Source organism: Bordetella sp. MIP270_01_BMS (genome assembly GCF_054958705.1).
Genome location: NZ_CM143297.1, coordinates 3,283,722 through 3,741,239, shown reverse-complemented (window position 1 = coordinate 3,741,239; position 457,518 = coordinate 3,283,722). Strand labels below are relative to the sequence as shown.

Annotated in this window: 424 protein-coding genes, 2 tRNA genes, 2 pseudogenes and 2 riboswitches (1 of these 430 cut by a window edge); of the genes and pseudogenes, 231 read left to right on the top strand and 197 right to left on the bottom strand. The window is 63.9% G+C overall.

The window, feature by feature from the left end:
• Window positions 1–1,810, top strand: the 3' portion of a protein-coding gene (locus tag ACV17W_RS17560) for a methyl-accepting chemotaxis protein (protein WP_462593632.1). 176 nt of this gene lie to the left of the window's left edge; the window shows 1,810 of its 1,986 coding nt (coding positions 177–1,986); the start codon falls outside the window, past its left edge; it ends in the stop codon at window positions 1,808–1,810.
• Here the strand turns inward: ACV17W_RS17560 and ACV17W_RS17555 are convergent.
• Window positions 1,773–2,672 carry a LysR family transcriptional regulator gene (locus ACV17W_RS17555; protein ID WP_462593631.1) on the bottom strand — a complete coding sequence of 300 codons (900 nt, stop codon included), beginning with the start codon at window positions 2,670–2,672 and terminating at the stop codon, window positions 1,773–1,775. The genes ACV17W_RS17560 and ACV17W_RS17555 overlap by 38 nt on opposite strands.
• Window positions 2,673–2,787: 115 nt before the next feature.
• Window positions 2,788–3,696, bottom strand: a complete 909-nt coding sequence (locus ACV17W_RS17550; RefSeq protein WP_462593630.1) for a LysR family transcriptional regulator — start codon at window positions 3,694–3,696, stop codon at window positions 2,788–2,790.
• 141 nt (window positions 3,697–3,837) lie between these two features.
• Here ACV17W_RS17550 and hmgA point away from each other — a divergent pair, with 141 nt between their 5' ends.
• Both hmgA and fahA read left to right on the top strand, forming a co-directional pair.
• On the top strand, window positions 3,838–5,136 hold the full coding sequence (gene hmgA / locus ACV17W_RS17545; protein ID WP_462593629.1) for a homogentisate 1,2-dioxygenase: 1,299 nt from the start codon (window positions 3,838–3,840) through the stop codon (window positions 5,134–5,136).
• Between the two features lie 8 nt (window positions 5,137–5,144).
• A complete protein-coding gene (gene fahA, locus ACV17W_RS17540) occupies window positions 5,145–6,458 on the top strand; it encodes a fumarylacetoacetase (RefSeq protein ID WP_462593628.1) in 1,314 nt (437 codons plus the stop codon).
• 64 nt (window positions 6,459–6,522) lie between these two features.
• On the opposite strand, the gene ACV17W_RS17535 is transcribed toward fahA, so the two are convergent.
• The gene (locus ACV17W_RS17535; RefSeq protein WP_462593627.1) at window positions 6,523–7,938 is read right to left on the bottom strand and encodes an FAD-binding oxidoreductase; all 1,416 of its coding nucleotides are present in this window, start codon (window positions 7,936–7,938) and stop codon (window positions 6,523–6,525) included.
• Window positions 7,939–8,107: 169 nt separating this feature from the next.
• Here ACV17W_RS17535 and ACV17W_RS17530 point away from each other — a divergent pair, with 169 nt between their 5' ends.
• Window positions 8,108–9,505: a phosphomannomutase/phosphoglucomutase gene (locus tag ACV17W_RS17530; protein WP_462593626.1), complete on the top strand. Its 1,398-nt coding sequence runs from the start codon at window positions 8,108–8,110 to the stop codon at window positions 9,503–9,505.
• A 19-nt stretch (window positions 9,506–9,524) separates the two neighbouring features.
• Window positions 9,525–11,090, top strand: coding sequence for a glucose-6-phosphate isomerase (gene pgi / locus ACV17W_RS17525; protein ID WP_462593625.1), 1,566 nt, complete (start codon window positions 9,525–9,527; stop codon window positions 11,088–11,090).
• 52 nt (window positions 11,091–11,142) lie between these two features.
• On the opposite strand, the gene ACV17W_RS17520 is transcribed toward pgi, so the two are convergent.
• The 10 genes from ACV17W_RS17520 to coq7 form a co-directional block, all read right to left on the bottom strand.
• Window positions 11,143–12,285: a glycosyltransferase family 4 protein gene (locus ACV17W_RS17520; protein WP_462593624.1), complete on the bottom strand. Its 1,143-nt coding sequence runs from the start codon at window positions 12,283–12,285 to the stop codon at window positions 11,143–11,145.
• A complete protein-coding gene (locus ACV17W_RS17515; protein ID WP_462593623.1) occupies window positions 12,282–13,442 on the bottom strand; it encodes a glycosyltransferase family 4 protein in 1,161 nt (386 codons plus the stop codon). Before ACV17W_RS17515 ends, ACV17W_RS17520 begins: the two co-directional genes overlap by 4 nt.
• Complete coding sequence (locus ACV17W_RS17510) at window positions 13,439–14,554, bottom strand: glycosyltransferase family 4 protein (protein WP_462593622.1); 1,116 nt, start codon at window positions 14,552–14,554, stop codon at window positions 13,439–13,441. Before ACV17W_RS17510 ends, ACV17W_RS17515 begins: the two co-directional genes overlap by 4 nt.
• Window positions 14,551–16,479: an asparagine synthase (glutamine-hydrolyzing) gene (asnB, locus tag ACV17W_RS17505; protein WP_462593621.1), complete on the bottom strand. Its 1,929-nt coding sequence runs from the start codon at window positions 16,477–16,479 to the stop codon at window positions 14,551–14,553. Before asnB ends, ACV17W_RS17510 begins: the two co-directional genes overlap by 4 nt.
• 44 nt (window positions 16,480–16,523) lie before the next feature.
• Window positions 16,524–17,660, bottom strand: coding sequence for a glycosyltransferase family 4 protein (locus ACV17W_RS17500; protein WP_462593620.1), 1,137 nt, complete (start codon window positions 17,658–17,660; stop codon window positions 16,524–16,526).
• On the bottom strand, window positions 17,660–19,021 hold the full coding sequence (murJ, locus tag ACV17W_RS17495; protein WP_462593619.1) for a murein biosynthesis integral membrane protein MurJ: 1,362 nt from the start codon (window positions 19,019–19,021) through the stop codon (window positions 17,660–17,662). Before murJ ends, ACV17W_RS17500 begins: the two co-directional genes overlap by 1 nt.
• A gap of 6 nt (window positions 19,022–19,027) precedes the next feature.
• Window positions 19,028–20,053, bottom strand: coding sequence for an SDR family oxidoreductase (locus ACV17W_RS17490; protein ID WP_462593618.1), 1,026 nt, complete (start codon window positions 20,051–20,053; stop codon window positions 19,028–19,030).
• Window positions 20,054–20,062: 9 nt separating this feature from the next.
• The gene (gene tviB / locus ACV17W_RS17485) at window positions 20,063–21,337 is read right to left on the bottom strand and encodes a Vi polysaccharide biosynthesis UDP-N-acetylglucosamine C-6 dehydrogenase TviB (protein ID WP_462593617.1); all 1,275 of its coding nucleotides are present in this window, start codon (window positions 21,335–21,337) and stop codon (window positions 20,063–20,065) included.
• A 101-nt stretch (window positions 21,338–21,438) separates the two neighbouring features.
• On the bottom strand, window positions 21,439–22,533 hold the full coding sequence (locus ACV17W_RS17480) for an MraY family glycosyltransferase (RefSeq protein WP_462593616.1): 1,095 nt from the start codon (window positions 22,531–22,533) through the stop codon (window positions 21,439–21,441).
• A 756-nt stretch (window positions 22,534–23,289) separates the two neighbouring features.
• Window positions 23,290–23,967 carry a 2-polyprenyl-3-methyl-6-methoxy-1,4-benzoquinone monooxygenase gene (gene coq7, locus ACV17W_RS17475; RefSeq protein WP_462593615.1) on the bottom strand — a complete coding sequence of 226 codons (678 nt, stop codon included), beginning with the start codon at window positions 23,965–23,967 and terminating at the stop codon, window positions 23,290–23,292.
• 167 nt (window positions 23,968–24,134) lie between these two features.
• Here coq7 and ACV17W_RS17470 point away from each other — a divergent pair, with 167 nt between their 5' ends.
• From ACV17W_RS17470 to ACV17W_RS17460, 3 genes are read left to right on the top strand one after another with little or no spacing between them, the layout of a single operon-like run.
• Window positions 24,135–24,575 (top strand): OsmC family protein, encoded by a 441-nt coding sequence (locus ACV17W_RS17470; RefSeq protein ID WP_462593614.1) that lies wholly within the window; start codon window positions 24,135–24,137, stop codon window positions 24,573–24,575.
• A 31-nt stretch (window positions 24,576–24,606) separates the two neighbouring features.
• Window positions 24,607–25,578 carry a thymidylate synthase gene (locus ACV17W_RS17465; RefSeq protein ID WP_462593613.1) on the top strand — a complete coding sequence of 324 codons (972 nt, stop codon included), beginning with the start codon at window positions 24,607–24,609 and terminating at the stop codon, window positions 25,576–25,578.
• A gap of 32 nt (window positions 25,579–25,610) precedes the next feature.
• A complete protein-coding gene (locus ACV17W_RS17460) occupies window positions 25,611–26,105 on the top strand; it encodes a dihydrofolate reductase (RefSeq protein WP_462593612.1) in 495 nt (164 codons plus the stop codon).
• 7 nt (window positions 26,106–26,112) lie between these two features.
• Here the strand turns inward: ACV17W_RS17460 and ACV17W_RS17455 are convergent, their stop codons facing one another.
• On the bottom strand, window positions 26,113–27,525 hold the full coding sequence (locus ACV17W_RS17455; protein ID WP_462593611.1) for an aminotransferase-like domain-containing protein: 1,413 nt from the start codon (window positions 27,523–27,525) through the stop codon (window positions 26,113–26,115).
• 187 nt (window positions 27,526–27,712) lie between these two features.
• Between ACV17W_RS17455 and aptA the strand changes: the two genes are divergently transcribed.
• The 11 genes from aptA (at window position 27,713) to ACV17W_RS17400 (ending at window position 43,874) form a co-directional block, all read left to right on the top strand.
• Window positions 27,713–29,038, top strand: a complete 1,326-nt coding sequence (aptA, locus tag ACV17W_RS17450) for an omega-aminotransferase AptA (protein ID WP_462593610.1) — start codon at window positions 27,713–27,715, stop codon at window positions 29,036–29,038.
• 4 nt (window positions 29,039–29,042) lie between these two features.
• On the top strand, window positions 29,043–30,530 hold the full coding sequence (locus tag ACV17W_RS17445) for a CoA-acylating methylmalonate-semialdehyde dehydrogenase (RefSeq protein WP_462593609.1): 1,488 nt from the start codon (window positions 29,043–29,045) through the stop codon (window positions 30,528–30,530).
• A gap of 449 nt (window positions 30,531–30,979) precedes the next feature.
• The gene (locus tag ACV17W_RS17440; protein WP_462593608.1) at window positions 30,980–32,491 is read left to right on the top strand and encodes a M81 family metallopeptidase; all 1,512 of its coding nucleotides are present in this window, start codon (window positions 30,980–30,982) and stop codon (window positions 32,489–32,491) included.
• A gap of 80 nt (window positions 32,492–32,571) precedes the next feature.
• Window positions 32,572–34,137 (top strand): ABC transporter substrate-binding protein, encoded by a 1,566-nt coding sequence (locus ACV17W_RS17435; RefSeq protein WP_462593607.1) that lies wholly within the window; start codon window positions 32,572–32,574, stop codon window positions 34,135–34,137.
• A gap of 11 nt (window positions 34,138–34,148) precedes the next feature.
• Complete coding sequence (locus ACV17W_RS17430; protein WP_462593606.1) at window positions 34,149–35,090, top strand: ABC transporter permease; 942 nt, start codon at window positions 34,149–34,151, stop codon at window positions 35,088–35,090.
• A 2-nt stretch (window positions 35,091–35,092) separates the two neighbouring features.
• Entirely contained in the window at window positions 35,093–35,992 is a 900-nt protein-coding gene (locus ACV17W_RS17425; protein ID WP_462593604.1) for an ABC transporter permease, read from the top strand.
• Between the two features lie 4 nt (window positions 35,993–35,996).
• Window positions 35,997–37,655: an ABC transporter ATP-binding protein gene (locus tag ACV17W_RS17420; protein WP_462593602.1), complete on the top strand. Its 1,659-nt coding sequence runs from the start codon at window positions 35,997–35,999 to the stop codon at window positions 37,653–37,655.
• A gap of 830 nt (window positions 37,656–38,485) precedes the next feature.
• Window positions 38,486–39,961, top strand: coding sequence for a M81 family metallopeptidase (locus tag ACV17W_RS17415; protein WP_462593601.1), 1,476 nt, complete (start codon window positions 38,486–38,488; stop codon window positions 39,959–39,961).
• A 140-nt stretch (window positions 39,962–40,101) separates the two neighbouring features.
• Complete coding sequence (locus ACV17W_RS17410) at window positions 40,102–42,021, top strand: DUF945 family protein (RefSeq protein WP_462593600.1); 1,920 nt, start codon at window positions 40,102–40,104, stop codon at window positions 42,019–42,021.
• A 61-nt stretch (window positions 42,022–42,082) separates the two neighbouring features.
• A complete protein-coding gene (locus ACV17W_RS17405; protein ID WP_462593599.1) occupies window positions 42,083–43,162 on the top strand; it encodes an NAD(P)-dependent oxidoreductase in 1,080 nt (359 codons plus the stop codon).
• Between the two features lie 76 nt (window positions 43,163–43,238).
• Window positions 43,239–43,874, top strand: coding sequence for a Crp/Fnr family transcriptional regulator (locus tag ACV17W_RS17400; protein WP_462593598.1), 636 nt, complete (start codon window positions 43,239–43,241; stop codon window positions 43,872–43,874).
• 227 nt (window positions 43,875–44,101) lie between these two features.
• Here the strand turns inward: ACV17W_RS17400 and ACV17W_RS17395 are convergent, their stop codons facing one another.
• The 6 genes from ACV17W_RS17395 to ACV17W_RS17370 form a co-directional block, all read right to left on the bottom strand.
• Window positions 44,102–45,730, bottom strand: a complete 1,629-nt coding sequence (locus ACV17W_RS17395; RefSeq protein WP_462593597.1) for a nitric oxide reductase activation protein NorD — start codon at window positions 45,728–45,730, stop codon at window positions 44,102–44,104.
• A 250-nt stretch (window positions 45,731–45,980) separates the two neighbouring features.
• Window positions 45,981–47,402: a cbb3-type cytochrome c oxidase subunit I gene (locus ACV17W_RS17390; protein WP_462593595.1), complete on the bottom strand. Its 1,422-nt coding sequence runs from the start codon at window positions 47,400–47,402 to the stop codon at window positions 45,981–45,983.
• A gap of 3 nt (window positions 47,403–47,405) precedes the next feature.
• The gene (locus ACV17W_RS17385) at window positions 47,406–47,846 is read right to left on the bottom strand and encodes a c-type cytochrome (RefSeq protein WP_462593594.1); all 441 of its coding nucleotides are present in this window, start codon (window positions 47,844–47,846) and stop codon (window positions 47,406–47,408) included.
• A gap of 108 nt (window positions 47,847–47,954) precedes the next feature.
• A complete protein-coding gene (locus ACV17W_RS17380; RefSeq protein ID WP_462593593.1) occupies window positions 47,955–48,215 on the bottom strand; it encodes a cytochrome C oxidase subunit IV family protein in 261 nt (86 codons plus the stop codon).
• 2 nt (window positions 48,216–48,217) lie between these two features.
• Window positions 48,218–48,808 carry a cytochrome c oxidase subunit 3 gene (locus tag ACV17W_RS17375; protein ID WP_462593592.1) on the bottom strand — a complete coding sequence of 197 codons (591 nt, stop codon included), beginning with the start codon at window positions 48,806–48,808 and terminating at the stop codon, window positions 48,218–48,220.
• Window positions 48,792–49,604 (bottom strand): AAA family ATPase, encoded by an 813-nt coding sequence (locus tag ACV17W_RS17370; RefSeq protein WP_462593591.1) that lies wholly within the window; start codon window positions 49,602–49,604, stop codon window positions 48,792–48,794. Before ACV17W_RS17370 ends, ACV17W_RS17375 begins: the two co-directional genes overlap by 17 nt.
• A 334-nt stretch (window positions 49,605–49,938) precedes the next feature.
• On the opposite strand from ACV17W_RS17370, the gene ACV17W_RS17365 reads away from it, so the two are divergent.
• The 21 genes from ACV17W_RS17365 to ccmI all read left to right on the top strand — a co-directional run bounded on the left by ACV17W_RS17365 (window position 49,939) and on the right by ccmI (window position 66,884).
• Window positions 49,939–51,597: a cytochrome D1 domain-containing protein gene (locus ACV17W_RS17365; protein WP_462593590.1), complete on the top strand. Its 1,659-nt coding sequence runs from the start codon at window positions 49,939–49,941 to the stop codon at window positions 51,595–51,597.
• Between the two features lie 57 nt (window positions 51,598–51,654).
• Complete coding sequence (locus tag ACV17W_RS17360; RefSeq protein WP_462593589.1) at window positions 51,655–52,248, top strand: NapC/NirT family cytochrome c; 594 nt, start codon at window positions 51,655–51,657, stop codon at window positions 52,246–52,248.
• Between the two features lie 40 nt (window positions 52,249–52,288).
• On the top strand, window positions 52,289–53,158 hold the full coding sequence (locus tag ACV17W_RS17355; RefSeq protein ID WP_462596578.1) for an ethylbenzene dehydrogenase-related protein: 870 nt from the start codon (window positions 52,289–52,291) through the stop codon (window positions 53,156–53,158).
• A gap of 26 nt (window positions 53,159–53,184) precedes the next feature.
• Complete coding sequence (locus ACV17W_RS17350) at window positions 53,185–53,508, top strand: c-type cytochrome (RefSeq protein WP_462593588.1); 324 nt, start codon at window positions 53,185–53,187, stop codon at window positions 53,506–53,508.
• Window positions 53,505–54,692: a cytochrome D1 domain-containing protein gene (locus tag ACV17W_RS17345; protein ID WP_462593587.1), complete on the top strand. Its 1,188-nt coding sequence runs from the start codon at window positions 53,505–53,507 to the stop codon at window positions 54,690–54,692. The genes ACV17W_RS17350 and ACV17W_RS17345 overlap by 4 nt, the downstream gene beginning before the upstream one ends.
• On the top strand, window positions 54,676–55,152 hold the full coding sequence (locus ACV17W_RS17340; RefSeq protein WP_462593586.1) for an Lrp/AsnC family transcriptional regulator: 477 nt from the start codon (window positions 54,676–54,678) through the stop codon (window positions 55,150–55,152). The genes ACV17W_RS17345 and ACV17W_RS17340 overlap by 17 nt, the downstream gene beginning before the upstream one ends.
• Window positions 55,149–55,655 (top strand): siroheme decarboxylase subunit beta, encoded by a 507-nt coding sequence (ahbB, locus tag ACV17W_RS17335; protein ID WP_462593585.1) that lies wholly within the window; start codon window positions 55,149–55,151, stop codon window positions 55,653–55,655. The genes ACV17W_RS17340 and ahbB (ACV17W_RS17335) overlap by 4 nt, the downstream gene beginning before the upstream one ends.
• Window positions 55,648–56,091, top strand: coding sequence for an Lrp/AsnC family transcriptional regulator (locus ACV17W_RS17330; RefSeq protein ID WP_462593584.1), 444 nt, complete (start codon window positions 55,648–55,650; stop codon window positions 56,089–56,091). The genes ahbB (ACV17W_RS17335) and ACV17W_RS17330 overlap by 8 nt, the downstream gene beginning before the upstream one ends.
• On the top strand, window positions 56,066–56,566 hold the full coding sequence (gene ahbB, locus ACV17W_RS17325; protein WP_462593583.1) for a siroheme decarboxylase subunit beta: 501 nt from the start codon (window positions 56,066–56,068) through the stop codon (window positions 56,564–56,566). Before ACV17W_RS17330 ends, ahbB (ACV17W_RS17325) begins: the two co-directional genes overlap by 26 nt.
• Window positions 56,567–56,685: 119 nt before the next feature.
• The gene (gene nirJ, locus ACV17W_RS17320; protein WP_462593582.1) at window positions 56,686–57,873 is read left to right on the top strand and encodes a heme d1 biosynthesis radical SAM protein NirJ; all 1,188 of its coding nucleotides are present in this window, start codon (window positions 56,686–56,688) and stop codon (window positions 57,871–57,873) included.
• A gap of 20 nt (window positions 57,874–57,893) precedes the next feature.
• Window positions 57,894–58,760: a uroporphyrinogen-III C-methyltransferase gene (gene cobA, locus ACV17W_RS17315; protein ID WP_462593580.1), complete on the top strand. Its 867-nt coding sequence runs from the start codon at window positions 57,894–57,896 to the stop codon at window positions 58,758–58,760.
• Window positions 58,751–60,235, top strand: coding sequence for a cytochrome D1 domain-containing protein (locus tag ACV17W_RS17310; RefSeq protein ID WP_462593579.1), 1,485 nt, complete (start codon window positions 58,751–58,753; stop codon window positions 60,233–60,235). Before cobA ends, ACV17W_RS17310 begins: the two co-directional genes overlap by 10 nt.
• Window positions 60,235–60,915, top strand: a complete 681-nt coding sequence (gene ccmA, locus ACV17W_RS17305; protein WP_462593578.1) for a cytochrome c biogenesis heme-transporting ATPase CcmA — start codon at window positions 60,235–60,237, stop codon at window positions 60,913–60,915. The genes ACV17W_RS17310 and ccmA overlap by 1 nt, the downstream gene beginning before the upstream one ends.
• Window positions 60,912–61,583, top strand: a complete 672-nt coding sequence (ccmB, locus tag ACV17W_RS17300) for a heme exporter protein CcmB (protein ID WP_462593577.1) — start codon at window positions 60,912–60,914, stop codon at window positions 61,581–61,583. The genes ccmA and ccmB overlap by 4 nt, the downstream gene beginning before the upstream one ends.
• A 46-nt stretch (window positions 61,584–61,629) precedes the next feature.
• On the top strand, window positions 61,630–62,385 hold the full coding sequence (locus tag ACV17W_RS17295) for a heme ABC transporter permease (protein ID WP_462593576.1): 756 nt from the start codon (window positions 61,630–61,632) through the stop codon (window positions 62,383–62,385).
• A complete protein-coding gene (gene ccmD, locus ACV17W_RS17290; protein WP_462593575.1) occupies window positions 62,382–62,561 on the top strand; it encodes a heme exporter protein CcmD in 180 nt (59 codons plus the stop codon). The genes ACV17W_RS17295 and ccmD overlap by 4 nt, the downstream gene beginning before the upstream one ends.
• Entirely contained in the window at window positions 62,558–63,022 is a 465-nt protein-coding gene (gene ccmE, locus ACV17W_RS17285; protein ID WP_462593574.1) for a cytochrome c maturation protein CcmE, read from the top strand. Before ccmD ends, ccmE begins: the two co-directional genes overlap by 4 nt.
• On the top strand, window positions 63,019–65,004 hold the full coding sequence (locus ACV17W_RS17280) for a heme lyase CcmF/NrfE family subunit (protein WP_462593573.1): 1,986 nt from the start codon (window positions 63,019–63,021) through the stop codon (window positions 65,002–65,004). The genes ccmE and ACV17W_RS17280 overlap by 4 nt, the downstream gene beginning before the upstream one ends.
• On the top strand, window positions 65,001–65,540 hold the full coding sequence (locus tag ACV17W_RS17275) for a DsbE family thiol:disulfide interchange protein (RefSeq protein ID WP_462593572.1): 540 nt from the start codon (window positions 65,001–65,003) through the stop codon (window positions 65,538–65,540). Before ACV17W_RS17280 ends, ACV17W_RS17275 begins: the two co-directional genes overlap by 4 nt.
• Window positions 65,537–66,022 (top strand): cytochrome c-type biogenesis protein, encoded by a 486-nt coding sequence (locus tag ACV17W_RS17270; RefSeq protein ID WP_462593571.1) that lies wholly within the window; start codon window positions 65,537–65,539, stop codon window positions 66,020–66,022. Before ACV17W_RS17275 ends, ACV17W_RS17270 begins: the two co-directional genes overlap by 4 nt.
• On the top strand, window positions 66,015–66,884 hold the full coding sequence (gene ccmI, locus ACV17W_RS17265) for a c-type cytochrome biogenesis protein CcmI (RefSeq protein ID WP_462593570.1): 870 nt from the start codon (window positions 66,015–66,017) through the stop codon (window positions 66,882–66,884). The genes ACV17W_RS17270 and ccmI overlap by 8 nt, the downstream gene beginning before the upstream one ends.
• A 39-nt stretch (window positions 66,885–66,923) precedes the next feature.
• On the opposite strand, the gene gcvP is transcribed toward ccmI, so the two are convergent.
• The 3 genes from gcvP to gcvT form a co-directional block, all read right to left on the bottom strand.
• On the bottom strand, window positions 66,924–69,797 hold the full coding sequence (gcvP, locus tag ACV17W_RS17260; protein ID WP_462593569.1) for an aminomethyl-transferring glycine dehydrogenase: 2,874 nt from the start codon (window positions 69,795–69,797) through the stop codon (window positions 66,924–66,926).
• A 61-nt stretch (window positions 69,798–69,858) separates the two neighbouring features.
• Window positions 69,859–70,236 (bottom strand): glycine cleavage system protein GcvH, encoded by a 378-nt coding sequence (gcvH, locus tag ACV17W_RS17255; protein ID WP_462593568.1) that lies wholly within the window; start codon window positions 70,234–70,236, stop codon window positions 69,859–69,861.
• Between the two features lie 62 nt (window positions 70,237–70,298).
• Entirely contained in the window at window positions 70,299–71,399 is a 1,101-nt protein-coding gene (gene gcvT, locus ACV17W_RS17250) for a glycine cleavage system aminomethyltransferase GcvT (protein ID WP_462593567.1), read from the bottom strand.
• An 80-nt stretch (window positions 71,400–71,479) separates the two neighbouring features.
• Window positions 71,480–71,596, bottom strand: a riboswitch (glycine riboswitch).
• A 30-nt stretch (window positions 71,597–71,626) separates the two neighbouring features.
• Window positions 71,627–71,724: riboswitch (glycine riboswitch) on the bottom strand.
• A 197-nt stretch (window positions 71,725–71,921) separates the two neighbouring features.
• On the opposite strand from gcvT, the gene ACV17W_RS17245 reads away from it, so the two are divergent.
• From ACV17W_RS17245 to ACV17W_RS17215, 7 genes are read left to right on the top strand one after another with little or no spacing between them, the layout of a single operon-like run.
• The gene (locus ACV17W_RS17245; protein ID WP_462593566.1) at window positions 71,922–72,206 is read left to right on the top strand and encodes a 4Fe-4S dicluster domain-containing protein; all 285 of its coding nucleotides are present in this window, start codon (window positions 71,922–71,924) and stop codon (window positions 72,204–72,206) included.
• Window positions 72,203–72,505: a chaperone NapD gene (locus ACV17W_RS17240; protein WP_462593565.1), complete on the top strand. Its 303-nt coding sequence runs from the start codon at window positions 72,203–72,205 to the stop codon at window positions 72,503–72,505. The genes ACV17W_RS17245 and ACV17W_RS17240 overlap by 4 nt, the downstream gene beginning before the upstream one ends.
• Window positions 72,496–75,039 carry a nitrate reductase catalytic subunit NapA gene (napA, locus tag ACV17W_RS17235; RefSeq protein WP_462593564.1) on the top strand — a complete coding sequence of 848 codons (2,544 nt, stop codon included), beginning with the start codon at window positions 72,496–72,498 and terminating at the stop codon, window positions 75,037–75,039. Before ACV17W_RS17240 ends, napA begins: the two co-directional genes overlap by 10 nt.
• 1 nt (window position 75,040) lies before the next feature.
• Window positions 75,041–75,910, top strand: coding sequence for a ferredoxin-type protein NapG (gene napG, locus ACV17W_RS17230; protein ID WP_462593563.1), 870 nt, complete (start codon window positions 75,041–75,043; stop codon window positions 75,908–75,910).
• Window positions 75,907–76,839: a quinol dehydrogenase ferredoxin subunit NapH gene (gene napH, locus ACV17W_RS17225; protein WP_462593561.1), complete on the top strand. Its 933-nt coding sequence runs from the start codon at window positions 75,907–75,909 to the stop codon at window positions 76,837–76,839. Before napG ends, napH begins: the two co-directional genes overlap by 4 nt.
• Window positions 76,836–77,291, top strand: a complete 456-nt coding sequence (locus ACV17W_RS17220; RefSeq protein ID WP_462593560.1) for a nitrate reductase cytochrome c-type subunit — start codon at window positions 76,836–76,838, stop codon at window positions 77,289–77,291. Before napH ends, ACV17W_RS17220 begins: the two co-directional genes overlap by 4 nt.
• A gap of 31 nt (window positions 77,292–77,322) precedes the next feature.
• A complete protein-coding gene (locus ACV17W_RS17215; protein WP_462596577.1) occupies window positions 77,323–77,937 on the top strand; it encodes a NapC/NirT family cytochrome c in 615 nt (204 codons plus the stop codon).
• Here the strand turns inward: ACV17W_RS17215 and ACV17W_RS17210 are convergent.
• The 5 genes from ACV17W_RS17210 to ACV17W_RS17190 form a co-directional block, all read right to left on the bottom strand.
• Complete coding sequence (locus ACV17W_RS17210; RefSeq protein WP_462593559.1) at window positions 77,934–78,827, bottom strand: ZIP family metal transporter; 894 nt, start codon at window positions 78,825–78,827, stop codon at window positions 77,934–77,936. The two genes, ACV17W_RS17215 and ACV17W_RS17210, sit on opposite strands and share 4 nt — an antisense overlap.
• Before the next feature lie 55 nt (window positions 78,828–78,882).
• A complete protein-coding gene (locus ACV17W_RS17205) occupies window positions 78,883–79,497 on the bottom strand; it encodes a superoxide dismutase (protein WP_462593558.1) in 615 nt (204 codons plus the stop codon).
• Window positions 79,498–80,021: 524 nt separating this feature from the next.
• A complete protein-coding gene (locus ACV17W_RS17200) occupies window positions 80,022–81,224 on the bottom strand; it encodes a BaiN/RdsA family NAD(P)/FAD-dependent oxidoreductase (protein WP_462593557.1) in 1,203 nt (400 codons plus the stop codon).
• 29 nt (window positions 81,225–81,253) lie between these two features.
• A complete protein-coding gene (locus tag ACV17W_RS17195; RefSeq protein ID WP_462593556.1) occupies window positions 81,254–83,515 on the bottom strand; it encodes an Orn/Lys/Arg family decarboxylase in 2,262 nt (753 codons plus the stop codon).
• A gap of 234 nt (window positions 83,516–83,749) precedes the next feature.
• A complete protein-coding gene (locus ACV17W_RS17190; protein ID WP_462593555.1) occupies window positions 83,750–84,199 on the bottom strand; it encodes a hypothetical protein in 450 nt (149 codons plus the stop codon).
• A gap of 260 nt (window positions 84,200–84,459) precedes the next feature.
• On the opposite strand from ACV17W_RS17190, the gene ACV17W_RS17185 reads away from it, so the two are divergent.
• The gene (locus ACV17W_RS17185) at window positions 84,460–84,858 is read left to right on the top strand and encodes a VOC family protein (protein ID WP_462593554.1); all 399 of its coding nucleotides are present in this window, start codon (window positions 84,460–84,462) and stop codon (window positions 84,856–84,858) included.
• 273 nt (window positions 84,859–85,131) lie between these two features.
• On the opposite strand, the gene dcd is transcribed toward ACV17W_RS17185, so the two are convergent.
• The 4 genes from dcd to apbC form a co-directional block, all read right to left on the bottom strand.
• Complete coding sequence (dcd, locus tag ACV17W_RS17180; protein WP_462593553.1) at window positions 85,132–85,698, bottom strand: dCTP deaminase; 567 nt, start codon at window positions 85,696–85,698, stop codon at window positions 85,132–85,134.
• A gap of 83 nt (window positions 85,699–85,781) precedes the next feature.
• Window positions 85,782–89,378, bottom strand: coding sequence for a translocation/assembly module TamB domain-containing protein (locus ACV17W_RS17175; RefSeq protein WP_462593552.1), 3,597 nt, complete (start codon window positions 89,376–89,378; stop codon window positions 85,782–85,784).
• Window positions 89,375–91,297 carry an autotransporter assembly complex protein TamA gene (locus ACV17W_RS17170; protein WP_462593551.1) on the bottom strand — a complete coding sequence of 641 codons (1,923 nt, stop codon included), beginning with the start codon at window positions 91,295–91,297 and terminating at the stop codon, window positions 89,375–89,377. The genes ACV17W_RS17175 and ACV17W_RS17170 overlap by 4 nt, the downstream gene beginning before the upstream one ends.
• Window positions 91,298–91,300: 3 nt before the next feature.
• Entirely contained in the window at window positions 91,301–92,389 is a 1,089-nt protein-coding gene (gene apbC, locus ACV17W_RS17165; RefSeq protein WP_462593550.1) for an iron-sulfur cluster carrier protein ApbC, read from the bottom strand.
• 98 nt (window positions 92,390–92,487) lie between these two features.
• Between apbC and ACV17W_RS17160 the strand changes: the two genes are divergently transcribed.
• Together ACV17W_RS17160 and metG are read left to right on the top strand one after the other, a co-directional pair.
• Window positions 92,488–92,763, top strand: coding sequence for a hypothetical protein (locus ACV17W_RS17160; protein ID WP_462593549.1), 276 nt, complete (start codon window positions 92,488–92,490; stop codon window positions 92,761–92,763).
• Window positions 92,764–92,904: 141 nt separating this feature from the next.
• Window positions 92,905–94,992 (top strand): methionine--tRNA ligase, encoded by a 2,088-nt coding sequence (metG, locus tag ACV17W_RS17155; protein ID WP_462593548.1) that lies wholly within the window; start codon window positions 92,905–92,907, stop codon window positions 94,990–94,992.
• 49 nt (window positions 94,993–95,041) lie between these two features.
• Here the strand turns inward: metG and ACV17W_RS17150 are convergent, their stop codons facing one another.
• From ACV17W_RS17150 to ACV17W_RS17140, 3 genes are read right to left on the bottom strand one after another with little or no spacing between them, the layout of a single operon-like run.
• Window positions 95,042–96,634 carry a phospholipase D family protein gene (locus ACV17W_RS17150; protein ID WP_462593547.1) on the bottom strand — a complete coding sequence of 531 codons (1,593 nt, stop codon included), beginning with the start codon at window positions 96,632–96,634 and terminating at the stop codon, window positions 95,042–95,044.
• 7 nt (window positions 96,635–96,641) lie between these two features.
• Entirely contained in the window at window positions 96,642–97,400 is a 759-nt protein-coding gene (locus ACV17W_RS17145; RefSeq protein WP_462593546.1) for a sulfurtransferase, read from the bottom strand.
• 58 nt (window positions 97,401–97,458) lie between these two features.
• Window positions 97,459–97,986, bottom strand: coding sequence for an META domain-containing protein (locus tag ACV17W_RS17140; RefSeq protein WP_462593545.1), 528 nt, complete (start codon window positions 97,984–97,986; stop codon window positions 97,459–97,461).
• 342 nt (window positions 97,987–98,328) lie between these two features.
• Between ACV17W_RS17140 and ACV17W_RS17135 the strand changes: the two genes are divergently transcribed.
• Entirely contained in the window at window positions 98,329–99,156 is an 828-nt protein-coding gene (locus tag ACV17W_RS17135; protein ID WP_462593544.1) for a response regulator transcription factor, read from the top strand.
• 12 nt (window positions 99,157–99,168) lie between these two features.
• On the opposite strand, the gene ACV17W_RS17130 is transcribed toward ACV17W_RS17135, so the two are convergent.
• From ACV17W_RS17130 to tssJ, 6 genes are read right to left on the bottom strand one after another with little or no spacing between them, the layout of a single operon-like run.
• Window positions 99,169–100,746 (bottom strand): hypothetical protein, encoded by a 1,578-nt coding sequence (locus ACV17W_RS17130; protein WP_462593543.1) that lies wholly within the window; start codon window positions 100,744–100,746, stop codon window positions 99,169–99,171.
• A gap of 51 nt (window positions 100,747–100,797) precedes the next feature.
• Window positions 100,798–101,502 (bottom strand): type VI secretion system-associated protein TagF, encoded by a 705-nt coding sequence (gene tagF, locus ACV17W_RS17125; protein ID WP_462593542.1) that lies wholly within the window; start codon window positions 101,500–101,502, stop codon window positions 100,798–100,800.
• A gap of 19 nt (window positions 101,503–101,521) precedes the next feature.
• Window positions 101,522–105,133, bottom strand: a complete 3,612-nt coding sequence (gene tssM / locus ACV17W_RS17120; RefSeq protein ID WP_462593541.1) for a type VI secretion system membrane subunit TssM — start codon at window positions 105,131–105,133, stop codon at window positions 101,522–101,524.
• Window positions 105,130–106,413 (bottom strand): DotU family type VI secretion system protein, encoded by a 1,284-nt coding sequence (locus ACV17W_RS17115; protein WP_462593540.1) that lies wholly within the window; start codon window positions 106,411–106,413, stop codon window positions 105,130–105,132. The genes tssM and ACV17W_RS17115 overlap by 4 nt, the downstream gene beginning before the upstream one ends.
• 18 nt (window positions 106,414–106,431) lie before the next feature.
• The gene (gene tssK / locus ACV17W_RS17110) at window positions 106,432–107,766 is read right to left on the bottom strand and encodes a type VI secretion system baseplate subunit TssK (RefSeq protein WP_462593539.1); all 1,335 of its coding nucleotides are present in this window, start codon (window positions 107,764–107,766) and stop codon (window positions 106,432–106,434) included.
• A gap of 58 nt (window positions 107,767–107,824) precedes the next feature.
• Window positions 107,825–108,367, bottom strand: a complete 543-nt coding sequence (gene tssJ, locus ACV17W_RS17105) for a type VI secretion system lipoprotein TssJ (protein WP_462593538.1) — start codon at window positions 108,365–108,367, stop codon at window positions 107,825–107,827.
• Between the two features lie 229 nt (window positions 108,368–108,596).
• Here tssJ and ACV17W_RS17100 point away from each other — a divergent pair, with 229 nt between their 5' ends.
• Entirely contained in the window at window positions 108,597–109,751 is a 1,155-nt protein-coding gene (locus tag ACV17W_RS17100; protein ID WP_462593537.1) for an FHA domain-containing protein, read from the top strand.
• Window positions 109,752–109,770: 19 nt separating this feature from the next.
• Here the strand turns inward: ACV17W_RS17100 and tssH are convergent, their stop codons facing one another.
• From tssH to ACV17W_RS17035, 13 genes and pseudogenes are all read right to left on the bottom strand, one after another.
• On the bottom strand, window positions 109,771–112,452 hold the full coding sequence (tssH, locus tag ACV17W_RS17095; protein WP_462593536.1) for a type VI secretion system ATPase TssH: 2,682 nt from the start codon (window positions 112,450–112,452) through the stop codon (window positions 109,771–109,773).
• Between the two features lie 25 nt (window positions 112,453–112,477).
• Window positions 112,478–112,978: a DUF2195 family protein gene (locus tag ACV17W_RS17090; RefSeq protein ID WP_462593535.1), complete on the bottom strand. Its 501-nt coding sequence runs from the start codon at window positions 112,976–112,978 to the stop codon at window positions 112,478–112,480.
• Window positions 112,975–114,036 (bottom strand): type VI secretion system baseplate subunit TssG, encoded by a 1,062-nt coding sequence (gene tssG / locus ACV17W_RS17085; protein ID WP_462596576.1) that lies wholly within the window; start codon window positions 114,034–114,036, stop codon window positions 112,975–112,977. The genes ACV17W_RS17090 and tssG overlap by 4 nt, the downstream gene beginning before the upstream one ends.
• An 86-nt stretch (window positions 114,037–114,122) precedes the next feature.
• Window positions 114,123–114,782, bottom strand: coding sequence for a DUF3540 domain-containing protein (locus tag ACV17W_RS17080; protein ID WP_462593534.1), 660 nt, complete (start codon window positions 114,780–114,782; stop codon window positions 114,123–114,125).
• A 25-nt stretch (window positions 114,783–114,807) separates the two neighbouring features.
• Window positions 114,808–116,710: pseudogene (gene tssF / locus ACV17W_RS17075) on the bottom strand (type VI secretion system baseplate subunit TssF).
• Window positions 116,710–117,270, bottom strand: a complete 561-nt coding sequence (tssE, locus tag ACV17W_RS17070; protein ID WP_462593533.1) for a type VI secretion system baseplate subunit TssE — start codon at window positions 117,268–117,270, stop codon at window positions 116,710–116,712. Before tssE ends, tssF begins: the two are co-directional and overlap by 1 nt.
• Entirely contained in the window at window positions 117,270–118,082 is an 813-nt protein-coding gene (locus tag ACV17W_RS17065; protein WP_462593532.1) for a type VI secretion system accessory protein TagJ, read from the bottom strand. The genes tssE and ACV17W_RS17065 overlap by 1 nt, the downstream gene beginning before the upstream one ends.
• Window positions 118,083–118,164: 82 nt before the next feature.
• Entirely contained in the window at window positions 118,165–118,650 is a 486-nt protein-coding gene (locus ACV17W_RS17060; protein ID WP_462593531.1) for an Hcp family type VI secretion system effector, read from the bottom strand.
• Between the two features lie 52 nt (window positions 118,651–118,702).
• Complete coding sequence (tssC, locus tag ACV17W_RS17055; RefSeq protein WP_462593530.1) at window positions 118,703–120,205, bottom strand: type VI secretion system contractile sheath large subunit; 1,503 nt, start codon at window positions 120,203–120,205, stop codon at window positions 118,703–118,705.
• A gap of 18 nt (window positions 120,206–120,223) precedes the next feature.
• On the bottom strand, window positions 120,224–120,799 hold the full coding sequence (gene tssB, locus ACV17W_RS17050) for a type VI secretion system contractile sheath small subunit (protein WP_462593528.1): 576 nt from the start codon (window positions 120,797–120,799) through the stop codon (window positions 120,224–120,226).
• Between the two features lie 41 nt (window positions 120,800–120,840).
• A complete protein-coding gene (gene tssA, locus ACV17W_RS17045; protein ID WP_462593526.1) occupies window positions 120,841–121,884 on the bottom strand; it encodes a type VI secretion system protein TssA in 1,044 nt (347 codons plus the stop codon).
• A 325-nt stretch (window positions 121,885–122,209) separates the two neighbouring features.
• Window positions 122,210–122,674: a DUF2269 family protein gene (locus ACV17W_RS17040; protein ID WP_462593525.1), complete on the bottom strand. Its 465-nt coding sequence runs from the start codon at window positions 122,672–122,674 to the stop codon at window positions 122,210–122,212.
• Entirely contained in the window at window positions 122,659–123,945 is a 1,287-nt protein-coding gene (locus ACV17W_RS17035; RefSeq protein WP_462593524.1) for an NAD(P)H-binding protein, read from the bottom strand. Before ACV17W_RS17035 ends, ACV17W_RS17040 begins: the two co-directional genes overlap by 16 nt.
• A 95-nt stretch (window positions 123,946–124,040) precedes the next feature.
• Between ACV17W_RS17035 and ACV17W_RS17030 the strand changes: the two genes are divergently transcribed.
• The gene (locus ACV17W_RS17030; protein WP_462593523.1) at window positions 124,041–124,505 is read left to right on the top strand and encodes a hypothetical protein; all 465 of its coding nucleotides are present in this window, start codon (window positions 124,041–124,043) and stop codon (window positions 124,503–124,505) included.
• Between the two features lie 30 nt (window positions 124,506–124,535).
• Here the strand turns inward: ACV17W_RS17030 and ACV17W_RS17025 are convergent, their stop codons facing one another.
• A complete protein-coding gene (locus ACV17W_RS17025) occupies window positions 124,536–125,096 on the bottom strand; it encodes a BON domain-containing protein (protein WP_462593522.1) in 561 nt (186 codons plus the stop codon).
• Between the two features lie 118 nt (window positions 125,097–125,214).
• Here ACV17W_RS17025 and ACV17W_RS17020 point away from each other — a divergent pair, with 118 nt between their 5' ends.
• The 3 genes from ACV17W_RS17020 (at window position 125,215) to ACV17W_RS17010 (ending at window position 126,549) form a co-directional block, all read left to right on the top strand.
• Window positions 125,215–125,400, top strand: coding sequence for a DUF3008 family protein (locus ACV17W_RS17020; protein ID WP_462593521.1), 186 nt, complete (start codon window positions 125,215–125,217; stop codon window positions 125,398–125,400).
• A gap of 78 nt (window positions 125,401–125,478) precedes the next feature.
• Window positions 125,479–125,880: a RidA family protein gene (locus ACV17W_RS17015; protein WP_462593520.1), complete on the top strand. Its 402-nt coding sequence runs from the start codon at window positions 125,479–125,481 to the stop codon at window positions 125,878–125,880.
• 3 nt (window positions 125,881–125,883) lie between these two features.
• Window positions 125,884–126,549, top strand: a complete 666-nt coding sequence (locus ACV17W_RS17010; RefSeq protein WP_462593518.1) for a DNA-3-methyladenine glycosylase family protein — start codon at window positions 125,884–125,886, stop codon at window positions 126,547–126,549.
• Here ACV17W_RS17010 and ACV17W_RS17005 read toward each other — a convergent pair.
• The 7 genes from ACV17W_RS17005 to ACV17W_RS16975 form a co-directional block, all read right to left on the bottom strand.
• Window positions 126,493–127,779, bottom strand: a complete 1,287-nt coding sequence (locus ACV17W_RS17005; RefSeq protein WP_462593517.1) for a beta-ketoacyl-[acyl-carrier-protein] synthase family protein — start codon at window positions 127,777–127,779, stop codon at window positions 126,493–126,495. The genes ACV17W_RS17010 and ACV17W_RS17005 overlap by 57 nt on opposite strands.
• Window positions 127,776–128,102, bottom strand: coding sequence for an acyl carrier protein (locus ACV17W_RS17000; RefSeq protein ID WP_462593516.1), 327 nt, complete (start codon window positions 128,100–128,102; stop codon window positions 127,776–127,778). Before ACV17W_RS17000 ends, ACV17W_RS17005 begins: the two co-directional genes overlap by 4 nt.
• A gap of 15 nt (window positions 128,103–128,117) precedes the next feature.
• Window positions 128,118–129,257 carry a fimbrial protein gene (locus ACV17W_RS16995; RefSeq protein WP_462593515.1) on the bottom strand — a complete coding sequence of 380 codons (1,140 nt, stop codon included), beginning with the start codon at window positions 129,255–129,257 and terminating at the stop codon, window positions 128,118–128,120.
• Complete coding sequence (locus tag ACV17W_RS16990) at window positions 129,248–131,752, bottom strand: fimbria/pilus outer membrane usher protein (RefSeq protein ID WP_462593514.1); 2,505 nt, start codon at window positions 131,750–131,752, stop codon at window positions 129,248–129,250. The genes ACV17W_RS16995 and ACV17W_RS16990 overlap by 10 nt, the downstream gene beginning before the upstream one ends.
• Window positions 131,752–132,471 (bottom strand): fimbrial biogenesis chaperone, encoded by a 720-nt coding sequence (locus ACV17W_RS16985; protein ID WP_462593513.1) that lies wholly within the window; start codon window positions 132,469–132,471, stop codon window positions 131,752–131,754. The genes ACV17W_RS16990 and ACV17W_RS16985 overlap by 1 nt, the downstream gene beginning before the upstream one ends.
• A 277-nt stretch (window positions 132,472–132,748) precedes the next feature.
• Window positions 132,749–133,279, bottom strand: coding sequence for a fimbrial protein (locus tag ACV17W_RS16980; protein WP_462593512.1), 531 nt, complete (start codon window positions 133,277–133,279; stop codon window positions 132,749–132,751).
• Window positions 133,280–133,304: 25 nt separating this feature from the next.
• Window positions 133,305–133,727 carry a hypothetical protein gene (locus ACV17W_RS16975; protein WP_462593511.1) on the bottom strand — a complete coding sequence of 141 codons (423 nt, stop codon included), beginning with the start codon at window positions 133,725–133,727 and terminating at the stop codon, window positions 133,305–133,307.
• Between the two features lie 277 nt (window positions 133,728–134,004).
• Here ACV17W_RS16975 and ACV17W_RS16970 point away from each other — a divergent pair, with 277 nt between their 5' ends.
• Both ACV17W_RS16970 and ACV17W_RS16965 read left to right on the top strand, forming a co-directional pair.
• Window positions 134,005–134,403 (top strand): Rap1a/Tai family immunity protein, encoded by a 399-nt coding sequence (locus ACV17W_RS16970; RefSeq protein WP_462593510.1) that lies wholly within the window; start codon window positions 134,005–134,007, stop codon window positions 134,401–134,403.
• 197 nt (window positions 134,404–134,600) lie between these two features.
• The gene (locus tag ACV17W_RS16965) at window positions 134,601–135,122 is read left to right on the top strand and encodes a MarR family winged helix-turn-helix transcriptional regulator (RefSeq protein ID WP_462593509.1); all 522 of its coding nucleotides are present in this window, start codon (window positions 134,601–134,603) and stop codon (window positions 135,120–135,122) included.
• 80 nt (window positions 135,123–135,202) lie between these two features.
• Here ACV17W_RS16965 and ACV17W_RS16960 read toward each other — a convergent pair whose 3' ends face one another.
• The 5 genes from ACV17W_RS16960 to ACV17W_RS16940 form a co-directional block, all read right to left on the bottom strand.
• Window positions 135,203–136,180 carry a Bug family tripartite tricarboxylate transporter substrate binding protein gene (locus tag ACV17W_RS16960; protein ID WP_462593508.1) on the bottom strand — a complete coding sequence of 326 codons (978 nt, stop codon included), beginning with the start codon at window positions 136,178–136,180 and terminating at the stop codon, window positions 135,203–135,205.
• Between the two features lie 49 nt (window positions 136,181–136,229).
• Window positions 136,230–137,924 (bottom strand): amidohydrolase, encoded by a 1,695-nt coding sequence (locus ACV17W_RS16955; RefSeq protein WP_462593507.1) that lies wholly within the window; start codon window positions 137,922–137,924, stop codon window positions 136,230–136,232.
• Complete coding sequence (locus tag ACV17W_RS16950) at window positions 137,921–139,468, bottom strand: gamma-glutamyltransferase family protein (RefSeq protein ID WP_462593506.1); 1,548 nt, start codon at window positions 139,466–139,468, stop codon at window positions 137,921–137,923. The genes ACV17W_RS16955 and ACV17W_RS16950 overlap by 4 nt, the downstream gene beginning before the upstream one ends.
• 16 nt (window positions 139,469–139,484) lie before the next feature.
• Entirely contained in the window at window positions 139,485–140,504 is a 1,020-nt protein-coding gene (locus tag ACV17W_RS16945; protein ID WP_462593505.1) for a D-cysteine desulfhydrase family protein, read from the bottom strand.
• 169 nt (window positions 140,505–140,673) lie between these two features.
• Window positions 140,674–142,119 (bottom strand): MFS transporter, encoded by a 1,446-nt coding sequence (locus ACV17W_RS16940; RefSeq protein WP_462593504.1) that lies wholly within the window; start codon window positions 142,117–142,119, stop codon window positions 140,674–140,676.
• Between the two features lie 215 nt (window positions 142,120–142,334).
• Between ACV17W_RS16940 and ACV17W_RS16935 the strand changes: the two genes are divergently transcribed.
• The 5 genes from ACV17W_RS16935 (at window position 142,335) to ACV17W_RS16915 (ending at window position 146,513) form a co-directional block, all read left to right on the top strand.
• On the top strand, window positions 142,335–143,129 hold the full coding sequence (locus ACV17W_RS16935) for a helix-turn-helix transcriptional regulator (protein ID WP_462593503.1): 795 nt from the start codon (window positions 142,335–142,337) through the stop codon (window positions 143,127–143,129).
• Between the two features lie 142 nt (window positions 143,130–143,271).
• Complete coding sequence (locus tag ACV17W_RS16930) at window positions 143,272–143,718, top strand: N-acetyltransferase family protein (RefSeq protein ID WP_462593502.1); 447 nt, start codon at window positions 143,272–143,274, stop codon at window positions 143,716–143,718.
• The gene (locus ACV17W_RS16925) at window positions 143,715–144,380 is read left to right on the top strand and encodes an FMN-dependent NADH-azoreductase (protein WP_462593501.1); all 666 of its coding nucleotides are present in this window, start codon (window positions 143,715–143,717) and stop codon (window positions 144,378–144,380) included. Before ACV17W_RS16930 ends, ACV17W_RS16925 begins: the two co-directional genes overlap by 4 nt.
• 31 nt (window positions 144,381–144,411) lie before the next feature.
• Entirely contained in the window at window positions 144,412–145,833 is a 1,422-nt protein-coding gene (gene pdxR / locus ACV17W_RS16920; RefSeq protein WP_462593500.1) for a MocR-like pyridoxine biosynthesis transcription factor PdxR, read from the top strand.
• Between the two features lie 227 nt (window positions 145,834–146,060).
• Window positions 146,061–146,513 (top strand): carboxymuconolactone decarboxylase family protein, encoded by a 453-nt coding sequence (locus tag ACV17W_RS16915; protein WP_462593499.1) that lies wholly within the window; start codon window positions 146,061–146,063, stop codon window positions 146,511–146,513.
• A gap of 36 nt (window positions 146,514–146,549) precedes the next feature.
• On the opposite strand, the gene ACV17W_RS16910 is transcribed toward ACV17W_RS16915, so the two are convergent.
• Both ACV17W_RS16910 and ACV17W_RS16905 read right to left on the bottom strand, forming a co-directional pair.
• Window positions 146,550–147,413, bottom strand: coding sequence for an MBL fold metallo-hydrolase (locus ACV17W_RS16910; RefSeq protein WP_462593498.1), 864 nt, complete (start codon window positions 147,411–147,413; stop codon window positions 146,550–146,552).
• A 79-nt stretch (window positions 147,414–147,492) separates the two neighbouring features.
• Window positions 147,493–148,248: an SDR family NAD(P)-dependent oxidoreductase gene (locus ACV17W_RS16905; protein ID WP_462593497.1), complete on the bottom strand. Its 756-nt coding sequence runs from the start codon at window positions 148,246–148,248 to the stop codon at window positions 147,493–147,495.
• 180 nt (window positions 148,249–148,428) lie between these two features.
• Between ACV17W_RS16905 and ACV17W_RS16900 the strand changes: the two genes are divergently transcribed.
• Window positions 148,429–149,325: an AraC family transcriptional regulator gene (locus ACV17W_RS16900; protein WP_462593496.1), complete on the top strand. Its 897-nt coding sequence runs from the start codon at window positions 148,429–148,431 to the stop codon at window positions 149,323–149,325.
• A gap of 25 nt (window positions 149,326–149,350) precedes the next feature.
• Here the strand turns inward: ACV17W_RS16900 and ACV17W_RS16895 are convergent, their stop codons facing one another.
• From ACV17W_RS16895 to leuC, 3 genes are read right to left on the bottom strand one after another with little or no spacing between them, the layout of a single operon-like run.
• Window positions 149,351–150,382, bottom strand: coding sequence for a LacI family DNA-binding transcriptional regulator (locus ACV17W_RS16895; RefSeq protein ID WP_462593495.1), 1,032 nt, complete (start codon window positions 150,380–150,382; stop codon window positions 149,351–149,353).
• Complete coding sequence (leuD, locus tag ACV17W_RS16890) at window positions 150,370–150,978, bottom strand: 3-isopropylmalate dehydratase small subunit (RefSeq protein WP_462593494.1); 609 nt, start codon at window positions 150,976–150,978, stop codon at window positions 150,370–150,372. Before leuD ends, ACV17W_RS16895 begins: the two co-directional genes overlap by 13 nt.
• Complete coding sequence (gene leuC / locus ACV17W_RS16885) at window positions 150,978–152,426, bottom strand: 3-isopropylmalate dehydratase large subunit (protein WP_462593493.1); 1,449 nt, start codon at window positions 152,424–152,426, stop codon at window positions 150,978–150,980. The genes leuD and leuC overlap by 1 nt, the downstream gene beginning before the upstream one ends.
• Before the next feature lie 124 nt (window positions 152,427–152,550).
• Here leuC and ACV17W_RS16880 point away from each other — a divergent pair, with 124 nt between their 5' ends.
• Genes ACV17W_RS16880 through ACV17W_RS16870 form a run of 3 tightly spaced genes read left to right on the top strand, consistent with a single transcriptional unit; the run spans window position 152,551 to window position 155,664 of the window.
• A complete protein-coding gene (locus ACV17W_RS16880; RefSeq protein WP_462593492.1) occupies window positions 152,551–153,519 on the top strand; it encodes a Bug family tripartite tricarboxylate transporter substrate binding protein in 969 nt (322 codons plus the stop codon).
• Between the two features lie 16 nt (window positions 153,520–153,535).
• The gene (locus tag ACV17W_RS16875; RefSeq protein ID WP_462593491.1) at window positions 153,536–154,720 is read left to right on the top strand and encodes a mandelate racemase/muconate lactonizing enzyme family protein; all 1,185 of its coding nucleotides are present in this window, start codon (window positions 153,536–153,538) and stop codon (window positions 154,718–154,720) included.
• 11 nt (window positions 154,721–154,731) lie between these two features.
• Complete coding sequence (locus ACV17W_RS16870) at window positions 154,732–155,664, top strand: ketopantoate reductase family protein (protein ID WP_462593490.1); 933 nt, start codon at window positions 154,732–154,734, stop codon at window positions 155,662–155,664.
• A 12-nt stretch (window positions 155,665–155,676) separates the two neighbouring features.
• On the opposite strand, the gene ACV17W_RS16865 is transcribed toward ACV17W_RS16870, so the two are convergent.
• Window positions 155,677–156,606 (bottom strand): LysR family transcriptional regulator, encoded by a 930-nt coding sequence (locus ACV17W_RS16865; RefSeq protein WP_462593489.1) that lies wholly within the window; start codon window positions 156,604–156,606, stop codon window positions 155,677–155,679.
• Between the two features lie 142 nt (window positions 156,607–156,748).
• On the opposite strand from ACV17W_RS16865, the gene ACV17W_RS16860 reads away from it, so the two are divergent.
• The gene (locus ACV17W_RS16860; RefSeq protein WP_462593488.1) at window positions 156,749–157,144 is read left to right on the top strand and encodes a RidA family protein; all 396 of its coding nucleotides are present in this window, start codon (window positions 156,749–156,751) and stop codon (window positions 157,142–157,144) included.
• Window positions 157,145–157,161: 17 nt separating this feature from the next.
• Here ACV17W_RS16860 and ACV17W_RS16855 read toward each other — a convergent pair whose 3' ends face one another.
• Window positions 157,162–158,073, bottom strand: coding sequence for a LysR family transcriptional regulator (locus ACV17W_RS16855; RefSeq protein WP_462593487.1), 912 nt, complete (start codon window positions 158,071–158,073; stop codon window positions 157,162–157,164).
• Window positions 158,074–158,183: 110 nt separating this feature from the next.
• Between ACV17W_RS16855 and argC the strand changes: the two genes are divergently transcribed.
• Window positions 158,184–159,110, top strand: coding sequence for an N-acetyl-gamma-glutamyl-phosphate reductase (gene argC, locus ACV17W_RS16850; RefSeq protein ID WP_462593486.1), 927 nt, complete (start codon window positions 158,184–158,186; stop codon window positions 159,108–159,110).
• A gap of 41 nt (window positions 159,111–159,151) precedes the next feature.
• Here the strand turns inward: argC and ACV17W_RS16845 are convergent, their stop codons facing one another.
• Genes ACV17W_RS16845 through ACV17W_RS16825 form a run of 5 tightly spaced genes read right to left on the bottom strand, consistent with a single transcriptional unit; the run spans window position 159,152 to window position 163,858 of the window.
• On the bottom strand, window positions 159,152–160,237 hold the full coding sequence (locus ACV17W_RS16845) for an SDR family oxidoreductase (RefSeq protein WP_462593485.1): 1,086 nt from the start codon (window positions 160,235–160,237) through the stop codon (window positions 159,152–159,154).
• A gap of 7 nt (window positions 160,238–160,244) precedes the next feature.
• Window positions 160,245–161,216: a Bug family tripartite tricarboxylate transporter substrate binding protein gene (locus tag ACV17W_RS16840; protein WP_462593484.1), complete on the bottom strand. Its 972-nt coding sequence runs from the start codon at window positions 161,214–161,216 to the stop codon at window positions 160,245–160,247.
• A gap of 27 nt (window positions 161,217–161,243) precedes the next feature.
• Complete coding sequence (locus tag ACV17W_RS16835) at window positions 161,244–162,161, bottom strand: SMP-30/gluconolactonase/LRE family protein (RefSeq protein ID WP_462593483.1); 918 nt, start codon at window positions 162,159–162,161, stop codon at window positions 161,244–161,246.
• A gap of 9 nt (window positions 162,162–162,170) precedes the next feature.
• Window positions 162,171–162,497, bottom strand: coding sequence for an AtuA-related protein (locus ACV17W_RS16830; protein WP_462593482.1), 327 nt, complete (start codon window positions 162,495–162,497; stop codon window positions 162,171–162,173).
• Window positions 162,498–162,499: 2 nt separating this feature from the next.
• Window positions 162,500–163,858: an acyclic terpene utilization AtuA family protein gene (locus ACV17W_RS16825; protein ID WP_462593481.1), complete on the bottom strand. Its 1,359-nt coding sequence runs from the start codon at window positions 163,856–163,858 to the stop codon at window positions 162,500–162,502.
• A 157-nt stretch (window positions 163,859–164,015) separates the two neighbouring features.
• Here ACV17W_RS16825 and ACV17W_RS16820 point away from each other — a divergent pair, with 157 nt between their 5' ends.
• Window positions 164,016–164,939, top strand: coding sequence for a LysR family transcriptional regulator (locus tag ACV17W_RS16820; protein WP_462593480.1), 924 nt, complete (start codon window positions 164,016–164,018; stop codon window positions 164,937–164,939).
• Between the two features lie 489 nt (window positions 164,940–165,428).
• The gene (locus ACV17W_RS16815; RefSeq protein WP_462593479.1) at window positions 165,429–165,962 is read left to right on the top strand and encodes a DUF2306 domain-containing protein; all 534 of its coding nucleotides are present in this window, start codon (window positions 165,429–165,431) and stop codon (window positions 165,960–165,962) included.
• 119 nt (window positions 165,963–166,081) lie between these two features.
• Here ACV17W_RS16815 and ACV17W_RS16810 read toward each other — a convergent pair whose 3' ends face one another.
• From ACV17W_RS16810 to ACV17W_RS16795, 4 genes are all read right to left on the bottom strand, one after another.
• The gene (locus ACV17W_RS16810; protein ID WP_462593478.1) at window positions 166,082–167,386 is read right to left on the bottom strand and encodes a saccharopine dehydrogenase family protein; all 1,305 of its coding nucleotides are present in this window, start codon (window positions 167,384–167,386) and stop codon (window positions 166,082–166,084) included.
• Between the two features lie 51 nt (window positions 167,387–167,437).
• A complete protein-coding gene (locus ACV17W_RS16805) occupies window positions 167,438–168,538 on the bottom strand; it encodes a carboxynorspermidine decarboxylase (RefSeq protein WP_462593476.1) in 1,101 nt (366 codons plus the stop codon).
• A gap of 177 nt (window positions 168,539–168,715) precedes the next feature.
• On the bottom strand, window positions 168,716–168,967 hold the full coding sequence (locus ACV17W_RS16800; protein WP_462593475.1) for a hypothetical protein: 252 nt from the start codon (window positions 168,965–168,967) through the stop codon (window positions 168,716–168,718).
• A 173-nt stretch (window positions 168,968–169,140) separates the two neighbouring features.
• On the bottom strand, window positions 169,141–169,419 hold the full coding sequence (locus tag ACV17W_RS16795; RefSeq protein ID WP_462593474.1) for a hypothetical protein: 279 nt from the start codon (window positions 169,417–169,419) through the stop codon (window positions 169,141–169,143).
• Between the two features lie 200 nt (window positions 169,420–169,619).
• Here ACV17W_RS16795 and ACV17W_RS16790 point away from each other — a divergent pair, with 200 nt between their 5' ends.
• The 4 genes from ACV17W_RS16790 (at window position 169,620) to ACV17W_RS16775 (ending at window position 172,375) form a co-directional block, all read left to right on the top strand.
• Window positions 169,620–169,952 (top strand): ArsR/SmtB family transcription factor, encoded by a 333-nt coding sequence (locus ACV17W_RS16790; RefSeq protein WP_462593473.1) that lies wholly within the window; start codon window positions 169,620–169,622, stop codon window positions 169,950–169,952.
• A 104-nt stretch (window positions 169,953–170,056) separates the two neighbouring features.
• The gene (gene arsC / locus ACV17W_RS16785) at window positions 170,057–170,479 is read left to right on the top strand and encodes an arsenate reductase (glutaredoxin) (protein WP_462593472.1); all 423 of its coding nucleotides are present in this window, start codon (window positions 170,057–170,059) and stop codon (window positions 170,477–170,479) included.
• Window positions 170,472–171,197, top strand: a complete 726-nt coding sequence (gene arsH, locus ACV17W_RS16780) for an arsenical resistance protein ArsH (RefSeq protein ID WP_462593471.1) — start codon at window positions 170,472–170,474, stop codon at window positions 171,195–171,197. The genes arsC and arsH overlap by 8 nt, the downstream gene beginning before the upstream one ends.
• A gap of 365 nt (window positions 171,198–171,562) precedes the next feature.
• Window positions 171,563–172,375, top strand: coding sequence for a 5'-methylthioadenosine/adenosylhomocysteine nucleosidase (locus ACV17W_RS16775; protein WP_462593470.1), 813 nt, complete (start codon window positions 171,563–171,565; stop codon window positions 172,373–172,375).
• Between the two features lie 174 nt (window positions 172,376–172,549).
• Here ACV17W_RS16775 and ACV17W_RS16770 read toward each other — a convergent pair whose 3' ends face one another.
• From ACV17W_RS16770 to ACV17W_RS16760, 3 genes are all read right to left on the bottom strand, one after another.
• The gene (locus ACV17W_RS16770; protein ID WP_462593469.1) at window positions 172,550–172,978 is read right to left on the bottom strand and encodes a cupin domain-containing protein; all 429 of its coding nucleotides are present in this window, start codon (window positions 172,976–172,978) and stop codon (window positions 172,550–172,552) included.
• Between the two features lie 131 nt (window positions 172,979–173,109).
• Entirely contained in the window at window positions 173,110–173,985 is an 876-nt protein-coding gene (gene pdxK, locus ACV17W_RS16765; RefSeq protein WP_462593468.1) for a pyridoxine/pyridoxal/pyridoxamine kinase, read from the bottom strand.
• Window positions 173,986–174,202: 217 nt separating this feature from the next.
• The gene (locus tag ACV17W_RS16760; protein WP_462593467.1) at window positions 174,203–175,021 is read right to left on the bottom strand and encodes a YggS family pyridoxal phosphate-dependent enzyme; all 819 of its coding nucleotides are present in this window, start codon (window positions 175,019–175,021) and stop codon (window positions 174,203–174,205) included.
• A 110-nt stretch (window positions 175,022–175,131) separates the two neighbouring features.
• Here ACV17W_RS16760 and pdxR (ACV17W_RS16755) point away from each other — a divergent pair, with 110 nt between their 5' ends.
• Window positions 175,132–176,607: a MocR-like pyridoxine biosynthesis transcription factor PdxR gene (gene pdxR / locus ACV17W_RS16755; protein WP_462593466.1), complete on the top strand. Its 1,476-nt coding sequence runs from the start codon at window positions 175,132–175,134 to the stop codon at window positions 176,605–176,607.
• A 3-nt stretch (window positions 176,608–176,610) separates the two neighbouring features.
• Here the strand turns inward: pdxR (ACV17W_RS16755) and ACV17W_RS16750 are convergent, their stop codons facing one another.
• The gene (locus ACV17W_RS16750; RefSeq protein WP_462593465.1) at window positions 176,611–177,582 is read right to left on the bottom strand and encodes a LysR family transcriptional regulator; all 972 of its coding nucleotides are present in this window, start codon (window positions 177,580–177,582) and stop codon (window positions 176,611–176,613) included.
• A 109-nt stretch (window positions 177,583–177,691) separates the two neighbouring features.
• Here ACV17W_RS16750 and ACV17W_RS16745 point away from each other — a divergent pair, with 109 nt between their 5' ends.
• A complete protein-coding gene (locus ACV17W_RS16745) occupies window positions 177,692–179,017 on the top strand; it encodes an MFS transporter (RefSeq protein ID WP_462593464.1) in 1,326 nt (441 codons plus the stop codon).
• 29 nt (window positions 179,018–179,046) lie between these two features.
• Entirely contained in the window at window positions 179,047–180,360 is a 1,314-nt protein-coding gene (locus tag ACV17W_RS16740) for an ArgE/DapE family deacylase (RefSeq protein WP_462593463.1), read from the top strand.
• Between the two features lie 49 nt (window positions 180,361–180,409).
• Here the strand turns inward: ACV17W_RS16740 and ACV17W_RS16735 are convergent.
• The 5 genes from ACV17W_RS16735 to ACV17W_RS16715 form a co-directional block, all read right to left on the bottom strand.
• Window positions 180,410–180,483, bottom strand: a tRNA-Gly gene (locus ACV17W_RS16735).
• Window positions 180,484–180,610: 127 nt separating this feature from the next.
• Window positions 180,611–181,600, bottom strand: a complete 990-nt coding sequence (locus ACV17W_RS16730) for a Bug family tripartite tricarboxylate transporter substrate binding protein (protein ID WP_462593462.1) — start codon at window positions 181,598–181,600, stop codon at window positions 180,611–180,613.
• A 58-nt stretch (window positions 181,601–181,658) separates the two neighbouring features.
• The gene (locus ACV17W_RS16725; protein ID WP_462593461.1) at window positions 181,659–182,609 is read right to left on the bottom strand and encodes a hydroxymethylglutaryl-CoA lyase; all 951 of its coding nucleotides are present in this window, start codon (window positions 182,607–182,609) and stop codon (window positions 181,659–181,661) included.
• Window positions 182,606–183,799, bottom strand: coding sequence for a CaiB/BaiF CoA transferase family protein (locus tag ACV17W_RS16720; RefSeq protein WP_462593460.1), 1,194 nt, complete (start codon window positions 183,797–183,799; stop codon window positions 182,606–182,608). Before ACV17W_RS16720 ends, ACV17W_RS16725 begins: the two co-directional genes overlap by 4 nt.
• 112 nt (window positions 183,800–183,911) lie before the next feature.
• Window positions 183,912–184,811, bottom strand: coding sequence for a LysR family transcriptional regulator (locus ACV17W_RS16715; protein WP_462593459.1), 900 nt, complete (start codon window positions 184,809–184,811; stop codon window positions 183,912–183,914).
• Between the two features lie 258 nt (window positions 184,812–185,069).
• Between ACV17W_RS16715 and trmB the strand changes: the two genes are divergently transcribed.
• The 5 genes from trmB (at window position 185,070) to lysM (ending at window position 188,443) form a co-directional block, all read left to right on the top strand.
• Window positions 185,070–185,843, top strand: a complete 774-nt coding sequence (gene trmB, locus ACV17W_RS16710; RefSeq protein WP_462593457.1) for a tRNA (guanosine(46)-N7)-methyltransferase TrmB — start codon at window positions 185,070–185,072, stop codon at window positions 185,841–185,843.
• A 2-nt stretch (window positions 185,844–185,845) separates the two neighbouring features.
• Entirely contained in the window at window positions 185,846–186,787 is a 942-nt protein-coding gene (pip, locus tag ACV17W_RS16705) for a prolyl aminopeptidase (protein ID WP_462593456.1), read from the top strand.
• A 10-nt stretch (window positions 186,788–186,797) separates the two neighbouring features.
• Complete coding sequence (thiS, locus tag ACV17W_RS16700) at window positions 186,798–186,998, top strand: sulfur carrier protein ThiS (RefSeq protein WP_462593455.1); 201 nt, start codon at window positions 186,798–186,800, stop codon at window positions 186,996–186,998.
• 152 nt (window positions 186,999–187,150) lie between these two features.
• On the top strand, window positions 187,151–187,855 hold the full coding sequence (locus ACV17W_RS16695; protein ID WP_462593454.1) for a class I SAM-dependent methyltransferase: 705 nt from the start codon (window positions 187,151–187,153) through the stop codon (window positions 187,853–187,855).
• 141 nt (window positions 187,856–187,996) lie between these two features.
• Window positions 187,997–188,443, top strand: a complete 447-nt coding sequence (gene lysM / locus ACV17W_RS16690) for a peptidoglycan-binding protein LysM (protein ID WP_462593453.1) — start codon at window positions 187,997–187,999, stop codon at window positions 188,441–188,443.
• A gap of 198 nt (window positions 188,444–188,641) precedes the next feature.
• On the opposite strand, the gene ffh is transcribed toward lysM, so the two are convergent.
• Entirely contained in the window at window positions 188,642–190,051 is a 1,410-nt protein-coding gene (gene ffh / locus ACV17W_RS16685; protein WP_462593452.1) for a signal recognition particle protein, read from the bottom strand.
• A 108-nt stretch (window positions 190,052–190,159) separates the two neighbouring features.
• Here ffh and ACV17W_RS16680 point away from each other — a divergent pair, with 108 nt between their 5' ends.
• The 4 genes from ACV17W_RS16680 to ACV17W_RS16665 all read left to right on the top strand — a co-directional run bounded on the left by ACV17W_RS16680 (window position 190,160) and on the right by ACV17W_RS16665 (window position 192,591).
• A complete protein-coding gene (locus ACV17W_RS16680; protein ID WP_462593451.1) occupies window positions 190,160–191,002 on the top strand; it encodes a cytochrome C assembly family protein in 843 nt (280 codons plus the stop codon).
• Between the two features lies 1 nt (window position 191,003).
• Window positions 191,004–191,258 (top strand): PP0621 family protein, encoded by a 255-nt coding sequence (locus tag ACV17W_RS16675; RefSeq protein WP_462593450.1) that lies wholly within the window; start codon window positions 191,004–191,006, stop codon window positions 191,256–191,258.
• Between the two features lie 120 nt (window positions 191,259–191,378).
• Window positions 191,379–191,957, top strand: coding sequence for a 1,6-anhydro-N-acetylmuramyl-L-alanine amidase AmpD (gene ampD / locus ACV17W_RS16670; RefSeq protein WP_462593449.1), 579 nt, complete (start codon window positions 191,379–191,381; stop codon window positions 191,955–191,957).
• Window positions 191,958–191,970: 13 nt separating this feature from the next.
• Entirely contained in the window at window positions 191,971–192,591 is a 621-nt protein-coding gene (locus ACV17W_RS16665; protein WP_462593448.1) for a glutathione S-transferase family protein, read from the top strand.
• 18 nt (window positions 192,592–192,609) lie between these two features.
• On the opposite strand, the gene ACV17W_RS16660 is transcribed toward ACV17W_RS16665, so the two are convergent.
• Window positions 192,610–193,101, bottom strand: a complete 492-nt coding sequence (locus ACV17W_RS16660) for a MarR family winged helix-turn-helix transcriptional regulator (protein WP_462593447.1) — start codon at window positions 193,099–193,101, stop codon at window positions 192,610–192,612.
• Between the two features lie 141 nt (window positions 193,102–193,242).
• Here ACV17W_RS16660 and ACV17W_RS16655 point away from each other — a divergent pair, with 141 nt between their 5' ends.
• The 3 genes from ACV17W_RS16655 to ACV17W_RS16645 all read left to right on the top strand — a co-directional run bounded on the left by ACV17W_RS16655 (window position 193,243) and on the right by ACV17W_RS16645 (window position 196,014).
• The gene (locus tag ACV17W_RS16655; RefSeq protein WP_462593446.1) at window positions 193,243–194,508 is read left to right on the top strand and encodes a flavin-dependent oxidoreductase; all 1,266 of its coding nucleotides are present in this window, start codon (window positions 193,243–193,245) and stop codon (window positions 194,506–194,508) included.
• Window positions 194,505–194,978: a DUF3237 domain-containing protein gene (locus ACV17W_RS16650; protein WP_462593445.1), complete on the top strand. Its 474-nt coding sequence runs from the start codon at window positions 194,505–194,507 to the stop codon at window positions 194,976–194,978. Before ACV17W_RS16655 ends, ACV17W_RS16650 begins: the two co-directional genes overlap by 4 nt.
• A 70-nt stretch (window positions 194,979–195,048) precedes the next feature.
• The gene (locus ACV17W_RS16645; RefSeq protein WP_462593444.1) at window positions 195,049–196,014 is read left to right on the top strand and encodes a Bug family tripartite tricarboxylate transporter substrate binding protein; all 966 of its coding nucleotides are present in this window, start codon (window positions 195,049–195,051) and stop codon (window positions 196,012–196,014) included.
• Between the two features lie 147 nt (window positions 196,015–196,161).
• On the opposite strand, the gene ACV17W_RS16640 is transcribed toward ACV17W_RS16645, so the two are convergent.
• From ACV17W_RS16640 to htpG, 12 genes are all read right to left on the bottom strand, one after another.
• Window positions 196,162–197,646: a sulfatase-like hydrolase/transferase gene (locus ACV17W_RS16640; protein ID WP_462593442.1), complete on the bottom strand. Its 1,485-nt coding sequence runs from the start codon at window positions 197,644–197,646 to the stop codon at window positions 196,162–196,164.
• Window positions 197,647–197,656: 10 nt separating this feature from the next.
• Window positions 197,657–198,451 (bottom strand): ABC transporter permease, encoded by a 795-nt coding sequence (locus tag ACV17W_RS16635; RefSeq protein ID WP_462593441.1) that lies wholly within the window; start codon window positions 198,449–198,451, stop codon window positions 197,657–197,659.
• A gap of 1 nt (window position 198,452) precedes the next feature.
• The gene (locus ACV17W_RS16630; protein WP_462593440.1) at window positions 198,453–199,337 is read right to left on the bottom strand and encodes an ABC transporter permease; all 885 of its coding nucleotides are present in this window, start codon (window positions 199,335–199,337) and stop codon (window positions 198,453–198,455) included.
• Window positions 199,334–200,440: an ABC transporter ATP-binding protein gene (locus tag ACV17W_RS16625; RefSeq protein ID WP_462593439.1), complete on the bottom strand. Its 1,107-nt coding sequence runs from the start codon at window positions 200,438–200,440 to the stop codon at window positions 199,334–199,336. The genes ACV17W_RS16630 and ACV17W_RS16625 overlap by 4 nt, the downstream gene beginning before the upstream one ends.
• Window positions 200,441–200,472: 32 nt before the next feature.
• The gene (locus tag ACV17W_RS16620) at window positions 200,473–200,739 is read right to left on the bottom strand and encodes a hypothetical protein (RefSeq protein WP_462593438.1); all 267 of its coding nucleotides are present in this window, start codon (window positions 200,737–200,739) and stop codon (window positions 200,473–200,475) included.
• Window positions 200,739–201,542: an extracellular solute-binding protein gene (locus tag ACV17W_RS16615; protein WP_462593437.1), complete on the bottom strand. Its 804-nt coding sequence runs from the start codon at window positions 201,540–201,542 to the stop codon at window positions 200,739–200,741. Before ACV17W_RS16615 ends, ACV17W_RS16620 begins: the two co-directional genes overlap by 1 nt.
• Before the next feature lie 46 nt (window positions 201,543–201,588).
• The gene (gene speB / locus ACV17W_RS16610) at window positions 201,589–202,542 is read right to left on the bottom strand and encodes an agmatinase (protein WP_462593436.1); all 954 of its coding nucleotides are present in this window, start codon (window positions 202,540–202,542) and stop codon (window positions 201,589–201,591) included.
• Window positions 202,543–202,560: 18 nt separating this feature from the next.
• Window positions 202,561–203,790: an allantoate amidohydrolase gene (locus tag ACV17W_RS16605; protein WP_462593435.1), complete on the bottom strand. Its 1,230-nt coding sequence runs from the start codon at window positions 203,788–203,790 to the stop codon at window positions 202,561–202,563.
• A complete protein-coding gene (locus ACV17W_RS16600) occupies window positions 203,787–205,088 on the bottom strand; it encodes an aminotransferase class III-fold pyridoxal phosphate-dependent enzyme (protein WP_462593434.1) in 1,302 nt (433 codons plus the stop codon). Before ACV17W_RS16600 ends, ACV17W_RS16605 begins: the two co-directional genes overlap by 4 nt.
• On the bottom strand, window positions 205,085–205,486 hold the full coding sequence (locus ACV17W_RS16595) for a nuclear transport factor 2 family protein (protein ID WP_462593433.1): 402 nt from the start codon (window positions 205,484–205,486) through the stop codon (window positions 205,085–205,087). The genes ACV17W_RS16600 and ACV17W_RS16595 overlap by 4 nt, the downstream gene beginning before the upstream one ends.
• A 109-nt stretch (window positions 205,487–205,595) precedes the next feature.
• Window positions 205,596–206,336, bottom strand: coding sequence for an IclR family transcriptional regulator (locus ACV17W_RS16590; RefSeq protein WP_462593432.1), 741 nt, complete (start codon window positions 206,334–206,336; stop codon window positions 205,596–205,598).
• Between the two features lie 115 nt (window positions 206,337–206,451).
• Complete coding sequence (htpG, locus tag ACV17W_RS16585; RefSeq protein WP_462593431.1) at window positions 206,452–208,353, bottom strand: molecular chaperone HtpG; 1,902 nt, start codon at window positions 208,351–208,353, stop codon at window positions 206,452–206,454.
• Window positions 208,354–208,619: 266 nt separating this feature from the next.
• Between htpG and azu the strand changes: the two genes are divergently transcribed.
• The 11 genes from azu to ACV17W_RS16530 all read left to right on the top strand — a co-directional run bounded on the left by azu (window position 208,620) and on the right by ACV17W_RS16530 (window position 221,884).
• Entirely contained in the window at window positions 208,620–209,069 is a 450-nt protein-coding gene (gene azu / locus ACV17W_RS16580) for an azurin (protein WP_462593430.1), read from the top strand.
• Window positions 209,070–209,473: 404 nt separating this feature from the next.
• Window positions 209,474–211,735 (top strand): 4Fe-4S binding protein, encoded by a 2,262-nt coding sequence (locus ACV17W_RS16575; protein WP_462593429.1) that lies wholly within the window; start codon window positions 209,474–209,476, stop codon window positions 211,733–211,735.
• A gap of 37 nt (window positions 211,736–211,772) precedes the next feature.
• On the top strand, window positions 211,773–213,680 hold the full coding sequence (gene nosZ, locus ACV17W_RS16570) for a TAT-dependent nitrous-oxide reductase (protein ID WP_462593428.1): 1,908 nt from the start codon (window positions 211,773–211,775) through the stop codon (window positions 213,678–213,680).
• Between the two features lie 5 nt (window positions 213,681–213,685).
• Window positions 213,686–214,978 (top strand): nitrous oxide reductase family maturation protein NosD, encoded by a 1,293-nt coding sequence (locus ACV17W_RS16565; RefSeq protein ID WP_462593427.1) that lies wholly within the window; start codon window positions 213,686–213,688, stop codon window positions 214,976–214,978.
• The gene (locus ACV17W_RS16560; protein WP_462593426.1) at window positions 214,975–215,880 is read left to right on the top strand and encodes an ABC transporter ATP-binding protein; all 906 of its coding nucleotides are present in this window, start codon (window positions 214,975–214,977) and stop codon (window positions 215,878–215,880) included. The genes ACV17W_RS16565 and ACV17W_RS16560 overlap by 4 nt, the downstream gene beginning before the upstream one ends.
• The gene (locus ACV17W_RS16555) at window positions 215,877–216,707 is read left to right on the top strand and encodes an ABC transporter permease (protein ID WP_462593425.1); all 831 of its coding nucleotides are present in this window, start codon (window positions 215,877–215,879) and stop codon (window positions 216,705–216,707) included. Before ACV17W_RS16560 ends, ACV17W_RS16555 begins: the two co-directional genes overlap by 4 nt.
• Window positions 216,704–217,240, top strand: a complete 537-nt coding sequence (locus tag ACV17W_RS16550) for a nitrous oxide reductase accessory protein NosL (protein ID WP_462593424.1) — start codon at window positions 216,704–216,706, stop codon at window positions 217,238–217,240. Before ACV17W_RS16555 ends, ACV17W_RS16550 begins: the two co-directional genes overlap by 4 nt.
• 331 nt (window positions 217,241–217,571) lie before the next feature.
• Entirely contained in the window at window positions 217,572–218,666 is a 1,095-nt protein-coding gene (locus tag ACV17W_RS16545) for an FAD:protein FMN transferase (RefSeq protein ID WP_462593423.1), read from the top strand.
• 47 nt (window positions 218,667–218,713) lie between these two features.
• Window positions 218,714–218,798: transfer RNA gene (locus ACV17W_RS16540), tRNA-Leu, on the top strand.
• Between the two features lie 142 nt (window positions 218,799–218,940).
• Window positions 218,941–220,008, top strand: coding sequence for a site-specific integrase (locus ACV17W_RS16535; protein WP_462593421.1), 1,068 nt, complete (start codon window positions 218,941–218,943; stop codon window positions 220,006–220,008).
• A gap of 673 nt (window positions 220,009–220,681) precedes the next feature.
• Window positions 220,682–221,884 (top strand): reverse transcriptase domain-containing protein, encoded by a 1,203-nt coding sequence (locus tag ACV17W_RS16530; protein ID WP_462593420.1) that lies wholly within the window; start codon window positions 220,682–220,684, stop codon window positions 221,882–221,884.
• A 77-nt stretch (window positions 221,885–221,961) separates the two neighbouring features.
• Here ACV17W_RS16530 and ACV17W_RS16525 read toward each other — a convergent pair whose 3' ends face one another.
• Both ACV17W_RS16525 and ACV17W_RS16520 read right to left on the bottom strand, forming a co-directional pair.
• On the bottom strand, window positions 221,962–222,663 hold the full coding sequence (locus ACV17W_RS16525) for a GIY-YIG nuclease family protein (RefSeq protein ID WP_462593419.1): 702 nt from the start codon (window positions 222,661–222,663) through the stop codon (window positions 221,962–221,964).
• Window positions 222,664–223,099: 436 nt separating this feature from the next.
• Window positions 223,100–223,954 carry a hypothetical protein gene (locus tag ACV17W_RS16520; RefSeq protein WP_462593418.1) on the bottom strand — a complete coding sequence of 285 codons (855 nt, stop codon included), beginning with the start codon at window positions 223,952–223,954 and terminating at the stop codon, window positions 223,100–223,102.
• Window positions 223,955–224,035: 81 nt separating this feature from the next.
• On the opposite strand from ACV17W_RS16520, the gene ACV17W_RS16515 reads away from it, so the two are divergent.
• The 11 genes from ACV17W_RS16515 (at window position 224,036) to ACV17W_RS16465 (ending at window position 231,497) form a co-directional block, all read left to right on the top strand.
• Window positions 224,036–224,254, top strand: coding sequence for a DNA-binding protein (locus ACV17W_RS16515; RefSeq protein ID WP_462593417.1), 219 nt, complete (start codon window positions 224,036–224,038; stop codon window positions 224,252–224,254).
• Window positions 224,235–225,110 carry a helix-turn-helix domain-containing protein gene (locus ACV17W_RS16510; protein ID WP_462593416.1) on the top strand — a complete coding sequence of 292 codons (876 nt, stop codon included), beginning with the start codon at window positions 224,235–224,237 and terminating at the stop codon, window positions 225,108–225,110. Before ACV17W_RS16515 ends, ACV17W_RS16510 begins: the two co-directional genes overlap by 20 nt.
• Window positions 225,111–225,114: 4 nt before the next feature.
• Window positions 225,115–225,471, top strand: a complete 357-nt coding sequence (locus ACV17W_RS16505; RefSeq protein ID WP_462593415.1) for a TraK family protein — start codon at window positions 225,115–225,117, stop codon at window positions 225,469–225,471.
• Between the two features lie 316 nt (window positions 225,472–225,787).
• Window positions 225,788–226,159, top strand: coding sequence for a conjugal transfer transcriptional regulator TraJ (gene traJ / locus ACV17W_RS16500; protein WP_462593414.1), 372 nt, complete (start codon window positions 225,788–225,790; stop codon window positions 226,157–226,159).
• A gap of 34 nt (window positions 226,160–226,193) precedes the next feature.
• Window positions 226,194–227,978, top strand: coding sequence for a TraI/MobA(P) family conjugative relaxase (gene traI / locus ACV17W_RS16495; protein ID WP_462593413.1), 1,785 nt, complete (start codon window positions 226,194–226,196; stop codon window positions 227,976–227,978).
• Between the two features lie 69 nt (window positions 227,979–228,047).
• A complete protein-coding gene (locus ACV17W_RS16490; RefSeq protein ID WP_462593412.1) occupies window positions 228,048–228,221 on the top strand; it encodes a FitA-like ribbon-helix-helix domain-containing protein in 174 nt (57 codons plus the stop codon).
• A 203-nt stretch (window positions 228,222–228,424) separates the two neighbouring features.
• Window positions 228,425–229,204, top strand: a complete 780-nt coding sequence (trbJ, locus tag ACV17W_RS16485) for a P-type conjugative transfer protein TrbJ (protein ID WP_462593411.1) — start codon at window positions 228,425–228,427, stop codon at window positions 229,202–229,204.
• A gap of 2 nt (window positions 229,205–229,206) precedes the next feature.
• A complete protein-coding gene (locus ACV17W_RS16480; protein ID WP_462593410.1) occupies window positions 229,207–229,353 on the top strand; it encodes a hypothetical protein in 147 nt (48 codons plus the stop codon).
• 2 nt (window positions 229,354–229,355) lie between these two features.
• On the top strand, window positions 229,356–230,954 hold the full coding sequence (trbL, locus tag ACV17W_RS16475; protein ID WP_462593409.1) for a P-type conjugative transfer protein TrbL: 1,599 nt from the start codon (window positions 229,356–229,358) through the stop codon (window positions 230,952–230,954).
• A 12-nt stretch (window positions 230,955–230,966) separates the two neighbouring features.
• Window positions 230,967–231,209 (top strand): hypothetical protein, encoded by a 243-nt coding sequence (locus ACV17W_RS16470; RefSeq protein WP_462593408.1) that lies wholly within the window; start codon window positions 230,967–230,969, stop codon window positions 231,207–231,209.
• A 66-nt stretch (window positions 231,210–231,275) separates the two neighbouring features.
• Complete coding sequence (locus tag ACV17W_RS16465) at window positions 231,276–231,497, top strand: type I toxin-antitoxin system ptaRNA1 family toxin (RefSeq protein WP_462593407.1); 222 nt, start codon at window positions 231,276–231,278, stop codon at window positions 231,495–231,497.
• A gap of 61 nt (window positions 231,498–231,558) precedes the next feature.
• Here the strand turns inward: ACV17W_RS16465 and ACV17W_RS16460 are convergent, their stop codons facing one another.
• Window positions 231,559–231,813: a hypothetical protein gene (locus tag ACV17W_RS16460; RefSeq protein ID WP_462593406.1), complete on the bottom strand. Its 255-nt coding sequence runs from the start codon at window positions 231,811–231,813 to the stop codon at window positions 231,559–231,561.
• Window positions 231,810–231,974 (bottom strand): hypothetical protein, encoded by a 165-nt coding sequence (locus ACV17W_RS16455; protein ID WP_462593405.1) that lies wholly within the window; start codon window positions 231,972–231,974, stop codon window positions 231,810–231,812. The genes ACV17W_RS16460 and ACV17W_RS16455 overlap by 4 nt, the downstream gene beginning before the upstream one ends.
• 414 nt (window positions 231,975–232,388) lie before the next feature.
• On the opposite strand from ACV17W_RS16455, the gene mads1 reads away from it, so the two are divergent.
• From mads1 to ACV17W_RS16430, 5 genes are read left to right on the top strand one after another with little or no spacing between them, the layout of a single operon-like run.
• Entirely contained in the window at window positions 232,389–232,589 is a 201-nt protein-coding gene (mads1, locus tag ACV17W_RS16450; protein ID WP_462593403.1) for a methylation-associated defense system helix-turn-helix domain-containing protein MAD1, read from the top strand.
• Between the two features lie 58 nt (window positions 232,590–232,647).
• Window positions 232,648–235,434, top strand: a complete 2,787-nt coding sequence (locus tag ACV17W_RS16445) for a class I SAM-dependent DNA methyltransferase (protein WP_462593401.1) — start codon at window positions 232,648–232,650, stop codon at window positions 235,432–235,434.
• Window positions 235,431–236,777 (top strand): hypothetical protein, encoded by a 1,347-nt coding sequence (locus ACV17W_RS16440; RefSeq protein WP_462593400.1) that lies wholly within the window; start codon window positions 235,431–235,433, stop codon window positions 236,775–236,777. The genes ACV17W_RS16445 and ACV17W_RS16440 overlap by 4 nt, the downstream gene beginning before the upstream one ends.
• A complete protein-coding gene (locus tag ACV17W_RS16435; protein ID WP_462593399.1) occupies window positions 236,774–238,822 on the top strand; it encodes a DEAD/DEAH box helicase in 2,049 nt (682 codons plus the stop codon). Before ACV17W_RS16440 ends, ACV17W_RS16435 begins: the two co-directional genes overlap by 4 nt.
• Entirely contained in the window at window positions 238,815–239,993 is a 1,179-nt protein-coding gene (locus ACV17W_RS16430; RefSeq protein ID WP_462593398.1) for a GIY-YIG nuclease family protein, read from the top strand. The genes ACV17W_RS16435 and ACV17W_RS16430 overlap by 8 nt, the downstream gene beginning before the upstream one ends.
• A gap of 760 nt (window positions 239,994–240,753) precedes the next feature.
• Here ACV17W_RS16430 and ACV17W_RS16425 read toward each other — a convergent pair.
• A protein-coding gene (locus tag ACV17W_RS16425; protein WP_462592677.1) for an IS3 family transposase occupies window positions 240,754–241,871 on the bottom strand; the annotation gives its coding sequence in 2 pieces (ribosomal slippage) (window positions 240,754–241,610 and window positions 241,610–241,871; 1,119 coding nt in all).
• A 472-nt stretch (window positions 241,872–242,343) separates the two neighbouring features.
• Between ACV17W_RS16425 and ACV17W_RS16420 the strand changes: the two genes are divergently transcribed.
• The 3 genes from ACV17W_RS16420 to ACV17W_RS16410 are packed head-to-tail and all read left to right on the top strand — an operon-like array spanning window position 242,344 to window position 245,825.
• Window positions 242,344–243,156: a citryl-CoA lyase gene (locus tag ACV17W_RS16420; RefSeq protein ID WP_462593397.1), complete on the top strand. Its 813-nt coding sequence runs from the start codon at window positions 242,344–242,346 to the stop codon at window positions 243,154–243,156.
• A complete protein-coding gene (locus ACV17W_RS16415; RefSeq protein WP_462593396.1) occupies window positions 243,153–244,787 on the top strand; it encodes a class I adenylate-forming enzyme family protein in 1,635 nt (544 codons plus the stop codon). The genes ACV17W_RS16420 and ACV17W_RS16415 overlap by 4 nt, the downstream gene beginning before the upstream one ends.
• 54 nt (window positions 244,788–244,841) lie before the next feature.
• Window positions 244,842–245,825 (top strand): Bug family tripartite tricarboxylate transporter substrate binding protein, encoded by a 984-nt coding sequence (locus ACV17W_RS16410; RefSeq protein ID WP_462593395.1) that lies wholly within the window; start codon window positions 244,842–244,844, stop codon window positions 245,823–245,825.
• Between the two features lie 55 nt (window positions 245,826–245,880).
• On the opposite strand, the gene ACV17W_RS16405 is transcribed toward ACV17W_RS16410, so the two are convergent.
• The gene (locus ACV17W_RS16405) at window positions 245,881–246,681 is read right to left on the bottom strand and encodes an IclR family transcriptional regulator domain-containing protein (RefSeq protein ID WP_462593394.1); all 801 of its coding nucleotides are present in this window, start codon (window positions 246,679–246,681) and stop codon (window positions 245,881–245,883) included.
• Between the two features lie 158 nt (window positions 246,682–246,839).
• Between ACV17W_RS16405 and ACV17W_RS16400 the strand changes: the two genes are divergently transcribed.
• From ACV17W_RS16400 to ACV17W_RS16390, 3 genes are all read left to right on the top strand, one after another.
• On the top strand, window positions 246,840–248,480 hold the full coding sequence (locus tag ACV17W_RS16400) for a BCCT family transporter (RefSeq protein ID WP_462593393.1): 1,641 nt from the start codon (window positions 246,840–246,842) through the stop codon (window positions 248,478–248,480).
• A gap of 79 nt (window positions 248,481–248,559) precedes the next feature.
• Complete coding sequence (locus ACV17W_RS16395) at window positions 248,560–250,437, top strand: DUF294 nucleotidyltransferase-like domain-containing protein (RefSeq protein WP_462593392.1); 1,878 nt, start codon at window positions 248,560–248,562, stop codon at window positions 250,435–250,437.
• A gap of 13 nt (window positions 250,438–250,450) precedes the next feature.
• A complete protein-coding gene (locus tag ACV17W_RS16390; protein WP_462593391.1) occupies window positions 250,451–251,200 on the top strand; it encodes a 3'-5' exonuclease in 750 nt (249 codons plus the stop codon).
• A gap of 13 nt (window positions 251,201–251,213) precedes the next feature.
• Here ACV17W_RS16390 and ACV17W_RS16385 read toward each other — a convergent pair whose 3' ends face one another.
• The 5 genes from ACV17W_RS16385 to ACV17W_RS16365 are packed head-to-tail and all read right to left on the bottom strand — an operon-like array spanning window position 251,214 to window position 255,848.
• Entirely contained in the window at window positions 251,214–252,248 is a 1,035-nt protein-coding gene (locus ACV17W_RS16385; RefSeq protein WP_462593389.1) for a Bug family tripartite tricarboxylate transporter substrate binding protein, read from the bottom strand.
• A 41-nt stretch (window positions 252,249–252,289) separates the two neighbouring features.
• A complete protein-coding gene (locus tag ACV17W_RS16380; protein ID WP_462593388.1) occupies window positions 252,290–252,931 on the bottom strand; it encodes an RraA family protein in 642 nt (213 codons plus the stop codon).
• A complete protein-coding gene (locus ACV17W_RS16375) occupies window positions 252,928–253,464 on the bottom strand; it encodes a LeuD/DmdB family oxidoreductase small subunit (RefSeq protein ID WP_462593387.1) in 537 nt (178 codons plus the stop codon). The genes ACV17W_RS16380 and ACV17W_RS16375 overlap by 4 nt, the downstream gene beginning before the upstream one ends.
• Before the next feature lie 3 nt (window positions 253,465–253,467).
• Window positions 253,468–254,742, bottom strand: a complete 1,275-nt coding sequence (locus ACV17W_RS16370) for a 3-isopropylmalate dehydratase large subunit (RefSeq protein ID WP_462593386.1) — start codon at window positions 254,740–254,742, stop codon at window positions 253,468–253,470.
• A gap of 38 nt (window positions 254,743–254,780) precedes the next feature.
• Window positions 254,781–255,848, bottom strand: a complete 1,068-nt coding sequence (locus tag ACV17W_RS16365; RefSeq protein WP_462593385.1) for a mandelate racemase/muconate lactonizing enzyme family protein — start codon at window positions 255,846–255,848, stop codon at window positions 254,781–254,783.
• A gap of 214 nt (window positions 255,849–256,062) precedes the next feature.
• Here ACV17W_RS16365 and ACV17W_RS16360 point away from each other — a divergent pair, with 214 nt between their 5' ends.
• A complete protein-coding gene (locus tag ACV17W_RS16360) occupies window positions 256,063–257,073 on the top strand; it encodes a LacI family DNA-binding transcriptional regulator (protein ID WP_462593384.1) in 1,011 nt (336 codons plus the stop codon).
• Between the two features lie 112 nt (window positions 257,074–257,185).
• On the opposite strand, the gene ACV17W_RS16355 is transcribed toward ACV17W_RS16360, so the two are convergent.
• The 4 genes from ACV17W_RS16355 to ACV17W_RS16340 are packed head-to-tail and all read right to left on the bottom strand — an operon-like array spanning window position 257,186 to window position 263,003.
• Window positions 257,186–259,252, bottom strand: coding sequence for an FAD-dependent oxidoreductase (locus ACV17W_RS16355; protein ID WP_462593383.1), 2,067 nt, complete (start codon window positions 259,250–259,252; stop codon window positions 257,186–257,188).
• A gap of 19 nt (window positions 259,253–259,271) precedes the next feature.
• A complete protein-coding gene (locus ACV17W_RS16350) occupies window positions 259,272–261,506 on the bottom strand; it encodes a xanthine dehydrogenase family protein molybdopterin-binding subunit (protein WP_462593382.1) in 2,235 nt (744 codons plus the stop codon).
• The gene (locus tag ACV17W_RS16345; RefSeq protein WP_462596575.1) at window positions 261,503–261,958 is read right to left on the bottom strand and encodes a (2Fe-2S)-binding protein; all 456 of its coding nucleotides are present in this window, start codon (window positions 261,956–261,958) and stop codon (window positions 261,503–261,505) included. The genes ACV17W_RS16350 and ACV17W_RS16345 overlap by 4 nt, the downstream gene beginning before the upstream one ends.
• 58 nt (window positions 261,959–262,016) lie before the next feature.
• Window positions 262,017–263,003: a Bug family tripartite tricarboxylate transporter substrate binding protein gene (locus tag ACV17W_RS16340; protein WP_462593381.1), complete on the bottom strand. Its 987-nt coding sequence runs from the start codon at window positions 263,001–263,003 to the stop codon at window positions 262,017–262,019.
• Window positions 263,004–263,119: 116 nt separating this feature from the next.
• Here ACV17W_RS16340 and ACV17W_RS16335 point away from each other — a divergent pair, with 116 nt between their 5' ends.
• The 12 genes from ACV17W_RS16335 to ACV17W_RS16280 all read left to right on the top strand — a co-directional run bounded on the left by ACV17W_RS16335 (window position 263,120) and on the right by ACV17W_RS16280 (window position 274,386).
• Complete coding sequence (locus ACV17W_RS16335) at window positions 263,120–264,688, top strand: class I adenylate-forming enzyme family protein (protein WP_462593380.1); 1,569 nt, start codon at window positions 263,120–263,122, stop codon at window positions 264,686–264,688.
• Between the two features lie 3 nt (window positions 264,689–264,691).
• Window positions 264,692–265,603: an SMP-30/gluconolactonase/LRE family protein gene (locus ACV17W_RS16330; RefSeq protein WP_462593379.1), complete on the top strand. Its 912-nt coding sequence runs from the start codon at window positions 264,692–264,694 to the stop codon at window positions 265,601–265,603.
• Between the two features lie 55 nt (window positions 265,604–265,658).
• Window positions 265,659–266,078: a Zn-ribbon domain-containing OB-fold protein gene (locus tag ACV17W_RS16325; protein WP_462593378.1), complete on the top strand. Its 420-nt coding sequence runs from the start codon at window positions 265,659–265,661 to the stop codon at window positions 266,076–266,078.
• Window positions 266,075–267,232 (top strand): thiolase family protein, encoded by a 1,158-nt coding sequence (locus tag ACV17W_RS16320; protein WP_462593377.1) that lies wholly within the window; start codon window positions 266,075–266,077, stop codon window positions 267,230–267,232. Before ACV17W_RS16325 ends, ACV17W_RS16320 begins: the two co-directional genes overlap by 4 nt.
• Window positions 267,229–267,759, top strand: coding sequence for a MaoC family dehydratase (locus tag ACV17W_RS16315; protein ID WP_462593376.1), 531 nt, complete (start codon window positions 267,229–267,231; stop codon window positions 267,757–267,759). Before ACV17W_RS16320 ends, ACV17W_RS16315 begins: the two co-directional genes overlap by 4 nt.
• Window positions 267,760–267,805: 46 nt before the next feature.
• Window positions 267,806–268,579, top strand: coding sequence for an IclR family transcriptional regulator (locus ACV17W_RS16310; protein ID WP_462593375.1), 774 nt, complete (start codon window positions 267,806–267,808; stop codon window positions 268,577–268,579).
• Window positions 268,580–268,862: 283 nt separating this feature from the next.
• On the top strand, window positions 268,863–269,849 hold the full coding sequence (locus ACV17W_RS16305; protein WP_462593374.1) for a Bug family tripartite tricarboxylate transporter substrate binding protein: 987 nt from the start codon (window positions 268,863–268,865) through the stop codon (window positions 269,847–269,849).
• A gap of 11 nt (window positions 269,850–269,860) precedes the next feature.
• On the top strand, window positions 269,861–271,441 hold the full coding sequence (locus ACV17W_RS16300; protein WP_462593373.1) for a class I adenylate-forming enzyme family protein: 1,581 nt from the start codon (window positions 269,861–269,863) through the stop codon (window positions 271,439–271,441).
• Window positions 271,442–271,449: 8 nt separating this feature from the next.
• Window positions 271,450–272,190, top strand: coding sequence for an IclR family transcriptional regulator (locus tag ACV17W_RS16295; protein ID WP_462593372.1), 741 nt, complete (start codon window positions 271,450–271,452; stop codon window positions 272,188–272,190).
• A 21-nt stretch (window positions 272,191–272,211) separates the two neighbouring features.
• Window positions 272,212–272,979 carry an enoyl-CoA hydratase/isomerase family protein gene (locus tag ACV17W_RS16290; protein ID WP_462593371.1) on the top strand — a complete coding sequence of 256 codons (768 nt, stop codon included), beginning with the start codon at window positions 272,212–272,214 and terminating at the stop codon, window positions 272,977–272,979.
• 25 nt (window positions 272,980–273,004) lie between these two features.
• Window positions 273,005–273,343 carry a carboxymuconolactone decarboxylase family protein gene (locus tag ACV17W_RS16285; protein ID WP_462593370.1) on the top strand — a complete coding sequence of 113 codons (339 nt, stop codon included), beginning with the start codon at window positions 273,005–273,007 and terminating at the stop codon, window positions 273,341–273,343.
• 62 nt (window positions 273,344–273,405) lie between these two features.
• Window positions 273,406–274,386, top strand: a complete 981-nt coding sequence (locus ACV17W_RS16280; RefSeq protein ID WP_462593369.1) for a Bug family tripartite tricarboxylate transporter substrate binding protein — start codon at window positions 273,406–273,408, stop codon at window positions 274,384–274,386.
• A 38-nt stretch (window positions 274,387–274,424) separates the two neighbouring features.
• Here ACV17W_RS16280 and ampC read toward each other — a convergent pair whose 3' ends face one another.
• The 3 genes from ampC to ACV17W_RS16265 form a co-directional block, all read right to left on the bottom strand.
• Window positions 274,425–275,594: a class C beta-lactamase gene (gene ampC / locus ACV17W_RS16275; RefSeq protein ID WP_462593368.1), complete on the bottom strand. Its 1,170-nt coding sequence runs from the start codon at window positions 275,592–275,594 to the stop codon at window positions 274,425–274,427.
• 136 nt (window positions 275,595–275,730) lie between these two features.
• Window positions 275,731–276,516, bottom strand: a complete 786-nt coding sequence (locus tag ACV17W_RS16270) for a YdcF family protein (RefSeq protein ID WP_462593367.1) — start codon at window positions 276,514–276,516, stop codon at window positions 275,731–275,733.
• Between the two features lie 90 nt (window positions 276,517–276,606).
• Window positions 276,607–277,665, bottom strand: a complete 1,059-nt coding sequence (locus ACV17W_RS16265) for a helix-turn-helix domain-containing protein (protein WP_462593366.1) — start codon at window positions 277,663–277,665, stop codon at window positions 276,607–276,609.
• Window positions 277,666–277,866: 201 nt separating this feature from the next.
• Here ACV17W_RS16265 and ACV17W_RS16260 point away from each other — a divergent pair, with 201 nt between their 5' ends.
• The 8 genes from ACV17W_RS16260 to ACV17W_RS16225 all read left to right on the top strand — a co-directional run bounded on the left by ACV17W_RS16260 (window position 277,867) and on the right by ACV17W_RS16225 (window position 284,970).
• Window positions 277,867–279,450, top strand: a complete 1,584-nt coding sequence (locus ACV17W_RS16260) for a GMC family oxidoreductase (RefSeq protein WP_462593365.1) — start codon at window positions 277,867–277,869, stop codon at window positions 279,448–279,450.
• A 191-nt stretch (window positions 279,451–279,641) separates the two neighbouring features.
• Window positions 279,642–279,986 (top strand): DoxX family protein, encoded by a 345-nt coding sequence (locus tag ACV17W_RS16255; RefSeq protein ID WP_462593364.1) that lies wholly within the window; start codon window positions 279,642–279,644, stop codon window positions 279,984–279,986.
• Between the two features lie 114 nt (window positions 279,987–280,100).
• Window positions 280,101–281,210, top strand: a complete 1,110-nt coding sequence (locus tag ACV17W_RS16250) for an FAD-dependent oxidoreductase (protein ID WP_462593363.1) — start codon at window positions 280,101–280,103, stop codon at window positions 281,208–281,210.
• Between the two features lie 41 nt (window positions 281,211–281,251).
• A complete protein-coding gene (locus ACV17W_RS16245) occupies window positions 281,252–281,623 on the top strand; it encodes a DUF4148 domain-containing protein (RefSeq protein WP_462593362.1) in 372 nt (123 codons plus the stop codon).
• 514 nt (window positions 281,624–282,137) lie between these two features.
• A complete protein-coding gene (locus tag ACV17W_RS16240; protein ID WP_462593361.1) occupies window positions 282,138–283,055 on the top strand; it encodes an MBL fold metallo-hydrolase in 918 nt (305 codons plus the stop codon).
• A gap of 163 nt (window positions 283,056–283,218) precedes the next feature.
• On the top strand, window positions 283,219–283,698 hold the full coding sequence (locus ACV17W_RS16235; RefSeq protein WP_462593360.1) for a carboxymuconolactone decarboxylase family protein: 480 nt from the start codon (window positions 283,219–283,221) through the stop codon (window positions 283,696–283,698).
• Between the two features lie 10 nt (window positions 283,699–283,708).
• Complete coding sequence (locus ACV17W_RS16230; RefSeq protein ID WP_462593359.1) at window positions 283,709–284,461, top strand: SDR family oxidoreductase; 753 nt, start codon at window positions 283,709–283,711, stop codon at window positions 284,459–284,461.
• Window positions 284,462–284,484: 23 nt separating this feature from the next.
• The gene (locus ACV17W_RS16225; protein ID WP_462593358.1) at window positions 284,485–284,970 is read left to right on the top strand and encodes an Ohr family peroxiredoxin; all 486 of its coding nucleotides are present in this window, start codon (window positions 284,485–284,487) and stop codon (window positions 284,968–284,970) included.
• A gap of 1 nt (window position 284,971) precedes the next feature.
• Here the strand turns inward: ACV17W_RS16225 and ACV17W_RS16220 are convergent, their stop codons facing one another.
• The 4 genes from ACV17W_RS16220 to ACV17W_RS16205 all read right to left on the bottom strand — a co-directional run bounded on the left by ACV17W_RS16220 (window position 284,972) and on the right by ACV17W_RS16205 (window position 288,385).
• Complete coding sequence (locus ACV17W_RS16220) at window positions 284,972–285,976, bottom strand: LysR family transcriptional regulator (RefSeq protein ID WP_462593357.1); 1,005 nt, start codon at window positions 285,974–285,976, stop codon at window positions 284,972–284,974.
• A gap of 153 nt (window positions 285,977–286,129) precedes the next feature.
• Window positions 286,130–286,573: a cupin domain-containing protein gene (locus tag ACV17W_RS16215; protein WP_462593356.1), complete on the bottom strand. Its 444-nt coding sequence runs from the start codon at window positions 286,571–286,573 to the stop codon at window positions 286,130–286,132.
• Between the two features lie 123 nt (window positions 286,574–286,696).
• Window positions 286,697–287,575, bottom strand: a complete 879-nt coding sequence (locus ACV17W_RS16210; protein ID WP_462593355.1) for an RNA polymerase sigma-70 factor — start codon at window positions 287,573–287,575, stop codon at window positions 286,697–286,699.
• Between the two features lie 144 nt (window positions 287,576–287,719).
• Window positions 287,720–288,385, bottom strand: coding sequence for a DedA family protein (locus ACV17W_RS16205; protein ID WP_462593354.1), 666 nt, complete (start codon window positions 288,383–288,385; stop codon window positions 287,720–287,722).
• 469 nt (window positions 288,386–288,854) lie between these two features.
• Here ACV17W_RS16205 and ACV17W_RS16200 point away from each other — a divergent pair, with 469 nt between their 5' ends.
• From ACV17W_RS16200 to ACV17W_RS16190, 3 genes are all read left to right on the top strand, one after another.
• Window positions 288,855–289,688: an alpha/beta fold hydrolase gene (locus ACV17W_RS16200; protein WP_462596574.1), complete on the top strand. Its 834-nt coding sequence runs from the start codon at window positions 288,855–288,857 to the stop codon at window positions 289,686–289,688.
• A 101-nt stretch (window positions 289,689–289,789) separates the two neighbouring features.
• Window positions 289,790–290,539 (top strand): SDR family NAD(P)-dependent oxidoreductase, encoded by a 750-nt coding sequence (locus ACV17W_RS16195; RefSeq protein ID WP_462593353.1) that lies wholly within the window; start codon window positions 289,790–289,792, stop codon window positions 290,537–290,539.
• Window positions 290,540–290,706: 167 nt separating this feature from the next.
• Window positions 290,707–291,078 (top strand): DUF4148 domain-containing protein, encoded by a 372-nt coding sequence (locus tag ACV17W_RS16190; protein ID WP_462593352.1) that lies wholly within the window; start codon window positions 290,707–290,709, stop codon window positions 291,076–291,078.
• An 18-nt stretch (window positions 291,079–291,096) separates the two neighbouring features.
• Here the strand turns inward: ACV17W_RS16190 and ACV17W_RS16185 are convergent, their stop codons facing one another.
• Together ACV17W_RS16185 and ACV17W_RS16180 are read right to left on the bottom strand one after the other, a co-directional pair.
• Window positions 291,097–292,065 carry an AraC family transcriptional regulator gene (locus ACV17W_RS16185; RefSeq protein WP_462593351.1) on the bottom strand — a complete coding sequence of 323 codons (969 nt, stop codon included), beginning with the start codon at window positions 292,063–292,065 and terminating at the stop codon, window positions 291,097–291,099.
• A 634-nt stretch (window positions 292,066–292,699) separates the two neighbouring features.
• Entirely contained in the window at window positions 292,700–293,590 is an 891-nt protein-coding gene (locus tag ACV17W_RS16180; protein ID WP_462593350.1) for a LysR family transcriptional regulator, read from the bottom strand.
• 250 nt (window positions 293,591–293,840) lie between these two features.
• On the opposite strand from ACV17W_RS16180, the gene ACV17W_RS16175 reads away from it, so the two are divergent.
• Window positions 293,841–294,794: an alpha/beta fold hydrolase gene (locus ACV17W_RS16175; RefSeq protein WP_462593349.1), complete on the top strand. Its 954-nt coding sequence runs from the start codon at window positions 293,841–293,843 to the stop codon at window positions 294,792–294,794.
• An 86-nt stretch (window positions 294,795–294,880) separates the two neighbouring features.
• Entirely contained in the window at window positions 294,881–295,276 is a 396-nt protein-coding gene (locus ACV17W_RS16170) for a DUF4148 domain-containing protein (RefSeq protein ID WP_462593348.1), read from the top strand.
• A gap of 19 nt (window positions 295,277–295,295) precedes the next feature.
• On the opposite strand, the gene ACV17W_RS16165 is transcribed toward ACV17W_RS16170, so the two are convergent.
• The 3 genes from ACV17W_RS16165 to ACV17W_RS16155 form a co-directional block, all read right to left on the bottom strand.
• Complete coding sequence (locus ACV17W_RS16165; protein WP_462593347.1) at window positions 295,296–296,966, bottom strand: ABC-F family ATP-binding cassette domain-containing protein; 1,671 nt, start codon at window positions 296,964–296,966, stop codon at window positions 295,296–295,298.
• A gap of 101 nt (window positions 296,967–297,067) precedes the next feature.
• Window positions 297,068–300,097, bottom strand: coding sequence for an FAD-binding and (Fe-S)-binding domain-containing protein (locus tag ACV17W_RS16160; RefSeq protein WP_462593346.1), 3,030 nt, complete (start codon window positions 300,095–300,097; stop codon window positions 297,068–297,070).
• A 22-nt stretch (window positions 300,098–300,119) separates the two neighbouring features.
• Complete coding sequence (locus tag ACV17W_RS16155) at window positions 300,120–300,872, bottom strand: GntR family transcriptional regulator (RefSeq protein WP_462593345.1); 753 nt, start codon at window positions 300,870–300,872, stop codon at window positions 300,120–300,122.
• Between the two features lie 194 nt (window positions 300,873–301,066).
• Between ACV17W_RS16155 and ACV17W_RS16150 the strand changes: the two genes are divergently transcribed.
• From ACV17W_RS16150 to ACV17W_RS16130, 5 genes are all read left to right on the top strand, one after another.
• On the top strand, window positions 301,067–302,266 hold the full coding sequence (locus ACV17W_RS16150) for a pyridoxal-phosphate-dependent aminotransferase family protein (RefSeq protein WP_462593344.1): 1,200 nt from the start codon (window positions 301,067–301,069) through the stop codon (window positions 302,264–302,266).
• Window positions 302,267–302,420: 154 nt separating this feature from the next.
• Window positions 302,421–303,440, top strand: a complete 1,020-nt coding sequence (locus tag ACV17W_RS16145) for a Bug family tripartite tricarboxylate transporter substrate binding protein (RefSeq protein ID WP_462593343.1) — start codon at window positions 302,421–302,423, stop codon at window positions 303,438–303,440.
• 15 nt (window positions 303,441–303,455) lie between these two features.
• Window positions 303,456–303,971 carry a tripartite tricarboxylate transporter TctB family protein gene (locus tag ACV17W_RS16140; protein ID WP_462593342.1) on the top strand — a complete coding sequence of 172 codons (516 nt, stop codon included), beginning with the start codon at window positions 303,456–303,458 and terminating at the stop codon, window positions 303,969–303,971.
• Between the two features lie 21 nt (window positions 303,972–303,992).
• On the top strand, window positions 303,993–305,531 hold the full coding sequence (locus ACV17W_RS16135) for a tripartite tricarboxylate transporter permease (protein ID WP_462593341.1): 1,539 nt from the start codon (window positions 303,993–303,995) through the stop codon (window positions 305,529–305,531).
• Between the two features lie 208 nt (window positions 305,532–305,739).
• Window positions 305,740–306,624, top strand: coding sequence for an alpha/beta fold hydrolase (locus tag ACV17W_RS16130; protein ID WP_462593340.1), 885 nt, complete (start codon window positions 305,740–305,742; stop codon window positions 306,622–306,624).
• A gap of 95 nt (window positions 306,625–306,719) precedes the next feature.
• Here the strand turns inward: ACV17W_RS16130 and ACV17W_RS16125 are convergent, their stop codons facing one another.
• The 4 genes from ACV17W_RS16125 to ACV17W_RS16110 form a co-directional block, all read right to left on the bottom strand.
• On the bottom strand, window positions 306,720–307,325 hold the full coding sequence (locus ACV17W_RS16125; RefSeq protein ID WP_462596573.1) for a TetR family transcriptional regulator: 606 nt from the start codon (window positions 307,323–307,325) through the stop codon (window positions 306,720–306,722).
• Window positions 307,326–307,447: 122 nt separating this feature from the next.
• Entirely contained in the window at window positions 307,448–308,599 is a 1,152-nt protein-coding gene (locus tag ACV17W_RS16120) for a CaiB/BaiF CoA transferase family protein (protein WP_462593339.1), read from the bottom strand.
• A gap of 22 nt (window positions 308,600–308,621) precedes the next feature.
• Window positions 308,622–309,692: a hypothetical protein gene (locus ACV17W_RS16115; protein WP_462593338.1), complete on the bottom strand. Its 1,071-nt coding sequence runs from the start codon at window positions 309,690–309,692 to the stop codon at window positions 308,622–308,624.
• 19 nt (window positions 309,693–309,711) lie between these two features.
• Complete coding sequence (locus tag ACV17W_RS16110) at window positions 309,712–310,878, bottom strand: acyl-CoA dehydrogenase family protein (RefSeq protein ID WP_462593337.1); 1,167 nt, start codon at window positions 310,876–310,878, stop codon at window positions 309,712–309,714.
• Window positions 310,879–311,065: 187 nt separating this feature from the next.
• Here ACV17W_RS16110 and ACV17W_RS16105 point away from each other — a divergent pair, with 187 nt between their 5' ends.
• From ACV17W_RS16105 to ACV17W_RS16090, 4 genes are read left to right on the top strand one after another with little or no spacing between them, the layout of a single operon-like run.
• Window positions 311,066–312,250, top strand: a complete 1,185-nt coding sequence (locus ACV17W_RS16105) for a CaiB/BaiF CoA transferase family protein (RefSeq protein WP_462593336.1) — start codon at window positions 311,066–311,068, stop codon at window positions 312,248–312,250.
• A gap of 5 nt (window positions 312,251–312,255) precedes the next feature.
• Window positions 312,256–313,260, top strand: a complete 1,005-nt coding sequence (locus tag ACV17W_RS16100) for an NADPH:quinone oxidoreductase family protein (RefSeq protein WP_462593335.1) — start codon at window positions 312,256–312,258, stop codon at window positions 313,258–313,260.
• 38 nt (window positions 313,261–313,298) lie between these two features.
• Window positions 313,299–314,267 (top strand): Bug family tripartite tricarboxylate transporter substrate binding protein, encoded by a 969-nt coding sequence (locus ACV17W_RS16095; protein WP_462593334.1) that lies wholly within the window; start codon window positions 313,299–313,301, stop codon window positions 314,265–314,267.
• Window position 314,268: 1 nt separating this feature from the next.
• Window positions 314,269–315,042, top strand: coding sequence for an enoyl-CoA hydratase/isomerase family protein (locus ACV17W_RS16090; RefSeq protein WP_462593333.1), 774 nt, complete (start codon window positions 314,269–314,271; stop codon window positions 315,040–315,042).
• A gap of 124 nt (window positions 315,043–315,166) precedes the next feature.
• Here ACV17W_RS16090 and ACV17W_RS16085 read toward each other — a convergent pair whose 3' ends face one another.
• The 25 genes from ACV17W_RS16085 to ACV17W_RS15965 all read right to left on the bottom strand — a co-directional run bounded on the left by ACV17W_RS16085 (window position 315,167) and on the right by ACV17W_RS15965 (window position 339,307).
• The gene (locus tag ACV17W_RS16085) at window positions 315,167–315,829 is read right to left on the bottom strand and encodes a GntR family transcriptional regulator (RefSeq protein WP_462593332.1); all 663 of its coding nucleotides are present in this window, start codon (window positions 315,827–315,829) and stop codon (window positions 315,167–315,169) included.
• Between the two features lie 92 nt (window positions 315,830–315,921).
• Window positions 315,922–317,322 (bottom strand): NAD(P)/FAD-dependent oxidoreductase, encoded by a 1,401-nt coding sequence (locus ACV17W_RS16080; protein ID WP_462593331.1) that lies wholly within the window; start codon window positions 317,320–317,322, stop codon window positions 315,922–315,924.
• A gap of 71 nt (window positions 317,323–317,393) precedes the next feature.
• A complete protein-coding gene (locus ACV17W_RS16075; protein ID WP_462593330.1) occupies window positions 317,394–318,740 on the bottom strand; it encodes an amidase in 1,347 nt (448 codons plus the stop codon).
• A 31-nt stretch (window positions 318,741–318,771) separates the two neighbouring features.
• The gene (locus ACV17W_RS16070) at window positions 318,772–319,497 is read right to left on the bottom strand and encodes an ABC transporter ATP-binding protein (protein WP_462593329.1); all 726 of its coding nucleotides are present in this window, start codon (window positions 319,495–319,497) and stop codon (window positions 318,772–318,774) included.
• A complete protein-coding gene (locus ACV17W_RS16065) occupies window positions 319,494–320,255 on the bottom strand; it encodes an ABC transporter ATP-binding protein (protein ID WP_462593328.1) in 762 nt (253 codons plus the stop codon). Before ACV17W_RS16065 ends, ACV17W_RS16070 begins: the two co-directional genes overlap by 4 nt.
• Window positions 320,256–320,257: 2 nt before the next feature.
• A complete protein-coding gene (locus ACV17W_RS16060) occupies window positions 320,258–321,109 on the bottom strand; it encodes a branched-chain amino acid ABC transporter permease (protein WP_462596572.1) in 852 nt (283 codons plus the stop codon).
• A gap of 48 nt (window positions 321,110–321,157) precedes the next feature.
• Window positions 321,158–322,033 carry a branched-chain amino acid ABC transporter permease gene (locus ACV17W_RS16055; RefSeq protein WP_462593327.1) on the bottom strand — a complete coding sequence of 292 codons (876 nt, stop codon included), beginning with the start codon at window positions 322,031–322,033 and terminating at the stop codon, window positions 321,158–321,160.
• Window positions 322,034–322,067: 34 nt separating this feature from the next.
• Window positions 322,068–323,306, bottom strand: coding sequence for an ABC transporter substrate-binding protein (locus ACV17W_RS16050; RefSeq protein WP_462593326.1), 1,239 nt, complete (start codon window positions 323,304–323,306; stop codon window positions 322,068–322,070).
• Window positions 323,307–323,390: 84 nt separating this feature from the next.
• Window positions 323,391–324,593 carry a CaiB/BaiF CoA transferase family protein gene (locus ACV17W_RS16045; RefSeq protein ID WP_462593325.1) on the bottom strand — a complete coding sequence of 401 codons (1,203 nt, stop codon included), beginning with the start codon at window positions 324,591–324,593 and terminating at the stop codon, window positions 323,391–323,393.
• 35 nt (window positions 324,594–324,628) lie between these two features.
• On the bottom strand, window positions 324,629–325,396 hold the full coding sequence (locus ACV17W_RS16040) for an enoyl-CoA hydratase/isomerase family protein (RefSeq protein WP_462593324.1): 768 nt from the start codon (window positions 325,394–325,396) through the stop codon (window positions 324,629–324,631).
• Between the two features lie 566 nt (window positions 325,397–325,962).
• Entirely contained in the window at window positions 325,963–326,361 is a 399-nt protein-coding gene (locus ACV17W_RS16035; RefSeq protein WP_462593323.1) for a nuclear transport factor 2 family protein, read from the bottom strand.
• Between the two features lie 32 nt (window positions 326,362–326,393).
• A complete protein-coding gene (locus ACV17W_RS16030; protein ID WP_462593322.1) occupies window positions 326,394–327,623 on the bottom strand; it encodes an NAD(P)/FAD-dependent oxidoreductase in 1,230 nt (409 codons plus the stop codon).
• Window positions 327,624–327,662: 39 nt separating this feature from the next.
• Window positions 327,663–328,406, bottom strand: coding sequence for an SDR family oxidoreductase (locus ACV17W_RS16025; RefSeq protein WP_462593321.1), 744 nt, complete (start codon window positions 328,404–328,406; stop codon window positions 327,663–327,665).
• A gap of 2 nt (window positions 328,407–328,408) precedes the next feature.
• Window positions 328,409–329,104: an ABC transporter ATP-binding protein gene (locus ACV17W_RS16020; RefSeq protein WP_462593320.1), complete on the bottom strand. Its 696-nt coding sequence runs from the start codon at window positions 329,102–329,104 to the stop codon at window positions 328,409–328,411.
• Window positions 329,105–329,848 (bottom strand): ABC transporter ATP-binding protein, encoded by a 744-nt coding sequence (locus tag ACV17W_RS16015; RefSeq protein WP_462593319.1) that lies wholly within the window; start codon window positions 329,846–329,848, stop codon window positions 329,105–329,107.
• Window positions 329,845–330,843: a branched-chain amino acid ABC transporter permease gene (locus tag ACV17W_RS16010; RefSeq protein WP_462593318.1), complete on the bottom strand. Its 999-nt coding sequence runs from the start codon at window positions 330,841–330,843 to the stop codon at window positions 329,845–329,847. The genes ACV17W_RS16015 and ACV17W_RS16010 overlap by 4 nt, the downstream gene beginning before the upstream one ends.
• A gap of 8 nt (window positions 330,844–330,851) precedes the next feature.
• Window positions 330,852–331,715, bottom strand: a complete 864-nt coding sequence (locus ACV17W_RS16005) for a branched-chain amino acid ABC transporter permease (RefSeq protein ID WP_462593317.1) — start codon at window positions 331,713–331,715, stop codon at window positions 330,852–330,854.
• A gap of 64 nt (window positions 331,716–331,779) precedes the next feature.
• A complete protein-coding gene (locus ACV17W_RS16000) occupies window positions 331,780–333,000 on the bottom strand; it encodes an ABC transporter substrate-binding protein (RefSeq protein WP_462593316.1) in 1,221 nt (406 codons plus the stop codon).
• 17 nt (window positions 333,001–333,017) lie between these two features.
• Window positions 333,018–334,076 carry an NADP-dependent oxidoreductase gene (locus ACV17W_RS15995; RefSeq protein WP_462593315.1) on the bottom strand — a complete coding sequence of 353 codons (1,059 nt, stop codon included), beginning with the start codon at window positions 334,074–334,076 and terminating at the stop codon, window positions 333,018–333,020.
• A complete protein-coding gene (locus ACV17W_RS15990) occupies window positions 334,076–335,314 on the bottom strand; it encodes a Rieske 2Fe-2S domain-containing protein (protein WP_462593314.1) in 1,239 nt (412 codons plus the stop codon). The genes ACV17W_RS15995 and ACV17W_RS15990 overlap by 1 nt, the downstream gene beginning before the upstream one ends.
• A 16-nt stretch (window positions 335,315–335,330) precedes the next feature.
• Window positions 335,331–335,849 carry an aromatic-ring-hydroxylating dioxygenase subunit beta gene (locus ACV17W_RS15985; protein ID WP_462593313.1) on the bottom strand — a complete coding sequence of 173 codons (519 nt, stop codon included), beginning with the start codon at window positions 335,847–335,849 and terminating at the stop codon, window positions 335,331–335,333.
• 7 nt (window positions 335,850–335,856) lie between these two features.
• Complete coding sequence (locus ACV17W_RS15980) at window positions 335,857–336,957, bottom strand: cupin domain-containing protein (protein WP_462593312.1); 1,101 nt, start codon at window positions 336,955–336,957, stop codon at window positions 335,857–335,859.
• 20 nt (window positions 336,958–336,977) lie between these two features.
• Window positions 336,978–337,985 (bottom strand): ornithine cyclodeaminase family protein, encoded by a 1,008-nt coding sequence (locus tag ACV17W_RS15975; RefSeq protein ID WP_462593311.1) that lies wholly within the window; start codon window positions 337,983–337,985, stop codon window positions 336,978–336,980.
• A 13-nt stretch (window positions 337,986–337,998) separates the two neighbouring features.
• Entirely contained in the window at window positions 337,999–338,862 is an 864-nt protein-coding gene (locus tag ACV17W_RS15970; protein ID WP_462593310.1) for a fumarylacetoacetate hydrolase family protein, read from the bottom strand.
• 130 nt (window positions 338,863–338,992) lie between these two features.
• Entirely contained in the window at window positions 338,993–339,307 is a 315-nt protein-coding gene (locus tag ACV17W_RS15965) for a non-heme iron oxygenase ferredoxin subunit (RefSeq protein WP_462593309.1), read from the bottom strand.
• Between the two features lie 182 nt (window positions 339,308–339,489).
• On the opposite strand from ACV17W_RS15965, the gene ACV17W_RS15960 reads away from it, so the two are divergent.
• Entirely contained in the window at window positions 339,490–340,380 is an 891-nt protein-coding gene (locus ACV17W_RS15960) for a DMT family transporter (protein ID WP_462593308.1), read from the top strand.
• Here the strand turns inward: ACV17W_RS15960 and ACV17W_RS15955 are convergent.
• The 7 genes and pseudogenes from ACV17W_RS15955 to ACV17W_RS15925 all read right to left on the bottom strand — a co-directional run bounded on the left by ACV17W_RS15955 (window position 340,360) and on the right by ACV17W_RS15925 (window position 347,201).
• Complete coding sequence (locus ACV17W_RS15955) at window positions 340,360–341,352, bottom strand: LysR family transcriptional regulator (protein ID WP_462593307.1); 993 nt, start codon at window positions 341,350–341,352, stop codon at window positions 340,360–340,362. The genes ACV17W_RS15960 and ACV17W_RS15955 overlap by 21 nt on opposite strands.
• A 110-nt stretch (window positions 341,353–341,462) precedes the next feature.
• Window positions 341,463–342,737 carry an amidase gene (locus tag ACV17W_RS15950; RefSeq protein ID WP_462593306.1) on the bottom strand — a complete coding sequence of 425 codons (1,275 nt, stop codon included), beginning with the start codon at window positions 342,735–342,737 and terminating at the stop codon, window positions 341,463–341,465.
• 8 nt (window positions 342,738–342,745) lie between these two features.
• Window positions 342,746–343,664 (bottom strand): annotated as a pseudogene (locus ACV17W_RS15945) (allantoinase PuuE).
• Window positions 343,661–344,152: an ureidoglycolate lyase gene (locus ACV17W_RS15940; RefSeq protein WP_462593305.1), complete on the bottom strand. Its 492-nt coding sequence runs from the start codon at window positions 344,150–344,152 to the stop codon at window positions 343,661–343,663. Before ACV17W_RS15940 ends, ACV17W_RS15945 begins: the two are co-directional and overlap by 4 nt.
• 24 nt (window positions 344,153–344,176) lie before the next feature.
• Window positions 344,177–345,469: a TRAP transporter large permease gene (locus tag ACV17W_RS15935; protein ID WP_462593304.1), complete on the bottom strand. Its 1,293-nt coding sequence runs from the start codon at window positions 345,467–345,469 to the stop codon at window positions 344,177–344,179.
• Window positions 345,469–346,083, bottom strand: coding sequence for a TRAP transporter small permease subunit (locus tag ACV17W_RS15930; RefSeq protein ID WP_462593303.1), 615 nt, complete (start codon window positions 346,081–346,083; stop codon window positions 345,469–345,471). The genes ACV17W_RS15935 and ACV17W_RS15930 overlap by 1 nt, the downstream gene beginning before the upstream one ends.
• A 68-nt stretch (window positions 346,084–346,151) precedes the next feature.
• Complete coding sequence (locus ACV17W_RS15925) at window positions 346,152–347,201, bottom strand: TRAP transporter substrate-binding protein (RefSeq protein ID WP_462593302.1); 1,050 nt, start codon at window positions 347,199–347,201, stop codon at window positions 346,152–346,154.
• A 137-nt stretch (window positions 347,202–347,338) separates the two neighbouring features.
• Between ACV17W_RS15925 and ACV17W_RS15920 the strand changes: the two genes are divergently transcribed.
• On the top strand, window positions 347,339–348,247 hold the full coding sequence (locus tag ACV17W_RS15920) for a LysR family transcriptional regulator (RefSeq protein WP_462593301.1): 909 nt from the start codon (window positions 347,339–347,341) through the stop codon (window positions 348,245–348,247).
• A gap of 178 nt (window positions 348,248–348,425) precedes the next feature.
• Here the strand turns inward: ACV17W_RS15920 and ACV17W_RS15915 are convergent, their stop codons facing one another.
• Window positions 348,426–349,010 (bottom strand): TetR/AcrR family transcriptional regulator, encoded by a 585-nt coding sequence (locus ACV17W_RS15915; protein WP_462593300.1) that lies wholly within the window; start codon window positions 349,008–349,010, stop codon window positions 348,426–348,428.
• Between the two features lie 203 nt (window positions 349,011–349,213).
• On the opposite strand from ACV17W_RS15915, the gene ACV17W_RS15910 reads away from it, so the two are divergent.
• The 7 genes from ACV17W_RS15910 to ACV17W_RS15880 all read left to right on the top strand — a co-directional run bounded on the left by ACV17W_RS15910 (window position 349,214) and on the right by ACV17W_RS15880 (window position 356,918).
• The gene (locus ACV17W_RS15910; RefSeq protein WP_462596571.1) at window positions 349,214–350,452 is read left to right on the top strand and encodes a YbfB/YjiJ family MFS transporter; all 1,239 of its coding nucleotides are present in this window, start codon (window positions 349,214–349,216) and stop codon (window positions 350,450–350,452) included.
• A 156-nt stretch (window positions 350,453–350,608) separates the two neighbouring features.
• A complete protein-coding gene (locus ACV17W_RS15905) occupies window positions 350,609–351,361 on the top strand; it encodes an SDR family oxidoreductase (RefSeq protein WP_462593299.1) in 753 nt (250 codons plus the stop codon).
• A 106-nt stretch (window positions 351,362–351,467) separates the two neighbouring features.
• Window positions 351,468–352,382: a LysR family transcriptional regulator gene (locus ACV17W_RS15900; RefSeq protein WP_462593298.1), complete on the top strand. Its 915-nt coding sequence runs from the start codon at window positions 351,468–351,470 to the stop codon at window positions 352,380–352,382.
• 634 nt (window positions 352,383–353,016) lie between these two features.
• Window positions 353,017–354,708 carry a sodium:solute symporter family protein gene (locus tag ACV17W_RS15895; RefSeq protein WP_462593297.1) on the top strand — a complete coding sequence of 564 codons (1,692 nt, stop codon included), beginning with the start codon at window positions 353,017–353,019 and terminating at the stop codon, window positions 354,706–354,708.
• Between the two features lie 14 nt (window positions 354,709–354,722).
• Window positions 354,723–354,842 (top strand): putative transporter small subunit, encoded by a 120-nt coding sequence (locus ACV17W_RS15890; protein WP_462593296.1) that lies wholly within the window; start codon window positions 354,723–354,725, stop codon window positions 354,840–354,842.
• Window positions 354,843–354,915: 73 nt separating this feature from the next.
• Window positions 354,916–355,887 (top strand): Bug family tripartite tricarboxylate transporter substrate binding protein, encoded by a 972-nt coding sequence (locus tag ACV17W_RS15885; RefSeq protein ID WP_462593295.1) that lies wholly within the window; start codon window positions 354,916–354,918, stop codon window positions 355,885–355,887.
• Window positions 355,888–356,009: 122 nt separating this feature from the next.
• Window positions 356,010–356,918 (top strand): LysR family transcriptional regulator, encoded by a 909-nt coding sequence (locus ACV17W_RS15880; RefSeq protein ID WP_462593294.1) that lies wholly within the window; start codon window positions 356,010–356,012, stop codon window positions 356,916–356,918.
• Window positions 356,919–356,950: 32 nt separating this feature from the next.
• Here ACV17W_RS15880 and ACV17W_RS15875 read toward each other — a convergent pair whose 3' ends face one another.
• The 3 genes from ACV17W_RS15875 to ACV17W_RS15865 form a co-directional block, all read right to left on the bottom strand.
• Window positions 356,951–357,907, bottom strand: coding sequence for a Bug family tripartite tricarboxylate transporter substrate binding protein (locus tag ACV17W_RS15875; RefSeq protein WP_462593293.1), 957 nt, complete (start codon window positions 357,905–357,907; stop codon window positions 356,951–356,953).
• Window positions 357,908–357,968: 61 nt separating this feature from the next.
• Entirely contained in the window at window positions 357,969–358,928 is a 960-nt protein-coding gene (locus tag ACV17W_RS15870) for a Bug family tripartite tricarboxylate transporter substrate binding protein (protein ID WP_462593292.1), read from the bottom strand.
• Window positions 358,929–359,030: 102 nt separating this feature from the next.
• Window positions 359,031–359,900 (bottom strand): TauD/TfdA dioxygenase family protein, encoded by an 870-nt coding sequence (locus ACV17W_RS15865; RefSeq protein WP_462593291.1) that lies wholly within the window; start codon window positions 359,898–359,900, stop codon window positions 359,031–359,033.
• Between the two features lie 113 nt (window positions 359,901–360,013).
• Between ACV17W_RS15865 and ACV17W_RS15860 the strand changes: the two genes are divergently transcribed.
• Complete coding sequence (locus ACV17W_RS15860; RefSeq protein ID WP_462593290.1) at window positions 360,014–360,952, top strand: LysR family transcriptional regulator; 939 nt, start codon at window positions 360,014–360,016, stop codon at window positions 360,950–360,952.
• A gap of 23 nt (window positions 360,953–360,975) precedes the next feature.
• Here the strand turns inward: ACV17W_RS15860 and ACV17W_RS15855 are convergent, their stop codons facing one another.
• The 7 genes from ACV17W_RS15855 to ACV17W_RS15825 form a co-directional block, all read right to left on the bottom strand.
• Window positions 360,976–361,698, bottom strand: a complete 723-nt coding sequence (locus tag ACV17W_RS15855; protein ID WP_462593289.1) for an amino acid ABC transporter ATP-binding protein — start codon at window positions 361,696–361,698, stop codon at window positions 360,976–360,978.
• A gap of 14 nt (window positions 361,699–361,712) precedes the next feature.
• Window positions 361,713–362,405 carry an amino acid ABC transporter permease gene (locus ACV17W_RS15850; protein WP_462593288.1) on the bottom strand — a complete coding sequence of 231 codons (693 nt, stop codon included), beginning with the start codon at window positions 362,403–362,405 and terminating at the stop codon, window positions 361,713–361,715.
• 5 nt (window positions 362,406–362,410) lie between these two features.
• Entirely contained in the window at window positions 362,411–363,115 is a 705-nt protein-coding gene (locus ACV17W_RS15845; protein ID WP_462593287.1) for an amino acid ABC transporter permease, read from the bottom strand.
• Between the two features lie 24 nt (window positions 363,116–363,139).
• Complete coding sequence (locus ACV17W_RS15840) at window positions 363,140–363,970, bottom strand: ABC transporter substrate-binding protein (protein WP_462593286.1); 831 nt, start codon at window positions 363,968–363,970, stop codon at window positions 363,140–363,142.
• Window positions 363,971–363,989: 19 nt separating this feature from the next.
• A complete protein-coding gene (locus ACV17W_RS15835; protein ID WP_462593285.1) occupies window positions 363,990–365,219 on the bottom strand; it encodes an aminotransferase class I/II-fold pyridoxal phosphate-dependent enzyme in 1,230 nt (409 codons plus the stop codon).
• A 7-nt stretch (window positions 365,220–365,226) separates the two neighbouring features.
• Window positions 365,227–365,898 (bottom strand): RraA family protein, encoded by a 672-nt coding sequence (locus ACV17W_RS15830; protein ID WP_462593284.1) that lies wholly within the window; start codon window positions 365,896–365,898, stop codon window positions 365,227–365,229.
• 258 nt (window positions 365,899–366,156) lie between these two features.
• The gene (locus ACV17W_RS15825; protein WP_462593283.1) at window positions 366,157–367,029 is read right to left on the bottom strand and encodes a LysR substrate-binding domain-containing protein; all 873 of its coding nucleotides are present in this window, start codon (window positions 367,027–367,029) and stop codon (window positions 366,157–366,159) included.
• An 87-nt stretch (window positions 367,030–367,116) separates the two neighbouring features.
• Here ACV17W_RS15825 and ACV17W_RS15820 point away from each other — a divergent pair, with 87 nt between their 5' ends.
• From ACV17W_RS15820 to ACV17W_RS15800, 5 genes are all read left to right on the top strand, one after another.
• On the top strand, window positions 367,117–367,968 hold the full coding sequence (locus tag ACV17W_RS15820) for an HpcH/HpaI aldolase/citrate lyase family protein (RefSeq protein WP_462593282.1): 852 nt from the start codon (window positions 367,117–367,119) through the stop codon (window positions 367,966–367,968).
• 1 nt (window position 367,969) lies between these two features.
• Window positions 367,970–369,190: a CaiB/BaiF CoA transferase family protein gene (locus ACV17W_RS15815; RefSeq protein ID WP_462593281.1), complete on the top strand. Its 1,221-nt coding sequence runs from the start codon at window positions 367,970–367,972 to the stop codon at window positions 369,188–369,190.
• Window positions 369,191–369,267: 77 nt separating this feature from the next.
• Entirely contained in the window at window positions 369,268–370,251 is a 984-nt protein-coding gene (locus ACV17W_RS15810) for a Bug family tripartite tricarboxylate transporter substrate binding protein (RefSeq protein WP_462593280.1), read from the top strand.
• 28 nt (window positions 370,252–370,279) lie between these two features.
• The gene (locus ACV17W_RS15805) at window positions 370,280–371,329 is read left to right on the top strand and encodes a cyclase family protein (protein WP_462593279.1); all 1,050 of its coding nucleotides are present in this window, start codon (window positions 370,280–370,282) and stop codon (window positions 371,327–371,329) included.
• A 204-nt stretch (window positions 371,330–371,533) separates the two neighbouring features.
• Window positions 371,534–371,815, top strand: a complete 282-nt coding sequence (locus tag ACV17W_RS15800; protein ID WP_462593278.1) for a peptidylprolyl isomerase — start codon at window positions 371,534–371,536, stop codon at window positions 371,813–371,815.
• Between the two features lie 24 nt (window positions 371,816–371,839).
• On the opposite strand, the gene ACV17W_RS15795 is transcribed toward ACV17W_RS15800, so the two are convergent.
• Window positions 371,840–372,508: a DsbA family protein gene (locus ACV17W_RS15795; protein WP_462593277.1), complete on the bottom strand. Its 669-nt coding sequence runs from the start codon at window positions 372,506–372,508 to the stop codon at window positions 371,840–371,842.
• Window positions 372,509–372,660: 152 nt separating this feature from the next.
• Here ACV17W_RS15795 and ACV17W_RS15790 point away from each other — a divergent pair, with 152 nt between their 5' ends.
• The 11 genes from ACV17W_RS15790 (at window position 372,661) to ACV17W_RS15740 (ending at window position 387,499) form a co-directional block, all read left to right on the top strand.
• Window positions 372,661–373,608, top strand: a complete 948-nt coding sequence (locus tag ACV17W_RS15790; RefSeq protein ID WP_462593276.1) for a LysR family transcriptional regulator — start codon at window positions 372,661–372,663, stop codon at window positions 373,606–373,608.
• Between the two features lie 176 nt (window positions 373,609–373,784).
• The gene (locus tag ACV17W_RS15785; RefSeq protein ID WP_462593275.1) at window positions 373,785–374,636 is read left to right on the top strand and encodes a hypothetical protein; all 852 of its coding nucleotides are present in this window, start codon (window positions 373,785–373,787) and stop codon (window positions 374,634–374,636) included.
• A gap of 83 nt (window positions 374,637–374,719) precedes the next feature.
• Window positions 374,720–376,312, top strand: coding sequence for a sulfatase family protein (locus ACV17W_RS15780; RefSeq protein WP_462593274.1), 1,593 nt, complete (start codon window positions 374,720–374,722; stop codon window positions 376,310–376,312).
• A gap of 30 nt (window positions 376,313–376,342) precedes the next feature.
• Window positions 376,343–377,803, top strand: a complete 1,461-nt coding sequence (locus tag ACV17W_RS15775; protein ID WP_462593273.1) for an NAD-dependent succinate-semialdehyde dehydrogenase — start codon at window positions 376,343–376,345, stop codon at window positions 377,801–377,803.
• A gap of 60 nt (window positions 377,804–377,863) precedes the next feature.
• Window positions 377,864–378,817: a Bug family tripartite tricarboxylate transporter substrate binding protein gene (locus ACV17W_RS15770; RefSeq protein ID WP_462593272.1), complete on the top strand. Its 954-nt coding sequence runs from the start codon at window positions 377,864–377,866 to the stop codon at window positions 378,815–378,817.
• Between the two features lie 100 nt (window positions 378,818–378,917).
• The gene (gene kynU / locus ACV17W_RS15765) at window positions 378,918–380,168 is read left to right on the top strand and encodes a kynureninase (RefSeq protein ID WP_462593271.1); all 1,251 of its coding nucleotides are present in this window, start codon (window positions 378,918–378,920) and stop codon (window positions 380,166–380,168) included.
• A gap of 230 nt (window positions 380,169–380,398) precedes the next feature.
• Entirely contained in the window at window positions 380,399–380,947 is a 549-nt protein-coding gene (locus tag ACV17W_RS15760; protein WP_462593270.1) for a fimbrial protein, read from the top strand.
• 131 nt (window positions 380,948–381,078) lie between these two features.
• Window positions 381,079–381,831, top strand: coding sequence for a fimbria/pilus periplasmic chaperone (locus ACV17W_RS15755; RefSeq protein ID WP_462593269.1), 753 nt, complete (start codon window positions 381,079–381,081; stop codon window positions 381,829–381,831).
• A 21-nt stretch (window positions 381,832–381,852) separates the two neighbouring features.
• The gene (locus tag ACV17W_RS15750) at window positions 381,853–384,429 is read left to right on the top strand and encodes a fimbria/pilus outer membrane usher protein (protein ID WP_462593268.1); all 2,577 of its coding nucleotides are present in this window, start codon (window positions 381,853–381,855) and stop codon (window positions 384,427–384,429) included.
• Entirely contained in the window at window positions 384,426–385,580 is a 1,155-nt protein-coding gene (locus ACV17W_RS15745) for a fimbrial protein (protein WP_462593267.1), read from the top strand. The genes ACV17W_RS15750 and ACV17W_RS15745 overlap by 4 nt, the downstream gene beginning before the upstream one ends.
• A 71-nt stretch (window positions 385,581–385,651) precedes the next feature.
• Window positions 385,652–387,499, top strand: a complete 1,848-nt coding sequence (locus ACV17W_RS15740) for an ATP-binding protein (RefSeq protein WP_462593266.1) — start codon at window positions 385,652–385,654, stop codon at window positions 387,497–387,499.
• On the opposite strand, the gene ACV17W_RS15735 is transcribed toward ACV17W_RS15740, so the two are convergent.
• Together ACV17W_RS15735 and ACV17W_RS15730 are read right to left on the bottom strand one after the other, a co-directional pair.
• Window positions 387,427–387,930: an Hpt domain-containing protein gene (locus tag ACV17W_RS15735; protein ID WP_462593265.1), complete on the bottom strand. Its 504-nt coding sequence runs from the start codon at window positions 387,928–387,930 to the stop codon at window positions 387,427–387,429. The two genes, ACV17W_RS15740 and ACV17W_RS15735, sit on opposite strands and share 73 nt — an antisense overlap.
• Window positions 387,931–387,936: 6 nt before the next feature.
• On the bottom strand, window positions 387,937–388,563 hold the full coding sequence (locus ACV17W_RS15730; protein ID WP_462593264.1) for a response regulator: 627 nt from the start codon (window positions 388,561–388,563) through the stop codon (window positions 387,937–387,939).
• Between the two features lie 160 nt (window positions 388,564–388,723).
• On the opposite strand from ACV17W_RS15730, the gene ACV17W_RS15725 reads away from it, so the two are divergent.
• The 3 genes from ACV17W_RS15725 (at window position 388,724) to ACV17W_RS15715 (ending at window position 391,843) form a co-directional block, all read left to right on the top strand.
• A complete protein-coding gene (locus ACV17W_RS15725) occupies window positions 388,724–389,611 on the top strand; it encodes an EamA family transporter (RefSeq protein WP_462593263.1) in 888 nt (295 codons plus the stop codon).
• 107 nt (window positions 389,612–389,718) lie between these two features.
• A complete protein-coding gene (locus tag ACV17W_RS15720; RefSeq protein ID WP_462593262.1) occupies window positions 389,719–390,810 on the top strand; it encodes a tartrate dehydrogenase in 1,092 nt (363 codons plus the stop codon).
• 46 nt (window positions 390,811–390,856) lie between these two features.
• On the top strand, window positions 390,857–391,843 hold the full coding sequence (locus ACV17W_RS15715; protein ID WP_462593261.1) for a Bug family tripartite tricarboxylate transporter substrate binding protein: 987 nt from the start codon (window positions 390,857–390,859) through the stop codon (window positions 391,841–391,843).
• Window positions 391,844–391,891: 48 nt separating this feature from the next.
• Here the strand turns inward: ACV17W_RS15715 and ACV17W_RS15710 are convergent, their stop codons facing one another.
• Window positions 391,892–392,806: a LysR family transcriptional regulator gene (locus tag ACV17W_RS15710; protein WP_462593260.1), complete on the bottom strand. Its 915-nt coding sequence runs from the start codon at window positions 392,804–392,806 to the stop codon at window positions 391,892–391,894.
• A 156-nt stretch (window positions 392,807–392,962) separates the two neighbouring features.
• Between ACV17W_RS15710 and ACV17W_RS15705 the strand changes: the two genes are divergently transcribed.
• Genes ACV17W_RS15705 through ACV17W_RS15690 form a run of 4 tightly spaced genes read left to right on the top strand, consistent with a single transcriptional unit; the run spans window position 392,963 to window position 396,106 of the window.
• Complete coding sequence (locus ACV17W_RS15705) at window positions 392,963–393,991, top strand: hemin-degrading factor (RefSeq protein ID WP_462596570.1); 1,029 nt, start codon at window positions 392,963–392,965, stop codon at window positions 393,989–393,991.
• A 42-nt stretch (window positions 393,992–394,033) separates the two neighbouring features.
• On the top strand, window positions 394,034–394,324 hold the full coding sequence (locus ACV17W_RS15700; RefSeq protein WP_462593259.1) for an ABC transporter substrate-binding protein: 291 nt from the start codon (window positions 394,034–394,036) through the stop codon (window positions 394,322–394,324).
• Window positions 394,311–395,318 carry a FecCD family ABC transporter permease gene (locus tag ACV17W_RS15695; RefSeq protein WP_462593258.1) on the top strand — a complete coding sequence of 336 codons (1,008 nt, stop codon included), beginning with the start codon at window positions 394,311–394,313 and terminating at the stop codon, window positions 395,316–395,318. The genes ACV17W_RS15700 and ACV17W_RS15695 overlap by 14 nt, the downstream gene beginning before the upstream one ends.
• The gene (locus tag ACV17W_RS15690; protein ID WP_462593257.1) at window positions 395,318–396,106 is read left to right on the top strand and encodes a heme ABC transporter ATP-binding protein; all 789 of its coding nucleotides are present in this window, start codon (window positions 395,318–395,320) and stop codon (window positions 396,104–396,106) included. The genes ACV17W_RS15695 and ACV17W_RS15690 overlap by 1 nt, the downstream gene beginning before the upstream one ends.
• 88 nt (window positions 396,107–396,194) lie before the next feature.
• On the opposite strand, the gene ACV17W_RS15685 is transcribed toward ACV17W_RS15690, so the two are convergent.
• Both ACV17W_RS15685 and dbpA read right to left on the bottom strand, forming a co-directional pair.
• Window positions 396,195–397,628 carry an amino acid permease gene (locus tag ACV17W_RS15685; protein ID WP_462596569.1) on the bottom strand — a complete coding sequence of 478 codons (1,434 nt, stop codon included), beginning with the start codon at window positions 397,626–397,628 and terminating at the stop codon, window positions 396,195–396,197.
• A gap of 309 nt (window positions 397,629–397,937) precedes the next feature.
• A complete protein-coding gene (gene dbpA, locus ACV17W_RS15680; protein ID WP_462593256.1) occupies window positions 397,938–399,326 on the bottom strand; it encodes an ATP-dependent RNA helicase DbpA in 1,389 nt (462 codons plus the stop codon).
• A gap of 167 nt (window positions 399,327–399,493) precedes the next feature.
• Between dbpA and ACV17W_RS15675 the strand changes: the two genes are divergently transcribed.
• From ACV17W_RS15675 to ACV17W_RS15655, 5 genes are all read left to right on the top strand, one after another.
• Window positions 399,494–399,943 (top strand): PA2169 family four-helix-bundle protein, encoded by a 450-nt coding sequence (locus ACV17W_RS15675; protein ID WP_462593255.1) that lies wholly within the window; start codon window positions 399,494–399,496, stop codon window positions 399,941–399,943.
• A 169-nt stretch (window positions 399,944–400,112) separates the two neighbouring features.
• Window positions 400,113–401,312: a CaiB/BaiF CoA transferase family protein gene (locus ACV17W_RS15670; RefSeq protein ID WP_462593254.1), complete on the top strand. Its 1,200-nt coding sequence runs from the start codon at window positions 400,113–400,115 to the stop codon at window positions 401,310–401,312.
• A 3-nt stretch (window positions 401,313–401,315) separates the two neighbouring features.
• Window positions 401,316–402,290, top strand: a complete 975-nt coding sequence (locus ACV17W_RS15665; RefSeq protein ID WP_462593253.1) for a Bug family tripartite tricarboxylate transporter substrate binding protein — start codon at window positions 401,316–401,318, stop codon at window positions 402,288–402,290.
• A 16-nt stretch (window positions 402,291–402,306) separates the two neighbouring features.
• Entirely contained in the window at window positions 402,307–403,095 is a 789-nt protein-coding gene (locus tag ACV17W_RS15660) for an enoyl-CoA hydratase (RefSeq protein ID WP_462593252.1), read from the top strand.
• Window positions 403,096–403,159: 64 nt separating this feature from the next.
• Window positions 403,160–404,071, top strand: coding sequence for a LysR family transcriptional regulator (locus ACV17W_RS15655; protein ID WP_462593251.1), 912 nt, complete (start codon window positions 403,160–403,162; stop codon window positions 404,069–404,071).
• Between the two features lie 43 nt (window positions 404,072–404,114).
• Here ACV17W_RS15655 and ACV17W_RS15650 read toward each other — a convergent pair whose 3' ends face one another.
• The 5 genes from ACV17W_RS15650 to ACV17W_RS15630 form a co-directional block, all read right to left on the bottom strand.
• Window positions 404,115–406,373 (bottom strand): ATP-dependent DNA helicase, encoded by a 2,259-nt coding sequence (locus ACV17W_RS15650; RefSeq protein WP_462593250.1) that lies wholly within the window; start codon window positions 406,371–406,373, stop codon window positions 404,115–404,117.
• Window positions 406,370–408,010 (bottom strand): VRR-NUC domain-containing protein, encoded by a 1,641-nt coding sequence (locus ACV17W_RS15645; protein WP_462593249.1) that lies wholly within the window; start codon window positions 408,008–408,010, stop codon window positions 406,370–406,372. The genes ACV17W_RS15650 and ACV17W_RS15645 overlap by 4 nt, the downstream gene beginning before the upstream one ends.
• An 87-nt stretch (window positions 408,011–408,097) precedes the next feature.
• Window positions 408,098–408,865 (bottom strand): phytanoyl-CoA dioxygenase family protein, encoded by a 768-nt coding sequence (locus ACV17W_RS15640; protein ID WP_462593248.1) that lies wholly within the window; start codon window positions 408,863–408,865, stop codon window positions 408,098–408,100.
• A 54-nt stretch (window positions 408,866–408,919) separates the two neighbouring features.
• On the bottom strand, window positions 408,920–410,023 hold the full coding sequence (locus ACV17W_RS15635; protein ID WP_462593247.1) for an AI-2E family transporter: 1,104 nt from the start codon (window positions 410,021–410,023) through the stop codon (window positions 408,920–408,922).
• 96 nt (window positions 410,024–410,119) lie between these two features.
• Window positions 410,120–411,133, bottom strand: coding sequence for a LysR family transcriptional regulator (locus tag ACV17W_RS15630; RefSeq protein ID WP_462593246.1), 1,014 nt, complete (start codon window positions 411,131–411,133; stop codon window positions 410,120–410,122).
• Between the two features lie 248 nt (window positions 411,134–411,381).
• On the opposite strand from ACV17W_RS15630, the gene ACV17W_RS15625 reads away from it, so the two are divergent.
• From ACV17W_RS15625 to ACV17W_RS15590, 8 genes are all read left to right on the top strand, one after another.
• Window positions 411,382–412,569, top strand: a complete 1,188-nt coding sequence (locus tag ACV17W_RS15625) for an efflux RND transporter periplasmic adaptor subunit (RefSeq protein ID WP_462593245.1) — start codon at window positions 411,382–411,384, stop codon at window positions 412,567–412,569.
• Window positions 412,570–412,584: 15 nt separating this feature from the next.
• On the top strand, window positions 412,585–415,770 hold the full coding sequence (locus ACV17W_RS15620; protein ID WP_462593244.1) for an efflux RND transporter permease subunit: 3,186 nt from the start codon (window positions 412,585–412,587) through the stop codon (window positions 415,768–415,770).
• Between the two features lie 14 nt (window positions 415,771–415,784).
• Window positions 415,785–417,266, top strand: coding sequence for an efflux transporter outer membrane subunit (locus ACV17W_RS15615; RefSeq protein WP_462593243.1), 1,482 nt, complete (start codon window positions 415,785–415,787; stop codon window positions 417,264–417,266).
• A 137-nt stretch (window positions 417,267–417,403) separates the two neighbouring features.
• Window positions 417,404–417,970 carry an RNA 2',3'-cyclic phosphodiesterase gene (thpR, locus tag ACV17W_RS15610; RefSeq protein WP_462593242.1) on the top strand — a complete coding sequence of 189 codons (567 nt, stop codon included), beginning with the start codon at window positions 417,404–417,406 and terminating at the stop codon, window positions 417,968–417,970.
• A gap of 51 nt (window positions 417,971–418,021) precedes the next feature.
• A complete protein-coding gene (locus tag ACV17W_RS15605) occupies window positions 418,022–418,582 on the top strand; it encodes a 5'-3'-deoxyribonucleotidase (RefSeq protein ID WP_462593241.1) in 561 nt (186 codons plus the stop codon).
• A 136-nt stretch (window positions 418,583–418,718) separates the two neighbouring features.
• Window positions 418,719–420,056, top strand: coding sequence for an NAD(P)H-dependent oxidoreductase (locus ACV17W_RS15600; protein ID WP_462593240.1), 1,338 nt, complete (start codon window positions 418,719–418,721; stop codon window positions 420,054–420,056).
• 190 nt (window positions 420,057–420,246) lie between these two features.
• The gene (locus tag ACV17W_RS15595; protein ID WP_462593239.1) at window positions 420,247–421,137 is read left to right on the top strand and encodes a TauD/TfdA dioxygenase family protein; all 891 of its coding nucleotides are present in this window, start codon (window positions 420,247–420,249) and stop codon (window positions 421,135–421,137) included.
• A gap of 28 nt (window positions 421,138–421,165) precedes the next feature.
• A complete protein-coding gene (locus ACV17W_RS15590; protein WP_462593238.1) occupies window positions 421,166–421,879 on the top strand; it encodes an RraA family protein in 714 nt (237 codons plus the stop codon).
• 68 nt (window positions 421,880–421,947) lie between these two features.
• On the opposite strand, the gene ACV17W_RS15585 is transcribed toward ACV17W_RS15590, so the two are convergent.
• Window positions 421,948–422,829 carry a LysR family transcriptional regulator gene (locus tag ACV17W_RS15585; protein WP_462593237.1) on the bottom strand — a complete coding sequence of 294 codons (882 nt, stop codon included), beginning with the start codon at window positions 422,827–422,829 and terminating at the stop codon, window positions 421,948–421,950.
• 109 nt (window positions 422,830–422,938) lie between these two features.
• Between ACV17W_RS15585 and ACV17W_RS15580 the strand changes: the two genes are divergently transcribed.
• From ACV17W_RS15580 to ACV17W_RS15570, 3 genes are read left to right on the top strand one after another with little or no spacing between them, the layout of a single operon-like run.
• Complete coding sequence (locus ACV17W_RS15580) at window positions 422,939–424,123, top strand: MFS transporter (protein ID WP_462593236.1); 1,185 nt, start codon at window positions 422,939–422,941, stop codon at window positions 424,121–424,123.
• Window positions 424,124–424,163: 40 nt separating this feature from the next.
• Window positions 424,164–424,970 carry an SDR family oxidoreductase gene (locus ACV17W_RS15575; RefSeq protein ID WP_462593235.1) on the top strand — a complete coding sequence of 269 codons (807 nt, stop codon included), beginning with the start codon at window positions 424,164–424,166 and terminating at the stop codon, window positions 424,968–424,970.
• Between the two features lie 58 nt (window positions 424,971–425,028).
• A complete protein-coding gene (locus ACV17W_RS15570; protein ID WP_462593234.1) occupies window positions 425,029–425,979 on the top strand; it encodes a LysR family transcriptional regulator in 951 nt (316 codons plus the stop codon).
• A gap of 60 nt (window positions 425,980–426,039) precedes the next feature.
• On the opposite strand, the gene ilvD is transcribed toward ACV17W_RS15570, so the two are convergent.
• A complete protein-coding gene (ilvD, locus tag ACV17W_RS15565; RefSeq protein WP_462593233.1) occupies window positions 426,040–427,899 on the bottom strand; it encodes a dihydroxy-acid dehydratase in 1,860 nt (619 codons plus the stop codon).
• An 85-nt stretch (window positions 427,900–427,984) separates the two neighbouring features.
• The gene (locus ACV17W_RS15560; protein ID WP_462593232.1) at window positions 427,985–428,878 is read right to left on the bottom strand and encodes a LysR family transcriptional regulator; all 894 of its coding nucleotides are present in this window, start codon (window positions 428,876–428,878) and stop codon (window positions 427,985–427,987) included.
• A 109-nt stretch (window positions 428,879–428,987) separates the two neighbouring features.
• Here ACV17W_RS15560 and ACV17W_RS15555 point away from each other — a divergent pair, with 109 nt between their 5' ends.
• The gene (locus ACV17W_RS15555; RefSeq protein WP_462596568.1) at window positions 428,988–429,533 is read left to right on the top strand and encodes an N-acetyltransferase family protein; all 546 of its coding nucleotides are present in this window, start codon (window positions 428,988–428,990) and stop codon (window positions 429,531–429,533) included.
• A 76-nt stretch (window positions 429,534–429,609) separates the two neighbouring features.
• A complete protein-coding gene (locus ACV17W_RS15550; protein WP_462596567.1) occupies window positions 429,610–430,791 on the top strand; it encodes an MFS transporter in 1,182 nt (393 codons plus the stop codon).
• A gap of 30 nt (window positions 430,792–430,821) precedes the next feature.
• Here ACV17W_RS15550 and queC read toward each other — a convergent pair whose 3' ends face one another.
• Entirely contained in the window at window positions 430,822–431,535 is a 714-nt protein-coding gene (gene queC / locus ACV17W_RS15545; RefSeq protein ID WP_462593231.1) for a 7-cyano-7-deazaguanine synthase QueC, read from the bottom strand.
• 164 nt (window positions 431,536–431,699) lie between these two features.
• Between queC and ppc the strand changes: the two genes are divergently transcribed.
• From ppc to ACV17W_RS15505, 8 genes are all read left to right on the top strand, one after another.
• Window positions 431,700–434,555, top strand: a complete 2,856-nt coding sequence (gene ppc / locus ACV17W_RS15540) for a phosphoenolpyruvate carboxylase (RefSeq protein ID WP_462593230.1) — start codon at window positions 431,700–431,702, stop codon at window positions 434,553–434,555.
• A gap of 236 nt (window positions 434,556–434,791) precedes the next feature.
• Complete coding sequence (locus ACV17W_RS15535) at window positions 434,792–435,769, top strand: Bug family tripartite tricarboxylate transporter substrate binding protein (RefSeq protein WP_462593229.1); 978 nt, start codon at window positions 434,792–434,794, stop codon at window positions 435,767–435,769.
• Between the two features lie 50 nt (window positions 435,770–435,819).
• Entirely contained in the window at window positions 435,820–438,270 is a 2,451-nt protein-coding gene (locus ACV17W_RS15530) for a CaiB/BaiF CoA transferase family protein (protein WP_462593228.1), read from the top strand.
• Window positions 438,271–438,298: 28 nt separating this feature from the next.
• Window positions 438,299–439,075, top strand: a complete 777-nt coding sequence (locus tag ACV17W_RS15525; protein WP_462593227.1) for an enoyl-CoA hydratase/isomerase family protein — start codon at window positions 438,299–438,301, stop codon at window positions 439,073–439,075.
• A gap of 251 nt (window positions 439,076–439,326) precedes the next feature.
• The gene (locus ACV17W_RS15520) at window positions 439,327–440,313 is read left to right on the top strand and encodes an acyl-CoA dehydrogenase family protein (RefSeq protein ID WP_462593226.1); all 987 of its coding nucleotides are present in this window, start codon (window positions 439,327–439,329) and stop codon (window positions 440,311–440,313) included.
• A gap of 20 nt (window positions 440,314–440,333) precedes the next feature.
• On the top strand, window positions 440,334–441,533 hold the full coding sequence (locus ACV17W_RS15515; protein WP_462593225.1) for an iron-containing alcohol dehydrogenase family protein: 1,200 nt from the start codon (window positions 440,334–440,336) through the stop codon (window positions 441,531–441,533).
• A gap of 57 nt (window positions 441,534–441,590) precedes the next feature.
• Complete coding sequence (locus tag ACV17W_RS15510) at window positions 441,591–442,979, top strand: MmgE/PrpD family protein (RefSeq protein WP_462593224.1); 1,389 nt, start codon at window positions 441,591–441,593, stop codon at window positions 442,977–442,979.
• A gap of 93 nt (window positions 442,980–443,072) precedes the next feature.
• On the top strand, window positions 443,073–444,218 hold the full coding sequence (locus ACV17W_RS15505) for a PrpF domain-containing protein (protein WP_462593223.1): 1,146 nt from the start codon (window positions 443,073–443,075) through the stop codon (window positions 444,216–444,218).
• A 29-nt stretch (window positions 444,219–444,247) separates the two neighbouring features.
• Here ACV17W_RS15505 and ACV17W_RS15500 read toward each other — a convergent pair whose 3' ends face one another.
• Window positions 444,248–445,045 (bottom strand): IclR family transcriptional regulator, encoded by a 798-nt coding sequence (locus ACV17W_RS15500; RefSeq protein ID WP_462593222.1) that lies wholly within the window; start codon window positions 445,043–445,045, stop codon window positions 444,248–444,250.
• Between the two features lie 92 nt (window positions 445,046–445,137).
• Between ACV17W_RS15500 and ACV17W_RS15495 the strand changes: the two genes are divergently transcribed.
• From ACV17W_RS15495 to ACV17W_RS15480, 4 genes are all read left to right on the top strand, one after another.
• Complete coding sequence (locus tag ACV17W_RS15495; protein WP_462593221.1) at window positions 445,138–446,337, top strand: thiolase family protein; 1,200 nt, start codon at window positions 445,138–445,140, stop codon at window positions 446,335–446,337.
• Between the two features lie 16 nt (window positions 446,338–446,353).
• Window positions 446,354–446,746, top strand: coding sequence for a Zn-ribbon domain-containing OB-fold protein (locus ACV17W_RS15490; protein WP_462593220.1), 393 nt, complete (start codon window positions 446,354–446,356; stop codon window positions 446,744–446,746).
• Window positions 446,747–446,994: 248 nt separating this feature from the next.
• On the top strand, window positions 446,995–447,927 hold the full coding sequence (locus ACV17W_RS15485) for a 3-hydroxyacyl-CoA dehydrogenase family protein (protein ID WP_462593219.1): 933 nt from the start codon (window positions 446,995–446,997) through the stop codon (window positions 447,925–447,927).
• 103 nt (window positions 447,928–448,030) lie between these two features.
• Complete coding sequence (locus ACV17W_RS15480) at window positions 448,031–448,756, top strand: SDR family oxidoreductase (protein WP_462593218.1); 726 nt, start codon at window positions 448,031–448,033, stop codon at window positions 448,754–448,756.
• A 39-nt stretch (window positions 448,757–448,795) separates the two neighbouring features.
• Here ACV17W_RS15480 and ACV17W_RS15475 read toward each other — a convergent pair whose 3' ends face one another.
• A complete protein-coding gene (locus ACV17W_RS15475; protein WP_462593217.1) occupies window positions 448,796–449,584 on the bottom strand; it encodes an IclR family transcriptional regulator in 789 nt (262 codons plus the stop codon).
• A 147-nt stretch (window positions 449,585–449,731) separates the two neighbouring features.
• Here ACV17W_RS15475 and ACV17W_RS15470 point away from each other — a divergent pair, with 147 nt between their 5' ends.
• The 10 genes from ACV17W_RS15470 to ACV17W_RS15425 all read left to right on the top strand — a co-directional run bounded on the left by ACV17W_RS15470 (window position 449,732) and on the right by ACV17W_RS15425 (window position 457,363).
• Entirely contained in the window at window positions 449,732–450,421 is a 690-nt protein-coding gene (locus ACV17W_RS15470; protein ID WP_462593216.1) for a 3-oxoacid CoA-transferase subunit A, read from the top strand.
• Entirely contained in the window at window positions 450,418–451,062 is a 645-nt protein-coding gene (locus ACV17W_RS15465) for a 3-oxoacid CoA-transferase subunit B (protein ID WP_462593215.1), read from the top strand. Before ACV17W_RS15470 ends, ACV17W_RS15465 begins: the two co-directional genes overlap by 4 nt.
• 18 nt (window positions 451,063–451,080) lie before the next feature.
• Window positions 451,081–451,356, top strand: coding sequence for a muconolactone Delta-isomerase (gene catC, locus ACV17W_RS15460; RefSeq protein WP_462593214.1), 276 nt, complete (start codon window positions 451,081–451,083; stop codon window positions 451,354–451,356).
• A gap of 15 nt (window positions 451,357–451,371) precedes the next feature.
• The gene (locus tag ACV17W_RS15455) at window positions 451,372–451,668 is read left to right on the top strand and encodes a YciI family protein (RefSeq protein WP_462593213.1); all 297 of its coding nucleotides are present in this window, start codon (window positions 451,372–451,374) and stop codon (window positions 451,666–451,668) included.
• 29 nt (window positions 451,669–451,697) lie between these two features.
• Entirely contained in the window at window positions 451,698–452,477 is a 780-nt protein-coding gene (gene pcaD / locus ACV17W_RS15450) for a 3-oxoadipate enol-lactonase (protein ID WP_462593212.1), read from the top strand.
• Window positions 452,478–452,481: 4 nt separating this feature from the next.
• Window positions 452,482–453,522 carry a cyclase family protein gene (locus ACV17W_RS15445; protein WP_462593211.1) on the top strand — a complete coding sequence of 347 codons (1,041 nt, stop codon included), beginning with the start codon at window positions 452,482–452,484 and terminating at the stop codon, window positions 453,520–453,522.
• A gap of 122 nt (window positions 453,523–453,644) precedes the next feature.
• The gene (locus tag ACV17W_RS15440; RefSeq protein ID WP_462593210.1) at window positions 453,645–453,977 is read left to right on the top strand and encodes an FxLYD domain-containing protein; all 333 of its coding nucleotides are present in this window, start codon (window positions 453,645–453,647) and stop codon (window positions 453,975–453,977) included.
• Between the two features lie 108 nt (window positions 453,978–454,085).
• Window positions 454,086–454,730, top strand: a complete 645-nt coding sequence (locus ACV17W_RS15435) for a carbonic anhydrase (protein ID WP_462593209.1) — start codon at window positions 454,086–454,088, stop codon at window positions 454,728–454,730.
• Window positions 454,731–455,076: 346 nt separating this feature from the next.
• Window positions 455,077–456,825 (top strand): nitrite/sulfite reductase, encoded by a 1,749-nt coding sequence (locus tag ACV17W_RS15430; RefSeq protein WP_462593208.1) that lies wholly within the window; start codon window positions 455,077–455,079, stop codon window positions 456,823–456,825.
• Window positions 456,818–457,363 carry a DUF934 domain-containing protein gene (locus ACV17W_RS15425; RefSeq protein WP_462593207.1) on the top strand — a complete coding sequence of 182 codons (546 nt, stop codon included), beginning with the start codon at window positions 456,818–456,820 and terminating at the stop codon, window positions 457,361–457,363. The genes ACV17W_RS15430 and ACV17W_RS15425 overlap by 8 nt, the downstream gene beginning before the upstream one ends.
• Window positions 457,364–457,518: the final 155 nt, after the last annotated feature.

The window sequence follows — 457,518 nt, the reverse complement described above, 5'->3', positions numbered from 1 at the left end:
CACCCGCATAGTGCAGGCGCATCGCGGACTTTCGAGCATGTCTTTGAGCGGCGGCCAACAGGCCGAAACCGACAGGCGCAGCCTGGCGCCCGCCGTCGACGCCGGCTTTGATCAGCTGGTGCAGCTTATGCACCAGGCAGGCGCGCCGGCTCCACAGGTGGCCGAGGCCGAAAAACTCAGGCGGGACTGGACCGGGCTTCGCGCCGATGTGGGTGCAACCGCCATCGCGTCAGCGGCGAGCTTCGCGCGGCACACCGCGCTGATCGCTGACTTGCTTCAGTTGAAGGACGGACTGCTGGACAGTTTCCAGCTCACGGTGAATGACGGACTCGCGGAGACGGCCCTGATCGCCGTGGCCTACGGCGAACTGCCCGCCGTAGCCGAAGAACTGGGACAAGTCCGTGCACGCGCCGCGCCGGCATTGATGCGCGACAGCATTGCCAACGTCGACCGCCTGCTGCTGGATACGAGCCTGGCACGCGCCAGAGACGCCCGCACCGCGATCGGCCACGAGCTGGCACGAGCGCGTACCGACCGGCCGGAGTTGAGCGCGGAGCTCGACGCCATGGCGGCGCGCATCGACACTGCACTCGATACCTCGACGGCACTCACGCAGTCATTACTGGACCGCATTGCCACACTGGACGACGACGAGCGACGCGGGTTCTTCGCGCAGGCGAGCGCCCACCTCGAATCGCTTTACCAGTCCATCGAACAGGTCACCGCATTGACCACAGGGCTGCAACAACAGGTTTCGGCCATCCAGCGCGAGCAGGCCTGGCTGTGGGGCGTATTGCTGATGCTCTGCGGGGCCGCGGGTGCGCTGGGTCTGCTGATATCGCGTTCGATCACGCGGCCGCTGTCCCAGGCCGTGGCGCTGGCGGGCCGCGTCGCGGCCGCGGACCTGAGCACGCGCGCCGAACCGCGGGGCCGCGACGAGGTGGCGCAGCTGCTCGGCTCATTGAACAACATGAGCGTGGGCCTGAGCGCCACGGTGCGCGAAGTCCAGGCCAGCGCCGCGTCCATCGAGGTCGCGGCTCGTGAAATTTCCGCCGGCAATCACGACCTGTCGCGCCGCACCGAGGAACAGGCGGCCAGCCTGGAGCAGACCGCCGCATCAATGGAACAATTCACGGTGACTGCTCGCCACAATGCAGCCCAGGCGCAGATGGCTCGGAAGCGGGCCGGCGATGCCGCGGACCTGGCGGACCATGGCGGCCGGGTTACGCGCGACGCGACGGCCGCCATCAATGCGGTGCAGGAAAGCGCCGGAAAAATAGGCGAAATCATCGCCCTCATCGAGGGCATCGCCTTCCAGACCAACATTCTGGCCCTGAACGCCTCGGTGGAAGCGGCGCGGGCCGGCGAACAGGGCCGTGGCTTTGCGGTCGTCGCCAACGAAGTCCGCAATCTGGCCCAGAAGTCGGCCACCGCCGCGCGAGAGATCAAGGCGCTGATTCAACATTCGGTCGAACAGATCGACGACGGGGCCGCCAAGGTTGCGCGCGCGGGCTCGTCGATTCAGGATCTGGTGGCCGAAATCCGCGAAGTGGCGGGCATCGTGGCGGCCATCGGCACGGCCGTGGAAGAGCAGACGCAGGGCGTGGAGCAAGTGACCCAGGCCATCGCACAGATGGACGACATCACGCAGCAGAACGCCGCGCTGGTGGAGCAGGCGTCAGCCGCGTCCGAACATCTGCTGGATCAGGCGGCGGCCATGAACCGCACCATGGCGGCCTTCGTGCTGCGCCAGGAGCCCACGCCGGTGGCGATCAGGCTGACTCATCCAGGCATTCAAGCAAGGCCTTGACGCGTGCACTTCGGCCCTTGCGGGCAGGCACCAGCAGCGTCACCGGCGCAGCATCGAGCTGCCAGGCGGGCAGCACCCGCAGCAACGCACCCCGCGCCACCGCGGGTTCCGCATCCCACTGCGAACGGACGACCATGCCCAGGCCCTGCTCGGCCCAGGCCCGGGCCACATTGCCGTCGTTGGACACATAGGCGGGCGTCACGCGCACGGTCTCGAATGCTTTCTGGCCCGGCGCGCGCCGCCCGGGCCGCTTGAAACGCCACAACGTAACGTCTTCGTTATTCTCGCGTATGCAGATGCAACGGTGCTGCATCAGGTCGCGCGGTTCGCGCGGCGTGCCGTGCTGCTTCAGGTACCCAGGGCTGGCGCACAGCCAGCGTTCATTGGGCGCCAGACGGCGCGCCACCCATGTCGAGTCGCGCACCACGCCTATGTGCACCACGGCATCGGCGTCGTGGTGCTCGGGCCACGGCGTTTCGCAAAGGTCGAGTTGGACCCGCAAGCCAGGATGCCGCAACGCCAGCCGCGCCAGCACCGGCGCGATGTGATGGCGGCCATAGCCGAATGGCGCGGCAATGCGCAAGGTACCGGTAAGCAGGCTGTCGTCGCGCTGCAGCGATTCGGGCAGCGCCTGCAATTGCGCCAGCAGCGCCGCGGCGTCGCGGGCAAATCGTTCGCCTTCCGGAGTCAGGCTGAGCCGCCGCGAACTGCGCACGGCGAGCGCGAGCCCCAGGACGGCTTCGAGCTTGCGCAGGCGCATCGACAGGGCCGGCGGCGTCACATTCAAGGCGCGCGCCGCCGCGCTGAGTGAGGGCGCCTGGGCCAGAGCCGCGGCCAACTGCAGGTCTTCGATCTTCAGCATTCAGCACAGCTTAACGAGAGATGAAAAATCATTCAATCACAACGGGATGCATGACGCCTGCCGTCATTCCATCGGCGCAGGCCACCGCGGCTTCAGTGCTGCCGGGCTTCGGTTCTCAGGCCGATTCCGCGAAGGTTTCCAGCACCAGCGCCCGCAGCCATTGATTGCCACTGTCGCGATGGAAGCGCCGATGCCAGTACAGATTGGTCTGCAATGCCGGCACGCGCACCGGCGGGGTCAACGTGCCCAGCCCGAAATAAGGTGCGACGCCGGCAGCCAGTTTCTGCGGCACCGTCGCCAGCAGGTCGGTCGTGCTGACGATATAGGGCACGGCCGAAAAGTGCGGCACGCTGAAGTGCGCCGCGAGCACCACGCCGGCCTTTTCGAGCGCCTGGTTCACCTGGCCGTATGGCGCGGCGCGCGATACCACCAGATGCTTCTGGGCGCGAAAGGCCTTCAGGCCCATCCCCTCACAGGCCCCGGGATGCCCACGACGGTAGAGCGTGGCATACCCCTGCCGGAACAACATGCGCTGCATGATGCCGCTGCCGAGCCCTTCGAAAGCGCCGATGGCCAGGTCGACACGGCCGGCATCCATTTCTCGGCGCAAATCGGCGTCTTGCAGGCGCAGCGAGTCAATGCGCACGGCGGGAGCATGACTGGCGCATTGCTCAATCAGTCGCGGCATGAAATGAATTTCGCCCACGTCCGACATGGCGATGCAAAAACGCCGCTGGCTGTCGGCGGGGTGGAAATCATGCGTGGCGCCGATCGTATGCGACAGCAAAGCCAGCGCCTCGCCCACCGGCCCGCCCAGACGTTCGGCATGCGGGGTGGGCTGCATACCGTGCGGGGTGCGCACGAACAGATCGTCTCCCAGCGCAGCCCGCAGCCGGCGCAGGGCATTGCTGACGGCCGGCTGCGACAGATCGAGCCGACGGGCCACCGCAGAGATATTGCGTTCTTCCAGCAGGTGCTGGAACACCACCAGCAGGTTCAGGTCCAGATGTCGTAGTTCGGCCATGTCAAAAGCCCAGGGGAGCGCACGATATTCACAGAATTTATAGTCGATATTTCTCTATTCCCATAGCCATGGTACGGCTTTTTGCTGACAATACCCTCCACGACCACTGCTGCAGACGCGCCCACACTAAAGAGAGAGACCATGCCGCTGCAATACCAATGTGGCTTTGGCAACCATTGGGTTACCGAAGCCTTGCCGGGGGCCTTGCCCGTCGGCCGCAATTCGCCCCAACGCTGCCCTTACGGCTTATATGCCGAACAGATCTCCGGAACGGCCTTCACCGCGCCGCGCAGCGAGAACAGCCGGTCATGGCTGTATCGCATCCGGCCGGCCGCCCTGCACCAGCCTTTCGAGGCCTGCGACGCAGCCCCTGGCTGGCTCAGCGAGTTCGGGCAGGGCCCCGTGACGCCCAACCAGATGCGCTGGAGCCCTCTGCCCATTCCCGAAGCCCCCACCGACTTCATCGCGGGCGTACACAGCTGGGGCGGCAATGGAAGCCCGGCCGAACAGGCTGGCGTGGGCATTCATCTGTATGCGGCCAACCGCTCGATGCAGGGCCGTTACTTCTATGACGCCGATGGCGAGCTGCTGATCGTGCCTCAGCATGGCCGTCTGCGCCTGGCCACTGAACTGGGCGTCATCGAAGTCGAGCCCCAGGAGATCGCGGTCATTCCACGCGGCGTTCGCATGCGCGTCGAGCTGCTCGACGGCGAGGCGCGCGGCTACCTGCTGGAAAACTTCGGCGCCGCGCTGCGGCTGCCCGAACTCGGACCGATAGGTTCGAACTGCCTGGCCAACCCGCGCGACTTCCAGACACCCGTGGCCTGTTACGAAGACATCGATGGCGACTTCGAACTCATCGCCAAGTTCACGGGAGGATTCTGGCGGGCGGCCATCCGTCATTCGCCCCTGGATGTGGTGGCCTGGCATGGCACGCACGCGCCGTACAAATACGACTTGCGCCGCTTCAATGCGATCGGGTCCATCAGCTTCGACCACCCCGATCCATCCATCTTCACAGTGCTCACGGCCCCGTCCGACACCCCCGGCACCGCCAATATGGATTTCGCGATTTTCCCGCCACGGGTGCTGGCCATGGAAGACACCTTCCGACCGCCCTGGTTCCACCGCAATGTGGCCAGCGAATTCATGGGGTTGATCCACGGCGTATACGACGCCAAGGCAGAAGGCTTCGCCCCGGGCGGTGCCAGCCTGCACAATTGCATGAGCGGTCATGGACCCGACGCCGATACCCATGCGAAGGCCAGTGCGGCCGACACCAGCCAGCCGCACTATATACGCGATACGATGGCCTTCATGTTCGAAACCCGCCGCGTCATCCGCCCCACTGCGCAGGCCCTGGCCAGCGCACAACTGCAGAACGACTATTACCAATGCTGGCAGGGGCTGAAGAAGCACTTCAACCCGGCCCAACCTTGAGCATGCCCATGACGAGCCTCAACGAAACCCATGACGCCGCGCTGACCAGCTGGGTTGCAAGCGCGAATGACCCGGACATCGGCTTTCCCGTACAGAACCTGCCCTACGCCGTGTTCCGTCGGCGCGATGCGCAGGAAACCTGGCGGCCCGGCGTGGCGATCGGCGACCAGATCCTCGACCTGGCGGCGCTGGCGCGGCTGCAACTGCTCGACGGCCTGGCCGGCGAAGCCCTGGCCGCGTGCTCGACCGATAGCCTGAACGCGCTGATGGCGTTGGGCCAGGCGCACTGGAGTGCCTTGCGCCTGGCGCTATCGCGCGCCCTGCGCCTCGGTGCGGCGCAGCGCCCCCAGCTTGAGCCCCTGCTGATGCCGCAGGCCGATGCCGAGTACACCACGCCCGCACGCATAGGCGACTACACCGATTTTTATATTTCGCTGCACCATGCCACGGCCGTCGGCAAGCAGTTCCGCCCCGACAACCCCCTGCTGCCCAACTACAAATGGGTTCCTATCGGCTACCACGGCCGCGCTTCGAGCGTAGGCGTCGAGCAGCGCTTTCCGCGTCCGGTGGGCCAGACACGCCCGGCCGCCGAAGGCGAACCGCCCCAGTTCGGCCCATGCAAGCGCCTCGATTACGAACTCGAACTGGGCGTATTCGTGGGCCAGGGCAATCCACAGGGCGACCGCATCCCGCTGGACCAGGCCGACCGGCACGTGTTCGGCCTCTGTATCCTTAACGACTGGTCGGCGCGCGACATCCAGGCCTGGGAATACCAGCCACTGGGGCCGTTCCTGGCCAAGAACTTCGCGTCCACGATCTCGCCCTGGGTCGTCACCATGGAAGCGCTGGAGCCATTCCGCATCGCCTGGACCCGCTCGGCGGATGAACCGCAACCGCTGCCTTATCTGTCGTCCGACAGCAATCGCGCGCGCGGCGCCTACGATGTGCAGATGGAAGTGCTGCTCACCACCGAAGCCTCGCGCGCTGCGGGACACGCGCCGGCCAGGCTGTCCGCCAGCAACTTCCGCGACGCCTACTGGAACATTGCCCAGCTGATCGCGCACCATACCGTCAACGGCTGCAATCTGCAGCCGGGCGACCTCCTAGGCACAGGCACACTTTCGGGTCCGGAGCCCGACCAGGCCGGATCGCTGCTCGAACTGAGCCAGGGCGGCAAGGCCCCTGTCACGCTGCCCTGGGGCGAACAGCGCGTGTTCCTGGAAGATGGCGACCAGATCATCATCCGGGCGCACTGCGACAAGCCCGGGTATCCGCGCATAGGCTTTGGCGCTTCGTCAGGCACGGTGCTGCCGGCGCGTTGACCGCACCGGGCCCGCCCCCGCGCGGGCCACCGCGGCGCCTGAGACCGCGATCGCCCGCCGGCATCTACACCTGCAGCACCTTCCCGGGGTTCATCAGCCCGCGCGGATCCAGCGCCTGCTTGACGCGCTTCATCAGCGCCAATTCGAGCGGGTTTTTGTAGTGAGGCAGCTCGTCGCGCTTGAGCTGTCCGATGCCGTGTTCGGCGCTTATCGAACCCGAATGTTCCTGCACACTGCGGTGCACGATGTCGTAGACATCCTGTTGCAGCGCCAGCAGGTCTGCCTCGGTCTGCCCCGGCGCCCGCGCGACGTTGTAGTGCAGGTTTCCATCGCCCATATGGCCGAAAACCACGTTGCGCACATTCGGAAATCGCTGTTGCAGCAATGCATTGGTTTTGCGCACGAAGGTGGCGATAGACGAAATGGGTATCGAGACATCGTGCTTGATGCCCTTGCCCTGCTCGGCCTCGGCCAGCGGAATGCTCTCGCGCAGGTGCCACATTGCGCGGCTTTGCGCCACGTTGGCAGCAATGGCCGCGTCGGTGACCAGGCCGGCCTCTATGGCCTCGCCCAGCACAGTCTCGAAGCGCTCGCGCGCATGCTGCTCGCTTTCGCTGTCCGACAACTCAAGCAAGGCGAACCACGGGGAATCGGCCGAGGGCCCGTCGAAGGGCAGGCGCTGCTGGGGAAACAGCCGAACCACGGCCTGCAGGCAATCGCCCGCCATGAGTTCGAAGCCCGTCAGGGATGCGCCAAAGCCGGTGCGCGCACGCGACAGCAGCTCGACGGCGGCGTCGATCGAATCGAGCGCGAGCAGCGCCGTACAAGACGCCACCGGTAGCGGATAGAGCTTCAGCGTGGCAGCCGTAATGATGCCGAGCGTGCCTTCGCTGCCGATATACAGATCGCGCAAATCGTAACCAGTATTATCTTTGCGCAGGCCCCGCAGGCCTTCCCAGACCTCGCCTTCGGCGGTGACCACTTCCAGCCCGAGCGCGAGTTCGCGCGCATTTCCGTAGCGCAGCACTTGGGTCCCGCCCGCATTGGTGGCCAGGTTCCCGCCGATGGTGCAGCTGCCTTCCGCGGCCAGGCTCAGCGGGAACAGGCGGCCGGCGTCGCGCGCGGCCTGCTGCACGGCCTGCAGGACGCAGCCGGCCTCGACGGTGATGGTGTCATTGTCGGTGTCGATTGCGCGCACCCGATTCAGGCGTGCCGTGGAAAGCAGTACGGCGCGGCCCGAATCGTCGGGCGTCGCCCCCCCGCACAGTCCGGTATTGCCCCCTTGAGGCACCACGGGCGCGCCATGCTGCACGCACAGGCGCACCGCCTGCGCCACCTCGTCGGTAGACCCCGGGCGGATGACGGCCAGGGCGGCGCCCCGGTAGCGGCGCCGCCAATCCTGCAGATAGGGCTCGGCATCGGCGCCGGTCAGCACGTGGGCCGCGCCCACCAGATTCTGCAATTCACTCAATAAAGTCATGGCCGCCAGCCGTGTAAAGGTGCCCGGGCACGCCGGTTGCAAAGGGAAGAAATAGTGTATCTATTGTAGGGCGGGCAATGCTTCGCGCGGCCGGCGAATCGGGGATAATCCACCCATGCGCGGCCGCCCGATCGGCGAAACCCGCCACGCCATCCCCGAAGGAGCTCACTTGAACCAACCCGCCCGCTATCCCGATGCAGTTTTCAAGGCCTACGACATCCGCGGCACCGTGCCCGACCCCCTTGATGGCGGCTTTGCGCGGGCCCTGGGCCGCGCCCTGGCTGCGCAGGCCCGGCAAGCAGGCGTCAGCGCCCTTGTGGTAGGCCGTGACGGGCGCCTGAGCAGCCCCGAACTGGCGCAGGCGCTGCAAGAAGGCATACTCGACGGCGGCATCGATACCATCGACATCGGGCAGGTGCCCACGCCCCTGGTCTATTACGCCGCCTACACACAGGGCACCGGCTCGGGCGTGGCCATTACCGGCAGCCACAATCCGCCGCAATACAACGGCTTCAAGATGATGATGGGTGGCAAGGCCTTGTATGGCGACGGCGTGCAGGCGCTGCGAGACGCCATGAACAACGCGGGCGAAGCTGCCGCGCCCGCGGCGCCGCGCGGCAGCCGCCGCGAAATTCGCCTGATCGAAGAATACGTCCAGCGCATCGTGGGCGACGTCAAGCTGGCCCGCCCCCTGAAAATTGCCATCGATTGCGGCAACGGCGTGGCCGGCGCGGTGGCGCCGCAGCTGTTCCGCGCCTTGGGCTGCGAGGTCGACGAACTGTATTGCGAGGTCGACGGCACGTTTCCGAATCACCATCCCGATCCGGCCGACCCCCACAACCTGCAGGACCTCATCGACCACCTGGCTCGCACCGATTGCGAGCTAGGCCTGGCTTTCGACGGCGACGGCGACCGTCTCGGCGTCGTCACCAAATCTGGCCAGATCATCTGGCCCGACCGCCAGCTGATCCTGCTGGCGCGCGACGTCCTGCAACGATGCCCCGGCGCCACCATCATCTACGACGTGAAATGCAGCCGCCACGTGGGGCTGGCCGTGCAGGCCGCCGGCGGGCAGCCTCTCATGTGGCAGACCGGACACTCGCTGGTCAAGGCAAAGCTGGCCGAGACGGGCGCTCCGCTGGCGGGCGAAATGAGCGGCCATATCTTCTTCAAAGAGCGCTGGTACGGTTTCGATGACGGCCTCTATACGGGCGCACGGCTGCTCGAAGTGGTCTCGCGCCACGCCAATGCATCCGAACCGCTGGAATCGCTGCCGCAGGCCATCTCCACGCCCGAACTCAAGCTCGAAATGTCCGAGGGCGAGCCCTTCAAACTGGTGCAGGCCCTGCGCGAGCAGGGGCAGTTCGACGGCGCGATCGACGTCATCACCATCGATGGGGTGCGCGCCGAATATCCCGACGGCTTCGGCCTGGCGCGTCCGTCCAACACCACGCCCGTCGTGGTGCTGCGCTTCGAGGCCGACACGCCCGAGGCGCTGGCGCGTATCCAGGCCGACTTCCGCGAACAACTGCTGCGACTGGCCCCAGGCGTTACCCTGCCCTTCTGACCCCTACGCCCTTCCCACCATGCCTACCACCTTGCCGACCAGCCCCGCGTGGCTGGCCTTTGCCCAGGCGGCGCAGACCGCCTCGCGCAACGGCGACCGCCTGCGCGTCATCGAAGCCGCCGGCCTGCGCATCGACCTGACCGCCCAGGCGCAGTCCGATGCGCTGGACGAGGCCGCCCAGGGCCTGCTGGCCCAACAGAACTTCGACGCCGCACGCGCGCAGCTGTATGACGGCGGCGAAGCCAACTGGACCGAACGCCGGCCCGCCTGGCATACCGCGCTGCGCGCCGCGAATCCGCCCACCGCTGTGGCGCAGGCCATACTCACCGAACGCGAACGGGTGCGCAGCTTCGTGCGCGAACTCGATCAGTCGGGCGCCTATACCGACGTCCTGCACCTGGGCATCGGCGGCAGCGACTGGGGGCCGCGCATGATCACGCGCGCGTTGCGGCACTGCGGCCTGCATCGCAACATCCAGTTCGCGTCCAACGTCGATTCACACGCGGTGGCCGATGCCATCGGCCAGCTCGACCCGCGGCGCACCCTGGTCATCGTGGCGTCCAAGTCTTTCACCACCACCGAGCCGCTGGCCAACGCAGAGGTCGCCATGAACTGGCTGCGCGATGCCGGAGTCGCCGACCCCATCAAACATGTGGTGGCGGTCACCGCCAACGTCGACGCCGCGCTCGATTTCGGCATATCCCCCGACCGCGTGTTCCGGTTCTGGGACTGGGTGGGCGGCCGCTATTCGCTGTGGTCTGCCATAGGCTTGCCCATTGCGCTGGCGCTGGGCTGCGATACGCTCGACCAGCTGCTGGCTGGCGCCGCCGCCATGGACGACCACTTCCTGCAGGCGCCGCCACGCGAGAATGCGCCCCTGCAAATGGCGCTGGCGGGTCTGGCCAATCGCAGCGTGCTGGGCTATGCCACGCAAGCCATCACCCCATACGATTCCCGCCTGCTGCACCTGGTGCCCTGGGCACAGCAGCTCGAAATGGAATCGCTGGGCAAAGTGGCCACCCGCGACGGAACGCCGGTGGGCGTGCCGACCGGGCCGGTGGTGTGGGGCATGCCGGGCACCGACTGCCAGCACACGTTCTTCCAGTGGCTGCATCAAGACACCACGGGCGCGCCGGTCGATTTCATCGTCTGCGCCCAGCCCGACCACGCCTATGCCCGGTACCACAACATGCTGATCGCCAATTGCCTGGCGCAACGTTCCGCACTCCTGCGCGGCAAGTCGTACGAAGAAGCTTTGCAGGAAACCCGTGCCCACGAGCCCGACTCGCGCCGCGCCGACCTGCTGGCGCGCCACCGCGTCCACCCGGGGGGCCGTCCCTCCAACCTGATCGTGTTGCCGCGCCTCGATGCGTATTCCCTGGGCGCATTGCTGGCGCTCTATGAGCACAAGGTGTTCGCCCAAGGTGCGCTGTGGGGCATCAATCCGTTCGACCAATGGGGCGTGGAATTCGGCAAATTGCTGGCCAAGCGCATCATCAACGAACTGGATGCCCCGACGTCCGACGGCGGAGGCGACCAGGATCCCTCGACTCGCTATTGGATCGACGCGCTGGCGCGCCGCTGAGGGGCAGCGGTGGCAGGCGCTGGGGCCTGGCGTGTCGCAAACGCCGCCCCGCTCAGCCTCGCTGCCTGGCCAGCAGCAGGCGATAGACATCCAGGTGGCGCTGGCAAACGTCTTCAATATCGAATTCGCGTTCCGCCAGGCGGCGCCCGGCCTGGCCGAGCCGCTGGCGCAGCGCCGCATCCGCAGCCAGCCGGCCGATCGCATCGGCCAGGGCCTGGGCATCCCGCGGCGGCACCAGCAGGCCGGTCTCGCCCGGTTCGATCGCGTCTCGGCAACCCGGCACATCGGTGGTGACGACCGCCCGCCCGCAAGCCGCGGCCTCGATCAGAGAGCGCGGCAGGCCTTCCCGGTAAGAGGGCAGCACCGCAATATGCGATTCCGCGTAAAGCTCGGCGATGTCGCTGCGCTCGCCCAGCGCTTCAATGCAACCTTCCTGCTGCCACGCGTCGACATCGGCTTGCGTGACGGACGCGGGATTGCCAGGATCGACCCCGCCGGCCAGCACCATGCGCACGGCCGCCCCCTGCTGCTGCAACAGGCGTGCTGCGGCCACGAACTCTAGAACCCCCTTGTCGCGCAGCAAGCGGGCCACCATCAATGCCGTCACCGGCCCCGCAGACTCAGGCAAGGCGGGATAGGCCGCCAAGTCCACACCTGAGCCCCGGATCATGACCACCTGCTCTTGGCGCACGGCCCCCAGACCGCGCAGCGTGTCGCGGTCGTTGGTGTTCTGGAACACCACGCGGCTGTTGCGGTGCCCCAGCGCCAGGCGGTACAGGGCGCTCACGACCTGCCTCACCATCGTGGCCTTGCGCCCTTGCGCCACGAAAACGAAGCCCAGGCCGGAGATCGCCGACACCATGGCGGGCACGCCCGCCATCCGCGCCGCGATGCCACCATACAGCACCGGCTTGATCGTGACCAGATGCACCAGCCCCGGCTTCAGTCGGCGGAACAGGCGCACCAGCGACCATAGCGTGCGAAATTCCTGCAGCGGGTTCTTGCCGCTGCGCGTCATGGGAATGGCATGATGGGTCAGCCCCAGCGCAGTGATGCGCGGCACGGCTTCTCCCGCCATGGTGGCCACGTGCACGTCATAGCCGGCGCGCTGCGCCGCCAAGGCCAGGGGCAGGCGATGCGACAGGAAGAAAGCCGGGTTGTTCACCACGAACAGCAGGCGGTTCGAGCGGTTCATGCGCGGCCTCCGGCGATGCGGCGCCAAACGGACTCGTAGGCGGCAACCATTCTTGCCAAGTCGAATTCGGCCAGCACGCGGGCCCGCCCTTCGGCGCCGGCCGCGTCGCGGCCGCGCGCGGAGATGTCGTCCAGGGCCCGGGCTATGCCCTGGGCCAACGCCTCGGGCTGCTCGGGCGGCACGACCGGCGCCGTCCCCCCCACGATGTGTGCCGCGTCGCCCACATCGGTGACCACGCAGGGCGTACCGCAGGCCATGGCCTCGGCGACCACATTGGGAAAGCCTTCTGCGCAGCTGGACAACACGTGCAGATCGAGTGCGTTCATGACGGCCGGAATCTCATCGCTGGGGCCCGCCAGCAACACCCGGCCGCGCAATCCCAGCCGCTCGATAAGCGCCCCCAGTTCGGCGTTGCCCGGCGTCATGCCTCGTCCCACCAGCACACACCGCAAGCCCTGGTCGCGCCCATCGCGCACCAAGGCCGCGACGGCCCCCAGCAGATTGGCGTGATCCTTCAGCGGATCCCACCTCGCCACACAGCCCACTAGCAGCGTACCCTGGGCAACCCGCCACAACTGGCGCATGCGCTGCCCCGCCGTCGCATCGGGCTGATAGCGCGACAAGTCATACCCATTGGCAATGACCACCAGGCGATCGGCGCGGTACCCGTACTGCTCGTGGCGCAAGGCCGAGTCGCGCGCGGCGCACACCACTGCGCGCGGCAGCCAGCCCGAAAGCCGCGCGCACAGCTTCAGCACCAGGCGCGCCGAACGGCTGCTGCGATCGAGATGCGCGCCCGAATTGCGGATGCCCCAGGCCAGCGCGCGCACGCCCGCCAGTCTCGCCGCCAGTCCGCCGATGAGGTCGGCGTGGTACATCCAGGTCTGCACGGCATCAGGGCGATCGCGCGCCAGCAGTCGGCGCAGCGCCAGGAAACCGGCCAGCGTGAGCCGCCCGCGCGGCATATCCAGAGTATGCAGCGTGACCCCGGCATGTCGCAGGCGCGTGCCGTATACCCCTTCGTCGGTCAGCGACACAACGGTATGGCGCACGCGTTGATCGGGATAGGTCGCCAGGCGAAACAGCACCGATTCGGCGCCGCCCTGCCCCAGGCCGGTAATGACATGGGTCACGCGCAGAATGGCCGGCCGCGTCATGCCCGGCCTCGCACCGCCGCGAAGAGGGCATCCCACTCGGCCAGCACGGCCGGCAAGGCGTAGCGCGTGCGCACCGATGCGGCAGCGCGCGCGCCCAGTTCCTGGCGCAATGCCTGGTCATGCATCACCTGCCGCAAGGCCGTGCCCAATTCAACGCGGTCGCCGGCAGGCACCAGCAAAGCGTCCTGCCCGTCGCGGGTCATCTCGCGCGGGCCGCTCGGGCAGTCGAACGCCACGCAGGGCAACCCCAGCGCCATGGCCTCGAGCAGCACATTGGGAAATCCCTCGACTGCGGAGCTCAGTACGAACGCGTGCCCCTTGGCCAGCTCGGCCCAGGGCTCGGTGGTGCGGCCGGGCAATTGCACGCGCCCGTCCAGGCCGGCCGCGGCGACGCGGGCCTGCAGGTCGTCGCGACCAGGCCCGTCGCCCCAGATCCAGAGGTCCCATTCGGGAAATTCATCGGCAAGCTGCCCATATACGTCGACCAGCAGGTCGAACTGCTTGGCGGGCGCCATCCGTCCCATTGCCACCAGACGCTTGCGGGCGGCGGGCGCCCGGGCATCCACCAACGGCGCGTCGAGCAGTTCGGGGGGCAGCGGATTGGGAATGACCTTCAGCTGCTTGATGCCGGGCACCTGGTATGCAAAGGGCTCGACCGTATCTTCGGCCTGCACGGTGACCATGTCGGCGCTCGGGTAGAACAGCCGGCGCAGCGCCCGCCAGACCCGTCCGGTGCTGCGCTCGACGACGGGGTTGGTGCGCTCGCACACGATCAGCGGCACGTCGAGCCCTCGCGTTGCCATGATGGCCGCCACGTTGACGTTGGTCAGGAACGACACGACGACGTCGGGGTCGTTTTCTCGGATGATCGCACGCAGCGTACGCAGGCGATGCAGCGCTGCCAGAGGCCCGCTGGCACGCGTACCGGCGCGGTCGGCCAGCCAGACCAGGTCCACTGCATCAGAGAGGGGATAAAAGCAGGTGCCCTTTGACGAGTAAGTGGGTACCAGTGTCACGGTATCACCGCGATCGGTCCAGGCATTGACCAGGGTGGCGGCCACGCGTTCTGCGCCGCCTGCGTGCATGGAACTGACCAGCAGCAATATTTTCATCTATGGGGATCCTGTTCGCCGGCCATGCCGGCGTGGTAGCGATCCAGCCAGGCCTGCATCATCAGCACGCCCCACAGGCGGCTGTCCCAGTTGCGGTGGCCGGATACATGTTCGCGCCATTTGCGCAGAATGGGTTCAGGCTCGAACCAGCCCTCCTGGCGCAACCGCGCCGGGTCAAGTAAGGCTTCGGCCCAGTCGCGCAGGGGGCCGCGCAGCCAGCTGGCCAGCGGTACCGCGAAGCCCCGCTTGGGGCGGTCGACCAGGGCTTGCGGGACATGACGGTACAGCACCTGGCGCAGCAGCCATTTGCCGGTATTGCCGCGCACCTTGTATTCGAACGGCAACTGCCACGCGAATTCGTACACCCGATGATCGAGCAGCGGCACGCGCGTCTCGAGGCTGACCGCCATGGCCGCCCGGTCGACTTTGACCAGGATGTCATCGGGCAGATAAGTGACCGAATCCAGCTTCATCATCACGTCGAAGGCCGTGCCAACCATTGGCTGGTCGAACGGCGAGGGAAGCTCGACGCCGCCCTTGACCACCTGGCCCGGATCGTTCCAGTAAGACACGAACAGGCGGTAGAACTCGCCGCGCGTATCGGCGCGCAGCAGTTCGCCGAGCTTGCCGACCTTGCCCCGCCAGGCGCCGCGCCCAGGCAGCGCGGCAGATGCGCTCAACAGCGCCCCGCCGATGTGCCGCGCAGGCCCCGGCATGCGCTCGCACTTGCGCCACCAGTCGCGCACGCGAAAGTAGCGCGAGTAACCGCCGAACAATTCGTCGCCGCCGTCGCCCGACAGCGCCACCGTAACGTGCTGGCGTGCCATGCGCGTCACCAGCGAGGTGGGAATCTGCGACGAATCGGCGAACGGCTCGTCGTACATGTCGGCCAGCGTGGGCACCACGGCCAGCGCGTCGTCGGGCGTGACGTAGAGCTCGGTGTGGTCGGTTCCCAGATGCCTGGCCACGGCCTTGGCATGCTCGGCCTCGTTGTATTTCTTCTCGTGAAAACCAATGGCAAAGGTGCGTACGGGCTGCCTGCTCTGCGCCTGCATCAGCGCCACGATGGTCGACGAATCGATGCCACCGGAAAGAAACGCACCCAGGCTCACGTCGGACAGCATCTGCCCGCCCACTGCCTGGGACAACAACGCCTCGAGCGCATCGGTCGCCTGCGCGTCACTGTCGAATCGGCGGGGGGATTGCAGGCCGCGGTCGGCCTCCTGCAGCGCCGACCAATATACTTGGGGATCGGCCACCCGGCGGCCCTGCAGCTCGGCTTCGGAAACCTGCAGCCAGGTTCCCGGCGGCAGCTTGAAGATGCCCTGGTAGATGGATTGCGGCGCCGGAATGTAGTTATGGCGCATGAGCGAGGCAAGAGCCGCCCGGTTCAATTCACGCCCGAACCCGGGAATGGGCATCAGCCCTTTCAATTCGGACGCGAACACCAGATTCGCGCCTGTGTAGCCGTAATAGAGCGGCTTCTCGCCCATGCGGTCGCGCGCCAGCGTGAGCGTGCGTCGCTCGCGGTCCCACAGCGCGATGGCATACATGCCCACCACGGCCTGCAGCGTGGCCTCGACACCCAGCGCGGCAAAGCCCGCCAGGACTGTCTCGGTGTCCGAATGTCCGCGCCAGTCGGGTGCCTGGCCTGCCTGCTCGAGGCGGGCGCGTAGTTCCAGGTGGTTGTAGATTTCGCCGTTGAGCACCAGCACATAGCGGCCGCAGGCCGACACCATGGGCTGGTGCCCGGCTTCAGTGAGGTCCAGGATGGCCAGGCGCACGTGGCCCAGCGCCACGCCGGCGCCCGGGTCGTCCCAGAATCCATGGCTGTCGGGGCCGCGATGGCGTATGCGCCGGCAGCTGTCGGCCAGCACCTGCGCCTTGTCTTGCAAGGGCCCCCAGATTCCGACTATTCCACACATGTTGGTGTCTCGCGCTTGTAAGAGTTGTTCCGGGCCAAAGCGGGTCAGCGCCCCGGATTGCGCACGTCGTCAAACAGATCTTGCCACAGGCCCAGCACATGCCCGGCCGAGAACCGCTGCCGCGCTTCGATGGCACGCTGCGCCAGCGCCTGCCGCGCGGCATCATCGCCCATGAGGCTCGACAGCGCTGCCGCCATGGCCGCGACATCGCCGTTGGGGCGTACCAGAATGCCGTCGACCCCGTCGCGCACCACTTCCCGCGGGCCCGTATCGCAATCGAAACAGACGGCCGCCAGGCCGCTGGCCAGCGACTCCAGCAAGGTATTAGACAGCCCTTCGAAACGTGAACTCAATACGTACAGATCGGCACTGCCATACCAGTCGCCCACATTGCCGACCCGCCCGGGCATGGCCACGCGCGCCTGCAGTCCGGCGCCATCGATCTGCGCCTGCAACCGTTGCCGCTCGCTGCCTTCCCCCAGGATGGTCAGGTCCCACTCGGGGTGCCGGCCCGCAATCCGGGCATAGGCCTGTATCAGCAGGTCGAAACCCTTGTCGGGATGCAGGCGCCCCACGGCGAGCAGGCGTCTGCGGCCCTGCGTGGACGGGGGGGGCAGTACCGGGTCGGTGCGCTGCAGCGGCCACTGTACCGGGTTCGGAATGACGGCCAGTCTTGAACCCGGCACGTGTCGCGACAGCCAGTCGGCTGTACCGCGCGTCAGGGCAACCACGCGCGCCGCGCGCGGGTACGTCAGCCGCCGCAGGCGCTGCCACAAGCCCGACAAGGCCTGGGAGGGGGGATGGGTATGCTCTGTGGCAATCACCTGGCAGGGCAGTCCGCGCGCAGCCAGGACGGCCAGCACCGAGGCGGTGGTCATCATGGCCAGCACGATGTCGGGCTGGAACCGGTGCAGCAGTTGGCGCAACACCCGCACCCGCCGCAAGTTGGCCATCAGGCCTCGCAGCCCGCCGCCCTCGCCCGCCGTATGCAGCACGACGCGCTCGACCGAGGGGTGCAAAGCGTAGGCATCGTCAGCTGCGTCGGCCTGGGTGGCCACCATGACTTGCCAGCCAGCCTGCGCCCAGTGGGCGCTGAGGTCGGCGGCCACTCGTTCGGCGCCGCCGCCATGCAGCGAATGGATGAAAATCAGCACGCGCGGAGCAACGCGGGGCGTGTGCATCAGGAGCTCTCTTTGGCAGCGGGCGGCTCGTGCGGCCGCCACGCCACCACCATATAGCAGGTGAATGACAGGGCGTACATCAGGCTGGTGGCCAGCATAATGCCGGCCGTGCCCATGCGCGGTGCCAGCAGGGCATTCATCAGGATCTTCAGCAGGAAGTTGGCCACGGCGATCAGCGCCATGACGCGGTAACGGTTCTGGCTGGCCAGCAACTGCACCAGGATCAGCACGCCGAAATAAAACGGAAGCTGCAACAGCCCCCAGCGCAGCACCTGCGCCACGGCCTGGGTGTTTTCAGCGGTGAACGCGCCGCGCTCGAACAACAGCGCCACGCCCCAAGGCGCCAGCACCCAGGCCACGGCCACGACGGCGGCGCCTGCCGCGACCATTAGCACCGACCATTTCAGCGCCATGGTGCGTGCGCGCGCCGAGTCACCTCGGCTTTGCACATCGGCCAGCACCGGCAGCGCGGCGCGTCCCACCGATACCGCACCAATACCCAGCAGCAGCGAAAGCAGCCGGCTGGCATAGCCCAGCGTGGCGTTGGCGTTGTCGCCCAGATTGGCAGCCGTGTACTGGTCGAGCGGCCCCACGAAACTCATGGCCACCTGCCCCACCAGCATGACACCCGCCGCGCTGACCAACTCAGGCCAATGCGGCGACCGCATCGTCAGCAGGGGGGCCCCCCAAAATCCGCCATCGGCGCGCGAAGCCAGCCAGGCCAGCCAGACCGCCTGGATGGCATACCCCACCAGCGTGCCCCACAGCAGCGGTCCGACGTTGTCCGCCGACACTGCGGCAAGCATCACCCAGGCCAGCGTGGCCACGGCCGGCAGGCTGTCGAGCAGTGTATTGACGTGCCGTTCGTGGGCGCGCAACCGGGCGCCGCTCACGCCGGCGATCAACAACAACGCGGTGACCGGCACGAAGGCGTAGAGCAGCTGCGTGCTCATGGCCTGCACTTCCGGCGACAAGCCGGCACCCAGCCAGCGCAACACCCAGGGCCAGGCCAGGGCCGTCAGAGCGGCGAGCACCAGCCCGCCAACGAGGATGATGCCCTGCAGCTCGCGCACGAACTGGTTGCGCTCGTGGGGCGCGCTGCGCCGCAGACGCACCAGCACGGGAATCAGTACGACCCCCAGCACCCCCACGATCGTGGCGGGCAGCCAGTTGGCCAGGGTCATGGTGAACTGGTAGGCGTCTACGGCGTCGCTGATACCGTAGCGGTACGCTACCGCCATTTCCTTCAGGGCACCGGCGGCCTTGCCCAGCACCAGAAAGATAGCCACCCGGAACGCGCCGCGAAAAATGCGGAGGTGGTCCGGATGGATGGCGTTGAAGCGGCGGATGAGCGCTTTCAAAAATCGCTAACGCAGAAACTGCATATACCAGGGCATGGCCGTTTCGAGTCCGCGCACGATGTCGTAGGCCGGCTGGTACCCCAGCAACTTGCCGGCCTTGCCGATATCGGCCTGCGAATGGCGCACGTCGCCCGCGCGGAAGTCGGCATACACGGGCTGCTTGTCGTACTGCACTCCCTGTCCGCCCAGGGTCTGGGCCAGGTAGCGGAACAATTGGTTCAGCGTGGTGCGACCGCTGTAGGCCACGTTGTACACCTGGTTCAGGCCTTCTTGAGGTGCCAGCGCAGCGAGCAGGTTGGCCTGGACGGCGTTGTCCACAAAGCAGAAGTCGCGGCTGGTTTCCCCGTCGCCATTGATCACCACGTCATCGCCGCGAATCATGGAGGCCGTCCACTTGGGGATGACCGCCGCATACGCACCTTCGGGATCCTGGCGCTTGCCGAACACGTTGAAATAGCGCAGCCCCACGCTCGACATGCCGTACGAACGCGCGAACACGTCAGCGTACAGTTCGTTGACGTACTTGGTCACGGCATATGGCGACAGCGGCTTGCCGATGGTGTCTTCGACCTTGGGCAGGCCGGGATGGTCGCCGTAGGTCGAGCTGGATGCCGCATACACAAAGCTTCGCGTCCCGGCGTCGCGCGCGGCCACCAGCATGTTGAGAAACCCGCCGATGTTCACCTCGTTGGTGGTGATCGGGTCGTTCAGCGAACGCGGCACCGAACCCAGCGCCGCCTGGTGCAGCACGTGCTCGACGCCGTCGGTGGCCTGGCGGCACGCCGCCAGGTCGCGGATATCGCCTTCCAGGAACGTGAAGCGCGCCCACTGCGCGGGCTCGACCGAATTGCGGACCTCGTCGAGGTTGTGCCGATGCCCGGTCGCGAAATTATCCAGCCCCACGACGGTCTGGTCGAGCTTGAGCAGCGCTTCCAGCAGATTGGATCCGATGAAGCCCGCGCAACCGGTCACCAGCCACTTGCGTGGCGCCTGGCGCAGTTCCCGCTGAATGCTTGCGTAGCGTTCACTCATGCGGGCTCCTTACAGTCGCAGATCGGATTCGTTGGCGGGCAGCACGTACTTCAGGTCATACAGCACGTGCTTGGCCTTGCCCAGCTTGCGTATGGCGGCCGCGCCCATTTCGACGAACTGCTGGTGCGACACGGCCAGGATGATCGCGTCGTACTTGTTCTCTTCCGGCTTGGCCACCGGGGTGATGCCATATTCGTGCACGGCTTCCTGCGGGTCGACCCAGGGGTCGTACACGTCTACGGCCACGTCGTATTCGCCCAGCTCGTTCACGATATCGACCACCCGGGTATTGCGCAGGTCGGGGCAGTTTTCCTTGAAGGTCAGCCCCATGACCAGCACGCGAGCCCCTTCCACATGAATGCGCCGCTTGGTCATGCCCTTGACCAGCTGCGACACCACGTAGCTGCCCATCGAATCGTTCAGGCGTCGGCCGGCCAGGATGATCTCGGGGTGGTAGCCGATCGCCTGCGCCTTGTGCGTCAGGTAATACGGATCCACGCCTATGCAGTGCCCGCCCACCAGGCCCGGCCGAAACGGCAGGAAATTCCATTTGGTGCCGGCCGCCTGCAGCACGGCCTCGGTATCGATGCCCATCTTGTTGAAGATCAGCGCCAGTTCGTTGATCAGCGCGATGTTGACGTCGCGCTGCGTGTTTTCGATCACCTTGGCCGCCTCGGCCACGCGTATGCTCGACGCCTTGTGGGTACCCGCCGTGATGATCTCGTTGTACAGCGTATCGACCAGGTCGGCCACTTCCGGGGTAGACCCCGAGGTCACCTTCTTGATGGTGTTCACGCGGTGCGCCTTGTCGCCCGGATTGATGCGCTCGGGGCTGTATCCCGCGTAGAAGTCCTCGTTGAACTTCAGGCCAGACACCCTCTCGAGCACCGGCACGCAGTCTTCCTCGGTTGCGCCCGGGTACACCGTGGACTCGTAGATGACGATGTCACCGCGCTTGAGCACCGCGCCGATGGTCTCGCTGGCCTTCACAAGCGGCGTCAGGTCGGGCTGCTTGTATTCGTCGATGGGCGTCGGCACCGTCACGATGTACACATTCGCCTTCGCCAGATCGGCGCGATCAGCGGTGTAGCTCAGGTGCCTGGCCTGCGCCAGCTCGGCATCGTCGACTTCCAGCGTATGGTCATGGCCCGCCTTGAGGGCGTCGATGCGCTTGGTGTTGATGTCGAATCCAATCACCGGACGCTTCTTGCCGAATTCTACGGCCAGCGGCAGGCCGACATAGCCCAGGCCCACCACGGCAAGTTTCACTTCATCGATACGCAAGATAGCTCTCCCTTTGCCACGATCGTGTCGCGGCATTTCAGATAGGAACGGGGAATTGTAACGACGGCCCCCAGGCCCGCAGCGCGCTCATCCACCCTGGCTCAGTGTGTACGAGGCAACAGCAACCAGCCAGGGCGGCGCCACGACACCAGCCGCACATACAGCCAGATATAGGCCGCCGCAAAAACCCCGAGGCTCAGGCACAGGATCCAGGCGTTGTCCCACCAGATCGTGGCCGGCACCAGGCCGATGAGCGCCAGCACCCACATGTAGGGCGAGGCCAGCGCGTTGCACAGCGCCGGCACCGCATGGCGGCGCCGGCGGCTGAAGGTCACGCGGACCAGCCGGCGGAACACCAGCTGGTGCAGGTGCAGGGCGTCGGGCTGGTCGACAGGCACGCCGCGCTTGAAGCGCCGCCGCCAGATGGAGAAGCCGGTTTCGAATACCGGGTAGAACAGCACGGCCAGTGCATAGAAAGGGGAAACCGAAGGGTTGCGCACCACCAGCAGGACAGCAAGCTCGGCCAGCATGAAACCCAGGAAGTAAGCGCCGCCATCGCCCAGAAATACCCTGCCGAACGGGAAGTTCCAGACCAGGAACCCAACAGTGGCGGACGCCAGCGCGGCGGCAATCATGGATATGGGAAGATCGCCAACCTGAAGCGCGACCAGCGCGATGGACACCGCCATCAGGGTGGCCACCATGCCCGCCAGCCCGTTCATCCCGTCGACGATGTTCAAGGCGTGCGTACAGCCGCCAACTGCGAACATGGTGAACAGCAGCGAGATCGGCCAATATGACAGGACCCAGTCCACCGGCGCGATACCCACGCGGCTGACGCCGCCAAGCAGCCACCAGGCAATCGCGGCGGACAGGAATGCGGCCAGCAAGCGCTTGCTGGCGCCAATGTCTTTGGTGATGTCTTCAAGCAGCCCGGCCACGAAAACGGGCATGACGGCCACGAACAGCGCGGGCCAAAGCCAGGTCAGCGTCATGTTGCTGGGCCCCAGCACCAGGAGCCCGGCGAGCGAACCCGCCAGGACGGCCAGCCCCCCAACGCGCGGCGTGGCCCGCGTATGCGAGGCCTGGGGTTTGCTGAGGTCGCTGTCGCCGGTGAAGGCGCCATGCCAACGCTCGGACGCCACGATGAGGCCCCCCACCGTGAACGCCGCCACGCAGATGTACAGCCAGGTCACGGAAATACCTTAATCGGGTCGAAATTCATGTAGCCCATCATTATCGAGAGCGGGTGTAACCGCCCTATATGAGAGACTTAAACAAGTGCAAGGCGGCCGCACAGAACGTAACGCGTGCCGTCGCGGCGGGCGCTGTCGAAATTCATTGTAATTGTTTCGCGGCCATTGCATGACGACGAATTAAGGGTAATCACTAGCTGACGGCCCGGCCGCCCTGCGCGCACAAAAATCAGGGACGCATGCCCGAGAGCAAAAAAAAGCCCGAGATCTTGCGATCTCGGGCTAAATCCACCAAAGGAGGAGGGTGGAGGAGACAACCGGGGCATGTTGGGGAACCTGTACCAGGCTCAACCGCTACGCATCGGGGTTTGGTACCGCGCCGCTGCGTTTTCAACATCCATGACTGAATGGTAGCGCAAGGTTTTGTGCGATGCAAGATTTTTTTGGCGCGCTGCTGCGGTTGTTGCGGCCGCGCTGCAATCAGCCCGCAAAAGCGCGCGGACAATGGCTGTCGTGCTGCAATGGCAATTTGCAAAAAGGGTAAACCCTTGCGGGGTTACCCTATAAGATTCAACCACTTAGACAACCTTTGCGCCGTCCGCTCGCCCCCGCCCGCACAAAGTATGCTGCGTCGCACCAGCGGGCTCACGACCTCGCGAGGCGGGAGCCTGGCCGATGGCAAGCGTACCTGACCGCGCCAGCGCACCGCGGGCGGCGCCGCGCGGCATACCGGTTCGCCACGGCGCTGGACAGCACTCAGATCCAGTAGGCAGTGGATGTCATCAGCCGCGACATCGCACGCATGGCGCCCCGTACCGGCGCCGGCAGCGGCACGCCGCCCGCCTGCTCTGCGCTGTTGCGATGCTGCGCCTCGTCTTGCTTCATCTGATTCACGATCTGGCGCGAGCGCTGGTCGGGCTCGGGCAGGCTGCGTAAGTGCCCATCGAGGTGGACCTCGACCTGCCGTTCGGTTTCCGCCATGAAGCCCAGGTTGCGGGCCGTGCCGGCGCAACTGGCGAGCGCCCCCAGGGTGAACGAACCGGCATACCAGAGCGGATTGAGCAGACTGGGCCTGCTGCCCAGCTCTTCGAGCCTGCGCGCGCACCAGGCCAGATGGTCGACCTCTTCGGACGCCGCCCGGCGCAACAGATCGGTGGCCGACGCGTCCCGGCAGGCGGCGGCCTGCCCCCGATACAGCGCCTGGGCGCACACTTCACCCACGTGATTGACTCGCATCAGTCCGGCAGCGTGGCGCTTCTGCTGCTCAGTAAGGGGCGGAACGGGTTCCGGTTCGGTGGCGGGGTACGGCCGGGCCGAGTCCGCGGCTCCCGACAGAACTCGAAGCGCACGGTCGATTTCGCCAATAAGCGGGTCCAGCGGCCCGCGTCGGCGCGAAAACGGCGTGGATCCGGAAGGCGGAACGGTAGCGGTCATGGTTGGGCTCCTGGGCGGACGTGGCCGCCCCTGTTTACAGCAGTTTCTTGATGAGGAATTGTACGCAACCGTGATGCCCCCGCCCCGCCGGGCCGAGGCGCACGACCTGCTGCGCAGCCCACGCGGTATCATCATCACTTGTTTGCCTACAAGCTCAAGGAATACGCATGGAATGCACCATCAACTGGGGCGGACCCGACGGCATGCTGTTCGTGGCCAGCACCGGCAGCGGCCACGTGGCCACCATGGACGGAGCCCCAGACGGCGGCGGCCACAACCTGGCCCCCCGTCCGATGGAAATGTTGCTGGTCGGCACCGGCGGATGCACAGCGTACGACGTGGTGCTGATCCTCAAGCGCGGCCGCCACGCCGTGACCGGCTGCACCGTCAAATTGTCGGCCGACCGCGCCGAGTCCGATCCCAAGGTATTTACCCGCATTCATTTCGCCTTCACGGTCACAGGCAGCAAGCTGCCGCGTGCCGCCGTCGAGCGCGCCGTGCAGCTGTCGCACGAAAAATACTGTTCAGCCTCGGCGATGCTCGAGAAAACCGCTGAACTCAGTTTCTCTGTCGAAATCGTCGACACCCAGAACACGCCCGCCGCTTGAAGCGCGCGGCTGCCAGGCCGCGCGCATTGCCATGAAACAATACCTCTCGCTAGTCCAATCCATCATCGACCACGGTTCGTGGCAAGAAAATCGCACCGGCATCCGCACGCTTTCGCTGCCAGGCGCCGCCCTGCGCTTCGATCTGCAGCAGGGGTTCCCTGCAGTCACCACGAAAAAGCTGGCCTTCAAATCGGCCGTGGGCGAATTGGTCGGTTTTCTGCGCGGCGCGCGCAGCGCCGCCGACTTCCGAGCGCTCGGCTGCAAGGTCTGGGACCAGAACGCCAACGAGAACGCCGCATGGCTCGCCAACCCCTATCGTGAAGGCCCGGACGACCTGGGCCCGGTGTACGGCGTGCAGTGGCGCAACTGGCCAGCCTACAAACTGCTGCCTCAAGCCAACGCGGCACAGGTCCGCGATGCGCTGGCGCGCGGCTACGCGCAGGTTGCCGAACTCGAAGAGAACGGCGTGCCGCACGTACTGATGTACAAGGCGGTAGACCAGCTGCGCCAATGCCTGGACGCCATTCACCACACGCCGCAAGACCGGCGCATTCTGTTCCATGGGTGGAACTGGGCGCAGATCGAAGAAATGGCGCTGCCGCCCTGCCATTTGCTCTACCAGTTCCTGCCCAATGCCGGCACCCGCGAAATTTCGTTGTGCCTGTACATCCGGTCCAACGACGTCGGGCTGGGCACGCCGTTCAACCTTACCGAAGGCGCGGCACTGCTGCATCTGGTGGGCAGGCTGACGGGCTACAAGCCTCGCTGGTTCTCGTATTTCATAGGCGATGCACACATCTATGAAAACCACCTGCCTATGCTGCGCGAGCAGCTGACGCGCGAACCCCTGGCCGCGCCCCGCCTGGTGCTGTCCGACCGTATCCCCGACTATGCAGCCACGGGCCGATACCAGCCCGAATGGCTGGAGCAGGTCGAGCCCACCGATTTCGCGCTCGAAGGCTACCAGCACCATCCTGCGCTGACCGCGCCCATGGCGGTCTGAGCGCCACTGTCCACCTCTGCCCGCACAGTTCCATGACCGCCTCTCCGCGCCTTACCCTGGTGGTGGCCTATTCCGAAAACCGCGTCATCGGACGCGACAACGCGCTGCCCTGGAAGCTACCCGGCGACCTGGCACACTTCAAGCGCACCACGATGGGCAGCCCCATCATCATGGGGCGCAAAACCTGGGAATCGCTCGGGCGCCCCCTGCCCGGCCGCACCAATGTGGTCGTCAGCCGCAATGCCCAGTACGCGGCCCCGGGCGCGCAGGTGGTGGCCACGCTGGCCGCCGCCATCGATGCCTGCGGCCAGGCCCCCGACGTCTATGTCATCGGCGGCGCCCAGATCTATGCACAGGCGCTGTCCCTGGCCTCGCGCATCGTTGCCACCGAGGTGCATGCGCAAGTCGAAGGCGACGCGTTCTTTCCCTACCTGCCTGCGTTCGCCTGGCACGAAGCCTCGCGCCAGCCGCAATCCGAAGAAAACGGCTACACCTACGATTTCGTCGTATACGAGCGCCGCGCCTGACGCGCGACTAGCCGGGCCGAGCGACGCCGCGCAGGAACTTCCAAAGTTCTGGGCCCTGTGAATACGCGACATTGAAGCGTATCCAGGGCACATCCGCCTCATCCGTATCGAAATACGACCCCGGCGCCAGCCATATGCCGTCCTTCAGCGCCAGCTCGGCCAGGCCATTGGCGCCGGACGCCGTGCCCGGCAGGCTCGCCCACAAGAACAACCCCGCCTGCGGCCGCGTCCACACCCGCATGCCCAGATCGTCCATGTGCCCTGCCACCACTGCATGCGCCTGCGCCAGACGCTCACGTGTGCGGGCGATATGGGCGCGGTAGCGGCCTTCGCGGATGACCTGATGCACCACGCGCTCCATGATCTCGGGCGACGTCAGGCCCACCGCCATTTTCGTGCGTGCAATATCGCGCATCAGGTCGCGGTGCGCCACCACATATCCGACACGCACCGAGGGGCTGATCACCTTCGAATAGCCTCCCAGGTACACCACACGCTGGGCCCCATCCAGGGCCGCGAGCATGGGCGCCACGCCCGACGTCAGCTCACGAGAAATGTCGTCTTCGACGATCCAGAAGTCGTGCTGCTGCGCCGCCTGCAGCACGCGGAACGCATTGGCCATGCTCATCACCGAGCCGGACGGGTTCTGCAACACGGTATTGATGAACAGTGCGCGCGGGCGGTGCTGCGCCGCCAGGCGCTGCAATGCCTCGGCATCAAGCCCGTCGGGCGTGCGAGGGACGCTGACCACGCGCAGGCCGGCCAGGCGCAGCAACGGCAGCAGGTTTGCATAGCAAGGCTGTTCGACGGCCACGGTGTCGCCGGGTCGCAGCAAGGTGCGTATGACGAGGTCGAGACCATGAGTCACGCCCTGGGTCAGCACCACTTGGTCGGCCGCGACCTGCAGGCCGTGGCTCGCCAGCGACGCCGCCACGGTTTCACGCAGCGGCGCATGGCCATAGGGGTGTCCGTAACCGGCAATGCGCAGGGCGGGCACACGCCCCAGGTGCCGCAACGCCTGGTGCAGCCCTTCTTCATTCAGCCATTCGCCGGGCAACCATCCACAGCCCGACTTGATGGGCATGGAGTGGTCCGCATAGATATCCGAAAGCAGCCAGCCTGCGCTCAGGCGCGGGGGCTCCCACGGCGCCGCCGCGGTATCCGCCGGGCTGGCCTTGGCGGCGATGCGATATCCCGCCCCGGGCCGCGAGGTGAGCCACCCCTGCCCCACCAGCCGGCTGTAGGCCCCTGCCACAGTAAAGGTACTGATCTGGTAGGTGCGGGCGAATTCGCGCACCGACGGCACTGCCATGCCCGGCCTGAGCCATTGCCCTTCAATGGCTCTCACATAGGCATCGACGATCTGGTCGACCAGTGACGGGGCCTGCGTTCGGGATCGGTTGGGTTGGAAATCGAGCATCGCAGAACATAAGCGTGGGCTATCAATACAGTTCTTCCGAATATACCAGTACAGTCAGCCTAATTTACGTTGATCGTATATTTCCAGGCGGGGGCCAAAGGGAGAGAATGCGCTTAATCCTGCCATCGTTGCCGCCCGCTGTTGTACAGGTCACGGGCACGCGCAGGTCCTTTCTGGAGTCCCACCCATGAACGCCCGCACCGGCCTGCCCGACCTTTCACATTTGTGGATGCCGTTTACCGCCAACCGAAATTTCAAGTCCCAGCCTCGCATGCTGGCCGACGCCAAAGGCATGTATTACACGTCGAGCGACGGCCGCCAGATCCTCGACGGCACCTCGGGACTCTGGTGTGTCAATGCGGGCCACTGCCGCGACGAAATCGTGCAGGCCATTGCCAGCCAGGCCGGCACGCTCGATTACGCACCCGGGTTCCAGTTGGGACACCCGCAGGGTTTCGAAGCCGCCTCGGCCGTGGCCGGACTCATGCCCGAAGGGCTGGACCGGATTTTCTTCACCAACTCCGGCTCGGAATCGGTCGACACCGCGCTGAAGATCGCCCTGGCCTACCACCGCGCGCGCGGTGATGCGCAACGCACGCGGTTGATCGGCCGCGAGCGCGGTTATCACGGCGTGGGCTTTGGCGGCATCTCGGTAGGCGGCATCTCGCCCAACCGCAAGACGTTTTCGGGCGCCCTGCTGCCCGCCGTCGATCACCTGCCCCACACGCACAGCCTAGAGCACAACGCGTTCTCGAAGGGCCAGCCCGCCTGGGGCGCGCACTTGGCCGATGAACTGGAACGCATCGTCGCCCTGCACGACCCCTCGACCATCGCGGCCGTCATCGTCGAGCCCATGGCCGGCTCGACCGGCGTGCTGGTGCCACCCAAAGGCTACCTGGAGCGCCTGCGCGAGATCACCGCCAAATACGGCATCCTGCTGATTTTCGATGAGGTCATCACCGGCTACGGCCGCCTGGGCGCGGCCACGGCCAGCGAATACTTCGGCGTCACGCCCGATCTCATCACCATGGCCAAGGGCATCAGCAACGCCGCCGTGCCCGCTGGCGCGGTGGCCGTCAAGCGCGATGTGCACGACGCCATCGTCAATGGCGCGCCGGGCGGCATCGAGTTCTTCCACGGGTACACCTACTCGGCGCACCCGCTGGCCACCGCGGCCATCCTGGCCACGCTGGACATCTACCGCCGCGAAGAACTTTTCGCACGTGCCCTGCAGCTGAGCCCGAAGTTCGAGGCCGCCGCCCACGCGCTGCAGAACGCGCCGAACGTCATCGACGTCCGCAACATCGGGCTGGTTGCCGGGATCGAGCTGGCGCCTCGTAAAGATGCGCCGGGCGCGCGTGCGGCAGAAGCTTTCCAGAAGTGTTTCGACAACGGCCTGATGGTGCGCTACACGGGCGACACGCTGGCGGTCTCGCCGCCGCTCATTATTGAAGAATCGCAGATCGAGGAAATGTTCCAGTCGATCGGCAAGGTACTGAAGGAAATCGCCTGATCTCATGAAGAAGCTCTCTCACTTTATTGGCGGCCAACCCTACGAAGGCCGCAGCGGCCGCTACGCCGAAGGCTACAACCCGGCCACCGGCCAGGTCACGAGCTCGATCGCGCTGGCGTCGGCCGAAGACGTCGATGCGGCGGTCGCCGCCGCGCGCGCCGCCTTCCCCGCCTGGTCCGAAACCCCGGCTCTGAAGCGCTCACGCATCCTGTTCAACTTCAAGGCGCTGCTCGACCAGCACCAGGACGAACTCGCGGCGCTCATCACCGCTGAGCACGGCAAAGTGTTCTCCGACGCCAAGGGCGAGGTCGTGCGCGGCATCGAGGTCGTCGAATTCGCCTGCGCTGCCCCGCAACTGCTCAAGGGCCAATATACCGACCAGATCGGCGGCGGCATCGACAACTGGAGCCTGCGCCAACCATTGGGCGTGGTGGCCGGCATCACGCCGTTCAACTTCCCCATGATGGTGCCGTGCTGGATGTTCCCCGTAGCCCTGGCCTGCGGCAACACGTTCGTGCTCAAGCCCTCCGAACGCGATCCCTCCGTATCTCTGCGCCTGGCCGAGCTACTGAAAGAAGCCGGGCTGCCGGACGGCGTATTCAACGTGGTGCAAGGCGACAAGCAGGCGGTCGACGCGCTTATTGCCCACCCGGATGTCGAAGCCCTGTCCTTCGTGGGATCCACGCCTATCGCCGAATATATCTACTCCGAAGGCACGCGGCGCGGCAAGCGCGTCCAGGCGCTGGGCGGGGCAAAGAACCACATGGTGGTCATGCCCGACGCCGATCTCGACCAGGTCACCGATGCCCTGATCGGCGCGGCATACGGTTCCGCCGGTGAACGTTGCATGGCGATCTCGGTCGCCGTTGCGGTGGGCGACGTGGCCGACACGCTGATCGAGCGGCTCGCGCCGCGCGTGCTCTCGCTCGTCATCAAGAACGGCATGGAATCCGACGCCGAGATGGGCCCGCTGGTCACCGCACAGCATCGTGCCAAAGTGGTGGGCTACATCGAAGATGGCGCTGCGGCGGGTGCAACGCTGGTGGTCGACGGGCGCGAGCGGCACATCGCCGACACCGGGTTCTTCCTGGGCGGCACGCTGTTCGATCACGTGACGCCGCAAATGAACATCTACCGCGAAGAGATCTTCGGGCCGGTGCTCTGCGTCGTGCGGGTGCCCGATTTCGCTGCCGCGGTCGAGCTGATCAACGCACACGAATTCGGCAATGGTGTCGCCTGCTTCACGTCCGATGGCGGCATTGCACGCGCTTTCGCGCGGCAGATCAAGGTCGGCATGGTCGGCATCAACGTGCCCATCCCCGTGCCCATGGCCTGGCATTCGTTCGGTGGCTGGAAACGCTCGCTGTTCGGCGACCATCACGCCTACGGTGAAGAAGGCGTGCGCTTCTACACCCGCTACAAGAGCGTGATGCAGCGCTGGCCCGACAGCATTGCCAAGGGCGCTGAGTTCACCATGCCCGTGGCCAAATAATCCGGCCTCCCACCATCGCGGATGAGCACGGCCGCGCGCTCATCCGCGCCCGCACAGGGGCGAACATCTGACGCCGCCAACGCGCGGCACGTCCTGCCCCGCGCCCGGCTTGCGTCCATCTTATGCCTGCGCCCCTTCGCGCCCTTGAGGCCTGAGCGCAGGGCACCGGCCGGCTGGCATCGGCCGGCATTCCGGCCTACATCTGCACACACTCACGTAATAATTTACGACGCCCGGCCCCAGCGGGTAGAGCCGTGCGGTTCGCGAGGCGGCGGCCGCGTCACTGGCTGCCGGTATTGGCCGCCGCCCGCTCTCATCGCGTCTTGGGGCGGACAACGCACCGCGGGGCGAGTGCGGGCATCGCCTTATTGCCCAACCTGGAAATCTTCAGCAGAATCGCCCTATCCATACACATCCACGCGTACGCAAGCCTCAGAAAGGATTCATCGATGCGCATCGGGATAGGCGGGTTCCAGCACGAAACCAACACTTTCGCGCCCTCGCGTGCCACTTGGGAAGAATTCGCCGACAAAGGCGGCGGGTGGCCCAAACTGGTATCAGGGCCCGCCATCTTCGATGCGGTTGCCGGCGCCAACATTCCCATAGCGGGTTTCATCGATGCCATGCGCGAGCACACGCTGGTGCCCACCACCTGGACGGCCGCCAGCCCTTCCGGACCGGTCACGCGCGATGCTTACGAGCGCATCAGTGCAATGATTCTCGACGGCCTCAGCCAGGCCCTGCCGCTGGACGCGGTCTATCTCGACCTGCATGGCGCCATGGTGGCCGAACATCTCGACGACGGCGAAGGCGAACTGCTGCGCCGGGTGCGCGTGCTGGTCGGCCCGGCCACCCCCATCGTCGCCAGCCTCGACCTGCATGCCAATGTCACTCGCGCCATGGTGGCGCACGCCGACAGCCTGGTCTGCTATCGCACGTACCCGCACATCGATATGGCCGAGACCGGACGTCGCGCCGCGCAATTGCTCGACCGCCGCCTGCACGGGATGCCCCGGCCCTACGTGGCTTTGCGCAGCATTCCATATCTGATCTCGCTTTGCTGGCAGTCCACCGACATTGAACCCGCGCGCAGCCTGTACAAGCGGCTCGAAGACCTGGAAGCGCGCGAAACCACGATCAGCCTCTCATTTGCCACGGGCTTCCCGGCCGCGGACTTTCCGGAATGCGCCCCCACGGTCTGGGCATACAGCGATACCCAGGCCGATGCGGACGCCGCCGCCGACGCGATGGCCCGCGCGGTTCTCAACGCCGAGGCAGACTTCGGCGGCAAAATCCTCACTCCCGACGAGGCCGTACAAAGTGCGCTGGACCTGGCGCGCAACGCCGTCAAACCGGTCGTCATTGCAGACGTGCAAGACAACCCGGGCGCGGGGGGCAGCTCCGACACCACAGGCCTGCTGCGCGCGCTGCTGCGCCATCGAACTCCCGATGCGGCCATCGGCCTGATCGTGGACGAACAGGCGGCGCTGGCCGCCCACCGCGCCGGCGCCGGCAACACGGTCAGGATCGCACTGGGCGGGCACTCGGGTATTCCCGATGACCTGCCCCTCGAAGCCGAATACCTGGTCGAAAAGATTTCCGACGGACGGTTCGATACCCATGGCGCGTTCTATCGCGGTTTCCACATGGACCTCGGCCCCAGCGCCTGCCTGCGCATCGACGGGGTGCGCATCGTGGTCGCGTCGACCAAGGTTCAGATGGCTGACCAGGAAATGTTCCGCTTCGTGGGTATCGAACCCACCCGCCAGGCCATCCTGGTCGTGAAAAGCTCGGCACATTTCCGCGCTGACTTTACCGATATTGCCCATACGATCCTGGTCTGCGCGGCGCCGGGCTCCATGTTGATGGATGCCGCCCAGCAGCCATGGACACGCCTGCGGCACGGCATCAGAATGGCACCTTGCGGCCCGGAATTTTCCAGTCGCACCGCCACTGCGTGACTCGTTCCGCCGCCACGGCGGCGGGCCTGCGATCCCGGCGGAATCCACCGCCGTCCCAACAACCGAAAAGGGGAATCTCCATGTTGAAGCTAGTCCGTGCGGCCGCCCTGGCCGGCGCCACGCTCCTGGCGGCGGGTGGCGTCCACGCAGAAACCGTGATCAGCGCAGTCATGCATTCGCCGCTGCGTCTCACCGACCCGCATGCCACCACCGCCTATATCACGACGTGGCACGGCTACATGATCTACGACACCCTGCTTGCCACCGACGCCAATAACAAGGTGCAGCCGCAGATGCTCGAAAAGTGGGATGTCTCCGAAGACGGCAAGACGTACACCATGACCCTGCGCGAAGGCCTGAAGTGGCACGACGGGCAACCGGTCAAGGCAGAAGACTGCGTCGCGTCCATCAAGCGCTGGGCGGCCGGCGACGGCATGGGCCGCACACTGCTGAAATTCGTGTCCAGCATCGACGTGGTCGACGACAACACGTTCCGCATCGTCATGACCGAACCCACCGACCTGGCACTGCGGGCGCTGTCCAAGCCCACGGGCACGGCCGCCTTCATGATGCCCAAGCGCGTCGCTGAAGTCCCCGTCGGCACCCCCATCACCGACATGACCGGCTCGGGCCCCTTCAAGGTCACGGAATTCAAGCCCGGCGTCACCACCGTCTATGTCAAGAACCCCGACTACGTCCCGCGCAAAGAACCGGCCAGCGCGCTGGCCGGCGGCAAGGTCGTCAACATCGACAAAGTCGTGTGGAACGTCATGCCCGACGCGCTCACCACCGCAAACGCGCTGATGAGCGGCGAGATCGACTACGTCGAGCAGTTCCCGTACGACCTGCTGCCCATGCTCGACGGCAATTCCGACTTCAAGGTCGAGTCGCTCAGTCCGGTGGGCTACTTCACGATGTACCGCTTCAACTTCAAGTATCCCCCCTTCGACAACAAGAAGATCCGCCAGGCCGCCATGTATGCGGTCGGCCAGGAAGACGTCATGAAGGCCCTGGTCGGAAATCCCGACTACTACCAGACCTGCGCCTCGCTGTGGGGTTGCGGCACACCGTTTGAAACCGACATCGGCAAAGATGTGGTCGTGCCTCCCAACATCGAGAAAGCGCAAGCGCTGCTGAAAGAAGCCGGCTACGACAACACGCCCATACTGGTGATGCATGCCACCGACGTCGGCACCCTCAGCCCGCAACCAGTCGTCATGGCACAGGCGCTGCGCAAGGCTGGCTTCAACGTGAACCTCGCCGCCATGGACTGGCAGACGGTCGCCACTCGCCGCGCCTCGAAAGCGGCGCCGGACGCAGGCGGCTGGAACATCCACAACACCAATTGGTACGCCACTGACATCATGGATCCCGTCCGCTCGGCGCCCGCGTCGGCCAACGGCGACGGCGCCTGGTTCGGCTGGCCGGAGTTCCCCGAGATCGAGGCCCTGCGCACCAAGTTCGCCCTGACCTCCGACGAAGCCGAGCAAAAGAAGATCGCCGACGAAGTACAGCGCATCGGCATTGAAGAAGGCCTGTATGTGCCGCTGGGCCAGATGTCGGTTCCCACGGCGTACTCGGTCAAGCTCAGCGACCTCGTGCACGCCCCCATCATGGCGTTCTGGAACGTCAAGAAAGCGCCCTAGGAACACCGCCCATGCTGGCTTTCATCCTGCGCCGCCTGCTGGCCACCATACCCGTTCTCATCCTGGTGGCCGTCGTGGTGTTCGCCATTCTGCGCCTCAGCCCGGGCGATCCGGCGGTCATCATGGCGGGCGACGCCGCCACCCCCGAGCGCATTGCCCAGATCCGACAGGTGATGGGCCTCGATCAACCCCTGTTCAAGCAATTCTTCCTGTGGGCAGGCAGGTTGGTGCAGGGCGACATCGGCACCTCGCTGATGTCCGGAGTGCCGGTGCGGCAACTGATCAGCCAGCGGCTCGAGCCATCGCTCAGCCTGGCGGTACTGACCCTGTTGTTCACCCTGGTAGTGGCCATCCCGCTGGGAATCCTGGCGGCCTGGCGCCAGGGTCGCTTGCTCGACCGCATCGTCATGGGCTTCTCCGTGCTGGGTTTCTCGGTGCCGGTATTCGTCACGGGCTACCTGCTCATCTGGGCCTTCGCCATCGAGCTCGACTGGTTCAAAGTGCAGGGCTACACACCCTTGTCCGCGGGATTCTGGCCCTTCCTGCACCGCCTCATCCTGCCGTCGCTGGCCTTGTCCACCATTTACGTGGCCCTGATTGCCCGCATCACGCGCACCAGCGTCATCGAAGTCATGGGCGAAGATTTCATCCGCACCGCGCGCGCCAAGGGCCTGGGCGAAACCGGCGTGCTGCTCGGGCATGCATTGCGCAACGCGGCGGTGCCCATCGCAACCGTCGTGGGCGTCGGCATCGCGCTGTTGATCAGCGGCGTGGTGGTCACCGAATCCGTGTTCAACATCCCGGGACTGGGACGCCTGGTGGTCGAAGCCGTACTGGCGCGCGACTACCCCGTCATTCAGGGGCTCACCCTGTTTTTCGCCTTCGTATACGTCTTCATCAATCTGCTCGTCGATTGCGCCTACACGCTGTTCGACCCGCGCATCAGGTACTGACCATGGCCCTGCAATCCGACGCCATCGCACAAGCCGCCGACGCGCCCGTCGCCGATCCGCGCACGACAGCCTGGCGCCGCGTTCGCCATGGCCTGAAAAGCTGGCCCGTGCTGCTCGCCCTGATCGTGCTGCTGCTCATCGTCGCCGCGGCGCTGCTGGCTCCATGGGTGGGCACGGTCAATCCCACCGCCATCGATCCGGGCAATCGCCTCAAACCCCCATTCAGCGGATATCTGCTCGGCACCGACGCATTCGGACGCGACATCTGGTCGCGTGTGGTCTATGGCGCCCGCATATCGCTGATCGCCGGCCTGGGCGCGGCGCTCATCAGCGTGCTGGCGGGCCTGGTCATCGGCCTGATCGCCGGCTGGTTCCGCTCGCTCGACGGAATCATCATGCGGGTCATGGACGCCATCATGGCGATTCCCGGCATCCTGCTTGCTATCGCGCTGGTGTCGGTCACCGGCGCCAGCCTGACCACCGTACTGGTGGCCATCACCATCCCGGAAATTCCGCGAGTCGTGCGGCTGGTGCGCGGACAGATCCTCAGCGTGCGAGGCGAGCCCTACGTCGAGGCCGCGCTGGCCCTGGGCACGCCGCTGCCTCTGCTGCTGTGGCGCCACATGGTACCCAGCACGGTCGCGCCCCTCACCGTGCAGGGCACCTACGTTTTCGCCTCGGCCATGCTTACCGAGGCCATCCTCAGCTTCCTCGGCGCAGGCATCCCGCCCGAAATCCCTTCCTGGGGCAACATCATGTCCGAAGGCCGCATGTATTTCCGAATGCTGCCCGGGTTGATCCTCTTTCCCGGGCTCTTCCTGTCGCTGACGGTACTCAGCGTCAATATCCTGGGCGATGCGCTGCGCGACGCGCTCGATCCCAAGATGGTACGAAGGATCTGACGCCATGTCCTATGTTCCCCATCCTCCGCCTGGCGACACCACCGACGCCGTACTGGCCATCCGCAACCTGTCGGTCGAAGTCGCTGGCGCCGGCAACCGAGTCGTGCGCAATCTCAGTCTCGACGTCCACGCGGGAGAAACCGTCTGCGTAGTCGGCGAATCCGGCTCCGGCAAATCCGTCACCTCGCTGGCGGTAATGGGCCTGCTGCCGCCTGGCGTGCTGAAGCCCAGCGGCACTGTACGCGTCGAGGGCGAAGACGTCCTCACGGCAACGCCGCGCCGTTTGCGCGAACTGCGCGCCACGCGCATGGCCATGGTTTTCCAGGAACCCATGACCGCACTCAACCCCGTGCACACGGTCGGCCGTCAGGTCGACGAAGTCCTGCGTCTGCATCGCCGCATGTCAGGCGCGCAGCGGCGCACCAAGGTGCTCGACATGTTCCGCTCCGTCCACTTGCCCGACGTCGAGCGCATTTACGACTCCTACCCCCACCAACTGTCGGGCGGACAGCGCCAGCGCATCGTCATCGCCATGGCGCTCATCCTCGAACCGCGGCTGCTCATCGCCGACGAACCCACCACCGCCCTCGACGTAACCACGCAAAAGCAGATACTCGCGCTCATCAAGGAGCTGCAGGTCAAGCACCAGACCGCCGTCCTGTTCATCACCCACGACTTCGGCGTGGTCGCCGAAATCGCCGACCGCATCGTGGTCATGAATCGCGGCGACCTCATCGAAAGCGGCACGCGCGACGACATCCTCGCACGCCCGCAGCAAAGCTACACCCGCCGTCTCGTCTCTTCCGTGCCCAGCCTCGTCCCCGTACAGCGCGACGCCCCCGCCGGCGACCCCGTCCTCAAGGTACGCGGCCTGGGCCGTACCTACACCGAAAAGCGCTCCTTCTGGAGCCGAGGCGCGCGCTCGGTGCAGGCCGCCAACGACGTCAACCTGGTATTGCGCAAGGGCGAAATCCTCGGAATCGTGGGCGAATCCGGCTCCGGCAAATCCACCGTGGCGCGATGCATCCTGCGCCTGATCGAACCCACCACGGGCTCCATGCTGATCGGCAACGACGATATTTCCACGCTGTCAGGCGCTGCACTCAGGCCAGTACGCCGCCGCATCCAGATCGTCTTCCAGGATCCCTACCGGTCGCTCAACCCGCGCCGCAAAGTGGGCGAGTCCATCATCGAAGGCCTGCTCAATTTCGGCACCTCGCGCACGCACGCGCTCGAACGCGCGGTCGAAACACTGCGCGTCGTCGGCATGGGCGCCGAAGTCATGGAGCGCTATCCCCACCAGTTCTCAGGCGGACAGCGGCAACGCCTCTGCATCGCGCGGGCGCTCGTGATGGAACCGGAAGTTCTTGTCGCCGACGAAGCCGTCTCCGCCCTCGACGTCTCGGTGCAAGCCCAAGTGCTGGAGCTGCTCGAACAGATCCGCCAGCGTACCGGCGTAGGCGTCCTGTTCATCACACATGACCTGCGCGTCGCCGCACAGATCTGCGACACCATCATGGTGATGCAACGCGGCGTGGTAGTCGAAACCGGAGCCGCCGAAGTCGTCCTCACCCAACCCTCGCACGACTACACCCGTGCCCTCATCGACGCCGCCCCCGGCCGCGGATGGGACTTCCGCAACTTCAGGCCCCTCGCCGCATGACCCAGGGCCCTCGTAGGCGCCTCCCACATCCGGGACGGCGCGAGCAAACCGCCAACACGGCAGCCGCGCCAGCCGCACAGACCACCGCTGCAGATCATCCTCGCCCCACCCCGCGGCAGCGCCCTGCCCAGCCCGCCGCTGCAGTGCTCACCGCAGTGCTTACCGCAGTGCTCACCTCTGCAAGGTCCAACACAGGCAGCCACACACCGCCTCATCACGCGTCATCCCATCGCATCCACGCATCCCCAGCCTACGAACCGAGTCGCGAGGCGTTCGGGGTGGCGGGGCCGGCGTGTTGGGCGGCGGGGCAGCCTGCGCAGCAGGCCGAGGGCGCCTGCATGTGCCCGAGCCCGACGCACGTACGCCGGACACGCCACCCCGAACGACCCGCGACGCCCCAAGCACGCCGACCCAAGCACGACAGCCCAAGCGCGACGACCTCGCACTACCACTTCGGATCAACCTCTCCCCGCCCCGAGCGACCCGAGACAACCCAGCCGTCACAGCCCAAAGCACCCACGCGTCCCCAGCCTACGAACCGAGTCGCGAGGCGTTCGGGGTGGCGGGGCCGGCGTGTTGGGCGGCGGGGCAGCCTGCGCAGCAGGCCGAGGGCGCCTGCATGTGCCCGAGCCCGACGCACGTACGCCGGACACGCCACCCCGAACGACCCGCGACGGCCCAAGCACGCCGCCCCAAGCACGCCGATCCAAGCACGACAGCCCGAGCGCGACGACTTCAGATCAACCTCTCCCCGCTCCGAGCGACCCGAGCGCGCCTCGAGCGCATCACACCATCCCCGTACCCTTCATAACCCTTCCTGGAGCACGAGCATGCGCTGGCTGCTGGCAATGATCAAGCACGAAACCAACACGTTCTCCCCGGTGGCGACGCCGCTTGAACGCTTCTTCCGCGGCAGCCCTGAGATCCTCGCGGGCGAGCGCGCCATTCGCGCCTATGAAAACACCGATAGCGGCCTCGGCGGTTACATCGAGGTCGCCCGCCGCGAAGGGGCCGACATCGTCGTGCCAGTGGCAGCCGAATCGTGGCCCAGCGCTCCCACCGATGCGAACACCTACGAGCTTCTCTGCGCGCTGGTGCTCGATGAAGTCAGACGCGGCGGCTACGACGCCATTTTGCTCGACCTGCACGGGGCAATGGTGGCACAGGGCATCGAAGACGCCGAAGGCACTCTGCTCAGTCGCCTGCGCGAAATCGACCCGCACACCCCTGTCGCAGTCACGTTGGACATGCACGCCAACATTTACGACGACATCGTCCGCCACGCCACCGTGGTCACCGGCTTCCATACCTACCCGCACGTCGACATTCGCGACAGCGGCGTGCGCGCGGCCGACGTCATCGTGCGCACCCTGAAAGGCGAAATTCGGCCCGTCATGACCTGGGCCAACAAACCCATGCTGCCCCACATCATGTGCCAGGGCACCCATGCCGATCCCAACAAATCGCTCCAGGACCGTTGCCGCCAGCTCGAATCACAAGGCGTGCTTGCCGCATCGGTCTTCGTGGGGTTCCCGCATGCCGACATTCGCGAAGCCGGACTGAGCGCCGTCATCTGCACCGACGACGACCTGGCCTCTGCCGAACGCTATCGCGACGAACTGCTCGACGCCGCCTGGCAAGGCCGCGAGCAGTGGGTGTTCCATTGCGAACCCCTGGAGCCCGCCATCGCGCGCGCCAAGACGATCGAACAGGGTCCCGTCATCCTGCTGGACCATTTTGACAATACCGGCTCGGGCGGCACCATGGACACCACCGCCGTGTTGGCGGAAATTTTGCGCCAGGAACTCGACAACGTCGCCTTCTATGCCCTGTGCGACCCCGAGGCCGCACAACAGGCGGCAGCCGCCGGGGTCGGCTCGGAAATCACCTTGAGCCTGGGCGGCAAAGTGCCCATGCCCGCCCTCAAGCAACAAAGCAAGCCGCTGAGCGTGACGGGCCGGGTAAAGCTGGCGTTCGACGGCGTCTACCTGAACCGTGGCCCCATGTATCGCGGCGTACGCAACGACACCGGACTCACGGTCGTGTTCGACACGGGGCGCGTTCAGATCGTCATCGTGTCCCGCCACCAGGAACCCTTTGATATCAACTGCCTGTTGTCCGCCGGCATCGACCCACTGCAAAAGCGCTACGTTGCCCTGAAGAGCCGCGTGCACTGGCGGGCGGGATTTTCCGAGATGGCTACCGAAATCATCGCCTGCACCGGCGAAGGCGTCACTACGTCAGACTATGCACAACTGGAATTCCGGCACGTGCGCCGTCCCATCTACCCCCTGGATTCCATGTAAGCACCGCAGCGGAAACGTCTGGTAACGCCACTGGAACCCTGCCTGCCGGCCGCATCGGTATACTCGCCGCGGGCGATCGCCCTAGCCTGGCCCGCCGCGGGGCTTGCCAGGCCGCATTCAAACGAAAGTTGGACGGTACGATGAAAAAGGCAGTGGGGATCACGGCGGGGGTTGTGGTGGTGGCGGTGGTAGGTTGGCTGGGCGCCACCTGGTACACCGGCAAACGCATCGAGGCCGAATCGCCCGCACGGCTGGCGGAAGTCAACCAGAAGCTTGCCGACGCCATGGCCGGCATGAGCTTCGGACTCGAAATCCGCCAGACCGCATACCAAAGGCATTTCTTCTCCAGCCACGCCCGATACGCCGTCGCGCTCACCAAGACAGCCGACGCGCCAGAAGACCTTCCCGAAGGCGCAGCAGAGTTCGTCTCGCACATCCAGCACGGCCCATTTGCTCGGGGCGCCCTGGCCCGAGGGCAATGGCTGCCCAAACTGGCCTTCGTGCATGCCGAACTCGCCGCCAGCGACGACGTAAAGCCGCTGTTCGACCTGACCAAAGGCGAATCGCCCTTCAAGAGCGACACAATCGTTTCCTACAACGGCGACACGACCGGAACGGCAGAAATATCGCCCATCGAGATCAGCAAAGATGGCATGACGTTCTCGTTCAGCGGCGCGCAGGCGCAAGGCGCCTACACCCAATCTTCCCGCAGTTCCACTGGCCACATCAACATCGACCGGGTCGCGCTCGACGCGAGCCAGGGTGAACGGCCGGCCAAGATAAACGCGAACGGCATCTCTCTCAGCCTGGACAGCCGGCAAGGCCAGTTTGGCTTCGGCATCGGCAACACCGACGCTCAGATCCAGCAATTGCGCATCGAAGACCTGGACACGGATACCACCGTCGTCCTCCAGTCGCTCGGCTATTCCGCCAGCCTCGCCGAAACCGGCAAGAATCTGAACCTGGAGATGCGCTACCAGGTGGGCCAAGTCGACGTCAACGATCGACATTTCGGCCAGGCGCAGGCCGTCATCAAGCTGAATCGTCTGGACGGCCAGGCCATGGCCGAAATTTCCAGGCTCTATAACGAAGTCTTTACCGACATCGGGCCCGATGGCACGCCATCCGAGGCCCTGACGCCAGAGCGGCAACAGGCCCTGCTGCTGGCAGGCCGCCAGATGCTGGCTGGCAATCCCACCCTGCAGCTTGACCCGGTCACCTGGAAAACCGCCAAAGGCGAAAGCACGCTCACGCTCAATCTCGACCTCACCCAGCCTGCCGCACTCGGCGCAGACACGCCCACTGCCGACGATCCCCGGACCCTGATCCAGCAGGCCATCAAGTCGCTCAATGTCAAACTGGTCGTATCCAAGCCCATGGCCCAGGACATCATCGCCCAGGTGTTGCAGACACAAGGTCTCGACGCCACGCAGGCCGCTGGCGAAGCCGATGAGCAGATCCGCGCGGCCGCAGGCATGGCCGAAATGCTGGGTCTGGGCCAGAACGACGGCGACAATCTGGTCAGCACCTTCCTGTATGCCGATGGTGCCGCCACCCTGAACGGCAACCCGGTTCCCGTGGAAGATCTGCTGGGGAACCTGGTCGGCGGACTTGACGACGACTATCAAGAATCAGGCAGCAATCTGTTGAGCTCGCTCGACCCGGACCTGACGGGCCAGATCCTGGACGAGGCTGGCTACAACTACCAAACCACCACGGCCCCGGGCGGAAACCCCGTCATCGAGATTGAACCGGGCGATTCCGGCGCCACCAGCCTGCGTATCAAGTTCCATGACTGCGACATCGACAGCAGCTGTGCCGACCTGTTGCTCCGTGCCAGCTTTGCGTCGGCACAGCCCATATCGCTGCGCCGCCTGAATGACTGGAACACCAATAACCGCTGGACGCGCGCCTATCTCGACACCGACAATCAGGCCGTGCTTGAAATGGACGTCAATGCCTATGGCGGCATCGGCGACCACGGCGCTGATTACCTGGTAAAGATGTTCCTGGCCTCGGTACCCCAGTTTGCCGAGACATTGGCCCACCCGTCACCCTGATACAGTTTTCTGATTCGCTTGATCATTCGCAAAACGCCCGCGCAGTCCGCGGGCGTTTTGCATGGGGCGGCCCGTAAACTGGCACGCGATGCGCGCCCTGTACGGCCACACCGGCCGGCAGTCCGATGCGCGTACTCTGGCCCGCATGCAATTCCTTCCGCTTTTTCATTTCTTGCAAGGCCGCACCGTCCTCATCGTCGGAGGCGGCGAAGTGGCGCTGCGCAAGGCGCGCCTGGTGCATGCCGCCGGTGCACGCCTGCGCATCGTGGCCCCGTGCCTGCATCCCGAACTGCCCACGCTCGCGGCGGAACTGCATCCACGCAAATACACCGAAGCCGACCTCCACGACGTGGCCCTGGTCATCGCCGCCACCGATCAGCCCTCATTGAATGCCAGCATCTCGGCGCACGCGCAGGCGCGCGGCATACCGGTCAACGTGGTCGATTCACCCACGCTGTGCAGCGCCATCTTTCCTGCGGTGGTCGACCGCTCCCCGCTCGTCGTGGCCATCAGCAGCGGCGGACACGCGCCGGTGCTGGCGCGCCTTGTGCGGGCCAAGATCGAAACCTGGTTGCCGTCCCACTACGGCCAGTTGGCCGAACTGGCACGCCAGTTCCGCGTTCGGGTGCAATGCTGGCTGCCCGACGTACGGCAACGCCGAGTGTTCTGGGAACGCGTATTCCAGGGCCCGATAGCCGAAGCCATATTCGCCGGCGGCGCCACCCGGGCCCGGCGCCTGCTCGAAGACCAGCTGCGTGCCGCCCCAGCCCCCAGCCATGGCGAGATCTACCTTATCGGCACTGGTCCGGGCGACCCCGACCTGCTCACCTTCCGCGCCCTGCGTCTCATGCAGCAGGCCGAGGTCGTACTGTGCACGCCCGCCGTCTCGCCCGCCATGGTCGAACTGTGCCGCCGCGACGCCGATCGCATTCCGCTGCGCCACTGCCAGGGCGAGCCCTACTCGTGCGACAGCGAACAATTGGCCGGTCTTGCCCGTGCAGGCAGGCGGGTCGCTCTGCTGGTGCCGGGCGACGCAGCACTCTTGCAGGGACATGCCCTGCTGCAAGCGCTGGGCGAGCAAGACATTCTCTACCATGTGGTGCCGGGGGTCAGCTTCCCGGCGCTGCCGGTTTCCACTTGAGGCGGGCTCCGGCCCGATGCCCATCCACACCATGCAGCTTCATCGCGTCCACCATCAGATCCTCCGCAGTCATCACTTGTTCGAGCCCCTGAGCGAAGCCCAGCTCGATACCCTGCTACAAACGGCACGGCTGCTCAATATCGACAAGGGCGAAAAACTGTTCCACCAGGGCGAGCCGGCCCACGCGTTCTATTTCGTGATCTCTGGTACCGTCAAGATCTACCGCGTCACGCCCGACGGCCAGGAAAAGGTCTTCGACGTCATCGGCGGCCGGCAAACCTTCGCCGAAGCCATGATGCTGATGGACACGCCCGATTACGTCGCCTCGGCCCAGGCCATCGCCCCCTCGCAGCTCTACCGGTTTTCCAACAACACCTACATGGAACTGTTGCGCAACAACAGCCCACTGACTTTCGCATTGCTGGGCAAGCTCTGCATACGGCTGCATCAGCGCATCAACGAAATCGAAACACTGTCCCTGAAAAACGCCACCCACCGCGTAGTGCGTTATCTGTTGACACAGTTGGCGCGCCGGCCCGGTATCGACAACTTCGATCTTCCCATGGCCAAACGCCTCGTCGCGGGGCACCTCTCCATCCAGCCCGAGACCTTCTCTCGCATCATCCGCCGCCTGATCGATGAAAACATCATCACGCAGCAAGGCAACCACATCTGCGTGCTAAACAGCCAGCGTCTGGAAACCTTCGAATAGTTGCTCCGTCTCCAGTCGCCCGCCATGTCAGAATGCCTCTACTGTCGGCACAACTCGCCCCACTCCACGCAGCATTGCACACACTGCGGCATGCCGCTGCCGGCACTCGCCGCCCTGGTGCAACGGCGTCGCCTGCGCCGATTCCGGTGGTTCTGCGTCGCACTGGCCGTGTTCTGCATCGTCATGATCTATTGGCTGCCAAGAAATCCCCTCTGACTACGGGCGCGTCAGGGCTGCGTAAGCTGGCGGTACAACTGCGGCAGGCGATACGGCAATAGCTCCGGTTGGCGTATCAATGTATAGCCATGCGCTCCGAACATATAAGGCAGGTAAGCCCCTGCCTCGCGATCGATGGTTATACAAAAAGGAATCAGCCCTTTGCGGCGTGCTTCGATCACTGCCTGACGGGTGTCCTCCACCCCATAACGGCCTTCATAGCGGTCGAGATCGTTGGGTTTGCCGTCTGTGACCAACAAGAGCAGTTTTCGCCTGCTCGACGTCGACGCCAGCAGACGCGTCGCATGGCGCAAGGCGGCGCCCATGCGCGTGTAATACCCGGGACGTAACGCCAGCACCCGGCCGCGGGTGTCGTCGCCATAACGCTGGCCGAAAGCTTTCAATTCCAGCATACGAACCTGGTGACGCCGCAACGAGGAAAATCCGTACATTGCGAAACGGTCGCCAACCGCCGCCAAGGCCTCGCCGAATAACAACAGGCTGTCGCCAATCACATCGATGACGCGGTGCTGGTCATCCAGGTGGGCGTCCGTCGACATCGAAATGTCGGCCAGAAGCAGACAAGACAAATCGCGCCGTGTCTGGCGTCGATCATGAAACCACCCCCGCTCGGCACAATTGCCGTGCTGCAGGTCAACCTGGAAGTCTATCCACGCCTGTATGTCGAGTTCGCTGCCCACAGCTTGCTGGCGCAGCCATTGCCGCTCGCTGCGCAAATGCTCGAACTGGCGGCGCAGCCGCCGTGCCAGCGGCGCCAGACGCAGGGGCAAGGCAGCCGGCGTCGACGCGCGTGGCGACATTACCTGCACCTGAACGAAATCTTCCAGCAGATGCTGGCGCCGATAATCCCATTCAGGCAAGGCGAGCGGCCCGCCAAGTGGCTGATCATCAGCATCGGCCGGCGGTAGATCGAGATCCAGCTTCAACCCCCCGCTGCGTCGGGTGGGCCGGCGCGAGACCGCCAGTTCGTCCAGGTCTTCAGCCACTCGCGCAGCGTCCAGGTCGTCGCTGTCATCGCCGCGCCGATCCAGGTCCACGTGCTCGGACCAGCTGAACAGGTTTTCAAGCCGTATGAGCAGCAGGCCGTCCTTGCCGGAATGGTCGTCCACACGGGTGGCGCGCTTTCGTGCCGCACTATGCGTGTGCGTCAATGCGCGCGTCTCTCCGTCGTCCGTAGCCGATTGCGTCGGCTGGGTCTCGCCGACGCGTTGCGGGGGGTACAGCCACATGGGCACGGGCCAAGGTGCGCGCTCGCTACGAGGAAAATCCGTCACGCTGCCCGGCTGATCCAGCGCCCGCCGCACGGCCCGTTCCAGGGCGGCCTCAGCCCCGCGCATACCGGCCGGGTCAGGCCGGATAGCGAGGTGGGCCGTCACCAGGGCGCGATAACGTGGCCGCAGGGCCGGAAATCGACTCAGCAGTGCCACCGTCCAGCTTTGGTTATCACGGCCCCAGTGCTGCATACGAGGCGCCTGAGCCGCCATCAGCACCAGCCAGCGGTACAGCTGGCCATTCAGTGCCTGGTCTGGAAATACCGCAAGTTGTCGCGGCAAGCGCAGCGTGTCGGAATCACGCCAGGCCAACACTTCCGCCGACCCGCTTCCGGCCAATCTCTGCATCGCATTGCGACGCGTAAGCAACCGGCGGCGGTCCGCAACTTCAAGCCCTATGCCCCCCTCGCCGCCCATCGCGCGAAATAGAACCGAAAGTCCCCGTTGAACGTCGGCCAGATGCACCCCGGCTTCAGGATAGTCGCGGGCGGCCCGACGTGTAATGAACCGGTGCCAAATGCCTCCCACCCACTCTTCAAGCTCGATACCCAAGCGCAGGTCCTTTCAGTGTGGGAAGGAAGCATTCACGGGCGCCGCATTACGCGCCCGAGACGGCCGGCCGCGGCCCTGCCTGGCCTTGCTGACGGAAACTCGACAGATAGCAGGCCAGTCCCCACATGAACATCACGCCCGCGCCCAGGCGCAGCCAGAAGAATACGGCTAGTTGTTCCATGGTGTTCATGAACGACATGGCGCCTGCATCAGCTGGAAGTCGTTGCAGCCATACCTGCACCAGTCCCGCGGCCGTGAGCAGCAGCGTAATGGCCAGCATAGATATGGTCATGAGCCAGAAACCCCATAGTTCCTTGCGCTGCGCGGATTCTGGCGGTGCCTCGCCAAGGCCTCTCAAGCGCGGCATGGCATAGGAAATCATGGTGAGCACGATCATGACGTATGCACCGTAGAATGCGAGGTGGCCGTGTGCCGCGGTCAGTTGCGTGCCATGCGTGTAGTAATTCACCGGCGCCAAAGTATGAATGAAGCCCCATACACCGGCCCCAAGAAAAGCCGTGACGGTCGTGCCTATGGCCCAGTACGACGCAGCGCGGTTCGGGTGCTGGCGGCGGCGCCTTTTCATCATGTTCCAGGCAAAAAGCACCATCGCGAAGAAGGGTAGCGGCTCGAGTGCGGAAAATATCGAACCCAACCACAGCCACACACCGGGAGCCCCGATCCAGAAGTAATGATGGCCGGTACCGATAATGCCCGTGATCAGCGCCATGCCGATAATGACGTAGAGCCACTTCTCGACGACTTCGCGGTCGACACCGGTAATCTTGATCAGTACGAAGGCCAGCATGGAACCCATGATCAGCTCCCATACGCCTTCCACCCACAGATGTACCACCCACCACCAATAGAACTTGTCACGCGCAAGGTTCTCGGGGTTGTAGAACGAGAACAGGAACAAGACCGCCAGGCCGATCAGGCCGGTCATCATCACCATGCTGATGGCGGTCTTTCGGCCCTTGAGCATCGTCATGCCGATGTTATACAGAAAACCCAGCGCCACCACCACGATACCCGCCTTGGTGATGGTGGGTTGTTCCAGGAACTCCCGGCCCATGGTGGGTAGCATGTCGTTGCCTGTCATGGCAGCCAGCCCGGCATACGGCACCAGCAGATAGCCCAGTATGGTCAGGACGCCGGCCGCGGCGAACACCCAGAACAATACCAATGCCAGCTTGGGGCTATGCAGTTCGTGGTCAGATTCTTCGGGAATCAGATAATACGCAGCGCCCATGAAGCCAAACAGCAACCATACGATCAGCAGGTTGGTATGCACCATGCGGGCCACGTTGAAGGGGATGAGAGGAAACAGGAAGTCTCCCACCACATACTGCAGGCCCATGACCAGGCCAAACAGTATCTGGCCTGCGAACAGGATCAGTGCAAAGACAAAGTACGGTTTCGCCACGGCTTGCGAGGCGAACTTGAGATGCGGATTGATGGCGTTCATGGTTCAACCCTCGCGGTTGGGAGGCCAGTTGTAATTGTTGATCCTGGACGTCCATTTCAGGAACTCGGCCAGGTCGTCCACTTGCCGTTCGCTGAGATTGAACTGCGGCATGGCGCGGCGTCCTGGCACACCCAAAGGTTGGGCACTCATCCAGGCGCGCAGGAACGAATGGAAATCCTGGTCGCCGCCGCGCCGCTCGTAGACGTTGGCCAGCTCGGGGGCGAAGTACGCGCCCTCGCCCAGGATCGTGTGGCAACCGACGCAGTTGTTCTGTTCCCAGACCAATTTTCCGCGTACCACGGCCTCGGTCATCTGATCCTGGTTGGTGCGCTGTGGAAATTGTTCTTCGGTATGGAAGGTCAAGGCCAGGAATATCAGGATGAAGAAAACGCTACCCCCAAAATAGATATTCCTGGCCATACCCTTGGTAAAGGTTTCTGGCATGATGGCCCCTGTTGGCTTTAGGTGGGCATCATTCTAGAAAGGGGCTGTGACCAGTTCGCATGACCGCAATCAAGAATAAAAAGTTGTCACCCAGTGCGATCAGGATGATCAGGCAGGCCGCAGAAACCCGGCGCACAACAACGCCAGCACCATGATGACCGGCCAACCCATCAGCAGCCACCGCCATGCGGGTGGCCCATGACGTAGCTCCATGAATCCATCGATGATCAGCCAGGCCTTGGCCAGGGCGAGACCGATCATCACTAACTGCGCGCCCTGCCGCACCAACAGGTCTGCCGCGTGTACCGATGCGACCGTCAGCAGTATCAAGCCCAGCCATTGGCACGCCAGGCGTAGTGTGTCGCTCATCATCAATCCAACAGATAAACCACCGGGAACAGAATTACCCAGACCAAATCGATCATGTGCCAATACAGAACGCCCGACTCCAGTCCGGTCAAGTCGGTGGAGCTATGCCCCAGGGCGCGACAGCGCCACGCCAGCCAAGCCAGTATCAGCATACCCAACAGCACGTGCAAAAAATGAAACCCCGTCAGCAGCCAGTACAGCGTGAAGAACGTATCGTGCTCGAGGCTCCATCCGCCCACGGCCAGGTGCATGTACTCGCGCAGCTTCAGCCCCAAATACCCGGCCGCCGTGATCAACGCCAGTCCGAACAGCGTCGACGCGCCAGGGCGACGCTCTCGGGCGCGCGACAAGGCACACGCGGCCAGCCAGCCAGAGGTCAGCAGGCTGGCGGTCAGCGCCATGCCCGTTGAGCCGTCCAGCACCCGCCGCCCAGCCTGGAACAGCGAAGGGTGCATTGCCTGCGCCACAACGAACGACAGAATCAGTATCCCGAATACGGCGAGTTCCGCCAGAATGAACAGCCACATCGCTACGTCGCCCGGCAACCGGCCGGCGGGTTCCGGAGCCCGCTCCGCCTCAGCCGAAGTGCACATCCACGACCTCCATCAATGCAGCGACAGTCTGCGGGTCGTCCGACAGGGGTTCAGCCAGGCATGCCCGGCAAGCGTCGCGCGGCGCCATGCCTCCGCGAATCATGCGCGCCGCAAAGATCAACAGCCGTGTAGACGCCACCTCTTCCAGATCATGTTGTTCGAGCCGCCGCAACGCCTGTCCGAGATCGACCAGGCGGCCGGCTATCTGATCGTCTACGTGCGCTTCCGCCGCCACGATACTTCGCTCTTCCGCAATGGTTGGGTAGTCGAACCGTAGCGCGACAAACCGCTGCCGTGTGCTGGGCTTCATGCCTTTCAGAAGATTTTGGTACCCCGGGTTGTATGACACTACCAGCATGAAACCGGCCGGTGCCTGCAAGACCTCTCCCGTGCGTTCGATATAGAGCTCGCGCCGGTCGTCCGCAAGAGGATGAAGGACAACGGCGGTGTCCTGCCGCGCCTCGACGATCTCGTCCAGGTAGCAGATTCCCCCCTCGCGCACCGCGCGTGTCAATGGCCCGTCCTGCCACCAAGTGCCGCTCGCACCGATCAAGTGGCGCCCGACCAGGTCCGTGGCGCTGAGATCATCATGGCAAGCCACCGTGAACAAGGGCAGACCCAGGCGGTACGCCATGTACTGGACGAAGCGCGTCTTGCCGCAGCCGGTCGGCCCCTTGATCAATACGGGCATGCCATCGTGCCACGCTTGCTCGAAGAGCTGAGTCTCGTCTCCTGTCGCCCGGTAATACGGTTCACCGGTTGCACTCGCGGCATTGCCCATCCTAGGTGTGGTCATTTCGAATTTCCGATCGGTTGAATCAGCGGCGACCTTACTCGCCGGGCAAGTACGTTCTCAACCCGTCTTTAGAACAGGCTTGATTGCAGTCAACGGCTTCGCAACTCAATTGACGGCAGTCAAGCGTAGTGACCGGAGCGTTCAGTACGATCCGGCCCGAGAGTCCAAGCGCTTCAACGATCAACCACCCAGCCGCGGCCCATGCGGCCGCAACCGGCGACTCCAAGGAGAAGTTCCAATGACCCGCCCAGCATCAGCCTTCACACCCCACACTCGGCGAGCCCCCAGCGTTCCGTGCATGCCGTGGGCAGGTTTCGCGGCAAAAAGAACATTGATGGCCGGCTTGATCGCCGGTGCCTCTTTCCTGGGCGCCGGGGCTGCCCATGCCAACGCACCCGCCATGAGCGACGACGAGAAAGAAGTCGCGAAGCAAATCTACTTTGAACGCTGTGCAGGCTGCCACGGCGTGCTGCGCAAGGGAGCAACGGGCAAGAATCTCGAGCCCCACTGGGCTAAAACCGACGCGTCCGGCAACCGAACGGACGGCGGCACGCTGCAACTGGGTACCAAACGGCTCGAAAACATCATTGCGTTCGGGACCGAAGGCGGAATGGTTAACTACGACGACATTCTCACCGAACAAGAAATCAACCTCATGGCGCGCTATATCCAGCAAACGCCCGATGTCCCGCCCGAGTTCTCACTCCAGGACATGAAAGAAAGCTGGAAGCTGCTGGTGCCTGTGTCCGAGCGCCCCAAGAAGCAGCTGAACAAGATCAACCTGAAGAACGTGTTCGCGATAACACTGCGGGACGCCGGCAAGCTGGCTCTTGTAGATGGCGACAATCACAAGATCTGGAAAATCCTCGACACCGGCTACGCAGTGCACATTTCGCGGCTGTCGGCATCCGGCCGCTACGTCTATACGGTGGGGCGAGACGGCCTGACCACCATCATCGACATGTGGTTCGAAGAGCCCACCACCGTGGCCACGGTGCGTCTGGGTTCCGATGCGCGCTCGGTCGACGTATCCAAGTTCAAGGGCTACGAAGACAAATACCTGATCGGTGGTACCTACTGGCCGCCCCAGTACTCCATCATGGACGGTGAAACACTCGAGCCCATCAAAATCGTTTCCACGCGCGGGCAGACCGTGGACGGCGACTATCACCCCGAGCCACGCGTCGCCTCTATCGTGGCATCACTGCAGAAGCCAGAGTGGGTGGTAAACGTCAAGGAAACCGGACAAATACTGCTTGTCGATTACACCGACCTGAAAAACCTCAAGACCACCACCATCGAATCGGCGAAGTTCCTGCATGATGGCGGCTGGGATGCATCGGGCAGATACTTCATGGTGGCCGCCAACGCGTCGAACAAGGTCGCCGTTGCAGACACCAAGACTGGCAAACTGGCAGCATTGGTCGATACCGCCAAGATTCCGCATCCGGGGCGCGGCGCCAATTTCGTGCATAAGCAATATGGGCCGGTCTGGGCCACCGGGCATCTGGGCGATGACGTCGTCTCTTTGATCTCCACCGCTTCCGACAAGCCCGAACACGCCAAATTCAAGCAGAACAACTGGAAAGTCGTGCAAGAGCTGAAGATGCCAGGCGCCGGCAACCTGTTCGTGAAAACGCATCCGAAGTCGAAGCACTTCTGGGCCGATGCCCCGATGAACCCCGAGCGAGACGTGGCCGAGTCTGTCTACGTGTTCAACCTCGACGATCTATCCCAGGCGCCCGCCCGACTCAACGTCGCCAAAGACTCGGGTCTGCCCGAGAGCAAGGCGATACGTCGCGCAGTTCAACCCGAGTACAACCAAGCCGGCGACGAAGTCTGGGTATCTCTGTGGGGCGGCAAGGCTGACCAGTCAGCCATCGTCATTTACGACGACAAGACGCTGAAACTCAAACGCGTCATCACCGACCCGGCTGTGGTCACGCCTACCGGCAAGTTCAACGTCTACAACACCATGCACGACGTCTACTGATCCACCAGGCCTACCCTTGCCGGCGGTTTCCCTCAACGGGAAGCCGCCGCTTCCATCATGAAAAATTCCAACGGCAAGAAAGGCTTGTTCGCCCACCTGCGTCGTCCCTCTGCAAAATACTCGGTGGGTGCGCTGCTGCTCTCGGGCGTGATCCTGGGCGTCATCTTCTGGGGTGGCTTCAACACTGCGCTTGAAGCGACCAATACCGAGGCGTTCTGCATTTCATGCCACGAAATGCGGGATAACGTCTATCCCGAATACAAGGAAACCATCCACTACAGCAACAGCACGGGTGTACGGGCCACCTGCCCAGACTGTCATGTCCCCAAAGACTGGGCCTACAAGATGATCCGCAAGGTCCAGGCCTCGAAAGAGTTATGGGGCAAGCTCGTTGGAACCATTGACACACGCGAGAAGTTCGAGGCAAAGCGGCTTCAACTCGCACGCAATGAATGGCGACGCATGAAGAATTCAGATTCCCGCGAATGCCGAAATTGCCACAGCCTGGAAAGCATGAACTCCGACATGCAGAAACAGCGTGCGCGCAAGCAGCACGACATGGCCAGCGAAGACAACATGACCTGTATCGACTGCCATAAAGGCATTGCGCATCACAAACCGCAAGGCATGACTGATGCCGACGAGGAATAGCGTTGCAGGAAACCGCATAGTGAAAAGGAATCAACCCGTGATGAAGAACATCGTGCACAACGCCATAGGAGCGACCCTCGCCCTGACCACCGTATTCGCGCACGCGGCTCCGCCATCCGACTGGGGCGCGGTGCCCTCCACCGACATCGCTCTTTTTTACCCCGGCACATCCGCGATCGAGTGGATCACCAAGGGCACCGAACACGGTGGCGCGCGCGCGTTGAAGAAAGGCGAAACCTGCATGGACTGCCATTCAGAGGAAGTCGCCAACATGGGCAAGCTGATCGCGAGCGGGCAGAAACTCGAGCCAGCACCCCTCTCGGGCAAGGCACCCGCGCTGGCCATGAAGGTGCAGGCTTCGCATGACGGCGAAGCGCTATACCTGCGCTTTACCTGGAAGCAGCCTACGAGTAGCGGAGCCCCAAAAATGGACTCCGAGAATCCGGTGAAGCTCGCCTATATGCTGGCCGGCGACGCCGTCGAGCTGGCCCAGGCTGGCGGATGCTGGGGTGCCTGCCATGCCGATGCGAGAACCATGCCCGGTGCATCCGACACCAAGACAAAGTACGTCAAGGGCGGATCACTGTCCGAAGGCATTTTCTACGACCTGAATCAGTGGCGCAGCGGTGACAACAAGGCCTACGACGGCCATATTGCCGACCAGCGGGTCATGCAGGGCGGCCAGGCGCTCGTTTCCGCAGTAGGCAAACTCGACGGCGATACCTGGACGGTCGACTTCACTCGCAAGCTCGCAGGTGGCCTCGGTGATGTGCAGCTCGAAGCCGGGAAAACCTACAACTTTGGCGTAGCTATCCACGACGAGCACACCACAGGACGCTTCCATCATGTGTCATTGGGCCACCACCTGGGCCTGGATGCACCCGGCGACATCACGGCGTCCCGTCATTGATTTCGCGCGATTCAGAGTGAGATTCCATGGCGCGCTTTTCATTTCTTGCTGCGGCATTCGGGTGCATCTTAGCCGGATGCGCGCTGGCCGGCCTTGCCGCCGCCGAACCCAGTCCGTTGCGACAGCAGCAGCTGGAGCATCTGCTGCGGCAGGACTGCGGATCCTGCCACGGCTTGCGCATGACGGGCGGCCTGGGACCACCACTGACGCGCCAGGCGCTCGCTGGCAAGCCGCGCGACCTCATCATCTCGACAATCACTCACGGACGGCCCGGCACGCCCATGCCAAACTGGGACGCCTTACTTTCCGCGCAAGACATCGTCTGGCTGGCCGAAAGACTTTCTCAATGACATCCATTTCCATGTTGCGTGCCCTGTTGCTCATGCTCGGATTGCTGACCGCCGGTTGCGTGCACACGCCGCCGCGAGGCAGTGGCGATCTCGGCGTTGTCGTCGAACGTTCGGCCGGCAGCCTCATCATTGTCGAAAGCACCAGCATGAGCATCCAGGGCCGCGTGTCGGACTTGGGCGACCTGTCGCACGCTTCGGTGGTTTTCTCGCGCGACCAGCGTTACGCATACGTCTTTGGCCGCGATGGCGGCCTGACCAAGGTTGACCTGCTGTCCAGGCGCATTGCCCGCCGCGTCGTGCAAGGCGGCAACAGCATCGGGGGCGCCATCAGCCAGGACGGAAAGCTCATTGCCGTAGGAAACTACGAGCCCGGCGGAATCAAAGTGTTCGACGCCGAGACGCTCGAAATGGTTGCCGACATCCCGGCCACGCCCGTGCCCGGCACGACCCGACGATCGCGTGTGGTGGGCGTGGTCGACGCCCCAGGCAACAAGTTCGTATACAGCCTGTTCGATACCGGCGAGATCTGGGTCGCTGATTTCAGCCAGCGCGACAAGCCCACGCTTGCCGTTCACGCCGATATCGGAAACCAGCCCTACGACGCACTGTTGACCCCAGACGGCCGTTACTACATTGCCGGGCTGTTTGGCGAGAACGGCATGGCCGAGCTGGACCTATGGCATCCCGAGCGGGGCGTGCGGAGTGTGCTCGGCCACTATGGCCGGGGCGAACAGAAGCTTCCCGTTTACAAGATGCCGCACCTTGAAGGCTGGACCGTGGCAGGGCGCCAGACCTTCGTTCCGGCGGTGGGACGGCATCAGGTACTGGTCATGAGCACCGGCGACTGGCTGCAGGAGGGAGCCATTGACGTGGCAGGGCAGCCAGTCTTTGTCATGGCCCGCCCCGACGGACGCCAGGTCTGGGTGAACTTCGCTTATCCCGACAATCATAAGGTGCAGGTCATCGACACCGAAACCCGCCGTGTCATCGCTACGCTAGAGCCAGGACCAGCGGTGCTGCACATGGAGTTCACCTCCCGTGGCGACCAGCTGTGGATTTCCGTACGTGATGGTGACGAAGTACAGGTGTGGGATCCCTACCGTCTTGAAAAAATCATGCGATTGCCTGCAGCCGGGCCTAGCGGCATTTTCTTCAGCAGCCGAGCGCATGCAACAGGTCTGTAGCACGCAGCTGGACGGTCTGGCATTCGCCGCCGCGAACGCCTACCAACACGATATGCCTCTATGTTCAAGGCCTTACCTTGCCATGGCGCGCCAACTGGGCTGTACCGAACACGAACTGATCGAATGCCTGAGCGAACTGAAGCGGGGGGGAATACTCAGCCGGGTCGGCCCGGTGTTCGACCATCGACAGGCCGGCGCGAGTACGCTGGCGGCGCTGGCGGTGCCGGCCCACGCCCTCGACGCCGTGGCGGCAGTTATCAGCCTCTATCGCGAAGTCAACCACAACTATCGTCGCTCGCACCATTACAACCTGTGGTTCGTCATCACCGCGCCCAGTCGGCAACGCATCGACGAGATCCTGCATGAAATCGAAATGACGACAGGCTTGCAACCGCTTGACCTACCCATGCTGCATGCCTTCCGGCTCGATCTCGGCTTTCCTCTGGGTGCCACGCCGTGACGCCACCCCCAGTCACGGCGCCGCAGGCCGCACACCTGAGGCGCTTGCTCGAAGCAGGCCTGCCGCTGGTGGCGCGGCCCTATAGAACGCTCGCCGAGCAGATCGGTGCCAGCGAAGATGCGGTCATCGAGCAAGTTCGAGAATGGAATGCCATCGGCCTGTTCCGACGGGTAGGCCTGGTATTGCACCATCGCGCACTGGGTTACGCGGCTAACGCAATGCTGGTAATAGATGTTCCCGACCATCTCGTTGAACAGGCGGGTTCGCAGCTTAGCCAGGCACCTGGCGTCAACCTTTGCTATCTAAGACCTCGCCGGCCGCCCAATTGGCCGTATAACCTGTTTTGCATGGTGCACGGCCGCCAGCGTGAGGCGGTTCGGAATCGTATTGAGCAGATCCTGCGCGACTCCGATCTGCATCGGCTGCCCCACTGCCTGCTGTTCAGCACGCGGGCTTTTAAACAGTGCGGGGGACGCTACACCGAGGGCACACCTCATGGATGAACTCGATAAACGCCTGCTCAACAGGCTGCAACGCGGCCTGCCTCTGGTCGGAAGGCCCTGGGACGCCATAGCCGCCGAACTGAACATTCCGTCGAGCGTTGCGCGCGAGCGCGTGAGGCATTGGCTGGACGACGGCACACTGACCCGATTCGGCCCCATGTTCGACATTGAGCCACTGGGAGGCGCCTTCACCCTGGCTGCCCTGCGCGTACCAGAGTGGCGTATCGACGAGATCGCCGAGTGGCTGGCCAGCATGCCTGAAGTCGCTCATAACTATTTGCGAGAACATGCCTGGAACATGTGGTTTGTGCTGGCATGCGCCTCGCACCATGAAATCGGTCGAACGATAGCGCGCATAGAACAGCGCACCGGACTCCATGTACTTAACCTGCCCAAAGAGGCAACCTACCATGTCGGCCTGCATTTCGCCGTCTGACGCTGAGCTTGCAGAGCGTCTCATCCACCTCACCGGCGCTGGGCTGCCATTGGTCGACGACCCGTGGTCCTGGATAGGTGCCAAGCTCGATCTGAGTCCCAATGCAGCGCTGGCGCTGATGCATCGGTTGCAGGACGCCGGTGTCATACGGCGCGTCGCCGCGGTCCCCAACCACTATCGCCTTGGCTACCGCTATAACGGCATGACGGTCTGGGACGTCGACGACGAAAGAATCGATCGCCTGGGCAGGCAAGTCGGCGCTTTGCCGTTCGTCAGCCATTGCTATAGGCGACCCCGCCGCCAGGCGTGGCGCTACAACCTGTACGCGATGGTTCATGGGCGCAGCGACGATGAGATCCGGCAGTACCGCGACTCCATACGAAATCTGCTCGGCCGCGCCGCGCTGGCGGACGACATGCTCGTCAGCAGCCGCATATTGAAGAAGAGCGGCTTGCGTTTGGCGCCGCCGCGTTAGGCCGACTCGAAAGGCAGCGGATCTTATTGTTTCCGGTCAAGGCGTACCGGGCATGCCTCGGCGATGCTGCGCACATGCCAGCGGCGGGCCCAGACCGGGTGCCGCGCCTTGAGAATCCCATGCTGAGAATCAGTCATTACCTGCGCGCTCTCGCCGTTTCCGGTGCCCCTCCAACTCCTACCGCCGTTACGCCTTGTTCGCGCCCGCCCGTGGTGATCTGGAATCTGCTGCGCCGTTGCAACCTGACCTGCAAGCACTGTTATGCCACCTCGGCCGACAGTCCTTTCCGCGACGAGCTCGACACATGCGAGGCGTTGCACGTCATCGACGATCTGCATGCGGCCGGCGTTCGCGTGCTCATTCTATCGGGGGGCGAACCCTTGTTGCGCGATGATATTTTCCAGTTGGCAAGGCATGCCCGCGATCTGGGCTTCTTCGTCGTGCTGTCCAGCAACGGCACGCTGATCGATGAGCACAATATCGATCGAATATCGACGGCGCAGTTTGATTATCTTGGCATCAGCATCGACGGCCTGCCTGCGGTGCACGATGCATGGCGCCAGAAGGAGGGCAGTTTCGATGCAGCAATGAACGCCATCCGCCTCTGCCGCGAACGCGGCATCCGGGTTGGTCTGCGCACCACGCTGACCCAATACAACGCCCAGCAATTGCCCGCCATACTCGACTTGATGCGGGCGCATGACGTCCAGAAGTTCTATCTTTCGCATCTGAACTATAGCGGCCGTGGCAAACGCAGCAGCAAATTCGATGCGCAGCATCAGACAGTTCGCGATTCCGTGCATCTGCTGTTCGAACGCGCGTGGGACGACATTTCGGCCGGCCGCGACACCGACTTCGTCACCGGCAACAACGACGCCGACGCCATACTGCTTCTGCAATGGGTGCGCAGCCGCATGCCGCAACATGCCGACCGGCTGGAAGCCATGCTGCGTGCATGGGGCGGTAACGCGGCTGGCAGCGGAATCGCCAACATCGACAACACAGGGGATGTTCACCCTGACACGTACTGGTGGCAGCACCGGGTGGGTAACGTTCGGCGCCAACCGTTTCGCGAAATCTGGGTTGACCATCCTCACCCTTTGCTGCTGCAACTCAGGATCCACCCACGCCAGGTAACCGGGCGCTGCGCGCGCTGCCGATGGCTACCGATCTGCAATGGAAATACCCGCACACGTGCCTGGGCCGCCGGCGACGTCTGGGGCTCCGATCCTGGATGCCATCTCACCGACGCCGAGATCGGCGTCGCCGAATCCGGCCCACCCCCCTCCGCATTGCATTCCGGCTGACTCGCGACGCCGACATCACCATGACTCTTCCAGAAAGCGCCCTGCCTCACTCGATTACCCTGCCCGCCTCATTACACCGCTCGTTCCGTCCCGGCGAAGTCGCCTTGGTAGGAGCAGGTCCAGGCGACCCCGGGCTGCTTACCGTGGCGGCATATAGCCTGCTGTGGCAGGCCGATGCACTGGTCTATGATCGCCTGGTCAGCCAAGCTGTACTCGATCTCGTTCCGACAAGCTGCCGCCACTATTACGTGGGCAAATCCAGCGGTCGCCACAGCTTGCCGCAAGGCGAGATCAACGAACTGCTCGTGCGCCTGGCGCGCCATGGAATGCGCGTGGTGCGCCTGAAAGGCGGCGATCCGTTCATATTCGGTCGAGGGGGGGAAGAGCTCGACTTTCTCATCGCGCATGGCGTCGACTGCCAACTCGTGCCAGGCATTACTGCCGCATCCGGCTGCACCAGCTACGCCGGCTTACCGCTGACCTATCGCGGCCTGGCACATTCCTGCCAGTTCATTACCGGTCATAGCCACCACGACGGAAAGCTGGATTTGCCATGGCACACCATGATAGATGCGGGCTGTACGCTCGTTTTCTACATGGGCCTGGCCAGCCTGGAGGAGATCTCTCGAGAACTGGTCGCCGCCGGCCGGCCCATTGATACGCCGGCCATGCTTGTGTTCAACGGCACGCGCCCTGATCAGCGCACCGTGTCGGGGTCCCTGGGAACGCTGGGCGAGATGGGTCGCCATCAACGCCAAGGCGCACCCATGCTCACCATTGTCGGTCACGTCGTGGCCCTGCTCAACGACCGAGATGTAGAGTATCCCGCCCGGCTGCGCGCCAATCTGCAACCCACCCCCGCGACTACGGAACACCTATGCGGATAGGCGCCATTGCGATAGGGCTTACGATCTTTCTGACAGGTGGCCCGGCGCTGGCCCGCGATGCCGCGCAGCTTTATGAGCAGCACTGTCAAAGTTGCCACGGGGCCGATAGGCTTGGCGGCACCGGCCCGGCGCTGCTTCCTGAAAGCCTGGCGCGGCTGAAGCGCGCCGAAACCGTGCTGACCATTCAGAATGGCCGGCCCGCGAGCCAGATGGTTGGTTATAGCCAGGTGCTCGAGCCCGGCCAGATCAACGCACTGGTGGACCATCTGTATCAACGCCCGGCCAAGGCCCCCGTATGGAACGAAGACGACATCCGCGCCAGTCACCGGCAACTGGTTGACACCCGCACACTGGCTGCCTCTGCACAACACGGCGCCGATCCCCATAACCTTTTTGTAGTCGTGGAAGCGGGCAACCATCACGTCGTCATACTCGACGGCGACAGCTTCGAGACGCTGGCGCGCTTCCCGTCTCACTTTGCCCTGCATGGCGGCCCGAAGTTCTCTCCCGATGGCCGCTATGTCTATTTCGCGTCGCGCGATGGCTGGGTGAGCCTGTATGACCTGCACAATCTCACTATGGTTGCCGAAGTTCGCGCCGGCCTGAACACCCGCAACCTGGCGGTCAGCAGCGATGGTAAGTGGGTGCTGGTAGGCAATTATCTGCCCGGAGGCCTGGTGCTGCTCGACGCACGCGATCTGTCCCTGGCCCGTCGCATCGAAACGCCCATGGCAGATGGCATGCAATCGCGCGTGAGCGCCGTGTACACCGCACCGCCGCGGCGCAGCTTTGTGGTGGCCCTGAAAGATGTCCAGGAAATCTGGGAAATTCCTTACGACGGGCAGTCTGATGTCACGCCGCGCCGAATTCCAACGCAAGACATCCTCGACGATTTTTCATTCACCCCTGATTACCGATACTTGCTTGCGACGTCGCGCAAGGCTCAGGGTGGGCAGGTGGTAGATCTCGATACTGGCACCACCACCAAGGACATTGCCCTGCCCGGCATGCCCCACCTGGGATCAGGCATCTATTGGCAGAGAGGTTCGGACTGGGTGTTCGCCACGCCGAACATCAGCCAGGGCCTGATCTCTGTGCTGGACATGCAGACCTGGCAGCTGATCAAGCAAATCCCCACTGAAGGCCCGGGGTTTTTCATGCGCAGCCACCGCAATTCGCGCTACGCCTGGACCGATGTGTTCTTCGGCCCCAACAACGACGCCGTGCACCTCATCGATAAGCAATCCCTCGAAATCGCGCACACCCTGCGCCCGATGCCGGGAAAGAACGCCGCCCATGTTGAGTTCACGCGCGACGGGCGGCATCTATTGTTGAGCGTATGGGACGCCGACGGCGCACTGATTGCCTACGACAGCAATACCCTGCAGGAAATCAAGCGCATTCCCATGAACAAGCCCTCTGGAAAGTACAACGTCGGCAACAAGATCGAGTACGCAGAGGGCACTTCCCATTGATGCCAGGCATGCCCGGCCTGCACGGTACCTCGCGTACCGCATCCCGTGCTTCCGATCCGGTGCTCGCGGTACAAGGCATGAGCTGTCGACGTGGCGACCGATTGCTGTTCCGGCGTCTCAGTCTGCAACTGCATTTCGGAGACATGCTGCATGTCAGCGGCCCCAACGGCAGCGGCAAGACCAGTCTGCTACGACTCTTGGCCGGCCTGCTGAACCCGACATCAGGGCGTATTCGTTGGTCCATCACACCTGAGCCCGAGGAATACCCCCCGCGCTCTCTGCTATGGATCGGCCACGCCGCGGGCATCAATGGCCTGCTCACTCCCTATGAAAACCTGGCTTGGCTGGGCGCGCTGCATGGGCAGCCCAGCCGCACCGCACCCATGCATGCCCTTGATCGGGTCGGCCTGCTCGGCTTCGAACACCTGCCTTGCCATGCCTTGTCCGCCGGACAGCAGCGGCGCGTGGCGCTCGCGCGTCTGTACCTGCCGCACGCCGCGTCCGTCTGGATCCTGGATGAACCTTTCACCTCGTTGGACCGGCGCGGCGTAGCGCAACTGGAAGACCGCTTGGTCCGGCACTGCGCCGATGGCGGGGTCGTGGCCCTGACCAGTCATCACCAACTCGAACACCGTCCGTGCACGTACCGCCAACTTGATCTCGGACAGTACGCGCCATGAGCAGCGTCTTTATCCTCCTATTCATTCGTGAGCTGAAACTGCTATGCCGCCGACCCGCGGAACTCGCCATCCCACTCGCTTTCTTCACCCTGGTCAATACCCTGTTTCCTTTGGCCGTAGGGCCCCAGAACCAGCTGCTGCAACGCATGGCGCCCGGCGTGCTTTGGGTGGCCGCCCTGCTGGCCGTGCTGCTCTCGCTCGACGGCCTGTTCCGCAGCGACCTCGACGATGGCACGCTCGAACAATGGCAGCTATCCACCCATCCTCTTTCTCTGCTGGTATCCGCAAAATTGCTGGCTCACTGGCTTTGCAACGCCCTCCCTTTGATAGCGCTTGCACCGGCCTTGGCATTGGCACTGGGAATGCCGGCTGCCTTTGTTGGCACGTTAGTGTTGTCGCTCGCGCTGGGCACGCCCGTGCTCAGTTTGCTAGGCGCCGTCGGGGCCGCACTCACGGCGGGCCTGCGGCGCGGCGGGCTTTTGCTGGCGTTGCTGATTCTGCCGCTGTATATCCCGGTGCTGATCCTGGGCAGTGGCGCGGTTCTGGCGGCAACACAGGGGCTTTCGCCGGCGGGGCACCTGCTCTGGCTGGCCAGCCTCATGGCCCTCACCGTGACGCTCGCACCCTTTGTCGTAGCGGCCGGCCTCTCTATCAGCATCCGCGAGTGACAACATTCGTGCCGCGACGCAACCTTTGCGCCTAGCAAGCCATCTCATGAATATTCGCCGGCTGCATCGATGGGCATCGCCCAAATGGTTCTACGTCATGAGCGGCCGCCTGCTGCCCTGGCTGGCCGGTGCAAGCATCGTGCTGCTCGCCTTGGGGTTGGGCTGGGGCCTGCTCTTCGCACCGCCCGACTACCAGCAAGGACACAGTTTTCGCATTGTCTACGTACACGTCCCGGCAGCAATGCTAGGTCAATCCATTTACGTCCTGCTGGCGGCGGCAGGATCCGTCAGCCTGGTCTGGAAGCTGAAGCTCGCCGACATCGCGTTGCAACAGGCCGCGCCCCTGGGTGCATGGATGACGCTTATCGCGCTGGTCACCGGTTCGTTATGGGGTAAACCCACATGGGGTACCTATTGGATATGGGACGCCCGCCTTACGTCGATGCTGATTCTGCTGTTCCTCTACCTGGGCGTCATTGCCCTCGGCCAATCCATCCGCAACTCTCAAAGTGGCGCACGGGCCTGCGCACTGCTCGCGGTGGTGGGTGTCGTGAATATACCCATCATCAAGTACTCGGTCATCTGGTGGAACACCTTGCACCAGCCTGCCACCTTCACCCTTGCCGAAAAACCCGCCATGCCGCCTCAGATGTGGGTGCCGCTCTTGCTGGCCGTACTTGGATTCTATTGCTTCTTCGCAACGGTGCTGGTGGCGCGCATGCGCATCGAGACACTGAAGCGCGAATCGGATGCCCGCTGGGCAAGCATCGAAATCACCCGCCTCACTCTTTGCCGCTCATGAACGTGTTTGCCGATTTCCACGAACTCCTGAACATGAATGGCCATGGGCCCTACGTCTGGCTCTCGTATGGCATAGCGTTGGCGCTGCTGGGCTGGAACGCAGCAGTGCCTGTGCTGACGCGCCGTCGATACCTCAAGGCGCAAACACGCCGACGACTATGTGAGGCCAACCGATGAATACATGTCGGAAACGGCGCGGGTTGCTGCTCGCCGTGCTGGTCTGTGGCGCTGCCGCTGCGATAGGCCTCGCGCTGGTCGCCCTGCAGCGGAACATCAACCTGTTCTACACCCCCAGCCAGATTGCCGCCCACGAGGCTCCCCCATCGACGCGTATTCGGGTCGGCGGCCTGGTGCAGGAAGGTTCAGTGTTGCGATCGCCGGATACGCTGGCAGTTCAGTTCGGCATTACCGACGGCGCACATCAGGTTGACGTGCATTATCAGGGCATCTTGCCCGACTTGTTCCGCGAAGGCCAGGGCATCGTCGCCCTGGGGCAGCTCGATTCCGACGGAAGGCTAAAGGCCGATGAGGTCTTGGCCAAGCACGATGAGAACTACATGCCCCCTGAAGCGGCGCATGCCCTTGAAGCCGCCGGAGCCGCCGCGCAATTTGGGGCCTCTCGGGAGCCACGACCATGATCCCCGAACTGGGTCTGCTTTCGCTGGGCCTGGCGCTCTGCCTCGCCACGGTGCAGGCCTGCCTGCCGCTGATCGGCGCCTGGCGTCGCAATGCGCGCTGGATGAGCTCGGCCGCGCCGATGGCGTGGGGCCAGATGCTATTCCTTACGGCCGCCTTCGCAGCGCTCGCACACGCATTTCTTACCAATGACTTCTCGGTCGCCTATGTAGCGCGCAATGCGAACAGCGCGCTGCCCTGGTACTACAAGTTCAGTGCCATCTGGGGTGCGCACGAAGGCTCACTGCTGCTGTGGGCCTGGTTGCTGTCCGGCTGGACCTGCGCGGTATGCGCGGGGTCGCGGAATCTGCCTCGTACGCTGCGCGCGCGCGTACTGGCCGTGATGGGCATGGTCAGCACAGGATTCTTGTTGTTTCTCATCGCCACCTCCAATCCTTTCGTCCGCCTGCTGCCCGATGCGCCTCTCGAAGGCAATGATCTCAATCCCCTGCTGCAGGATTTCGGACTTATCGTCCACCCTCCCATGTTGTATATGGGATACGTTGGCTTCTCGGTAGCTTTTGCCTTTGCCGTGGGCGCCCTGCTCGACGGCCGTATCGATGCGGCATGGGCCCGGTGGACACGGCCCTGGACACTCGTCGCCTGGTCGTTTCTGGGCTTGGGCATTGCACTGGGATCCTGGTGGGCCTATTACGAGTTGGGCTGGGGCGGCTGGTGGTTCTGGGATCCCGTCGAGAACGCCTCGTTTATGCCGTGGCTGGTGGGCACGGCACTGATTCATTCGCTGGCAGCGACTGAAAAGCGCGGAGTCTTCAAGAACTGGACGCTACTACTGGCCATCGCGGCGTTTGCCCTGAGCTTGCTGGGTACATTCCTGGTGCGCTCAGGCGTGCTGACCTCGGTACATGCCTTCGCTACGGATCCGACACGCGGCGTCTTCATTCTTTGCTTCCTGCTGATGGTGGTGGGCGGCTCGTTAACCTTGTTCGCCGTGCGCGCCCCCGGGCTAGCCACCCATGTCAGCTTCGGCCCGTTTTCCCGCGAGACGCTGCTGCTGGTCAACAACCTGCTTTTGTCGGTGGCCGCGGCCATGATCCTGCTGGGTACCTTGTACCCCTTGTTGCTCGATGCGCTCGTCGGCGCCAAACTTTCCGTGGGCCCGCCCTATTTCAATACCTTGTTCCTGCCGTTGATGGCTGCCCTGATGGCCGCCACGGCGCTGGGCGTGGCAGCGCGCTGGAAGCAGACGCAGGCACGCTGGCTGGTGCGGATGCTGCGCCCGGTGCTGGCGGCCAGCATCGTGCTGGCGATCGGCGCGGCACTCACTGCGGTCAATGCCCCGTGGGCTGTGGGTACCGTATGTCTGTTGGCAGCGTGGATCGTCCTGGGTGGCATGCGGGATATCGTGGACAAGACACGTCACCTGAACCCCTGGCAGGCCCGGTCACTACGCTTGCCGGCGCTGGGGGCAAGTTACTGGGCCATGCAGCTGGCGCACCTGGGCCTCGCCGTCTGCGCCGTGGGCGCAGTCTTGAATGGCGTGGGCAGCATCGAGCGCGACCTTCGCATGGCACCGGGCGACGCCGTCGAGCTCGCCGGCTATCGCTTCGTATTCGAAGGAACTGTGCCGCATCAAGGTCCCAACTACACAGCGGAACGCGGCCGCATGAAGGTACTGCAAGGCGATGCACTGATAGGCATTCTGTATCCGGAAAAACGGTCGTACAGCATGCAACAAGCGCCCATGACGGAAGCCGGCATCAAGGCGGGGCTGACAAAAGACCTGTTTGTCGCGCTGGGCGAGCCGCTGGGTGAAGGCGCCTGGGCGGTTCGCGTGCATGTGAAGCCGTTTGTCCGATGGATCTGGATCGGTGCCTTGCTCATGGCCCTGGGTGGCATGGTGGCAGCCGCAGACCGCCGCTATCGTCGCCGCGCCAAGCACCCCGCGCGCACCCCTGCATCTCCAGCGAGGCGCCCAACATGAAGTATTTGCTGCGCGTGGCTCCACTGGCCCTGTTCCTGGGAATGGCCGTATTGCTGTTTCGCGGCCTGTTCCTGGATCCCGCACGCTTGCCGTCGGCACTGGTGGGCAAACCCTTTCCGGATTTTTCATTGTCGGCGCTGGACGACAACACACGCATCCTGACCCGCCAGGACCTGCTGGGGCGGCCTGCCCTGGTCAACGTCTGGGCGACGTGGTGCCCCTCATGCCGCCAGGAGCACGCCATGTTGAACCGTTTGGCCGAGAAAGGGGTTGTCATTCACGGCGTGAACTACAAGGACGAACGTGCGGCGGCGCAACGCTGGCTGCGCACCCTGCAAGATCCGTACCACCTGAATATCGAAGACGCTGCCGGCGCGCTGGGACTGAATCTGGGCGTGTATGGCGCCCCCGAAACCTTCGTGCTGGACGCGCGCGGCATCGTACGCGCCCGCCATGCCGGTGTGGTCGACGACGAAGTCTGGCGTAACGAGCTGGAACCGCTGTATCGACGGCTTATCGAAGAGGCCTCGCAATGAAACCGGGTGTTCTGGCGACTGGTTTGCTTTGTCTGGGCCTGATGGGCGCGGCACACCCGGCTATCGAAACATACGGGTTCAGATCTGAAGCAGAGCGGGCCCGCTACCGGGACCTGGTGGAAACCTTGCGCTGCCCCAAGTGCCAGAACCAGAACATTGCCGACTCGAATGCGCCCATCGCAAACGATCTCCGTTCCGAAGTGCGTCGCCTTCTGGACATGGGCCAGAGCGACCAGCAGATCATCGACTTCATGGTCGAACGCTACGGCGACTTCGTGCTTTACGACCCGCCTTTCGACATACGCACGCTGTTACTCTGGCTGGGGCCAGGGGCGTTGCTGCTTGCCGGCGCCTTGACGCTGCATGCCAGGGTGGCGCGGGCACGCACTAGTCATCACCTCGATACCTTATCCGACGGCGATCGCCGGCGCCTGGCGGAACTATTGCGCGACGCGGACGCCTCGACGACTATCCATGATTGATTTTTGGCTACCCGCCGCGCTGCTGATGACCGTGGCCGCCGGCTTCGTGCTGATGCCTTTGCTACGCAGGCCCGACGCCTGCGCAGGCGTCGATCGCGGCAGCGAGAACATCGCGTTGTACCAAGAGCGCCTTCACGCGCTGCAGGCGCAGCATCGCGCCGGACTACTGAGCAAGCAGCAGCTTGCCGCCGCAATCACCGAGACAGCCCGCCTGCTGCTCGACGATACCCGCGATGATCCCGTGCCGATGCCGGCATCGAAAGCCGGCGTGGGGTGGGTGCTGGTCGCAGCGCTGCTGGTGCCATTGGGCGGCGCCGCCACATATCTGCATTGGGGGTCACTTGATGACGTGCTGCAAGCGCGCCAGTGGGCCAGTCATGCGCAGAACATCGGGGAGCTTACCGAGCGCCTGGAGACGTCGATGGCAGCGCGGCAAGACTCGCCTGAAGCCTGGTTCATGCTTGGCCGCACCTACATGGCCCAAGGCCGCCACGCCGAAGCGGCACAGGCATTCGAACGCGCCGCAGTGCTGGCTGGACGCCCCGCCGACCTGCTCGGGCAATGGGCACAGGCACGCTACTTCGCCGATGGGCAACAGTGGTCGGCCGAACTGCAGGCGCTGGCCGACGAAGCCCTGGCGCTGGACCCGGCCGAAACCACCAGTCTGACCCTGGCGGGCATGGCTGCCTTCGAGCGGGCCCACTACACGGACGCGGTGGCCTACTGGGAACGCCTGGCTGCGGCCCTCTCCGCGGATGACCCCGGCCGGGCCACCATTATCGAGGCTATCGCACGGGCACGGGCGTTGGCGGCGTTGCCATCCAATGACGCGCACGAAACGCCAGGACCAAGCCCACGCTGAGCGTCATTCGAAGGGGCGCCGCGAATCGGCGCCCCGGTGTCAAGCGTACGCTTCAACAGGCAGGCAGGCGCAGACCAGGTTGCGATCACCATACGCGTTGTCTACGCGTGCCACCGGTGGCCAGTACTTGGTATCGCGCAACGATGCCACAGGATAAGCCGCTTGCTGCCGCGGATAGTCGTGCAGCCAATCCTCTGCCAGCAGCATCTGCGCGGTGTGCGGGGCGTTCTTCAGGACGTTGTCGTCGCGGTCACGTTCCCCACGCTCGATCTGGGCGATTTCTTCACGTATGGAGATCATCGCTTCGATGAAACGATCGAGTTCCGCCAGGCCCTCGGATTCGGTGGGTTCTACCATCAGGGTGCCGGCTACGGGAAAACTCATGGTGGGGGCGTGGAAGCCGTAGTCCATCAGGCGTTTCGCGATGTCTTCGGCGCTGATCCCGCTGCTTTCTTTCAAGGGCCGGACATCGAGAATGCATTCGTGCGCCACACGGCCATTACGACCCGCATACAGCACGGGGTAATGATCGCGCAATCGCGCCGCCACGTAGTTGGCGTTGAGAATGGCCACCTCGGTGGCACGGCGCAGGCCGTCGGCACCCATCAATGCGATATACGCATACGAAATCGGCAAAATGCCGGCTGAGCCGAATGGCGCTGCGGACACGGGGCCGACCAGGCTGTCTGCATCGAGCTTGCCCTGCGCATTCATGACGCCAGGCAGGAACGGCACCAGATGCGAGCGAACGGCAACAGGGCCCACGCCCGGGCCGCCGCCGCCATGGGGAATGCAGAAAGTCTTGTGCAGGTTGAGGTGGGACACGTCTGAGCCGAACAGGCCGGGACGCGCGACGCCCACCATCGCGTTCATGTTGGCGCCGTCCAGGTAGACCTGTCCACCGGCTTCGTGCACGAGGTCGCAGATCTCGGTGATGGATTCTTCGAACACCCCATGCGTCGAGGGGTAGGTGATCATCAATGCAGCCAGCCTGTCGCCCACCTGAGCCAGCTTGGCACGCAGATCAGCGAGATCGACGTTGCCTTGAGAATCGGACGCCACGACCACGACATCCATACCGGCCAGCTGGGCCGATGCCGGATTGGTGCCGTGGGCCGAGGCGGGAATCAGGCACACATTGCGCTGGAGCTGGCCATTGGCCCGGTGGTATCCACGGATGGCCAGCAGGCCGGCGTATTCGCCTTGCGCGCCCGAGTTGGGCTGCAGACTGATTCCGTCATAGCCGGTGATTTCGCACAGCGCTGCCGAGAGGCGCTCGACCAGTTCGCGATAACCGGCCGTCTGGTCGGGCGGGGCGAACGGATGGATCTGGGCGAATTCAGGCCAGGTGATGGGAATCATCTCGGCCGTGGCGTTGAGCTTCATGGTGCAAGAGCCCAGCGGGATCATGCTGCGGTCAAGCGCGAGGTCTTTGTCGGACAGCTTGCGCAGATAGCGAAGCATGTCGGTTTCGGAGCGTACGCTGGAAAAGACAGGATGAACCAGGATGCCGCCCCGGCGCCGCAAGGCGGCAGGAATACCGGCAGGCTCGCCGTCTTCCGAACCCTGATCGTCGACAATCAGGTCGTCTTTCTGCAAAGCGGCGGCGAATACGTTAATCAGCGTTTGCAGGTCGGTGGCGGTGACTGTTTCATCGAGGGACACGGCCAGGCGTGCTCCGTCGACCCGGCGCAGGTTGATGCGCTCGCAATCGGCCGCCTGCACAATGGCTGGCGTGGCCGCCCCGGTTTCAAGCAGCAGCGTGTCGAAGTAGGTGTCGTTCACCACTTTGATGCCCAGCTGGCCCAAAGCCGAGCGGAGCACGGCCGTATAGTGATGTACGCGCGCAGCAATGCGCCGTATGCCTTCGGGACCATGCCAGACGGCATACAGCCCCGCCATCACCGCCAGCAGCACCTGGGCGGTGCAGATGTTCGACGTGGCCTTCTCGCGGCGGATGTGCTGTTCGCGCGTTTGCAACGCCAGTCGCAGGGCGGGATTGCCCTGAGCGTCTTTCGAGACGCCGACCAGGCGACCCGGCATGTTGCGCTTGTAAGCGTCCTTGCAAGCCATGAACCCGGCATGCGGACCGCCGAACCCGAACGGCACGCCGAAGCGCTGCGACGTTCCCACGGCAATGTCTGCACCCCACGAACCGGGTGGCTCCAACAGCGCCAGAGCCAGCAGATCGGTGGCGCATGCCACCACGGCGCCCTGGGCATGTGCGGCCTGGGCCAGCGCCCGGTAGTCGGCGACGCCACCCAGACTGTGCGGGTATTGCAACAGCACACCGAAGCAGTCGGGCAGACCCTGCGATTCATCGCCCACCACGATCTCGATGGCCAGCCCTTCGGCGCGCGTGCGCACGACCTCGATGGTCTGCGGGTGGCAATGCGTCGATACGAAGAAGACCGCACTGGCCGATTTCGAACCGCGTCGCGCCAGGGTCATGGCTTCGGCGGCGGCGGTGCCTTCATCGAGAAGTGACGCGTTGGAGATGTCCAGGCCGGTGAGATCTGCGACCATGGTCTGATAGTTGAGCAAGGCCTCGAGCCGCCCTTGCGAAATCTCGGGCTGGTATGGCGTATAGGCGGTATACCAGGCCGGGTTCTCGAGCACGTTGCGCAGCACCACGTTGGGCGTGTGCGTGCCGTAGTACCCCTGACCGATGTAATTGCGGTAGATGCGATTGCGCCCTGCCACCGCCTTCAGGTCGGCCAGCACATCGGGTTCGCTGCGCGACTGTGGCAGCGCCAGCGGGCCTTCGCTGCGGATGGCCGGCGGCACTACTTCTTTCAGCAGGCTTTCCAGGCTGTCGCAACCGACGGCAGCCAGCATCGTCTGCTGCTCGGCATCGGTAGGACCAATGTGACGGGGGATGAAATCGGTGTGGGGATCTAGGGCGCGCGACATGGGAAATCTCGGGTGCGTAAAAATAACCGCGCGGACCTGCGGCCGCGCGGCCTGTGCCAGGTCAGCCGTTGGCGACGGCTTCGTAGCCGGCTGCGTCGAGCAGGTTCTCGACCTCGGCGGCGTCGTCAGGCTTGATCTTGAAGATCCAGGTGGAGAAGGCGGATTCGTTGATCAGATTCGGCGTGGCTTCGAGCTCTTCGTTGAAGGCCACGATTTCGCCCGACACCGGCGCATAGATGTCGGATGCGGCCTTGACCGACTCGACCACGCCGGCCGTTGCGCCGGCCTTCAGTTTTGCGCCGACGGTGACGTCGCCGACGAAGACCAGGTCGCCCAATTGTTCCTGGGCGTTATCGGTGATGCCGACGAGATAGACGTCGCCCTCGGCTTTGACCCATTCGTGGGATTCGGTGTATTTACGGTCGGTGGGCAGGCTCATGGAAGCTCCTTGGATGGGAAATGCGCGCATGCGCCGGCACCCAGCCGGCGCATGATGGCAGTTTACGGGTGTTCGACCGCCTTGCCATGGCGCACGAACGGCAATTTGCATACCAGGGCGGGAACCCGCTTGCCGCGTATCTCGACTTCGACGGACTGCCCGGCCTGCACCCCCAGGGGAACCCGGGCAAAGGCGATAGAGACGCCGAGTGTCGGCGACATCGTGCCGCTGGTGATCTCGCCGGTGCCCTGGGATGTGTGCACCGCCATGTGGGCGCGCATGACGCCTCGGTCCTGGAGCTTCAGGCCGACGAACCCGCAGGGCGTCGCGAACTGCTCGAGAGCCTCGCGCCCGACGAACCGACGGGCTGGATCCTTGAGCGAGACGGTCCAGTTCAGGCCGGCCTGGTCGGGTTGGGTAAGCTCGTCCATGTCCTGGCCGTAGAGATTCATGCCGGCCTCGAGGCGCAGCGTGTCGCGCGCTCCCAGGCCGCAGGGCCGAACCCCATGTGCGGCCAGGTCGTTCCAGAGCGCCACCACCTGCGTGGCCGGCAGCACGAGTTCAAAGCCGTCCTCGCCCGTATAACCGGTACGTGCCACCAGGGTGTGATCTTCGACCTGCGCCGCCACAAAGGGAGACAGGGTTTCGGTGGCCGCCCGCCAGGCTGGCCGGGCCGCCCAGACCTTCTCGCGGGCATTGGGCCCCTGCACGGCCACCATGGCCAGATCGCGGCGGGGCGAGATGCTTACATCGAAACTGCCCGCACGAGCCACGCGCTGCATCCAGGCGATGTCTTTTTCGGCCGTGCCGGCGTTGACCACGACGCGCCACTGGTCAACGGCAAAGAAATAGACGATGAGGTCGTCGATGATGCCGCCGCAAGGGTTCAGCATGCAGCTGTACAGCGCCTTGCCCGGCACAGTAAGCCGCGCCACATCGTTGGCGACCAGCCGCTGCAGATACACGATGGCATCAGACCCGGTTATGTCGACATTAAGCATGTGCGACACGTCGAACATGCCGGCATCCTGGCGCACGGCATGGTGTTCCTCAAGCTGTGACCCATAGGCCAGCGGCATGTCCCAGCCGCCGAAATCGACCATGCGAGCGCCGGCGGCGACGTGGGTTTCGGCTAGCGGAGTACGTTTGAGGGTGGCGGACATGGACAGGCTCCGGTGCGGCGGCATCGCCAGGGTTACGGAATATGCCGGCCTGGAACGGAAGCCCCAGGATCCAGCTGGATTTCCGCCCCTCTGTCCTTTTGCCTGAGAGTTGCCCCGTGCTTGCGCGCGGGTTTGCACCTTCGGCGCCTGGACCACGCACGGAATTCGGCGCGCCAGGTCTCTCCAGAGTGCTGTTTCAGCCCTGCGGCGACGTAGCCAGCCGGGGCCGATGCATTGCGGTATGGGTTACCTGAGCGATTCCGGGCGAATTGCGCCTTCGGCGGCGGCAGTGGGGAACACGGCCGCTCTCTCCCGCGACTTGCATGACAGCGGCCTGAAGCATACATCGAAAGCCCGGCCCGGAAAAGCGAAGCCGGCGGCGCCCAGCGTCTTCCTGTTCAGGGAGCCCGTATCCAGGCTAATTGACGCCCCGCAAGAACGCCCCAGCCGTCTTGACTGCAGTCAAGGGCGGGCCAGGACCCAGTACCCATAATCCCCTACAGGTTTTAAGGGATTATGGACATGGGGTTCACGAGGCGCCAGCTGCTGACCGGCAAGCCCACCAGGGTGGTATCGCACCGCTTCCTGCGCCCGGGCACCTGGCAGGCCCGGGTGGCCGAAACCTGCCTGGCCCTCCACGGTGTGCAATGCCAGGTTTGCCGCGACAGCTGCCCGGAAGACGCCATTTCCTTTCGCCGCCAACCCGGCGGCCCCGCCCACCCCACGATACAGGCAGCACGCTGCACCGGATGCGGACACTGCCTGCCCGCCTGCCCCGTCAAGGCCCTGCGCCCGGACCCCGCATGAGAATCGCCAGCCTGGTATTGCGCATTGCAGCGCCCCACCTGCCCGCAGCGCGTACCGCGCTGGCGGCGATAGCCGGCGTGCAACTGCACGCCCACGACGTCACGACGGGCACGCTTGTCGTCACGGTTGAAGACGGCCCGGGGTACAGCACGGCCGATTCCATCCTCGCCGTGCACAAGGTTCCATACGTTCTGTCCACCACCCTGGCGTACGAGTACGGCGATGACGACGCGTCGCCAGAGTGCCCGTCCCCCGTTTCCCCCGACTCCCGGCACAGAGAGCTTCCATCATGTCATTGAACCGACGCGAATTCATCAAGACCCACGCCGTGGCTGCCGCCGCCGCCACCGCCGGCATGAGCCTGCCGGGGCCCGCACTGACGCAGACGAACGCCTCGCCGCTGCAAGTGCGCTGGGACAAGGCACCGTGCCGTTTCTGCGGCACCGGGTGCTCGGTGCTGGTGGGCGTGCAGAACGAAAAGGTCGTCGCCACCCAGGGTGACCCGGACGCCCCGGTGAACCGAGGCCTGAATTGCATCAAGGGCTATTTTCTGTCGAAGATCATGTACGGCGCCGACCGGCTGACCCGCCCGCTCTTGCGCAAGACCAACGGCGAATACGACAAGAATGGCGAATTCGAGCCCATAAGCTGGGACGAAGCCTTCGACGTCATGGCCCAGAAATGGAAGCAGGCGCTCGCCACCGGAGGGCCCGATGCCATTGCCATGTTCGGATCGGGCCAGTGGACCATCTGGGAAGGCTATGCCGCCGCCAAGCTGTTCAAGGCTGGTTTCCGAAGCAACAACCTCGACCCAAACGCCCGCCATTGCATGGCGAGCGCAGTGGTGGGCTTCATGCGCACCTTCGGCATCGATGAACCCATGGGCTGCTACGACGACATCGAGCAAGCCGATGCGTTCGTGCTGTGGGGGTCAAACATGGCCGAAATGCACCCCATACTCTGGAGCCGCATCACCGACCGCCGCCTGACGCATCCGGGCAGCGAAGTGCATGTGCTCTCGACATTCGAACACCGCAGCTTCGAACTCGCCGACAACGGCATGATCTTCGTACCCCAGACCGACCTGGCCATCCTCAACTACCTTTGCAATTACCTGATAGAGAACGACAAGGTCGACCACGAATTTGTTGCAAAACACGTAAATTTCAAGACCGGCGCCACCGACATCGGGTATGGGCTACGCCCCAACGATCCGCGCGAACAATCGGCCAGCGCCAACGGCTATCCGGGCGCCGACGGAGCCCCGAAGGGAGACCCGGGCGCCGCTGCCGCCAGCACCTACGAAGCATTCGCCGCCTTCGTATCCACCTATACGCTGGACTACACCGCCAAGTTGTCTGGCGTGCCGCCCGAACGCCTGCAGCGCATGGCCGAGCTCTACGCCGACCCCGCCAAGAAGATCGTGTCGTTCTGGACCATGGGCTTTAACCAGCACTCGCGTGGCACGTGGGTCAACAACATGATCTACAACGTACACCTGCTCACGGGGAAGATCTCACGCCCCGGTTGCGGTCCTTTCTCGCTGACGGGCCAGCCATCGGCCTGCGGCACGGCGCGCGAGGTCGGCACCTTCGCCCACAGACTGCCGGCCGACATGGTGGTGGGAAACCCCGCCCATAGAAAAATCGCCGAACAGCTTTGGCAGCTGCCTGAGGGCACGATTCCGTCGAAGGTCGGCCTTCATGCCGTGGCGCAAAGCCGTGCGCTGAAAGACGGCAAGCTCAAATGCTATTGGACGTCGACCACCAACAACATGCAGGCCGGCCCCAACATCAACGAAGAAATCTATCCGGGCTGGCGAAATCCTGAAGCGTTCGTCGTGGTGTCCGACCCCTACCCCACGGTGTCGGCTCTGTCGGCCGACCTGATTCTGCCGACGGCCATGTGGGTGGAAAAAGAAGGCGCGTATGGCAACGCGGAACGCCGCACCCAGTTCTGGCGCCAGCAGGTGCCCGCGCCCGGCGAATCACGCTCGGACCTGTGGCAATACCTGGAGTTTTCCAAGCGATTCCTCGTAGATGAAGTCTGGCCGGGCGAGCTGCTGGACAAGCATCCCGGCTACCGCGGCAAGACCCTGTACGACGTGCTGTACGCCAATGGCGTGGTCGACCGGTACCCATTGACCGACGTGGCTGCGGTGAACCAGCACGCCATCGATGGCTACATGAACGACGAATCGCAGCACTTCGGTTTTTATGTGCAGAAAGGCCTGTTCGAAGAGTATGCGCAGTTTGGCCGCGGGCACGCCCACGACCTGGCGGATTTCGATCTGTATCATCGCGCGCGCGGCCTGCGCTGGCCCGTGGTGGAGGGCAAGGAAACATTGTGGCGTTTCCGCGAAGGGTACGACCCCTACGTGAAGGCCGGCGAAGGCGTGCGCTTCTACGGCCATAAAGATGGTCGCGCCATTATCTTCGCCCTACCCTACCAACCGCCCGCCGAGGTGCCCGACCAGGAATATGACCTGTGGCTATGTACCGGACGGGTGCTCGAGCACTGGCATACCGGCTCGATGACCCGCCGCGTGCCCGAACTGCATCGCGCCGTGCCGCAGGCCGTGCTGTTCATGCATCCCGACGACGCGAAGCAGCGGGGCCTGCAACGGGGGATGCAGTGCAGGGTCGCCTCGCGTCGCGGCGAGGTCCACGCCAGCATCGAAACACGCGGACGCAACAAGCCACCCCGCGGCCTGGTCTACATGCCGTTCTTCGACGAAGGGCGTCTGGTCAACAAGCTCACGCTCGATGCCACCTGCCCCCTATCGAAAGAAACCGATTTCAAGAAGTGCGCGGTTAAAGTTCTGAAGGCGTAACGTGACATCGTCCACCACGGCGCGCTGCGCGCTTTCTGTACGCGATGGCCGCTCGAGCGGCATCCCGGCATCCGAGCCGACTCCGCCGCGCGAGCCGGCCGAAAGGCCAGACGGCTCTTCGCCGGGCGGGCGGCGGCAATTCCTGCAGCAGTCCGCGGCGGCGCTGGGTGGCGCCTGTGTCATGGCGCTGGGCCTGGGCCTGTATTCGCGACAGGCCGCCACGATGCAGGCCACCGCCTTGCGCCCCCCCGGAGCCCTGGCCGAAGCCGACTTCCTGGCGGCTTGCGTACGCTGCGGTCTGTGTGTGCGGGCCTGCCCTTACGACACATTGAAGCTGGCCGACCTGGGCCAGCATGTGCCGCTGGGTACGCCGTACTTCGACGCTCGCAGCGTGCCCTGCGAAATGTGCGACGACATCCCCTGCTTGCCCGCTTGCCCTACCGGGGCGCTGGACCACGCCCTGACCCACATCGAAGACGCGCGCATGGGTCTGGCCGTCCTGGTCGACCAGGAAACCTGCCTGAATTTCCAGGGTCTTCGGTGCGATGTGTGCTACAGGGTGTGCCCCCTCATCGACCAGGCCATCACGCTCGAACGGCAACACAATCCGCGCTCTGACCGCCATGCCATGCTATTGCCCACCGTGCATTCCGACCACTGCACCGGGTGTGGCAAATGCGAACAGAGCTGCGTATTGCCGGGGGCGGCCGCCATCAAGGTTCTGCCCCATTCACTGGCACAGGGGTCGTCGGCCGGCCATTATCGGAAGGGCTGGGAAGAGGCCGAGAAAGCGGGCGGCTCGGTCATAGGCGAGCAAATCCATTTGCCGGTTCACGGCCTGGACGGCATACCTGCCGGCGATACGCCATGACACCACTACCCGCTAAACCCAAGCGCCCGAACGTGGCAGGGCGCAACCCCACCGCGGCAGCCGTTGCAGGCAAAGGCTGGTGGCGCGCCCATCGATGGTTACTGCTGCGGCGCGGCGTGCAGCTCGGCCTGCTCGCCGTGTTCCTGCTGGGCCCCCTTACGGCATGGCTGGCGCGGCATGGCTGGCTCGCCGACGCCTGGTGGCCGGTCAAGGGCAACCTTTCTTCCAGCCTGACACTCGACTGGCTGCCTCTGACCGATCCATACCAATTGCTGCAGAGCCTGGCGGCAGGCCATGTGCCGCTGGCCGCCGCCTTGATCGGCGCGCTTGTGGTGGCGGGGTTTTATTTCTTGTTCGGCGGCCGCCTGTATTGCTCGTGGGTGTGCCCGGTGAACCCTGTAACCGACTCGGCGGCGTGGCTGCGCCGCAAACTCAGGATACGCCCGACCGGCCGCACGCCACCCAAGGCGCTGAGGGTGTGGCTGCTGGCTGGCACCTTGCTCACCTCGGCCGTGACTGGCGCGATCGCCTGGGAATGGGTGAACCCGGTGTCGCAGCTGCACCGTGCGCTTGTCTTCGGCAACGCCGCCGTATGGCCGCTGCTGCTGGGCATTTTCATATACGACCTGCTGGTTGCGCCGCGCGGCTGGTGCGGCCATGTTTGTCCGGTGGGCGCCTTTTACGGCCTGCTGAACCGGCGTGCGCTGCTGCGCGTGAATGCGGCGGGGCGCGCCAGATGCGACGACTGCATGGACTGCTACAGCATCTGCCCCGAGCCTCAGGTGATCCGGCCGGCCTTGAAGGGCGCAGGCCAGCGTCATCCCGTCATTCTTGACGCCGACTGCACGGCCTGCGGACGCTGCGTCGACGTCTGTCCCCAGCACGTATTCCAACTGAGCCACCGGTATCGCCACAGGAGTCAAACATGAAACGCGCCTTGTACCAGACCGCATTCGGCCTGCTCGCGGCCCTGATGATCGCCATGCCATCGGTGGCGGCCGAGCCGCCGGCAGCCGTGAAAAGCCTGCGCGAAGCGCCTGTCTCCGCCAGCGACAATCCGGTGGAACACTATCGGCAGGAACTCGACAACGGCGCCCCCCTGCCGCGCGATTTCGTACAGCAGCCGCCGCTGGTTCCCCATGCGAGCAGCAGCTACCAGATCAGCCTCAAGTTCAATAAATGCCTGGACTGCCACGGCTGGGCCCGCGCCCAGGCAACCCGGTCACCCAAGATATCCATCACGCATTTTCGCGACGCGCAAGGCCGCGAGCTGTCTTCGGTAAGTCCATCGCGCTACTTCTGCATGCAGTGTCACGTGACCCAGAGCGATGCCAGGCCGCTGGTCGACAACACGTTCCAGCGCGTGCCCGGACTGAACTGAGCGAGCGTGCGTCATGAACCCGATCAAGCACATGAAAAAACTGTCGCGCCGGGCCTGGGCGCTTGCGGCCAGCGGCTTCGGACTGGCTTTTGCCCTGGGTATTATTTTCTGGGGCGGCTTCAACACCGTGATGGAGTGGACCAATACCGAAGCGTTCTGCATTTCGTGTCACGAAATGAACGAAAACGTCTACCAGGAATACCGCCACACGGCCCACTATTCCAACCGCACCGGCGTGCGCGCCGTATGCCCGGACTGCCATGTGCCAAAGGAATGGGGAGCCAAGATGGTACGCAAGCTGTACGCCTCGAACGAATTGCTGCACCACTTCCTGGGCACCATCGACACGCCGGAGAAATTCGAGGCCAAGCGGGCGAAACTGGCACAGAACGAATGGCGTCGGATGAAGGCCAATAATTCCCGCGAATGCCGCAACTGCCACGATTACAGCTACTTTGACTACGCGGGCCAGAGCCAAAGATCGGCGCGAATGCACCAGCAGGGTCTGACGGAAGGCCAGACGTGCATCGATTGCCATAAAGGTATCGCGCACAGCCTGCCCGCCGTGGATCAGGCGGTGGGGCCGCCGCGCCCCGCCGCGGTGCCGGGCCATGTACTGCACCCCGATGCGGGGGGGCCGCGCTAGGCCAGCGCGGTGTCGAGCAGCATCATCAGCACGAAGCCCAGCATCAATCCGCAAGTGGCATAGACCTCATGCCCCTTGCGGTGCGACTCGGGGATGATTTCGTGGCTGATCACGAACAGCATGGCACCGGCGGCGAACCCCAGCCCCCAGGGCAACATGGACGCCGACCACCCTACCACCATGGCTCCAAGCACGGCGCCGACCGGCTCGATCAGGCCCGAGAGCATGCCCAGGGCTACCGCGAAGCTGCGCCGATACCCTGCGGCCAGTAGAGCCACGGCAACGACCAAGCCTTCGGGAACGTCCTGGATGGCAATGCCGGTAGCCAGCGCGCTGCCGCGCACCGGATCATTGCCAACGTAGCTGACCCCGATCGCCAAGCCTTCGGGCAGGTTGTGCAAGGCGATGGCGAACACAAACAGCCAGGTACGACGCAACCGGCGGGCCTCTATGCCTTCTTTACCCTTGATGAAATGCTCATGGGGAAGCAGGCGCTCCATCAATAGCAGTACCGCCGCGCCGATGAGCAACGCACCGCCCACGATGATGCCGGCCTGCCAGGGGCCATGCCCCAGGTCGCCCGCCGCCGCGATGCCCGGCGCCACCAGCGAGAATGCGCAGGCAGCCAGCATGACGCCCGCCCCGAATCCGAACATGGTGTCCTGCACTTTCTCGGACAGCGTCTGAGAAAACATAACCGGTACCGTGCCCAATGCGGTGGCGCCTGCGGCCAGGAGGCCGCCGGCCAGGGCGTCCGCCACGTGCGGGGCGCGCGGAATCAGGTAGGACCACAGTGCATGGGCGCCCAGGCAGGCAATCAGGACACTCAGCGTCCAGACGCTGATGCTCGTGGCCTGCGGACGTATGCGGTGACGGCTGAAGGTGTTCATGGCGGGCCTATGCCGTAGGGCGGTTCAGGCTGGTGGGCTGGGCGGATTCAGCCGCCTAGGCTCTTGCGGCGTCGTAGCGCCGGGCAACTTCTTCCCAATGAATCACATTGAAGAACGCGCCGATGTAGTCGGGCCGCCGATTCTGGTACTTCAGATAATACGCGTGTTCCCAGACATCGAGCCCCAATATGGGGGTATTGCCCTGCATCAGCGGACTGTCCTGGTTGGCCGTGCTTTCGACATGCAACTTGCCTTGTGGCGTCACGCTCAACCAGGCCCATCCGCTGCCGAACCGGCTTAGAGCCGCCTTGGTGAATGCGTCCCGAAAGCCTTCCATGCCGTTCAGTTCCGCATCGAGCGCGGCGGACAGCGGGCCTCGCGGCGTCCCGCCCCCCTGTGGCGACATGACCGTCCAGAACAGGCTGTGGTTGGCGTGACCACCCCCGTTGTTGCGCACGGGCCCGCGCACGGACTCCGGCAGTGAATCAAGGCGCCGCATCAGATCGTCGACGGGCTGGTCGGTGGTAAGCCCTGCCCCTTCCAGGGCCCCGTTGAGATTGTTGATATACGTCTGGTGATGCTTGGTGTAGTGGATCTCCATCGTCTGGGCGTCGATGTGAGGTTCGAGCGCATCGTAAGCGTAAGGCAGGACAGGCAAGGTGTAAGGCATGAAGTTCTCCAGACTGGTCGGCGCGGGTTTTCGGGTCCCCGAAAACGGCTATCCCCGCATGCCCATGCGCCGTCAGGATGGACCAGCGGCAAGGGCGCAATGCGTGACGGCGACCCGGTCACACAGCAACTGGTATGCCCGGGAGGTCCGGTGGAGGGCAGCGAGCCCTCCAGGCATTCGGCGGCGCCCGCTCGAACCGCCGGCGCCACTCTTCACCAGGCCGGTCGCGCTACCGCGGTGTCCCGGCACGCCGGCCGGGAGGGCCTTGCTCGCTGACAGCCACCGTCCGAAACCGCCGGGGCGCGCGGCCTGCAGGGCACGGCGCGCGCCCTACGGAACGCAGGCCGTTACACATTTATGTAAATGATATTCATTTTTATTTGAATATTCAAACTGGCGTTCCGGGTCGGGCCGGCGTTCGCCCAGAGCCGGATATGGCGAACTGAGCCGAGGCAGGTGTGCCTGCCGCAATCCGGAAGTCCGCGAACCCGCATGTGGCGAACCCGCAGGCTTCGGTTAATAGCCTACAGGGCCCGGCCGCAGGCCACGCCCGATGCCCACGCCCACTGGAAGTTGTAGCCGCCCAGCCAGCCCGTGACGTCGACCGCTTCGCCGATGAAGTAAAGACCTGGCACCGCGCGCGCCTGCATCGATTTCTGATCGAGCCCGCGGGTATCCACGCCACCACGCATGACCTCGGCCTTTTTGTAGCCCGCCGTGCCACTGGGAAGCAGCCGCCATTGGTGTATGCCCTGCCCCAATGCGCGCAGCGCCTTGTCGGGTGTGTCGGCCAGGCGCAGCCCAGCCATTGAGGCCTGACCTGCCGGGGCGGCCGCTCGCAGCCATTGGTCGGCCAGGCGTCGCGGCCAGAGTTCGGACAATACCGTATGCAGTTGCTGGCGATTGCCGGGCTTGGCCGCAATGAGTTCGTCGGCGAGGTTACGCCCTGCGGCCAGGTCGATGATGATGGGCTCGCCCGGCTGCCAGTAACTGGATATCTGCAGGATGGCCGGGCCCGAAAGCCCCCGATGGGTAAATAGCAGGTCTTCCAGGAACTCGCCCCGCGTTCGCCCGGCGCCCGTGCTGAGCGACACTTCGAGCGCCACTCCTGAAAGCTCGGCAAAAGGCCGCCAGTGCGTGGCGTCGAAGGTGAGCGGCACCAGGGCGGGCCGCGGTTCGACCACCTTCAAGCCGAACTGGCGTGCCAGCTTCAGGCCGAAGTCGGTGGCCCCCAGTTGCGGGATGGCCATGCCTCCCGTGGCGACGACCAGCTTGGCGGCGCGGATCAGGCCCTGGCTGGTGCGCAGTTCGTAGCCCGCGTCGCCGCGCCCAACCTCGTCCACGCGGCAAGGCATGCGCCATTGCACGCCGCCAGCCTGGCACTCTGCGCGCAGCATGCTGATGATGGACTCGCTGCTGTCGTCGCAGAACAGCTGGCCGCGGTGCTTCTCATGCCACGCAATTCGATGGCTGCGCACCAGCCCCAGGAAATCCTGCGGGGTGTAGCCGGCAAGGGCCGAACGGCAGAAATGCGTGTTTTCGGACAGGAAGTTGCCTGGCCCCGTGCCGATATTAGTGAAATTGCAGCGGCCGCCGCCCGAAATGCGGATTTTCTCGGCCAGGCGCTCGGCGTGGTCGATGAGCACGACTCGCAGGCCGCGCTGACCGGCGACGCTGGCGCACATCATGCCAGCGGCGCCCGCGCCGATGACCGCTACATCGAACATCGACACTCGTCAGGTCCTTGGTGCACGCCTCAGTCTTCGATGAGACAGTCTACGTAGTAGCGCTTGGACCCATCCGGCGCGGTTTCTTCGGCCAGGCCATGAATGTAGGTCTCGAAACCGGGATATCGCTCATTGAATTCGCGGGCGAACTGCAGGTACTGAACGATGGTGCGGTTGAAGCGTTCACCCGGAATCAGCAGGGGGATGCCCGGCGGGTATGGCGTCAGCAACACCCCGGTGACCCGGCCTTCGAGCTGGTCGATGTCGACGCGTTCGACTTCGCGGTGCGCCATGCGCGCGAAGGCATCCGAGGGCTTGAGCGCGGGCACCATGTCACTGAGGTACATCTCGGTGGTGAGGCGGGCAACGTCGCGGCTGCGATAGGACTCGTGGATCTGCTGGCAGAGGTCGCGCAGGCCCATGCGCTCGTAGCGGCGGTTGCCGCGACAGAAATCGGGCAGGATGCGCCATAGCGGCTGGTTGCGGTCGTAGTCGTCCTTGAACTGCTGCAACGCGGTGAGCAGCGTGTTCCAGCGGCCCTTGGTGATACCGATGGTAAACAGGATGAAGAAGGAGTACAGCCCGGTTTTCTCGACCACGACGCCGTGCTCGGCCAGGTACTTCGAGACCAGTGCGGCCGGGATGCCGGTTTCGCCGAAGCTGCCCGACATGTCCAGCCCCGGGGTGATGATGGTGGCCTTGATCGGGTCGAGCATGTTGAAGCCGTCGGCCAGCTCGCCGAAGCCGTGCCAGTGGTCGTTGGCTTCGAGCACCCAGTCACCACGATTGCCGATGCCTTCGGAGACGAGCCGGTTGGGGCCCCATACCTTGAACCACCAGTCGTTCTTGCCGAACTCGGACTCTACCTTGCGCATGGCACGCCGGAAATCCAGCGCTTCCCGGATGCTTTCTTCGACCAGCGCGGTGCCGCCCGGGGGCTCCATCATCGCGGCGGCCACGTCGCACGAGGCGATGATGGCGTACTGCGGCGAAGTGGACGTGTGCATGAGATAGGCCTCGTTGAACACGTTGCGGTCGAGCTTGCGGGTTTCGGACTCCTGCACGATGATCTGCGAGGCCTGAGAGATACCCGCCAGCAGCTTGTGCGTCGAGTGCGTCGCGAACACCATGGGTTCCTGCGGTCGCGGACGGCCCTGCCCGATGGCATGCATGTCTTGGTAGAACTCGTGAAACGACGCGTGCGGCAGCCAGGCTTCGTCGAAGTGCAAGGTGTCGACGTAGTCGCCCAACTGCTTCTTGATCATTTCGACGTTGTAGATCACGCCGTCGTAGGTGCTCTGCGTCAGCGTCAGGATGCGCGGTTTCTTGTTGGCCGCCTGCCGTGCAAAGGGATTCGCTTCGATCTTCTTCTTGATGCTGTCAGGGTGGAATTCTTCGAGCGGAATGGGCCCGATGATGCCCAGGTGGTTGCGCGTGGGCCGCAGGAACACCGGAATGGCACCCGTCATGGTGATCGCGTGCAGGATCGACTTATGGCAGTTGCGGTCAACCACCACCACGTCACCCGCGGCCACGTTCGCATGCCAGACGACCTTGTTCGAGGTGGAGGTACCGTTGGTCACGAAGAAGCAGTGGTCGGCGTGAAAGATGCGCGCGGCGTTGAGCTCGGATTCAGCCACCGGGCCGGTGTGATCAAGCAATTGGCCGAGCTCGTCTACAGCATTGCAGACGTCCGCGCGCAGCATGTTCTCACCGAAGAACTGGTGGAACATCTGGCCGACCGGACTTTTCAGGAAGGCCACGCCGCCTGAATGGCCGGGGCAATGCCAGGAATACGAACCGTCCTGGGCGTACTTCACCAGTTCGCGAAAGAACGGGGGCGGCAGGCCGTCTACGTAGCTGCGCGCCTCGCGGATGATGTGGCGCGCCACGAATTCAGGCGTGTCTTCGAACATATGAATGAAACCATGCAGCTCGCGCAGGATGTCATTCGGAATGTGCTCGGACGTACGGGTTTCGCCGTAAAGGTAGATAGGAATGTCCGCATTTCGGAAGCGCAGCTCGCCTATGAACGAACGCAGATTCTTGATGGCGCTGGCCACGTCTTCGGGAGACGCCACGTCGAATTCTTCATCGTCGATCGACAGGATGAACGCACTCGCGCGGCTCTGCTGCTGGGCGAAGGAGCTGAGGTCGCCATAGCTGGTGACGCCGATGACTTCGACGCCCTCGGCCTCGATGGCGGTGGCCAACGCACGAATGCCCAGACCCGAGGCGTTCTCGGAACGATAGTCTTCGTCGATGATGAAAATGGGGAAGCGGAATTTCATGCGGGGCGCTCCAGGGCGAGGCAAAACGGAGGCGAGTGTACTGCGAGTCTGCGACCGCAGGGGACCAGCTGACCGCGCAGAACCGCAGCCAGTCGAAGTGCGAATTGTAGGCGGCTTTGCCCGGCGCCGCTCTGCGGGCGTGTCGCGCTGGCGGCCACCGCCACCCGCACCGACCACCCGCCTCGGCCATCGTGCGGGCCGGCGGGGCGCTGACGGGGCAGCGCACGCGAGCCGCTAGCGTAGGGTGACGGTCTGACGTGCGTCGACGGCGCGCACATAGTGCTGGAAGAACTCCGGCAAGCGTTCCGAGGCGCCCTGGCGCACGCGGCGGTCGACTTTGGAGATGGCGCAAAGACACACGTCGAACTCGGGCTCGCCCGTGACGAGCACGACGGGGTCATCGTCGTCGCACACTTCATACAAGCCGCCGTAATGGCGTCGGGCGACCTCGTACAGGTAGGCCGCGGCGCCCACGGTTTGCATAGGGTCCAGGGCCAGCCGCCCGTTATGAACGTCTTCCAGGACCGCATCCAGCACCGCGATGCTTTCCAGCGAATAGTCGAGGACCTGCGGGTCCGACGTGGCCGCCCGGAATGCCTCGGCAGCGCCGGTGACGCGCTCGATGAACTCGTCTTGCACTTCATCGGCCACTTCTTGCTGCGTGTGTTTAGGTAAACCAAACATCGTTAGCTCCCTGCGCCGGCGAACCGCGCATTAGGTAGTTTCATTATATTTGTGACGGCGGCCGCCGCCGCCCTGTGCGCCCCGGTGTGGAAGCCTGGTTACGAAGCCGTACGAGGTGTCACGATCGCCCGGATCGTCGGCACGAAGGCCCTGTTACGAGAGAAAAAACGCCTTGTGCACCCTTTGGGCGGGCGCGATACTGACACTTCGCGAAACGTCATCCTGTTGCACGACTGCAACGCACGACCGCCGGCCAGTCCATGCAAGTACTGATCAATATCGACGTCGACGACCTCGACCGCGCAATACAGTTCTATCGCGATGCCTTCGGCCTGGAAGTCACACGACGCTTTGAAGGCGATGGGGCTGAACTGATGGGCGCCGGGGCCCCGATCTATCTGCTGCGCAAGGCGCAGGGGACGCGCCCCGCCGGAGAGGTGGCAGGCGGGCGCGACTACGCGCGCCACTGGACCCCCATTCACCTGGATTTCGTGGTCGATGACGTGGACACAGCCACCGCCGCTGCCGTCGCCGCGGGCGCCGTGCTCGAAAGCGGCCCGCAAACCCACGCATGGGGGCGCATTGCGCACCTGAGCGATCCGTTCGGGCACGGCGTTTGCATTCTTCAGTTCCTGGGGCGGGGATACGACGCGGTGTAGACGCTGGAAAACAATCCGCCCTGAACCTTCGGGTTCGGCCTGTGATCTCTACCCTGCGTGAACTTGTGCAGTACTCGCTCGCCAGCGCTCCGGGCACGCGTCCGGGGCATGCACCGGGTCGGCAGATTCACCCCGCGACGCCACGCCGCCTGCGTGCGCTGGTTCATGAGACGCCTTGGCCGCATCTGACGATGCAGACCGGATGCGGGCGCCCCGGCCTGCCGGCGCTAGTCCGGGCTGCGCGCGGCAACGTGATGCCGCCGGCGCATGAATTCAGGTGCGCGGCAGTGTGACGCCGCGCTGGCCCTGGTATTTGCCGCCACGGTCGCGGTAAGAGGTTTCGCAGACTTCGTCGCTTTCCAGGAACAGCATCTGCGCGCAGCCTTCGCCCGCGTAGATCTTGGCCGGCAGCGGCGTGGTGTTGGAGAACTCGAGCGTGACGTGCCCTTCCCATTCGGGCTCGAGCGGCGTGACGTTGACGATGATGCCGCAGCGGGCGTAGGTGCTCTTTCCGAGACAGATCGTCAGCACACTGCGCGGAATGCGGAAATATTCCACCGTGCGCGCCAATGCGAAAGAGTTGGGCGGAATGATGCAGACGTCGCCCTTGAAGTCGACGAAGGATTTTTCGTCGAATTGCTTGGGGTCCACGATGGTGGAATTGATGTTGGTGAAGATCTTGAATTCGTCTGCGCAGCGCACGTCGTAACCGTAGCTGCTGGTGCCGTAGCTGACGATACGCCCGCCATCGGCGGTGGTTCGGACCTGGCCGGGCTCGAATGGCTCGATCATGCCGTTTTCGGCCGCGCGGCGGATCCAGCGGTCGCTTTTGATGCTCATGGAAGTTTGCCCAGGTTGATTGGCGACTATTTTATCGCCTTGCGCCCGAACGCCGCCCCTGACCGCGATCAGGGAAGGCCGGCTCAGTCATTGAAGAAGGTGCGGTAGACCAGCGCAATGCCATTGACAGTACCACCTTTCACGTCCAGCGAAAGCCCGCGTGCCAGGCGGTAACTGAACCGGCCCACTGTTTCGGACCCGGACATCGCTTGTTCGACGCTGAGCGTGATGCCGTTCGCAAAGCGCTTGCTGGCCACCACGAATTGCGTGGCTAGGTTGCTGTTACTGTCCAGGTTGATCTGGCTGGCCACCGTGCGGTCGGGCAGCAGGCTGCCCGTGCTGCCGATGGTGCCCGAGCGGATGCTGAGTTCATCCAGACCCAGTTGCCGATAGAACGGCTGGCCGCCGCCCAGCAACGCAGTGCCCACCGATAGCAGCAAGGCGGCGTCGCTGCCGCCCTCGTCGGGCCCGCGCCCCAGGATCAGCCAGGACAGTTTTTCGACATCGCTCACGTCGGGGTACGACACCAGGTCGATGCGCGGTCGCTGAGCCGTCCCGCTGACCCGGACCCCGGCTTCGACCTGTTCGCCAGTGCGCAGCGCTTCGATGTCGAGCAGCGGGTTGTCGAGCCTGCCCTGGAACGTGAGCGTACCGCGCCGCAGGCGCAGCTTCTGCCCATAGGCCTCGATACCCCCGCCGCGCGTGTGCAGGGCTCCCAGGCCGGTCAGGCGGCCATCGGCAAGCTGGATCTCGATGGAGCCGAGCAGGCCGGCGTCCAGACCCATTCCGGTAATGTAGAACCGCGGCCCCATGTCGAACTTCAGGTTCATGCTCATCTGCAACGGCGATTCGCGAGCCTGGACGTCATCGCCCGCGCGCACCACCCGGACATCGTCGTCCAGGCTGGGCACGCCCTGCAGGATCTCGAGGCTGAACCAGCCTGCGTCGGCCTTGAGGTCGCCGGTGATGGCCACCCGCGGCAATTGCGCGTCGATATTGACCGTGCCGGAGACCATCGCGTAGCGGTCGGACCGTTGCAGGGCAGGAAAGCGGTGCAGCTTGACCCGCACCACGCCCTGAGACTGCAGCAAGTCCCAGTGGCCGGTGGCCTCGACAAAACCGTTCTTCGCGTCGGGGTTCGTGGTGATCCATTCGCGAGTCCGCCACTCGTCGGGCATGACGCGCAGCGTGGCCGGGAACCGCAACGACTCCAGCACCAGACGAGTACCGTCGAGGCGCGCGCTGAGCGAGCCATCGAGCAGTCGCACCCCATCGTCGATGCGCACCACCCGCAGCGACTGACCGCGCAGCGTGCCCGAGCTGGACCATTTGCCGCTGGGCGTACCCTGCGCCGTCAGGTTGGCCTGCAACTTGCCCCGCACTTCCATCGTGTCGCCCACGAACAGGTCGATCCAGGCCAGATCGGAGAAGTCGGCATTCAGGCTGGCCCGCATGGGGCGGCGCTCGTCGAGCGCGAATGCGCCGCCCGGCTTGGCCAGCAGCACGGCGGACGCCGCGGCTGACATCGTGCCCATCTGGCGAGTTCGGACGTCGAGCGTCGCATCGAGCTGGCTGGCGCCGCCCCCGGCCGGCTTGGCCGCGACGTCGAGCACGAGCTGGGTCAACCCCAGCGGGATGGGAGGGTCACCGGGAATACGCAGGTCGCCATCCCGGCGGGCCACACGCGCCCGACCTGCCAAGGCGCCGTCGAACTGCAGGTCCCAGGAAGCATCGAGCGCGATGCGGCGTTGGCTGTCGGGCACGCGCGAATTGACCTGGTTATTGCCCCCGGCGCGTGCGGCGGCCTGCGGATCGACGGCGCGCATGATCTGACGCACCATTGAAGCGGTCAGGACGAGGTTGTCGGCGCGGCCGGCGGTTTGCCAGCGGCCGGCACCGCCTCGCGAGCCCTGATGCGCAACGACTACGCGCTGCTTGTCCGGCAGCGCCATCGTGAGTTGCGTCGCACCCACCTGCCACTGCCAGCGCGGAGCCACTGCCTCGGGCAGGAACGACACCTCGGTGGGCTGCAACGCCAGCGAAAAATTCATGGAACCTGCCGTGAGCCGTTCGAGACGGCCCCGCCATCCATGCAGGCCGCCATCTGCCTCGGCGCGCGGACCCGGGCCCCATCCGCCCGCAAAGGCCAGCTCGGCGCTTATCGGCGCTCGGCCCAGCGTGTCGCCGCGAGACTCGGCCGGCGTATAGCGGGCCTGGAGCTGGCCCCGGTGCTGATCCAGGCGACCATCGACCTTGCCCTGCAGTGTGGCCCCCCCTGGCAGACCCGGCCAGAACGCGTCGAGCCGCGGCGTGTCGGCGTCCAGGGCGAGGGTCGCATTTCTTTGGCTGAGCTGGCCCTGCGCCCGGACGCGGTTGGGGCCCAGGCTCAGGTCGAGTTTCAGGTCGTGCAGCTGAAAGCCGGCCAGCGGATCGGCATCGTCAGGAACGGGCTGCTGGGACGTCGGTGCAAGCGCCCGCACCTGCCCCGCCAGCGTACCCGCCAGCGCGTGGTTGTTCCAGCGACTACCCTTTGCGATAGAGGCCTGCACCTGCGCTTGCTGCAGATCGAAGGGGCTGGCCACCTGAGCGTCGACCTGCATCTGGGCGCTCAGCAGCGCCGGCGGCAACAGGTCATCGCCTACCAGCGACGCCAGATTGAGACGCTCGGCGGCAAGGGTGGCCACCAGGTTGTACACACCGGGCTGCGCCGCCTGCGGCTCGCGCCGGAACCTGGCGTCGAGCCCCGACTTGTCTGCCAGGCGCAGATCGACCGTGGCGGTCTGCACCGGGAATTCCTGCGTCGGCGTCAGGCCGGCATGCGCCAGCAGCGTCAGTGCGCCATCGGTCGTTGCGCCGTCCAGCCGGACATCGAGCTGGTCGAGCGACCCGTCGGCATCGATGCGCAGCGACGCCGCGCAGGGCAGGGCGTCGTCAGGCGCTTCTTCTGGATCTTTGCGCTGGGATTTCGGCGGCGCACCCTGAGCCGCGGCGGCGGGCAGCCTGCGGCTGGCGCACAATGGTGAATCGGTTCCGATGCCCTGCGCCGCGATATCGAGGTGCGCGCGCAGGGGCCACGGTTCGGCGAGCTGCAGCAGGTCGGCCTGGCCGCTCAGGTCGGCCCGCGCCGTGGGATGGGCCAGGCGCAGGCTGTCCAGGCGCAATTGGGCTCCCTGCTGGTCGAGCCGCAGCGCGGCCAACAAATTGCCGACGTCCACCGGCAGCGGCACGCCATCGTTGTGCAATTCGAGCGACCCGAGCGCGAGACGGTCGAGCCTGAGGTCTACCGGCAACGCCGGCATGGCCAGGGGCTCGTCGGAGTCAGCCGCCTCGGCGCCGGGCGTCAGGTCAAGCCGGACACTCGCGGCCGACAGCTCGCGCACGTGCAGCACGCGCTGGCCCAGCGCCCGCCAACGCACGTCGAGGCGCAGTTCGGCGACGTCGATGTCGGCCGATGGCACGGAAAGCTGCAGCCGGCCCACCGACAGGCCGCCCAGCACGCTGCCCCGCACCTGTTCTGCCCGGCCGTCGAGCTGCTGGGCAACCACTTCAAGCAACATGCGCGTGCCTGCCTGGGTGCCGGCCAGCCAGGCGGCAAACGCGCACAACAGCACCAACAGCGTGATGGGCACGGGCAGCCACCAGACCAGCAGATGGCGCAACACGGCACGAAGTCGGTTCAAAACGCGATCCCCAGGGAAAAGTGCAGGCGCAGATCGCGCTCGCGCTGCCCATAAGCCAGGTCCAGGAATATGGGGCCTGCCGGCGTGCGCACGCGCGCCCCGACCCCGTAGCCCATATGGACCTCCATTTCTCCGAACGATTCGGCGGCGTCACCGGCGTCGACGAATACGCCCATGCCCCAGCGTTCGTCGAAATAATGGTCGTACTCGATACTGGCCACCGCGAGCGTGGCGGCGCCGACGACCGCGTCATCGCGATCGACCCCGATGCTCTGGTAGCGGTAGCCGCGAATGGATCGCGCGCCGCCGGTACGAAAACCGAAGTCGTCGGGCACGCGGGTGTTGGAATCGGACCAGACGCGCCCCACTTCGCCGCGTACGGTGAACACGTCGCGCTCGCCGACGGGCCACCATTTCTGGCCGCGCACGCGGGCGCGGAAGAAGGGATCGCCGCTGTTGAGCACCACGCCGATGCCTCCGCCCAGCGCGATCAGGTTGCCTTCGCGCGGATCGTACTTGTTGTCGACGTCGCGACGCAGCCATTCGGAGGTCAGCGTGCCGCTCGGCAGATCGTATTGGTCGCCGCCGTCGATCTTGACGCGGTCATGCGCCAGCAGCACCCCCCAACGGTTCTCGTATTCGACCCGGCTGTCGCCGGCCCCCTTGCGCACGCGCAGCCGCGTGGCGCCGACGGCGACGCGTCGCACGTCCAGCCCCTGGATATCGGAATGGTCGGCCAGCAGCCCAAAGGAATCGCGCTGGCCTTTTTCGTCGGGGGGAAGGTGGAAATCGAGAAACGCGCGCTGGCGCAGCCGGTCCACGCCTATGCCGCTTTCCAGGGTGACCGGCAAGCCCCACACGATGTTCTGCCGATAAGTCGCCTCGGCGCGCACCCCGGCGTCGCTGTCGACGCCCAGCGAGGTGGCCACGCGGCGCGCCGGCGCCTCGACCACGCGTACGTCGACCGGCAAGGTGATCTCGCCGTCGGAGTCGGGCACCGGCCCCGGGCCGACTGGAGGTCCGCCCGCGACCACCGGGTCACCCTGCGGCGTGGCGGCCGCCACGCCCGAGGAGCCCGGAGCCCGGGCCCGTTCGGACTGGGCCGCGGCGGGCTCTTCATTGGGCGGCGGCGGCCCAGACGAAGGGTCCGCTGGCTTGGTGTCCAGCGTGACGAAGGCGCCACGGAAGAACGCGGTGGTCTGCAGGTCTTGCTGCCAGCCGTCGAGCTTGTCCTGACTGTAGGGCTCGCCGGGGCTGTAGCGCACGTAGCGTTCCACCAGGGACTCGGGCACCCGCCGCAGGCCCTGGGTATTGAGCGCGCCCATGCGCACCAGCGGGCCGCTGTCGATGGTGACCGACAGGTGCACCTGCCCCTTGTCCGCGTACACGACGGCGTCCGACGCAGTCATGTGGGCCAGCATGAAATCGCGCGACGCCACGGCATCGAGCAGGGTGGACTTGGCGCGGTTCCAGTCAGCGTTGATGAACGGCCTGCCCACCGGCAAGGACCATTCCTTGCGCCATTGCGCGAGCCGCTCGGCGTATTCGGGCCGCGTGACGCGACCGGTGAAATTGAGATCTACCGACGCAATATGGGCCCGTTCGCCGGGCTGAATGGAGATGTCCCAGGTCTCTCCACCCACGTCGGTGCCAGCCTCGAGCGTCACATCGGCCGCGAAGTATCCCTGGGTTGCCAACGCCGCGAGGGTGGCGTCGCGCGCCCGGCGGCGCAGGCGGTCGATTTCACCGCCATCCTGGTCTGCAGCCAGCCGCGTAATGGCGTCTACGGCCGATGTGATGGACTGCAAAGCCGCCGGCGTCACGCCGCCCGGGTCGATGACGACTTCGGGCACCTGGGCATGAACGCCGGAAACCGCCCCGACCAGGACGGACATCAGCAGGGCGGTCTTTAACCGCATGGCTCAGATCGGCGCCTGCGCGACGACCGGCGGCAGGCGCCCGGCCATGTCGCGCGGCAGCGCAGCCACCGCAGCGGCGAGCTTGCGGGCGATATCGCGGTAGCGCCGCGCGGCCTCGCCCTGGGGGTCGGCGACAACGCTGGGGCGCCCCGCATCGGTGTGAGCACGGATGTCCATGGCCAGCGGCAAACTGCCCAGCCAACGCGCCTGGTACTGTTCGGCCATGCGGCGACCGCCGCCCTCGCCGAATATGGCCTCGGCATGGCCGCACTGGCTGCATACGTGGATCGCCATGTTTTCCACGATGCCCAGAATGGGTACATCGACCTTCTGGAACATGCGCAAGCCCTTGCGGGCGTCCTGCAGCGCCAGGTCTTGCGGCGTGGTGACAATGACCGCGCCCACCACGGGCACCTTCTGGGCCAGGGTCAGGGCCAGGTCGCCGGTGCCGGGTGGCATATCGATGATCAGGTAATCCAGGTCGACCCAGTTGGTCTGTTGCAGCATCTGCTCGAAGGCGCGCGTCACCATGGGGCCGCGCCAGATGGCGGGCGCGTCTGGATCGATGAGGAACCCGATGGAATTGGCCTGCAGCCCATGGCCTTCGAGAGGCTCCATGGTTTTGTTGTCGTGGCTGACCGGCTTGCCGGACAGGCCCAGCATGGTCGGCACGCTGGGCCCATAGATATCGGCGTCGAGAATGCCGACGCGCGCGCCCTCGGCCGCCAGCGCCAGCGCCAGGTTAACGGAAGTGGTGCTTTTGCCCACCCCGCCCTTGCCCGACGCAACGGCAATGATGTTGCGCACCGTCGGCAGCGGCTTCAGGCCACGCTGGACGGCGTGGGTGGCTACCGCCGCCCGGACGGTGACGGCCACGGCGTTCAGACTGGCGCCGTCGAGGGCCTGGCGCGCGGCCTGCCGGACCTCATTGGCTGCAGGACCGTCCGGATAACCCAGCTGCACCCGGACCGAACCGCCCGCGCCGTCCAATACGATGTCACTGTCTTTTACAAAATCGGCCAGTGCCTGCCCGGAAAAGGGGTCTGTCACGGCTCGCAATGCCTGACGCACTTGCGCTGTCGTTATACTCATTACTCTGCTTCCATAGGCAGGACGGCTTTGCGCCGACCGCTACCCCGAAGGATAGCGGATACGCGGGAACCTTTTGTCCTGTTTTGCGTCCGACCATCATGACCGACACTATCTCCCGATTTCTCCGTGCCGTCGCATTTGCCGTTCTCGCTCTTTTCGGCATGGCCATGGCCCTGGTGTTCATGATCTCCACCGCCATTGCGGTGGGCATCCTGTACATTGTGGCCAAGGTGCGCGGCAAGCCATTCGGCGTGCGCGCTTACTGGAGCCAACGCCAAACGGCGCGCCCTGGCGCCTTCCGGCCTGAAGCCGCCGCCCCTTTCCCGGGCGCGCGTAACGACGTCATCGACGTCGAGGTCCGGGAAGTCCGCTAAGCGCTACGGCAGCATTCTCCGCCCCCGCCCCCGCCCCGGCCCGCCCGGTGCGGGGGCGTATGCTTTGGTGCCTGACGGTGCCGTCCCCCCGCGAGGCCGCTAAAATACCCGGCCACCCCATTGCGAACCACCACACACGCTATGTCCCGCACCCTGTTCGTCACCACCGCGCTGCCCTACGCCAACGGATCCTTCCATATCGGCCACATCATGGAATACATCCAGGCCGACATCTGGGTACGCTCGATGCGCATGGCGGGCCACACGGTGCATTTCGTGGGCGCCGATGACGCGCACGGCGCGCCCATCATGCTCAAGGCGGAAAAAGAAGGCATATCGCCGCAGGCGCTGGTGGCCCGCTATGCCGAAGAACGTCCGCGTTACCTGAACGGCTTCCATATCCGCTTCGACCACTGGCATTCCACGGATTCGGCCGAAAACGTCGCGTTGTCCCAGGATATCTACCGCGCCCTGAAAGGCGCCGGCCTGATCGACACCCGTTCCATCGAACAGTTCTTCGACCCCGTCAAGGGCATGTTCCTGGCCGATCGCTATATCAAGGGAGAATGCCCGAAATGCCACGCCAAGGACCAATACGGCGACTCCTGCGAAGTGTGCGGCGCGGTCTACGCCCCCACCGACCTGATCAGTCCGTATTCGACACTGACGGGCGCCACGCCGGTGCTGAAGTCATCGGAACACTTTTTCTTCAAGCTCTCCGACCCGCGTTGCGTTGAATTCCTGCAACACTGGACCACGGGCACGAACGCGGCCGGCAACAAGCACCTGCAGCCCGAAGTGCTGGCCAAGACCCGTGAATGGCTGGGCGATGACGAAGGCGAGGCCAAGCTGGGCGACTGGGACATCTCGCGTGACGCGCCCTATTTCGGCATCGAGATTCCCGATGCGCCGGGCAAGTATTTTTACGTATGGCTGGACGCCCCGGTAGGCTACCTGGCCTCGTTGAAATCGTACTGCGACCAACAGGGCCTGGACTTCGACGCCCTGCTCGACCCGCAGGGCACCACCGAGCAGGTCCACTTCATCGGCAAGGACATCATCTATTTCCATGCACTGTTCTGGCCCGCCATGCTGAAGTTCGCGGGCCGCAAGACGCCCGACGCGCTGAACGTGCACGGTTTCATCACGGTCAGCGGCGAGAAAATGTCCAAGAGCCGCGGCACCGGCATTTCGCCGCTGCGCTATCTCGACATCGGCATGGATGCCGAATGGCTGCGTTATTACATTGCGGCCAAGCTGAACGCGCGCGTCGAAGACATCGACTTCAATCCCGACGATTTCGTCGCGCGGGTCAACAGCGACCTGGTCGGCAAGTACGTCAACATCGCCAGCCGCGCCGCCACTTTCATTACCCGTCATTTCGATGGGGAACTGGCCTATGAAGGCGACACCGCCGCGCTGTCGGCCGAGTTCGCCGCGCAGGCCGATTCGATCCGGGCGGCCTTTGAAGCTCGAGAGTACAACCGCGCCATACGCGAGATCATGGCCTATGCCGATGGCATCAACCAGGCCTTCGACACCGCCCAGCCCTGGGTGCTGGCCAAGGGCATCGGCTCGGACGACGCGGCACAGAAGGCGCGGCTGCAGGACATCTGCTCGCGCTCGCTGGCCGGGTTCAAGGCCCTGTCGGTCATGCTGGCGCCGGTGCTGCCAGCGCTCACCGACCGGGTGGCGCGCGAACTGTTCGGCGGCGACAAGCCATTCACCTGGGCCGACGCCGCCGTGTTGCCGCAACGCGTGGCACCCTTCAAGCACCTGATGCAGCGCGTCGACCCCGTGCTGCTCGACCAGTTGTTCGAGCCTGCCGCGCCGGAAGCCGGCGCCGCAGACGCGCAGGCGCTCGTGCCCGGCGGCGAAGCGGTGGCCGACACCATCACCATCGATGACTTCGCCAAAATCGACTTGCGCATCGCCCGGATCGTCGACTGCCAGCACGTGGAAGGCTCCACCAAGCTGCTGCAGCTGACGCTGGATGTCGGCGAGGGGCGGCATCGCAACGTGTTTTCCGGTATCAAATCGGCGTATCAGCCCGAACAGCTGGTGGGCAAGCTCACCGTCATGGTCGCCAATCTGGCGCCGCGAAAAATGAAGTTCGGCGTGTCCGAAGGCATGGTGCTGGCCGCGAGCCACGCTGACGACGCGGTGGACGCCGGAATCTACGTGCTGGAACCCTGGCCGGGTGCGCAGCCCGGGATGCGCGTCCGCTGACGCTGGCGGCCAGGGCCGGGCGCCGCCCGCCCCGGCACTGGCCGCGACCTTACAGCAGCGGTTCGATAGGCAACAGGGACAGCAGCCAGATCAGCCCGCGTTCCCACCACGACGTTCCAGGCTCGGTGTCGTAGCGTCGCTGCACGCCGTCCTGGTAGCCCACCCAGTACAGGGCACCGTCGGGCGTGAGGCCAACCCGGTACGCCCGGCTCGCGATATCGCGCTCGAAAAGATCGGCCATCCGGTTTGCCAGGGCGGGGCTGTCCACCACGAAGCCCAGCTCCGTATTCAGGTTGATGGAGCGCGGATCGAAATTGAACGACCCCACGAATACGCGCTGGCGATCGACCGAAAACGTCTTGGCATGCAGGCTCGAACCCGAACTGCCGAACGACCCTGCCCCCTGCGGCCGGGAGTCGCGCTCGCCGCGCATTTCGTACAGGGTCACGCCGCCCTGCAGCAATGCCTTGCGTTGCCTGGCATATCCCGAATGCACCACCGCCACATCAGTCGCTTCGTAGGCATTGGTCAGCACTTGCACCCGGACGCCGCGCTGCACCATCTGCGCCAGCGCTTCGGTGCCGGCGGCGGTGGGCACGAAATACGGTGACACCAGCTCGAGCTCGATGGACGGTTCGCCGATGGCCTGCTTGAGCTCGTCGACCAGCGTCACCGAGGCTGCCTCGGGATCCAGCACCTTGGCGGGGTCGTCACTGACCACGCGCGTGGGCGCCCATTCGAATTCCAACTTCCCTTCCAGCATCTGGCCGATGAAGGGAAGATCTCGCAGGGCCTGCATATACATCGACGCCGCGGGGTTCTGCTCGACCTCGTCGGCCGCCTCATGCAGCGCCTGCAGGGGCGTGGCGTCGGCCGTCCCCAGCAGCGCTTCGGCGGGATAAGCGGCCTCGCTGGCCCAATACCGGTCGAAGTCTTCCGACACCTCGCCCACCACCTGCCCCACGGCCAGCAGGTCCAGGTCGGCGAACAGGACGTCGTCGGCAGCGCCGAAATATTCGTCGCCGATGTTGCGCCCCCCGATGATGGTGGCTTGATTGTCGGCGGTGAACGACTTGTTGTGCATGCGCCGGTTCAGGCGGGAAAAGTCGGTCAGGAATCCCAGCAGCTTGGGCTGGCGCACGGTGAATGGATTGAACAGCCGCACTTCGATATTGGGATGGGCATCCAGTGCCGCCAGCACATCGTCGAGCCCCGCAATGCCGTTGTCGTCCAGCAGCAGCCGCACCCGCACGCCGCGCTCCGCGGCATCATGCAGAGCCTCGAGCAGGAGCGTGCCGGTCATGTCGCCGCGCCAGATGTAGTACTGCACATCGAGCGTTTTTTCCGCCGCCTGCACCAGCAAGGCGCGCGCGGCGAACGCGGCAAGAGGCTCGGTCAGGGGGTAGATGCCGGAGAGGCCCGGATGCTGTTCGGCCAGGGGCCCGATGGCCTTGCCCAGCACCGTGGCGCGCGCCGCCTCGGGAGGCAACGCCCGGGATGGGGCGCGTTCGGGCAGGGGTGGCGCCGAGCAGCCCGCCAGCATGGCCACGCCCACCAGCAGCGCCGCGGTGGCGCGCAGCAGCCGGCGCAGCTGGCGCCCGACCCCCAGGACCTGCGCGCCGCCCGGCGCCGCCGCCTGCATGATGGGGCTAGGCGGCGCCGGACGCGGCGGGCTCGGCCATGGGCGCCAATGCCGGGTCCAGTGCGACACGTTCATCGAATACGAAGCAGTGGCCCTTGAAGCCCGTGCCGCCGGTCTCTTCGAAATACTTCAAGATGCCCCCTTCGAGCTGGTAGACATGGTCGATGCCGGCTTCCGCCATGTACAGGGCCGCCTTTTCGCATCGAATACCGCCGGTGCAGAAACTGACCACGGTCTTGCCTCGCAGCGTATCCCGATGCGCCTGCACGGCAGCGGGAAACTGAGTAAAGCGTTCGATCCGCCAATCGATCGCGCCCTCGAAGGTACCGGCGTCGACTTCGAAGGCGTTGCGGGTGTCGAGCATGACGAGGGGCCTGCCCTCGTCGTCGGTGCCTTGTTCCAGCCACCGCGCCAGCGTCGCCGATGCCACGGCCGGCGCCCGCCCCGCCTGCGGCCGGATAGCCGGATGGTCCATGCGGATGATTTCGCGCTTGATCTTCACGCGCAGCCGGCGAAACGGCACGGCTTCGGATAAGCTGAATTTAACGTCCAGGTCAGCGAAGCGCGGGTCGGACTGCAGCCACTGCAGCAGGGCCGAAATGGCAGGCTGCGCGCCAGCCAGGAACAAGTTGAGGCCTTCGGGCGCGAGCAGCACCGTGCCTTTCAGGCCCCCTGCCTCGGCGCGCGAGTATATGTCGTCTCGCAAGGCGGGCAGATTGTCCAGGGCAATAAACTTGTAGGCAGCAATATTCGTAACAGCAGGCATGGTAGGCAGCGATTGATATCGCCTTTTTCCAAACTAGTATTTACAATCCGTAACGCGCTTATTTTGGCGTGGGCGGATCCTGGCGCCGGGTGAATTCCAGAACCTCGCCGTCTCGCACATTGAAGCTCAGGCGCCGCGGGGCGCCGCCACTGTCCAGGGTGAACGACCGGATTCCGGCCAGTGCGCCCAGGTAGTCGGCCTCGAGCCTGGCGAGCTCGGGCGAGGGGCAGGCCATGCGCGTGGCGGCCGGCGCGGAAATGGTCAGTTTGCCGTTCTGCAGCTTGTAGCTGCCTGCGTAGCGGTTGCATCCCGCGTAGCCTTGCACCCGGTATTGATCGTCGTGCGCCAGGAAAATCAGCTCGATCGGACGCGCATCGGCGCCTTGCGGCACGGCACGCGCGGTGCCGTCGGGCGCGGTCCATCGGGTCAGTTCCCAACGCGTCTGCGCCAGAGAATCGGCGCTGGTCGCCGCGTTGGCGGCCGCCGCGCCCTTGGCGACCGCGTGCCCGGTGCTGGATGCGCAGCCGGCCAGCACGCCCCCGAGGGCGGCGAGGATCACTAAGCGGAAAAGCGGGGCAATCGGCATACAGAGGCTCCGTGTATCAATAACCCGTACTGTACCGCGCGCACATCAGCAAGCGCCGGCGGGCGGCAACATAGGCAACGTGTGGCATGCAGAAATTAGTGCTCGATGTTCACATACTGGATCGTTTAGGGTTAAATGACGCACGTGTTGTTCCGGCCTCCTTCTGGCCGCCACCCCGCCTGCCTTCCCGATTCCGCCAAAATCGTCGCGTAGCGGCTGCGGGACGTGCCGTTGGCGGCTCATGGCGCCTTACTTTCCTCGTTGCCCACGCGCAACATCGCCGTGTCCCGCCCGGGCCGGACACGGCAAGCCAGTCCTTGCTCCTTCATTCGGAAGGGAACCATGAATAACTTGCTGGATGTGTTGTTTCTCGCTGAAGACGACCACACCCGCCCGCAGCCGCTCGCGGACCTGACGCAGCTTGGCTTCAAAGTGCATCGCTATTCCGACCTGGCCGAGCTCTACGACCATGTGTCGCAGCACAATGTGTCGCTGATCGTGCTGACCGGCCGGCTGCCGAAAATCCACGTCGCCACCGCGCAGTTGCGCGCCATGCGGCATACGCTGGGCATCATCGTGCTGGCGTCCTTTCCCGACAGCGAAGCGCGCGTGCGTACCCTGCTGTGCGGCGCGGACGCCTGCCTGGATGTTGCCACCAGCGGCCTGGAACTCGCGGCGGTATTCCAGTCGCTGCTGCGCCGCGTGCCCGACACGCCACTTGCGACTGGCGGCGAACCGGCCTCTCCCCCGCGGGCGGTCAGCGCCGAACACGGCGGCTTGTCCGAAACCGAATCCGGCACCGCCTCTGGCTGGCGCCTGGCCAGCAAGGGCTGGACCCTGATCGCGCCGGCAGGGCAACAGTTGGCGCTGACCACCGCCGAACGGGGCTTTCTGCTGCGGCTGGCCAGGGCTCCCGACAAGAAGGTCAGCCGCGACACGCTCATTTCGGACGGCCTGCATTCGGGCGATCCAGCCGAGGGCGAACGGCGCGGCCGCTTCGTCGATGTCATGATCAGCCGCATGCGACGCAAGGCGGCCGCCCAGCACATGCGCCTGCCGATCAAGGCGGTGCACGGCTGGGGATACATGTTCACGGCCGAAGTCGCGGAAGACACGAGCGTCGCCGAAGAGGGCGGCTTCGGAAGCCCGCGCGTCAGCCTGGCAGGCTGATCCGCGGCGGCCCTATTCGAAGACATGCGAGATGGCTGCCGAACCGCCCGGGCGTACCTCGACCGTTGTGTGAAAGTCCGGTGCGGCCGGATTGCGTATCGTGACTCGGTGCCTGCCGGGCGCCAGCATCAGCTGTGTCAGCGGTGGGCTGATTCCCCGCGAACGACCATCGACCAGGACTTCGCCCCAGGGCCGCACCTGTACCCGCACCGCGACCGCGGCGGGCGCAGGCTCGACGGCGGCCGGCTCGGCGCCGGCCTCGCCGTCGTCGGTATCTGCCTGGGGCGCAGCTGAATCGTCGGCCTGCTGCTCGCCAGGCTCGCCCTCGCCGCCAGCGCCCGGGGCGCCTGCCCCGCCTGCCTCCTGGCCGCCCACCTCCGTCCCCACGGCTTCCCCGGGCTGCGCGGTATCGACAGCCGTCGCCGGATCATCGCTCGGCGGCGCCGCACCGGGCTGTTGCGGATCGCCGGTCTGCGGCGCGGCATCGGGCGGCGCCGATTCACCGGCTTGCCCCGGATCGGCGGCCTCCGCAGCCCCACCCTGCGTCGATTCCCCCTGCCCGGCGGGCACCTGGGGTGCGGCCACATCTGGCGCCTCTTGCCCGGACCCGGCGGCAGGCGCAGGGGACATGCCGCCCGGCGTAGCGTCGGGCGCCAGGGCCTCTCCCGGTGCCACCGCACCAGGCTCGGTGGGCGACGCGGCCGGGCCCGCGCCCGCAGTGACGCCGGGCGCGCGCAAGGCGCCCAGGTCGGACAGTGCCGGCGGCGTAGGCACGGGCGTTTCGCTCGATACGGCGGGAGCAGGCGTGGGGGCCGCCTGTTCCAACGGACGAGAGCCAGGCGCGCCCGGCCGAAGCCACAGATAAACGGCGAGCGCCACGGCGCCCAACACCCCCAGCATGACCAGCAGCGGCACGCGCGGGCCGGGCGCCGACCGGGCCGGCGCCGCGACGGGCGGCAGATCGGGTTCGGGGGCCGTCGGCACGGGCTCCGGTTCGTCCGGCATCTGCGCGGGCAGAACGAATCCGAACGCTTCGGCGCAGGCTTGCATGTCGGCCGGACGCGCGGTGTGCATCATGGACAGCGCGCGGTCCACCGCCTGCAGGAAGTCGGCGTCATAGGCGCCCAGCTCGCGACCCGCCAGGGGCACATAGGTATCCTTGACGCAGCGGGCCAGGGCATCCGGCGGCGCGGCTCCGACCACCAGCGTATGGGCCACGGCGGCGAGGCCGTAGATATCTGTCCAGGGGCCGCACGGGCGTTCGGGGTCGTCGGTGTATTGCTCGAACGCCGCATAGCCCTTGATGCGCGCTGCGTTCTCGGCATCCGCCGCGGGCACCAGGGGATCCGTCAGCAGGTGCGCCTGCCCCGAACTGTCCAGCCCTATCGTGCTCATGGCCACTGCGCCATGTACCTGGCCCTGCCGATGCAGCTCGGCCAATGGCCCGGCCACGTCGGCCAGCACCCGCCGGATGCGCGCCTGCGGCACGCCGCCGCTGGCGGCGGCCGCGATCGCGCTCAACGGCCTGTGGCTGGGTCCGAGACCGGCGTGCGCCTCGCGGCGCGGCGGTATAGCGGAAGATGCACTCATACTGAAAACTCCGGGGCACGTGTGGGGTGGCCAGCCAGCCGCGCCGACGCGCTAGCGCCAGGCCGGCAGCGACGCGAACAATCGGGTGAACAGCGCGGCGTTCAGCGCGCCGCCGTGCACGTACGTCTGCAAAGCGGCGCCATCGACCTGGTTGGTCCACCAATAACTGGTATGCGAACTCGGGTTGAAACAGAACGGCAGGTCCGGCCAGGCGGCCAGGTTGCGCGAGGCCACCGGTTCCGCGCCGTTTTCCAGGCCGGCATTGAGAATGTCCATGATGTCGCTGCCGCTGGATCGCTGAACGGGCACCACAGCACCGGGTACGCGGATTTCCTGGAGCTCGCGGTCGAACTGCTCGGCCGCGCAGCCGTGCCTGACCGCCGACAGGATAGAGGCGCCGATCTGGCGGTAGTAGTCATTGGCGCCTTCCAGCATGCCGCTGTGATAGGCGTCGGGCGATATGGCCGCGACGACGCACAAGGGGTAGCCCCGGCCGACCCGGTCGCGGCTGGGCGCGATGCAGCCCAGTTGGGCCCCGTTGCCGCTGGGGCCCGCGGGTATGGCGAAGTTCCATATGGGCGCATGCGCGAAACTGCGCGCCGCGCCGTCATCCGGCGCCTGCTTCAAGGCGGCCAGTCCGTACTGCAGCCAGCGGTCCCACCACGCAATGAGCTCGCGCGGCAGACGCCGGTGTACAAAATCGCCCGCGGCCGGAATCTTGCCGTACCACCCCAGTTTCTCGGTTGCATGATCCATGTCGAATCCCGTCTGGCGCCTAGCGACCGGGGCAGGAAAACCCCTGCATCTCGGCAAGATGGAAAGGACTTTTCACACTGCTGGCCGTGATTTCCAGCACGACCTTGCGCCCATTGATGTCGAACGTGGCGATGGTGATTTCAGGCGACGCGCCGCGGCGCAGCTGCGCCTTGTCGAGCAGCCTGTTCAAGGCCCATGGCCCAGATGCCGACATGCCGGCGGGGCCGGTCTGTGGCGTGAGTTCGATGCGCGCCTGATTGGTGCCGCGCGGCCCCGGCCATTGCACGTTGGTCGCTACCTGGGGCCCGTGGGCGTAGCGCACGGTCTGTCCGTCCACATCCATGAGGAACTGCGTAATCTGCGCGTCCATTTCGATGGGCCGGATGGCCACCCGGTACGACGGCAGCGGATTGCCCGTGGTGAAGTAGACATCGCGGATGACGCCGGCACGCTGGAAAGAGTCCAGGTAGGCGGCCTTGTCGCCCTGCTGTCCATCGATGCCGGGCTTGAAGCGCCAGCGCGAACCCGACACATCGATCTGCGTGGCCAGGTGCTTCTGGAAGAAGTCATCCATCATGCCATTCGGCCCGAACAGGCGCGCCATATCGTTGGGAGCGACGTCGCGCGATGAACTGCTTGAAAATGGGTACCGTCCGGCAATCGACTGGCGGCAGAACAGGCCGATGGTGGCTGTGACGGTGTCGCCCAGCCGCTCGCGCGTGGCCTCGGAAATTTCGCCGGACGCCTTTACCGACAGGCTGTCGAGCAATTCGCGCAACGGCTCGGGCAGGCGGCCCGCTTCCGCGCGCAACTTGGTCACCACATCCGAGCCAGGCGCAGGGCTGGCGCTGCGCAGTGCCGCATCGGCCGCCGTCAGGTAGGTATACAGCTCGTTGATGAGGCCCGTGGTGGCGGCAATAGCGGGCGGCGATCCCTGCCCTTCACTCTGTGCCAGGCGCCGGTAGGGTTCGAAATGCAGGTCGACGATGCGCTCCAGTTTCTCGTCGGAGGCGTCCGCCCGCACCGCGGCGCTGGGGCCGGTTGGGCCGAACATCTGCTCAAGGGCATCGCGCGTGCTGCTGACGCGGTTGCGCGCCTGATCCATCAGCGATTGCCCGTCGCCCGTGTCGCGCAGCAGCGACGTTTCCCGAGCCACCCCCTGCACCAGCTTCACCAACGGCGACTCGGGCGCAGACAGCGTGCGCGCCATCTGGATATTCTCGAGCAGCGAAGTCGTGGGCGCCAGCTGCAGATCGTTCAGATACCCATCCCACTGCTGCACGTAGTCGTTCATGTACAGCCGCTTGATGTCGACGATCAGTTGCTGATGCGCGCTCTGGTTCAGCATGCCCGGCGCTTCGATGTGAAGCACCCAGGCGTCGTCCTGACGCAGCAGATCTGCCACGCGCGTGACGCGCTGGTTGAACACCTTCCAGTAGCCGTCATAGCTGTACAGCGACGGTATGCCCTGTGTGAGCGGCTTGCCGCTCTTGCGCACGAATACCGCGCTGGCCTGCGGCCCGCCGAGCGTGATGGCGGTCTGCTCGCGGCCCGGCGCGTCGTTGGCCAGCATGCGACGCAGGCGGCTGTAAGCGCGCTGGGCCAGCGTATAGCGCGCCAGGTTGTCGCGCGACTTCTGAACCAGCTCGTCATCACGGGGGAACGGCGACGAGAGCACCCGCCCTTGCACCAGATTGCGCAGGTGCAGCGACATCAGTTCGTACTGGCGCCGCGTATAACCCTCGGGCAGCGTCTTCTGCATGTCAGACAGCAGCCAGGCATGCATGAACTCGGCGTCGTAGTGGTCCGCTTCGTAGAGCATCAGGTAGGCGCGCAGCGCCTCGTAGGAGAACTCCAGGTCGTTCGGAGCCGCGGTGCGCAGGGCCGTCTCGACCCGCCGCGCGATCTGGGGCAGCAAGACCTGCTCCAGCGTGTCGCGGTACACGCCTTGCGCGGCTGCCTGCATCTTCTGGCCCTGGTACAGGCCGAACTGGTAGTTGAGCGGAGGGGCGTCCAATTCGAAATTGGCGTGCCGCGGCAAATACCACAGGCTGTCCAGGAATGGCATCAGCCCCAGTACGTCGCCCGCGCGAGTGATCTTGATCTCGCGGCCGAGTTTTTCCACGGTCGGCACGCGGCGCGAGACTTCGGCGACATAGTCTTTGTTGTTGCGATAGCTCATCGCCCAGCCCACCAGCAGCGCCACCAGCAGCGCGGCGATCAGCCCATAGCCGGCCCAGTGCAGGCGCCGGTAGCGGCGTTCCCACCGCAGGTTGCGCCCGGCCAGGCCGGCCTCGCGAAAGATCACATCCTGCAGCACCCCCTTCAGGAAGTAGCTGCGCCCTTCGCCCTCGCCCGGCGCGGTGACCGCGGGCGCCGGCCCGCCGTCGATGCGCAGATAACGCTTCAGGTGCCCGGTGACCTGGTCGAAGGTCTCGCCGCCCTGCGTGCCGCTGGTGAAATACACGCCGCGGGGCACCAGCCGCGCCTCGTACTTCGACGTGGCGAACACATCGCTCAGAAAGTGGCCGAGCACGGCCTGCAACCCCGCGAATTGCTGCGGCAGCATGTAGGCACGCGCGCGCCGCGCGCCGTCGGTCTCGGCCGCCAGCACTTCGGGCAAGGCGTCGTCCAGCCGCCGCTGCAGCAACCGGTATTCGGCATGGAAGGCCTCGTACAGATCGAAGTCGGCCTCCTGTGTGCGGGTATACGGCAGCGTGAAACCCCACACCTGCGACAGGTCTTCACGGCTGAACGAGGTGAAGTACTCTTCGAAGCCGGAAAGCAGGTCAGCCTTGGTCACCAGCACGTACACCGGGAACTGGATACCCAGTTGCTCGCGCAGTTCCTGCAGCCGGCGGCGCAGCACCGCGGCATGCTGCGCCCGTTCGGCGTCGGAGGCGGCCAGCAGGTCCTCCACGCTGACAGTCAGCATCGCCCCGTTGATCGGCTGGCGTCCGCGGTACTTCGACAACAGGCGCAGGAACCCCTTCCACTCTTCTTCGTCGCCCGTCGCGTCGCTTTCGTGGGTGGTGTAGCGGCCCGCGGTATCCAGCAGCACGGCGTCGTCGGTGAACCACCAGTCGCAATTGCGCGTTCCGCCCACGCCGCGCAAGGCCACTTTGCCGTAGCGGTCTGCCAGAGGAAAGTTCAGGCCCGAGTTCACCAGTGCGGTGGTCTTGCCGGCGCCCGGCGCACCGATGATGACGTACCACGGCAACTGGTACAGGTACTGCTTCGAGAACCGGTCGAGCGACAGGCGGCGCTTGCCGCTTTCAAAGCGGGTCTTGCGCAGCAGTTCAACGGCTTCATTGAAGCGCTCTTCGAGCTGGCGGATTTCCGCGTTGCCTGGCTCGGGCGCCACCTTCTTCTTGGTGGCGGGCTTGCGCAGCTGCCCCAGCAACTGCGCATTCAGGCGGCCTTCGCGCCATTTGCGCCAGACAATGCGCAACAGCCACAGGCCGAACATGACGGCGATGACAATGATGCGCGTAGTTTCGCTCTCGAGCGGCCGCGTGGCGCCGATGGCCAGCAAGGGGCCTGCGATCCATACCAGCAAGGCCAGCGCCACGAGCCCGAAGAAATTCCAAAGCCCCCGGCTGAACAAGAATCCGAATACGTTATGCATCATTGCCGCGCACCCTCGACCGTATCTTCCCGCGGCACCGGCGGCACCATCAGCGTGATTTCCACCCGGCGGTTACGCGATCGTCCGGCCGCGGTATCGTTAGGGGCCACCGGATCGGCGTCGCCACGCCCTTCGGCGCGCACCCGCTGCGGGTTGTCCAGCCGCGTTTCCAACAGGTCTTTCACGGCATCTGCCCTGGCCTGCGACAAGTGCCAGTTCGAGGGGTAGCGCGCCCCGCGCATCGGGATGTTGTCGGTGTAGCCGCGCACCAGGATGTTGCCCTCTGTCTCGCGCAACGCGTCCGCCACCCGGGACAGCACGGGCAGGTACTGTTCCCGCACGGAAGCGGAGCCCGATTCAAACAATCCGTCGCCACGCAGCACGACCACGCTGCGATCCACCTCGTCGCGCACAGTGACGAGGTCGTCGCGGATCTCCGGCGCCAGGAACACCGCCAGGCGGGGCGCGGGAGCCGGCCGCCGCGCAGGCGCGATCTGCACCGTGGGCGGCTTCAACGCGCTGATCGCGGTGTACACCTCGTCGGACTGCCGGCCCAGGCTGAACGCCAGCGCCCAGTAGATGGCCAGGGCCAGCACGGCGGCCAAGGCGCCGAACACCCAGAGGGGCACCGGCAGGCGGCGCAACTGAGTCTGCGCCGGCACGTCCTGCCAATGGGGCGACAGGGCGCGCGGATAATCTCCCCGCGCGCTGCGCAGAATGCGCAGCAGGCGCTGGCGCAGCGTCTCGAGCTGCGAGCGCCCATTGTCGGCCACGCGATATCGGCCTTCGAAGCCCAGCACCAGGCAGTAATACAGCAATTCGAGCAGGTCCAGGTGCTGGCTGGGGTTCTGCGACAGCTTGGCCAGCAACTGGAAAAACTTCTCGCCGCCCCAGGTCTCGTTGTGGAACGTGACCAGCAGGCTGTGTGCCGACCACACCCCGTTGCCGCCCCAGGGGGTCAGGGCTGCGGCCTCGTCGAGCGCGGTGCACAGGCAATAGCGCGCGCCCAGGATGGTTTCGTTCGTGATGCCTGCCTGCTGCGCGCGCAGTTCGAACTGGCGGATCTCGTCAAGCAGGTGTTCTCGCAGCATGGCCGGCGACGGATGCGAGGTGGTGGCGCGGATCTGCGGAATCAGGTCCAGCAGCGGATTGGCCGCCGCCACAAGTGGATTCGAGCCACTGATCACATACTCGTGAGGGCGCATGCGGCTCGACGCCGAGGCGGCCCCTTCGGGAATGCCTCCGCCCAGCGGGCCGGGCATGGCAGTGTCGGAAGCGTGCATGTTTTCTCCGGCCCGGGGCTAGTCGCGCAAGGCCCAGAATTCCATGGACAATCCAGGGAATTCACCCGCCAGGTGCAAGGCAAGGGCGCCCGTGCGTTCGAGCTGTTTCCAGAAATCGCCCCCCTTGTCCAACTCGAAATACACGTGGCCCGCGCTGTACGGAATCTGGCGCGGCGCCACCGGCAGCGCGCGCACCGTGACGCCGGGCAGCTGCAGGTGCACGAGATCGCGTATGCGTTCGACCGGGCCGATCTTGACCTGTGCGGGAAAGCGCGAGCGCACCGTATCGGACGGCATGTCCGCATGCACGGCCAGCACGAAGCCCGCAGTGCGCAGCAGCTCCAGGTCGGGAATCTGGGCCACGCGCACCCCCTGGCCCCGGTCCTGCAAGGGGATCTGCAGTGCGTGCTGCTCGAGCACGGCCGACAGCGAACGGCGCAGCTCGTTCATCAGCGTCTCGAACGTGGCCTGAAGATCGTCGTGCTCATATTGCGGCAACACTTCAGGACGGCGCGACGCGGCGGTGTACGTGGCCAGGTCGCAGGCCAGCATGAGCCAGTCATGAAACAGGCGTTCGGGATGCAGCCACTCGGCCTGGCGCGCGTGCCACAACGCGCCGACATACCGGTTGACGGTCTCCAGCAGCATGAAGTCGGAAACCTCGGAGACGCCGCCGCGGCCAGGTTGCGACAGCCTCATGGCCAGCGCTTCGCTGCGGGCGTTCAGCAGCCCGAACAATTCCTGCACGTAGCCCAGCAGCATGGGCTGCGCGCCGGCGGCCAGCCAGGGCGGTATGTAGCGTTCGTCCAGCACCACCCGGTTGTCGGCACGGCGCTCCACGATCTTGACCACGCCCAGGCCCAGCCATTCGTCGCCCAGGTCCGTTTCCAGCATCAGACGCAGGCGCAACTTGCCCAGTTGCAGCAGAGCCGGCTCCAGACCCATTGAACCCGAGTCGGACACCTCGGCCTCCTGCACCAGGAAACGCGCCAGCGAATCGGGCTCGTCTTCGTACTGCACATCGGTGGCGCCGGGCCGCGAGCGCGGCAGGGCCAGCATGACGCGCACGTCCTGCGCATGGTCGGGCACGTCCAGCGCCGCCGGCGCGTCGTCAGGGTGAGCGAAGTCGAACGGCGTGCCATCTGGCAGCACCCCGCGCGCCTGCGTCAGCACCAGCTTGCCCACGGCCAGCGCGTCACGATCCAGCGCCAGGTGGCTGAACCCCCAGAAGAAACCCTGCAGCGGGGCAGCGCGGCGCTGTACCAGCCCTTCAAGGTAACGCTCGAACTGCTGGAAATGCTGGGGGCGCAGGAACATCCCCTCTGACCAGACGACTTTGTTCTTCTCTGCCATGACTATGCTTGCTATGTAGTTGCAGGTCGGCGCCATCGGCCCGCCGGCCGCGCGTAACCTAGAAGGGCCACCAGGAACGCTCCCGGTCGGTGACGGACAGTCCGTTGTCCTTCACCGATACCTTGATCGTTTCTTCGTTGGGCGAGAACTGCCATACCTTGTAGATGTTGGTGTTCTGGGCTTCAGGCAGCGGCACCACCAGACGCCAGTGGCTCTTTTCCAGGTCGCGGTAGCCGGCCACGATGCCCACCATGCGCGCCTCGGGATTGCCCGTGTACTGCAGGGTCTTGGTCTCGCCGGGCCGCAGGATCGCCTGGTCGGTGTTGAGCAGTTCCTTGCCCAGCGCGGCCTGGGGGTCGGACTGCAGCGAGAAGAAGTCGCGCGATTCGAAGGCGCTCGCCGAGCTGAGTTCGAAAACGGTGATCTGGATGGGAGACGGACGGCCGTGCACGTCCGGATTCACCTTGGCGTCGGCAGCCAGCTCGATCGCGTACGGCACGGGAACGCGGCGTGCGGTAGACGAGCACCCCAGCAGGACCAGGGCGGCCAGGCTGACAATAAGCCCTCTTACGATAAAAGCTTTTGTATCGCGGAACACCATAATTCGCGGAACGCCCCCTGGGATTATGGAGAAAGCGTGTATCACAAGGCAAAAACAAGAAACTGTCGTGCAAATACAGAAATAGTTACTACTGTTACGGTGCCGCGGAGCATGTTCGCGCTTGGATATAGTTTCCTAACTCCCCGTCATCTTTTATCGGGTAGGCGCTGGATATCATCGGGGCGTACCAGCGCGCCCCGACGCGCGTGCCGCCACGGAGACTTCCTGCATGAGACTGACTGTCCTGCCCCATCCCGATATCCCTGCCGCGCCGCCGCTGTCGGCTGTCTTTCAGGCGCCGGGCGGCACCTTGGGGCGGTCGGCGGACACCGACCTGCCACTGCCCGATGCGGCACGGCGCATCTGTCGCGTGCAGGCCGCGCTGCGCATCAGCGACGGTGCCTGCTACCTGGTCAACCTCAGCAGCATAGGCACCGTCACCCTGAACGGCCGCCCCATCACCCGCGACCAGGAAGTGCCGCTGGCCACGGGCGACGAGCTTTCCATCGGGCCGTACCGCCTCAAAGCCGAAGACCCCGCCGCGACGGTCGACCAACCTGCCGCGACGGCGCCGGCCGCGGTAGCTGCGAGCGCCCCGCTCGAACCCGACCCCTTGCTCGAAAGCCCCTTGATCGACGAGGGTGCGATCGCAGCCCCCGCACCGCTCGACTCGCATCAGGCCATGCCTCCTGTTGATTCCACCGCAATGCTGGCCACCCGGGCAGCCGAGCCGCCGCCCGACTCCGTCGCGGTGCCCGACACGGCCCCACCCGACCTCGCCACCGCGCACACGCCCGAGCCCATCACCGCGTCCAGCCCCACTGCGGCCCCCACGGCGCCTGTCGGGGCGGCAGCCCCCACAGGCGGTTTCGCCAAGACGCCGCCCGACCCGCCAGCGCCCCTGCTCGACGACGCCGCGGCAGCGCCGCAATCAGACCCGGCCGATGTCTTCAGCGATCTGTTCGGGCCTGGCACCCTGCCTGTGGGCAGCGTGCCCGACGTCTCCGCGCATCCGTTCGACCTGGAATCCGCGCAGGGCCGCAATCCGGAAGATCCCCTGCGCCAGTTGCCGCGCGGCGACGCCAACGTGCAGGGCCCGCTGCGCGACCCGCTGGATGCCCTGGGCGACTTGCACGGCGAGGACGCCCACAATGTGTTTTCCGACCCCACTCCTTCCACCCTGCCTTCACACGACCCCTTGGCCCCGCACCGGGCCGACCCGGTCACCGACACGCTCCATCCACGCCAGCAGGCCGATGACGCGCGCGCGGCGCGGGATCATCTGCGCGAGTACGGCGGGTACCTGCGGCCAGCCCGCGTGCGGCCGCAGGACCCGCCCGACAATCCCGCCGACAGTACCGCCGACAAGCCGCGCCGCCACTGAGGCCGCGGCGGCCAGGGGCTCACTCATACCGATACACGAAGTCGCCGTCCAAAGCGTCCAGCCCCACGTTGCGCACGGCACGCCCGTCCATCGATGCGGTCAGCAACTCGCGACTGATGTGCGGCAGCACGGTGTTGGTCAGAATCGCATCCACCATGCGGCCGCCCGATTCCACCTCGGTGCAGCGATTCACCACCAGCGCCGTGGCGGCCGGGCTGACGTCCAGCGTGATGCCGTGATGCTCATGCAGGCGCCGCCGTACGCGTTCCAACTGCAAGTCGACGATGCGCGCCAGCATGTCATCGGATAACGGGAAATAAGGCACGGCCACCAGCCGGCCCAGCAAGGCCGCCGGGAAGGTCTTCAGCAGGGGTTCGCGCAACGCCGCAGCCAGCCCATCGGCGTCGGGCATCAGCGCGGGGTCGCGGCACAGGGTGGCGATCAGGTCGGTGCCCACGTTCGAAGTCAGAATGATGACGGTGTTGCGAAAATCGATATAGCGGCCTTCGCCATCTTCCATCCAGCCCTTGTCGAACACCTGGAAAAAGATCTCGTGCACGTCGGCATGGGCTTTTTCAACTTCATCGAGCAGCACCACGCTATACGGCCGGCGCCGCACCGCCTCTGTCAGCACGCCGCCTTCACCGTAGCCCACATACCCCGGCGGCGCGCCCTTCAGGGTCGACACGGTATGCGACTCCTGAAACTCGCTCATGTTGATCGATATGAGATTCTGCTCACCACCGTACAGCGCCTCGGCCAGCGCCAGCGCCGTCTCTGTCTTGCCCACGCCGCTGGGGCCGCACAGCAGGAATACGCCCACCGGTTTGTCGGGGTCGGTCAGCCTGGCGCGCGATGTCTGGATGCGCCGTGCAATCGCTTCCAGTCCGTGGCGCTGGCCGATGACCCGCTGTTCCAGCGTGTCGGCCAGGCGCAGCACCGACTCGGCCTGGTCGCGCACCATGCGCCCCACGGGAATCCCGGTCCAGTCGGCCACCACCGACGCGACAGCCGCCGCATCCACGGCCGGATAAATCAGCGCGGCCTCGCCCTGGCGCGCGGCCAGTTCCTGCTGAGCCTGGGCCAGCTCGGCGCGCAACTGCCCGGCGTCCGGGACGGGCGCGGCAGGGTTTCCTGCCCCGGACGCTCCCGCCGCGGCGGCTTCTACGTACTGGGGCGCGGCGCCCGTGTCTCGGTCGAGTTGCTGGCGCAACTCGAACACTCGAGCCGCGAGCGTACGCTCGGCCTCCCAGCGTTCGCACAAGGCAATTTCCTCGGCGCGCGCCTGCGCCAGCATCCCGGCCACCTTGCCCACGCGTTCTTCGGCGCCCGCGCCCAGACGCGCCTCGCGCTCGGCAATACGATGTTCGATCTCGAGCGCCTCGATGCGCCGCCGCGCGTCTTCCAGCGCCGCGGGGACGGCATGCTGACTCACGGCGACCCGGGCGCAAGCCGTGTCGAGCAGCGCCACGGCCTTGTCGGGAAGCTGGCGCGCGGGAATATAGCGATGCGACAGCGAAACAGCGGCCTCGACGGCCTCGTCCAGCAGCAGCACCTGATGATGGGTCTGCAGTGTGTGGGCCAGGCCGCGCAGCATGCCCAGCGCACGCGGCTCCGCCGGCTCGTGGATCTGCACGACCTGGAAGCGCCGGGTCAGCGCGGGATCTTTCTCGATGTACTTTTTATATTCCGACCAGGTCGTGGCGCCTATGGTGCGAAGCTGCCCGCGGGCCAGCGCGGGCTTGAGCAGATTGGCGGCGTCACCCGTGCCTGCCGCGCCTCCGGCGCCCACCAGCGTGTGAATCTCGTCAATGAACAGCACGATGGGGCTGGGGCTGGACTGCACCTCGTCGATGACGCCGCGCAGCCGTTGTTCGAACTCGCCCTTCACGCCGGCCCCCGCCTGCAGCAGCCCGATGTCCAGCAAGTACAGCGCGACCTCGCGCAGCGGGGGCGGCACGTCGCCGCTGGCCAGGCGCAGCGCCAGGCCCTCCACCACCGCGGTCTTGCCCACGCCCGCCTCGCCGGCCAGCAAGGGGTTGTTCTGGCGCCGACGCATCAGAATATCGACGATCTGGCGAATTTCTTCATCGCGGCCCGATACCGGGTCGATCTCGCCGGCGCGCGCGCGGGCAGTCAGGTCGACCGCATACTTGGCCAGCGCCGAACCGCCGGGCGACGCGGCATCGGCCGACGCCGCATCCACCGGGCGGTCTGTGGCGGCTTCAGGCGAGCCCTGCACGATATCGTCCAGTTGCTCCAGCAACACATCGGGCACGATGCGCGCGAACTGGTCGGACATGCCCAGCAGCACGTTGCGCAGCGCATAGGTCTTGACCAGGCCGGCGATCAAATGGCCGCCGCGTATGCGGCCGGCGCCGTAGCGCAGCGAGCCCAGCACCCAGGCGCGCTCGACGGCATGGTCTATGTGCTCGGACAGGTCGGACACCGAACCCGCGCCACGCGGCAGCTGGTCCAGCGCCTGGGTCAGGTCGGCCTGCAGCAGGCCTGCGTCGAGGTCGAAGCGGCGCGCGATACGGTGCAGATCGCTGTCCTGCGTATGCACGATCTGGTGGATCCAGTGCACCAGCTCGACATACGGGTTGCCCCGCAGCTTGCAGAACGAGGTCGCGCCTTCCAGCGCCGTATAGAGCAGGGGATTGAGTTTGCCGAAGAGATCAAGGCGGCCGATATCGGACATATTGTTGTAGGCTCAGCGTAAAGGTTCAATCGGGCCGGGCACAGCCCAGCGACACTACGACGGCGCGCTCACCCACCAGCTGTTCGTCGCTGGACAGGGTCAGGGTGCGCACACCCGACTCGCCGATGCGCAGCAAGCCGCTCTGCAGGAAGCCCAGCCGGCCGCCGTCGAACTCTGCCTGTGCGTCATAAGCGGCTATCGCCGACTTGCAGCCGCAGTGGCCGATCGGCTGCTGCACGACCAGCTCGACCTGAAGCAGCATCTGGCCGCCGGCGGTCGAGCGCGCTCCGGGCCGCAGGTCTACGCATTCGGCCAGCGCGTTGTCGACCCGCACCGCGGGCGAGGCCTGGCTGGCCGTCGCACTCAGCAGGGCCAGCAGCGCGGCGGCGAAGCGCAGACGCCTATTCAGCAAGCGCGCCCCCGTGGGTCTGGGGCGTCGCGGCGCCTTCAAGCGCGCCGCGGGCACCGAAGCCGCCGTGGCCCGCCCGGGCAGCGCCTGGCCGTAGCCTGAACTGTCGGGAATCACGCGGGCATCTCCTGAGTGCTGGTTTTCATGGCAGCGCGCCGCGCGGCACGGTCGCGGGCTTCGTAGTCGAGCAGCAGGTCTGCCGCATCGCCCTGCTCGGTTCGCCGCCGGCCCAGCCATGACGACAGGCCGAGCGGCTGGGATGCGCCGAGCGTGACGCCACGGACTTCCGGGCGCTTGAGCACCGGCCGCACATCCCATGCAAACTCCACACCGATGTAATCGCGCACCCAGTGCAGCAGCTGGCGCGCACGCCGGCCCGCCGGCAGAAAACTCGCGTAGTCGTCCGCGCCGAGCGGCCCGAGTTCAATGCGGAATCTGTGCTGGGCATCGCGCACGGCCGACCCCAGAATGGTGCCCTGCCCCAGCCCCTGCGAGCCAGCCAGCGTCAGCCGTTGCGAGGTTTCCAGCCGGATCCATTGCGGCACGAATTCGGCGATGCGCACCGGTATCGAAAAGAAGGTCTGCAGTATGTGCTTCAAGCCTTCCGGGTTGCGTGTCTGGCGGGTCAGGTGTCCGGCCATGTAGAACTTCGCGTGATCCATGACCGTGTCGCGGCGCAGCAACGACGGCACGCCCATGTGCAGCAAGCTGGCCACATAGCGCGTGAATCGTTCTTCCTTGCGGTCCAGGCTGACCGTGCTTTGGGCATCCGCCCACGCACGATAGAACAGCAGAATCAGGCGGTGATGAAAAATGTCGGCGAACGCAGACAGGGTGTGGTCGCCATGGTGCTGCATGCGTTCGCGCGCATATTCGGTCAGGTGCAGCGGCAAGGGGCCGTTCGGACCGAACAGGCCGAAGCTGTAGATCGAGAGCTCGGGCGGCCGGCCGCCCTGCGCGGGTCGTACCGATGCCAGCGTCGAAGGCGCGAAGGCCATCGAAGGTTCCTGGCGCAGCCGCACAGGTTCGTTGCGGGGGACGGTGTCGCGGCCCAACGGCGCGCGGCCGCCCGCGCGGGCATCGATCCAGCGCAGCGTATTGAACAGGTCGTACGCGTACGGCGTGCGCTCGAGCGCGCGCCAGAACTCGGGCGGCAGGCCCCGCACACCCGCCATCGGCGCCGGCGGCGTGGACGGCGTGGAGGTCGTCCGCGGACTGGCGGGTGCGGCCGCGGCCGGCTCGGTCGCAAGGCTGGCCACGTCTACCCCATGTGGATCTGCTTGGCGTCGACCTTCACCAGGTTCTCGCCGGTCACCATGGTGTACGACGCATGCAGCCGGGCGCTCTTGTCGGCCCGGTAGTCCAGCGAGCCGGCGCGCACGTGTTCGACTTCCTCGGCGGCGCGGAAGGTGACCCGCGACAAGAACGACAGGCGATCCATGATCGCTTCATAGGTCTTGCCGATCAGGCGCGTGCTCGCGACTGTTGCATTCACGTCCGTGCCCAGGTATTTCATGCGGTCCGCCACCAGATGCGCCTCCCTGGCCTGCAAGGTCAGGGTGGCGGTATCGATACTGACCGACTGCTGCCCCGCCAGGCTGACACCTTGCTGGCTTTCCAGCGACACGCTGCCGCCCCGTGACCGCAAGACCATGTCGCCCGCGGTTTCCAGCCGCGCCAGACCCGGATCGGCCTGCTCGATCACGGCGATCAGGTAGACGCGGGTGGCGTCCGGGCCGCTGATCAGCACCTGGTCGCCCGTTTGCGGCACCAGCAGGCAGCTGGCCGCCAGCCGGGCGTGCCAGACGCGGCCATCGCAATCCACGGCGAAGCTGCCGTCGGGTTCGCGGCGCGTCACGGCGCCGATCAGGTGAACAGGGTCATAGACGGGAAACTGGCGGTTGGCGGCAGCGCTTTTCATGGCAGGGTTCCTTGCGGTTTCGGGCCTAGACCGCGGGCCGTGCGCCCATGCGGGGCTTCCAGCGGGCGATCTCGCCACGCTGCAATGTGGACAGGGTCAGTTCAGACATCATGTTGATCGATACGTGCCGCGCGAAGAACTGCTCGAGCACCGCGCCAAACAGATAAGGGCTGATGCCCGAAAACGCGGTTTCGTCAACCTGCAGGCCGATGCGCACGCCACGGCCATACACAATGGGGCCGGGCACCGGCAGGCGATGATGCATGGCCTCGGCCATCACATGGCGCACGCCCGCGATATGCTTGCGCACCGCGGGATCCGCCAGGTTGCCGTACACGTGCAGCATCTCGCGCAGTGTCTGCGCCCCCTGCTCGGCGTCCAGGTCGACCAGGCTCAGGTAATTCAGGCCCAGGTGGCTGATCAGGTGCCAGGTGGCCGCGTTTTCGGCCAGGGCAATATGCGGCCGGGTCGGGCCGTGCAGGACCTTGATCGAGGCGACGGGGGCCGACACGCGCAGCGTCAGGTCGGTATCGGTGCCCAGCGGCAACAGCATGGCGAGGTCGCGGTTGGTGCACAGGGTTTCCAGCGTCAGGTGACGCAACTGACCTGAAAATGGAGCCTCGAGCCGGTCCACCAGCGAAATGAAGGCTTCGCTGCCGGTATATCCCGTGCGCGTGCCGTTGCGCTGCGCCTGGTCGGACAGCAGCCTGGGTTCCCGCCGCACCGAGTAATACGCGCCGTAGTCGTCCGGATCGCTGCCCAACGTGCCATAGAACGGCCTGAATTCCTGCTCCGGACGTTCGGCCGACGCGTGTCCCAGCACGCGAGTCACGCCGAAAACTTCGTAGTCCAGCGGTCGCGTGCGGTCGACCACCACGTGGTATTCGTTGGTGCGCGGCGTCACCGCGATGCGGTCGGCCCGCTTCGGAAACAGGTTGATGACGGGCGCGCAGTGCAGGGCCAGGTGCTCGGCCGCGATCGCGCCTTCCAGTTCCGGCGCGGCGCACGAGAACAGCAGGGTCAGGTCGAAAGACCGCGTCTCGCGCCGCGCGCCGCCCGGCAGAGCGGGCGTGCGCAAGCCTCGCTTCAGATCATTCAGACTGAAGAACAGGAAGCGGCGGGGAAATGCAAAATACTCCTGCAGCAGCCGATAGCCCTGGAACACCCGCGCGTCGGCCGGCAGCAAAGCCTGCTCGTCGTCAAAACCTTCGTGACGCACACTGGAAGGGGGCAGCTTGTTGATCCATGTGACCGGCCGGTTGCTGTCATGACCCAGCACGGCCACCGTGTGGCCCATGATGATTTCCAGCAGCCGCTGCATCTGCAGGTCCTGTCCGGCCAGATGGAACACCAGCTGGTCCAGGTCCATGTCTTCCAGGCGCACGCCGCCGCCGACCTCGAGCTTCAGGCGCAGGGCGCTCAGCACCCGGCCGTTGCGTCCACCGAGCCCCAGACGCCAGCGGCAGGTCGGGCGGGGTACCGGTGAACTCGGCCTCGGCCACCCGCAGCGGCCACAACCGCACGGCATGGCCGGTCATGAACTCGCAGGGCGTCTGCTCTCCGCGCGGCACCTTGCCCCGCAGCAGCGTGCCGCGCGGCAGATCGAAGCCGCGTGCCAGCGTGCCCTCGTTCATGCTGGGGGTGAACCGCACGACCGCCATGGCGGGCGTGGGCGCCAGGTAGTTCGGGTACACCACTTCCAGCAGGCGTTGCGAGAACCTGGGAAACTCGGCGTCCATCTTCAGGTGGATGCGCGCCGTCAGGAAGCTGAAGCCCTCGAGCAGCCGCTCGACATACGGGTCGGCCACCTCGGTGCCGTGCATGCCAAGCCGACCGGCCACCTTGGGGTACATCTGCGCGAACTCGGCGCCCAGCTCGCGCATGTACACCAGTTCGCGGTTGTAGTAATCGAGCAGGCGCGCGTCCATCAGGTGGCTCCGCCCAGGTCGCGCAGGTCCATGTGACCGCTTTCCAGGTCAATGTCGGTGCGGAACAGGAACTCCATGGGGTGCGGCACGCACCACAGCATGCCCTTGATCTCAAGGCTCAAGATGTTGTGATGTTCGAGCGTGCCGGTGTCCGTCACGCAGCGCACCTCGACCGACGAGTCCAGTATGCGCGGCTCGAAGGCGGCAATGGCGTTGCGGATGGAATCCTCGACGTCGACCCAGTCGATCTCGGACATGCGCTTGCCCGCCATGGCGCGCACCCCGAAATTCAGCGTCGAATCGGGCACCCGAGGATAGGGCGACAGGTCATCGGTAGTCTGCAGGTTCACCGTATTGAGCAGCCATCGCAGATCGCGCAACACGGCCAGCCGCAGCTCCGCATGCGTCAGCATGGCCGATTCGCGGGCTTCCTGGCGGCGCGAGGGCTCGTTGTCCATCAGGCGATCCAGCAGCGACGGCTGCAGGCGATCGCGCGCCACGCGCTCGCTGCGCGGCAGTTGCTCCCAGGGACGCAGGCCGGCCGGCTCGGGGTGCGCCATCAGTGCATCTCCAGCGCCCGCACATCGAGCAGCGCATGCTCGCCCTGATCGGTCAACCACATTTTCTGCCCCACGCCGCGATACGTATCGCCGTGCAGCAGTTGCCAATCGGTCAGGCGCCCCAGCCGGGCGGGCTCGGGCAGGTCGGACCACGCCTGTCCCGGCGCAGCCGGGTAGCGGGCGGGAACCAGGCCATGCTGGATGCGCCCGTCGACGAGCGTGAGTTCGGCCTGGGCCCAGACGATGTCGCTCAGGCCTTCCGGGGCCAGCAGGCGCACGGTGCGCAGCGCACTGAATGGCATCCAGCCGTATCGGCCGCCGCCGATGAATTCAAAGACGGGGCCCAGGCGGCTGTCGCCGTCGGCTATCCATTCGAATGCCGCCGGCTCGCCGGCGGCGCTTTCCAGCCGGCCGGCGCTGGCCTGGGCGGCGTCGTAGGCGTGGGCGCGCAGTTCGGCCGCCCGCTCGGGTTCCGTGGCGTCATGGCGCAACGCCTGCAGCAAATCGCCGAACCATTCAGGCGGCGCACCGAAGAATGCAGGGTCGCCCTGACCGCCAAGCACGCTCTCGCGTTCGCGTTCGCCTGCAATGGCCTGCTCGTACAGCAGGGCCATGGGCTGCGCCTGCGCATTCAGTTGGGCACACAGCTTCAGCTGCTCGGACGCGCGGTTCCAGTCGCCCTGCACCGCCATCAACTGGAACAGCTGCGCACGCAGATCCGCGTCGGCAGGCTGCCGGCGTATCTGCCCCTGGATGGCTTCCAGGTGCTGGGACAAGCTGCTTTCGCGCAGCGCAACGGTGGGTTTGGTCATGAAAGCACCGCGGAAAGAAACAGAAAGCCGGCATACGGCCGGGCGGCCGCACGCCGTCGGAAAGAGTGACCGGGCTCTGACCTCAGCCGACTTCCTTGTTCTGCTTGATATCCCAGGCGACCAGGCTTTCCGCGCCCTTGCCGCCCTGCTCGGTCTGTTCCCAGTACTGCTGCTTCACCTTCGCGGCCTGGAATGCATAATTCACCACCACGGACTCCGAGTTCAGTTCGCCGGACAGCTGCACCGACGATACGAGCACGTCTTCCAGGGTGATTTTGGTGTATTCCACCTGCTTGCCGCCGGCCTTGCACACCGACAGCTCGATCCTGCTCAGATGCTTGCCGCTTGCGCAATGCTTCATCACGGCCGGAGCGGCCTTGTCGATGCGCGCAACGACGTGCAGGTCGTTGAAGCTGGCCTTGCCAGCGCCCAGGCCGCCACCGCTGGCCATGTTGCCGGGTTGGGTGGCCCCCCACGAGAACGAAATGATGTCCGTCCAATTCTTGTGGTTGGAATCTTTCGACTCGCCATTGGCCCCGTCGATCTTCATGAACATGTCAACAGCCACTTCTTTCTCCTAAGTTGCAGTCACGGCACGACGTGCCCTGAAAAAATGCCCATCAACCGTCGTTCTTCTTCAAGGACGGGAGTTTGGACACGAGGCGCAGCGACACTGTCAGCCCTTCGAGCTGATAATGCGGCCGCAAGAAAAACTTGGCAGAGTAGTAGCCAGGGTTGTCTTCGATTTCCTGCACCTGTACCTCCGCCGCGGCCAACGGCTTGCGGGCCTTGGTTTCTTGCGATGAGTTGACGGGGTCGCCGTCTACGTAGTTCATGATCCAGTCGTTCAGCCAGCGCTCCATGTCGTCGCGCTCGCGGAATGAACCGATTTTGTCGCGCACGATGCACTTCAGGTAATGCGCGAACCGGCAGCAGGCAAACAGGTACGGCAGGCGGGCCGACAGCTTGGCGTTGGCCGAGGCGTCGGCGTCGTAGTATTCGTGCGGCTTCTGCAGCGACTGGGCCCCGATGAACGCGGCGAAGTCCGAGTTCTTGCGATGCACCAGGGGCATGAAGCCGTTCTTGGCCAGTTCTGCCTCGCGCCGGTCGCTGATGGCGATCTCGGTGGGGCACTTCATGTCTACGCCGCCGTCATCCGTGGGGAAGGTATGGCAGGGCAGGTTTTCCACGGCGCCGCCCGATTCCACGCCGCGAATCGACGTGCACCATCCGTACAGCTTGAACGAACGATTCACGTTCGCGGCCATGGCGTAGGCCGAGTTGGCCCAGGCATAGCGGTCGTGGTTGGCGCCGTCGGTGTCCTCTTCGAAGTCGAACTCGTCCACCGGGTTGGTGCGCGCGCCATACGGCAGGCGAGCCAGGAATCGCGGCATGGCCAGGCCGATATAACGCGAGTCTTCCGACTCGCGCAGGCTGCGCCAGGCAGCATATTCGGTATTGGTGAAGATCTTGGTCAGGTCGCGCGGGTTGGCGAGCTCCTGCCAGGAATCCATCTGCATCACATTGGGCGAGGCGCCGGCAATGAAGGGACAATGCGCCGCCGCGGAAATGCGGGCCATTTCGGTCAGCAGCTCGACGTCCGGCGGGCTGTGGTCGAAATGGTAGTCACCCACCAGGCAGCCTATCGGCTCGCCGCCGAACTGGCCATACTCTTCTTCGTACACGCGCTTGAAAATCGGGCTCTGATCCCAGCCCACACCCTTGTGGCGCTTGAGCGTGCGGCCCAGCTCTTTCTTCGAGATGCACATCACCCGGATCTTGAGCAGCTCGTCGGTTTCGGTATTGCTCACCAGATAGTGCAGACCGCGCCAGGCGCCTTCCAGTTGCTGGAACTCGGGGTGATGCAATACCAGGTTGATCTGGTCGGAAAGCTTCCGGTCGATCTCGGCAATGATGGCCTGGATCGTGCGATAGGCATCGGACGACACCGCCACGCCACTGTTTTCCAGCGCCTGGAGCGCCAGCGTGCGCACCGCATGTTCGACCGCCTCGCGCGCCTGTTCGGTCTTGGGCTTGAATTCTTTCTTCAACAGTGCAGACAGGCCGTCTGCCTCGAGTGATTCGGCGGTGCGTGCATCCGCGTGTTTGGCCACAGCAGTCATCGCGATCTCCGTTATGGTTTATTTCGCGGCCGGATCGGCTTCGGGTTCATCTGCCTGGGGCGCCGCGGCATCGGGCTTGGCCGCGCCGGCATCCGGGTTGGGCGCGGCGGCCAGGGCGTTCATCAGCGCCGGGTTCTTCAGGACTTTGCCTATCAGCTCTTCGGCGCCCGTCTTGCCGTCCATATAGGTCAGCAGGTTCGCCAGCTGCGTGCGGGCATCGAGCAGTTCGTTCAGCGCGCCCACTTTGCGCGCCACGGTGGCCGGCGAGAAATCGTCGATGCTTTCGAAGGTGATATCGACATTCAGGTTGCCCTCGCCTGTCAGGGTGTTGGGAACCTGGAAAGCCGCGCGCGGCTGTATCGACTTCATGCGTTCATCGAAATTGTCGATGTCGATGTCGAGGAACTTGCGCTCGCTCACGTCGGGTTGCGGCTCGACCGACTTGCCGGCAAGGTCTGCCATCACGCCCATGACAAACGGCAGCTGGATCTTGCGCTCGGCGCCGTAGATTTCCACGTCGTACTCGATCTGCACGCGCGGCGCGCGGTTGCGTGCGATGAACTTTTGCCCGCTGCCTTTCAATGTCGTTGCCATGTGTGCTCTCCTGTCCTGATATCAGTGCAAACCGCAGCGCCTCAGGCGCCCGGCTCACCATTCGTATCCCGGGGCAGCCAGGCCTCGAACTGCTCGAGACCCTGGGGCGCCAGATTTTTCATAATGTCGTGGAAACTCATTGCAATCAGCTGCTGCGCGCGGCGGATCAGATACGGTGCCGGATGACTGGGTTCGTGCACTTCAAAGTACGCACACACCTTGGCAAGCATGGCAGACGCCTCTTCGCGCGATTGGATCTGCGCGTCCTGCCAACGCACGGCGACGGCAGGCGCAGCGTCCGGTCGGGGAATGGAAGTCGAGTCAGTCACTTTGTCCCCCACTGCGCCTTCCGGCTCCGGCGCGGTGCCGCCGTCATCGAGTACCTGCACCACCATGTCCAGGGTCCGCAGGATGACCGCGTAATCCGGCACCCATTCCTGCCCAAGCCGCTGCGCCACCTGCTGTTGTATGCGGCGCAGCGCCTGCGTCGCTACCACGACAGCGTTGAGGTCGGCGTCCTGGCGCAGTGACGCCTGGCGCAGGTGCTCCACCAGCCTCGCACGTCCGCCAGGATAAAAATCGGGATCGGATCGGCTGCCGTCCAGCACGGACTCGGCATCCCGCAGGGACAGTTGCCCGTGCACGCCATTGACCAGGCGGCTTGAACGCGCGCTGCGTGCGCAACCGCTCAGGTCGCCCAAGGAGGCCAGGGCATTGATGCGCGGCATCGGATCGTCATCGCCCACGCTGTCGAGTCGGGGATGCACCGCTTCCCAATATCGGTCGAGCGTATCGGCAACCAGCGTCAGGCCATCGGCATAGCCCGGCAGTCCACGGATTTCCGTCCAGGCCTGAGTCAGGTATCCCATGATGCGCACATCGCGGGTGCGTTCCAGCAAACCCCGCGCGAGCTTTTCGACCACGCGCCAGTCGGGCGGCTGCGCCGGAATAATGGTCGAGCCGAACTGCTGTTCGCTGCGTTCCACCGCCGCCTGCTGCAACTGCAGGAACTCGGCGTCGTATTCCAGGTCTTCACCACATGGCAGACGGGAATCCAGAGCGGTCAGAATGTCGGCAAATTCCATAGTGTCTGTCGTATCCGGGATAACCCGGAGCCTAAAACAGGCTATCTCCGCCTAAGTGGCTCGGAAATCCGAATTCTAGGCAGAGCCACTAATGATTCCGGTGACCCCTAACAGCTACTGTTTTTTCTTACGTTTGATTAACAACTAAGAAAGAATTCCTACAACCCTTACGCTGCTGCATTTAGAAATTGAAACAATCGGCGTGGTCGGGTTCAAGGCCCCGAGCGGGCGCAACCCGCAGCGGGCCGACGGCGAATAAGCGGCGCAACGCTTATATATAAGCGCGTCTACCCTGTTGTTACGCTATAAGCTTGCGCGCGGCGCGCTACGCCGGCTTGACCGTCATCAGATAGAAGATCGCCAGGAAGGCAATGAAGGCGATCACGCCCAGCCCGAACCACATGCGGAAGTACCGCCAATAGGCCGGCGGCAGCGGAGCATGTTCGGCGGCCGCCTGGCGCGCGATGTCGCGCAGCCGGATCTGCAGCCATACCACCGGCAGCCAGCACGCAATGGCCAGTACATACAGATGAACCGACAGGCGCAGCCAGCCGATGTCCCAACCCATTCCCGTCACCCGCATCATCCAGTAGCCGGTCAAGGGCTGCGCCACGGCGGTCGTGGCGGTAAAAAGCCAATCGGCGGTCACCACATAGCCGGCTACCGTGGCCACCGTACGGGAATCGCGGCTCAGTGTGGCGGCCAGGAAATAAAAGGCGCTGCCTATGCCAGTACCGAACAAGATGGTGGATGACAGCACATGCAGCCATTTCGCTATCGCGTATTCCATGGTCGCTCCAGTTCATGCAACAGCCAAAGCAGCGCCAACAGTGGCACGTTTTTCAAGATCGGCCCGTAGGGATGCAGCCAGAATTCAGGCAGCCGCCACGTGATGATGCCTGTGTAAGCCAGGATCAGACCCGCCTGCGCGGCCCACAGCCAGCGGGCGCGGCGGGGCATCAGCGCCAGCACGCCCAGCGCGATGTCCAGGCAAGCCGCGCCATAAAGCGCGAGCGGCTGCATCGCTTCGGGTACGCCAGTGCGTTCCAGCAAGGCATAGCTCGCAGCCACCGGATAGATGCCCAGCGACAACAGGCCCGTCACGATCCACATGGCCGCCAGGCTCAGCCGGACGATTGGAAGCAGCCAGCTCAGCTGGGCCTGGAGGCGTTGGGCACGCGCCGGTTCGCCTTGCGCGAACAGCGATACGTCCCGCGGCATGCGGCCCAGCAAGCGAGCCAAGGGCCCGGCGTCGGCGCTATTGCCCCGCTGCAGCATGCGCCATGCTTCGGTGTCCAGCAGCGCCCCGGGCCACCGGTCACCCACGCGCGCCATCGCCGCCGCCCATGACGCCGGTATCGGCAAATAGCGCCCACGCGGCAGGCCCAGCGTAGAACGCAGGCCCTCCATGAATTCGCGCCAGGACAATGCGCGCGGGCCCACCAAGGCCAGGCGCCGGGCGGGCAGGCTCGGGGCCTCGACCAGCGCCACGATGGCGGCGGTCACGTCGTCCACATGGATAGGCTGCACCCGTGCCGCACCCAGCGCTGGCACGGGCACCAGAGGCAGGCTCGCCAGCATGCCGAACAGCGTCGCACTCGTGCCGCCGGCGCCGTAGATCAAAGAAGGCTGCACCACCACGGCGTCCAGCGGCAGCGCCAGCAGATGCTCGTCGGCAGCCCGCTTGCTCAGGTGGTAGGCACTCTGCGCATCGGCATCTGCCCCCAGGGCAGACACCTGGACCACCCGGCGCACCCCTGCCCGCACACAGGCATCGAAGAGAGCCCGTGGGCCCGCATCGTGCAACTGATCGAAGCGCTGACCACCCGACTCGCGGAATATACCCACGGCATTGACGACCACGTCTATGCCTTGCAACACAGGCAGCCAGTCGTGCGCGTCCAGCGCGCGTCCGACATCCACCTGCCGAAACTCCAGGCCCGGCGGCGGCGCCTGTGGATGCGTGCGCGATCCGGCGATCACCCTGTACCCGCGGTCCCGCAGCGCCCGTGTCAGGTGCCTGCCCAGGAACCCGCTGGCGCCCAGCACCAGGATGTTCATGCCGTCCACCCGCGATGCAATCGTGCACCAACGGTTACACCGGCGGCAGTCAACGCCATGCATGCTGAAGACTGGATGCACCTCAAGGAGTCAGCATGAGCCGCACTGCGAAGGTGCTTCGACGAGCGGTGATATCGGGCAGCGCAGCCGGCGTGTCGTCCACCCTTGCCCTGGCGGGCTGCGGCACGCGCGACTGCAGCAGCGCCTACGCGCCCGTCAACGCGGTGAGCCATTGGCTCTGGCGCGACAAGGCTGTGGCCCAGCAGCGGCCTACGCTGCGCTACACCATCACCGGTTATCTGATTCATCATTCCATGTCTATCTTCTGGGCGCTGGCCTACGAGGCACTGCTTGCTTCACCACGGAATCGGCGTTCGCGCGTACGCCCCGTCGCGGCGGCAGCGGGCGTCGCGGCCGCCGCCTGCGTGGTCGATCTCAAGGCCACCCCGGAGCGGCTGACTCCCGGCTTCGAACGCCGCCTGTCCAGTCCATCCCTCGCGCTAGTCTACGCGTCCTTCGGCTTGGGCTTGTTGCTGACGCACCTGGCGCGCCGGCGCTGATCACATGCTGCCGCCGGCGAGGTTCGTCGCTCAGTCTTCGGCAGCCCCTGCGGGTCGGGCGGCCCCACCCACGCGTATCTGGTTGTCCACCTGCATCACGCCGCGCGTCTCGCTGGCGGCATCTTCCACCGCGTGCTTGATCCAACGCGTAGGCACGGTGCCGCTCAACTGCACCCTGCCGCCCTCGACAGACACAGATACGTCCGCCACGTCCAGACCGCTGCGGCTCAGGCGTTCGCACAGGTCGTCGTGTATGTACTCGTCCGAGCGCACGTAGCCTTTGGGATAGACCGGCCGTCGCGGCTGCGTCTGGTAAGGAAAGGTCAGGCCCGATCTTCCCGGGAAATCGCCTTGCCCGACCCCTCGGCCTTGCCATTGGGGATCGTCTTTCCAGCTGTCGCCGCGCGAGTACACCTCGCGCGTGGCCTGGCGGGCGTGTTCGCCCGCCACGGGGTCATCGAAGTGTCGGCCGTAGGGGTCCTGCTCGCGGCTGTAAGTATGGCCGCCGCCGGGATATCCGGAGTTCGAGCTGCGATCGTGATTGCGTCGTTGCGGTTCGGCTTCGGGCAGGTCGTTCAGGCGATAGCGCATGGCTGGCCTCCATTGCAAATGTCAGGGCAGCAACTCGTCGCAAGCCCTATGCCCGGCGCGGCTCGGGCATGGACCTTGCGGACGGCCAGACTTCACTGTCTTTTGAACGGAGGTCACCATGCCTGCGAAATCCCAAGCCCAGCAAAAAGCCGCCGGGGCCGCGCTGGCCGCCAAGCGCGGCGAACAGAAAAAAAGCGAACTGAAAGGCGCCTCGAAATCCATGTACGAATCCATGGACAAGAAAGAACTGGAAAAAATGGCCTCGACCCCGCGGCACGGCAAGCCGCAGCACAAAGACGGTTGAGGCCTCGCCAGGGGCGCCATGCGGCGGGCTGTGCTAGGGTACCGGTTCTTCAAAACCAGTATCTAGAGGTTGTCCTTTATGTCTCGCCTTACCCGCCTTCCCGCCGCCGCACCCCTGCCCTTGTCCCGCGCAGTGCTGGCCGGGGGCTTCTGCTTCGCATCCGGCCAGATTCCGCTCGATGCCGAAGGCAACGTTGTGCGCGGCGACATTACCGCGCAGACCGAGGCGGTGTTCGACCGCATCACCGAAACATTGGCCAAGGTCGGGTGCAAGCTCAACGACGTGGTGCGTGCCACCGTGTGGTTGTCCGACCTTGCCCTGTTCGACCAATTCAACAAAGTCTATGCCGCCCGGTTCGGCGACGCCCTGCCCGCCCGTTCGACCGTTCAGGCCCGCCTGGCCCGTGACGTGGACGTTGAAATCGAAGTGCAGGCGCTGCTGCCCGAGCGTCGCGTTCCCGGCCCGGTTTCCGAAGCCTGACACATGCCAGCCCGCGTAGACGCCAGTCCGGCGCGCCTGCTCACGCAGGAAGCATTGGACCTGCACCTGCGCCGGCTGGTCAGGCTGGACCCCCGGCTAGGCCCCGTGCTCGGGGCCTGCGGCGCCATCCCGTTGCGCTGTTGGCCGCCAGGTTTCGCCGGCCTGGCGCGCATCGTTTGCGGCCAGCAGGTATCGGTGGCCTCGGCAGATGCGATCTGGAAACGCCTGGCCGCCCTGCCCGGGGCCACTACCGCCGAGGGCTTCCTTGCCCTGGGCCCTGACGGCCTGCAAGGAGTGGGGCTGTCCCAAGGCAAGCAGCGCACCCTGACCCAGCTGGCGCAGGCCATCTGCGCCGGACATCTCGACCTGCAGGCCATCGCGGCCATGCCCGGCGATGCCGCCATCGCGGCATTGACCCAGCTGAAGGGCGTCGGGCCCTGGACGGCAGAAATCTATCTGATGTTCTGCGCCGGCCATGCAGACATTTTTCCCGCGGGCGATATCGCTCTACAGAAGGCCGTGGGAGACGCTCTCTCGCCCGGCACCTACCCGGATCGCTCGAGCTTGATCGCCATGGCCGAAGCGTGGTCACCCTATCGCGCGGCGGCGGCGCTACTGTTCTGGCGCTATTACCGTGTCCGCCGGCTGCGCGAAGGCCTCGGCCTGTAGGGTCGCCTCAGCGTTGCCCGCTTTCCGGAAAGCCAGCACGGCGTTGTTACCGCCCATGCCGAACGAATTGCTCAGCGCAAGCCGCAAACCCGGCATCGATCGCGCGCCCTCGCCGACATAATCCAGATCGCATTGCGGGTCGCCGCGTGCAAAGAAGAGCGTCGGCGGCACCCGGCCCTGCTGCACCGCCATGGCCGTGACCACCGCCTCGATGGCCCCCGCGGCGCCGATGGCATGCCCGACGGCGCCCTTGATGCTGCTGATGGCCAGCCGGTGGGCATGCGCGCCGAACAGCTGCTTGATCGCCTGGGTCTCGATGCGGTCGCCGGCCAGTGTGCCCGTCGCATGGGCATTGATGTACTGCACATCGGTCGGCACGGCACGCGCGTCGCCCAGGCAACGCGCCATTGCCAGGGCTTGTCCACGGGCATCCGGCCTGATCGGATGGGTGCCATCATTGCTGACGCCATAGCCGCACAACTCGGCAATGACCGTCGCATTGCGTGCGCGGGCATGCTCGGCCGATTCCAGCACCAGCATCGCCGCGCCTTCGGCCAGGGCAAAGCCCGTGCGCTTGTCGCTGAACGGACGGCAGTAACCGGCCTGGTCGGCCGTGGGCTCTGCGCACAGCACATGCAGCTGCCCCCATGCCGCCATGAGCATCGGCGAAAACATCGATTCGGCGCCGCCGGCAATCGCCACGTCCAGGTAGCCGTCGCGTATGCGCCGATAGGCCTCGCCGATTGCCACGGCGCCGGCCGAGCAGGCCGTGGCGTACGTCTGTGCCTCGGCCGTGGACTGCAGCCGCTGCGCAATGTGTGCCGCGAGCGCCTGCGGCATCACCGCGGGGATCACCAGCACGGGACGCTTGGGCAGCAGGCCGTGATAGGTCTCGACAGCTTCGCACAGCGTCCCGACACCGCCGATGCCCGTTCCCACGAATACCCCGCACTCGGCCTGGCGGACGGGATCCAGATCCGCAGCGTCGATGGCCTGCACGGCCGCCTGGTGGGCAAGCAGGGTCACGCGGTCCAGCATGCGCGCCTGGCTGGGATGCAGACCCGCTGTCACGTCCTGGGTCACGTAGCCCACGCTGCGCCTGATGCTGGCGTCAGGGGCGCGACGTATGCCGCATGCCCCGGCGAGCAAGGCCTCGAAGGAATCCCGAGCGGTCCCCCCCACCGGAGACAACATGCCCACGGCGGTGACGACCACCGCACGGGCGCTCATGGTGCGCTCCCCGGATCGGCCGATGCGCGCCGCGCGTGCACCTGACGCATGTAGACCACCAGCGCGCCGACATTGGCCGGGAATACGTGGGTAAATTCCTGGGCGCCTACGTCGTGCTGCGTGGGCAGCATTTCATCAGGGGTCAGACCGAACTCGGCTTCAATCTCGAGCAGAATTTCCAGAATGGCCAGCGAATCGAATTGCGCGATCACGGCCGCGAAGTCCTGGTCCTGCAGAAGGGGCTCGGTTTCGCAGCGGCAGGTCCGGGCGATGATCGCGGCCAGTGTGCGGCGCAGCTGGGTTGTATGAGGCAAAGCGTCCATAGGGATACGCATTAGTCAAAGATAAGTGAACTTCAGCACGGCGCTGGCCCGCACCTTGCCGGCGATGACGGGGCTGCCCACCTCCAGGTAACTGGCGCCGATACGGAACTGCCAGCGCCGAGACGGCAACGACTCGAGGGGCGCGCCGGTGTTGTATTCCGTCACGCCGAAGGCGGGGTGGCGATACGTGGCCGTGGCGGGTTCGTACAGCCATAGCTGCACGCCTACGCCGGTGGCCGCCTCGGCGCCGGTTTCCTGGTTGCCCAACGTGGCCGGAAAGCCGCCTACCGGATGATGCGGCGTGATGGTCATGGCGGGCGACAACTCGCTGGGCGAGCTGCACGCGACGTCAAGCAGCGTGGTGGTGATGGCGCGGCCCGCGTCTTGTCCCAGCAGATGCGCCGGCACACTGGGCAGCGTCACCGCCAGGGCACGCGGGTTCTGGATATCGCAGGTGGGGGGCGTAATGTCGACTGGCATGGACAAATACACCCTGTAGGGCTGCGTGATGACGGCCCCACCCACGTTGCTCACCAGCGACTGCCCGAAGACCTTGCCGATTTCCACCCTCCCCGGCGATATGGGTTCCCCGGTGGCCACGAACTCGATGCGCGCCTTCAGGTCGCTGCCCAGCTGCGGCGACCCGTTGAACGGAAACACCATTGCGCCGGACCTGTGCGTGTTCTCGAACACTACGGGCGCCATTTCGTTCTGGGATGCATCGATGTAGTAGTAGTAAACGCGGTAGCCGATGCCGTTCACGCTTGTCCCGTACAGGTTCCGATGCCCGGGCAGCAGCGAGGTGCCGCCGGTGAATTCTTCGATCCCACCCGATCGGCAGGCGTACAGCGGCGCCGCCCTGCCCTGCGCCGCCCCTTCACCCAGCGCAGGCAGCAGCCGTTCGGCCACGAACAGCACCTCGCCTGCCACGGGATACGCAGGTAGCGGGAAGGAGCTGCGCCCCGGAGCCACCCCAATCTGGAACAGCGTGCCGTCATAGGGCATGTAATAGTTGTTGTTCGCCGTGGTGCCACCACGGTTTACCGAGCATGCCTGCGCGGCGCCGGCGCCGCACGCCAGGGCCAGGGCCAGGGTGATGGCACGCCGACGACAGCGGCCACGCAGGGCGGGCTGGCCGCCAAATATCAATCGCATGACAGTTCCTTCGCCTTTGCGGCGTTGTCCGGAAGGCCGGAAACGTCGATTTCGAAAGTGCATTGCTGGTCGGCCTGCTGGCCCCAGCGGGCCGTGAAGCGCGTTATGCCGTTCAGCCCGGTCAGCCAGGCACGCCCGACGGGGCCCACGATGCCGCGTTGCAGCCCGTCTTCGCCCAACACAGCGGCACCGAACGGCAGCACGCTGCCGGTGATGCCGCTTTTGAGCACCGCCAATGCGGTCCGTCCCAGTTCTGTCTCGAACTTGGCTATGACCACGGCCCCGCGGGTGGGCACGACGGTCTGCACGTTCTGCTTCAGGTGGGCTCCGTCCAGCCCGTCTCCAGCGTCGAGCGATATGCGGTTTTCGCGGTAGGGGCTGGCATAAGGAATCAACGCGCGGCCCGCCGAATTGGTCCGCACGCCGGGCATGGCGTCGATCGACACCCCGGCGGCGCCGGGCGCCTCGACGATGACCGCCGTTTCGCCCAGCGACTGCCCGAGCAGCACACCCTTGCTGTCGGCAAGCACCGACCCGCTGAGGTCCACGTACGTATTCGACGAGCTGCCCGAGGTGGCATGGCTGACTGTCGCCAACCCCACCGATGATGCGTAACCGAGGGACCCATAGCCCGTATGGCCATTGGACGTACCCGCGCCTCGCGTGGCGCCGGCCTGCAAGGCGTAGGTCAGCGAGTAGTCGTCCAGCATCGCGCCGCTCAGGTTGGCAGTGTGGCTGGCTCCTTGCCGATTGGTGCGGTTCATGGCGTAGCTGGCCGTATGGCTGCCCGCCAACGGTATGCTCAGGGCCAGCATCAGCGTGGATTCGCGCCGGCTCCAGGGTTGGCGGCTCTGGGCATAGTTCAGCGAATAGCCCACCCTTCCCAGCGAACTGGAATAACCCAACTGGGCATAGCGGGCATTGCCGCTGGCGTTGCGATAGGCAATGCCGTAGTAATTCAAAGAAAGCGACCCGCGCGCCCCCAGCCCTTGTATCAGCGCGAGCTGATACTCGTGCTGACGATTGAAACCGGCGTGGCCACGGAAGTCCGTGCGGTCGCGCATCGCTTCGTTCAAGCTGCGGTAGCCGTTGGAGTTGTAGCGATAGCTGGCCAGGGTGAAGTCCGTACCGCTGCCGGGGAACGACTTGGCATACTGAAGGCTTGCTGCGGAGCCCGTCAGGGTGTTCCCCTGGGCATCGCGCGAACGCGAGCTGGTCAGGTCGGCCGATACCGCCCCCAGATGATGCAAGTTCGCCGCCATGCCGGCCGCCCCCGCGCGATACCCGCCCTGCGCCGAGGTCCAGCCCCCGTAGGCCGTCAGGCCCAGCGGCAGCCCGTAGGCCAGTGTGCCCTGGGCCATCAGCGAGCGCCGCGCAGCGTAGCTGTGGCGATGCTCGCCGGCCAGGAAGTTGTAGTTCCACACCCCTTCGCGCATCATGATGGGCAAAGCCGAAAACGGCTGGAAGGCACGCGTGCTGCGCCCGTTCAACTCGTCGACGATCACTTCCAGATCGCCACCGCCCGGGGTGGAATACAGGTCGTCGATGACGAACGGACCGGCCGGCACGAAGGTGGTGTAAAGCACGCGGCCGCTCTGGCGTATGGTGACCTTGGCATTGCTGGGCGCCAGGCCGCGCACGACCGGCGCATAGCCCCGCTGGCTGTCGGGCAGCATGCCGTCATCCGACCGAAGCTGCATGCCCCGAAAACGGGTTGCCCCGAAGATTCGGCCGTCGGTGGCGCTGTCGCCCACGCGCAGCCGGCCGCGCATCGGCACCACATCGCGCTCTGCATACAGGTCGCTCCAGTCCCACTTGGTGGTGCGGCCAGCCTTGAAATAGCTGCCGTTGCCACGCAGACGCCAGGCACCTACATTCAGGCCATTGCGCAGGCTCAGATATAGCGTTTCCTGGCCTTGGTGCGTTGCCCCCTCGCTCGAACGCATCTTGTTGTACGACAGGCGATACGATGACCACAGCGCAGTGGTGCCCGAATCCCAGCGCTCTTCGGGCACGGCGCCGCGCGCCTTGCGGTCCAGGGCCGCCTGCGGAATAGACAGCCTGACGGTGTTGGCATCCTGGTTGTAGCCCGCGTGCGCCAGCGGTATGGCCTGCAGCACGCCGCTGCAGGCGTCCTCATCCCGATGCTGCAGGGCCGGAAATGCCGCAACCTTCACGCCGAGTTCGCGCAGCGCGCGCACCGAAAAGCAGGGCTGGGCGTCTTCCTTGCCCGGCTCGGCGGCAAAATCGATCAGCCTCGTGCCCAGCTCGTGCTCATTGAGCTCAAGCGCGACGGACCGCCTGCCCGGCAGCACGCGGCTTGAATGTGCGAATACCGACAAATCGACCTGGGCCGCCTGACCCGGAACGCGGTGCAGGAAACTGCTGTCGAATACTGCCGCGTCGTCGCCGGGCCCCGAAGCCAAGGCGGCGCTGCCGCCCAGCAACGCCGCGCTCAGCACTCCCGGTAGATACGCCTGGCGCGCCATGGCCATCAACGCGGCTGCGCTTCCCCGCCGATGGTCACCGCCGGCCAGACCTCGACAACGCCGTAGTCGTTCACTACGTGAGGCGTCGCTCGCAAGCCGGCGCCGCCGGGGCATGCGGCCAACGCGATGCGAGTCGTGTCCAGAGGCGCGGCGACCAGCGCGCGCCCGAATGCAGCCGACTCGCCCGCAATGTCGATGCGGGAAAAATTGATGGTGTAAGCCGACTTGTTCTCGATCGCCAGCGAGCATGCCACCCCGTCGCGCGACACCCGCCACTGCGCCAATCCGGGGCCCCGCTCGGATTCCAGTATGGCGGCAGGACGGTAGAAAAGCTTGATGCGGGTATGCATGGCAAGCGACAGGCTGTTCTCGCCCGCGTCTTTCTTCTGCGGTATCTCGAGTACGTTGATCCAGTAATACGACTCGCGATCTTCGGGTAGGCCCGCGCCCACACGGGTAATGCTCAGGCGCCGCTCGACGCTGGCGTCGAACCGGCTCAACGGCGGAGTAATGAAGAACGGCGTTTCCATTTCTTCGGCGACGCCGTCTATCCAGGCCTGCACCACATAAGGATCGGTAGTCAGGTTCTTCGCGAACAAGGACACGTGCTGCTGCGATTGATTCATGATGACGCGCGTGGTCGACAGCTGGATGCCCGCGTGCGCGACGCCGGCGGCCAGCAGCGCAAGCAGCCCCGCAACCTGCCGTAGGAACAGTTTTTTCATGTGTTTGGCTTTCGTTGGCTTCAAGCCCCGCGCCGCGGCACGGCCGTTGGCGCGAGCTCACGCTGGCTTCGTCCGCGCCCCCCGCCGGCGCGGCGGGCCGCCTGGCTTGTGCCGCAACAGGCGATGCGGCGCCAGGGCGGTGGTCAATCGGTGCACGGCGCCGTTCAGGCGCCGCGCGCTGGCAGAGATGGCGGCAGACCGGGGGCTGCGATCCCTGGCCACATGGCGGCCGCTGTGGCGTCCGCCTGCCGCCCAGGCCGGTTTCAAACGGACACGCTCAGGAGTAGGTGACCTCGAAAATTGCGCGGGCATTCGCGCTGCCTGCGGTAACGGAGGGCGCGATCGCTTCGTAGAAGGCTTTGAACCGCAGCACGTTGGTGCCGTCGATCAGCACGTAGGTCGTGGCCGGGCCGCCCATGATGACATCGGTGCCGCTTGCGGTGGCCAGGCCCACGGCAACGCCCTGAGCGCCGGCCGTGCTTTCCAGGCTGAGCAGGCGGTTGTCGATGATGCTGCCAGCCCCGGGACGGAACGACAGCGACGCCGTATCGGCGACACTGATGTTGCAGCCGATAAGGGCGATGGTGAACTCGGTTTCAGGCCCCTTGTCGCCAACGGCGTTGAACATGGTGACCGGCACGCTGCCCATGGCAACGGTCATCTCGGCGCCCTGCTGGCCCCCGCCGATGGCGCAGGCGGAAGTCGTGATTTCGCCGATGAAGGAGATGTTGCCGGTGTCCGCGGACACAACGCCTGCGGCGGTGGCCAGCGCCCCGGATACCAGGGCCGAAAGAAGAACTTTTTTCATGGTGTGCAATAACGCCTAGGTTGACCTATATAACGGGTGGACCCGCTCGCTGAACGTCGGAAGGATGACGGAGCCGGTGGCCGTCGCGATGCAAGCGCACGCAGTGCAGGCCCAGGCCCAGCAGCCGATTCGCGGGCCAGAAGATGCAGCGATGCACCAGCCAGCCGCGCCAATGGATGCGCGAACGCAGGCCTGTGCGGAACTCGATATCGGCGGACATCCATTTCACTGCCGCAGCCAATCCGCGGGCCAGCCAGGCATGCCTGCGCATGGCGCGCACACATGGCATCGCCCACAGGCGATAACCCTGGTAGGTGGCCGTTGAAAAGCGCGATGCGCAAAAGCGTGCGTCGGTCAGCCATACATTGACGGGGATCAGGTTCTGGCGGCGCAGCTCGTTGCATACGACCTTTCTGTCGTAATCCACCCATATTCCAAGCTTGCTCATTCAGACGACTCAGTGAGTAGGTCCTTGATGGAACGGCGCAAGGGCCGTTGCCTGCTCCAGTGAAGCGGGCAACGGCATGGTACGAGCCGTCGTCGCAAACGAGCTTGACGGCTCGCAAGCCCATGGCAATATGTGAAAATTCCGTCGTATCGGTGCAGCGACGAACCGATGCAATCTGATAGAGTTTCAGGATTTTTTCTCGATCATCTCGAGAAAATTTCAATTGCTGCACTCCCCGCCGATTGCCGCGCCCCCTTGAGCAGAATCGAAAGTGCCCATGATCCCCAAACGTTTTCGAACCCGCCTGTGCCTCTGCGTGGCTGCCCTCGCGTGCGTGCTGCCACCCGCCCCCGGGTTGGCAAGCCAGGCGTCGCCCTACCGCCCGATCACCGCGCAGGAACTCTATGCGGGCATCATGGATGGCGCCCTGGCCGCCTGGGTCGAAGATCCCGCGCAACGCACCATGCTTTCCACCCTGATGGCCACGTCATACATCCTGGGCATTGCCGACAGTGCCAATGGCAAGCAATGGTGCCCCGCGTCTGATCTCGACATGGAGAGCATGCCTGCGCCGGTGCTCGATTACCTGGCCAGGCTTCCCGCTACGCGCCAGTCCGAAGGCGCCGCCGGCATCGTGCTCGAGGCGCTGGCGCAAGCTCATCCCTGCCGTTCATGACGCGGCCGGCAGCGCCCGGCTGATGCCGACCCGTTCGGCCGCGTCGGTCTTCCACGAGGGCGCGTGCAGGCTCCGGACGTGGGGGCCACGCAGCCTGGGGTCGCTCGCCCCCCCAGGTGCATCAAGAGACAAAAGTGATGTAAGGTCCCGTGGCTATGGTTTGAGCCAGTGCGTCGCACATGCCTTCAATGAAAAAAATGACTATCAGAGATCAGGCGTCCTTGGACATGAAGGGCGATCCATCCAAGCTGTTGGCCTACCGGGTACTGGCCTTCAGCCAGCGCCTTTACCGCGGGATCGAAATTCTGCTGCAAGACGAGCTGGGGCTGTCGGTGCGCCAATGGCGCATACTGCTGTTCCTGGCCAGCCATGGCGCGCGGTCGCCGCAGGAAATTGCTGCATTCTGGCGCTATGACAAAAGCCAGGTCAGCCGGGCGGTATCCGAGCTGGTCGCGAAAAAACTGGTCACCGCCGAACGCGACAATAAGGACGCCCGGTGGGTCAAGGTCAGTCTCACAGAAAATGGGCGCATGATCTATGAACGAGGGCTGCCCCTGAGCCTGGCCCGACAACAGAAACTCACCAGCTGCCTGACTCGCGAGCAGCTCACGGAGTTCGAGCACACCCTCGAAATCCTGACTCAACAAGCCGATTCGATGCTCGACCCGGCCGAAACAGCCAAAAAAAAGCCCGGGCGCGCTGGGCACGCCGGGCGTTGAGTACTGAGGCTCGGTTGCGGCGCTGCCGATGCAAGCCGTGGGCAGGCAATCGGCGACATCGCCGCCAACGCAAGCCGCGATCAGTTCTCGAGCGTGATGTTCAAGTCCTTGATCAGCTCGCCGGTCTTCACCAAATCGTTCTGGATATATGCCTGGGCTTCTACATGCCCGCCCGGGATCACCGTCGCGCCCAATCCACGGACACGGGCCACAAACTCGGGGTCTTCCTTCATCTGCTTGACCGCGTTTCCATAGGCCTCGACCACCGATGCCGGCACGCCCTTCGGCGCGAGCGCACCGAACCAGCCCACGATATTGAAATCAGGGAATCCGCTTTCATCGAGCGTGGGAATATCGGGGAACATTTCCGAACGCTCTTTGCTGGTAATGGCCAGGGGCTTCACGGTGCCAGCCTTGATCTGGCTAGCGATGGCCACGATGTTGTCGAAGGCCACGGGCACGCGTCCGGTCGCCACGTCGGCGATCTGTCCTGCGCTGCCCTTGTACGGTACGAACACCATGTCCACACCGGCCTGCTTCCTGAACAGGGCGGCCGAAACGTGCTGCGCCGATCCGATGCTGGTGACCGCCACCGTGGCCTTGTCGGGATTCTGCTTCATGTACTCGACCAGCTCTTTCGGCGTGGACACCGGCAGCGACGGCGTGACCACCAGCACATAGGGTGTGGTGGCGACCAGTCCAATGCCGGTGAAATCTTTCTCGGTGTCGAATGGCAGATTCTTCAGCAGGTACGGATTCGCCGTAAACCCGCTGGCGGTGAACAACAAGGTCTTGCCATCAGGCTTGGCCTTCGCGACCACCGCCGCGGCCAGCGACGTCGCCGCCCCCGGGCGGCTTTCGACAATGACGTTCTTGTTCAGGCGTTTATCCCACTCGGTTCCCAGCAGACGGGCCAGGGCATCGGTCGTGCCCCCGGTGCCCTGACCATGGATCAAATGCACCGGCTCGGCTTGCTGCGCGGCGGCCACGAACGGTTGCAGGCCGATCAGCGCCCCGACCAAGAGATGCGCCCACTTTTTGTGAAACTTCACCATCATTTCCCCTTAATTATTGCCAGAACGGCACGTACAAACTGGTTGAAACAGCTCATAAATCCGACGATTGGTAGACCACCCGGCCGCCGACCATCGTCAACACGGCCTCGATTTCTTTGATCCGATCCTCCGCGCAAGTGAGCGGGTCGTCCGACAGCACGGCCAGGTCGGCCAGCTTGCCGGGCTCGAGCGTGCCCTTCTTCGACTCTTCCCACGTCAACAAGGGCCCGTTTGCGGTAATGCATCGCAGCGCTTCCTCACGCGTCAGCCTCTGTTCGGCGCACACCGCGGTACCGGTCGCGCGCGATGCACGGCCGATTGCATGCCACAGCGGGTGGAACAGCGACACCGGGATGTTGTCGGTCGCCAGCACAACCGGTATGCCGGCATCGATCAACGACCGCAGCGGCACGATTTCGTGCTCCCGCTGGGCGCCGAGCCGGTCCTGCAGCAAATGCCCTTCTTTGTAGAGGTACCGGTTGGTATGCGTCGTGACGATGAGCCCCATTTCCCGGATCATGTCGATCTCTTTTGGGGTAAGCGTCGATATATGGCTCAGCACCCAGCGCAGTCCGTTCAAGGGAATTTCTTTGTGGACCGCATAGAACAGCTCAAGCATGTTGGGCCAGATTGCCACGACCTGAATCTGATGCCGCGCGCAAGCCTTCAGCAGTTCAAGTGCATGGTCGCGCGTGCGGGCGGTGTCATAGTTGAATCCTGCCCAGCCAGTACTGGGGTAGGCGCGTGCCCGGATGTCATTGGCTGCATCGGGGCCCATGTCGACGAACATTCCCGCCATGCGCAGGTGATCGTCGCCCAGGCCCGGCCCGCTGAGCCAACCGCACCACGCTTCGACGAACGCATCAAGATCGGGGACGGGCGCGCTTTTCCAGTTGGGGCTGAGCACCAATGCCACACGCATGCTGAGTTCGCCTCGCGCATGCAGATTCTTATAAGAGCGCACGACTTCGGTGGCCACGCCGTGTCCTTCGAACACACTGGTCGTGCCGTACCGGTGGTATGCGTGCTGCGACCTCGGCACCGAGTCTGTGCGAGAGGCCACCTGAAACCGACTCGGATCCCTGAAGTACTCGAGCTCGACAATCGGCATCAGCGTTTCCTCGATGAAAACACCGGTGGGCTGCCCCTGCTCGTCTTTTTCGATCTTTACGTGCGGCGACGGCGGCTGAGTATCCGGGCCGATGCCCGCCAACTCCAGCGCTTTGGTGTTGGCAATGGAAACCAGGGGGGTCGTATGGCGCCAATACCCCCAGATAGGCCGAATGTAGACCGGATGGTCAGGCGCCACCGCATCGAGGTCATGCCGGTCCGGAAACCGCTTTTCCTTCAGCGCCTGCGGCATCCCCGCGTAGGCGGGCGGATCGCCGATCGGCATCGTGACGATCCATTCGCCGGGAGGAGTGCGCGCGGCCAACTCGCCGATGGCGCGCTGGATATCCGCGATGCTTTCCACTTTGCCAAGCGAGGGGAATATATCTTTGAGCCCCTCGCGGTCCATGTGCGCGTGGCCGTCGTGCAGCCCGGGCACCACCGTCCGGCCATGCAGGTCCACCTTGCGGCACGCCGACGGGCAATGCGCCAGGATTTCTTCGTCCGAGCCCACCGCCACAATCGTGTCGCCGCGAATGGCAATGGCCTGGGCGATCTGCGACGCCCCATCCATCGTGATGATTTTGCCGCCATGCAGGACGAGGTCCGGCGCAGGCATCTCAGCCATCGATCTCATGGCAGGCTCCGCACTGTCGCGTCGCGCCGATCGTCCGCCGCGCCGATGAGTGTGCCGTCGTCTTCGAGCGCGATGCCCTTCACCGAGCCGAAGAAAGGGGAGCCGGGAACGGCGGCTTTCATGGGTTCTCCCAGTGCTAGCACGCCCGTCACCACGTCCGGCGGCATCGTATGCTCGTAGAGCGAGTCGCCGGCCAGGTCCATGGTCCAGCGCGGCGCCTGGATCGCCTGGGCCAACGAGGCGCCTTCTTCAAACATGGCTTGCAGCACTTGTGCCAGCGTCAGCGTCTGGCCAGGGCCGCCTGGCGTGGTGACGGCATAGCGCAGGCGCCCGTCCTTGAAGACCATGGCGGGGCAGAGCGTATGCGCCGGGTGCTTGCGGGGGCCCACCTGATTCGGATGACCGCCTTCCAGCGTGAAGCCGAACAGGCGATTGTTCAACAGGACACCTGTCTCGGCATCGCTGACGCCACTACCGAAGACGAGAAATACGCTTTGTATGATTGTTATCGCATTGCCCTGGCCATCGGCGACGCTGATGACCGCTGTACCACCGCGGTTGCCCGGCTTGCCGCCCGTAGCCGACTCCAGCCGCCGACGCCCTTCGGGACCGAGCAGCAGTTGGGCGGATTCGGCTTCATACCGGGGGTCGGGGTCTGCGACCGCCCGCTCGCCGACCTTGAAGGCCGCCTGGGCGGCCCGTATCAACTTCGCAAACCGGGCCGGCGCATCGAGCCCCTGTCCGCCCTTATCTTCCGAAGCTTCGAGCGCCATCAGTTGCAGCAGCAAGTAGAGGCCGTACGAATTGGGGGGCATCGTGCGAACCACATGGCCGGCGTACTCGGTTTCGATGACCTCGACCCATTCCGGCTGGTAAGTCTGCAGATCCGACTCGCGCAGCAGGCCCCCCGCCGCTTCGCAGGCCCGCGCGATGCTGGCCGCGATCGGGCCCCTATAGAAGGCGGATGCGCCTTCGCGGGCGATCGTCTCGAGGGTTTGCGCCGCCTGCGGCTGCCGCAGCACCTGGCCGGCGCGCAGCGGCACGCCATCGGGAAGGAACAGCGCCTTGCTCGGCGCCGACAGGATGTCCGCGTAGAGCTCCGAAGATTTCGCCAGCACCGGCGACACTTCGAAACCGTCTCGGGCCACGCCGATCGCCGGACGCAGCACATCGGCCCAGGGCTTGCCGCCGAAGCGCTGGTGCACTGCCTGCCAGCCCGCCACCATGCCCGGCACATTGCAGCTCAGCGGACCGCGTTCTTGCAGCCCGTTCGGGAAGCGGTCGGGGTTTGCAAGCGCCGGCGACACGCCCGACGCATTCAGACCGTGCGTCTTGCCGGATGCAGCATCGTGGACCAGGACAAACGCATCTCCGCCCAGACCGCACGCGTGCGGAAGAACGACCGACAGGACCGCCGCGCCCGCCAGGGCGGCATCGGCAATAGAGCCACCCTGTTCCAGCACGGCCAGGGCGGTTTGAGTCGCCTGATCGTGCCCCGACACCACTACCGCACGCTTGCCGGCGGCTTGTTTCAAGTTATTCATGGCAAGGTGGCTCTCTTTATTCCGACGCGCCGCCGGCGGCGGCGTCCAGCAGCTCGTCTGAATAGGCGAACAGGCCGGGCAGACCTCCCGTGTGCAGGAAAACAACCGTGTCGCCCCGGCGGAACTCTCCGGACCGCGCGCGCGTCACCAATCCCGCAAAGGCCTTGCCGGTATAGACCGGGTCGAGCAACAGGCCTTCGGTCGAGGCAGCGAGTGACAAGGCCTCTTTCGTGGTCTCGTGCATCAAACCATACCCGCGCCCAATGAAGCGGTCGTCCACCCGAGGCGCCGGCACCTCGAGCGCTGCCCCCAGCAACTTGCCGGCATCGCTGACGATATTCGAGACGATTGCGGCCAACGGCTCGGCCGGGTACAGGACACTGACTCCCAGCACCGGGAATGTGGCGCCGTGAAGCTGCGTGCCGATCAGCAAGCCCGCCTGGGTGCCGCCGCTGCCGCTGGCGTGTACCAGATGGTCGACATGAATGCCCTGCTCGGCGGCCTGGTCGACAATCTCTTCAATACAGCCGACGTAGCCCATCGCCCCATGCGCGTCCGACCCCCCGAACGGAATCACCCATGGCTTGCGCCCTTTGGACACCAGATCGGCTTTCAGTCGTTCGCAATAGGCCAGCGGATCATCCTCGCCGGGCAGCAGGTGCAGATCCGCGCCGAACAGAGTGTCCAGCACCAGGTTGCCGCCCGCCTCGTAATGCACGCCGGCACGCGGCACTTTTCGGTTCAGGATCAAATGGCATTTCATCCCGAAACGCGCCGCCACTGCTGCCGTCAGGCGAGCATGATTGGACTGGAGAGCACCGAAAGTAATCAGCGTGTCGCAACCCTGCTCAAGCGCTGGCGGCAGCAGGAATTCCAGCTTGCGCAGCTTGTTGCCCCCGCCGCCCAGTGCGCCCAGGTCGTCCCGCTTGATGTACAAGTTGATGCCCAAGGCCTCGCCCAGGCGCTCCAGCCGCATCAATGGGGTGCGTTCGAGCAGGGGGACGCGCGCAAGCGCCCGGTATTTTTGTTTGTGCATCGTATCTGTCTGCCAGGTTTCAGAAGCCACCGAAAACCGGTGTGTGCTCCATGCTAAGTGAATTGAGTTGCTAAAGCAACTATTGGCAGGTCGGCCCGTCCGAGCCTGTTCGGCGCGTGCGTATCTGCGCGCGAGTATGCCCGCCGGCACATCCGTGCCGCCTCGATGTTCAATCGTCCCCGGATCGAGGCCCCGCCTGTCGCAACGACACTGCGGCCAGAGCGGCCAGCCCCGCCACGGTGATGGCGCTGAATGCCGCTGCGCCATTCAGCCCGTCGACGAACGCCGCGCGCGCGCGATCGATCAGGCCCTCGGGCAACTGCGCGGCCACCGACGATGCGGCCCACAGACTGTCGGCCACCACCTGTTGCACCTCGGGGTCCAGCGCCAGGGGCAGATGTCCCAGCATGGTGTGGCGATACACCGCGACGGCAATGCTGCCCAACACCGCGATGCCCAGCGAAATTCCGAGGTCCTGAGCCATTTCGGTCATGGCGGAGGCTGCTCCCGCCTTGTCGGCGGGAGCCGCGCTCACCACCAGGTCGGTACCCAGCGCGGCTATCGTGCCATTGCCCAGATAGGCCAAGGCCAACGCACCCACGGCGATGGCGACGCCAGCAGTGCCCGGCTCCACCTGGGACAGCATCAGATACCCGAGCGCAGACAAGGCCAGCGCACCGGCAGCCACCCATCCGGGCCGTACGACGCGTGCCAGCAGCGGCGCGCCGACGCCGCCGACGATCATCGCCAGTGCCGCCACGCCCATCCACAGCCCCGCGGCGGCCGGCGTAAAGCCCGCCACCAGCTGGAGGTACTGCGCCACCAACAGCATCGTGCCTCCGATTGCCATCAAGGCGAGCAGCAGCACGACCAGCGCGATACTGAATGTGCGATCAGCCAGCAGCCGCAGGTCCAGGAGCGGATCGGTCAGGCCGCGTTGCCGCCGGATGAAAAGCCAGGCAAACACCAGGCCGGCCAGCGCGGCGAGCAGCGCGGCCGGCGCGGCGCCGGACTTGGCGAACTGTTTGACGCCGTAGACGATTGGCAACATCGCGGCCAACGACAGCGCCACGCTGGGCAGGTCCAGCGGTTCGCTGCGGCTTCTGCGGTATTCCGGCAATAGCACCGGCGCCAGAACGACCAGCAGCAGGGCCACCGGCACCGCGATCAGAAAGGCAGCGCCCCACCAGTACCGTTCGAGCAACAGCCCGCCCACCAGCGGCCCCAGCGCCGAACCGACCCCCCACATCGTGGCCCAGACCCCTATGGCGAGCGCCCGCTGCCGCGGGTCGGCGAACAGATTGCTGATCAGGGCCAGCGTAGACGGCATCAAGGTCGCGCCCGCCACGCCCAAGGCGGCCCGAGCCGCGATCAGCATGGCGGCGCTGGAGGCATAGGCCGCCGCCACGGACGCGATGGCGAACGCCGCGGCGCCCGTCAACAGCAGCCTGCGCCTGCCAATGCGATCCCCCAGCGTGCCCATGGTGATCAAGAACCCCGCAATCATGAAACCGTAGGCGTCCATGATCCATAGCGCTTGCGTGCTGGAGGGCTGCAGGTCCAGCGCCAGGGCGGGCAAGGCGAAATGCAGCAAGGTGAGGTCCATCCCCAGCATGATGGTTGGCAGGGACAGCAGGGCGAGACCCGCCCAGGCGCGAAGGCCGGCCTTCTGGGGGCCGGGACGCACAGCGGCGGGCGCGGGGGATGGGACGGCGGGCGCGGAATGTGGCATGGGCGTAGTTCGCTGGCGCGATTGCGGGAACCGCATCTTCCATGCAACATGCTCCTATGACAATTTAAGTTTTTATCCTATTACCGATGGCAATACCGATGCGCGAACGCAGCCTGGCACGCACTCGCAATGAGCTGTCCGAGTTCCTGATCCGCCATCGCCAGAAGCTCACGCCGGCCGATGTGGGTTTGCCCGCCACCGAACGCCGGCGCACGCCCGGATTGCGGCGTGAAGAAGTCGCGGCGCTGGCCGGCGTCGGCCTGACCTGGTACACATGGTTCGAGCAGGGGCGGCACATCCAGGTGTCGGAGAAGTTTCTCTTGAGGGTGTCGCATGCACTCAGGCTGGACGATGCCGAATGCAGCCATTTGTTCCTGCTGGCACACAGACGGCCACCCCCGCCCGAGGCGCGGCAGAAGTCCTCCGTCACGGCCCGCGTCCAGCTGATGCTCGACGACCTGCCGCGTCCGGCCTACGTGCAGAACCTGCGCTGGGACGTGGTGGCATGGAACGGCGCCGCGCACAGTCTCTTCGGATTCGCCGACATGCCGCCGGCCGACCGCAACCTGTTGCGCATGGCATTTTCAGACCCTGCCATGCGTCGCCGGCTGCCCGCCTGGCACGAAGACACAGCGAGGCTGCTCGCGCAGTTCCGCTACGACCTGGCCGTGGCCCCGGAAGACCCGGTCATGCGGGCGCTGGTCGACGACCTGAGATTGCTTTCGCCCGCCTTCCGGCACGGTTGGGACGCGCCGGGCCACCATGTGGCCCAACGTGGCATTGCCACCGTGCTGGACGGCCGCGGGCAGGCGCTCCGGTTCGAGCACGAAACGCTGGTCGTCGATGAACACATGCACCTGAAAATGGTGGTGTACTTCGCCGCGCCGGTCTGAGGCCCGCCATCATGGCCCAGTCAGAATTGCGATTTATGGCCCTTCCTGTTGCGTCATGGCGCCATTAGCATGGGCGGGTCACGATACGGATCCGAACCCTGCCCCGAGCTGGGCGGAACCGCCACCCACCGGAGCAATCGCAGTGTCCGATGTCTCGATCCGTCATGCCCACACCCTGGAAGACCGGCGCGCCTGCCTGCCTGTCATGCAGGAACTCCGCCCGCATTTGCGCACGCACGCCGATTTCGAGGCACGCCTGCAGCGCATGAGCGCCCAGCAGTACCGCATGCTGGCCGCCTGGCAGGATGGCGCCGTGGTGGCCGTGGCGGGCTATCGCCTGCAGGAAAACCTGATCTACGGCCCTTTCCTGTATGTGGATGACCTGGTAACCCGCGCCGACTGTCGCAGCCACCAGCATGGCGCCCGGCTGCTGGACGAGCTCGGCCGCATCGCGGCGCAACAGGGGTGCGCGCAATTGGTGCTGGACACCGGTCTGGCGAATGCGCTGGCCCAGCGCTTTTATTTTCGCCAGGGCCTGATGACGGGCGCCTTGCGCTTCTCGAAACCCATCGACACGGAAGCATCATGAAGCACATCCTGCGCATTTCCTGCAGCCCGCGTGCACAAGAGTCGGAAAGCTATCGCCTCAGCCAGGAGATACTCGCGCATCTCATGGCCCGCCATCCTGGCGTCCGCGTGACAGACCGGCAGCTCTCCGGCGGCGACGCCCCGCACGTCGACCATGACTACGCCCGCGTACTGGGGGGCTATGCGCCGCCAGCTGGCCTGGACCAGCGCGGCGCGTTGGCCGAGTCGGAACAGAAGATCCGCGAGCTCGAGCAGACCGATGGCCTGGTGATCGCGACGCCCATGCACAACTACACCGTGCCTTCCACACTCAAGTCATGGATCGACCACGTAGTGCGCGTACACCGAAGCTTCCAGCCCACGCGGCGCGGCAAAGTCGGCACACTGAAAGACCGACCCACCTACATCGCAGTATCAGCCGGTGGCACGTACTCAGGCCCATCGCCGCGGCAGCCCGATTTCCTGACGCCCTACCTGAGGGCCGTCCTCAACACCATCGGCATTCACGACATCACATTTTTCTCGGTTGAAGGAACGGCGGGCGAACCGGCGGCGCTGCAAGCCGCGCGGGCAGCATGCCGCGCCGATGTCACCCGGCATTTCAGCGCGGTGGCCGCTGACCGCCCGGGCTCCACCCGCATAGCGGTTCCCGCCGACTTATAATTTTTCGCACACGTTTGCGCAGGTGGATGCCATGGCGGCAGCAAAAGCCGGCCGCTTTTTGCCTCTCGAGCCCAAAGCAGCCGAGCCTTACTATCGGCAGATTTATCACCGGTTCCGTCACGCCATCCATGCCGGGCTGCTGGCGCCGGGCGAACGCATACCGTCGGCCCGCGCGCTGGCCGACGAACTGGGGCTGGCGCGCGGCACGGTCGAGGCGGCCTATGCGCTGCTGATGGCCGAAGGCTACACCCAGGCGCGCGGCCAGGCCGGGACGGTGGTGGCGCAGGGGCTCCGGCCCCAGGGTCCCGCCCGATTGCCACGCGCCGCACTGCCTGCACGGCCGCCCCCAGCCGACACCCGCCCCGACGCCCTGCGGCCTTTCCAGATGGGGGTGCCGGCGCTCGACGCGTTCCCCCGAAAGATCTGGGCCAGGCTGGCGGCCCGCACCGCACGCAGCATGCAAGCTGCCGACATGGGGCATCCGGCCATTGCAGGGCTCTGCGCCTTGCGCGCCGAAATCGCGACCTATCTGAACGTGGCGCGCGGAATAACCTGCATGCCTGAACAGGTCTTCGTCACGTCAGGGTATCGGCAAAGCCTGGAACTGGCCTGCCATGCGCTGTTGACCAGCGGCGACGCCGCCTGGGTCGAGGACCCGGGCTACCCGCCCACCCGTGCGCTGCTGGCGCTCATGCATATCCGCGCCGTGCCGGTGCCGGTCGACGACCAGGGCATCGTGGTTTCCGCCGGGGTCGAGGCGGCCCCGCGCGCGCGTGCGGCCGTGGTGACGCCGGCGCACCAGAGTCCCCTATCGGTATCCCTGGCCCTGCCGCGCCGCATGGCGCTGCTGGACTGGGCCAGGCAAGCGGGCGCGTGGATCATCGAAGACGATTACGACGGCGAATATCGCTACGTCAGCCGCCCTCTTCCTGCCCTGAAAAGCCTGGACCGCGATGGCCGAGTCGTATACGCAGGCACATTCAGCAAAGTGCTGTTCCCCGGAATTCGTCTCGCATACCTGGTGGTGCCCGAAGCCCTTGTCGAACGCTTCGACCAGATGAGCCAGGTAATTACAGCCGGCAGCCCGCACCTCACCCAGGCCACCGTCACCGCGTTCATCGCCGAAGGCCACTTCGCCCGGCACATACAACGCATGCGAGCGCTGTACGCCGAACGGCGCCAGCGCGTCACCGCCGGCCTTTCGAATGTACTTGGCCGCCACGTGAGCATCGACTCGCAGCCCGGAGGCATGCATCTGATCGTCAGGCTCAACAGCCGCCTGTCGGACAGGCGGCTCGCCGAACGCATGCGCGCACAGGGCATGTACGCCGAAGCGCTGACGCAATGGACGTCGCTTGCCCACCGCCATCGGGCCTTGCTGCTGGGCTTTACCAATATCGACAGCCAGCAAAGTGCCGAAGCCCTGGGCGAGCGCATTCTCGAGCTGCTTTGACGCAACGCGGCGGTACGCCCGCGAGCGCGTGACGCGCCGCGCGACCTCTGGCGTGCGCCCGCCCCTCGCCGATGCGTAATCGGGACGGGCACGGCAACGGCGGTCCGCCCCGAAGGCTTCGGCGGCCGCCCGCACATGGCCCAGTCCAAAACTCCGGACTTGGACCTTATCAACTGGACCAGCTTGCGCGATGATGGCCGCCATCGCCCCTCTACAGGAAGTCTGCCATGACCCAACGCCTGGACTACGCCCGCGTGTCACCCGACGGCTATCAGGCCTTTCGCAGCGTATACGCCTATCTGCAGAAATGCGGCCTGCCCCGGGAACTGGTCAACCTGGTTTACCTGCGCGTCTCACAGATCAACGGCTGCGCATACTGCATCGACATGCACTCACGCGACCTGCTCAAGCAGGGGCTGCCGGTCGACAAGCTGGTGCTGGTACCGGCGTGGCGTGAAGCCGGCAAGGTATTCACCCAGCGCGAACAGGCGGCGCTGGCGTGGGCGGAAACGGTGACCAATGTGGCCATGACCGCCGTGCCCGATAAAGACTATGCCGCGGCCGCGCACGAATTCAACGAAAAAGAATTGGCGGATCTCACCTATGCCATAGGCTTGATGAACGCCTTGAACCGCCTGGGCGTGGGCTTCCGGGTGCCGCCGGCAGCCGCCCAGGGCTGAGCCGGACGGACGGGGCGCGCTTTCTCGGGTGCCGGGTCACGATCGCAACGGTATCTTCAGATAACGCAGGCCGTTCGACTCGGGGTCGGGCAGTCGACCCGCACGCAGATTCACCTGCAGCGATGGAAGCAGCAAGGCGGGAGCTGCCAGGGTCGCATCACGCTTCTCGCGCATGCTGACGAATTCGACTTCGGTCACGCCCTCATGCACATGCACGTTGCGCAGGCGCTGCTGTTGCACGGTGCTTTCCCAGGCATAGAAGTCGCGGCCGGGGGCCTTGTAATCATGGCAGGTGAATATCCGGGTGCTCGGCGGCAGGTCCAGCAAGCGGCGTATCGACCGGTACAGTACCCGCGCGTCGCCGCCGGGAAAGTCCGCGCGCGCCGTTCCGTAGTCGGGCATGAACAGCGTGTCGCCCACGAACACTGCATCGCCAATGAGGTAAGAAACGCATGCGGGCGTGTGGCCGGGTGTGTGCAATACGCGCACCGCGAGCGCGCCTATGGAGAATTCCTCACCGTCTTGGTAACGCTCGTCAAACTCTGCGCCCGAACATGACAGATCGGGCAGATTGAACACAGGCTGGAAGAGTTTTTGCACCTCGCTGACGCGAGCGCCGATGCCGACGCGCGCGCCGGTCAGGGCGCGCACGTGCGGCGCCGCGCTCAGGTGATCGGCGTGCACGTGCGTTTCCAGCACTTTGACGATGGTGGCGCCCGCCTCGCGGGCTGCTGCCACCAGGGCGTCGGCCGATCGCGTGGAAAACTCGCCCGATCGATGGTCGTAGTCGAGTACCGGGTCGATGATTGCCGCCAGCCCGCTGTGCGGATCGGTGACCAGATAGCTGACCGTGTTGGTGGCTTCGTCGAAAAAAGCCTGGATCGATGCCGGTTGCGCCATGTCGGACCTCTGCATTCCAACGAGCGTTCTACCTTAACAGGCATTACATCGGCCGTGTACATTCCCCCCGCCGGCGGGATCAGATACCCTGCCCGCCCGACACTTCGATGCGTTGTGCATTGACCCAGCGATTGTCCTCGGATAGCAGGCTTGCGATCATGGGGCCGACGTCGTCCGGAACGCCTACACGGCCCAGCGCCGTCATGGCGGCGAAATGCTGGTTGAATTCCGGTGTATCGCGCACGGCCCCGCCCAGGAAATCTGTTTCGATGGCGCCCGGCGCCACGACATTGACCGCGATGCCGCGGCTTCCCAGTTCTTTGGCCATGTACACCGTCAGGATCTCAACCGCGCCTTTCACGGCGGCGTATGCCGACCACCCCGGGGCGCTGACACGCGTCAGTCCCGACGACAGATTCACGATGCGGCCGCCGTCGGCAATCAGCGGCAGCAGCTTCTGCGTCAGGAAATAGACGCCCTTGAAATGCACATCCACCAGCTTGTCAAAAGCCGCAACGCTCATCTCCGACAGCGGGGCCATATCGCCGTGCCCGGCATTGTTGACCAGATGATCGAAGCGGTCTCGCCCCCAGGTTTGCTGCAAGGCCTCTCTTACCTGCCCGGCAAACGTGTCGAATCCGGCCACCTCGCCCACGTCCAGTCGCAGCGCAATCGCAGTCTGGCCCAGCCGCTCGACCTCGGCCACCAGCTGCAAGGCATCTGCCTCCCGGTTCTGGTAGGTAAAAATCACATCGCCGCCTTTGCGCGCGATACTCAGCACCGCGTTGCGGCCCAGGCCACGGCTGCCGCCGGTAACCAAAGAAATTTTGCTCATGATGAGGCTCCAGGAAGAAGAAAAATGAAGAAAGATCCAACGGGACACATTCTGCGGTTCCTGCCCCTCTAGCCTGTGGCCTGATCCTCGCGAACTTTGGCCTGTTTCTACAAAATATCCGCGCGCCGGGCCGAACCCGCTACGATAAGCGTTGCACAAACGTACCTGGATGGGGAACGCATGAACAACACGCTGCTGCAGGCCGTGCAACGCTATGCCGACGCCCACTCCGGCGCCGCCGCGATGATCCCCACGCCCATTCCCGAACTTGCCGTGGTGCGGGCGGCCAGTCCCAGCGGGCTCGACCACGCGATCTCGAAACCCATGGCGTGCCTGGTCGTACAGGGCCGCAAACAGGTGACGATGGGCGCCCAGACCCACTCGTTCGGCGCGGGCGACTCGCTGCTGATCACCGGCCACGTCCCCACCGTGAGCCAGATCGTCGAAGCCAGCGCCGATCGGCCGTACCTGTCGGTTGTGCTCGAGCTCGACCTGCAGCTGACGGCGCAGCTGGCCATGGAAATGCAGGGCCCGCGCGACCCGCAGGGTCCGGCCGTCAAGGTCGAACCCACGGATATCGAGGTAATTGACGCCGCCCTGCGCCTGATCAGGCTGCTCGAGCGGCCCGCCGCCGTGCCGGTATTGGGAGCGCAGCTGGTCAGAGAGATGCATTACTGGTTGTTGGCAGGCACGCACGGGCGTGCCATACGGCAGCTGGGATGGCCGCAAAGCCACACCCAGCGTGTCGCGCGGGCGGTTGCGCTGATGCGCGCCGAGTACGCCCAGCCTCTCCCCATCGAAAAACTGTCCGACGCCGCAGGCATGAGCCCTTCGGCGTTCTATCAGCATTTCCGGGCGGCCACTTCCTTGTCGCCGCTGCAGTTCCAGAAGCAACTGCGCCTGATCGAGGCCCGGCGCCTCTTGACGGCCGAAGGCCGATCAGCCAGCGACGCCGCCTATTCGGTAGGCTACGAGAGCGTGCAGCAGTTCACACGCGAATATCGCCGGATGTTCGGCCGGCCTCCGGGCAAAGATGCTCAGGCCGTCCGGCGCGACCTGGAAGCCGTGGCGGCCTGACCCGCGCGACGGGCGCGCAAGGCGTTCAGGCCTGCCATGGACGCGTGGAGCCCCGTACCGTGAGCGAGGCCGGGAACCGCGACGCCGACGCCGCTGCCCCTTCAAACTGCGCGCGGCCGTCGATCTGGGCCAGCAATGAACTGATCACATAGGTTCCCATCGCCTGCACGGGAAGCGAGACCGTCGTCAGGCCTTCTCCGACCAGATCGAACCATTCCGGATCGCCGTAGCCCACCAGAGACACATCGGCCGGGGCGGTCAGGCCCAGACTGCGCAGGGCTTTAAGCGCGCCGATGGTCAGGCTGGAACTGCCCACCACCAGCCCGCTGGGCCGATCGGGCCGGCTCATCATCGCGTGTACGGCATGGTGCGCGAATTCAGGGCGTGGCAGGCCGACCGAGATGAAGTCCTGCTTGAGGCCCTTGGACTGCAGCGCAGAGGTGAAGCCGCTCAGGCGGTCGACTCCACAGCTGAAATCCGTCGTGGTGCCCACGTAGCCGATGCGGCGATGGCCGTAGTTGATCAGGTGCATGGTGGCAGCCCGGATCGCCGACGCGTCGTCGATCACCACCGCCTCTTTCTGGATGCCTGGATGTTGCCGGACCAGTTGCGCTGCGCGCATGCCGCCCAGCAGTGCAAGTGTTTCCGGCTTGGGCGCCGCAGTGGGCGTGATGATGATGCCCGCCGCTCGCGAAACCATGAAGGCGCGCAGGTCCTGAAGCTCGCGCTCAGGGTTGTCTTCGGTGACGCTCAACGCAAGCTGCAGGCCTCTTTCGGTGGCGGCGTCACCGACGATCTTGGCGATGGACGCATAGAAACTGTTCTGGATATCGGGAATGATGACGCCCACCACCGGGCTCTGCATGTTCTTCATGTTGCGCGCCGGGCCATTGGGTACGTAGCCCATGGCCTGCGCCAGTTCGCGCACCCGGGCGCGGGTGTCGGCACTGATCTTGGGATGGTCGGCCAGAGCGCGCGAAACGGTGCTGTAGGCCATTCCCAGGCGATTGGCGATGTCTTTGATCGTGACGCTGGCGCCGGCGTTCAGCTTAGCCACGGGTTTGTTCTTCGCTGCCATAACTCGAAACTGTCGATCTCTTCGCGCTGAGCCAATGTGGCGGCGATGTCATCCATTCCGTCCAGAAGAGACTGGCGGCGCCCCGCATCCATCGTGAAATCATAAACCACGCCGTCAGGGCCCTTCACCTGGCTGCGCTCCAGGTCGACTAGCGCGGCAGCACCGTTGCCCTGCAATGCGTGCGCCATCAGGCTCCGCACTTCGTGCTCCTTCAGGATCACGGGCAGCAAGCCATTTTTCAGGCAGTTCTCGTAGAAAATCGGGCCGTAGCTGCAGGCGACGATGGCCCGTATGCCATAGTCCAGATGCGCCCATACGGCGTGTTCGCGAGACGAGCCGCAGCCATAATTGGCGCCCGCGACAATCACTGAAGCGCCGGCATATTCGGGCCGGTTCAGCACGAACCCGGCGGCGGGCTGCCCGTCCTCCTGATAGCGCCACGCGCCAAAAAGGCCCTGGCCCAGGCCCTTGCGCTCAACCGTGACGAGCCAACGCTGCGGCACGATGGCGTCCGTATCCACATTGTCGCGATCGATGGGCAGCATGATTCCATGGTGATTACGAAACGCCTGCATCAGCCGAGCTCCCGGTGATCAATGATGGCGCCGGCGATGGCCGCGGCCGCCGCGCTGGCGGGGCTGGCCAGATGGGTGCGGGCGCCTGGGCCCTGCCGGCCTTCGAAGTTTCGGTTCGAGGTCGATACACAGCGCTCGCCTGCGGCCACCCGGTCGGCGTTCATGCCCACGCACATCGAACACCCCGACTCGCGCCATTCGAAGCCGGCCTCTATGAAGATGCGGTCCAGGCCGAGACTTTCCGCCTGCCGCTTGACCTGCTGCGACCCGGGCACCACCAAGGCCCGCACATCCGGGTGGACACGGCGGCCCCTGATGACCTGCGCGGCGCGCTGCAGATCGGAAAGCCTGCCGTTGGTACAAGAGCCGATGAACACCCGCTGCACGGGCAGCCCGTGTAAAGGCCTGCCCGGCTGCAGTCCCATGTACTCGTACGCGCGCTGAGCCGCCTGCCGCGCGGGCGCGTCCGCCGCGTCCTGGGGCGCCGGAAGGGGCTCATGCGGACCCACGACCTGGCTGGGGTTGGTACCCCAGGTGAACTGCGGCGCATCCACATCGAGCCGCAGGGATTGCTCCACGTCGTACCGCGCATTGTCGTCAGAGCGCACGCTCAGCAACTGCTGCCGCGCATGGGGGTCACCGGCCAGCGCAGGCAGCCGCTGGTCCAGGTATTCCAGCGTTACGGCGTCCGGCGCAATGAAGGCCGTGCGGGCGCCGCACTCGATACCCAGATTGCATAGCGTCATCCGCGCTTCCATCGGCAGGCTGCTGACCAGTTCGCCCGCCAGTTCCAGAAAGCCGACAGCTGCGCCCTGCACGCCCAGCCGGCGCAGCACGTGAAGGGCGAGGTCTTTGGCGCCGAGATCCGGATGCAGCCGGCCGTGCAACGTCAGCCGCATCGATCGCGGTCGGTGCATGACCAGCGTCTGGGTGGCCAGCACATGCTCGACCTCGGAGGTGCCGATGCCCCAGGCCCAGGCGCCAAGCGCCCCCAGCGTGCAGGTATGGCTGTCGCCGCATACCACCGTCATGCCAGGCACGACCAGGCCCAGCTCGGGTGCCGCCACGTGCACAATGCCCTGGTCTGCGTCGCCGATACCATAGTGACGGATGCCGAACCGTTCGGCGTTATTGCGCAAGGCCACAATCATGGCCTTGCCGCCGGGTACGGTTTCGTCGGACCTGCCGGGCTCCGTCGACACAATATGGTCGGCCATGGCATAGGTGCGCTCGGGGCTGCGCACGACCCTGCCGCTATCCACGAGCCCCGCAAACGCCTGCGGGCTCGACAGATCGTGAACCAGATGGCGGTCGATGAAGATGATCGAGCGCCCGTCGGGCGTCTGGCCCACGCGGTGCGCGTCCCATAACTTATCGAACGCCGTCCGGGGTCCGCGCGCCTGGGCCCCGTCAGACTGCGGCTGCGCTCCGAGTCGCTCTTGATGCATACGTTTGCCTCGAATATGAATGTGTTTGTCGGGGCATTTGCTCCTCAAGCTCTTGCCAACCGCCAAGACACATCGTACATTAATGCAAACGTGTGCACTACAAAAACATGACCAGGAGACACCTATGAAGCTGCTTTCCCGACTGAGCTGGGCCCTGAGCGCCGCCGTGGCGGCCACCGCCTGCGCGGTTGCCGCACCCACTTACCCCGACCGGCCAATCCGCCTGATCGTGCCTTTTTCAGCGGGGGGCACCAGCGACGTCCTGGCACGCGCGGTGGGCCAGAAGCTGGCAGAGAAACTCGGACAGCCTGTGGTGGTCGAAAATCGCCCCGGCGCCAACGGCAACATCGGCAGTGATGCCGTGGCAAAGGCGGCGCCCGACGGTTACACGCTGCTGCTGGCCGCCGACGGCACGATGGCCATCAACCCCACGCTGTATCCCGACCTGCCGTTCTCGCCCGAGCGTGATTTCGCGCCGATCAGCCGGGTAGCGGTCGTGCCCCTGGTGATCGTGGCCACGCCGACACTGAAGGCCAACACCATTCCGGAGCTGATCGAGCTGGGCAAAAAGCAGGAGCTGGACTTCGGGTCGGCCGGCGCGGGCAGCATGGGCCATCTGTCCGGCGAACTGCTGGCGTACAAGACCGGGATGAAGCTGGTCCATATCCCGTACAAGGGCGGCAGCCAGGCGGTCGGTGATGTCGTGTCCGGCCAGATCCCGCTGCTCATCACCGCCATGCCGGTCGTGGACGGGCTGATCAAAGACGGCAAGCTGAAGGCCATCGCCATGACCTCGGCGCAACGTTTTGCCGGCACACCCGACACGCCCACTGTGCAGGAAGGAGGCGTCGCGGACTACGACTCGCCGAGTTGGTATGCCCTCATGGCGCCGGCGGGCACCCCCGCGCCCGTGCTCGACAAGCTGCAGGCCGCGCTGGCCGAGATTCTGAACGACCCCGCGATGAAAAAGCGCATGCAGGACCTCGGTGCCATTGCGGTGTCGGACGAGCGCGCGGACTTCGCCAAACGCCTCAGCGCAGACATTGCACGCTGGGCCGAGACCATCAAGGCCACCAACATCAAGATCCAATAGCGCAGGAGCAGCAGTCATGCGTATCACCGCAGTCCGGGAGCTTTCCGTTCCGTTAGAAGGCAATATCGCCAATTCGCTGGTCAACTTCGCGGAGCACACCATCTCGCTGGTGGCTGTCAGCACCGATGTCGTGCGGAACGGGAAACCCGTGGTGGGATATGCGTTCGACTCCATCGGCCGCTACGCACAGTCGGGCCTGCTCAGAGAGCGTTTCATTCCCCGCCTGATGGGCGCCAAGCCGGAAGATCTGCTGGACGCCAGCGGCACACGGTTCGATCCGGCACGCGTGTCGCGCATACTCATGCGCAACGAGAAACCGGGCGGGCACGGCGACCGGGCCGCGGCCGTGGGCGCGCTGGAGCTGGCATTCTGGGACCTGAACGCCAAGCTGGAAGACGAGCCCGCCTGCCATACGCTGGCGCGGGCAGCCGGCCGCACCATCGCCAGCTCGACTCAAGAAGTGCGGGTGCCGGTGTACGCGGCCGGGGGTTATTACTACGCCGACGATGGCATCGAGCGCCTGCAGACAGAGTTCCGCGCCTACCAGGACGCCGGGTTCACCAAGTTCAAGATGAAAATCGGCGGCGCGGCCCTGGCCGACGACATCCGTCGCATTGAAGCGGCGATCGGCGTGGTCGGCGCGGGAAGCGCACTGTCGGTAGACGCCAACGGCCGCTTCGACCTGCACACCGCACTGGCCTACGCCGAGGCCATTGCGCCGTACGACCTGCGCTGGTACGAAGAAATCGGCGATCCCCTGGACTATGATCTGAACCGGCAGGTCGCCCAGGCATATCCGGGTCGTATCGCCACCGGTGAGAACCTGTTTTCGGTGCAGGACGTGAACAACCTGTTGCGTTACGCCGGCATGCGGCCATCGCTGGACGTGTTCCAGATGGATCCGGGCCTCGCGTACGGCATCACCGAGTTCCTGCTCATGGTGAGGGCGCTGGAGGCGCACGGATTTGATCGCAGCCACATGCACCCGCATGGCGGGCATCTCATCAACCTGCACGTGGCCGCCGGGCTGGGCCTCGGGGGATGCGAAGCCTATCCTGGCGTCTTCCAGCCGTTCGGCGGATACGCATCCAGCTGCCGCCTGGGCGACGGTTACGTCAGCCCGACGGACGCGCCGGGCTTCGGCCTGGAGCAGAAAACCGAGCTGGTTCCCTATCTGAAACAACTGAACGCGGGCAATTGACGAGGCACGGCATGAAAATCGCGATAGTGGGTTGCGGGGCAATGGGGTCGGTCTACGCCGGCCTGCTGGGCAGCCGCGACAATGATGTGCTGGTCATCGACCGCTGGCCCGAACACATCCGGGCCATCCAGCAGAATGGGTTGCACATCACTGGCGCCAGCGGCGACAGGCGCGTGCGCGTGCGCGCCTTCGCCGAAGTGCCCGACGAAACGGTCGATCTCGTCATCATCGCCTCGAAAGCGGCCCAGGCGGCCCAGGCGGCCACGCAGGCGCGCGTCCTGCTGCACAGCGGCACCACCGTGCTGACTATCCAGAATGGCCTGGGCAGCGCCGACGATGTGGCCCAGGCGGTCGGCCCCGAACGCCTGGCGGTGGGCATCGCCGCGGCGTTCGGCGCATCGCTGCCCGAACCCGGCCACGTCCATCACAACGGCATGGCAGCCGTGCGCATGGGCGCCTACACCAACCTGGACCCCGGCGCCCTGGAGCGCGTGGTTGCCGCCTGGCAGGACGCCGGTTTCAATGCCGAATCGGTGCGGGACGTCGCCGCCATGCAGTGGGAGAAACTGATCTGCAACGTCGCCTACAGCGCCCCCTGCACCCTCAGCGGCCTGACCGTCGGCCAGGTCATGACCGATCCCAGCATGGCGGGGGTCAGCCAGGCCGCGGCCACCGAAGCCTGGACCATCGCAAAAGCCCGCGGCGTTGCCCTGTCGGTGCAAGATCCCGTCGCGCACATACAGGCGTTCGGCTCACGCATCCCCGACGCCAAACCGTCCGTCATGCTCGACCACGAGCGTGGCAAGGTCAGCGAAATCGATTACATCAATGGCGCCATCCCGAAAGAGGCGGCCAAATGCGGGCAGGCCGCGCCCGTCAACGCAACACTGACCGCCCTGGTCAAGCAGCGTGAGTCGGCCTTCGCGGCAGCGTCGCGGCACTGATCCCTCCTCCATCTAGCGTGCGGCGGGCCCGCGCCGCACCGGCGCGGTACGCTCCATCAATTCGACCACCCAGTCGATGAACGCGCGCAGCTTCGCGCTGACGTGGCGGTTGGGGGCATACGCCAGATACATAGGCATGGGGTCCAGCTGCCAGTCGTCGAACAGGCGAACCAGTTCGCCGCGCTGGACATGCGCCTCGGCCATGTAATCGGGCAACCACAGGATGCCCATGCCGGCCAGCCCTGCGGCGAGATACGCATTGCCGTCATCGACGGCCAGCGCATATCGGCCCTGCACGCTGACGCGCTCGCCTTCCCTGTGCATGGCATACGGCAGCGCCTTGCGCGTGCGCAGCCACAGAAAGCCCACGATGCGGTGGTGGGTGCCCTGCAAATCGCGCGGATGCCCGGGATTACCGGCCAGTTTCAGATAAGCGGGCGCGGCATAAACGCCCAGAGGCAGGTCGCCCACATGCCGGGCCACCAGCGACAGGTTCGTGACGGTCCCGCCGCGCAGCACGCAATCCACATTCTCGTCGACCAGATCCACGACCCGATCGCTGACCCCCATGTGCAGCTGGATATCCGGATACCGGGCATGGAACTCCGGCAATGCCGGAATGAGGATCATGCGTGCCAAGGGGCTGGGCACATCAATTCGCAGCCTGCCGCGCGGCGTGGCGGCGGCCCCGGACAGGCTGGTTTCGGCGTCGTCCATATCCGCCAGCAGGCGTACGACCCGCTCGTAGTACGCCGCGCCATCCGCCGTGACATTCACTTTGCGCGTGGTGCGGTTCAGCAGTCGAACTCGCAGGCGCGCTTCCAGCTGCTGCACCAGCTGAGTCACCGTGGTCTTGCTCATGTGCAGGGTCTGCGCCGCCTTGGTAAAGCTGCCGGTTTCCACCACCCGGGCAAACGCCTGCATCGCGTCGATACGGTCCATCGCTGGGCTCCGGTTTCAGGATTGTTTGCATTTTACAAACAGTGCGGATCGAGCTTGCCCGTTTATCAGGAGGCCGTGCGCCGATAGAGTACCAATCATCGATCAACCTGAAGGGCCTGCGGGTCCGCCAAGAGGTGCTTTCATGCCCAAACGTGATGTTGTTTTCCCCCCAGACCGCCACGCGCTCTACGAACGCCACCGCTATTCGCCGGCCGTGCGGTCCAACGGCTTTCTCTTTGTGTCGGGCCAGGTGGGCAGCCGGGCCGACGGGTCTCCCGAGCCGGATCTGCAGGAACAGGTGCGCCTCGCCTTCAAGAATCTGAACGCGATTCTTCACGAAGCGGGCACGTCCTTCGACGAAGTGGTCGACGTCACCGTATTCATGGTCGACCCCGATTCGAAATTCGAAGCCATCTGGCAAACCGTCCAGGATTATTGGGGCGAGGCTCCGTACCCGAACGTGACGGCCGTGGGCGTGACGTGGCTGTCGGGTTTCGATTTCGAGATCAAGGTCATCGCCAAAGTGCCTCAGGACTGAGCGGCTTCTGCCCGGCGTCAGACTGCGGGCCGCCGCCCGCTGCGGCCTTGCGCCTTCATTTCCCACAAGGCATCGAGCACATGCTGGGTGGCGCGCTCGGCCGGCTGCGCACGATACGCCAGACCCAGCTCGCGCCAGACGGCAGGCCGCAACGGGCGCGTGGCGATGCGCGCATCCCAGTCGGGCGCGCCAGCTTCGTGCGGCAACAGCGCCGCGCCATAGCCTGCCGCAACCAGGCTTTTGATGGCATCGTTGAAGTTCAATTCGATGCGGGGCACCCCTCGCACGCCGCCCTGGGCAAACCATTCAGCAGTCAGCCGGGACAGCCGCGTGCTGGCGTCGTTCAGGATCAACGGCCGGCCGGCCAGCCATCCGGGGGTGATCTGCGCCGGCGCCGGCCAATCGGCCGGCAGGAATGCCAGTACGGGATCGCGGCGCCATGGACGGATGGTCAGTCCGGCCACGGCGGCCTGCGGCAGTGCCACCAGCCCGATGTCGAGCTTGCCCTGGGATAGCCGCATCAGCGTTTCCTGCGAGGTCAGTACGGCGACCTGCACGTCGATATCCGGATGCCGTGCACGCAGGCGCTCCAGCGCCCGGGGAAGCAAGTGTGCAATGGCGCCCGTGGACGCCCCAAGTCGCACCCGGCCGGCCAGGCCCTGCACCTGCCGTCCCACGTCGTCCAGCGTCGATTCCACCTCGGCCAGCAGCCGCCGGGCCCGCTCGATCAGCGTATCGCCCACCGCGGTAGGCCGCACATTGCCCCGCTGGCGCGTCAGCAGCGAAGCGCCAACCCGGCGTTCCAGTTCCGCGATGTGCAGGCTGACCGTGGGCGGCGCCAGATGCAGTTGTTTCGCGGCCGCTGCGAACGATCCCAGGTCGGCGATGGCCAGCAAGGTGCGTAGCCGGTCCAGGCTGATTTCGCGCATGGCGCCCTCTGTTCAGTTTTCATGAATTACACAATCAGTGAATTCAACTTTTCTTATTTTAGAACGGCGCACATCATAGAGGCGATATCTTTCCCATACTGAACCTCATCATGACAGCTCCTGTTGTTTTCATCGACGGCGACCAGGGCACCACCGGCCTGCAGATCCATGAGCGGCTCCGCGGGCGTGCCGATCTGCAGTTGCTTACGCTGCCGGCCTCCGAGCGCAAAGACGCCCGGCGGCGCGGGCAGGCCATCAACGCCAGCGATATCGCCATTCTTTGCCTGCCCGACGACGCTGCTCGCGAGGCGGTAGGCTTGATCCAGAATCCACGGGTGCGCGTCATTGACGCCAGTTCCGCGCATCGCACGCAGAATGGCTGGGTGTACGGATTTGCCGAGATGGCGCCAGACCAGGCTCAACGGATCGCCACCGCAAAGCGGGTGACGAATCCCGGCTGCTATCCCACCGGCGCCATTGCCCTGTTGCGCCCCCTGGTGGCGGCGGGAATGCTGCCCGCCGGCTACCCCTTGGCCATCCATGCCATTTCCGGTTATTCAGGCGGCGGGCGCGCCGCTATCGAAGCACACGAGTCGGCCGCCACGCCTGCCGTCGCGCCCTCGCAGGTCTACGGCCTGGCGCTGGAACACAAGCACACGCCGGAAATACAGGCCCATGCCGGGCTGGCGCATCGCCCCCTGTTCGTGCCGGCCTACGGCGCCTACCGGCAGGGCATCGTGCTCACCATCGCCATCGATCTGCGCCTGCTGCCGGGCAACGCCAGTGGCCCTTCCTTGCACGCCTGCCTGGAGCACCACTACGCCGGCCAGGCCCATGTGAAGGTGATTCCGCTGGCCCAGGCGCAGGCCATGACCCAGCTCGACCCTCAGGCACTGAACGGCACCAACGACCTGCACCTGGGCGTGTTCGCCAATGAGGGGCATGGCCAGGTGCTGCTGGCCGCGGTGTTCGACAATCTGGGCAAGGGCGCCTCAGGCGCGGCCGTGCAGAACCTGGACCTGATGCTGGCGCACTGACCCGGCTGCGGCCCCACGCGCCTCGCCCCCGGGCCGTTGCATTACACCGCGGGTATGATCCTGCGGTCCTGCAGCACCTTCAGCCAGTGCTTCACGCACTGCTCCGTGTCGTACACCTGGTTGAAACCCGCCTGCTTGATCTTCACCGTGCTGACAAAGGCCGGGGCCGGTGCGGCCTTCAACCCGTACCCGAACCGGGCGTCCGCCGAATAGTGCGACTGGCCCAGCAACTGGTCCATGCTCAGCGGCCGCAGCCCGTACTTCTGCACAATCCCCTGCCACTGGCCGGCGCAGCTGGGCAGGAACTCTGCCAGGCTCAGGGGCTGGTCCGGACCGGGCTCGACGTGCAGGAATTCGCCCAGCGCCGGCCACAGGTCGTGCCAGCTGAATACTTCGCCATTGGTCAGGTTGTAGTGTTCCCCCCAGCTGCGCGGATGCTCGGCGGTCCAGACGGCTGCATCGCCGATGAGCCTGGCGTCCACGGCCTCGCGTGGATACGGCACGTGGCCCGGATAGCTGAACGGCCGCCCCGCTTCCCGACATAGCGTGGCATAAATGCCGATCACCGGAATGGTGTTCATTGCGACGCCGATGTTCGGACCCAGCACAATGGTCGGGCGGAATATCGTCCATCCGAATCCGAGCGCCTGCGCCTGCTCGCGAAGATAGTCTTCCTGGAACCAGTATGAATTCGGGTGGTCGTCGCGAGGTTCGCGCTCGCGCGCGGGGATGCGGATCGGATGCAGGTGCACCCCGTAAGCCTTGGTGCCTTGCAGCAAGGTAACGTGCTGCAGGCCGCCTGCATCCGCCAGCGGCTCGATCACGTTCTTGATCATCGCCAGGTTGGTGGACATCTGTTCCGGATCCCGCCAGCCCGAAATCAGCGTGGGCTTCTCGTACACCGCTGCATAGACCACATGAGTCACCTGCGGCATCGAAGCAAAGGCGGCGCGGCACGCCTCGGTGTCCTGCAGATCGACCGCCAGGTGCGTGAACGGCCTCTTGCTGAACACTTCCGGCCGCCGCCGCGACACGGCGATCACCTGCCATCCCGCATTCAGGAATGCGTCGACGGCGGCGGTACCGACCAGGCCGCTGGCCCCAGTGATAAGTACGGTGCGCGACATGTTGGCGTCAGTCCATCACGAGATTGATCTGCTTGAACAGTTCCTTGAAGCGTGCATGTTCGTCCGACATGCGCTTGCCGAAGTCTGCCCGCGTATCCGACGCCGCCACGATTCCCAGGTTGGTGAACCTTTCCTGCACCTCGGGGGTGGCGACGGCCTTGTTGATCTCGTCATGCAGTCGTTCCAGGATGTCGTCGGGCGTCCCCGCCGGCGCGACAATTCCGTACCAGGCCACACTCTCGGCGCCCGGCAGCCCAGCCTCGGCCACGGTGGGCACGTCGGGCAGCAGCGCAGACCGCTTCGTGTCCGCCACGGCGATTGCGCGCAACTGCCCGGACTTCACAAATGAAAGAATGGGCGGCACACCGCTGATCACCATCGAGGTGCGCCCGCCCAGCGTGTCGGTTATCGCTTCGCTGTTGCCCTTGTAGGGCACATGCAGGATCGTCGCGCCCGACAGGTGCTGGAACATCTCGCCCGCGATGTGGCCGCTGGTGCCCATGCCTGCCGACGCATAACTCACCTTGTCCGGGTTGGCCTTGCTGTAGGCGATGAGTTCCTGCAGGTTCTTCACCGGCAGCGACGGATTCACCAGAATGACGTTCGGGCCGGTGGCCACCAGGGCGACCGGCGCCAGGTCCTTCATCGAGTCGTAAGGCATCTTCGCCCGCGCATTCGGGTTCACCGTAATGGGGCCGGCCGAGGCAAAACCGATGGTGTAGCCGTCTTTGTCGGCCTTGGCGACGAAGTCGGTGCCCAGGTCGCCGCCGGCGCCCGGCTTGTTCTCCACGATGACGGGTTGCCCCAGCTGCTCGGACAGCGGCTTCGCGATCAGGCGGGCAATGATGTCGATCGAACTGCCCGGGCCGTAGGTGGCGATCAACCGTACGGGCTTGGCAGGCCATGCGGGGGCCGATTGCGCCGCGGTGGTCGCCGCCAGCCCGAAAGCCAGTCCGGCAATGATGCGCTTCAGCTTCATGAGGTGTCTCCTGTAAGGATGTAGGTCTTAATCGATATGGGAATACATCTGCCTGCCCGGGTGCGGAAGCCGGGCTCGCAGAATGACGCCCTGCTCGGCTTCCGTGATGTACAGGCTGCGGCGGTCGGGCCCGCCGAAGGCCACATTGGTCGTGCGCAGGCCGGCGCAGGAACGGATCCGATACAGCGGTTCACCCAGCGGACTGAATAGCCACACCGTGCCGGCCTGGGCGTGCACGACGGCCAGGTTCCCCGCTTCGTCCAGCGCCAGTCCGTCAGGCCCGGCCGTGCTGCCGGAAAGCTGAATGAAGCGGCTGGCCTTTTTCATGGTGCCGTCGGGTTCCAGCCGCAAGGCGTAGATCGCGTTGTCGTGGGTAATGGCCACGTACAGCACATTCTCGGATTTGTTGAGCACCAGTCCGTTCGGTCCGGCCAGGCCGTCCATCAGCAGGTCAACGGTCTTGCCATCGGCGCGCAACCGAAATACGCGTCCCGACGGGTTGTTCAGGGCGCTTTCGCCCTGGTCAGTGAAATAAAGATCGCCGTTGGAAGCGAAGAACAAGTCATTGAGGCCCCGCAGCGCCTCGCGCTGCACATGGCCCAGGTACGGCCGTATGGTGCGCGCCTGCGGGTCCAGCAACATCAGGCCATGCAGGTGGTCAGCGACGAAAATGCGTCCGTCCTGGTGGATCTTCAGGCCATTGGGTTCGCCCTCGTAACTGATCACCACCTCGAAACGGCCGTCCGGGTCGACTCGCAGGACGCGCCCGTGAGCCAGGTCGACGCACCACAGATTCCCGTCCCTGTCGAAGGCCGGGCCTTCCAGGAACGAATGCATCTGTGCGTGGCGTGCCGCAAGCCAGGTAGAGGGCTGCTCGGTCAGGTACAAGGATTCAGGCAGGCGGGCGAATACTTCCGTCTGCAGCAATTCTGCCGGGGGATACATAGATGCCTCTCAAGCCTGCGCGCTGTCGCCGGGCAGCTCTATGCCCAGCATCAGTGCGCTCAGCGACTTGCCATGGGGGTCCAGGCGCAACGATCGCGTCACGCCGCCCGCCAGCACATTGGGAATGACGAAATTCAGCGCCATCAGGCTTTCCACCTCGTAGCGCCTTACGGAAACGGCGCCAAGGTGCGCATACGCCCGCGCTACCAGGTCGGCAGTGAGCAAACGCCGCAGGACCTGCCATCCGGCCTCGTCATAGGCAATGACGGCGATGCTGGAAGTGTTGCCCTTGTCGCCCGCGCGAGCGTGCGCCAGATCGTAAACCAGGGTGCCCATGGCTATGCTCCTACCGTCGCGACTTCCGGCCGCACCCAATCGCGGGGTATCAGCACCGCGTCCACGGCGATGATTTCTTTGGCGCCCAGGTTCACCGGGCCTCCGGCGCCGTACGGCCCCTGCATGTTCAACTGCCGCACGTGGTCGCCGAGCAGATGCGCGCTCTTTTTGTCGGGGCAGCGCGCGGCGACGCGCAAGCGCACTTCATAGGGCTGGCTGGCAAGCGCGGCTGCGTGGCTGCCGTGCAGGCTGCTGAGCCCGATCAGGTCCACCTGGAACTCGCTCGCCACGCCCCCATCCCGCAGGAAGCGCTCTTTCACAATGTCGGCGGCGAGTTGCGCGCGGGCGATGGCGTTCACGCCGGCGTAGGCGACCTCGCCCGTGCCGATCCAGCCATCGAAATACCCCACCACGACTTTGTAGCTGTCGGTGCGAGGACGGGCCCGCATGCCGCGCACCGCCACGCGATCGGGCGTTTGCGCCTCAAACTTCAGCCCTTGCAGGGACAGCACGCAGTCCGGGGTGATATAGGCATCGGGGTCGTGGATCTCGTACAAGGCCTGTTCCGTACAGGTCATGCGGTCCAGTCGCCCTCCGGAACCTTCCGGTTTGCCGATGAACAGCTCGCCGTCGCTGTAGAGATCGGCGTAGGGATAAGGCAGCTCGGCCAGCCGCGGCACGTCTTTCTTGCCGGGGTCGGCAAAGTAGCCACCGGTGACCTGCGCCGAGCATTCCAGCAGATGACCCATCATGGTGCCAGCCGCCAGGCGCGGCAAGTCGTCGTACGACCATCCATGGTGATGCAGCGCCACTCCCACGAACAGCGATGGGTCGGCCACCCGTCCCGTCATCACCACCTGCGCTCCGGTGGCCAGTGCCTCGCGCACGATGTCGGCGCCCAGGTAGGCATTGGCCGAAGCCAGCCGAGGCAGTAAGTCTTCCAACGGCCGGCCGCTGTCCAGCAATTGCAATTCCGGATGCACGCGCACGCGCTCGATGACGTCGTCACCCACTACAGCGGCGCACCGCAAATCGTTCCAGCCCAACGCCTTGCCGATATCCCGGGCGGCCTCGGCCGCGCCCACCGGGTTGGCCGCGCCCATATTGGACACGAGCCGCACGCCATTCTGCTGGCACAACGGCAGGAAGGCGCGCATGCGTTCTTCCAGCATGGGGTTGTATCCGCGCGCGCCATCATGCTGGCGCGACAACGTCTCGCGGGCGATCGTGCGCTCGGCCAGGCACTCGCAAACCAGATAGTCCAGCTCGCAGTCCTGCAGCAGTTGCAGGGCCGGGCCGATTCTGTCGTCGGCCATGCCGGCTCCGACGCCTATGCGCAACCGGTTGCGCGACTCATTCATGCAGGGTCCCCCTCGATGCCCAGCCGCCATGGCCGGGCCGCCGCACGCCGGCGGGGCCGACGGCTTGATCCACCCCGGCAGTATGCGCACCCGCCCCTAATGTGCAAAATGATATATTTACATTTCCGTAATACTTTTTTTGCATTACCGGATCTCCATGCGGCTGGCGCTCAGCATTCCCGAACTCGAAGCCGTGCTGCTGGTGGCCGAAACGCGCAACTTCCGCATGGCGGCCGAACGCGCCCACATTTCGCAGCCCGCGCTGAGCCGCCGCGTGCAAGCGGCAGAACACAAGCTGAACGCACGGCTGTTCGACCGCAACAAGCACAGCGTTTCGCTTACCGATGCGGGCGCCGAACTGGTACCCATTGCGCAACGCATGCTGTCCGAGTTTCGCGATTCGCTCAGCGATCTTTCGGAGTTCATTGCGGGGCGCCGCGGCAGCGTCAACATCTGGGCCTTGCCCTCGGTAGCCGCGGCTCTGCTGCCCCCCGCCGCGCAGGCATTACAGATCTCGCACCCCCAGGTGCGGCTGATCATTCAGGCCGCCTCGGCCCGGCAGGTGACGCAAGCCGTGGCCGAAGGCAAGGCCGACCTGGGTATTTCGATTGAAATTTCCGGCCAGCCCGCCGAAGTCGCCTTCACGCCACTGCTGAAAGAGCCGTTCGTACTGATCTGCCCTGCAGACGACCCCTTGTCACGCAAGAAAAAAGCCGACTGGAGCGTATTCGCCAGCCGGCCCTTCATCGCCAGCGGCCCCGCCAGCAGCATACGTCTGGTCACCGACCGGATACTCGCCGCCGCGGGGCGGCTGCCCGATGCGCAGTACGTGGCCGACAATATCTCGGTTGTGGGAGCCATGGTGGCCGCGGGCGTGGGAGTGGCGGCCGTTCCGGAACTGGCGTTACGGCTGATGGACACCACGCGCCTGCGCAGCGTGGCCCTGCACTCGCCGAACGCCACACGCGAAATCGGCATTCTGGTCAGACGCGGGCGCTCGCTGTCGGCAGCAGTCCAGCGATTCATCGAAACGCTGCGGCAGGTCAGCGCAGGAGTCCCGGGCAAAACGCCCCGGCCGTGAGTCTACAAGGCCTCCAAAACGCGGCGGCCTTGAAAGCGCGCCGGCCTCGATGACCGGCGGATGCCCATTGCCGCATCAAGGCGCCGGCCGCCCCGCCTTCCAAGCCAGGCCCCACGCCAGCGCGGTCGGCACCCCGAACAACACCAGATGAATCGGCACTTCTTCCGCAAGGCTATACCCATGCGCAAGGCCGGTGTATAAATTCCAGGCACACAGGGCGAGCCATAGCGCAGTAAAGCAGGCTGCGGCCAACCTGCGCCGGCCGGCAGGCGCGCACCGGTAAAAGACATAGGCGACCACCACACCCACCGCAAGCAGAATTATCGTTCGCATATCGGCATCCCGTTGTTGATACATCCGGCCGAGCCTGGCCGGCGCGTGCGAGGCCGCACCGCCCCAGCCGCAAGCCGAAGCGCAACCGGCTTGCGGCGCCCCCGCCGCCTCTACTTGTACACGGTGTCGGTGCGCCTTCAACAGAGGGGAAACACCATGAGCCTGCAACCCCTGACCTCGGCGTCCTTCGTCATCCAGCTGCATACCTGGACCGCCATACTGGCTGTGATCGTGGGCGTGAGCGTGCTGCTGCGCAGAAAGGGCAATGTGGCGCACCGCTGGACAGGGAGAGCCTGGGTGGTGCTGATGCTGGCCGTCGTGCTTTCGTCTTTCTGGATCCACGAACTGCGCACGTGGGGTCCCTGGAGTCCCATCCACATTCTTTCGCTCGTGACCTTGTACCTGCTGGCCCGCGCGTGCATCGCCATCAGGCAACGCGACACGGCGCGTCATGCCGACCTGATGAAAACCGCCTATTTCCAGGCCTTGCTGCTGGCCGCCTTCTTTACATTCATGCCGGGGCGCATCATGCATGACGTCGTGTTCGGGCCGTCCCCCACCACATCCGGCGACACGGGCATGCCGCTGTGGATCTGGATAGTCGGCGCTGTGATCGTGGTGGCCGGCGGGCGCCCGGCGATGGCGCGGCTCAGGCGCCTGGGCAGAGCGCGCAAATCACCCGGAATCTGAAGTGCGGGGCTCGCAGCCCCGCGCCTGTGCCATGCTGTCGTCGCCAGGCGGCGCGACAGCGCCGCGGCGGCCTCGCGGAAGCGGTGGCCAGGGGCCGCTCGCGCGGCCCGGCCTCCCACTCAGGCCAGCACCGCCCGGGCACTGAGGTCGGCACCCACCGGCAGCCCGGCTTCGCTGTCACCCGCATCGTCGAACACGGAACGGTCGCCATGCTCGTCGGTCACGCGAGTGCGCAGCCCCATGCGCTCCATCAGGCCCAGCAGCGGCCAGGGCGGCAGTTCCTCGACGTTGGCCATGCGGCGCACGTCCCATGCACCATTGGCGATCAGCAGCGCCGCCGCCGCGGCAGGCACCCCGGCGGTATAGGAAATAGCCTGGCTTCCCACCTCACGATAGCAGCTGGCGTGGTCGCAGATGTTGTAGATGAAGACTTCGCGCTGCTTGCCGTCTTTCAGGCCCCTGACCCGGTCGCCGATGCAGGTATAGCCGTGATAGTTGGGCGCCAGCGAGGAAGGGTCGGGCAGCACGGCCTTCACCACCTGCAGCGGCACGACTTCGCCCCCGCCCGGCAGGCGCACCGGCTTCTCGGACAACAGCCCCAGCTTGTTCAGCACCGTAAACACGTTGATGTAGTGGTCCGAGAACCCCATCCAGAAACGGATGTCCGGCACATCCAGCAAACTCGACAACGAGTGCAGCTCATCGTGGCCGGTCAGGTAGGTGGTTTGCGAGCCCACCACCGGCAGGTCCCATTCCTTCTTCACTTCAAACATGCGGTTCGGCGTCCACTGCCGATTCTGCCAGGACCATACCGTGCCCGTGAACTCGCGGAAATTGATCTCCGGATCGAAGTTGGTGGCGAAATAGCGGTCGTGCTTGCCCGCATTGGTGTCGATGATGTCGATGGAATCCATCGTGTCGAAGAACTCGTCCTTGGCCAGGCGGGCATAGGCGTTCACCACGCCAGGGTCGAATCCGATGCCCAGCACCGCGGTCACGCCCGCCTTGGCACAGTCGTCGCGGCGGCGCCACTCGTGGTTGGCATACCACGGCGGCGTCTCGCAGATCTGGTCCGGGTCTTCGTGAATGGCGGTATCGATATAGGCGGCACCTGTCGCGATGCAGGCGGAAAGCACCGACATATTGATGAACGCCGAGCCGGCGTTGATCACGATCTGACTGCCGGTGGAACGAATCAGTTCCACGGTTGCCTGAACATCGAAGGCGTTCAGGCCGTGTGCCTGCAGCGTGCCCGGACGCTGCAGATTGCCCTTGGCGTGGATCGAATCGATGATCGCCTGACACTTGGCCGGAGTGCGCGACGCAATGTGTATTTCACCCAGCGCCACGTTGTTCTGGGCGCACTTGTGTGCCGCCACGTGGGCTACACCGCCGGCTCCAATGATGAGTACGTTTCTTTTCATCTTTCGCGCTCCATTCACGACAGAAGATTTGACGGAAGCTGCCAGCTGGGCTCAGGCGCCCAGGCTGTCGACGTAATCGTGATATCCGAACTCTCGGACGACGCGCACGCTGCCATCCAGTTCCTTGATTGCAATGGATGGCATGTGCACGCCGTTGAACCAGTTCTTCTTCACCATGGTGTAGCCGGCGGCATCGCGCAACGACACTCTAGAACCCGGCACCAAGGGCTCCGGGAAATCAAACTCTCCGAATACATCGCCGGCCAGGCAGGTGTTGCCGCACAACAGATATCGGTGCGGGCCGGTATTGGGTTCCACCCGGGCGCTCAAGCGGTAGATCAACAGGTCCAGCATGTGTGCTTCCGTCGCGCTGTCGACCACCGCGATCTGCTTGCCGTTGAACTGCGTGTCCAGCACCGTGACCTCGAGGGTGGCGCTGTCTTGCACCACGGCTTCGCCCGGCTCGAGATATACCTGCACGCCGTAGCGTTTCGAGAACGCGCACAGGCGTTTCGCCAGGTCCTGCAAGGGGTAGCCAGGCGCCGTGAAGTGGATTCCGCCACCCAGGCTGATCCACTGCACCCGCTCGAACAAGTGGCCGAAGCGTTCCGCGGCATGGGTCAGCAGTTCGTCGAAGCGGCCGAAATCGCGGTTTTCACAGTTGTTGTGAATCATGAAGCCGTCAAGGCCGGCGACCACCGATGCGATCCGATCGGGATCCGGCTCACCAAGCCGGCTGTACGGGCGCGCGGGATCGGCCAGGTCGTAGGCGGCGGCGCTCATGGAGGGATTCAGCCGCAGGCCGCAGGGAATCCCTTTCGCCTGGGCCTGGTACCGCTGCAGTTGCGAGACCGAGTTGAAAATGATCTTGTCGGCGTAGTTCACCGCTTGCGGAATGTCCGCATCAGACCAGGCCACGCTGTACGCATGCGTTTCGCCGCCAAATTTCTCGCGTCCCAGCCTCAGCTCATACAACGACGACGAGGTGGTTCCGTCCAGGTACTCTCGCATGAAGTCGAATACCGGCCACGTGGCAAAGCACTTCAGCGCCAGCAGGATCTTGGCGCCGGAAAGCTCGCGCAATTGCGCCGCTGCCTGCAGGTTGCGCTGCAAGGCGGCTTTATCGATAAGGTAGTAAGGCGTACGGATCATCAATAGCTATGCGTGCAAAAGTAATCGGCTCGCGCTCGCGCAAGCAATCAACAGAACGTGTGGCAGGCACCATGGGGCGCCGCGGGGTGCTGCGTGGAAATAGGCTGCCGCCTGTGCGTTGCGCGGCCCGAGGCCGCAAGGCCCGGAGCGCGCGGAAAGGGCTCCGGCCGCACCAGGCTAGATCGGCATTCGCTCGCGATAGTTCTGGCTGTTCGGCAGGGCCTGCTGGCCCCGGCGTTGCCACGCTGGCATGCGGACGGCTGCGCGCGACTGCGCCGCGCCGTGCGCAGGACTGACGGTAAGATTCAAGCGCGCAGCGCGGGTGTGCACCACGGAATGTCGCGTATAGCGACGGAAATATTCTTCCGTTTGGGAGGTGTTCAGGGCAACTGAGACGATCCCCAATTGGAAGAGGGCGTCGGCAGACATGGCGTCCTCCCCAACCAGTAGACAAAAGGCCTCGCGGGCGCGGGAAGCACGAAGCCTATCGCAAAGCGCCATTTCTTGCAATCGCGCGCCCGCGCGATCTGCGCGGAACGGCTGCGAATATGCGGCAATAGTACGCAATTTTCCAGCTGCCGGCCGTCGCGACGCGTGCCCGTTCATCCAGACTCGTCGCCGCCGGGCTCGAGACGCAGCTTGTGCAGAATGCGATGAACCACCGGCGCGAAGATCACGCTGAAGGCGGCCAGGAAAAACAGGCTGGCATACAGCCCGAAGGCGGCGGCGAAGACGCGTCCCGCAAAGCTGTCCGGCAGTTCCATCAGGCCGAAGCCGCTCAATATATGCATGGCGTGCAACAGTGCGTCGGCGAAACCGTGGGCCTCGAAGACCATGAAACCGGCGGCTCCGGCCAGCGCCGACAGGGCAAACAGTGCCACGACGCAGGCGGCGTGCGCCAGCAGTCGCCTCGCAAAGCGCCCTGCCGTCAACAGCCGATCTGATCCATGCTCGTACATAATGCGGCGAAGGATAGCCCAATCGCCGCGTAAATCAAGGCCACGCACGGAGCCGCAGAAACAGGCACCGCAACCGCAACCCGCATTCGCCAATTATTCAATAATTGTTGTACTATTGAATAATGAACGAATCGCAGGCAATCTCCGCTCTTGCCGGGCTGGCCCACCCACAACGCCTGCGCGCGTTTCGCGCCCTCGTGGTGGCCGGCCTGCCCGGCCTGACACCCAGCCTGCTCGCCGATCAGTTGGGCATTGCCCGCAATGCGCTCTCATTTCATCTGAAAGAGCTTGCACATGCGAACCTGGTCACGGTTGAGCAGAACGGCCGCAACCTGATTTATCGGGCCGATTTCACCCGCATGAATGGCTTGCTCGGCTACCTGACGGAACACTGTTGCCAGGGTGCGCCGTGCGATCTTGCGGGCGCGCGGCCAGCCGGGCCGGGTGGTCCATAAGCCCTGCCGTGAGCGCGTTGCATCGCCGGCCATCCGCGGCCCGTCGCATGCGCACGCGACCGCTGGCCGACTGAACCTTTGTCCATGTCCCTTCCGAAATCCCCATGACCACCATCACCATCTATCACAACCCCGCATGCGGCACGTCCCGCAATGTGCTGGGGCTGATCCGAAACAGCGGCGCAGAGCCGACCATCATCGAATACCTGCAGACCCCGCCCGACGCCGTCACGCTCAAATCCCTGATTCGGGACATGGGTATGCCGGCACGCGAGCTGATCAGGCAGAAAGAGCCGCAATACGGCGAGCTGGGCCTTTCTTCGCCCGACTGGACCGACGATCAACTGATCGACATTATGGTCCGGCATCCGGCGCTGATAAACCGTCCCATCGTGGTCACGCCATTGGGCACCCGCCTGTGCCGCCCGTCCGAGCTTGTGCTGGACATCCTGCCGCAACCGCAGCGTGGTGCATACGCGAAGGAAGACGGCACCCCGGTGATCGATGCGGAGGGCCGTCGTGTCTGACGTCTGCGCCGACCTTCCGAACATCGAGCCATCGCTGTTCCGGCGGCTCGACACCGCCCCGCTCCAACCGCCGCCGCAGCGGCCATTACACGCGCCGCGCTTCCTGCTGCTGTATGGGTCGCTGCGCGAGCGCTCGTACAGCCGCCTGGCCGCAGAAGAAGCGGCGCGCGTGCTGCGGGCGCTGGGCGGCGAAACCCGCCTGTTCAACCCATCCGGTCTTCCATTGGTGGATGACGCCACCGAAGACCATCCCAAAGTCCGCGAGCTGCGTGACCTGGTCCAATGGGCTGAAGGCATGGTGTGGAGTTCACCAGAGCGTCATGGTGCAATGACCGGACTCATGAAGACCCAGATCGACTGGATCCCGCTGTCGGTCGGTGCCGTGCGTCCGACACAGGGCAAGACGCTCGCTGTGATGCAAGTCTCCGGCGGGTCGCAATCCTTCAACGCGGTGAACCAGATGCGCATCCTCGGCCGCTGGATGCGCATGCTCACCATCCCCAATCAGTCTTCAGTGGCCAAGGCCTATCAGGAATTCGACGATGCGGGCCGCATGAAGCCCTCCGCCTACTACGACCGGCTCGTCGACGTCATGGAAGAACTCATGAAGTTCACCCTGCTTACACGCGATCTCGGGCCATACCTGCTGGACCGCTACAGCGAGCGCAAAGAAAGCTCGGCCCAACTGTCGGCCAGAGTGAGCCAGCAGGCCATCTGAGCGTGTACGCAGCAGGGCACGCCCGACCTGATGGGCGGCAGCCCGCCGCTGAGCCGGGCATGCGCACCGGGGTTCCAGGCGGCCGCCGGCCATTGCATGCCTGCCAGACCGGCATGGGCCTGCGCGCCCCGTCCCATGGCCTTCATCCTGCAGCGCTGCGGCAAGCCGAGCGCAAGCCGCCAGCCCATGGTGAAATATGACCCCACGCGGGCCGCCGGTTCTGATGTGTTTTCCGGTCGGCACCGCGTATCGTTCTGCGCACAGCGGCGCCGGCCGGCCCGCCGCGCCGGGCCCACTCCAAGAAATGAATGGCATCCATGGACATTAGCGTGACTCGAACGGCTTCCCGCGCCAGGCTGGCAATCATGGCAGCCATGCCCCAAGAGCTCGAGGGACTGGTGCAGGCCATGGGCGATACATTGACTGTCCAGCGTGTAGCGATGCGCGATTTCTATCTGGGCGTCATCGCGGGCCAGCCTTGCGTGGTCGTGTTGAGCCGCATCGGCAAGGTCGCGGCCGCGGCCACCACGGCCATCCTCATAGAAAAATTCGGCGCCGCCGCGATTGTCTTTGCCGGATTGGCCGGCGGGATCCACCGCTCGGTGCAGATCGGGGACGTCGTTGTCGCCAGCAGCCTCATGCAGCACGACCTGGATGCGCGCCCGCTGTTTGCCCGTTACGAGGTACCGATGCTGGGCCTTGCCCGGTTCGAGCCCGACGAGGCGCTCAGTCTGGCGGTGTTCGAACACACGCAGACCTATCTGCAAGGCTTGTCCGCCTTGGATGGGCAGCAAGCTGCTGAGGCCGTGCCACCCACGTCGCCTGTGCCCGCCGCAGAGCGTGACGAAAGTGTGGCACCGCGCCGGGCTCCCCGGGCGCACCGGGGACCGATTGCAACAGGCGATATTTTCGTGCACGAAGCCGAAGTGGGATCCGCGCTGCAGCACCGCCTGCCCGACGTGCTTTGCGTGGAAATGGAAGGCGCCGCGATGGCGCAGGTCTGCTACGAGTTCGGCGTTCCGTACGCAGTGATGCGGGTGATTTCCGATCACGCCGACCCCGGAGCGAAAGCCCAATTCACAGACTTTCTTGAACGCAAAGCGGGGCTTTACACCTGCGGCGTACTGTTGCGCTTGCTGGCCAGCCGCGCCACCGCGGCAGCCCTGCCCATCGGTTAGCGCCAGGCGTCACCATGTTGCATTGGCCGTTCTGACCGCCCAGCAGCCACGCCGCCCCTGTCCGGTGGCATCCCGCGCCATGGCACTTGCCCCGCGGGTCAATGCGACGTGCTGCATGAGCCTGACGTAGGTGGGCCAGGCTGGCCGGCGCACCCGGCTCGCCCGACCCGCCGCTCAGGCAGCGCCCGGGCGCCATCCAAGAGGCGCCATCTCGAAACTGCCGAACTCGAAGCCGGGCGCCACCGTGCAACCTACCAGGGCGTAACGCCCCAGCGGCCGGGCCGCCTGCCAGAAATCCGCCGGAACTACCGCTTGCGGACGTTCTCCGTTCGCGATATCGGTGCCCAGCGTGACTTCCCGGATATCCACGCCGTTCGACACGCTGAGCAGCAAGGGGTCGCCAGCGTAGAAATGCCATACCTCGGCGGCGTCGCGCACGCGGTGCCAGTGAGATTGATCACCGGCGGCCAACAGGTAGTAGATCGCCGTCGATCGGGCGCGCGCCGCGCCCTGGGCATCGCGAAACGTCTCGACGAACCAGCCCCCTTCCGGATGACGCTGCATGCCCAGGGTTTCGATGATTTCACTGACGTCTGAGTCCATGTGCGCCCGGCCCGAAGACCATGCCTGAAGAAAGGGTTGCGAGGCCCGCCGCACGGGCAGGCCGTGGGCCAGGAACCATCATCGCCGCGGCGGCTCGGTGACGAAAAATCGTATCACGGCCAGGGCCGTCATCATGCGCGCGCCTGCCGCCGCGCGGAGTCTTCCGGCCGGTGCAGGCACGCGCCCTGCCAATCGCGCGGCGCCAGCATCAATTCGGCGGATGCGGCCTGCTGCGTCAGGTGCAATGCTTCGACGACATGCCGGCACGCCGATCTCACCGCTTGCGGCAGCGTCGAGCCCTGGAGCCAGTGCCCGGCAAGGGTCGCGCAGAACAAATCGCCCGTACCCTTGGGCGCGACATCGACGCGGGCATGCCGGATCAGCTCGGCGTGCTCGCGCGTGACCAGCATCACCTGCATCTCGTCCGCGGCGCAGGCTGCGGGCGCCGCACTGGTGACCGCGACCCACCGGGTGCGCCCCACCAGCAATGTGCGTGCAGCGGCGATCACGCTGTCGGCGTCGTCCACCGGCCGGCCCGTCAGCAGCTCGAGCTCGAAGCCGTTGGGGGTAATGCCGTCGGCCAACGGCAGCAGGTCGCGGCGATAGGCATCGACCAGCCCGGCATCCACATAAAGCCCGCAGTCCCGATCGCCCAGCACGGGGTCCATCACGATGCGCAGCGCCGCGTCGTGCCTGGACAACTGGCGTGCCCATTGTGCCAACGCGTCGGCCTGAAGCGGCGAGCCCAGGTATCCCGTCAAAATGGCACGCAGCCCGGCCGTGGCGCCGCGCGCGACCAGATCGCGCAAGTAGCCTTCGAACCAGTCGACAGGCAAGGCCCCGCCATGAATCGTCGGGTAGTGCGGGGTGTTGCTGAACACCACCGTCGGCACAGCGGCCACGGTGAACCCCATGGACTCCAGGGCGGGCACCGCCACGTTGTTGCCGACGCGGCCGTAAACCACCTGCGATTGCACAGACACTACATCAATAGGCAACGGATTCATGGCCGCCTCCGGCGTAACCCCGATGGCGGCCCGCCAGCCGGCTCATCCGAGGAAGCCCAGACGACCCGGCTGCGGCCGGCCAGTGCGTCCTGCGGGGTGGCAGTCAACTGCGGGTCGTGCCCAGGCGAGCCCGACATATTCAATCGCGAACGACGCGTGTCACGGCGCGCCCGCATCAGGCTTTGCAACACCAGCTGGCGGATGGCAATGGCAGTTCTCATGATGCAGTCCCGGTCGGCGCGTGGACCTCGGTGGGCCAGTAGTGGCTGTCGGGCAGCGGCCTCGCGCCGAAAATGGCCTGCCCGACCCGCACCACCGTGGCGCCCTCTTCTACGGCAATCTCGAAATCGCCCGACATGCCCATCGACAATTCGTCCAGTTCGACACCCGCCGGCGCCGTTTGCCGACACTGATCACGCAGCTCACGCAGCAGCACGAAACACTGGCGCACCCGATGGGCTTCGGCCGAGAAAAGCGCCAGCGTCATCAGGCCGCGCACGCGCAACGCAGAAAACGCGGGCATCCGAGCCAGGAACTGCTGCGCGTCTTCTGGCGCCAGGCCGTACTTGCTGGCCTCGCCGGACGTATTGATCTGCACATACACATCCAGTCCGCGGCCTTCGGCCTGCAGGCGCCGGTCCAGCGCCTCGGCCACGCGCAGGCTGTCCAGTGCCTGAAATTCACTGGCGAAGCGCGCCACCAGTCTGGCCTTGTTGGTCTGCAGGTGGCCTATGACGGACCAGCGCAGTTCGGGCAAGTCTTGCAGGGCTTCCCATTTGGCATGCGCCTCCTGAACCTTGTTCTCGCCCATGACGCGGCATCCGGCTGCATAGGCCAGACGCAGGGTGGACGCGGGTTTGGTCTTGCTGACCGGCAGCAGCCGCACGCCAGCGGGATCGCGCCCCGCCCGCGCGCACGCGGCGTCGATGCGCGCCCGAACGGCGGCGATGTTGTGCCGGAAGTCGTCCACCGTGGCCGCCTGCGGATACCGGCCATGCTGCTCGTGCCGCGTCTGGGTGATTGCTGCTTCCAACATGAGTGTGCGTTCCTGATCCGGGCATGGGGTTTGACGTCCCCCGACAACTGATTTATATACCCGTATTGGCCGGAATTACCCTACCACTTTCTCAAAAGTCACCAGACCAATTGTTCAGACACGCCCAACTTGAGACGGTAAAGGCCTGGATAAGCGACCCCGCCTACCGGGCGTTGGCGCTGCACGTGCGCATCCAGCGCGCCTTGCGGCAATTGATCCTGGACGGCACTCTCGATGTGGGCCGCGCGCTGCCGCCCACGCGTGGACTGGCCCAGTCGCTGGGCGTATCCCGTGACACCGTCGAAGCCGCCTACGGTCAACTGCATGCCGAAGGGTTCATACACCGGCGGGTGGGCAGCGGCAGTTTTGTATCCGAGCAGGTCCAGCAACTGCCCGGCCGTGGCCTGGTGCGCCGCCAGGCCGTGCGCGAGCCGGCCCTGCGCCTGAGCCAGCGCGGGCAGGCGACGCTGGCGGCAGGCGGGGTGCGCGAGTTCATGACGCCCCGCGCCTTCGCTCCGGGAGTCCCCGAAACCCGCAACTTTCCGCTTCAAACCTGGGAACGGCTGCAGCGACAGGCACTCAAGGAATACGGTACCCAGGCGCTGCTGCACAGTCCGCCGCAGGGTATGGAGCCCTTGCGGCGGGCCATTGCCGACTACGTCAACCTGGAACGCGGTGCGCGGGCCACGCCCGACCGGGTGCTGATTCTGACCAGTTCTCAACAGGCTTTGACACTGTGCGCCAACGTACTGCTCGATGCGGGCGAGCGCATCTATATCGAAGACCCGGCTTACGCGGGCGCACGCAAGGCATTCGAGGCCGCGGGCCTGAGCTGCGTGCCCGTACCGGTCGACATCGACGGCATGCAGGTGGAGTTTCTGCGAGGCGGCCAGTCGGCCCGGGCCGTGTTCCTGACACCTTCGCACCAGTTCCCCACCGGCGCCACACTGACCCTGGATCGGCGCCTGGCCGTCATCGAATGGGCGCAGCGCGAGCAGGCCTGGATCATCGAAGACGACTATGACAGCGAATTCCGCTATGCCGGCAAGCCCGTGGCCTGTGTGCAGGGCCTCGATCTGAACGAGCGGACCATCTACATCGGCACATTCGCCAAGTCGCTTTTTCCCGGCCTGCGCATCGGCTACATGGTGCTGCCGCCGCAGCTTGTGCAACCCATGACAGTCGCCCGCACGCTGCTGGACGGGCACAGCGCCCCCATCCCCCAGCTCACCTTGGCGCGCTTTATCGACGGCGGGCATTTCGGTGCCCATATCCGCACCATGCGCACGCTGTATGCCGAGCGCCGGGACGTACTGGCCAGGCTAGTAGGCCAGTACTTGCCGGAGTTCCTCGACCCTCGCGTGCCGGCCGGCGGCATGCAGCTGCCCTGCCTGTTCACCAAGAATCTGCCGGAGAGCGCAGCGGTCGCCGCCGCGCGCAGGGCCGGCATCGACCTGCTGGGCCTGACGGCCCTGTATACGTCAAAGAACCACCGCGCGGGATTCCTGATGGGCTTTGCCGCGCATACGCCTGGAGAAATGGAAGCCGCGGTGAAGAAGCTGTCGCAGGTATTGCACACGCTCTGAACCTTAATCCCCCGCAGACGCCAGCCGCTCGGTCATAGGGAAAGCATCGACGAAATTCCGGAAACACTCCAGGAACGCTGCCTCGGCCGGTGAACGCTGAGCGTCACGGTGCCATAGCAGATGTAGCTCAACGCCGCATACGCCCTCCCCGGGCGGAAGGCGCCACAGACGGCCCGCCTCAATGTCGGCACGGACACTATGCTCAGGCAGGCATCCGATTCCGAATCCCGCTATCAACAGGCGTTTGACCTCGTCGTGCTGGGAGGACGCCGCGACGATACGGCCGGAGAAGCCGCGCTGATCGCGGAAAATGGTCAGGGGCGAAAGACTATCGCCCAAAGCGTCGCTGGCAAAAGACACGAAGTTCTCGCCCAGCAACTCGTCCATGCGAACATCATGACGGCCAAACAACGCGTGGTTGCGACCGCAGAACAGCGCGTAGCGTTGTTGCAGAAACACTTTGTTTTCCAGGCGTTTGGGAATCTGTCTGCAGAGCGCAATGCCGGCAGTGGCGGCTCGCTGCTGCATGAGCATGACGATCTCGCTGCTCGGCAACACGTCTAGCTGCACGTCGATGCGTGGGTATCCGCGATGGAAATGCGCCCAGAATTCGTCATAGACCGCTGAATGAATCCGGCTGGCCACCAGCAGATGCACGCGCCCCATCGCTTCGGCCTTTGTCTGCGAGACGTCGGTCAGAAGCTGCGACACATTCCCATGGATGGCCTCCGCCGCGCGGCGCACCTCCTCCCCGGCGGCGGTGATGGTGAAAGCCAGGTTGTGCCTTTCGATCAGGCGCCGCTCCAGTTGATCTTCCAGGCGCTTGAGCGCTTGGCTCACGGCCGATTGAGTCAGGTGCAGCTTGGCAGCGGCGGCGCTGATGCTGCGCTCTTGCACGATGACGAGAAAGGTCCGCAGCAAGTTCCAGTCGAGGCGAGAGCGGCTGCGGGCATCATGAGGCGAGGGCGGATTCATAGGACATTATTTTAAATTAAGTCTTTGATTAGCAAACATAAATTGACCTTATACCCCGGCGGGAGCGATAAAACGGCTTCGAACAACAAGTCCACTCAAGGAGCAATCCATGGCCGCTCCCGCCAGCGCTGCTGTGGCCCGCCAGCCCGTCCGCGCCGCAACCGCCGCATTCGTCGGAACCACTATCGAGTGGTATGACTTCTACATCTACGCCACCGCGGCGGCGCTCGTCTTCGGCAAAGTCTTTTTCCCGAACACAGATCCTTTCATCAGCACGATGGCGTCGTTCGGCACCTTCGCCGCCGGTTTCCTGGCGCGGCCGTTGGGCGGCGTCATCTTCGGCCACCTGGGCGACCGGGTGGGACGCAAGAAGGCCCTGATGGCGACGTTGGTCATCATGGGCGTGGCCACGGTCGGCATCGGCCTGCTGCCCAGCTATGCCACCGCCGGCCTGTGGGCCCCCGCCCTGCTCCTGCTTCTGCGCCTGGCCCAGGGCCTGGCCGTGGGCGGCGAATGGGGCGGCGCGGTGCTGATGGCGGGCGAACACGCTTCGCAGCGGCGCCGCACGTTCGCCGCGTCCTTCGCCCAACTGGGGAGTCCGGCGGGCCTGATCCTGTCGCTCATGGCCTTCCGCCTGCTGGCCGAGCTGGACGAGCAGGACTTCGTCAATTGGGGCTGGCGTATCCCCTTCCTCGTCAGCGCCGTGCTGCTGTTAGTGGGGTATTTCATCCGGGTCGGCGTCAACGAGTCGCCCGATTTCGCGCAGGTGCTGCAACGCCAGGAACGCGCTGAAGTGCCGGCCAAGGAAGTACTGCGCACCGCGTGGCGCACCGTACTCCTGTGCATGGGTGTATGCACGGTCGCCATCGGCGGGATCTACTTCACCAACACGTTCATGCTGTCGTACACCACCCAGACCCTGGGGCTGAGCCGCGCGCTGATTCTGGATTGCCTCTTCGTGGTGGCGATCATCCAGTTCCTGGTCCAGCCGCTGGCTGCCTGGCTGGCTGATTCGTTGGGCGCCGCCCGCGTATTGATTACCGCCGCATTCTGCTCGGTGCTGGCACCCTATCCGATGTTCACGCTGGTCACGCGGGGCGACGCCGTCAGTATCGTGGCTGGAATATCCATCGTGCTGGTCTTCATGGCGGCCATCTATTCGGCGATGGCCGGCTACATCAGCTCGGCGTTTGCCACGCACGTCCGCTACTCCGGCATCTCGCTCTCTTACCAGCTGTGCGGCGCCGTCGCCGGCGGCCTTACCCCCTTGATCGGCACCTGGCTGACCTATCACTACCCGGGCCAATGGCTGCCGCTGGCGATCTTCTATTCCACCCTGTCTGCAATCACGCTGGTCTCGATCTGCGCCCTGGCCATCCACAAGCGCCGCCGTGGACAGATCACACAGCACGCCGCCAGCGCCATGGCGAGCTGAACTGGCGCTCTTTGATTAAGGAACCTACGATGACTCAAACCGCGATCCCGTCTGCACTCACCGAGGAGCAGACCCGCCGCATCCTCAAGGCGGTAGACGACCAGTTCGACGCACAACTGGCATTCACGCAGGATCTGGTCCGCTTCCCCTCGCTTCGGGAACAGGAACACACCGCGCAAGACTTCCTGTTCGAAGCAATGCGCAACCGGGGCTTCGGAATGGACCGATGGAAGATCGATGTCAAGGACATCGAATCGCATCCCGGCTTTGGCCCGGTCACCGTTTCATATGAAAACGCCTTCAACGTCGTCGGCACGTACCGGCCGGAGCAGCAGACCGGCCGCTCTCTCATCCTGAACGGCCATATCGATGTCGTACCCACTGGGCCAACAGACATGTGGAGCCGTTCGCCGTGGGATCCTGCCATCATCGATGGGTGGATGTACGGCCGCGGAGCGGCGGACATGAAAGCCGGGCTGGCTGCCAACCTGTTTGCCTACGATGCGGTCCGTGCGGCGGGCTACGCGCCGGCAGCGCCGATCCACTTCCAATCTGTCGTAGAGGAAGAGTGCACCGGCAACGGCGCGTTGGCAGCCCTGCTGCGAGGCTACCAGGCCGATGCGGTGATCATTCCCGAGCCCGAAGAGAACATGCTGGTGCGCGCCAACGTGGGCGTGCTGTGGTTCAAGGTGCGCGTGCAGGGCCATCCGACACACACTCGCGAAATGGCCAACGGCTTCAATGCCATCGACGCCGCCTACGCAACCATAGAGGCGCTGCGCCGCATCGAGGTCAAGTGGAACGGGCAGCACCATTGCCACCGCCATTTCGAGCACCTGGACCACCCGATCAACTTTAATATCGGCAAGATCGAAGGCGGAGACTGGCCCTCAACCGTGCCGCCGTGGTGCGAGTTCGACGTGCGAGCCGCCATCTACCCCGGCACGACCGCTGATGAGGCCCGCGCGGAAATCGATGCCTGCCTGCGCGAGGCGGTGTCCGACCCCAGGCTGGGCGGCACGCCGCCGGCAGTGACGTACACCGGCTTCTACGCCGAGGGCTACGTGCTGGAAGAAGGCAGCGATGCCGAGAACACGCTGCGTGCATGCCATAAGCAGGCCTTCCAGAGTGAGCTCGAGAGCTTCACCACGCCAGGCTATCTGGACGCGCGCGTCTTCGTGATCTACGGCAACATGCCCACGCTCGTCTATGGCCCGAAGTCGCTCGACATACACGGCTTTGATGAGCGGGTACACGTGGAATCGGTTCGCCTCATCACTAAGACCATTGCGCTCTTCATTGCGCAATGGTGCGGAATCCATGAAGAACGGTCATCGACGTGAAACTGAGCCCACGGGCGCGGAAAGTGGAAGAGGGGCGTGCAGAGAGAAATGGAGCGGGTGATGGGAATCGAACCCACGCTTGAGGCTTGGGAAGCCGCCGTTCTACCATTGAACTACACCCGCTCGGGTGTCGTGCCACGCCATGGGCGCGGCAGAGAGGGAGGATTATAGCCAGGTTTCGCGGCACGGTTTTGCGGAACGCTCAAGAAGCGTTCCGCAACCCGGGAGCATGCCGTAAGCCCAGGCGGGCTCAGTTCCCCTTGATACCGGCGGCCTTCACTACCTTGCCCCAGCGGTCGTATTCTTGCTGGGTGTATTCGCCCAGCTTGGCCGGCCCCATGAACTCGGCCTCGGCGCCCTGCTCGGCAGCCTTGGCCCGGAACGCATCGGTCTTCATGATGCCTTCAATGGTGCCGGACAGCTTGTCGACCACGGCCTGAGGCGTGCCGGCAGGCGCGTACATGGCGAACCATGAAGACACCAGCAGGTCGGGGAAGCCCGCCTCGGCCGCCGTGGGCACATCGGGCAGGGAATCCAGGCGGTTGGGCCCGGTCACGGCCAGGGCGCGCAACTTGCCCGCCTTGATGTGGGGAATCAGGGGCGGCGGCGTGGTCACCGTCATGTCCACCGCGCCGCCCAGCAGGTCGGTCAGGGCCGGGCCGGTGCCCTTGTAAGGAATGTGCGTGATCTGGATGTCTGCCATCTGCTTCAGCAGTTCTGTGGCCACGTGCTGCAAGGCCCCGTTGCCCGACGAGGCGTAGTTCAGCTTGTCAGGGTTCGCCTTGGCGTACTCCACCAGTTCCTTCAGCGTGTTCACGGGCAGGCTGGGACGCACCACGATGACTTGCGGTGCCGACAGGATGTTCGCGATGGGCGCGAAATCCTTGATCGGGTCCCATCCCTGGGGCGGCTGCACGTGGGGTGAAATGGCGTTGTAGCCGGAGTACTGCAGCAAAAGCGTGTAGCCGTCGGGCTTGGCTTTCGCCACGGCTTGCGAGGCGATGGCGCCCGAGGCACCCGGCTTGTTTTCGACCACCACGCTCTGCCCCAGCGCCTCGCCCAGCGGCTGGGCGATCAGGCGCGCCGACAAATCGGTCGTTCCGCCGGGCGCCGCCGGCACCAGCAGCGTGATCGGTCGCTCGGGATAATCAGCCAGGGCAATGGCCGGACTGGCCGCCACCGCCAGAAGGGCGGCGGCAAGGCCTGCGCGCAAGGGCGAGGTCAAAAAGGGAATACGCATGGATGTCTCCTGGGGACTTGTTATGGATACCGATCTGCAACGCCTGTGATTACCCGGGTCAGGCCACCCCGAACCGCTCGGCCAGCCACGCGGGCGGCTCATGGGTTGCCAGCCGATGGCCTGCGGCCAGCAGCGGAGGATTGAATTCGCGCTGCACCAGACGCGGCAGCCCGCGCACGACGTTGAGCAGGGGTTGCAGGGCCACGCCAGTCTGCACACCCATGCACTCGAACATGTGCACCAGCTCTTCGGTGTTGACATTGCCGCTTGCGCCCGGTGCAAACGGGCAGCCACCTAGCCCGCCCGCCGCGGCGTCGAAACGCGTCACGCCGGTTTGCCAGGCGGCCACCGCATTGGCCAGCGCCATCCCGCGCGTGTTGTGCAGGTGCACGGTGATCGGCAGCCCCGGCAACGCTTCGGCGGCCTGCACGCACAGCTCCGCCACCTGGGTCGGATAGGCCATGCCGGTGGTGTCGCACAGGGTGATGCCCGTTGCGCCCTCTTCGGCCAGCCGCGTCGCCAACCGCAGCACCTCATCGGCCGGCACATCGCCATCGAAGGGGCAGCCAAAGGCGGTGGACAGCGACACGTTGCATGGCAGCCTTGCGGCCTGGGCCGCGCGCAGTATATTGACCAGCTCGGCCAGCGACTGCTCGCGCGTCATGCGCAGGTTGGCTCGGTTGTGGGTCTCGCTCGACGACATCACGAGATTCAGTTCGTCGGTGCCCACTTCCAACGCCCGTTCCAGGCCGCGGATGTTCGGCACCAGCGCGGTATAGATAACCTCTGGCCGGCGCTGGATGCGCCGCATGACTTCCTGGGCATCGGCCAGCGCCGGAATGGCCTTGGGCGATGTGAAGCTGGTGACTTCGATACGCGCGAATCCACAGGCCGACAGGGCGTCAACGAAGGCCACCTTGTCATCGGTGGCGACAAAGGCTTTTTCGATCTGCAGGCCGTCGCGCGGGCCGACCTCGTTGATCTCGATACGGGCGGGGCCGTTTTTCATGCAATGACTCCACGGGCGCGCAGTTGCGCGCGTTGTTCTTCCGGCATGCCTGCGGCGGCCAGCACGGTATCGGTATGCTCGCCCAGCGTGGGCGCGCGGTCGTGTATTGCGCCCGGGTTGGAGGACAGCAGGGGGAACACCGCAGGCATTTCCACGCGCACGCCACTGGCTCCCTCGATCTCGACGATGGCATTGCGAGCCCGATAGTGCGGGTCGCGCGCAATGTCGGCCACGTTGTAGATGCGCCCGCTCGGCACACCGGCTTCGCGCATGGCATCCAGCACTTCGTCAATGGTGCGCACAGCGGTCCAGGCACCGATCGCCCCGTCGATTTCTTCCACCCGCGCGGCTCGGCCGTCGTTGTGCGCCAACGCGGGATCGCGGCCCAGATCGTCACGGCCGATGCAGGCCATCAACCTTTGGTAGATCGTATCGCCATTGCCCGCGATGAGTACGTAGCCGTCCTGGCAACGGTAGGCATTGGACGGGGCGATGCCAGGCAGCGACGCGCCCGAAGGCTCACGCACCACGCCAAAAGCCGTGTATTCAGGCAGCAGGCTTTCGGTCAGGTTGAACAGGCTCTCGTACAGGGCGGCGTCAATGACCTGCCCTTCGCCGCCCCGGGCATCGCGCTGATACAGGGCCAGCAACACGCCCAGCGCGCCATGCAGCCCGGCAATGGTGTCGCCCAGCGACAGGCCGCCGCGCACGGGCGCCCGGCCCGGCTCGCCGTTCAGGTATCGCAAGCCGGCCATGGCCTCGCCGATGGCTGCGAAGCCGGGTTCGCGCGCCTTGGGGCCCGTCTGGCCATATCCCGAAATGCGCAGCATGATCAGGCGTGGATTGAGCTCGTGCAGCGCTTCCCATGACAGGCCCCACTTTTCAAGGGTGCCCGGACGGAAGTTCTCGATCAGGACGTCAGCCTGGCTGGCGAGCAGGCGGATGATGTCCTGCCCTTCCTGCTGACGCAGGTCGACGCACACAGACTGCTTGTTGCGCGACTGGGCCTCCCACCAGACCGAAGTGCCTTCGTGCAAGAGCCGCCATTTGCGCAGCGGGTCGCCCTGCCCGGGAGGTTCGATCTTCACCACCTGCGCGCCGAAATCGGCCAGTGTCTTGGCCGCGAAAGGTCCCGCGATCAATTGGCCCAATTCAAGTACGCGTATGCCGGCGAGTATCTGCCCTGCCATTGCTGCTCCAGCCGTCTTGTGAAAATCAGGCGGATAGTGTGCGGGAAACCGGGCCGCCCCCGGAATGCTTATTGCGGGAAACGGGGGTTCGCCAAACGCGAAAGCCCCACGATCAGCGCTGATCGCCCCGCAAATGGGCCAGCAATAGTCTTGCAGCCACGGTCATTGTGTCGATGTCGCGCATGCCCAGCAACAACCAGCGCCGCGCCCACTCGTCGGCAAGCGGTATCAATCGGATCGACATCGAGCGCGCATGCGGCTCGGCGGCCAGTCGCGGCAGGACCCCCACGCCGCCCGTGGCAACCACCATGCGGCACATGGCGTCGAAGCTGCGCACCTGGATGCGCAAGCGCATGGCCTTGCCCAGATGAACGCATTCTTCATTCAGGCGACTCGCCAGCGAGGTAGCCGGCGGAAGGCTGACGTAGGCGTAGTCCAGCGTGTCCGCAAAAGAAACTCGCGACAGGCTGGCAAGGGGATGACGCTGCGGCGCAATCAGCACCAGGTCGTCAGAGCGATAGGGAACCGTCAGCAGGCCCTCGGCTGGCGTACGGTCGGCGAACACGCCGATATCCGCGCGGTTCTCCAGCACGGCGGTAACGATTTCGGTGCTGTTCAGTTCTTCGAGGTCGACACGCACTGCCGGGTGCGCATCCATGAAGGCAGCCAGGTCCTCGGGCAGAAATTGCGTCAGGGCCGAAGTATTGGCGGCTATGCGCACCTGCCCCCTCACCCCCTGCGCGAAATCCGACAGCGTGCCGGCCATCTGTTCCAGTTCTTGCAACACCCGAAGCGCGTGGGCCAGGCAGGCCTGGCCGGCGTCGGTCAGTTCCACCCCGGCCGTATTCCGGTAAAGCAAGGGCGTGCCCAGCGCCGATTCCAGGTCCGAAATGCGCTTGCTGGCGGCGCCCACGGCCAGATGCGACTGGCGGGCGCCAGCCGATATACTGCCGGCGCGCGCAACGGCGACAAACAGTGCAAGTGTGGTCAGGTCGAATCGCGCGAAGTTCATGCGCCAGATGCTACCCCACAAGCGGGCACCGGCATGACGCCCTCGCCGGACGGAATTGCCCACCGGCACGCCCCGCCTAGGGGCAAGCCTGCCGCATCGACCATGTAAGAGCGAGTTGAACCGCGCCGGTACCGCCTCGCGCCTGCGCCGCAGCTCGATCGGGGCACCATGGCGGGGGCCGCGCCACATCCGCCATACTGTCCACCCCGGCCCCGTCTCCAGCGCCACCGCGTCCGCCGGCCCACTACAATCCAGCTTATGAACACGAATACCCCCGAATCCCCGGACGCCGCCATGCCGGCGCCCCTGTCGGACGCCACCCAGGCGGCATTGCAACCTGCTGCGCAGGCGCCACACAGCCCCGGCGCGACCCATATCCGCAGTTTCGTCCACCGCCGTGGCCATATCACCCAAGGCCAGCGCGAGGCGCTGGAACAGCTACTGGGGAAATGGTCGATTCCCTATGCCGATCGCCGGCTGGACCTTGCCGCCGCCTTCGGTCGTGATGCGCCCACTGTGCTGGAGATCGGCTTCGGCATGGGCGAGACCACCCAGAAGATCGCCCAGGCGCGCCCTGATGACAACTTCCTGGGCGTAGAGGTGTTCAACGCGGGCGTGGGCTCGTTATTGCGGCGCATCGAAGAATCCGGCCTGACCAACCTGCGTATCGTGCAGCACGACGCGGTCGAGGTCGTGCGCGACATGATCGCCCCGGATACCCTGGCCGGCGTGCATATCTATTTTCCCGATCCGTGGCCAAAAAAGCGCCATCACAAGCGTCGGTTGATCCAGCCGCCGTTCGTGTCGCTGCTGGCCAGCCGCATCAAGCCGGGCGGCTACCTGCACTGCGCCACCGACTGGCAGGAATACGCCGTGCAGATGCTCGAAGTCCTGGGCGCCGAGCCGCAGCTGCGCAATACCGCCACCGATTACGCACCGCGCCCCGACTACCGGCCGCAGACCAAGTTCGAAACGCGCGGCCTGCGCCTGGGCCACGGCGTATGGGACCTCATCTTCCAAAGGACGGCATAGCCATGCTGTACCCCGCCATCGAGCCGTACCGCCACGGCATGCTGGACACTGGCGACGGCCACCAGGTCTATTGGGAACTTTGCGGCAACCCGCAAGGCAAACCCGCCGTCTTCCTTCATGGCGGGCCAGGCAGCGGATGCTCGCCGGTTCATCGTCAGTTGTTCGACCCGCAGCGCTACAACGTACTGCTGTTCGACCAGCGCGGTTGCGGCCGTTCGACGCCGCACGCCAGCCTCGAGAACAACACCACCTGGCACCTGGTCGCCGACATCGAGCGGCTGCGCGCCGAAGTCATGCAGGCGCCGCGCTGGCTGGTGTTTGGCGGATCATGGGGGTCCACCCTGGCGCTGGCCTATGCCCAGACGCATCCCGCCCATGTCAGCGAACTGATATTGCGCGGCATCTTCGCCCTGCGCCGCGCCGAACTGCAATGGTTCTACCAGGAAGGCGCGTCCTGGCTGTTCCCCGATCAATGGGAAGCCTACGTCGCCCCCATTCCCGTCGATGAACGCGGCGACCTGATCGCCGCCTACCACAAGCGCCTGACCAGCCCCGACCCTGCCGAGCAGCTGCGTGCCGCCAAGGCCTGGAGCAAATGGGAAGACAGCACCATCACCTTGCTGCCCAGCCCGCGCCACCAGCAGAGCCACGCCGCGGATCGCGCCGCGCTGGCCTTCGCGCGCATCGAGAATCACTATTTCGTCAATGGCGGCTTCATGGAAGAAGGCCAATTGATCCGCGACGCGCACAAGCTGCACGGTATCCCGGGCACCATCGTGCAAGGCCGCTACGACATCTGCACGCCGGCGCGTACCGCCTGGGACCTGCACCGCGCCTGGCCGCAAGCCAGCTTTCACCTGGTTCCGGACGCGGGCCATGCCTTCGACGAACCGGGCACGCTGGCAAGGTTGATCGAGGCCACCGACGCCTACGCCGCACAGTAAGGAAACCATCATGCACATTACGCTCAACGGACAAGCGCGCGAATTTCCCCTGGACTCCACCGTATCCGAACTGCTCCAGACCCTGGGGTACGCGGGCAAGCGCGTGGCGGTCGAACGCAATGGCGAGATCGTGCCCAAAAGCCAGCACAGCGCGACCACCCTGCGCGATGGCGACCATGTCGAAATCGTCGTCGCGGTGGGCGGCGGCTGAGCCCCACAACACAATGTGATATTTATCAACGGTGCGCTACCCACAGCCCTTTGCGCCTCGCACACGCGCTTGCCCGTAGTACCCTGACGCCTGTGTTTGAAGCCGGCGCGCGGCCCGCAGCCTCGCCCCGGCCCACAACCAGGAGTCGCTGCATGCCCCCCAAAGCCCTGTCCGGAACCTTCCCCGGCCGGCCTTTCGGATCGCTACTGTTTCGTATGGCTGGCGCCGCAAGTCGCGCCACGGGCCACGCCGCCGGGCACCTCGCCCGGCATTCGTGGGTCGCCGAACGCATTGTCTTCCTGCGTGCGTGGCGCGCCAATCCCAAAGCCATCGGCGCCATCTGGCCCTCCAGCCCTCGCCTGGCTGCCGCGATCACCCTGGGCATCGACGCATCGTCGGGGCCATGCCTGGAACTCGGTGCCGGCACGGGCGCCTTTACGCGAGCGCTGGTGGCGCGCGGCCTGCACCCCCACCAGCTCACGCTCGTCGAAATGGACGAGCAGCTGGCCAACCGATTGCGCCATGATTTCCCCTCGGCCTATGTGCACCAGGGCGATGCAGCAAAGCTCCAGGGCGAGCCCCTGTTCATCGACGGCCTTGCCGGCGTAGCGGTCTGCGGCCTGCCGCTGCTGAACATGCCCGTCAGGCAACAAATCAGCATCCTGCGCGGCACCTTCGCGCAGTTGCGTCCTGGGGCGGCCGTCCACCTTTTCACGTATGGGCCCCGTTGCCCCGTCCCGCGGCGCATCCTCGACCGGTTGGGCCTGCGAGCCTGCCGCACCGAGACCGTGTTCGCAAACGTCCCGCCCGCCCACGTGTGGAAACTGACTCGTCGCCCGACGCGATGGACGCATTAGCGCGGCGGACCGTTACATCTTGTCCATATTCAGCCCGGCACGCGACCCGTTATAGGACCATAATCCGTCTGCGAGGCAATAAGTTCCGTTATCTTCTGCCTACGCGCACTTAACGTTTATTAACAATCGCAAGGACACATCATGGGTCTGCTCAGCTTTATCAAAGATGTAGGCGAAAAGCTCTTCGGAGCCAGCGAGGCGCAGGCAGCGTCGGTCGACGAAATGCGCAAAGAACTGGCCAAGCATGGCCTGGACGCCGAAGGGCTGGATATCAAGGTCGATGGTGACAAAGTCACCGTGTCGGGTCAGGCTGCATCCACCGAAGAAGCCGAAAAAATCTCTTTGGCTCTGGGTAACACGGTTGGAGTCGCGCAAGTCGACAACCAGCTGACGGCCAAGCAAACCGCGCCCGAAGCGCAGATGTACACCGTTCAAAAGGGCGACAACCTGTGGAAGATCGCCGAGGCGCACTACGGCAAGGGCCAGGGCGCCAAGCACACCGTCATTTTCGAAGCCAACAAGCCGATGCTGACGCACCCCGACAAGATCTATCCGGGGCAAGTGCTGCGCATTCCGCCGCTGAACTGAACCGCACGAACCGGCAGACCCCCGCAGCGTCTGCCGGTTTGTATCGGGGCGGGCCCTCCCCGTTCGCTCCGATCATCTTGGCCAGGCTTCACGCCTGGCCTTTTTTTTGGCGTCGCTCTCGGGCGGCGGCGATGATGCGGGGCCTTAAGCTTTTACGCGCCTACGCCCTGCCGGGCCGCAGGTCCGGCGCCGTGGCGCCTACCTCAGGCCACCGAAGCGGCCCAGGCCTTTCATGCCGCCCATGGCGCGCATCATTTTCGACATGCCGCCTTTCTTCATCTGCTTCATCATGCCCTGCATCTGCTCGAATTGAGCCAGCAGACGGTTCACCTCTTGTACCGGCACGCCCGAGCCGGCCGCGATGCGGCGTTTGCGCGAGGCCTTGATCAGTTCGGGCTTGGCGCGTTCGGCGGCGGTCATCGAGTTCAGGATGCCTTCGGTGCGACGCAGCTGCTTTTCGGCCTGGCCGCCCTGCAGTTGCCCCGCGGCTTGCTGAAACTGCGCAGGCAGTTTTTCCAGCAGGGAACCCATGTCGCCCAGCTTCTTGACCTGGCCCAGTTGCTCGCGGAAATCGTTCAGGTCGAACTTGTTGCCCGACTTCAGCTTTGTCGCAAGTTTCTGGGCTTCGGCAATATCGATGTTCTTTTGCGCCTGCTCGACCAAAGAAACGATATCGCCCATGCCCAGCACACGCTGGGCCATCCGGTCGGGATGGAAAGGTTCGAAGCCGTCGAGCTTTTCGGACACGCCCACGAATTTCAGCGGCTTGCCCGTGACGTGACGTACAGACAGCGCGGCACCCCCGCGCGCATCGCCGTCGAGCTTGGTCAGCACCACGCCGGTCAGGGGCAAGGCTTCGCCAAAGGCGCGCGCCGTGTTCACGGCGTCCTGCCCCTGCATGGCATCCACCACGAACAGGGTTTCGACCGGTTTCACCAGATCGTGCAAGGCGCGGATCTCGCGCATCATGGCTTCGTCCACACCCAGTCGGCCGGCCGTATCCAGGATCAGCACATCGTAATGGTGACGCCGGGCATGATCGACCGCATGACGCGCAATGTCTTCGGGCTTCTGGCTGGGGTCGGACGGCAGGAAGTCGATGCCGGCCTGCTGGGCCACGGTCTTCAACTGTTCGATGGCGGCGGGCCGGTAGACGTCGGCACTGACGGTCAGCACCTTCTTCTTGCCGGTGTTGCGCCCGTTCTGTATGTGCTGGCCTTGCGCCAACCAGCGGCCCAGCTTGCCGGTCGTGGTGGTTTTGCCCGCGCCCTGCAAGCCAGCCATCAGGATGACGGCCGGGGGCTGCACCGCGAGCGAAAGCTCACTGGCGCCCGCGCCCAGGTCGCCACCCATCAGGGCAGTCAGTTCCTTGTTGACTACCCCTACCAGGGCCTGGCCGGGGCTCAGGCTGCCCACCACTTCTTCGCCCAGGGCCTTTTCCTTGACCCGGGCCACGAAGTCGCGAACCACCGGCAAGGCCACATCGGCCTCGAGCAGCGCCATGCGGACTTCGCGCAGCATTTCCTGAGTGTTCGCCTCGGTCAGGCGGGCTTCGCCGCGCAGCGTCTTGACGACGCGAGACAAACGTTGTGTGAGGTTATCGAGCATGAGAGGCGTTTCCGCTTACACTAGTTGATTGAACAGTGGCCCGGGCGGTCGGCTTTTGCACCTGCCGGCGACGAATGCCGCAAGGGCCCCATCCAGACAACGGTTTTTATGTCATCAGGCATTGTATTTCACGCCGTGGCTGCGCTGGCGTACGCCGTACTCGGCGCAGGGCTTTGGCGCCGCCTGCAGGGCGCGGGCAGCGTCGAAAAAACGGGCCGCATCGCGCGGGCGTGCCTGCTGGGTGCGCTGGTGCTGCATGGCGCGGGCCTGCAACAAGCCATGCTGGGCGATTCCCACCTGTACATCGGCTGGGCCCTGGCCCTGTCGGCCACGGTCTGGCTGGGGCTGGTGGTGTTCTGGCTGGAAAGCCTGCTGGTCCGCATCGACGGCCTGCAACTGTTATTGCTGCCCGCCGCCGCCGTGGTGTGCGCCATGGCCGCGCTGTTTCCGCAAGGCCAATTGGTGCCGCACGCCAACGATGGCTGGCTGCGCCTGCACCTGCTGATTGCACTGGCCGCCTACGCCCTGATTACCGTCGCCGCGCTGCACGCGCTGCTCATGGCCCTGCTCGATCGCCATCTGCATCGCCCCCTCGAAGCCCCCGCCGAACGCAGCATCGTAGGCCGCATACTCGACGCCCAGCCGCCGCTGCTGGTGCAGGAACAACTGCTGTTCCGGGTCATCTGGATCGGCTTCGCAGTCCTGACGGCGGCGGTGGCGTCGGGCTCCATCGCTTCCATGCAGCTCACCGGCAAGGTGCTGCCCTTCGACCACAAGACCGTCTTCACGCTGCTGTCGTGGCTGACCTTCGGCGTATTGCTGCTGGGCCGCCACATTCGCGGGTGGCGCGGCCGCGTGGCCTTGCGCTGGACCCTCACCGGCTTCGCGTTCCTGATCCTGGCCTACACAGGCAGCCGTTTCGTACTCGAAGTCATTCTGCATCGGAGCTGAAGTGGGTAAGTTGTTACTTTGGGTCATCGTCATCCTGGTGGTCATGATGCTGCTGCGCATCGCCTCCGCCCGCGCCGCGGCCAAGCGCCGCGATGCCGCACCGGGCGGGGCGCCCGCGCGCCGCCCCGGGGCACAGTCCGTCGAATCCATGGTGCGCTGCGCCCATTGCGGCATACACCTGCCGCGTTCCGAAGCCCTGCAGATCAACGGCAAGGTGTGGTGCAGCAACGACCACGCGCGGCTGGGCGAACGCTAGCCCCGCCCGCCGGCGCGCGCTTCCCGCATGAGCCCCCGCGCCCGCGCCCACGCCGGGGCCCGGTGGGCAAGGCAGGCATAATGGAAGGCTACGCTTACCCATTCGATGAGCCGCGCACCCATGTACTTACAGCTTGATCGACACGGGTGGCTGGCGCCCGCGCCGGGCGTGCGCCTCCTCCCTTCTCCCAATTGCGACCCTCGTCCTGCCGGCACCCCGGTTTCGCTGCTGGTCATCCACAACATCAGCCTGCCGCCGGGACGCTTCGGCGGCCCGCATGTTGCCAACCTGTTCCTCAACCGCCTGGACCACGGCGCCCACCCCTGGCTGGAACGGCTGCGGGGCCTGCGCGTGTCGGCGCATTTCTTCATCGACCGCGAAGGCGCAATCGTGCAGTTCGTATCCACCGACGCGCGCGCCTGGCATGCCGGAATCTCCAGGCTGGACAGCCGCGAGCGCTGCAATGATTTCTCCCTGGGCGTCGAACTGGAAGGCACCGACACAATTCCCTATACCGACGCCCAGTACACTGCTCTGGCCAAGCTGACACGGCTACTGTGGGCGCGTTACCCTTTGAGGGCGGTGCGCGGCCACGAGCATATCGCGCCGGGGCGCAAAACCGACCCCGGTCCCGCTTTCAACTGGCCGCGCTTTGGCCGCATGGCAGCCTGCGCCCGCCGCATGCTGCCCCCGCGTTAATCAAGGAATCGACATGCTGAAGATCTGGGGACGTCCAAGCTCGGTCAACGTACAGAAAGTGCTCTGGGCCGTGCGTGAACTCGCGCTGCCGCACACCACCGAATCCGTCGGTGGCCAATACGGCGGCCTCGACACGCCCGAATACGGCAAGATGAATCCCAACCGCAAGGTTCCCGTCATCGACGACGCCGGCCTGGTGCTGTGGGAATCGAACGCCATCGTGCGCTACCTGGCGGCTCGCTATGGCGAAGGCGGCCTTTGGCCGCACGACGTAGCCACGCGTGCGCAGTCCGACCGCTGGATGGACTGGACTGCCACCGAATGGCAACCCGCCATGGTGCCGGCCTTCCTGGGCCTGATCCGCACTCCGGAATCCGAACGCAACGCTTCAGCGATCGAAGCCTCTACCCGGCACGCCAACAAGCTGGGCCTGATTCTCGACGCCGCCCTCCAAGACCGCGAATTCATCGCGGGCAGCCAGTTCACCATGGGTGACATCGTGCTGGGCAGTGTGGCGCATCGCTGGCTGGCCATGCCCATCAGCCGCCCCGACACCCCGGCGCTATCGGCCTGGTATCGCCGCCTGATGATGCGCCCGGCCCCGCAAGGCGTTCTGACGCTGCCGCTGGCCTGAGCCGTCCTGCGGCCGCGCCTAGCCCAGCCGGCCCAGCAGCGCGATCAACTGCAGGCGTTCCTCGACGGCGAGTTTGCTGCTGATGCGCGCATCGTGCGCCTGGACGGCCTGCGTGATCTCGGCATGCGCCTGCCGGCCCGGCGCGGTCAGCACCAGCGAAAAGGCGCGCCGGTCAGCGGCCGCTTCCTGGCGGGTCACATAGCCCATGGCTTGCAGCTGGTCCACCAGCTGCACGGCTCCTGAACGCGCGATGCCCAGAATCCGCGCCAGCTCCGTCAGTTTCAGACGCGGGTTCTCGGCAATCAGCGTCAGCGCGGAAAACCGCTGCGGCGTGATGTCCCAGGGCGCCAGCGCACCCAGGAAGTCTTCGTAGATGAGGATCTGCGCGCGCCGTATGGCATAACCCACCAGTTCATCGAGCACCCCATACTCGACGCCGGGCACATGGGGGTCGAAGTGTTCACCGCGGGCCAATGGCCGGCGCGGCCTGAACGTGAGGGCGGGAGGCATAGGCGGCTGGGCGGAAAGAAAAGGGACTACACACTACCCCAAGACGGTGCGCGCGCGCTACCCGCCCCGGGAAAGCCCCAGTGTTCGAAGGGCGGTTCTTTTTGTTATGGTACATAACAATAAAAAGAACCTGGAGAGACCATGGAGATCATCATCGCCGGTGCGGGCATCGGCGGGCTGACCCTCGCGCTGATGCTGCATCAGCGCGGCATCAAGTGCCGTGTATTCGAAAGCGCCCAAGTATTGCGCCCGCTGGGTGTGGGCATCAACCTGCTTCCGCACGCCGTCAACGAACTGGAACAACTGGGCTTGCTCGAACAGCTCGCCGAGCGGGCCATCCCCACCTCGGCCCTGCACTACTACAACAAGCTGGGGCAGCCGATCTGGCGCGAACCGCGCGGCCTGCATGCCGGTTATCCCCTGCCGCAATTCTCCATTCATCGCGGAGAATTCCAGATGCTGCTGGCCGACGCCGTGCGCGCGCGTATGGGCCAGGACGCCATCATTGCCGGCATGGCGCTCGAAAGCGCGCAGCAAGACGGCCAGCGCGCCGGCGCCCATTTCCGCAGTCGCGCCGACGGCGCTCTGCATACGGTATGGGGCGACGCCGTGGTGGGCGCCGACGGCATTCATTCCGCCTTGCGCCGGCAGTTCTTCCCATCAGGCGACGAGCCGCGCTTTTCCGGACGCATGCTATGGCGCGCCGTCACCGAAGCCGATCCCTACCTGGACGGCTGCACCATGTTCATGGCCGGCCACCAAGACCAGAAATTCGTCTGCTACCCCATCTCGGAACCCGTGCGCCGCACCGGCAGGTCGCTCATCAACTGGATCGCCGAATTGGCCATCCCCGATGCCACACTGCCGGCCACCGACTGGAATCGCAGCGTCGACAAATCCGTCTTCGCCGATCGTTTCGCCGATTGGCGCTGGGACTGGATCGATATTCCGTCCATCATCGACGGCGCGCAGGCCATCTACGAGTTTCCTCTGGTCGACCGCGACCCGCTGCCGCGCTGGACCCGCGGCCGCCTGACCTTGTTGGGCGATGCGGCACATCCCATGTACCCCATCGGGTCGAATGGCTCGGCGCAGGCCATACTTGATGCGCGCTGCCTGTCCGACTGGCTGGCACAGGCCCATCGCGGCCAGGTGCGCGCCCTGGAAACCGTCTTGCTCGAATATGAGGCCGACCGCCTGCCCCGCACGGCCGGCATCGTGCTGCGCAACCGCCTCAACGGCCCCGAGCAAGTCATGCAGATGGCCGAAGAGCGTGCCCCGCAAGGTTTCGACGACATCTCCGAAGTCATTTCACACGAAGAACTGCAGGCCGTCTCCCTGCGCTACAAGCAGTTGGCGGGCTTCGATCCCGCCGCCTTGCGCCGCCACTCCGGAGTCACCCCATGACCGACATCGTGCATCCCGCCCCCCCGAACCTCGAACACATCGCGACCCTGCATGTACAGGTCGGCACGCCCCAGGAAGTCGGCGACGCGCCGCAAGGACGCCGCCGCATCATTCCGATTCTGGGCGGCCAGGCGTACGGCCGGCTCAACGGCGTCATCCTGCCGGGCGGAGCCGACTTCCAGTCGATCCGCTCCGCCACCTACACCGATATCCACGCGCGCTACATCATCGAAACCCCCGAAGGGCACCGGGTGTATGTCGAAAACACCGGCATACGCACCGGCAGCGCCGACGACATCGGCCGACTCGCGCGTGGCGAGCCCGTCGACCCCGCGCGGCTGTATTTCCGCACCTATCCCCGCTTCGAAACCGCGGCGCCCGAACTTGCCTGGCTGAACGAACATCTGTTCGTCGGCACCGGCGCACGGTTTCCTGATCGCGTCGAGCTCGCCTTCTACCGTATCGGCTGAGCACCACGCCCTGTTTCGCGACTCGCAACCGCCGGCCATGCACCGACGGTGCTCTACCTGGAGACTCACCATGCAATCGACCCTGCGCCGCCTCATAGCGACCGCCTTGCTGTGCCTGCCCACGGCCGGCTTCGCGCAATATCCGGATGCCCCCATCCGGCTGAACGTCGGCTTCCCCCCGGGCACTGGCCCCGACATCGTCGCCCGCACCTTGTCGCAGCAATTGGGCACACGCCTGAAACAGAGCGTGGTCGTAGAGAACCGCGCCGGCGCCGGCGGCCAGATCGCGGCCCAGGCCGTGGCACGCAGCCCCGCCGACGGCTACACCCTGCTGCTGGGCGAAGTCGGCTCCATCAGCATTTCCCCCGCCACCTACAGCAACCTGAACTACAACCCCACCAAAGACTTCGCGCCCATTTCCGAAGTGGTGCGCGTCGACTTTGTGCTGGTGGTCCCGGCCGACTCGCCCTACAAAGACCTGGCCGCGTTCGTGGCTGCCGGCAAGTCCGCCGGCGATCGCGTCAACTTCGGTACGTTTGGCGCCGGCACGCCAGGCCATTTCGGTGCCGAACTATTCGCGCGCGAAGCTGGCATGAACATCGAGCCCGTGCACTACCGCTCCACCGGCGACGCAGTCTCTGCCCTGATCTCGGGCGGGGTGCAGGCCGCGTTCGTCACCACCGCGCTTGCCGCCCCCCAGGTCAAGGGCGGCAAAATGCGCGCCCTGGCGGTCACCGGCAGCGAACCCTCCGCCACCCTGCCCGACGTACCCACCTTCAAGCAGGCGGGCTACGACAAAGTCGACTTCGGCGCGTGGTTCGCCCTGTTCGCCCCGGCCGGCACGCCCGACGCCATCCTGGATCGCCTGCAGACCGAAAGTGCTGCCGCCTTGCAGGCGCCTGAAGCCGCGCGCACTCTGGGCGATGCGGGCTTCAAGATCGTCGGATCCAGCCGGCAGGACCTTCAGCACTTGCTCGACACCGAGGCCCAGCGCTGGACCGCCATCGTCAAGGCCACCGGCTTCAAGGCAGACTGAGCGGCGGTAGTGAAGGGTTTCGTACGGCGGCGGCAGGCCAGGTCCGCCTGATCGACGGCATCCGCGGGCGGCGCCGCCGTCCGCACAAGAGCCAGCCGTTCAGGTTATCGGGTAGTCGGGCACTCGCCAGAAGGGGCCACGTACCCTCTATTCCACACCCAACCGCCGATCCACAGCGTGCTCCCCGGGGTGCCCGCCATGCTTCACCGCCTCGACGCCGCCGTGCCGCTCGATAGTGGCTTCCTGGTCCGCGAAAGCGCGTTCGTTGACCTCGTCCGGGTCCAGGATCTCGCGCAGTCGCGTCTCGCACTCGGCAAGTACCTGCCGATGCGCCTCGGACCCCGCCAGATCGTGCGCTTCCAGAGGGTCGGTTTCCCTGTCAAACAGTTGAGAGGGGTACCCTGGATAATGCAGGTACTTCCAGCGTTCTGTGCACAACATGAAGCAGCCGGTGATCGAAGCCCCCGCGTGATACTCGGCCAGCACTGAGCGTGGACGCGTCGGTGTCGCGAGCAGCGACAACCCCGGTCCGTGATAGCTCGCCTCGCTCGCGCCCGCCAGCTCCAGCAACGTGGGATGAATGTCGACGTGAGAAACCAGCCTGTCCTGCACAACACCCGATGCGATGCCAGGACCGGCGATCATCAGCGGAATTCCGACCGATTCCTCATAGAGCGCCGAAGTGCTCCAGATACCTTTGTTGCCCAGCATCTCTCCGTGGTCGCTGGTAAAGAGCACCAGCGTATCGTTCATCGCCCCTGCCTGCTCCAGCGAAGCCATCAGCATGCCAATGTGGTAATCCAGGAAGCTCACCAGGCCGTAATAGCCGGCACGCGCGCGCATTACCTTTTCGGGCGTGAAGTAGTCGTCGTAATTCCAGATGCGGGCAAGGGCATTCACCACAGGGTGGACAGGCCGCTCACCTTGCGCGTAGTGCGCCGGGCGGGGCAAGCCGTCGGCCGGATACAGGTCGAAGAACTCCTTCGGCGCCACCAGTGGAAAGTGTGGAGCAACGAAGGAGACGTACAGGGCCCAGGGCTCGGCGCGCCCCGCATGACTATTCAGCCAGCGACAGGCCGCCGCTGCGATCTGCCTGTCGTACTCGGTGTGATTGGTCTCGCCTGCGCCGGCCACTTCTGCCATCGCCGCCGGCCCGCGCACGACAACCGGCGCGTCCTCGGTATGGGCAATCGCGGCGACGCGTTCGCTGGGATAGGTGGCGCTTTCTTTGCGCAGCATGCCGAACAGATCGCCGACGCCGCCTCGCACATGCATCGGCAGCATTTCCTCGTCGAACCCGTTGTCGTCGGCAGTGCTTCGATAGTGGTTCTTGCCGATCGATACTGTGTGATAACCATCGGCGCGAAGTTTGTGCGCCCAGCCGGGAGGCGTACCGTGGTAGGGATGACCGTTGTCCCAGCAACCGATCTCGTGGACGAAGTGGCCCGTGGCCATGGCGCCGCGGGCGGGAACGCACAACGGCGAATTCGTATAGGCGCGGGAGAACCGCATCCCGCGCTGCGCAAGCCGGTTGAGATTGGGCGAATGCACGAAGTCTGCGCCATAGCAGCTGAGCGCGCCCCGCGTTAGCTCGTCCGCGCAGATGAACAGGATGTTTGGCTTGCGGGTCATCGGGATTTCCTCAGGCAATGGCGTCCCGCTTGCGCGTCAGGGCAAGCCCCAGAAGCACGAGCGCGACATTGAAGATCACGAGCAGAGCTGAGATCGCGGCGAGCATGGGGGTGAGTTCAAAGAACACCCCGTCCAGCATCTTCTTGGGCAGCGTCGTCATGCTGGGGCTGCTCAGGAACATGGCGATCACCACCTCGTCGAACGAAATTACGAAAGCGAACACGGCGCCTGCAGCTACACCGCGCCAAGCCAGCGGCAAAGTCACCAGAAACAGCGTCTTCACGGGATGAGCTCCAAGGCTCATCGAGGCCTCCTCCAGGCCACGCGGCAACCCTTTGAGCGCCGCGCTCACATTGAGGATTACGAATGGCAATCCCAGCACGGCATGAGCGATCATCAGGCCCGACTTGGTGCCCGCCAGGCCAAAGTGGGTATAGATGCCATAGATCGCGACGGCCGCGACGATGGTCGGCAGCAGCAGGGGACTGATGAGAGCCAGGGAAATGACCGCCCTACCGGGAACCCCGTCGCGCGCCAGCCCGATGGCTGCCGCCGTGCCGAATGCCGTGGCGATGATGCTCGCGCCCGTCGCTACCTGCACGCTTACCCATGCCGCATCGAGCCAGTCGCGGCTGCTCAGGAAGGCTTCGTACCACTTGAAGCTGAAGCCGGTAGGAGGAAAACGCAGAAAGGCGCTCGGGTCTACCGAGAGCGGAAATATCATCAGGATGGGAAGTGCCAGGAACGCGAGCGCGAGTGCTGCCAGCACCCCCATGACCCAGCCCAGTCGGCCCGCCTGTCCCATGTCAGCGTCTCCAATTGGCCTGGCGCAGGCTTCCGGCCCAATGCCGCAGCGCCAGCAGCGCGACCACCACGGCAAGCAGCGTCATCGACGCGGCTGCCGCCGCGGCCCAGTTCAGAAACTCGTTGATCTCCTTGGCGATGTAGGTTGCTGACAGCAAGACCTTGCCGCCTCCGAGCAGTGCGGGCGTGACATAAAACCCGAGTGCGGTGGCAAAGGTCACCGCGGCGCCCGCGCCGATGCCTGGCATGCTAAGCGGCAGTGTGACGGTAAAGAACGTCACGGCCGGCGCAGCCCCCAGGCTGAAGGCCGCGGGTACCAGCGCCTTGTCCTGAGCCTGCAGCGAGACATAAATCGGGAACACCGTGAAGGGCAGCAACGCGTTCGTCATGCCCACGATCACGCCGAGTTCATTGAACATCAGCTGCAACGGAGCGTCGATGATGCCCATGTCCATGAGCAAGCGATTGACCACCCCGTTTCTCTGCAGGATGTAGATAAGCGCGTAGTTGCGTACCAGCAGGCTGGTCCAGAATGGCAACAGCACCAGCATGGCGACCAGCGCCTGGATACGCGGGCTGCTGCGTGACATCAGAAAGGCCACCGGATAGCCGAGCACGAGGCAGAGTACCGTCACGATCGCGCTCACCTTGAGCGTCGCCGCGAGTGTGCCTGCGTATCCGGATACCGTGAAAAGTTCTTTGTAAGCGTCGAGACCGGCTTCGGGAAACCCCACGCTGACGCCGCCCAGCCGCACCAACGGCAGGATGAAGAACACCCCCACCAGTAGGGCGGCCGGCACGATAAGGCACAGGCCGAACAGCGCGCCCGGCGCAAGCCTCCCGCTGGCGCGCGCCGAACGCAACGGCAATGCGATCGCCCCGTTCATACGGGACTTCCTGCCCGCACCAGGGTGCAGTCCGCAATTTGCCACGCAATCCATGCGGTGTCCCCGGGTTCGATCCGAGCCGCACTTCCGCCTGCGCCACGACGCACGGTGAAGGTGCCCGCCGGGCACGAAACGGTAAAGAGGACGACGTCGCCAAGATAGGTACGCGTCACAACGCGTGTCTCGAGGACGTTAGAGTATTGATCACCTGGCCGTTCTGTTGCAATCGTGATTTTTTCCGGCCGTACCAAAAGCAGCGCCTGGGCGCCGGGCGCGCCCGGCCCCTGCGCGCGTATCATCGCCCCCCCCGCAAGCCGCACCACGAAGTGCCCGGACTCCGCCGAAAGCACATCACATCTCGGCAAATTGGAATCGCCCACGAATCCCGCCACGAACTCGCTGGCCGGGCGCTCGTACAGGGTCTCAGGCGTGTCGATCTGCTCAATCAGCCCGCCGTTGACCACCGCTATCCTGTCGGACATGGCCATCGCCTCAGACTGGTCGTGCGTGACGAAAATGGTCGTCATGTTCAGCTGACGCTGCACACTGCGGATCTCCCGCTGCATTTGCTCGCGCAGTTGCTTGTCCAGCGCGCCGAGCGGCTCGTCGAGCAATAGAACATCGGGCTGGAAAACGACCGCGCGTGCCAGCGCGACCCGCTGTTCCTGGCCACCGCTGAGTTGGTGCGGATAGCGCTTGCCCAAGTCGCCCAGCCGCACCATGTCTAGCGCCGCCGCCACGCGCTGACGGCGCTCGCGCTCCGGCACGCCGCGCCGCTTAAGCGGAAACTCGACATTCTGTGCCGCAGTCATGTGGGGAAAGAGCGCGTACTTCTGGAAAACGACGCCGATGTTTCGCCGGTAAGAGGGTTGCTGCTGGATGTCCGCGCCATTGAGCGAGATGCGGCCTGCAGTGGGAAATTCCAGGCCGCCAATCAAGCGCAGGATAGTGGTCTTGCCCGAGCCGCTAGGACCGAGCAAGGATACGAATTCCCCTGGCTGCACTGCGAACGAGACACCGCGAACCGCGGCGAAGTCCCCAAAGTGCTTCTCTACCCTGTCGAGCACCAGGGCCGGCTGCGAAGCCGACACGGTTCTGGCCATGAGCGGCCGCGCCCCGCAGGGCGCGTGGCCGCTCATCGGGAAGTCAGCTGCGCCCAGCGGGGGCCCAGCGCAGCAAGGTTGGCGGCCCAGAAGCCGGAGTCGAGCTGCACCTGCTGCTGCAGATTGCGAGGCTCGGTCGGCAGCGCCCTGGCCAGGGACTCGTCGGTAATCATGCCGAGCGCGCGGGAATTCGACGGTCCCGTGAACGTGATCGCCGCCAGCTCCGCCTGCCGGTCCGGCCGGCTGCAGAAGCGCAGGAACGCCTCCGCATTGGCTTGGTTTGGCGCGTTCTTCGCCATCAGAGCACGAGTTGATTCATGACCGCCTGGTTGTACTGGAACCGCACGGGCATGCCTTGGGTACCAAGGTAGTACGCCCGATTGGAGGTGAGCTCCCCCATGTCGATCTCGCCGTTGACCAGCAGGCTCTCCATTTGCGCGTTGCTCTGGTACCAAACCGCAATCTGGGCCTTGATCTTCGCAAGCTTCGCGAAGGCGCGGTCGATTTTTGCCGTATCCATGGGATTGACCTGGTCCGTGGGCAACCCATCAGCCATGAGGGCGTACTCGGGATGCCGCACGGGCACACCGCCGAAGAAGGCCCGCCGTCCCTTGTAGCCTTCCGTATCCCAGAAGTCCGCCCAGGTCTTCGGCGCGCCTTTGGCGAAAGTATCGGCGTTGTAGGCGATGCCCCAGGACGTGGCTGCGTAGCCATACCCATACTCGCCGATGGCGCCGGGCAAATGCGCCCCGGCGTCAGCCACGCCGGAGAGATCCAATGCCCCAAGCAGCCCCTGGTTCGCGCCCATGATCGGCCAGAATGGCGGGCCGTCCAGCAGATCGATCTCGACCTTGCCCGCTTCCACCTGCGACTTGACGCGCGCCAGGCCCTGGCCGCCGTAGGTCACCTCGACCACGCGTATCCCTGTTTCCTTGGCGAACGGCGCAAAGAGCGCCTTGCGCATCGCGTCCTGGAAGGTGCCGCCCCAACCACTGACCACAAGCTGCCGGGATGCGGGCTGCGCCCGAAGTAACATAGGCACGCCCAGCAGCAGCGCACCGGATGCATATTTGAGGATCGTCCTTCTGGAGACTTGCGTCATGGCAGTGTTCCGAAAGAATTAACGGTTAAGGCGTCACTGATTTGAATCACGCACGCGCGCCGGACTTCTCGGCCATCACGCACAGCAGTTCGAACATGAGGTTCGCGGCAGTCACCGCAGTGATACCTGTCGGATCGTAGCAAGGCGCGACCTCTGAAATGTCTGCGCCCACCAGATCGGCCCCCCGCAGCGACCGGATGATCATCTGTACATCACGCGGCGTGAGCCCGCCTATCTCGGGCACCGGCGTACCAGGGCAGAACGACGGATCGAGCCCGTCAATATCGATGGACATGTAGGTTCGGCCGGTGCCCAGCTTCTCGCGGATGATGGCCATCACCTTGTCGCGCCCCATCGCCTCGAACTCATCATAGGTGATGATTGTGTAGCCGGCCTCGTAGCCATAGGCGATGTCCTCGGACGAAAATCTCGAGCCGCGCATGCCCACCTGCACTACGCGGCTGGGATCGATCAGCTGCTCTTCCAGCACGCGCCGCATGAAGGTGGCATGGTTCACGCGCGTTCCGCACAGCTCGTCCAGCGTGTCGCCATGCGCATCGATGTGCAATATGCCCACCGGCTCCTGTCGCGCGATGCCCCGCAGAATCGGAGTAGGGATCGTGTGGTCGCCGCCGATGGCGATGGGCCGGATACCCAATTCAGTCATCTGCCGAAAGTGCTGCTCGATCGCCGCGAGGCTGCCGTCCTTATCCAGGGGGTTGACTGGCGCGTCCCCTATGTCGGCCACATTGCACAGCGCGTAGGGCTGCGTACCGAAGGTCGGATGGACCATCCGAATAATGCGGCTTGCCTGCCGTACCGCACCAGGCGCTTCCCTCGGACCGCCGCGATAATTCAGTCCGATGTCGAAGGGCACCCCCACCAAGCCGATGTCGATTTCCTCATTTATATCGATGCGCCTCGTACGAAGGAAGGTCGCGACGTCGGAGAAACGCGGAATCTTGGAGGCGTCAATAGGTGTGTATGCGGGATTGGCCATGGCTCTCATCGGTTAGGGTCAAAGATTGTCAAGAGCAAGGATGGCGTGCAGCAAGACATTGGCGCCCGCCGCGGCCTGCTCCTGAGTGATGCTCTCGGCCGGGTTGTGGCTGACGCCACCCAGGCAGGGCACAAAGATCATTCCGGTCGGACACACGCGCGCAACGTAGACCGCGTCATGCCCCGCGCCGCTGACGATGTCCATCGCCGAGTAGCCGCAGGAGACTGCCGCCTGGCGCACCGCCGCCACACACTCGGGAGCGAAGGGCAGCTCGGGAGAAGTCCCGAACTCCGTGCGCGTGATGGTGTAGCCGCGCTTACGCTCGGCGTGTGCTGCCGCCTCAAACCCGTCGATCAGGCTGCGCAATTCGCGTTGCATCGGATGCCGCAGATCCAGGGTGAAGCTGACCTGACGCGGAATCACACTGTGCGATCCGGGATCCGCCTGGATCGCGCCAACCGTGAAGCGTGCGTCCCGTGTGGCACGCGCTAGCGTTTCGCAAGCCGCGGCAATGCGCACAAAGGCGGACATAGGATCCAGCCTGTCCTGCATGGGCGTGGTGCCGGCATGGCTGGGCCTCCCCTGGATCGTGACATTGCTGAAGCTCATGGCCTGCGCATGCGTGACCACGCCGATCTGCTTGCCTTCCCGCTCAAGCACGGGCCCCTGCTCGATATGCAGTTCGAGGAAGGTACGGAAACGCCGCTGGCCGACGCGCTCGCTGCCGCGATAGCCGATGGCCTGCAATGCAGACTGAAATCCAATGCCGTCGGCATCCCGCCACTGCTCAACGTCGGACTTGGGAAAAATGCCCGCATACACGCCGCTGGCCGCCATCGACGGCTTGAAACGCCCACCCTCTTCCGCAGTCCAATTGACCACAGTCAGCGGATGGCGAAGCGCGATGCCTGCATCGCGCAACACGCGGGCGATTTCCAGACCGGCCAGCACGCCCAGCACGCCATCGAACCGTCCGCCGGTGCACTGCGTGTCGAGATGGCTACCCGTTGCAATGGCCAGCCGCCCCGCCTCAGTTCCCGGCAGCGTCGCGTACATGGTTCCCAGCTCGTCCACCGCCACCTCCATGTCCGCTTGCGTGCACCAGCCGGCAAACAGGTCGCGCCCGATCTTGTCCGCCTCGGTGAGCGCCTCCCGGTTCAGCCCGCCCTCGGGCGTGGCGCCGATGCGGCCATGCTCCATGATGGACTGCCACAGGCGATCGCTGTCGACACGCAAGACCGGCTTCATGCGCGCATCCCCGTGTGGCCATCGGCAGCCTCCAGTCCGTGGTCAAGCGCGTCCAGGACGGCATGCAGGTCGGACTCCTCCATCACGAATGCCGGCGCGAGGAACAGCGATGCGCTCTCGCCACTGGTGCCGATGAGTGCGCCGGCCTCCAGTGCACGATTGGATACCTTCGATGCCAGCGGTTCGGCGCTCGAGTTACCTTCCCAGGTGCGCCAGTCCTCGCCATGCAACTCAACCGTCCAGTGCAGACCGTTGCCGTCCACGCGTGCGACCGACGGATGCCTGGCGGCGATCTCGAGCAATCGGTGTTCCATTAGGGCTTCCAGATGCTTGACTCGCCCCACGAGTTTGTCGCGTCTGAGTATCCGCAGGTAGGCACGCACGCAGGCCATCGCCACCGGATGAGCGCGCAAGGTGGAGTAGGTCTGCCAGCTCTTGCCGCGCATTTCGTCCACGATGTCCTGGGAAAGCACCACCGCGCCGATGGGCGCGAGGCCGCCTGCCAGCCCCTTGCCCATAGTCACGACGTCGGGACGCGAGGCTGCGCCCTGGAAAGCGAACATTCGGCCGACGCGTCCCGCACCGGTCACGACTTCGTCAGCGATCCACAGCGAACCCGCGTCGCGCGCGGCTTTGGCCACGGCGTCCTGGTACTGCGGATCGTAGTAGATGCCGCCCTGGGTGTAGTCGATGATGGTTGCCGCCACGCCGTCCAGTGTGTTCCGCAAGCCCGCGAGCCGCTCGTGCAATGGCCTGTCGTCTGCAACCGGGCCGTACTTGGCTCCCATAGGCTCGGGAATCTGCCGAATATCAAACGGATTGGGCACGGGCCGCGATGGCGCGTCCTTGACCGACAGGCCACCATGCCACTGCGGCTGCACGGTGAGATGCTGCGACACTCCCGACATGCCGTGATAGGCGCGCACGCGCGTCGCAAACGCCTGGCGCCCGGTGAGCACTTGTGACAGCGACAGCGCCATGTCGTTGGCCTCGCTACCGGACAGGAAGAACCGCACGCCGGCGGCCCACGGTTCACCGGGAAAGGCGATATCGATCAGGTCCTGGGCGGCCTGCTCGCGCTCGGCCCAGAACCACCCCTCATTGATCACCGGGCTGGCGGCCGCCTTGCACACCGCCTCCACAAGCTCGGGGTGCCCATGGCCAAGCGGCCCGCCCGTATTGGAAGCGTCGATGACCTGCCGGCCATCGTCCAGCAGGAAGCGCACGCCGGCGCCGCCCACCACTTTCCAGCGCGGGCCACTGCCAGCGTTCAGGCCGGTACGAATCAACGGACTCATTGACTTCCCCTGCTGGCTTGCGCCGCGAAGGTTTGCTTGCGGTAGGTGTCCTTCACCGCGATCAGCCCCTCGCGAAGCACGAACAGGTCACAGCCGCGCATGTGCACACGTTCGCCTTCCACGGAGGTGCCACGAAACGTCCACTGACTGAAGGCGCGGTCTCCATCGATGGCGTGGATGGGATCCGCCCACCTAGCGTCCGGGTACAGCCGCCAGATCGCGGCGAAGGCCTGGCGCAACTGCGCATGCCCTTTCCACACCGTCCCTTCGGGGCCCGGGCCAGCGGCGCCGTAAAACACCGCGTCCTCGGTCATGCATGCCAACAAGCGATCGGCATCATGGGCATTCCATGCGGCCGCGAACTCATCGAGAAGTTGTCTGGTAGGAAGATTCTGCATAGCCCGCCGCCGATTCCTGACACGTTTTCGGAATAATAATCCAGAAAACAGAATCTGCAAGCGTGGCAAGGGTATATCCCAATGCCCTGTGTCCGGGGCGGGACCGCGTTCAGTTGGCTAGCAGTTGGGACAGTCGCGCCGCTTCATCCAGCAGCCGATGGACGCTTTCTTGCGCGGACGCCTCCGACACGCGGCTGGCGGGTCCAACAAAACCGAGCGCCCCGGCAAGATGCCCTCGGTGAAACACCGGCGCAGCCGCGGAGTAGACATCGCGATCGAGTTCACCGACGTTGATCGCATAGCCCTTTGCGCGCACGTCCGCAAAAACCGCCAGCAGCTTGCGTTTGTCGGTAAGGGTCTCAGGCTGGTACTGCTCGAACTGTGCTTCCGCGACCACTTGACGCAGGTCCTGGTGGCCGAAGGCGGCAATTACCTTTCCTGTTGCGGTGGCGTGGATCGGATAGCTATACCCAGGATGCACGAACGCCCGGGCGCCGACCTCGGGTACCTTGTAGCGCAGCAGTTGCGGGCCGCCCAGCGTCGCCAGCACAAAGAAACTGGTTTCTTCCACAGACAGGGCGATGGATTCGAGCGCCGGATCCAGCAACTGTTCGATACGATCCGTGCCCCCCAGCAGAAGCGACAACCGGTGCGCCCTGCTGCCCGGTACATAAGTCTTGGACTGCGCATCGAAGGTGAGCATGCCCGTTTCGACAAGGTTCGAAGCCAGCCGGTAGGTACTGGATTGCGGAAGTCCGCTGCGCTGGACCATCTCGATAAGAGACATCGGCCGCCGCGCGCTGGCGACGATATCGAGCAAGTGGAAGGCTCGGTCGAGCGGATTGCTCATGGGAGTCGGGCTTGGATCATGACAACGCTCAAAGTGTAGCCCGACAGCCGGCCGATCCCAAAAAAAGAGCGGGCACCCCATGGGGTGCCCGCCCTTGAACGGCACAGGGCTCCGCTCAGGCCTTCAGCAACAAGGCGTTCAGGCGCTTGACGAACGCGGCCGGATCGGCAATTTGCGCGCCTTCCGCCAGCAGCGCCTGATCCAGCAGCAACCGGGCCCATTGATCGAACTCGGCTTCATCCGCGTCACGCACCCGGGCGATCAGCGCGTGCTCCGGATTGATCTCGAGCACGGGCTTCACATCGGGCGCTTCCTGCCCGGCGGCTTTCAACATGCGCAGCAGATGCGGGCTGAGCTCGTTCTGCCCCACCACCACGCAAGCAGGCGAATCCACCAGCCGCAAAGTCACGCGCACCTCTTTCACCTGGTCTTCCAGGGCCTTCTGCAGGCGCTCGACCAGCGGCTTCAATGACTCGGCCACTTCCGATTGCTTCTTCTTCTCTTCCTCGTCCGCCAGCTCGGCCAGATCCAGGCCGCCCTTGGCCACCGACACCAGCGATTTGCCGTCGAACTCACGCAGGTACGAAAGCATCCACTCGTCCACCCGGTCCGACAGCAGCAGGACTTCAATTCCCTTCTTGCGGAAAATCTCCAGGTGCGGGCTGTTGCTGGCTGCGCCAAAACTGTCGGCCGTCACGTAGTAGATCTTGTCCTGCCCTTCTTTCATGCGCGACACATAGTCGGCCAGCGCAACGGTCTGGGCAGCGTCGCCCGATTGCGTCGAAGCGAAGCGCAGCAGCTTTGCAATACGCTCCAGGTTGCCGGCGTCTTCGCCGGTGCCCTCTTTCAGCACCTGTCCGAACTCAGTCCAGAATGTGGCGTAGTCTTCGGGCTTGTTCTCGGCCAGGTCTTCCAGCAGCGACAGCACGCGCTTGGCCGAGCCTTCACGTATGGCCCGCACATCGCGGCTTTCCTGAAGAATCTCGCGTGACACGTTCAGCGGCAGGTCGGCCGAGTCGATCACGCCGCGCACAAAGCGCAAATACGAAGGCAGCAGCTGTTCGGCGTCGTCCATGATGAACACGCGCTTCACATACAGCTTCACGCCGCGCCGCGCATCGCGATCCCACAGGTCGAAAGGCGCGTGCTTCGGCACGTAGAGCAGTTGCGTATATTCGCTGCGCCCTTCCACCCGGTTGTGCGTCCAGGCCAACGGGTCATCGTAGTCGTGCGAAACCGTCTTGTAGAACTCGCGATATTGCTCGTCGGTGACGTCGCTCTTGCTGCGCGTCCACAGGGCATTGGCCTGGTTGACCGTTTCGAGTTCTTCGCGCTTGACCTGCTCGCCCTTGTCGGCATCCCACTCTTCCTTGGCCATGCGTATCGGCAGCGAAATGTGGTCTGAGTAACGGCGCAGAATCTCGCGCAGCTTCCAGCCGCTGAGCAGTTCGTCCTGGTCTTCGCGCAAATGCAGGGTAACGTCGGTGCCGCGAGTCGCCTTCTCGGCCGCCGCAATGCTGAATTCACCCTGGCCGTCGGATTCCCACTGTATGGCTTGGGTCGCGCCAGCCCGGCGGCTCAGCACCGTCACCTTGTCCGCCACAATGAACGACGAATAAAAACCCACCCCGAACTGGCCGATCAGCTGGGCATCCTTCTGCTTGTCGCCCGTCAACTGCGAAAAGAACTCCCGCGTACCCGAGCGCGCAATCGTGCCCAGGTTCGCAATGGCCTCGTCGCGCGACAAGCCGATTCCGTTATCGGAAATCGTGATGGTCCGGGCGCTCTTGTCATACTCGACGCGGATGGCAAGTTCGCTATCGCCTTCCAGCAGCTCGGGCTGGTCAATGGCCTCGAAGCGCAGCTTGTCGCACGCGTCCGAGGCATTCGACACCAGTTCGCGCAGGAAGATCTCTTTGTTGCTGTACAGCGAGTGGATCATCAGGTGCAGCAGCTGCTTCACCTCTGCCTGGAAGCCCAGAGTTTCCGGCGTAGCGGGCGTAGTGGCTTGATTCATAGTGGCGTAAAAGTAAAAAACAAATTCGGGACGGAACCCCGGCGAGCGGGCACAGATCCCGGAAGTTATAAATGGCCTGCCTGTTATAGGGGCGGCCATTCTCAATTTCAAGGGCCCCTGCGCATAGCGGGCGTATCATCGTAAGGATCACGCGTCATTGTCTTTCGTCAAGGCCACGGCTAGGCCCCCCCGATAAACTCCCATCCCGTGCCACACGCCGCCCGCATCAGCCGGTGCGCCCGTCGCTCTATTACCGGAGAATCCCTATGTTTGCCAAAGCCACCCTCGCCGTCCTGCTGTCGGCGGCCAGCCTGCCCGTTCTCGCCGCGCAGTGCGAAGTCACCGTCGAAAGCAACGACGCCATGCAGTTCCTCACCAAAGAAATCGTCATCGATCCCAGCTGCAAAGAATTCACCGTACAGCTGAAGCACATTGGCAAAATGGCCAAGGCCGCCATGGGCCACAACTGGGTGCTCACCAAGCAGGCCGACATGCAGCCCGTCGCCACCGACGGCATGGCCGCCGGCCTGGCCAACGACTACGTCAAGTCGGGTGATGCCCGCGTCATCGCGCACACCAAGCTCATCGGTGGCGGCGAATCCGACACCGTCAAATTCGACACCGCCAAGCTGGCCGCCGGCGAAACCTACGCATTCTTCTGCTCCTTCCCGGGCCATTGGGCCATCATGAAAGGCACCTTGAAGGTCGGCGGCTAAGCCTCGGCCCCTTGCCATGGCAGGCGCCCCGCGAGGGCGCCTTTTTCTTGCCCGCGCTCGGCGCCGCGTGCCGGCCGTCCGCTTTTGCGCGCCACGTCCAGCCGGGCGATACACCGCCCCCATTCGTCCGCATCGCGCGCCGGCGTACGCCGGAAAAACCCGCACCGAACCCGGCGTACACCCACGATTCGCCGGCGCGGGTCCGTTGCCACGCGTCGCGAGGCTTCCCGGCCACCGCCCCATCACCCCACAACCCACAACCCACAACCCCACGCCCAGCATATTGCCCCGCTGGGTCTCATCCCACCCTGAATCCAGACTTTTCATCGCTCTTGACTTCAGACAAGGACCGTCCGCCGTCGGCTATTTAGCATGCGACACCAACACGCTTTCAGAGTCGTCGCATGCCAAGGCGCACCGCTTCAGCAGGTATTTTCTTCCCGTTCCGGGCGCTATGCATTCTCATCCTGGCGTGCACCGCCTGGCTGGCCCCACCGGCGCATGCGCAACGACTTGCCCATTTTCTGTCGCAGTTCACGCCCGCGGAACTCTATCCCGGCGCCGACCGACTGGGCGCGCCCGAAGGCCAGCCCCTGGTGGCCCGAGCCTATGCCGGCAACCAGCCGCTAGGCTACGTCTATCTCACCACCGATGTCGTCAACACCCGCGGCTACTCCAGCAAGCCCATCGACGTCGTAGTAGGCCTGGCTGATGACGGCCGTATCGTCGCCGCCCGCCTGGTCGAACATCATGAGCCCATCGTCCTCATCGGCATCCCCCAGGCCAAGGTCGAAGCCTTCATCCATGGCTACGTCGGCCTGAACTTCATCGAATCCCCGCCGCGCCATGGCGCGTCCCCGCCGGTCGACATCATCAGTGGCGCCACGGTCACGCTCATGGTCATCGGCGACAGCATCACCCGGTCGGCCATTGCCGTGGCGCGCGCCCACGGCGTGGCCGGCGCCGGCCAGGCGGCGGGCACCCCTGCCAGCCAAATCGCCGCGGCGCCTGCCCGCACCATCGACACCACCTTGGGCGAGGTCCGATCCTGGCAAGCGCTGCTCGACACCGGCGCCGTCCAGCGCCTGCAGCTCTCGGTTGAAAACGTCAACCAGGCCTTCGCCCAAGCCGGTCGCACCGACGCCGCCTCACGCCCCGAGACCGCCGACCCGGCCGACACCTTCATCGATCTGTACGCAGCCCTGGTAAGCGTTCCCGGCATCGGTCGCAGCCTGCTCGGCGATGCCACCTGGCAGCACCTTTCCCAGCGCTTGCGTCCAGGGCAACACGCCCTGCTCGTAGCCGGCAACGGTGCATACTCGTTCAAGGGTTCCGGCTACGTGCGTGGCGGCATTTTCGACCGCATAGAAATCATCCAGCAAGAAGCGAGCTTCCGCTTCCGCGATCGCAATCACCAACGCCTGGCCGATGTGGTTGCTCCCGGCGCTCCTGCGTTTGCCGAAGTGGCCCTGTTCGTCGTGCCCGACGACGCCGCATTCGACCCGGTCTCCCCATGGCGCCTGCAGCTCATGGTGCAGCGAGTTCTCAATGTGCAAGACAAGGCCTTCGTCACCTTCGACTTGCCTTACGAATTGCCCCAGGCTTACACGCAGCCCGTGCCATCCGTCGCGGCATCCACGGCGCCGTCGGCGGCGGCTCCTTCCGCCCCCGCCGACGGCGCGGCCCTCCAGGAAGCAGCGCCCGCGCTCTGGAAACAAATCTGGCTGGCCAAGCAGGGGCAGGTCGTCATACTGTGCATCAGCCTGGCCGTACTGGCGGGCATCTTCTTCTTCCAAGACCAACTGGCGCGCCGCCCCGAACTCTACGACCGCACCCGCCTGGCGTTCCTGGCCTTCACGCTGTTCTTCATCGGTTGGTACTCACAGGCGCAGTTGTCTGTCGTCAACGTGCTTACCTTCACCACGGCACTGCGCACCGAATTCCGTTGGGACGCCTTCCTGATGGATCCGCTCGTGTTCCTGTTGTGGTGCGCCACCGCCATTTCCATGGTGTTCTGGAACCGAGGCACCTTCTGCGGATGGCTGTGCCCGTTCGGGGCCCTGCAAGAACTTACCAACCGCGCGGCCAAGCGCCTGGGCATTCGGCAGATCTCGGTCGCGCACGGCGTCAACCAACGTCTTGCCGCCATCAAGTACGTCATCTTCCTGCTGCTGTTCGGATTCTCGCTCTACGACCTGGCATTCGCCGAACGCCTGGCAGAAGTCGAACCCTTCAAGACCGCCATCATCCTGCGCTTCGTCCGCGACTGGCCGTTCGTCGTGTTCGCCGTGCTTCTGGTCGTGGCTGGCTTGTTCATCGAACGCTTCTATTGCCGCTACCTGTGCCCCATGGGTGCGGCCCTGGCCATCCCTGCCCGCCTGCGCATCTTCAATTGGCTGCGCCGCTACCACGAATGCGGCAACCCCTGCCAACGCTGCAACGTCGAATGCCCCGTGCAAGCCATCGAACCCACCGGCGCCATCAACCCCAACGAGTGCATCCAGTGCCTGCACTGCCAGATGCTCTACCACCACGACACAAAGTGTCCGCATCTCATCCAGAAAAAAGGCAAGCGCGAACGTCGGCGCGCACCGCCCGACGAAGCCGTGTTGCAACGCATGCCCAGCCCTCAGGCCACTTCCGCCTCTGGCGCAGCCAACCCTTGACCCACTGGCCCCAAGCCACCCCAACTAGGAGTTATCCATGTCCGATCAGAAACCAGACCGAACCGGACTCAGCCGCCGCGGTTTTCTGGGCACCGCCGCACTCTCCGGTGCCGCAGGGCTCGTGGGCAGCGCGCACCTCAGCGGCGCACACGCCAAAGACACCAAGTCTGGCGGCCAAACCGGCCACATCGCCCCGGGCGAACTCGACGAATACTATGCCTTCAACTCCGGCGGCCAATCGGGCGAAGTCCGTATCCTGGGCCTGCCGTCCATGCGCGAACTCATGCGCATTCCGGTGTTCAACCATTGCAGCGCCACCGGCTGGGGCGTCACCAATGAAAGCCGCAAAGTCCTTACCGAGGGTCTCACGCCTGAAACGCGCGAATACCTCAAAGACAAGGGCGGCGTCTATCTGAACGGCGACGCGCACCACCCGCACATGTCGTTCACCGACCGCACCTACGACGGCCGCTACATCTACATCAACGACAAGGCCAACAATCGTGTCGCGCGCATCCGGTGCGACGTCATGAAAACCGACAAGATCCTCGAAATTCCCAATGCGTCGGGCATTCATGGCTTGCGCCCCCAGCGCTATCCGCGCACCGGCTATGTCTTCGCCAACGGCGAACACATCGTGCCCATCCCCAACAACGGCACCATCACCGACAATCCCAAGGAAAACTTCTTTGCCATCTATACCGCCATCGATGGCGAAACGATGAAGGTGGCCTGGCAGGTTCTGGTAGACGGCAACCTCGACAACGGCGACGCCGACTACCAGGGCAAGTACGCCTTCGCCACCTGCTACAACTCCGAGAAGGGCATCACAGTCGAAGAAGCGTCAGCCAACGAGCAAGACTGGGTCGTGGTCTTCAATATCAAGCGCATCGAAGAAGCCATCAAGTCCGGCGACTTCAAAACCATGGGGGGCGTGCCCGTCGTCGACGGCCGGCACGGCTCCCGGTACACCCGCTACATTCCCGTGCCGAATTCGCCCCACGGGTGCAATGCCGCCCCCGATGGCATCCACGTCGTGCTCAACGGCAAGCTGTCGCCCACGGTCACCGTGGTCGACGTACGCAAGCTCGACGACCTGTTCGACGACAAGATCAAACCGCGCGACTGCGTCGTGGCCGAACCCCAGCTGGGCCTGGGGCCCCTGCACACGGCCTTCGACGGGCGCGGCAACGCCTACACCACCTTGTTCATCGACAGCCAGATGGTCAAGTGGAACCTCGAAAAGGCCCGCCGCGCCTACCAGGGTGAAAAGGTCGACCCCATCATCCAGAAGCTCGACGTCCATTACCAGCCCGGCCACAACCACAGCACCATGGGCGAAACTCGGGAAGCCGACGGAAAATGGCTGGTGTCGCTGAACAAGTTCTCCAAAGACCGCTTCCTCAACGTCGGTCCGCTCAAGCCCGAAAATGATCAGCTCATCGACATCTCGGGCGATGAGATGAAGCTGGTGCACGACGGCCCCAGCTTCGCCGAACCTCACGACATGCTGCTGGTGCACCGGTCCAAGGTACACCCGATCAGCGCCTGGAAACGCGACGACCCCATGTGGGAAGACGCCCGTCAATTGGCCAAGAAAGACGGCGTCGTGCTCGAAGAAGCTGCCAAGGTAGTGCGTGACGGCAACAAGGTGCGCGTCTACATGATCGCCGTGGCGCCCATGTTCAGCGTGAAGCAGTTCGAGGTCAACCAGGGCGACGAGGTCACCGTCGTCGTCACCAACATGGAAGTCATCGAAGATCTCACCCACGGTTTCACGCTCGAAGGCCACGGCATCGCCATGGAAATCGGGCCTCAGGCCACCGCCTCGGTCACGTTCACCGCCGACCGTCCGGGCATCTTCTGGTACTACTGCCAGTGGTTCTGTCATGCGCTGCACATGGAAATGTCGGGGCACATGATCGTGCGGCCCAAGAAGGCCTAGATCGCATGTCAGTTGTGCCTTGCGCCGCAGCACGCGGCGCACTCCTGGCCGCCGCGCTGTCCGGGCTTGTCCTGGCCGGCACGGCGCTGGGGGCCACCATCCCCGTACCCGGCGGCGCCAACCTGCAACAAGCGGTCGACGCCGCCGCACCCGGCGACGTGCTCCAGCTCGCCCCAGGCAGCTACCCGGGCAGGCTAGTCATCGACAAACCGCTTACGCTCGAAGGCCCGCCCGACCGATCCGCCATCATCCTGGGCGACCGCCAGGGGCGCACGGTGTGGGTCCGCGCTCCGCAAGTCACGCTGCGCCATCTGGGCATAAGGCAATCCGGCCTCGACCTGCCCGCTATGGACGCCGGCATCTTCCTCGACCGCACCGCCCATCACGCCGTCGTCGAACACAACGACATCATCGACAACCTGATGGGTGTCTACATATGGGGTCCCGACGCCGCACTGGTACGCGCCAACCGCATCATCGGCAATACCGAACTCCGGGTGGCCGAACGCGGCAACGGCGTGTCGCTCTGGAACAGCCCGGGCACCCAGGTGCTCGACAACGAAATCTCGGCCGGCCGCGACGGCATTTTCTCCAACACCAGCAAGAACAATCTATTTCGCGGCAACCGCTTTCGCCAGCTTCGCTATGGCGTGCACTACATGTACACCAACGATAGCGAAGTCAGCGAAAACATCTCTGAAGACAACGACATCGGCTACGCCATCATGTATTCGCACCGCCTGGTGGTGCGCGACAACGTAGCCCTGCGCAGCAACGACCAAGGCCTGATGTTCAACTACGCCAACGACGCCGTCATCACCGGCAACACCGTGCGCGGCGGCGCCAAGTGCGCGTTTCTCTACAACGCCAACAACAACCGCTTCGAAACCAACCACTTCCACGACTGCGATATCGGCATCCACTTCACCGCCGGTTCCGACGGCAACACCATATCGGGCAACGCATTCGTCAATAACCAGAATCAGGTCAAGTACGTGGGCACCCGCGTCATCGAATGGTCGCGCAACGGCCGCGGCAACTACTGGAGCGACAACACCGCCTTCGATCTCGACGCCGACGGCATCGCAGACACCGCTTACCGTCCCAACGGCATCATCGACCAGGTACTCTGGCGGGCCCCGGCGGCGCGCATCCTCCTGAACAGCCCCGCCGTATCCATCGTGCGCTGGGCTCAATCCCAGTTCCCGGCCCTGCTGCCCGGCGGCGTGATCGACAGCGCTCCGCTGATGCGTCCACCCGTTTTCCCCGAGCCATCGCTGGCTGTCGCCGCGCCATGAGCACCATTCAAGTCGAACTGGCCGCGGTCGCCAAGCATTACGGCACACAGCGCGCGCTGGAAAACCTGAACCTGCAGCTCCACGCAGGTGAATGCGTGGCCTTGGCCGGCCACAATGGCGCGGGCAAGAGCACGCTGATCAAGCTCATCCTGGGCCTGATACGTCCCAGCCTGGGCCGCGTCACACTGCGCGGCCACGAGGCCAGCAGCCGCCAGGCAGCGCAAATGCGCCACCACATCGGTTACCTTCCCGAAACGGTCGCGCTGCATCCCGCCATGACCGGCGCCGAAACCCTGGACTTCTATGCGCGGCTGAAACGGCAGCCACTTGAGCGCAATCCCGCCTTGCTTGAACGCGTCGGCATCGCCGATGCGGCACGCCGGCGCGTAGCCGGGTATTCCAAAGGCATGCGTCAGCGCCTTGCACTGGCCCAGGCCCTGCTGGGCCGTCCGCGCATCCTGCTGCTCGACGAACCCACCACCGGCCTCGATCCCGCTTCCCGCCTGATGTTCTACGACATCGTGCGCGAACTGCGCGACTCAGGCGCCGCCGTGCTCGTCAGTACGCATGCACTGGCCGAAATCGCGCATCACGTCGACCGTGTCGTCGTCATGAAACAAGGCCAAAAAATCGCCGACGGCACCCTGGCGCAACTACGCCAGACCACTGGCGCCTCCATGCGCATCACGATTACCCTGGCCGCGCCAGAGCCTCTTTCGGCTATGCCCCCGCCCTGGCGGCAAATCGGCCCCGCGCGCTTCGAACGCGCATGCACCGAGGCCGACAAAGTCCCCGCACTGCGAGCCCTCGCCGGCATCAAGCTGCCCATCAGCGACATCGACATCTACGTGCCCAGCCTCGACGAAATCTACGCCCACCTGCTCGAACGGAGAGACGCATGAACGCCGTCTTCGCCATCATCGGCAAAGAAATCCGCGACGGCCTGCGCAACCGCTGGGTGCTGGCCACGGCCCTGTTACTCGCCGCACTGGCGCTGTCGCTGGGGCTGCTGGGCAGTTCTCCCACCGGTGACGTCAAGGTCGACCCGCTCACCGTCACCGTCGTCAGCCTGTCCAGCCTGTCGATCTTCCTGGTGCCGCTCATAGCCATGCTGCTCGCCTACGATGCCATCGTCGGCGAAATCGACCGCGGCACGCTGGCCCTGCTGCTCAGCTATCCCGTGTCGCGGTGGCAGGTCATCGTCGGCAAATTTATCGGCCACCTGGCCATCCTGGCGCTGGCGACCACGGCCGGCTATGGCTTCGCCGGCCTGGCCCTGCAATGGCTGCACGGCGCCGCCGACGCCAGCGCCTGGCGGCCCTTCGCCCTGCTCATCGCCGCCAGCATCCTGCTGGGCGCCAGCTTTCTCGCCATGGGCTACCTCATCAGCACGCTGGTACGCGAACGTGCCACCGCCGCGGGCATAGCCATCGCCGTGTGGCTGTTCTTCGTCGTCATCTACGACATGGCCCTGCTGGGCCTGTTGGCCGTCGACCAGGGCCGCACCCTCACGCCCGCGGCGCTCGACATCCTGCTGCTGCTCAATCCGTCCGACGTTTATCGGCTCATGAACCTCACCGGCTTCGAAAACATCTCCCTGTACGCCGGCATGGCCGGCGTCGGCAGCCAGGCCAGCCTCGCGCTACCCACCCTGGCCGCCGCGCAGCTGCTCTGGATCGCCATCCCATTCCTGCTGGCGGCCCTGTCCTTCCATCGCAAATCGCTATGAGCCTGCCCGCCCACTTGCTGCGCTACATCGGCCGCCGGGCCCGCATGCTCGCGCTGGCCTGGCTCGCCGCAACCGCCCTGGCCTCTTGCACCGAAACCCAACATGTGGCCGCCCCGCCCAAGCCGCACACCGACGTCGCCGACGCCGTCGGCCACTACTGCGGCATGGCACTCACCGAACATACCGGTCCCAAGGGTCAGATTCTGCTTGAAGGCCACGACACACCCGTGTGGTTTTCCGCCATCAAGCAGGTCTTCGCCTACACCGTATTGCCCGAAGAACCCAAGACCCTGCGCGCCATCTACGTCAACGACATGGCTGGCGCCGAACGTGGCCAGGCGCCCGATCCCGCCGCCTGGATCGACGCCCGCAGCGCGTACTACGTCATCGAAAGCCGCTACATCGGCGGCATGGGCGCCGAAGACGCCATGCCCTTCAGCCAGCGAGATCAGGCCAAGGCCTTCGCCCAGATCCACGGCGGCCGCGTCGTCGTCTTCGAAGAAGTCCCCGAAAGCTACATCTTTTCCCAATAAGTGCCCGCGCCGCCACCCCAACCGACCCCGGTCGCACGCGGCCATAGTCCGGAATCCCATACGTCCAGCTACCACACGATCAAGCTTCAAACTTCAATCACCCCGTACCAGCGCGCCCGTACTCGCGCCAGCATCCGCCCGCTCCAGAACCCGCGCCGAACTCGGCGCCCGAACCCAAACGCCGAACTCGTCCCCGAACCTCGCACGCCAAATAACGAAGCTCAAACCGCGACCCTCGCAGCCCGATCACAGTACCGCAAGGCGCGAACCGCAAACCAAGAACCGCGAACTGGAACCCGCACCCTGCATCCTGCAACCACCGGACCCCACCATGCCCACGCCCGCCAGCCCCCGTCGTCGCTTCCTCGGCATCACCGCTGCAGCCTCTGCCCTGGCCTTGACCCCAGGCCTACTTCGCACGGCCTGCGCAGGCATTGCCGGCCCTGCCGGCAGCGGCGCCCAACCCCTTCTGTGGCAAGGCGTGGCCCTGGGGGCCGACGCAGAACTTCGCCTGTATCACCCCGATCCCACCGCTGCCCAACACCTTTTAGAACAGTCGCTGGCCGAGCTTCGTCGCCTTGAAAGCCTCTTCAGCCTGTATCGCGAAGACAGCGCCCTGGCCACCCTAAATCGCGAAGGTCATCTGGAAAATCCGCCGTCCGACCTGGTACGCCTGCTCAACGAAAGTGTGCACTTCAGCCGGCTCACCCAAGGTGCGTTCGACCCCAGCGTCCAGCCCCTATGGACCCTATACGCCGATCACTTCACCCGCCCGGACGCCGATCCAGTCGGCCCCCCGGCACGAGCCCGGCAAAAAGCGCTGGCGCTGGTTGGCTACCAACACATCCACGTCAGCGCCAGCCTTATCCAGCTACAACAGCCTGGCATGGCCCTCACCCTGAACGGGATCGCCCAGGGCTACATCACCGACCGCATCACCGAGCTACTACGGGCCGGCGGCCTGGACCGCGCCCTCGTCGACCTGGGCGAAATCCGCGGCCTCAACCAACGCCCAGCCCATGCCACCCAACCGTGGCGGGTAGGCTTGGCCCGCCCCCACGAACCGCAAGCTGGCATCATCGAGCCCGAGACCCCCACCGCCATCCACACCGCTGTCTCGCTACGCAACGACGCCCTAGCCACCTCTGGCGGCTACGGCACCCCTTTGGACCGCGCCGGCCGGCACACCCATTTGTTCGACCCCCGCACCGGCCACGCCCAACCACGCTACCGCAGCGTCTCCGTCATGGCCGCAAATGCCACCATGGCCGACGCCCTGTCCACCGCATTCTCAAACATGCCCCTGCCAGACACTGAAGCACTGGTGCAGTCCCTGGGCCTCAAGGCCTGGTTCGTCACGGCCGACGGCCGCATTCAGAAGCAGGAAGGCCCTCCTTCCTGCGCAAACTTGAAAGTCAGCATATAATTGCCAGCTTTCCGCCAGCCAACCTGCCCAGGTTGCGCGCCTCCCGTGCCCGGGTGGTGAAATTGGTAGACGCAGGGGACTCAAAATCCCCCGCCGCAAGGCGTGCCGGTTCGATTCCGGCCCCGGGCACCACCCAAAAATCCCTAGTATTTACAAGCCTCTAGCGCGATTTTTCGTCTTGCCCTGACACCAGGGGATTTTCCAAGTTTGTGAGCCAGGTACAGTTTCGGTACAGTGGCGAAGCACCGAGTGTATTTTCGGAGCTTTTACACGCATGGCTACTATCGTTAAGACACCCTCTGGTACCTGGAAAGCTGTCATTCGAAAGACGGGCTGGCCGACTTCGTCTAAAACATTCAGAACCAAACGCGATGCTGAGGACTGGTCGCGCCGGACGGAGGACGAGATGGTACGCGGGGTCTACATCCAGCGAGCTCCCGGTGAGCGCATGACACTTGAGTCGGCACTGACACGCTACCTACGGGAAGTCACGCCTTCCAAGCGGGAATCGACACGCGCCTCTGAGCATAAAAAAGCTCAGCCTCTGCTGAAGCACCTTGGGAAATACTCACTAGCCGCCCTGAGCGCCGATATCGTGGCGCAGTACCGCGACATGCGCCTGGCGGGCGATCCTGACGAGAACGGCAAACAGGTTCCGCGCAGCAATAACACTGTCCGCCTGGAACTCGCGTTGCTAAGCCACCTGTTCACAATCGCCATCAAGGAATGGGGGCTCGGCCTGCCTTTCAATCCCGTCTCCCAGATTCGACGCCCTGCTCCCGGCGCTGGCCGCAATCGTCGTCTAACGCCTGTAGAGAACAAGCGGCTATTGGCGGCTGTGGATGCCTACTCCAACCCGATGTTTAGCTGGATCGTACGAATCGCCCTGGAAACGGGGATGCGGCTATCGGAGATCGGCGGTCTACGTCTTGGCCAGGTAGACCTACAAAAGCGCGTTGTACGGCTGGATGTCACGAAAAACTCTTCGCCACGAACTGTGCCGTTAACGAAGGCCGCTACGGCAGCATTTCAGGCTGCTATGGATAACCCGACTCGCCCATCTGAGACCGACCTGGTGTTTTTTGGTGAACCTGGCCGTGACGGCGTGCGACGAACATACCTATTCGACAAGGCTTGGACTGACGCCAAGAAAGAGGCTGGGTTAACGGACTTCCGGTTCCATGATCTGAGGCATGAGGCGGTCAGCCGGCTGGTGGAAGCTGGATTGTCAGATCAAGAGGTGGCGGCGATAAGCGGACATAAGTCGATGCAAATGTTAAAGCGGTATACGCATCTGAGGGCTGAGGATTTGGTCGGGAGGTTGGATAAGCTTGCAACATAACCCGTAGATCAGGGGCACTACATCTAGACCACGGAAACAAATGCACCTACAATAAGTTGTGGTTTGTAGCGTTTAACTGCATTCTCGCGGTTGCGCTGCACGTGACCAAGCGGCCAAATGGCGCAAACGCGAAAACTCGCGGGCGCGTCACCGGCAGTATTAACGGCAATGTGACCTCCCACGAGGCACGTGGCGGTGAAGCTGTTGGCTTGGAAGCTCCGGTCGCCTCGCCTTCTTCCCCAGGTTGTATTGGGAAGGCGAGTAACAAACGTGCAGGGCGACCCCGAAGCGAGGACGCGAACGCGCGAACTTCAACGGAAGCCGGAATATCCCGCTCGCTGCGTCGCTTACTTTGTTTTCGCGGGCTAATAGGTCAAATACTAGTAATTTTGGCGCTATTAGAACCTTGTCATAGCAAAATCGAGACCGTAATGAGACTTATTCCGACTTTCCGTGCTGCGGAGCTATGTGCGATTAACGCGAGCCTCTCTTTTGAGGTTGCGCTGCACGTGACCAAGCGGCAAAATGGCGCAAACGCGAAAACTCGCGGGCGCGTCACCGGCAGTATTAACGGCAATGTGACCTCCCACGAGGCACGTGGCGGTGAAGCTGTTGGCTAGGCCCCTTCCCCGTCGAGCCCTGGGGAGCTTCAAGCTCGACGAGATACCTGGATATGGCACTGTCAGCTTACGATCAGATTTTTTCCAACGAAATCCTGTTTAAAACTTGGAAGAAACTGTACGCGGATGCCAAACCCTCTTCACGCGACACCGTCGGCAGTGATGGGGAATCCATCAACACATTCGAAGCAGAAGAATCGCGCCGTTTGCGCATGCTCCGCAACGATCTTAGGTCACGGCAATTCTCTTTCGAACCGTTACGAGCCGTCCTCGTACCAAAAAGCAACGGACGTGACCGTTTAATCTGCGTACCTACAGTCAAAGATCGAATCGTGCAACGAGCACTTGCCGATCACATATCGGACAAGTATCGCGCCAAATTGGCCAACGCAATCAGCTACGGTTTTATTAGAAAAAGAAATGTGCATGATGCTGTACGGGCAGCGATTGCTATGCGAGAAAGCAATCCCTGGGCTTTCAAAACTGACATTACATCTTTCTTTGACCAAATCCAGCGTGAAGACGTTTCACGTGCTATCAAGCGAGAAATTCGAGACTCTTCGCTGCATCAGATTTTAATGTCGGCCACGAATTGCGAGATTCAGCCAACTACCCCGGGATATGCGAGACGAATCAGAGCATTGGGCATCAAGCCGGGCCTAGGAGTTAGACAGGGGATGCCTCTTTCCCCTCTTTTTGCAAATTTAGTGCTGCTCAATTTTGATCGCAAATTAATAAAGTCTGGCTACAAAGCGATTAGATATGCCGACGATCTAATATTCTTCTGCTCCAGCAGAGCTGAATGCGAAGCTATCTCGGAGCATTGCAAAGCCCTTCTTCGGGATTTAAAGTTAACGGTCCCATCTCTTTCCGAAGGATCCAAATCAGTAATCTACGCCCCTAATGATGCGGCTGAATTCCTAGGCCTCAGCTTAACTCTAATCAATAACAAATACACACTTACGCTTCATGCAACTCAACGCGAGAGAATTCGGCAAGAAATTCTTTCTCTTTCGTCAATTGAAGAATTGCTAACGCGCAAACTCACACTTGCTACAGTACTTCCAGTTGTTCGTGCAAAGGTAAACGGCTTTCTTGATGCCTATAGTATTTGTGCCGATTATGATGATTTGACACGAGAACTACACGACCTTGAACGAAAGGTGTTGCGTCGAATCTACGAAGACCAGCTATATATTGACCTATCCAGACTTAATAAAAAAACACACACCTTTCTAGGGTTGGGGCACAGCTAAGGTTTGTTTGGGTAGCCATGGGTTCATAAGAATAGACTGTTGGACTTACCTTATCGCAGTATAGGTAACCTCAGGAACTAGACCTTAACGAAGTTGATTATTGATTGAATTTCATTGACAGTCGTTATGAACCATTCGTCACCCGGCGCATCTTCTTTCCATCGCCCACGAGCCTTTAACACCGCATGCACAGCATCCTCCATCTGAGCGACCCTATTTACCTGCCATCGCCCAAGAATTACAGGCCGCTCAAAAAAACCAGATCCCCGACACTGCCCGAACACTCGTGTTTCCACGTCAGCAGCAGTAGTTAACCCTACCTTGATCGGAAAGGCCTCATTCTCCCTCTTGATGATAGGAAATGAAAATGCGTAGATCCATCCGTCAAATTCCAGGTCCTGCTGCTCCTCAACGGCCTCGTCTTCATCTTCGGCCTGATCCATCGTCATCTCGCTATCCGACTTAAGCCTATATGTACCCGAACGGCCAAGCCATACAAATGGTGACTCAGGACCACGTTTAGCTCGAAGGGACACAAAAAAGCGAATCGCAGATCCTACTGGATTCATTTTTCCCTCAGTATCTCGAGCAGGATAAGCCAAAGCCAGCTGATCTTCCGTTAGGTAGCGGCTAACCACCCGATTAATGATTGGATTTAACTTAAAGGGCTCTCCGGACGCAGCCTCGGGCTCAGCCGCAATCTCGGACAACAAATGATATCGAGCCAAGCGATAACAAAACGAGGCATTGGGTTCAAACGTAATGGGCAACGGTTTCATAAGTAAAAACTAGCTCGCTAGTCATCCAATTCTGGGCACGGCCAGCAATAGCAGAGTTATACCACTACGGTTAATGGTGCCCGAGGCCGGAATCGAACCGGCACGCCTTGCGGCGGGGGATTTTCTTACCACTTCGGCTTTCGCCGCCGTCGCTTTGCAAGCAACGTTCGTGGTCTGGAGCACGCCTTCACCTTAGTCTTTCGACCGTAGGTGCCCGCCGTCTGCTCTCTACACCTTCCTGGCGTCCAACCACCAAGCTTGGCTCGGTATTAGCTCGGATACGTAATCCAGGGCCTTCGCCGAGTTTGACGGGCTTCACCTCAAAGGTTTCCCCTTGAGGGCTCAATTTTTTCTGAGTCCCCTGCGTCTACCAATTTCACCACTCGGGCATCTCGTCTCGCACTTTAGCATCGTATGTATAAGCATGAGACAAGGATTAATGTGCAGACTCTCCTAGCAACGAATCAGTAATCAGCATGCGCTCGAACTCACCAACCGGTTTGCCGAGTACACGGCACTGCAGGGATGCTTTTCGCAGATCGGCCAACTGGCACAGGTTGAAATACAGTTCGTTGTCACCCATCCATGCAGCCCAATACGTGGGTTTCGCTTGTTCAGCTGCGGTGCCATGAAACTGCGTCGCAACCCACTCGCACATGAGTTCCTGCAAGCCAAACTGCTCAAGCAAGCCCCGAGCGCCAGGGAGCGCCATGGTGCCCTCTAACAGCACGCGTAAAGCCAAAGGGTTGCCAGTTCCCAAGATCCCCCATGACCGGACCACACGAATCGCAGCAACGAGCGCTTTCAGGTCAGAAGTCACGCTTTCTACACGGACGACACGTTGGCGGAATCCAACGATACGCGCAAGGATAGGATCATCAAAGAGGAGCTCATCAACTACGGACGATGCCCAATCACCACCGGGCATCACCCTATCAGCCAACTTGAAGTCCGTCGGTACCAAGCTTCCCCACATCGCATCCCAAAGCGGAACATTCATCGGTCCAACTTCGTAGATTTCGCGAGCCCATGTAAACGCAGGGTCGTCGGCCTCCAACAGTTCATCGCGTGGCGAGATTTCTCCCAATCGATACCGATAGATGGTTGCAAGGTCAATATCGGCAAAAGGCAATCGCTCAGCTGTCTCTGCCGGTGACCTATCCCCTGCTAGCTGGTGATACCAAGCAATCGTTCTCATGCGCTCGCTTTCGTGTCGCGCTGGACGACCTCGTTTACCGGCTGTCCTTTGATTTTTTTGCATGAAATTCGACATTTTCGTGCGTGTACTCATGGTTGTTCCTTCCGTGTAATGGCGATTAATGAAGCCCGACGAATTTTGACGTTGACGGGCGTATTAACTTGGAGCCATTCAATGACAACCGAAGAACAACTGATTAAACGGTATGGACCTTTACTGTCTTTGATCGACTTATCTGAATTGCTAAAACGTAGCCCCGATGGTCTACGGATTGCATTAAGAAGTCAAACCGAATTTGCCACGAAATGGAACGTTGCAAGACGCAAAGTTGGCCGTCGCGTTTATTTTCGAGCCAGCGATGTTGCGATGTTGATTGACACCGCTGCTGAATGATTTCGATATACCGAAAGTGAGTATCAGAATCATGAGTCTAGTTTGGGAACACTATCCCGCCGGCGGCGGTGAATTACTGACGGCATTGGCTTACGCCGATCACGCACATGATGACGGAACTGGCGTACGACCAAGCGTTGCATATATCGCTCGCAAGACACGACAAAGTGAACGAACGGTTCAGCGGTATCTGACGCAAATGCGTGAATCAGGCTGGCTATTAACCGTGCGTCACGGCGATGGTGGACGTGGCCGAGCGACCGAATATCGCATCAATCCTCTGTGGATAATTAACCCCGTCAAACTGACACCCTTTGCAGAAAATCAAGCAGAAAGGATGACAAATGGCGCACAAAAGGGTGACACGGGAGGTATGAAAAGGGTGACACCTATGTCACCCCAACCATCATTAACCGTATTAGAACCTACTACTACGTCAGGAACTGATCTCAAACAAACGTCAGTTTCTGTGGATAAGTTGATTTGGCCAGCTTCGTTTCAGAAATCAGCACAACCCTCAGTCGAACAAATACTGCAAGACTGTCCCGCAGCAACACGACAGCTTGTTCTGGATGAGATTGCCGGCCTGGTTGAACGCGGCAAGGTTCGGTATCCGATCGCGTTGCTGCGCAAGTTGTGCAGCAACGCCAAGCAAGGTTGTTTTATTCCCGATGCGGCATTGGACGTTCAACGCAAACGCGAAGCAACGGCGTTTGCAGATCAACAAAAGCGAGTACAGGCAGCACGCGATTTCGCACCCCGAACAAACGTACCCACCACTCAGCCACCACGAGAGCAGCTAGCAGCCTTAAAACAGCTCCTGAATAGCCGGAACGGTCTGGCGAGACAAAGGTAACGACATGAGCCGACCAGATCCTGAAGCCTCGCTTACCGACCGCATCGCAACCACATACAAAAAGTCGACACATGCCCCGCATCTCAATCGCGCCACGATCCTAAGTCTGCGTACCGAAATCCGCCAAGCACTTGATGATGGCTGGTCAGTGCTGACCATCTACAAAACCTTGCGTGATGAAGGACGAGTGCGCTTCAGCTATCAAGCCTTTCGGCGACATGTGAACTGCCTATTGCTCGGCAAGGCCACGAAGCGGAAAAGGCCGCCCCGCGCCACCACAGCCACACAAGAAGTACGGCCACCGGACCATGCGACTGGCTTCACATTCAATCCCCAACTCAGAGAGGACGACTTGTTTTGAAGGTCTCGACTGCGTCACAACTGCTGCGCGATTACGGCACTATTTCTCCACCTCTTGGTGTTCAACCAGCGAACCATGTGGTCAACCACGATTCATTCTGCGTGCACACGCAGAATCCACGCGGTTTGCACGGTGAAATGCACAAGCGTACGTGTCAAAAACTACTGTTTATACAGGGCAGGATGTGTGAAGTAGGCCCACCCGCAAGCGGGTTGTCCTACTTCACTTGCCCTTATTCGCACCTGGCGGTACTCAACGGGAATCCTGCTCTGCGAGGCTGTTTTCAGCCATAGGCTGGAGGATTAATGGAATGGGAATGGGCGACGAAAAGAGAGTCACGCGCAAGAACAACCCGCCCATCAAGGTGTATTGCCTGCCCGAAGAGCGGGCCGAGATCGAGGCGAGCGCCAGGAGGGCAGGAATCAGCGTTGCGCGTTACCTGCGTGACGTGGGCCAGGGCTACAAGGTCAAGGGAGTCATGGATTACGAGTACGTGCGCGAGCTGGTGCGAGTCAATGGCGACTTGGGCCGGCTGGGCGGCTTGCTCAAGCTATGGCTGACCGACGACCCACGCACGGCCCGCTTCGGCGATGCCACGATCCTTGCTCTGCTGGGCCGGATCGAGGCCACCCAGGACGAAATGAGCCGGCTGATGAAGTCGGTGGTGCAACCGAGGGCCGAGCCTTGAGAATTTTAGCGGCTAAAAAATCGGAGGCAGACTGATGATCGCCAAGCATGTACCCATGCGCTCGCTGGGCAAGTCCGACTTCGCCGGCCTGGTGAACTACGTCACCGATGCGCAGAGCAAGGATCACCGGCTGGGCCAGGTGCAGATCACGAACTGCGATGCAGTGTCGGTGCGGGACACCATCACCGAGGTTCTAGCGACACAGCACAGAAACACGCGGGCCAAGGGCGATAAGACCTATCACCTGATTGTCAGCCTCCGCGCTGGCGAACAGCCCGGCACTGACACCTTGCGGGCGATTGAGAAACGCATCTGCGCGGGGCTTGGCTACGCTGAACACCAGCGTGTCAGTGCCGTTCACAACGACACCGACAACCTGCACATTCATATTGCCATCAACAAGATTCACCCGACCCGGCACACGATGCACGAACCGTATTACCCGCACTTGGCGCTTGCTGACCTTTGCACGACGCTGGAACGGGAATACGGCCTGGAGTCCGACAATCACCAGTTCCACCAGCGCGGGACGGCATCGAGGGCCGCCGACATGGAGCGTCATGCCGGCGTGGAAAGTCTGGCGGGTTGGATCAAACGCGAATGCCTGGAGGAGATCAAGGCGGCACCGTCCTGGACGGAACTGCACCAGATCATGCGTGACAACGGTCTGGAAATAACGCCAAGTGGGAATGGGCTGGTGATCCGGGCCGATGACGGCACGATGGTCAAGCCCAGCACCCTTGGACGGGGACTGTCCAAACCCGCCTTGGAAAAGCGTTTGGGAACGTTTGAGGCGTCCCCCAAGCAGCAAGAGCAACACCAAGCCCAGCGCAGCTATCAAAAAAATCCGGCGCGGCTGCGTGTCAACACAACCGAGCTTTATGCCAGGTACAAAAACGAGCTGAAGAATCTGAGCCTGACCAGGGCCGAGGCGCTGGCCCAGGCGAAGCGGCGCAAGGATCGGGCCATGACGGATGCCAAGCAGAAGGCCGCGACGAAGCGGGCGGCAATCAAGTTGGCCGGTGGCGGGCGGGTAGCCCAAAAGCTGCTGTACTCACAAACCAGCGCGACCTTGCGGGCCGAGCTGGATGGGATTCACAAGGATTACGCCAAGGAACGAGAACGGCTTTACCAGGTTGACCAGCGCCGCCAGTGGGCCGACTGGCTCAAGCAGGAAGCTACCCAAGGCAACAGCGAGGCGTTGGCCGCGCTGCGAGCCAGGGAGGCGGCCCAGGGCTTGAAAGGCAACACCTTGACCGCCCAGGGCAAGGCGAAGCCTGGCCGTGCGCCGGTGATCGACAACATCACCAAGAAGGGCACCATCATTTACCGCGCCGGGCAAAGCGCCGTGCGCGATGATGGCGACAAGCTGCAAGTTTCGACAGGAGCCGACCGGGACGGTGTACTGGAAGCGTTGAAGCTGGCCGCCGAGCGGTACGGTGACCGTATTACCGTCAACGGCACAACCGAGTTCAAGGCCCAGGCGATTCGGGCGGCCGTTGATGGGAAGCTACCCATCACGTTTGCCGACCCGGCCCTGGAGAAGCGCCGCCAGGCGTTACTGCAAGACAACTTCAGCGTGCCGAAAAAACCGGGCGTTCCTGGTGTTGGGAACGTGCCGCCGCCCGTCGTGCGGGCGGGCCGCTTGCGTGCCTTGTCTCAAGTTGAAACCGTGCAGATCGAGGGAGCAGTGGTGACGCCACCGAAACCAGCCCCCGCGCCGATAATCAGCGACCAGGAGTGCCTAAAGGCCAAGCTGCAAGCGGAGTTGAACGCCAAAAAGGAGAAGGCGAAACAGCGCAAAGGACCTGGCCGGTGATGTTTGTGCATTCTGGTGTTTTTAATATCATTGGTAGCAGGCACACCAAAAGGTAAGAGCATCGAAAAATTGAGCATTCGCAATTTACCCGACGAGGTGCACCAGGCGCTGAAAGTTCGAGCGGCGCTTAATAACCGGAGCACCGAGGCGGAAATACGCGAGATATTGACCGCAGTAGTCCAGCCGCTGGATCTGGAAAAAATGGGCCGAGCGGTTGGCCTGGAGAAACCAGCAAAGAAATAACAAAGCAGCAATCGTGCAGTTGCACGCACACACCGACCTCAACAAAAACGTAAGCCCGGCGTGACGGTGTCGCAAGGGCGGGTACCTTGGCAGATTTGGCGAACTGCCACGTGATGGCCCAACCCCGCAGTAGCGCAGCAGTAGCAGCGTTGTGGGGCAGATTAGCCGCATATAGCTAACTCATCACAACGAGGTACTTGACCATGAAACGTGTCCGCCTTTTAGCAGCTAAAACCGCGTTTGCCAGCGCACTCGCAACCGGCATCCTCACCACCTCAGCGCAGGCCGGCATACCTACCATCGACGGCACGAACCTGGTGCAGAACGTGATGTCTGCGATGGAAGCGGTTGCGCACACTGCCAAGCAAATCGAGCAATACCAGACTCAATTGCAGCAGTACGAAAATCAACTGCAAAACACGATGGCCCCGGCTGCGTATATCTGGGATCAGGCGCAGACTACTATCAACAGGTTGATTGCCGCTCAGAACACCCTGGCCTACTACGAAAACCAACTAGGCAGCCTGGATAATTACCTGGAGAAATTCCAGGACGTGGCCTATTACCGTTCGTCCCCCTGCTTCAACGGCACCGCCGGTTGCACGTCCGCCGAACAGGCCGCCATGGCGGAGAATCGACGCTTGGCGTCAGAGTCGCAAAAGAGGGCCAACGATGCGCTGTTCAAGACCGTCAGCGATCAACAGAAGGCTTTGAAAGACGATGCCCACAACTTGGAACGGTTGCAGGGTGCGGCCCAGGGCGCACAAGGTCAACTCCAGGCCATCGGCTACGCCAATCAGCTTGCCAGCAACCAGGCTAACCAGCTCTTGCAAATCCGCACCATGTTAGCTGCACAGCAGAACGCTGTAGCCGCCAGAATGCAGGCGGATGCTGATCGGGAATCTCAATATCAAGCATCCCATGAGCATCTTTATAAAAGTTTGCAGAAGCCGGTTAACCGTTCCAATAGCAAGGAGTACTGACCATGAAAATCATGCTTAAAGCATTGGTAATGCTCTTGTTTGTGTCGGCTCTAATGGGCTGCAAGGAAGAACGGCAACCTGAACCCCAGGAATCTATCTATAAAGGTCTGGAAAAGCCTGTAAATCGCTCCAACAGCAAGGAGTACTGATCATGAAAACGGTACTTATGCGCGCGGGGTTAGTGTCGCCGTTGCTGATTATTTCTCAGACTGCCGCTGCCGCCGTAGATAGGGGCGGTGTTCTGAACGAAGTTTCGGACAGATTTTTGGCCGCAAGTAGCGGTTGGGCTGGCACTATCGCCCAGCATGCCACTTGGCTGTTCTGGACGCTCGTTGTGATTTCGATGGTCTGGACGTTCGGCATGATGGCCTTGCGCAAGGCCGACATTGGCGAGTTCTTCGCGGAGTTTGTCCGCTTCACGATCTTCACCGGCTTTTTCTGGTGGCTGCTTATCAACGGCCCCAACTTCGCGATGGACATTATCAATTCGTTGAGGATGATTGCTGGCGAAGCATCCGGGTTATCGCAAGGGTTGAACCCATCTACGCCTATCGACATTGCTTTCGATATTCTGGCGAAGGCGGCCAAGAGTTACAGCGTAACCAGCCCTATCGACAACCTGTCGATTTTCCTGACCACGCTGGCCATCCTGGCCTGCATGGCAGTAGTTGCCGCCAACGTCCTATTGGCACTTGTCACGGCCTGGGTGCTGGCATACGCCGGTGTCTTTGTTTTAGGTTTCGGCGGTGCGCGTTGGACTTCGGATATTGCAATTAACTACTTCAGAAATGTGGCTGGAATCGCGCTCAAACTCATGACCATGACGCTCCTCGTAGGTATCGCGACTTCCATCATTGACGGTTATCACGCGGCCCTGGCGGAGAAAGCGCCGATAGATGAATTGTTGGTGGTTTTTGTCGTATCCCTTGTCCTGGTGATCCTCATCAACACAATTCCGAATGTGATTGCTGGCTTGATTCCGGGCGGTGGTGGGGCGGCGTCGGCGGGTAGTTCATTTGGTGCGGGTGCAATCATGGGCGCGGGTGTGGCAGCAGCAGGTATGGCTACCGGCGGCGCGGCACTCGCGGCCAAGGCCGCAATGGGTGCAGCCACTGGAGCAATGGGCGGTGCATCCGCCATCCAGGCTGCATTTCAGAAGGCGTCGGCCAGCATGAACGGAGGCGGTGATATGCCGAGCATGGCATCTGTCGGTGGCTGTGGTAGCGATGGTGGTGGCTCTGGCGATGGAGCCGGCACGGCTGGCAATACGCCGTTTGCTCAAGCGGCCGGCTTTGGTGGCAGCGATAGTGATGGCAGTGGTTTTGGTCGTGCGGCCAAGCTGGCAGCGGGTACGGTTGGCGAGTTGGCAAAGGGTGTGGGTTCTTCGGTTTCGTCGGGTTTCCAGCAACGTGTGAGCGAGACAGCAGGCGGCAAGCTTGCGGCATCAATCCGCGAAAGCATGGAACCAGTCGTTGACAGCAGCGGCGCGACATTCGGGTCTAACAGCTTTGGTGGAGAAGGCGCCAGCGGCGGGGCTGGCTGGATGCACCAAACCGGAGGACTCGGCAACCTATCTGAAGCCGATCAGGCCAAGGCAACGGAATCCCATGCTGAATGGCAGGCTAAAAGTGAAGGCAATACGTTCGGAGTCGAGGACTATGTTTCGTATGCCCAGGAGCGACAACAGGAGCGCAATGCCGAAGTCGAAGGCTTTGTGAGCAGGGGCAGCAACGAAAACAATCCAACATAAGGAGCCATCACGATGACAGCAGAAAACTACATGGTGGCCTTGGCCACCATGTATGAAGCCCCCAGCATCGAGCAGAGCCGCTTTGAACCGATAGGCGACCAATCGACCGAGATTGACAAGGAAAACGAGACAGCGGCCTTTGTGACTCGTCCAGCCCCCAAGCTAGAGATCGAAATCAAGCCGTCGAGAAATACGGACACCACCAGCGGCGGTACTGGCAGGTCACCGTTCGCTGAGGCAGCAGGGCTGTTTTAATACGCGCCGGGCCGGTTATGCAACACAGGCCCGGCACTTCCACTTGATGCAAAAGAGGTGCATGAAATGACAATTCAGAATACTACTCAAACAGTGCAGCAGGCAGCAACGCTGTTGGCTGGAATGGACTGGCTCGACCAGGACACAGCAAAGGAAATTGCGACTATGGCGGAGGCGGTCGCCAACATGTTCATGGTGCTGTTCTACCAAGCCGAGTCAGGAAAAGCCACGCGGGACGACTTCCGTGAAGCGCTGGACGCGGTGCGGCAGTCACTCGGAACCGAGTAGTACGCGTACCAAGAACAACAAGGGCGGCCACCGGCCGTCATTTTCGCTTTCCATCGTCCCCCTACCCTATGCCATGCATGGCTCTGGCGTGCGCCGCGACTTCGCGAGCGTGTTCAATATAGGCCATGTCGTCGGTGGCTTCAGCGTGCGCCAGATACGCGGCTACGGCTTCGGTCGTTTGTAAATCCTCGGCCAACAATTCACGTCCCACAGCCGGCGCATCTACCCATTCGCGTTCTTCCGGCGGCAGCGGATACACGCCGGCGGCTTCGGCTCCAGTCAGCAGTTCGGCCAACGTGTAGCGCGGGCGGTTCATTGGCGGGCCTCATCGAGCCAGGCCAGCGTTTCGGCATCGCGGGCAACCACGCGGGTCAGCAGCTCATGTACAAGGGTTACCATGCTGATGCCGCGAGCGGCCAGGATGGTCATCGCTTCGGCCTTGACGTCCGCCGGCACGGCGGCGCTCACTGTTTTCATGGTCATCTATCTCCCCATCTTCAACTCGATACTAGCCTATTGTTCATCAAACGGTGGTTTGCTCGACACCCTTTCTATGCGCCTTTGAGGCGTCGTTCAAGCCATCGTTGGGTGTCAAGGTGCTTGTTGGCTTTTCAATATTCGAATTCTGTCAACGAATCAATGCGTACGGCACGTCAGAGTACTGAGCGGACGAGCATCATCGATGATTTCACCAGTTCAGTTCTAGTCGGGGACGAGGGGTGGTTCAACAAGGGCAATCGCTGCGAGCTTGCCAGCCGGCCATTACGCGCGGCTTGGTCAGGTCTACGACTCCGCGCACACAAGATCCGGAGTTCAGCTGGATGGAGCAGATGGTAAACTTGACCAAACTTTGGAACCCTTCGCCATCTAACGCCAAGCGAGTCGCCTGACATGAACCAACCCGATAGCGAAATTCTCACGCTGGATGAAGTAGCGGCCTACCTCAAAGCAGGAAAGAAGACCGTGTACCGACTGGCCCAACAGGGAGAGATACCGGGATTCAAGCTGGGCGGGACCTGGCGGTTTCGTCGCAGCGAATTAGATCGCTGGATTGCCGCGCAGATAGCCGAGAAAACGCAGGACAAAATATGAGTACCCCGCAGAACAGCAGCAGCCAAGCGGCCCAGCTCAGACGTAGAGCTGAACGCCCATGAACGCTGTAGAAATCGAACAAGCCATCACCGATCTCGCGGAGCAACCGTTCGACGGTGCAGAGTTTCCCTATGCTTTTCTTGAGGCGTTCGGCAACAAGGCGACGACCATCAAACGCCTTCGCGCCGGGGCGTCGAACAAATCTGATCTCGGCGGTGTTCTCCAGACCAGCAACATCCACATTCTTACCTGCGATGCTGGGCGAGTGACGCAGATGCTTTCCGCTCTCAAAGCCAGCCCGGCGACAGCCAAAGCCAAAGCAAAGTTTATCCTCGCCACAGACGGCACGAACTTCGAAGCCGAAGACCTGACCAGCGGCGAGACCGTCGCTTGCGCCTTCAAGGACTTTCCGGACCACTTTGGCTTCTTCCTACCGCTGGCGGGCATCAGCACCGTTCGCCAGATCAGCGAAAACGCCTTCGACATCCGAGCCACCAGTCGACTCAACCGCCTGTACGTCGAACTGCTGAAAGACAACCCCGATTGGGGCACGGCTGAGCGTCGCCACGACATGAACAAGCTGATGGCGCGGCTTATCTTCTGTTTCTTTGCCGAGGACACCGACATCTTCGTCGGCAAGGGACGCTTCACCGAAACCGTCGCGCAGATGAGCGCCAGGGACTCTTCGAACACACACGAAGTTCTCGCCACGCTGTTCCGCGTCATGAATACCAAGCGCGAGGACCGGGCTGCCGCGAAAATTCCCCGCTGGGCCGAAGACTTCCCCTACGTAAACGGGCAGTTGTTCTCCGGTGGCGACGAGGTGCCGAGGTTCAGCAAGATTGCCCGGTCCTATCTGCTGCACGTCGGAGGTCTCGACTGGACCAAGATCAACCCGGACATCTTCGGCTCGATGATCCAGGCCGTCGCCGAGGATGAGGAGCGCGGCGAACTGGGAATGCACTACACCAGCGTCCCCAACATCCTCAAGGTGCTCAATCCGTTGTTTCTCGACGACCTGCGTTCCAAGCTGGAAGTTGCGGGAGATAACCCACGCACCTTGCTCAACCTACGCAAGCGCATCGCCAAGATCAGGGTCTTCGATCCGGCCTGCGGTTCGGGCAATTTCCTGGTCATCGCCTACAAAGAAATGCGCGCCGTCGAGGCCGAGATCAACCGACGACGGGGCGAACCAGACCGCGCATCAGAAATTCCACTCACGAACTTTCGAGGGATCGAGCTGCGCGACTTCCCTGCGGAGATTGCTCGCCTCGCACTGGTCATCGGCGAGTACCAGTGCGACGTGCTGTACCGAGGTCAAAAGCTGGCCTTGGCCGAGTTCCTGCCCCTGCGTAACGAGAACTGGATCACCTGTGGCAACGCGCTACGGCTGGACTGGTTGAACATCTGCCCACCGACCGGAACCGGTGTTAAGGTGCGAGCCGATGATTTATTCGGCTCTCCGCTCGACCAAGCTGAGATCGACTTCGACAACGAAGGCGGTGAGACGTACATCTGCGGCAATCCGCCGTATCTTGGGAGTCAGTGGCGAAATGATGCACAACAAGATGATATGGACGCGGTGTTTTCGCGCGAGACAAAGACCTACAAAGATCTCGACTATGTAGCTGCGTGGTATTTGCAGGCTGCGCGCTATTGCGCGACCGAAAACGCTGACTTCGCTCTGGTTGCGACAAAAACAATTTGCCAAGGGATTCAAGTGGCGTTGCTGTGGCCCCTAATCCTAAGTCGCGGTTTGGCAATTTTCTTCGCCCACCGACCATTCACTTGGGGCAACTTGGCCAAAGACAAAGCTGGAGTTACATGTGTAATCGTTGGCGCGTCCAAGAGAACCATTCGACCAAAGAGAATATTTGAAGGGGAGACAACCAAGGAGGCGGACAACATTGGGCCATATCTCATAGATATGCCCAATGTCATCGTTCAGAAGCAAACTTTGCGATCAGATGGCCTCCCAATCATGGACTATGGAAATAAGCCGTCTGATGGCGGCAACCTAATCTTCGAGGACCGGCAAGGCGTTGATACCCTGTTGCAACGATATCCTGAGGCAGCGCACCTCATTCGCCGCTATGTAGGCTCACAGGAGTTCGTCAGATCGACCGCACGGTATTGTCTTTGGATTAAAGACGAAGACCTCACCCTGGCAATGAGCATACCGACCGTTGCGGAAAGACTCGCGCAAGTTCGGGCACTTCGGATGGCGAGCAAGGGAAAACAGTCGAACGACAACGCGAAGACGCCCCATCGTTTCGTATACGCCCCTCATCGTGACGGAAGTGCGCTCATTGTTCCTAGGGTCACATCAGAGAATCGCCCATACCTACCTTGTGGATTCGTTGACGGCGAAACAGTGGTGGCTGATACAGCAGCCGTGGCGTATGACGCTCCAACGTGGATGTTGGCAATCGTTGCAAGTCGTCTGCATCAACAGTGGATTGCGACCGTATGCGTCAGGCTGAGAACCGACTACCGTTACTCCAATACCCTCGGCTGGAACACCTTCCCGGTTCCAATCCTTACCGAGAAAATGAAGGCCGACCTCACGCGCTCCGCTGAGGACATTCTGCTGGCACGGGAGCACCATTTCCCCGAGACCATCGCAAACCTGTACGACCCTGAGAACATGCCGTCCGACCTGCGCGCTGCGCACGAGCGTAACGATGAGATACTGGAGCGCATCTACATCGGTCGGCGCTTCAAGAACGACACCGAGCGGCTGGAAAAGCTGTTCGACCTCTACACCAAGATAACGGCGGCAGCGGACAAAGTACCGACGAAGAAAGACATGGCGAAAAGAGCAGCCGCGAGGAGGAGGGCATGAATCAGTTTGAGCCTTTGCAGCCAGCATACGATTTCTCCCCCGTGCCTGAGCCTGTCCGTCTGCTCCAGGGGCCAGCTGAACTGGAGTGGCGGGATAAGAGCTATTCCGGAAGCGCTGACGTGTTACTGCAATTTCTTCCCAGTCCACGTGTGACCCTTCATGCGTCGCTTCAAGGCGCGACGGAGGCAGAAGCATTTCGTTTTTGTTTCGATGAATCGAGGGATCGATCGCTTTCCTTCAATGGCCAGAAGATCGAGGGGTTTTGTGTGAAGTGCAAAGCACATGACGCCATATTGGAGCTGAATTGGATGCCGCGGTTCGAGCCAGTGGTGTCGGGCGACATGCACTCCAAGACGTCGGTTGCGGCAACCTTCCACCTCTTCAACTTTCCTGATTTCCGGGGTGGCCAGCATCAGAAAGCTGCACCTGCAGGATGTGCTTTGTTAGTTCTGGAATCTGAAGAATGGAGAATTTCTCTTCAAGAACTACCGGATGGTGCTACGCGTGAAGCTTGGAATCGAATCAAAGCCGAAGGTGGTTGTTTCCTGACGCATGTGGTGAAGCTAGAGCGCAAGGACAGCGAGCAGTTTTCGGGGGACGATGCCAGCGAGCAATGCCATCTCCTTAACAACTTCCTCTCGTTCATCAAAGGTGGGAAGTGCGCGCCTGTATGTGGGGTGGGAGTCGATGCTGCAGGCGCGACGACGTGGAAGACCTTTGCTTCCCCGCATGCTATTAAGCCGCCTTATTCATGGTTCAACCCGTTCAAAGCGAGTCAGGCTGAACTTCTCTTCCCGCTGTTCGTAAAGCGTTGGCAGCAGTCGGAGGAGTGGAGGGACTGTCTGCGATCTTCAATCTACTGGTATGCACAGGCCAACACGAATGGCGGTTCGCCGGGCATCGATGCGGCTATCATCCTGGCACAGTCTGCCTTGGAGCGATTGGCATACCACTACCTTGTTGTGGATCGCAAGATGATCTCTGGCAAAGGTTTCGATGATTTGCGTGCTTCCGATCGGCTGCGAATGCTTTTCGCCGTGTGTGGTATTCCGAGCGAGATCACGGATACCACACCGGACATACGTCAAGCGAATGACGCTTTCAGAAAAGAGTCCAAGTGGATGGATGCGCCGCACGCCATCACAGACATCCGAAATTCTCTGGTTCATCCCGTTAGCAAAAAGAAAGTACACGGTTGCTACGTAGATGCATGGAAGTTGAGCCTGTGGTACCTGGAGCTGTCTATGCTGGCCTTGTGCAGCTACGACGACACCTACACCAGTCGGTTGGCGGCGAAATACGTGACCGAATCAGAGACAGTGCCATGGGGAAAGAAAGCATGAGCGACAAGACCAGATCCGTACCGTCCGTTTCCGTCACCTACGCTCGCAACGGCGTATCAACCAAGGCCAATGCACTTGGTATGCGGCCCATGCAAGAGCGGGCCTACGAGAAGCGGGGAGAGCAATACCTGCTTATCAAGTCGCCGCCAGCATCGGGTAAGAGCCGTGCACTGATGTTCGTGGCACTCGACAAACTCGAGAATCAGGGCATCAAGCAGACCATCATCGTCGTGCCTGAAAAGTCCATCGGGGCCAGTTTCAACGACGAGCCGCTTTCGACGTATGGATTCTGGGCTGACTGGCACGTCGAGCCAAAGTGGAACCTGTGTAATGCGCCGGGCAACGACAACGGCGGTAAGGTCAGGTCGCTGGGTGCGTTCCTCGGAAGTGGCGACAAGGTGCTGGTCTGCACCCACGCGACCTTCCGCTTCGCGGTCGATGCTTACGGCATAGAAGCATTTGACAACCGTCTGATTGCCGTCGATGAGTTCCATCATGTGTCGGCTAACCCAGACAACAGGCTTGGTCAGCAACTGGGGCAGTTCATCGGGCGGGACAAGGCGCATATCATTGCCATGACCGGTTCCTACTTCCGGGGTGACGCGGAGGCCGTCCTCGCTCCTCAGGATGAGTCGAAATTCGATACCGTCACCTACACCTATTACGAACAGCTCAATGGCTACGAGTACCTTAAGCAACTCGATATCGGTTACTTCTTCTACAGCGGCCCCTACGTCGATGACATCCTCAATGTCCTCGATTCCGCCGAGAAGACCATCATCCACATTCCCAACGTCAATTCGCGCGAGAGCACGAAGGACAAAATCAAGGAGGTCGAACACATTCTCGGCGAGCTTGGCGATTGGCAGGGTGCAGACCCTGCGACTGGTTTCCAGCTAGTCAAACGCCTTGATGGCCGAGTGCTGCGTATCGCTGACCTGGTAGACCCAACCAGCCAAGGCAAGATACAGGAAAGCCTTCGCGCGGCAGAAATGAAGGTGGATCGCGACTATGTGGACATCATCATCGCGCTCGGCATGGCGAAGGAAGGTTTCGACTGGATCTGGTGCGAACACGCGCTGACCGTGGGCTACCGTGCCAGCCTGACCGAAGTTGTGCAAATCATCGGCCGCGCCACCCGGGATGCACCCGGCAAGACCCGCGCCAGGTTCACCAACCTGATCGCTGCCGTAGATGCTACCGATGAGGCTGTCACTGAGGCCGTCAACGATACCTTGAAGGCCATTGCGGCAAGCCTGCTGATGGAGCAGGTATTGGCGCCGCGCTTCGAGTTCAAGCCCAAGAATCCCGACAGCGGTCCGACGCCGGGCTTTGACTATGGCGATGGAGGGTATGACCCGGATCGGTGCAATTTCGGTGTCAATGAGCACACAGGGGTGTACCAGATCGAGATCAAGGGCTTGGCCAATCCCAAGAGCAAAGAGGCAGCGCGAATCTGCCAGGAAGACTTGAACGAAGTGATTGCGGCCTTCGTGCAGGATAAGCCCACCATAGAGCGAGGCCTGTTCGACGAAGAGTTAATTCCCGAAGAGCTGACCCAGGTTCGCATGGGCAAGATCATCAAGGACAAGTATCCCGAACTTGACGCTGAAGACCAGGAGGCAGTACGCCAGCATGCCATCGCTGCCCTCAACCTTACCCAACAGGCCAAGCGGCTTGCCACCGAAGGCGAGAGCGACGGGGTGCTCAACACTGCCTTGATCGACGGCGTGCGTCGCTTTGCGATGGACGTGCGCGAGTTGGACATCGACCTGATCGATCGCATCAATCCCTTCGGCGAAGCTTATGCCATCCTTGCCAAGACCATGAGCGAGGACAGTTTGAAGCAGGTCGCGGCAGTCATTTCGGCCAAACGCACCTCGATCACGCCTGATGAAGCGAAAGTGATCGCCAAGCGCGCGGCTGAGTTCAAACGTGAACGTGGGCGGCTCCCATCGGCGACTTCGCAAGATGCCTGGGAAAAGCACCTTGCCGAAGGCGCGGCCGCATTCATGCGTTTCAGGGCGGAGGGGCGCTATGAGTAACTCCGACCTTGACGATCTGGCGGCAGAACTGGCGGACTTCGCGCCGCCTAAAAAGGAAAAAGGACGCTCCGCCAGCGAGGAACGTGTCATCGCTGGCTTTGAAGAAATCCAGCGCTTCACTGAGCAGCATGGGCGTGTACCTCAGCATGGTGAAGACCGCGATATATTCGAGCGTCTGTATGCCGTGCGCCTCGACCGTCTACGAGCGCTCCCGGAATGTCGCGCCTTGCTTGAACCGCTTGATCATCAGGGCTTGCTTGCTGGGCCATTGGTAACTTCCGGTTCGACGGATGAAACTATCGACATCGACGATCTGGCCGCCGAACTGGCGGATGTTGTTAGCGTGGACGACATCACGGTCTTGCGCCATGTCCGTACCAGTGCCGAAAAGCGCGCAGCCGAGGAGATTGCGGATCGCAAGCCGTGCGAGAATTTTGATGCGTTCAAACCGCTTTTCGATCAGGTGCGCAGTGATCTGAGTTCAGGTTTAAGAGTGACCCGACCTTTCGGTCAGTACGCAACGATTGAAGTGGGCCATTGGTTCATCCTGGACGGTCAAACGGCGTATGTAGCAGAGGAGGGTGAGGAGTTCGATTCGCCACAGGGGAAGAAGGATGCTCGGCTGCGTGTCATTTTCTCGAATGGTACGGAAAGCAACCTGCTGCGGCTGTCCCTGGCCCGTGCTTTGTACAAAGACGAAACAGCGCGTCGAATTACTGATCCAGACATGGGGCCCTTGTTCAGCGATTCCTTGGAAGAGGGGGATCTGGAAAGTGGCACCATTTATGTGTTGCGCTCGCTATCCGACAACCCCTATGTGGCCGAGCATCGTGATGTCATCCACAAGATTGGTGTCACCGGCGGCAAGGTAGAGACGCGCATCGTCAACGCTGAACACGACTCTACCTACCTGTTAGCGAAGGTCGAAGTGGTAGCGACCTACAAGCTCGCAGGTATCAACCGCATCCGAATGGAGAGCCTATTTCACAGGCTGTTCGCTTCAGCACGGCTGAACATCACCATCAATGACCGCTTCGGCTATCCCGTGCAGCCCGCGGAGTGGTTCCTCGTTCCGTTGTTTGTCATTGATGAGGCTGTTGCACGTATCCAGGATGGAAGCATTACCGGGTATATCTACGATCCCAAGGCTGCCAAGCTGATGAAAACATAGATAGCGCAAATGTATGAATACCCCTGGCGCTCCTACTAGCACGCCCGACCGACGGCAGACTGGCGACTTGGCCTGGCGTGCTGTCGAGAGGGGAGCCCGAGCTCCGACAGGCCTGTTATTTTGGCGCTTGGAAGCATATGGGTGCCTGACCTGTCGCGCTAGGGATTAAGAGAGATAGAGCAAGAGTCCGGTCACCAGTGAGTGGCCTGCATACGTCAGCAAGGGAGGCATATGCCAGCGTCGCAGTCTGAGATGTTCAGTCTAGGAAATTTATACGTCGCATATCGGAAGGCAAAGGCAGAAGCGTTTTATGAGAACACGCACTTTCATGCCCTAGCCTTTACAAAGTATGAGCAGACTCTAGATACCAATCTCCGTCGGCTCCGGTCACGCCTGTTGGAACACTCTGCTACGTGGCCGACCGATCTGGATTTCATCGGCGATCATGCTTACTTGCCGAAATCCGTCGATTGCAGCGCATGGGACGCGAACAACGATGGCCACTTCCGTGCGCTTGATCCCAGGCAGGACTGGCAGCACCGCTTCGATGAGTCGGGAGAGAGAGCTCTCGCCGCGCTTCGGCTTGTCATTAGGCCGACGGTCGATTTCCAGATCGTGTCAGCTCTGTGGATCATTTTCGTAGGACATCTGTTTGACGCGGTATTGGATCGAACAACCTCTTTTGGCAATCGGCTTAGGAGATCAAGCAGCGGGCTTCCCGACGAGAGAGTCAGTGCTCCTGGGGTCGTAGGGTCCCCCGTCAAGTAGACGACGGCTGATAGAGATTCGGAGCAAGGGTTAGCCGAGGCATAAACTGCACCGGCGGGACGTCGCCCAGTGATTCATGTGGGCGGTATTCGTTGTAATCGATTAGCCATTGTTCGGTGATGGCCTGCACCTGCTGCAGATTAGCGAACAGATGAGCGTCGAGCACCTCAGTGCGATACGTCTTGTTGAAGCGCTCGATGAACGCATTCTGATTCGGTTTTCCGGGCTGGATATAACGCACGGCGATGCCTCTGGCAGCAGCCCATTCGGTGAACGCCAGCGAGACCATCTCCGGCCCGTTGTCCAGCCGTATGGCCTCAGGAGCCCCATAGCAATTGATCAGGCGGTTGAGCACACGGATCAGGCGTGCCGACGGGATGGATGTGCCTACCTCGATGGCCAGGCACTCCCGGTTGGCCTCGTCGATCACGTTCAACGTCCGGAAGCGTCGGCCACAGTACAAGGCATCATGCATGAAATCTAATGCCCAGCAGCGATTTGGCTCCAGGAAATGGTCCAGCGGCTGACGGGGCCGGTCAGTCAGCCGTTTCTTGCAGCGTCGAGGCAAATTCAATCCCATCTCGCAGTACACCCGGTGAACCCGCTTTTTGTTCCAGCAATGGCCATCGAGCCGCAGCCGTGTGAAGCACTTCCAGAATCCCCAACGCCCATGCCGGGTCACGATGGCATTGAGCGCATCAATGACCTCGGCATCGCGCTGCTCTGCCGGAGTTGGCCTCTTGTAGTACGCCGCCCGCGACAGGCCAGCAATCTGACAGGCACGTGTGATCGAGAGCTTCGATTCCACCAACTGCTCGACGACCCCGCGCCTGGCTGACGGCGTCAGGATTTTCGGTTCAGCACATCCTTGATCGCTGAGTTCTCCAGGGCCAGATCCGCGTACATGCGTTTGAGCTTGGCGTTCTCCGCTTCAAGCTCACGCAGGCGCTGCAACTCGGACACCTGCACGCCCGAGTATTTGCTCTTCCACTGGTAGTACGTGGCGCTGCTGATGCCGTGCTTGCGGCACAACTCGACGACCGGGATGCCGGCTTCGCCTTCTTTGAGCACCGCAACGATCTGGCTTTCGGTAAATCTGCTTTTCTTCAAGGGAGTCTCCGATGGAAAGGAGGCTCCGAAATTCTACTGGCTGACGTCTACTCTGAGGGGGATCCTACGAGTCAAGACATCAAAATCAAGCTCTCGGGGCTGCTTGATGCCCCATCTCGACATCCGCTAGGCACACCGAGTCCCTTGCCGCAAACGACTCTCGATTGTTTGCCTACTCCGAAGCGCATTAGTCAAGCTTCACGCGGTACGCCGACCTCGATCGAGCAAGCTCCCGCGCCTTAATCAAGCAGCACTGACTTTGGTCGCCCCACCTGGTCCGTTTCAGATCCTCTTCGAAATCCCAAAGCCCCCAGCGCCACCTGAGCATCCACACCCGCATTCGCACCCGCAGCAACCTACCTAATCCCCCCAAGCACTGCCCATCCCCCATTTACTCCACCCCCAACTCCGACTAAACTAATTTGCGATATACGAATTTATTTTCGTATTGCGCAAACAACTAGGGGACATAATGGCGAGTACAGGCGCAACGGTCGGGACGACCGCGATTTCCAGGGTCGAGGCGGACCGCGTGACGGTGCGGGGTAAGGATCTGGCTGGCGAGCTGATCGGCAAGATGTCCTATACCGCGTATTTCTTGTTCCTCTTGACGGGCAAGGAACCGTCGGACGCGCTGGTCAAGCTGGCGGACGCCGCGATGGTGGCCATTGCCGAGCACGGCTTTGTCCCTTCCATCCAGGCTGCCCGCATGACCTATGCGGCCGCGCCTGACGCAATGCAGGGCGCGGTCGCGGCAGGGCTGCTGGGTTGCGGTCCGGTGATTCTGGGCGCATCTTCCGAGGCCGGAGAGTTCCTCGCCGAGATCCTGGCTCATGCGCAACGGGAGAACATCTCCACCAAAGAGGCTGCCGCTGCGCTCCTGCGCGCACGCAAGGCTGCGCGCCAGCCTGTGCCTGGCTTTGGCCACCCGATACACCGTGAGGAAGACCCGCGTTCGACCCGTTTGCTGGCCTATGCGCGCGAGCTGGGCGCTGCGGGCCCTCATGCCCAGGCGCTCGAAGCCATCGTCGAGACGCTGCAGGAATCCTACGGGCGGTTCCTGCCGATGAATGTTTCAGCGGCGATCCCGGCGGTTTTGCTGGATGCGGGATTCCCGCTGCACGCGTTGTTGGGCATACCCATGGTGGCGAGAACGGGCTCGCTGATCGCGCATCTCTACGAAGAAAAACAGACCCGATTGGGCTTCAAGCTCGCAGCGCGGGCCGAAGAGGGAGTCCGCTACGAAACCACCGGCGATACCAGCGCTGCGGCGGGACGGTCATGACAACCGGTGAGCTTTCCCCGCAAGCGGTCGTCGCGCTCTATCCGGCGCATGATTACTCGCTGTCGTCACTGCTGCAAAGCCGGATCGCAGCGGTGCCGGACAAGTCTTTTCTTGAGTTCGAAGATCAACGCTGGACCTACGCCGAGTTCGGGCAGCAGGTCGATCGGACCGCCGCGTGGCTACGCCGGCGCGGTATCGGGCCGGGCGATCGTCTGGGTGTGTTCTCTCAGAACCATCCCACGACGGTGGTGCTGCTGTTTGCGTTGGCCAAACTTGGCGCCATCATGGTGCCGCTGAATCCGGACTTCGGTGTGGCCGAGGCGCGTTATGCGTTGGACAACGCCCAAGTCGCCGGTGTGGTGTGTTCGCCTCGCAATTGGCCACGCGCGTGCGAGGCCTGCCGCGATATGTCGTCGCCACCCTGGATGGTACTCAATCAGGCGGCCGCCGAGATCGGCGATGCACTGGTCATGGGCGACGAGCTCGAGGCAGGCGAAACGCTAGCAGCAACAGGGACTGCGGACGACACGTGCCTGTTCATTTATACGTCGGGCACGACCGGATCGCCCAAGGCCGCAATGCACGGTCAGCTGGGCTATGTCCTGACGGCGGAAGCCTTTGTCGTGCGCATGCACCTGCAGCCGGATGAACGCGTGCTGTGTGTTCTGCCTCTGTTTCACATCAACGCGCTGTTTTATTCGGTGGGCGGCACGCTTGCCGCAGGCGCGACGCTGGTCCTGGCGAGCCGATTCTCTGCGTCGTCGTTCTGGAACACGGTGCATGACACCGGGTCGACCACCTGCAACCTCATCGGTGCCGCGGCTTCGATTCTGGTCAAGCGCGACCGCAGCGAGTTCAGGCCGGGTCATCGCATGCGGAAGATGTTCATCGCACCGCTGGACGCGCAACTGGTGCAGGCGTTCAATAATGAGTTCGGCGTCAAGGACCTCATCGAGTGCTACGGCATGACGGAAATTCCTGGGGTTATCTCGAATCCGTTTCCGGGGCCGCGCAAGCTGGGCAGCATGGGGCGCATTTCTCCCCACCTGGCCGCGCATCTGCCGCAACCTGAACTGCGGGTGGTCAATGAGAATTTCGAGCCCCTGGGCAGCGGCGAACGCGGCATTCTGCTGGTACGCACGCCTACGGTCATGAAAGGCTATTACCGTGATGCCGAACGCACGAACCAAGCATTTCATGACGGCTGGTTCATTACGGGCGACCTGGTATGGCGCGATGATGATGACTTCTACTGGTTCGTTGCCCGCCAGCGCGATGTGATCCGATGCCGAGGTGAAAATATCGCCGGCGCCGAACTCGATCGCGTGATCAGCGCCCACCCCGAGGTCATGGAAGCCGCGGTCATCGGGGTGCCGAGCGAGCTTGGTGAAGAAGACATCTTCGCCATTGTGGTTCGCCGCGCCGGAACGACGCTGACGCCGGAAGGCATCGGCGAATGGGTGGCGCGGCATCTCGCCCCTATCAAGATTCCCAAATACGTGGCTTTTGTGGATGCGTTACCCAAAACACCCACCGAGCGCGTGGAAAAGTTCAAGCTCAAAGCCGATTCAGCGTTGTTCAGTCGCGCCACAAAGATTCAAATCTCGTCCCCTGACCATACGTCGCGGTAGGCCGCAGAGGCAAGCCGCGCAAATCACCTTGCACTGCCCATCACGGAGGAAGACATGTTCAAGATCAATAAACTACGCAGCACCTTGGGCGGCATTGCCCTGGCGTCATGCATGCTCGCGACAACCACGGCCTATGCCCAGGACTATCCCTCGCAGCCAATTCGGATGATCGTTCCTTATGCTCCCGGCGGCGCTACCGACATCATTGGGCGCATGGTGGGCAAAGCCCTGTCCGACAAGCTCGGCCAGCCCGTGGTGGTAGAGAACCGCTCGGGCGGCAATACGAGTATCGGTGCCGCCTCGGTGGCGCGTGCCGCGCCCGACGGCTACACCGTGCTGTTCACCAACGATGCGACGTTCGTGCTGAACCCGGCCATTTTCAAGACCATGCCCTACAAGCTTGAGGACCTCACGCCGGTAGGCACCGTGTGTTATCTGAATCTGGGCATGGCCGTCAATACGAGCACGCCGGTCAACAACATGAAAGAGCTCGAGGCCTACACCAAAGACAACCCTGAGAAGTTCGCTTATGGGTCGTTCGGCGTGGGCAGCCACCCGCATTTCATGGGCGAGATCTATAACAAGATCACCGGATCGAACGTCACCCACGTGCCATACAAGGGATCTTCGCCTGCGGTGGTCGATGTCGTCGGAAACCAGACCCTGTTCACCTTTCCGGCGCTGGCCACCATCCAGGGCCACGTGAAGGACAATCGCATCAAGGTGCTTGCCCTGTCCGGCGACGAGCGTTCGCCGCTGATGCCTGATGTACCCACATTCACCGAGGCGGGCTATCCCGACTTGAACATCGGCAGCTGGTATGGGTTCCTCGCGCCAGCAGGTACGCCGAAGGCCATCGTGGACAAGCTCAACACGGCGCTGGGAGAAATTCTCGACGACCCCGAGGTCACCAAGAACCTGATCGCGCAGGGAACGATTCCCTTGAAGCTGACGCCCGCGCAAATGCAGGAAAGAATGCAGGAAGAGATCCAGCGCATGAAGGCCGTCGCCCAGTCGGCGAACATCATTCTTGAGTAAGGCGCTAACCGGGTAATCGCGCCACCACTGCTGTACGGCGCGGCGGCCCGGCTGCCTACTTGACCGAGGCCACTGTCAGGGCGGGGTAGCGGATCAGTTGTTTGCTGATCTGCCGCGCCGCCCTTTGCAATGGTTCGAGCCGCGTTTCAACCAATTTGTCGCGGGTGACTTTGGTCGAGTCGGTTGAACAGTTGATGGCCGCGACCACGCGGCCGTGCTGGTCGCGCACGGGCACGGCGATGGCAATGGTGCCAAGCCCGATGGCGTCCTGTGCAATCGCGTAATCGTTTTCGCGTGCGGCCAGACAGAGGGCAAGGACCTCTTCCCGGCTGACGGGCGTCTTGTCGGTGAAGGCCGGGAACGGCGCGCCACGCAGATAGGCCTCAAGCTCGTTGTCGGGCAGGCTGCCCAGCAATACGTATCCCGTCGAGGCGCCGTGCGCCGGCATGCGGGCCCCTACGTGTTGGCGCAGACGCGCCGGCCGGTTGCTGGGAATGTGCACCACGTACACGACGTCATTGCCATCGAGCACGGTCAGCGAAGACGCATCGTGAAAAACGTCGACGACCTCTTGCAGGTAGATCTGCGCGACTTTGTTGAGATTCATGGACTCAACAAACGCGGCCCCCAATTGCAGCACGCGCGCGGTAAGCACAAACCGGCGTCCATTCTGCTTGACGTAGCCAAGCGCGACAAAGGTCAACAACGACCGACGCACCGTCGCGGCGGTCAGCCCCGTCTTGGCCGCCACCTCGCTGAGCGTCATTTCCGGCGTGCTGCCTGTGAAGGCCAGCAGCACGCGGATGCCGCGGGCAAGCGCAGTGACAAAATCGGGATGGGATTCATCGAGAGGCATGGCCGGATTATACGAAGAGCCCGAGCGGCCCGCCTATCAGGCTTGCGCCTGCCCCAGCCCACTGTCCAACGCTCGCCCTCCGGACCTCATGCAGCTATAGTGACAGGACCCGGATGCTGTTTGAAGGGTCATATCCAGGCGAAACCAAGGGAGGACAGATGGCACAAGACCCCTTAGAGAAGAAAGATCCGATGATCCCGGATGGGCAAGTAAACCCCATCGACACGGATTATCAGGTGGGGCAAGACAACATCATCGTCAATGTGGGGCCGTTTGGCCTCGACATCCACAACCCCGTATTCGGCGTGGCGGCGGGGCTGGTGATTGTATTTGTGGCGTTGACGCTCGGGTTTCATGATCAGGCCGAGCTCTTGTTCAATGGGATGAAAGACTGGCTGACTTCCCACCTGGACGGCTTCTTCCTGGTGGCCGGCAATGTCTTCGTACTGGCATGCCTGGTTATCGCCTTCTCGCCGTTGGGCAGGGTACGCCTGGGCGGCACGGAAGCCAAGCCCGACTACACCTATGTGGGCTGGTTTTCCATGCTGTTCGCCGCCGGCATGGGCATCGGGCTGATGTTCTTCGGGGTCTCCGAACCGCTGACGCACTTCGGCACCGCGTACGGCGGCATCGAGATGGCGGATGGCGTGCGTACCGACTGGGCGCCGCTGGGTGCCGCCGCGGGCGACGCCCAGGCCGCAGCGCGCCTGGGCATGGCTGCCACGATCTACCACTGGGCCCTGCATCCCTGGGCCATCTACGCCGTGCTCGCGCTGGGCTTGGCCTTGTTCTCGTTCAACAAGGGCTTGCCGCTGACGATACGCTCGGTGTTCTACCCGCTGCTGGGCGAACGCGTCTGGGGCTGGCCCGGACACTTGATCGACATCCTGGCCGTGCTTGCAACGCTGTTCGGCCTTGCTACCTCGCTGGGTTTTGGCGCCTCGCAGGCCAGTTCGGGCCTGCACTTTCTGTTCGGCACCCCGGAAGGCGTCGGCGTCCAGATCGCGCTTGTCGTCGCCATCACTGCGATCGCGCTGTTCTCGGTGGTCGCTGGCCTGGATGCCGGCGTCAAGCGCCTGTCCGAGATCAACATGGCTCTGGCGCTGTTGCTGATGCTGTTCGTGATTGTCGTCGGGCCGACGCTGGCCATCTTCACGGGCTTTTTCTCGAATCTGGGCGCCTATCTGCAATACTTGCCGGCGCTGTCCAATCCCGTGGGGCGCGAAGACACCAATTTCCTGCAAGGCTGGACGGCGTTTTACTGGGCGTGGTGGATTTCCTGGTCGCCTTTTGTCGGCATGTTCATCGCGCGGGTTTCCCGCGGCCGAACGGTACGGGAATTCATTATCTCCGTGCTGATTGTCCCCACGTTGGCCTGCACGCTGTGGATGACGGTGTTTGGTGAAACCGCAATCTCGCAGGTTGTTCAGCAGGGCTATGAGGCCGCCCGCGATGCCGATCTGCCGCTGCAGCTGTTCATGGTGCTCGACGCCCTGCCCTTGAAGACCATCACCTCTTTCCTGGCCATCGTGCTGGTGGTCGTGTTCTTCGTCACTTCCTCCGATTCCGGATCCCTCGTCATTGACGTGATATCGGCTGGTGGCAAAGTCGACGCACCCGTTCCCCAGCGAGTGTTCTGGGCAGTGTTCGAAGGCCTGGTGGCCATTGCGCTGATCCTTGGCGGCGGGCTGGTCGCCTTGCAGGCGATGGCGGTCTCGACCGGCTTGCCTTTCACCTTGGTATTGCTGGTGGCAACCCTGGCCATCGTGAAAGGTCTGATGTCCGAACCCAGGCGCTGACCGTCGCGCGACCCCGGCCTGGCAGGCCGGGGCCCTGAAACGCCCGGCGCTGCCGGGCAAGCACAGTAGTACGCCCACCATGCGGATCGAGCAGCTTGAAATCATCGATTTTCTGCGCGCGCACCCGCCGTTCGACGCGCTGCCACAAGAGACGGTCGAACGGCTCGCCACGGCGATCGACGTGTCCTATTTCAAGGCCGGCGAGCAGATCGTGGAATTCGGTGAGCCGTCCCAGTACTGGTACGTGGTACGCAGTGGCGCGGTAGAGATCTTCCGGCGCGACGGCACGCTGTACAACCGCCTGACAGCAGGCGGATACTTCGGCGAGTTCGGGCTGCTGCGGCATGGCCGCGTGCGCTTCCCGGCGCGCGCCCTGGAAGACTCGTTGCTGTATCTCATCCCGGATGCCGTGTTTCTCGACCTGTTCGAGAACGACGAAGGGTTTGCGGATTATGTCGAGCTGGAGGACCGCACCCGGCTTCGCCAGGTGATGTCCCGGCGCGAAGATGCCCATGACTTGCTCTCGGCCACAGTGGATACCTTGGTCACGCGCGAAGCGGTGACCCTGGATCGCAACGCGACTGCACGCGATGCGGCCCGGCGCATGACGCAGGAAGGCGTATCGTCGTTGCTGATTGTGGAGGACAACCCGGATGTGCCAGGAATTCCGTCGCTGTCGGGGATTCTGACCGACCGCGACCTGCGCACCCGACTGCTGGCGCCTGGCCTGGATCTGCATACGCCATTGGCCGACATCATGACGCCGGACGTGGTGACGGTGGCCTACAACCAGCTTGTTTTTGAAGCGATGCTGGCGATGTTGCGCCATAACGTGCATCACCTTCCTGTGATGAAGAACCAGCGCCCGCTCGGCATCATCGCGCTGTCGGACATCATTCGCTACGAGTCACGCAACAGCCTGTTCGTGGTCGGCAGTATCTTCCGCGCTCAGAATACTGACGAACTGGCGGCCCTGGTGCCTGACCTGCGCGCCTGTTTCACGCGCATGGTGTCGGAAGACGCCAGCGCCCACATGGTGGGCAGCGCAATGTCCGCGATAGGGCGCGCCGTCAAGCAGCGGCTACTGGAACTCGCCGAGGCCGAACTCGGCCCTCCGCCCGTGCCATACTGCTTTCTGGCCCTGGGATCGATGGCCCGGCAGGAACAGCTGATCGTCACCGACCAGGATAACGCGCTGGTCCTCGATAACAGCTTCGATGCCACCCGTCATGATGCCTGGTTCAAGGCACTGGCCACTTTTGTCTCCGACGGGCTCGCGCGTTGCGGCTATGCATACTGTACCGGTGGCGTCATGGCGACCAACGAGCAATGGCGCCAACCCCTGTCCGCTTGGGAAAGGTTGTTCACCGACTGGATTGAACGCCCTACCCCCGAATCCCTTCTTCACGCGGGCATTTTCTTCGACCTGGACGCCGTATGGGGCCGTACGGACTGGGCCGTGCACCTGCGCCAGCTGATAGCCCGGAAGGCCCGGGGCAATTCGCGCTTCCTGGCGTGCATGGCGCGCAATGCGCTGCTGCGCACGCCGCCATTGGGGTTCTTCAAAGATTTTGTGGTCGAGCGCGATGGCCGCCACACTCGCGCCATCAACATCAAGCGGCGGGGCACCGCGCCGCTGGCCGACCTGATTCGCGTGCACGCCCTGGCCATCGGATCTCAGGCTCTCAATTCATTCGACCGCCTGCGCGAGGTGATCGATGCATCGGTTCTGCCGCTGGGCCGCGGACAGGACTTGTACGATGCCCTCGAGTTCATCTCCACCGTCAGGGCGCGCAACCAGGCCGAAGAACTTGCCGAGGGCAACGAGCCGGACAACAGCATAGAGCCCGAAAAGCTGTCGGACTTCGAGCGCAAGTCACTGCGCGATGCCTTCCTGATACTGAGCAACGCGCAGAAGTACCTCAAATATCGGTACCAGCCCGGACGATCAAATTGAGCGTGGCGACGCAATGCTGCATCTAAGGCACCTGAAGAGCGACCCGGCTGGCCGTCCAAAGACGCCTGAACTGGATTGGCCCCGAAGATTCAAAGCGCTGGCCGAAGCGGCGCAGGACGCTCGGCTGAAGGCGTTTTACGAACTCGGCACCCCGTCCGGCGACACGCCTGTGCGCGATGTGCCCATGGCCGCACTGGACGTAGAGACGACCGGCCTCGATGTTTTGCGGGACGAGATCGTCAGTATCGGCGTCGTGCCGATGAGCCTGCAGCGGATCCAGGCCAGCAACTCGCACTATTGGGTGGTGCGGCCGACCACTGAACTGAAGTCGGAGTCGGTCGCCATACACGCTATTACTCATTCGCAGATCACCACGGCTCCGGACCTGGGGGCGATTCTTGATGACGTGCTGCGCGTCCTGGCGGGCCGCGTCGTGGTGGTGCATTGCCGCGACATTGAACGCCTTTTCCTGAACGCCGCGCTCACGTCGCGGCTCGGCGAAGGCATAGAGTTTCCGGCGATCGACACCATGGAGCTCGAAGCGCGGCTGTACCGCAAGCCACCCAGTCTGATGCATAGATTGCTGGGCAGAAAGCCGGACCAGGTGTCGATCCGGCTCGCGGCCAGTCGGGCGCGTTATCGGCTGCCACGCTATCGCGCCCATCACGCCCTGACCGATGCCCTGGCCACGGCCGAATTGCTGCAGGCGCAGGTCGCGCACCGGTTTTCGCCCGACACGCCGCTGCGCGAACTATGGAAATGAAGGACGAATGCAATCAATTGCCTTGAATGCCTAGCTCGTCCACCAGCTTTTTCATACGCTCATTTTCTGACTTCACGAAGCTGGCGAATTCGTCGGGGGTTGACCCACGTGGCTCGCCCCCGACCGTTCGCATCCGTGCGCTGACGTCCGGCATGGCTACGATCTGCGCGATTGCCTGCTGCCATTTGTCGCGCACCGCTGGCGGCAAACCTGCCGGACCGAACAGCCCATACCAGGTCGACATCTCGACCCCCGGGTATCCCGACTCTGCCAATGTGGGCAGCTCCGGCAATGTGGATGCACGCCTCGGACCGGCTACGGCAAGCGCTTTCACGGTTTTCGCCTGCAAGTACGGCAAGGTGGCTGAGATCGGGTCGATCCCGGTGGTCACATGCTTGCCTATCATGTCGGCTATCGCTGGCGCGCTGCCCTTATAGGGCACATGGGTCATCTCTGTTCCAGTGCTCTGCTTGAACATCTCCCCGGCCAGATGCTGGATCGAACCGATTCCCGACGAGTAATAATTCATCTTGCCCGCCTGTGACTTCGCCAGATCCACCAGTTGCTGCACAGAGTCGATGCCCGACTCGCCGCTCACGACGAGCACGCTCGGGACCTCCATCACCAATGAGATCGGTGTGAAGTCGCGCAATGGGTCATATGGGAACTTCAACACGTGCGGCCCCGTGGTGTGACTGTTCGGCGTTGCCATGACAACGACGTGCCCGTCCGGCTCGGAACGCGCAACATACTCTGCCGCGATAGAGCCGCTTGCGCCAGTGCGGTTCTCGACCACTACAGGCTTGCCCCATAAGGCCTGCAGCTTCTCGGCGACAATTCGAGAGAACGTATCTACGCCGCCTCCAGCCTGTGAGCCGACGATGATGCGCACGGGTTTCGTGGGAAAGGTATCGTTGGCCCATGCACCGGACGTCGGCAGCGAACTTGCGGCGATCAGCAACGCACCGAGCAGCAGGTGGCGACGTTTGTGGACCGAGACACTGGGCGGATTCTCCGGCCGAAAATCGTATTTTTTGAATGGCTTCACAGCTTGTCTCCTTGGATTCTGTTTTGGTTTTGAATTGGTCGTCAGGCCCGACCCAGGCGTTGCATCACCTCTCGTAACGGCATGCCCTCTTTCAACAGCGCCATCGCAGATTGATCTCGCTGCTCTATTTCCACTGCCTCTTCCAGAATGGCAAGCTCCTGCCCTTGCGGGATGACGACAACGCCACTGGCGTCGCCCAGCACGAGATCGCCGCTATTGACCGTTATGCCGCCACACTCCACGGGCACGCCTATGCCGGTCAGGGAAAGAATTCCGGCCTGCCCGGCGGGCACGGCGCCGGTACAGAAACACGCACAACGCAGCGCCTCGATTTCGTCGGGATCGCGTACGGGTCCGTCCGCGACGACCCCTACGCCGCGCTGAGCCGCAGCCGCGGCCATGAGCCCCCCCCATAACGCCGCCTGATCGCCATCGGCCTGGTTGAATACCAGGACGTTTCCGGTGTCCGCGTTCTCAATCAGGTCGATCAGCTCAATATTCGGCAGTTTGGGGGCCGAGACAGACGCAAGTGGCTCGCGCCGCGCAGTCAGGGCCCTCCCGGCGACTTTGGAGGCGCCGATTGGCCGTATGCGCTGCGCCATATACTGGCGCAGTCCGCGTCGCATCAGCGCATCACTGACCGAGCAGGTCGTGACCTTCGCCAGCAGTTCGGCCGGGATCATGATGTCTCCCGCTGAGACGCCAGCCTCGATTTCAGCACCTCCAGAATGCCGCCCTGTTCGACGATGTTGCGAACCAGCGGGCTGAAGCGCTCCATCTCGCGCTCCGTGCCGCGGGACAGGTTGCGCAGAACAGCATTCTCTACATCCACGTCCAGCTGCTCCCCCTCGTCGACAAACTCCAGGATGCCCGGCACTTGGAATGTGTAGAACCCGATGGCGACGGAATTCCGAAAGAACAGGCGAGCGACCGATTCGGCTATCACCGCCCGGAACCCCAGGCTCACGAGTACGCGATTGGCCGGCTCCCGATGCGAACCGAGCCCAAAGTTCTTGCCCGCAACGAGAATGTCGCCCTTGCCCACCTGCAGATGGAAGTCAGGACGGATGGCGCGGAACGCATTCTGCTTGACGTCCAGGTCCTCTGTCGCGTCGCCCAAGCCGAAAGATATCGTCCCGGCCGGCGCGATGATGTCCGTGTCGATATTGTCCCCAAACTTCCATACCTTTCCCTGGAACCGCTGAGTGGTGTTCATTGTTTAGCCCTCCATCGGATTGGTGATGTGGCCGGCAATGGCGGACGCCGCCACCGTCGCTGGGCCGGCGAGATAAATATCGGCATCACCGCTGCCCATCCGCCCCCGGTGATTCCTTGTCGTCGAGGTGATACACACATCGCCGGCCGTAAGAGCGCCCTGCATGCCCAGACACAGATGACAGCCCGGAGAGATCACCGTGACGCCTGCGTCGAGCAGGGTATCCACGAACCCCCGACTCATCGCTTCACGGTAGACGCCCCACGAGTTCGGTTGCACGATGAACCGGGTCTTCGGGTGAACCTTTTTGCCCTTCACCACCTGCGCGACCGCCGCGATGTCGTCGACGTTTCCATTTGCGCAGGACCCCACCATTGCCTGATCAATGCGGAGGCCGGCCACGGACGACACCGGCACGACATTCTCGAACGTGTGAGGTTTGGCGACCTGCGGTTCAAGCTGGCTCAGGTCGATATCCACGACCTGGCAGTACTGGGCATCGGCGTCGGCGGACACCGGGCGTGACCAGTCCAACTGATGGCGCATCCGCTTGCGCCTGGACAGGAAAGCCTCGGTTTTTTCGTCGTATTCAAAAAGCCCGAATTTGCCACCTAACTCCACGGCATGCGCGGCAAGCGTGATGCGGGCGTCCATATCGAGGGCCTGCGCCCCTACTCCGCGGTACTCAATTGATTTGTATAGAGCGAACGAGGTGCCATACTGGCCTGCAAGCCATAACGCGATATCCTTGGCCGCCACGCCCGGCCGCAATTGGCCATGAAGATTCACCGCGATGGTTTCGGGAACTTTGAACCATAGTTCGCCATAAACCAGCCCATACGCCAGCTCGTGCTCGCCCATGCCGGACCCGCAGCAGTTCAGTGCGCCCCAGGTGCAGGAGTGTGAGTCCGAACCCAGCCCCAGCTCCCCCGGCAACACATAATCCTCAACGGCCACACGGTGCACAACCGAAGGCAGGGCGTCGTCGAAATACTTCACTTGATAGGTTTGGGCGACTTCCCTTATCTTCCGCTGGCGCAGGGCCTGCGTTTCGTTGATGACGGGTTGGAAGTGGTCGAGAACGACATGAAATCTTTCGCGGTCCCAGATGTCCGGCAGCCCATCGGGAAGCCCCGCCGCGACCGCCACCGCGTGAATGCGGTAGAACTCCTCGTGCGCGATCACGCGGTCCAACTTGCAGTCAACGTATTGACCCGGCCTTACGCTGGCTAGTCCCGCCGCCCGCGCCATCACCTTTTCGGCGATAGTCATACCCATGTTTGTCTCCTGGTTCCTGGAATGCACACTGCACCGTGCTACTGGGTATCGACCCGGTAACGTTTGAGTTTGGCTTCGCTTAGCTGTACGCCCGTGCCCGGGCCCGTCGGCACCTTCACCACCCCGTTCTCGACGCGCACCGGCTCATCAACGATGTCGTCGGCAAGCATGTCCACCAGCCCCGTCTGGAAGTCGCCGGGCAGCAGGTCCCGAGCCCAGGACGCGGTCAATTGCGAAACCGCTGCAACGTTCAGGCTGGTGGAAGGATGGTTGCCTGGAAATATATCGATGCCCAGCGCCTCGGCCAGCGTCCACAGCTTTCGGATCGTGTGTATGCCGCCGTTCTTCGCCGACTTGGTCTGGATTACGCGCGCGCCCTGTCGTGCGGCAACGCTGGCCAGTGAATGCACATCACTGATGGATTCGTCGGCCGACAGCGGAACTCGCACGGACGCCGCCAATCGGGCCATACCGGCAATATCCCAGGCGGGCAACGGCTGCTCGACAAATTCAACGTCGAGCGGTTCGATCTGACTGAGCAGTCTCAGCGCTTCGCCATATCGCATGTTCCCGTTCGCGTCGGCGCGGAGATGCACCTTATTGCCGAAGTGGGCACGCAGCGCCTGCAGATTGGCAAGATCCTTGCCGGCGTCCAGGCCGATCTTGATGCGAAGATGCCGGTAGCCCGCGTCATAGGCGTGCTGGGCGGCGTCTATCATCGCCGCCGTGTCACCGGTTATTCCCAGTGCGATACCCACCGGAATCTCGCGCCGTTGACCTCCGCCCAGCAACTCCGCCACTGACAGACCCAACGTACGGGCTTTGGCGTCATAAAGCGCGTCGCCGATGGCTGACTGCAGGTACAGCCCGCCGGCAAGCCTGTCATCGAGCCGCTGCATGGCGGCATTGATTTCATGCACGCTCAGCCCGATCAATGCGGGCTTGGCGATCTCGCATAGCTTGCTGTGCAAGCCGGCCAATGTTTCGCCGCTGCCCTGGCGCCGCCAGGCCTGCGTCTCACCGATGCCTATCGCGCCGTCCTCGGTCGTGATTCTCACGACGTACACCTCGACTTCATCGCGCGTGGCCTGATGGGCCGTAGCCATGGTAAAGGCCTTGGCAAACGGAATCCGCAGCGGAATCCCTTCGATGGTCTTGATAGTTGATCCTGGCAACTCCGCCCCCTGAAAATGTTATACGCATAACATGACACCGAATGTTAACGCATAACATTTTTTTGTCAACCATCGCGTCTATGCTCGCCTCGCCTCGGCTAACATCCGTTTGTGTCACCATCATCTTCGACTCAGCAACATGCCGATGAACCCAAACCCCCGCGCAGCCGTAACCATGGACGACGTCGCCCAGCACGCGGGTGTATCACTCATGACAGTGTCCCGGGCATTGCACAACCCGTCGTCCGTCGCCCAGCGCACTCGCGATCGCATTCAGGCCTCGATACACGAGCTGAACTATGTCGGCAGCGCATTTGCCGAACAGTTGGCCACTGGACGCACTCGGCTGGTCGCCGTAGTGCTCCCGGATCTGCGCAACCCCGCGTTCGCCCGAGAACTGCAGGGGTTGGCGGAAGGGCTGGGGCCGGAGTTCCAGCTCGTGGTCGCCGGCAGCCCGGGCACAGGTGACAGCGACGAAGTAACCTACCGGTCCCTCTTGACCTATCGTCCGGCGGCGCTGGTCGTGCACGGGGTCAGCCGCAATTCGCGCACCCGTGCCTATCTTGCGCGATGTGGCGTGCCGATCGTCGAGTTGGGCGCGCTGGATTCCCGACCTATCAACATTGCAATCGGCTACTCCAACAAAGAGGCCGGCAAGGCCGCCACGCAGCATCTGCTGGCCACGGGCCGCACCAGACTGGGATTCGTTTCTTCACCGAAATCGCAGAACGCCAGGGCCTACAACCGCTGGCTGGGCTTCCGGGAGGCCTTGCAAGAGGCTGGGGTGGATATTCGTCCCGATCTCGAAATCGAGACCAGCCTGGGCTATGAACTCGGCGCCAGAACTCTGAACCAGCTGCTGGAGCTGGAGCCAGAGCTACAGGGAGTATTTTTTACGGGCGATGGATGGGCAATCGGCGCCCTGCTGCATTGCCAACGCGTCGGTATCTCGGTGCCCGGGCAACTTGCCATCATGGGATTCGATGACCAGGAGCTTGCCGAACTCATGGTACCGGCGCTTTCCACGATTCACGTGCCACGGTATGAAATGGGCAAAGAGGCCGGCACATTGCTGAGAAGGCAACTCGCCGGCGAGAAGCGCTTGCCGAAGCGGGTTGACCTGGGCTTCAACCTGGTGATTCGTTCCAGCACCTGAACGCGCTGAAGCGCAGGCCGAGGCCCCCGGCCGCCACGAAGCCGCCCCCAGGCGGCCTCAAGCCCTGCCGGTCGAGAGCCTTCTGCCGGCGGTTTGCCCGTGGACTCGCGGCTCAGTTCCAGCCATCGCACGCTGTCCCGGCGTCTATGGCCGCCTGCCAGAGCAATGCACACATGGCTGCCCTGGTCAGTGTCGCCCGCGCCGGCGTGTCCGCCGGCGACGGTTTTTCGGGCCCATGCGGGCGCAGGCACTGCACCACGCCCCGGGCAAAGCGGCGCGCCTCGCGCGCCGCTACCGGGCGCGCACTATCGAACGACAGTAGTTTGTTTTTCGGGAATATCCTCAGAAACTCCTTCATCGGGTCTTCATCGGCGATCTGCGCAAGCCCGAACAGGTCTACGCCGAAACGACTGGCGAGGTCGTATAACGTTTCCACGTATCGGAAACACGGATCACGGCGCGACAGATTATCGAAGTGCTGGCTCGTGACGCTTACCGGTATCTTCAGGCACGTGACGATGGCCGTGACGAACTCGCTCCAGTTGACGACATCGTCGCCCCGAAAATAAAGGTGCTCGTCTTGCGGTACATACCCGTGTACCGCTGCCCATTGGATTGCCGCAAAGTTCGGGTCGTCTGCTTCGACATCGGAGTAGTAGACCAGCTTGACGCCTCTGCGTACCAGTTCATGCTGGATATCGGGTACAGACAAGTCGCGTGGCCGCACGTGCTGCTCAAGTGCCACGCCCGCGGCCACGCCGGCCGCGATTCCCATCTGGATGCGAGCCGCTTCGCAGCGCACGGCCCCCGCGGCGATGTGGGTAGCGCTGATGCCGCCGCACACCAGCAGGTTGTCTACCTGGTCGGGCACCAGGCACCCATACGGAACCTGGTAAGGCGCCCTGGTGAAGCGCCCGGTGATGTAGCCGTCGGGGTAGTCGTAGCCGGGCGGCATCTCGTCCGCGCAGCCTTGCGACTCGTAGGTCCAGTCGCCGATCGCGACGGCATCGTGTTTGATCGGCGGCCGCATCCCATCGCCTGCCAGCCACGGGTTGACGTCTGATTCGTTCAGCGTGGCCTGCCCGCAAATGCGCCGCGCCTCGCGCACGTATATCTGGTGGGGAATATTCCCGTTTTCGCAGAACTCGTCGGTGGCCAGGCCGAGCTGCGGCAGCCCGCCTTCGTTCTGGATGAAATACAAAAAGCCCAGCGCGTGGTCGACGAAGCGCTGACGCAGCTCGCGGCGGTCGCGAGGATGCGCCAGCACATACTCGCGATTGGGCCCGACGAGATTGTTGCCCTTCACCATCCGGTTGAGCAGGAACTTGCCATTGACCAGCACGTACAAAGTGTCGAAATATACGGGTCGGCCGTCCGCGTCGATGCGTAACGGGCCCCATGCGTAGTTGCCGGGATCGTAGCCGGGCGGCGGGGCCTGGAGGCGATGCGGCGCTTGCGCCGAGACGTCATCGTAATAGCGGCAATGCAGGCGCAACGCGTAGGCCATGATCGCATCATCGGCCTCCCCAGTGCTTCCGGGCAATATGGAATGCGGCAGGTACCCGAGAGCCGGCGACCCGCTATGGTTGGAAAAGAAAATCTTGCCGGCGTGCGGCTCTGCTGCGGATCGCGCCTCACGTCCCAGGCGGTAGGGCGCGCCGGCCCAGGCCGCCACGTCAGCTTCATAGCTTGCATCGATAACGAGCCGCGCCTTGACGACATGACCGGGCCCATTATCCCGGACGTTGCCCATCAGGTCGCAGGCGTCATGCCACACCACCTGGGATATGCGGTTTCCTTCCATGCTGACCGCGGTGGGAACGGCGCCCGTGATAACAGTGAGCCCGGGTGTCTCGCCGGCGAGTTCCGCCCACACCCTCGCCCCCACATGGCTTTCCCAGACCAGATCGGCACGCTTCTGGTGCAACGGGTCATTCAGACCGCTGCGGGAATAGTACGCGCGTATGCGGTCGGCAATTTCCAGCGCAATGCCGGACAAGGCCTGCGGGGTGGCGCAGTCGAATCCGAACGTGCCATTGGCGTTCATGCCGCCGAGCGTCGGGGTGGGTTCAAGCAAGACAACCCGCTTACCGGATCGCGCCGCCGAGATGGCTGCCGAGCAGCCCCCCGGATTGCCTCCTATGACCAGTACATCGGCTTCAAGATGTTGAACTGCCATATGACCTCGCAGAGTTTCGTCAAGCCACGCTGAACCCATGCCCGCTCAAGGGCAGGCTGCGGATCCGGCGGCCGCACGCCTCATATATCGCATTACAGACAGCCGGAGCAAGCGTAGGTACCATCGCCTCGCCCACCCCGCCCAGCGGCTTGTCGCTTTCGATGATGTGCACTTCAATTTCGGGGGCCATGCCCATGCGCAGCAGCGGATAATCATGAAAATTTGTCTGCTGGCATCGGCCCTGTTCGATCGTGATGGCTTCGAACAGCGTGGCGCTCAGTGACTGCAGGATCCCCCCTTCCATCTGCGCTTCTATGGTGTCGGGGTTTATGGTCTGCCCGCAGTCGATCACTGCCCAGATTTTATGTATGCGCAGCTCATTGCCGGCTACCGAGACATGCGCGACCTGAGCCACGATGCTGTCGACCGCCTCGAAGAATGCTATGCCCATGCCCTGACCTGCTGGCAGGTCGCCACGGCGCGCCCATTGTGCCACGTGCATCACGCGAGTCAGAACCTCATGACCGCGCGGGCTGTTGCCAAGCAGCTTGAGCCTGAACGATCCCGGGTCTTCGCCAGCGGCGTCTGCAAGCTCGTCGACAAAAGATTCCACGAAGAAACCATTATGCGAAGCCCCAACCGACCGCCAGTAGCCTATGGGCACGTGCGTAGGTTGGTACACATAATCGATTAGCAGGTTGGACGTATCGTAATGGCTTCCCGACGCGGCGTTCTTGGTGGTCAACGCCATCACGGCCGCGTAGTCGAGGCCATCCTTGAAAAACGATGGCCAGAACTTCTCGTGCACCGAAGGGCCTGCGATCCGCATGGCCAGTGAATTGATGTTGTTGGCTTGATCCAGCGTGCCGACCATGCGGGCGGACATGGCCGGCCGATGAAACCCGTGCGACATATCTTCTTCCCGGGACCACAGCAGCTTGACCGGTCGCTTGGCGGCTTGGGACGCGAGGATGGCGGGTTCGATGAAATCGGAATGGATCCTGCGCCCGAATGCGCCGCCCAGCAATGTGGCATGAATATTGACTGCCTGTTCCGGCAGGCCCGTCAATCGACATGCGGCTTCCAGCGCCGTGGTGTGGCATTGTGTCGGCACCCACAGTTCGCAGGTTTTGTCGGTGACTAGCGCGGTACAGTTCATGGGCTCCATCGGAGCATGATGCAGGAACTGGACTCGATAGTCGGCCGTCAGGCCATGCGTGGCGCTTGCTTCGGCCCCGGCCACATCGCCGACCTTCCTGAAGAGGGCGCTCTCGGCTTGCCCCAGCTTGGCCTCGGCATCCTCGGCGAGACTCGCGCTGGTTACCGATTCGTACCCGGTCGCTGCGAACTTGATGTCGAGCTGCTCTACGCCCTTCTTGGCCTGCCACCAGTTTTCGGCCACTACCACGACACCGTTCGGCACTTTCAGCACCGTGATGATGCCGGGTTGGTTCCTCAGCGCGGCATCATCTACCGAAATCACCTCGGCCCCATACACGGGCGCTTGCCGTATGGCCGCGTAGGCCAGCCCGGGCACCCGCACATCAATTCCGTATACCGCACTGCCGTCAACCTTGGGCGGCAGGTCCAGGCGCTTGAGGCGGCGTCCCACCAGCTTGAGCTGGTCGTGGCTTTTTGTCGGCGGATCCTCGGGAACGGGCATGGCGGCGGCAAGCGCGGACAGTTCGCCGTAGCTTGCCTTCCTGCCGGTAGCGTCGTGCCGCACATGACCGTCTTCGGTCGAACAGGTTTGCGCGTCAACGCCCCACTGCCGAGCGGCCGCTCCGACCAGCATCAGGCGCGCGGCGGCCCCCGATTTGCGCATGGGGACATGCCACAGCCGCATACTCCAGCTTCCCGAAGTCAGTTGATACTTGGTGACATCCGGGCGCTGGTAGGCCGTACCGGCAGGCGCCACTTGTATATCGATGCTGTCGAACGGAAGATCCAGCTCATCGGCAATGACCGCCGCCAATGACGATTGCGCCCCCTGGCCCATTTCAACGACAGGCGAATGGAACAGGACCCGCCCGTCTGTGCCAATTTCAAGATATGCCCCGAAGTTGCCGCCGGGCTGATCCGGCCAGGGCCCCCAGGGGACGTTCGGCTTGATGGAAGGCGCTTCAGCGCTGGCCAGGGCCTTGGGATTCAACGAGATGCCCAGCACCAATCCACCGCCCAGGGCGACGCCTGCCTTCAGCAACTGCCGGCGCGACAGCGAGCATGGCTGTTCGATGAGATGCTTCGTCATCATGCCTCACCCATATTGTCTGCTGCGCGGTGCACCGCGCGAATCACGCGCTGATAAGTGCCGCAACGGCACAGATTGTCCACATGGCTTTTGATGTCGGCGTCGGTCGGCTTGGGAATACGCTCGAGCAGGGCCGCGGCAGCCATGATCATCCCGGACTGGCAATAACCGCATTGGGGAACCTGTTCCTCCAGCCAGGCCTGTTGTACGGGATGCGACCGATCGGGCGATAGCCCCTCTATCGTCCGGATCTGTGCACCATCCAATCCGCCTACAGGCAACACGCAGGATCGGATGGGCTGGCCGTTCAGGTGCACTGTGCATGCCCCGCACAGGCCCATGCCACAGCCATACTTTGTGCCGGTCATGCCCAACTCGTCGCGCAGCACCCATAACAACGGCGTGTCCGGCGCTGCATCGATCTTGCGGGCCTCTTCGTTTACGGTAATCGTGATCACGGCGGCGACTCCTTATCAGCAGAATCTGGGTCAATCTTTCGGGTGACAGAGGTAGCTACTGCGGAGTGATCCGCGCGGCCTCGAGGATGGGTTTCCAGCGTTCCCCGTCCTGGGTCAACAGCGCCGCCGATTCGTCCAGGTCGGTGCTCATGGTTTCGTAGCCCAACCTGAGAAACCTCTGCTCGATATCGGGAGTCGCGGTAATTGCGCGGACGGTACTGTTCAGCTTCTCGAGATGCGGACGCGGCGTGGCCGAGGGGGCGAGCAATACGTAGCGCGCGGCCACATTGACGCCCGCCAGACCCGACTCCGCCATCGAGGGAATCTCGGGCGCAACTGGACTGCGCTTGTCGCCAACCACCGCCAGCGCCTTCAACGCGCCTGTCTTGATATGCGGCAACACGTTGGACATGGTGAACATGCCAATCGAAACATGGCCGGCCATCAAGTCGACCAGCGCCTGGCCGTTGCCTTTGTAAGTGATCGCGTTCAGGTCGATACCGGCGCGCTGCATCATGAGCAGTCCGGCCAGGTCATGGGGCGTGCCCACCCCTGGCGTTGCATAGGGGACCGTACCGGGTGCCGCCTTGGCCGCCGCAATCAGTTCACTGACGTTATTGGCAGGGAAGTCGGGGTGAGCCGCAAGCACAATCGGCGCCGACGCGAAATAGGCTACCGGGACGAAATCCTTGAAAACGTCGAACTTCAGGTCCGCGAAGATGTACGGAAAGATCGCGACGGTGTCGCCGTTGACAACCAGGGTGTGACCGTCTGGGGTGGCGGAGGCAACGGCGCTCATGCCAATACGCGTCCCCGCGCCTCCGCGATTTTCCACCACAACGGGTTTGCCCAGCTCGATGCCCAATTGATCAGTGATCTGGCGGGTGATGGTGTCGGTTCCGCCGCCGGGAACCAGTGGCACCACAATCCTGATTTCGCGAGTAGGAAAGGTGTCTGCCGATTCTGCTGCACGAGCGGGCGCAAGGAACAGAAAGCCGATCAGGCTGGCCAGGGCCAACGCCCGGAAGAAATACGGATTCATCAAGTCGTCTCCTAGGTTTTAATTGATTTGTTCCTCATTATGAACTAACTTTTCATACACGAACAGAAAAAAATGAGCCGACGCCGACCCTGGCGCCGGATCCTTGGAGGCCTTTCATGCTTGCTCGCCCACCGAGCCCCACCCTGCCGGGGCTTATCCACGCATATGCCGATACCGCCGGCGCCAACGAGGCACTGGTCTGCGGGAACAGACGATTCACCTACGCGCAGCTGCGCCAAGCCGCGGCTCGCGCCGCGGCAGGTCTGGCTGAGCTGGGAGTAAAACCGGGCGACCGAGTCGCGATACTGATGGGAAACCGGGCGGAGTGGGTCATCGCTTCGATAGCGGCCGGCTCATTGGGCGCAACCGTCGTTGCCATGAATACGTGGTGGACTTCCCGCGAGATCGAGTACGCGCTCGACCATTCCGAAGCGGCTTTCCTGGTTTGCGAATCACAATACATGCGCCATGACTACGCCCGGGAACTGAGCGCGCTGCAGGCCCAGGGCAGGCTGCCCGGGCTACGCACCGTCATAGGCGTCGGGCAGACCCTGCCCGAGGGTTGGCATGCATGGACCAACACCTGCACGGGGCCCGGAGATGCCGAACTGCCACGGCACTGCCGGCCCGACCAGACTGCATTCATACTTTATACGTCCGGTTCCACCAGCCTGCCCAAAGGCGTAACGCTGAGACAGGGCGATCTCGTAGAGAACACCTGGCAGATTGGCCGGCGGCAGCGCTTCGGTGCCCATGACCGCCTGTGGCTGGCGGTCTCCCTGTTCTGGGGGTTTGGATGCTCGAATGCGATGCCCGCCATGTTCTCGCACGGAGGTTGCGTAGTACTGCAGTACAGCTTTGAAGCGGCTGCGGCGCTCGAGTTGATCGAGAAAGAGCACTGCTCGGTGCTGTACGGAACACCCAACATGATCCATGCGCTGGCCGAACATCCGGACCGAAAGCGCCGGGACATATCCAGCTTGCGAACCGGGGCCACGCTGGGCACAGCAGAGCAGATGAAGCGCGCAGCAGAGCTGGCGCCGGAGATCTGCAACGTCTACGGATTGACGGAAGTCTATGGGAATTGCAACGCCACCTCTGCGGATGACCCGTTGTCATTGCGGCTGATGTCTTGTGGCAGACCGCTGCCGGGCCTGACCCAGCGCATCGTCGATCCCGGCAGCGGCCGAGTCCTGCCTCCGGGCGAAATCGGTGAAATCAGGATCAAGGGCCGCGTGACGCCGGGATACCTGAAAGATGAGCTGCAAACCGGGGCCGCGTTCGACGCCGATGGGTTCTTTTGCACCGGCGATCTCGGCAAGGTGGACGACCAGGGCAACCTGCAGTTCCACGGACGGATCAAAGAACTGGTCAAGACAGGCGGGATAAACGTATCGCCCGCGGAGATCGAGGCGGTGCTGATGGCTCACCCCGGCGTCGCATACGCCGTTGTCACCGGCATCCCCGACGCCACGCGCGACGAGGTGCTTGCCGCCGTGGTCATACCCCGATCAGGTGCGGCGCTCTCGCAAGAAGAATTGCGTCTGCACTGCAAATCCCAGCTGGCCACCTACAAGGTGCCGGCCGTATTCCATTTCTGCGCCGAAGACGCCCTGCCGCTGACCACTACCGGCAAGGTACAGAAGAATCGAATCGCCGAAGTGTTCTTTGCTGAAAAGGCGTAGCCGATGAAATATGCAACGGAAACACCGGCATTGCGGCAGATCGAAGCGGACGCGGTGCTTGGAGAAGGGCCGCTCTGGTGTGCTGCGAGTCAGGCACTGTGGTGGATCGACGGCTTCCGGCCGCAACTGTTTCGTTGGCAGTGGAACACGGACAAGCCCGAATCCTGGCCGCTGGCCAGACCTCCCGCAGCCCTGGCACTGATGCCCCAGCAACAGATGCTGATCGCGTTCCGGGCGCAGTTCGGCTACATCGAGCAACCGAGTGGCCCCGTGGTGCAGCTGCCTCTATCCGATCTGTCGTTGGGCGATGAACGATTCAACGATGCGAAGGTGGATTCTCGGGGACGACTATGGATCGGCACCATCGATCGTGAACTGACCCGCCCCATCGGACGATTGCGCCGGATCGACAGCCGGGGAGTTTCGATCATGGCCGAAGGCTTCGCGCTGTCTAACGGCATGGGCTGGAGCCCCGACGACGGGACGATGTACTTCTCTGAATCGTTCGACCGGCGCGTACATCGCTATCGCTACGAGGCGGCGGCCGGCCGGATCGCACCCGCCGGAAATCTCGCGGTGTGGGAGCCGGGGCGGCAGAAACCCGATGGCCTGACGATTGACGCCGAAGGTGGCATATGGTGCGCCATATTCGGCGGAGGAAGGCTGGAACGGTACCTTCCGGACGGCCGACTTGATCGGCAAGTACTGCTGCCCGTGACCAATCCCACGAGCTGCATGTTTGGCGGGCCGGATCTGCGCACTTTGTTCGTCACCACGGCCAAGTATGGGCTGAGCGAGGGCGAACTGCAACGCGAGCCGATGGCGGGCAGCGTGCTGGCAATCGACATGAACGTCTCTGGTCGCCCCGAAAACGTGCTGGCGGCCGACTGCGTCCTGGCCACCAGTATCGCGTGACGCGCCTCGGCCGGATCGTTCATTTCTCAACTTCAACGCCTACAGAGACGTACTTATGTCCAACCTCCAAACCATTCCCCCCCTGCGGGAAGGCATGCTTCAGCTGGATCCGCCTCGATTGATCGGGGCGCTTTGTACCCGGTGCGGCGTTCGCACTTTTCCAGGGCGTGCGTTCTGCACCGCCTGCGGCCATGAGGATCCATCCCCGACGGTGCTGGCGGATGAAGGGGTCGTGTTCTCGTACACCGTCATCCACACAGCGCCGGGGCAAAGGCCGGTGCCTTATGTACTGGCCTTTGTCGACCTGGATGACGGAGTGCGGGTGCTTGCCCAGGTCGACTCGCCGCCCGACAAAGTACGCATCGGGCAGCGGGTTTCCCTGGTGTTGAGGAACATCGTGCCGCACCCCGGAGAACCCAGGCTGGGCTATGCCTTCGTCGGCCCGGAGGCGAACACAACCAAGGAGATCCTATGACTCGGGCTCGTACTCATCTGGCCGGCGTCGGCATGGTGCGGTTTGGAAAATTTCCTGCCTCCACCACGTTTGAAATGCTTGCATGCGGCGCAGGCCTCGCGGCGATGAAAGACGCGGGCGCTGCCCGCGACCAGATCGACGCAGTATATGTTGGCCATGTATTCGGCGGACCTGTTGCCGGGCAGCGCGTCGCGGTCGAACTCGGACTTGGCGGCCTGCCCGTCAGCAATCATGAAAACTATTGCGCTAGCGGCGCGACCGCCCTGCGCGAAGCATGGGTCGCCGTCCTGGCCGGGCTATACGACGTCGTCCTGGTAATAGGCGCCGAGAAGATGACGGACCGCATCCAGGGAGGCATCACGCCCGACCCATCCGATCTGGACGCGATGCAAGGCTATGTCATGACCGCGGGACACGCGCTCAGCGCGCGTCGATATATGGAAGACCACGGCGCCACGCGCGAGCAGATCGCCGCCGTCGCGGTGAAGAACCATGCGCACTCCATTCATAACCCGTACGCCCAATATCAACACGCCGTGACCCTGGAGCAGGTCCTGAACGCGCGAGTGATCGCCGACCCGCTGGGCGTGCTCGACTGCAGCCCGATCAGCGACGGGGCGGCGGCAGCAGTCGTATGCAGCGACGCAGGGTTGCGTCGGCTTGGGCTGTCGGACAGAAAGCGGCCCAAGGTAATGGGCGTGGCGCTCACCAGCGGCACACCCCGCACTGGCCTGTATGACCTCAACGAAGAAGACATTTCCCGCCGTGCGGGCGAGCAGGCGTGGGCGCTCTCGGGCGTCGATCCAAAGGATATCGACCTGGTCGAGATGCACGATTGCTTCACCATCGCGGAAATCGTGCGCATGGAGGGGCTGGGCCTGATCCCGCGGGGCGAAGCAGCGCGTTGGACCCAGGACGGGCACACCAGCCTGGGAGGGCGGCTTCCTGTCAACGTCAGTGGCGGCCTGCTCTCGAGGGGGCATCCCGTGGGCGCCACCGGAATGGCGCAGGTATGCGAACTATATTGGCAATTGACCGGCCAGGCCGGCGCGCGCCAGGTGCCCCAAGCGCAAGTCGGGCTGTCATACTGCAAGGGTGGCACGGTGGCGGGCACCGATGGGGGCTCCGTAACCGCCGTGGTGGTGGCAATATGAACCGTGAGCCCAATGCCATACCCTGGCGCGAGCGCTATTTTGAAGACTTTGCCGTGGGCGATCAGTGCCAGCATACGAGCGCGCGCACTGTACATAGCCACGACAACGCCTGGTTCACGCTGCTCACACAAAACCCCGCGCCACTGCATCTGGACAACACGTATGCGCGTCAGTCCGGCTATGACCGCGTACCATTGAATTCGACGCTTACACTCGCGCTGGTGACAGGGCAATCCGTCGCCGACCTGACCCCCAACGTCATGACCAACCTGGGCTGGCAGCAAGTGCGTCTTCCGGCGCCGGCGTTCGAGGGGGACACGATTTTCAGTGAGTCCACCATCGCGAGCCTGCGCGCGTCTGCGACCCGCCACAATGTTGGCGTCGTCGAAATCAGTACGCGGGGCTACACTCAAGCGGGGGTTGTGGTCATCGAATTCACCCGTGCCGTGCTGATGTACCGCCGGGGATTCGGACCCGCCCGGGAGCGGCCGCAGCCGAAGCAAGGCTGCGGCGGCATCGCCTCATAGCGGGTCTGGGTTTAGAATCAGTCTTTGCGTCAAGCAAGTACAAACGATGTCCAAGTCAGCATTGCGCGTTCTGGAAATCCTCGAGTTCATCGGTACGCGTCCCAACGGATGCAATCACACGACCATCGCCCGGGGACTATCCATTCCAAAAAGCAGCCTGACCGCACTGTTACACGACTTGCAATCCAAAGGCTACGTGCAGCGCCACCCGGACACCGGCTTCTTTACGATCGGCCTGCAGGTCTTGTGGCTTGCGAATTCGTACCTGCGCAATCTGAATCTCGTGAAGCTGGGCCAACCCATCGTGGCGGAACTGTTCATGCAGGTGTCGCAGTTTTCCACGCTGGCCATACCGAGCGGTAACGAATACATCGTCATCTGCACGGAAAGCACGCCCTCCGCTTTCGGCCACACACTATACCCGGGCAGCCGTGGCCCGCTGCGCTCGTCCGCACTCGGCAAGGCCATTCTTGCCTGGTCGACAAGCGCCTATGTCGAGGACGTCCGCCGCCCTTCCGCTGACGACGATGGGGCGGTCGAGGTCGATTCCGGCGAGCTGGCGGCCGAACTTGAGCGCACCAGGAAGACGGGCATCGCGCGTTCGTATGGTGAAGCAATCGCGGGCGTGGATGGTTTTGCCGCTCCCGTTTTCAATGCGGCCAACCTGCCTACCGCCGCCCTCGGCGTCGGCGTCCCCACCGCGCAGCTGAACCGCGACCTCACAGCCCGTATCGAAAGCGCGCTCATCGCTTCCGCTCGAAAGCTGTCGATGCAGCTGGGCTGGGCCGGACAACTGCCTGCGGTCGACGGGGCGAACTGAGCATCCCTTCGTCGCAGTCCCCAGCCGCCACGGCGGCGTAGCGCGCCGCCACAAGGCCGCGCTGCTCCCTCACCCCACGAACCACCCATGGCGATGCGCCCCCCTCGCGGCAGGTGCGTCGCGAGCCTGGCGCGCCTGCCTGCCGAGGTGAACAGCGGCATTTTCCGATTCAGCACTCGCCGTTGACCAAACTCGCCTCATCTCATAATATGAGACCACATCCTGTTTTTTGGGATGGCCGAATAAAAATTCAAACGCTCATCGCGAGTACGGAGACAGCAATATGAACAAGTGGGTACGCAGCGTGGGGATCGTGTCGGCGGGTGTGGCGATTTCCAGCCTCGCCAGCGTGGCGATGGCAGCTGAAGACGCCAGCGCCTATCCGCGCCAGCCAATCACCCTGGTCATTCCTTATTCTGCCGGCGGCGGATCGGATCAGTTCATGCGCATTGCCACCGAGCGCGCTGCAGAAGAACTGGGGCAGCCCTTCATCGTTGTGAACAAGCCCGGGGCCAGCACGGTCATCGGCATGAACATGGTGATCGGCGCCAAACCGGACGGCTACACCTTGATCGTCTCGACCAACACCAGCTACACGCTCATTCCGTACGCGATTTCACCGGCGCCCTATTCACCCGAAAAGTCGCTGGATTACGTGGCGACGCTGGGGGGAACCGAAATGGTGCTGACCGCCCGGCTCGGCGTTCCCACCCAGCTGTCAGAAATCGTCGAGCAGGCGCGCAAATCGCCCGGCAATTTCACTTACGCCACCTACGGCGTCGGCTCGTCGACACATCTGGCAGGTGAAGTCCTGATGGACGACACGAAAGTCGAGTTCCGCCACATCCCCTACAAAGGCGTGGAAGCCGTCACGGCGCTGGCAGGCGGCCAGGTCGACCTGATGGTCGACGGCACCAACGCCGCAGGCGCAATGATCAACGCAGGCAAGACCAAGTCGGTGGTCGTGCTGCAGCATCACCGCTCCGAGTACCTTCCTGATACGCCCACGCTGACTGAAGCGGGCTACCCCGATGCCACCGCCAGCGTGATTTCCTACATCATGGCCGCCCCCAAAGGCACGCCCAAACCCATTATTGCCAAGCTGGAGCAGGCGTTTTCGGTGGCGATGCAAGACCCGGTGGTCAAGGAAAAGATCAAGGGCATGCGCAGCATCATCGACTTCCGCAATGCCGAAGAAACCCGCGCTTTCGTGACCGAGCAGGCGGCCGCATTCAAAGACATTGTCGAAAAGAAGAACATCAAGTTCTAAGGTGCGGCACGATGCTCGAACAAGATTTCATACCGCGGCTTCCCGGGCACACATGGGGCGAAATCCTGGCCCAGCATGCCGAACGGTTTCCCGACCGTGGGGCGCTGGCCTACGAAGACGTCGCACTGACGTATCGCGACTTCGCAGCGTCCGTGCAAGAGTGTGCGCACAGGCTTGCGGCCCTCGGGGTAAAAGCTGGGGACTGCATTGCCATGCTCTCGCCCCCGCGTCCGGAGGCAATGATCACTTTCTTCGCCGCCGCCCGGCTGGGCGCGGTCTGGGTGGGATTGAACCCCCGCTATCGCATCCGCGAGATGGCGTATGTAGTGGGCCACGCCCGTCCCGGCTTGATCGTGTCGATCAAGGGCTTTGAAGAGCGAGACTACGTCGCCGACCTCAATGAGGCCATGGCTGAATCCGCCGATTCGGCACGGCCGATGACGGTTTTCTATGATGGCGATGGCGCTACGCCTGACGCCTTATTGACAGCACTCGCCAACGGCAAGGCGCCGTCTGAACCGCGCGAGGCGCTCCCCGGCGTGGATCCGGCCGCGCCTTGCATGCTGGTGTACACGTCGGGCACCACGGGCAACCCGAAAGGTGTGCTTCTCAGCCAGGAGGCGATGATCTACCGTTCGACGGTACAGGCAAACACCTTTGCGGTGAAGAGCCATCCTGTGGTGCTGAATTTCGCACCGATCAATCATATCGGGGGCATGCATTTCAGGGGGCTGTCGCAGATCCTGGCGGGGGGCACGGTGGTGTATCAAGACCGGTACCGCACCGAAGACGTGATGCCGCTGATCGAGCGTCATGGCATGAACATGCTGATGCTCGGATCGACGATGATGCAGATGTTGCTGCGCGAACCGACGTTCGACATCAGCATTCTGCGCAAGATGGAATGGTTCATTTTTTCCGGAGCCGCCATCCCCATGCCGATTCTGCAGAATATCAGTCGGTACTGTCCCAAGATCGGCTCGACATATGGCCTGACGGAATCCTGCGGCTCGGTAAGCTATATCGTGGATACCGACACGCTGGAATCGGCCGCTTACACCATTGGCCTGGCGATTCCCGAAGGCCAGCTGCGCGTGGCGGACGAGGCCGGTACCCCGCTGGGCGCGGGCATCGAGGGTGAGCTGCAGGTGCGCAGGCGCTATTGCATGTCCGGCTACCTTCGCGATGAGAAGAACACTCAAGCCACCTTTACGCCAGACGGGTGGCTCAAGACGGGCGACACGGCGGTCTTGCAGGAAGACGGGCGGTTCAGGCTGGTGGGCCGCATCAAAGAGATGTTCAAATCCGGAGGCTACAACGTGTACCCCCGGGAAATCGAAATCGTACTCGAGCAGCACCCCGAGGTGCTGATGGCGGCCGTCATATCTGTAGACGACGACTTCTATCAGCAGGTCGGACATGCATACATCATCCTGCGTCCGGGCAGTACCCTGAGCAATGCGGATCTGAAGACCTGGTGCAAAGACCGCCTGGCCAATTACAAGGCACCAAAACGCATTGAAATCCGCAGTTCGCTGCCCATGTTGTCGATCGGGAAAGTGGATAAGCTAGCGTTACGCACCATGGCTTGAGTCCCACTATGTCGAATCCACTTCAGCGGTATCACCTCATTCTTGACGCAATCGCTTCGAGCGAAAAGGGGCTTTCCCTGCCGCAGCTTGCCCAGGCCACGAAGCTGCCCAAGAGCTCTGCCCATCGCCTGGCCACGTCGCTGAGGGAAATGGACTATATCCAGGTCGACGAGGCGGCCGGCACCTTTGCGCTGGGCCCCGCCATCCTGCGGCTGATGCGCAGCTCGGTGCTGCAGGACTTGCGTCTGGCGAGCTTCGAGCCGGCCCTCAGCTTCATTGTCGGAAAGCTCGACGAAACCGCATTTCTGGCGCGCCTGCAACACGATGGCGTGGACCTGGTCCGTGCCATCACGCCTACCCGCCGCGACCGCTCGTATATATATCCGGGAGTCGGTGCGCGTCCGCTCGACCGGTGCTCTTCCAGCAAGGCCATTCTCGCCTATGCCGACCCCGCGCTCGCCCAACGGATGCTCCAGCCCCTTGTCGAGGAACACCAGCACGACGATATGCAGGCGCTGCTGGACGAGCTGGGCCAGGTCGGACGGCAGGGCTACGCCGTATGCGACGGCGAAATCGATGAAGGCGTGTTCAGCGTAGCTTGCCCGGTGATGTTCGGCACGCAGAGCACCCCATACAGCATCGGCGTGGTCGGACCTTCCGCGCGGTTGAAGTCGCACGGCATACCTGAACTCGTCAATGTGCTGCGCGCCGCAGCGCAGCAGGCGGTTGCCGACATTCTGAACGTCTAGACCCGCTCACAGGAAAAATTCATGACGCAGGCCATCACCGTCACCCATGACGGACCTATCGCCACAGTGACCATCGATCGAGGCGAAAAGCGCAACGCGCTGACGCAGGAGATGGTTCTTGAACTGACGCGTATTGCACTGGAGTTCCAGGAAGACACGGAAACGCAGTGCGTCATCCTGACCGGCAATGACAAGGAATTTTCGGCCGGCATCGATCTGGGCGACCCCACCCGATGGAACCTTGAAGATAAAAGTCTCGCCGAACGGCGCCACATCGCGGCGCGTGGCACGAAAATGTGTCGCGCGTGGGAAGAGATGCCGCAGATCACGATCGCGGCCATCGAAGGCCTGAATGTCGGCGGCGGTATCGCGCTGACGCTGGCTTGCGATTGGAGGGTAATGGCCGAGTCGGCATTCCTCTACGTGCCCGAGGTGCAGATTGGCATACCCCTGGGTTGGCAGACGATTCCCAGGCTGGTGAACATGGTGGGAGCGTCCCGCGCGAAGCAGATTGTGTTGCTCGGCGACCGCATGTCCGCCAGCACCGCGCACGAATGGGGAATCGTCGACTTCCTGGTTCCCGACGGCGTGGCACGGGCTCAAGCCGAAACGCTCGCCAAGCGAGTCGCCAGCATGCCCGCCGTTGCCGTCCGCATGTCCAAACAGAACATCAATGCGGTGGCCAATGCCTTGAACCACCTTGGCAGCCATATGGATGCCGACCAGGCCATGCTTTGCGCGCAGACGGCCGAAGCGAAAGCCGGCCGCGGCACTTTTTCGAAGCCCTGACCCCACCCTTCTAGGAGAAGAATCAATGTTGGATTGGAACGAATACCGCACGGAGCTCATGGACAGTATCGGCAAACTCGCCGCAGCCAGCCCCGATACCGTCAAGGGCTACCAAGTACTTTCCTCGGCCGGGCAGAAGACCAATGTTCTCGACGCCAAAACCCGCGAGCTCATCGCCTTGGCCGTGGCGGTCACCACGCGCTGCGACGGCTGCATTTCGGTGCACTCCAAACGGGCACGCGATGAAGGCGCGACCACCGAAGAAATCGCGGAAGCCCTGGGCGTCGCCGTGGCGTTGAACGCGGGCGCTGCCCTGGTTTATTCCTCGCGCGCACTGGACGCCGCGAACGCCGCCGCCAAGTAACAAACAGCACGCGGCCCACAGTGATGGGCCGCCTTGGTTAATAAAAACAAGGGGAGACAAACATGCCGCGTTTATTCGCCGCACTGCTGGGCTTGCTCTGCCTGGGCGCACAACCCGCCCTGGCCAGCCCGGACGCCTGGCCTCAACGGCCCATCACGTTCGTAGTTCCGTTTCCCGCTGGCGGATCCATGGACACGTTTTCACGACCGATCGCGCAGAAACTCAGCGAAGTGCTCGCTGTGCCGGTCGTGGTTTCGAACCGCTCCGGGGCCGGCGGTTCGGTTGGCATCTCGTCTATCGCCCGTGCCACGCCCGACGGCTACACCATCGGCATGTCCAGCGTCGGCAACATGGTGATCAATCCGCACATCTACGACAATCTGCCTTATGACCCGCTGACAGACTTCACCCCTATCGGGCTCGCCGGCCGATTCGTCAACGTACTGGTCGTCAACAGCAAGGTGCCGGCCCAGACCGTACAGGAACTCATCGCGCTCGCCAACGCCAAGCCCGGCAGCATTACCTACGCGTCTGCAGGAAACGGGTCGTCGAATCATTTGTCCGGCGAACTGCTGCGCCTGAAAACCGGTGCGCCGCTGACCCACGTGCCGTATCGCGGCAGCGGACCCGCACTGTCGGACGTCATGGCCGGCAACGTCACCTTCATGTTCGATACGTTGAATACTTCCATGCCGCACATAGAAAGCGGCAACTTGCGCGCCCTTGCCGTGACCAGCCCCGAGCGCAGCCCGTTCCTGCCCGACATCCCCACCATGAATGAAGCCGGCGTCGACGGTTACGCGCAGGCGGGCGAGGATCTTTGGTGGGCCGTCATCGCGCCCAAAGGACTGCCAGAGAGTGTCAGCGCCAAGCTCAGCGCGGCGTTGCAGCAGGCGGTGAATGACCCCGAGCTGAAAGCGAAGATCCAGGCTCAGCGGCTGGAAACACTGTCGAGCACATCGGCGCAGGTACAGGAGATCCTCAAGCGCGACTACGACCGGTGGGGCAAGATCATCAAACAAGCCGACATCAAGCTGCAGTAATCAAAGACGGCGGCAATCTGTTCGGCCGCCGCCCGCTGCTACCGCCTCGCCGCAGCGCGCATCATTCGGTAAGCGCTTTCCACCCGCGCCGGATTCGGATAGTTCTTGTTGGCCAGCATCACGATACCCAACCGTTCACTGGGCACAAAAGCGGCATAGGCGCCAAAGCCGTTCGTGGAACCGGTTTTGTTGAGGTAGGCGTCGCCGCTGCTCAGTACGGGTGGGACCAGCCGGACCGCCGCCTTGGGTTCGAGCGCCATCTGCGCCGAATTGCCTTCCAGCAGCTTTTCAAGCGTCACCGGCGGATCGTACAGCTCCCAACCCAGCCCCTGCCTCATGGGCCCGACCTGGCAGTAAGCGGTGGTCGCCGTCTCGACCGCGCGGCGAAGGACGGGATCCAGTTCGGTCCGTGAAAGATGCGCCTCAAGGAAGCGCAACAGGTCTGGCGCCGTGGTCTTGATGCCGTAGGCTTCTGCATCCAGCACGCCGGGAGTGACCCGTACCGCTTTGCCCGCCTTCGTATAGCCGTAGGCATAGTTTTGCATCTGGGACTCGGGCACGTCAAGATAGGTGTGGTTCAAGCCCAGCGGGGCAAGCAGATCCTGCCGCATGGCTTCCTTGAATGGTTTGCCCAGGCTGCGCGACGCCAGCAGGCCGAACAGACCGATGCTGGGATTGGAATACAGCCTGCGCGAGCCGGCGGGATACTCGGGTGCCCAGCTGCGATAGAAGTTGATCATGCGCTGGTGGTCAGTGACTTCAGCGGGAAACTGCAATGGCAGTCCGCCGGCGGTATACGTGGCAAGGTCGAGCAGGCTGCTGCTGCCCGCCGCACTGCCGGCAAGCTCCGGCGCATACTTCTCCGCCGTGTCGGACAGCGCAAGCCTCGGCCGTGCCAGTGCGTACGCCCCCAGCACGCCTGTAAACGTTTTGCTGATCGATCCCACTTCGAAGAGTGTCTGCTCGGTAACGGCGCGCCCGTGCTCCACGGACGCCACGCCGCGGGCATAGAAAAAAGATTGCCCCCGATGCGTCACGGCCACCGCCATGCCGGGAATGGCATGCTCGCGCATCAGGCGCTGCATTTCCGTGACGACGGTCGTGTCCAGCCCGGTATGCGAATGCGCACGCGCGGTCCGCATCACGTTGGGCAGGAACAGGGATCCGGCCGCCAAGCCGCCCAGCTTCAGTGCGGTTCGTCGTCTCATTGCGTCAATTTCCTGTGATGTTTCCGAAGTCGCGCGGCGTCGCCGGATACCGCAAAAGAACGCCTGGAACGGAATACGCTACCGGCGCAGTGCGTTGCTGCCGGGTGCATCGGCATGGTGCGGCGCCGGGAGGCCATCAACGGACGTGCCCCTGCGCGACGGCCTGGTTCGTGCCTGCCTTGGGCGCGTTCCATCCCATCCAGTTGTAAAGGTAGTAGCGGGCGATACCAACGTACTCATGCAGCGCGAAATCGGCTACGGCGAAATTGTAGGCGAGGGGAATGGCGGAGTATTCGGCTCGCAGGTAGTCGCTGCGCACCGGCAGCGGTTCGACGCCAAAGTGCTCCAGATAAAGCATGCTGCGCCGCAGGTGCAGGCCGGATGACACAAGCACGACCCGGTCGGGTGCGTGCTTTTTCAGCAGCTCGCTTGAAAATTGGGCGTTGTGCCAGGTGTGCAGACTGTCGGGTTCAAGCAGGATGTCCGGCCCGTTTACGCCCAGCGATTGCAGGACGTCTGCATATACCTGGGCCTCGGATATGCCCAGCCTGGCCGGATCGCCGCCGCTGAGCAGCAGCTTGCAGTCTTGTGCGACCGCACGGCAGTGCGCGTAAAGCTTCGCCGACTCTGCCAACCTCGAATACGCGTACAGGCCGGGTTCGACGGTGTACTCGACGCGCATGATGCCGGCGCCTGGCACCAGGATGACGTTGCGCGTTCCCCACGCCAGGTTGTCCTGCCGGCTTTCGTACCCCGACTGCAAGGTGCCGGCCAGCATCGCGGCCATGGGCCCGCACCCGACCGCCAGCACGCAGACCCCTGCCAATGCCCAACAGGCCGCCGCTGTCCGCCGCCACTTCAACCACCGGATGCCCAGCGCGATCAGGCATAGAACTACCACCAGCAACAGGGTCACGTGCATCTCCGTCGGTCGAAAAGACGGCAATACTACTCGTACGAAGTTGCGCAGCGCTAGTGCTCACGCGCTTCCAGATGTTGCCAGCTGCGCCGACTAAGTCCTGGCGGTGACTTCGCGCAGCCGGACCTCGTCAGACGCGATGGCGGCCAGTTCCAACAGGGTTCGCTTCTGGCTCGCGTCGAGCCTGCGCGGGTGATAGTCCACGATACAGATCGAGCCCAGTGCGAAACCGTCCGGGTCGTATACGGGAGCGCCCGCGTAGAACCGGAGATGAGGGGCGGCGGCCACTGCGGGATTCTGCGCGAACCGGGGGTCTGCCGAAAGATCGCGGACTTCGAATACACCCCGTTGCAGAATGGTGTGATTGCAGAATGCCCACGACCGCGGAGTCTCGGTGAGTTCCAGCCCCTGGCACGATTTGAACCATTGCAGGTCAGGGGTCAGCACGCTCATCAGGGCGATGGGGCTTCTCAGGCCCCATGCCGCCAGCCAGGTCACGCGGTCGAACTGCTCTTCTGCCGGCGTATGGACCAACCCTGATCGTTGAACCGCTTGCAGGCGGCTCGCTTCGTTAGGGGCGATTGGAAAGTCGCCCTTTATGACGCGATCGATCAGATCGGAAGGATCCTGGGTAAGCAGTCTGACGGTCTCTGCCAGGGTCTTGGGTCCCGCGCGGTGAACCCGGCCGGGCAGCGACTCGATGTCGCCGCGCGACCGGGTTGTCACAGCCACCAGCCGCGTGTTCTTCAGGCGGCTATCGGTGGCCAGCGTACGCAAGAGTTCAAGCCCTTCTTCAGGCCATGCATCCAGGTCGACCACTGCGAGCGCCGGCGAGCGGGCGCCCGCTGCGACGGCGGCCAGCCACGTGTTGGGAAAGAAGTGCGGGACGACATGCCCGATCGAATCGAGCAGCTTGCGCAGTTCCGCCTGGCGCGCCGCCGCGGTGACGACATAAACGGTGGCTGACGCCGCCTCGCCCGACCCTCGGGACTGCTCCATGAAGGCTTCGACGTCGGACCGATGTACGCGTCGGTGCCCGCCGGGCGTCTTCCAGGAAGGCAGGCCGCCGCTTTCAATCAACAGCTGAGCGGTCCGGACAGATATGCCCAAGAGCTTTGCGGTTTCGGTGGTGGTGAGGACCTTGTCTTCCATCGGCCTGGGTACGCGCGCTAGCGGAATGGTGCGTGCCGACACGCTGACCGCACAGTTTAACGCAGCCGCCAAAGCGGGGACGGATCAGCGATGCAATGATTTGAAAACATTAAAATTTGATAGTTTTGATATTTTCGATATATGCTGCGCGGCGCCTGACCCTCGGGTCCGGCTCCTTCAACCTCAGCAACGGAACCGCTTGTGAAACAGCAATACCCTGATGCCGACCCCGTGCCCATGGATAGCCGCGCCAACCATTTCGATTTCATCGTGTGCGGAGCCGGAACGTCCGGCTGCGTCGTCGCCGGCCGGCTGGCCGAGAACCGCGACGTGCGCGTCCTGCTGATCGAGGCGGGCGGCGACGACGATCATCCGCATGTCATGGAGCCCGGCAACTGGCCGCACAACCTGGGCAGCGACCGTGACTGGAACTTCGCCAGCGCGGCGAACCCGCACCTGAATCAGCGGCAGATGCCGCTGAACATGGGGCGCGGGCTGGGCGGCGGGTCCAGCATCAACGTCATGGTGTGGGCACGCGGCCACAAGAACGACTGGGAAGACTTCGCCGCCGAAAGCGGCGACCCGTCGTGGAACTACGCGTCCGTACTGAAGATCTATCAGCGCGTGGAAGACTACTGGGGCGTGCCCGATTCGCTGCGCCGTGGCACCGGGGGCCCCGTCCACGTCGCCCCCGCTCGCGATGCCCAGCCTATCGCCAGCGCCATGCTCGAAGCCGCCCGGCAGATGGGCGTGCCCGTGTACGACAATCCCAACGGCGAAATGATGGAAGGCCGTGGCGGTGCCGCAATCAACGACCTGATCGTGAAAGAAGGCCGGCGCCATTCCATCTATCGCGCCTATGTGCATCCCCGGCGCCGCCAGGCCAACCTCACTGTGCTTACGGATACCTGCGTCAGCCGGCTGGTATTCGAGGGCAAGCGCGCGGTGGGCGTCGAGGCGCTCGTCAACGGGCAGGCACGTCGCTTCTACGCCGATTGCGAAGTCATTCTGTCGCTTGGCGCGGTGAATACACCCAAGCTGCTGATGCAGTCGGGGGTGGGGCCGGAAGGAGAACTGCGCCGCCACGGCATTCCGCTCGTACAGCATTTGCCCGGTGTGGGCGCCAACCACCAGGACCACGTCTCGTGCGCGGTGATCTTCGAGTACGAAAAGCCGCAGGCCATCGGCCACGGAGGATCGGAAGCCACGCTCTACTGGAGCAGCGACAGTACGCTGCGTCTGCCCGACATGTTCCATTGCCAGGTGGAGTTCCCGGTGCCCAGCGCTGAAACAGCCGGGCCCGGCGTGCCCGCGCAAGGCTGGACCATGTTCGCGGGCCTGGCGCATCCCCAGAGCCGCGGACGCATCACCCTGTCGGGCCCGAACCCCGGCGACGCTCCCGTCATCCGGGCGAATACGTTCTCACATCCCGCGGATGTGCAATGCGCGATCGATAACATCCGGTTCGTGCAGGAACTCGGCGCGCAGCCGGCCTTCCGCGGCCTTGCCAAGGGCGAGCGGCTTCCCGGCAGACTCAACGCGAAAGAGCTGGACCACTACATCCGCAATGCCGCGGTGACGTATTGGCACCAGTCCTGCACCGCAAAGATGGGGCGCGACGCCATGTCGGTGGTGGACGGACAACTGCGCGTCTATGGCGTGCAGGGACTGCGCATTGCCGACGCGTCCATCATGCCGCACGTCACCAGCGGCAACACCATGGCGCCCTGCGTCGTCATCGGCGAGCGAGCCGCCGACGAGATCCGATCGGCGCATCGTGCCTGAGCACTGACCCTCGGGACGGAACGACTATCCCTGGACGCGGACCCGCCGCCGCGCACGCTATCCGGCGCAGCAGGCGGCCCCGACCCTGTATCCCACACCCTTGAGCAAAAAAAGTGAACATCGATACGACGAATGAAATAAGCAGACCCTCTCGATCCGCCTGCCGGGCGGGCAGAATCCTGGGCACCATAGTGACACTGCTGCTGAGCGCGGATGCCGCCGTGTGTCTTTTCGCACCGCATCTGCTGGCGCCGAACCTGAAAGCCACGGGCTTTCCGATTGAACTCGCGCCCGCCATTGGCGCAGTGCTGGCGGTCAGCGTCCTTCTCTATCTGTGGCCCCGCACCAGCATGGTGGGCGCCATCCTCATAACAGGATTTCTCGGCGGCGCCATTTGCACGCACGTACGCATCGGCGAATTCGGCTCGCCTTCACAGATCGTCAGCGTCCTGCTGGGCGTGGGCGTGTGGGGCTCCCTGTATCTCCGCCATGGCGCATTACGCGCCCTGCTTCCGCTGGCCGCGCGCTCGCAATAAGACTTCCCGTACGCGCCACCGCATGCCGGGCGCCGCTTGCGTCTGCCCGTGATGCCGCACGGCCACGACATGCGGTCAGAAGCGCGCGGCGGTAGAACAAGGACACGAACTCACATGAAAATCTTGATAGTAGGCGGCGGTGTGGCCGGCCTGTCGCTGGCCATTGCGCTCAAGCGGCGGGGCCTTGATGCACACATCGTCGAACGGCAAATCAACGATACGCACGCCGGCACAGGCCTGTTCCTGCCCGGCAACGCCACGCGTGCCCTCGGCCAGCTCGGCCTGCTGGAACGCATACAAGCCCAAGCCATGCCCGTCGAGAACCAGACGATCATGGACCGCCATGGGCGCTTGCTTTGCAATACGCGCACGGCAGATGTGTGGGGCATGTGCGGGCCCTGCCTCGCGCTCCCCCACGCTTCGGTACACGGCCTGATGCGCGATGCCGTGCCACGATCCGCCATACGCTACGGCGTCTCGATCACCGACATTCGTCAAGCCGGCCGAAAATGCGACGTCCTGTTCACTGACGGAGCGTCCGAATCCTATGACCTGGTCGTGGGTGCGGACGGTATCAATTCATGTGTGCGCAAGATGGTCTCGCCTTCGACCATACCCGAATACAGCAACCAGGTGTCCTGGCGCTTCGTCACCCGCAACTCTACCGGCATCGACTGCTGGACCGCCATGCTGGGGGACGGCTGCACCTTGCTGGCCATACCGTTAACCCCGGGGCAGGTCTACGTGTATACCGATATCACCCTGCCCAAGGGCGCGGACCACGAATCGATGCGCCATGTACACCCGCGTCAGCTGAAAGGGTTCACCGCGCCGGTATTTCCATTGGTCGATCAGGTGTCCGACCGCACCCAGATCCATTTCGGCCGTATCGGGCGGGTCGTCATGAAGCAGTGGGTGTTCGGACGCATCGTGCTGATGGGTGACGCGGCCCATGCCTCGTCGCCCAGCATGGCGGAAAACGCCGGCATGGCGATGGAAGACGCCCTCGTCCTTGCCGAGACGCTCGCCACGCAAGGCGACGTCGATGCCGCACTCGGCGCGTACCAGCAACGGCGCCAGCCGCGCGTGGGGTGGGTGCAGAAGCAATGCGCCGCGCGCGACAAGATGCGATCTCTACCCTCATGGGCTCGTTCCAGCGTGTTTCGGATGCTCGGCAACAAGCTCTACAGGAAAAGCTACGGACCGCTGCTCGAGCAGCCTTAGGGCGCTCAAAATCACCAAGCCCTACTTATATGGAAGAAGCCATGAAATACAGAATTGCCAAAGCCGCACTGGCCATCTTTGCGTGGTCCCCGCTTGCCTATGCGCACGCCGCGGAAGAAACCGATGTCCCCCCGAGCGCTTCTACTGAGACTCGCGCCGCGGTACGGGAAGCTCTGGTTCTCGCCCAAGCCAGGGGAGAGCTGAATCCGGAAGAGCAGACCCATGTACCTGCTGTTGCATCGACCCTGCGGCGCATCGACATCGTGTCCGACCTCGATGCCTGGAACCGATCGGGGCTGGCGCAGGAATGGCATACCAACAATACGCCCGATACCGGTAGCGCGAGCTACCTCCGCAAACGAAAAGACTATGAACAGGCCCGCAACCTCACAGGCGTTCGCGTCAGCCTTTAGGCGTGTGACGGGTCTGTCTGTGTGAAGGCAAACCGGGGCCCGGCTCGAATCCGATCAGCCGGGCCCTTGGCGATGGCGGAAGAACGCCTGAGCCGACGACGCCACGCCGCCAGGCGTTATTGCGTCGCGCCTGTGTCGCCACCCCATCTCCGCGCCGCGCACGTCAGTGCGGCGTGACGTCATTCAGATGCTGTGCATCCCATGGCCGCCGGGCCAGTCAGACCCCAGGCCCTGCTCTATTGGTGCCCCCGCATCAACAGCATGCTTCCCGCCGTATGCCTACCGCGCGCCAGCGCGCGAACCTAGGATACAGCCATCCTTTCTTTCCATGAGGCTTGCGTCGTCAGCCCCACACCCCGGGCTTGCGGAGCGAGTCCATCGCCGGCTCACGACGCCAGGCGGAAAGGATGACCTGCGGACACCCGCAGGCTGATCCGGCGCCCTATCAGCCCAGCTCTACGTCACGCGGCCCGCGCCCTGCCCGTGCGCCGCGCAACCCATCGGAGATATCCTCATGCTCGCTGTTGAAAACACACAGGCTCCCGCTGCCCACGTCCCCCACGACCCGGTACCGTCCCGTTACGCAGTGCAGATCGGCAAGATCGAAGCGCTCGTGATCAGCGATGGCGTCCTTCCGTTGCCCACCGCCACCATGGCCACCAACGCAGATCCGGCGGACCTCGCCAAATGGCTGGACTACATGTGCATGCCGCCCGACGCCTTCGATTGGCCGTTGAATGTGATGGTCGCCCGAAGCGGCGATCAGACGATTCTGATCGACGCCGGGTTGGGGCGGCAATTTTCCGGTTTTCCACGCGCCGGCCAGCTGCCGCAACGCCTGGACGCCGCGGGCATCGCACTGGAATCGATCACGGACGTGATCATCACGCACATGCACATGGACCATGTAGGCGGCCTGCTGGTCGACGAAGTGAAACAGCGCCTGGGCGCGAATGTCCGCATTCACGTCTGCGCCACGGAAGTGGACTTCTGGGTATCCCCCGATTTCTCGCAGACAGTGATGCCCAAGCCGGTACCCAATGTGCTGCGCACCACCGCCACCAGCTTCTACAACGAGTATCGCGACCGGATCCAGGTCTTTCATGACAAGCGCGAGGTTGCCCCCGGCGTGTTTGTGCGCATGACAGGCGGACACACACCGGGCCATAGCGTGGTGGACCTGACGTCCGACGGCGAGCGACTCACTTTTGCCGGAGATGCCATGTTTCCGGTCGGTTTCGATCATCCCGACTGGCACAACGGATTCGAACACGATCCCGAGGCATCGGCCCGCGTACGCATCGGATTGTTTCGCGAACTGGCGGAGAGCCGGGGGTTGCTGGTCGCCGCCCATCTGCCTTTCCCCTCTGTTGGACATGTCATGGTGGACGGCGACGCCTTTCGCTGGGTACCGATTATCTGGGACTACTGATCGCCGCCACCTCAGCTCGGCCGCCCCGTATTGGTGCACACAGGGCAACACCGTGGTCCCTGCCGCGTACCTTCCGGCCGACTCGCGGCACACCTACGATTTGATCAACATCGCGGCATGCCCTTCCCAACTGACCTGAACGCTGACTAACCAAGGAAACATCATGACCCAACGACTGAATGCCTACGCACAATCGCCCGAACTGTTCAAGAAATTCGTGGAGTTCGGCATGCTGCTGAAATCCAGCGCCATTGAACAATCAATTCTGGACCTGATCGAGGTCCGCGCATCCCAGATCAACGGTTGCGGCTTCTGCCTGGACATGCACGTGAAGCAATCCAAGATTCATGGCGAGCGTGAACTGCGCCTGCACCATGTAGCCATCTGGCGCGAATCCACCGAATTTTCACCGCGCGAGCGGGCATGCCTGGCCTGGACGGAAGCGCTGACGACACTGGACCCGCATGGGGTGTCCGACGACATCTATGAGCGCGTGCGCTCACAACTGTCGGAGAAGGAAATCGCGGACCTGAGCTTCGCCGTCATGGCGATCAATGGATGGAATCGCCTAAATGTGGGCTTCCGTACGGTGCCAGGCTCTGCCGACAAGGCTTATGGCCTGGACAAAGCCACGTTCAACTAAGGAGAACATCATGAAAATCCTCGTCATTGGCGGCACGGGGCTCATCGGCTCCAAGCTGGTGAAGCGGCTGACCGAGCGTGGCCATGATGCTGTGGCAGCCTCGCCGGCCACCGGTGTCAATACGATCACCGGCGAGGGCCTGGACTCGGCCCTGGCAGGCGTGCAAACGGTTGTGGATGTCGCCAACTCGCCTTCGTTCGAAGACCGCGCCGTGCTCGATTTCTTCGAGACGTCGGGGCGCAACCTGCTGGCGGCCGAAGCTCGCGCCGGGGTCCGGCACCATGTAGCGTTGTCGGTCGTAGGCACGCACCGCCTTGCAGAAAGCGGTTACTTCCGCGGGAAGATCGCCCAGGAACAGTTGATCAAGGCGGGCGGCATACCCTATTCCATCGTGCAAAGCACACAGTTCTTCGAGTTCCTGGGGGGCATCGTGCAGTCCGGAACCATTGGCGACGAGGTGGTGCTGTCACCCGCCTACATACAGCCCATTGCGTCGGATGACGTGGCGCTCGCCATGGCCGAAGCCACCCTGGCCGAACCGGTCAACGACACGGTTGAAATTGCCGGGCCGCATCGGATGCGCCTGGCGGAGCTGGTACGGCGCTACATGGATAAAATTGGCGACGCACGCCGGGTGAAGGCCGACCCTGAAGCGCGGTACTTTGGTGCCCGGCTCGACGATGCCACCTTGGTGCCCGGACCCGGGCCCCATCTGGGATCGATCGACTTCGAAACCTGGTTCGACCGGTCACGCCAGCATTAGCCATCGCACATTCGAGGACCTTCATGAGCAAATTGCAGCCCCCTTCTCAGTCGATCCTCGAAAAGTACCGGGGGGACGAGTTTTTTCCCCTCTACACCACCAGCGTGACGGTGCGCGGCGGCGAAGCCGCGCACGGGCGTGCGTCGGGCATCGCCATCTCCGACGATGGCGAACTGGCAGTCGATCTGCGGTTGCCTGTGGAGCTGGGCGGCCGCGGGGGGGGCACCAATCCTGAACAGCTGTTTGCCGCCGGTTATGCCGCCTGTTTTCACGGTGCACTGGCCATGCTGGCGGAGCGCGCCGGGGTTGTCCTGACCGACGCGGCAGTAACGGCGACCATCTCTTTCGGGCGAGACCCGGTCGATGGATTGTTCGCCCTGACTGCCGATATCAATATTCACCTGCCCGGGCTCGACAAGGCAGTGGCCGAAGAACTGGTACGCAACACGGAGCGCCTTTGTCCTTACTCGCAAGGCGGCATCCAGAGCGTGGTCGCGCTTACGCAGTAGCTCACGTCGGCAGACGCAGCACACTGTCTATGGTCTGCAGGTCCAGGGCGCGGATTCTCTCCGTCATGTAGTCGATGAACACTCGAATGCGCATAGGCAAGTGCTGGCGGCTGAGAAAGCATAGGTAATGACCGCGGTCTTCAGGAGCATATTGCGGAAGGCAAGCCAGCAGCGTGCCGTCACGTAAATGCTCGCACACCTGGTAGCCCGCCATCTGGGCGAGTCCCTGTCCCTCGAGCACAGCCTGCAGCACCAGATCGGCGTCATTGAAAGTAAGCCTGGCCGGTGGAGCAAACTTGTGCAGCCGGCCGCCAATCTTGAATTCCCAATCGAACGTCCGGCCCGACGCCAGCCGGAAATTGACGCACTGGTGATCGGCAAGCTCTTCCACACTGGCCGGCAGCCCATGGGCGGCCGCATATGCCGGGGACGCACACAGCATCATCTGCATGGGAATGATCTTCTTCGCGATGACCTGGCTGTCTTCCATGCGGCCGTTTCGAAACGATACGTCGATCCGATCTGCACTGAAGTCGGTCGGGGCATCATCGAGCACCAGTTCGACGGAGACATCAGGGTAGGCTTGGCAGAATCCCCGCAGCAGCGGCGCAACCACCTTGCGTCCGAAACCCACGGTTGAACAGACATGCAGCTCACCGGCGGGCGGTCCCTCGCGAAGCTCGCGCATGCTGTCCAAGGCCTGCACGATGCGCTCGACGCCAGGTTGGCATTGTTCGTAGAACCGCTTGCCCTCGGCCGTCAGGGACGTGCTGCGCGTGGTTCGCACGAATAAGCGCGTGCCCAGCTGATCTTCCAGTTTCTGTACGCTGCGGCTGACTGCCGAGCGGCCGATGCCGAGCCGGTCGCCCGCCTTGGCGAAATTGCCTTCGGCCGCCACGGCGATGAAAGCCGTTACGCCCGCGTAGCTGATGGCGAAGGTTTCGGCCAGCGTGTTGCGCCCCTGAACGGGCAAGGCCGCTGGAAAGACGGGAGAAGGTGTCGTCATGATGGGTGCCGCCATGAGTGGTTTGATTCTACCCACTAAGACGTACCGGCAAGCCATTTTGTGACGCCACAGGCAAAAAAAAGGCCTACTTACAGGAAAAGGCCTTTTCAATCAAAAACTTGAACGAACCAACGCTATTACGCCTGCCGTGGTTCACTTCAGGGGGATGAGTGCAGGAGCCCCCTGCCGCTTGACAAGCACCGCGAGGAATCGGGCCGGTTCGGTCTGGCTTGCATTGCGCCCCACGGTATGGATATCGTTCGGCCCCTCGTAGTACGTCTGGCCCGGGCCAAGGGCGACTTCCTTGCCGCCTTCGACCTGCATGACGATGTTGCCTTCGAGCACGTAGACAAATGCCGAAGCATCATGGCGATGAACAGGGTCCGCACCGCCGGGCGGATAGTCAACGAGGATCATCATTCCTTCTTTGCCCGGCAAGCCAGGCAGGGGCTGGGTCATCAGGGCGGTGACGACGGGATCGGCGGCGTGGCCTGCGGACGCCCCGTGATGCGGCGAATCCGCGTGTGCAAACGCGCTGGCGAGCAGCAGCGCGCCGACGGCGGCGCCACGCAAGCCGTAGGTCTGGGGGTGGAACATGGAGATCTCCTTGAAGGGTGGGATGGCCACCACATCGTAGGAGTTCGAGTCAGGCTCCGGTAGGCCCACGCCATGGACCACCATGTTGAGTGCTGCGCACCAAACGCGCTCAAGGGCGTCCGGTCATCCGCGTCCCAGCGCCTTCGCGATGCCCGCCAGTTTGTCCGGGTTGCGTTGCACCAGCACCCGGGTCAGGCGTTCACCGTCGGTGTCGTATGACTGCACCGATTCAAGTTCACCGTCGATAAAGCGCAGCAGCGTCCATTGCCCGTTCACCTGATGTACTTCGGTATGCAAGGCATCGCGGAAGCGCCGCTTACCCGCGTAGAACAGCTGTGCCAGTCGTTTTCCGCCAACCAGGCTGGCGAAGCTGGTAGCCTTGCCGCCACCGTCTCCGATAAGCTGCGCATCGTCGCTCAATAACGCATGCAGTCCGTGGAAATCGCTGCATTGCATCGCGTCGGAAAAAGCGGTCAACAAGCGGCGCAACGTGGCGCGGGGTACTGACTGCCGCGGCTCGCCGTCGCGCAGCTGCTGCCGCGCCCGGCTCACCAGCTGGCGCGTCGCTGTCTCGGTTTTCTCGAGCGTCTGCGCGATATCGCCGTAGTCTGCGCCCAGCACATCGCGCATCAGGAAAGCAGCTCGTGCGTCCGGTGACAGGCGCTCGAGCAGGAACAGAAAAGCGATCGACACATCGTCGGCCTGTTCATGAATCTGTTCAGGCGTGGAAGGCACCGCCATCAACATGGGCTCGGGGAGCCAGACACCCACGTAGTTTGCGCGCTCTGCCTTGGCTGCCCGCAAGCGATCGAGCGCCAGCCGGGTGGTCACCCGCACCAGCCAGGCCTCGGGGTTTTCGAGCCCCGAGCGGTCAGCGCCATGCCAGCGCAGCCAGGCGTCCTGCACCACATCCTCGGCTTCGGCCACCGCGCCCAGCATGCGGTAGGCAATACCGTACAGGCGGGGCCGGTAGCGTTCGAACACGTGCACGAAGTCGGTCATGGTTGGGGCCACGCCAGGAATATACGGACAGAGGGCAGCCATATTGCCGCGGCGCCCGGTCGCCACTACCCAACACCTCGCCGTCCAATGGGCCCGCCGATCAGTAGTGGTGGACAGATTCTACTGCCTGGGAGCGAGTATGGCCTATCGATCCGTGGCGGTGCCGGAGCCGGCCCGGCTGGATTCCGAAGCCGCCTTGTCCAGGAGTACCCGCCGGCCGTAGCGATATGCGATAAGCGAGATCAGGACGCACCCCGCCATCAGGGTCGTATGGCTTCCGACGGAAGCCACCGCGTTCAATAGCATCTGGATTTTTCTGGCAAAGCAGGCACCGATAGCAAGGCCGCTAGCTGCCCATAGCAGCAGCCCCAGGACGTCCATGGCGAGAAAATCCCGCATGCGCACCCCCATTGCACCGCACATCGGTACGGCAACGAGCGACAGCCCCGGAACGAAACGGGACACAATGAGCAGGCGCACGCCATATGCTCCGAAGAAACCCTCCGTCTTGTTCATGCAGGCATCGCGCGCGGGGGTCAGGCTGCATACCGTGTTCAGAGCCTGCACTCCATACCGCTTGCCACCGCGAAACCAGACCAGGTCGGCCAGCACACCTGCGCCGACCGCCACCGCCAGCGCGATTCCCATTGATGCGGCCAACGGTGCCAGTCCGTCGGAACTCAACGCATAACTGGCTCCAACGCCTATCAATGTCGGCATGACCGGCACCGGCATGCCGAGCGATGAACCCAGCACATTCAGGAACACCAGCAAAGCGCCATAGTGGGCGACCAATTCATAAGACGGCATGAGTCGTGTCCTGTTCCGAGTTGGGCTCGCGGCGCAAGCGCACGCTGCGGCGATGGAATGAGAAGCTGGCCTGCGCCGCCCTGGCGGGCCATGACCCGCTTCGTTATGGCGGCGCTGGTACAGATCCTAGGCGAACCACGGCCGCGGCAGTAGGGGCAAACGAGGACGCACGCTGTTGCCTGCCGGGCAACAACTGAACTCGAGCGGGCCACGACATGGATGAACCCGCGCACACGCATTGGTGCCAGCACCGCAACAGCATGCTTCACGCAGCGTGGCTACCGCGCTGCACGAACCGACCCTACGATGGCAGCACGATTCGCCACCCAAGGACCCGCAAATGATCTTTCCGCACCAACCCCTGCGCCGCAGCGTGATCACCAGCATCGCGGCATTGGCGGCCACCGGCATCGCCACCGGCGCCGCGCAGTCCGCACCGCGTAAATCCTCGATCCAGGAGACACGACCCATGAAGCGCAACACCATCACTACCGCCGACGGCACGCAGATCTATTTCAAAGACTGGGGCGACGGCCCCGTGGTCACCTTTTCGCACGGTTGGCCGTTGAACTCCGATGCCTGGGATGGGCAGATGCAGTTTCTTGTGGACAAGGGATTCCGGGTCATCGCGCACGATCGGCGTGGCCATGGGCGATCATCGCAACCTTCCGTGGGCAACAACATGGACAGCTATGCCGACGACCTTGCCCAGCTTATCGAAGCGCTCGACCTTGACCAGATCACCATGGTCGGTCATTCAACAGGCGGGGGCGAGGTAGCCCGATACATCGGCCGGCATGGCAACAAGCGCGTTGCCCGCGCCGTACTGATCGGTGCGGTGCCGCCCGTGATGGTGAGATCGGCTGCCAATCCTGAAGGGCTGCCTCTCTCGGTTTTCGACGATATACGCGCCGGCGTGGCGCGCGACCGGTCCCACTTCTATAAAGAGCTTGCCGTGCCCTTCTATGGCGCCAACCGTGCCGATGCAAAGGTGTCTCAAGGCCTGCTGGATCAATTCTGGCTCTGGAGCATGCAAAGCGGACAAATAAACGCTTACGAGTGCATCAAGGCTTTCTCCGAAACCGACTTTTCGGAAGACCTCAAGAAGATCAGCGTACCGACGCTGTTCATGCACGGTGAAGATGACCAGATCGTGCCGGTGCACAACTCAGCGAAAAAGGCTGCGCGGCTGGTGCGGAACGCGCGAGAGCGCTATTACCCCGGCGCGCCGCATGGCCTGACCGCGACACATCAGGACCGCATAAACGCCGACCTGCTCGCATTCATCAAAGAAACCGCCTGATCCGGCAAACACCGCCTGCAGCAACACGACAGGGCCGGGACGCGCGCTGCCCCCGCCAGCAGCCGGCCAGCAGCCGGCCCGGCCGCGCAAGGAGAGTATCCATGAGTTCGTTGAAAGGAAAGACTGCCGTCATTACCGGCGGAAACAGTGGCATCGGCTACGCCATCGCTCAGGGCTTCATCGCCGAAGGCGCGCGCGTGGCCATCCTGGGAAGGCGCCAGCAAGCCGTGGACGAGGCCGTGCACGGCTTGGGCCGTGCAGCCTTCGGCATCGTCGGCGACGTCGCCGACCTGGACACCCATGATCGGTTGGCAGCCGAAACCGCAAGGCGTTTCGACGCGGTAGACGTGTATGTGGCGAACGCCGGGATCAACCATATCGAGCCGACCGAGGCCGTCAGCGAACAAAGCTACGAAGCGCAATTCGCCACCAACACCCGCGCCGTGTTCTTTGGCGTAAAGAAGATGCTTCCCCTGATGCGCGACGGCGGATCCATCATTTTGACGGGTTCCATCGCGAGCTCAAAGGTGCTCGAGAACCACGCCGTTTATGCGGGAACCAAAGCAGCGATCTGCGCCTTCGCACGAGCCTGGGCCTTGGAGCTGAAGACACGCCGCATACGCGTCAACGTGCTGAGCCCCGGTCCGACCGACACCCCGATTCTCGCCAAGCTCGGCGTTTCGGCGCAGGACCGGCCCGCTTTCGAACAACAGCTGGCCCAGGCCATTCCACTGGGCCGCCTGGCGAGCGCTCACGAACTCGCTCGCTGCGCGGCGTTCCTGGGTTCCGATGCCAGCGCCTTCATTACCGGCACCGAGCTGCGCGTCGACGGCGGGCTAGCACTGACCTGACGTCACCACACGCCCAGGCGGGCGGAATAAACCCTTTACCTAACCTTTACCTGACCCGGGAGGAATCACCATGTGAAGAACACCAGGAATCGAAACGTCTTTGATAAATCCAGCGGCGGCCCGAAAACCATGCACGCTCGCCGACTGCCAACCTTAAGGAAAACGTCATGAATACCCGTATTGCCCTCGCTGCCATCGCCCTTTCTGTGTTCGGCATGACTTCCATTGGCCACGCCGCCGAAGAAACCGACGTCCCCCCCAGCATTTCCACTGAAACTCGCGCAGCAGTCGTGGCCGATCTGGCATCTGCCAAGGCCAGCGGCGAGCTGCATGACGAAGAGCAGACCTACGTTCCGGAAAGTCACTCCACCATCGGGAGAGACCAGGTTGCAGCCGACCTTGCGGCCTGGACGCAGGCCGGCCTGGCCCAGGAATGGCAGAGCAACATCACGCCCGACATGGACAGCGCCGCTTACCGCAACAAGCAGCTGCAGTACCTGCACGCCACAGCAACGCAGCGGCTCGTACATGCAAACTGATGACTGGTCCGGCTCATACTATGTGGCGGTCGTTCGCGCCCTCGGCCTCATGTGAGTACACGCGCCTTCAAGACCAACGCCCGTACAGTCATGGGGGCCGGGCACCCGCATCACAACGGCACCCGCCTTACGGTCGTTGCCGTCCGGTTCTCCGGGCCGGGAGCACGCCCGCAGCCGCCGGCTGTCGGCCTTCCACTGGCGAGGAGACTTTCCTGTTTGCGACTTGAATGCACGGGACAAGGCTGACTCGCTTCCGTAACCGACCTCGATAGCAATCGATTTCAACGGGCGACCTCTGCGCATGGCTTTCTGAGCCAACTGTATGCGCCAGCTCTGCAAATACTGGCCGGGCGTGGCGCCCACAGTCTCCCGGAAAACCGTGGCGAACACACTGCGAGACATACCCACCACATTTGCCAGCATGTCCAGCGTCCAGGGCTTCCCGGGTTCGTCATGCATGGCCACCAATGCGTTGCGCAGCCGCGGGTGCGACAACCCCGCAAACAGCCCCCGCCGGAACTGACCGCTCTCCACCAGCTGGCGCAGCACCTGGATCATCACGACTTCAAGCAGCCTTTCGACCAGCGCGGCACGCCAGCAGCGCTGGTCGGTCGTCTCTTCGAACAGAAGCGCGAGCACCGGGCCCGCGCCATCGATTTCGTCCATCGCAAGGCACACGATATCCGGAAGCGCGGACACGGCCATATTATTCGCGCCGCCGTCGAACGACAGTTTCGCGCCAACCATGTCAACGCCGGTGCCGCGATCCGGAATCAGCCGATGCGTGCGGGGTCGAGGGATAAGCAGCAGGCTGGGGCGATCGATGCGCACAGACTGTGTGCCGGCACGCACTTCGAGCCCACCGCTGCGCACCATGTAAAGGCGCCCGTAAGGGCAGCCGCTCTCTGGAACGTCAAAGCCCTGCGTCACGCCCACGTCGAATAGCCTGGCGCCCAACAGAAAATAATAATCAAGATAGCGTTCCATTAACCGAGCCCCTCACGCCCGGGGCGTGTCCACGCAACGCGCCCCGGCCCGTGCATGATCCAGCAGCCGTGGTCCGCAAAGCCGATAAGGACATCTGTCGCGGCGGCACTGCGACGGGCAATGACAGGTCTCCGCCTGCCGGCGACGGTAGCCGAGGCATGCGTGGTTTCGCGCATGCCGTTGCGCCCAGCGCTCCAGGGCTGGAGCGGCGCAGGCTCGCCACGCGAGGTGCCTGCGCCAGCGGTGCCGCGCTTCGGGCGCGCACGCGACGCCTGTGACGTCGATATCGTCATAGTGATCCCTTTCAATGTTTGTTCCGCGATGCGAGCGGTCTGTTCGCGTCCGAGGCCGCGGCCTCGGGTCTGGCAGGCACGGCGATTCAGACGTATGCCGCAGGGTATGCGTCATGATGCGTGGGCGGATGTGCCCGGCCGTCGTCCACCGCGTGGCGCTCGTGCGCCTGGGTGTTGGCGGGGACGTCTCGCGAGCAAGGGCTGTGTCCGGCTTGCGCCGCGCCATGCATCTTGAATCGGCGCCCTGCCGGACCACGGCGATCATGCCGTTTCCTGCGAGCTGTCAGCCCAGATTATGTCGGCATACGCCGACGGAAGCTATAGATACCAGCTCATACCTGCTATTCCACGGGCTGCTCGCGCAATCGCGTCGCTATCATGGCACATTGCAGCAGGTCATCCCGCAACGGCGCCGACACCCGGCCAGCCTGCGTGATGACGACGACGCGTCGCCGCATGGCAGGGCTGGCAATGGGAAGGCGCCGCACGCCATACTCGGCGAGCATCTTCCCGGGCATGCGCCACGGCAGGACGCAGGCGCCGATACCCGAAGCAGCCAGCCGCAGCATGGAATCCACCGTTTCCGCCATTGCGGTGATCTTGGGCTGCAGGCCGGCGCTATGCAGCATTCGCCGCAGCGCGTAGTCGGGCGGAAACCCGATGAACTTCATGGGCAGGGTGGACAAGTCTTGCGGACCTTCCAGGTCGGAATCGCAGGGCACAATCAGGGCCATCTCATCGTCGAACAACAACGATGACGTCAGGCTCCCCGAATCCACGGCCGAGTCATACACAAAACCCAGATCGGCCTTGCCGCTCTCTACCAGTGCAACGACGTCGGGAGAACTGCGCCCCATCAGCGACAGATTCACATTGGGCCGTGTGCTGACAAAGCTGGCGACGACGTCGGCGGTGAAGTAGTAGCTGAGCGTGTGGACGGTAGCCAGTCTTACCGTGCCGTGGGTCCCCTGCTGACTGCACAGACATTCGAACGCCTGGTCGATTTCAAGATAGGCCCGCCGGGTATTTTCATAAAGCTGCCTGCCCACTTCAGTGGTTTCGACACCGCGCCCGGTCCGAATGAACAGGGGCTGGCCAATAGTGGCTTCAAGCGCCGCGAGCTGCTTGCTGAGGCTGGATTGAGTCTGGTCGAGCACGTCGGCCGCTTTGGACAACGATCCAAGGCGGGCGATACACACAAACGTGCGTAACTGCCTGTCAGGCGTTTCCATGAATCCCCCGCTTTCGAGCCGTTGAGCGCCGCGCCGCCTCGTTCGACTTATGTATCGGCCCGGCAGGCAATATTAACAGGAGCGCCACGGCGGCCTGGGTTTCGCGACTCTGGCACGCCCTGCGCCCGAAGTCGGTACGCCGCATCAAGTTTCCAGAACGCTCGGTCACCACCCAAGCTGGACAGCCGCGCAGAATTCGTCTTACCGGGACAGCCTCGCCCGGCAAGTCACTCGACAGGAACTGCCAACCATGAACGCTACCACCCGAAAACTCGCCGCCGGCGTACTGGCAACGACACTGCATGCCGGGGTCACCGCAGCCGCCCCTCAGCCCACGGCGCCCGCGCAAGCGGTTGCGCAGGCCACCGTCGAGGGGAATTACATTGTCACGGCCGATGGCGTGCGCCTTTACTACAAAGACTGGGGGCCCAAGGACGGTGAAGTCGTCACGTTCAGCCATGGCTGGCCACTCAGCTCCGACAGCTGGGAATCGCAGATGCTTTTCCTGGCGGACAAAGGCTATCGCGTCGTCGCCCACGATCGTCGTGGGCATGGCCGCTCCAGCCAGCCCTGGGATGGCAATGACATGGACCATTATGCCGACGACCTCGCGGCGGTGATCAACGCGCTGGACCTGCGGGACGTGACGACCGTGGGCTTTTCGACGGGTGGCGGCGAAGTAGCCCGCTATATCGGACGCCACGGTACCGAACGGGTCAAGAAAGCTGCGCTGATCAGCGCCATACCGCCGATGCTGCTGAAGACCCCGAGCAACCCCGATGGCTTGCCGATCGAGGTATACGATGGCCTGCGCAAGGCGTCATTGGAAAATCGCGCCGAGCTGTACCGCGAGATCGCCGCCGGATCGTTCTACGGCTTCAACCGGCCGGGCGCCAAAGTGTCGCAGGGCTTGATCGACTCGTGGTTCGCACAGAGCATGCAGGCCGGCCACAAAAATACTTTCGATTCCATCGCCGCTTTCTCGGCGAGCGATTTTCGCGGCGACCTGAAGCGGTTCGACATACCCACGCTGATCGTGCATGGGGACGATGACCAGCTAGTACCGCTCGACATATCGGGCAAGGCCGCCGCCGCGATGGTCAAGGGCTCGAAGCTGATTGTCTACCCGGGCGCGCCCCACGGGCTCACCGACACGCACAAAGACCGATTCAATCAGGACCTGCTGGAATTCCTGCAGAACTGATCCCAGGGCGTCGCGTTGAGCGCCTGTGGGCGTCAACGGCAGCGCCTTCACTGATGCATTGTCATCTACCGATCCGGAGTATTGCCATGAAAGTCGCCCTGTCCAGCATGATCGTCCTGTCCGCCTGTCTTGGGGGAGCGCCCGCCGGCGCTGCCACCATGGGTGCCAACTCACCGCCCACGCGAGCCCAGGTGCTCGCGGAACTTCAGGCCGCGAGGCTCGCCGGGCAACTCAGTTTCGGTGAAGCGCCGTCGCCGCTACCCTCGGTCATGACCTCGGGTGTCACCCGCTCGGATGTACGGGCGGACCTCTATTCGGCCAGGACCGCGGGGCTGGTGGGCGACGGCGAACTGGACTACCCCCGCCTCGCATTCGTTCCCGGCACCAAAAGCCGTGCCGACACCCGAAGCGAACTGGCGCAAGCCAGAACGGCAGGCCTGGTGAGCTTTGGCGACCTGGACTACCCTCCCCTGACGCTTTGACCCGCTTGACGCCTGCCGTCTAGCCCATGCCGCGCCCTGCCGGGTCCCGCCGACGCCGGGCTTCCTCCAGCAGATAGACCTGGTAGTCGTCAAGATCGCCGTCGAAGTCCTGCACACCGCCCCGCGACACCAGCCAGAACTCATCGCACACTGATCGCAGCAACGCACGGTCGTGGCTGACCAGCATGACCGAACCTTCGAACTCGTTCAGCGCAACGCTCAGCGCCTCTCGCGTAGCCAGGTCCAGATGATTGGTCGGCTCGTCGAGGAGCAACAGGTTGGGGCGCTGCCAGACAATCATGCAAAGCACCAGCCGCGCCTTTTCGCCGCCACTCATGCTGCCGACAGCCTGGTTGACCATATCGCCGCTGAAGTTGAAGGTGCCGAGGAAATTGCGCAACCCTTGTTCACGGCAATCGGCGCCGCTGGGACGCACGCTGGCGGGCGTATCGCGAACCAGCCGTATCATGTGCTCGAGCGGATTATCGGCTGGGCGCAGCACGTCGAGCTCTTGCTGCGAGAAGTAGCCGATATTCAGGCCCTTGCCAGTGATGATCTCGCCGGCGATCGGTTGCAGCGCACCGGCTATGGTCTTTACCAAGGTCGACTTGCCCTGCCCGTTCGCGCCCAGTATGCCGACGCGCTGCCCGGCCAGCACGGAACGGTTTACCTTCTGCACAATGATGGCGGGCGGAGCGTCATGCGGCGCCCCGTCGGGCGGCGGATAGCCGAAGCTGGCTCCCGCCATGGTCAGCATGGGGTTGGGGAGACTGAACGGCTCTTTGAACTCGAACTGAAATTCAGCATCCGCCAGCACCGGGGCGATCTTCTCCATGCGCTCGAGCGCCTTGACCCGGCTTTGCGCCTGCTTGGCCTTGCTGGCTTTTGCCTTGAAGCGATCGATGAATTTCTGCAGATGCGCGACTTTCTCCTGTTGCCTGGCATGGGCGGCCTGCTGCAGCAACATCTGCTCGGCGCGCATATCTTCAAACTTGCTGTAGTTGCCGCCATACCGCACCAGCTTGCCATGATCGATATGCAGGGTGACGCCCGTGATGGCATCCAGGAACTCGCGGTCATGGCTGATCACAACCATCGTGCCGGCGTAGTTCTTCAGCCAGGCTTCCAGCCACACCAGCGCGTCCAGGTCCAGGTGATTGGTGGGCTCGTCGAGCAACAGCAGGTCCGACGGGCACATGAGGGCTCGAGCCAACTGCAGGCGCATGCGCCATCCGCCCGAGAAGCTGTTGACCGGCCGCTCGAGCTCGGCCACGCTGAACCCCAGCCCAAGAATCAGCGCCTGCGCCCGGGCGGGCGCGTCGTGCGCCCCCGCGTCGTGCAGTGCCATATAGGCTTCTGCCATGCGCATGCCATCTCCACTGGCCTCGGACGCGGCCACTTCGTCCTGGGCGCCGAGCAGTCGGGTATCGCCCGCGACCACGAAGTCGGTCGCGCTCTGGTCGGTCTCCGGCATGTCTTGTGCTACCTGAGACATGCGCCAATGCGCTGGAATGGATAATTCGCCCGCGTCTTCCTGGAGGGTTCCATTCAATACAGCGAACAATGAAGACTTCCCGGCCCCGTTGCGGCCTACCAGGCCGACTTTTTCCCCGGGATTGAGCGTGACCGAAGCTTTTTCGAGCAATACTTTGCTGCCGCGACGCACGGTCACGTTCTTTAGGATGATCATGGAGGGGGAAGGTGAAACGGCGGTTCAAGGCGTGGCCAAATCGGCCCTGCGGGGGGGCGTTCTGCGCCAGGTGAGCCCAGGATTGTAGCGGATAGCGCTCGTCAATCCGGCGCGAGCGCCCTGCGCAGCACGCAGGCCACATGTTCGGCCTGCAATCGACCTTCGGCCTGGGTGCCATCCGCGATCTGGTGGCGGCAACTGGTGCCGTCTGCCACCAGGACCGTATCGGCCCCGGCGTTTCGCACGGCCGGCAGTAAAGCAAGCTCTGCCATTTGCATCGAGATGTCGTAGTGCGATGCCTCATAGCCAAAGTTGCCGGCCATGCCGCAGCAACTGGCTTCGATCAGTTCCACCTTCAGGCCCGGTATCAGGGCCAGCACCTGCTGCACGGGCCCGACCGCGCCGTGGGCCTTCTGATGGCAATGCCCATGCAGCAAGGCGCGCGTTTGCGGCAGGGGTTTCAGTTTCAGGTCGAGCTTGCCGGCCTTCAGCTCGCGGGCCAGGAACTCCTCGAACAGGAATGCGTGCCGGGACACCGCGACGGCGGGTTCCCCGAGCCCCATGACCAGGAACTCGTCACGCAGCGACAGCAGGCACGAAGGTTCCAGCCCCACGATGGGTATGCCGCGTTCGACGAAGGGCTGCAAGGCGGCAATGACGCGGCGCGCTTCGTCCTTGGCCTGGTCGACCATGCCGGCGGAAAGATAAGTGCGCCCGCAACACAGCGGGCGCGCGGGCTCGGCATCCCCCTGGGCCGGCATGGCAACATGGACCCGGTACCCCGCCGCCTCCAGCACCTGCAGCGCAGCGCGGGCGTTCTCTGCTTCGAAGTAGTTGTTGAATGTGTCGGCGAACAGCACGACGTCGGCTGCGTTCTTGTCCGTCGCCCTCGCACGCCGAGTGAACACGTCGCCGCGCCATCTGGGCAAGGTGCGCCGCGCGGAAAAGCCCAGCAGCCTTTCGGATAAATACGCCGCCCCCGGGATCGTGTCGCGCAGATTGAACAGGAACGGCAGGCGGCTTGCCCAAGGCGCCCAGCGCGGCAGCGATGCGATCAGCCGGTCTTTCACCGCAAGCCCGCGCTTCTGGCGCCATTGGTTGAGGAATTCGATTTTCATCCTTGCCATATCCACGCCAGTGGGACAGTCGCGCTTGCAGCCTTTGCAGCTGACGCACAAGTCCATCGTGGCGCGCATTTCGTCTGACGCCAGCGCGTCGGGCCCCAATTGCCCGGACAGCGCCAGGCGCAGCGTATTGGCGCGCCCCCGCGTCAGGTGTTGCTCGTCGCGCGTGACGCGATAGCTGGGGCACATGGTGCCGGCATCGAACTTGCGGCAATGACCGTTGTTGTTGCACATCTCTACGGCCTTTGCCCACCCCTGCGCCGGGTCGCCGCCCGTGCCCGGCGCGCTTACCGTTTCCGTGGCAGGATCGCTATGCACGTCCCAGGCAGACCAATCCAGGGCGGGCGTCAGCTTGATGACCTGGTAGTCGGGCTTGAATCGGAACAACGACCGGTCGTCCATCTTGCTGCTGCGCACGATCTTGCCCGGATTCATCAGGCGATCGGGATCGAAAACGTCCTTGATTTCCTCGAAGGCGCGAGTCAGGCGGGCGCCGAACTGCCACGCCACCCATTCGCTGCGCACCAGGCCGTCGCCATGCTCACCGGAAAAGGCCCCTTTATAACGCCGCACCAACGCGCCGGCCTCTTCGGCGATGGCACGCATCTTCCGGGCGCCATCCCGGCGCATATCCAGTATCGGCCTGACATGCAGCGTGCCCACCGAGGCATGCGCGTACCAGGTGCCCCGGGTGCCGTGCCGGGCGAAGACTTCGGTGAGCTGGCTGGTGTATTCGGCCAGGTGTTCCAGCGGCACCGCGCAGTCTTCAATGAAAGACACTGGCTTGCCGTCGCCTCGCATGCTCATCATGATGTTGAGCCCGGCCTTGCGCACGTCCCAGAGCGCCTTCTGCGCGCCCGCTTCCGGCATTTCAACCACCGATCCGGGCAGGCCCAGATCGCCCATCAGCTGGACCAGCCTGCCCAGGCTGGCCACCTGATCGGCGTGCGATTCGCCAGCGAACTCAACCAGCAATATGGCTTCGGGCTCACCAATGATCGCGGCGTCGATCACTGGGCGGAAAGCGGGGTTGCTTCGCGCAAGATCTATCATGGTGCGGTCGACCAGTTCGACTGCACAGGGGCCGAGCGCCACGATATGGCGCGTCATGTCCATGGCTTGGTAGAAGGTGGGGAAGTTGACCACCCCGAGCGCCTTCGCGGCCGGCAGCGGCGCCAGCTTCAGCGTGATGCTGCGCGTATAGGCCAGGGTGCCCTCGCTTCCTACCAGCATGTGCGCCAGATTCACCTGCCCATCGGCGGTGTATGGGCGCGGGCTTTGCGGATGGAAAATATCGAGGTTGTAGCCACCCACCCGCCGCAGCACGGACGGCACCATACGCTCGAGTTCGTCTTTTTCGCGGGCGGCGATGTCATGCAGCCGGCGGACCAGATTGCGTACCCGTTCCGGCGCGCTTTCCATGCGGCCAGCTTCGGCAAAGGTGGCGGACGTGCCGTCCAGCAGCAAGGCATCGATGCTGAGCACGTTGTGCACCATGTTGCCGTAGGCGATGGAACGCGAGCCACAGGAGTTATTGCCCGCCATGCCGCCCAGGGTGCACTGTGCCGAAGTGCTGACATCGACCGGAAACCAGACCCCGTGCGGCTTGAGCCAGGCATTCAGGTGATCCAGCACCATGCCCGGCTCTACGGTTACAGTCATGGCGTCGCGGTCGAAATGCACTACGCGATTCAGGTACTTGCTGTTGTCGATGACCAGCGCGGCCCCCACCGTCTGGCCGCATTGCGACGTGCCGGCCCCGCGCGCCAGTACCGGCACCCCGAGCTCGCGGCACAGACCCAGCGCCGCGGCCACGTCATCGGCAGACCTGGGAACGAGCACGCCCACCGGATCGACCTGGTAGATGGATGCGTCGGTGGCGTAGCGCCCCCGCGCGCCACGCTCGAAGAGCACCTCTCCCTGGGTGGCGCCGCGCAGCCGGTCGGCCAGTTCACGGTGCAACGGATTCAGTTCGGCGTGCAAGGGCAAAGGCAGGGGCGCGTTCATAAGCCTTCGAAGGTGGGACGTATCAGGTTTCGATGTGGAGGTCTGCCGCTGTGGAAGCGCTGCCCGCATGGCCGGCCGCCTTCAGGTTTTCAAGGACGGCTTCGCCTTTGCGCTGCAGGTGCTGGCTGAGCAATCCGGCCAACCTGGGGCCGTCACGCGATGCCAGCGCATCCGCCATCTCCATGTGCTCGCGCATGGCCTTGTCCCATTTTTCGGGGTTGAGGTTGGAACGGAATCTGAGGTTCTGCAGGCGCAAGTTGATACTGGTGTAGACCTGCGACAACAGCTGGTTGTGGCCAGCCGCGTTGATCCGGTCGTGGATGACGCGGTTGAGGTGGTAATACGCCGACAGATTGCGGCGCGCGTGGCACGCCTGCATTTCGAATGTCAGCGCCTGGATCTCGGATATCTCCTGGTCGGTGATGCGCTTGCACGCCAGCTCGCCTGAAAGCGCTTCGAGTGCGCCCATGACTTCAAAGCTTTCGCGGATGTCGGTTTCGGACAATGCCACGACATGCGCGCCGCGGTTGGGTTGCATGCGGATCAGCCCGTCAGCCGACAGCAGACGGAACGCTTCGCGCAAGGGCGTGCGCGACACCTGGAGGCGGTCGCACAGGGCACGCTCGTTGAGCCGCGCACCCGCCGCGAGCTCGCCTTCGATGATCATGTCGCGCAAGCGATCGGCGATGGCCGCCGGCAGCGTGCGGCGATCGACCGCGCCGGCGGGGGCGAGCGGCTCGGGGGCCGATGGGACGGGGTGGGGTTGCAGGCTCACAGGATTCGTTCTGTTTGGTATACAAAAAGATGCATCTGGCCGCTGCCAAACGATCAACCGACGCACATTCTACTGTGTGTGCGCCCCCGAAAAATGCTGTGCCGCCGCATAGATTCCGCTTGCAGGATGCTCGCTTTGCTGCGTATTCTTCCCGACAATTGGTATTTTGTATACCAAATTATCAGGAGCTCGAAATGCTTCCGCTGTATTCGCACCCGTCTGGTCGCCACTTCCTGCAGATCCCCGGGCCCACGAATGTGCCCGACCGCGTCCTGCGCGCCATCGACCACCCCACCATTGACCATCGCGGCCCCGAATTCGGCGAGCTGGGCAAGGCCGTGCTCGCCGGCATGAAGAAAATTTTCCATACGCAGGGCGACGTGATCATCTACCCGTCGTCGGGCACCGGCGCCTGGGAAGCAGCGCTGGTCAATACGCTTTCGCCCGGCGACAAGGTGCTGATGGCCGAAACCGGCCACTTCGCCGCCCTTTGGAAACGCCTGGCAGAGCGGCTCGGCCTTGAGGTTGAGTTCCAGGACGGCGATTGGCGCCACGGCGCCGATGCCGAGCAGATCGGCAGGCGCCTGGCCGCGGACCAGGGTCGGCAGATCAAGGCCGTATGTGTGGTGCACAACGAGACGGCCACCGGCGTGGTCAGCGACGTGGCGGCCGTACGCAAGGCGATTGACGAAGCGGGGCATCCCGCGCTGCTGATGGTAGATACGATCTCGTCGCTGGGCTCGGTGGAATACCGGCACGACGACTGGGGAGTGGACGTCAGCGTGTCGGGCTCGCAAAAGGGCCTGATGCTGCCGCCTGGGCTGTCGTTCAACGCCGTCAGCGCCAAGGCCCTGAAGGCGTCGGAAACGGCCGCCCTGCCCCGGTCGTATTGGGACTGGAAAGAAATGCTGGCGATCAACCCTACCGGGTACTTCCCTTACACGCCGGCCACCAATCTGCTCTACGGCTTGCACGAAGCGCTGGAAATGCTGTTCGACGAAGGGCTGGAAAACGTATTTGGCCGGCACCGGCGCCATGGCGAAGCCACCCGCCGGGCCGTACGCGCCTGGGGCCTGGAAATCCTGTGCGCCAGACCCGAAGAATACAGCCCGGCACTGACAGCGGTCATGATGCCCGAGGGCCACAGCGCCGACGCATTCCGCAAGGCGGTGCTCACAAACTTCAACATGTCGCTCGGCCAAGGGCTGAGCAAGCTTTCGGACAAGGTTTTCCGCATCGGCCATCTGGGCGACTTCAATGACCTGACGCTGTGCGCCACGCTCTCCGGGGTAGAGATGGGACTGAAGAAAGCTGGCGTGCCGCATCAGCCCGGTGGCGTGCAGGCGGCCCTGGACTATCTGGCCGACAGCAGCCAGCCGCAGCCTGCCCGATAGCATCGGCGGCCTGGCGACTCGCCGCCCCCGCGGCCGCATCTGAGTACATAAAGTCCGCCAATAGGGAAACCACAACAGGACTAGCAGGACAGGAAGGCTCGAACTAGGCGTACCGATACCGGGCGTCCCCGTGGCACCACCGGAGGAGACACAAATGAAGCACCTGACTCACAGACTGTCGAAAAAAACCTATCTGCTGGCATCGCTGGCCGCCCTGGGCGGCCTGGCGGCAGTCCCTGCCCAAGCCTGGGAACCTACCCGGCCGGTCGAAATCATCGTCCCGGCGGGCGCCGGCGGCGCCTCGGACCAGATGGCGCGCACACTGCAGAGCATCATCCTGAAGCACAAGCTGATGAAGCAGTCGACGCTGGTGCTGAACAAGGGTGGCGCCAGCGGGGCCGAAGGCATCATGGACACCAAGGCCTCACCCGGCAACCCCCACAAGCTGATGGTGGCTTTCTCGGCCATTTACACGCTGCCCATTGCCGTCAACCTGCCGTTCAACTGGCGTGACCTGAATCCGGTGGCGATGATCGCCCAGGACGAATTCCTGCTTTGGACGAATTCAGAAGAGCCGTACAAAACCGCCGCCGACTATCTGAATGCCGTCAAGGCAGCGTCGCCCGGACAGTTCAAGATGGGGGGCACGGGCGCCAAGCGCGAGGACCAGATCATTACCGTGGCGCTTGAAAAAGTGGCCGGGGTGAAGTTCACCTATGTACCCTACAAAAGCGGCGGCGAAGCCGTGACGCAGCTGGTGGGCAAACACACGAACTCGAACGTGAACAACCCCAGCGAGAACATCGCGCAGTGGCGCGCCGGCCAGGTCAATGCCTTGTGTGTGTTTTCCGACGAGCGCATGGAGTTCAAGGACAAGATCACCAAAGTACAGTCCTGGGCTGACATTCCCACCTGCAAAGAGGAAGGCTACGACGTGCAATACCAGATGTTGCGCGCCTTCTTCCTGCCGCCGGGCACCACGGCGGAACAGGCCGCCTATTACGCCGACCTGATCAAGAAAATCAGCGAGACGCCGGAATGGAAGGAATATCTGGCCAAGCAGGCGCTCAAGGGCGATTACCGGACCGGCGAGGACTTCGTGAAGTTCCTGGAGCAGGATGAGGCCAACCACAAGAAGCTGATGGAAGAAGCCGGCCTGGCCGCGAAGAAATAAGCCCGGGGAATCAGGATGGATCATCAGCAAATGCAGGAAAGCCCGCCGGCAGGCGGGCTGTCGCACAGCGCCGTCGATGCGATCATGGCGGTGGCGTTCTTCGTGATGGGCGTGGTGATGATGGTGGACAACCACCGCATCGGCACCTCGTGGGCCGTCGACGGCCCGGAATCGGGGTACTTCCCCTACCACGTAGGGCTCATCATCTGTATCGCCAGCGTCGCCGTCTTCCTGAAGGCCCTGTTCGGCAAGAACCGGAATCGCCAGGTGTTCGTCACCTGGGACAGGTTCCGCCTGGTACTGCTGGTATTGCTGCCCACGGCCGTGTATGTGCTGCTGATCCAATTGCTGGGCATCTACGTCGCCTCGACCCTGTTCATCGCCGCATTCATGCGGGTATTGGGCAAGATCTCGTGGTTGAAGACTGTGCTGGTCAGCCTCGGCGTAAACGTGCTGCTGTTCTGGATGTTCGAGATCCAGTTTCTGGTGCCTTTGCCCAAAGGGCCGCTTGAAGCCCTCTTTGGCTACTGATCCAGGGACAGGAGATTCGAAGTGGATGAACTGAACGCTTTATTCCATGGATTCGGCACAGTACTGAGCTGGTACAACCTGCTGATGATGTTCATAGGGCTGGTGCTGGGCGTCGTCATCGGCGTGCTGCCGGGCCTGGGAGGCCCCAACGGAGTGGCGATCCTGCTGCCACTGACCTTTACCATGCCTCCCACGTCGGCGATCATCATGCTGTCGTGCATTTATTGGGGCTCGCTGTTCGCCGGCGCCATCACGTCGATTCTGTTCAACATTCCCGGCGAAACTTCGTCGGTGGCGACCACCTTCGACGGCTATCCCCTGGCCCAGCAAGGCCGGGCCGGCAATGCGCTCACGGCATCGTTCACTGGATCGTTCTTTGGCGCGCTGTCGGGGGTTCTGCTCATCACCTTCCTGGCTCCACTGGTATCCAAGTTCGCTCTACGCTTTGGACCACCAGAGTTCTTTGCGGTCTTCCTGCTGACCTTCTGCAGCTTTGTAGGCACCGACAAGAAGACGCCTTTCAAGACCATTATTTCCATGATGGTGGGTTTCGGCTTGGCCGCCGTCGGCATGGACACCATCAGCGGCGGCCTGCGCATGACTTTCGGATGGTCGGAGTTGTTGCGGGGAGTGGACTTCCTGGTGGTGGTCATCGGTCTGTTCGGCATCGGCGAGATTCTGGTCAGCATGGAAGAAGGCCTGAAGTTCGAAGGCAAGAACGGCCGGATCAACCTGAAGGTCGTGCTGCAGACCTGGAAGGAAATGCCCAGGTACTGGATGACGCTCGTTCGCAGCACAATAGTGGGCTGCTGGATGGGTGTCACGCCCGGCGGCGCCACCGCCGCTTCGTTCATGGGCTACGGGCTGGCGCAACGTTTCTCGCGCAACGGTCACAAGTTCGGTACGGGGCAGATCGAAGGCGTGATTGCTCCGGAAACGGCGGCGCACGCCTCGGGCACGTCGGCCCTGCTGCCCATGCTGGCCCTGGGCATCCCGGGCTCAGCTACGGCTGCGGTTCTGCTGGGCGGACTGATGATCTGGGGATTGCAGCCCGGCCCCCTGCTGTTCGTGGAACAAAAGGAATTCGTATGGGGGCTGATCGCAAGCATGTATCTGGGCAACTTCGTTGGCCTGCTGATCGTATTGAGCACAGTGCCCCTGTTCGCGGCCATCCTGCGCATACCGTTCGCCATCGTGGCCCCCATCATCATCGTCGTCTGCGCAATAGGGGCCTACTCGGTCAATAACGCCATGCTCGACGTCTGGTTCATGCTGTTCTTCGGCGTCGTCGGATATGTGCTGAAAAAACTTTCATATCCCCTGGCTCCAATGATCCTGGCCCTGGTGCTGGGCGACCGCATGGAAGACGCGTTCCGGCAGTCCATGCTGGGCCCCGGCACCGGCCTGCACGTGTTCTGGTCCAACGGCCTGGTGGGCACCATTACGACCCTGGCGCTGGTGATGCTGTTCTGGCCATTGGTCAGTCTTCTCTGGCGGCTGATTCGCCGCTCGGGCGGCGGCGGCGGCAATGAATCGGCCATCGGCAAGGCCAACGGATAACTGACGCAGACGATGGGACCGGCGCACGGGCCAGGCAAACCGTAGTGAACTGTATCGGTGGGTAGCCAGGCATGTACGGCGCTGGCGACTACCGCGCGATCCGCACAAAATAGCACTATCTCGCCGACCCGCTCGCGCCCGGCTGCGCGGTGCCCGCATGGCGCCGCGTTTGCCGCGAGCACGGGCTCAATCGCAGGAGTGCTGCTATATGGCCAATCACGTCAGGCATTGTCGCCGCACCGTCGACGGCATCGACGTTTTCTACCGCGAAGCCGGCCCGCCGGACGCACCGGTGGTGCTGCTGCCACACGGCTATCCGTGCTCTTCGTACGAATTCCGCAATTTCATGCCCCGCCTGGCCGACCGCTGGCGCCTCATCGCGCCCGATTTTCCAGGGGCTGGATATAGCGCGACGCCGGATGACTTCGACTACAGCTCCGATGGCTACGCCGAGTTCCTGGACGGCTTTGTAAAGGCATTGGGCCTGCACCGGTTCGTGCTGTACCTGCACGACTTCGGGTCACCCGTGGGCGCCAGGCTGGCCATCAAGAACCCGGAACGCATCGTGGCCCAGATCATCCAGAACGGCGACATCCCGTACGAAGATGCGCTCGGCCCCAAGTACGCCGACATCGAGGCCAGCTGGCACCTGCCCGAAAGCGATATGCGCCGCGCCATTGGCGAGAGCATCACCGAAGCCGTGTTTCAGGAAGAGTTTCTGAACAACCTCAGGCCGGAGCTTGCCAGCGCGATCCCTCCCGACTTGTGGAAACTGCATTGGTCGCTCATGACGCCCCGACGCAAACAGGTCGCGATCGACCTGATCGCGGGGCTGAAGCAGAACCGCGCGTGGTTCCCCCAGCACCGGGACTATCTGGCCCGCCATCGGCCACCCACACTGATAGTGTGGGGACCGCAGGATCATTACATGCCTGAAGCCTCGGCGCGCGCTTACCTGCGCGATCTGCCTGATGCCGAATTCCACCTGCTGGATGGGGGCCACTGGTTACTTGAAACCAATCTGGAAGAAGTCGTGCTGTTGGCACGAGACTTTCTGGATCGCGTGCACCCGGCTGGCCCGGGCGCGAGGTGAAGGCGGTACGCCGGTCGGCCGCCGAAGGCGCGGCCGGCAGCCGGCCCGGTGCTAGTAAGGGTGGCAGTTTCCGCCCAGGGCCATGACAGGCGCCATCAGCCGGCCGCTATACCTGATATTGCCTGCGTGGCAAGCTGCGTCGCCACGCGTTCCTTGAAGTCCGGCCCTTCGGTTTCGCGCGGCCGGTACCACACGGTGATCCAGTTGAGCCCGCCGAGGATACTCTTGACGGCGAACGAGGGGTCGAACTTCGCAAATGTTCCCTGGTCGATGCCGCGGCTCACGACATCGAGAAACAGCGCCTCGTAGGCGTCGCGCATGGCGATCACTTCTGCGAGCGCCTCGCGCTCCAGGGGCGTGGTGCTGACGGACTGGTGCAGCTCAATGCCTTGCACCGTGACCCGCTGGTAGTACAGGGAGTCCATCATCAGCATCGCATGCAAGTAGGCCATGCGATGGAGCTTCTCGCGAAGACCAAGCGTTTCATTGCAGGCAACCGGAACCTGGGTCTTCAGGTTCATGACCATTGCACGCTTGTGAACGGCGAAAAACAAGTCGGTCTTGCTGCGATAGTGGTAGTAGACGCTGCCCTTGGTGGCACCGATCTGGCTGGCGATTACATCGATGGACGCCGCAGTGAACCCGTAGGTGGTGAACGCCTTGGCCGCCGCGTCCAGCAGCTTGAGTTGGATGGCAGGCATGCTTTCATAATCAATGCCCACCCAGTTTTCAAGTTCGGAAGTCAGGATCACGGTGTATGCAAATCTGGCTGGCGGCGTACGGCAGTATAGCGGCAAAGCATGCTCGTACGCCGCGGCGCCGTTCAAGTATCGAACAGGTTTTCATTGGCGGCGATGACCGCGTTTCCCAGTGTCGGAGCGGGCACGCGAATGCTGCCGGGCGTCGCGCTGAGCTTGATGGGAATGCCGGGGCCGGTATAGTCGGCAGATTGAACCACCATGCCTCGAAACTTGGCATGCTCGGCGTTGGCGACCGCGCGGATGTCGAGGATTGGCGCCGCCGGCACTCCCGCACCGAGAAGCGTCGGCCCCAATTTTTCACCGTCAACCCTGGAGAACGCCTCGCGCAGCTCTGCCTCCAGCACCTCGCGGTTCTCGACCCGCGCGCGGTTGGAGGCGAACCTCGGATCTTGCGGCAGGCCAGCCACACCCAGGTGTTGGCACAGTCTGGCGAACAATCTGTCGTTGGCTACGGCCACGAACAACGGCACGGTGGCGGTGCGGTAGACGTTATACGGCACGATGTTCGCATGCTGGTTGCCCGAGGGGCCTGGCACTTTGCCCGAATGCAGATAATTGGCCAGAAATGGATGCGCCACCGAAACGGCGCTGTCGTACAAGCTGACATCGGCCATCTGACCGCGTCCGGTGCGATGCCGCGCCTGTAGCGCCAACAGGATCGCCATTGCAGCATTCATGCCCGTTGTGAGATCAACCACCGGAACGCCGATGCGTACCGGCTCGCCCGCCTGGTCGCCGTTGATCGACAAAAGGCCGGCCATCGCCTGCACGGCAGCGTCGTAGCCGGGCAAGCCCCCGTAGGGACCTTCGTCGCCAAAGCCAGTGATACGACAGTGGATCAGCCGGGGGAATCGTTCAACGAACCACTGCGCCTGCGGAATTCCCCAGGCCTTGAGTGTGCTCAGTTTGAAGTTCTCGATCAGTACGTCGGCCGTGTCCAGCAAGGCAAACAGCTTCTCGCGCTCGCCGGCCTGGCCCAGATCGAGAACCACGCTGCGCTTGTTGCGATTCACTGCATTGAAGTAGGCCGAGCTTTCGTTGACGAACGGCGGACCGAACCCACGGCACTCGTCTCCTTCCGGACTTTCGATCTTGATGACATCGGCCCCATGGTCACCCAGGATCTGTCCCGCGAAAGGACCGGCCAACACCCTGGCGGCGTCCACCACCTTCAGGCCCGCAAGCGCCCCGTCGGGATATTGCTGCTCGGTCATGCCTCTGCTCCTCGCCATGTGTCTAGTTGCCGATGGTCCATGTCAGTTCGTATTCCTTGCCGACAGCACGGACGTCGAAGGTCATTGACAGGCGCCGATTGTGCGCTTGCAGGGCACCCTCTATCAGCCCGTTCCAGGCACTGGCGAGCGCCGGATGAAACTCGTCGATGCCATCCATGAATGCCCAGCCGCTCTGGCGTACCTCGTGGCGGCCATCAAGGTGTTGCTCGATCTCGCAGGTGTCGCCATGGGCGGCGCCCAGGTCAGCGACGAAGCGCGCGAATCCCTCCGCGTCTGGCTTGTAATTTCCCCCCAGCGCCCGAGCGACTTCGTGGTAGAACTGCATGCCGATCATCAGGGCTGCCATACCCAGGCGATGGGCGGCTTCGTCCGGGCCCCACAACTGCAGCGCAGTGGGATACGCCGAGCGCACATATTCCATGGCGTAATTGCGGTGCGCCTTAGCCAGCCTGGTTGCCGGCCATTGATCCGTGGGCAGCCGCGGCGCCTTGTCGGGGTCGAAATCCGGCGCGTCTTCGCCTCGGGCAAAGCGCAGGCGCTCATGGGGCAAGAGGTCCCGATCGTACTCGTAGTAATAGCCTTCCAGGCCGGACTGCCCGTCGACAGTCTGCTTGGTGCAGACGAACCCCAGGCGCGGATTGTTCAACATCGTGCCGTTCTGTGCATGCCAGCCGCGCAGCATCGCCTGAGAGACTTCCGGCGCGATTCCGCACAGCGCCGTCCCCGACCAGATCCAGCGCGGCGCGGCGTAGCGGATCCAGGCCTTGCGGTCGGACTCCGGCATATATTCGACATGCACGCCGCCAATGTGATTGGATAGATAGTGGTATTGCGCGGCGGCGACCGCATGCGGCAGCTTGTCGAGGCCGAGTTTTTGTAAACCGAGCAGAAAACGTTCGCGGCGTTGCCGGCAGAAGATTTCGTACACCAGTTCTGCCGTGGCGGCCGTACCGTGCCGCGAGGACACGTACAGAACAATGCCCGTGAAGTACGCGTGATACCACTCGGCTACCGCGCGCCAGGCGGAGGTCGGGTCTTCTGAGCTGGGATCTTGGTTCACTCTATGCTCCATTATCTTGCCGGCAAGTGCATCAGGATGCACCGGCCTCTGCTTCACGCTTGATGGCGCGCGCGATCACGACACGCTGGATTTCCGAAGTTCCTTCGTAGATCTCTGTAATGCGCTGGTCGCGATAGCAACGCTCTACCACGCTGGGTTTGACATACCCCCGGCCCCCCAGGATCTGCACCGCATCGTCGCACACAGTGTGCGAGGCTTCGCTGGCAAACAATTTCGCCATGGCACCCAGGACACTGATGTCCTGCCCGCTGTCGTACGCGCGAGCCGCTTCGTACAGCATCATACGGGCCGCCGACAGCTGCGTGGCCGCGTTGGCCAGCATGAATCCCACGCCTTGATGGTCTATCACGGCGCGGCCGAAGGCGTGGCGCGACGCCGCGAACTGGCTCGCCGCGCGATAGCTGCACATTGCTATGCCCAGCGCTTGAGCGGCAACAACCACCCGGCCAACGTTGAGGGTTGAAAGGGCGAGCTTCAGGCCCTGCCCTTCTTTCCCTACGATGCTGGTGGCGGGTACCCGGACATCGACCTTGAAATTCGTCGTCGTGGTGCCGCGTATACCCATCTTGTCTTCGTAAAAATCCACCACGGCGCCCTCTGTGTCGCGCGGGACCCAGAAGGCGGTGATGTTGTTCCGGGCCCCGCATTCGCCAGTGCGCGCGAACACGATGAAATGCCTGGAATGTCCGCCATTGCCCAGCCAGCACTTTTCGCCTCGGATCCGCCAGCCGTCGCCCTCGCGCACGGCCGTGGTCTGAATCGACGCGGCGTCCGAGCCGGCACCGCGTTCGCTCAGTGCGAAGTTCACCGCCACGCCTTCGCGCGCCAGGCCGCCGAGCAACGCTTCTTTCTGCGCCTCGGTGCCGCCCAGCAGTACGGGGAAGGCCCCCAGCGAAAGCGCGGCCATGATGGCTGCGGTGGAGCCGCATCCCTCGGCAATCGATTCCACCACGGCCACCAGCGCCGTCAGGGGCGCCCCCCCGCCGCCGTACTGACGGGGAATGAACATGCCGCCGACACCCGAATCACGAAGGGGTTCGAGATGCTCGACCGGATAGCGCTGCTCGCGGTCGATGGCGTCGGCCGCCGGCGCAAAGTATTTGTCCGTGAGACGGCGCGCCGTCTCACGCCACCGCAAGGCTTCTTCATCTAGTGCGGGCTGCCAAAGAACTGTCACGGTTCGGTTCTCCATCCATGTGTACCGCGATACATACTACTCGGTATCATTCACCGCTTCCAGTACCTTTATAAAAAAATTCCCTTTGAGCATAGCTACTTGTCAAACCACGTATTTAAGATGATACTAAGTAGTATGTTTAACGATGAGGCCAGCCGCCAGACGGCGGCCGCTAACGGACGACTCCATGGGCGGACCACTGAACGGAATACGGGTACTGGACATGACGGCTGCGCTGTCAGGGCCTGTCGCCACGCAAATCCTGGGTGACATGGGCGCCGATGTCGTCAAGATCGAACCTCCCGAGGGAGACAGCATCCGGGACCTCGGCCCCGCCCGGCACCGCGGCATGGGTGCGATGTTCCTTCATACCAACCGCAGCAAGCGCAGCGTCGTGCTGGACCTGAAATTGGAAGGCGGCCAAGCCGCCTTCATGCGGCTGGCCGAGCAGGCCGACGTGGTCGTCTGCAATACGCGGCCGAAGGCGATGCAACGACTCGGCCTGGCCTATGAGCAAGTCGCAGCCCGCAACCCGGATGTCGTCTATGTGAACATCGTGGGTTACGGGCAAGGCGGTACGCATGCGGACAAGCCGGCCTATGACGACCTCATCCAGGCTGCCACGGGGATCGCATCGTTGCGCGCTCCGGATGAGCCCGCGCGATACGCTCCAGTGGCACTGGCCGACCGTGTCACCGGAATATGCGCCGCCAACGCTGTCCTGGGCGCGCTGTATCACCGCGCCGTCACAGGCCAGGGCCAGCACATCGAAGTTCCCATGTTCGAATCCATCGCTTCACTGGTACTGGCAGACCACATGGCGGGGCTGACGTTCGAGCCTCCTATCGGCCCACCGGTATTCCAGCGCTATGCCTCCATCCGCCGGCCTTTCCGCACGCAGGATGGTTTCCTGTGCATGATGGTGCTTACCGACAGGCAATGGAGTGCGTTTTTCTCCGCCGTCGGTCGACCCGAAGTGATACAGGATGCGCGCTTCACCAAAATGGCGGACCGCACCGAGCATCTCGAAGCCTTGTACGCCATCGTGTCCGAGATCCTTTCCGAACGCCCCACCGATGCCTGGATCACCTGCCTTGAAGCGGCAGACATCCCCGTCGCCCGAATAGAAACGATGGAATCGCTGCTGGTTCACCCCCATCTGCAACAAACCGGTTTCTTCGCCGACGTGGAACATCCTACCGAGGGCAGGATACGCAGCATGACCCGCACCAGCACCTGGTCGGCGACGCAGCCGGGCGCAACTCGTCCCACGCCGCGTCTGGGAGAACACAGCCGGGAAGTTCTGATGGAAGCCGGATTCTCCGAGGACCAGGTACAAGCCCTATTCGCAAGCGGAGCGGCACGAGGATGAACACCATGCAAGCAGTAGTCTGCCGGAAGTACGGCGGCCCGGACGTCGCGGCCTTGGAAGAAATCGCGCCTCCTGCCCTGCAGGAGGGTGCGGTGCGTATCCAGGTACATGCGTGCAGCGCCAGCTTCGCAAGCCTTCTGGTCATGGAAGGCAAGCACCAGAACCGGGCGCCGCTGCCGCTCATCCCCGGCACAGAGGTAGCCGGGATCGTCGTGGAAACGGGTCCGGGTGCCTCGCGCTTCCAGGTTGGCGAGCGTGTCATCGCCGGCGTCCAGTCGGGAGGTTATGCGCAGCAAGTCGTCGCCCCTGAAGCCACTGTCTTTCATCTTCCGGACGGAATCGACTTCGAGGCCGGCGCGCAGTTCCCCACGATCTACGGCACCGCTTACGGCGCGTTGCACTGGCGAGCCCAGGTGGCAGAGGGAGAAGTCGTTCTGGTGCACGGCGCTGCCGGTGGCAGCGGCCTGGCTGCGGTCGAAGTGGCCAAGGCATTGGGCGCCACAGTGATCGCGACGGCCGGGTCTGCGGCCAAACAAGAGGTCGTACTCCAGCACGGCGCCGACCATGCCATCGACTATCGGTCCCGCGACTGGCGTGAAGCCGTACTGGAACTGACCGGCGGTCGCGGAGCCGACGTCATCTACGACCCCGTCGGCGGCCCGACCTTCGACACCTCGCTGCGATGCATCGCCCCGGACGGGCGCATTATCCCGATGGGTTTCGCCAGCGGCGTCATTCCTACGGTTCCGGCCAATATCGCACTGGTGAAGAACATCAGCGTCATCGGTGTGTACTGGGGCTATTACTTCGGGTGGGCCAGGCATCCCGCCGCCCCCGGCACAGACGCGAAGCTGAGGAAAGCCTACGCGCAGCTGTTCGACTGGACCGCGCAAGGCAAGATCCGGCCGCGCATCCACGCGGCACTTCCCCTTTCCGAATTCAAGACCGCATTGCACATGATCGCAAGCCGAGAGGCGATCGGCAGAGTCATTATGCGGCCGCAGCCATAGCGGCCCTGTTTCATCAAGGCACTCAAAAGGAGACAAACGTGTTCAAACGCATCACCCTGGCCGGCATGGCCGCCCTGCTGGCCTTCAGCGCAGCCACAGCGCAAGCCCAAGACAAGTACCCCGCTCGCCCCATCACGCTCATCTCGCCCTACCAGGCCGGAGGGACTACCGAAACGTTTGCCCGCCTCATCATCGACGATGTCGCTGGCATTCTGGGGCAGCCGATCGTCGTGGAGCCGAAGCCCGGGGCGGCCGGCACCATCGGGGCGCGCCTCGTCGCGCAAAGCAAGCCGGACGGATACACACTGCTGGCGAATACTTCGCAGCACGTGATGTATGAAGGCATGTTCGCGAACCTGCCGTTCGAGCCCCTGAAAGATTTCCGCCCGGTCGGCGTGTTGGGATCGGCACCCATTATTGTGGTCACCGGCGAAAATTCGCCCTACAAGACCTTCCAGCAGGTGCTGGAAGCAGCCAAGACCCGGAACATCACGTTTGCCTCCGGCGCCCAAGGCTCGCTGCCACACCTGACGGGCGAGCGGGTAGCCTTCCAGGGCAAGCTCGACATGACCCACGTTCCGTTCAGCGGCACCGCGCCGGCGCTGACCAACGTCATGGGCGGTCACGTGGACCTGCTCTATTCCACCGCCGCCAGCGTGATGCCTCACATCCGTGGTGGCAAATTGCGGGCGCTGGCGGTATCTACCAACAAGCGCATGCCCGAACTGCCCGACGTCCCCACGATCGAGGAACTCGGCATTCCGGATTTCGACGTAACCGCATGGTATGGCGTATGGGTGCCCAAGGACACGCCCACCGAAATCGTGGACGCCATCAACAAGGCCATGCGAGAAGCGTCCGCGCGGCCTGACGCGCTCAAGCGCATGGAAGCGCTGAGCGTGACTCCCAGCAACTTGACCGCCGAGCAGTTCGCCGATTTCGCGCAAAGCGAACGCAAGACCTGGCTGGAAGTGATGAAGCGCGCCAACATGAAACCGGCCAGCTGAGATGACCGCAGCCGATGAAGTTCTGGTGCACATCCAGGATCGGGCGGCGTGGGTCACCATCAACCGCCCCCAACGGATGAACGCGCTGGCGACGTCGACGTTCGCACGGCTGGTTGACGTCTCTTTAACGCTAGACCGCGATCCGTCCGTCCGGGTGGTGGTCTACACCGGCGCGGGGGACCGGGCTTTCTCCGCCGGCGTGGACCTGAAAGAACTGGACACCGCGGGCAGCATGCTGCATCCGATGGACGGCCCTGCGCGCAATCTCAACGAGGTCATCCTCGAGATGGCCAAGCCCACCATCGCGGCCATCAATGGCGTAGCCGCCGGCGGCGGCTGCGAACTGGCCCTGGCCTGCGATATACGTGTGGCGGCCGACAGTGCACGGCTGGGACTGCCGGAGGCGAGGGTCGGGATGGGAGCCAACTTCGGCAGCGTCGTGCTTCCGCAGCTGATTCCTCGTGGCCTGGCGCTGGAGGCGCTGTACACGGGCGACCTGATGGACGCCCTGCTCGCGCGCGAGCTCGGCTTGGTCAATCGCGTCTATCCGGCCTCCGAACTCGCGGAGCAGGTTGCGCGCCTGGCCAACCAGATCGCCAGCAATGCGCCGCTTTCGGTGCAACGCATGAAGGCGGTCGCGTCCAAGAGCATCGGCCTGCCGATTTCCGCTGCTCTGCGATTATCGGTGGGGCCCAACCCTTACGACAGCGAGGACCGCAAGGAAGGGGCTCGGGCCTTCGTCGAGAAGCGCAAGCCCGATTTTCAAGGGCGGTGATCCGACCTGCCTCCTGGACCCGGCGTAGCGGTTGGGATTCAGCGGTGCAGGCCAGCCGCTGAATCCGTTCGCTGCACCGGCGCTCCGTCACGGCGACGCTACGCCGCGGAGCACGCTCCACCAGCTACAACACGTAGCGTTCGTATTTCTTGATCGCTTCGCGGTTATTGCGGTTGAGTACGCCCATGAGCCGCTCGGCTTCGGCGGCGTCCGATCGCGCCACGGCGGCCAGCACGGCGCGGTAATCAAAAACCATGGTTTCCGCGCGCCCAGGCAGCAACGCGACGCGCTGGCGCACCACGCGTATGCGCTCGTGGATGCGATCGGCATGATCCGACAAGATCGGATTGCTGGCGGCGGCTTGCAGGCGGTTCCTGAACTTCTCGATCAAGGCGATCAGCTTGTCGACGTCACCGGTTTCAAGCGCCTTCTGGAATGGCTCGCCAAACTGCTCGACCAGGTCCGCCCAATCGTCGGGCTTGGTCTGGCTGGCGGCCAGCCGCACCATCATGCCGTCGAGGGCCTCACGCACATCGTAATAGTGATAAATGGCCTGCATGTCGACATGCGCGACCACGGCCCCCTTGTTGGGGATACGCCGCACGATGCCCCGGTCTTCGAGCACCGCCAGGATTTCGCGCGCCATGGCGCGTGGGATTCCATAGTTTTCGACGAGTTCTTCTTCCGTCAGGCGCGCCCCGGGAAGAATGGTCTGCAGGGAAATTTGCTCGCGCAGGTTGGCCAGTACGGCCTGAATGGAACTGCCCTGACGTTTGGCTTGGGTCATAAGGTCGAGAATCGCCGCTGCTGAAATAAGAGAAGAAACAATAAAGTATAGCTAATTAACCATGCAATTTTGCATGCAAAAAAACATACAATCTATCGCCGTGACTCAGGGTTGCGGCTCACCGGCACCAGCCCGCCAGGCGCCAGGCCCGCCAACGCTATATCCAGTCTGGAGGCAGGCTGGCCGCGATCCTCCGCAGCTTCTTTACGCACCAGCGCGGATTTAACGACGCGCGACCCCACGTATCTGAAGGGCTCGATCGGGAATCTTCCGCGCAGTCCTTGCGCCATCGGTGAATTTCGCCAGGCGTCATTGCGTTCCAGCACCATGGACGCCAGGAACTTTCCGCCCAGGTAGGTCGGGCCGACGCCATTGCCCGAATAGCCATAGCCATAGACGATGTCGGGATGCTCTCCCAGATGGCCGAAGCACGGCAGGCCGTCCATGCTGCGATCGATAGGTCCGGACCAGCTGCGCACAATACCGCTGGCGCGCAATTCGGGATAGAACCGATACAGCAGGTCAGCGACCTCACGGGCGTATCGCGAGGGCCCTTCGTACAGGCCGCCGATCTGGCCACCGAAGGCAAAGTCGCCGCCCCCCCGACCGAACACCATCTCTCCTGCCTGCGTGTTTCGATAGTAGTTCGTAAACAGGCGCGAATCCGATATGGCCACGCCGTTGACCAGCCCGATGCGGGCAAGCGTCTCGGGGCACGGCGCAGTGGCGACCAGGTCACTGCCAACGACGACGATGCCCTTGTTGAGCTCGCGAAAGCGCGAGCTCCAGGCGTTCATGGCCAGCACGAGCTTGCGAGGCCGCAGCTCACCCTGTGGCGTGCCGACGCGCAGCGACGGACGCGTCTGCAAGGATTGCAGCGGCGTGTGCTCGAACACGCGTATGCCCTTTGCCAGCGCCACCCGCCGGAGCCCACGCACATACAGGCCGGGGTGTACTGTCGCGGCTGCCGGTGCAAATACGCCGGCCAGCTGCTGGCGCGAGCCAGACATGCGCCGGACCTCGTCGGGGCTCAGTTCCGTGAAGGGTGCCTGGCCGTGGCGCGCCAGCGCGTCGATGCACGACTTCCAGGATCCGACCTGCGCCTTGTTGCTGGCCGTCCAGAGCCATCCATCCTGCCGCAGTTGGGCATCGATCTGGTGCTGCCCCAGGAAAGCCGCCACATCCGTGGCAATCCGCTCGGACTCCCGCAACAGACGCAATGCCTCTTCCGGGCCGCATACTTTCAACAGTGTCTCGAACTTGGCCGCCCAGCTGAGCACGAAACCACCGTTGCGTCCACTTGCGCCCGAACCGCACTCGCGGGCCTCGATGATGGCAATCGTGAGCCCCGGTGATTGCTCTTTCAGATGCAATGCCGTCCATAGACCGGTGTATCCGCCCCCGACGATACAGACATCAACCTGCAACGACTCCTGCAACGCAGGGCAAGGCGGTTCGCTGCCTCTAGCCTGCTCCAGCCACAGACTGCTCATATGGAAATCCCATTGGTAGGCCCTGGCAACCTGCCCGCACGGGGGCGGGTTGCCAGCCGCATCAGGGCAACTCAGACTTCGTTCACGCGAGTGCCGAGAATGTTCTCGACGCAGCGCGCCCAATACAGGAAGCGGGCATCTTCTTTCTGGAACCCCACCAGTTGAAGCCCCACCGGCAGACCACGGGGGCCACGGGCTATGGGCAAGGTCAATGCGGGGTTGTGCAACAAGGTCCAGATGCGGATGAAGATGTTGCTGCCCGTGTCGCTGATGTCGGGAGCCTCGCCCAGCGTGGCGGGTGTAGCCAGCACATCGATATCGCGAGCGACGTCGATGAAGGCACGCCGGCAGGCGTCGGCCAGGTCGAGCGTGCGGCCGTAGTCTTCAGCAGTGTCGCGTTCACCCTTGTCGAGGTACTCGAGCAGGGCCGGATCACACTTGTCTTCATGATCGCGGCGGATTTCCTTGAACGAGCGGGCCAGGTCGTACGCCATGATGATGTCGTGGTCGTCGGCGATCTGGGTGAACATCTTGGGCATGTCCAGCACCTTGATGCGCACGCCCGCCTGCTGCAGCCGTTGCACCGCATCATCGAACGCCTCTCGCACGCAGGGCTCCGCTTCGTCCCAGCCCAGCGGTCGCCACACGCCCACGGTGAAATCGCGACGGACCGGGAGGTCGATGTCGTAGCGTGGGTCGCCCAAGGCTTCTCCGAAGAAGATCGACAGGTCGGCCACCGACCGGGCGATGGCGCCCAGCGTGTCGAGCGGGCGCGAGTAGCGGCGCAGACCCGCATAAGGCAGCGTGTCCATGGTTGGCTTGAACCCTACCGCCCCGCAGAAGGTCGAGGGACGCACGATAGAGCCACCGGTCTGGGTACCGAGCGAAATCGGAGTCTGGAAGTCCGCCACCGCGGCCGCGGATCCGGCGGACGAGGCACCGGGTGTACGCGACGGGTCGTGCGGATTGCGGGCTGGGCCAGGCAGCATGATCGAATGGCGTGAAACCGTGTTCTTGCCCAACAGCACGAAGCCCATCTGGCGCACCAGCTGTGCAATGGCCGCATCTGAGGTGGGGCGCCGATTCGGGAAGATTTCAGGGTCGCCCAGTTCAGTGGGCATGTCGGAAGTATCGATAATGTCTTTCAAGCCCAGCGGAGCCCCGTCCAGGCGTTGCTTGCGACCATTGCGGTCAACCTCGCGCGCGCGCTCGAGTGCCTTGTCGGCATTGACATAGACCCATGCCTGAACCACTGGATTGCGCTGCTCGATACGCTCGAGACATGCCTGGGTCCATTGCTCGCTGGTCAATTTTCCGGCGTCCATTTCCCGCAGGCCTTCAGCCAGGGTCAATGCGCTGATGCGGGACGGGGCGGGCCGACGTTCGGCTGCGCGGGACTCACTACGTTCTGCTGACATCGAAACAACTCCTTGAATTAAAAAGCCTCGCTTACGAGTGCCTGGAAGGAACGCCTGACCGACCGATGTACAGGTCTGCCATTTCTTGGTTCTGAAGGAGCGCCTGCGCCGTATCGGCCAGCACAATGCGCCCGGAATCTAGGATGTATCCGCGATCGCTGAACTCCAGCGCCTGGCGCGCTCGCTGCTCAACCATCAGCACCGCCACACCCAGGCCCGGCAGACGCTTGACTTCGTTGAAGACCTGGTCTGTGAGACCGGGAGACAGCGCCGCCGAGGGCTCGTCCAGCAGGATGAGACTGGGCCTGGACATCAATGCACGGGCGAACGCGAGCTGCTGGCGCTCGCCGCCCGACAGGTTCTCGGCCTGCGTGCGTCGCCGTTCGGCCAATGCGGGAAACAACGTCAACATCTTGTCGATCATCGCCTTGCGATCGTCGACGGCTTCGACCACCTGTAGATTCTCCAGGACGGTCAGCGTGCCGAATACATTGCTGACCTGCGGCACATACCCGATTCCTTGGTAAATGCGCCGGTTGACGGGCAGCTCACGAAGATTCTGTCCGTTCAGCTCGATGCGGCCGGTCACCATGGGCAACAGGCCCATAATGGCCTTGATCAGCGTGGACTTGCCCGCCCCGTTGGTACCCGCGATCGTGACGATCTCTTTTTCGGCGACATCCATGTGGATACCGCTCACGATAGGCGTGTCGCCATAACCCGCGGACACATCTTCCAGCACAAGTATTTTCTTCATACGGCACCACCCATGTAGGCTATGCGGACCCGTTCATCGGCCAGCACGTGATCGGGCGGGCCTTCGCACAGCACGCTGCCACGGTCCATGATGTACATGCGGGGCACGAGCTCTGACAGCGCCTGCAGGTTGTGCTCGATGATGAGCACGGTAATGCCGCGCTCGTTCAGCTCGACGATGCGGCGCGAGAGCTCTTCGACCAGCACCGGGTTCACCCCGGCGAAGGGCTCGTCCAGCATGATGAATTCGGGGTCCATCATCAGCAGGCGCCCCAGCTCCAACAGCTTCTTCTGGCCGCCGGAGAGCTTGCCGGCCAGCTCGTGCGCGACTTTCGTGAGATTGAGAAAACCCAGCAGTTCCTCGGCGCGTTCGCGAATCTCTGTTTCCTGGCGCCTGACGCTGGCCGGCGAAAGGAACAGCGCGCCCAGGCGCTCTCCACGTTGCCCCGGTGCCGCCGCCATCAGATTCTCAAGCACGCTCAATTGACCGAACTCGCGCGGCACCTGGAAAGTGCGCGCCAGTCCCATGCTCACGCGCCTCTGGACGCTCAGATTCGAGATATCGTGGCCGTTGAATTTCACTGTGCCGGCCTGCGCGGGCACATAACCGGTGATCACCGAGAACAGCGTGCTCTTGCCAGCGCCATTGGTGCCGATCAGTCCGAGACGCTCACCCTTGTTCACCACGATGGACACATCATCGAGCGCAAGAACGCCGCCAAACCCCGCGCGTATGTTCTGAACAGACAGTTGCGACATGGTTAGCTTTCCTTCTTCGGAGAGTCGCCGAATATTCCGTACGGGCGATACAGGATGCACAGCACCAGGCCAAGTCCGATGATGAAGAACCGCAGGCTGGCCATCTGCACTTCCGATATGTCGAAGAACAGGAATTCACGCACGAAACGCGAGCCTTCCAGGAACACCATCAGGATCACGGTGCCCGCCACCACGCCTTTCAGGCTGCCGGCGCCACCGATGATGATGGCTATCCATACATAGAAGGTGATGAGCGGCACAAACTGCTCGGGCGCGATGAAAGTCAGGTAGTGCGCCGTAAATGCACCCGCCAGGCCGGCCAGCGCGGCGCCTATCATCAGCGAACGGGTCTTGAACCAGGCGGGATTCTTCCCCAGGGCCATCACGGCCACTTCGTTGTCGCGTATGGCCTTGATGGTGCGGCCGAAGGGGCTGGTTATGATTTTCCGTATCGCCATGAAGGCCAGGACGTTGGTGATGAGCAGCGTAATCAGGATCAGCACGTCGACCGTGATGCCCGTCGCATAGTCGCCGAACAGCCGCGGTATTCCCGGTATGCCATGCACCCCGCGCGTCAGCCATTCTTCTTTCTGCAGAATCATGCGCACCGATTCCGAGAACCCCAGCGTCACAATCGCCAGATAGTCCCCCCGCAAGCGCAGGGCGATGACGCCCAGCGGATAGGCGCAGACGCAACTGACCAGCGCACCCGCAAGAATGCACAACGGGAGCGGCAAGCCCTGCAGCGACAGCAGCGCCGATGTGTATGCGCCGATCGCGTAGAAGCCGACGTGGCCGAAGTTGATGAGGCCGGTAAAGCCATACTGCAGGGCCAGTCCTCCGGCCAGGAGCATATAGATCAGTACCGTGATGAATATGGCAATCAGATAGGCTTCCACCGCTCACCTCACTGTGCGTACGCGGCCCATGATGCCTTGGGGCCGGAAAAGAAGAACGACGAGCAGCACCAGGAAGGCGATGACGATCTTGTACGCCGATCCGATATAGAGCGTGGCGACTTCCTGGGCGATGCCAAAGATCAGCATGCCGAGAACGGCCCCCACCGGGCTTCCCACTCCGCCCAGGATCACGGCGGCAAACATGGGCAGCAGCAGTTCCCAGCCGAGCTCCGGAAGTACGGTGGCCTTGACGCCCAGGAGCACACCGCCCAGGCCCGAGAACACGCCGACGATGCTCCAGAGGATCAGCATGACTTTGCGCACATCGATGCCCCCCACCGCCGCAAGTTGCGGGTCATCGGATACCGCCCGCATGCGGCGGCCGGTTGGGGTCAGGTAAAGCATGCCGAACATGAAGGCCAGCGCCAGCAGGGCGGCAAGGACGATATACACGTCCAGCGGGAGAATCCTGATACCCCCGAAGTTCCACGCCCGCTGCAGCGGCGCCTGTATCGTGTACTGGCCATGGCCCGCGAAGAACGAAATTGCCGCCCGCACTGCGAAGGCGATGCCGATGGACGCAATGAGCCGCGCCACCAGTGAACGCTCTTCCAGTTTCCTGAATACCCAGAAGTAGAAGAACAGGGAAAGGAAACCGGTCGTGGCGGTGGCCAGCACTACGCTGAGGCCCAGCGATGCCCCGACGAAGGTCTGGGCCGCCACGGTGGCATAGGCCCCGAACGTCATGTAGTCGCCAGCGGCGGCATTGGGAAACCGGGCAATGCCGAACACCAGCGTGATCGCCAGGGCAGGCAATGCCAGCAGCAACCCCACGATCACGCCATTGATGACGGCGTTAACCAACAATACTGAGTCCATACAGCATTCATCCTTGAAAGTCGTCGATAGGCGACTACAGCAGCGCCACGCCGCTCACGACGTCCTTCAGGGCAAACTCCTTGCCGTCGAACTCATAGATGCCGAAGTTCGGAACCGTATCCCCGTTCTCGTCGAAATCCAGCGACGATGATGCGCCGTCGAAGTCGATCTTCTCGCCCTTCTTCAACAGGTCGCGGCCCTGTACGAACGAACTGACCTTTTGCCCGGGCGGGTTGGAAATCTCGCGCACCGCCTTGGACAGATCCGTGGGTTTGGCGTCCGGGCCGGCGGCCTCGATGGCGAGTGCCAGCGTGATGATCATGTCGTAGGCCGCGGCCGCGAACATCTCGGGAGGACTCTTGGTGGCCGCGGTGAACTTCTGGACGAAGACCTTGTAAGCCTCGTTGTCACTGGCCGGCACGTTGGCCGTGGACACGATATGGCGCATGACATCCGGCCCCAGGGCCTTGATCAAGGCCGGCGTCGCGGAATATCCGGGCATGATGAATTCGCAGTCGTAACCGGTCTGGTACCACTCTTTGAGCAGTATGGTGGCGTCCGGCGTGTACGAGCTGAGCACGATCACATCCGGTTTCGCCGCGACCGCCTTTTCCACTTCGGTCCGGTAAGTGGCCTGGTTCGGTTCGTAAATGGCCGAGCTGACGACTTGATGGCCCTTTTTCTCCCATGCCGCCTTGAAATGGTTGGCTTGCGCGGCCATGGTCGCGTTGTTGTAGCCCAGCACCGCGGCTCGCTTATAACCTCGGCGGTCGCCAATGGCGGCGAAGGCGGCGCCGATGATGGCGTTCGAGGCGTAGAACTGGAAGACCAGATCCTTCTTGTCTTCGGAACGGATCTCCGGTGCGCCGCAGGTATTGAACGACAGAATCCCTGCCGCATTGGTAATCGGCAGTGTGGCCAACTGCACCGCCGACGACCAGATACCGATCATGGCGTCCACGCGCTGGATGTCCACCAGCTTGCGGGCCGCCAGGACGGCCGCGTCGGGACGGGTCTGGTCGTCTTCGGCGTAGAGCCGGAGCTCACGGCCGGCTGCGCCGCCGGCTGCGTTGACCTCGGCGATGCCGATCTTGATGGCCTCGAGCATGCCTGGCCCGTACGTGCCCCCGGCCCCCGTGATCGAGTTCAATGAGCCCACCTTGAAAGGTGCAGTCCCCGATTGGGCCCAGGCCGGTCGCAAGGCGCCCAGTGCGGCCAGTGCCATCATGGCCTGCGAGAATTGCCGCCGCGTCGCGTTGATTGGTGTCTTCATGTCTCCTCCTTGAGGTTTGCTTTTTGGAGTAATTCAGCCCTTGAAGGGCAAAGATCAACAACTAGGTGATGCCAGACGGCGATTTCAGGCAGCAGCCCCCTTCGCCTTGAGCGCTTCGATACGGCTGTCGGTAAAGCCCACACTGCGCAGCACTTCGTCGGTGTCTTCGCCGAACAGCGGCGCCGCCTTGCGCAGCGCCCCCGGCGTGCGCGAGAATTTTGTAGGTATCCCAATGACGTCCATCTTTCCTATGACGGGATGGTCAATACTGGCCACCATGCCTCGTTCGCGGTAATGAGGGTCTTCCACGGCCTGCTTGAAGTTGTTGATGGGCCCGCAGGGGACGCCTGCTTCATTGCACCGCCGGATCCATTCCTGGGTACCGGCAGTGGCAAACGACTCTTCCAGCAACGGTTCGAGTTCCTCGATGTTGTGCAGGCGATCCATATTGGTGAGGAATCGGGGGTCTTCGGTCAGTTCCGGGCGACCGAGCACGTCGTTGCACAACTTTTCCCAGGTGCGCTGGTTGGCGCAGCCCAGCACCATGTACCCGTCGCCCGTCTTGATGGCCTGGTAAGGCGCGTCCACGCGATGGCGGCTGCCGGTGGCTTGAGGTATGGTGCCTACGCTGAAGTAGGCGGCGGCCTCCCACACGAACCAGGGCAGCCCGCATTCGGCCAGCCCGATATCTATGTGCTGTCCCTGACCGGTTTTGAGTTGATTGATGTACGCGGCCAGGATGGCGTAGGCGGCAGTGATGCCCGCCCCGACGTCATAAACCGCAATGCCGGACTTCAGCGGGCGTCCGCCGGGTTCGCCGGTCATGCTCATGATGCCGCTCAGCCCCTGGGCGACCAGGTCGAACCCCCCATTGCGGGCGTAGGGACCAGTCTGGCCAAAGCCGGAGATCGAGCAGTACACCAGCCGCGGATTGATCTGGCTGAGCGTTTCGTAGTCCACACCCAGGCGTTTCGTTACGCCGACCCGGTAATTCTCCACCACTACGTCCGCCCATTTGGCCAACTCGTAGACCGCCTCGCGGGCGTCCGGGTCTTTCAAGTCGAGCACGATACCGCGCTTGTTGCGGTTTATCTGGGCGAAACAGGTGGATTCGCCCTTCACGTAAGGGCCCATCTGCCGCGAGTCGTCGCCACCGGAGGGCTTCTCGACCTTGATCACATCCGCGCCCAGGTCGGCCAGCACCATGGTGCAGTATGGGCCTGCCATGATCTGCGAAAGATCCAGCACTTTAAGGCCGGTCAGGGGAGTTGCTGCTTGGTTGGTCATTGCACGCTTCCACAATAGAGCTACAGAATGCAGAGTCAGCGGCCGACGAATCGTGGCCGCTGCTTTTCGAGAAATGCCTTGGATCCCGTCCGGTAGTCCTGCGTGTCGAAGCACGCATAGGCCTCGTCGCGCTCGGCCTGAGTCAGCGGCCGTCCGGACTGCAGCTGGCGGATGAACTTTTTATGCCAGCGGTTCGACAGCGGCGCCAGGTCTGCGATACGCCGGGCCGTTTGCTGGGTCTCCGACCAGGCGTCTTCCACCACCCGGGAAACCAGACCTTTCGCCAGGGCTTCCTGGGCATCGAACACTCGCCCTTCAAGCAGGATCTCCAGGGCAACCCCGTGACCCACTACCGAAACCAGGTCGGCCAGTTCGTGGTGATCGAGAGTCAGTCCTATGCGATTCACGGGTATGCCGAAGCGTGCGCCCGCCTCGGCAATGCGGATATCGCACAACGTGGCGAGCTCAAGCCCTCCGCCGACGCAGACGCCCTCGATACAGGCGATGGTGGGGTGCCGCAGGTTCTTGAATTTTTCGAACATGGCAATCGTGAACTCGGCGTATCGCCTGGCCTGTTCGACGCCGCTGCGGTTCTCGTCGAAGCCGCCTATGTCGCTGCCCGCGCAGAACGCGCCGCCCGCCCCGCGGACGACGACACATCGCACGGTGTCGTCGGCCTGTAGCGCATCGCATGCCGCGCCGAACGCCTCGTACATCTCCCAGGTAAAGGCGTTGCGCTTCTCGGGACGGTCCATCAAAAGCGTGACCACACCCTCATCGGGCTCGCTGACGCGTATTGCCATGTGTCTCCCCCTGCCCAGTCTGCGCCATCGCGTTCGGGACGGATAGTTTTATCGGGAATATTGTGTGCAATCTTCTGTGCAACATCATCTGCGATTGAATATACACGAATCGTCAGAGGAAGCAATACGCTTAATTGTTACGAGGGCCTGCCGGCCAGGACGGCCGAGCGCGATCGGGAACCGGTTCGGAGGGGCGCGCCGCCCCCGGCAGCCCATTTAAAGACCGCGGCGCACTACAACGTCGGGCTCGTACCCAAGCCCGACGCCCGCGAGGAATGGCCACCGCCTCCGCGAGCGAAGTCGGGCGGAGCAGCCGAGCGGATGCAGAGAGGAAGTGGACCCCCAGGGGGCCCGGCGTGCCTGGCGCGCCGGCCGACAGGTTGCCGGGGACGGTGATAAGCACTTCGCAGCAATGGAGGCGCTGCGCACGCGTTGCCGTGCGTGTCGGTACACGCCGGTGCGCGTGCTGCACCGTCGATGCCTGCGAGCATCGACGTACCAAGGGAATCAAAGCCCTCCTCGGCTAGACCGCAACCGTTGGGGGTGGAGGGCCGGCCGCCGGGTTGCTATTCGGCTGGCAGCAGGCGGCGACTGTCTTTACGCCAGATGCGCCATTCGCCATCTTCGAGGACCAGGTCATCGGTCGAATCGCGGATGCCCAGCAGTTGGGGCGCGGGCATGTCCGGGCGCGTTTCGTAGGCGGTCATGTAGAAGCGCACTCGGGCGCGATGCTGGTCGGCGCTTTCCACTCGCAGGTTGGTCACAATGTGGGCCGTTGCCCGCAGGGGGTCGCGCTGCTCGAGTGCCTTGAGCACGGCGTCGCGTCCCACCACCTCGACGCCTTGCCGGACCCAGGTGCCCTCACGCGCCATCAGGGCGGCAGCGCGTTGATGATCGCGTGTGTCGAGCGCGCTGAAGAACTGGCAGACCACTGAGGCCAGAGTGTTCGTGTCGGGAGTACTCATGTTTGCTTCCTTTGGAGTGAAAGTGGAACCGATCAATCGGCGGCCGGCTGCCTCGCCACCTTTTCCAGCGGCATCTTGAGATCGGCCAGGCCTTCCGGATCGAGCCGCGTACCTTCGACGATATGGCGACGCAGAAAACGCAGATCGCGGGGTGCGTTGATGCTCAAGCCAAACAGCACCCGGCCTTCGTTGCCCAATGCGATGTGCGTCTGGCGGTGTTCATCGTGCGCGCGCACGACCCAATTGCTGGCCCCCGCGGCGTCGCCCGCCAGCTGAACCAGCACGTCGTACTGCTGGGACCAGAAGAAGGGCAGAGGGTCATAGGGCAACGGCCGGCCCAGGATGGCATGCGCCACCGCAATGCCCTGGTCCTGCGCGTTCTGCCACGATTCCAATTGGCGCAGCGAGCCGTCGGGCCGGCGCAGCACGGCGACGTCGCCAGCGGCGTAGATGGCGGGATCGGAACTTCGGCAGTGGCTGTCGACGATGACGCCCCGATTGCATTCCAGGCCGGCGGCCACCGCTAGGTCGTCATTAGGCTTGAGCCCCGCGCCCACCACGACCACGTCGGCGGGCTGTTCACTGCCGTCATCGAAGGTCGCCACGCAACCCGCCTTTCCATCCGGAAGCAGCGCGGAAACACGCACGCCCAGGCGTACGTCGACGCCACGGTCCCGGTGCAGCGCCAGCAGGTAAGCCGACAAGGCCGCCGGACCGCTGCGCGAGCACAGGCGCTCTGCCATTTCAGCCAGGGTCACGGCGCAGCCCGCGCCGCGGGCGGCTGCGGCCACTTCCAGTCCTATCCATCCCCCCCCCACCACCAGGACCCGCGCACCGGGTTGCAGGCGAGCGCGAAGGCGGCGCGCATCGGCCAGCGTTCGCAGAGTGTGCACGCAGTCCAGGTCGAAGCCCGGCACGGGCGGCATATAGGCACTTCCACCCGTGGCGAGCACGAGAGCGTCATAGCCTGGACGCGCGCCGGACGCCAGCACAACGGTGCGCGTCGCGCGCTCGATCTGGACGGCCGCATCCCCTGGCCTCCAGTCAATGTGCAGTTCCGGGAATTCCGCGGGGGTTATCAGACAGGGCATGGCCGGTGCATCGGCCTGCAACTGTTCTTTCGACAATGGTGGCCGTTCGTACGGCGGTTCGAGTTCGTCGCCGCAGAGGGTGATGCGCCCATCGTAGCCTTCGCCGCGCAGCGTCCGCGCCACCCAGGCTCCAGCCTGGCCGGCTCCGATGATCAACACGGAATGCGTCATGCTTATCCTTGATACTGCGGCGTACTGGGACGCCGCGCCCTAGAAACCCCCGCGTACGTCAAGCAGAGCCCCCGTGACATAGGACGCCTCGGGCGAGGCCAGCCACAACACGGCATTGGCGATCTCCTCCGTACTTGCCATGCGCCGCAGAGGGATGGCCGCCGTCATCTGTGCGAGCTGCTCCGGAGAGCGTCCGGCCTGGATCTCGGTGCCAACCAGGCCGGGCCGCACGGCATTGACCCGGATTCCTTCGGCCGCCACTTCCTTGGACAAGCCGATGGTCATCGTATCGATGGCCCCCTTGCTGGCGGCGTAATGCACCCAGTTGTTGGGCGACCCCAGCACCGAGGCTCCGGACGATACGTTCACGATGACACCGCCCGCACCGCCCTGAGCGGTGGACATGCGGCGTACCGCCTCGCGCGCCACCACGAAGGCGCCTACGACGTTGACACGCATCACATCGGCGACTGTGCCGGCGGACACATCGCACACGCGCGACAGCCCACCAGTGATACCGGCGTTGTTGACGAGCACACCGATGGTGCCCCATTCGTCCAGCTGCGAAAACGCATCCATCACGGAAGACTCTTCGCCTACATCACAGCGGATCGCCCGGGCTTCGCCACCATCGCGCGCGATGCGGCTGACTACGCGTTGCGCCTCGTCATCGTTTGACCTGTACAGGATCACCACGGGGTGGTTGCGCGCCGCCTGCACCGCTATGGCAGCGCCTATGCCGCGGCTGCCGCCGGTCACTACGAACAGGGGTTTGGTGTACATGGCTAGACGCTCAGGTGGGTGCTGAGAACCTCTTCATTGCCGCGCAATGCATCGCTGGTTCCCGTAAAGCAGATCTCGCCCTTGGAGAGCACGTAGTGGATATCCCCCAGATCGAGCGCCGCGCTCAGGTTCTGCTCGACCAGCAGCACGGCCAGCCCCTCGGCCTTGAGCTGATGAAGAATGCTGACGATCTCGTCCACGATCATGGGCGCCAGCCCCTCCGAAGGCTCGTCGAGGATCATGACAGACGGATTCAACATGAGGGCCCGGGCAATAGAGACCATTTGCTGCTCCCCCCCCGAAAGCTGAAAGCCGCGATTGCTGCGACGCTCTTTCAGGCGTGGAAACAGCTCATAGATGCGCTCGCATGTCCATTTGCCATCTCGGCCAGGGCGTGCGGCGACCGTCAGGTTCTCTTCCACGGTAAGACTGGGAAAGACGCCGCGCTCTTGCGGCACGAAACCCAGCCCCAGCCGCGAAATGCGATGAGACGGCATGCCCACCAGACTGGTGCCGTTATAACTGACGGCCCCCTGGCGGGGCTTCAGGTAGCCCATGATGCTGAGCACTGTCGTGGTTTTTCCCGCGCCGTTGCGTCCCAGAATGGACGTGACCTGGCCGGGTTGCACCTGCAGCGATATGCCGCGCAGCGCATGACTCTGGCCGTAATAGGTATGAATGTTGTCGACGACCAGCATTTAGTGTTTGCCTCCCAGGTAGACCTCGCGTACGCGCTGGTTAGCCTGAATATCCTGCGGCGTGCCGGTGGCGAGGATTTCGCCGTAATACAGCACGGTGATCGTATGCGCGAGCGACAGCACCACCTTCATGTCGTGCTCGATGATCAGCAGCCCGAGGTGCTCGGGCAGGCTCTGCACCAATGCAATCATGCGGTTGGTCTCGGCTGGCGACATGCCCGATGTCGGCTCGTCCAGCAACAGCAAATCCGGCTCCGCTGCGAGGGCGATGGCAATCTCGAGCTGGCGCTGCTCGCCATACGACAGGCTGGAAACCGGACGCCGGGCGCAGTCTTCCAGGTGCACCTGGGCCAGCAGTTCGGCCGTGCGCTTCCACTGGTCGCCGCGCGTCGCGACGCTGCGCAGGGCGTCGTACCAACCGCCCTGCTTGGCCTGCACCGCCAGGCGCACATTCTCTTCAACGGTCAGGGTACGGAACAGCGTGTTCTTCTGGAATGTACGGCCTACGCCCAATTGGCAGATGGTCTCTGGGGCCGCCCCCGTGATGTCGCGGCCCTTGAACAGAATGCGCCCGGAGCTGGGTTGCAGCGTGCCCGTCAGCTGATGCACCAGGCTGGTCTTGCCCGCGCCGTTGGGCCCGATGATCACGTGCCGTTCGCCTACTTTTACCGACAGGTCGACATTGCGCGTCACTTCCAGGCTGCCGAATGCCTTGCAAAGTTTTTCGGTCTGCAGCAGCATCATTTGGAGTCTCCCAGGGCCTTGTCGATGGCGGGCTGCGCTACCGCCGGCGCAGCCTTGCGCTCGCGCGACTCTCGATCGCGCAACCTGGCCATCAGAAAGCCCCATACCCCTTCGCGCATGAACATGACGCAGAAGATGAATATGATGCCGATCCAGAATGCCCAATAATCGTTATAAGAACTCAGGAAGTTCTTCATCAGCAGGAACAGCGCGGCGCCCACCGCCGGCCCGAACAGCGTTCCGCTGCCACCCAGGATGACCATCAGCATGGCGTCGCCCGACAGGTGCCAGTGCAGGATGTCGGTGGATACGTAGCCGTTGAACAGGGCATAAAGGGCGCCCCCCACACCAGCCAGCGCGCCCGCCATGGTGAATGCGATCAGCTTGAAACGCTGCACCGGGTAGCCGATTGAGCGCATGCGCTGCTCGTTGTCGCGTATGCCGATAAAGATGGATCCCAAGGGCGACTTGACCAGGCACGCCAGGAACCCGAGCACGAGCAGGAACCCGATCACCACCACAACGTACCGGGCCATTGGATCGGACCCGAGGTTGTAGCCGAACAGGTCAGGTGGCATGAAGCCGATCAGCCCGTCGGTGCCCCCTGTGACCGAGCGCCATTTCAAGGCCGCCGCAAACAGGAGCTGCGAAAACGCCATGGTCAGCATCAGGAACGGAATGCCGCTCACGCGGATGCAGGCCAGCCCGATGAGAGCCGCCAGCCCCGTCGAAACCAGGATACCGGCCAGCGCACCGATCCATCCCGATATGCCCAGATGGACGCCCAGTCCGATCACAACATAGGTAGATACGCCGAAGAACGCCGCATGGCCGAACGACAGCAAGCCGGAGTAGCCGACCAGCAGGTTCAGGCTCATCGCGAAAATCGCGAAGATCAGGATCTCGGACGTGAGACCAAGCAGGTAATCGCCGCCCAGCGGAGCAGCGGCCAGCAGCACGCACAGCAGCAGCCCGCCCACAATAGAGTTCGTCATTTTCATGTTCAGGCCTTTGCCACGCCAAACAGACCCTGGGGCCGTGTCAGCAACACCACCACCATGAGCAGATAGATCATGAACAGCGCGTAGTCGGGGAAGTAGGCCTTTCCGAACGTATCGATCAGGCCGACCAGCAGCCCGGCAGCCAGGGCGCCCCGAAGGCTGCCCATGCCGCCGACCACGGTGACAATGAATGCGGGAATCAGGATTTCGATATCCATGCCCAGGTAGGTGCCGAGGATGGGGCCTGCCACGATGCCGCCGATAGCCGCCAGCGCCGCCCCCAGGGCGAATATGCCGCCGAACAGCATCGGCACGTTGATGCCGATCCCGGCAGCCGTGGCCGCGTCGTCGACACCGGCGCGCACCATGGCGCCCAATCGGCTGCGTTCAAGAAACCACCAGAGCAGTCCGGCCACCACTGCACCGAACAGCACGAGAAAAACGCGATACTTGGGCAGCATCGTTTCCCCGACCACGAGTGCGCCCGCGAGCGCCTCCGGCGGCGCGATATTGCGGATGTCCGGACCCCAGAAGAATTTGCAGATGTCGCCGAAGACGAAGATGAAGCCGAAGGTCAGCAACACCTGGTCCAGGTGCGGCCGGCTGTACATCGGCCGGATGAACACGCGCTCCATCAGCACCGCCGCCGCCACGGCAGGCACCCAGCCCACGGCCAGCGCGAACCAGAAGTTGCCCGACCACTGGGCAAGCGAGAACGCCACGAACGAGCCGATCATGAAGAATGAGCCGTGCGCGAGGTTGACTACGTTCATCAACCCGAACGTCAGCGACAGGCCCGCCGACATCATGAACAGCAGCATGCCGAACACCAGGCTGTTCAATAGTTGTGTAATAAGGAAATCCATAGCGCCTTCGATTACAAGCAGGATGGAACCGGCCCCAACGGGGCCGGCCAGCATCGTCGACCGGTCAGGCGGGGCGCTCGTCCGGATCGGTAACGTTGTTGACGGTATGGATCACCTTGTTGGTGATGCGACCATCAATTTCCGCCACTTCGCGTATATAGATGTTGTGGACCGGCCCCTGGCTCTTCGGATTGAAGCTGAACGGACCGCGCGGAGCCTCGAGCTTCACTTCGAGCATGGCCTTGCGCAACTTCTCCTTGTCGGAAGTATCGCCATCGATGGCTTCCAGCGCGGCATGAATCACGCGCGCCGCCACATAGCCGTATTCGGAATAGACGCTCGGATACTCATTATGGGCGGCGCGGTAGCCCGCCACGAACTTCTGGTTGGCCTCGTTGTCCAGCGTGTCGGCGTAGTGCAGGACGTTGCGCACGCCAAGCGCCGACGCGCCTTGCGCCGGTAGTGTGTCGCTGTCCAGCATGAATCCCGAGCCGGTCATGGGCACCGCTTTCTTCAAGCCGTACTCGTCGTATTGTTTGACGAAACGTACGGCGTCGGTACCGGCATAGAAACTGAAAGTGGCAGGTGGGTCGATATTGCGGATGTCGGCCAGATACGGGCTGAAATCGTTGTTGCCCAAGGGCGGGTAGATCTCTTTGATGACCTTCCCGCCACGACCGGCGAAACCGGCCTTGAACTCTTTGAGCGACCCTCGGCCGCCGGCGAAGTCGGATGCGCTGATCACGATTTCTTTGGTGACGTTGTCGTAGACCCATTCGCCCATGGTCGAATGCACCGGGTAGGTGTCGACCGAACAACGGAAAAAGTACGGCAGGCCGGTGAACGCGAGGTCAACCAGCCCAGCGCCGGAGCACAGCATGAAGGCCCCGCTCTGGCGCAGGTACTGAACCGCAGCCATGGCGACGTTGCTGGCCTGGATCCCCGTGATGATGTCGCAGTTGTCGCTCTGCACCAGCTTGCGCAGCTTCTGCAGCCCGACTTGCGGATTGATCTCGTCATCTTCACGGATGACTTCGATCTTGCGTCCGGCAATCGTGTTTCCGATTTTATTGAAATACAGATTCATGCCTCGCACGTTGGCGTTGCCCAGCGCCGCGAACACTTTCGAGTACGAGTTCAAGGCGCCGATCTTCAACGGCTGGCGTGACTGGGCGAGCACTGCGGGCGCCACGCCGCCGAACAGGCCGGCAGCGCCGACAGCGCTGACGCCCTTGATGAAGCTGCGCCGTGTCAGGCCCGATTGATTGTCTGATTGGTTTTTCATGTCTCCGTCCTGGCTCTTTAGTGATTGGGTAGTTTGAGATTGACGATTTGCTTGCCCAGGTTCTGGCCTGACAGCAGGCCGATACAGGCTTCGGGCGCCGCCGCGATGCCCTGGGCAATGGTTTCCTGGTAGCGCAGGCCGCCTGCGTCCAGCAAAGCGCCCAGTTCATCCACCGCCTGTTGCCACATATCGATGTGGTCCCACACAATGAATCCTTGCGCGCGCAATCGCGATATCAGCAGGTGGCCATGGTCCGTCAAATGGTTGGGCGCCTGTCCATACCGTGCAATCATCCCGCAGAGGGCGATGCGGCCAAAGCGGTTCATGCGCGGCAGAATTGCATCGAGCACCCAGCCATTGACATTGTCGAAACAGGCGTCGAAACCCTCGGGCGCCTGGCGCGCCAAGGCCTCGCCGAGCGTCTTGCTGTCGGGCAACTGCTTGTAGTCGACGCAGGCGTCGGCACCCAGGTCCTCGGTAACGTAGCGGCACTTGTGCGGCCCGCCCGCTATGCCCACCACGCGGCACCCGCGCGCTTTGGCCAGCTGTACGGCGACGCCGCCCACCGCGCCCGCCGCTGCGCTCACCACCACGGTGGTACCGGCCTGCGGTTGGCAGATCTGCGTCAGCCCGTACCAGGCGGTGACTCCCGTCATGCCCAGCACACCAAGGTAGGCGGAGAGCGGCGCACGTTCGGTGTCGACGCGGCGCAGCCGGTCGCCGCTGGACACGGCCTGCTCCTGCCATCCCAGCGGGCCCACGACGTAATCGCCAACGGCGTAATCCGCATGGCGGGATTCCACCACCTGTCCTGCGGTCTCGCCCGGCATGACGTCGCCCACGGCGTTGCTGGGCGCGTACGATACGGTGTCGTACATTCGGCCCACCATATAGGGGTCGATGGACAGGTAATGGTTGAGCACGCGCACCTGGCCCTCGGCGAGCTCGTGCCCGCACAGTTGCTCAACCCGGAAGTTTTCAGGCCGAGGGAGTCCCTGGGGCCGCGACGCCAGCACAACGCGTGCATACGTCGCCGGCCAGGTGGGCGCGCCCGATGCGTGACTGGACCCTGTCATCACAGCCCCATGGCAGCGCGATAGTGCTTGTAGAACGCCCGAATCAGCACTTCGGTCACCATGTGATCCTGTTTCTCGACGTCCTTGCCGCCCATCTCGACGACCGCGGCGCGGTGCTCGTAATGATGAGCTCCCAGTTGCGATTCGCTGAGTACCTCGCCATCTTCCATTGCCACGAACCCTGCGGGGCCATACAGGTTAGCGTGGCGTATGCGCAGGCGTGTCATCTCATCGTCGTCGTCTTCGTAGCCAAAGAAAGTCCAGGCCAGTTCGAAGGAATCGGTGCCCTTGGGTATGACATGGCGCATGCCAAAGGTGTTGGCCTGCTGGTGGATCACCACGCTGGGGAAATGGGTTACGGCAACCACTTTGCCATCTTCGAACTCGGGACGCGGCGTCACGGTGTCGCGATCGTGCAGTTCAAGTTCGTCTTTGAATCGCGCGATTTCGGCGGCGGCCTCGGTGCGTTTCTTGCCCACGTTGCGGGACATCATGATGCTGTGGCCCGATTCGACCGGGATGCTTTCGGATTGCGTATCGGCCCGCCAGAGGCCGAACGTGATCAGGAACGAGTGCAGCAGCGTCGCGTGGTAGGGATCTTTGAGGTTTTCGAAATACAGCTTCCAGTTGCTGGGTATGCGTTGGCGGTTGTAGCCCAGCAGCTTCAGCTTCTTGCCGGGAAACTGCCGGCGCAGGCAGGCCATGACTTCCTCGCCGCAGTATTGCTCGAACGGAATCGGATTCTCGTCGAAGCTGGCCCAGATCGAGCCGCCCTCGGTGTGAACGCGCAGCTGGCGCAGGCCATGATCGGCATTGTCGAAATCCGGCGGCATGCCGCCCTTGCGGAGCACGCCGCGCTTGAGCGGCACCCCCTGCAATTTGCCATCCAGCGCGAAGTTCCATTGATGGTAAGGGCAGGTGAAGGATTCTTCTTTGCCCTTGTTCTTCCAGCACACCCGCGCGCCGCGGTGCGCGCAGCGGTTTTCCCAGACGTGGATCTGCTCGTTCTCGCCACGCACCACCACCACCTGGCGTTCGCCGATCCAGCTGCGCTTGTACGAACCTTTCTCGGGGATCTCGCATTCCAGGGCGACGAAGTTCCAGCCCGGGCCATAGAAAAAAGTTTCCAGCTCGCGCTGGTAGAGGTCCGGGTCGGTGTAGACCCAGAACGGGACACGGGTCCAGCCGGCCTCGGGCCAGCGGCGGTCGACCAGCGCCGCGGTACTTACCTGTTGCATCTCGCTCTCCTGGGACTTATACGGGTACGATCAGCGACCGATTGACGTGATGGTTGTCGAACACCGCCAGGCGCTGCCTGAACTTGAACCCCTGCACGTCGTTGACCAGTACATCCAGGTATTCGCCCACCAGGAATATGGTGGGGTCGGTGTCGGACATGGCCTCGGTGATGAGGAAATTGGCGCGCACGTGAATGTCGCCCTGCTCTACCGCCGTTACCCTGACTCCGCTGATGAAGTGCCTCCACACGCGCGGCACATACACCTGTGTTTCCCGCAGCGCGACCACGCGGTCGCGCACCATGCCTATGCCGTCACAATAGATGGCGGCCTGGGGCAGGCCTTCGTCATAGTTCTCGCGCGACACCACCTGGTAGACGCAGTCTTCGACGAAGTGTCCGGGAAAGCTTTCCACGTCGTCCTGGTCCAGCTGCGCGGCGACCAGGTCATAGAAACGGCGGATCTGGTTTTCCAGCACATAAAGCTCGGTGCCGGACGGGACACTTCCCGCTAATGGCGCTATACGATCTTGCATGGATGTCTCAGCCCGCGACGGCTGCCAGGTTGGTCTGCACGCCCGATTCCGAGCCCAGCTTCAAGATCGGCGACTTCAGGGTTTCTTGCCACAGCAGCGATTCCATCGCCAGATGCAGCGGATGGTCCTGGATGGTGAGCGCCATGAACCCGTCCTCGCGCGAGGCGTGATTATGCACCGACCAGCCGGGCGCCGAGAAGTGCAGGTCGCCTTCTTGCCACTGGATGCGTTCGCCATTCACCGCGCTCTTGCCGTGGCCCCACATGATGTAGTTGATCGCGGCCGAAGTATGGCGATGCGGCTGATCCACCTTGCCCGGCGGCAGCTTGGCGATCGTGGCGAAAAAGCTGTGCGACGTGCCGATGCGCCGCTCGGTGGCCGGGTTGTACAGCACATACAGATGCCGGCCGGTGTAGCGCAGGTCCATGCCGTACACCACGTCCAGGTGCGGCGCCACTTCTTTCCAGGGCCAGTGCAGCATGCGGGAATCGACTTTCTCGATATCCACCAGCCATTCGTAGCCCAGCATCTGGGCACCATCGGCGCCGATCAGGATGGGCTTGGCCGCATGGCGCCCGCTCTGCGCGTCGGCCGCGGCGTCGGCGCCGCCATCCTGAGGGCGCGGCGTCGCTGCGGCGCCGTCGTCGACGTAATGCACCTCGAGCCGTTCAAGCAACGGTGCGTTACTGTACGACAGGCGCACGAACAGGTCCTTGCCGTCGTTCCGGTACACCACGGGCTGCATGGCCGGCGTATTCCAGACGTCGTACTTCTCCACCTGGAACGTCTTGCCGCCGCTTTCCACCGTGCCAGTGCCGCGTATGCACATGTCGACGTGGCTGGAGTTGCGCAAGGTGCCCACGGATTGCTCGCCCGGCTTCAACACCACGATATGCACGTCAATGCCGGGGGCGAAGGCCGGGATCGGGCCCTTGTTCTGCGGGTGGTTGACCGCAGATGCGCGGCGGCCGTCAGCCGGGCGGGCGATATCGGCCAGCCGCTCGATCTCCTGGTCGATGCGCGCCTTGGGCAGCACCACCGTCGACCACAGGTCTTGCTGGCGGGGCTTCGCGCCGCTGACGTCGACAAGTGTGATTTCGGTCTCCATCTTGCTCTCCTCGTTTTGCTTCAATTTGCCGCAGCAGTCTCGCTGCCGGACCACCGCAGCTTCGCGCCGGTGGTCAAGGGGATTTCTTTGCCCAGGCCGGCTTCCACGGCGCGCCGATACGCCAGCGCTGCCACCGTCAGGTCGGATATGCCCATGCCCATCGACTTGAACAGCGTTATGTCGGCGTTGTCGGGGCGGCGCTCGCCATTGGCAATGACTTCGCCCAGCGGACGGACGCGGCTCCAGTCGCCGTCGCCGAACTGGTCGATGAACTCGCGCGATGCCTTGCGCGTATTCGTGACGTCATCCACAGCGATCATGTCGGCGCGTGGGAAGACGTCCTGGTGGAATTCCGCGTTGCCCGGCAGGATCGCGCCGACGGCGTTCAGGTGTGCCCCGCGCGCCAGCATGTCTGCGTGCAGGAAGGGCGACCTGGCGCGGGTCACGGTGGTGACCAGGGGAGCGTCCTTCAGGGCCTCTTCCAGCGTGGCGGCTTCGACGACTTCGGCCGCGAACTGCTGGCGGGCCTGCTCGCAGAAGGCGCGGCGCTTTTCTTCGGTAGGACTCCAGACGCGCAGCCGCTTCAGCGGCCTCACGAGGTTGACGGCCGCCACTTGGGCCAGGGCCTGGCGCCCGGAACCGATCAGCGTCATTTCGTCGACCCCGGCCGGCGCCAGCCACTTGGTGCCCAGGCCAGTCATGGCGGAGGTGCGCAGCTGGCCCAGCACATTGGCTTCCATGAAGGCCAGCAGCCGCCCCTCGTGCGAGTCGAACAGCACGAACATGGCCTTGGCGCCGCGCGGAGTGTTGATCCAGTTCTTGTAGCCGCAGACGTGCGCGTCGGTGAGCGCCGAGCCCAATGAATGCATCGACGACGAGGCATCGATGGTGCCGAGCGCCTTGGGGATATTGAACCCCTTGCCTTCGCCCAGCGACCGCATGCCGACCTCGAGTTCGCCGATGATGTCGTTCAGGCTTACCTGCGAAGCAACGTCGTGCTCACTTAGCCAGATGGCAGATTGATGCATGAAAAACCCTCTATCAGGTGGCTTGCGCCACGGGATTGCGCAGGACGCCGACACCGGTGATGTCGACTTCGAATACATCGCCCGGCCGCAGGAAACGCGGCGGCTTGCGGGTAAACCCGACACCGGCCGGCGTCCCGGTGGCGATCACATCGCCCGGAAGCAGCTCGGTGAAGGTCGACAGATACGAAACGATCTGGGCCACGGAAAAAATCATGTTCTTGCCCAGGTCGTCCTGCACCGTTTCGCCGTTCAGGCGACCGACGATGCGCATTTGCTCGACCGGCCCGGCTTCATCGGCGGTGACCAGATACGGACCCAGCGCTCCGGACCGCACGAAGTTCTTGCCGGGCGTGGCCTGGTTCGAATGGCGCTGCCAGTCGCGGACCGAGTTCTCGGCCATGCAGGTGTAGCCGGCCACGTAATCCATGGCCTGTTCTTCGCTGACCTGGTGCGCGGCCCGCCCGATGACGACGGCCAGCTCTGCTTCGTAATCCAGTTGCTCCGACACTTGCGGACGCAGCACGGACTGCTCGTGCCCTGCGAATGAGGAGCCGAATCGCACGAAAATGGAGGGACGGCCCGGAACCGCCATACCAGCCTCCTGCGCGTGCAGGAAATAGTTCAACCCTACGCACAGCACCTTATCCGGATCGGGAATGGGCGGCACCAAACGCACCCGGTCGATGGCCACGCCCTCGGCGGCCTGCATGGCGTCGCCCGCGCGCCCGGTCAGGGCTCGCAGCCCCTCCCCCGCCAGCGCCGTACGCAACGTGGGCGCCTGCGATGTGGTCAGGCGCCAGATGCGGCCCTCGGCCACGACACCATAATCAACGGCTGCGCCGGCTTCGGACGAAGCCTGATAACTGACGAATTTCAATGTTGTCTCCAGGATGCGGGCGAGTTCTGGTCGACCCGCTATTTGTGCACCGCGACTCGAGTATGTCGCACGCCTGACACCCCAACAACGGGGCGGCAGGAACAGCAATTGTTCCGTTCGGTTTAACGGATCAGCTCACGCCCACCGAGATGCGGCCGTCCACCAGCCTGACCGGATAGGTGCGCAGATCGGCGGTCAGCGGCGCGCACAAGGCACGCCCGTCGCGGATGTCGAACCTGCCCTGATGCAGCGGGCACTCGATCTCGTGTCCTTCGAGGTAACCGTCGCACAGGCGGGCATTTCCATGCGTGCAGAGGTTGTCGGTGGCGTAGATGTCGTCGCCAACCCGGTACAGCGCAATCTCTTTGCCCGCAACCACGGCCGACGCCGGATACTCCTCACTGATGTCCTCGATGGAACCCGCGTCCAGCCATTGCTCGCTCATGAGGCCTGGTCTCCTTGAATTGAATTTTTGTGGCGCTATGTTGGCCCGCCGCCGAAAGCCGTACAAGGCTCGGGACGTAACAACAGCTGTTCCATACGGAATAAGCCGGTTGTGTGCGGTGATGGGATAATCCGGGTCAACAACATCGCCTGCCCCACGAATGCGCAGGCACAAGGAGACAAATGGCAAGCCCGAGTCTGCATCCGGTTACCCAGGCCGCGGCATGGATGGGTGGCGCTCTGCTGGCGCTCGCCGGCATGGCGGTGGCGTCGCGCGAACTGGCTGCTCACCTGAGCGTCTTCCAGATTCTGTGCTTTCGCAGCGCCATAGGCACGGTCGTGGTCAGCGTCATTCTCTGCCAGTCCGGCTGGAGCCAGGTGCGCACCACCCGGCTGCGCTCGCACGTCATCCGCAACGTGAGCCACTTCGGCGCGCAGTATGGATGGGTGTACGGCATGTTCTACATTCCCATGGCCGCCGTGATCGCGATCGAGTTCACGGCGCCGGTATGGACGATTCTGCTGGCGGCCATCATCGTGAAAGAGCGCATCACCCCGCCACGCATGGTTTCGGTCGCGCTGGGGCTGGCCGGCGTGTGGCTGATCGTGCAGCCTGGCAGTTCGACCATGCATCCGGCCTCGCTGGCGGTGCTGGCAAGCTCGCTGGCATTCGCATTGACCTATGTGATGACCAAGAAGCTGGCGCCGACCGAATCGCCGCTGTGCATCCTGTTCTATATGAGCGTTGTGCAACTGATCCTGGCCATCATCCCATCAGCGCTCGACTGGCGCCCCATCCCGCTGCATGCCCTGCACTGGATCGCTGTGGTGGGGCTGGCTTCACTGGTGACGCACTATTGCCTGACCCGCGCCATGAAGCTCGCCGACGCCACGATCGTCGTGCCCCTGGACTTCCTGCGGCTGCCGTTCATCGCCATGGTGGGAGCCTGGCTGTATGGCGAAAGTGTGCAGGCCACGCTGTTCATCGGCGCCGGGCTGATCCTGCTGGGCAACCTGTACAGCGTGGTGGCGGAAAGACGGCGGTCGAGCAGGCTACAGCGGAGCGGGTCTTAGTTCGGTGCCCAGGGGGCCGCTGGCATGGTGGTTGGACAGGCACAGGCAGGATTTCAGGAAATCGAGCCCTGCCTGGATCTTGACGGAACCCGCAGCCCGGTTGAGCAAGACGGCGTACACGGCGCGATTGCGCGGCACGTAGTCGTGCAGCACTTCGACCAGCCGCCCCGCCCGCAGGTCTGCATCGAGCAGCCAGCGCGGCGCCATCATGATGCCCACGCCTTCCAGGCAGGCGTATCGCACGGCCTCGCCATTATCGGCCAGCAGGTTGCCCTTGACGCTGACGTGCGTAATCTCGCCGTTCTGCAGCACCGGCCAACGTGAGGTCATGGTGAGTCCCTTGGTGATCAGGCAGTTGTGGCTCATCAGGTCGGAAGGGACCTGCGGCGTTCCATGCAGCTTCAGATACTCGGGGGACGCACAAAAGGCGCGTACATAGGGCGCCAGCTTCACCGCCACCAGCCCTGCGTCAATCGTGTCGGCAATGCGCACGGCAATATCCATGCGGGCTTCGTAGAGATCGACCTTCTCCATGGAGAAATTCACCTCCACCGAAAGCTGCGGATAGGTTTTCAGCAAGCGCGGCAACTGCGGCGCAATGAACGCCCGACCCAGCATGGCAGGCACCGTCAGGCGCAGGCAACCGCTGGGAGCATCCTGCATGCTGGCGAGCTCTTCGGCGGCCTGGTCGAGTTCGACCAGCGCGCGTACGCAATGCGCGTAGAGCCTTTCGCCGGCTTCGGTCACCACCAGCCGGCGAGTGTCGCGGTTGAGCAGGCGTTGGCCGACCTCGCTTTCCAGAGTGGCGATGCGCTTGCTTACCATGGCCGGCGTCACATCGATGCGCCGCGCCACTTCGGAAAAGCTACCGATCTCGACCGTGCGGACGAATATCCGCAATGTGGTCAGATCCTTGAAAATGGCCGAGTGCATTATCTGCGCCCCGGAAAACCGTGCCGAACCATTAGTCATGCAGCCCTCCACGCGTACGACGTCAGTCAGCTCCGTGGGCAACTGGCGCACGGCAGCTGATCTGCCACGCATAATAGTACGATCAACGCTGCAGACACGGCCGGGATCTTTTACTGGTGCGATTCCATCCAGCCGGCCCAGTGCAGCAATTCGGCATCGCCGCCCTGCCGGCCGACCACCTGCAACCCCATGGGCAGGCCTTGGGCATTTTTGCCATTGGGCAGGTTCAACGCGGGCACGCCCAACAACGACCAGTTCCGGTTGAACAACGAGCTGCCGGACTCCGCAATGCCGGACGGCGCAACGCCCGGAGCGCTGGGGGTTACCAGCACGTCGAAGTCATGCATCAACGTATCGAAACGCGATCGGGCCGACGATGCCCGCTTCAAAGCTGAGCGATACTCGGCGGCAGGCCAGTGGGCGCCGCTGCGCAAGGCGGCGCGCAGGGCGGCGCTCAGATGGGGCTCATGGTTCTCGCGCTCATAGAGCATCGACCGCGCCGCCTCGTAATTCATGACGGCCCGCTGGTCCTGGTAAAGCGTGCTGGGCAGGTCGAGATCGGGCACGGCGCCGACCATGGCGCCATGCCCCGCCAGGCGCCGCAGACGTTCCAACAAGGCGTCCTGGCATTCGACATCGACCTCGGCCCAATGTGGAGTGCGCACGAAGCCGATGCGGGGGACCGCGCGAGGGGGCCTCCAGGGCGCAAGCGCCATCAGCACATGGGCCAGCAGGCGTACGTCTCCCACTGATCGGGCCATCATGCCGATAGTGTCCAGTGACTCGGCCACCATCTTGGTTCCCGCCCTGTTTATCGCGCCAAATGAAGGTTTGTAGCCGACAACGCCACAGAACGCCGCCGGGCGTATTGTTGAACCGCCGGTTTGCGTGGCCAGGGCGGCCGGCACCATGCAATCCGCAACCGCAGCCGCCGAGCCGCTGGACGACCCGCCGGGAGTATGCGCCAGATTATGCGGGTTGCGAGTGGGCGGCGGTGCAGAGTGGGCGAACTCGCAGGTCGCGGTCTTGCCCAGAATAATGCCTCCGGCGCGCTCTATCGCAGCCACGCAGTAGGCGCTCCAGGCCGGCCGGTGTCCGGCATAAATCGGCGATCCATAAGCGGTGGGCATGGTGGCAGTGTCAATGACATCTTTCACTCCCACCGGAAGCCCGGCCAACGGAAGCCTCGCATCCGGCCGTCGACCGTCAAAGCTGAGCGATCGCGCCAGGGCGGCATCGGCGTCGACCCAGGCCCATGCCGCCACCAGGGGCTCACGGTCACGGATACGGCGCAGGCACGCCTCGACCAGCTGGCTGCTGGAAATCTTTCCCGCCATCAGGGCCGCCTGCGCGTCGAGCAGCCCCAGGGTGTGCAAAGGAGCCATCGCTTCCCCTACCCCGCGTTCGGCGCGTGCTGCCTATGCCAATGGCGTGCAATGTCTACGCGGCGGCATATCCAGACTTTCTCGCGCGAGGCGACATAGTCGAGGAATCGCGCGAGGCCCATGGCCCGCCCCGGGTGGCCGACCAGTCGCATGTGCAGTCCGATCGACATCATTTTCGGATGCGTGGCCCCTTCGGCGTACAGCATATCGAATGAATCGCGCAGAAAGCTGTAGAAGTCGTCGGCGGTGGCGATGCCGCTGCGCACGAACTTGGCGTCGTTGTGGGCTTGCGTGTAGGGGATGACCAGGTGGTGCCCGTCGCCCGTCTCGACCCAATAGGGCAGGTCGTCGTTGTAGCTGTCGGAGTCATACAGGAATCCGCCATGCTCGAGCAGCAACTTGCGGGTATTGACGGTGGGCGCGTACCGGCAGTACCAACCCAGGGGGGCGGCGCCGGTCGTGCGCTTGAGGGATTCGACCGCCTGGCGGATCTGTTGGCTCTTGCTCTTCGGACAGGACCTGCAGAGGCGTCCAGCGCAGTCCGTGACTGCAGAAGTCGTAGCCCGCATCGGTCAAGGCCTGCGCCACTTGCGGGTTGCGTTCGAGCGCACGGGCGCAGGCGAACACGGTGGCGGTGAGGCGGCGCGCCTTCAGCAGTCTCAACACCCGCCAGACCCCCGCGCGACTGCCGTACTCGAACATGGACTCCGCAGCGAGGTCGCGGGTGGCAAAACTCTTGCCCGACACCTCGGTCAGGCCGATTTCGCTTACGCCGTCCCCATCTTCGAAGGACGCTTCCGACCCCTCTTCATAGTTGATCACGATATTCAGCGCCAGCCGAGCATTGCCTGGCCAGCGCGGGTCGGGAGGATTCGCGCCGTATCCCACGAAATCGCGGCGCGTCAGCAAGGCGGGATCAAACGTCATGGTGTCTCCAGGCCGTCCAGTACGATGACGGCGTCTTTTTCAAGCTGGGTATATTCGGTGTCGTCCTCGCGGCCGGTCCGGCCCAGGATGACCGCAACCTCTGAATCGCAGTCGATGGCGGTGAAAGCGTAATGCCATACGGCGGTGCGGTAGGAAATGCCCTGGCGGCCATTTGTCACGAATGCCCGCAACGTAGGCAAGGCGAGCCGCCCCTGCTCATCGGACAGCGCGACCACGATGACGTGCCTGGATGGAACGAGGGGTATGAAAGTCTGGGCCGAATGCGGGTGGCGTTCGAGCGTGCGTACCCGGATGGCCTCGAGCGGTTGCCTACCGAGCAGGTTGACCGTAAATCCAAGAGTCATGTCCGGACGGATGGAAGCGAACGGATTGACCAGGGAATGCCGCGTGGCCTGCCCCCGATGCTCGACGACTTCGCCATACGGCGCGAATGATTCTGCGCACAGCTTGCTGGCGGTAAGGTTCATTACTGAATCTGCCTGGAACCGAAATTAAAAGAGCTTGCCGGGTAGCCACAATGCGATCTGGGGGAAGTAGATCAGCAACGCGACAAATACCATCATGGCGAGCGCGAACGGCAGCACGCCGATATAGACATCGCTGATGCCACCGCGCGACAGGCGGATGTTCTGCGCCACGAAAAGGTTCAGGCCCACCGGCGGGGTGATAAGCGCCAGCTCCATCATCATTGTCATGAAAATGCCGAACCACAAAGGGTCGAAACCCAGCGACACGACCAGGGGCACCACCACGCCCACCGTCGTGACCATCATGGCGATGGCCTCGAGAAAGCACCCCAGTATCAGGTAGAACCCGACCAATGCCCAGATCGTGGCGATGGGCGACCAGCCCAGGTCGCGGATGTACTCGGAAAGGGCTTGCGGTATGCCTGCCAGGCTGAGCGAAAAATTCAGGATGTAGGCTGCGGTCACCACCAGCACCACCATCGCCGTCGTGCGCAGCGCCGAGAGAAACGCGGCGTGCAGCATGGCGACCGACAAGGTTCTGTTCAGCGCCGCGATGATCATGGCGCCGACCACACCCAGGGCTGCGGCTTCAGTGGGGGTGGCGATACCCAGATAAATGCCGCCCATCACCAGGCCGAAGATGAATACCACCGGCAGAATGCCGATGAGCAGTTTCAGCTTCAAAAGCAGCGGGATGATCAGCTTTTCGTTGCTGGAGGTGACCTTGCCGGCCACGCCAAGCACCACGATCACCAGCATCATCAGCAGCAGCACCGCCAGACCGGGAATGATGCCCGCGGCGAACAATTTACCCACCGACACTTCAGCCAGGGCGCCATATACCACCATGTTGATACTGGGCGGTATCAGGATGCCCAGCGTGCCACCCGCCGCGATCGACCCCAGCACCAGGCGTTCACGGTATCCGAGGCGCTGCAGCGTGGGCAACGCCACGGTGCCGACGGTGGCAGAAGTCGCAACACTGGATCCTGATGTGGCCGAGAACAGCGCGCAGGTCACAATGTTGGTGTGCAACAGGCCGCCGGGGAGCCACTGCAGCCAGGCGGCCAATGCCTTGTACATGCGATCGGCCACACCGCTGCGCGTCAGGATCTCACCGAGCAGAATGAACAGTGGAATGGCAACCAGGAGGAACTCGTTCATCGTGCTCCACATGGTGTTGCCGACCATGCTGGGCAGCACCTGCATGCTGAGCGAATCGCTGACCATGGCAGTCATGAAGATGGCGCTGGCGACATGAATTCCTGCGAACAGGAAGAACACCAGCCCGCCAAAATAAAGCACTCCGAACAGCATTATGGGGCTCCTTCCAGAGTGCCTTTCATGCGCTGCTGCGCCGCGCGCAGTTCTTCTTCGATCTCGTCATTGACACTGGGCACGCCATAGTTCCTGCAGATGCCGGCCCAGTCGCGGCGGGCCAATTGAAGCAACGCATGCAGGCATTGCACCAGCAAGATGAAACTGAACCAGCACAAGGCAGCGGCCCACATGGCCTGGGGGATCGCCAGGCGCGTGCGCAGGGCGCTGGTCGCAAGCGCCTGCATCGAATGCGAGGTCAGGGCGACATCGGTGGCCTTGATTGCCAAAGTGACTGCCATGGCGGTCAGCAAGACCAGTGCGAGCACATCGCTGAATGCTCGAAATCGGGTCGGCAACAGATCCACCAGCACCGAGATGCGGATATGGGCTCTTTCGTAGGCAGCCTGGGAAAAGCCGATGGATGCGCAAATGGCCAGGCAATAACCACCATACTCGTCCACTCCCTGCAGCGAATAATTGAATAGCTTGCGGGCAACGACGTTGATGGCGATGACGATGGACAACACCACCAGGGCCCATCCCGCGGCCAGGCAGGCACGGTTTGTAATGGCGCGCAGCGCCCCGCACAGCCGATCGACAATTCGGATCATGGATTCGTCCTGAACAACAGCTTTGCCAGGCCCCAGGGCCTGGCAAAGGAGACGCCGGCGTACCGGGCTTATTGAGTGACGCCGATGGCAGCGCCGATGGTCTTGTACCAGTTGTCGCCGCAGGCCTTGTCGAACTTCGAGCAGTCTTCGATCCACATGGGTACGATGGACTTGCCCAGAGTCGTCTTCACCTTCTGCGTATCAGCGTCGGATGGTTCCAGCAACGTCATCTTGCCCGGTTTGCCCGCGCAAGGCTCCTTGCCCGTGTTGCAGTTCATGCCGTCCTGGTGGCCTTTGCGGCTGATTTCCCACAGCGCCGTTTCGAGCTGCTGCATCTCTTTGGCAAGCGTGGCCTGCTGGTCGGCAGACAGTTTGTCCCAGAAGGCGTTACGCGCGACGTGCAGCACGACCCCCGCCCCGCCCAGAGGAATCGGGCTGAGTGTCTGGGCCACTTCGAACCAATCGTTGCTGTTTCCGTACTGGCTGCCCGTGATGGCGCAATCCACCACCCCCTGCATCAGCCCTTGGTAGACCTCGGGTCCGGCCAGTGTGACGCCCGCCGCGCCCAGCTCTTCGACCAGCTTGGCGGTGTAGGTGCCGCTGACGCGCACTTTCTTGCCCTTCAGGTCTTCCAGGCTTTTGATATCGCCTTTGCAGTACAGAATCTGGAACGGGAACGACCACGCCGTCAGCAACTTGGCCTTGAATCGATCGTTCAGTTCTTTTTCCAGGATTGGGCGATAGGCCGCCAGGTTCTTCTGCAACTGGTCGAAATCGAACGCCGCGCCCGGCAAGTCGGCGCCCATCAGGATGGGCGCGTCGCCGCCTACAAAACTGATCTGGAACGAAACTACGTCGAACGCGCCGCTTTGCAGAGTACGCAGCGATTCGAAACCCTTCAGCCCCAGTTCGTCGATGGTACGGAAGTTCGTGGAAAACGCGCCGTCCGTCCGCTTGGACAGGTCGTTCCAGAACGGACGCTCCACCTGCTGGGATTGCGGTTGGTTGCCATACCAGCCCAACACGCGCATTTTTACTTCTTCGGCCCCCGCCAGTGACGGCACGGCCACAGCCAGGGCAAGTGTGGCGGCCGTTCTTTTCAGTGCTGCTGCGATCATGATCAACATCCCCTTGGTAATGAAACCGTGCGAGCGGCGTGCTTCGCGACGCCATCCCGGCTTTTCGTGGATTATGAATACTCCGATAAAATAATCAATTATTAATTTTTCACCACCTACTATAGGTAGTACTTATAGTGAACCTGCGTCTGCTCGAGATATTCCGCGCCCTGATGCAAAGTCATACCACGGTGGGAGCGGCCCGATCGCTGCAGATTTCTCAGCCCGCGGTCAGCAGCGCCATTCGTCAACTGGAAACCCAACTGGGCTTCAAATTGTTCGACCGGGTGGGCAACCGCCTTACCGCAACCGAAGAAGCCAGGATCCTGTTTCGGGAATCCGAGTCGATCTTCCTGTTGTCCAAGGCGCTGAACCAGACCGTCGAGGAACTGAAAGACCAGCGCCTCGGACAATTGCGCATCGTGGCCACGCCGCAACTGGGGCACTCCGTACTGCCCGCAGCCATCCATGCGCTGCTCGGGCAGCGCCCTAAGGTGAAGGTGTTCTTCGATGTACGGCGCTCGTACAACGTGATCGAGATCATCGAGTCGGGCGCGGCGGACATCGGCTTCGCCATCGCGCTGGAGCCCGAGCTGACTCAGAGCCTGTACCTGCTGCCCGTGGCGCGCGTCGAGATGATGTGCCTGATGCCCGCGCAGCACCCGTTGGCCGGGTATAAGGTGGTGTCGCCCGCCGACCTTGCGCCCTATCCTCTGATCGGTCTGGAAATGGGTTCGCGACTGAGCCCGCTGGTGCTGAACGCGTTCAAGCAGGCGGGTGCGCCCTATCGCACAGCAATCGAAGTGCGGTATTCGGAGACTGCCGGCCTGCTGGTCCAGGCCGGCGCCGGCGTCGCCATTGTGGACTGGTTCTCTGCAACGGCGCAGATACGTCGTAGCGACAACCTGGTCCTGGTGCCCTTCCGGCCCACGATTGAAGTCGACGCATTTGCAGTGTCCGCGAAGAACCGTACGCCCTCGCGGCTGGCTCTGTTGCTGGTGGAAGAAACCCGTGAGTCGATCCGGCAGTTCCAGCAAGGCCGCTAGCCGCGCGCAATGCAGCGGGGGTGCGCCCCTCTTGTGATGGCCATGGTCCTGCCCGCCGCAAGCCCGCCCCTCGCCGCGCAGGATACGCCACCGGTCATGACCGCGGTCGCGCCGGCCGAGTAAGGGCCCGGCTGGGCCCTTCACCAGACACCCCGGCCTGAGCCGCGGCGCGCGCGGTTCAGGGTCTGGCGCCCAATAGCAGGTCGATCAATTGCGTCGCAGTGCTGCGCATGCGGCGCTCGTCCTGGTAGACGCGTTCGATCACGACCAGGCCGCGCGTGAGCGTGAGCATCATGCGGGCAGCCTGCCTGGGTTCGACGGCCAGACGTACGCGCGCATCCGGACGATTGCAGCGTTCGTACAGGGCAGCTTCTATGTCGTCGAGCAAACCACGCAGGGCCGCACGCATGGCGTCGTCGAGCTGCTCGGTGCCCACCGCTGTCTTGGTACTGAGGCAGCCTCGCGTAGGCATGCCGGTGGTCATCGACGTAATGGCAAATTCGGCAAAGGCCCGCAGACCGGCTTTGATATCCGGTTTGTCCAGAGCCAGGCGCATCTGCTCGACATACCTTTCCCGATAGACATCGAACGCTCGGAGAAAGACCGTTTCTTTGTCGCGATACGCGTGGTAGAGCGACCCGCGCTGCACGCCGGTTGCCGCCGCCAGCTCCTGCATGGTGGTGCTGGCATATCCCTGCTGCCAGAAAAGCGCCAGCGCCTTTTCAAGCGCATCGGTTTCGTCGAATTGGCGTACGCCAGCCATGCTGGACCCTCCTGTTTCGTGGCGCGGCTCGTTCGTACTGAGCCGCGGGCGTGACGTGGGGCGATTGAAACACGTCGTTGACACCAATGTCAAACTTGCGTAATGTGCGTGTTTGACACTCATGTCAAACATTGCGCCGTGGCCATCGAATGCTTGCACGCCGCCACACCCTCAACCCTGCAGCCCCAGTCTCCCGGAGCAGAATCGTGACCCCCCCATCCTCATCCGCCCTGCCAGTAGCGAAAATCGATCGGCTATTGTTGTGGCGATACATCTTTGCCGGGCTATGCGCCAGCCTGGAAAGTATCGGACTGGCGCGCTTTGCTTTCACGCCATTGATTCCCGAGCTGATCCAGGCGCATTGGTTCACGCCGTCCGCCGTCGTGTACCTGGGTGCGGCCAATCTGGCGGGCTATGTCGGCGGGGCGCTTCTCGGCAGGCCCCTGGCCACTCGCCTCGCCAATGAACATGTGCTGCGCCTGATGATGGTGCTGATTTGCGCGTCGTTCTTTGCCTGTGCGTTTCCGCTTTCGTTCGGCTGGTATTTCAGCTGGCGGTTCGTGTCCGGCGTCGCCGGAGGCGCGGTAATGGTGCTGGTCGCCGCCACCATTCTTCCGCATGTGCCCGCGGCCAAGAAGGGCGCTGCGGGCGGCGCGATATTTCTGGGCCTGGGGCTGGGCATCGCGGGATCGGGCACCATCATTCCGCTGTTGCTCCAGCTGGGACTGGCACAGACATGGATAGGACTGAGCATGGTGGCGCTGCTGCTCACGGCGGCCAGCTGGTTCGCCTGGCCCGCAAGCAGCCTGGCACCCGCCGCTGCCCGGGCCAGCAACGGTCCGACGCGCGCCGTGCGCTTCAATCGCGAGGTCCGCCTGCTTTATGTGCAATACGCACTGATGGCGGGTCCGGCCGTGCCGACCATGGTTTTCCTGGTCGACTTCCTGGCGCGCGGGCTGGGCCAGGGCACCCACCTGGGGTCGATCTACTGGGCCATTTATGGGCTGGGCGCGATTGCCGGCCCACCGCTGTATGGCTACCTGGGCGATCGCCTCGGCCCTCGGCGCGCCATACGCCTGACGGTGGTGCTGATGGCGCTGTTCCTGGCAGCCTTTGCCATCGTGGACCACTTGATTGTGCTGGCCGCGCTTACCTTGGCCATCGGCACCTTTGCTCCGGGAATGGTGCCTTTGGTGCTGGCGCGAGTACACGAAGCGGTACCGCACAACACCACCCGGCAGAACGTGGCCTGGACGCGAGCGAGCGTGGTTTCGGCGGGCGGACTGGCGCTTTGCGCCTATGCGTTCTCGGCCCTGGTTGACCTGACCGCCGGAAACTATCGTGCCCTGTTCTGCACCGCAGTCGTCATGCTGGTCACCGCGCTGGCCCTGGACGCTGGCATGACCGCAAAGGCCGGACAATCGGCCCGCATTGTTGGCTGATTTTGAATTTACCGGCCAATTTATACATATTTATTCCAAACGAACGAACTGTCACCATGCTGCCATGGCGCGTGACAAGGCGAAGGGCGACTCAACGCCAGCCGCTCACCCGCGTACCCGGGGCGCTACGCCCTGGGAATCTACAAGGAGTGCAACATGGACATCAGAACCAGCGGCCGTTCGGCGGGCGCCGTAATTGTGACAGGCGCATCCCGTGGGATAGGGCGGGCCGTCGCCCTGAGACTGGCCGAGGACGGCCTGCGCGTCGTCGTCAATTATGCGGGGAACCAGGGCAAGGCAATGGAAGTCGTGCGCGAGATCCAGGCCGTTGGGGGCCAAGCCATGGCGGTTCAGGCCGACGTGTCCGAGCCGGACGATGTGCAACGGCTATTTTCCGAGGCGCGTGAGGCTTACGGAAATATCGACGCGGTGGTGCACTGCGCCGGCGTCATGGCGATGGCCACGGTCTCGCCCGACCATATTGACGTATTCGACCGCATGATCCAGACGAACCTGCGGGGTGCATTCCTGGTACTTGGCCAGGCCGCCCAACAGCTGAAAGCCGGCGGCCGTATCGTCGCCCTGTCTTCGAGCGTGATCGCCAAGTCGTTTGCGCAATACGGCCCGTATATTGCGTCGAAGGCTGGCGTCGAGGGCCTGGTGCGGGTACTGGCCAACGAACTGCGCGGGCGGGGCATTACCGTGAATGCCGTGGCGCCGGGGCCGGTTGCCACCGAGCTGTTCATCGAGGGCAAGACCGACGCGCAGATGGCCCAGCTGGCGAGCATGGTTCCGTTGGAACGTCTAGGGCAGCCGCAAGACATCGCGCGCGCCGTGTCGTTCCTGGTGGGGCCCGACGGGGCATGGATCAACGCCCAGGTCGTGCGCGCCAACGGCGGGTTCGCCTGAAACTGAACGGCTGGCCGGCTGCCTGCGCCGCAGCTTGAATTGTTGACCGTTCCCACCGTCATGAGTTGCAATCGCCCTACCCCGACTTACTCGCCACCGGACGCTTATGGATCGCTTCGCAGCGTTACTGCTGTTCAACCGGATTGTTGAACTGGGCAGCTTTACCGAAGCAGCCGAGGTGCTGAACATTCCTCGCGCCACGGCCACGCACACCATCAAGCAGCTTGAAAGCCGGCTGGGCGCGCGCCTGCTCGACCGCACGACGCGCCAGGTGAAACCCACGCTGGATGGCCAGGCGTTCTACGAACGCAGCAAGCGCGTGCTGGCCGAGCTTGAAGACGCCGAGACCTCGCTCAGCACCCATGTGTCCAATCCCCATGGCACCTTGCGGCTCGACGTGCACGGCGCGCATGCCACGGCGATCATCTTGCCGCGCATGACCGAGTTTCGCGAACGCTATCCCAATATCGATATCTTGCTCAGCAGCGGCGACCGGCTGGTGGACCTGGTGAAGGAAGGGGTGGACTGCGTGGTGCGGGCCGGCCGCCCACGTGATTCATCGCTGGTCGTGCGCAAGCTTGCCGATATGCCCGAGATCATCTGCGCCAGCCCTGAATACCTGGCCCGTTATGGAACTCCGCAGCATCCTAGCGAACTGGAGTTGCATAACGGCATCGGGTTCTACGCAAGAGGCAATGACAGCCGCTATCCTTTCACGCTGATGATCGACGGTAAGTTGACAGAATTCGAGGCCCGCGGGTGGATCACCGTCAGCGACGCCGAGTGCTACACGAGCGCGGCGCTGGCAGGCTGCGGACTCATCCAGGTGCCGCGCTTCCGACTGGAACCGCACCTGAAGGCAGGGCGTCTGGTGCAGGTGTTGCAAGAGTGGCGCTGCCCCGACATGCCAGTCAGCGCGCTCTACCCTTCGCATCGACAACTGTCGCCCCGGGTCAGGGTCTTTATCGACTGGCTGTGCGAACTCTACACCGAACGATTCGGCCGTGCCGCAGGCGAATGAGTTCGCGCCGGCAGAGCCTGCAGCCCTGCGCGTTCGCTAGCTTGGTGCCCGAAAAACTGGGCCGCACCGTACAAGCCGACACTGAATATTGGTCTCGCGTGATTAAGTCGGCCGGCATCACGGCCGACTAGAAAATCGCTGGGAGCCCTTAAAAATAGGGGTTTTTCGACGTGACGCGCTGTGTGCGGATCTGTACGCAGGTGGACAGGGCGGCGAGAGCCCTTTATACTTCAGGCACTTTACGGGTGTGCCCAGGCTTGCAAAAGCCACTCGGGCCACCTTTCACAAGGCTGCGTACAGCGGCCCGGCACTTTGCTGAAACACAATAAACCGGCCACCTTTGGCCGCGCGACAACATAGTCGGCCCACCAGGCTGGCTCATCGCTTACCGACATCGGGGCACCTACTCAGGACTCCACCCGCGGGGTAGCGAAGCACCTTCGTGTGCACATTCTTGCTGCACGCTCAACCGGCAACCCCGGCTGCGCGCGGCGTAGCGTTTGCGCGTCCATTTCGCACGCGCCGTGTTTCAGCACGCCAGTGGGATCTTGCCACCCATCGCATGGGGCGGAATGGCAAGGGCGTGCAGTACCCGCCTGACGGCGAGTCGCTACAAAGGAGCAAGGACGACCCAATGCAGGATACGGAGTTCTTTCAGTTATCGGCCTCGACGGCCATCTTGTTACTGGTGGGCTTTTATGCCCTGACGTTCCTGATGTCGCTGATGATAGGCAAGCGCCAGGAAAGCGTTGACGGCTACATGACCTCGAACAGCGCCGTCGGTTTCGGCTTGGCGGCCGCCAGCATGATCGCCACCTGGATCTGGGCCGCATCGTTTTACGCGAGCGCCACCTCCGGCTTCAAGTACGGACTTTCCGGGCCCATCCACTACGGCTTCTGGGGTGCGCTGATGATTCTGTTCATCTACCCCTTCGGCAAGCGCTTCCGCGCGCTGGCCCCGAAAGCGCACACGCTGGCCGAGATCATTCATGCCCGCCACGGTTCATCCAGCCAGATGATCATGGCCATCTCGAACATTGTCGGAAGCTGTATCAGCCTGATGGTGAACTTCACTGCGGCGGGCGCCCTGGTGTCCGTGCTCAGCCCGCTTACCTTCATCCAGGGCGTGCTGATCGCGGGCCTGGGCGTGCTGTCTTACTCGTTCTGGTCAGGCTTCAGGGCGTCGGTGATGACTGACTTCGCGCAGCTGGTGGCGATGATCGTGTCTGCGGTGGTGATCATCCCGATGATCTTCTTCAACGCCGGGGGCCCCGACGTGATCGCCGACAATATGTGGCGGCTTTCCCCTGAACAGGCCAACTTCTATTCGACGACAGCCATTCTTGAGCAAGGCGCTCCGTACTTTGTCGCCGTGCTGGCCTATGCCATCGGCAACCAGACCATCGCTCAGCGCCTGTTCGCGGTACGCGAAGACCTGATCAAGCCCACGTTCCTGACAGCCACGATCGGCTACGGCGCAGTGGTGATCGGCCTGGGCATGCTGGGTCTGCTGGCCTTGTTTGTGGGTCTGCAACCCGCCGACGGCAACATGAACAACATCATTCCGCAGATGGCCTCGGCCTATCTGCCGCCGGTGGGCATTGCGCTGTTTTTCATCCTGGTGGTGGGCTCGCTGTCTTCGACGGCGGACTCCGACCTGGCCGCACTGTCTTCGATAGTCATGACCGACATCTACGCCAAGAACCTGGCACGCAACCGCCCGGACCCCCGCCGCATGCTGTGGTGGGGCCGCGCCACCATGGTGATCGCGACCATGACAGGCGTGATCTTCGCCAGCTTGCGTTTGGACATCCTGGTGATGCTGGTATTCGTGGGGGCGCTGTGGGGAGCCATCGTGTTTCCAGTGATCACGAGCTTCTACTGGGATCGCGTCGATAACCGCGCTTTTGTCTGGTCGGTGCTTTGGGCCGTCGTGCTGTTCACCATCGTGCGCTTCGAGCTGGTGCCCATCGAGGGCGCGATCGCCGTGTTCTATGAAATCTGCGCCGGCGTGGGCGGAGGCGTCGTACTGGGGCTGATGGCATTCGGGTTCTTCGGCCGCCGTGTAGCCCTGGTTGTGGGCACCGTCGCGGCAGCCGTGATGCTTCCGTACTTCATTGGCGCGCTGCGCGATTACATCGTGCTGACCGCATCGCTGACCGCCTACGGCGTCAGCGCCGTTGTGTGCACTGTGCTCAGCCTGCGCAGCCGCGAGCGATTTGACTTCAGCGTCCTGGCCGAGCGAGTCACGTCGTTCCAGGATGAACAGAAGGCGGCATCGCCACGTGTATCGTCGCGCCCCACCACGCAACCTGCGCGCGCCTGACCCAGGAGATTGAAATGCTTACTTTCTACATACTCGTCTGGCCGGTGATCTCGGCCGTTATCCTCGCCATTCTGGTCGTCGCGCTGTGGCGCGATATGCGGCACGCCAGGCGCACCGGCGAATCCATGGTGTAAATCCCGTAGGGAAGGCAGGGCGGCGCGTGCGCATGGCTACAATCCGCCCTGTTACTTCAACCACAGGTGCTTTATGTCGCAACGACTCAAGGGCCTGGCCGCCATTGCGGCCGGGTTTTTCATCACCGCCGCGGCCTCGGCCCAAGCCGCTTACCCCCAGCGCCCGATCAACCTGATCGTGCCTTTCCCGCCGGGACAGGCGACCGATATCTTTGCGCGCATGCTGGCCGAGCGCCTGGCCAAAGAAGTTGGGCAGCCCGTGGTCGTCGAGAACAAGGCCGGCGCAGGCAGCAACATCGGCATGCAGCAGGTCGCGCGCGCGAACCCCGACGGCTATACGCTGGTGGTGGGCGGCAGCGCCGCCGCCGTGAACCAGACCCTATATGCCAACCCCGGCTACTCGCTGAGCAGCGACTTCGTACCCGTGGGGGGCATCTTCACCGTGCCGCTGGTGTTCCTGGCCACACCCGCCAGCGGCATCAGCTCCCTGGCCCAGCTGGTCGAGCAGGCGCGCGCCAAGCCCAACGAACTGGCCTACGCCAGCGCGGGCATAGGCGGCACGCAGCACCTGTCGGCGGAAATGTTCAAGGCGGACGCCGGCGTCGAGCTGCGCCACATCCCTTATAAGGGCAGCGGCCCCGCGCAGGCGGATTTCCTGGGCAACCACGTGCCACTGATGGTGGACTCGGTGACGGCCGCGCTTCCTCACGTGAAGTCGAAGGCCGCCGTGCCGCTGGCCGTGACCACGCGCGAACGCGTGCCCCAGCTGCCCGACGTGCCCACGGTGGCCGAGTCGGACCTGCCGGGATTCGAAGCAGTCGGCTGGGCCATGGTCTACGCGCCCGCCAAGACTCCCGGCGAGGTGGTGACCTACCTGAACGGAAAGATCAACGCCATTCTGCAATCGCCCGACATGGCTCGCGCATTGGCCGAACGAGGCGGCCAGCCGCTGGTTTACCAGCCTGAAGAAGGCAAGCGATTTGTCGAGGCGGAAATCGACAAATGGGGCAAGGCCGTGAAGCGGTCGGGCGCGTCGGTCGATTGACGCGTTAACTGCAGGACGCCTGATTGGCGCACCCTGCCAGCGGCGATGAGCAGCGGCCCCAGGGCCGCTGTTTTTTTCACCAAGGCTACAATTCCGCCCTGATAACGCACCCGTGGTTTGCCATGCTGACCTTCAAGCAGATCGAGGCCCTTTACTGGGTGGTGCAACTCGGCGGTTTCGCCAATGCAGCCGAACGCCTGAACACCACCCAGTCGGCCATTACCAAGCGCATCCAGGAACTCGAGACCAGTTTCAACATCCAGATCTTCGACCGCAGCGGCCAGAAGGCCACCTTGACGCGCACCGGCGAAGACCTGCTCGAAATGGCCGCCGACCTGCTGGGCCGCCGGGACCAGATGCTGCTGAAGATGAAGGGATTCAAGCCTTTCACGGGTTCACTGCGGCTGGGCATTACCGAAATCACCGCCATGACCTGGCTGCCGCAGTTGATGCAGGCGCTGCGTGCCTCGTTTCCCGAACTGGTGGTGCAGCTGAAGATCGGAATGGCGTGGCAGCTGCAGCAAAGCCTGCTGAACGGCCAATTGGATATGGCGATCCTGCATTGGGAGATTCGCAATCCGCACCTGGAGGCCGAGCCGATCGCGCAGGTGGATTTCGGTTGGGCAGGCAGCCCGTCCGTGATTTCGCCGGCGAAGGTCTATACGCCGCAAGATATTTCGCGCATGAACATCATCCGCCAGGATCCCGATTCGGCGCTCAACGCGATCTACGACGAATGGCTCGCGCCCTATACCGCCCAGTCGAACCTGTTCACGATCAACAGCCTGCAGGCGATGGTTGGCCTGACCGTGGCCGGCTTTGGCGTGGCGTGCATACCCGTGGGATATTTTTCAGACCTGTTCAAGGCGCGCAAGCTGGTACAGGCCCGAACCACCAAGCCACTGCCGACATCGATGTATTGCGCCATGTACGCGAAGCAGACCAACTCGATGTTCTACCAGGAAATCGCACGCATCGCGCGCGACGTATGCGATTTCACGCGCCCGTACGGCGGCGGGCTCAATGCCTGATGTCGGCGAGGAACTTGCGGGAGAGCAGTGGCTTACTGCGGCAGCAACCCAGCCTTGCGGATGACGCGCGTCCACCGGTCATGATCGTCGTGCAGAAACTGCGCGAAAGCCTCCGACGTATCGTCGATGGGCTGTAGGCCCATGCCTTCGATCCTGGCTCTCAGACCGGGGTTGGCAAGGGCCTGCGACACCGCTCGGGCCAGGCGGGTGACAACCGGACTCGGCGTGTCTTTCGGCGCGAGAATGCCCAGCCATATCGCAGTATTGTCGAACCCGGGATAGCCTGCCTCTTGCAGGGTCGGCACATCCGGGAACTGCGTTAATCTCTCTGCGCTTGCAGCGCCCAGCACACGGATTTTCCTGTCCTCGATCTGCTGGGAAATGCCTATCGTTGGGTAAAACATAAAAGAGATCCTGCCCGCCATAACCTCGAGCAAGGCTGGGGCGTTCCCTTTGAAGGGTGCATGCAGCATGCTCGCTCCGGAGTCCTGCTCCAGCATAGCGCCGGCCAGGTGCCCCGAACCGCCTACGCCAGCCGAACCATAGCTGACTGCTCCAGGACTCGCGCGCGCTGCTTCGACCAGCTCGGCGACGGTGCCGTAGGGTGAGGTATAGCTAGTAGCCAATACTAATGGCAGCACGCCGACTCGCGTCACCGGCGCAAAATCGTTCACAGGATCATAAGCGGCCCGATCCGCGTTCAGAATCGGATTCACGACGTGCGATAAGGATGCCATCAGCAGCGTGTACCCGTTCGGCGTGGCTCGCATGAGTTCGTTAGTGGCAATCAGCGCATTTGCCCCTGCCTTGTTCTCTACCACGACGGGTTGCCCTAAAGAGTTGCCCATTTCCACAGCGAGCGCTCGCGCAACCACATCGGCAGTGCCCCCGGCGGAATAGCCCACCACCAGCCGTATGGGCTGAGTGGGATACGTGACCCCGCCCTGCGCCACGGCCGAACCAGCATAGCCGACTGCAGCGGCAAGCAAGCATGTCAGTATTCTCACAATTGACTCCCAATCGACAATTAACGCAGACAAACTACCGAGATCAGGGGGCCGTAAGGTTGAGCGCAGCGATCCATTCACGCCATCGCTGACCATCGCTTTTGATCAACTCGGCGAAATCTTCTGGGCTGCCATCGCCAGCGACTTCAAAACCGATGGCGCCCAGCTTCTCTCGAACAGCGGGCTCATTCAATACTGAACGCAGCGCTTCGTTGAGTTTCATCACAATGGCCGGCGGAGTCCCGACAGGCGCCAGTATTCCATTCCACGAGGTGATGGAAAATCCGGGAACGGATTGACTAAGCGGCGGCACGTCAGGCAGCAGACGCGACGGTTCTCCAGCGACAGCTATGGCGCGAACCTTGTTATTTCTGATATGCCCGAGGCCGGTTCCAAAATCGATGAAGTAGAACTGGGTTTCATTCGAGATGAGTCCGAGCGCGGCGTTCGGACTGGATTTATAGGAGACACCGATGGCGCCGAAGTTTGCGTCTCTGATAAAGATCTCGCTTGCCACCTGGGCGGTCGGTGACGCATAAGCGAAGAACAGCTCTTTCTTCGCCGATTTCGCGTGATCAATCAACTGCTGCGCCGACATCACGGGCAGTTCGTTATTAACCACCAGCGCAAATGGCACCTCCCCCACTAACAGGATCGGCGCGAAATCTCTAGAAGCGTTGTACGAAACGTCCTTGTGAAGCGCCGGGTTGACTGCCAGAATTCCGCTGGTGGCCATCAGTAGCGTATAGCCGTCGGGCGTCGCCCTCGCGGCGTAATCCGTACCTATGCGTCCGGTAGCGCCCGGCTTGGACTCTACGATGACAGCTTGCCCCAAACGCTTGGCCAGCCCGTCGGCTACGATGCGTCCGACACTGTCGGTCGCACTACCTGCAGCGAACGGCACGACTAGACTGATCGGCTTGTTGGGATAAGCCGCGTTGGCCGTACCGGCGCAAAATACAGTGGCGGCCGCGCACAGCGACCGAAGCATGCCCATCTTCATGTCTCTCTCCCCCTGGGTTGGTCAAGCAATCGGGTAGCGCCGCCCCGCAGGGACGGGGGCACGCTTTATTGTCCTGGGCCTCACGGGCCCACAAGAAGTACGTCAAAAAACTGCTGTGCCTGCCACCGTTGTGCGATGCATACGCCTGCGCTGCGGCAAAGCGTAATCTGCGATTGCCAAATGCTGCGTCGCGCTGTTGTCCCACATGAGGACATCCCCTACGCGCCACTGATGTCTATACATGAACCTCTCTTGGGTGCAATGTGCATACAGCTGGCTCAAAAGCTTGTCGCTCTCCTCTGGCGCAAGACCAACGATCTCGGTGGTAAACCCTTCATTGACATATATCGATTTGCGACCCGTGTAGGGATGGGTACGCACCACTGGGTGCACCACTGGCGGCACTTCATTTTTCTGCGCCTCGGTCAATTCCTGGCGCTCCTGATTATTTGCCTTCATCTTGTGATAGCGCGCCTGATAATGGTGCCGCGCCCTGAGATCGCTCAGATATTTCTGCATCGGTTGGTCCAGTGCATCGAATGCCGCCACCGTGCTGACAAAGCAAGTGTCTCCGTAGGTTCTACCGTCCTTCGGAGCGGGAATCTCCAGGGCATAGAGAACCGAACAGCGACTAGGACACTCCTTGTACGACAAATCCGTATGCCAATACTGGCCGGCGTCGCTGATGCCTATACCTCTGCCATTCTCTTCAATATTCGATATCACGAGAATCTCTGGATGGCTCTCTAGGAGATACTGGCGAAGCACATGAATCTCCAGGCCGCCGAAATGGCGGCTGAAGTCGATATGTTGGCGCTCCGTCAAGTCCTGATCGCGGAATAGCAGTACGCTATGACGATTGAATGCATTCTCAATGTCGGCGGCCGTTTCTGCGCTAATCGGCCGGGATAAATCGAGATTCAGGACCTCGGCTCCGATTGACGAAGATAGAGGTTTCAGTTCAAGGCTCATCGCGCTCATCCTTTTATCGCTAAAGATATTCATGCTCAAGCACAATTAGTTTACGGACGGCCCCTATAACGGTAAATTCAGAACTTGTTAATCCGTGATCAGCTTTTCTGATAATGCAGCGCACATCCCTCCCGCGCCTTTCCAAATTGCGTGTCCGCCATCTGACTCTATTGGAAATAGTCGCAAGCACCGGATCGCTGCGGCAGGCGGCAAATACATTGTCGGTTACGCAACCTGCCGTCACCGCAATGCTTCAAGAACTGGAATCGCTGCTGGGCGCAAAGTTGGTAGACCGTGACCAGCAAGGCGCCAGGTTGACGCCGGCGGGTAGCGCCGTCCGTGAGAGGTTACGGCTTGTACTGAATGCCCTGCGCGGCGTGGAAGCGACGCTGCTGGCGATGCCCCCTCGCCCTCATTTGAGGGTGGGAGCTCTTTCGTTCGCCATGCTTGGGCTCGTCCCTAAAGCCATGGCAACGTTACGAAAAATGCGCCCCGACATAACGTTCGAATTCGTGGAGGGCACAGTCGAAGAAATGGTAGCTGGCGTTGCCACCGGCGATTTTGACTGCGCGTTGGGACGGCTTGGTCCGGAGATCCATGCGTTGCAGGCGAGCGAAGTTGCGTTCAAGCCTATCTTCAACGTGCCGATGAAGATCGCATGCGCGAGAAATCATCCCATTATGAAACGAAAGAAGGTCACGCTCGAAGCGTTGCAGGCCGAAGGATGGATCCTGCTGCCCAAAGGCACGGGTTCTCGTGGCGCTTTCGAGCAGGCATTCTCCCAAAAGGGTTTGATTCCACCTTATCCCGTGGTCGAATCTCTATCCTTTGCTTCGAACTTCCATATCGCCGCAACCACGCAGTTGCTGACCATATCAACTGCTACGGCCGTCGAAACATACTGTCGATACGGAATCGTCGACGAAGTCCCGATACAGTGGCCAGCCAGCCTGCCGCCACTCATGTTCTTCGCTCGCAACGACGCATTGGAGCTCGAATCAGTAAAAACGCTCTACCAATGCGTCGAAATGCACGCCAGGGCAATCCAATAATGCGGCAACAGGCAGGGGCGGGCTCAATGCCTGATGTCGGCGAGGAACTTGCGGGCCCGGTCGGTCTGCGCCTGCGCGAAAAACTCTGCCGGCGGCGCCTGTTCCACGATGCGGCCGGCGTCCATGAACCACACGGTGTCGGCCACGTCGCGCGCGAAGTTCATCTCGTGCGTGACGCAGACCATGGTCATTCCTTCGGCGGCCAGTGATTTCATCACCAGCAGCACTTCGTTGACCATTTCCGGATCCAGGGCGCTGGTGGGCTCGTCGAACAGCATGATGCGCGGCTTCATGGCCAGCGCCCGGGCAATGGCGACGCGCTGTTGCTGGCCGCCCGACAACTCGCCGGGATAGGCGTCGGCCTTGTGCGCCAGGCCCACGCGTTCGAGCAGAGCCTGCGCGTGCTCGCGGGCCTGGCTCTTGCCCAGGCGCTTGAGCAGCACGGGAGCCATCATGAGGTTCTCGCGCACATTCATGTGCGGAAAGAGATTGAACGACTGGAAGACGAAACCTATGTGGCTGCGCAGGTCGTCGATGGAACCGCAGCGGTAGACGTCGACGCCGTCGACCAGGATGTTGCCTTTCTGGATGGGTTCTAGGCGGTTGATGGTACGGATGAGGGTCGACTTGCCCGAGCCCGAGGGGCCGCACACCACCAGGACTTCACCCTGCCGCACCGTTGCGTTGATGTCGTCGAGGGCGAGGTAGTCGCCATACCATTTACTGACGTTCTTGAATTCGATCATGATATTGACAGGGCCTAGGCCGCCACAGTGCGCGTGCCGCCCATGCGGGCCTCAACGAGCTTGACGATGCCGGTAAGAATCAGATTCAGCGCGAAGTAGGTCAGCGCCAGCAGCGCGAATACTTCAAATGGCTTGGTAAGCAGCATGTTGTTCACTTGTGCCGCCGCGAAAGTCAGTTCGTGCACGCTGATGACGAAACCGAGCGAGGTTTCCTTCACCGTCGAGATGAACTGGCTGAGCATGCTGGGTATCGTGTTGTACAGAGCCTGAGGCAACACGATTTTTCGCATGGTCTGCATGTAGGACAAACCCAGCGAGCGCCCCGCCTCCATCTGGCCGCCCGGTAGGGCCTGGATGCCGCTGCGTATGATTTCCGACAGGTAGGCGCCTTCGTAGATGATGAGCGCGGCGGCCATGGTGACCACGCCGCTGACCGAATTTCCGATCAGCAGCGGCAGGAAGAAATACGCCCAGAAGATGAACATTATGAGCGGCAGCCCGCGCACCAGGTACACGACGGCCGTGGCGGGCCAATAAAAGACCTTGTACGGACTGATGCGGCCCAGCGCCAGCAGCACACCCAGGGGAAAGGCCAGCGCCAGGCTCACCAGCGCCAGACCGACCGTTGCAACCAGGCCACCCATGGGTCCGTGGGGCCACTGGCCCACCAGCAGCAACAGCCAGTTGTCAGAAAGAATTTCCAGCATACGATCTACCGGGCCTTGGCCACGTACGCGACCCGTTTGGAAAGTTGGGCGCCGCCAGCCATCAGCAACAGCGAGATTGCCAGGTACAGAACGGTAACCACGAAGTAAATCTCGAAAGTCTTGAACGTGGCCGATTCGATTTCGCGCCCCGCGCCGGTAAGCTCGATCAGCCCGATGGCCATGGCCAGGCTGGTGTTCTTGAACAGCAGCAGTGTCTGGTTGGTCAGCGGCGGAATGGAAATCTTGAATGCCTGCGGCAGGATGACCTTGCGCATGGCCCGCAGGTAGCTCAAGCCCAGGCTTCGAGCGGCCTCCATCTGGCCACGCGGGATGGCCCGGATCGCGCTGCGCAGGTCTTCGCTGACGTATGCGGCGGTGACCAAACCGATTGCGATCGTGGAATAGAACAGCTCGCCACCGATATGGTTGATGACATCGTTGATGGCGGACGGCACCAGCGCCGCAACGCCGAAGTACCACAGCAGAATGTGCACCAACATGGGCACGTTGCGGTGGAAAGCTACATACACCGCTATGACGTAGTTGAGCGGACGTATGTTCAGCATACGCAGCACTGCCAGCACGCTGCCCAGCCCGAAGGCGAGCAGCCAGGCAAACAAGGTCATCTGGAGGGTGGTGACCAGCCCTCCCAGAATCAGCGTCGGGTAGCCGTTACTGAGTAACGCACCGAAGTCCAATGTGTAGTTCATAAGCAGCTACCCGCCCCGCCGGGCTCAACCCTTGATTTCTTCGACCTTGAAGACGCGCTTGGTCGGGAACTTGGTGTCCGGACCGAACCAGCGTTCGAAGATCACCTGCATCTTGCCGGATGCTTCGAGCTCGGCGAGCACCTTGTTCACTTCAGTACGCAGGCCGTCTTCGCCCTTGGCCAGGCCGATGCCCCAAGGTTCGACGAACAGCGGGTCTTCGATGATCTCGAGCTTGACGGGCGACGCTTCGGCGTCCTGCTTGAACTTCAGCAACATCAGTTCGGAACCGACGAAGCCCGACACCTTTTTCTGCTGCAGCGCCATGAACGCCGTTGGCGGATCCTTGAAGGTGACGGTCGTCACGTCAGGAATCAGGCGCTTGGCGCCGGCTTCCGACGACGACCCCGAAACGGCGCTGACGCGCTTGCCGGCCAGGTCGGCATTGGTTTTCAACGCGGCGGCGTCGTCGCGGCGAATCAGGACCTTCTGCGGGCTGACGTAGTGCTGGTAGCTATAGTCGATCTGCTTGGCGCGATCGGGGCTCCAGCCCAGATTGGCTGCCACCACATCGACACGCCCCCCGGCCAGTTCCGGAATGCGTGCGGCGACGGCGATCATCTTGATCTCGAGTTTGACGCCAAGGTGGTCGGCGATTTCCTTGCACAAGTCGACTTCGTAGCCCACGACCTGACGCGTGCTCGGATCCTGGAAGCTGAACGGCTCGGACGTACCCAGAGTACCGCACACAAGCGTCCCGCGGGACTTGATGTTGGACAGGGCGTCCGCGTGGGCCACGCCGGCCATGCCCAGGCAGGACAACAGAGGCAGGGCCTTCAGCATCTTCTTGAGGTTCATGGTTCTCTCCCGTGAAATGTTATTTAAGTTGGCCGCATGCCCAGGACAACTTCTCGCAACCGTTCCGTATGGTGTTGAGGTCGGTGGCGAAACTCATGCGCATGTAGCCGGGGTTGCCATAAGCCGTGCCGTCCAGTACAGCGACGCCCGCGGCATCAAGCAGGTAGTGCACGAAATCCAGATCGTTGGCGATGACCTTGCCATCGGGCGCACGCTTGCCCAAAAAGCCCTGGATGTTTGGAAATACATAGAACGCGCCCGCCGGCCGGGCGCACGACATTGACTCGATGCCGTTGAGCAGGTCCACGATGACATCGCGGCGTTCTCTGTACACGGCGATGGTGTCGGCCACGCACTGCTGGTCGGACGACAGCGCTGTGGCGGCGGCCACCTGGCAAATCTGGCTGGCGCATGAAGTCGACTGCGAGATCAGGGTGGAGATCGCCTTGGCCATCCATGCGGGGCCGGCGGCATAACCGACACGCCAGCCGGTCATGGCGTAGGCCTTCGAGACTCCGTTGACCAGCAGCACGCGAGGCGCCAGCTGCGGCCTGACCGCCAGCGGGGACACGTAGCGGTCATCGTAGCAAAAGTGTTCGTAGATCTCGTCCACCATCAGCAGTACCTGCGGATGCCGTTCGAGAACGGCCAGCAGACCGGCGAGCTCAGTTTCGGTGTAGGTGGCGCCCGATGGGTTGTTGGGTGCGTTCAACAGCAGCCACTTGGTGCGCGGCGTGATGGCCGCTTCCAGGGCCTGGGGCGTCAATTTAAAAGCCTGAGCTTCCGTGGTATGCACGACCACGGGAATGCCGTCATTGAGCAGCACCATATCGGGGTACGACACCCAGTACGGAGTGGGAATGATCACTTCGTCGCCTGCGTCCAGCGTGGCCTGCAGCGCCGAGAAGATCAGCTGCTTGGCGCCCGTGCCCACCACCAGCTGGTCCAGCGCGAATGACAGGCCGTTCTCGCGGCAGAACTTCTGCTGTACCGCCAGCAGCAGTTCGCGGATGCCGGACGATGATGTGTACTTCACCGCGCCGCTCTCGATGGCAGCGATGCCGGCCTGGGCAATGTGCGCAGGCGTGCGCAGGTCAGGCTCCCCGATAGTGAAGTCGATGATGGTCTTGCCTTCGGCACGCAAGGCATCGACCTTGCGCTTGGCAGCCATGCTGGGCGACGGCTTGATGGCGCTCATGCGCCGGGCCAGGAACCTGGCGGAATCGGATTGTTCGGGCGTTGCGGTCATGATGGTTCTACAGCAGATGCTTTGCTTCCAGGACGGGGTGCAGCCAGCTCTGGCGGTCGGCGCCCGCCGCGATTTCGGCCATGATGCGTTCTTCCTTGGTCGCATGTTCACGCGCTTTCTGCACCAGCACGTCGGCCTGGCTGAGAGGAAACGACACGATGCCGTCCTCGTCGCCCACGATGACATCGCCGGGCTGGATGACCTGCCCGCCGATCGAGACCGGCACGTTCACGGCGCCCGGGCCGTCCTTGTACGGGCCACGGTGAGAGTGCCCGCGGGCGTAGCAGGGAAAATCATCGTTCTCGAACGCCGCAACGTCGCGAATGGCGCCGTCCACGATCAGTCCGGCGCAGCCGCGCTGCTGCAGATAGCGCTTCATGATTTCGCCCACACAGGCATTTGTCAGCTCGCCGCCTGCGTCCACGACCAGTACGTGACCGGGCTGGATCAGGGTCATGGCCTTGTAGATGAACAGATTGTCGCCGGGGCGCGATTTCACGGTGAGGGCGGTGCCCACCAGTTTGCCGCGCCGGTTGTAGCGCGACAGCCCAACTACGCCGCTCTGCCGATGCAGGTTGTCGCTGAGGTGCGGGGTCACAATGGGCTGCAACGCTGCGGCCAGTTCGGCGTTCAAGACCGGCGGGGCGGGATGGATATCGAATGACGGGGGATTCTGCATGGTTCGGCTCCTGAAGCCACGATCATGCAAAATTCCCGACACGCCAAAAAGGGAATTAAAATCTACATTTCCTATTCCTAAAAGGAATCAACGGCGGCCAGACGGTACGCGCCCGGCTGATAAAGCGATATGTCTCAAGGCGTTACTGCGCCAATGCACATTGCCGTCAGCGCCAGGCCGCTACGGAATTCATGCACCGTTTTGGTGCTTATGAGGGTAAATCCTTATCCGGTCCGGCGGTCGCGCAGCATCGTGCAGTCAGTGCCGGTATTCCTGCTCCGCCGCCTGAACGAAGGCCTCGACCAACTGCATGCGCGGGCATGAGCGCGACCAGATCAACCCGAAGCGACGGGGCGGGCACGGCGCCGGCAAGGGCAGGCTGATGACATTCAGCCCCTGCTTCCATAAATGCCAGGCATTGGGAACGATGGCCACGCCCAGACCCTTGTCGACCATCAGAGCGATCGATTCAGTGGACGCCAGCTCATAACGCCCCCTGGGAACGATGCCGACCTGTTTGAGGTATTGGTCTATCTGGTTGCAGATCCAGCTTCCGGCTTCGTAGCGTATGAAGTTTTCTGCAGCGAGCAGGTCGTGCGCGCTGCGCCCCTGATGCCGCTGCGCGGCCAGCAGCGAGAAGTGTTCTTCGCGCAACAGCCGCCAGACCAGCTTTTTGGGTGGCTCGAAGGGTGCTTCCAGCGCGATGGCGACATCGAGCTGTCCACTTTCGATACCTGCATAGAACTCGGTGGACAAGCCGGTGCGTATTGATACGTGCAGATCCGGGTAACGGCCAGCCAGCGTCGCAAGAATTGCGGGCACCGTACTGTTGAGCGAGGTGTTGCCCGTGCCCAGGCGGAGTTCGCCACGGATTTCGCCAGCATGCGCCAGGACGGGCAGCGAGCTGACATCGTCCAATATTTTTTGTGAAGTCTCGAGGATGCGATGAGCCGCCGCCGTCAAGTGCACCGTTTTACCGGATCGCGCCACGAGCTGTGCATGGACTTGCGCTTCGAGCGCACGTATCTGTTGCGCCACGGCACCGTGCGTAAGATGCAGTCGGCGCGCGGCCTCGGCCATGGAACCGTAGCGGTGAATGGCCAGCAGGGTCTGTAGGAAATGGGTGTTCACAACATAGATTTTATATCTTCTGAAGCTAGTTTATAAGCAGCCGCCGCGTCCTCCGCGTGCCCATAATCGGCAGACCGAGGAGACATCATGAGAAGCAAATTGTTTGTTCCGGCTTCGCGCCCGGAACTCTTTGCAAAAGCGTTGAATAGCGCTGCCGACGCGATCAGCTTCGACCTGGAAGACGCCGTACTGGCCGAACGGAAGCCTTACGCCCGCGAGCAGCTGGCGCTGCTGCTGGACGACCCTTCATTGGCCCAGGCCGGCAAGACCATCATCGTGCGCGTCAATGGCATGGACACCCCGCATTTCCTGGACGATCTCCAGGTAGCCTGCCGCGCCGGGGTCGATATGGTCAACATTCCCAAGATCGACACACCCGAGGACGTACTTGCCGGCGTTGCCGCGCTGGCGAAAGCCGAGCAGCAGGTACGCCAGCCCGGACAGCCTCCGGTGCGGATACTGGCCAATATTGAAACTCCCACCGCGCTCTTGAATGCCGCGCGGATCGCCGCCGCCCACGAGCGCGTGTGGGGCTTGCAACTGGGGCTCGGCGACTTGTTCGAGCCCCTGGATATCGCCCGGTACGACCAGCCCAATGTGCATGCGACCATGTTCATGCTGCGGATGGCTGCCGCCGCCTCGGGACGCGTGGTGCTCGATTCCGCCTACACCGATGTTGCCAATGCCGAGGGATTTCGCGAAGAGGCGCTGCTGGCGCGTCGCGTGGGCTTCCTGGGCAAGACCTGCATACACCCCAGCCAGGTGGCACTGGCCAATGAGGCGTTCAGCCCGACGGCCGAAGAACTGGCCTGGGCCCGCAAGGTGCTGGAGGCCGACGCGCGCAATGGGCAGAACGGCGCCTATATGCTGGAGGGGAAAATGATAGATGCGCCCTTCGTTCAGCGCGCGCGCCTGATCATCGCCCGGGCGGGGAGCTGATATGAGCAATCCAAGCAAGGGCGCCAGCGCCTCCGCCCCGCTGGCAGGCGTGCGCGTCATCGACCTGAGCGCCTACATTGCAGGCCCATATGGCGGCACCCTGCTCGCCGATCTGGGCGCCGATGTGATCAAGGTCGAACCGCCCGATGGCGACAACCTTCGAAAGTACCCGTCGACCATGGCGGCGGAAAGCCGCGCTTACCTGGGGGTGAATCGCGGAAAGCGCGGCATCTGCCTGAATCTGAAATTGCCCGAGGGACGCGCAATATTGCAGCGCATGGCGCGGAAGGCCGATGTACTGCTGCACAACTTCCGGCCGTCCGTGCCATCCAGGCTCGGCATCGACTATGCCACGCTGAGCGCCATCAACCCCGCGCTGGTGTACTGCGCCATGACGGGCTACGGTCAGTCAGGCCCGATGGCCGACCATGCGGGCTACGACCAGGTGCTGCAGGCGCGCACGGGTATCTGTGCCGCGCAGGGCATGGGCAAGGCGCGGCCCGAAATCGTGTATGGCTCGGTGGTGGACTATTACGCGGCCGCGATGGTGGCCAACGGGATCACCGCCGCGCTCTACCAGCGCGAACGCACGGGCCGGGGGCAGGAAGTTTCGGTATCGTTGCTGGGCAGCGCTCTGGCGATGCAGGCAGCACGCCTTGTCATGCTGCCCGACGAGCCTCGCGACATCAATCGCGACATGCGCTCGGGCGGCATCACCGGCATCCATCCCACCAAGTCGGGCCACTTGTACATATCGGCCAACACGGCTCATTTCTGGAGATCGCTGTGCGACCTGATCGGCCGGCCCGAGCTCGCGGACAATGAACGCTATGACTCGGTCAGAAAGCGCGCCGCCCATGCGGACGAACTGGTGCCCATGATTCGCGAAGCCTTGGCGGCCCGGACTGCGCTCGAATGGGAAACGCTGTTCGGCGTATCGGTGCCCTGTGCCGCCGTGCGGCGTATCGAGGACATGTTCGATGATCCCCAAGTGAACGCACAGGAGTTCGTCGTACCGATGCATCATTGCAAGGCGGGCCCGTACAAAAGCGTGGCCAACCTGATCAAGTTCGGCGGGAACCCGGACGGCACCCGGCCCTATGGAGCGCCCGGACTGGGCGAGCACAGCCGCGTGGTGCTGTCGGAACTGGGATTTTCAGAAGAAGAAATCGCCTCGGCAATGGCCAGCGGAGCCGTCGCCGAACCCGAGGGGACCCCATGAGGCGCTCGCGGGCCTCATGGACAGATAACAACCATAAAGTACCCGCCGGCAAGACCGGTGCATCAACGGAGACAATCATGACGAAATCCAGGAATATCTTGAAGGCCGCAGCGCTGGCCTGCCTGCTTGCCCCCTTGGCGCTGCCCGCCGCGGCGGCCGACAGCTATCCGAACAAGCCCATTACCATGCTGGTGCCCTACCCGGCCGGCCAGTCGGTGGATCTGCTGGCGCGAGTCGTCAGCGACGGCCTGTCAAAAGTGCTGGGCCAGCCCATCGTGGTGGAAAACAAGCCCGGCGCGGGCGGCACCATGGGCACCGGACTGGTCGCACGTGCCGCGCCGGATGGCTACACGCTGGGCATGAGCGCCAGCGGTCCGCTGGGCATCGCGCCGCATCTGTTCAAGAACACCAGCTACCATCCGGTGAAGGACCTTACCGCCATCATGACCGTGGCCGCCGTGGCGCAGACCATGGTGGTGTCGTCGAAGTCCGACATCAAGTCGGTGGAGGACCTGGTGGCGGCCGCCAAGGCCAACCCCAACAAACTCAACTTCGGCTCGCCAGGCAACGGCTCCACCAGCCACCTGACGCAGGAAATGTTCAAGCAGCGCGCCGGAGTCCAGATGCTGCATGTGCCATACAAGGGGGGGCCAGCCGCGATCACCGATCTGATTGGCGGGCAGATCGACGTGCTGTTCGAGGCGTCGCCGTCCGTCACGCCGTTCGTGAATCGAGGCGACCTGCGCGCCCTGGCCGTGACGACCAGCACCTCGATACCGGCATTGCCGCAGGTTCCCACGCTCGCAAGCCAGGGTTTCGAGAATTTCGAGGCGGTAGGCTGGATGGGTATCGTGGGCCCGGCGAACATGCCCGCCGACATCGTGCAGAAGCTGCACGCGGCGCTGGTGCAGACGCTGCAGGACCCCTCCGTGCGCGAAAAGCTCGATACCCAGGGCATGCTGACGATAGGCGACACGCCCCAGGAGTTTGCCGCGTTCATCGCGAGTGAGTTCGACAAATGGGGCGCGGTGATCCGCACAGCGGACATCAAGGTCCAGTAATCCACGACGAGCCGACCTGGAGAACGACATGGCAGGCCAGAATGCAGAACCGAGATGGACACACCGCCCCCCTGGCTCGAACTGGGGTGATTTCGGGCCCGATGATCAGCTGGGCCGGCTGAACCTGCTGACGCCGGAACGTGTATCGCTGGCCGCGCGGGAAATCATCAGCGGACAACGCTTCTGCCTGAGCCTGCCGTTGGATTACCCGGGCGGCAACCTGCTGAACCCGTTCCGCTACCCGCCGCAACTGCGCGCCACCACACGCAAGGGAAAGTTTGCCTACAACATGGCGCACTGTTGCGAGCATCCGGGCGTCACCGACGTCATTTGCGATGACTACGTGGTGCTTTACACCCAGTACTCCACGCAGTGGGACAGCTTTGCGCATGTCGGATCGATGTTCGACGTGCACGGCACGGGCGAGCCGGTGCCGGTGTATTACAACGGCTATGCCGCAGGCGTCGACATTCAGGGCGCCTCGCGGGCAGCCGAAGAAGGCGAGCACCAGCCGGTCCGGGCGGCCCGCCTGGGCATCGACAACTTCGCCGCGACGCCCATCCAGGGTCGAGGCGTGTTGGTGAACCTGAGAAAATACTTCGGCGACAGTCGGCGCGAAGTGGGGCATGACGACCTGATGCAGGTCCTGGAAGCCGACAGGATCGTGGTCGAACCCGGCGACATCCTGTGCCTGCACACGGGATTCGCCGACGTGCTGCTGTCGATGAACGGGCAGCCGGATCCCCATGTCCTGCATGGCGCGTGCAGTGTGCTGGACGGCCGCGATCCGCGCCTGCTCGATTGGATACGCGACAGCCAGATTGCCGCGCTGGTGGCGGATAACTACGCAGTGGAGCGTCGCCCGCCGCAGGGCCCGCTGGGCATTCAGGGCGCGTTCATGCCGATCCATGAGCTTTGCCTGTTCAAGCTCGGGGTGCCACTGGGCGAGCTGTGGTATCTGACCGAATTGGCTGCGGCCCTTGCACACGCGGGCCGCAGCCGCTTCTTCCTTACCGCGCCTCCCTTGCGACTGCCCGGCGCGGTGGGCTCTCCTGTGACCCCGGTCGCCACGATCTGACACCCCGCTCGCCCGGCCGGAAGCGCCGGGCGCCTGAACAGGCCATGGCAGCACGGCTGTCGCGCCTTGGCGCACCGGACCGGATCGAAGGGGCGCGGCGCCACCGTAACCAGTCGTATCGCCATATTCGCACTGGAATCGCCAGTTTTACGGATGCCCCCGAGTAGTGCAATATGGCGGCTTGGTTATGAAAAAGGATTCCCAATGACCCAAGCCACCGCCCGCCATATCCTGGTTTCCACCGAAGCCAAATGCAATGAACTGAAGGCCGCCATCGAAGGTGGCGCCGATTTCGCCCAAGTCGCCCGCGAAAATTCCAGCTGCCCGTCCAGCCGCGACGGCGGCAACCTGGGAACGTTCAGCCCGGGCCAGATGGTTCGCGAATTCGATACCGTGGTATTCAGCGCGCCTTTGAATGTGGTGCAAGGCCCGGTGAAGACCCAGTTCGGCTATCACCTGCTGGAAGTCACCGACCGGCAGGACTGAACGCCCGCCCTTCCGTGGCGCCGCTCATGGCGCCACGAATCTAGCGCCCTGCGGCATGTCTTGCCTGATACGCCAGGCAAGATGGTCCATGCGATCATGTCCGAAGTAGGGTTCGTTGTCGTACACGAACATCGGCACTCCCCAATGACGCGCGGCCCGTTGGGCGCTTTCATGTCGCCGGATGATGTCGTCGTGCAAAGCCGGGTCGGCCGCGATTTCGGCTTCCAGCACCTGCAGATCCAGCCCCGCCCGACGCACGGCTTCTTCCAGATGATTTCCCTGGTCCCAGCCGTCGACGGTTCCGTCCCATAACATGCGCCCCACTTCCTCGGCCAGCTCGAATGCGCGGCCGTGGCGTGTTGCGGCAGCGCCCAATCGGGTAAGGCGATGGATATACGGTTGATCCCTGGCGATCTCGAGACTGACAGGATCTTGCACGATGGGGTCGGGGCGCGGGCGGCCAAACGGAATGCCAAGGTAGCGCGCCGCCCGGGCTGAATCGAGCAACAGATAGGGCCGTGCCATCTTGTCCTGCCGGGTAAAGTGTTCCGGCAAGCGAACCGCCAGCGGCGAGACAATCCTGAAATCCCAGTCCACGCCCATTTCTTCGCGCATGGCACGCATGCGCGGCAGGGCAATATAGCTGTATGGGCTACGGAACGACCAGTAAGCGGTAACGGCAATTCTACGCACGGCAATCTCCTTGAGGGGAAGGCCCGGCGTGAGCCGCGCCCGATCGCCCAAATGCTAAGTAAGACTTTTCATAGCGAAAAGCAGATAATTGGCATCACATCCATCGCTTTTAGATATGATGCCGCTGCATAGACAGCAAGGAGCCGTTCTCTATGGATAGCAGGCAGATTCGATACTTCGTCAAAACGGTCGAGGTCGGCAGCCTGACGCACGCAGCACAGGCCCTGCACATCGCGCAGTCTGCGCTCAGCCGCCACATGCGCAACCTCGAAGACGAGCTGGGCGTGCGGCTCCTCACGCGCAGCAAGCACGGCGTAGAACCCACGCCGCACGGTGCGCTGCTGTTGGAGCACGGACGCAGCATTCTGCGGCAGTTCGAGCAGGCCCGGCAGGAGGTCATGTCGCTGGGCGCGGAGCCTTTCGGGGAAGTTGCGCTGGGCATTCCCGCCACGGTCAGCCCCATCCTGATCCGGCCATTGCTGGAGACGGTGGCCAAGTCCATGCCGAAAGTCACCTTGCGCATCATTGAAGGCATGAGCGGCCATCTGCTCGAATGGTTGCATTCCGGCCGATTGGATGCCGCGGTGCTTTTCGACGTGATGCCCAAATCCGGATTGAACATCGTCAACATCGGGCAGGAAACGGTATATCTGGTAGGGGCGGCAGGAAGCTTCCGCGCGGGCGCGAAAGTACCGCTGCGTAAGCTGGGCCAGTATCCGTTGATCACGCCGAGCGCCAAGCACGGCATCAGCATGCTGGTGCGCCAGGCAGCCGCTCGCGAGAACGTCGAACTCCAGATTCGCGTTGAAGTCGATGCCTTCGCCGAAATGATCGACCTGGTCAGGGCCGGCCTGGGCTACACAATACTGGCGCGCATGGGGTTTCACCGCGAATTGGCGGCGGGCAGCGTGTCGCTGGCCCACATCGTCGATCCGCCGATCACGCGCACGCTGGTCATTGCGACCCCCACGGGCAGATCGGTGTCGGTGGCGACGTCGACGGTCGTGGAGGCCACGCGCAGCCTGCTCAGGTCCTTTATAGACGCGGAGCCACAGCAGGCCGGCAAACGCGGCAGCTCGCGCAAAGCGAACCGGAAATGAGCCACGCCCTTCGCCCCTCGCACGCATCGATCTAATTTTTAGAAACTAACGATGCTTAATATCTGCTTTTCCGATTGACGCCTCGTTCCTAGAATCAACGCACTACAAATCGTTGACACCGTGCTGGCTGCCATGGCCTGCATGACAGCCAGCACGATGACTCAGGAGAGAGCGCTATGGCCGCACTTGCAGAAGTGCCGGAAGCGGATGCCGATGGGCTGGTTGGCGAGATATATGCCGACATCCGCGGCACGCTGCGCGTGCCAATGGTAAACACCATCTACCGTCACCTGGCGACCTGTCCGCAAGCGCTGCAATGGGCCTGGTACGCCATACGCCCACACATGGTGTCAGGCGCCGTTCCTCGCCAAGCGGAGCTTCTGCGGCAGGGCGTCCTGTCGGTGCTTGCCGCCGATGCGCCGGCCGCTTTGCTTTCGGGGTTGACACACGCGCCGGAGCCCGACCCGCAGGCGCATGCCGTCATAGACGCATACGACCGTGCCAACCGAATGAACCTGGTGGCCCTGACGCATCTGCTATGCGCAGGCGCGCAGGAGCCGGCCGCGCCGCCCGGCGAGGGCAGCATCCCTGTTGCGCGGACTGGTGTACAGCGCACGGGCCGCGGCGCGATGGACCCGTGCTGGGTCCTGCCTTCCTGGGAAACCTTGCCAGAGCACGTCAGAGCAAGGATCGTCCGGCTGAATGCTTATGGAGAATCGCAGGAACCCGCGGTGATCGCGGGACTTTACCGGCAACTTGCCATGTGGCCGGACGTCTTGGACGCGGCGGAGACCGGGCTGCAACCCTGGGAGACCGCGGGCCGGCTGCGGCGGGCCCGCGATGCCGTATGCACGCTGGTGGAGCGCCTCGCCAGAGAGGAGCCCCTGCCCATGGCGCCGGCAAGCCCTCTCGTCGCGGCCGCCTTCGACAGGCCCCTGCGGGATTTCTGCACGCGGGTCATACCCAAGATGATCCCGATCGGCCTTCTGCTCAAGCGATACCTGGCAGCACCCGGACTCCAGCGCTGATGCATTGACCGCAAGCGCCAGGAGCATCCCCGCGCGCCCCCGCTTTCTTGTATGAACCCGCCGTCACAACGGAAACCGCCCACATGCAACCCAACTTCCTGTTCATCATCACCGACCAACATCGTGCAGACCATCTGGGGTGCTACGGAAACCCGATCGTGCGCACGCCACACATCGATTCCCTGGCGGCCAATGGCTGGAAATCCGAGCGCTTCTATGTGGCCAATCCGGCCTGCATGCCCAACCGCGCGACCCTTATGACGGGCCGGATGCCTACGCTGCACAAGGTGAGATCCAATGGCATACCGCTTTCATTGCAGGCCAACACGTTCGTACACCTGCTGAGGGCAGCCGGCTACCGGACGGCCTGCAGCGGAAAGATTCACCTGCAACCCATGACCGGCGACCTGCCCGTTTTGAAGTCGGCGGCGGAAGCGGGTGCAGCGCCTCCCGAGCCGCTGTCCGATGCGATCCTGGCTCACGAGGGACGCTATGACCAGGAAAACATACTGAAATGGCAGCAGGACCCAGACCACGATCTGACCCTGCCTTACTACGGATTCGACGAGGTGCACCTGACCATGATGCACGCCGATGGCGCACATGGGCATTATGGACGGTGGCGCGCGCGCAAGCAGGCCAATGCGGACGCGATGGTGGGCCCGGAGAATGCCTTGCCCAAAGGCGGCTACACGGCGCTGCAGGCCTGGCGCACATCGGTTCCCGAAGAACTGTACTCGACCACCTACATCAAGGAACAGGCCATCGGTTTCCTTGAACGCTTCAGCGAACAAGGCGGCGAGCAGCCTTTCTTCCTGCAATGCTCTTTCAATGACCCGCACCACCCGTTCACGCCGCCCGGCAAGTACTGGGACATGTACGACCCGAAAGACATGCCGCTGCCGCCCGCCTACAGGCCCAATGTGGGAGACCCTCCGCCGCCGCTTGCCCATCTGTTGCGCGAACGCGATGAGGGCCGTGCGAACCGCGAGTCCTGGATGCTGCAGGCGGTGAGCGAAACCGACGTGCGCGAAGCGCTGGCGCTGACCTACGGCTCGATCACCATGATCGACGACGCAGTGGGTGAGATCCTGGCCACTCTGCAGCGCCTGGACCTGCTGCGCAACACCGTGGTGATCTTCACCAGCGACCATGGCGAATACATGGGCGACCACCAGCTCATGTTCAAGGGCCCCATCCACTATGACGGCCTGATCAGAGTGCCGTTTATCTGGAACGACCCGCAGGCGCCCATCGCGCCGGGCTCATCGTCGCCTGCACTGGCCGGCACCATCGATATCGCCCAGACCATTCTGTCGCGCGCCGGACTGCAAGGATTTCGCGGTATGCAGGGGCATGACCTGATGCCCCTGATGAGGGGCGAGGTCGAGGCATTACGCTGCGCCATGATTGTCGAAGAGGACAATCAGCGCGCGTTCATGGGGTTCGAGCGGCCCGTGCGCATGCGCACGCTGGTTACCGATCGATGGAGGCTCACGGTTTACCGCGACGCGCAATGGGGTGAGCTATACGACCTGCATAACGACCCGCTGGAACTGCACAACCGCTGGTTCGATCCGGAATTGTTCACGACGCGTGCCGAGCTGCTGCTTCAACTGGTGCATTCCATGCAGGAGTTGGCGGATGAAAGCCCAATGCCCAAGGCCCGTGCCTGATTTCACTATCAACTTTCGAGGATGACGCTCATGACAACGCTGGAACTGGCCACCGCACAATTCGGTTCGTTGCGGATGTGGATCGACGGAGAGTGGCTGGACAACGGCGCGGGCGGCTCGCACGCCGTCATCGACCCAGCCACGCAGAACGTGCTGGGCCAGCTTCCCCTGGCAGGGGAAGCCGAGCTCGCGCGGGCAGTACAGGCGGCGCATGCCGCATTCGCACAGTGGTCGCGCACACCCGCAATCGAACGCGCGGGCGTGCTGGGGCGCGCTGCTCAACTCGTGCGCGACCGCGTCGATCTCATTGCACATGTCATGACCCTGGAGCAAGGGAAGCCCCTGGCTGAATCCCGGGGCGAAGTGCTGGGCGCCGCAGACATCATCGAATGGTATGCGCAGGAAGCCCGGCGGCTCTATGGCCGAATGATCCCGGCCCGCCAGCCCCATACACGGCAGTGGGTGCAGCTGGAACCGGTGGGGCCCGTAGCAGCCTTCACGCCATGGAACTTTCCGGCCCTGACACCGGCGCGCAAAATAGCCGGCGCGCTGGCGGCCGGCTGCACCTGCGTCATCAAGCCAGCCGAGGAAACCCCAGGCACTGCCCTGGCCCTGGCGCAAGCCTGTGCGGATGCCGGCCTGCCGCGCGGCGTGCTGAACGTGGTTTTCGGAGACCCCGCCGCCGTTTCCGACTTCCTGATCCGGGCGCCGCAGATACGCAAAGTGACTTTCACCGGCTCGACCTCGGTCGGCAAGACACTGGCCGGATTGGCTGCCGAACACGGCGCCAAGCGCTGCACCATGGAACTGGGAGGCCTTGCCCCGGCCATCGTCTTCAACGATGCGGATATCGCCCACGCCGTCGAAGTCTGCGCCGCGTCACGCTTTCGCAACGCCGGCCAGGTCTGTATTGCCGCCTCGCGCTTCTATGTGCAGCGCGACGTATACGAGCAGTTTGTCGATCGCTTCTGCCGGCGCGCCGAAGCGATCAAGTTGGGCAGCGGGCTGTCCTCCGACACGCAGATGGGTCCGTTGGCCAATGCCCGGCGGCTGCAGGCCATGCCCGCTTTCATCGAAGACGCGCTCGAACGAGGCGGGCGGATCGCCGTCGGCGGCGCCCGGGCGGAGGGGCCGGGTTACTTCTGGCGCCCCACGGTGTTGACCGACCTGCCGGACCAGGCCCGCGCGATGTCGGAAGAGACTTTTGGCCCTGTGGCGCCGGTGGTGGCATTCGACACGGCGGACGAGGTCATCGCCCGCGCCAATGACGTTCCCTATGGCCTGGCCGCCTATGCCTTCACGCGTTCATCGAACACGGCGATGCTGCTGGCCGACGGTCTGCACGCAGGCATGGTGGGCATCAATACGCCGGCCGTGTCGCTGGCGGAAGCCCCGTTCGGCGGCGTGAAGGAAAGCGGGTATGGCAGCGAGGGCGGCACCGAAGGGCTGCAGGCCTATCTGAATACGAAATTCGTGGCGCACCAGGTATAAGCACCGGGATTCCGCCGAAAACGTCGTCCGACACGCATACCCATAACAAAGGAGACAGACATGCGACATCTTATTTGCATCGCCCCGATGCTGGCCGCGGCCAGCCTCATGGCTGGAACACCGGCCCATGCCGACAGCTACCCGCGCCAGGCAGTCAGCCTGATCGTCAATTTTCCGCCAGGCGGCGCCACCGACCTGACTGCGCGGGCATTGGGGGCCGCCATGGCCGCTACGCTCAAGCGGCCCGTGGTCGTCGAGAACCGCGGAGGCGCTGGAGGTGCCATCGGCATAGGCGCCGTGTCCAGCTCGAAGCCGGACGGCTACCAACTGGGTTTCGTATCCGTGGCGGGCCTGACGACGCTGCCGCAGATGCGCCGCGTGCCTTACAGCATGGACACACTTTCATATGTCTGCCGCGCGTATGACGCTCCGGTATTCATGCTCGTGGCGCCGCAATCCAAGTTCACCAGCGCACAGGCACTGACCGACTATGCAAAGCAGAACCCCGGCCGGCTGAACTACGCCACGGTGGGGCCGGGCTCGTTGCCGCATCTTGCCGCACTGGACTTCGCCGCAGCGGCGGGGATTTCGATCAACCATGTTCCCTATCAGGGGGAGGCGCCGGCGATAACCGACCTGCTGGGCGGGCATGTCGATCTGTACTTCGGCACCAACGCCGTGGCCACGACGCACAACTTGCGCCGTCTGGGGGTAGCCGCGGAAACACGCCAGGGCGGCGCGGCAGATACGCCGACCCTGACGGAGCTGGGATACCCCGTGCTGCGGTCCATCAGCGGCGGCCTGATCGCGCCCGCCGGACTCGATGCCCAGGTATCCAGGACGCTGGATTCCGCCTGCGCGCAGGCCGTGCGCTCGGAGTCATTCGTCAAGGCGCTGGGCAATCTGAAGCTCAACCCCGCTTACCTGAACGGACAGGACTTCCAGCAAGCGCTGCTGACCGAGGCGAAATCGAATCGAACCTTGCTCGAACGGGAGGGCTTGCTGGCGAAATAACCCCCCCTTGCCACGGGGGCCCAGCCGAGTGTCCGACACGGTGCGATCACAGTTGACCAGCCGACTCTGCTAGTATTTGCGGGCACTCCAGGAGCCACCTATGCAAGCCCGCGCAGACTGCCTTCGAGCCGATCAGCAAGACCCCCTGGCCCCATTGAAGCAACGGTTCGACCTGCCCCCGGGCGTCATCTATCTTGACGGAAATTCGCTGGGGGCGAGGCCCAGGGCCGCCGCTGCACGTGCGGCCGATGTGGTCGCGAAGGAATGGGGCGCCGGGCTGATCCAAAGCTGGAACACGGCCGGCTGGTTCGAACTGCCCGCCCGGCTCGGCGACAAGCTGGGCCGACTGATCGGCGCAGGCCCGGGCCAGGTAGTGGTAACCGACACCACCTCGCTCAATCTGTTCAAGGCCCTGGCCGCGGCGCTGCGCATTCAGCAGCGCGCCGCGCCCCGGCGCCGCGTCATTGTTTCCGAGCACGATAATTTCCCCACCGATTTGTACATGATCCAGGGCATGGTAGACCTGCTGCAGCAGGGTTATGAAATGCGCCTGATCGACGAGCAATTGCCCCTGGAGCAAGCCCTCGACGATACCGTGGCCGCGGTGCTGCTCTCGCATGTCAACTACCGTACCGGTTCAATGCACGATATGGCGGCCGTGACGGCGCGGGCCCATGAGCAGGGCGTCCTGACCATCTGGGACCTGGCGCACTCTGCCGGCGCGGTGCCCGTTGACCTGACCGCTGCCCAGGCCGACTTTGCTGTGGGATGCACATATAAGTACCTGAATGCGGGCCCCGGGGCGCCAGCGTTCATCTGGGTCGCGCCCCGCCACACCGACCAGTTCTGGCAGCCGCTGTCGGGATGGTGGGGCCACCAGCGTCCCTTCGACATGGCCGTGGCCTATGAGCCCGCGGGCGGCATCCGCCGCTACCTGTGCGGCACGCAGCCCATACTTTCGCTCGCGCTGGTCGAATGCGGGCTGGACATCAGCCTCGAGGCCGACATGGCGGAGGTGCGCAAGAAGTCATTGGCCCTGGGCGACCTGTTCATCGCATTGGTCGAAAGCCGGTGCGCGGGCCATCCCCTGACGCTGGTCACGCCGCGCGATCACGCGCGGCGCGGCAGCCACGTCAGTTTCAGGCATCCGCACGGCTATCCGGTGATGCAGGCGCTGATCGCGCGCGGCGTCATCGGCGACTATCGCGAACCCGAGGTGCTGCGCTTCGGCCTCACCCCCCTGTACCTGGGCTACGCCGACATCTGGGATGCGGTGGAAGTGCTGAAAGAGGTATTGGACACCGGGGTCTGGAAGCAGGACGAATACGCCAGGCGGGGCGTGGTGACCTAATCCGGCGATCACTCTCCTACAAGAGCGACGAGGCGCCCTTGCCGCTGCGCGCGCAACCCTACGCTTGCGCTTCACCCTCCCCCCCACCTCTGGCAGAAATTTCTACATCGACTGTCAGAAATTTCGACAGCGCCACCTGCGTAACCCTCTCTAGACTCCGTTTCGCTGCGTCTGCTTCCCAATCCCGCAAGTACGCCAGCTGAACCATCCATTTATCAACGGAGTCAATCATGAAACTGTCTCGCATTGCCAGCTTGCTGGCGGGTGCCGGGGTTCTTGCCGCGGCGCAGGTCGCGTTGGCCAGCGATGGCACGATCACTTTTAAAGGTGAAATCACGGCAGCCACGTGCACAATCGACATCGGTGGCAGCGGCCCCAATGCCGATGTCCTGCTGCCGCCCATCAGCGCCAATGCGCTGCCCGGCCAAGGCGACACCGCAGGCTGGACCGAGTTCAACATCAACCTGAGCGGATGCGCCGGTGCGCCGCTGTCGCAAGCAATCGCACAGTTCGAAGCCGGCGGCGATGTCGACCCGGTGACGAACAAGCTGAAGAACGTCGACAACTCGGGCAACAGCGCCACCAACGTGCAGGTCGCGCTGCGTGAGATAAGCGGGCAAGACATCATCATTGGACAGGGCCCCGCCCAAAGCGCTCCGTTCGCCTTCGTCGGCGACGCAGCAACACTGCGCTACGAAGCCGGCTATTACGCGTCGGCCACGGGCGTCACGCCGGGCCTGGTCGAAGCCAACGTGACCTATACCATCGCGTACCAATAAGCCCACCAGGCTTTGAGCCAGCGGCCGCCTATCTGGCACCGCTGGGCCGGCCGCCGCGCGCAACCCGCGTGGCGGTCGCACACGGCCAGCCTGCAACACCCCACCGAATGCAATCACAGTGAACCGCCGACATGCGCGTTAAACACCCCATTCTGACCGTATCCGTCGCGATGCTGCTGGTCGGCGTCAGCGTTGTCCCTGCGATTGCGTCCATTGTGCTGAGCGGCACCCGAGTGATCTTCGACGCGCAGGGTGGAGAAAAAACCCTGCGTTTGAGCAACAAGGGAAAAGCACCAAGTCTTGTCCAGGCCTGGCTTGACGCCGGAACGTCGCAAGCCGAACGCAGCGCCTTGACATTGCCTTTCGTCGTAACGCCGCCCATGGCGCGCATCGATCCCGGCAAAAGCCAGACGCTGCGCATCATTCATACGGGCGAGGCACTGCCGCAGAATCAGGAAAGCCTGTTCTGGCTGAACGTACTCGAAGTGCCACCCAAGCCAGATGCCTCCGACGAGCGCAACTTCCTGCAGCTGTCCCTGCGTACGCGCATCAAGCTGTTCTATCGCCCGGCTGGCCTGACCGGTACTGCGACCGATGCCCCCAGCCAAGTCACGTGGTCCTTGGCCAGCACAGCAGGCAAGACGGTATTGCAAGCCACGAATCCCACGCCGTACCACATCAGTTATTCAGGCATAGACCTGAGCACCGGTGGGCAAGCGATGTCGGTGCAGGACCCCGACACAGTGCTCCCGTTTGAGAGCCGGACTTTTGTGCTGCCGAAAGGCGCCGTCGCCTCACCATCCACCCTGGTCCGCTTTCAGTTCGTCAACGACTACGGCGGCGTGGGCAGCGGCGAAGCCAGGCTGCGCGACGCGTCGCGATAGCCATACCGGGCCCCGCATGCCATGCCGCGTTTCCTATCTTCCGTACCGCCTCTGCGCTATTCGGCCGCGCTGGTGGCCGCCGCCTTGGCCGCCGGCGCATGGGGACAAGCCTCGACGCAACCTTCGCCGACCCAGGTGGCTGATGTGCAGTTCAATACCAATATGCTGCGTGCACTGGGCGATGCGCCGGTGGACATCAGCCGGTTCGCGCGCGGAAACCACCCCGCCCCAGGTGACTACACCGTCCCGGCCTACGTCAACGGCCACTATGTAGGCCGATCCACCGTACAAATGCGGCAGCAGGCGGGCGAGGCTTACCCTCAACCCTGCGTGGCCTCGGATCTACTGACGCAGGCAGGCGTCAACCTGCAACGCCTGGATGAGGCGACGCAGCTGCGGCTTTCCACGGATGACTGTCTGCGTCTGCACACCCTGATTCCCGACGCCCATGCGGAATTCGACAATGGCGAGCAACGCCTGGACCTTTCAGTGCCTCAGGCATGGCTGGTACGCAGCGCGCGGGGCTACGTCGATCCGAAGCACTGGGACGAGGGCATTGCCGCAGGCATACTGCGATACAACGCCAACGTGTATCGCTATGGCAACCGCGGCAGAAGCTCGACCACGCAGGGCTATGTCGGAATTGACAGCGGCCTCAATGCCGGACCCTGGCGGTTGCGTCACCGCGGCAGCTTGAACCATCAAGACCGTACGGGCACGAGCTATCAAAGCATCCAGACTTCGCTGCAGCGCTCATTGGCCAGCCTGAAGAGCCAACTGACGGTAGGCGAGTTCTACACCGACGGCACCGTGCTTGAAAGCGTGGGCATGCGCGGCGTGAAGCTCGCTAGCGATGACCGCATGTACCCCGAATCGCTACGGGGCTATGCGCCCACGGTGCGCGGCATTGCCACCAGTAACGCACGCGTCAGCGTTCGGCAGAACGGCAATGTCATCTACGAAACCACGGTGGCGCCCGGCGAATTCGAGATCAACGACCTCTACCCTACGGGCTACGGCGGCGACCTTGAAGTCGTTGTCACCGAAGCCGACGGCCAGCAACACGTCTCGCGCGTGCCCTTCGCGGCGCCGGTGAACGCCTTGCGATCCGGAACCACCCGCTACAGCCTGGCGGGTGGCCAGTACCGCAGCCCCTACACCCGAGAAAAACCCTATGTGATGCAAGGCACATTTCGGCATGGGTACAACAACCTGATCACGGGGTACGGCGGCGTCACCGCATCTGAACACTACCTGTCGGGCGAGGTGGGCGCCGCAATGAACACCCGCGTGGGCGCCTTCAGCTTGGACGCCACCCATGCCCGATCGAAACTCGGCAATCGGCAGCGACGCTCAGGCCAGAGCTACAGCGTGAGCTATTCCCGCCTGTTCGAGCCCACGCTCACCAGCGTCAGCCTGGCCGCCTACCGGTACTCCACCAAGGGTTTCCTCACCCTGGCCGACACCATGGCGGTGCGATCATCGCGTGCAAGCCCGGCGCTACCCCTGCGCGGGTTCGGCAACACCAAGGGGCGCTTGCAGCTCACCATCAGCCAACCGCTGGGCGACCGACTGGGCTCGCTGTACCTGACCGGATACAGCCAGAATTATTGGGGGCGCGGCGGGCGCGACACGGAATACCAGGCAGGCTACAGCAACACCTACAAGCGCGTGAACTACAGCCTGGGCGCGACACGGCAATACAGCCTTCACTCCGGAAAATGGGAGAACGTGTACATGGTGAACCTCAGTTTCCCGCTGGGCACAGGCCCCCGCGCCCCACGCTCGGGCACCACATTGCAGCGACGCAGCCGGGATCGCAGCACAGCCATTTATCAGACCCTTAACGGCAGTGTCGGCGATACCGACAGTGCGCTGCACTACGGCCTGAGCGCAAGCCGTTCTTCGGGCGAGTCCGGCAGCAGCAACAACGTCAGCGGCCATGCGTCGGTAATGACCCAGATGGCGCAACTGAATGCCAGCGCCAGTCAATCCAATAACAACAACCAGCTCAGCGCCAGCGTGTCCGGGGCAATCGCAATTTGGCGGGGGGGCGCTTCCCTGACGCCAACTTTGGGCGACACCTTCGGCATCGTGCAGGCCCCGGGCGCTGCGGGGGCCCGCATCGCCAATACCAACGGGTTGCGCCTAAACGCGAAGGGTAACGGCCTGATCTCGAATCTGACACCCTTTGCGCACAACACAGTTGAGATCGACCCGCAAGGACTGCCCCTGAACGTCCAGTTCCGATCCACGATACAGCATGTAGCCCCCACCGCCGGTGCCATCGTCCCCATACCGTTCGAAGTCGAAGCCGCTGGCCAGGCTGCAGTGATCCACGCACGCCAATCCGATGGCTCTGCCCTGCCTTTCGGAGCAGAAGTCGTGGATGGGCAGAACCATCACATCGGCACGGTCTCGCAAGGCAGCCGCATCATTGCGCAGAACTTGTCCGCCGCCTCGGGGCGCGTGATCGTCAAATGGGGCGCCGCGCCGCAGGAACAATGCCAGGTCGACTACACACTGCCGCAGTCTCCCATGCCTGCGCCCCAATCTTTCCACCTGTTGCAGGGCACTTGCGTGTCGGTACGGTCATGAACAAAGAAGTGCCTCTGGGCAACCGGCGGAATCGATCCATGCGTAGTCGGCTACAACATTCGACCCAATCTGCCGAATTGGCGATGACCAGGCTGGGGCGTCGCTGCGTATGGTTCGCAATATCGTGCGCGTTCTGGGCTGCCTGCCTCGCGGGGCCTGGCGCCGCGGCCCAGGATCTACGGTGCAGCACGGCACCAGGCAAGATCACCTTCAGCGGCGGCACGCTTGCAATCATAGAGCAGACAACCTTAGGCGCTCACCTGGGTGGAATCACCGCTTACCTTAGCAAAACCCAGTTCTCAATGCAGTGCGAATCCCACGTCGTGCCCAACGTGACCGGCTACCCGGCCGTGGTAATCACCACGCCCGGCGCAGGTGTCGCAGATGTCGGCGCCAGCCGCGTGATCCGCTTGCCGAACACAGACATCGGGCTCCAGTTCAACTATGACCTTTACTTCCCGCCGACGTATCACGGCTCGTACGACGGCATCATGTTCAGAACACCCCTATTCCACTCCATGCTCCTGCAACAGGGCACAACCTCCGACGCAACGGCCTACACCGGCGCGACGTTTTTCCTGAACCTGGCCGCCCTCGGGTCCATACACGCCGGCGAAAAAATCCCGGCTGGCACTATCGGGCGCGTGGTGCTTTCCAACATCAAGGACAGCGCCAACCCCAATGAATACCTGAAACTCTACGACATCGAGTTCGCGGGCGATGTCGTCACGAATGGCAAAACCTGCGATGTCACGAATACCACGGTGCAGCTGGGCACACGCGAATTGCTGGGCAGTGTGGGCACTACCACGCCCGCGGTGCCGTTTCGTATCATGCTGAACAAATGTCCGCTGGATACGTACATTTCTTATCGAATAGATCCCACGACGTCGCTCGTCAGCTCGCCCCCTGCCGGCGCGGAGGCATCTGTAATGGCATTGGACACCTCATCCTCTGCCACAGGGGTAGGCATTCAACTGATGCATGACAACCTTACGCCGCACCCCATGGGCACAGTCATGGCACTGGGCCATACAGGGACAAACGGCAGCTTTACCATTAGCTTGAACGCCCGCTATATGAAGATCGCTCCGCTGATCGCCCCCGGCACGGCCAATTCTTCAGCCACTGTCACCATAAGCTATCAATAGGCGCGCGGCTACCTCGAGGTGTAGCGAATTGGCCCGGCTGGGGGTGTTGCTCCCGACGCTCGCGCAGTACCGTGCAACCGCTCATTCGGCTCGAAAACGGCGACATTTTCAAGGCGTCGAACTATATGTGGCCTTTTCCTCAAAATGCAATCATCGTCGCTGCGCTCGCGCTGGCTTACTCCTCTTCGGCCTGCGCGGAACAGTGGCTGCCACGCATGCTGATCTTGCAACCATGGCAGACGCTGCTGAAACTTTTGCCGCTGCTCGGCGGCTTCGTGCTGCTGGCCGGCGTTCCGCTGGCGATGATCGTCGCTGCGCACCGCGCATGGGCGGGAAAACGCCGTTCTGCATTCAGCGACATGTCGCTACTGGATGCATTGCCTTATCCGGTGGTAATACGCGATCGCGCGCTGAAGGTCATCGCATGCAACTCCGCCTATGCAGCCGAATGTGGACCAACCCAACGTCCCCCACGAGGCGCGGCCATCGGCGAGTCGCTCGGCTGGCTGAAGCTGGAGGGCATCGACCAAGGGGAACTGGCACACTGGTACACCGGCATCGCAGCATCCGGCAAACCCGCCTTCATTGACCGGACTTTGCTGCGCGACTACGCACCGGTGCTCCTGCGGCATTGGGCATCGCCGATCAGGGACACGGCCGGCCGTATTCAAGGGCTTGTCGCGGGATGGTGGGATCTCTCGGTGCAGCAGTACGTACTTTCCGAGCTCACCCGCGCGCGGCAAAGCTCCGAAGCGGCATTGAGGGCCAAGGCCACGTTTCTGGCGTCGATCAGCCACGATATTCATACACCGATGAACGCCGTTGTGGGCCTGCTCGAACTCACGCTGGCGCGCGCCTCGTTGAACGCTGTGGAACGGCAGCAGCTGGAAACCGCCCTGCAGGCCGCGCGCTCGCTACTGGCCTTGCTTCGTGACTTGCTGGACCTGTCAAGGCTCGAGGCAGGTGAGTTCGATCTGCGGCCGGTGGCCACGTCGTTGCATTCAGTCGTTGGCGAGGTCGCCGACATCTATTCGCCAGCCGCGCGAAGCAAGGGGCTGCAGCTGCGCACGGTGATCGATCCTGCCGTGGCGGCCTCGCATAGCGTCGACCCGCTGCGCCTGAAGCAGATTCTGAACAACCTGGTGTCGAACGCCATACGATTCAGTACGAAAGATCCGGTGGTCATCGATGTAAGGGCCACGGCCGTACGCAAGGGGCGACAGTGCGTGCAATTCACCGTGAGCGACAACGGTCCGGGCATCGCGGCCGACGCGCTGCCCCGCTTGTTCGAACCCTATGCCCAGGAGGACGGGACGCGCGAACACGGCGGCGTGGGGCTCGGACTCTCAATCTGCAAAGGGCTTGTTGATGCCATGGGCGGACACCTTCGCGTATATAGCAGGCCGCTGCAGGGCACCCGCGTACGCATGCGCCTGTCCCTTGCCGTGATGGCCGATGCAGGCGCCGACGTGGTTTCTGTGCCCGCCCGTGCACCAGGTCCGATATTGGTGGTGGACGACAACGCGGCGAATCGCATGGTACTGCAGCACCAATTGCAGGCCTTGGGGCACGATGTCGTTTGCGTAGACAGTGGCGTCCGAGCGCTGCAGCTGGCCGACGTGCAGGCGTTCAAACTGGTGATCTGCGACTGCGCCATGCCTTATATGGATGGCGTTCAGTTCACACGGTCATTGCGGTCCAGCGGCGGGCTCAATGCCGCCACACCGGTATTAGGCTACACGGCTGGCGTGCCGAAGAGCGATATGAGCAGCTTGTACGATGCCGGCATGAATGCTGTGCTGGTAAAGCCTGTGGCTTTGGCGGCGCTGCGGCAGGCATTGCAAACCTATCTGGCTACCAGGCCAGAGCCGGCATCGTCCAGCTCAAGTGGCGAGCCAGCCAGGGCCGACAACGCCTGAGACAGGCGCTGCACCGATGCACTGACCATCGCCTCTGCGCTGAGCAAAGCAGCGGCATCTCGTTGGTCGGCCCATGTTTCGACCTGCTGGCACAACTCCACCAGCGTGGCCGCGCCGGACAACTGGGCGGTGCCCTTGATGCGATGTGCCACTGCACGCAAGTCGCCCCAGTGCTTGCCCGCGTATGCGGCCCGCAATGTCTGCACATCTCGCCGATTGGTTGTGAGCAGGCAGGCAAGGAGGTCTGCCGCAGCTTTGGGATTGCCGCTGACCAGCTCGCGGACATGCCGGCCGATGGCGCTGCATTCTGTAGCCGTGGGCAGCACATCTTGGACGTCGGCTTTCTTCGCCGCAGGCATTCCGACGCTGGCGGCATCACTGTTGCGTGGGTGGGCACTGGCTCGTGGCCTGGACATCGCAGTGGCGGACATGATAGATCAGGGTGCGATACGGTGCGTGCGGGCGAAATCGACCAATTCGACCAGTGATCGGACGCCGAGCTTACGCATCAGGCGTATCTTGTAAGTGCTGACGGTTTTATTGCTGATGAACAGTTTGTCGCCGATAGCCTTGTTGGACAGCCCCTGCACCAGCATTTGCATCACCATGACTTCGCGGTCGGACATGCGTTGTACGATGCGCGCGCTATCGGCCTCGGTGATGCTGACGCCAGCACTGCCGACGTCGGGATAGATCTTGTAGCCGGCAATCACCGTTTCGATGGCGCGGATGATTTCTGGAACCTGCAGCGTCTTGCTGACAAAGCCATGCGCGCCGGCAGCCTGTACGCGCGGCGCATAGACCGCAGCACTTTGCGCGGAGATGACCAGAATGCGCACCGCGGGTTGCACGCGCTGTATGCGGGGAATGGCGTCCAGCCCGTTGAGCCGGGGCAGGTCGAGGTCGAGCAGCACCAGCCCTGGTTGCGCGTGCCGTACCAGGCGCACTGCTTCCTGGCCATTGGCGGCCTCGATGACCTGCGATACACCCAGCAGCCGTGAAAGCTGCAACCGGATGACCAGACGCATGGCGGGATGGTCATCGACGATGAGCACGTTGGTCACGATTCAGGGTTTGCTCATTTGAAACAGCCTGGCCGCAGGCGCGGCGCAAACAGGCATTGTGGCGACGAAGCCCGTAAACTTGATTGATCTTGAATAAGCGACCCGACCGGCGCAAGACCGCCACCAGGCGTGCGCCGGGAGACTGCCTGAAGGACGCTTCATGACGCGAGGCACGGATGTACTGGCCACGGCCTTGGCCCCGGCCATCTGGGGCAGCACCTATATCGTCACGACCGAGTTCCTGCCCCCCGACTACCCTCTGACGGTCGCAATGCTGCGCGCCTTGCCGGCGGGGTTGCTGCTGTTGTTGTGGGCTCGTCAGCTGCCGCACGGGATATGGTGGCTGCGCAGCTTGTTGCTGGGCTCGCTGAACTTCGCGCTGTTCTGGGCCATGCTTTTCGTGACGGCGTATCGGCTGCCGGGGGGCGTAGCGGCAACGCTGGGCGCGATCCAGACGCTGATCGTCATCGGTCTGGCGCGATTGCTGCTGGGCGCGCCCGTGCGGCCATGGTCCGTCGTGGCGGCGCTGGCGGGAATCGGCGGCGTGGCGCTGCTGGTGCTGACGCCGGATGCCGCCCTGGACCCCTATGGTGTAGCGGCCGGCCTGATCGGCGCGCTAGCCATGGCCCTGGGCACAGTGCTGAGCCGCCGCTGGCAGCCCCCCGTGCCGGCCCTGACCTTTGCAAGCTGGCAACTGATGGCCGGCGGACTGGTGCTGCTGCCGGCAGCCGCCTGGCTGGAGCCGCCCCTGCCCGCCCTGTCGGCCGCCAATCTGGGCGGACTGGCCTATCTTGCCGTGATCGGTGGCGCATTCACATATGCCATATGGTTTCGCGGGCTGGCACGCCTGGGACCGGCGGTCGTGGCCGCACTGGGCTTTCTGAGCCCGCTGACGGCGGTGATACTGGGATGGGGGCTGCTGGGTCAGAGGCTGACCCTGCCGCAGCTGGGCGGCATGGGCATCGTGATCGCGAGCGTCTGGATCGTGCAGCGCGCACAGGCAGCGACCCCGGCCGCCGAGCAGAGGCCGTCGCGACGCGGGCGTTAACCTGAAGTTAATGATGTTTTGACTCGGGCGGCGGGCACGGGCCGCCGCGCTGGGTACAGTGCCTGACAGAGCATGCCGGCGACGGTCGCCGGCCAGGAGTCAGGCATATGAAGACATACCGCATCGCTACCATTCCGGGCGACGGAATCGGCAAAGAAGTCATACCCGCCGGGCGGCACGCCATGCAGGCGCTCGCCGAGGCCGACGGATCCTTTGCGTTCGAGTTCCACGATTTCGACTGGGGCGGCGATTACTACCGGCGCCACGGCATCATGATGCCGGCCGACGGCCTGGACAGCCTGCGCGACAAGGACGCCATTCTGTTCGGGTCGGCGGGCGACCCCGACATACCTGACCACATCACGCTGTGGGGGCTGCGGTTGAAAATCTGCCAGGGACTGGACCAGTATGCCAATGTACGCCCCACGCGGATATTGCCCGGCATCGACGCCCCCCTGAAGCGATGCACACCCGACCAGCTGGACTGGGTGATTGTGCGCGAGAACTCGGAAGGCGAGTATTCAGGCGTGGGAGGACGCGTGCACCAGGGCTTGCCCATCGAGGCGGCCACCGACGTGTCGATGATGACGCGTGCCGGGGTCGAACGCATTCTGCGCTATGCATTCCGGTTGGCGCAGTCGCGCCCGCGCAGGCAGCTGACCGTGGTGACCAAATCGAACGCGCAACGCCACGCCATGGTGATGTGGGACGAAATCGCCCTGGAAGTCAGCCGCGAGTTCCCGGACGTACGGTGGGACAAGGAATTGGTCGATGCCGCCACCGCGCGCATGGTCAACCGGCCCGCGTCGCTGGACACCATCGTGGCCACCAACCTGCATGCCGACATACTGAGCGACCTGGCGGCGGCCCTGGCGGGCAGCCTGGGCATCGCCCCCACCGGCAACATCGATCCGGAACGACGCTTTCCGTCGATGTTCGAACCCATACATGGTTCTGCCTTTGACATCATGGGCAAGGGCCTGGCCAATCCGATCGGCACGTTCTGGTCCGTGGTGATGCTGCTTGAACACCTGGGCGAACGCGAGGCGGCGGCCCGCATGATGCAAGCCGTGGAATCCGTGACGGCCAACCCGTCGCTGCACACGGGCGACCTGGGCGGCAAGGCGACGACCGCGCAGGTGACCGAAGCAGTCTGCGACTATCTGCGCGGCAGCGCGGCCGAGACTCGCGCCGCCTGAAGCGCACGCGGGCCTGCATGAATGCTAATAACAAGAGGAGACCATCATGACTATTGCAACACCCTTCTGGCGCCGGCTGTGCGCCGGCGCGTTGTGCGTGGCAGGCGTGGTATTGGCCAGCGCTTCCGGCGCCCAGCCCTATCCGGCCCGGCCGATCAACCTGGTGGTGCCGTTTCCGGCGGGTGGCACAACAGACGCACTGGCACGCGCCCTGGGCCAGGAACTGGCGAAGAGCCTGGGCCAGCCCGTGGTAGTGGAAAACAAGCCCGGGGCCGGAGCCACCCTGGGCGCCGACTACGTGGCCAAGGCCGCCCCCGACGGGTACACCCTGCTGATGGGCGCAGTGCACCACACCATCGCCACCAGCGTGTACCGCAATCTGCAATATGACTTTCAGAAAGACCTGGCGCCGGTGACGACCGTGGCGCTGGTACCCAACATTCTGGTGGTGAATCCCAAGGTGGCGGCACAGAACGTGCAGGAACTGCTGGCCCTGGCCCGCGAGACGCCGGGCAAGCTGACCTTCGGATCCAACGGCATGGGCACGGGGCAGCACCTGATCGGCGCACAGTTCCAGGATCTGGGCGAAGTCCAGCTGCTGCACGTGCCCTATAAAGGCAGCGGGCCGCTCACCACCGACCTGCTCGGCGGCCAGATCGACATGTCGTTCGACACGATCACGCCCGTGCTGCCGCACGTGAAGTCCGGCAAATTGCGAGCCCTTGCCGTCACCACCGACCAGCGATCCGCGGCCCTGCCCGACGTTCCCACCTTGCAGGAAGCGGGCCTGAAGGGCTTCAACATGGGGACCTGGTTCGGCGTGCTGGCCCCCGCCGGCACACCGCCCGAAGTGGTCGAGCGCCTGAACGGCGACATGGTGAAGATCATCAAATCGCCCGAGTTCGGCAAGCGCATGGCCGAGATCGGCGCGGTGCCCATCGGCGACAGCAGCGAGCAAATGGCGCAACAGATCCGGGAAGACACCGAGCGCTACGCCAAGCTGGTGAAGCAGGCCAACGTGGCGATCAACTGAGCCCGGACGCCCACCCGCCCGCACAAGGCGGGCATGGGCCGCCCGCCGTCACCAGGCCGTGCCTTCGCTCTGCCGCCTGTCCTCGAAATAGTCGACCAGGAAGTCGATGAACACACGCACCTTCGCCGACAGGTGGTTGCGCTCGGGAAACACCGCATGGATGTCGGCGGGGGGCAGCGCGTAGTCTTGCAGCAATAGTTCCAGGCGGCCCGAGCGCAGGTAGCGCGCCAGGTCCCATTCGGCGCGCTGCAGAATGCCCAGCCCCGCCAGGCCCCAGGTCAGTGTGACCTCGCCGTCGTTGCTGCTGAGGTGTCCGCGCACCTTTACCGTGTCGGTGTGGCCGCCCTGGCTGAAACGCCAGAGCCCATAGGTTTCTTCATTCTGGCGCAGTACGATGCACTGGTGGCGGGCCAGATCTTGCGGCGCCTCGGGGCGGCCGAATTTTTTCAGATAAGCGGGCGCGGCGCACACCAGGCGCCGGTTCGGCGCTATGCGCCGGGCAATGAGGCGGGCATCGGGAATATCGCCGAAGCGTATGGCCACATCAAAAGCGTCCTGCACGAAATCGCCCGGGGAGTCTGTCAGCTGGAGCTGCATCTCGACATCGGGGTAGCGGCGCGCGAACAAGACGATGGCGGGGGCAATATAGCTGCGGCCGAACCCCAGCGGCGCGTTCACCTTCAACAGGCCGCGCGGCTGCGCCTGCCGGTGGATCATGAGCTCGTCCAGGTGTTGCAGGTCGCTGAGGATGCGACGCGCATTCTCGAAATACAGCTCGCCCTCTGCCGTCAGGCTGATGCGGCGCGTATTGCGATTGAGCAGGCGCACGCCCAGGCGGTCTTCGATCTGCGCCAGCCGCTTGCTGACCGCCGCGGTGGTGACGCCCATCTCGCGCGCGGCAGCCGAAAAGCTGCCCGCGCGCACGAGTTCGACCAGCAGTTGCAGTTCTTGTGACTGGCCCATGGCGTTCGGCGCGGTGCTGTGCTGTCAATGCCGGCCATGTTAGCGCAGGAAACCCGGGCGGCTCCGGTTCTGGATAGAGTGCCTTCCATTATCATGGCAAAGACCCGCCGCGACCGGAAACAGGAGCAAACCTTGAGCAACCCCACGTATACCCAGATGGCCGCCGAGCTGAGGGCGCGCAATGACGCCCTTGCCGCCGCGCAGCCGGGGCAGCGCGCGCGCAACCTGGCGCAGTCGCTGGGGGTTTCCGAGGCGCAGTGGGTGGCGGCACAGTGCAACGGCCTGCGCGCAACGGCGCTGACGGGTGCGGAATCGCCGCAGATGATTTTCCGCGAGATGGGGGCCCTGGGCGAAGTCATGGCGCTGACTCGCAACGAATGGTGCGTGCACGAGCGCCATGGCCGGTACGAATCCATCCATGCCGATGGCCCGGTCGGCCTGGTGTTGGGACCCGATATCGACTTGAGAGTGTTCTTTACGCAGTGGCATACGGCGTGGGCTGTCGAACACGATGGCCGCCGCAGTCTGCAATTCTTCGACCGGACCGGCCAGGCGGTGCACAAGGTGTACCGTACCGACGCCACGGACGCTGCCGCGTACGACGCCCTGATCGCGAGGTTCGCTGGCGAGCCGCACTGGCCCTTGGCGCATCCTGCCCCAGCAAGCGACGAGGTTGGCGAGGTGAGCGACCCGCAGGCCTTGCGGACAGCGTGGCTGGCCATGCAGGACACCCATGAATTCTTTCCCATGCTGCGCAAGTTCAAGGTGTCGCGGCTGGCGGCATTGAACGCCGCCGGCGCCGACCTGGCGCAACGCGTGGACGCCGATGCGGCCGAACGCATGTTGACGGCAGCAGCCACGACGGGCCTGCCCATCATGTGTTTCGTGGGCAATCGCGGCATGATCCAGATTCACACGGGGCCGGTATCGAACTTGCGGCGCACCGGCCCCTGGTTCAATGTGCTCGACCCGCGATTCAACCTGCACCTGAACACGCAGGCCATCGACAAGGCGTGGGTCGTGAGCAAACCTACCAGCGACGGCTGGGTCACATCGCTGGAACTCTACGCGTGCGGTGGCGACCTGATCGTGCAATTCTTTGGCGAGCGCAAACCGGGCAGGCGCGAACTGCCGGATTGGCGCAACTTGCTGAGCAGCCTGTGCCCGCAGGCGCTGGCAGCTTGAGGTTCATAAAGAATCCCATGCCTGTACGCACGTCGAAAATATATGCTGGCTGACCAGCAAGGATACAAGCCGCTGTCGGCCGAGGCGCTGAGCGCGCTCGCTCCGCAAGTGATTGCGGTGCCGGGCACGGCGCTCGAAGCCGCCGGAGGCAGGCAGCAGCTGCTAGCCGTGCCCGGCCTGGCATCCACGCCCGCGGCGCGAAACGACTGCATTGTCATCATGGACGACCTGCTGGTGCTGGGAACCGAGCCAAGGCTGCCGCACGCAATTCGCCAAGTGAAGCAGGCAGACTGTATTGCTCGGCAGGAGCGGCGCACCCATGCAGCCGCGTAAGCGCCCGCACGGACCTGCGGTGCTGGCCGCGCTGGGCCTCGCGGCCCTGCTGGTGGCGGCACTGGCTTCGCTCAGCGGCGCGGTGCATATTCCCCTGTCTGATGCGTGGCGCGTTCTGTTCAGCGATGGCGCGGCGCAACCCGACGACGCACTGTGGCGCAACGTGCTGCTCGACATCCGGCTGCCGCGCGTGCTGTTCGCGGCCGTCGCCGGGGCGGCGCTGGCGATAGCCGGCGCCGCCATGCAGGCGCTGTTCCGCAACCCCCTGGCCGAACCGGGGCTGGTGGGCATTTCGGCCGGAGGCGCGCTGGGTGCCGTATCGGCCATTGTGCTGACGGCCGGCGGATTCGCGGTCACGGCGCCCGCCGCGTTCGCGGGCAGCCTGCTGGCCACCGGCGCGGCCTACGCGGTGGGGCGGCGCGTCGCCGGTGTGGCGGGGCTGCTGTTGGCCGGCATCGCCATCAATACCGTGGCGGGCAGCCTGATCGGCCTGCTGACCTACCTGGCTACGGACGCGCAACTGCGCGACCTGACTTTCTGGAGCATGGGCAGCCTGGCTGGCGCAAGCTGGCCGTTGCTGGCCTTCCTGGCGCCATGGACGCTGCTGTGGTCGGCGTGGCTGATGCGCCAGTGGCGGCCCATGAACGCCTTGTTGCTGGGCGAGCGCGAAGCGCAACACCTGGGTTTTGCTCTGGTGACCCTGCGATACAAGCTGGTGGTCGCCACGGCGCTGATTGTCGGGCCGCTGGTGGCCGCCACCGGCGGCATCGGGTTCGTGGGCCTGGTGGTGCCGCATCTGGTGCGGATGACCCTGGGCGCCGACCACCGCTGGCTGCTGCCTGCATCAATGCTGGCAGGCGCGCTGGCGCTGACGCTGGCCGACTGGCTGGCCCGCGTGGTGGTGATTCCCGCGGAACTGCCCATCGGACTGGTCACCAGCCTGGTGGGCGGCCCCTTCTTCTTGTGGCTGCTGGCCAGAGGACGACGCTACTGATGAGCTTGCGCACGGTCGACCTCGCCCTGTCGCGCAACGGCGCGCGCCTGCTGCACGGCATATCCGTGAGCATCGAACCCGGCCTGGTCGTCGGCCTGTTGGGCGCCAATGGCGCCGGCAAGTCCACCCTGCTGGCGGCCCTGTCGGGCGAATTGACGCCCGACAGCGGCCGGATCGAGCTCGACGGCGCCGACTTGTCCCGCTTGCCCGCCCGGCGCCAGGCCCGCGTGCGCGCAGTACTGCCGCAAAAGCCCTCCCTCAGCTTCGACCTGGCCGTCCATGAGGTCGTGGCGATGGGCGCCTACCCGTTTCCGGAACTGGCGCCGGTACAGGTACACGACCTGGCCGACGAGGCGCTGGCCCTGGCCGGCGTGCCTCACCTGGGGCAGCGGCGCTATCCGGAACTGTCGGGCGGGGAACAGCAGCGCGTGCAGTACGCCCGCGTACTGGCACAGTGCCTGGCGCATCGCGGCGCGCAAGCGCCGCGCTACATGCTGCTGGACGAGCCCATATCCAGCCTGGACCCGAAACACCAGAGCGAATTGCTGCGCACCACGTCTGTCCTTGCCCATGAGCGCGGCGTGGGGGTGCTCATGGTTCTTCACGATGTGAATCTGGCGGCGCGCTGGTGCGACCGGCTGGTTCTGCTGGGGGGCGGCACACTGGTGGCCGATGGCGCGCCCACACAAGTGCTCACCGCGGCGAACCTGCGCGCCGTGTACGACATCGATGCCGACGTACTGCCTCACCCCACCCTGCCGGGCCGGTTGCTGGTGCTGCCGCATTGACGCTCGAGCGGGTGTCTTGACGCCCATGGTGCCCATGGACGCCTCGATAGGACGATTCGCCAGATTCCCGGGACTGACGCAACGCCGTTCAGTCGCCGGTGCGCAGCGGGAAGGTCATGTCGGCATACCGCACGAAGCGTGAGCCGCGTACCAGGCGATAGCCGCCCCAGATCAGCATAAATACGGGTATGCCCACATAGGTGGCGGCTGCGCCCACCCAGTCAATGCGGTCCTGCAGAAAGGCCTCGTAGTTCTGGCCCAGCGTAATCAGCAGGCACAGCGCAAAGGCGAAGACCGGTCCGAAGGGGAAGAATGGCGACACATAGGGCAGCTGGTGCAATTGGCCGCCCTGCGCCACGAAGCCGCGCCGGAATCGGTAGTGGCTGATGGCTATGCCCAGCCAGGCGATGAACCCGGTCATGCCCGATGTATTCAGCAGCCAGATATAGACTTCATTCGGGCTGAATACGAATGACAGAAAACACAGCGCGGCAAGCGCCGTGGTCGCGAGCAGCGCGCGCACCGGCACGCCGGCGGAGGTCACGCGGGCGAACATGGCCGGGGCCTTGCCCTCGCAGGCGAGCGCATAGAGCATGCGCGTGGCGGCGTACATGCCCGAGTTGCCGGCGGACAACACCGACGTCAGCACCACCGCGTTCATGATCGATGCGGCGGCCAGCAGGCCCGCCCGGTCGAAGATCAGGGCGAAGGGGCTCACACTGATATCGGTCACGTCGTTGCGCAGCAGTTGCGGGTCGGTGTAGGGAATCAGCAGACCGATGACGGCGATGGCCAGCACATAAAACAGCAGAATGCGCCAGAACACCTGCCGCACAGCACGCGGAATATTGCGAGCCGGATCCTTGGACTCGCCCGCCGCGATGCCGATGAGCTCGGTTCCCTGAAAAGAAAAGCCCACCACCATGGCCACGCCTATCATCGCCGCGACCCCCCCGGCAAAGGGCGCGTCGCCTATCGTCCAGTTCTGCCATCCGCCCGTTTCGCCGCCCCGGATGATGCCCAGCAGCATCAACACGCCCAAGGCAATGAACACCACGACCGCGACCACCTTGATTAGTGCGAACCAGAATTCGGCCTCGCCGAAGCCCCGCGCCGACAGCGCGTTGAGCCCGAAGGTGAGGGCCAGAAACAGTGCGCTCCAGTAGACGCCCGGCACATCGGGAAACCAGTAGGCCATGACCAACTGGGCGGCCACCAGGTCCACCGCTACGGTCACGGCCCAGTTGTACCAGTAGTTCCATCCCAGGGCGAAACCGAAACCTGGCTCGACATAGCGTGCGCCATAAGTCGCGAAAGATCCCGCCACCGGCATGGCCGCGGCCAGTTCACCCAGGCTGGTCATGAGGAAATACACCATCAGCCCTATCAGGGCGTATCCCAGCAACGCCCCGCCCGGGCCCGCCTGCGCGATGGTATTGCCGGAGGCGACAAACAGGCCCGTGCCGATGGAGCCCCCTACGGCGATCATGGAGAGATGGCGGGCGGCCAGGGTGCGCCGCAGGCCGCCTGCGGCAGGCGCGGCAGGCGTGGCGGCGGCGCCAGAGAGGTCGCGTGATTGGGATTCGGCCAAAATGCACTTCCAGTAAACGCGGGCCGCGCCATACGCCGGCGCCCCGCAAAACCGGCAAGCATAACGCGATCAAGCTTTGATCACAGGCCGCCCAACCCACCCGCGAGGTGTAACGGAGGGTGCGGCCGGCGAGGTGCGGCCGGCGAGGTGCGGCCGGCGAGGTGCGGCCGGCGAGGTGCGGCCGGCGAGGCAGCAATTGCGGCCGCCGCCAGCCGGCGCTAATGATCGTGGCGCCCCGCCTCAGAACTCTTCAAGAAAGCGCATGCGAAAGCGCCGTCCCTTGATGTTGCTGTTGGAAATACGCGCATACGCCTGCTTGGCGATGGTCCGGTCCAGCGCGACATAGGCATTGAACTCGGTAATGTTGATCTTGCCGACCTGCTGGAAGATCAGCCCGCCGTCACCGGTCAGGGCACCCAGCAGGTCGCCCGGGCGCAGCTTGTCCTTCTTGCCGCCCTGGATGCACAGAGTGACCATGGGCGCGCGCAGGGGCCGGTCGGACTTGGGACGCAATGATTTGATATTGGCCCACTTCAAGGGGGCACCCTGATACTGCTCGATGAGATTCGCCCAGCGCATTTCCTCGGGCGAACACAGGCTCAGCGCCAAACCTTTCTGTTCGCCGCGGCCGCTGCGGCCGATGCGATGCACATGCACTTCGGTGTCTTTGGTGACGTCGACATTGATCACGGCACCGAGGTTCTGGATGTCGAGCCCGCGCGCCGCGACATCGGTGGCCACCAACACCGCGCAGCTGAGGTTCGCGAACTGGATAAGAATTTCGTCGCGCTCGCGCTGTTCGAGGTCGCCGTTCAGGGCGTGCGCACTGATGCCCTCGGCCTGCAGGCGTTCTACCAGATCATGGCTGCGGACTTTGGTATTGCAGAACGCCAGCGTGGACACCGGACGAAAATGCGCCAGTAGTGTCACCACCGCGTCCAGCCTGTCGGACTCTTCTATCTCGTAGAAAATCTGCTCGATCTGAGCCGCATCGTGCTGGGCCGCAACTTTCACTTCTTCGGGGTTGCGCAGGAAGCGCGCGCTGAGCTTGCGAATATTCTCCGGATAAGTCGCCGAGAACAGCAGCGTCTGCCTCCCGACCGGGCAATGCGAGGCGATGGCCACGATGTCGTCATAGAACCCCATGTCCACCATGCGATCGGCCTCATCCAGCACCAGCGTAGCCAGTTGCGCAAGATCCAGGCTGCCGCGCTGCAGGTGATCCTGGATGCGGCCGGGGGTGCCCACCACCAGATGGGCGCCGCGCGCGAGCGATTCGGCCTGGGGCCGCGCCGCCGCCCCGCCGCAGAGCGTCAGTACTTTGACGTTGGGAATCAGCCTGGCCAGGCGGCGCAGCTCTTGCGCCACCTGGTCGGCCAGTTCACGCGTGGGGCACACCACCAGCGCCTGCGGCGCCAGGCGGTTGACGTCGAGCTTCTGCAGCAGCCCCAGCCCGAACGCCGCCGTCTTGCCGCTGCCTGTCTTGGCCTGCGCGATCACGTCGCGCCCCTCGAGAATGACCGGGAGGGATTGCGCCTGGATGGGGGTCATCTGGGTGAACCCCAGGGACTGCAGATTTTCCTGCAGGGCGGAAATAAGGGGCAGAGAGGAAAAGGCGGTGGCGGTCACGGAGGCAGAATTTTCTCGAGAGGAATGATTGACAGTGTATGCGCTGGGCGGATTTGCCGCGCCGCCCTGCCCTCCGGGCCAATGGGCACAGCCGCCCCCAGGCACGGCAATTGCGATGTCTTCGGGGCAAAAGGGCATTTCGCCCGACAACCTTCAAGGAGAACAGCATGGCCGACAAAGTCGTCAAGATATTGAACGATCTCATCGAAACGTCCAAGAACGGCGAGAAGGGCTTTGAAGCCGCCGCCGAAGACACCAAGAATGCCGAATTGCAGGCCCTGTTCAAGAGCCGTGCCCGCGATTGCGCGGCCGGCGCCGCCGAACTGCAGAGCGTGGTGGCCCAGTTGGGCGGCAAACCCGAGGACAGCGGCACGGTCGCCGGCGCCGTACACCGCGGCTGGACGAACCTGAAAGCCGCGGTCACCGGCCGTAGCGACACTTCCATTCTGGAAGAATGCGAACGCGGCGAGGATGTCGCCAAAGCGCAATACAGCGATGCTCTGAAGGAAGCGCTGCCGGAGAACATTCGTGCCATCGTGGAACGCCAATACCAGGGCGTGCTGCGCAACCACGACCAGATCCGCGACCTGCGCAACCGCTACAAGGACGCGACGTAAGCACCCTTTCCGCCCGGCGAACACCGGGCGGTTTCGCTTTGTCTACGGCCCGGCTCGAAGTTTTCGCCGGCGTGTGAAAATTTCGAACCGGGCTTTTGAATATTTGAACTGGCTCGAACCGCTCCCCGCGCCATAGACTGCTCGATCAGAACTATTGGCTGGAGCTGTAATGATTGCAAATGCGCTGGAAGGCGTTCGCGTAATCGACCTTTCTCGAATACTCGCGGGCCCCTGGTGCACCCAGAACCTGGCCGATCTGGGCGCAGACGTCATCAAGATCGAGCGACCCGGTACGGGTGACGATACCCGTCAATGGGGCCCCCCCTACCTTGAAGGTGAAGGCGGCGAACGCATGTCCGCCTACTTCATGGCATGCAATCGCGGCAAGCGCTCGGTGTGCCTGGATTTCAAGACCGAGGCAGGGCGCCAGCAACTGCTCCGTCTGATCCAGGACGCCGACGTGCTTGTGGAGAACTACCGGGCCGGCACGCTCAAGCAGTACGGCCTGGATTATGAATCGCTGGCGGCCGTCAATCCGCGACTGGTATACGCATCCGTCACGGGCTATGGCCAATCCGGGCCCAAGGCGCGGCGGCCCGGCTACGACTACATCTTCCAAGGCCTGGGTGGCCTGATGAGCTATACGGGCCATCCCGACGGCAAACCCGGCGCCGGCCCGCTGCGCGCCGGCGTCGCGGTGATCGACCTGACTACCGGCATGTACGCCACGTCGGCTATTCTGGCAGCGCTGTTCCAGCGTCATCGCACCGGGCGGGGCACCTGGCTCGACCTGGCGTTGATGGACGTGGCCGTGGCGATGAACGCCAATCAGGCGGCCAACTTCCTGGTGTCGGGCAAGAATCCGGAGCGCACGGGCAATGCCCACCCCAATCTCGCGCCCTACGAAGTGTTCCGCGCGTCGGACGGGTATTTCATCCTGGCAATAGGCAACGACACGCAGTTCTCGCGTTTCTGCGAATTCTGCGGCCGGCCCGACGTCGCCGCAGACCCGCGCTATGCCACCAACAGCGCGCGCATCCAGAACCTGGATACACTGCGCGACATTCTCGCGGACGTGCTGTGCACGCAGCCCCGCGCGCACTGGACCGATGCACTGGATCGCCTCGGGATTTCCTGGGGCGCGATCAATACGCTGCAAGAGGTCTTCGAAGACGAACAGGTGCGGCATCGCAACATGCTGCAGCGCATCGACCATCCCACGCTGGGGCGCATGACCCTGGTAAGCAACCCCATGCTGCCCCCCGACATGCGCCACATCACACCCAACCCTCCGCCGTTGCTCGGCGAACACACCCTGCAATTTTCAGACCTTGGCTCTCAGCCAGGCGCACACCCTCAGGAGACCTGAAGCATGATTTTCTCGCACCGTCGCATTACGCTCGCCATCGCTGCCACCTGCCTGACCAGCGCCGGCACTGCTTTCGCCGCCTATCCGGAACGCCCGGTTCAATTGATCGTGCCGTACGCCCCCGGTGGCGCAACCGACCTGATCGCGCGCACCGTCGCGCCCAGCATCAGCGCAGCCCTGGGCCAGCCCGTGGTGATTCTCAACCGTCCGGGCGCGGGTGGGTCGACGGGCAGCATGGCTGCGGCGCGGGAGAAACCCGATGGTTACACCATCGTCATGGCAGTGGAAAGCTCGCATGCCGTCAACCCGAGCGTGCAGGCCAAACCGCCTTATGACCCCGTCAAAGACTTCTCGCCCATCAGCAATCTGGCCAACGTACTGGGCGTGCTGGACATCAACGCCAAGTCGCCGATCAAGACTTTCGGCGAACTGGTTGAGGCACTGAAGGCGAACCCCGAGAAATACACCTTCGGTTCTTCCGGCAATGGCGGCTACAGCCATCTGTTTGGCGAGCGCTTCAAGAGCGCGACCGGGACCAACCTGCTGCACGTGCCGTACAAGGGGCTGGGACCCGCGTTGACCGACCTGCTGGCCGGACAGATCGACGTCGTATTCGACAACTTGCCCTCTTCCGCGGGCCACATTCAATCCGGCGGCCTGCGCGCCCTGGCCGTCGCGGCCCCGGAACGCGTGCCGCAGTTTCCCGATGTGCCCACTTACGCCGAAGTGGGCTATCCCGAGTTGAACACCCCGTCTTGGTATGGCCTTGCCGCGCCCGCCGGCGTGCCCGACGATATTATGGAAACCCTGAATCAGGCAGTGAAGAAGGCGCTGTCCGACCCGGCGGTGATCGAAAAACTCAGCCAGCAAGGCGCGGTGGCAGACTACACGACACGCGAAGAGTTCACCCAGATGATCCGCGAGTCCAACGAACGCTGGCGCAAAGTGGTGTCCGACATCAACTTTGAAAAGCTCTAAGCGCCCAGAGGCAACGATGACACAGGAAAGCATTCCGAACCACGCCGATTTCTCGATCGATGATCGGGGCGTGGCGACGCTGAGCATTGCCAACGCCGGTTCGCTCAATATTCTGGGCACGCCGGTCATTGCATCCCTGCGCCACGCCATCAGCCAGGCGCGCAGCCACAACGGACTGCGTGTCCTGGTGATACGCGGCCAAGGCGACAAGGCCTTTGTCGCGGGGGCCGACATCAAAGAGATGGCCAGCTTCGATGTGGACAGCGCCCGGCGCTTCATCGATGGCCTTCGCCAGCTGTGCGAAGACGTACGCCAGCTGCCGGTGCCGGTGATTGCGCGCATCCCGGGCTGGTGCCTGGGCGGCGGACTGGAATTCGCGCTGGCATGTGACCTGCGTATCGCGTCCACCGAAGCCAAGTTGGGCATGCCCGAAGTCAAGGTAGGCATACCTTCCATCATTCATGCCGCCTTGCTGCCGCGCCTGGTCGGCCAGGCGCGGGCGGACTGGCTGTTGCTTACCGGGGAAATCGTCGACGCCCAGGACGCGCTCAACCAGGGGCTGTTGCATCGCGTGATGCCGATGGACAAGCTCGACGAAGAGATTTCCCGCGTGGCCGGCCTGCTGGCCGAATGCGGGCCCGCCGTGCTTGCCCAACAAAAGCGGCTGCTTCGCGAATGGGAAAAGGAGCCCCTGGAGGTTTCAATCACGAACGGCGTTGAAGAATTCGCCAACGCCTTTCTCACCGGCGAGCCGCAACGCTACATGAACGAGTTCGTCGAGGCCAAGAAAAAGAAGAAAGATTGAGTCAATGCGGCCAGCAGGCTACGATTTGGGCCCGGGCATATCCCGGGCCCAACCGGAGCCGAGCTTGCACTACGATCTCAAAGATCTTCGACTATTCCAGGCGATCGCCGAAGCAGGCAACTTGTCCGTTGGCGCAGCCGTCATGCACCTGACGGCATCTTCGGCCAGCTATCGACTCAAGAACCTGGAATATGCGGTCGGCAGCCAGCTGTTTGTGCGCCATGCCAAAGGCATGACTCTGACCCCGGCAGGTGAAGTGCTGGCGCGCCATGCGAAACAGTTACTGGCAGGCGTTGCCACCATGCACGCTGAGCTGGGCGCGTACTCAGCGAATTTGCGGGGCAGCATACGTCTGCTGGCCAACAGCAGCTCGCTCAACAGTTTCATCATTCCGAGCCTGGCGCGGTTCCTGGTTTCCAACACGCACATCAACGTCGACCTGAAAGAACAGGAAAGCCCCACCATCAGCCAAGCCATTGAAGAGGGCCAAGCCGACATCGGGGTGGGTGCAGACCTGGAACCGCGTCCCGGGCTGCACCGCGAGCTCTATGCGATCGATCGGCTCATATGCGTCGTAGCGCCCGGACATCCCATGGCACAGCACGCCGAAACTTCGTTTCGCGAGCTGCTCGCCCATGACCTGGTTTGCGTCGAACGCACCAGCAGCAATTATCTGCACTTGAGCCAACAGGCGCGCAGCACCGGCTTGCCGATGCGAGTGCGCGTGCACGTACATAGTTTCAGTGCGTTGATCGAGATGGTCGAGGCTGGCGTGGGCGCGGCGGTCGTCCCTGCCAGCACCGCCGTCGAGGCGGTGCAGCTACAACGCGTATGCGCAGTGCGGCTGACCGACCCGTGGGCCGAACGCAACTTGTACCTGGTGCATTCCAGAACATCGAATCAGCCCGACCTCGTCCGGGAATTCGCCCGCATTCTCTTGAACGACCCGCACGTGGTGGCGGTGCGCGAAGCGTAACCCGCCAAACTGCACGCGAGCCGGCCGCCACGGTTCGGAAGCGTTATTCCAGGCTCCACCATGCCGGCAGCAACGCACGCACTTCCGCACGCCGGTATCGGTCATCGATCAGGTGCAGAACGCCGGTGTCATTCTCGCTGCGGATCACGCGGCCGGCAGCCTGCACGACTTTTTGCAGACCGGGATACAGGTATGTGTAGTCGTAGCCGCGCCCGTTCCCGTAGCGTTGATCCATGGCGCTTCTCATTTGCTCGTTGACCGGGTTGACCTGCGGCAAGCCCAGCGTGGCGATAAAAGCCCCGATCAGGCGTTTGCCGGGCAGGTCGACCGCCTCTGAGAACGCGCCGCCCAGCACTGCGAAACCGACGCCTGTTCCGGTTTCGGTAAACCGCTGCAGAAAGGCCGTGCGGCTTGCCTCGTCCATGCCGGGCGCCTGCTTCCAGATGGGCACTTGCGGGTGACGCTGGCGCAACAAGCCGGCGACTTGCTCCAGGTACTGGAAGCTGCTGAGAAATCCCAGGTAGTTGCCCGGGCGTCGTGCATATTGCTCGGCGATGAGGTCGGCAATCGGCTGCAATGACCGCTCACGATCGCGATAGCGGGTGGACACGCCGCGTGCCAGCCGCACGGCCAGCTGCTCGGCCCGGAACGGGCCGGCGACGTCCAGCCATGCCGCCTGTGCCGGCAGACCCAGGGTATCGCGATAGTATTGCTGCGGATTCAGGGTGGCCGAGAACAGCACGGTGCTGTGTGCTGCGGCATAGCGGGAGGCCAGATGGGGCGCCGGCACCACATTGCGTACGCACAGCGTCGAGAGCGCGCCCTGGCCGTCCGGGTATCGCGTGGCGTCGAACAGCGCATGCGACCCGAACTGCTCGGCCAGCCGGGTGAAATGCAAGGCGTCGAAGTAAAAGCGCAGCAGAGGATCTTCGTGCGCGAGCGGATCGTGCCCCAGGTGTTCGGCGATGGCGCTGATGACCTTCTGCAGCGCCGCCAGCACACCGGCCGGAACCGCCGGGTAGCATTGATACGTGTCGCCTTGCTTGCGATTGAAGGCGTTCCAAGCGCGAGCCAGGCCGTCCAGAGGTTTGCGCAGAGCCTTGGTTGCGGCGCTGCGGGCCTGCTTGAGGGAAGCCTGCGCAAGCTCGGCCGTGTACATGCGCCGAGCGCGATCGACCAGGTTGTGCGCCTCGTCGACCAGCACGGCCACGCGCCATTGATTGGCCTGCGTCAGCGCATACAGCAAGGCGTGCGTGTCGTAGTAGTAGTTGTAGTCGGCCACCACCACATCGCTCCAGCGCGCCAGTTCCTGCGTCAGGTAATACGGACAGACGTTGTGCGCGCGCGCGACGGAACGCACGGCGGGTCCATGCAGGTTGGGCTGTGCGAGCGCGGCGGCCCGAGCGCTGGGCAGGCGGTCGTAGAAACCCTGGGCCATGGGGCAGGCCTCGCCATGGCAGGCCTTGCCGGGGTGCTCGCAGACTTTGTCGCGCGCCTGCATGTCGAGCACCCTGAGCGTGGGGGCTGCGCCCTGCGCATTGAGCGTATCCAGGGCTTCCAGGGCCAACCCCTTGCCGGCGTTCTTGGCCGCGAGAAAGAACACTTTGTCGACACGCCCTTCCGGCATCGCCCTCAGCGTGGGATAGAGCGTGCCCAGCGTCTTGCCGATGCCGGTGGACGCCTGGGCCAGCACGCACCCACCCGCCTTGACGCCTCGATACACCGCCACGGCGAGTTCGCGCTGGCCCGGGCGGAATCTGCCCGGCGGAAATGCCAGGCCGGCCAATCCGTCATCGCGGGCCTGGCGGTGCGCCAATTCAGCCGCAGCCCATTGCTGAAAGCGGTCGCAGTGTTCCTGGAAGTAGGCCTTCAGCGTTGACGCGTCGCAGGTTTCCGTCAGCACCGTTTCTTCTTCGGTGACCACGTTGAAATACACCAGGGCCACACGCAAAGCAGACAGCGAGCGCGCTTCGCACAGCAAATGGCCATAGACGCGCGCCTGCGCCCAGTGCAGGGCTCTATGGTTCTCTCGCACGCTGGACAGGTCGCCGCGGTAGGTCTTGATTTCTTCCAGCTGGTTCAGGTCGGGGTCGTAGCCATCGGCACGGCCCCTTACCAGCAGGTTCCGGTGGCGGCCAGACAAAGCGATTTCGGATTCATAGGCCGGCCCGCGTCGCCCCGTGACGGCAATGTGGCCGGCAACGCCTTCGGCCCCGCTGGGCGCCGGGGTGAAGCGCAGGTCGAGGTCGCCGGCCCGCGCCGTGAATTCGCACAGCGCGCGTACCGCCACGGTGTAGCTCATGCGGCAGCGTCCTGCCAGCGCACGTGGCACACGTGCGCTGGGATGTCGTGGCGGGCACAGTACTGCAACCAGCGAGTCTGGTTGTCTTGCAGTTTGTCGCCAGGCCCTTTGACCTCGATGAGTTCATAACGCCGCTCGCTCGGACAGAAGCGCACCAGGTCTGGAAGGCCGGTGCAGTTGCTGCCCGGATCCTGAAGAATGCGCGTAAAGAACAGCTTCAGGTGGACCGCGGGCAGGCAGTCCAGGGCCAATTGCAGCAAGGCGTCGGACAGGGACCCCCAGAATACGAATGGCGATTGCAGGCCCGCCTTGTCGGTGTAGTTGCGCAGGATCGTGTCGCGATAAGCGTGGCTGTCGAGCTGCGCCAGACTGGCGTCGAACAACGCCGCGCGGCGCAGCGCGAAATCGGTCGCGTGCAGGTCTGCAGGCCCGCGCTGGAATGGATGGAAGAACGCGCCAGGCAAGGGCGCGAACACCGCAGACCAGCACAGCAAGCCGAACAGTGAGGTGATCAGCGCGTTTTCGACGTAGTACACCGGCATGGTGTCGCAGTGCAGGTGATCGCGAGTGACGTATTCGACCGATTGCGGCGAACTTGGACGAGGCAGTGTCAGGTCGAGCCGGGATAGCGTCACAGCCGTTCGCCGCGGTGTCGCGGTATGCCCGGCGTTGCGCCGCAGCCGGGGCAGCATGCGCCCCAGCTGCTGGCTTTCCGCTTCGCTCTCCGGCTCGGCGTGGGCTCGCAGGGCGAGCGCCAGTGCGTCGTCGTGCCGCCGCATGCGCTCGAGCATGCGGATACGGCGATGCCGGGCTCCCGGATACTCGCATTGCGCATAGACCTGGTAAGCCCCCTGCCAGTCTTGCGCGCGCTCGCAGGCCTGGCCCACGCGCATCAGGGTCTTGGCGCGACGCTGTTCGACAAACGGGTTGTCGCTGCAGCATGCCTGTATGGCCGGCAGCAAGTCGGCGGGCGCCGCGCCCTCGTCCAGCGCCTGGCGGCATGCATGCAGGGCCAGATAGCGGTCGACGTCGGCTCGCGACTGGAAAGCGCGCGAGCCCGGCCCGAAAGGAACGGCCTCGTACTGAAAGATGCCCAGGTCCGCCAGCACGAACTCTGACCACGTCTGGTGCAGATTCCCGAAGAACATCAGGCGCAGCCGGTCGCATTGCCCTGCGAGCATGAAGCGCCAGGCGGGCTCGGACGAAGGGCCGCACCACGCGGCATAGGGTTGGGGCCGGGCGTAATGCGGCCGCAGCGCTTCGAGCATGTCGGCCTTGCGCAGCGCGGCCCCGCCGCGCCGGGCGAAGATGGCCCGCAGTTCAGGCAGGGTGCAGACACCGAACAGCTCATCGAGCGTCATGGGCGCCGTCGGGCTCAGCCAGCCCAGCTGAACCAGCGGCTGCACCGCCGCGTCCAGGTCGGGGATTTCTTCATACACCAGGCGGCTGGCGCGAAACCAGGGCCCCCGCCGCATGGCCATGCGCACGAACAGGGCCTGCGCCGGTTGCCCAAGCGCGGCGAACTGGCTCAGGAACGCGTGTTCGGATGCGTCGAGCAGGTCGGCGCAGCGGTCGGCCACGACTTCCAGCGCACGCTGGAAATTGTGCAGGTAGTAGTAGCGGTGGGGCGGCAGCATGGCGGCCGGAGGCTGGATAAATATCCAGCTATATTACCAAACGCCGGAGACCGCCGGGTCGCCGCGCCGAGGGGCCGGCCGGCCTCGTCAGACGTCCAGGGTTACACCAGGCGACGAGGCCGAGCGTGTGCCGTCCACGGGGCGGATGCTGCGCGGGTGATAGGTGTGAACCAGCGAAAACTTCACCCGGTCGGTGCCATTCTGCCGGGCCGCGTGCAGCGTGCGGCAGTGGAAGAACACCACATCGCCGGGGTCCAGCTCGGGGCAGACCGCCTGCTCGATCCATGCCTGGTTCTCGGGCTGATCTTCTTTGAAGAACTTCTTTTCGTCGAACTGCGAGGTGGAAAACGACGCATCGTGCGAGCCCGGAATGAAGAACAGGCCTCCGTTGTCGGCCGTTTCATGACCCAGCGCCAGCCAGGTCGACACCAGATCGGTGGCAGTGAACGACCAGTAGCGGATGTCCTGATGCCAGCCAGTGAGGCTGCCATACGCCGGATGCTTGGTCATCACACAGTTGTGGTGCACGGTGGAAAGCACCGGCGTATCGCCGAAACAGGCCTGGAGCCACCCAGCCACGGCCGGCGAGGTGGCCCACGCCTGGAACTGCGGGCCGCGCCCGTAAGCGTTGAGCAGGCGGCGCACTGTCGCCCCGCCCTGGGCTTGCCGCGACGGCGGCGCCCCCGGGTATTGCAGGTCGGCCTCGTATTCGATGGGCTCAGCCTGGCGGGCAAGCTGCCGCTCGGCCTCTTCACGCAGCGCGGCCACGGTGCCCGGTGCGGCGAATTGCCGAACCACGACAAAGCCCTGCCGACGCAATGTGGCCACCTGCTCGGCCACGGATGATGCAGACATTCTCAACCTCGGGAAAATGAAAGCCTGTACTAGGTCTGTGCAACTGGCGGGCGCTCAGGTGTCGCGCTGTTCGGTGGCCGGCTGCAGCCGCGTCAGGTCGCGTTCGTGCTCGACGTTGCGCACCCATTCGCGCCAGACGGCCACCAGCAAGGCCATGAGCACCGGCCCAACGAAGAGCCCCACGATACCCATGGTCTTGACCCCGCCGACCAGGCCGAAGAAGGTGGGCAGGAACGGCAGCTTCACGGGCCCGCCCACCAGGCGCGGCCTCAGAGTCTTGTCGACGATGAAGAGTTCGATCGTGCCCCAGGCGAACAGGGCGATGCCGGCCACCAGGTGACCGGAACCCACCAGGTACAGCGAGACCAGCGTGAACGATAGTGGCGCGCCGCCCGGTATCAGCGCCATGAAGCCGGTGACCACGCCCAGCAGCACCGGCGACGGCACGCCTGCCATCCAGTACGCCACACCCAGCACCACGCCTTCGCCGACGGCAATCAGGCTCATGCCGGTCACGGTGGAACCGACCGTGGCGGGCACCACGCGCGAAAACCGCTGCCAGCGCGCAGGCAGGATGCGCTCGCCCAGCACGTCAAGCTGCGCGATCATACGGTCACCGTCTTTGTACACAAAGAACAGCGTAATCAGCATGAAGACCACGCTCAGCAGCAGGTGGAAGGCATTGCCGGTGGCTGACAGCACCATGCGATAGATATTGCCCAGGTGTTCGCCGCTGACCATTTCGACCAGGGCGCCGAGCGCATGCGGCTCGCCCAGGTAGGTCTGCCAATACACCGCAAGCCGCGGCCCCACCCCGGGCAGCGACGAAATCCAGTCGGGTACGGCCACACCGTACCGGTTGGCCGCAAGCGCCCATGCAAAGAAGTTGCTGGCTTCTTTTACCGCGTACGAAAGCGCGAGCGTGAGGGGGATGATGATGATCAGTATGACGCCCAGCAATGCCAGCGTCGCGGCGGGGATCGTGCGACCACCGCACCAGTCGACAATGCGCCGGTACAGCGGCCAGGTGGCCAGGCCCACGATCAGCGCGGCCAGGGCCGGCACCAGGAATCCGCTGAGGAAATACGCACCCGCCAACAGGACCAGCAGCAATAGCCAGCGGGCGATCAAGTACGCGGGTAGGACGGGCTGGTGCATAAAGCGGATCTGGGGCTGCGTGGACACGACGCCCAAATATACAGTAACGCCGCCCCCACCCCGCGCAGTCGTGCCGGGGCGGCGTCCACGCGCTGTTTAGAGCACGTATTCCGCGTCGGCCACGATACCGCGGCGCGGCACACGTTCGCCGGCCGGCAGGAGCTCGGCCTTCTCGATGCCGGGGCACGGTTCGGTGCCGTCGCCACCCGTCAGCAGCGGACACCTCGCGAACAGCTCGGCCACCCAATCCGAGAACACCCGCACTTTGGGCGACAACTGGCGGCTTTGCGGATACAGCAGGGAAATGGGCACGACCCGCGGCTTCCACTGCGGCAGGACTTCGATCAGCTCGCCCGATTGCAGGTGAGGCAGCGCCATGAAGCGCGCCGTCTGCACGAGGCCCATGCCTTTCAGGGCGCACGCCAGGTGCGCGCTCCAGTCGTTGACCGACACGCTGCCCGGCACATCGATCTCGCGGGTCTTGCCGTCGACGACGAAGTCCCAGGGAAAATTGCGGCCCGTACGGCTGGAGAAGTAATGCACGGCCAGGTGGTTCTTCAGATCTTCAAGCGTGTGAGGCATGCCGTGCCGCTCAAGATAGGAAGGCGACGCACACGTGACGCCCTGGAACGTGCCGATGCGGCGCGCCACCAGGCTGGAATCTTCAAGGTCGCCCCCCCGAATGACGCAATCGACCGCTTCCTGCACCATGTCCACGATGCGGTCGCCCATGCCGATGACCAGCTCCACATCGGGGTAGCGCGTATGGAACTCACACAGCGACGGAACAATGATCAGCCGGCCCACGCTGGTCGGCACGTCGATGCGCAGCCTGCCCTTGGGCCGCAGCGCCGCTTCCTGGAAGCAGGCTTCCGTTTCTTCGACTTCGGCCAGGATACGCGTGCTGTGCTCGTAGTAGGCGGCGCCGTCCGGGGTAAGACTGATGCGGCGCGTGGTGCGGTTGAGCAGCCGCACGCCCAGGCGTCGTTCAAGGTTCTGGATGGCAGTGGTGACGGTCGTGCGCGGCAGCGCCAGGCCATCGGCGGCCCGCGTGAAGCTGTTGGCGTCGACAACGCGCACGAAGACCTGCATAGCTTGGAAGCGGTCCATGGTCGTGTCCGGGTGGCAATGGTGAAGAAGTGAGCAGCATAACCCGGTTTTTCCCGGAATTGTACGTATAGCTCGACTAGTGTTGACGATTCAGCTGTATTTATTCCCTACGGGAAAACACTCAGAATGCAATCGTCTTGATTTGACCGATAGCCCAAGCCAAATCCGAGCGCCGGCGCTGGGCCACCCGGGAATTCTACTCCCGGTTTCCACGGTTGATCGTCCCCCTTCAGATTCAAGGAAACACCATGATTGTTTCGCGCCAACGCATTGTATTGCTGGCGGTTTTCGCGGCCCTGATCGTTGCAGGCGGAGGCTATACCCTGCTGCGCGCGCCAAGCGGCCACGCCCAGGCCCAGGCCGCGCCCGCCGCCCCTTCGGTGGACGTGGCGCCCGCGCTGGGCAAATCCATTGTCGACTGGCAGGATTATTCGGGGCGGCTGGAGGCCATCGACCGCGTCGACATCAGGCCGCTGGTGTCCGGCACGCTGATGGCCGTGCACTTCCAGGATGGCAGCCTGGTCAACAAGGGCGACCCGCTGTTCACCATAGACCCCCGCCCCTACGCGGCGGAGGTCGACCGCGCCCAGGCGCAACTGGCCGCAGCCCGTGCGCGCGTAGCCTTCACCGCGTCGGAACTGGCGCGCGGCAAGCGGCTGCTGGCCGAGAACGCCATTGCGCGCCGCGACTTCGAATCGAAACGCAATGACGCCCGTGAAGCGGAAGCCAATCTGCAAGCCGCCGAAGCCGCCCTGGTGACCGCCCGCCTGAATCTGGGCTACACCGAAATCGTCGCTCCGGTGGCCGGACGCGTCTCGCGTGCCGAAGTCACCGAAGGCAACGTGGTTGCCGCGGGGGCGACGTCGGTGCCGTTGACCACACTGGTATCCGTGTCGCAGATGTACGCCTCGTTCGATGTGGACGAGCAAGCCTATCTGAAGTACGTGAGCCCCGCCCGGGCCGCGGGCGTGGCGGTGCCCGTGCAACTGGGTCTGGCCAACGAGCAGGGCCATTCCCGCGAAGGATTCGTGCACTCGGTGGACAACCGGATCGATACCGCGTCGGGAACAATCCGCGTGCGTGCGGTGTTCAACAACCCCGACGGCGTGCTGGTGCCGGGCATGTACGCGCGGGTGCGCCTGGGCAGCACCGAATCGCACGAGGCCGTGCTGGTTGAAGAGCGCGCCATCGGCACCGACCAGGACAAGCGATTCGTCCTGGTGGTGGATGACGCGAATCGCACCGCCTACCGCCAGGTCTCGCTGGGCGCGAGCCAGGGCCACCTGCGTGTGATCACCAGCGGCCTGCGCCCGGGCGAACGCATCGTCGTCAACGGCCTGCAGCGTGTGCGGCCCGGCGAGATGGTGGCCCCCAATCTTGTGTCGATGGACCAGGCGCCTTCTGCCGTCCAGACCGCAGCGGCCAGCCTGAAATAGCCTTCGGAAGCCAGCATGAACATATCTAAATTCTTCATCGACCGCCCGATTTTCGCCGGCGTATTATCGGTGATCGTGCTGCTGGGGGGCCTGCTGGCCATGTTCCAGCTGCCCATCTCGGAATACCCGGAAGTCGTGCCCCCGTCGGTCGTCGTGCGTGCCCAGTATCCGGGCGCGAATCCCAAGGTCATCGCTTCGACCGTCGCTTCGCCGCTTGAAGAGTCCATCAACGGCGTGGAAGACATGCTGTACATGCAGTCGCAAGCCAACAGCGACGGCAACCTGGCCGTGACGGTGTACTTCAAGCTGGGGGTGGACCCGGACAAAGCCCAGCAGCTGGTGCAGAACCGCGTATCGCAGGCGCTGCCGCGCCTGCCGCCGGATGTGCAGCGGCTGGGCGTGACCACCACCAAGAGTTCGCCCACCCTCACGCTGGTGGTGCACTTGATTTCGCCGGATGATCGCTACGACATCACGTACCTGCGCAACTACGCGGTGCTGAATGTGAAAGACCGCCTGGCGCGCATCAACGGCGTGGGCGAAGTCCAGATCTGGGGTTCGGGCAGCTATTCCATGCGGGTGTGGCTGGATCCGCAGAAGATCGCCCAGCGAGGCCTGACGGCCAGCGACGTGGTCAGCGCCATCCGGGAACAGAACGTGCAGGTCGCGGCCGGCGTGATTGGCGCTTCGCCCACGCAAGGCGATGTGCCCATGCAGTTCTCGGTGAACGCACAGGGGCGCCTGCAGGACGAAACTGAATTCGGCAACATCATTCTGAAGTCGTCGGCCGATGGGGCGGTGACCCGGCTGTCGGATGTGGCGCGCATCGAGCTGGGCGCGCAGGAATATGGCCTGCGTTCGCTCTTGAACAACAAGCCGGCCATCGGCATGGGCATCATGCAGTCACCCGGCGCCAACGCGCTGGATGTATCGGCCCAGGTGCGCGAGACCATGAAGGAACTGGCGGCCGATTTCCCGCCTTCGGTCGAATATCGCATCGAATACGACCCCACGCAATTCGTGCGCGCCAGCATCAAGGCGGTGATCACCACACTGCTGGAAGCCATCGCGCTGGTCGTGCTGGTGGTGATCGTCTTCCTGCAGACCTGGCGCGCGTCCATCATTCCGCTGCTCGCCGTGCCGGTGTCGATCGTGGGCACGTTTTCGCTGTTGCTGATGTTCGGCTACTCGATCAACGCCCTGTCGTTGTTCGGCATGGTGCTGGCGATAGGTATCGTGGTGGACGACGCCATCGTCGTGGTGGAAAACGTCGAACGGAATATCGCCGCCGGATTATCGCCGCGCGACGCCACGTACCGGGCCATGCGCGAGGTCAGCGGGCCCATCATCGCCATTGCGCTGACACTGTGCGCGGTGTTCGTACCGCTCGCGTTCATGACGGGGCTGTCGGGCCAGTTCTACAAGCAGTTCGCCATGACCATCGCCATTTCGACGGTGATCTCGGCCTTCAACTCACTGACCCTGTCCCCGGCGCTGTCGGCCCTGCTGCTGAAGAGCCACCATGACAAGCCGGACGCGTTGACGCGCGGCATGAATCGCGTGTTCGGCGGCTTCTTCAACTGGTTCAACCGCTTCTTCGGCCGCGCCTCGGAGTCCTACGCCAACGGTGTCACCGGGGTGATCCGCCACAAGGGCGGCGCCATGGCGGTGTATGCCGTGCTGCTGGCCGCCACGGTGGGCATCTCGTACCTGGTACCCGGAGGGTTTGTCCCGGCGCAGGACAAGCAGTACCTGATCGGCTTTGCGCAATTGCCCAACGGCGCATCGCTGGACCGCACCGAAGACGTGATACGCCGCATGTCGGACATCGCGCTGAACGAGCCCGGCGTGGAAAGCGCCATCGCGTTCCCCGGACTGTCCATCAATGGCTTTACCAACAGTTCCAGCGCCGGCATCGTATTCGTGACCCTGAAGCCGTTTGCCGAGCGTCACAGCGACGAGCTGTCGGGGGATGCCATCACCGGTAGCCTGAATGCCAAATTCGCGGGTATCAAGGATGCGTTCATCGCGGTATTCCCGCCCCCGCCGGTGATGGGGCTGGGCACGATGGGCGGCTTCAAACTGCAGATCGAAGACCAGGCCGCATTGGGCTACGCCGAGCTCGACAAGGCGACGCAGGCATTCCTGGCCAAGGCGCATGAAGCGCCCGAACTGGGGCCCACCTTTACCAATTACCAGATCAACGTGCCCCAGTTGGACGTGGACCTGGACCGGGTAAAGGCCAAGCAACTGGGCGTACCCGTGACCGATGTGTTCGACACGCTGCAGATCTATCTGGGCTCGATGTATGTGAACGACTTCAACCGCTTCGGCCGGGTGTTCCAGGTGCGGGCACAGGCGGATGCGCCGTTCCGATCGCAGCCCGAAGACATCCTGCAGCTGAAGACGCGCAGCGAATCGGGCCAGATGGTGCCGCTATCCGCGCTGGTGAACGTCAAGCAGACGTTCGGCCCCGAAATGGTGGTGCGGTACAACGGTTTCACCGCGGCCGACATCAACGGCGGCCCGGCGCCCGGGTATTCATCGGACCAGGCGCAGGACGCGGCCGAACGCATTGCCGCCGAAACACTGCCGCGTGGCATCAAGTTCGAATGGACCGACCTGACCTACCAGCAGATCCTGGCGGGCAATGCCGGCATATGGGTGTTTCCCATCAGCGTGCTGCTCGTGTTCCTGGTGCTCGCGGCGCTTTATGAGAGCCTGGCGCTGCCGCTCGCGGTCATCCTGATCGTGCCGATGAGCATCCTGGCGGCGCTCACCGGCGTATGGCTGACCCAGGGCGACAACAACATCTTTACCCAGATCGGGCTGATGGTGCTGGTGGGCCTGTCTGCGAAGAACGCCATCTTGATCGTGGAGTTTGCCCGCGAGCTGGAAATGCAGGGCAGCACGCCGCTCGAGGCGGCCATCGAAGCCAGCCGGCTGCGCCTGCGCCCCATTCTGATGACCTCGATTGCGTTCATCATGGGTGTGGTGCCGCTGGTGCTGTCCAGTGGGGCCGGCTCCGAGATGCGCCACGCCATGGGTGTAGCGGTGTTCTTCGGCATGCTGGGCGTGACCTTGTTCGGGCTGTTCCTGACGCCGGTGTTCTACGTGCTGCTGAGGTCGATGAGCGGCACCAAACTGCACTCCGCCACGCAGCATGAGGCGCCGATTGCCGCGCCGCACGCCGGTCATTGAAGAGATACTTAATCATGAAGCACACACTCAAACGTGCCCCTGCGCTGCTGCCCATCTTGCTGGCCCTGGTGCTGGCCGGGTGCGCGGTCGGGCCGGACTACGAGCGGCCCCAGGTCCACACGCCTGCCGAATACAAAGAAGCCGCGCTGCCCGCGCACGAAGCGGGCAGCTGGCAGCAGGCCCAACCCGCCGAACAGGCCATGCGGGGTCAATGGTGGAAACTGTTCGGCGATGAAACGCTGAATGCGCTGGAAGAAGAAGCGCAGCAGGCCAACCAGAACCTGCAGGCCGCGGCGGCCCGCCTGAAACAGGCACGCGCGCTGCTGGGGGACGCGCGCTCGGGGCTGTTTCCCACGGTGGACGCGGGGTTCGGGCCGACCCGGCAGCGGCAGTCCCCGGCTTCGCAAGGCCTGTCCGACGATGCGCCGAGCGACGCATCGACACTGTGGCGCGCCCAGGTCGGCGTCGCCTATGAGGCCGACCTGTTCGGCCGCGTGGCCTCTACCGTAAACGCCGCCACGGCCGACGCCCAGCAAAGCGAGGCGCTGTATCGGTCGGTGCTGCTGGCCCTGCAGGCCGATGTGGCGCAGGCTTACTTCCAGGTGCGGGAGCTCGACGCGGGCCTGCAGTTGTACCGCCAGACGGTGGAGCTGCGCAGCGAGACGTTGAACCTGATCCAGCGCCGTTACGATGCCGGCGACATCAGCGAACTGGACCTGGCGCGCGCACGATCCGAACTGGAATCGGCCCGGGCCGAAGCCCTGGGTTTTGAACGTCGCCGCGCGAATGCCGAACACGCCCTGGCCGTGCTGCTGGGCAAGGCGCCGTCTGAGTTCAATCTGCCGGCGCAGCCGCTGGCCCGGATTTCGGTGAGCATTCCCGCGGGCCTGCCTTCTACCTTGCTGGAACGCCGGCCGGACATCGCCGCTGCGGAACGCGCCATGGCCGCGGCCAATGCGCGGATCGGCGCGGCCCAGGCCGCGTTCTTCCCCCGGCTGGACATCACCGGCGCGGCGGGCTTTGAATCGTCGGAACTGGGCAACCTGTTCGAGTGGTCGAGCCGCACGTTCCTGCTGGGGCCGCTGGTCGGCGCGGCGCTGTCATTGCCCATCTTCGATGGCGGCCGCCGGCAGGCGGGGCTGGACCGGGCGCGGGCCGTCTATGAAGAAGATGTGGCGAACTACCGGCAGACGGTCCTGAACGCCTTCCGCGAAGTCGAAGACAACCTGGCCAATCTGCGCATCCTGGCGCACCAGACCGACGCGCAGGACGCGGCGCTGCAAGCGTCGCAACGCGCCGCGCGCATCTCGCACGTGCAATATGAAGAAGGCTCGATCAGCTACCTGGATGTGATCGAGGCCGACCGCACGGTGCTGACGCAACAGCGGGTATCGGTACAGCTGGACGGCGAGCGCGCGCGGTCGGCCGTGAACCTGGTGCGCGCGCTGGGCGGCGGCTGGGACACGCCGCTGCCGCCGGCACTGGCCCAGCGTTGAGGCCGCGCGCTAGAGCTGGCGTGGCCTGCGTCACTGAGCCGGCCCGGGGACGGCCAAGCCAGCCCCGGGGCGCGGTGCCCATGGTGTCTGCCACAGCACTGTAGCGAACTACCAGGAGTCGGCCATAATGTGGCGTCATGCCCGCCTCTTCTGCTTCCGTTGCGCCCGCCGCTGCCGTGCGGCCAAACCGGGTGCGCCTGTTCTTCGCGTTATGGCCTGGGCCCGAACCGGCTGCCACGCTGGCAAGTTGGGCCGCACTAGCCCAGGCCGCCTGCGGCGGTCGCGCCATGCGGCCCGATACCTTGCACCTGACCTTGGCATTTTTGGGCGCGGTCGACGCTGACCGCGTGCCCGGCCTGGTTGCCGAAACCGCGCGGGCGCGCGCCGCAGCGGGCAGCGTCACTCTCGACCGTTACGGCGTCTTCGCCCGCCAGGGCATCGTGTGGGCGGGTCCGTCGGGACCCTGCCCGGCATTGCTGCGAACATACGATGAACTGTGGCGATGGCTGGAGCCCCTGGGCTGGCGCCGCCCCGCGCAGGCCTTTGCGCCGCACGTCACCCTGCTGCGCCGCGCAAGCCGGCTGCACCCGCTGCCGCCCGCTCCGCCGCCGCTGCACTGGGAGTATCGCGGGTATGTCCTGGTGCAGTCGCGCCCGCAGAACGGCGTTGCCCATTACGACGTGCTGGCGCGTTCGCCCGATTGAATCCCCGGGGCCCGTGGCACAATCAAAGGCCCATCCCATCCGTCGCACACCATGCTGATTCTGCTAGACCAAGACGGCGTGCTGGCCGACTTCGAACACGCCTTCATCGCTGCCTGGCGCGCACGCCACCCCGACCTGGAACCCGTGGCCTACGAAGACCGCCGCTCGTTCCATATCCTGGAAGACTACCCGCCAGACCTGCGGGGGCTCGCGGAAGCCATATATACCGAGCCGGGCTTTATCCGCAATCTGCCGCCGGTGCCGGGCGCCATCGAGGCGTATCGCGAACTGCTGGCTTTGGGGATGGACGTGCGGATCTGCACGTCTCCGCTGCGGCAGTTCGAGAACTGCGTGGCGGAAAAATTCCTGTGGGTCGAGCGACACCTGGGGCGTGCGGCGACCGAAAGGCTGGTGATGACCCGCGACAAGACACTGGTGCGCGGTGACCTGCTGATCGACGACCGGCCACACATCGAGGGCGCGGTGCCGCCCAGCTGGCGTCATATCTTGTACGACGCTCCCTACAACCGCCACGTCGCCGACCAGCCACGCCTGACCTGGGCAAACTGGCGCAGCGTGCTGGCGGGCGAACTCTATCGCGCCGACCAGTAGGCCGCGCGCCGGACGCGGCACAAAATGTAGCGCCGCCCGCGAGAAAAAGCCGCTATTCTGGCTGCAATCATACAGCGCTTGGGGGCCGGCCACGGGTGCGGGCCGCAGGCGCCGCCGTCGCCCAGGAGACCGCGCCATGAATCTGCATCGCCTGCTGAAGCAGCGCCACGCCGACCGCAAACCCTTGCGCGTCGCCCTGCTGGGCGCCGGCAAATTCGGCTCCATGTTCCTCAGCCAGGCCCGCCGCACTCCCGGCATTCAGCTGGTGGCCGTAGCCGACCTGCAACCCGATCGCGCCCGCGCCGCGCTGACCCGCGTGGGCTGGCCCGCCGAGGCCTTGCGCGCCGCAAATCCCCACGATGCCGTGCAAACAGGCCACGTTTATTTCAGCGACGACGCCGCGACCATCATTGCCAGCCCCGAAGTGGAGATCGTGATCGACGCCACGGGCCAGCCCGCTGCCGGGATCGAACATGTGCTGGCGTGCTGCAGGCATGGCAAGCACATCATCATGGTCAATGTCGAGGCCGACGCACTGGCTGGGCCGCTGCTCGCGCGCCGTGCGCGCGAGGCGGGCATTGTGTATTCGCTCGCCTACGGCGACCAGCCCGCCCTGATCTGCGAGATGATCGATTGGGCGCGCGCCAGCGGCTTCGAGGTCATCGCGGCCGGCAAGGGCACCAAGTACCTGCCCGAATTCCACACCTCGACGCCGGAGACCGTCTGGCCGTATTACGGTTTCACGGACGAAATGGTGGCAGCGGGCGATTTCAATGCCCAGATGTTCAACAGCTTCCTGGACGGAACCAAGAGCGCCATAGAAATGGCGGCCGTGGCCAATGCCACGGGGCTGCGCCCCGCGCCATCGGGCCTGCACTTTCCGCCCTGCGGTGTAGACGACCTGCCCCGCGTGCTGAAGCCGCGCGAAGAAGGAGGCATGCTCCATCATCGCGGCCAGGTGGAAGTGATTTCGTCGCTCGAGCGCGACGGACGTCCGGTGTATCGCGACCTGCGCTGGGGGGTATACGTCACCCTTGCGGCCGACAGCGACTATGTAAGGCGCTGCTTCCAGGAATACGGGCTGCTGACCGACCCCAGCGGCAACTACGCGGCCATGTACAAGCCGTATCACCTTATCGGGCTCGAACTGGGCATCAGCGTGGCAAGCGTGGGATTGCGCCACGAACCCACCGGATCGGCCACCGGCTGGCATGCCGACGTGGTGGCCACGGCCAAGCGCGACATGCCGGCGGGCCGGGCGCTCGACGGCGAAGGCGGCTTCACGGTGTACGGCAAATTGGTGCCGGCCCGAGATTCGCTGGACGAGGGCTATCTGCCGTTGGGGCTGGCCAACAACGTGAGACTGAAGCATGCCGTGCGGCAGTCGCAGCCCATACGCTGGCACGACGTCGAGTTCGACGAGCACTCCCCCGCCGTGCGCTTTCGCCGCGAAATGGAACAGCTTTTCGCCTAGGCGTCCGTCTGTGCTGCGCGGCCGGCCGCGCCCCTTGTTGCCGGCGAGCCGGCCCGTTGGCGCCGCCCGGGAAGTTCAGATAGTGAAATTCCGTTGGCGCAGCCTATGGGCAGGGCCGCAGGCCGCCGATATGCTGGGACGAGATATGCAGGGCCGGTGCCGCGGCCTCGTCCAACCAATAGGCTATGTCATGTCCGAGACTCCTATCCATTTGCAACATCAGGTGCTGCACGACGGTTTTGTCGTGGAAGTGCAAGAAAAGATCGAGAATCTGCTGCGGGACCCGGCCTCCATCGAACAGTTGCGCACGCTCTGGCAGCGGGCGCCCGTCATGGTCTTCAGGCGCCAGTCGATCGAAGAACACGAACAGGTGCAGTTCAGCCAGCAATTCGGCACTTGCGAAGTCATCAGCCGCAAGGACATCCTGTCGCCCTATCACGACGAGATCATTTACTTCAGCACGCTGCGCTACGCCGACGGCCGCGGCGTGGGCGGCTTTGCCGGCGGCGATGACGTGGCCTGGCACTCGGACCAGACCTTCATGCGCGAGCCCGCTACCGGCGCCATGCTCTATGGCGTGGAAGTGCCGCAGGGCGGCGGCGACATCTACTGGGCCAATCAGTACGGCGCCTGGGAAAGCCTGCCGGCCGATATCCAGACGCTGATCGAAGGGCGCACCGGCACCTACCGGTATGCCAAGCGCATGGCCATCATGAACGCGACGGAACTGAAGAAGGACACGGCCCAGGCCAACGCGATGCTGAGCCTGCCGGACGCCACGCATCCGCTGGTGCTGACGCATCCCGTCACCGGCCGCAAGGCGCTCTATGCGGATCCCACCACGCTGGTATCCATCGACGGTCTGAGCGAGACCGAGAATGAACGCGTACTGCCCCTGCTGTTCGAAGCCGGCAGCCGCGAGTCGCTGGTGTACCGGCACAAGGTACGCAACGGCGACCTGATCATGTGGGACAACGGCTGCACGATGCACCGGCGCGACGAAATGCGGCTGGACCAGCCTCGCCTGATGAAGCGCACCACCTTCCGCCTTCCGTCGCACGCCTATTGCGTGCCGCACTGAACCTCATCCACTCACCAAGGAAATACCCGTGAATCGTTCCCTAGTCTATCTGCGCGTCAATCGCGTGGACGCCGCGGTGTGCGCACAGGCCCAGGAAGTCACCGTATCCGACCTGCACGAGGCGGAACATGTAGAGGGGCGTCGAGGCCTGATGTCGAGCCGCATGCGGCCCGTCGTGCCCGGCATGCGCATCGCCGGACCCGCCGTCACGGCGTATTGCGCGCCGGGCGATAACCTCATGATGCATCGCGCGCTGTATCTGGCCCAGCCCGGCGACGTGCTGGTCGTGGTGTGCGAACCTGCGGTGTCGGGATCGCAGTGGGGCGACATGGCGGCGCGCTATGCGCTGAAGAAAGGGCTGGCCGGCGTGGTCGTGCAGGGCAGCGTGCGCGACACCGACATGCTGCGCGAACTGCGCAGCGCCACCTGGGCCACGCATGTGTCCTCTTCGCACCCCGATAAGTCGGGACATGGCCGGGTCAACGCGCCGCTGGTCTGCGATGGCGTCGCGGTATCGCCGGGCGACCTCATCGTGGCCGACGGCGATGGCGTGATCTGCGTGCCGCGCGAACACGCCGCACAGTCGGTTGAACGCGCCCTGCTGGCGCGCATGCGCAAGGAAGACGCGGCCGCACTCGAAGTAGCCAAGGGCGCCGCGGTCTGGGACTTGAGCGGAGCGGCCGCCAGCTACGCCGGCATGGACATCCAGGAAATCGACGCCGCATTCGACGACCCGCGTTGAACCCCGGCCCGTGCTGACACCCGGGCCTCACCAGAGCTGCCGCGCGCCGCTGTCATCCGGCAGCGGCCTCATAGCCGCTCGGCGTAGAAGTCCAGGAAGCAGGCAATGCGGCGCGCGAGCTGCGTATTGCGGTAGTACACCGCATGCACCGGCTGCACGTGGTCGGTGCAAGCCTCTTCCAGCAGCGTGACCAGCCGCCCGGCCGCCAGGTCCTCTTTCAGCATGAATTCCGCAAAACAACCGATGCCCACGCCGCTGATCGCCAGCTGGCGCAGCGTTTCGCCGCTGGATGCCGAAACAGTCGGCACGACGGGAAACTCGGTGCCGCCGGCATGGCGCAGCGGCCATGTATTCAGGCTTTCCGGCTGGGTGAACCCCAACAGCTCGTGCTGCCGCAGGTCCTCCACGGTGGCCGGCGCGCCCCGCCGCGCCAGGTACGCCGGGCTGGCCGCCAGGAACCTGCGCGCCGGTCGCAGCGGCCGTGCGTGCAGGCTGGAATCGGCCAGCGGCCCTACTCTCAAGGCGATATCGGTGCGGTGCTCCAGTAAATCGACGATACGGTCGTTACTGGTGAGTTCGAGCGCGATTTCGGGATAGCGCTGGCGAAACTCGGCCACATGCGGCACCACGCAATGCAGCATGACCGGCGCCGACGCATCGACTCGCAGCCGCCCCGATGGCTGCTGACGACGGATGCGCATGCATTCTTCGGCGTCGTCGAGGCTTCCGACAATGTCGCGCGCCCGCTGCAGGAACAGGCGCCCCTCTTCAGTGAGTTCCATGCGCCGGGTCGTGCGGGTCAGCAGTGTTACCCCCAGCTGACACTCCAGCCGCGACAGAGCCCGGCTGACTCCGGACGCCGTTTGCCCCAGTGACTCGGCGGCGGCGCTCATCGCGCCGGTATCGACCACGGCCAGGAACACCCGCAAGGCATCAGAACTGAGGGCCATTCGTGACTCCGAAGCAAAAGTGTAATGATTTTAGGCCTATTTTTCTCAATGATGGCGCAGCGCACAATGGCGCGGTCGGGTAAACCCCAAGTCATTCAGGAGTACAGATATGCCTATCGCGCTGTGGGCGCTGGCGGTCGGAGCCTTTGGCATCGGCACCACCGAATTCGTCATCATGGGCCTGCTGCCCGAGGTGGGCGCCGATCTCGGCGTTTCGCTGTCGAGCGCGGGTCTCTTGGTCACCGGCTACGCGCTCGGCGTGGTGGCGGGCGCGCCGCCCGTTGCAATGCTGACGACGCGCCTGCCGCGCAAGACCTTGCTGCTGGGCCTGATGCTGATTTTCACGGTAGGCAACCTGGCCTGCGCCCTGGCACCCGACTATGGCGCCCTGATGGCGGCGCGCGTGCTCACTTCGCTGGCGCATGGCGCGTTCTTCGGCGTGGGGTCGGTGGTGGCCACCGGCCTCGTCAAGCCCGAGAAACAGGCGTCGGCCATTGCGCTGATGTTCACCGGGCTGACGCTGGCCAACGTGCTGGGAGTGCCCATCGGCACCTGGTTGGGCCAAGCCTGGGGTTGGCGCGCGACATTCTGGGCCGTGACTGGCGTGGGCCTGCTGGCCATGGCGGCCATTGCCATCTGGGTGCCGCGCAGCCGCGGCGATCGGGGCGGCGATCTCATGGTGGAACTGCGCGCCCTCGCACGGCCGCAGGTGCTGCTGGGCTTCACCATGACAGTGCTGGGCTACGGCGGCGTGTTCACGGCCTTTACGTATATCGCCCCGCTGCTCACCGACCTGGCCGGATTCAGCCGCGGCGCGATCTCCCCGATCCTTCTGCTGTTCGGCGCGGGCCTGGTGGTGGGCAACACCTACGGTGGCAAGCTGGCCGACCGCTGGCTGATGCCCACGCTGGTGGGCAGCCTGGCGCTGCTGACCTTGACGCTTGCCGTGCTCGGACTGGCCGCGTACGACAAGATCGCGGCGGTGATCACCATCGCCATGCTGGGCGTGGCCGCGTTCGCTACCGTACCGCCCTTGCAGATGCGTGTGCTGGCCGAAGCGGGCGCGGCGCCCAATCTGGCGTCTGCCTTCAACATTGCCGCCTTCAACCTGGGCAATGCCGCGGGCGCATGGCTGGGCGGCCTGACCATCGATCACGGCCCGGGCCTGGCCGCCACGCCGATGGTGGCGGCCGCCGTCACCGGCAGCGGGTTGCTGGTCGCGCTGTACAGCTGGAAGCGGGATCGGGGCCTGCCCGGGCCGTGTGCCGGCGCCTCGCAACAGCCCGCTGCGTAGATGGGGTATCGTTGAGCGCGACGGTTTTCCGGAGCGCGAGATGAATCTGAAACTGAACGGCAAGGTGACGGTGGTAACGGGCGGCAGCAAAGGGATCGGCCTGGCGGTGGCGAACGCCTTCGCCGCTGAAGGCGCCTTCGTGGCCATCATCGCGCGCGATCCGCGGGGCCTGGACCAGGCACGCGAGCAATTGCAGGCAAGCGGCCATAACGTGGCCACCTACGCTGCGGACCTGTCCGATCCCCAGGCCGCGGCGCAAGTCATCGAGCGCATCGAGTCCGACATCGGCCCGATCGATATTCTGGTCAACAGCGCCGGGGCCGCCCGCCGTCATGCGCCCGAAGACCTCGACCCCGCGAAATGGCGCGCGGCCATGGACGCCAAGTTCTTTCCCTATATTCATGTGCAGGACGCGGTGCTGCCGCGCATGCGCGCTCGCGCCGAAAAGCGCCCGGCCGGCGCGACGAACGGCATTGTGGTGAACATCATCGGCAACGGCGGCAAGCGCCCCGCCACGACCCACCTGGCCGGCGGCTCGGCCAACGCCGCGCTGATGCTGTCTACCGTAGGCCTGGCCGCGCATTACGCCAAGTACGGGATCCGCATCAATGCCATCCCCGGAGCCACGTTCACGCAGCGCGTGGACCAGGCGCTGGAACTCGACGCGGCGCGGCGCGGCATCTCGCGCGACGAGGCGCTGGCAGAACACCAGAACCAGATTCCCATCGGCCGTTATGCCCGCCCCGACGAAGTGGCCGACGTGGCCCTGTTCCTGGCCAGTGCGCGCGCGTCGTATGTGGTGGGCGCGATCATCCCCATGGACGGGGGCGCGTCGGCGGTGATCTGATGGCGCGCGCATGGCCCGTGCCGCGATCTGACCAGGCGCCTGGCCGGAGCCGCTGCCCATGAAGCCCCAGGCAGACCTTTCCACCCGCCAGTTGCGCGCGTTCGTGATGCTGGCCGATCTGCGCCACTTCACCAAGGCCGCGCAGGCCTGCCATTTGTCGCAGCCGGCGTTCAGCGCGCTGATACAGGCGCTGGAAAGCGCACTGGGCGCGCGCCTGTTCGATCGCAGCACCCGCCGGGTCGTGCTGACCAAAGAAGGCGAATTGTTCGAACCCCTTGCGCGCGGCCTGCTGGCCGACATGGGTCATGCCATCGCCCATATCGAGAGTTATGCCGAATTACGCCGGGGACGCGTGCACATCGCGGCGCTGCCGTCGCTGTCCGCCGGCTGGCTTCCACGTGTACTGGGTGAATTCCATGCCGCGCATCCGGACATCGAGCTTGCCCTTTCCGACGTGCTGTCGGACCAATGCATTGAACTGGTGCGCAGCGGCCAGGCGGACTTCGCCCTGGCGTCCCGGGGCACGCGACCCGCAGACCCGGCAGTCCTGCACGCGCGGGCGCTGTGCAGCGACACCTTCCACCTGGTGTGCCGAAAAGATCACCCGCTGGCGCGCGAGCCGCGACCGGGCCTGAAGCATCTGGCGCCCTGGCCGTTCATCCACCTGGCGCGCCACAGCAGCGTGCGCCAGTCGGTCGAAGCCGCGTTGCACCCCATGGTCGTGCGCACTTTGCTGGAAGTCGAACAGCTGGCCACGGTTGCGGGCATGGTCGAGGCCGGCCTGGGCATCAGCGTCGTGCCCACATTCACGCTCTATCAGTTCGAACGGCCGGATCTGCTGGTGCGTCCGATATCGCTGCCCGGCGCGCAACGGCAGATCTACCTGATCCGCCGGCACGATGAGCAGTTGTCGGTGGCGGCGCAGGCCCTTTACGACCTGGTGGTGGCCAGGCTGGGCATGCCCGCTCCCGCGGTGCGGGATGGACGCGACCGATCGGCAATCGCGTGAGCCGCGCACATGCGGGCGCGGCGGGAATCGGGCCGGCGCCTGCCGGCCCTGAGGTCGGGCTCAGCGCTTGACTTGCGAGACGTCGCGCACGGCGCCTCGGTCGGCCGAGGTGGCCAGGGCGGCATAGGCCTGCAGAGCCTGTGACACGACGCGCTGGCGATCCACCGGCTTCCAGGCCTGGTCGCCGCGCGCCTCCATGGCCGCGCGGCGGCGGGCCAGTTCGTCGTCGGACACCGCCAGGTGGATCTTGCGGTTGGGGATGTCGATCTCGATGGTATCGCCGTCTTCAACCAGCCCCACGTTGCCGCCTTCGGCGGCTTCGGGGGAAGCGTGGCCGATGACCAGGCCGGACGATCCGCCCGAGAAGCGTCCATCGGTGAAGAGCGCGCAGGTCTTGCCCAGGCCCTTGGACTTCAGGTACGAGGTGGGGTACAGCATTTCCTGCATGCCCGGTCCGCCCTTGGGCCCCTCGTAGCGGATGACCACGACATCGCCCGCGACGACCTTGTCGCCCAGAATGCCTTCGACAGCGTCGTCCTGGCTTTCGAATACACGGGCGCGACCCGTGAAGACCCACTGGGATTCATCGACACCCGCGGTCTTGACGATGCAGCCCTTGGGTGCCAGGTTGCCGTACAGCACGGCCAGCCCGCCGTCTTTCGAATAAGCATGCTCTTTGCTGCGAATGCAGCCCGACTGGCGGTCGAGGTCGAGCGTCAGGAACGTGGCGTCCTGGCTGAAGGCCACGGTCGTGGGTATTCCGCCGGGCGCGGCGCGGAAGAATTTCTGGGCTTCGGCGCCCGCGCCGCCGTTGATGTCCCATTGCTTGATCGCGTTGCCCAAGGTGCCGCTGTGCACGTTGCCGCAGGAAAGGTCGAGCAAGTCGGCGCGCGCCAGTTCACCCAGGATGCCGAGGATGCCGCCGGCGCGATGGACGTCTTCGATGTGATACTTGTCGGTTGCGGGCGCGGCTTTGCACAGGCAAGGCACTTTGCGCGAAATGCGGTCGATGTCGGACATGGTGAAGTCCACGCCCGCCTCTTGTGCGGCGGCCAGCAGATGCAGCACGGTATTGGTGGAGCCGCCCATGGCCACGTCGAGCGTCATGGCGTTCTCGAACGCGCTTTTGGTGGCGATGTTGCGCGGCAGCACCGAGGCGTCGTCTTGCTCGTAATAGCGGCGGCACAGATCGACGACCAGGCGCCCGGCTTGCTCGAACAGGCCCTTGCGCCAGGCGTGGGTGGCCACGATGGTGCCGTTGCCCGGCAACGCCAGGCCGATGGCCTCGGTGAGGCAGTTCATGGAGTTGGCCGTGAACATGCCCGAGCAGGAACCGCAAGTGGGACAGGCGCTGCGTTCGAACTGTTCGGCTTCGGCGTCGGTGATGTTGGGATCGGCCGCCTTGATCATCGCGTCGATCAGGTCGATCTTGGCGATGACCTGACCATCGGCCGGCGACTTGATCTTGCCCGCTTCCATGGGGCCGCCCGAAACGAACACCACGGGGATGTTGAGCCGCATGGCGGCCATCAGCATGCCCGGGGTGATCTTGTCGCAGTTCGAGATGCACACCATGGCGTCGGCACAGTGCGCGTTGACCATGTATTCGACGGAATCGGCGATGAGTTCGCGCGAAGGCAGCGAATACAGCATGCCGCCATGGCCCATGGCGATGCCGTCGTCGACGGCGATGGTGTTGAATTCTTTGGCTACGCCGCCGGCCGCCTCGATCTCGCGGGCGACCAGCGCGCCCAGGTCGCGCAGGTGCACGTGCCCCGGCACGAACTGCGTGAACGAGTTGACCACCGCAATGATGGGTTTGCCGAAATCGCCGTCCTGCATACCTGTGGCGCGCCACAGGGCGCGGGCGCCGGCCATGTTGCGGCCGTGGGTGGACGTGCGGGAGCGGTAGTGCGGCATGGTCTTTCTCGGACGGATAGGGTTCGCAAAGTGCTAAATAATACGCCGGATCGCTGCCCTGCGCCGTGCCGCCCGCCTGCGCCGCTCAGGCATCGGCGGCGCGCAAGCCCAGCATGGTGGCGTGCAACTGTGCCAGGCCGCGGTGCAGCGGCTTGTCGCTGCGCACGACCACGGCCAGCGAACGCGAGAGGCGCGGCGCCAGGGGCTTGACGCGCAGGCCATGCCGGCCGCGCCCCGGCTGCACGGCCATGCCGGGCAGGATGGCGCAGCCCAAGCCTGCCGCCACGAGCTCTTTCATGGCTTCGGTGCTGCCCAGTTCCATCACGGGGCGGGCGCGCTGGCCCGCAGCCTGAAACCAGGCGTCGACCAGTTCGCGGGTGCGCGCCCCAGGTTCGAACAGCACCAGCGGCATTTCCGCAAGCGACTGCGGACTGACGCGGGCCGGAATGCGGCCCGTGGCCGGGAAGATCGCAACGAATTCGTCGGCGAGCACTGGCGTTATCTGGAACATGCGCCCCGCTGCGGGCAGGGTCACCAGGCCGATATCCAGGGTGTTGGCCTCGATGCCGCGCAACACGTCGGTCGTATTGCCGGTGCTGGCGACGATTTCAAGCGCCGGGAACCGGCGCCGCAGATCGGCGAGCAGCGGCGGCAGCAGATAGGCGCAGGCGGTGGCGCCTGTGCCCAGGCGCACGCGGCCGACCACCTGGGCGCTGTGCGCCTGCATGCTGCGCTCGGCCTGCTCGACCGCGGCATCGATGGCGCGCACATGCACCAGCAGATCGGCGCCGGCGGCGGTAGCCGCCACGCGGCGCCCGACGCGCTCGGCCAGGCGCAGGCCGTAACGACGCTCGAGCTGGCGAACCTGCAGGCTGACGGCCGGCTGGGTCAGGCCGTGCTTGTCGGCCGCCGCCGAAAAGCTGCCCAGCTCGATCACATCGAGGAAGATCCGCAGGTGGTCGAGGTTGGGGCCGCGCATGCGCCAAATCCAAAGAATTTCTTATGCAATGAATAATAATCCAAAGCTTTATTAATGCAGCCACATGGCGCAAACTGGCATTTCCAGCACCTTTCACCCTGCCTTCTTCATGCCTTCCCACGCACCCGCCGTGATCGTGCGCGACAGCACGGACGACGATATCCATGCTATCCAGGCCATCTACGCCCATCATGTGCTGCACGGCACGGCCTCTTTCGAACTGGAACCGCCCACCGTGCCGGACATGCAGGCGCGGCGCGCCGCCATACTGGCCCAGGGGATGCCCTACCTGGTTGCCGAACACTCGGGCGAGCTGGTGGGATATGCCTACGTCACCCCTTATCGGCCGCGGCCGGCGTATCGGCATACGGTGGAAGACTCGGTGTACGTGAAACCCGGCATGGCCGGCCGCGGCGTTGGCGGGAAGCTGCTGGCAGCCCTGATCGAGCGGTGCACGGCGGCAGGGTGGCGGCAGATGCTGGCCGTGGTGGGCGACAGCCGCAACGCAGCGTCGCTCGCGTTGCATGCCAGCCAGGGGTTCCACCCGGCCGGCACATTGCGCTCGGTCGGATTCAAATTCGGGGAATGGCGCGATACGGTGCTCATGCAACGGGCGCTGGGCGCCGGTGACGGGCTGGCGCCCACGCGGCCCTGACGTGAACCGATTCGCCAGGGCGCTGCGCGTATTCCCAGGCCGGCGCGCCGGCCCTTCCGGCTCCGAGCCTCCCGCTATTCCCGCGCGCGCCGTGGTGTGCCTGGGCCTGACCCAGCTGGTGAGCTGGGGCGTGTCGTTCTATCTGATCAGCAATTTCGGCCCGGCCATGCAGGCCGAACTGGGTTGGAGCGGCGCACAGATCTATGCGGGCTTTTCGCTGGCCATCGTGGTCATGGCATTTGCCTCGCCCCTGGCAGGCCACGCGATCGACCGCTGGGGCGGCCAGCGCGTCATGCCGGCCGGCGCGATACTGCTGGCGCTGGGCTGCGCCATTCTCGCGGCCGCGCATACCGCGATTCCTTACTACGCGGCCTGGGTCGTGCTGGGGTTCGGCATGCGCCTGACGCTTTACGACGCGGCCTTCGCCACGCTGGCCCGCATCGGCGGCCCGCGTGCGCGGCGCGCCATGTCGCAGATCACGCTGTTCGGCGGCCTGGCTTCCACCGTCATGTGGCCCGTTGGCCAGATGCTCTCTCAATGGCTGGGGTGGCGCGGCGCGGTGCTGGCCTACGCCGGTTTCGCACTGCTGACGTTGCCGCTGTATGTGACGCTGCCCCGCGCCCGCTACGCCGCCCGCGATCAGCACGCCGCGCAAGAAGGCCCCGGGCTGGCCCGCACGCCAGCCGACCAGAGGCTGGCGCAGACGCTGTATGCCCTGATCTCGATGCTGACCAACTTCCTGGCCGCCGCCAACGCCACGCACCTGATCTCGATGCTCACGGGGCTGGGGCTGGCGGCGTCGGCGGCGGTGGGCATTTCGGCGCTCTGGGGCATCGGGCAAGTCAGCGCACGCCTGCTGGAAATACTGTTCGGCGGCCGTCTGCACCCACTGACCCTGAACCTGGCCACGACCGTGGCGATGCCGCTGTGCTTCCTGGCCGGGGCGCTGGCGCACCATCCCGTGGCCGCAGCGTTATATGCCGGACTGTACGGCGCCTGCAACGGCTTGCTCACCATCACTCGCGGCACGCTGCCGCTGGCGCTGTTCGACTATCGGGTGTACGGCGCGCTGGTGGGCCGCCTGCTGGTGCCCGGCTTTCTGCTCACCGCGGCCGCGCCGGTGGCGTATGCCGAACTGATCGCGTGGCAGGGGCCCCGTGCGGCCATGCTGGCCTCGGCGGCGATGGCCGGCGTGATCCTGTGGGGTTCGGCCTGGCTGTACTGGCGGTTCCGCCCGGGCGTTGCGGCGCGCCCCTGACGGGGCGAGCGGGGCCGCCCGGCCCGCGCATCAGCCCCGCAGGCCGTCGTGCCAGCGCTGCCAGCCCGCTTTGCGCAGCGCGCAGGCGGGACACTGGCCGCAACCGTAACCCCAATCGTGGCGGGCGCCGCGTTCGCCCAGATAGCAAGTATGGCTGTGCTCGACGACGATATCGACCAGGGCCTGTCCGCCCAGTCGCCGGGCCAGCTCCCAGGTGTCGGCCTTGTCGATCCACATGAGCGGCGTTTCGATCGTGACGCGGGCGCCCAGCCCCAGCCCCAACGCAACCTGCTGCGCCTTGATGGTGTCGTCCCGGCAATCGGGGTAGCCCGAAAAATCGGTTTCACACATGCCGCCCACCAGCACATCCAGCTGACGGCGGTAACCCAGCGCGGCGGCCAGCGTCAGGAACAGCAGGTTGCGGCCCGGCACGAAAGTGTTGGGCAAGCCATTGGCCTGCATTTCAATGGCGCGGTCGCTGGTCATGGCGGTATCGCCCACCTGACCCAGCACGCGAAGGTCGAGCAGATGGTCCGGGCCCAGCCGCGACGCCCATTGGGGAAAGCCGGCGCGCACTTCGCGCAGCACATTCAGGCGCGCGTCGAGCTCGATGCGATGGCGCTGCCCGTAATCGAAAGCCACTGTTTCAACATGCGCATAGCGGTCCAGGGCCCAGGCCAGGCAGGTGGTGGAATCCTGCCCGCCGGAAAACAGCACGAGGGCACGTCGTTGGTCAGCTTGCATAGATTGATCGCGCGTATGGGTAGGTAAACACAACCATGGAACTGTACCGCAGGCCCGGGAGTGTGCGCCGCATGCGTAAAATGGCCGCCGTTGCTTCATTTACTGCTTTTGATATCGCCGCGTACTACTGACCATTATCAACTCCCCCGACGGATTCCTGCCCAATGAAAGCCATCCGCCCGCAGTCTGCCACTGCCGAACCCTTACGACACGACATCCGGCTGCTGGGCCGATTATTGGGACAAGTCATCCAGGCCTGCGAAGGCGAGCGGGTGTTCGATACCATCGAAACCTTGCGCCGCACCGCCGTGCGGTTCCGGCGCCAGGGCAATGAAGCCGACAGCAAGCTGCTCGAACAGCGCGTCAAGCGCCTGCGCGACAACGATCCCAACTCGGTGGCGCGCGCCTTCAGCTACTTTCTGCACCTGTCCAACATTGCGGAAGACCGCGACCAGAACCGCGCGCAACGCAATCGCGCATTGACGGAAGACACGCCGGCCCGCGGCACGTTGCGCGACGCGTTCACCCTGCTGAAAGAACAGGGCGTCAGCACGTCTCGCATCCGCCGCATGCTGGCCGAGGCCCGCGTCGTGCCGGTGCTGACCGCCCACCCCACCGAGGTTCAGCGCAAGAGTACCCTGGACGTGCATCGCGAAATAGCGGCCCTGCTGCTGCAACGCGAAGGTCCGCTCACCGGCGAAGAAATCGCGGATCTCGACATGGCGCTGCTGGGGCGCGTGGCCACGCTATGGCAGACGCGCATGTTGCGGTATACACGCCTGACGGTGGCCGACGAAATCGAGAATGCCCTGTCGTACTACCGCAGCACATTCCTGCACGTCATCCCGCGGGTGTACGGTGAACTGTCGCGCCTGCTGGGACGCGAATCCACCAAGCCATTCGCGGCCCCGCCGCCCCCGCTTGAACCGTTTCTGCGCATGGGCAGCTGGATAGGCGGCGATCGGGACGGCAACCCCAACGTCGACGCCGGGACACTTGAACTCGCATTGCTGCGACAGGCCACGGTACTGTTCGAGTACTACCTGCAGGAAGTGCACGCCCTCGGCGCCGAACTGTCCATCACCACGCTGCTGATCGGCGCCGACCCGGCCTTGCACGCGCTGGCCGACAGCGGCGGCGATGATTCCCCTCACCGCCGCGATGAACCCTATCGGCGCGCCCTGGTAGGCGTCTATGCGCGGCTGGCCGCCACGGCGCAGAAGCTGACTGGCCGCGATCTGGCGCGGCGCGTCACGCATCCCGCCCCACCCTACGGCGCGCCCCAGGAACTGGCGGCCGACCTGGCCGTCATCGCGGCCTCGCTGTCGGCGCACCACGCGGCGCCCATTGCGAGGCTGCGCCTGAGCGGCCTGCAGCAGGCGGTCGAAGTGTTTGGCTTTCATCTGGCCACGCTGGATCTGCGGCAGAGCTCGGATGTCCACGAACGGGTGCTGACTGAGTTGTTCCAGCGCGCTGGCGCGCAATACGACGGCAAGCCGGTCGACTACGCCGCACTGGACGAAACAGACCGCATCGCGCTGCTTCGCGCCGAACTGGCACTGGCACGCCCCCTGGTATCGCCATGGATCGCCTACAGCGAAGAAACGACGCGGGAACTGGCAGTGCTGCGCGCCGCGGCCGAGGGCCGCGCCCGATACGGCAAGCTCGCTGTGCAACAGACCATTGTGTCGCACACCGAGACCCTGAGCGACCTGCTCGAAGTCCTGGTGCTGCAGAAAGAAACCGGCTTGATCGTCGACCCGGCGCCAGGCGAATCCATCCTGTCGGGCGACGGGCTGATGGTGGTGCCGCTGTTCGAGACCATTCCCGACTTGCAGCGCGGCCCCGACATCATGGCGGCCTGGCTCGACCTTCCCGAAGTGCGGCAGCGCGTCAAGCTCGCGCAGGACGAAACCCAGGAAGTCATGCTGGGCTATTCGGACAGCAACAAAGACGGCGGCTTTCTCACGTCGAACTGGACGCTCTACCAGGCCGAACGCGCACTGGTCGACGTGTTCAGCGCGCGCGGGGTGCGCCTGCGCCTGTTCCACGGCCGGGGCGGATCGGTGGGCCGAGGCGGCGGTTCGAGCTTCGACGCGATCCTCGCGCAGCCGCCGGGCACGGTCGCGGGCCAGTTGCGCCTGACCGAGCAGGGCGAAGTCATCCAGAGCAAATACAAAGATGCCGAAGTGGGACGCTGGCACCTTGAATTGCTGGTGGCGGCCACGCTCGAATCGACCCTGACGCCGCGCGCCGCGGCCACCAGTGCAGAAGACGCGCACATGGCTCACTACGGCCCGGCCATGACATTCATGTCGGAAGCCGCCCAGCGCTGCTACCGCGGCCTGGTCTATGACACGCCCGGATTCGCCGAGTACTTCTTTGCCGCCACGCCCATTACGGAAATCGCCGGCCTGAACATCGGCTCGCGGCCCGCCTCGCGCAAGCAGGGGCAGCGCATCGACGACCTGCGCGCCATTCCCTGGGGATTCTCGTGGGCGCAGTGCCGCCTCATGCTGACCGGCTGGTACGGCGTCGGGTCGGCGATCGAGTCATACCTGGAAGCCGGCGCACCCGGCGCGCCGCGCTCGCGCCGGGCCCGGCTGTCGCAACTGCGTGAAATGGCCCGCGAATGGCCGGCATTCCGGACCCTGCTGTCGAATATGGAAATGGTGCTGGCGAAATCAGACCTCGCGATCGCGGCACGCTACGCGCAGCTGGTTCCCGGCCGCTCGCTGCGCGAGCGCATCTTCGGACAGATCAGCGCCGAGCACGCCCGCACCGTCGCCGTGCTGCGTTTGCTGACGCAACGGGATCTGCTGGCCGACAATCCCGTGCTGCTGGCGTCGCTGCGCGAACGTTTCGCCTACATCGACCCGTTGAACTACCTGCAGATCGAACTGATCCGCCGCTGGCGGGCAGGCCAACGCGATGGCACGGCCGAGCCCGACCAGCGCGTGCGCAGTGCCATCCACCTCACTATCAACGGCATCGCCGCCGGACTGCGCAATTCGGGGTAAGTCTGCACACAGGGCGCCCGGGCTGCGGCCCGGGTGCCGCCCTCATGGCGCCCAGCATCGCGGGCCACCGAGACCCGTGCCACAATAGTCCACATTTTGAGCATTAGTCAGGCCGTTTGACGAGATGCGCGCGTATTTCGGCGGCCTATCTCACAATGCGGACCCAATTCGATTGCCTCGGTTTCCTGTACTGCCTACGATTCGCCCTGAATCTGCGGGTACATACAGGAGACATCATGCAAAGCTCGAAATTCGTCCGGCAACTCATACTCATGTCGACGCTGGTCCTGGCGGTGTGCGGCCCCAGCGCCGCCGCCGACTTCCCGACGGGCCCCATGAAGCTGGTCGTCCCGTATGCAGCCGGCGCCAGCACTGACACCCTGGCGCGCATGGTCGGTCAATCGGTCGCCGAAGAACTCAAACAATCCGTCATAGTGGAAAACCGAGCCGGCGCGGGCGGGACCATCGCGTCTGACTACGTCAAGCGCCAGAAGCCGGACGGCTACACCTGGATGCTTACGACAGACGGCATGCTGTCGGTGAACCCTTCGATCTACAAGACGCTGAACTACGACTCGCTGAAGGATTTCTCGCCGCTGTCCATCGCCGTGGCCGCGCCGCTGGTGTTGGCCGTCACCGTGGATTCGCCCTTCAAGTCCATGGCGGACGTGATCAAGCGCGCGAAATCCCATCCCAACGAATTGACTTACGGTTCGGCCGGTGTGGGAAGCTCGCAGCACATGGCGGGCGAACTCATGAAAGACATGGCAGGCGTCGAGATCACCCATGTGCCGTATCGCGGCGGCGCGCCAGCGATGGCCGACCTGCTCGGCGGGCACATCGACATGATGTTCGTACAAAGCGCTTCGGCGAAGGACCTGGCGGACCAGGGCAAATTGCGGCTGCTCGCCATCGGCAGCCCGGCGCGCAGTCCGGCACTGCCCGAGGTTCGCACCTTCGATGAAGAGGGCCTGAAGGGCTACGACTCGGACACCTGGTATGGCTTCAACATGCCGGCCAATGCCGACCCTGCGATCGTCGCCAAGCTGAACTCGGCCATCGTGAAGGCATTGAATACCCACCACGCAGAGCTGGAACGCCAGGGCTACAGCGTGCTGGCCAGCACCCCCGAAGACATGCGCAAGAGCATCGAAAACAACCTCGTGAAGTGGCGCGATCTGGCCAAGAAGGCGGGCATCTACCAGATGCAATAACCGCAAGCCGGCCCCCCGACCTTCCCCTTCACTTGGATCGCTGTCTCCCGATGCAGAAACCCACTCCCCGCCCTGCACGCGCGCTGCAGGGCATTACCGTTCTCGATCTCGCCGGCGCCCTCGGCAATTATTGCGGCAAGCTGTTCGCCGACCTGGGCGCCGATGTGATTCTGGTCGAACCGCCCGGCGGCGCGCCCACGCGCCATATGGGCCCGTATATCCATGGCGACTCCACGCCGCAAGCCAGCCTGAAATTCCAGTACGAAAACACCAACAAGCGCAGCATCGTCCTGGACCTGGACCTCGCGCGGGATCGCGACACCTTGCTCAAGCTGGCGAGCCGGGCCGCTATCGTCATTGAGAGCGAAATGCCCGGAACCATGCAGCGCCGCGGCATCGACTACGCCGCACTGCGCGCGGCCAACCCGGCGATCGTGATGACCAGCATCACGCCTTACGGCCAGCAAGGCCCTTATGCCGGCTGGCTGGCCACCGACCTCACGGCCATGGCCATGGGGGGCATGATGTACCTGGCCGGCTATCTCGACACGGCGCCCATGGCGGCCAGCGGCGAGCAGGCCATCGGCGCAGCCAATCTGTTCGCCGCGGTAGCCACGCTGGCCGCGTTCTACGACGCGGAAGCGTCCGGGCGCGGCCAGCACGTCGACGTGTCGATGCAGGAATGCGTGGTGATGGGGCTTGAGAATGCGGTGCAGTTCTACGATCTCGAAGGCACCGTGCGCAAGCGCAACGCCGGCACGCAGCGCCTGGCCGGCACCGGTGCGTTCCGCTGCAAGGATGGCTATGTGTACCTGATGGCCGGCGGCATAGGCAGCAACCGGTTCTGGGGCATCACCACCGAATGGCTGATCGGCGAAGGCCTTGAGGGAGCCACGCAGTTCCGCGATGCCTGCTGGAACGACCAGGCGTTTCTGGCTACCGACGCCGCCAAGAAATTGTTCCACGACGTGTTCGCACCCTATGCACTCGCCCACACCAAGGCGGAACTGCAGGCCAAGGGCCGGCAGCAACGGATTCCCATCGCGCCCATCTGCGATGCCAGCGATATCGCGCAAGACGCCCAACGCGCACACCGCGGCTATTTCGTCGAGGCGACCAGCCCAGGCGGCCGGGTGTTGCGCATGCCGGGCGCGCCGTACCTGCTCGATGCCACCCCCTGGCGCCTGGAAAGCACGGCCCCCGCGCTGGGCGCGCATACGGCCGACATCCTGGCCGAACTCGACGCGGGCCCGCCGGCGGCCAGTGCGGCGCCGGGCCGCCAGGCCGCAGGCAACGCGCGACTGCTGAGAGGCCTGCGCGTGATTGATTTTTCATGGATCGGCGCTGGCTCGTACACCACCAAGATCCTGGCCGACCTCGGGGCCGACGTGATCAAGATAGAAAGCTCGCAGCGCCTTGACACACTGCGGGTAACCAAGCCGTTCAAGGACGGCATTCCCGGCGTGAATCGCAGCGGCTACTTCGCCGACCGCAATTCCAGCAAACGCAGCGTCACCTTGAATGTCAAAGACGAGCGCGGGTTGCGGCTGGTGAAGCAGCTGATCGCCGACGCGCACCTGGTGTCGAACAACTTCACGCCCGGCGTCATGGACAAGCTGGGCCTGGGTTATGAAGTGCTGCGCGACGTGAGGCCCGGACTAGTATTCGCGTCGATGTCCATGCAGGGCGCCAGCGGCCCGGCCGCCAAAGACCTGGGGTACGGCCTGACCATTGCCGCCCTGACCGGTTTCATGCACCTGACGGGCCTGCCCGACCGCGAACCGGCGGGCACGGGCACGAACTACCCCGACCACATTCCCAATCCCGGGCATGCTGCGTTTGCCATTCTGGCCGCGCTGCGCCACCAGCGGCTGACGGGCGAGGGGCAGCTGATAGATCTGGCGCAGATCGAACCGACTCTTGCCATGCAAGGTCCCATGCTGATGAACTACTTCGTCAACGGCGTGGTGGACCAGCGGGCCGGCAATACGCACGCCGAGCGTGCCCCGCACGGGGTCTACCCGTGCGCGGGCACAGACCGCTGGATTGCGATCGCGGTGTGTTCCGACGAGCAATGGGAGGCCCTGGCCTCGGCACTGGGGCTGGATGCGGCGCCCGACTGGGCCACCATGGCCGGCCGCCTGGCCGACCGGCACGCCATCGACGCTGCCATCGCCCGCGCGACCGCCGGCTGCAATGCCATGGAACTGGCGCATGCCCTGCAGGCGGCGAAAGTCCCGTGCGGTGCTGTGCAGGACGCCCGCGACGTGCTGGAGAACGACCCCCAGCTGGCAGCGCGCGGCCATTGGGTCACGCTCGACCATCCCGAGATGGGCCCGAGTACCTACAACAGCGCGCCCTACCGCTATTCAGACGCCGACTCGGCGCCATCGTCCCCCGCCCCGCTGCTGGGCCAGCACACGCGCGAAGTCTGCCGCGACCTGCTGGGCCTGAGCGAGCAGGCCATCCAAGCGCTCGAACACGACGGCGTGCTGTCGTAGCCGCCGCCCATACGCCCGGAAATTCATCATGCCGATTCTGTTTGACGTACAAGACTACATTGCCACCATAACGCTGAACCGCCCCGAGGCGATGAACAGCATCGACCCGGACACGCGGGCCGAACTGCACGAGGCATGGCGGCGCATCAAGCACGACGACAACATACGCGTGGCCATCCTGACCGGCGCCGGCGACAAGGCGTTCTGCACGGGCTCCGACCTGAAAAAGACCATGCCGCCCAAAGAAAGCTTTGCGGAATTGACTTTCGGGCGCTCCGAGTCCGACCACCTGCTGGCCGGCCTGGATACCGACAAACCCCTGATCGGCGCGGTGAACGGCTATGCCATGGGTGGCGGCATGGAACTCGCGCTTGCGTGCGACATACGCATCGCGTCCGAGAACGCCGTGTTTGCGCTGTCGGAAGTGCGCATCGGCAGCATTCCCGGCGCGGGGGGCACGCAACGCCTGCCTCGCGCGATCGGCGCATCGAACGCCCTGCTCATGTTGTTGACCGGCGATCGCGTCAACGCCCAGGAAGCCCTGCGCACGGGCCTGGTCAGCCAGGTGGTGGGTCAGGAGCAGTTGCTGCCCTCGGCGCGGCAGATCGCCGAACGCATTGCCGCCAATGCACCGCTGTCAGTACGCGCCATCAAGCGGCTCGTGTACAGCGGCATGGACATGCCCCTGCCAGCGGCGATGGACACCGAGCGCTATGTGTTCGGCTTGCTGCGCGACACCGAAGACCGCATAGAAGGCCGCAAGGCATTCCAGGAAAAGCGCAGCCCGGTTTACCGCGGCCGCTGATCGCATAACTATCTTAGAACCCCGCGCGATCACGCGCGGCACAGGAAGCCCTATGGATTTCGAACTCCCAGAATCATCGCGCATGGTGCGCGACACTGTTGCCCGCTTCGTCCAGGAAGAACTGGTCGGGCTCGAGCCGCTGATCATCCGGCGCGAAGCCGCGAGGCTATGAAGACACGCCGCTCATCCCGCCCGATATCGAGGCCCGGCTGCAGCAGAAGGCGCGCGACATTGGCCTGTGGGGCATCGATGTGCCCGAGGAGTTCGGCGGACAGGACCTGGGCATGCTGAACAAATGCCTGGTGGTGGAGCAGCTCAAGCACAGCATCGTTCCCTTCGTCCTGCCCCCTGAAAGTCCCAACCTGTTCCTGCTCAAAGAACTGTGCAAGGGAAGCCAGGTCGACCGCTATCTGCTGCCCTATTCGCGCGGCGAGAAAAAAAGCTGCCTGGCCCTGTCCGAGCCGGGCGCCGGTTCCGACGCGGCAGCCATCAAGACGCGCGCCGAACGCAAGAATGGCAAATGGGTACTGAACGGCACCAAGCTATGGATCAGCAATGCGCGTCGATCCGACTTCATGATAGTCATGGCGGTGACCGACCCGGCCGCCGACAAGCGCGCGGCGTACACGACCTTCCTGGTCGACAAAGGCACGCCCGGCCTGACCATCCCGACGTCGTTCCCCATGATCGGCGAGTACCACCCGTATGAGGTTGTGCTGGATAACGTCGAACTGGATGACGACCAGGTGCTGGGCGAAGTGGGCGCCGGCTTCGCGCCCATCTCCAAGCGGCTGGGTGTGCGCCGGCTGGAAATCGCGTCGCGCTGCCTGGGCCTGGCCACCCGTTGCCTGACGATGATGATCGAGCAGGCAAACACCCGCAAGACGTTCGGGGCCCCGCTTGCCGACCGCCAGGCGGTGCAATGGTGGATCGCAGACAGCTATCAGGAAATCGAAATGCTGCGCTGGGTGGTCTACCAGATGGCATGGAAAATGGACAACGGGCGCAGCGACGTTCGCCTGGATGGCTCGATGGTCAAGCTGCAGGGCACCGAGATGATCGCCCGCGTGGTGGATCGCGCCATGCAACTTTTCGGCGGCATGGGCGTATCCAAGGAAATGCCGCTGGAATACATCTCCCGCATGTGCCGGGTCATGCGAATCGTCGAAGGCCCCAGCGAGATACATCGCTGGGTAATTGCGCGCGACCTGCTCAAGAACGGGCTGCCGACGCTCTGACGCCGATGAACAGGAACGCCATGACCCGCTACAGTTCAATCACACCGGCAGTGCGCGTCCATGCAGGGCAGGATGCACTGGCACGCCTGCCCCGCGAACTGGAACGCCTGGCGGCAGGCCGCGCCTTTGTGCTCTGCGGGCACAGCGTGGCAACCCGCACGCCCTTGCTCCAGCGTGTGCAGCAGTTGGCCGGGCAGCGCTATGCGGGCGCCTACACCACGATGGGCAAAGACGCCCCGCTCGAGGATGTGGTTGCCGCCACCGAACAGGCGCGCGCCGCCGGCGCCGACCTGCTGATCGCCATTGGCGCCGGCAGCGTGCTGAAAGCCGCGCGCGTGGTGGCCATTCTGCTGGCCGAAGCCGGCCACCCGGCCAGCCTGGCGACGCAGTATCCGCCGGACGGCCCGCCGGTCAGCCCCAGACTGCGTGCCCCCAAGGCGCCCATCATCAATATCCTCACAGCGCCCACGTCATCGCAGCATCGGGGCGGGGCGGCATTGAAAAATACGGCAGGCGGCCCGCGCCTGGAGTACTTCGACCCCAAGACCCGGCCCGCGGCCATTTTCTGGGATGCCGACGCACTGCTCACCGCACCGCCTTCGCTGGCGCATTCGACGGGTCTGGGCGTGTTCTGGCGCGCATTGATGAACATTGGCGCCGTGCGCGGCGCCAACCCGCTGGTGCAGGCCTCGCGCCTTCATGCCTATACCCTGGCCCTGGGCGCCCTGCCCCGCATGCGCGATCCGCAGGATGCCGAGGCGCGCATCGATATGTGCGCCGCGGCGCTGCTGCAGAACCGCGACGAGGACGACGGCGGACGCCCCATGGACGCCCACTGGATCGCGCGATCGGTCTATGCCTTGGGAGCAGCCCTGTTCAACCAGGCCGGGCAGCTGGACCAGGGCACGACCCATGCCTTGCTGACAGGCCCGGCCCTGCGCCACTTCGGCGAACTCTGCCCCGAGGCTTCCCGGGAAATCGCCCGCGCGCTTTCTGTCGAAACCGGGTCCGGCCACAGCGGCTTCGACCAAACCGGTGACGCCGTGGCGCAGTGGTTCGCGCGGCTCGGCATCCCGCCACGCCTGCGTGATTTCGGCGTATCGCAAGACCTTTTCCCCGCCGTGCTGGACCATGCGTTGCAGAACTTCAATGCCGACCGACATCGCGAGCTGCCGCAACATCGGGCTCGGCTGGCTGCGGTATTGGCCGACGCCTATTGATACCCCGGGCGGCTACGGCGATCCGGCCCGTGGCGCCCTCCTGACGAGCGAGCCGTGATGAGCCGTATGCCTGCCCCCAACGACACCGCCTCAATGCGCATTGCGCGTTTTTCCGCGGATTTCGACCCCCGGGAACTACCGGACGCTGCCCGGCGCAGTGTGGGTCGAGCCATCCTCGATACCGTCGGGATCGCGCTTGCCGCGGTCGACGACGACACCAGCGCGGTCGCTCTGAAGTATGTACGCGCGCAAGCGGCAGCCCCGGTGGCGCGCATCTGGACCCACCCCGAAGCCGCGTCCCTGACGGGCGCCGCCTTCTACAACGGCGTGGCGGCGCATGTACTGGATTTCGACGATGTCAATTCGCCGATGCGAGGACATCCCAGTGTGGTGATGCTGCCCGCATTGCTCGCCCTGGCCCAGGCGCGCGACATTTCTTTGCACCGGGTGGCATCCGCGTATGCGGTCGGGCTGGAAGTCATGGTGAAGATCGCGCGCGCCATGGTGTCGGACCACTACGCAAAGGGCTGGCACGCCACCACCACGCTCGGCGTGCTGGGCGCCGCCACAGCCTGCAGCCACCTGCTGCAGCTGACGACGGCGCAGACGGCCCATGCCATCGGGCTGGCATATGCCCAGAGCAGCGGCAGCCGCGCGAGCTTCGGCACGATGGCGAAGTCATTCCAGACGGGTCACTGCAATGCGTCCGCCCTGCGCGCGGCACTTCTTGCCGAGGCCGGCATGGACGCGGCCCCCGACGCCCTGGACGGTCCCCAGGGCTTCACGACGCTTTACGGCAATGGAGAAACCCTGGATGCAGAACTGGCAGACATGGGGCGGGCGCCGCTGGAGCTGCTGCGCAGTGGGCTCGAGATCAAGAAGTATCCCATGTGCTACGCCGCGCACCGCTCCATCGACGGCATGCTGGACCTGCGCGAGCAGCATGGCTTGCGTCCTGACCAGATCGCGTCGATTCACGTCGAATCAAACCGGCGCGCCATGGTGCCGTTGATACACCCGCAAGCCAGCACCGGACTCGAAGCCAAGTTCAGCATGCCCTATGCGATGGCCGCGGCCGGCGTGGACGGCCACATACGCCTGAGCAGTTTCACCGACGGCGCGGTAGGGCGCGAAGAGGTACGGGCTCTGATGACGCGCGTCACCACCGAAGAGGCAGATGGCGCTGTGACACCGCGCTGGAATATCGTCACGGTCACTCTGCGCGACGGAACGACGCTGAGCAAAGAAGTACGGGCACTGCGCGGGGCGCACGACCACCCGCTCACCGATGCCGAGCTGAAAGACAAATGGAACGACTGCCTGGAATTCGGCGGATACCGGGACCCGGACCAGCGGTTCTGCACCCAGGCCCTGGACATGTCGCTCGGGTCGGCGGCCGCGCTGATGTCGCTGCTGCCCCGGCGCGCGCATCCTGCCGGGGCTTGAGCGCCATGGCCCGAGACGGGCGCAGCCTGCGCACGGCAACGTCACATACCGGGTCAGCATGCTGCTGACTCATTCTTCAAGGGATGACCGAACATGCCCGCACCTTCCGGCGTGCCGTTTCACCTGCTGCGCGGCGGCACAAGCAAAGGCGTGTTCTTCGCGAGCAGCGACGTACCCGCCGACCGCGCGTCGCTGACGGCTTTTCTGCTCGACGTATTCGGCAGCCCGGACCCGCGACAGATCGACGGGCTGGGCGGCGGCGACAAGCTGACCAGCAAGGCCGCGATCCTGGGTCCGCCGACCCGCCCTGACGCCGATGTCGACTATCTGTTCGCACAGGTCGGCATCCATCACGCGGAAGTGGACTACAGGCTCAATTGCGGAAACCTGTCGGCCGCGGTGGCCACGCACGCCATCGAACAAGGCTACGTGCGCATCACGGAAGGCCACACGGCAGTGCGCATCCACAACCTGAACACGAGCCGCGTGATTCACGCGCGTGTGCCGGTGCGCGACGGCAAGGTCGTCTATACCGGCGACCTGAGGGTGGATGGCGTCCCGGGAACCGGCGCGCCCATCGAGCTCGACTTCAGGCAGGCCACGGGCTCGATCACGGGCTCGCTGCTGCCATTGGGTGAGGTCCGCACCCGTCTCGATATTGCCGGCCTGGCCCCGATCGCAGTCAGCGTGGTCGACGGTGCCAACCTCGTAGTACTGGTGGCCGCACAAGACCTGGGCATGCAGGGCACCGAATCCCCGCAGCAGATCGACGGCGATGCCGCGCTCGTCGCCAGAATGCAGGCCATACGCGCCCATGTGGCGCAGCGGCTGGGTATGGGAGACTACTGGCTCAGCCGCGCCGCGCCCTCCAATCCCATGCTGGTGGCGGTGCAATCGCCCCGCGCCTATACCGCACTGAATGGTCAGGATCACATTCCGGAAGACGCGCTGGACCTGGTATGTCGGCAGTATTCGACCGGTGCCACCAGCAAGGCGCTGGCCGCCACGGTCACCGCCACGATCGGGATGGCGTGCCGCATGCCCGGATCAGTGGCCGCGGATTTCCTGCGCGCCGGGCGTCCCGCCACAGAGGCGATCCGCATCGGCCATCCGGCGGGGCGCATCATGGTGCATGCCCATGTGCGCGCCGAGGCCGCTTGGTCTGTAGAACAGGCGTCCATCTACCGCACCGCGCGCGTCATCGCCCGGGGCGAGGTGCTGCCGCATCCGGGCGCTTGACGTCTGCCTTGGCCGAGCCCGCCCGCGCGTCAGTCGTCGGTGACGTGTTCCCGCAACTTGGCCTCGATGGCGTGCACCGCGGCCTGCAATTCCCTGACCTTGTCGGCCAGGGCTTCACCTTTCAGCCGGCTGTTCAGCGCCGAGATGCTGACTGCGCCCACGGGCCGGCCATGAGGGTCGAGTATGGGCACGGCGACCGACCGCACGGATTCGATTTCGAGAACATCGTTCTCCAGATAGCCCTGCTCGCGCGCGCGGGTGATCCGCCGCCGCAGTTCTTCCCAGTTGAAGCGCGGGTAGTCGCGTTCAGTACGTTCTTTATTGGCCAGGCAGATGCGCTGGATTTCGTCATCGGGCAGGGCCGAGAGCAGCGCCGTGGCCCCGCCGCCGACATTCAGCGGGCGTCGCCGGCCGACGTCCAGCACGAAGACCTTGATCGGAAACGCGCCTTCGGCCCGGGCAATGCACACACCGTCCAGCCCGGAACGCACGGTCAGGAACACGGTGTCGCCGGTCGCATCGGCCACCTGCCTCAGATAAGGCACGCAGGTGTCGCGCAGGTCATAGGTGTAAGGCGCGGCGGCGGCCACTCCCATTTCATAAGTGAGCGCCCCCAGGAAATAGCGCTTGCTGCGGTCGTCCTGACGCACGAACCCTTCCGCCACCAAGGCCTGCAGCAGCCGGTGAGCGGTCGGGCGGGTCAGGCCGGCGCTGGTGTGCAGGTCGACCAGGCGCATGCCGTTGCGGTTGAAGGTGGTGATGAGTCTGAGCAATGCAGCGCAGCGCTGGATGGCCTGAGTTCCGGTTCTGTCTTTTCGTGCGTCCATGCAAGCCGTTGATATCACAATGTGGTCGCTATCGCCGATTTATGGGCAATGCAGCCCACTACAATAGCGGATATCCAGGATATTAGTCCACTATGAGGGAATTCGACGTGAGCGGATCGAACGAGGAGCGCTACCAGCGCACATCCGGCATTTCGGCGGTGGCCGGGGTCGGGCACACTGACTGGTCTGAAGATTACCGTCGGGTGCGCAACGGCGAGAAGCCGTTCGACTCTTATGGCTATGCCGCGCAGGCTTTCAGCCGCGCCCTCGAAGATGCCGGCGTGCAGCGTTCCGAGGTCGATGGCCTGATCGTGGGCCCCACCACGGCGTACGAGCGCATGGGCGAAATATTGAACATCGACCCGCGCTGGGGCGGCCAGGCCGATGCCGTGCAGGCCGTGTTCCAGGCCGTAATGGCCATCCATTCGGGCATGGCCGAGGTCGTGGCGCTGGTCTATGGCAACGACCAGCGCTCGGCCGCCGTGCAATATGGCGGACCCTCGGCGATGGGCGGCGGCGCGTTTCTGTCTTACGTGTATCACAGCCCCTGGGGCCTGACCTCGCAAGGCGCGCTCTATGCGCTGATGTTCCAGCGCTACAAAGAAATGTGGGGCGTCACCGACCGAGACCTGGGCCAGGTCGCCGTGGGGCAGCGCCAGTGGGCCAGCCTGAATCCCCACGCGATCATGCGGGGCAAGCCGTTGTCGATCGACGACTACCTGGCCGCCAACTATATTGCCGAGCCGCTGCGCCTGAACGACTACTGCCTGATCAACGACGGCGGGGTCGCGCTCATCATCATGGAAGCGGAGCGCGCCCGCAAGACCTGCCGCAATCCGGTGTTCATCAAGGGGCTGGGAAGGTCCGACCTGAACCACCACGCCACCAGCCTGGGCCCGCGCCTGATCGATTTCTACCGGCCGGCACAGATGCGCGCCGCCGAGCAGGTCTACACCGCCGCGGGCATCGCGCCGCAGGACGTCGACGCCCTGCTGGTCTATGACAGCTTCAGCCCGCACATCTTCTTCGCACTGGAAGGCTTCGGCTTCTGCGGGCAGGGCGAGGGAGCACGGTTCATTGCCGAGAACGGCATTGGCGTGGGCGGCCGCCTGCCTGTGAATACGCACGGCGGGCACTTGTCGGAATCGTATATGCAGGGCTGGAACCACCAGATCGAAGCGGTGCGTCAGTTGCGCGGCGGACAGGGTGAGAGGCAAGTTGCCAACTGCCGCCATGTGCAATACGTATCCGATGTGGCAGGCAAAGCCATGTCGATCATCTACGGAAAATGATCGGGGGACCTTCATCATGAACAAGACACCACGCCTTTACTCGCCCTACGACGCGCCGCTTTGGGAAAGCATCGAGGCAGGCCAGATGAAGCTGCAACGCTGCCGCCAGACCGGAACGTTCTATTACCCCCCTGGCCCCGCATGCCCCGAATCGCTGAGCTTCGACGTGGAATGGGCGCCAATATCGGGGCGGGGCACCATCCTGTCATGGACAGTGTTCCACCGCCAGTATCTGCCGGCCCACCCCGCTCCTCACCTGGTGGTGGCGGTGGCGCTGGAAGAAGGCCCCATCATGATCGGCTATATGGATCACGACAGTCTGCCGGAACTGAAGCTGGACCTGCCCGTCACGATTGAATATGTGCAGCATCCCGACGGCTACCGCATCCCGAAGTTCGTGCTGGCGTAGCGAGCCGCCCCCCCCAGCCCGGACAACCATGTTGCCGCCGCGCCGCGCGGCGCAGGTCGGCACTCGCATTTGGTGGTGCCTCATTTTTCTGAGTACTATCGTCGAACTCATTCTATCCACGCACATTTGTTCGTAAATAGAACTCTTGCTGCCCCAGCCCCGTGGCCCAGCGCCATGATTCGGCCTCAAGACCGGGCGGCACACAGGCGCGCCCGTGGTCGCCGCGGGCAAATCGAGAGCAATTCGACATGGTTCTACCAATCCAGAATCTGGCCGTCGTGGGCGCGGGGGCAATGGGCAGCGGCATTGCCGCCCTGTTTGCCGCTCAGGGCTTGCCCGTTGTCCTGATCGACCCCGTGGCGGGCGCGCTCGACCGCGCCGCCGGCGTGCTCGACCGTCAATTGGGCGTTCTGGCACCCGGCGCGGTTGCTGAAGCGCGGCGCCGCATCCGCATGGAAGACGGCATCGAAGCGGCCTGCGCATGTGACCTCGTCATCGAAGCCGTACCCGAAAAGCTGGAATTGAAACGGGACGTCTTCGCCCGGCTGGATACTTTGTGCCGGCCGGAAGCCATCTTTGCCACGAATACCTCGGGCCTCTCCATCAATGCCATCGCGAAGGCGGTCACGCGCCGTGACCGTTTCGTCGGCACTCACTTTTTCACTCCCGCCGATGTGATTCCCCTGGTGGAAGTGGTGCGCAACGACGCCACCAGCGACGCCACGGTCGACACGGTCATGGCCGCCCTGCGGGCAGTGGGCAAGCGGCCCGTTCTGGTCCAGCGCGACATCCCCGGGTTTATTGCCAATCGCATCCAGCATGCGCTGGCGCGCGAGGCCATCGCCTTGCTGGAACAAGGCATCGCCAGCGCCGAGGACATCGATGAAGTGGTGAAATGGAGTCTGGGGATTCGTCTGGCGCTGTCCGGGCCGCTGGAACAGCGCGATCTGAACGGCATCGATGTGCATCATGCGATTGCCGAATACCTGTATCCCGAACTCGAAAACCGCACGACGCCTTCGCCCCTGCTGTCCGGAAAAGTCGCCAGCGGCCAGATCGGCGCCAAGGCCGGCCAGGGCTTCTACGCCTGGCCCGCCGAACGGCGCGAACAGGTTCTGCGCGACAAGAGCGCCGCGCTGGCCGACCTGGTGGCGTGGCTGAACCGCCGTCAGGCAAGCTGAGGCCCTCGGCTCCCGCGTCATGGCAGGGGCCGCGTCATACCCATCATTACCGTAGTCGCGTGGGGCGGTTGACCCACCGATACGGCCGCAAAACAAGGCAACTATGAAACCCCAGGCTTATCTCGTTACCGGCGGCAGCGCCGGAATTGGCGCGGCCATCGTGGCCGCTCTGCTCGACGCGGGCCACCGCGTGGTCAACATCGATTACCGGCTGCCCGAGCGTGCGCCAGCCGGCCTGGTGTCGATCCAGGCCGACCTGACCGACGAGGCGCAGACCAAGGCGGCGGCCGCCGAAGCGACGCGCGAGCATGCCATCGTGGGCCTGGTGAACAACGCCGGGGCAACCCGTCCCGGCACGGCAGACACGGCCACGCTGGCCGACCTGGACTATGTCGTGGCGCTGCACCTGCGCACCGCGTTGATCCTGGTGCAGGCCGTGTTGCCCGACATGCGCGCCGCCGGGTTCGGCCGCATCGTGAACATGTCCTCGCGCGCCGCGCTGGGCAAGCCCGAGCGCGTGGTGTATTCGGCCACCAAGGCCGGCCTGGTGGGCATGACGCGCACCCTGGCGATGGAGCTGGGCGGCGACGGCATCACCGTCAATGCCATCGGTCCAGGCCCCATCGCCACGGACCTGTTCCGCAACAGCAACCCCGACGGCGCGCCGCGCACGCAGCGCATCATCGACAGCATTGTGGTGAAACGGCTCGGCACTCCCGAGGACGTGGCCCGTGCGGCCATGTTCTTCCTGTCGCCGGACAACGGTTTCGTGACCGGGCAGATGCTGTATGTCTGCGGCGGCACCACGCTGGGCGTGGCGCCGGTCTGACGGCGCCGCGTTGACTCGCCCGCTGCGGCGCGTGCCGGTTCAGCGGCGCCGCAGCGCCTGGTCGATATGCTCGGCCGCACGGCGCAGCGCCGGCAGGAATGCTTCGAGCATGGCTTCACGCGAATAACGGTTGGCATGCCCGCTGACGTTCATGGCCCCTATCACGCGGCCGCCGCGGTCGACAATGGGTACGGCCACCGACTGCAGCCCCGGCTCCAGCTCCTGCACCACACAGGCGTACCCGTCGGCACGCACCTGGGCCAGGATGCGCTTGAGCGCCGCGCGTTCGGTGACGGTATGCGGCGTCAGTGCGCGAATATCGCTGGCATCCAGCAGCCGATCTTGCTCGGCGGGCGGCAATCCGGCCAGCAGCACGCGGCCCATGGAAGTGGCCCACGCCGGCAGCCGGCTGCCCACCGACAGGTTGATGCTCATCACTTTGTGCGTCGAGAGCCGCAGTATGTAGACGACGTCGGTGCCGTCCAGCACCGACACCGAACATGACTCGCGCGTGCTCTCGGCCACTTCTTCCATATAGGGCAGAGCCAGATCCCACAGCGGCGTGGCCGACAGATACGAATAGCCCAGTTCCAGGATGCGAGGCGTCAGCGAGAATTTGCGCTCGTCCACGGACACATAGCCCAGGTTCACCAGCGTGAGCAGGATGCGGCGGGCGCCGGCACGAGTCAGGCCACAGGCCGCCGCCACCTCGGACAGCGTCATTTGCGGGCGCTGCGGGCCAAAGGCGCGGATCACTGCCAAACCGCGCGCGAAGGACTGCACGTATGTGTCGCTGGGCTGCTGGGCGTCTTGCGTATCGCTGGCCATGCGTTTCCTCACCGCGATGTCCGGCCTGCAGACGCACAGCCGCTTACGTCTTGACACTGCCGGGACACCGTGAAACGATGTTCTTGAGTAGAACTAAAGTTCGAATATAGAACAAATTATGACACGCTCTTCTTTACCGGGACACCTATGATTTCCAAGCTTGTTGACTCTGCGGCGGCCGCCCTGGCGGACGTCCCCGATGGCGCCACCGTCCTGATCGGTGGTTTCGGCACGGCCGGCCAACCCATGGAACTGATCGACGCCCTGCTCGAGCAAGGCGCCAAAGATCTCACCATCATCAACAACAACGCGGGCAACGGCACCACGGGCCTGGCGGCCCTGCTGGGCGCGGGGCGCGTGCGCAAGATCATCTGCTCGTTTCCGCGCCAGACCGATTCGCAGATTTTTGACGGCCTGTACCGCAGCGGCAAGATCGAGCTCGAACTGGTGCCCCAAGGCAACCTCGCAGAGCGTATCCGCGCCGCCGGCGCTGGCATCGGCGCTTTCTTCACGCCCACCGGCTACGGCACCCCGCTGGCCGAGGGCAAGGAAGTGCGCGAGATCAACGGCCGCCACTACATTCTTGAATACCCCCTGCATGCCGACTACGCCCTCATCAAGGCCGAGCGGGGCGATCGCTGGGGCAACCTGGTGTACCGCAAGACGGCGCGCAACTTCGGTCCCATCATGGCCAGCGCCGCGCGCGTCGCCGTGGCCCAGGTGCGCGAAATCGTCGAACTGGGCGAACTCGATCCCGAATCCATCGTCACGCCGGGAATTTTCGTGAAGCGCGTCGTGCAGATCGACGCCGCCCCGGCCGCCAAGGAGCAGCAATGAGCAGCAAACTGACCCGCGACCAGATCGCCGCCCGCGTCGCGCAAGACATTCCCGAAGGCGCCTACGTCAACCTGGGTATCGGCCTGCCTACGCTGGTGGCGAACCACCTGCCGGCGGGGCGCGAAGTCATCCTGCATACCGAGAACGGCATGCTGGGCATGGGCCCGGCCCCTGCCAAGGGCCAGGAAGACTATGACCTGATCAACGCGGGCAAGCAGCCCGTGACCGAACTGCCCGGCTGCTCGTTCTTTCATCATGCCGACTCGTTCGCCATGATGCGCGGCGGCCACCTCGATATCTGCGTGCTGGGCGCGTTCCAGGTCTCGCAGCGCGGCGACCTGGCCAACTGGCACACCGGCGCGCCCGACGCCATTCCCGCCGTCGGCGGCGCCATGGACCTGGCAAGCGGCGCCAAAGACGTGTTCGTGATGATGGAACTGCTGACCCGCGACGGCGCCAGCAAGCTGGTGGCCGAGTGCAGCTATCCGCTGACCGGGGTGCAGTGCGTTTCGCGCGTCTACACCGACGTGGCGGTGTTCGACATCGGCGCGGAAGGCGTTACCGTCACCGACATTTTCGGCGACATGAGCGCCGACGAGCTGCGGCGCCTGACAGGCCTGCCGCTGAAGTTTTCTTGCTGATTCTAGTTTGGAGACCCCATGCTTTTCATGGTTGAAATGCAGGTGAACCTGCCCGCGGACATGCCGGCCGATCGCGCCGACAAACTCAAGGCCGATGAAAAGGCCCTGGCGCAGCAACTGCAACGCGACGGCAAGTGGCGCCATTTGTGGCGCGTGGCCGGCCGTTATGCGAACGTCAGCATCTTCGATGTAGAGAGCAACGACGAACTGCATCAGCTGCTGTCTTCGCTGCCGCTGTTCCCCTATATGGATATCCAGGTCACCGCCCTGGCCCGCCATCCCTCCGCCATCTGAACCCACGGATCCGTCATGCCCTACATCATCGAGACTTTCGACAAGCCCGACCACCAGCCCGTGCGCCAGCAACACCGCGCCGCCCACCTGGATTTCCTGGAAGCCAACAAGCACCTGCTGCTGGCCTGCGGCGCCAAGCTGCAGGACGACGGCAAAGACGCCGGCGGCGGTTTGTACATTGTCGATCTGGACACCCGTGCAGAAGCCGAGGCCTTCATCGCAGCCGACCCCTTCAGCCAGGCCGACCTCTTCGAGCGCGTCAACATCACGCGCTGGCGCAAGGCCTATGTCGACGGCCAGTGCCTGCTGTAGCGCGAACCGCCCTCTTCAGGAATCTGTCTATGTCATATGCTGATCTGAGCCAGGCACGGCTGTATTACGTCATGGATGGCCCGGCCGACGCGCCCGTTCTGGTGTTGTCGAACTCGCTGGGTACGTGCGCCGACATGTGGGCGCAGCAGATACCCGAGCTGTCGAAACGCTTTCGCGTGCTGCGCTACGACACGCGCGGGCATGGCAGATCGTCCGTGCCCGCCGGCGAATACAGCTTCGCGCAGCTGGCCGCAGATGTGGCCGAGCTGCTCGACCACCTCGGCATCGCGCAGGCGCATTTCTGCGGCTTGTCGATGGGCGGCCCCACCGGGCTGCAGCTGGCGCTGGACCATCCCGGCCGCGTGCGCAAGCTGGTACTGTGCAACACCGCCGCCCGCATCGGCAGTGCCGACAACTGGACGGCGCGTATCGCCGCCGTGTCCCAGAACGGCCTCGAGAACATGGCGCCCGCACTGGTCGAACGCTGGCTGACGCCTGGCTTTCGCGAGGCCCAGCCCGGCCTGTCCCAGGTCCTGGTGGACATGCTGCGGCGTACGCCTGACGAAGGCTACAACGGCAACTGCGCCGCACTGCGCGACGCCGACCTGCGTCCACGCCTGGGCGAAATCAAGGCGCCCACGCTGGTCATCGCGGGCACGCATGACCCGGCCACCACCCCTCAGGATGGCCGTGACCTGGCCGCCGGCATCACGGGTGCGCGTTACCTGGAGCTGGACGCCTCTCACCTTTCCAATTGGGAACAACCGCAGGCGTTCACGCGCGCAGTAGCGGATTTTCTCGCGGAGTAAATCGATGCAACGCTGGAAGCAACGTCCGGAAGGATCCAACTGGGGCGACTACGGCCCCGATGACCAGCTTGGCCGGCTCAACCTGCTGACCGAGACCCAGGTGCTCAAAGGCGCTCGCGAGATACGCGCCGGCAAGACTTTCTGCCTGTCGCTGCCGCTGGACCTGCCCGGCGGCAACGTGCTGAACCCCCGCCGCCATCCGCCCCAGCTGAGCCCGACGCGCCTGCAAGATACGCCTTACCTGAACTTCCCGCTGCGCAACCTGAATCCCGACGCGGTTGACGTGCTCAGCGACGACCAGGTACTGCTCACCCTGCAGTATTCCACGCAGTGGGATTCGCTGGCCCACGTCGGCGCGCTGTTCGACGCCGATGGCGACGGCCGCGCCGAACTCTGCTACTACAACGGGTATCGCGCCGGCATCGACATCATCGGTCCGGCCGACGGCGACCATGCCGGATGCGGGTGCAACAGCGGCGGACCATCGGCCGCACTGAAGCTGGGCGTGGAAAACCTCGCCGCGCAAGGCATGCAGGGCCGGGGCGTACTGCTGGACCTGGCCCGCCACTTCGGCACGGGGCGAACCTTGGTGGGCCACGCAGAGCTGATGCAAGTGCTGAAAGCCGAAGACATCGTCATCGAGTCCGGCGACATGCTGGTACTGCGCACCGGCTTCGCGGAAAAAGTCATCGAGATGGCAGGCCAGCCCGACCCGGATGTTCTGCACGCCTATGGCGCCGCGCTCGATGGCACCGACGCCGCATTGCTGCAATGGATCACCGACAGCGGCATCGTGGCGATATGCGCCGACAACTATGCCGTCGAGGCCTATCCCGCGCGCGACCGCCAGGGGCCGCGCGCCATGTTGCCGCTGCACCACCACTGCCTGTTCAAGCTGGGGCTGCCGCTGGCCGAACTGTGGTATCTGAAAGATCTGGCGGACTGGCTGCACGCCCATGGACGCCACCATTTCATGCTGACCGCCCCGCCGCTGCGCCTGCCTCATGCGGTAGGGTCGCCGGTCACGCCGATCGCCACCGTATAGGCGCCCCCCGGCCGCGTGCGCACGGCCGAAGCATCTTCCAAATATCGGAAACCAAGCGTAGCGCCGGTTCGCGCCTGTCGATTTATGGTGGTGCTGTTACGCACATCATTGCGGAGCCCACCATGAAACGACGACTCGCCTGTCTGCTGCTTGCCGCCGCCTCGGCCCTGGCAACCGCCCAGAGCCTGCCCTACGGGGTGTCCATCGAAAACCTTTCAGCCACCCGGCAAGCGGACGGCACTTCGACCCTTACCGGGATGGTTTCCAATCATGGCAAGGTGGCGCTGCCCCGCCTTTCGGTGACCTTCGTCCTGTTCGACGCGCAAGGCAGCGAGGTGGGCCGTGCAGTGGGCACGCGCGATACCCCTCTGGCCCCCGGCGAAAGCTGGCAGGTCCAGGCCACCACCCCGCAGTCCTTCACCCGATTTACGGCGCTGGACATCAAGACGGAATGACCCCTCGGCCGGGCGGCGGGCCGCGGCGCCGCCGCGCTGGCACAGATCGATGTAAGGGTGCTGTGGGAAAATACGGGATGCACGCAAGAAAAACAAAAGGATGCCTCCATGTTCCCGAAACGACTCACTGACGGCTACCAGGCCTTCCTGGACGGCCGCTTCCACAACGAACGCAAGCGCTACGAAGAACTGGGCGAAATGGGTCAGCGCCCGGAAATCCTGCTGATCGGCTGCTCGGATTCCCGTGTTTCGCCCGAGGTCATTTTCGACGCCGGGCCCGGCGAGATGTTTGTCATCCGCAACGTCGCCAACCTGGTGCCTCCCTATGAAGGCGAAGCCAAGGCCTCTTCCTACCACGGCACCAGCGCCGCCATCGAATTCGCGGTCAGTGCGCTCGAGGTCAAGCACATCGTGGTACTGGGCCACGCCTCGTGCGGCGGCGTGCGAGCCGTATTCGACGGCGCCGAACCCCTGACCCGGACCGACTTCATCGGCAAGTGGATGTCGCAGATCACCCCCGTCGCCGACGCCATCCCGCGCACCGGCGACCGCGCCACCGACGTCCAGCGGCTGGAATGGGCCGTGGTCGAACACAGCCTGAAGAACCTCATGACCTTCCCGGCCATACGCGGTCGCGTCGAAGAAGGCCGGCTGGAACTGCACGGCATGTACTTCGGCGTGGCGACCGGCCTGCTGTTCCTGCGCGACCCTGTCACCGGCGAATTCTCGCCCTGCCAGGCGCAGCCTTCCTGAGCCACACGCGCCAGGGCCAGGCCCCACGCGAGCTGCCCTTTCCGCATCGGGCACCGCCGTCGGGCACTCGCCCGCCCGGAGCCGCCCCAACCGCCGGGCTGCCGGGCTGCCGCGCCGAGCGGCCCCGCCCCGCGCACCAGCGCGTCCGAACACCTGCCGCGGGCTTCTTTTCTTATTACCAGAATGACTTAGACAGCGCGATCTAGCGCCTGTTACGGTTATGAGAATTGAACCCTGCGGTGCCGCGCGGCGGCGCATTGCTGCGTCCGTTCCGCCCTTTGCGATCCACTGCACGCCGCAGGCTGTTCCCTTGCGCCCTCGGGCGCCTCCACAAGGGCAACCTGCCATGTATGTCTACGACCCCGTCGACCAACAGCTCGTGGAACAGCGCGTAGCGCAGTTCACCGACCAGACCGAACGTTATCTTGCCGGCCAGCTGACCGAAGACGACTTCCGCACGCTGCGCCTGCAGAATGGCCTGTACATCCAGCGCCATGCGCCCATGCTGCGCGTCGCCATCCCCTATGGCCTGCTGGCCGCTCGCCAGTTGCGCACCCTGGCTCACATTGCTCGCACGTGGGATCGGGGGTACGGACATTTCAGTACGCGCCAGAACATTCAGTTCAACTGGCCCCGGCTCGAAGACGTGCCCACCATTCTGGGCGAACTGGCCAAGGTGCAGATGCACGCAATCCAGACCAGCGGCAACTGCATCCGCAACACCACGTCCGACCATTTTGCCGGCATCGCTCCCGATGAATTGGTCAACCCGCTCGTGTGGTGCGAAATCATCCGTCAGTGGTCCACGCTGCACCCCGAGTTCGCATTCCTGCCTCGCAAGTTCAAGATCGCGGTCAGCGGCGCCGAGGAAGACCGCGCCGCCGTGGGCGTGCACGATATCGGCCTGCAGGCGGTCGAGCGCGACGGTGTGCAGGGCTTTCGCGTCTGGGTGGGCGGCGGCCTGGGCCGTACGCCGATGGTAGGCCACCTGATCAATCCGTTCGTGGAATGGCAACACCTGCTGACCTATCTGCAGGCGGCGCTGCGCGTGTACAACATGCATGGCCGGCGGGACAATAAGTACAAGGCCCGCATCAAGATCCTGGTCAAAGAGCTGACGCCCGAGGAATATGCGCGCCAGGTCGACGAACAGTGGCAGCTGACGAAGGGCGGGCCCGATACGCTCACGCAAGAGCATGTGGACACCATCGCCAGCCGATTTACCTGGCCCGATTACGACCCGTCCGCCGCCACCGAAGCCGATCCCACCGATGCGCACGCCGCGACGAACCCCGCATTCGCGCGCTGGCTGCGCAAGAATGTGCACGCGCACAAAGTGCCCGGCTATGCGGCGGTAACCCTGTCGCTCAAGCCCACCGGCGTGCCGCCCGGCGACATCAGCGCCGACCAGATGGACGCCGTCGCCGACATTTCCGAGCACTACGGCTATGGCGAACTGCGCGTATCGCACGAGCAGAACCTGGTGCTGGCCGACGTGCGCCGAGCCAGGCTGTTCGAGCTTTGGCACGAACTGACCGCCCTCAACATGGCCACGCCGAATATCGGCCTGCTGACCAACATCATCGCGTGCCCGGGAGGCGATTTCTGTGCACTGGCCAACGCCGTCTCGATTCCGGTGGCCGAGGCCATCCAGCACCGCTTCGACAACCTGGACTACCTGTTCGAAGTGGGCGATCTCGACTTGAACATCTCGGGGTGCATCAACGCCTGCGGTCACCATCACGTGGGCCATATCGGTATCCTGGGCGTGGATAAGAATGGCGAAGAGTGGTACCAGGTCACCATAGGCGGCCGCCAGAACGGCGCCGCGAAGCCGCTGCCCGATCTGCAATCGCAGCGTGGCGGCGGCGCGGCCATCGGTCGCATCATCGGCCCGTCTTTCGCCCGCGAGCAAGTGCCCGACGTGGTGGAACGGCTGGTGCACACCTACCTGCGGCTGCGCGACAGCGATGCCGAACGCTTCATTGACGTCGTTGACCGCGTGGGCATCGCGCCCTTCAAAGAAGATGTGTATTCCGACCCGGCGGTGGCCAAGTCCGCCCCGGCGCAGTCCCGGGAGGTGGCCAATGTCTGACTCGCACTCGACTTCAGCCGGCGAACGGCTTATCCGTCATGGGCGTCTGCAGGCCGACGACGCCCGCTTGTTCGCGCCCGAATCCGACACCGAGCCCGGCGCGCAGTTGCCACCGGACGAGCCCGGCTGGATCGTGACGCTGCCGGTCTGGACGGCGGCGCGCGACACCCTGCGCCAGCGCCAGCACCCCGTGGCGGTTCTGCTCGACCCTGCCACCCGGCTCGACGAACTGGTCGATGACCATGGCCGGGTCGACCCGGCGGGCCTGGCCTTCATCGCAATCGATTTCCCCGTCTACACCGATGGCCGGGGCTATTCGCTGGCCCAGCTGCTGCGCACGCGGCATGGGTGGCAAGGAGAATTGCGGGCCGTGGGCGATGTGATGATCGACACGATCCACTACCAGGCCCGGGTAGGGTTCGACAGTTTCCTGGTCAAGGAAGGCCACGATCCCCACAAGGCACTGGCCGCCTTCCAGACGTTCACGGTGCACTACCAGAAGACGTATCCCAAGCCGTCGGAACTGGCCCCCGCCTGAAGCGCGCTGCTGCGCACTGCGCGCAATCGGCTTGCAGTGCAAAGCAGCGCCAGGCCCCTGCGTGCCGGAACTGGTGCACGCCCGGGCAGGTTGACGCTCTGGCCGGCCCAGCGCCGGACCGGGAACGAACCTCGATCCAGAACTCGTGCTGATGC

Bases quoted from the DNA above. Each gene is read 5' to 3' on its own strand.
- ACV17W_RS16845 (WP_462593485.1), bottom strand. From the start codon at position 160,237: ATGTCGCGCACCGTACTTATCACTGGGGCCAGCGGCCTGGTCGGTACC.
- ACV17W_RS15485 (WP_462593219.1), top strand. From the start codon at position 446,995: ATGGTTCTACCAATCCAGAATCTGGCCGTCGTGGGCGCGGGGGCAATG.
- thpR (WP_462593242.1), top strand. From the start codon at position 417,404: ATGCCCGCCTCTTCTGCTTCCGTTGCGCCCGCCGCTGCCGTGCGGCCA.
- ACV17W_RS17065 (WP_462593532.1), bottom strand. From the start codon at position 118,082: ATGACCAAACCCACCGTTGCGCTGCGCGAAAGCAGCTTGTCCCAGCAC.
- ACV17W_RS16595 (WP_462593433.1), bottom strand. From the start codon at position 205,486: ATGCAGAATCTTCCTACCAGACAACTTCTCGATGAGTTCGCGGCCGCA.
- ACV17W_RS16800 (WP_462593475.1), bottom strand. From the start codon at position 168,967: ATGTCTGCCGACGCCCTCTTCCAATTGGGGATCGTCTCAGTTGCCCTG.
- ACV17W_RS16270 (WP_462593367.1), bottom strand. From the start codon at position 276,516: ATGCACGTGACCCTGTTGCTGGTGGTAGTTCTATGCCTGATCGCGCTG.
- gcvP (WP_462593569.1), bottom strand. From the start codon at position 69,797: ATGTCGCGCGCCCTAGATCCCCACACCGATTTCATCCCCCGTCACATT.
- cobA (WP_462593580.1), top strand. From the start codon at position 57,894: ATGACTCTTCCAGAAAGCGCCCTGCCTCACTCGATTACCCTGCCCGCC.
- ACV17W_RS15845 (WP_462593287.1), bottom strand. From the start codon at position 363,115: ATGAACTACACATTGGACTTCGGTGCGTTACTCAGTAACGGCTACCCG.
- ACV17W_RS16815 (WP_462593479.1), top strand. From the start codon at position 165,429: ATGAGCCTGCAACCCCTGACCTCGGCGTCCTTCGTCATCCAGCTGCAT.
- ccmB (WP_462593577.1), top strand. From the start codon at position 60,912: ATGAGCAGCGTCTTTATCCTCCTATTCATTCGTGAGCTGAAACTGCTA.
- ACV17W_RS16480 (WP_462593410.1), top strand. From the start codon at position 229,207: ATGAAAATCATGCTTAAAGCATTGGTAATGCTCTTGTTTGTGTCGGCT.
- ACV17W_RS16775 (WP_462593470.1), top strand. From the start codon at position 171,563: ATGGCAGCCATGCCCCAAGAGCTCGAGGGACTGGTGCAGGCCATGGGC.
- ACV17W_RS16355 (WP_462593383.1), bottom strand. From the start codon at position 259,252: ATGGCAGTTCAACATCTTGAAGCCGATGTACTGGTCATAGGAGGCAAT.
- ACV17W_RS15780 (WP_462593274.1), top strand. From the start codon at position 374,720: ATGCAACCCAACTTCCTGTTCATCATCACCGACCAACATCGTGCAGAC.
- ccmA (WP_462593578.1), top strand. From the start codon at position 60,235: ATGCCAGGCATGCCCGGCCTGCACGGTACCTCGCGTACCGCATCCCGT.
- tssJ (WP_462593538.1), bottom strand. From the start codon at position 108,367: ATGGTGTTCCGCGATACAAAAGCTTTTATCGTAAGAGGGCTTATTGTC.
- ACV17W_RS17420 (WP_462593602.1), top strand. From the start codon at position 35,997: ATGTCCTATGTTCCCCATCCTCCGCCTGGCGACACCACCGACGCCGTA.
- ACV17W_RS15425 (WP_462593207.1), top strand. From the start codon at position 456,818: ATGTCTGACTCGCACTCGACTTCAGCCGGCGAACGGCTTATCCGTCAT.
- ACV17W_RS16245 (WP_462593362.1), top strand. From the start codon at position 281,252: ATGAAATACAGAATTGCCAAAGCCGCACTGGCCATCTTTGCGTGGTCC.
- ACV17W_RS16200 (WP_462596574.1), top strand. From the start codon at position 288,855: ATGAAGCGCAACACCATCACTACCGCCGACGGCACGCAGATCTATTTC.
- ACV17W_RS16520 (WP_462593418.1), bottom strand. From the start codon at position 223,954: ATGAGTACACGCACGAAAATGTCGAATTTCATGCAAAAAAATCAAAGG.
- ACV17W_RS15475 (WP_462593217.1), bottom strand. From the start codon at position 449,584: ATGGCCAGCGATACGCAAGACGCCCAGCAGCCCAGCGACACATACGTG.
- ACV17W_RS15975 (WP_462593311.1), bottom strand. From the start codon at position 337,985: ATGCATCAATCTGCCATCTGGCTAAGTGAGCACGACGTTGCTTCGCAG.
- trbL (WP_462593409.1), top strand. From the start codon at position 229,356: ATGAAAACGGTACTTATGCGCGCGGGGTTAGTGTCGCCGTTGCTGATT.
- ACV17W_RS16720 (WP_462593460.1), bottom strand. From the start codon at position 183,799: ATGGCAGGGCAGATACTCGCCGGCATACGCGTACTTGAATTGGGCCAA.
- ACV17W_RS16165 (WP_462593347.1), bottom strand. From the start codon at position 296,966: ATGATCATCCTAAAGAACGTGACCGTGCGTCGCGGCAGCAAAGTATTG.
- ACV17W_RS16860 (WP_462593488.1), top strand. From the start codon at position 156,749: ATGCCCAAACGTGATGTTGTTTTCCCCCCAGACCGCCACGCGCTCTAC.
- ACV17W_RS15615 (WP_462593243.1), top strand. From the start codon at position 415,785: ATGAAGCACACACTCAAACGTGCCCCTGCGCTGCTGCCCATCTTGCTG.
- ACV17W_RS15515 (WP_462593225.1), top strand. From the start codon at position 440,334: ATGACCCGCTACAGTTCAATCACACCGGCAGTGCGCGTCCATGCAGGG.
- ACV17W_RS17280 (WP_462593573.1), top strand. From the start codon at position 63,019: ATGATCCCCGAACTGGGTCTGCTTTCGCTGGGCCTGGCGCTCTGCCTC.
- ACV17W_RS17385 (WP_462593594.1), bottom strand. From the start codon at position 47,846: ATGCCAGAAACCTTTACCAAGGGTATGGCCAGGAATATCTATTTTGGG.
- ACV17W_RS15435 (WP_462593209.1), top strand. From the start codon at position 454,086: ATGTTCCCGAAACGACTCACTGACGGCTACCAGGCCTTCCTGGACGGC.
- ACV17W_RS17215 (WP_462596577.1), top strand. From the start codon at position 77,323: ATGAAAAAACTGTCGCGCCGGGCCTGGGCGCTTGCGGCCAGCGGCTTC.
- ffh (WP_462593452.1), bottom strand. From the start codon at position 190,051: ATGCTCGATAACCTCACACAACGTTTGTCTCGCGTCGTCAAGACGCTG.
- ACV17W_RS17115 (WP_462593540.1), bottom strand. From the start codon at position 106,413: ATGCACGCTTCCGACACTGCCATGCCCGGCCCGCTGGGCGGAGGCATT.
- leuC (WP_462593493.1), bottom strand. From the start codon at position 152,426: ATGCATCAAGAGCGACTCGGAGCGCAGCCGCAGTCTGACGGGGCCCAG.
- ACV17W_RS15480 (WP_462593218.1), top strand. From the start codon at position 448,031: ATGAAACCCCAGGCTTATCTCGTTACCGGCGGCAGCGCCGGAATTGGC.
- ACV17W_RS16505 (WP_462593415.1), top strand. From the start codon at position 225,115: ATGAGCCGACCAGATCCTGAAGCCTCGCTTACCGACCGCATCGCAACC.
- ACV17W_RS16525 (WP_462593419.1), bottom strand. From the start codon at position 222,663: ATGAAACCGTTGCCCATTACGTTTGAACCCAATGCCTCGTTTTGTTAT.
- ACV17W_RS15495 (WP_462593221.1), top strand. From the start codon at position 445,138: ATGAGGGAATTCGACGTGAGCGGATCGAACGAGGAGCGCTACCAGCGC.
- ACV17W_RS16070 (WP_462593329.1), bottom strand. From the start codon at position 319,497: ATGAAGAAAATACTTGTGCTGGAAGATGTGTCCGCGGGTTATGGCGAC.
- ACV17W_RS15530 (WP_462593228.1), top strand. From the start codon at position 435,820: ATGCAGAAACCCACTCCCCGCCCTGCACGCGCGCTGCAGGGCATTACC.
- pip (WP_462593456.1), top strand. From the start codon at position 185,846: ATGCTGTACCCCGCCATCGAGCCGTACCGCCACGGCATGCTGGACACT.
- ACV17W_RS17005 (WP_462593517.1), bottom strand. From the start codon at position 127,779: ATGAGCGCCCGTGCGGTGGTCGTCACCGCCGTGGGCATGTTGTCTCCG.
- ACV17W_RS16650 (WP_462593445.1), top strand. From the start codon at position 194,505: ATGACCGACATCGTGCATCCCGCCCCCCCGAACCTCGAACACATCGCG.
- ACV17W_RS15675 (WP_462593255.1), top strand. From the start codon at position 399,494: ATGGCCGACAAAGTCGTCAAGATATTGAACGATCTCATCGAAACGTCC.
- ACV17W_RS17220 (WP_462593560.1), top strand. From the start codon at position 76,836: ATGAAACGCGCCTTGTACCAGACCGCATTCGGCCTGCTCGCGGCCCTG.
- ACV17W_RS16455 (WP_462593405.1), bottom strand. From the start codon at position 231,974: ATGAAAACAGTGAGCGCCGCCGTGCCGGCGGACGTCAAGGCCGAAGCG.
- ACV17W_RS15490 (WP_462593220.1), top strand. From the start codon at position 446,354: ATGAACAAGACACCACGCCTTTACTCGCCCTACGACGCGCCGCTTTGG.
- ACV17W_RS15555 (WP_462596568.1), top strand. From the start codon at position 428,988: ATGCCTTCCCACGCACCCGCCGTGATCGTGCGCGACAGCACGGACGAC.
- ACV17W_RS16320 (WP_462593377.1), top strand. From the start codon at position 266,075: ATGACTCGGGCTCGTACTCATCTGGCCGGCGTCGGCATGGTGCGGTTT.
- ACV17W_RS16010 (WP_462593318.1), bottom strand. From the start codon at position 330,843: ATGACGAACTCTATTGTGGGCGGGCTGCTGCTGTGCGTGCTGCTGGCC.
- ACV17W_RS17550 (WP_462593630.1), bottom strand. From the start codon at position 3,696: ATGGCCGAACTACGACATCTGGACCTGAACCTGCTGGTGGTGTTCCAG.
- lysM (WP_462593453.1), top strand. From the start codon at position 187,997: ATGGGTCTGCTCAGCTTTATCAAAGATGTAGGCGAAAAGCTCTTCGGA.
- ACV17W_RS17490 (WP_462593618.1), bottom strand. From the start codon at position 20,053: ATGAGTGAACGCTACGCAAGCATTCAGCGGGAACTGCGCCAGGCGCCA.
- pcaD (WP_462593212.1), top strand. From the start codon at position 451,698: ATGTCATATGCTGATCTGAGCCAGGCACGGCTGTATTACGTCATGGAT.
- ACV17W_RS17370 (WP_462593591.1), bottom strand. From the start codon at position 49,604: ATGACCACACCTAGGATGGGCAATGCCGCGAGTGCAACCGGTGAACCG.
- ACV17W_RS15930 (WP_462593303.1), bottom strand. From the start codon at position 346,083: ATGATCCGAATTGTCGATCGGCTGTGCGGGGCGCTGCGCGCCATTACA.
- nosZ (WP_462593428.1), top strand. From the start codon at position 211,773: ATGTCCGATCAGAAACCAGACCGAACCGGACTCAGCCGCCGCGGTTTT.
- ACV17W_RS17355 (WP_462596578.1), top strand. From the start codon at position 52,289: ATGAAGAACATCGTGCACAACGCCATAGGAGCGACCCTCGCCCTGACC.
- ACV17W_RS16995 (WP_462593515.1), bottom strand. From the start codon at position 129,257: ATGCGATTGATATTTGGCGGCCAGCCCGCCCTGCGTGGCCGCTGTCGT.
- argC (WP_462593486.1), top strand. From the start codon at position 158,184: ATGACAGCTCCTGTTGTTTTCATCGACGGCGACCAGGGCACCACCGGC.
- ACV17W_RS17460 (WP_462593612.1), top strand. From the start codon at position 25,611: ATGACCGCCTCTCCGCGCCTTACCCTGGTGGTGGCCTATTCCGAAAAC.
- ACV17W_RS16175 (WP_462593349.1), top strand. From the start codon at position 293,841: ATGAACGCTACCACCCGAAAACTCGCCGCCGGCGTACTGGCAACGACA.
- ACV17W_RS15995 (WP_462593315.1), bottom strand. From the start codon at position 334,076: ATGACAGGGTCCAGTCACGCATCGGGCGCGCCCACCTGGCCGGCGACG.
- ACV17W_RS17025 (WP_462593522.1), bottom strand. From the start codon at position 125,096: ATGCGCTATCGCCTGAACGACCTGCCCGAAGCCGAACCGCAACGACGC.
- tssB (WP_462593528.1), bottom strand. From the start codon at position 120,799: ATGGCAACGACATTGAAAGGCAGCGGGCAAAAGTTCATCGCACGCAAC.
- ACV17W_RS17440 (WP_462593608.1), top strand. From the start codon at position 30,980: ATGCGCATCGGGATAGGCGGGTTCCAGCACGAAACCAACACTTTCGCG.
- ACV17W_RS16240 (WP_462593361.1), top strand. From the start codon at position 282,138: ATGCTCGCTGTTGAAAACACACAGGCTCCCGCTGCCCACGTCCCCCAC.
- metG (WP_462593548.1), top strand. From the start codon at position 92,905: ATGTCCCGCACCCTGTTCGTCACCACCGCGCTGCCCTACGCCAACGGA.
- ACV17W_RS17030 (WP_462593523.1), top strand. From the start codon at position 124,041: ATGAGCCGCACTGCGAAGGTGCTTCGACGAGCGGTGATATCGGGCAGC.
- ampC (WP_462593368.1), bottom strand. From the start codon at position 275,594: ATGAGACGACGAACCGCACTGAAGCTGGGCGGCTTGGCGGCCGGATCC.
- ACV17W_RS15865 (WP_462593291.1), bottom strand. From the start codon at position 359,900: ATGAGCCTTGAACTGAAACCTCTATCTTCGTCAATCGGAGCCGAGGTC.
- ACV17W_RS16230 (WP_462593359.1), top strand. From the start codon at position 283,709: ATGAAAATCCTCGTCATTGGCGGCACGGGGCTCATCGGCTCCAAGCTG.
- ACV17W_RS15580 (WP_462593236.1), top strand. From the start codon at position 422,939: ATGCCTATCGCGCTGTGGGCGCTGGCGGTCGGAGCCTTTGGCATCGGC.
- ACV17W_RS15625 (WP_462593245.1), top strand. From the start codon at position 411,382: ATGATTGTTTCGCGCCAACGCATTGTATTGCTGGCGGTTTTCGCGGCC.
- ACV17W_RS17295 (WP_462593576.1), top strand. From the start codon at position 61,630: ATGAATATTCGCCGGCTGCATCGATGGGCATCGCCCAAATGGTTCTAC.
- ACV17W_RS16090 (WP_462593333.1), top strand. From the start codon at position 314,269: ATGACCGCAGCCGATGAAGTTCTGGTGCACATCCAGGATCGGGCGGCG.
- ACV17W_RS17375 (WP_462593592.1), bottom strand. From the start codon at position 48,808: ATGTGCACTTCGGCTGAGGCGGAGCGGGCTCCGGAACCCGCCGGCCGG.
- ACV17W_RS16975 (WP_462593511.1), bottom strand. From the start codon at position 133,727: ATGAGCAAGCTTGGAATATGGGTGGATTACGACAGAAAGGTCGTATGC.
- trbJ (WP_462593411.1), top strand. From the start codon at position 228,425: ATGAAACGTGTCCGCCTTTTAGCAGCTAAAACCGCGTTTGCCAGCGCA.
- ACV17W_RS16205 (WP_462593354.1), bottom strand. From the start codon at position 288,385: ATGCCGTCTTATGAATTGGTCGCCCACTATGGCGCTTTGCTGGTGTTC.
- ACV17W_RS17425 (WP_462593604.1), top strand. From the start codon at position 35,093: ATGGCCCTGCAATCCGACGCCATCGCACAAGCCGCCGACGCGCCCGTC.
- ACV17W_RS16470 (WP_462593408.1), top strand. From the start codon at position 230,967: ATGACAGCAGAAAACTACATGGTGGCCTTGGCCACCATGTATGAAGCC.
- ACV17W_RS15870 (WP_462593292.1), bottom strand. From the start codon at position 358,928: ATGAAGATGGGCATGCTTCGGTCGCTGTGCGCGGCCGCCACTGTATTT.
- ACV17W_RS16635 (WP_462593441.1), bottom strand. From the start codon at position 198,451: ATGGGACAGGCGGGCCGACTGGGCTGGGTCATGGGGGTGCTGGCAGCA.
- ACV17W_RS15525 (WP_462593227.1), top strand. From the start codon at position 438,299: ATGCCGATTCTGTTTGACGTACAAGACTACATTGCCACCATAACGCTG.
- ACV17W_RS15430 (WP_462593208.1), top strand. From the start codon at position 455,077: ATGTATGTCTACGACCCCGTCGACCAACAGCTCGTGGAACAGCGCGTA.
- ACV17W_RS16770 (WP_462593469.1), bottom strand. From the start codon at position 172,978: ATGGACTCAGACGTCAGTGAAATCATCGAAACCCTGGGCATGCAGCGT.
- ACV17W_RS16105 (WP_462593336.1), top strand. From the start codon at position 311,066: ATGGGCGGACCACTGAACGGAATACGGGTACTGGACATGACGGCTGCG.
- ACV17W_RS16440 (WP_462593400.1), top strand. From the start codon at position 235,431: ATGAATCAGTTTGAGCCTTTGCAGCCAGCATACGATTTCTCCCCCGTG.
- ACV17W_RS15785 (WP_462593275.1), top strand. From the start codon at position 373,785: ATGGCCGCACTTGCAGAAGTGCCGGAAGCGGATGCCGATGGGCTGGTT.
- ACV17W_RS16310 (WP_462593375.1), top strand. From the start codon at position 267,806: ATGTCCAAGTCAGCATTGCGCGTTCTGGAAATCCTCGAGTTCATCGGT.
- ACV17W_RS15935 (WP_462593304.1), bottom strand. From the start codon at position 345,469: ATGCTGTTCGGAGTGCTTTATTTTGGCGGGCTGGTGTTCTTCCTGTTC.
- azu (WP_462593430.1), top strand. From the start codon at position 208,620: ATGTTTGCCAAAGCCACCCTCGCCGTCCTGCTGTCGGCGGCCAGCCTG.
- ACV17W_RS15960 (WP_462593308.1), top strand. From the start codon at position 339,490: ATGGCAAGCCCGAGTCTGCATCCGGTTACCCAGGCCGCGGCATGGATG.
- ACV17W_RS17445 (WP_462593609.1), top strand. From the start codon at position 29,043: ATGAAGAAGCTCTCTCACTTTATTGGCGGCCAACCCTACGAAGGCCGC.
- ACV17W_RS15630 (WP_462593246.1), bottom strand. From the start codon at position 411,133: ATGGACCGCTTCCAAGCTATGCAGGTCTTCGTGCGCGTTGTCGACGCC.
- ACV17W_RS17245 (WP_462593566.1), top strand. From the start codon at position 71,922: ATGGGGTTCACGAGGCGCCAGCTGCTGACCGGCAAGCCCACCAGGGTG.
- ACV17W_RS15830 (WP_462593284.1), bottom strand. From the start codon at position 365,898: ATGCAGAATCCCCCGTCATTCGATATCCATCCCGCCCCGCCGGTCTTG.
- ACV17W_RS16365 (WP_462593385.1), bottom strand. From the start codon at position 255,848: ATGGCTACGGCCCATCAGGCCACGCGCGATGAAGTCGAGGTGTACGTC.
- ACV17W_RS16080 (WP_462593331.1), bottom strand. From the start codon at position 317,322: ATGAGCAGTCTGTGGCTGGAGCAGGCTAGAGGCAGCGAACCGCCTTGC.
- ACV17W_RS16210 (WP_462593355.1), bottom strand. From the start codon at position 287,575: ATGACCGACTTCGTGCACGTGTTCGAACGCTACCGGCCCCGCCTGTAC.
- apbC (WP_462593550.1), bottom strand. From the start codon at position 92,389: ATGAGTATAACGACAGCGCAAGTGCGTCAGGCATTGCGAGCCGTGACA.
- ACV17W_RS16875 (WP_462593491.1), top strand. From the start codon at position 153,536: ATGCGTATCACCGCAGTCCGGGAGCTTTCCGTTCCGTTAGAAGGCAAT.
- ACV17W_RS17390 (WP_462593595.1), bottom strand. From the start codon at position 47,402: ATGAACGCCATCAATCCGCATCTCAAGTTCGCCTCGCAAGCCGTGGCG.
- ACV17W_RS15735 (WP_462593265.1), bottom strand. From the start codon at position 387,930: ATGTCCGCCACTGCGATGTCCAGGCCACGAGCCAGTGCCCACCCACGC.
- ACV17W_RS16330 (WP_462593379.1), top strand. From the start codon at position 264,692: ATGAAATATGCAACGGAAACACCGGCATTGCGGCAGATCGAAGCGGAC.
- pdxK (WP_462593468.1), bottom strand. From the start codon at position 173,985: ATGAATCCGTTGCCTATTGATGTAGTGTCTGTGCAATCGCAGGTGGTT.
- ACV17W_RS15600 (WP_462593240.1), top strand. From the start codon at position 418,719: ATGAATCTGCATCGCCTGCTGAAGCAGCGCCACGCCGACCGCAAACCC.
- ACV17W_RS15465 (WP_462593215.1), top strand. From the start codon at position 450,418: ATGAGCAGCAAACTGACCCGCGACCAGATCGCCGCCCGCGTCGCGCAA.
- ACV17W_RS16960 (WP_462593508.1), bottom strand. From the start codon at position 136,180: ATGATGGTGAAGTTTCACAAAAAGTGGGCGCATCTCTTGGTCGGGGCG.
- ACV17W_RS16060 (WP_462596572.1), bottom strand. From the start codon at position 321,109: ATGCTCCTGGCCGGAGGACTGGCCCTGCAGTATGGCTTTACCGGCCTC.
- ACV17W_RS15440 (WP_462593210.1), top strand. From the start codon at position 453,645: ATGAAACGACGACTCGCCTGTCTGCTGCTTGCCGCCGCCTCGGCCCTG.
- ACV17W_RS17190 (WP_462593555.1), bottom strand. From the start codon at position 84,199: ATGTTTGGTTTACCTAAACACACGCAGCAAGAAGTGGCCGATGAAGTG.
- ACV17W_RS16535 (WP_462593421.1), top strand. From the start codon at position 218,941: ATGGCTACTATCGTTAAGACACCCTCTGGTACCTGGAAAGCTGTCATT.
- ahbB (WP_462593583.1), top strand. From the start codon at position 56,066: ATGTCGGCCTGCATTTCGCCGTCTGACGCTGAGCTTGCAGAGCGTCTC.
- ACV17W_RS17010 (WP_462593518.1), top strand. From the start codon at position 125,884: ATGCCAGCCCGCGTAGACGCCAGTCCGGCGCGCCTGCTCACGCAGGAA.
- ACV17W_RS17365 (WP_462593590.1), top strand. From the start codon at position 49,939: ATGGCCGGCTTGATCGCCGGTGCCTCTTTCCTGGGCGCCGGGGCTGCC.
- ACV17W_RS15905 (WP_462593299.1), top strand. From the start codon at position 350,609: ATGGACATCAGAACCAGCGGCCGTTCGGCGGGCGCCGTAATTGTGACA.
- ACV17W_RS15880 (WP_462593294.1), top strand. From the start codon at position 356,010: ATGCTGACCTTCAAGCAGATCGAGGCCCTTTACTGGGTGGTGCAACTC.
- ACV17W_RS16055 (WP_462593327.1), bottom strand. From the start codon at position 322,033: ATGGACTCAGTATTGTTGGTTAACGCCGTCATCAATGGCGTGATCGTG.
- ACV17W_RS16160 (WP_462593346.1), bottom strand. From the start codon at position 300,097: ATGAACGCGCCCCTGCCTTTGCCCTTGCACGCCGAACTGAATCCGTTG.
- tssC (WP_462593530.1), bottom strand. From the start codon at position 120,205: ATGACTGCTGTGGCCAAACACGCGGATGCACGCACCGCCGAATCACTC.
- ACV17W_RS16830 (WP_462593482.1), bottom strand. From the start codon at position 162,497: ATGGGCACCCTGGTTTACGATCTGGCGCACGCTCGCGCGGGCGACAAG.
- ACV17W_RS16935 (WP_462593503.1), top strand. From the start codon at position 142,335: ATGCGCGAACGCAGCCTGGCACGCACTCGCAATGAGCTGTCCGAGTTC.
- ACV17W_RS17185 (WP_462593554.1), top strand. From the start codon at position 84,460: ATGCAAGTACTGATCAATATCGACGTCGACGACCTCGACCGCGCAATA.
- ACV17W_RS16915 (WP_462593499.1), top strand. From the start codon at position 146,061: ATGACCCAACGCCTGGACTACGCCCGCGTGTCACCCGACGGCTATCAG.
- ACV17W_RS16415 (WP_462593396.1), top strand. From the start codon at position 243,153: ATGACAACCGGTGAGCTTTCCCCGCAAGCGGTCGTCGCGCTCTATCCG.
- ACV17W_RS16910 (WP_462593498.1), bottom strand. From the start codon at position 147,413: ATGGCGCAACCGGCATCGATCCAGGCTTTTTTCGACGAAGCCACCAAC.
- ACV17W_RS15835 (WP_462593285.1), bottom strand. From the start codon at position 365,219: ATGACCGCAACGCCCGAACAATCCGATTCCGCCAGGTTCCTGGCCCGG.
- ACV17W_RS15850 (WP_462593288.1), bottom strand. From the start codon at position 362,405: ATGCTGGAAATTCTTTCTGACAACTGGCTGTTGCTGCTGGTGGGCCAG.
- ACV17W_RS16265 (WP_462593366.1), bottom strand. From the start codon at position 277,665: ATGGAAGACAAGGTCCTCACCACCACCGAAACCGCAAAGCTCTTGGGC.
- ilvD (WP_462593233.1), bottom strand. From the start codon at position 427,899: ATGCCGCACTACCGCTCCCGCACGTCCACCCACGGCCGCAACATGGCC.
- ACV17W_RS16100 (WP_462593335.1), top strand. From the start codon at position 312,256: ATGCAAGCAGTAGTCTGCCGGAAGTACGGCGGCCCGGACGTCGCGGCC.
- ACV17W_RS15620 (WP_462593244.1), top strand. From the start codon at position 412,585: ATGAACATATCTAAATTCTTCATCGACCGCCCGATTTTCGCCGGCGTA.
- ACV17W_RS16940 (WP_462593504.1), bottom strand. From the start codon at position 142,119: ATGCTGGGGATGGACCTCACCTTGCTGCATTTCGCCTTGCCCGCCCTG.
- ACV17W_RS15915 (WP_462593300.1), bottom strand. From the start codon at position 349,010: ATGGCTGGCGTACGCCAATTCGACGAAACCGATGCGCTTGAAAAGGCG.
- ccmE (WP_462593574.1), top strand. From the start codon at position 62,558: ATGAATACATGTCGGAAACGGCGCGGGTTGCTGCTCGCCGTGCTGGTC.
- htpG (WP_462593431.1), bottom strand. From the start codon at position 208,353: ATGAATCAAGCCACTACGCCCGCTACGCCGGAAACTCTGGGCTTCCAG.
- ACV17W_RS15575 (WP_462593235.1), top strand. From the start codon at position 424,164: ATGAATCTGAAACTGAACGGCAAGGTGACGGTGGTAACGGGCGGCAGC.
- ACV17W_RS16120 (WP_462593339.1), bottom strand. From the start codon at position 308,599: ATGACCGAGCAGCAATATCCCGACGGGGCGCTTGCGGGCCTGAAGGTG.
- ACV17W_RS16045 (WP_462593325.1), bottom strand. From the start codon at position 324,593: ATGACCAACCAAGCAGCAACTCCCCTGACCGGCCTTAAAGTGCTGGAT.
- speB (WP_462593436.1), bottom strand. From the start codon at position 202,542: ATGGCCAATCCCGCATACACACCTATTGACGCCTCCAAGATTCCGCGT.
- ACV17W_RS16315 (WP_462593376.1), top strand. From the start codon at position 267,229: ATGAACCGTGAGCCCAATGCCATACCCTGGCGCGAGCGCTATTTTGAA.
- ACV17W_RS16550 (WP_462593424.1), top strand. From the start codon at position 216,704: ATGAGCCTGCCCGCCCACTTGCTGCGCTACATCGGCCGCCGGGCCCGC.
- ACV17W_RS16980 (WP_462593512.1), bottom strand. From the start codon at position 133,279: ATGAAAAAAGTTCTTCTTTCGGCCCTGGTATCCGGGGCGCTGGCCACC.
- ACV17W_RS15750 (WP_462593268.1), top strand. From the start codon at position 381,853: ATGCCGCGTTTCCTATCTTCCGTACCGCCTCTGCGCTATTCGGCCGCG.
- ACV17W_RS17330 (WP_462593584.1), top strand. From the start codon at position 55,648: ATGGATGAACTCGATAAACGCCTGCTCAACAGGCTGCAACGCGGCCTG.
- ACV17W_RS16380 (WP_462593388.1), bottom strand. From the start codon at position 252,931: ATGATCCCGGCCGAACTGCTGGCGAAGGTCACGACCTGCTCGGTCAGT.
- napH (WP_462593561.1), top strand. From the start codon at position 75,907: ATGACACCACTACCCGCTAAACCCAAGCGCCCGAACGTGGCAGGGCGC.
- ACV17W_RS15720 (WP_462593262.1), top strand. From the start codon at position 389,719: ATGAAGACATACCGCATCGCTACCATTCCGGGCGACGGAATCGGCAAA.
- ACV17W_RS15805 (WP_462593279.1), top strand. From the start codon at position 370,280: ATGGCAGGCCAGAATGCAGAACCGAGATGGACACACCGCCCCCCTGGC.
- ACV17W_RS15800 (WP_462593278.1), top strand. From the start codon at position 371,534: ATGACCCAAGCCACCGCCCGCCATATCCTGGTTTCCACCGAAGCCAAA.
- ampD (WP_462593449.1), top strand. From the start codon at position 191,379: ATGTACTTACAGCTTGATCGACACGGGTGGCTGGCGCCCGCGCCGGGC.
- ACV17W_RS16560 (WP_462593426.1), top strand. From the start codon at position 214,975: ATGAGCACCATTCAAGTCGAACTGGCCGCGGTCGCCAAGCATTACGGC.
- ACV17W_RS16370 (WP_462593386.1), bottom strand. From the start codon at position 254,742: ATGGGTATGACTATCGCCGAAAAGGTGATGGCGCGGGCGGCGGGACTA.
- ACV17W_RS15585 (WP_462593237.1), bottom strand. From the start codon at position 422,829: ATGGCCCTCAGTTCTGATGCCTTGCGGGTGTTCCTGGCCGTGGTCGAT.
- ACV17W_RS16195 (WP_462593353.1), top strand. From the start codon at position 289,790: ATGAGTTCGTTGAAAGGAAAGACTGCCGTCATTACCGGCGGAAACAGT.
- ACV17W_RS17200 (WP_462593557.1), bottom strand. From the start codon at position 81,224: ATGTTCGATGTAGCGGTCATCGGCGCGGGCGCCGCTGGCATGATGTGC.
- dcd (WP_462593553.1), bottom strand. From the start codon at position 85,698: ATGAGCATCAAAAGCGACCGCTGGATCCGCCGCGCGGCCGAAAACGGC.
- ACV17W_RS16950 (WP_462593506.1), bottom strand. From the start codon at position 139,468: ATGAATAACTTGAAACAAGCCGCCGGCAAGCGTGCGGTAGTGGTGTCG.
- ACV17W_RS16605 (WP_462593435.1), bottom strand. From the start codon at position 203,790: ATGAAGCCGGTCTTGCGTGTCGACAGCGATCGCCTGTGGCAGTCCATC.
- ACV17W_RS16745 (WP_462593464.1), top strand. From the start codon at position 177,692: ATGGCCGCTCCCGCCAGCGCTGCTGTGGCCCGCCAGCCCGTCCGCGCC.
- trmB (WP_462593457.1), top strand. From the start codon at position 185,070: ATGAACACGAATACCCCCGAATCCCCGGACGCCGCCATGCCGGCGCCC.
- ACV17W_RS16725 (WP_462593461.1), bottom strand. From the start codon at position 182,609: ATGAAAAACGGCCCCGCCCGTATCGAGATCAACGAGGTCGGCCCGCGC.
- ACV17W_RS17130 (WP_462593543.1), bottom strand. From the start codon at position 100,746: ATGAGTGCATCTTCCGCTATACCGCCGCGCCGCGAGGCGCACGCCGGT.
- ACV17W_RS17455 (WP_462593611.1), bottom strand. From the start codon at position 27,525: ATGCTCGATTTCCAACCCAACCGATCCCGAACGCAGGCCCCGTCACTG.
- ACV17W_RS15500 (WP_462593222.1), bottom strand. From the start codon at position 445,045: ATGGACGCACGAAAAGACAGAACCGGAACTCAGGCCATCCAGCGCTGC.
- ACV17W_RS16050 (WP_462593326.1), bottom strand. From the start codon at position 323,306: ATGAAGACACCAATCAACGCGACGCGGCGGCAATTCTCGCAGGCCATG.
- ACV17W_RS16620 (WP_462593438.1), bottom strand. From the start codon at position 200,739: ATGGCGAAGAACGCGCCAAACCAAGCCAATGCGGAGGCGTTCCTGCGC.
- napA (WP_462593564.1), top strand. From the start codon at position 72,496: ATGTCATTGAACCGACGCGAATTCATCAAGACCCACGCCGTGGCTGCC.
- ACV17W_RS16695 (WP_462593454.1), top strand. From the start codon at position 187,151: ATGCCCCCCAAAGCCCTGTCCGGAACCTTCCCCGGCCGGCCTTTCGGA.
- ACV17W_RS15820 (WP_462593282.1), top strand. From the start codon at position 367,117: ATGAGAAGCAAATTGTTTGTTCCGGCTTCGCGCCCGGAACTCTTTGCA.
- ACV17W_RS15860 (WP_462593290.1), top strand. From the start codon at position 360,014: ATGCAGCGCACATCCCTCCCGCGCCTTTCCAAATTGCGTGTCCGCCAT.
- ACV17W_RS16325 (WP_462593378.1), top strand. From the start codon at position 265,659: ATGTCCAACCTCCAAACCATTCCCCCCCTGCGGGAAGGCATGCTTCAG.
- tagF (WP_462593542.1), bottom strand. From the start codon at position 101,502: ATGGATCATGCAACCGAGAAACTGGGGTGGTACGGCAAGATTCCGGCC.
- mads1 (WP_462593403.1), top strand. From the start codon at position 232,389: ATGAACCAACCCGATAGCGAAATTCTCACGCTGGATGAAGTAGCGGCC.
- ACV17W_RS16630 (WP_462593440.1), bottom strand. From the start codon at position 199,337: ATGAACGGGGCGATCGCATTGCCGTTGCGTTCGGCGCGCGCCAGCGGG.
- tssA (WP_462593526.1), bottom strand. From the start codon at position 121,884: ATGGAATTTGCCGACATTCTGACCGCTCTGGATTCCCGTCTGCCATGT.
- ACV17W_RS15665 (WP_462593253.1), top strand. From the start codon at position 401,316: ATGATTTTCTCGCACCGTCGCATTACGCTCGCCATCGCTGCCACCTGC.
- ACV17W_RS15710 (WP_462593260.1), bottom strand. From the start codon at position 392,806: ATGGGCCAGTCACAAGAACTGCAACTGCTGGTCGAACTCGTGCGCGCG.
- ACV17W_RS17435 (WP_462593607.1), top strand. From the start codon at position 32,572: ATGTTGAAGCTAGTCCGTGCGGCCGCCCTGGCCGGCGCCACGCTCCTG.
- ACV17W_RS16305 (WP_462593374.1), top strand. From the start codon at position 268,863: ATGAACAAGTGGGTACGCAGCGTGGGGATCGTGTCGGCGGGTGTGGCG.
- ACV17W_RS15660 (WP_462593252.1), top strand. From the start codon at position 402,307: ATGACACAGGAAAGCATTCCGAACCACGCCGATTTCTCGATCGATGAT.
- ACV17W_RS16015 (WP_462593319.1), bottom strand. From the start codon at position 329,848: ATGATGCTGCTGCAGACCGAAAAACTTTGCAAGGCATTCGGCAGCCTG.
- ACV17W_RS16030 (WP_462593322.1), bottom strand. From the start codon at position 327,623: ATGACGCATTCCGTGTTGATCATCGGAGCCGGCCAGGCTGGAGCCTGG.
- ACV17W_RS17240 (WP_462593565.1), top strand. From the start codon at position 72,203: ATGAGAATCGCCAGCCTGGTATTGCGCATTGCAGCGCCCCACCTGCCC.
- ACV17W_RS16740 (WP_462593463.1), top strand. From the start codon at position 179,047: ATGACTCAAACCGCGATCCCGTCTGCACTCACCGAGGAGCAGACCCGC.
- catC (WP_462593214.1), top strand. From the start codon at position 451,081: ATGCTTTTCATGGTTGAAATGCAGGTGAACCTGCCCGCGGACATGCCG.
- ACV17W_RS15810 (WP_462593280.1), top strand. From the start codon at position 369,268: ATGACGAAATCCAGGAATATCTTGAAGGCCGCAGCGCTGGCCTGCCTG.
- ACV17W_RS16750 (WP_462593465.1), bottom strand. From the start codon at position 177,582: ATGAATCCGCCCTCGCCTCATGATGCCCGCAGCCGCTCTCGCCTCGAC.
- ACV17W_RS16900 (WP_462593496.1), top strand. From the start codon at position 148,429: ATGAACAACACGCTGCTGCAGGCCGTGCAACGCTATGCCGACGCCCAC.
- gcvT (WP_462593567.1), bottom strand. From the start codon at position 71,399: ATGTCCGCCACCCTCAAACGTACTCCGCTAGCCGAAACCCACGTCGCC.
- ACV17W_RS15900 (WP_462593298.1), top strand. From the start codon at position 351,468: ATGGATCGCTTCGCAGCGTTACTGCTGTTCAACCGGATTGTTGAACTG.
- ACV17W_RS16835 (WP_462593483.1), bottom strand. From the start codon at position 162,161: ATGTATCCCCCGGCAGAATTGCTGCAGACGGAAGTATTCGCCCGCCTG.
- ACV17W_RS16405 (WP_462593394.1), bottom strand. From the start codon at position 246,681: ATGCCTCTCGATGAATCCCATCCCGATTTTGTCACTGCGCTTGCCCGC.
- ACV17W_RS16515 (WP_462593417.1), top strand. From the start codon at position 224,036: ATGACAACCGAAGAACAACTGATTAAACGGTATGGACCTTTACTGTCT.
- ACV17W_RS15595 (WP_462593239.1), top strand. From the start codon at position 420,247: ATGTCCGAGACTCCTATCCATTTGCAACATCAGGTGCTGCACGACGGT.
- ACV17W_RS16180 (WP_462593350.1), bottom strand. From the start codon at position 293,590: ATGGAAACGCCTGACAGGCAGTTACGCACGTTTGTGTGTATCGCCCGC.
- ACV17W_RS15635 (WP_462593247.1), bottom strand. From the start codon at position 410,023: ATGCACCAGCCCGTCCTACCCGCGTACTTGATCGCCCGCTGGCTATTG.
- ACV17W_RS15650 (WP_462593250.1), bottom strand. From the start codon at position 406,373: ATGAGCTACACCGTGGCGGTACGCGCGCTGTGCGAATTCACGGCGCGG.
- gcvH (WP_462593568.1), bottom strand. From the start codon at position 70,236: ATGAGCCTGCCCACCGACCGTAAATACACCGAATCCCACGAATGGGTC.
- ACV17W_RS17405 (WP_462593599.1), top strand. From the start codon at position 42,083: ATGGGGCGGCCCGTAAACTGGCACGCGATGCGCGCCCTGTACGGCCAC.
- ACV17W_RS17555 (WP_462593631.1), bottom strand. From the start codon at position 2,672: ATGCTGAAGATCGAAGACCTGCAGTTGGCCGCGGCTCTGGCCCAGGCG.
- tssM (WP_462593541.1), bottom strand. From the start codon at position 105,133: ATGATGCATAACGTATTCGGATTCTTGTTCAGCCGGGGGCTTTGGAAT.
- ACV17W_RS16790 (WP_462593473.1), top strand. From the start codon at position 169,620: ATGAACGAATCGCAGGCAATCTCCGCTCTTGCCGGGCTGGCCCACCCA.
- ACV17W_RS16905 (WP_462593497.1), bottom strand. From the start codon at position 148,248: ATGAGCAAAATTTCTTTGGTTACCGGCGGCAGCCGTGGCCTGGGCCGC.
- ACV17W_RS15570 (WP_462593234.1), top strand. From the start codon at position 425,029: ATGAAGCCCCAGGCAGACCTTTCCACCCGCCAGTTGCGCGCGTTCGTG.
- ACV17W_RS15535 (WP_462593229.1), top strand. From the start codon at position 434,792: ATGCAAAGCTCGAAATTCGTCCGGCAACTCATACTCATGTCGACGCTG.
- ACV17W_RS15890 (WP_462593296.1), top strand. From the start codon at position 354,723: ATGCTTACTTTCTACATACTCGTCTGGCCGGTGATCTCGGCCGTTATC.
- ACV17W_RS16970 (WP_462593510.1), top strand. From the start codon at position 134,005: ATGATCCCCAAACGTTTTCGAACCCGCCTGTGCCTCTGCGTGGCTGCC.
- ACV17W_RS16730 (WP_462593462.1), bottom strand. From the start codon at position 181,600: ATGCGTATTCCCTTTTTGACCTCGCCCTTGCGCGCAGGCCTTGCCGCC.
- ACV17W_RS16145 (WP_462593343.1), top strand. From the start codon at position 302,421: ATGAAGCACCTGACTCACAGACTGTCGAAAAAAACCTATCTGCTGGCA.
- ACV17W_RS17275 (WP_462593572.1), top strand. From the start codon at position 65,001: ATGAAGTATTTGCTGCGCGTGGCTCCACTGGCCCTGTTCCTGGGAATG.
- ACV17W_RS16140 (WP_462593342.1), top strand. From the start codon at position 303,456: ATGGATCATCAGCAAATGCAGGAAAGCCCGCCGGCAGGCGGGCTGTCG.
- pdxR (WP_462593500.1), top strand. From the start codon at position 144,412: ATGGCGGCAGCAAAAGCCGGCCGCTTTTTGCCTCTCGAGCCCAAAGCA.
- ACV17W_RS15445 (WP_462593211.1), top strand. From the start codon at position 452,482: ATGCAACGCTGGAAGCAACGTCCGGAAGGATCCAACTGGGGCGACTAC.
- ACV17W_RS17380 (WP_462593593.1), bottom strand. From the start codon at position 48,215: ATGAGCGACACACTACGCCTGGCGTGCCAATGGCTGGGCTTGATACTG.
- ACV17W_RS16215 (WP_462593356.1), bottom strand. From the start codon at position 286,573: ATGTTCCACCCCCAGACCTACGGCTTGCGTGGCGCCGCCGTCGGCGCG.
- ACV17W_RS15925 (WP_462593302.1), bottom strand. From the start codon at position 347,201: ATGATCGCAGCAGCACTGAAAAGAACGGCCGCCACACTTGCCCTGGCT.
- ACV17W_RS17310 (WP_462593579.1), top strand. From the start codon at position 58,751: ATGCGGATAGGCGCCATTGCGATAGGGCTTACGATCTTTCTGACAGGT.
- ACV17W_RS16805 (WP_462593476.1), bottom strand. From the start codon at position 168,538: ATGATCCGTACGCCTTACTACCTTATCGATAAAGCCGCCTTGCAGCGC.
- ACV17W_RS16655 (WP_462593446.1), top strand. From the start codon at position 193,243: ATGGAGATCATCATCGCCGGTGCGGGCATCGGCGGGCTGACCCTCGCG.
- ACV17W_RS15725 (WP_462593263.1), top strand. From the start codon at position 388,724: ATGACGCGAGGCACGGATGTACTGGCCACGGCCTTGGCCCCGGCCATC.
- ACV17W_RS17415 (WP_462593601.1), top strand. From the start codon at position 38,486: ATGCGCTGGCTGCTGGCAATGATCAAGCACGAAACCAACACGTTCTCC.
- ACV17W_RS16295 (WP_462593372.1), top strand. From the start codon at position 271,450: ATGTCGAATCCACTTCAGCGGTATCACCTCATTCTTGACGCAATCGCT.
- ACV17W_RS16565 (WP_462593427.1), top strand. From the start codon at position 213,686: ATGTCAGTTGTGCCTTGCGCCGCAGCACGCGGCGCACTCCTGGCCGCC.
- ACV17W_RS16420 (WP_462593397.1), top strand. From the start codon at position 242,344: ATGGCGAGTACAGGCGCAACGGTCGGGACGACCGCGATTTCCAGGGTC.
- ACV17W_RS16335 (WP_462593380.1), top strand. From the start codon at position 263,120: ATGCTTGCTCGCCCACCGAGCCCCACCCTGCCGGGGCTTATCCACGCA.
- ACV17W_RS16665 (WP_462593448.1), top strand. From the start codon at position 191,971: ATGCTGAAGATCTGGGGACGTCCAAGCTCGGTCAACGTACAGAAAGTG.
- ACV17W_RS16825 (WP_462593481.1), bottom strand. From the start codon at position 163,858: ATGAATGAGTCGCGCAACCGGTTGCGCATAGGCGTCGGAGCCGGCATG.
- traJ (WP_462593414.1), top strand. From the start codon at position 225,788: ATGGGCGACGAAAAGAGAGTCACGCGCAAGAACAACCCGCCCATCAAG.
- ACV17W_RS17500 (WP_462593620.1), bottom strand. From the start codon at position 17,660: ATGCACACGCCCCGCGTTGCTCCGCGCGTGCTGATTTTCATCCATTCG.
- ACV17W_RS16680 (WP_462593451.1), top strand. From the start codon at position 190,160: ATGTCATCAGGCATTGTATTTCACGCCGTGGCTGCGCTGGCGTACGCC.
- traI (WP_462593413.1), top strand. From the start codon at position 226,194: ATGATCGCCAAGCATGTACCCATGCGCTCGCTGGGCAAGTCCGACTTC.
- ACV17W_RS17020 (WP_462593521.1), top strand. From the start codon at position 125,215: ATGCCTGCGAAATCCCAAGCCCAGCAAAAAGCCGCCGGGGCCGCGCTG.
- ACV17W_RS16660 (WP_462593447.1), bottom strand. From the start codon at position 193,101: ATGCCTCCCGCCCTCACGTTCAGGCCGCGCCGGCCATTGGCCCGCGGT.
- ACV17W_RS17470 (WP_462593614.1), top strand. From the start codon at position 24,135: ATGGAATGCACCATCAACTGGGGCGGACCCGACGGCATGCTGTTCGTG.
- ACV17W_RS15985 (WP_462593313.1), bottom strand. From the start codon at position 335,849: ATGCAAGATCGTATAGCGCCATTAGCGGGAAGTGTCCCGTCCGGCACC.
- nirJ (WP_462593582.1), top strand. From the start codon at position 56,686: ATGCTGAGAATCAGTCATTACCTGCGCGCTCTCGCCGTTTCCGGTGCC.
- ACV17W_RS17465 (WP_462593613.1), top strand. From the start codon at position 24,607: ATGAAACAATACCTCTCGCTAGTCCAATCCATCATCGACCACGGTTCG.
- ACV17W_RS16340 (WP_462593381.1), bottom strand. From the start codon at position 263,003: ATGAATCCGTATTTCTTCCGGGCGTTGGCCCTGGCCAGCCTGATCGGC.
- ACV17W_RS15560 (WP_462593232.1), bottom strand. From the start codon at position 428,878: ATGCGCGGCCCCAACCTCGACCACCTGCGGATCTTCCTCGATGTGATC.
- ACV17W_RS17410 (WP_462593600.1), top strand. From the start codon at position 40,102: ATGAAAAAGGCAGTGGGGATCACGGCGGGGGTTGTGGTGGTGGCGGTG.
- ACV17W_RS17035 (WP_462593524.1), bottom strand. From the start codon at position 123,945: ATGAACATCCTGGTGCTGGGCGCCAGCGGGTTCCTGGGCAGGCACCTG.
- ACV17W_RS17195 (WP_462593556.1), bottom strand. From the start codon at position 83,515: ATGAAATTCCGCTTCCCCATTTTCATCATCGACGAAGACTATCGTTCC.
- ACV17W_RS16575 (WP_462593429.1), top strand. From the start codon at position 209,474: ATGCCAAGGCGCACCGCTTCAGCAGGTATTTTCTTCCCGTTCCGGGCG.
- ACV17W_RS15645 (WP_462593249.1), bottom strand. From the start codon at position 408,010: ATGCTGCCGCCCCACCGCTACTACTACCTGCACAATTTCCAGCGTGCG.
- ACV17W_RS16395 (WP_462593392.1), top strand. From the start codon at position 248,560: ATGCGGATCGAGCAGCTTGAAATCATCGATTTTCTGCGCGCGCACCCG.
- ACV17W_RS17170 (WP_462593551.1), bottom strand. From the start codon at position 91,297: ATGCGGTTAAAGACCGCCCTGCTGATGTCCGTCCTGGTCGGGGCGGTT.
- leuD (WP_462593494.1), bottom strand. From the start codon at position 150,978: ATGCAGGCGTTTCGTAATCACCATGGAATCATGCTGCCCATCGATCGC.
- ACV17W_RS16990 (WP_462593514.1), bottom strand. From the start codon at position 131,752: ATGGCCATGGCGCGCCAGGCGTATCTACCGGGAGTGCTGAGCGCGGCG.
- aptA (WP_462593610.1), top strand. From the start codon at position 27,713: ATGAACGCCCGCACCGGCCTGCCCGACCTTTCACATTTGTGGATGCCG.
- ACV17W_RS16115 (WP_462593338.1), bottom strand. From the start codon at position 309,692: ATGGAGCATAGAGTGAACCAAGATCCCAGCTCAGAAGACCCGACCTCC.
- tssE (WP_462593533.1), bottom strand. From the start codon at position 117,270: ATGGCGCACCCCGAGCCGGCCGGCCTGCGTCCCTGGGAGCAACTGCCG.
- ACV17W_RS15990 (WP_462593314.1), bottom strand. From the start codon at position 335,314: ATGCAACAGGTAAGTACCGCGGCGCTGGTCGACCGCCGCTGGCCCGAG.
- ACV17W_RS16955 (WP_462593507.1), bottom strand. From the start codon at position 137,924: ATGAGATCGATGGCTGAGATGCCTGCGCCGGACCTCGTCCTGCATGGC.
- ACV17W_RS16005 (WP_462593317.1), bottom strand. From the start codon at position 331,715: ATGGATTTCCTTATTACACAACTATTGAACAGCCTGGTGTTCGGCATG.
- ACV17W_RS15775 (WP_462593273.1), top strand. From the start codon at position 376,343: ATGACAACGCTGGAACTGGCCACCGCACAATTCGGTTCGTTGCGGATG.
- ACV17W_RS17100 (WP_462593537.1), top strand. From the start codon at position 108,597: ATGAGACTGACTGTCCTGCCCCATCCCGATATCCCTGCCGCGCCGCCG.
- tssG (WP_462596576.1), bottom strand. From the start codon at position 114,036: ATGGCGGGTGTGCGGGGCCTGCCGCCCGAGTTCTGGCGCGCGCTCGAG.
- ACV17W_RS17150 (WP_462593547.1), bottom strand. From the start codon at position 96,634: ATGCAGGCGGCGGCGCCGGGCGGCGCGCAGGTCCTGGGGGTCGGGCGC.
- ACV17W_RS16615 (WP_462593437.1), bottom strand. From the start codon at position 201,542: ATGACGCAAGTCTCCAGAAGGACGATCCTCAAATATGCATCCGGTGCG.
- ACV17W_RS17340 (WP_462593586.1), top strand. From the start codon at position 54,676: ATGCAACAGGTCTGTAGCACGCAGCTGGACGGTCTGGCATTCGCCGCC.
- ACV17W_RS15715 (WP_462593261.1), top strand. From the start codon at position 390,857: ATGACTATTGCAACACCCTTCTGGCGCCGGCTGTGCGCCGGCGCGTTG.
- ACV17W_RS16430 (WP_462593398.1), top strand. From the start codon at position 238,815: ATGAGTAACTCCGACCTTGACGATCTGGCGGCAGAACTGGCGGACTTC.
- ACV17W_RS16600 (WP_462593434.1), bottom strand. From the start codon at position 205,088: ATGAGTCCGTTGATTCGTACCGGCCTGAACGCTGGCAGTGGCCCGCGC.
- ACV17W_RS17395 (WP_462593597.1), bottom strand. From the start codon at position 45,730: ATGCAGAGATTGGCCGGAAGCGGGTCGGCGGAAGTGTTGGCCTGGCGT.
- ACV17W_RS17160 (WP_462593549.1), top strand. From the start codon at position 92,488: ATGACCGACACTATCTCCCGATTTCTCCGTGCCGTCGCATTTGCCGTT.
- ACV17W_RS15955 (WP_462593307.1), bottom strand. From the start codon at position 341,352: ATGACTAATGGTTCGGCACGGTTTTCCGGGGCGCAGATAATGCACTCG.
- ACV17W_RS16000 (WP_462593316.1), bottom strand. From the start codon at position 333,000: ATGAAAAACCAATCAGACAATCAATCGGGCCTGACACGGCGCAGCTTC.
- ACV17W_RS16350 (WP_462593382.1), bottom strand. From the start codon at position 261,506: ATGATGACGAAGCATCTCATCGAACAGCCATGCTCGCTGTCGCGCCGG.
- ACV17W_RS16870 (WP_462593490.1), top strand. From the start codon at position 154,732: ATGAAAATCGCGATAGTGGGTTGCGGGGCAATGGGGTCGGTCTACGCC.
- ACV17W_RS16225 (WP_462593358.1), top strand. From the start codon at position 284,485: ATGAGCAAATTGCAGCCCCCTTCTCAGTCGATCCTCGAAAAGTACCGG.
- ACV17W_RS16185 (WP_462593351.1), bottom strand. From the start codon at position 292,065: ATGGAACGCTATCTTGATTATTATTTTCTGTTGGGCGCCAGGCTATTC.
- ACV17W_RS15815 (WP_462593281.1), top strand. From the start codon at position 367,970: ATGAGCAATCCAAGCAAGGGCGCCAGCGCCTCCGCCCCGCTGGCAGGC.
- ACV17W_RS15700 (WP_462593259.1), top strand. From the start codon at position 394,034: ATGCTGGCTGACCAGCAAGGATACAAGCCGCTGTCGGCCGAGGCGCTG.
- ACV17W_RS17135 (WP_462593544.1), top strand. From the start codon at position 98,329: ATGAATAACTTGCTGGATGTGTTGTTTCTCGCTGAAGACGACCACACC.
- ACV17W_RS16810 (WP_462593478.1), bottom strand. From the start codon at position 167,386: ATGAAAAGAAACGTACTCATCATTGGAGCCGGCGGTGTAGCCCACGTG.
- queC (WP_462593231.1), bottom strand. From the start codon at position 431,535: ATGCAAGCTGACCAACGACGTGCCCTCGTGCTGTTTTCCGGCGGGCAG.
- ACV17W_RS16025 (WP_462593321.1), bottom strand. From the start codon at position 328,406: ATGTACACCAAACCCCTGTTCGTAGTGACCGGCGGCAGCCGCGGCATA.
- ACV17W_RS17520 (WP_462593624.1), bottom strand. From the start codon at position 12,285: ATGAACCGCTCGAACCGCCTGCTGTTCGTGGTGAACAACCCGGCTTTC.
- ACV17W_RS17345 (WP_462593587.1), top strand. From the start codon at position 53,505: ATGACATCCATTTCCATGTTGCGTGCCCTGTTGCTCATGCTCGGATTG.
- ACV17W_RS17535 (WP_462593627.1), bottom strand. From the start codon at position 7,938: ATGACTTTATTGAGTGAATTGCAGAATCTGGTGGGCGCGGCCCACGTG.
- ACV17W_RS16400 (WP_462593393.1), top strand. From the start codon at position 246,840: ATGGCACAAGACCCCTTAGAGAAGAAAGATCCGATGATCCCGGATGGG.
- fahA (WP_462593628.1), top strand. From the start codon at position 5,145: ATGACGAGCCTCAACGAAACCCATGACGCCGCGCTGACCAGCTGGGTT.
- ACV17W_RS15470 (WP_462593216.1), top strand. From the start codon at position 449,732: ATGATTTCCAAGCTTGTTGACTCTGCGGCGGCCGCCCTGGCGGACGTC.
- ACV17W_RS15950 (WP_462593306.1), bottom strand. From the start codon at position 342,737: ATGGCTCCTTTGCACACCCTGGGGCTGCTCGACGCGCAGGCGGCCCTG.
- ACV17W_RS16375 (WP_462593387.1), bottom strand. From the start codon at position 253,464: ATGAACACCACTCAGCGGTTCCAGGGAAAGGTATGGAAGTTTGGGGAC.
- ACV17W_RS16040 (WP_462593324.1), bottom strand. From the start codon at position 325,396: ATGGCAATACGCGTCAGCGAGCCCGATGAGGGTGTGGTCACGCTTTTG.
- ACV17W_RS16290 (WP_462593371.1), top strand. From the start codon at position 272,212: ATGACGCAGGCCATCACCGTCACCCATGACGGACCTATCGCCACAGTG.
- ACV17W_RS17205 (WP_462593558.1), bottom strand. From the start codon at position 79,497: ATGCCTTACACCTTGCCTGTCCTGCCTTACGCTTACGATGCGCTCGAA.
- ccmD (WP_462593575.1), top strand. From the start codon at position 62,382: ATGAACGTGTTTGCCGATTTCCACGAACTCCTGAACATGAATGGCCAT.
- ACV17W_RS16460 (WP_462593406.1), bottom strand. From the start codon at position 231,813: ATGAACCGCCCGCGCTACACGTTGGCCGAACTGCTGACTGGAGCCGAA.
- ACV17W_RS17360 (WP_462593589.1), top strand. From the start codon at position 51,655: ATGAAAAATTCCAACGGCAAGAAAGGCTTGTTCGCCCACCTGCGTCGT.
- hmgA (WP_462593629.1), top strand. From the start codon at position 3,838: ATGCCGCTGCAATACCAATGTGGCTTTGGCAACCATTGGGTTACCGAA.
- kynU (WP_462593271.1), top strand. From the start codon at position 378,918: ATGCAAGCCCGCGCAGACTGCCTTCGAGCCGATCAGCAAGACCCCCTG.
- thiS (WP_462593455.1), top strand. From the start codon at position 186,798: ATGCACATTACGCTCAACGGACAAGCGCGCGAATTTCCCCTGGACTCC.
- ACV17W_RS16590 (WP_462593432.1), bottom strand. From the start codon at position 206,336: ATGAGCAATCCGCTCGACCGAGCCTTCCACTTGCTCGATATCGTCGCC.
- ACV17W_RS16085 (WP_462593332.1), bottom strand. From the start codon at position 315,829: ATGACCCAAGCCAAACGTCAGGGCAGTTCCATTCAGGCCGTACTGGCC.
- ACV17W_RS17015 (WP_462593520.1), top strand. From the start codon at position 125,479: ATGTCTCGCCTTACCCGCCTTCCCGCCGCCGCACCCCTGCCCTTGTCC.
- ACV17W_RS16390 (WP_462593391.1), top strand. From the start codon at position 250,451: ATGCTGCATCTAAGGCACCTGAAGAGCGACCCGGCTGGCCGTCCAAAG.
- ACV17W_RS16220 (WP_462593357.1), bottom strand. From the start codon at position 285,976: ATGACGACACCTTCTCCCGTCTTTCCAGCGGCCTTGCCCGTTCAGGGG.
- tssH (WP_462593536.1), bottom strand. From the start codon at position 112,452: ATGTCCGATATCGGCCGCCTTGATCTCTTCGGCAAACTCAATCCCCTG.
- ACV17W_RS16360 (WP_462593384.1), top strand. From the start codon at position 256,063: ATGAACCCAAACCCCCGCGCAGCCGTAACCATGGACGACGTCGCCCAG.
- tssK (WP_462593539.1), bottom strand. From the start codon at position 107,766: ATGGCAGAGAAGAACAAAGTCGTCTGGTCAGAGGGGATGTTCCTGCGC.
- ACV17W_RS15510 (WP_462593224.1), top strand. From the start codon at position 441,591: ATGAGCCGTATGCCTGCCCCCAACGACACCGCCTCAATGCGCATTGCG.
- ACV17W_RS17040 (WP_462593525.1), bottom strand. From the start codon at position 122,674: ATGGAATACGCGATAGCGAAATGGCTGCATGTGCTGTCATCCACCATC.
- ACV17W_RS16170 (WP_462593348.1), top strand. From the start codon at position 294,881: ATGAAAGTCGCCCTGTCCAGCATGATCGTCCTGTCCGCCTGTCTTGGG.
- ACV17W_RS16035 (WP_462593323.1), bottom strand. From the start codon at position 326,361: ATGAGTACTCCCGACACGAACACTCTGGCCTCAGTGGTCTGCCAGTTC.
- ACV17W_RS15980 (WP_462593312.1), bottom strand. From the start codon at position 336,957: ATGGAGACCGAAATCACACTTGTCGACGTCAGCGGCGCGAAGCCCCGC.
- ACV17W_RS16840 (WP_462593484.1), bottom strand. From the start codon at position 161,216: ATGAAGCTGAAGCGCATCATTGCCGGACTGGCTTTCGGGCTGGCGGCG.
- ACV17W_RS17140 (WP_462593545.1), bottom strand. From the start codon at position 97,986: ATGCCGATTGCCCCGCTTTTCCGCTTAGTGATCCTCGCCGCCCTCGGG.
- coq7 (WP_462593615.1), bottom strand. From the start codon at position 23,967: ATGACCGCTACCGTTCCGCCTTCCGGATCCACGCCGTTTTCGCGCCGA.
- ACV17W_RS15885 (WP_462593295.1), top strand. From the start codon at position 354,916: ATGTCGCAACGACTCAAGGGCCTGGCCGCCATTGCGGCCGGGTTTTTC.
- ccmI (WP_462593570.1), top strand. From the start codon at position 66,015: ATGATTGATTTTTGGCTACCCGCCGCGCTGCTGATGACCGTGGCCGCC.
- ACV17W_RS16880 (WP_462593492.1), top strand. From the start codon at position 152,551: ATGAAGCTGCTTTCCCGACTGAGCTGGGCCCTGAGCGCCGCCGTGGCG.
- ACV17W_RS16445 (WP_462593401.1), top strand. From the start codon at position 232,648: ATGAACGCTGTAGAAATCGAACAAGCCATCACCGATCTCGCGGAGCAA.
- ACV17W_RS16075 (WP_462593330.1), bottom strand. From the start codon at position 318,740: ATGTCAGCAGAACGTAGTGAGTCCCGCGCAGCCGAACGTCGGCCCGCC.
- ACV17W_RS16065 (WP_462593328.1), bottom strand. From the start codon at position 320,255: ATGTCGCAACTGTCTGTTCAGAACATACGCGCGGGGTTTGGCGGCGTT.
- ACV17W_RS16855 (WP_462593487.1), bottom strand. From the start codon at position 158,073: ATGCGCGAAATCAGCCTGGACCGGCTACGCACCTTGCTGGCCATCGCC.
- ACV17W_RS15965 (WP_462593309.1), bottom strand. From the start codon at position 339,307: ATGAGCGAGCAATGGCTGGACGCGGGTTCCATCGAGGACATCAGTGAG.
- ACV17W_RS16150 (WP_462593344.1), top strand. From the start codon at position 301,067: ATGCTTCCGCTGTATTCGCACCCGTCTGGTCGCCACTTCCTGCAGATC.
- ACV17W_RS15605 (WP_462593241.1), top strand. From the start codon at position 418,022: ATGCTGATTCTGCTAGACCAAGACGGCGTGCTGGCCGACTTCGAACAC.
- ACV17W_RS16465 (WP_462593407.1), top strand. From the start codon at position 231,276: ATGACAATTCAGAATACTACTCAAACAGTGCAGCAGGCAGCAACGCTG.
- arsC (WP_462593472.1), top strand. From the start codon at position 170,057: ATGACCACCATCACCATCTATCACAACCCCGCATGCGGCACGTCCCGC.
- ACV17W_RS16235 (WP_462593360.1), top strand. From the start codon at position 283,219: ATGACCCAACGACTGAATGCCTACGCACAATCGCCCGAACTGTTCAAG.
- ACV17W_RS17430 (WP_462593606.1), top strand. From the start codon at position 34,149: ATGCTGGCTTTCATCCTGCGCCGCCTGCTGGCCACCATACCCGTTCTC.
- ACV17W_RS17515 (WP_462593623.1), bottom strand. From the start codon at position 13,442: ATGACGCGGCCGGCCATTCTGCGCGTGACCCATGTCATTACCGGCCTG.
- ACV17W_RS16965 (WP_462593509.1), top strand. From the start codon at position 134,601: ATGACTATCAGAGATCAGGCGTCCTTGGACATGAAGGGCGATCCATCC.
- ACV17W_RS15745 (WP_462593267.1), top strand. From the start codon at position 384,426: ATGAACAAAGAAGTGCCTCTGGGCAACCGGCGGAATCGATCCATGCGT.
- ACV17W_RS16435 (WP_462593399.1), top strand. From the start codon at position 236,774: ATGAGCGACAAGACCAGATCCGTACCGTCCGTTTCCGTCACCTACGCT.
- ACV17W_RS16865 (WP_462593489.1), bottom strand. From the start codon at position 156,606: ATGGACCGTATCGACGCGATGCAGGCGTTTGCCCGGGTGGTGGAAACC.
- ACV17W_RS15895 (WP_462593297.1), top strand. From the start codon at position 353,017: ATGCAGGATACGGAGTTCTTTCAGTTATCGGCCTCGACGGCCATCTTG.
- ACV17W_RS15455 (WP_462593213.1), top strand. From the start codon at position 451,372: ATGCCCTACATCATCGAGACTTTCGACAAGCCCGACCACCAGCCCGTG.
- ACV17W_RS16125 (WP_462596573.1), bottom strand. From the start codon at position 307,325: ATGCCTGCCATCCAACTCAAGCTGCTGGACGCGGCGGCCAAGGCGTTC.
- ACV17W_RS15670 (WP_462593254.1), top strand. From the start codon at position 400,113: ATGATTGCAAATGCGCTGGAAGGCGTTCGCGTAATCGACCTTTCTCGA.
- ACV17W_RS17270 (WP_462593571.1), top strand. From the start codon at position 65,537: ATGAAACCGGGTGTTCTGGCGACTGGTTTGCTTTGTCTGGGCCTGATG.
- ACV17W_RS17210 (WP_462593559.1), bottom strand. From the start codon at position 78,827: ATGAACACCTTCAGCCGTCACCGCATACGTCCGCAGGCCACGAGCATC.
- ACV17W_RS15770 (WP_462593272.1), top strand. From the start codon at position 377,864: ATGCGACATCTTATTTGCATCGCCCCGATGCTGGCCGCGGCCAGCCTC.
- ACV17W_RS16645 (WP_462593444.1), top strand. From the start codon at position 195,049: ATGCAATCGACCCTGCGCCGCCTCATAGCGACCGCCTTGCTGTGCCTG.
- ACV17W_RS15640 (WP_462593248.1), bottom strand. From the start codon at position 408,865: ATGTCTGCATCATCCGTGGCCGAGCAGGTGGCCACATTGCGTCGGCAG.
- ACV17W_RS15855 (WP_462593289.1), bottom strand. From the start codon at position 361,698: ATGATCGAATTCAAGAACGTCAGTAAATGGTATGGCGACTACCTCGCC.
- ACV17W_RS16300 (WP_462593373.1), top strand. From the start codon at position 269,861: ATGCTCGAACAAGATTTCATACCGCGGCTTCCCGGGCACACATGGGGC.
- ACV17W_RS15695 (WP_462593258.1), top strand. From the start codon at position 394,311: ATGCAGCCGCGTAAGCGCCCGCACGGACCTGCGGTGCTGGCCGCGCTG.
- ACV17W_RS15940 (WP_462593305.1), bottom strand. From the start codon at position 344,152: ATGAACCTTACCGCCAGCAAGCTGTGCGCAGAATCATTCGCGCCGTAT.
- ACV17W_RS16945 (WP_462593505.1), bottom strand. From the start codon at position 140,504: ATGCACAAACAAAAATACCGGGCGCTTGCGCGCGTCCCCCTGCTCGAA.
- ACV17W_RS15705 (WP_462596570.1), top strand. From the start codon at position 392,963: ATGGCCGCCGAGCTGAGGGCGCGCAATGACGCCCTTGCCGCCGCGCAG.
- pgi (WP_462593625.1), top strand. From the start codon at position 9,525: ATGCCTACCACCTTGCCGACCAGCCCCGCGTGGCTGGCCTTTGCCCAG.
- asnB (WP_462593621.1), bottom strand. From the start codon at position 16,479: ATGTGTGGAATAGTCGGAATCTGGGGGCCCTTGCAAGACAAGGCGCAG.
- ACV17W_RS16555 (WP_462593425.1), top strand. From the start codon at position 215,877: ATGAACGCCGTCTTCGCCATCATCGGCAAAGAAATCCGCGACGGCCTG.
- ACV17W_RS16190 (WP_462593352.1), top strand. From the start codon at position 290,707: ATGAATACCCGTATTGCCCTCGCTGCCATCGCCCTTTCTGTGTTCGGC.
- ACV17W_RS16285 (WP_462593370.1), top strand. From the start codon at position 273,005: ATGTTGGATTGGAACGAATACCGCACGGAGCTCATGGACAGTATCGGC.
- ACV17W_RS16820 (WP_462593480.1), top strand. From the start codon at position 164,016: ATGCGGCTGGCGCTCAGCATTCCCGAACTCGAAGCCGTGCTGCTGGTG.
- ACV17W_RS16925 (WP_462593501.1), top strand. From the start codon at position 143,715: ATGAAGCACATCCTGCGCATTTCCTGCAGCCCGCGTGCACAAGAGTCG.
- ACV17W_RS16760 (WP_462593467.1), bottom strand. From the start codon at position 175,021: ATGTTGGAAGCAGCAATCACCCAGACGCGGCACGAGCAGCATGGCCGG.
- ACV17W_RS16410 (WP_462593395.1), top strand. From the start codon at position 244,842: ATGTTCAAGATCAATAAACTACGCAGCACCTTGGGCGGCATTGCCCTG.
- ACV17W_RS16280 (WP_462593369.1), top strand. From the start codon at position 273,406: ATGCCGCGTTTATTCGCCGCACTGCTGGGCTTGCTCTGCCTGGGCGCA.
- ACV17W_RS16545 (WP_462593423.1), top strand. From the start codon at position 217,572: ATGCCCACGCCCGCCAGCCCCCGTCGTCGCTTCCTCGGCATCACCGCT.
- ppc (WP_462593230.1), top strand. From the start codon at position 431,700: ATGAAAGCCATCCGCCCGCAGTCTGCCACTGCCGAACCCTTACGACAC.
- ACV17W_RS17350 (WP_462593588.1), top strand. From the start codon at position 53,185: ATGGCGCGCTTTTCATTTCTTGCTGCGGCATTCGGGTGCATCTTAGCC.
- ACV17W_RS17000 (WP_462593516.1), bottom strand. From the start codon at position 128,102: ATGGACGCTTTGCCTCATACAACCCAGCTGCGCCGCACACTGGCCGCG.
- ACV17W_RS15840 (WP_462593286.1), bottom strand. From the start codon at position 363,970: ATGAACCTCAAGAAGATGCTGAAGGCCCTGCCTCTGTTGTCCTGCCTG.
- ACV17W_RS17510 (WP_462593622.1), bottom strand. From the start codon at position 14,554: ATGAAAATATTGCTGCTGGTCAGTTCCATGCACGCAGGCGGCGCAGAA.
- ACV17W_RS17145 (WP_462593546.1), bottom strand. From the start codon at position 97,400: ATGCCTGCTGTTACGAATATTGCTGCCTACAAGTTTATTGCCCTGGAC.
- ACV17W_RS15690 (WP_462593257.1), top strand. From the start codon at position 395,318: ATGAGCTTGCGCACGGTCGACCTCGCCCTGTCGCGCAACGGCGCGCGC.
- ACV17W_RS16020 (WP_462593320.1), bottom strand. From the start codon at position 329,104: ATGCTGGTCGTCGACAACATTCATACCTATTACGGCCAGAGTCATGCG.
- ACV17W_RS15790 (WP_462593276.1), top strand. From the start codon at position 372,661: ATGGATAGCAGGCAGATTCGATACTTCGTCAAAACGGTCGAGGTCGGC.
- ACV17W_RS16130 (WP_462593340.1), top strand. From the start codon at position 305,740: ATGGCCAATCACGTCAGGCATTGTCGCCGCACCGTCGACGGCATCGAC.
- ACV17W_RS15505 (WP_462593223.1), top strand. From the start codon at position 443,073: ATGCCCGCACCTTCCGGCGTGCCGTTTCACCTGCTGCGCGGCGGCACA.
- ACV17W_RS16640 (WP_462593442.1), bottom strand. From the start codon at position 197,646: ATGACCCGCAAGCCAAACATCCTGTTCATCTGCGCGGACGAGCTAACG.
- ACV17W_RS17080 (WP_462593534.1), bottom strand. From the start codon at position 114,782: ATGAAAAGCGCTGCCGCCAACCGCCAGTTTCCCGTCTATGACCCTGTT.
- ACV17W_RS16625 (WP_462593439.1), bottom strand. From the start codon at position 200,440: ATGGCCAGAACCGTGTCGGCTTCGCAGCCGGCCCTGGTGCTCGACAGG.
- ACV17W_RS16985 (WP_462593513.1), bottom strand. From the start codon at position 132,471: ATGAAAAAACTGTTCCTACGGCAGGTTGCGGGGCTGCTTGCGCTGCTG.
- ACV17W_RS16250 (WP_462593363.1), top strand. From the start codon at position 280,101: ATGAAAATCTTGATAGTAGGCGGCGGTGTGGCCGGCCTGTCGCTGGCC.
- ACV17W_RS16715 (WP_462593459.1), bottom strand. From the start codon at position 184,811: ATGAACTTCGCGCGATTCGACCTGACCACACTTGCACTGTTTGTCGCC.
- ACV17W_RS15755 (WP_462593269.1), top strand. From the start codon at position 381,079: ATGCGCGTTAAACACCCCATTCTGACCGTATCCGTCGCGATGCTGCTG.
- ACV17W_RS15760 (WP_462593270.1), top strand. From the start codon at position 380,399: ATGAAACTGTCTCGCATTGCCAGCTTGCTGGCGGGTGCCGGGGTTCTT.
- ACV17W_RS16530 (WP_462593420.1), top strand. From the start codon at position 220,682: ATGGCACTGTCAGCTTACGATCAGATTTTTTCCAACGAAATCCTGTTT.